Origin of the sequence: Peptoniphilus mikwangii (genome assembly GCF_000468535.1) — a bacterium.
In the GTDB taxonomy this organism is placed as follows: domain Bacteria; phylum Bacillota; class Clostridia; order Tissierellales; family Peptoniphilaceae; genus Anaerosphaera; species Anaerosphaera mikwangii.
The window spans coordinates 57,672-491,700 of record NZ_AUQY01000005.1 but is presented as its reverse complement, the minus strand read 5'-3'; the positions used below and the strand labels follow the sequence as shown (position 1 = coordinate 491,700).

The following is a 434,029-nucleotide window of genomic DNA, read 5'->3' as shown; positions in this document are numbered from 1 at the left end:
AAGGTTTCTTCATAGTTCGCAGGACCTGTCACCTTGAAGCTGAACTTAATTGGAGTTCCTCTTAAGCCTCTTACTCCGTTTCCTGTTTCTAACAGTTTCTTAGCTACTGTCAGTTTACCCAATTCATTTTCGCCACTCTTAACGGTGTTGGTAATACTGTTATTTTGAGTATTAAATTCACCCAATATCCAATTGTCGTTGTTGACATCTCCCGGATTCTTAAAGCTTTCTTTTACATAGAATATATACTCATCACCTGTTGCAGTTGTAGTTTCTAAGCCTGCCCAAGTTGCAGTTGTTGTGCTTCCGTTTATTTCTTTAACTTCTGCTCCCGGTACCTGTTCACCTGCTGCATTTCCAATTCTTCGCCACAACTCAAAATTCATAGTTGATCTTGTTACTTTTTCATCTCCTGACCATACTTTTGTGGCTGTAAATGTACCATTATTAGGTATTTCATAAGTGTTGGTAATTTCATTGCCATGCTGACTTACTGTATAGATATGATTATTTACTGTTATCTTGTTATCCGCACCTACGCCGGCTTCCTTTACTGTATATTCTATTGGCAAATGTGTAGTTGCGTTAATAGCCTGTACAGTCCAAGTATAGGTAAAGCTGGTTGCTGTACCGCTTGATGGTGCAATTGTCGGAGTTACACCTTCAACCTTATTTCCATCTGCATATAATTCAAATACCGGTGCGGTATGATCTGCTTCTGGTCCATTTTCCCAAGTTTTAGTAGCTGTTACATTTACTGTCGCACTCGAATTGTAGACATTAGTAAAGTCAATAACCTGTCCTAATGCTCCTCCTGCAGTTACTTTATATAGGGTTATTTCCACTTCTTTGCCTTGTTCCCCTAATTTCGGAGCATATGGTAATATACTTGCTAAATCTTTTTCTGTCACTATATAGGTTGTAAATCTCATCATGTGAGGAATTGTTACTGTTTGATTCATTCCTACCGTTTGATCCCAGTTATGTTCATTTTCCATTCCCGGAACTACTCCTGCTTTCCTCTTCAAATTAATTGTAAAGGTTGGAGGAGTTTGTCTGCTTATTCCCCTAGATTGCTCTACAATCTTATGGATACTGATCTTAGCTCTGGCCTCTTCTTCTTCCCAATTTTTAAAGGTAACGTTCAGTCTTTTCCCTGCTGTTCCACCGGGTATTGAACCCGTAATAGATTTACCTATACCGTCGCCTGCCGGTGCATCACCGGTTGTCGTTGGTAAATCACCATTTGCCGTTACCTCAAATTTATTATAATAGGTCGTAACATTAAAATTTAATGGATTTTCATTATTTTCATCATATACCTTTGCAGTACTAAGTTCATATACACGATAATCTGCATTTTTATCAGGATTGTGAATGATTTTTTGTTCGCCGGGTCTTAGACCGATAGTTTCGTGGTAAGTATATCCACTTCCAACGACTTTTTCCACCTTGAATTGGAATTCACGCTTATCTGAATCCACTGCCGCTCCGCCTGCATTGTTTGTAACAACCTTATTCAATACAAACAATTTAGGTGTTACTTGAGTTTCAGGAAAATCTGTTGTTTGTGGATTCCCATTCTGGTCTGTATAGGTCATAGAGATTTGACCTAACGGATTAATTCCATTTTCAGGACTGTTATTTTTCAAAATAGCATCATTTATTGTCACGGTATATGTTATATACTCATACTTTAATGACGGATCATTTTCATCAAATACTGTGGCTACTGTTGCCATTGTCCATTTCGGCTTTCCGTCAACTACTGTAATTTCTGAGCCGGGTGAATGCCCTGCTGTTGTGGGATCAAAATCATCCGGCAACTGGAATCCTGTATTAAAGTTAACATTTACTGTTGCTTGATTTACAGTTTTTAGTATTTGTGCTGCTATTTGTTCAAATACAGGAGTTAGTTGGCTTACATCTGTTACCTCTGTAAAATCTCCGGGAGCAGATGCAATATCACGAAGAACCCCGCTTCCCGTTGCATCTGTTTGTAATCCAACTGTAAATACACGCATATTGGCGGCTTTTGCAAAGCCAGACTCGGCAATGGCGCAGTTTCCGCTGTTGTAATAATGATATTCGTAGGTTGGGAATATTCCTCCACCAATCTTCACTCTTTCATATTGTTTCCACATGCTGTTGCCTGATCCGGTAGCTGACTCGTTGTATAAAAATTCATTTTCCGGCAACTGCTTACCTGTTTGTTTCTCATGGGTATGACTTCCCGGTCCTCCATCAATCAAATAATTATTTGGATGAGATATTTTGTAATTGAATGTCGGCACACCATCTGAAAGCACGACCATATATTTCTTATCTGCACCGGATCCGGCAAGCATTGTTCTGGCTTGCTTTACTCCAGCTTGAGTAAAGGTTCCACCTGTAGCTGATAAAGCATTAATCGCACTATGCAATTTGGCTTTATTGCTTGTAAAATCTGATACAATGCTAACATTTGAGGCAAAACGCACAATACCTATTTGTGTATTTGGTGATCCGTCCAGCACATTGTCAACAAAGGCATTAGCGGCGTTTTTTGCACCCTTCATACGCCCAAAGTCATTCATACTGCCTGATGTATCTATGACCAGTACAATCTTAGAGGTTTTAACAGAATCCCTTGCCGCTACAAGCATCTTTACTGTCCACTTGTTAGCTATATTTGGGTCTTCTTCCACAACCGGCTTATATGCCTTTACAGAACCCTCATTTACTAAATCAGGATCAAGTGTTCCGCCGGGATTAATTAAATTTTGAACCCATTGAGGCGCTGATGATTCTCTATTTCCGGCATTTCTAATCATATTACCTGAAACTTTAAATATTTTAGTTTCTTCAAATGGTCCATAGTTAATTGTTCCATCCGGAATTTCATTCCCAACTAAGTTGTCCGGATTTTTAGCCGCTTGATATGGGCTTTCCTTAGCTTTTTCGCCTTTAATTGAATCCACATCTAAATCAGTAGCTTCAATCTCTTCAAAATTTTCTTCTTTAGAGTTTTTTCCTATACCTACAGGATTTTTTACTTCTCCTGCATTTTCTTCGATGAAATTACTATTTGACTCATTTTCCATTTCAGCAAAAACATTTAACGGCAACGATGTCATAAGTAAAATAAATGCTAATGTAAAAGCTAAAAGCTTTTTTGTAATAGTTTTTTTATTATCTTTCATCTTTTTCCTCCTTAATAATTTTCCTGCCATTCAGCATACATACATAGTCAATATTATTATATAACAATTGTTGACTAAAATATATATTAAAATAAATATTCTTAACCTTAGTCGCAATAATTTTCTTTATAGCTATTCAGTTTGTAGTATGGCAATCGACAATTTTAAAAGAAAATTAAAAAGGTAGAAATAACTGCTAAGTTTATTTCTACCTTTTATTTATTTTTGTGATAACTCATTTGTAAGCTTTACAAAATTTTCTTTTACTTTATTAAAACTGTTTTCATATATCTTTATACTATCCAATTCAGAATTCTTGTCTGTACTTTCAATAGAAGTAACTAATAAATAGTAATCTCTATTTTGCAATTTAAAACTATCTAAAAATTCCTCATACATTCTTTTAATCTTCTCATTACCTTTTAAATAACTTGAATCTAATATACTGTTATAATAATTTTCAAATGAAAAGAGAGAGTTTTTTAAAGAAACTAATTTTGAATAATTAGTTCCGTTAAATTTCAAATCTTCCATCACACTTTTTTGAACTTCATATAAGTCAGCATAACTTTTTGAAATAGATGAGTAGAATTCTTTATCAGTTTTTAAATCAGTATACTGTGGTGCTTTTAAATAATCATTACCCAAAGATTTATATCCGGTCGCAGTATTTATAACTATCATTTTTTTTATATTATCATATTCAACATTAAAATCTAATACAGATGCCAAATCTCTAATTCTAAAATAATTATATCCATTAATATTTATTGAACTGAAAATTATCGGTCTTCCATCAATATAAAGCTTTGTTGTAATTAGATTCGTCTTTTCAACTTTAGAGTATATCAAAAGTAAATTTTCCTGATATTCCCTTCCACGAATTAAATCAATTTTATTTTTTTGAACATCATAGCTCACATCAAATCTCTTATTTGTTTTATTTAATGCTGATGCTATATCTCTAATCCTATAGTAGCTATATCCTTCTACTTTATATGCAGGTATATTTTTTACAGTATCATTTATTTTTACAAGCTGATACTCCAAATTCACATCTATTTCTTTTGCACTTACCTCAAACGAAATTAAAATCAAAATTAAAATTAATAAATATATTTTTTTCATATTAAACCTCTTCGTATAACATTATATCATACTTCATAACAAAATCTTGATTTCTTAATCTTTTTAAAAATTTCTTAATATTTGTAAACAAAAAGATGATTGTATAATTAATCAAACATTTGACGGTATCTATAATACTTATGATTATTACGAATTTTAATAATCTTTTCTTCTAATTCCCACCCGGATTTTTCTATTAAATTTCTTTTGCAATACACAAATGTTGCCTTCGGCATCCCTGTATATAAGAATATTTTGACATAAAAATACCGACCTCCAATCGTTAGATTTTTTTTGGTCTAACTTTTTGGGGTCGGTACAAAAAATTACCGCATCTTTTATTTGGTTTCTTCATCATCTTTCTTATGATGAATTATGCTTATGAACTTTTCTCCTTCTTTTATTTTCCTAATTCTCTTTTCAAAATCAATTCTACTTATCCAAATCTGTCTGTCACAGCCAAGACATTTAAGCTTAATGTCTACACCGGTTCTTAGTATCTCCCATTTATTTTCTCCGCAGGGATGCCCTTTTTTCAGTGTTACGACATCTCCAACTTCATATACTAACATTGATTTACCTCCGCTTTTACGATTGGAAGCTCAACTTTATTTTTAATAAATGCTTCCACCACTTTTTGTCTTATTTCATATTCCACTTTAAATTGTTCTCCGGGTTTTGCATAAACTGCAACTGTTATTTCATATCCTCTATCCGTATTATTTGTAACTCCCCAAACGTCAGGTCCTTTTAAAATTCTGTCATCATCTTTTAAATATCCTATATTTTCTCTTATAAGTTCTATTATATTTTTAGGTTCTTCTTTTATGGAAACAGGAAATACTATTTTTGCTCTCATATCTCCTCTTTGTTTATTAGTTACTATACCGATTTTTCCATTTGGAATTATATGAAGTTCACCGGCAAAATCACGAAGTTTTGTACATCTTATCCCAATATCTTCTATATATCCTTGATAATTTGAAATCTCAACTAAATCTCCTACACTATATTGATTTTCAGCTATGATAAATACTCCATTTATTACATCTTTAACGAGATTTTGTGCCCCAAATGAAATTGCAATTGAACCTACTCCCAAAGTTGCAAATAATGATGTCGAATTAAACCCCAAAACTTCAATCGTCAACATTACAGCTAAAAAATATATTATAATTTTTGTCATCTTTATAAAGAGATTAGTAATTGTTACAATTCTCATATATGAATTATGTTTCTTAATACTTTGTGAATGTAAATTTTTTTTAATTATAAAAGATATGAACAATGAAAATAAATATGCTACCAGAAAAATTATACATATTTCAAAAATCTTTCCAAAAAAATTTAAATTTCCATTTTCAGCTTTTAAATATTTCATCACATTCTCAAATTTTTCCATATCAAATTCCTGCCTCTGCATCATTTTTATTAAAATTTCTGCTGTTAATTACTTTATATAAACTTATCTTTCCATCTTTCATTGTTCCTATTTTTATCCCGGATATTTCAATTTTATCTACCGAAGTTCCAAGCCTTTTATAAAATTGTCCAGCTTTACCCAGGTCTCCACCTATATCACTATCTCCATATGCGTAAATTGAATTGGAAACTTTTTCTAATCTATCTACGTTCGCCGCTAAAATAGTTTTAGATTTTTCTTTAAGATTTAAATTGTACTTTGAAATTATATTTGAATGTAGCAAATATATGTTTCTATCTGCAATTAAAATATCACTTATATTCGGTATTTCAATAGATTGCTTATTATCTTTTAAAAATATATACATCTTTTTATCGGTTACCATAACAGTTCTATTTTTGCTTTGACTTAAGAAAAGAGTTATTTCAGAAGAGTAGCTGTTAACTTTTTTATTTCCGTTTTTTACAATAGTAACTATATTTTGATGCCCTGTTGCCTCTATTTTAAATTCTGCTATTGCATAATAAGCTCCGGAACCATAAACATCATATGCTAAAATATAATTGGATGTAGAATACAAGTCATATAATTTCCCATCACTTTTTAAAATTTTTAAGCTCTCTTGATTATCTCCTTTAAAATGTAAAATTATATTTTTATTTTTATAACTTATATTATATAAATACTCATCAAGCTTTAATGTATTTACAAGTTCACCTGTTTCATTGTATTCATAGAGTTTTTTGACATCTTCATCATATAAAAATCCATAATTATTAGCAAAAAAAACTTTTAATTCTCTATTCTTTGAGCTTACACTCTTTATTAAATTTGCATTTTTATCACAAATATACATTGTCTTTCCGTCAAATATCATAAGCCCGTTAGTGCTTATATGAAAATCAGATGCCGAATCTGTAACATTTACAGATCTGTCGAAAACAATATCTTTATTGCTGAACAAACTCGATTTTGTTAAGAATAAAAATACTAAAAGCACAAATACTATTATTAAAAGTATAATCTTTATATATTTCTTAAACATAATAAACCTCCACTGTTATTATATCACAGAAAAAATTCTACATTAAACATAAATTAAAAAAGAGCCTATCAATTACAGATAGCACTCCTTCTTAATTGTAGAGATTACGATCTCCGAACTTGATTTTACTGTCAACCACTACTCTCTTGTCAGGAAGTCCATATTCATCCATTAACATATCGAGTATTTTACAAATTTCTCCTCTTGAAATACCGGCGTTAGGTCTCAAAAGAAGATCCGGGCCTCCATCAACTACTCCTACACCAATAAGAACCCCTGCATATCCTCTATTCTCAGCAGAAAATGCCTGTGCATCTTTAAATTTAGTTGTAGCTGAAACATCAGGCTTAAGCTTGTACATATAGCCAAGTATTCCCATTACTTCTTGTCTTGTAATCGGTCTGTCAGGATTTAACTTTCCTGTTGTAGGAATTAAATATCCCGCCTTAATTGCCTTTGCAACTTCCTTATAATACCAATCGGAAGTTGTAACATCAGAAAAAGTAACAGCATAAGTTTTTTCCAAGTTTGCCATAGAATTTACAACTGCATAAAATTCAACTCTTGAAATATAATTATCCGGTTTAAACATATCAGATTCATATCCTACAATAAAACCTGCATCACTCATACTATCAATATACTTTTCTGCCCAATGTCCCCTTGTATCTTGATATTTTTTAGCATAAACATTTGAAGAACTTAAAACTAAGAGAAGAGTAAGTAATAACAGTATTTTCCTACCCCTTTTCATTTAGCCTTCACCTTTTTTATAGTTAATATACTTTGACTAATACCATTATACCAACAAATTTGTCTAATGATTTTTAAGATTGTGTTACAGAAAATCAAGTTTTTGTAACAATATTGAAATATATTCAATTTATGCCAATATAAAATTTTAATATTCTCCTAAATTAAACCTTAAGTTCAACTGTATACTCAGTATTGTACTCTTGTATTAAAGGCTTTACTTCTTCCCTTATAAATTCTTCTACCTGCTCTGCACTTCTACCTATAAAATTCTTAGAATTTAAAATCTCATTAATATCTTCTCTTGTCATTTTAAAATCTTCGTCATCCGATAAAAGTTCTAAAAGATTATTTTTCCTTCCATGCTCTTTTACTTCTCTTGCCGCTTGCATAGAATATTGTCTTATTTTTTCATGAAGCTTTTGTCTATCTCCACCAAGCTTTACCGCCTCCATCAAAATATTTTCTGTCGCCATAAATGGAAGTTCTTCTTCAACATGAGTCTTTATAACATTCTCATATACAACAAGTCCGTCTGTCACATTGATTGCAATTTCAAGTATAGCATCTATCGCAAGAAATCCTTCAGGAATACTCAATCTTTTATTTGCAGAATCATCAAGTGTTCTTTCAAGCCATTGTGTTGCCTCTACCATAGCCGGATTTTGTGCTATTGAAATTACATATTTTGACAATGATGATATTCTTTCACACCTCATAGGATTTCTTTTATATGCCATTGCAGATGAGCCCACTTGACTCTTTTCAAATGGTTCTTCAATTTCTTTTCTGTTTTGTAAGAGTCTTATATCATTTGTCATCTTATGTGCAGATTGTGCAATTGATGAAAGTACTTGAAGTACATGATAATCAATTTTTCTTGTATATGTCTGTCCTGTTACTGCAAGTGATGACTTAAAACCAAGTGCTGACACTATTTTTCTATCAAGCTCTTTGACTTTTTCATGATCACCGTCAAATAATTTTAAATATGATGCTTGAGTTCCTGTAGTCCCTTTTGCACCTCTGAGTTTTAAATTTTTACGTCTATATCTAATTTCTTCTAAATCCATCAAAAAATCCTGTATCCAAAGACTCGCTCTTTTGCCAACAGTAACAAGCTGTGCAGCTTGATAATGCGTATAGCCGAGTGTTGGTAAATTTTTGTATTTAAGTGCAAATTTACATAGATTTTCTATTAAAGCCGCAAGCTTTTTTTCTACAAGTTCCATTGCATTACTCATTAGTATTATATCTGTATTATCTGTCACATAACAACTTGTAGCTCCAAGGTGAATTATGGGAGCTGCACTCTTGGCAGCCTCCCCATATGTCTTTACATGCGCCATTACATCATGACGAAGTTCACGTTCATATTTTTCAGCAAGTTCAAAATCAATATTATCTATATTCTCTTCAAGCTCTCTTATTTGCTCTAATGTTATGTTTAATCCAAGTTCCGCTTCCGCTTTTGCAAGTTCAACCCAAAGCCTTCTGAATGTTTTAAATTTGTTTTCTTCAGAAAATATATGACTCATTTCATAACTTGAGTATCTTGTATTTAATGGGTTTTGATAGATATCTCTATTCATTTTTCCTCCTTGAAGTATTTTACTCCTGCTCTAAATATATTTTGTATTTCAAGATTATACATATTTTTATATAGACCATCTGCTATTCTTTCAGAGTGTCCCATCTTTCCAAGTATTTTTCCATCTTTTGATATTATAGCTTCAATATTATAGTCTGAACCATTTGGAGATACTTCATAAGCACCTACAATCTGTTCATTATTTAAAAGCTCTTTAAGTCTTATATCATTTATTACAAATCTACCCTCTCCATGAGAAACAGGCATTGTATATGTTTTATTAAGTTCAAGTTCTGTAAGCCATGGTGAATTTACGGTAAGAATTTTTGTATCTACAAATGATGCTATATGTCTTCTACATGTATTAAATGTCAAAGTAGGATCGTCTTCCTTCACTTCGCATATATTTCCATTTGGAAGCAGTCCCGTTTTTATAAGAGCTTGAAATCCATTACATATTCCTATTATTAAACCGTCATTTTTATCAAGCATATATTCTATTGCATCTTTAATCTTCGGTGCACGAAGTACATTTGCAATAAATTTACCTGATCCGTCAGGTTCATCTCCGAGAGAAAATCCGCCGGGTATTGCAAAAATTTGAGCTTTTCTAATTAATGAAGCTAATTCTTCTATTGAAGCTTTTATATCATTATTGCTTTGATTTTTAAATACTGATATTTTTACTTCCGCACCTTCATTTTCAAATGCCTTTGCCGTATCCCATTCACAATTTGTTCCCGGAAATGCCGGAATTACTACAAGAGGTTTTTCCACCGGTTTTAATGATTTTGTTCTTCTATTTTCAATTCTGCTATTTTCCAATCCTGCAAATTTTATTTGTTCTTTTGGTTTAAACACTGAATCTAATGTATGAAGATATGCTTTTTCAAGCTTATCACCTGACAATTTTATTCCGTTTACTATTACTTCGTCGCTAAATTTACCAATCGGTTCTATAAAATCTCTATCTTCTAAATATTCAACTATAAAACTTCCATATAGAGGACTGTATAAATCATCAAGTTTAACATCAAATCCTGTATTTAACACAGCAGATTCATATATCTGAGGAAGTGTTCCCTTGCCTGTAACTGCCACTGCTGAAATTATATTTTTATCTTTTATATCTGTATAGATTTTTTCAAACTTTAATTTTAAATCTTCAAGATCAACAAGTCCTACTGAATTGTATTTTGCCTTTATAAGACCTATTTTCCCCTTTGCCTTGAAATCCGGAGATATTATGTTTTCAATATTTTCAGTAGTTACTGCAAATGATATCAAAGTAGGAGGTACACTTATATTCTCAAAAGTACCGCTCATTGAATCTTTTCCTCCTATTGGAGGTGCCTTGAAAAATTTAGATGCTTCAAGTGCTCCAAGCAATGATTTAAGTGGCTTTGACCATGATTTTTCATCTTTTAATTTTTCATAATATTCTTGGAATGACAATCTGATATTTTTCGTTGATGCACCTGTTGCAACAAGCTTTGCTATTGATTCAATTACACTGTAATATCCTCCAATGTATTGTGAACTTTCAGATATATACGGGTTAAATCCATAACTCATCAATGAAACTGTTTTTACATCTCCATCAAATGAAGGAATTTTTGCCACCATGGACTGTATAGGAGTTACTTTACCCTTTCCTCCGAGAGGATATAAAACGGTGTTTCTTCCAATACTTCCATCAAAAATTTCAATCAAATTTCTCTTTGATGTTGTATTTAAATCTGCAAGATACTTCGAAAGATTTTCAGGGTCTTTATCTTCATTCACAAGAATACTCGGAACATCTTCACTTACCACTTCAACATTTTGAGTTCTGTCCGCTCCTGCAGTATTTATAAAATCATAACTCATATCACAAATTACTTCGTCTTCATAATACATTGTCATTCTATTTTTGTCTGTTACTTCCGCTACAACTGTAAGTTCAAGATTTTCTTCATCTGTATATTTTTTAAACTCATCTAAATCATTCTTATCTATGACAAGTGCCATTCTCTCCTGAGATTCTGATATAGCTATCTCCCTCGGACTAAGTCCCTCATATTTTAAAGGAACTCTGTCAAGATATATATCTACTCCATCAGACAGTTCCCCAACTGCGACACTAACTCCTCCTGCACCGAAATCATTACATTTCTTTATAAGTTTTGCTACTTCACTTCTTCTGAATAACCTTTGAATCTTTCTCTCTTCAGGGGCATTTCCTTTTTGAACTTGTGCAGATTCCGTAAGAATTGATGTAGTCTTATGAGTCTTTGATGAACCTGTTGCTCCGCCTATTCCGTCACGTCCTGTTCTTCCGCCTATTAATAATACTAAATCCCCTGCTTTCGGTTCCATACGAGTTACATTTTCGAGAGGTGCTGCCGCTATAACCGCTCCTGTTTCCATTCTCTTTGCTACATATCCTTCGTGGTAAACTTCATCTACAAATCCTGTTGCAAGTCCTATTTGATTTCCATAAGATGAATACCCAAGTGCCGCTTGTGTTGTGATTTTCTTTTGAGGTAATTTGCCTTCAAGAGTTTTTTCTATGCTTTGCATCGGATTTGCACTGCCTGTAATTCTCATAGCCTGATATACAAATGCCCTACCACTTAACGGGTCTCTTATTGCTCCGCCAAGACATGTACTTGCTCCGCCGAGAGGTTCAATTTCTGTAGGGTGATTATGTGTCTCATTTTTAAACATCAAAAGATAATCTCTAAGTTCTTCTTTGCCGTCAACGTCAATTCTAACCTTTATTTTTACAGAGCAAGCATTAATTTCAGAGCTTACTTCCAAATCTTCAAGTTCTCCGTTGGCTCTAAGATATTTTGCAAGAATTGTTCCAAAGCTCATAAGGCTTATCGGTTTTTTTATTTTAAGTTCTTCTCTAAGCTTTAAATATTCATCAAAACTTGATTTTATTGCCCTGTCAAGTTCCGTCTTTTCATCAAATTTTATTTTTAATTCCGTATTGAAAGTAGTGTGTCTGCAATGATCTGACCAATATGTGTCTATTATTGCTATTTCCGTTTCATTCGGATCTCTGTTTTCAGATTTAAAGTATTCTCTTACACATATTAAATCTTCAATACTCATAGCAAGTGATTTTTCTTTTAAAAATTTTAGCAATCCATCTTCGTCCAAGTTTATAAATCCATCATAAACTCTGTTTATTTTATTTTTTTGTGCATTATTTGAAAGTGTTGTAGGAATTCCAAGCAGTCCTACTCTATGTGAATCAACAGGATTTACAAGAAATTTTTCAATTCTTAAAAGTTCATCTTCATCAGCTCCGTCTATTGAATAAACTGTTGTTGAACTTGCAGATACCTTCTCATCGTTCACAAGTGCTATTGTATCCAAAAGTCCTTGTTCTCTTTGGTCAAATTGTCCCGGCAAATATGAAACTGCTATTGCACTTTTCATCGTGGATTGAAGTTTAAGAGCATCTTCTCCAAAATAAATTTCGTCAACCGGTCTTTCAGATAATATTGTATATAAGATTTTTTCAAGTTCTGCATCACTTATTTCAATATCATATCTTCTGTAAACTTTTAATCCGTTAAGTTCTATGCCCAAAGAGTTTTTAATTTCTTGTTTAAGCTCCTTTGATTCATAATCAAATTCTGATTTTTTAGTAACATAAACTCTCTTTACTCTCGGACCTATATCAGTTCTATAATACATATCTTTAAAATGAACCTTAGCTGCATCCTGATATACTTTTTTTATAACATCATCAAAGTTTTCTCCGCTGTATATTAAATTTAGAACTCTTCCTCCGTTTGTTTTTAATGAAGTATCAAATTTAGTCCCTGCATGATATACCTTACACTCTATTTCATCGTCAAATACTATTTCATTTCCCTTTTCATACTCTGTAGGATATCCGCCTGCAGAAATTACAAGGCATAATGCTTTTTTGTTATTTACCTTCAACTCTAATTCATTCAACTTTCTTTCTGATGTTTTTATTAAAAGCTCCAGCAAATCATTTTCAATAAGTTCCAATATAACTTGAGTTTCAGGATCTCCAAATCTGCAATTAAACTCCAATACATTTATATCAGAGTCGCTTATCATAAGTCCTATAAACAAAACACCTCTATAGTCAATCTTTTCTTTTTTCAATCCCTCTAAAACAGGTTTTAAAATTTCTTCGTCTATTCTTTCAAAAAAACTTTCCGCCTCAAGGTTAGGTGCATATGTCCCCATACCGCCCGTATTTAATCCTACTTCTCCGCTTCCGATTTTCTTGTGATCTCTTGATGTAGGTAATGGAATAATAGTTTCAGAATCACATAAGCAAATTAATGACATTTCAAATCCATCTAAAAATTCTTCTACTACTACTCTTTTTTCTCCAAAAATACCTTTTTGAAGTACGTTCTTTAAAAAATCTTCAGCTTTTTCCAAATCTTCCGCTATTAAAACGCCTTTTCCGGCTGCAAGTCCATCAGCTTTTAATACAGCCTTGCCATTTTTCTCAATAAGCTTAGTTGCAAATTCAAATGCCTCTTCAAAATTATCACTTTCTAAATACTTTGCACTCTTTATATTATGCTTATTTAAAAATTTTTTTGTATAAGCTTTACTCTTTTCGAATAACGCTCCTTCAAGACGCGGTCCAAAAATCTTAAGACCCTTTTCTTCAAATTTATCCGCTATACCTGCACAAAGTGCAGCCTCCGGTCCTACTACCGTATAGTCAATCTTTTCTTCCAACGCAAAATTTAAAAGAGAATCAACATCTTCAGCACCTATGTTGATATTTTTGCCAAGCTCATTTGTTCCCCCGTTCCCCGGGGCAAAATAAAGCTCTCTGTTTTTATCATTCTTTAATAAATTGTACCCAATGGCAAATTCTCGTCCGCCACTTCCAATAATTAATATCTTCATAGTCCCTCCTAATGTTTAAAATGTCTATTACCTGTGAATACCATAGAAATATTTAATTTATCACATCTATCTATGGACTCTTTATCTTTTAGAGAACCTCCGGGTTGAATTATTGAACAAACTCCGATCTCTCCTGCAATTCTAACACAATCATCAAACGGGAAAAAAGCATCTGATGCAAGTACACTACCCGAAAAATCCTTATCAGGATGATTATTTCTTATACTCTCAAGAGCCCATACCCTCGATGTTTGTCCTCCGCCAATTCCAAGAGTTGCTCCGTCTTTTACTACTACTATGGCATTTGACTTTGTATACTTTACAACTTTCATTGCAAAGATTAAATCTTCCTTTTCCATATCAGTCGGCTTAGACTTAGTTACAATTTCATAACCATCTTCAGCAGTATCTCTGTCTTGTATTAAAACTACTCCATCTAAATATTTCAGATCTATGTCCTGTTGCTTTAAATTATAATCAATTTTTACAAGTCTTACATTCTTTTTAGAAGTCAAGATTTCAAGAGCTTCTTTTGTAAAATCTGTAGCCGCAATTATTTCAAGGAAAGTTTTTGACATCTCAACAGCTGTTTCTCTATCAATTACTCCATTTACAGAAACTATTCCTCCAAATATTGAAACAGGATCTGCATTATACGCCTTACTGTACGCCTCTAAAATATTTTTACCCTTTGCAGCTGCGCAGGGTGTAGAATGTTTTAATGCCACAACTGTATTTATACCAAGTTCTGCAGATAATTCTACTGCCGCATTTAAGTCATTATAGTTATTAAAACTCATTTCCTTCCCATGAATAACTTCTGCATTTGACAGATAGCTGTTTACATAATTATCCCTATATATAGCCGCTTTTTGTGAAGGATTTTCCCCATATCTTAAACTGCTTATTTTTTCAAACCCAAACGAACGATATTTTAAATCTGCTCCTGTTTTTTCTAAAAAGTATCTTGAAATCATAGAGTCATAGTATGCAGTTAAAGAATACGCCTTTGCTGCAAGTCTCTCTCTAAATTCAATATCAACTTTATTATTTTTAAGCCTTTCAATCAGTTCTTCATAATCACTCGGATCTGTAACTATCAAAACATCTTTATAATTTTTAGCAGCCGCTCTTATTAGAGTCGGCCCTCCAATGTCAATATTTTCTACTATACTCTCGTGAATTCCCGTTTTTAAAGCTCCTTGAAAATCATATAAGTTTACTACAACTATATCTATTGGAGAAATTTTATACTCTTTTATTGTATCTTCATCTTCCTTTAAACCTCTTCTATATAAAATTCCGCCATGCACATAAGGAGATAGCGTTTTTACTCTACCGCCAAGCATCTCCGGAAAGTTTGTTATACTTTCAATGTCAATTGCATTCACTCCAAAATCTCTTATTACCTTTAAAGTTCCACCTGTTGATATTATTTTTATTCCAAGTTCACTTAGAGATTTTGATAAATATTCCACATTACTCTTATCTGTTAGAGAAATAAGTGCTTTCATTGTTCCTCCTCTATTTTTTTTATAGCTTTTTTTAATATACTATGTTCTATTTTTAGAACTCTTTCTGCAATTTCCTCAGGACTTCTGCAATCTGAAATATCAATTTGATTTTGTATGATTACTCCGCCTCCGTCAATTTCATCCGTAACAAAATGTACACTTGCTCCGCTTATTCGTTCTTTATTTTCAAATACTGCCTTATGCACATTTACGCCATGATATCCCTTTCCCCCATATTTAGGCAAAAGTGACGGATGTATATTTATTATCCTATTTTTATATTTTTCCAATATATTTTTACTTATTATAGGAAGAAAACCGGCAAGTACGATAAAATCTATTTTATATTCTTCAAGTTTATTTAAAATATTATCTTCATCAGATGTAACAACTGTTGGAATTTTTTCATTATATGCATGAAATAATCCTTTGGCATCTTTATTTGACAACACAAGTTCAATAGTACTGTCAAATTCATTGAGCTTCTTTGCATCAATAAGTGCCTTTAAGTTTGAGCCTGTACCCGATATAAAAACAGCTATTCTCATACCAATTCAACACCTTTTCCCTCTATAACTTCCCCGATTATATAGGCTTTGTCAGTTGTATTTTCATTTATATCTTTTAAAATTTTATCAGCATCTTCAGATTTTACTATTATTGTCATTCCGACACCCATGTTAAATGCCCTATATAATTCATCTTCCTCTACTAATTTAGAGTTTACTATTTCTTTAAAAACTATCGGAAGATCCCAAGAATTTTTGCCTATTCTAACACCTAATCCATCCGGGATAATTCTTGGAACATTTTCTACAAGCCCTCCACCTGTAATATTTGCAACTCCTAAAATATCATATCTTTCTATTAAGTATAAAATCGTCCTTACATATAGCTTTGTGGGTGTTAAAAGAACCTCTCCGACACTTTTATCACTATTTGGAAAAATATCATCACATGTCTTATTTAATTCTTCAAAAAATAATTTTCTTGCAAGTGAATATCCGTTTGAATGTAATCCGGAAGATGCAAGCCCTATTACAACATTTCCGCTTTTAATTTTTTTCCCGTCAATTATTTTGTTTTTATCTACTATCCCTACACTAAAACCTGCAAGGTCATATTCATCTTTAGAATACATTCCCGGAAGTTCGGCTGTTTCTCCTCCAATTAATGCAGCTCCGGTTTCTATACATCCTATTGAAATCCCCTCTACTATCTTCGAAATTTTTTCCGGAATAATTTTATCCGCTCCAATATAATCTAAAAAGAATAAAGGCTTTGCACCTTGACAAATTAAATCATTAACACACATTGCAACAAGATCTATCCCAACTGTATTGTGAATATCCATTTTTTGTGCTATAAGAAGCTTTGTACCTACGCCGTCAGTTGATGCAAGAAGTGTAGGATGCTCCATATCTTTAAACTCATCAAGAGAAAATCCTCCTGAGAAAAGTCCTATGTCTCCAAAAACTCCACTTGTATAAGTTTTTTTAACATGTTCTTTCATAAGTTCTACCGCTCTATTGCCGGAGTCAATATCTACTCCTGAATCTTTATAATCAATCATAAAAATCTCCTTATATAACTATTGGGTCAACGGGATAATTTCCGTTAAAACAAGCTTTACAAAATCTATCATCTCTTATAAGAGTTGCCCTTTGCAATCCATCCATAGATAAAAATGCAAGAGAGTCCGCTCCTATTTTTTCTCTTATCTCTTCAACACTGTTATTTGCAGCAATTAAATTTATTCTGCTAGGAGTATCTATCCCATAATAACATGGATATTCTACCGGAGGAGATGTAATTCTAAGATGTACTTCCTTTGCTCCGGATTCTCTCATCCTCTTTATCAGATTTGCAGATGTAGTTCCCCTTACAATTGAGTCATCCAAAAGAACTATCCTCTTACCTTCTATTACATGTCTAAGCGGATTTAATTTAAGTGCAACCGCCATTTCCCTTTCTTCTTGAGTCGGCTTTATAAAAGTCCTTCCCATATATCTATTTTTTACAAGTCCCTCTGCAAACGGAATTTTTGCCTCTTGTGAATATCCTATTGCAGAGGGAATACCGCTGTCAGGCACAGGTACTACTAAATCTACATCACAAGGTGCTTCTATTGACAGTAGCTCTCCACATCTTCTTCTAAAATTATATGAGTTAACCTTGTCTAAAGTTGCATCGTTTCTCGCAAAATATACATATTCAAATATGCAGTGCTTAGGCTTTTTTGCTCCTTCAATAAAATGTGATTTAATTCCATTTTCATCTACTACTACAATCTCACCCGGAAGTATGTCTCTTTTTACTTGCGCGCCTATTATTTCTATTGGTGCATTTTCAGATGAAAATATTACATCTCCACTTTCAGTTTGACCAAGCACAAGCGGCCTTATTCCCATCGGATCTCTAAACGCAATCAACTTATCTTTTAAAAGCAAAACAATACTGTACGCTCCCTTTATTATGCCCATGGTCTTTTTAACGGCATCTACTATATCTCCTTTATAGTATCTTGCTATTAAAAACAAAATTACCTCAGTATCTATTCCTGTTTGAAACATAATTCCATCTTCTTCGAGACGTGTCCTTAAAATTTGATGGTTAATTAAATTCCCGTTATGTGCTAAACTCATCTCTATTCCTCTGGCAAATGCCATAAGTGGCTGAGTATTATAATCATGTGAACCACCCGCAGTAGAATATCTAACATGTCCTATTCCAAGATTTCCCTCAAGCACATTAAGCCTGTTTTCATTAAACACATCTATTACAAGTCCCATTCCCTTTTCACGTTTTAGACTTTCGCCATTTGAAACAGTTATACCGCAAGACTCCTGTCCACGATGTTGAAGTGAATTTAATCCGTAAAATAATTTTTTATTTACATTCGAATTTGAATAAATGCCGATTATACCGCACATATTAGCCTCTCATTCTATTTAGGACTTCTTTATATCCTTCTATTAAATCTCCAAGATCTCTTCTGAAAATATCCTTGTCAAATTTCTTGTTTGTATCTTTATCCCACAATCTGCAAGTATCGGGACTAATTTCATCCGCAAGAATAATTTCTCCGTCATCAGTCTTTCCATATTCTATTTTAAAGTCTACAAGCTTTAAATTTATTTGTTCAAAGAACTTCTTTAAAAGCTCATTTATTTCAAGAGTAGTATCCTTTAGAAAATCATATTCAGCTTTAGTTACAAGTCCAAGTGCAATAGCATGATCTTCACACATCAAAGGATCTCCAAGTTCATCATTTTTATATGATAATTCAAAAGTAGGCTTAGAAAAAACTATTCCCTCTTCAACTCCAAATCTCTTTGCAAAGGAACCTGCAGATATATTTCTCACTATTACTTCAAGCGGAAGTATTGTAACTTTTTTAACTCTCATATCTCTATTATTTAATGTTTCAATATAGTGAGTTTTTATTCCCTTTTCTTCCAACATCTCAAAAATTGCAGTTGTAATAGCAAGATTTAACTCTCCCTTACCCGCTATTGTTGCTTTTTTCTCTCCATTACCTGCTGTCGCATCATCTTTATACCTGATGATATATTCATTGCTCTTCTCAGTAGAATAAACTTCTTTTGCTTTTCCTTCGTACAACTTTTTCATAGATATCCTCCCAATAAAAATAGAGAATCCTATACGGATTCTCTTTCACACAAATAGACTATTAAATTTGCTTACACTTATAGTAATATTATTAGGCGCAAAAACAGAGTTCAACTTCCCTCTAAGTTTATCTATCAATGCCAAGTCGTAAGAAATTTTTCTTACACTTAGATTAGGTTCTTTTAATATTGTAAATTTATTAATTTGGCCGCTTGAAAAACAGCAAGAACCTTTCATGGTAGCCTCCTAAAACTATTATCACAAGTTTATTATATCATAGTTTTTTTATTTTTAAAGATTTTTATTAAATTTTTTACAATAAAATAACTGTAATTCTTTTTTGTATATGATTTTTGTGTTAATATATCATACGTGAGGTGAATTATGGAATATTTAACATTTAAAGCTCTAATAATATTATTGCCCTTATTATTTTTAGCCGGAGTCGTAGACTCAATCGGAGGAGGCGGAGGATTGATTTCTCTTCCGGCATTTTTACTTGCAGGACTACCTATACATATGGCACTTGGAACAACTAAAATGCAATCTACTTGCGGAACTGCAATGGCAACACTTAGATTCATAAAAAATAGATTTGTAAGCTTTAAACTTGCATTTCCGGCTGTTATAGCAGCTTTTTTAGGAGCATCTATCGGTGCAAAACTTATGATGTTCTTAGGAGAAGACCAACTTCATAAAATTATGATTATAATTCTCCCTGTTGCCGCCTTTTTAGTATTGAACAAAAAATTCTTTGATTCCGCGACATCTGACGAACTTATTATAAATAAAAAAACATACATTACCGTAACTATAAGTGCATTTTTAGTTGGAATATATGATGGAATGTATGGTCCCGGAACAGGAACATTTTTAATTTTAGCATTCACTGTATTTGCAAAAATGAATGTACAATTTGCAAACGGACATGCAAAAATAATAAACCTCGCCTCGAATATAACAGCACTTATAATTTTCCTATTAAACGGAAAAATTATAATACCCCTCGGTCTTTTAGGAGCTCTTGCAAGTATGGCAGGTAATTATGTAGGTTCAGGATTGGCATTGAAAAATGCTCAAAAATTTACAAGGCCATGTATTTTATTTGTGCTGTGTATTTTAGCAGCTAAAATTCTATTTATTTAATTAGGAGGATATATGAAAGAGCTTTTACTTTCTCAAGGAGTTTCCGAAAGCTTATTAAACGAAGTAGATAAATTTTTAAAATTTTATTCAATTGATGAAAACATAAATTACAGAGTTCCTTCTCCAAAGTTCAAATACTATGGAAAGGATGTATGGGAAAAGGCAATTGCAGGAATACTATCCGGAAATCACATATTACTTTCAGGCCCAAAAGCTACAGGAAAAAATGTACTGTCAGAAAATTTAGCACTTTTGTTTAAAAGACCCCTTTGGACAATTTCACTAAATATCAATACAGATACATCTTCTCTTATCGGTTCTGATACCTTTAGAAATAATGAAGTAATTCTAAAAAAGGGTCCCGTATATGAAACTGCAGAATACGGCGGATTCGGTGTATTTGATGAAATAAATATGGCAAAAAACGAAGCACTGAGTGTAGTTCACTCCGCACTTGACTATCGAAGAATTATTGATGTGCCGGGATACGGAAGGCTAAAACTTCATGAGGCAACAAGATTTATTGCCACAATGAACTATGGATATATAGGCACAAGAGATCTCAATGAAGCTCTTGTTTCAAGATTTCTTGTAATTGATATGCCTACTATAACTAATACTGACTTAATCAAAATCTTAAAAGATAAAACTAATTTAAAAGATGAATATATAAATAGATTCGCAAAGTTCTTTATGGATTTACAAAAAAAATCATTAAATTCAGAAATTTCATCAAAATCAATTGACCTAAGAGGGCTAATCAGTGCAATATCACTTATGGAATATGGCCTTACAATTAACCATGCCATTCAAATGGGAATGAGTCATAAAAGTTTTGATATATATGAAGCTGAAGTAGTTGAAGACATTTTAAAAACCCTATTTGAAAAAAATCTTTCTTCATCGGAGCTTTTCAAATGAGCGGAAGACTTGAAAATTTAGTATGGACAGTTTCGGAAAACTATGAAACCAAAATAAATTTAACAATTTTCAAAAATGAAATATCAGAAAACTACAAAGCAGCCATTCTTGGAATATGCTATAAATACTATGATATGCCCTATGTCGAAAAATTTTTAAAAGCACACTATAAATTAAGTGCAAATTATAAAGATATGCTTACAATAGCAGAACTGTCTATGGAAAATTCGCTTATAGACCAATTAATTAAAAATAGACCCGGTGTATCTGATTTTAAATGTGAATTTGAAAATAAACTATTTTATAAATACTCAAACTCTGCGGCACATAATCTCGGCGAAGAACTTGAAATAGCATATTATCAAGTAAAAAACAAAATAATTCCAAAAATAAATAATACTGTAAAACTTCTATTAGATGATATTTTAAACTTCAAAAGTAAAGATACACTTGAACTTTTATTATTTTTACAATCAATATTCAGCAAATACTTTCACATATATAAAAATTTACCATCAACAGAAAAAGTAGAAAATATAATTAAAGAAGTTAAAAAGAAAAAAGAAATGCAGGAAAATGGATCTGCCCATTTAGTCGTAAACTACTTGGATATCGCAGAACTTGAAAAATATACAATTGAATCAGCTGAATTTACTTCTGCAAAATATGAAAATACGAAACTTACAATAGAAAAAAATCGTTCATTAAAAACAACAGACAAAAATCTAACTGCATCTGTTGAAAAACACTATGGAATATCGTATATGAAACAATCTGAAGTTGAAAAGCTTGAAGAAAAAATTTGTACAGGAGTTCACGAAAAAGTAAATTTACATTTTACTAAAGGTGAATTTAAAAATCCTTTATCCTACAATGAGCAAAAGGCAAAAGAAATATATAATGAAAATCTAAATTTATTTAAAGAAGATGAACTGAATTATAAAAGAGGAATCAAAAACCTCTCTGAAATAATTAAAAACTCATTATTAAAAAATACGGAAGAATATGAAATTCCGAGCATTAGCGGAAACTTAGTTGCCGGTTCCGTTTGGAAAAGCAAACACACAAACAATTCGAAAATATTTAAGAGAAATTTCACAGACTATCACGGAGATATAAGTGTCGATATACTACTCGATGCATCAGCATCTCAAGAAGAAAGACAGAGCGAAATTGCAATTGAAGCCTATATAATCACAGAAGCTCTTACAGAATTAAACATAAAGACAAGAGTTTTTTCATTCAATAATTATTTTAACTACCTCGTAATCAGAAAATTCAGAGACTACAATGATTCAAAACTGAAAAACAAAGAAATTTTTAAATACAGAGCATCAGGTAGTAATCGTGATGGACTTGCAATAAAACTCTTAACAGATTTGATAGAAAAAAATTCTCAAGATAGAAAAATTTTAATCATATTATCTGATGGAAAACCGAATGATGAAACTAATCTTGGTCTTGTCGGAATAAGAGATTTCGGAATAAAAGACTATGTAGATGAACTCGCATTAAGAGACACTTACAATAATGTATTAATTACAAAACTTAAAGGAATTGATGTACTCGGAGTATTTACAGGTCTTGAAGAAGATTTAGAAACGGAAAAAAAGATCTATGGAAATGATTTTGCATATATAACTGAATTAAAAAGATTTCATCAAATTGTCGGGATCTTTCTAAAATCAATAGCAGATAAACTATACTGAACTATAATTTATCTGCTATTTTACTTGAAAGGAGAACTAAAATGAAAAAAACATACTTATACTCATACTCACATTAATATGTTACCCATTTATCAAGATAATAAACTATTTATTTATTATAATTTTAAAATACATTTATTGCTTTTTATGATAAAATGTAATTTAATACAAGTTGCTTTAATTAAATCTTTCTTAAATCTTCGGAGGTATGTTATGAAAGAATATGAAAAAGTATTACAAAAACTCGAAGAACTGAATATAAACTATAAATTAGTTGACCATCCGCCGGCTTTAACTACAGAACAGGCAGATAAATATATCGAAGGTATTGAAGGCGTAAGGACTAAAACCTTATTCTTGGCTAACAAAAAAAATCGTGCATATTACTTAATAGTCATGGACGATATGAAAAGAGTTGATATGAAAATTCTTGAAGAACTTATTGAAACAAAAGGACTTCATTTTTGCTCAGAAGAAAAATTGATGGAAAAATTGATGCTTCCTCCGGGAGTCGTTTCAATTTTCGGATTGTTGAACAACTTCGAAAAAGATGTAAATATTATTCTTGATGAAGAAATAATGAACGAAAAATATATGAGCTTTCATGTTAACGACAATACAAAAACAGCCTTTATTACAACTGAAGATATGTGTCGTTTTATCAATGAATGTGGATTTGAATATAAAATCATAAAATTATAATTCAGCTGTAGAAGGTAGTATCAATTTAGATCCTACCTTTTATTTAACTCGCTTTCATGTAGTTTAAAGAAGTCATTATACTTCCTCACACTTTCGATTTTAATCCAATTTAATTTCATCTTCAAATATGTATTAAAAAATTTCAAACGGGGAGTATGAATTATAAAAAGTCATTTTAACTTTAATTGAATTATATAAAATATCCTGCTCCAACTTAGTGTACGGAATAGATGCACTCTTAATTCACATATTTATCAATAAATAATACTCCAATTTCAAGTACTCTATCTAATAATTTAAAATTTAAAAAAACAATTTTGACTAAATAAGAATATAGTGATATCCTTATATTGAGGAAGCTTATAGTTTTTGTGATTGAAGATATGGAGGTAACTTATGAAAAAGAGAATTTTGTTAGCAGTAACTTTCATTTTGGTAATATCGTTTTCCATGGCAGTATATGCAAACAACAAACCTAAAGTTCCCGAAGGATTTAAAGAAGTTATCTCTTACGAGGAACTTAAACCTAATTTATTATCAGAAAAGTCATCACAGCCAAGAGAATACAAGAATGAAGTAATTTCTGAATATGAGTATACTATTTATCAAAACAATGGTAATTTTTCAAGAATTATAGAAGATTGTCCTCATACACAAAATGAAAAACTCTATATAGGAAATTTAACTTTACAATATACTTATCAAATTGATTCAAATAATTTTGCAGGAGTTTATAAAGGCGATCTACACTATGTAGGACCTGCCGAATAAATTTGTCTACAATAACTAATTTTGCAGAAAACCCCGCGTTAAACGCGGGGTTTTTTACTTTAACTTTTTAATGATCGTAACCTCTTTTGTCAATTCATCCCAAACTACATCCTTGCCATCTTTCATTCCAAGTACCCTTGCTATATTTGCCACAGGAAGAAATGTTCTGTCATCTTTTATAACAGTTTTTACATCTGATGTGTATTCAACACTGTTTACTATTATTTTATTTGTTCCTATCGGCAACTCAACTGTATTATCTTTATTTTTCAGTATTACTGTTCTTGTATTGTTATTCCATTCTACTTCAAATCCAAGGGTTTCTGCTACAAATCTTATCGGAAGCATTGTTCTTCCGTTTTCTATATATGGAGCCACATCCATTTGAATAGAAACTGATTTTCCATTTATGGATTTTTCTAATGTCTTTGATCCTATTTTTATAGTTGTTTTTAGTTCTATCTGTTTAATTTCTGTTTTTTTCTCTTCTGTTTTCGTTATCTGTGTTGCATTAATGGTTTTCCAAGTATTAGACTTAGAGTAATAAGGATCCGGTGTTATGTTATAGTTCTTTTCCCATTTTGCAATTAAAATGGTATCTTCGTTAATTTTCTCATTAAAGTTAAATAATTCTTCTTGATTAAATTTTCTATACCAACCCATGAATGTGTATCCAAATCTTATTGGGTCTGTCGGTCTTATTGCTTTTGTATTTTTTTCAATGCTTTGTGTAGGCACAAAGCTTCCTCCGTTGGAGTCAAATATAATTTTTACCGTTTCAGAATTTGGTGAAATTTTTTCAAAGACAGCTTTAATTTCTACATCTTTATTTCCAATGTTAAATTTATTATTTGAAACAGTAACATCACCGTTTATTACTTGCCATTCTTTAAATTTGTATCCCGAATTTGCAGTGGCGGAAAGAGTAACTTCTGTTCCCGTTTTTCCTTTTTGAATATCGGCACTTGCATTTCCGTTACCGTCATTTATTATTGTAACTGTATATTCTTCTGCAGGTTTTTCCTTAAATTTTGCCGTTATTATTGTATTACCTTCAGGCATTATAAACTTGTTATCTGAAGTTAAAATTATTTCTTCGTCATCTTTTTTTACTTCTATTTTATCAAGTTCATAACCTTCTTTAGGTTCTATTGTTAAAGTTATTTCTTCACCTTTTTTCGCCTTATATTTATTTGCTTTTACAATTCCGCCTTCTGAACTGTTTATTGTAATTGTATATTCTTCTAATACTACTTTTGAATAAGCATTAAGAGACATACAACCTATAGCTTCATTAAATGACATACCGGTCCAGTAATATGACTTTTTATTCTTAGGCTTTTTGTCTTCCCCTGTATCTGTCGCTGCCAACCCTGCATATACGCCTTCCGTATCTGTTTCTAATTGCATAATAATTACAAATTTATTTTTTGTTATGTGCCTTGGATTTTCAAGAGGAACAGTATAATATCCTGAATGATTTATATTCCCCGTTGCTACTTTATTCTCCTCACTTAAATTTGAAAGTTTTTTTGATTTCCAATCATCGCGCTCAACAATATATACTGTAAACTCTGTATTTTTAGCATTACAATTATAAAAAGCAATATCTGTTATAATCTCATCTTTAGCAGATTGCTTGTCAAATTCATTTGCAAAAATAAAAGTTTTTAATGTTTTAAATCCGTCAAATCCTGCTACTCCATATTCATCATATTGATATACGTTATCCGCCACTTTATCTCTTACATCTGTTAGTACATAATAATTACTTTGTTTTCCACCAACATTTTCGGGAAATGTTTCATAAGAAACCCAAAAATATCCATTGTCGCCAAAATTTGTACCCCAACTGTTTTTTATTAAATAAGCGCCTACTACTTCATCAGTTATTTTTTTACTGTCATCCCAGCCTATAATTGTTACAGCATGATTTAACTCGCTTTTTTTCAAATGGTATCTTGTCTTATCAACAATTCCATTTAAATCTTTAATAAATCCGGATTCATCATGATGATAACTTCCAATTACAGCTCCATATTCCATAACAAACTTTTTTATTTCAGATTTATTTATTACTATCATATCTCCAACTTGCTTTTCAGCCGACTTCTTACTAAAATCTTCCATTATAGTATGCCCCGGTAATACTTTCACTTCATCATCGGAAACAGAATCTGTACTCGGAAAATCTTTTTCAAATTTAGGCCCGTTTAATCTGGAGAAATATGACATCGCAAACGGAATATTTCCTCCATCTTGTAAATTAGTTGACTTATTTGTATTATGTACTAAATGCAATTCTGAAAAATCACAAAAATCTACATCACCTGACTTTTTAAGTGCAGTTTCAACGGATGACATGGATGCATGAGCCCAACAAGTTCCGGTAGAATTTTGATTTTTAACAGGAGATATTAAACCGATCTCTCTTGCGTCATATTTTTCAGGAACCGGAATATCTCCCTTACTTCTTCTGCCGCTTATAGGTTCTGCAACCGGAAATAAAGTTTTTGGAGGAACATAACCGTACTTAAATTCATCTCTGTGATTTAAATAATAATCATAGTTAGGATTTTTTATTATCTCGACTTCCGATGTTTCCATTTTATAAGTCCACGCTTCTTCCAACGCAATAACTGGTGATACGTCCACTAAAATAATAATGCTCATTAATAAAATAGCAAGTATTTTATGTAGTTTACTGTTCACAAAAAATCATCTCCTTTATTAATATGATATATAGATAAAGTATCACAACTTACCTATTTAATCAATTTAAAAAATATCATCATGTAATTATAATTTAAAATCAAAACAACAATAATTTTAATCTGTATATAAAAAACACCTTAGCTAAAAGCTAAGGTGCATAATTTTATTTATCATAATCTACAAGTTCTCTAAGTTTTCCTGTTACTCTATAATTTACTCTGCTAAGCTCAGATATATTTTTTGCTCCTGTCAAAAGCATAGTTACTTTTGACTTATATATTATATTTGAAATATATTGCATTGTATATTCATATCCGCCATGAATTAAATAAGTTAATATTTCTCCACTTATCGCCGTCATCGATGCACCGAGTACAATACTCTTTACCAATTCAAGTGAATTTTTAATTCCTCCGGAACTTATCATATTAAGATCTTTATATCCAAGTGAATTTACTTCTATAAGACTCATTGCAGTTGGAATTCCCCAGCCATATAATTCAGATAAATCATTACTTGGCACTCTTAAATTTTCAACTTCAAAAAAATTCGTACCTCCAAATCCGGATACATCAATATATCTTACTCCTGCATCGTATAACTTTACAGCTACATCTTTTGAAATTCCAAATCCTACCTCTTTCACAATTACAGGAACATCAACACCTTCTACAATTTTAGATATATTTTTAATTATTCCTTTGAACCCTCTGTCTCCTTCTTCCATTGCAAGTTCCTGTGCAGGATTAAGATGAATTTGTATTCCATCTGCTTTTATCATATCAATAGCATATTTTGCCTCATCAACAGTAGCATGACCACTTAAATTAGAAAGTACAATTCCATCACCAAGTGTTTCTCTTACACATTCAAATGACTTTCTCGCATCTTTATCTTCAAATACTATTGTCTGTGAACCTACAGCCATTGGAATGTTAAATTCCTTTGCCACTCTTGCAAGAGATAAATTTATTCCCTCAGCAAATTCACTTCCACCTGTCATCGCATTTATTATAAGTGGAAAATCTACTTTCTTATTTAAAAATACAGTAGATGTATCTATTTCATTAAAATCACATTCCGGCAAAGAATTATGATATAAAAAAACATCTTCAAATAATGGATTTCCTACATAAGTTGAACGAAGATAATTTTCAACATGTTCTCTCTTTCTATACTTTCTCATCTAATTCACTCCAATCTCAATCTAAATAATATCATTTTTTGCCAATCATTACAAGATTGAGCTGTTTTTTAACGCTTCCGCTATTTTAATTCCGCTATGTCTAATATATTTAGAGTTTTCTTCTACAAAATCTCCAAGTATAATATCTATATTTTTAGAATTTAAAAACTTTTTATCTTCTTCAAGCATTTTTATTTCTTTTGCTCTATCTCTAATCAAATAGTATTTAAGCAATTTTTCACTTATCTGCATATTATTTACAACGCAGGCATCTAAAATATTTTCATAACTGTATTTTTCAAATGCTTTTATATGATCTGCAAGTGTATATCCTAAAGTTTCTCCCTTTTGTGTCATTATATTCGATACATATATTTTTTGAGCATCTGATTTTTTTATTGAATCAACTATATCTTCTACAAGCAGATTTGGGATTATAGATGTATATAAACTTCCCGGTCCGAATATTATAACATCAGCATCTAAAATTGCATCTGTTGCTTTCGGATTAGCCTGCGGTATTTTAGGAAACATACTCATGTTTTTTATTCCTGTATCGAGCTTATATGACATACTTGGAATCATTGACTCTCCAATGCATTTATCTCCGTTATAGAACTCCGCAACCAGATGAATGTTTTCAAGTGTAACAGGGATTACCTTTCCTGTAATACTAAGTACATTTTCTATTTGCATAAGTGCTGTATCAAAACTTCCATATATTTCACAAAGAGCTGCAATCAAAATATTTCCAAAATTTTGACCTTTTAATGTTCCACTGTCAAATCTAAATTGTAAAAGTTTTTCCATAACCGGCTCTGTATTTGCAAGAGCAGAAAGGCAATTTCTTACATCTCCCGGCGGTAAAATACCCAGTTCACTTCTAAGTCTTCCCGAACCTCCACCATCATCCGCCATAGTTACAATCGCAGTTAAATTTTCAGTATATTTTTTAATTCCTCTAAGCAGAGCGGAAATTCCCGTTCCTCCGCCTACTACAACTACATTTTTCATATTTTTCCCACATCTCTATGATTTATAGTTACATTATTTCCAAGAGATTTTAATCTTCTTCCAATCTCATTTGCAATTACAACCGACCTATGAAATCCTCCGGTACACCCAAATCCTATCGATAATACACTCTTACCTTCTTTTAAATAATTCGGAATTAGAAATCTAAGCATATCTACACATTTGTCTATAAATTCCCTTGTAACTTCATGACTCATAACATAATTCTTCGTACTTTCATTATTTCCGTTCAACTCTTTAAGCTCCGGTATATAATATGGATTAGGCAAAAATCTTACGTCAAATATCAAATCTCCATCAAGTAATATTCCATTTTTAAATCCGAATGAAGCTATGGAAATTTTAAGTTCCTCTTGAAAATCTATTTTTAAAATATCTCTTATATTCTTTTTTAAAGTGGCTGTACTTAAATTTGAAGTATCAATTATATAATCTGCATTTGACTTAATATCTTTTAGCAATTCTCTTTCAAGAGAATACCCTTTAACTATTGACTCATTTAAAGGATGGCGTCTTCTAAGTTCTTTATATCTATTTATAATTACCTCTTCACTTGAATCTAAAAACATGACTTTATAATCAATATTCAGACCTTTAAGCTGATTTAACGATGATGAAAAATCTTGAAAAAATTTTCCGCTTCTAACATCAACAACCACACATACCTTATTTACATAATTTGATACCGAGGCAATTTCAGCAAATTTAGGTATAAGTGCCGGCGGAAGATTATCCATTGCAAAATATCCTAAATCCTCTAAAATATTTAGTGCCTGTGATTTTCCGGCTCCGCTCATTCCTGTTATTACAAGTATTTCCATTATTTTCCTCCGATATATTTGACCTCTCTTTTAAGCTCAACGTTAAATTTATCATATACAGTCTTTTGAACAATTTCTATTAATTCTCTTACATCTTTTGCCGTTGCATTATCTGCATTTATTACAAAACCACAATGTTTTTGACTAACCTGTGCGCCTCCATGCTTAAGTCCTCTAAGTCCACTATCATCAATCAACTTCCCTGCAAAATATCCCGTAGGTCGTCTAAATGTGGAACCTGCACTCGGATATTCAAGAGGTTGTTTTTCTCTTCGCCTATTATAAAAGTCATTCATTTTTTCTTTTATTTCTTCAATATTTTTTTCAAACAGTTTAAATTTCACAGATAAAATTATATATCCTCTATCCTGTGCAATGCTATTTCTATATGAAAACTGCATTTCTTCATTTGAAAGCTCTATTATATTTAGCTCATCGTCTAAAAGTCTTACACTTTCAACTACATCTTTAAGTTCTCCATCATAAGCTCCGGCATTCATAATAGCGCCTCCGCCTACAGAACCCGGTATTCCATGAGCAAATTCAAGCCCTCCAAGAGAATTTTCCATCGCAATTGTTGCAACTTGTCTTAATGTTGCACCTGATTTTGCAGTTAATATATTTCTATCTACTCTTATATCATCAAGGACTCCTTTTAAAATTATTGCAAGTCCATCAAATCCTTCATCATCAACTAAAATATTAGTACAATTACCAAGTACTATATAATTCATATTTTTTTCTTTACATAATTTAATTGAATCTATTAGTGCATTCTCATCTACAGGTAATAATACAGCTTTTGCATTGCCTCCAATTCTAAAGCTTGTATATTTTTTTAGAGGTTCATTTAACAAAACCTTTCCATATTTTTCAAATTCTTTCATTTTACACCTCATTTATATTATACTATATCAAAAATTCTTGGCAAATAACAAAATTATATATGTCCAATAAAATAAGAACTAATTTTAAAATTAGTTCTTATTTTATCTTTTATCAAAAGACAATTCTTTCAAATAATTGAAAAAAACGCTTTAAACAATGTTAAAGCGTTTTTTAATTATTAATTTATTTCAGCTTTAATAGCTTTTTCTCTTTCAATAGCTTCAGTAAGTTTTGGAACTATTGCGTTTATATCTCCAACTACTCCAAGAGTTGCAACATCAAATATAGGTGCATCTTCTGTTTTGTTTACTGCTATAATTATGTCTGATTCTTCCATACCTGCTAAATGTTGAATAGCTCCTGATATACCTAATGCAAAATATAATTCAGGTCTTACAGTCTTACCTGTTTGTCCAACTTGACGATCTTTTGTTATCCAACCTGCATCAACTGCCGCTCTTGAAGATGAAACTTCAGCTTCAAGTGTATTTGCAAGACTTTCAAGCATCTTAAATCCTTCTGGTCCGCCAAGTCCACGTCCGCCTGATACAAGAATGTTTGCCTCTGTAATATCTTTTTTCTTAGATTTGCTCTTTATAATTTCCTTTACAGTAACGTTCATATCTTCAGGAACAAATTCTATTTTCTTTTCCACCACTTCACCGGTTCTTGAAGCATCACTGCTAAGTGACTGCATTACGCCGGGTCTTACTGTTGCCATTTGTGGACGATGATTTTCACATAAAATTGTAGCCATTAAATTTCCACCAAATGCAGGACGAGTCATCATAAGATTTTTTGACTCAGGATCTATTTCAAGCTTTGTACAGTCAGCTGTAAGTCCTGTATGGATTCTTGCTGCCAATCTTGGTGCTAAATCACGACCTATTGAAGTTGCTCCATAAATTACTATTTCAGGATCATTTTCTTTAATAATTTCAAATATTGCTTTCGCATAAGGCTCAGTTACATATTCCTTTAGCATAGGATCTTCAACATAAATTACCTTGTCTGCTCCATGCTTTATTAAAATATTAGCTTCATCTTTAATCTTTTCTCCAAGAAGCATTGCAACTACTTTTTGATCAAGAGCATCAGCAAGCTCTCTTGCCTTACCTAAAAGTTCTATACCTACTTTTTGTAGCGTATTATCTCTTTGTTCTATAAATACAAATACATCTTTGCTCATTTATCACACGCTCCTTACTTAGATAATATATTTTTCTTGAAGCTTAGCCACAATTGCTTGTGCCGCTTCATCAGCTGTAAGATTTGTTAAAAGAACTCCTTCTCCCTTTCCTTGTTTTGGGAAAGATTTTTTAACTTTTGTCGGAGAGCCTTTAAGTCCTATATTAGCTAAATCTAACTTATCTTTTATATCCTCTAAGCCCCAAACAGTTATTTCTTTTTTATAAGCATCAAAAATTCTGCCTATTGTCATATATCTTGGAGCACCAAGTTCTGCAATAGCTGTGATTACACATGGCATTTTTACTTCTATGATGTGATATCTGTCTTCATATTGTCTCTTAACTATTACCTTATCTCCATCAATTTTAATATCTTCCGCATAAGTTACTTGAGGAAGCCCTAAGTGTTCTGCAGTTTGTGGTCCTACTTGCGCTGTATCTCCATCTATTGCTTGACGTCCTGTTATTATTAAATCATATTCCAAATGTTCTAATGCTCCTGCGATTGTGCATGAAGTAGCCCAAGTATCAGCGCCTCCAAATGCTCTATCTGTTACAAGGATAGCTTCATCAGCACCCATTGCAAGTGCTTCTCTAAGAGCTGCTTCAGCTTGTGGAGGTCCCATTGATAATACTGTAACTGTAGTATTTTCAGGATCCATATCTTTAATTTGAAGAGCAGCCTCTAAGCCTGATTTATCGTCCGGATTTATTATACTTGGAACTCCGTCTCTTATAAGTGTATTAGTTACAGGATCAAGTCTAACTTCATTAGTATCCGGAACTTGCTTTATACAAACAACTATTTTCATTTCCTTACCTCCGATTATTTTACGCCCATCCAATTTGAAATTACCATTCTCATTACTTCAGAAGTTCCTTCGTAAATTTCGGTAATTTTAGCATCTCTCATCATTCTTTCAATAGGATAATCTCTTGTATATCCGTATCCACCAAATAATTGTAGACAACGTCTTGTTACATCGGAAGCTGTTTCAGCAGCAAATAGTTTTGCCATTGCAGCAGCATGAGAATATGCTTCACCATTATATTTCATATCAGCAGCTCTATATACTAGTAATTGAGCAGCATCTGTCTTTGCCTTCATATCAGCTAATTGGAATTGAGTGTTTTGGAATTGAGATAATCTCTTTCCAAATTGCTTTCTTTCCTTTACATATACAACAGTTTCATCAATAGCACCTTCTGCAATACCAAGTGCTTGAGAAGCTATTCCTATACGTCCTCCGTCAAGAGTCTTCATTGCTATACCAAAACCTTTACCTTCACGACCAAGTAAATTTTCCTTAGGGATTCTGCAATTTTCAAATATTAATTCACAAGTAGATGAACCTCTGATTCCCATTTTATCTTCAGGTTCTCCAACTCTAAATCCCGGAGTGCCTCTTTCAACAATAAAAGCCGAGATACCTCTAGTTCCCTTTGACTTATCAGTCATCGCTATTATTATAAATGTGTCTGCAAATCCTGCATTTGTTATAAAAATTTTAGTACCGTTAAGTATATATTCATCTCCGTCAAGAACAGCTGTTGTTTGTTGTCCTGCCGCATCTGTTCCTGCACCCGGTTCAGTTAATCCGAATGCTCCGATTTTTCTTCCGCTTAGTAAATCGGGTAAGTATTTTTTCTTTTGTTCCTCAGTACCATTTTCATAGATTGGAGCTGCACATAATGAAGTATGTGCTGAAACTATAACACCTGTTGTAGCACATTTCTTAGAAAGCTCTTCAACTGCCATTGCATATGCTAAATAATCTGCACCTTGTCCACCATATTCCTTTGGAAATGGAATACCAAAGAATCCATATCTTGCTAATTTCTTAACATTTTCCATTGGAACGTTTTCTGTTGCATCTGTCTCTTGAGCTACGGGCTTAACTTCATTTTCTGCGAATGCACGATACATTTGTTGTAATAGAAGGTGTTCCTTATCCATTCTAAAATCCATTCTAAAATCCCCCTTACATTTTATTACTCATAGTTATAATACTGTTAATTCTATAACATACCATACACAAATATTATATCATTTGTTAAAATTTAATCAAGTATTCTTTTAAATTTACACTTTAATTTAATTAAATTTTAAGAGTAGCTTTTATAATAAAAGCTACTCTTAAAACTTTTTCTTCAATCTGTTAATCATTATATAGAAATGGTAATTTTTCTTTCTTCTCCATTCCACATAATATTTTTATTTGTATCTATTGCTTCTATTCCCTCAGATAGTCCCAATGCTCTTGCTATTGATGCTATAGGTAGCATTATTCTTCCACTTACTATTTCAGGTTTATTATCAAGTATAAACTTTTCGCCATTTACTACCATTTCATTTCCATCTATTTGTATCAAGCATATATTTTTTCCGTCAGTAAAACTTGCTGTCCTTGTATCTTTATTCCACGTTACAGTATACCCTAATGCTTCTGCCACATATCTTAACGACAACATCGTCCTATCATTTTTTATATATGGCGCTACATCCATTGTTATTGTTTTTATTGTTCCGTTATTATTTATGGTCATTTCCTTACTGCCTATTTTTAGGATACTTGTTATATTTTTATTTTGGACATTATTTATAATAGTAGCATCATTCTTATAATTTGTCCTTTCTGTTTTATCCTTATATTCTTTCGTATCTCGTTCATTTAATATTGCATATATTGAAACATCATATTCAGGCATTATAAAAAATGTGCTTGAATTATATTTATTATCTAATTTTACATTTGAATCCCAACATGAAAATCTGTGATCTATAGCAGATATTTCAACTTTATCTCCTTTTTTATACTGACCGCTTCCTGTCCCTCCTATTACGTTTACCCTATATTCTTTCAACGGTTCCGGCATCGGATCATTAGATTTAACATATACCATATCCCCATTTTCTATTGATGTCATATTTGCAAGCTCAACCTTTATTATAGGTTTTAATATTACAGCATCACTTGGTATTTTATCAATTTTAATTGTATATGTGCCATTATTATTATTTTTAAGTGTATAATTTTCTAGAGGAACTTCCTGTTTTTCATACTTTGGAGTCGCTCCGGATACTGCATCAGACTTTCCTTTTGAATTATATTGAGTCTCAGTTATATAATTTAAATATAATTTTCTATTTCCCGATTGTTCTAAATCTCTAACAGCAGTTTTAATTATAATTTCTCCATTTTTTACTACAGTATAAAATTTTTCATTATCTTTATTTTGATATGATCTTTCTCCTAAAACTTCAAAATCCGCCTTTATCTCTTTAGCGAGCTTTGCAAAACTTCCCTTTTGTTTTTTTCCTTCAGAATTAATAAAAGTTGGCATTTTTTGCATTTTATCCAATTCTTCCGGAGTTATATCTTTATTTTCTTTCGCAAGTAAATTTCTTGCAAGTTCAATATGCTCGTTAAATGCTTCTATTGCTGCTTTATTATTATCTGTTCCAATTCCTTCTTCTTTAAGCACACTTTCTTTTATTGAATCGACATACCCTCTTAATATTTCCTTTGCCAATATAATTTCAGGATTAATTTCAACAATTTTCCCAACTGCATCTCTCATAGCTTCATGAATGCCTCTACTACTATATGTAGCACCCGAAACTACATCAATTCCCAATTCATTTTTAGGTTCAGACTTTTTTGTCAACTCAAAATTTAAAATCTGGTCTTTATTCTTATCTTTATACAATTTAAATAAAGACTTTGACCTATTATAACGTTTTAAATTTTGACCTTTTACATTAGTTCCATTGTCTTCTACTAAAGTTACTTTTCCATCTCTCACTCTGACTTTTAGCTTTATTAAATATTTAAATCTGGGACATTTAGCTTCTCCCTCATATAAATCATCATTTTCAAAATTTTGTTGAAGATTTGAAACTGCATTTTCTAAAGCATCTTTATTTTTTTCTATCTCACTTTTTAATGAAGAAATTTCACTTAAAATTTGTTTCTTTTTTTCGTTTATTAACTCAATTGTTTCCAATGCATCAATTTCATTTTTCACATCAGATTTAATTTTATCACAATCGCATAGATTTATATTATTTTCAGCTTTTTTAAGTTCTACTTTTAAATTATCTACAGAATCTTTTGTATATTCTATTTCATTTTGAATTTTGCTTTTTGAATCACCAACTAAGTTTCTCAACTCTTCAACAATAGATTTTAATTGTCCAACCGATTCATTAATCTCATTAATTGCAGTCTCTCTAACACTATTAATATCATCTTGAGGAACACTCGGTGCAGGAACTTTTCCTATAGCATTTCTGATTGCATTATGAATTGTTTTACTACTTACTGTCGAACCTGAAACAACATCTATACCCAATTCATTTTGAGCCTCTCCATATCTAGGATTAGTCAACTCAAAATTTAAAATTTGTTCTATAGACTTATCTCTATATCTATCAAATATCGGTAATGCTCCCTTATAGTATTTCTCATTTTTATAAGCTTTCCCGATAAATTCGGTTCCATCGTCTTCAACAATTGAAATTTTACCATCTTTTACCGATATTCTAACTTTTACTATATAAGAACGCTTAACTTTTCCTTCATCTGTTCTTACACATTCAGCACTTCCTCTGTACCACTCAGTATCATTCGGTATAGGTTCAGAACTATTGCCGGATTTTACTATATAATTTTCATTACTACTTACTAATACAGGTTTTGTAATATCCATAGGATATAGAATTACTTTTCCTCCTGAAGAACCCGGATTATCTTCAAACGCTTCTTCTCCTATTTCTTTTAAAGTATTTGGAATATTTATATCCGAAAGTCGATTATGTTTAAATGCTTTTTTCTCGATACTTTCTAATATACTATTTTCTTCAAATATAATTTTTGATAATTCACAATCATAAAAAGAATATTTTCCTATAATTCTAACACTCGCAGGAATTTTTATTTCTTTAATATCATTAAAACTAAAAGCATCTTCATCAATAATTTCAATTGTATTAGGAAATGTTACAGATTTAATTCCTTTTCCATATTTTGCTTTTTTTGCACCGAATGCCCTATATCCAATCTTAGTAATCGATTGTCCGTCAGGGTTTGCATTTGGCAGAATTAGATTTTTATTTTTTCTTATCTTTAATCTTCCACTATCTGATAAACCTGTTAAGGTTGTTCCCTCATACTCAAAATCATCAACTTTCCAAATAGAAAAGTCAACATTTTCATATGTTTCATAGCTTTCATCAATTTTTTTCTCATCTGCATAAGCGCTATTTAATTCTCTATTTTCAAAAAGCTTATCTTCAGCATTTTCTGTAAAATTGTCTGAATTATTTTCAATTTCCTCCGCAAAAACATTACTCACAGGTCCAAAATATGATATGAACATAAATAATGAAAGCCCCACACAAATTTTCTTACTAAAGTGTTTCATTTAAACCTCCCGTTAATTAATATCATTTATTAGTATATACCTTTTAAAAAATATCAGTTTTTTATTTTATATGTACTATCATACAATTTTGAAAATATATTCTTTATATAATAAAAAATAGTCGACAAATTAATTTGTCGACTATTTTTTTCATTCTATTCAGCTAAAAGATATAATTCGTCATTCTTTACATCTATGAATACTGTTTTATTTTCAGATATTTCTCCTTTAATAATCATCTTAGATATTTCAGTCTCAATATTCGATTGAATAAATCTCTTAACAGGTCTTGCACCATATACTACATTATATGCCTTATTTAAGATTAAATTTAAAGCTTGTTCTGTTATCTTTATCTTAATATTTCTTTCTTTAAGTCTATTTTCAATATCTAAAATATTTACTTTTATTATTTTATAAATTTGTTCTCTATCAAGAGGCTTAAACATTACTATCTCATCAATTCTGTTTAAAAACTCAGGTCTAAACTTAATTTTCATTTCATTTTCTACGAGTTGTCTTGCTTCTTCTCTTATTTGACCTTTATCATCTATTCCTTCAAGCAAATAAGACGAACCTATATTTGAAGTCATAATTATTACAGTATTCTTAAAATCAACTGTCCTACCTTGATTATCAGTAAGTCTACCATCATCGAGTACTTGAAGTAATATATTAAATACATCAGGATGAGCTTTTTCTATTTCATCAAACAGTATTACCGAATATGGTTTTCTTCTAACTGCCTCTGTTAACTGTCCTCCTTCATCATATCCGACATATCCCGGAGGAGAACCTACAAGTCTTGATACTGAATGCTTTTCCATATATTCACTCATATCAATTCTTATCATATTTCTTTCATCATCAAAAAGACTTTCTGTAAGTGCCTTTGCTGTTTCTGTTTTTCCAACTCCTGTAGGTCCTAAAAATATAAATGAACCTATAGGTCTATTTTCACTCTTCAGTCCGGCTCTTGCCCTTAAAACTGCATTTGATACTGCCTCCACCGCTTCATCTTGACCGATTACTCTTTCATGTAAAATATCCGATAAATTTAAAAGCTTATCTCTTTGTGATTGATTCAATTTTTCTACCGGAATTCCGGTCCAACGAGATACTACTTGTGCTATTTCATCTTCATTTACTTCTTCTTTAACCATTCTATCTTCATTTTTTGCCTTTTCTTCCTCTAATTTAAGCTCTTCTTCAAGTTTAGGAAGTTCTCCGTACTTCAAGACTGACAATTTTTCAAGATTATAGTTTCTTTCAGCCTCTTCTATTAAATGCTTTGTATCATCTATCTTTGTTTTTATTTCCTTGACTCTGTCAATTTCCTTCTTTTCACTTTCCCATTGAGCTTTTAATTTATCAAAACTTGCCTTTTCTTCTGATAATTCTGCTTCTAAATCCTTAAGTCTGCGCTTTGAAGCATCATCTGTTTCTTTTTTCAATGCTTCTCGCTCAATTTCGAGCTGTAATATATGTCTTCTTACATCATCAATTTCTGTTGGCATAGAATCAATTTCCGTCCTTAGCATTGCACATGATTCATCCATTAAATCTATCGCTTTGTCAGGCAAAAATCTATCTGAAATATATCTGTTCGAAAGAGTTGCTGCAGCTATTACAGCAGAATCTGAAATTCTTATTCCATGATATATTTCGTATTTTTCTTTAAGACCTCTTAAAATTGAAATTGTATCTTCAACTGTAGGTTCCGAAACCATTACCTTTTGAAATCTTCTTTCAAGTGCAGGATCCTTTTCTATATATTTTCTGTATTCGTCAAGTGTAGTTGCTCCTATTGCATGAAGTTCTCCTCTTGCAAGCATAGGTTTTAAAAGATTTGATGCATCCATAGCACCCTCTGTCTTTCCGGCTCCAACTATATTATGAATTTCATCTATAAACATCAATATTTCGCCACTGCTCTTTTCAACTTCTGAAAGAACAGCTTTAAGTCTTTCTTCAAATTCTCCACGATACTTGGCACCTGCAACTAAAGCTCCCATATCAAGAGAAAATATAATTTTATTTTTTAATCCTTCAGGTACATCTCCATTTACAATTCTCTGAGCAAGACCTTCAACTATTGCTGTCTTACCTACACCCGGTTCTCCTATAAGTACCGGATTATTTTTAGTTCTTCTCGAAAGTATTCTAATTACATTTCGTATTTCTTCGTCTCTTCCTATTACAGGATCCATTTTTCCCGTTTTAGCTTCCTTAGTCAAATCTCTTCCATATTTTTCAAGAGCATCATAAGTATCTTCCGGATTATCTGTTCTCACGTGTTGATTTCCTCTAATTTTCTTTAATGCCTCTAAAAAGCTTTCTCTGTTTAAATGATACTTTGAAAAAATCTCTGATGATTTATTATTTTTCATACTTAAAATTGCAAGATAAATATGCTCAACCGATACATAATCATCTCCAAATTGTGCTGCTATTTTTTCAGCATCTTCCAAAATTTTTCCAAATTCTCTTGATGGATAATTATTTCCGCCACTTTGTTTAGGAAGTCTTGATATGATATTTTGGATATCATTTAAAACTATATCAGATGATATTCCCATATACTTTAACACTCTTGGAATTAATCCATCTTTATCTTGAAGAAGAGCTGCGTTTAAATGTATATCTTCAATTTGTGGATTTCCATTTTGTATTGCTATACTTTGTGCAGCTTGTACTGCCTCAATTGATTTTTGCGTAAATTTTTCTAAATTCATAACTCATACCCCTCATTCTAAAGTTTTACTCAACTTTTCATATAATTTTATTTGTTCTTCAGTAAGTTCATTAGGATTTACAATGTTAAACTTAACATATAAATCTCCCGATGAACCTTTTAAATCTTTGAATCCCTTACCCGGTATTCTCATTTTTGTTCCGCCCTTAAAATTTTTAGGAACCCCTATTTTTATCTTTCCGCTTAAAGTTTCTACTACAACCTTATCTCCCAATGCAGCTTGCCATGGATATATATCTTGTTCCTTAGTTATATTAAGGCCATCTAATATTTCATTTGTCATAGTATATACCTCTATCTTAAATAAAATATCTCCCGGAACTCCATATTTCTCTCCCGCTACTTTTATCTTTTTTCCTGGTGTTATACCTGATGGAATTTTTACATCCATTTCTATATTTTTCCCGTTAAGTGAAAGTGCAACATGCTTTGTTACACCGGTATATGCTTCTTTTAATGATATATTTAATTCGGTATCAAATTTTTGTCTTACAGTAGATTTTTTTCTCTTTGACCTTCTTCCGCCCATATCAAATAAATCGGATATATTAAATCCTCCTTGACTTTTCCCTCCGTTTGATGAACCGAAAAACATTTCAAAAAAGTCAGAAAAATCTCCGCTTCCTCCACTTGTAGTATAAGTATATCCATACTGAGAAGGATCAAAATTTGCTCCATTTGTAAAATCATAACTTGAACCGAAAGTATCATACTTTTTCTTTTTTTCAGGATCTGATAAAACCTCATAGGCTTCATTTATTTCTTTAAATTTTTCTTGTGCTTTTTCATCTCCGTTATTCAAATCCGGATGATATTTTTTTGCAAGTTTTCTATATGATGATTTAATTTCTTTTGCACTGGCATTCTTATCAACGCCTAATATTTCATAGTAATCTCTATATTTCAATTTTAATCCCTTTCCTAAATTTTATTTTTTTGACCTTCTTTGACCTTATTTAATTATACAGCTTTTATTTATGTTTTGCAATAGTCTGTAAAAAATTTTTTTCTATTAAACTTTTATGTATTCTCTATTAATTTTTTAATAATATACAAAATAAAAGTCACACCAATTTCTCAGCGTGACTTTAATTTATAAGTTTTTCAAAATGAAACTCTTCTGTTATTTTTTCTTTGATTTAGCTGCAGCATGTTTTCTCTTTTCATCTTCCGCATCATATATTTTTATTTCAGGATTTAAAGACTTCGCCATTTGAATTATGGCATTTTTGTCTCTCTTATCAAAAAATAACCTTTTACTGCGATCACCTTTTGAAAAATAGATTGCAATAATTTCAGGATAATCTATGTTCTTTTCATGAGTTAGTGCAAAAATATCTTTCCACTCCCAAAGTTCATAGTGCTTCATTATTTTCATATCATAAAATATTTCAAGCCCTCTATTCGTAACTGCAACATATTTTATCATCAATAATGCTAAAGCATACAACACTCCAAATACTAAAGAAATTTTATATTTTGTTGTAAAACCGCTAATAATTAATATAGCAGTCATTATCCAGCCGCCTGCTATTACCCAATCTTTTCTGGGTTTAATCTCCCTGTTTGTATATATGGGAGAATCAATAGACGCCCAAGGAAGTTTGTCTAATTTCACTTTGATTTCCTCTTTCAATTATAATTAAGCAACTTTTGGAGCTTTTCCTGCTGCACGTAGTGCTTCAAGATTCTTAACTGCTTTTTCATGTGCTTCTGCAGGAGCAGCCGCAACTTTCTTCATAGTTGTCTTTCCAAATAGATTTGTATATGCTCCGTCAGCCCAGAATATGTTACGTCCAAGCATAGCTGTTATTGCAGCATAAATTGGGTTTAGTAAGTTTACAAATGCATATGGGAAGTAAACAAACGGACTCATTCCTAAAACTCCCATTTGGTAAGCACCACAAGCTGTCCATGGGAACATAGGGCTCCATAGAGTACCTGCATCCTCAAGTGTTCTTGAAAGCATATTTCTTGAAAGTCCTAATTCATCATATTTGTCAACATATAGAGGAGCCGGAACACCTATTCCTAAGAATTGGTCACACATTGCAGCGTCACAGAATACTGAAGTTGCTAAAGTAACTAGGATTAAAGAACCAACGCCATGAATTTTTTCTTTTACTCCGCCGAATAATCTTTCAACACTTCCGCAACGTTCAAGTGCTCCACCATAAGATACTGCAAGTAAAATAAGGTTTATAGTCCACATTTGATGGTCCATACCACCCTTTGCAAGAGCTTTATCTACAAATGCATTACCTGTTTCGATTCCAGGACCATAGTGAAGAACATCAAACATACTTCCGATAGTTCCGCCACCTTGGAATATATAAGCGAATAGTACACCTGTAGCAACTGAAATCATAACTCCCGGTAGTCCAGGAACTCTAAGAATACATACTACTATTACGACTAAAATTGGCAATAATAGTAATGGAGTAAGATTAAAGTTTTCAGCAAGTGCTTCTTGTATTCCTGATGCAATAGTCGGATCATAATTAGATGGGTCAATATTCATTCCTAATATACTGTATATAACTAAAGAAATTAAGAATACAGGACCTGTTGTTGAAACCATTGCTGTTACGTGGTCAAATAATCCGGTATTTGAAACTGCTGCTGCTAAGTTTGTAGTATCAGATAGTGGAGAAAATTTGTCTCCTACATAAGCTCCTGATATAACCATACCTGCAGTTAAAGCAGGATTAATTCCAAGACCTGCACCGATTGTTAAAAACGCAATCCCGATTGTAGCTGTTGCAGTCCAAGAAGAACCACAAGCAAGACCTACAACTGCACATAGTATACATCCTACAGGAAGAAATAGCTTTGGAGTTAGAAGGTCAAGTCCGTAATAAATAAGTGCAGGAATAGTACCTGAAATCATGAAAGATGATACTAAAAGACCAACTGTACAAAGTATTAATATAGCTTCCAAAGATGCACTTAGACGTTCAATCATACCTGAAACCATATCAGGGAAATCATGTCCGCAAAGAGCTCCGATAATACATGCAACTGATATAGCAACTATTAAAGGCATATGTGCTGCATCGTAGCCACTGTCTGTAGCAAAAACGTAAATCATTAGTCCTACCATTACTATAATAGGTATTATAGCTTCAAAAAAACTCGGTAGTCTAACACTTCTCTTCTTTCCATTTGTCATAGAAATCATTCATCCTTTCTTTGTTAATTAAATATTTAAACAAATCAACTAAGAATCTGCAAACAATTTCATAATTTTCATTCTTGTTTATAACATTTATATATGGGTATAATTCCTAAAGTAAAATTAATTAACATCTCAAAACAAATTAGTTATTTTACTTATGTAATATTATTAAGTTCAATGTTCATAAATCGGAAATCAGCTATGAATATGTTTTCAAAATCTATAATCTCATTGTTTAAGTCAATTATATTTTTTCTTAGTCTAATTAAAGTCAATACTGTTAAAAATTTTACATAATTGTATACCGACATCGCATTAAAAAAATCATATTTGTTACAAGATTTCACTCTATCATATAAGGTTAAGTGCAATTACAGTACAATTTACGTCAAATAAACGTCTGTATAAGCTTTGCAATCTAAAAAATAATTACTAATCAAAAAATATTTGTATTTTATTTATATAATAATTAATCTTAAATTATGTTATTAATACTTATATTTAGTGAAATATACAATCAAGCAATAATTATATACAATTTTTAAAAACCTTTAACCTATTAAATATTGTACTAATATTTCGACCTTGTTTTCATTAAAATAATATTTAATAAAAACAATTTATTTCAACTTATATTTTATTACTAAATGTAATTTTTTTCTATAAATATTTCAATATTATATAAAAAGAACACCTTTGCAGGTGTTCTCAATATTTTACATAAGTCCGGAATTTTTTGCATACAGCACGATAAACAACAATATCCAATCATAGACAACATGTACTATATAAGTTAGTGCTAAGTTTTTTCTCCAGACATATGCCGTAGTAAGTCCAAATCTAACAGAGCTAATAATAACTAAGCACTGAAGAAAATTATATGAATATGTCGAAAGATGTAATGCTCCAAAAATTTCAGAACTTATAATCCACGCTAATGCTATTGCAAAATACCTATTTATTTTCTTTATATTGTGATATATAAATAAAAACGGTAATACAAAAACAATCTCTTCAATCAAAAGCTGAACAAGCGAAACCGCAAATAATATTTTAATATTGTCATTACTTAAAAATTCACTTATCGGATTTTCAACAAGATTACTTTGTTTTAAAAAATTTGCAGAAAGTACTGCAAAAATAAATGTTAAAACCAAAGTAAAAAGCATTATAAGTAAATCTTTCGCCCTTATCCGTTTAAACAGTTTTCTGAAAAAATGTAAGTCAAGGACAATCAAAGAACCTATAGATGATAATATTAAAACAGTCACAAGAATAGGAACACTCTTAATAACTCTCCCAAGACTTAATATAAACCCTCCAAATAAGATTGCTAATGATATCAGCCACCTTAAATTTGATACATCTCCAAAAGGAAAATCCATCAAATCTTCCACTTTAATATTTTCTTCATGTACAGTATAATCATAATTTTCCATTCAATCACCAATTATAATATACCCTATCACATCAATTTTTAATAGTCTTTGTTATTTAATATTATCAAAGTAGTAAGATATGATATTATTCCAATAACGCACATAAATGCAATAACAATTAAAATCAATATACTCTCTTTAAAATTTGACAACAAAATTTTTATTTTATCAATTCCATTTATAGCATATAAAATCAAATACGATAAAATTAATATTCCTACTATAACCATTGGAGCTTTAACAATTCCATATTTAAATGTTGCCGGAATTATTAAAATATAAAATATAAATATACCCATTTGCGGTGCAATCACCATTTCAACAACTCCAATATTTTCAATAACCCCGAATATTTTAAATACATAAAATACCACAACATTTATAGCCATAATAATGCCTTCTAAAATAAAAAATAGTAAAAATTTATACTCTGCAATATGCTTTTTAGAAGTCGGTGTCGCAACTACATAACTTGTACAAACAGCTTGCTCATCCATACTAAAAGTTGAAGCAAAAATCGTAAATGCAAATATTCCACTGAAAATAGCAGCTATTGGTGCTTCGGCAAAATAAAAAATTAATATATCTATAACAAAAAATATCAAGAAATAATATTTTTTCTCCATCGAGTCTAAAATGTTTATAAAATCTTTATACAAAAGAGCTTTTATCATTTTTTCCTCTCCTTTAAATGTTTTATACCAAGTTTCTTAAATACAAAAAATAGAACTACATCTATTAACAAAACCACCCCGATCACTGAATAATAAGTGTTCTTTACATCTTTTTTCATGAATTCAAATATATTATCAAATCCAAAAAAATATGCGGTAAAAAATAAAATCATAAATACAACCATCATTAATGTAAAAATATTTTTACATCCAAATTTGAACATAAATGCAATGTTTACAAAGCAACATATCATATATATACTGATAATCAAAAAGTTAATTTTTATAAGTTCAATATCATTGGAAATAGCAAGCATAACTATAGAAGCAACTAAAAATATAATTAAATGAATTAAAACTGAAAATACAAACTTTGAAGTTATATATCTTTCTTCACTAATCGGAGTTGCATAAATTAAATCTAAAAATCCTGACTGTTCATCATAAAATACGGAACTTACTTCTATGCTACCAAAAATAAAACTTGCTATACCAATGGTCATAATTACATATCCAAAATTAAGTTGACCTCTTAATGCAGATATTATAGGAGATATCATACAACACACCAATGCAAAAATCGAAGTTTTTATAGATCTCCTCCAATTATAAAAATCATTTAATATTATCGCTTTCATATATCCTCACCTTTTGCATAAAAAACCATAATTTCATCAAGTTCAGCACTATCAACTATTTCATTGGAATATTCTTTCTTAAACATATCCTTATTTTTAATTAGAGCTTCCACAGAATACTTCCCAATTTTATATTTTTGAATATATGATTTGTCTATTTCTTTAAATCTTTCATTTGAACATTTTAAAATACCCATATCTTCAAATAAATCATACTTTTCTTTAGAAAATACTATTTCACCTTTATCAATATAAGTTATATAATCTGCTATCTTTTCAAGATCAGATGTTATATGTGACGAAATTAAAATACTGTTATTTTCATCTTCAATATATTCCAAAAATATATCCAAAATTTCATCTCTTATAACAGGATCAAGTCCACTTGTAGGTTCATCTAAAATTAATAATTTAGGATGACTGCTAAGTGCAACAGCTATTTTAAATTTCATCCTCATTCCTTTAGAAAACTTACTGTTTGACTTATTAAATGGTAACTCAAATTTATTTAAAAGATTATTGTAATAATCTGAATCCCAATTTTTATACATATTTTTAAAAACCTTATCCGCTTCTTTTGCAGATAAAAAATTACTTATAAAACAATCTTCAAGCACAAATCCTATATCTTGCCTGATATCATCATCAAGCTTTTTCCCAAAAATTTTAATATCTCCGCCATACTTAATCATAGATAAAATAGCTTTAATTATTGTAGTTTTACCGGCTCCATTAGCTCCAATAAGACCCATTATACTTCCTTTTTCAACATCAAAATTGACATCATTTAAAGAAAAATCTCCATAAGATTTTGACAAATTTTTAATTTCTACAGCTTTCATATTTCACCTCGTATTAAAAAAGACAACATCTCAATAAGTTCACTTGAATCTATTCCTGACGCATTTGCCACTTCAAGAGCCTTATTTAAATATCCCTCTATCCTCTTTAAATTTTCTTCTCTAATTAAATCACTGTTAAGACTCTTTACAAAACAACCTCTACCAGCGACCGTGCATATATATCCCTCTGTCTCAAGATCATTATATGCACGCTTGGTAGTTATTACAGAAATCTTCAACTCTTTTGCAAGACTCCTCATTCCCGGAAGTAAATCTCCCGCTTTCAATTCTCCTGTCATAATCATATTCTTAATCTGAATTTTTATTTGCTCATAAATTGGCTGTTCGCTTGAATTAGATATGATAATATTCATAAAACCACCTACCGTATATACTGTATATATACATTATATGACTGTATATATTATATGTCAACACCTTTCATAAAAACTGTCTCCATATTTCAAAATCAGTTTTTATATAATTTAATTTTTAAACCCTCCGAAAATTTATCTTGCTTTTTATACCGACTATTCTTTAAGTGAATTATACTTAAATTTCAAAAAGTATTACTTGAAACAAAAACATTTGGTTTAAATTACATTTCATAATTAAAATCTTCAATTTAAATAAAAAAGTCAGTGAATCTTTTAAAATTCGCCGACTCTATATTTAATCATTGTTAATTTTTTTATTTTTCTGTTTTGATTTTTTTATCATCATCTGTAAAATAATCTATTGCTCCAAAATGACAACAGCTTATCCCGTTATATTCATGATTTTTACTTTCATTGTCATACACATTTTTAACTTTATCCTTAAACCATTTAGTTAAATTTTTTTTACTTTTTTCTTCCATGATAAATAATCCTCCTTCTTTAATATATACCCTCAGTAATTCTAAAATTTCAAATAATTAAAAATATAAGGCATTTTATCTTTTGCTACTTGTCAAGGGCTTTTTAATCAAAATGATTTTTTTCATCCGATTTTTTCCGAAACGCCTTCAGCGTTATTCTTGTCAGCTTATCTTCCATTGTTTTCGGACATAATAAAAGAAGTATCAGCTTTTATGCTTTTACTTCTACATGGTCTTTTATTTATTGTTTTCAATTATTCCAATGGGCCTTTATCCTTTTTCATAGTCCAATCTTAATGTATTGTAGTTACACTTACAAAAGCAATACCAAGTGTACTATCCACATCAATTTAAAACCTTGTCGTTTGGCAAATTCTATTCTTTCTTACCATATACTCTGCTCTTAAAACTTTGCTGTGTCAGAAAATCAAAAATTTTTGTTCACACATAAACTTATCGCCATAACGGAATAATTACCGTTAAAATGAACGCCAAAAGAATACTTGCCCCACAAAATACAACAAGCTTATTTATCTGACTTTTCGCATTAAATCCAAAGTTATCATATCCTTTCGCTCCTGCAGTTTCAGGGTAAATCTTTGCAGGCAACTTTAACTTTGTAAGCATAAGGTAATCAAAACATACGATATCAAATAATTTATATCCTTCAGTGATAACGAAAAATCTGATGAACGCACCCGAAAAAGACATATCAGTTTTTACCGTATCAACCATTGCCCATATAAACACCGATGCTACTCCAACAAATCCGGCTATCATAATACATACACCAAGTATATTCACCCAAGAAGCTCTGTCCGGTATCTTCTCCATCATTTTCTTTATATCATCAGGTGCACCAAAATGTTTAGAGCCGAACTTCGGAATCACAATAATAAAGTCCATTATCATAAGTGTAGCTAATAGGCACACCAGTCCCAGCATAATAAGCGTATTAATCATCTAACTTATGTCTCCTATAAATTAAATCCATTTTATTCTTGCAAAAATATTTTCAGTTTCTCCGCATATTCTTTCGGATGCTCGTGCAAAAATTGTCCGTGTCCCATGCTTTCAAAAACTTCACTTGCCATTTGTGGCAGATATTCTTTCAATTTCTTTTCACCCTTAGCAGGAATAGATTCTTCACTTCCACGCCAAAATAAGACCGGATTAGAAAATTTTCTTACATTTTCAGAAATCTTGTAGTGATAAATATATTTACAAGCATTCTGAATTGTTTTTTTACTAATATGCGTATACATCATTTCAATTACGCTATGGTTATCTTTTCCCATCATCTTATTCAGCAAAAACTGAGGTATTGGTTTTCTATGCTTGATTCTACTTGTTCCGATAATAAAAGCCCATTGAAATGGTAAAGCCATAAGCCCCATTTCAATGATAATCGCCGCATCAAGCAGTACTCTTTCAACAGCTATATTTTCACGTGCAATCAGCTCAACTGCTATGGTAGCACCCATGGAAAAACCGCAAAGACCATATACATTCCCATTCATTTCCTCTTGAATGTAATTTTCTATATCATCGATACTATCTTTTAGCGATAACATATCATTCGGTTTAGAAGCGCAATGTCCATCCAACTCACAAAGAACTATATAATAATCCTGTAAGTAAGGTAGAAGCGGGTCAAAACACAACTGTGCCGTAGAAGCAAGTCCATGAATAAATAACAAAGACTTATTTTTCTTGTTTCCATATTTAATATAGTTCATATGTATTCAACTCTCCCCGGATGATGTTAAAAAGCAGGAAAACCATTTGTGATATTTAAGCATATTTTCCCATGAGTCATGATTTTATCAATAATCTCCATATAGTTTATATTTAATAAAATATCCTTTTTATCAAGTATACATCCTTTCCTGATCAACTCTTCATCTGTAGAGCACTGCCCGGGAGATGATGCATATATTTGTTTGGGGACTTCAATATCCTTAGGCATGGCATTGATATGCGATACAAGTCCTAATGCAAGCGTCACACCGGAAGAACTTCCCGTAACAAGAATTTCCGAAACCCGATAAGTATCAAGCATTGACTTATACAAAGCATAAATCCAACCAAAGACTTCATCAACTATAATTTGTCAATTTCTTATCCATTTAATTATCTCACTTTTCCGAAATTTTGTCATCTGATATTCTTCATCGCTTAGATTGACATTTTGAAATTCTTCATAGGTTTTTGAGTTTTGGAGGGACTTTCTTCTCTTATACCCTTATCTAGCCTATCCTATCCTATGTATCCAAATCGAACACATTTTAAATACATATACTTTCAAGATTACCTCCTTTCACTCAATTTATCCAATAAAAAAAGAATTAAGAAAAACATTTTTCACTAAAATAGTAATTATGTGTTCTTCTTAATTCCATTACCCTTGTTGCTACTTGTCAAGGACTTTTTAATCAAAATCATCTTTTTTTCGTCCGATTTTCTCCGAAATTCCCTCAACATTATCCTTTTTAGTTTATCTTGCATAGTTTCACTGCTTTTATCATTAAAATGGACAATCACCTCATAAGTGGTTTTTCCAATCTTCTTTATCGTCTTTGTTCCTGTAGTTTGTTCATTTCTTTTTTCTTGCATATTTTCTCCTTTCTTTGCAATAAAAAATGACGATTAGTGATTTTTTCCAATCGTCATTAGCCAATATTTATTCATTTCTTTGATGTTTTTAATTATCCGTATCTATTTCTTTGATCTTTTTCTCTATTTCTTCAATACTCGGCAAACTGCTCTTATATTCTGCTTCAAGTAATTTAGTAATCTCATATTTGCTTATACCTATAGGTTGCGATATTTGTTCTAATGAATATTCACAAACGACATCGTTTTTATCTTTGCAAATAAGAAGTCCAATCGTAGCATTATCTCTATCAGTTTTTAGCTCTCTATTCACTGCTGTTACATAGAAATTAAGCTGTCCTAAATGTTCCGGCTTAAACTTCTCCGCTTTCAGTTCTATAACAATGTAAGAATGGAGTTTCAAATTGTAAAACAGTAAATCAATATAAAAATCATCGCCATTTATATTTAAGTGGTATTCTTTGCCAATATAAGCAAATCCCTCGCCAAGTTCAAGCAAAAAATCAGAAATCTTGTCAACCAGTTCTTTTTGAAGTTCCCTTTCATCATATCCTTCACGAATTGTAAGAAAGTCAAAATGATATGGATCTTTTAATGTCTGTCTTGCAAGGTCTGATTGCAAAGCAGGTAACCTTTTTTCAAAGTTTGTTATAGATTTTCCTTCCCTGCCATATAATCCACTTTCAATTTGATGTACAAGTACATTCCTACTCCATCCGTTCTCAATAGTTTTATCAACATAATATATGGCTTCATCAATGGTCTTGCACTTATTTATTATCCTTTGATTATGTCCCCAAGGTATCTGTTTAATATGGTTGATAACTCTTTCATCAAATTGGGCTACAGGCTGTAGTCCTTTTGAATTGCTGTCGTTATTTTCTATTTCGGCTACACCTTGTAGCCCTTTTATATAAAATGAATACCATCTTCTGATATACTTAATATTTGTTTCAGAAAAACCTTTCATATCAGGAAATTCTTTTTGTAAATCTTTAGCTAACGATTTTATAAAGGCATCTCCCCATGAATGTTGTTCTTGATTTTTTACAATGTATTCTCCCAAAGTCCAATATAAATCTAACAACTCATAATTTACCTTTATTGCAGCTTTAAGTTGGCTACTTCTTACTTTCTCTTTTAACTCTGACAATAGCTTTTTATACTCACTATCACTTGTGATAGACGGCTCTTTATTATCCAAAGGTCATACCTCCTCACTCATAATAATATTTAATTATACCAAACCTATCAATATTTTTTCATCTGCTAATTTCCTTCAAGTTGAGTTTTAAAGCTTAATTTTTATCTTAGGTATACTTTGATACCTCTTTTAGTCTTAACGCTCTAAAAATGCCTTTACACTTACCTTTATGATAGCTATAAATGTTCTCCCTTATCATAATCTTCAAGAGTCGGAATCTTTCGGGTCTTTTTCTGTGATAGTTTATCCTTGTCCTGTTCATACCAGTTAAGGATTGTTACATAGTGGTCTTGATAGGTCTTTCCGGTACTCTTGATATATCTTGACAGCTTTTCAATCATCATATCGGTATGACCTTGCAGCTTATCTTTCAGCTTTCGGTATTCTTCATCGGTTAATCGAATATTTTTATATTCTCCGTAAAAAGAAAAGGGAGTATCCTGTTCTACTCTCCCCTTATCTATACTAACCTTATCTAATCTACCCTTATCTATACTGGGTTGACCACTTGTCAACCGCTCCGCAACCAAATGACAACCAACCTCTTTGATATACATTCCGTTTTTAGTTTGGGATAGGCTCTGCACCTCATTTTCATATAAGGTCGGTTTATATCTGTCTTTACGGATAAAGTTGTTGATTTTCCAATGCGTAATGACGATAATTCCTTGTTCAAAGACAATCACAAAGCCTTTGGCAATAAGTATTTTCAGGTCATCTTCATTCGTTCCGATAATCTTGATGATTTTCTTAGGATTATTTACAAAGCCGTCATCATCTGCTCTCATTGATAGATGAAAATATAGGCATTGACTACTTAGTGGCATATCTAAAAATAAATCGCTATCCACTATCTTGAGTGAAAACATTCTTTTATCTGCCATTTTTCTCTCCTCTCTTAGTTTTTTAAGGATGTCGTGATTTACGGCACCCTTCGTTTTTGATGTTATCCCATTTTAGGACTTCATCTTTCCTCATTCCTGTAATAGTTCTTTGTCTTTTCCTTTCGTTTTTCGTAGGCTTCTTGTTGCTCCTGATATTTCTTAATCTGTGCAATGACACTTGGTTTTTCTCCTCTCTTAATTGCCTTGTCAATCTCAATAGATAGGTCTATGCCATAATCCTCATTGACCGTTTTTACGGCATACTTGATATGATTGATACTTTCGTATTCTTCTTTGATTTTTTGAGATTGTCTGTTGAGTTTTGATATTTCACTTTCAAGACTTTGGATTTCTTTCTTCCAATCTTTAGACTTAATCGCCGATGAGCCTGTTATCTTTTCAAGGATTGCCCTTGCTCTTTTATATTTATCTATCTCATCTTTGTGTGAATTGTAAAAGCTATCTTTGAATAAGGATTTACTGTTCCATTCCTCAAAGATTTGTTTGTTATCTTTGATGATGTCCGCATAGGTGAAGCATTTATTTAAGCTTTCTATCCTTGCGGTTTTTGCCTTAATGTCTTGACTAATCTTCTTATTTTTTGCTTGTAATGTACTTATCTTTTCTTGTAGGTCTGCAATGGTCTGCAATTTGTTATCTGATAAATATATCCTTGCTTTTGAAAATCGTCTTAGGTCTGCACCTATCTTTTTGTTGCTTGCATAGGGGTTTAGTTTTCTTGCTTTTTCTCCCTGTATATCGTAATAGATGGAAATGTACTCATAGAGATTAAAGAGTTCCGCTTTGTTCTCATATTCTTCTTTCTTCTCCTGTTTGTATTCATCATATTTTACTTGCAGACTCCCAAGTAACGAACCTATCCAAGATGTAAGTTTTGATAGTTCTGCTTTTAACTTCTTAAATTCTAAGTTCAAGGCAATGATTTTTCTGTTTTGATTTCCTCTTTCTGTCTGTATGCCTTTTTTCTCCATTTGGTAACTGCTTGTTCCTAAATGGATTTGCGGAAGTTCTTCTCTACCTTGTTCTTCAAAGGTGCGTGGATCTATTCTCTTTTGGATATTGTTCCTTTCCAAATATCCATTTGCTTTCTTTGAAAAGTTTTCTCTCCACTCTTTTGCTTTGTCAGGTTCGTTCCAATCATTCAGATTTACTTTTCTTGATTTGTAGTTTCCACTTTTCAGCTTTATCTTTTCTCCGTTTTCATCAAGGATATATTCTTTTCTGCATTTCGGTTTCCATTTTCCCTCACTATCCATTTCTCTTAGGGTAAGTAAGATATGGGCGTGTGGTTGTTCTTCATGATCGCTTGCCATAGGATTATGAATATTACAGTCTGCTATCATACCTTTAGAAGTAAAGTTTTCTTCTATAAATTCACTGATTAACTTTATTCTCTCCTGTTCATTTAATTCTCTTGGCAGTTCAAAGAGTAGATTTCTTGCAAGTTGTGAATTTTTACTTTTTTCGATTTTCTCAACTTCATTCCATAGGTATTCTCTGTTTGAAAATTCTTTCAGGACATGTTCCGGCAGAAATATTTTTGAAAATACAAGGTCTGTTTTTTTAGAATAGTCATGTGTTTTTCCATAGTATTCATCTTGTAATTTATCTCTTGCATTGTATGCAGCTTTTGCAATTACGCTTGCTCCTTTTGCCCTTGTAACGATATCTACATGGGTGTGCAAACTTTTAATCTCCATTCTTTTCGCTCCTTTTGATTTATGATTTTTGTATTTTCGGTCATAAGAAAAGCAGATAGATTTTCTTTGACAATTTTCTATCTGCTAATCTTTGTCTGATATTTAGTTTTCATATTTTAGTATCCTTATTATGAGAGGTATCTTCGCTCCCTTTTTCAAAGGGCGCAAAGATACACCGACTACATTCGGTGCTTTGCGTTCCTGCGGAAAGCTATTAGCTCCGCTAAGGAAACAAAAACGCTAAAGCATTTTTATTTGTTCAAGGGGGCTACTCCCCCTTAGACCCCTGTGAACTTTGCTTTTTGTAGATTTTCAAATCCACAAAAAAAGCAAAGTGTTAAAATGTTTCTCACTTTGCTCCATCTCAATCCCTAATACATTTTTGTCTTTTCTTATTCTTCATCTTCCGGTTCTTCAAAATCATCATTTACGTTTTCTTCTTCAATATTTTGATTTTCTTCTAATGAGATTTCTTTTTCTCTTAAATGAATTTCTGTAAGCTCTTTTAGCTTTTCTCTATTTTGATTATCAGAAAGTACATAATCTAAAAAGGCATAGATTAAATCGTTATTTGTATCTTCTTGCCTACCTGTAATTTCTCTTTCAAAGGCTTCAAATACTCCACCTTTTTGTACCTTTCTTTTTGTTTCAGCATTCCTTTTAAGTTTGTTTATCTTTTGATTGAGTAACTTCGCTCTGTTCTGTGCCTTTTCTATTCTGTCGTTTTCTTTTTTTAATTGATCAATCGCTTTTTCTAACTCTTTCATTTTTCATTCCTCCGTTTCAATATTGTTGCATTCCAAATAAAGAAAGGCTAAGCACCTTTTTTAGATACTTAACCTTTCCCATCTCTTTAGAATTTATCTTCTAAAAGTTTTCTTAGTTTTTCTAAAATCTTATCCCTCCTTTTTCCGATTGCTTGATAGCTTACTTTTTCTTTTTTGCCAATCGACCTTAGACTTTCTTCTTTGTAGAAAATGGCTTTTATCAGCTCTCTTTCTTTTTTTGTGAGTGTAGCTCATGCCTTGTTTAATTCTTCAATCTGCATTTTGACCTCTACAATTTTTTCTAAGTCTACTCTTTCATCTATGATGTTATCTACAAAGTGTCCGTCATAATCCATTGCTGAAAATGGAATCACGTCATACTTCCAATCCTTTCTCTGAAGATATTTTTCATGCTCTGTTATCTTCCAGTAGGCTTTATATACTTCTTCACTGACAGGTACAGCTTTTCCTTTGACATAAATGAAATATTCTCTTTTATCTTTATCCACCCAGTATTCCTCCTTTTCTGTTCTCTGATTTTGCTTTTTGAGAACAAAAAAGGAGGACTTCTACACTTTGGCGTAAAATGTCCTCTTAGGTTAAAAACTAATACTTTATATGATTTTCTACTTTGTTGGTTTTGATAAAATGATATTGCTATGTGTAAGCAATTACAAACATAAAAAAGGATAAATATATCTTATGTGAATAACAGAATTTAGTGTTTCCATTATTTATCCCTCCACTACTTAGCTACATATTTTTTCCTCCTGAATAAATCTTTTATAAACTTTAAATGCCATCTTTTTTGCATTTATCATTAGCAAATTTTATTTTCCTAACTACGATAACAGCTAAACCAAATGACAAAACATCTGCCACTGGTTGAAACAAATATATTCCAAATTGCCCAAAGATATTTGATAAAATATATAATAACGGAATATAAAATATTCCTTGTCGTGAAATTGAAATTATTGATGCCCAAAAATATTGTCCAATATTTTGCATTAGCATACTACTAATCGCAAAGTATCCTAAAAGTGGCATTGTAATACATTGCATACGCAGTATCTCTGCACCGACTAAAATAACTTCATTATCATTTGACATTGTTTTAATAAGTGGTTCAGAAAAAACATATAACAAAATAGCCGCTATAATTAAAAATAAAGTACCTCCTATTACTGCAAATTTAAAAGCCTTTTTGACTCTATCATATTGCTTTGCCCCGTAATTCATCGCACAGATAGGTTGAAAACCCTGACCCCAGCCTATCATTATCATATATGCTAATGCTAATATCCTTGAGCTTATTGTTAATGCTGCTATAACACCATCACCGTATTTTGCGGCTACAACATTCAGTAAAATTAAAGCGATACTTGTAATAGATTGTCTTGAAAAATTAGGCATTCCTCCTGCCAAAATATGATATACTCTATCTTTATTTATCCTTGCTTTTTTTAAGTCAACAGCAATATTTCCATTTTTTTCTGATAAATTCGTTAATACGATGCAGCCTGTAATTTGTCCTATCAATGTTGCATATCCGGCTCCAATAAAGCCGAATTTAAACCCAAACATCAATACAGGATCCAGAACCATATTGACAACCATTCCTATCAATAATCCTATCATTCCATCTTTCACATTCCCACAAAGTCTTAATTGATTGTAAAGCGTAATAGAATAAAGACCAAACGGAATGCTGATAATAATTACCTTTAGATACTCTACTGTGAAATTCAACAAGTTTTCAGAAGCACTTCCACCTATAAATTTTGACAGCGGTAAAACAAAAAACCATGATAAAATAGCTATTAAAATACCAATGACAATAGCAAAGAGAATTCCAATAGACGATATAATTTCTGCTTCCTTTTCTTCATTTTCTCCAATCTTTTTTGACATTATGTTTCCACTTCCATACCCAAACCAAAATCCAATAGCTTGAATAAAACTCATAAAGCTAAACACAATACCGATAGCAGCTGTCATGGATTTATTATTTAAAATACCGACAAAAAATGTATCAGTCAGATTATAAATTACCATGACGAGCATACCTATAATGGTAGGAATAGAAGTTTTCACTAATAATGGTAGAAGAGCATCGTTTAAAATAGCTTTTCTTCTAAATTCTTTTTTATTATTACTTGAGTTCATGCTACAAACCTCTAACTACACCTTTATTACCGTCTACTTGAATCATATCCCCATCTTTATATTTTGTAGTTGCAAAGCCCACGCCAAGCACTGCCGGAATATTAAACTCCCTTGCAACAATTGCAGCATGGCTTAATGCCGCTCCCGTATCAGCCACAACTGCACTTGCCAGCTTAAATAACGGTGTCCACTCCGGATCAGTGAGATGGCAAACTAAAATATCGCCTTTTTGCATCTTATAAAATTCTTTCGGACTATTTATTATGCACACTTTTCCGGCTGTAATACCGGCACTTCCACTTACCCCCTTTAGGACATCACCATTTGTTTCAAAAATTAACAATTTTGATGCATCCCATACTTTTATTGCTAAAGGAAATTTTTCATTTCTCCTATTTATTTTTTCCTTATCCGATTCATTTAAGCTGCCCCTATTCATCACCTCCAAAAGTTCTTTATGAAACAGATTTGCAATCCCAACTTCATAATCTTCACTGCCAAGAAGAATGTAGTTTATTCTTTTGACACATTGTCTTACATAATAAAATAAGGTTTCCCAGATATATTGGCTTTCTTCACGAACCACATGAAAATATCTGAAATATTCTATTTGTTTTTCTATATCTTGATACTTGTTTCCATAAATTTCTTTTAGCCTTATCATTAACTTGGAAAAATCTTTCCCTTGCTTAATCTCATCACTATTTTCATCCGTATTTAATATAGGTCTTAATATATTTATTAGCCTATCAGGATCTTCAATAAATGTTTTTGCAGATAAACAATAGCAATTATAATCAGATTTAAATCCGTTATCTCGCATAAACTTATCTGTTATATCTCTAAAGTCATCATAATTTTCATATAATTCTTTATAACTTTCTCCGGATATAATAGCTCTTTTTAAAGATTCATTTTTTCTTATCTCACAAGCCATTTTATAAATATCATTTGTAACTGCTGATGTTTTGTTATCCAAATTCCAATAAAAATCAAATGATGAATAATTAGCATTTGCTTTTTTGATTATTTTAGTGAATTTTTTATCGTTTAAAACAGATGGGAATAAAGCGTATTTGAATCTGTCATAAGCCAATTTTTGTAAAAGAATGTAGCTATCTTCCATAAAATTTTTGTTTTCTTCTAATGTCATGTTTTCAAAATTTAAATGCTTAATTTTTTCTATTTTAGACTCATATATTTTCATAAAATCTTTGCACTTATGATAGCAACCATTAAAATCTTTCATATTTTTTAAAATCTTAAAAAACTTAAATATATTTTTATTGATTCGCTTACCTGCGTCAGAAAAAGTTTGTATTCCATCATCATCTATAATTGGATTTCTTGGTAAAACAATTCCGCCTTCTAATAAAATATTAACTTTCTGATCATTTATTGCTGCCAGATAGTCGAAGTCAAGCGCTCTATGTGCAAAAGGCATTTTTTCTAAAAAAAATGACATCACTTCTCGTGTACTTCTATTGATTTTTTTACCCTTTGTATATTTTTGTACTAAATTATCTTCAGATATGTGATTGATAGAACTTTTCAAAGTAGTAATAGCTCTTGCCTGTAAAATATATACTTCATCATCTTTAATTGCCCACTCAATATCCATTGGCATTTTATAATGCTTTTCAATTTTCAAACCAGACTTTATTAGCTCTGATATTTCCGTATCATTTAATGCTCGTTTTTTTCGATCATTGTCATCTACCTTCACCTCTACCGTGTTTTTCTCTCCATATATAATCTGTGTTTCCTTGCTTCCAATAGCTACTTCAATAATTTCTCCATTTTTGTCAACAATATAGCTGTCTGCTGTAACTCTTCCGCTTACAACACTCTCTCCTAAACCATAACTCGCATTGATTTGCATCTCATTTTCTTTTTTGCTTACCGGATTCACAGTAAACAAAACACCTGCTTTTTCGCTTTCTACCATTTCCTGAATAATAACAGCAATCGAAACGGAGCTTTGGCCATAACCTTGATGTAATCTATAGCTCACAGCTCTGTTACCCCATAAAGAAGCGTAACAACTACGCACCTGTTCTAATACATCATCTAAGCCTCGTACATTTAAATAAGTTTCCTGTTGCCCTGCAAAACTTGCATCCGGCAAATCTTCTGCTGTTGCAGATGAACGCACAGCAACTCTTACATTATCTCCAAGATTAAAATATTTTTCTCTTATTGCATTCTCAAGTAGTGTAGGAAATTTACCGGACTTTATCTTTGTTCTAAAATCATCAGCTACATTTAATAGAACTTTTTCATCATTCCCTGATTTTTTAATTTCATTTTCAATAAAAATATCAATGCTGTTTTCCTTTAAAAAATCTCTATAGTCATCTGCTGTAATTACAAATCCTCTTGGAACATTTATTTTTGCAGAGGTCATTTCCCCAAGATTGGCACCTTTCCCTCCTGCAATTAACACATCTTCCTTTTTTATCTCATCAAAATTCAGTATCATAATGTTCTCCCTTTTTAAACTATATTTCTACATACCTGCTAACAATACTCTCTATGTAGATATGTAGTACTTCCTCAAATGTATCTTCATTGAAATGAATATAATTTGAACATAGAACAAAACTACCAACAAAAGCATTGGATAATCCTTGCTTGTCCACAGTTTTTACTGCATTATTTTTGTACCAATAGTCTATTAACCTATCTACAAAATCTCCATAAAGATTTTCTACTCTGTTTACTTTCTTTGAATCTTGACTTGCAAATATTTTAAATGCCTCTTGATAAATAGGCTGCGTTTTAATCTTCAGGATAATATCTATGGCATACTTATAAATCACATCTGAAAGAAATTTTTTAGGATTTGTTAATGAATTTGAGAATTCTTTTTCTATGTCATTCAATTTCTGTATGGATCTATATGCCATTAAATCAATAATGAGAGATTCTTTGTCCTTCCAAAAATTATAGAAGCTTCCTTGAGCTATCCCTACTCTTTTTGTCAGTTCTGAAATACTAAGGGATTTTTTCCCTTTTTCATGAAACAAATCAAGAGCTGTTTCCATAATATCTTCTTTTATTTTAATCTTCTCTTCTTCTGTAAATGCTTTTGCCATTTTAAGCCTCCAAATATTATAAATGCATCTATGAATTTTCCGTTTTTTATTCATAAATATCATAGCACCAGCAAACATAAAAGTCAATGAATATTTTATTTTTTTATTCATTGACTCCTGAGATATATTATTCAATTAAAATGTTCTGCATTTCACATACCGGTATCCCCGCTCTTTTCAAAACCTTTAACTTATCCTGTTTTTTCTTTTCTCTCCTTGCCTTATATCTGTCCTCATATTCTTTTTGCTTGCCGTTTGCTTTACGTTTCAAGTAGTTTTGATGAAGCCTGTCTTTTCTTGCCCGTTCTTTTTCTTCCTCCTCCCTTAATTTCTGCATTTCTTCTTCGGATAATTCTTCTTTCGGCGGTTCATAGTTTCCGATAAAGTTGAAGTAGATTTCTACTTTCTGATTGGCGGTTTGACTGCCTTTTCGATCTCGTTCGTGTATTAAGATTTTTTCTACAAACTCGTTGATGATGGTCGGTGTCAGTTCATCAAAGTTATCATAGCGTTCAATCAACCGGATAAACTTTTTGGCTCTGTTGGTTTCTTTTTCGTATCGCTTGATGGATTTTTCCAACCCATCGATTTCTTTGCTTAGTTCTCTTTGCTCTGTTTCATACTGATTATTTAAGATTTCATATCGGGTATTCGGTATCTTCTCCAATATCATATCTTCGTATATCCGACACATTAAACGTTCCAGTTCCTGAAGCCTGTTTGTACTATCTGTGAGCCTTGTCCTTTTCTTTTCCATTTCTATTTTTTCGCTTTCTTCCATTTCATTTTGAATGGAATGGAGAAAGGCTTCGTTATCTTCATCAAGGCATTTCTTAATGTCTTGTAGGGTGCTTTGAATGAGATTTAATACCACTTCTGCTTTTATCCTGTGAGCGGAGGGACAAAGTGTCCCACAAGGTACTTTTGTGTAGGCACTACAAGTATAATAGGGGATATTCTTGTAGTTGCTCGTTCTGTGAACATACATTTTACTGCCACAATCGGCACAATACATCAGTCCTGTAAGGGGGTGGTATTCGCCCCAACCATCGGGATAGCGTTTGACATTTCCTCGTATTCTCTGCACATTATCAAAGGTTTCTTGGTCTATGATTGGCTCGTGGGTGTTTTCAAAAATGAGCCAGTTATCTTCAGATACATATTTACTTTTCTTATCTTTGAAATGCTTTCTGGTTTTGAAGTTGACTGTATGCCCTAAATACTCTTGCTTTTTTAAGATACTTGCAATCGTGGAACTGCACCAACGATACGGATATTCAAACACTTTGCTTTGATGTAGTCCATATCCCAATTTCTGCTGATGATAGGCGGGTATATCTATCTTGTCGGCTTCTAATATCCTTGCAATGGCATAGGTTCCTTTTCCATCCATTGTCAGATGGAATATTCTTCGGACAACTTCTGCCGCTTTTTCATCGATAATCCACTGATTTTTATCGTCCTTGTCTTTTATATAGCCATAGGGTGGACTGCTTCCTGTGTGTTTTCCGCTTTCTCCTTTCGCTTTGAATGTGGACTTGATTTTCCTTGAGGTATCTCTCGCATACCACTCGTTCATAATGTTTCGGAAAGGAGTGAAATCATCATCTTTGTAAAAGCTGTCTACATTGTCGTTTATGGCAATGAGTCTTACTCCCTTTTGTCTTAATATCTCCATACATTGACCGACTTTGAGGTAATCTCTGCCCAGTCTACTCATATCCTTTACGATGATACAACCGATATTTCCTTGATTGACTCCGTTCATCATTGCCATAAATCCCGAACGATCGAACTGCGTCCCGCTGATTCCGTCATCGGTAAAATGAACGATGTTCTCCAAATGATTTTTCTTTGCGTATTCTTCCAAGATTTTCTTCTGATTGACGATCGAATTGCTCTCGCCTTGTAGTTCATCATCTCGGCTTAGCCTTTCATACAAGGCGGTTATTTTCTCATAATTTCTCACGATTACCTCCTTTCGCTCAAATTCTTCAATAAAAAAAGAATTAAGCAAAACATTTTTCACTCAAATAGTGATGAAGTGTTCTTCTTAATTCTATTACTCCTAAAACAGACTTATATTTTTAATTTTCATTATTATCCTGTTCTCTTTTTAAAATTTTAAGTTCTATTTTTTCTATCCTATTATCTTTTGTGGAAATTTCCTTTAGTGATACTTCATCTTTATAATTGATACTAAGTCCGACTTCACTATCCTCCGGTATAAATCCTAAAAGCTCAACCATAAGTCCTGAGAGTGTTTCGTGATTCTCAGAATATAATTCGGTTCCAAGCACTTCATTAATTTCATCAATTTCAATGGCTCCGTCTATCAAGTATAAATTTTCTGATATTTTTTCTATTTTTAAATCTTCCTTATCATATTCATCAGCTATATCACCAACTATTTCTTCAACTATGTCTTCTACTGTAACCATTCCTGAAAATCCGCCATATTCATCAATCAAAATGGCAACATAATTTTTTGTAGCCTGAAGTTCCTTTAAAAGCTGATCCACTTTTTTAGTTTCAGGTACAAAATATGGCTCTTTTATACAATTATCTATATTTATTTTTTTATAATTATTTTTTGAATACTCAGCAAATAAGTCTTTTATATATACAATTCCAATTATATTGTCAGCATTTTCTTTATATACCGGAACTCTAGAAAATCCTTTTTCTAAAATTTCATCTATTTTACAAGTTCCAAATTCTTCATAGTCAATCATGTATATTGAAGTTCTTGGTGTCATGATTTCATACGCCATTTTATCATCAAAATCCATTATCTTTACTATCATTTCTTCTCCGGCATGATTAATTACTCCTTGCTCCTGAGAAACTCTGATATAAGATTTAAGCTCTTCTTCAGATATTTTTTCTTCAACATCTTCTGAATACTTGCCAATCATTTTTAATACAAGTGTTGTAAATAAAGATAATAGCTTTACAAAAGGATATGCTATTTTTGAAACTACTCCTATAACTCCTGCAGATCTTAATGCTACCACTTCAGCATTTTGAAGAGCTATTCGTTTTGGAACAAGTTCTCCAAACACAAGTGTTATAAATGACAAAATTGTAGTAACAATTACAATAGCTGCCGTTGATGAATACGGTATGCTGAATGTTGAAAGCAACTCTCCAAAATCTTTAGAGATTGTAGTTGCTGCTGATGCCGATGAAAAAAATCCGGCTAAAGTAATTCCAACTTGAATTGTAGATAAAAATCTCGTTTGATCTTTTGTTACTTTTAAAAGAGTTCTAGCTTTAGAATTACCCTCATCTGCTAAAGTTTGTATCTTGTTCTTATTACAAGATACCATCGCCATTTCTGCTGATGCAAAAAATGAATTTACAAATGTTAAAAATCCTATCAACAAAATTTGAGGCACTATCGTGGGCCCGGCACTATCCATTAAAAATTCCTCCATATATATAAATTAATAACAATTATAACCCTTTTCTGTAATTTTTTCCATAAATAGAGTAAAAAACTTTAAAATTTATTCAATTGATGTATAATTAGGTTATTAATATATTAGGAGGCATTATGTTTTTCATATTAGGAATAAATCAAAAAAGAAAAATTCTTGATTATAACTCAAAACTATGTATTCACAAATGCGGAAAATATGAAAGAATTGAAGTTTTTATGATCTATACGGTATTATCATTATTTTTCATACCCACTATTAAATGGAATAAAAAATATTATGTTAAATACTATTGCTGTAATGAAATTTATGAGCTTAATCCACAAATCGGAAAGCAATTGGAATATGGCAATAATGTCGAAATTAAAGAATGTTACTTAATCTATTATGGACATGAAAATGCTGTTAAAAAATGTTCAAACTGCGGTTATTCAACTGATGAGGATTTTCTATATTGTCCAAAATGCGGAAACAAAATATAATAAAAACACTTAAATGATTTTACATTTAAGTGTTTTTTGTTATTCTTTTATATTTTCATATATATCATTTCCATTAGGGCTAAGTGTCGGATAGCCTAAATATTTATTAAGTGCATCTCTAAGCTCATCACTTGTTATATGATCTAATATATCTGCTTGCTCATGAACTTTTTTAGGATCCATTTTTAAATTCACTGTCAAAAAATACTCCCAAATTCTATGCTTTGATAAGATTTTTTTTGCTTCCTCTATTCCTTTTTCTGATAGTGATATTTTATTTTTATCTAATCTTAACATGCCAAGTGTATTTAATTTTTTAATCATCTCACTTACCGATGGTCTTGATATGCTAAAATATTCAGAAATATCTTTATTAGTAGTATAGCCTTTCTCCTTAGAAAGCCTATATATTGCTTGCAAATAATCTTTTCTCGTTGAACTCAAATCATCACATCCCATAATCCGATTTTATTTTATCATATATTGTATAACCTTTTTCTGTCAATTTATACTCTGCATCTTTCTTGTCTATATATATAATTCCCTGCTCTATTAATTTTTTTGCATGTTTTTCTATTTCTTCCTGTTTCCACATCAAGTGATTCCTTATAGAATCAATTCCCAGTTCTTCATTCTCTCCTTCTTCCCCTATATGATTGCCTATATGCATAATCATAAGATCAAGTCTAAAATTCTGTTTGTTTTTCATTCTGAGAATTATAGAAGTTATAAGTCCATCTCTATTAAATAAAAATGTTAAAAAGAAAGTCAATCCTGCCATAGCAGCTGTCATACCGGACATAGATACATTAAAAATCATTGCAAATAAATACCCTAATATAGAATTTATCAAAGCATATATACATGATATAAGTATCATTTTTTTCAAATCTTTTGTTATTAAATAAGAAGATGCTCCCGGCGTTATCAAGAATGAAACTACAAGTATTGCACCTACTGCATCAAAGGCAACTACTGCCGTCATTGATGATAATGTCATTAGAACATAGAACAATATTGTTGAAGAAAAACCTGCTATTATTGCAAATTCACGATCAAATGTAGTAATCTTAAGTTCTTTAAAAAATATAATTATAAATGCCAAATTCACAATAAATAATATGGACATCTGAAAAAGTGCTTTAGGCATTGAATGCCCTAATACCACAACTCTATTTATGGGTGCCATTATTACCTCACCCATAAGTACTATATCAGTATCTAAGTGAACATTCCTTGCAAATTTAGTAATTAATATTACTGCAAGTGCAAAAAATAGCGGAAATACTATTCCGACCGCATCATCATTATCTACAAGGCCTGTTCCTGATAACATTTCGATTGCAAAAACAGTAAGTACTCCAAAAAGTGCCGCTCCTACAATTAAAAGTGGTGATGATACATCTTTTGTTATAAAAAATGCAATTACTATACCCAGAAGTACAGAGTGCGAAATAGCATCCGATACCATTGACAATTTTCTTAAAACCAAGAATGAGCCTATAAGTGCACATGTTACTGAAGTAATAGACAATACTAAAAGAGATTCATAGGAAATTAAAAAATAATGCCATAATCCACTTAACATATTCATTTATACTTCCTCCTCATTCTAAGATTTGCTATCATTCCATGCGGCCCTATAATCAGGGAAATAAAAGCAAATGTACTCATTATAAGTATGATAGTAGGTCCTGTACTCATTCCGTTATATGCCGTTGAAATATATGTCCCTATTAATGCAGAAACTCCACCTACAAATGATGCTATAACTAAAACTACATTAAACCTATTGCTCCATTGAAGTGCTGTTATTGCCGGAACTATTAACAAAGATGATATTAATATGGCTCCTACAAGCTTTAATCCTGTTGCTATCAAACTCATAGTCATAAAAAGTATAATTCCATATAAAAGTGTTGTGTTTAGCCCTATTGTCTTTGAATATATTTCATCAAACACAAAAATTTTTATTTCTTTATAAAATATAATTAAAAGTAATAATGCTGTTATAGCTACAAATAGAATTAATCTTATATCATCTTTCATTATATAAGCAGCCTGTCCGAAAATATAATTTTGAAGTCCTGATTGAGATGCACCTGCAAATTTAGGATTACCTTGTATATAACTTTTGAAAACCATGCCAAGTCCAAAAAAACTTGATAAAATAACCGCAAGTATTGCATCTAAATCAAGTTTTGAATTAGAATGTATAACCTGAATTAATACAAAGGCAACAGCTCCTGAAAATATCGCTCCAATCAAAAGTATTACAGGATCTCTTTGCATAAAAAGCATAAAGGCAAGTATAATCCCCGGAAAAGAAGAGTGTCCAATTGCATCTCCTATTAAAGATTGTCCCTTCAAAACTGTTATACAACCTATTGCTCCGGATGCCATAGCAAGTAAAAATGTGCCTATCGAAACTATTATAAAAGAATAGCTTGATAAAATTTCATGACTAAACATTTCTATCACCTATCATCATTGCTTTTTCTAAATTTTCTTTATTAAATACATCATTAACAAGACCTTGTGCTATAACTCTCTTATTTAGAATTACAACATGGTCAAAATACTCTTTTATAGTACTCAAATCATGATGCACAACTATTGAAGTCTTTCCCTTTTTTTGAGATTCTTTCAAAAATTCAATAATTACTTTTTCAGTTACTTTATCTACTCCCGCAAGAGGTTCATCCATAAAATATATTTGTGCATCCTGGGCAATTGCTCTTGCAACAAAAACCCTCTGTCTTTGTCCTCCGGAAAGTTGAGAAATTTGTCTATCTTTAAACTCTGACATACCTATAGTTTCAAGAGCTTTATATGCAATTTCATAATCTTTTTTTGACGGTCTTTTTATCCAACCGAGATGGACGTATCTTCCCATTAAGACAACATCCAATACCGTTGTGGGAAAATCCCAATTTACAGAACTTGCTTGAGGAATATATGCTATTTCTTTTTGAACATCTTTAAAAGGCTTTCCCATTATTAAAACTTCACCGGATAGTTTTTTTTGTAAACCTAAAATTCCTTTAAGTAATGTAGATTTTCCGGCTCCATTCGGTCCGATTATTGCCGTCCTTGAATTTTCCATTATATCTATATCATTATCCCAAAGTACAGGTTTATCATGGTATGCTATAGTTAAGTCCTCTACCTTTATAATTATTTTTTCCATATAATTCCTTTCTAAAATTGCAGAGTAGTTAACCTACTCTGCTATAATTATTACTTTAAATTGTCGACAATTAATTTTACATTATGCTTGTACATATCAATATAGGTGTCTCCATCTTGTCCTTCAGGAGCTAATGAATCTGAGAAAAGTTCATTTCCTTCTCCACTTACTACCTTTACTTCAAATCCCTTTGCCGCACAAGCTTCTTTTAATTTTTCCATTCTTGCAGGGTCTGTTGTTGATTCTGCAAAAATTGCCTTTACTTTATGATCTATTATAAAGTTTATTGTATCTTCAATATCTTTATTTGCAACCTCACTATCAGTACTTACTCCTTGTGGTGCTACTACTTCAATATTATATTTTCTTGAGAAATAATTGAAAGCATCATGAGGAGTTATCAAATATCTTCCATTCTCAGGAAGTTGTGCAAGCTCTTTAGTATTTTCTTCATCTAATTTTTCAAGTTCAGCTAAATACATTTCAGTATTTTTTTTAATCTTTTCTTGTTCTTCAGGAAGAAGTTCAATTAACTTTTCACTTGCATTTTTAGTTGCTTCTTTATATAAATCAATATCAAACCAGAAATGAGGATCTATAATTTGTTGTCCGTTTTCTTCCATAGTTCCTATTTTATCTTCAGAAAATGTTGATGCAACAGCATATCCTTTTTCTTCTAATACATCTTGCATTTTACCTTCAAAATGTAATCCATGATATAAAACTAAATCTGCATTAGTAATTTTTCCTAAATCTTGAGGTTTAGCAATATATAAATGCGGATCTTCTCCGGCAGGAATAATTAACTGTCTTTCTACACTATCCCCTGCAAGCTGTCCTACCATATCATATAAAAATGATGTTGTTACAGTTACCACTTTTTTATCTGACACTTGTTCTTGCTTTGTATCATTTTTTTCAGGCATATTTGTTGTCGCAGAATTATTCCCTTTTCCACATCCAACAAGTACCAATAATAAGCTCAAAATTAATAATGATTTCTTCAATTTTTTATGTCCTCCTTATATTTCCAAAATTAGGTATACCTTATTTGTTATTATAGTATAACTATCTGTATTAATTTTGTCAATGATAATATTTATCAATTATTGATTATTTTTATAGTATAATATGAACAAATTCCTTTTGAAAAAATACCTTGTGCAAAAATATTATAATCAATATAAGACTTTTCTCTCCTCCAACCATCATACAATTCTATAAATTTAATTTTCATATTCTTAAATTTAAATATTTTATATCCGGTTACTGTGACAGTATGATTATGATATTCCCCAAATGCAATATTCATAACAAGCGGTCTATTCTCATCTATTTCCTTTTTTACAGGCTTGTAAAAATTCCCAAAATAATGTCCTCTACTAATAGTATTAACTTTAAAAAAAGTAAAATAATCTCTCAAAATATCATCTACCTTAGTTGAAAATATCCCAATTTTTTCATTATAATTATATTTTTGGGCAAGAGTATATATCTGCTTAAAGATCTCACTTTCATCTTTAGGTAAAATGCTTATCCTATCAGCATAGTATTTTATAACTCGTGTAGATGCAACTAATGAACAGTTTTTTTCAGAACTCTCAAAATCATTTTGAATAAAGTTTTCAAGCTCTAAAGATTTTTCAGATATAAGCCTTGCTCCATTATAATTTTTTAATATATATCCATATAAATAGTCTATTACTTCATATTGTTTGACTTTATTTTTCATAATAACACCTCAGGTTTCTTATACCCAATTTTGCATAACCTTTGTTTTTTAAAAATTCAATTTGCTTTTTCACATAAATATTTCCAGTATTTCTTAGGCATATTGGACTGCATCAACTTTTTATTTTTTCTTTCTTCAATACATACACTTTTATAAAATAACTTCCAAGCTTCTCCAAAAAATTTTTCTCTTTCAGTATCTGAAATCTTTAAATCGGTAACATAAAATGTATTTACATTACCTTTATCTGAAATCACACATTTTTTTCTTAAAACATCATGTATCATAAATTTTTCGTTTGGCATTCTCTTTTTAAAATGTACACTTAAAATTTCAAGTATGTCATTTTTCGGTTCAAACTCCGCAAATAAAAACTCTTCCTGAACCTCTCTAAATCTAAGCAAGCCTTGATATCTATGTATTTCTCTATAAACCGATTTTATAATTTTGTTAAATTCAACTACATTTTCATTTGCACTATTTAAAAAATTAATTCCGTTTTTGTAAACACCTTTAACAGTCCTTGCTATAATATTTTCTTTGTTTACAGTATCAGATAAATAGCAAATATATATTTCTATAAAAAATCTGTATGAAAATTTTTGTATTATGGATTTTTTAACTCTATTTGAAACACAAGTATCACTTATTACTACTGCTTCATCTTCAAAAAAATTAACTTGATTCGATTTTTTCACTATATTTACCGTATCTATTATTTTGTAAGCGTCAAACAGAGTACATAGAAGACCTTCAAAGCTTCCGTCATAAATATAATTCATAGCTACACATCCCAAATACTGATTTGTTTAAAATTATCGCTATCGGAAAGGCTCATATAATCTTTCAAAGATTCTTTTGTGGAATAATTTATTCCTCTATAAACGCCTTTAACAGTGATAAAATTTTTAGCTCTCTTCGTAGAAATTTTAAGTGTTCTTAAATCATCATATCCAAGAGCGGAATAAGCTCTGGCTTTTATAATTCTCTTTGCATAACTTGGTCCGAATCCCGGAATTTTTAAAAGTTCTTCATAAGTGGCACTATTTATTTCAATCGGAAAAATTTCGATGTTATCAATAGCCCAATTCGCCTTCGGATCTATCCTTAAATCAAAAAACGGATTTGATTTTTTAAGTATATCATTGGATTTAAATCCATAAAATCGCATCAAAAAATCAGCTTGATAAATTCTATGTTCTCTAAGTAGCGAAGACTGTTCTATTCCTTCTGTATACTTCGACTTTATAACCGGTACATAGCTTGAATAATACACTCTTTTCAGTTCAAAACTATTATATAATTCCTCAGCTCTATTTATTATAGCTAAATCATCTTCTCTACTTGCTCCGACTATCATTTGAGTAGTTTGTCCGGCAGGTACAAATAACGGAGCATTTCTAAATTTTTTTCTGTCATATCTATTCTCAAAAATATTATTTTTTATACTATTCATTGGTAAAAATATCTTTTCATAAGACTTTTGAGGAGCAAGAAGTGCAAGAGATTTGCTTGTAGGAAGTTCAATATTAACACTAATTCTGTCAACTAAAAGTCCAAGCCTTTTTATCAAATCTTCATTTGCCCCGGGAATTGCCTTTATATGAATATAGCCGTTAAAATTTTGTTCTATCCTTAAAATTTCTGCAACTTCAATCAACTTTTCCATAGTATAATCTGGACTTTTAACTATCCCGCTTGATAGAAACAGACCTTCTATATAATTTCTCTTATAGAAATTGATTGTAATATCCGCAATTTCACGAGGTGTAAATTCCGCTCTTAAAGTATCATTTGATGCTCTGTTAACACAATATTCACAATTATAAATGCACTTATTAGTAAGTAAAATTTTAAGTAGCGAAATACATCTTCCATCTTCACTCCAGCTATGACAAATTCCACATGACTTTGCATCTCCAAGTCCTCCCTTATTTTTTCTGTCTGAATTACTTGACGAACAGCTGACATCATATTTTGCGGCATCACTTAATATTTTTAGTTTTTCTGTTAATTCCATAATATCACCAATAAAATTTTATCATAGGAACATATGTTTGTAAACTTATGTTCTGTTTTTATATTTATAACTACTTAAGTTCCAATATAAATATTTATCAGTGTAACTATGAAAGAAATTTCTTCACTTTCAAACCTTAAAATCTTATATTTTCTACCTCATTTCCCGAATCTTATACAAGTATTATGTTTACAGATATATACTGAAGTATTAAAATAAGCCATGCTCCATATGGGCATAGCTTTTATTTTGTCATATAAGATGTATAATCCAATTATTATAAATTTATGAATTTTTATAATTACTGATTTGATAATACAATATTAACAATACTTCAATCACCATTTTAATTTTCTACTAAATAAAAACTTTTACTAATTAATTCCTTAATTATATTCAAATCGGTATTTCTATTTAAAAGAATAGTTATCCAATGTTTTTTGTTCATATGATATGCCGGAAAATACTGCTTATTATCTATCAATTTTTTCACTTCATCAGGTTCTAATTTAATATTTAAAACATCTACATTTTCATTTTTCTTAATCCCCAAGTAGCTACCGGGAATAATCATAAATACTCCATACCATTTTTTGCTTAAATTTGTTTTCAATGTACAATAACTATCATAATTATCCCACGGTTTTTCAGGAATGGTTCCAAATTCATCCATAACATATCTAAGAAGTTCTTTACGCACACTAATACTGTTAAAACACAAATCAACAATTTCGTCTATTAACAGATCAACTTCAAATCTAATTTTAGATACAAATTCACCTGAAGTGTTGTATACTTCAAAAGGTAAATATTCCACCATATCAGGTTTTTCTAAAATTGTAACTTTAAATTGTTTGTCCCAAATTTCAAATTTTACTAAAAATCCACCAATGCCGATTTCTTTTTGCAATAGATAATGATTATTTTCTTTTTTAAATCCATATTTTAACGCCATACTTTGATTAAATATATTATCCTTAAAAATTGAATTATATAACATAAATTAATCCTCCACATGTAAGTATCCTGCTACAAACTTATTTTTCTAAATATTATATATTTTATGTTTACCCATTTTAATATAAGTAATATTGAAGGTTCTTTATATCAAGTTTTAATAGATAAATAAAAATAAACTCCTATCACATGGATAAGAGCTATCAAACACTTTGTAATAATTCTTCGTATATTGTAATAATTTCATCAGGAATTTTAAAACTGTACAGCTGACCTTCGTTCACTGTAAATAAAAATAAAATTCCAAGACCCGTAAAATTTTTAAGATTTACATATACATTTTCATCCGAATAATCGACCGCACCTTGATAAAATTCATTAAATGACTTATGCTCTGCAGCACTGAAATTTATTATCTTACTTCTGAATTGTGTAAGTATTGCAAATTTAAGTGAATCTATCAATTTATTTCTCTGAATTGTTCCATCTAAATTATAGTTTTTTGCGAGAAGATTTAAATAATCATCTTGTAATATTTCAAGTATTTCATTAAGAGTATTTAATTTCGGATGTTCTATTGTTTCTATATTAAAAAATTCCCTTACAAAATTTCCCATAAAATCCCCTACATTATTCCTGTAAAGTTTACACCATATTCATCTAATATATCTTCTAAACCTGATTTTATTTCTCTTCTTGTAAAATCAAATTTTTTCAATTCATCATTGTCATATTCATTAAGTCTTTTATAAAATAAAAGTCCTATCTTTAAAAATTTCATGTCAGATAAATTTATACTGTCAAATAAATAATCCTCCGCTTCATTTATTTTTCCATTATTTATAAGATTAATAAGCTTTTCATAAACTAAATCATTTTCATTGTTTTGCTTTTCATATTCTAAATTTTCACTTTCAAATACTATCTTATTAACCATTTTTATCATTTCATTTATTTGTTTTAAGAAAAGATCATTTGTTATCATTATTCCATAACTCCAATTTCTCTATAATACTTTGCCGCTCCATCCGCTATAGGTAAATTTGCAATGTCATTTACTGCTTCTTTCACTGTAACATCTTTTAATCCCTTATTTTTTTCCTTTAGCATATCTATATTTTCCCAAAACACCTTTGTCATATTGTATACTGTTTCTTCAGGTATGTCTGTTGTTGTATACAAAACCATTTTTATTGCAGATGTATTTATATCTTCCGTTTGATTTCTATATGTTCCCGCCGGAATTATATAACTTGCATACCATGGTTTATTTTTATTTAATACATCTATTATTTCTTGATCTACCGACAATAATTTAGCATCCATCGATGATGTCATCTCTGTAACGGATGCAGTAGGTGCTGCTGCCATTATCCAAACTCCGTCAAGTTTTTTATTTCTCATCATATCTGCACTTTCAGCAGGTGCAACTCTTTGAATATTTACATCTTCAATTGGAATTTTATAAGCCTCAAGATGAAGATTCGTTTCTCCCTCTGTTGTGCTTCCCGGAGCTCCGGCTGAAAAATTTTTCCCTTTTAAATCCGATATTGAATTTATTCCCGAATCGCTTCTTACTACTATTTGATTTGGATTTAAATATAAGCCTGCTATTATTCTGATCTTTTTATTTTCTCTGCCCTCAAAAACACCCTCTCCATGGTATGATTGATATACTATTGAACTTACACCAAGACTAACCTGTGCATCTCCATCATATATCAAATTAAGATTATCTACTCCTCCATTTGATGCTTGTGCTGTCGCTTTTACTCCGGCTTTTTCACTCCATAAATCTGCTATTGAAAACCCGAGAGGATATAATGCACCTGTTGTTGATGCTGTGGGTATATTAATTGCCATCTGTTCATTTTTTGAACAAGATGTAATTGTAAAAATACTAAGTGTCAATAATAATATAATTAATGATTTCTTCAATCTCTAAACCTTCTTTCCCAATAATAAATTACTAAAATACCTATAATTCCAATAATATCCGAATAAATTCCAACATCTATCAGCAATATTCCAAGTATAAACAATGTAATTCTCGTATAAATTTTCATTTTTCTATAAAAATATCCTTCTGCAGATGCAGCTATTGCACCTATTCCTATTATTGCTCCGATTACAACTCTTATTGTAAGCAATAAATCATTTGTCTGCAATAATAAAACATCATTATTTATAAAGAAAAATGGAATTATAAAACCACTTATCCCAAGTTTAACGGCAATAAGGGATGTCTTTACCATATCCGACTTTGCTATTGAACTTGCAACATAAGAACTTATTGCAACAGGCGGTGTTATATTTGAAAGACAGGCATATACAAGACAAAAAAGATGCGCTGATATCGGATTTGCTCCAAGGCTAATCATTATCGGTACTGCAACTGAAACTACTATTACATATGCTGCAACTCCGGGAACTCCCATACCAAGTATTACACTCATTACCATTACCATAAAAGAACCCATATATAAATTTGTATCTTTTACAATTTTTAAAATCAAATTGCCAAAATTTAATCCAAGTCCGCTAAGAGATACGGATCCTATTATAAGTCCTATAAGCACACATGCAATTCCAACATTTATTGCAGATAATGCTCCTTCTTTTGCAGCCTCTACTATCTTTTGAAAATCCATTCTGGTTGCTGATTTTATTGAGCTTACCACTATTGTTACAAAAATAGAAAATACCGCGCATTCTATTGGGCTATATCCTATTGCCATCATAATAAGCAAAACTATTATCGGCGCAAATAAATATACTCTTTCTCTTAAAACTTTTGATAATATTACTTCCTCATCCGCCGACTTAAGTCCAAGTTTTTTCGCCTCAAGGTGTACAGAAAATATAAGCATAAAATAATATAAAAATGCCGGTAAAATTGCACTTATCATTACCTTGCTGTATGGTATTTGTAAAAATTCCGCCATTACAAATGCAGCTGCACCCATAATGGGAGGACAAAACTGCCCTCCGGTTGATGAAGCTGCTTCAACCGCCGCGGCAAAATTTTTGTCATATCCGCACTGTTTCATCATCGGAATTGTAATCGTGCCTGTTGTTGCCACATTCGCTATTGCAGATCCATTTATCATTCCCATAAATGCAGATGCTATTACAGCAACTTTTGCAGGCCCTCCAGGACTTTTCCCGACAAGTGCAAGTGAAAAATCATTTATAAAATTTGAAAATCCACTGTGTTTTAAAAAACTCCCAAACAATACAAATAAAAATATATATGTCGCACTTACTCCGACTCCTATGCCAAAAATCCCCTGTGTTCCCCAGAACATAAAGTTTAAAACTCTCTTATATGAAAATCCGCTATGAGATAACGGCCCCGTAATAAATTTTCCCCAATATAAATAGCTTACAAAAAACAGTGCAAGTAGTGTCAAATTTTTATTTGTTTTTAATCCTGTAACAATTATGATTATAAACCCGAGAGTTGCTATAATTAAGTCAATTTTATTTGTATAGCCGCCTCTTTCTGAAATTAACGAATAATTACAAATTACATAACCAAACACAAAAATACTTATAGCTACAAACAACAGCTTTATATATTTTTTTTCATTTCCATACAGTAAATTTGCAAATAATACCAAAAAAATAATATGGATACATCTTAGTACCATATCGTCTACATAAATAAAGGTATTAATTAAAATTTGAATAATTACCCATAATACTAAAAGCGAAGATATAAATATTCCATCTCTATTAAATTTTCTATCAGTTAACATTTTATCTCCCCTTAAAACACTATATTTATCACATATATTATAACTCAAATTCTCATAATAACTATATTTTTTTCTTTGTAAAACAAAAAATCTCAGGAATTCCTGAGATTTTTTGTTTTATTTATTCTATATCAATATCTATGATTCCATAGTTATCATCATGTCTCTTATATACGACTTCAATTTTATCAGTTTCTGTATTTAAAAATATAAAGAAATTATGATTTAGAAGTTCCATTTGAAGTGTAGCTTCTTCTTCATGCATCGGGCGAAGTAAAAGCTGTTTTCTTTTTACAATTACGCTACTTTCTTCTTCAACTTCAGCTTCACGCACATTTTCAAATCTAATCGTTTTAGAATTTCCTTGATATCTTTTCTTTAATCTTGTCTTATATTTTCTAATTTGTCTTTCAAGTACATCAACTACTTTATCAATTGAAGCGTACATATCTTGAGTTGTTTCTTCAGCTCTTAAAATCGTTCCCGGAAGGAAAATTGTCACCTCTACAGTCTGACTGCCTTTTTGTGTTGAAAAAACTGCTCTGGCTTCTACCTCTTCATCAAAAAATTTATCTATCTTTGAAAATTTTTTTTCAGCCTGCTTTTTAAGACTTTCTGTCAATTCCATATTTTTTCCAACTAATTTTAGTAACATATTAACACTCCTCTCAAGTTTGTTATATATATGATACCCAAAAATATATATTTTATAGCTTAATTGATTAAAATAAAAAAGTATTTTCACCCTGTGGATAATGTTGATAAGTTTGTGGAAAACTGTTTTTCCCTATAAAGTTCTTGTTAATTTATTGTGGATGAATTTTTTTATTTCCTTTGTTATAATTATCTTGGTGATAAATATGAACATAAGTAATATAAATTTTAAGAAAAAAATCGGAATGAGAACAATAAAAACTGCTCTTGCCGTAGTAATAGGATTATATTTATCAATGCTTTTAAACCTTAATACTCCTATATTTACGTCGATAGCGACAATTTCAACAATGAAATCATCTTTCTCAGAAAGCTTTATAGATGTCAAAAAAAGATTATTCACGTCAATTTTCGGAGTTATTCTCGGATCTATTCTTGGGATGTTTAAAACACATCAGCTCTTAAATCCGATAATTGCAGGGCTTGGAATAATTATAATAATCTATATACTTCAAGCTACAAATGTAAAGGATATGACAGTCTTATCATGTGTGGTATTCATGGCAAGTTTTATATCGGATTCTAAACTGATTTACGGTTTTGATAGAGTACTTGGTACATTTTTAGGTGTCGTAATAAGTGTGAGCATAAATTATTTAATTGCAACTCCAAATGTATATGAGCATTTTATAAATAATTCAAGAGATACTTTAAAAAAATCTAAAAACTTTATGCTACAATTAATTATGAACGAAGAACATTCTATTTCGGAATTTGAAGAGTCTTTTGCAAATACAAAAAAATCTTATGAACTTTTAATATCCGAACTTGATACTCCTATTCATGCAAGATTTGATTTTTATAAGGCCGAAAGAATTATGGAATTGTTCACTGATTTTAACAACAGATACCAATTGTTGAATTCAATTGATAGTAGACCCGATATGACATCTGATAACTGCAACTTGATAGAAGATATTTTTTTTATTAAGCTTCTTGAAAACGGAAAATTAAAAGGTGATCTGAATACAATTTACAACTATCATTTACACAAAATTTTACTGAATTTGAGTATCGTTGAAAAACTGATAGGTGATAATAAATGAGTAAAATTGAAAGACTTATAGCTGAAACAAAATTTTTGTTTGCAAAAAATTTCTATTCACAAATTGACAATTTTGCAAAAATTAAAGCAGATAAAAATGATGAAATATATAAATTTTTGACTGTTACAAGAGGTACCAAAGAGCTAAAGGCCTTTATAATATTAGATGCTCATAGAAATGAGCAACGCATTTTAGAAATGCTTAAATTTTTTTGTAAAAGTAATAAAAAACTAAATGATACAATGCTAAGTTCAATAGCAAGTTCTCTTATAAACAGCTACTGCACTGTCATTGAAGTTTTAAGTGTAGATGAAGATTATTGTGTCATCTATGATAAATTGTTAAACAAGAGTTTTAAAGTAGAATCTGCTTCAAATTTGTCCGACAGAGAATTGTTGTTTGCAAGACTGATTGAAATTGATGGATATTACTATGTGATTAGTATTCTTGAAGTACTTGATGAAAGTTTTGAACTTCTGTTTACAAGTAAAATCTATAATATTTTTAAGGCTTATGCTGAAGAACGTAACCTAAAAAGTTTAAGTGATGAAAATAAAATAGAAATATTAAAGATTTATCTTGCAGATATCTTCTTAATTTTTGCAAGTTCCACCTCCGAATTTATGGAATTGCAAAATACAGAATTGTCCGAGAAGGATAGAACTCTTGCAATAAACACATTTTTTAACAATGAAGATAGTAAAATATTTGAAAGATTCTTGCTATATGCCAACTCAAAATTGGAATACGAAGAGGAAATGTGCATTTATTTCTTCAATATTGTATATATCGAGTGTCTTGCTCCTATCGGAAAAAATTTCTCTGATTTTGAAAACTATAACTTTATAGATATTTTTGAAAATGCAACAAAAAACGGATTTATATATACAAATAGTGAATTTAAAAACACAATAACACTACTTAAATATTATTATGAATTTGCTTTAAAAACTTCAAATAAATTTTTAAAACCATATGAAGAACTTAAATATATATTAAAATATATTTTTCTATATCAAAATAATCTAAGTAAATCATTTAACGGATTTTACTTTGATGAAAATTTATTTGAATTAATTCCAAATAATTTTGAATGTACACTTCTTAAAAACTATATAACATTTACAGACTTATTTAATGATTTGAAATTACAAATTTCAGAAAATAAAAATATGCTGACAAACGCCTCTGTAAATAAACTTGCAACAGCCTTAAATCTAAAAACTTCAAGAGAAATTAAAACACCAAACCAAACTCATTACCCGTTAATTAATTTCTTTTATAATTTTTCCGTAACCAAATCAATTCTTAAAAATGAAAACGGAGATTTTGATTTCAGCGAACGACTTATGCAATTTTTATCGTTAGATGGTGAAGAACAATATGCTATTTTTATAGAAACAATCTTTAATCGAGATTTCTTATTGACATATTTAAACGAGAAAAAAGTAAATATAATATTTGATAATTTAAAAATTATTTTTGAAACTCTATACCATAAAGATAATATAGAAACTTCAGACTTAAATATAGATAACGAATACTCTTATCTCCTGGATATACTTCAAAGGTTGGATATTATATCTATATCAAATACAAAAGTAACTATTACAAATAACGGCAAAGCTATTTTAAATTATTTTTCAAAAAATTTTGTAAATTCAAATGTAATCAGCATAAATAATTATAAAAAATCAATTAGCTGAATTTGTATTTCTAAATAAAAAGAGGCTTAGAATAATTTTCTAAACCTCTTTTTATTATTGCAAAACGCCTACAATTAAAAGCCTTGCATTTTTACTTTCATAAGTACATGTTGAAAGTGTAATGAGTTTTGAATCTTCATTTATATACACATTTTCACTCTGAACTGTCATGTTATTGAGATTATCAATATAATCTATTGAGTTCATAGCATCACTTTTATTTATATAAATATTAAAGTTGAAAAACTTATCTTCATTTGTAAGATCGATTATATAACTTCCTACCACTTTATATTCTCTTACATCATTTAATGTATATAAATAAATTGTACGATGAGAATCAAAAAATTCTTTTTCTTTATACTTAATTAAATCTGAAAACATATTGTCACTACTCATATTATGCCCATACAGTATAAGATTTGTAGATGTATCAACTTCACATTCATAATCCATAAAAATCGAACCGTTTAAGTCATAATTACAATATATATTTCTTCTCATATAATAACTGTTATCTTCCGACTTAAAAATCGGATAGTATACGTGAGTATCCGGAATATCAAGTATTGCAACTATATCTTTATTAATTTTTTTCAGCTCTTCAAGTTCCAGCTTTTTCTTTTCAAATATTTCATTTTCCTCTTTATTTTCGGTAATAACCTTATCATTTTTTTGTTGTATTCTCTCTATTGCCTTTTTTGATACGTCATCAGTCTTTGTAATATAAAATTTATATCCGACCCATACCGCCAAAGTTACCAATACTATAAAAATTAAAATCTTAATTATCTTTTTCAATCATATTCTCCTAAATCTCTATTTAAAATAAGTTCTACATTAAAGTCTTCATCTTCTATTATTATATTAAATTTTCCTCCTAAAAGCTCTACAAGATTTTTGGTTATATAAAGTCCCAATCCCGAACCCTCGGTATTCCTTTCTCTATCTGATTTTACAAATTCTCCTAAAAGTTCTTCCTGTGTAAGCTTAATTTTGCTTTTAGACGTATTTCTCATGGAAAATTTTATTATTTCATCACTTGAAAAAGTCTCCGCATAAATTTTTGTACCCGACTTTGAATATTTATAGGCATTTGAAATTAAATTTTGAACAATTCTCGACAAAATATTCCCATCGGTATATATTACTATATCCTCTTCTTCATATTCATATATAAATTCTACATTTTTGCGCTTTAGAATTTCATCAAAATCCCCATAAATTTGTAATAACAGCTCGTTAAAATCTATAAATTCCTTTTCAACTTTTATGTTTCCCGATCCTGTTTTTGAGGCATATATCAAATCTACTATAAGACTTTTTAATCTCTCAGAATTTCTTCCTAAAACTTGAATATAATCCTTAGCTTCATCATCCATAGCTTCTTTTTTAGAAAGTATATCTGTATAATTTATTATTGAAGTAAGTGGAGTTTTTAAATCATGAGAGATATTTGTTATAAGTTCAGTCTTCAAATGCTCAGCTTCAAGACTTTTTTTCATAGAACTTCTGATCTGCTCTCTTATTTCTTCTAAAAGTCTAAGACTTTCTTTAGTCTTATTATTGGCAAGAATCGAAATATATTCCGCCTCTCCAAAGCTATATAAGTCTTCAATCATTGAAGTTAGTAGAAAATTTTGAACATATACATTTTCTCCGACAAAAATTAATTTAAAAAAACACAATACTACAAAAGTTTCAAATTCTCCATATTCAAGAAACAACATTTCAAAAATTAGCATCAAATTTATTATGCCGAATATTAAAAACAAATAATTTTCACTGTAGCTTAAAAACAACTTTACGGTAAATAATGATTTAATAACCTGTCTTCTATATATTTTCCATATAAAAAAACATACGAATAGAAATGCTCCTATAAAATATCCATACTTGCCATAAATAAGTCCGCATATTAAAAGCATATCAAATAGAAGAGACTCCATAAAATCATTATCTCTAAGATACAAATATATCTTATATAAACTTTTCTTAACTCTTTCGGATAATCTCATTATTTATCCTCTATTTTATAACCCATGCCATATACACTCTTTATTAAATCCGGCTTTCTCGGATTTATTTCGAGCTTATCCCTGAGATGAGATATATGAACTGAAATTATCTTTTTAACATCATGTGCCTCATCTTCCCAAACCTGTCTATAAATTTCATCGGAATTAAATACACGAGATTTATTTTTCATAAGTAGAAGTAAAATTTTATATTCATATGGCGTTAAGTTAACCGCCTCATCATCTATAAAAACTTCTTTAGATGAATTTTTTATTACAACTCTACCCGCTTTATAAATATCTTTATCAATATCTGCACTTCCTAAACTTGTAAATCTTCTAAGTACCGAATTTACTCTTGCAACAAGCTCAATAGCATTAAACGGCTTTACAATATAATCATCTGCACCAACATTAAGCCCTATTATTTTGTCAGTTATTTCAGATTTTGCAGATAAGATAATAATTGGAATATTATATTTTTCTCTTATTTTTAAAATCGCAGAAATACCATCTACCTTTGGCATCATAAGATCAATAATACAAAGATGAATCTGTTCTCTGTTTATTATCTCAATGGCTTCAAGGCCGTCATACGCTTTAAAAACTTCATACCCTTCCGCTTTTAAATATATCTCTATCGCTTTTACTATATCTTTTTCATCATCACATACAAGAATATTATATGCCATATACTCCTCCTTATTTTCAATATATTTTATCACATTTTATACTGATTATGTTATAATTTCTCTTGAGGTGGATTATGCTTAACAAAATCAAGAAAAATTTTTATAATAACCTAAATAAAAATTATGTAATATTTTTTGACAAATTCCTATATAGATTTGCTGAGCATAGAATTGTTGAAATAAGTGCAAGTTTAGCATATTTTCTAATTTTGTCAATATTTCCGTTTTTAATTGCTCTGTTAAATATAATAAACTTTACAAATTTTTTATATTCTGACAATATAATAGAAGCTCTTAGTTATCTTCCTGAAGATATCACAAAAATAGCAATGAACTTTATAAAAGAAATTTACTCCGGAAGCTCCGGAAGCTTATTTTCAATATCTGTTTTACTGGGACTATGGTCAGCATCTAACGGATTTAAAAAAATTATAAAAAATATAAATTTAGCTTATGGATTTAGCGAAAAAAGAGGTATACTCAAAACTAAATTATTGTCATTACTGTTCACCATTGCTTTGATAATAATGATACTGCTCTTATTATTAACTCAAGTTTTCGGCGAAACTATAATAAATATGCTCATAAATTATGTGGGACTTGGAGAAGATATCACATATCTATGGCATATTCTCAGTTTTATAATCCCATTTATTTATATGTTTATAACTTTTCTATTGGTATATAAATACAGTCCGGGAACTGATACAAGAGATTTATTAAAGTTTAGTTTAATTCTTCCCGGTGCGATATTTTCCACTATCTCATCTGTATTTGCCACAAATTTATTCGGGTACTATGTTGGAAATTTTGCAAAGTACTCTGTAACCTACGGCTCACTTGGAGGAATTATAATACTGCTAATATGGCTATGGCTTATGAGTATGATAATTTTAATGGGTGGAGAAATAAATGCAACTCTATTCTCAATGAAGTATTTTAAATCTACAACGCTATGGCCAAGATATGAATCTGTACTTAAAAATTTTATTAAAGATTTTGAGAAGTAGCTGCTACTAATGCCGCTACTTTTTTTATTCCATTTTCCTTTAAAACTCTCGCCATTTCATTTACTGTAGCACCGGTAGTAATTACATCATCAACTATTATAATACTCTCTACCTTTTCCCCTGCAAATCTAAATACTCCCTTTATATTTTCAATTCTACCGAAAAATTCTTTAATACCTGCTTGCTCCGGAACATCCGCTATTTTTTCAACCGGTGCAACAAACTCCAACAAAGTATTTTTAGCCACTTGTTTTGCTATTAATTCACTTTGGTTATACCCTCTCTTTTTTAAAGCATTCTTATGCATAGGGACACAAGTTATATTTTTATATTTCATACTGAGTTTTTCCTTAAACAATTTTTCTGTCAAAACTTCAGAAAAAAATTTATATAGATATGTCTTATCTTTAAATTTATATGACAACATCTTATCTCTTAGAAAATTATTATATTCAAACGCTACTATAACATCATCCACATATTCAAGCTTTTTTGAAAATAAAATATCCCCTTTCAAATTATCATAACAATTTTTACATATTCCATATTCAAAAATCTCTTTTGAATCACAAAAATAGCACTCTTTCTTAAACAAATTAATCATCTTTCATCAGCTTCTTACATAAATTGGAATATCTTTTTGAAATTCTATTATTCTTAACCATAATATCTAAATACTTATATTCTCCCACAAGCACTACGAGTTTTTTTGCTCTTGTTATGGCAGTATAAATTAAATTTCTCGTCAATAATATATATGGTGCAAAATGTAGCGGAATTATAACTATATCAAATTCCGAACCTTGAGATTTATGAATTGTACAGGCATAAGAAAGTATAAGTTCATCTAAATCCGAATACTCATATTTAACTTTCTTTACATCGTCATAAAGCACAACAAGACTTTTATTCTCAATATCTATTTCTACAACATATCCTATATCTCCGTTAAATACTCCTTCTCCTTCTTCAAGATAAAATTCCGATTCTATCTTATATTCAAGGTTATAGTTATTTTTAGTTTGCATAACTTTATCGCCCACTCTAAATACATTATCCCCAAATATAATTTCATCCCCTTTGGGATTTAATACTTCCTGTAAAGTTTTATTCAAACTGTAAATCCCGACATTTCCTTTTTTCATAGGTGCCAATACTTGTATTTTGTTAGAATTCACCCCATAGTATTGCGGAAGCCTTCTACTTACCAATTCCTTTATAACTTCAAGAGATTTTTTTTCATTCTGTTCCGAAATCATATAAAAATCTCCGGAATTTGAAATTTCAGGTAATATTCCATTATTTATCAAATGTGCATTTTTAATTATTGATGATTGTTCTTTTTGCCTAAAAATTTCATTTAGATTTACAACCGATACTCTCTTACTTTCAATCAGATCTGATAGCACATTTCCTGCTCCAACTGACGGCAACTGATCTTTATCTCCAACAAGTATAAGTCTTGTTCCCTTTTTTATAGAATGAAGCAGAGTATTCATAAGTCCTAAATCTACCATGCTTACTTCATCTACTATTAGTACATCACAATCAAGCTCAACCTCTTCTTCATATCCATAGTTTATTCTATCATCATCGGGGACTCTTATTTCAAGTAATCTGTGAATCGTGCTTGCATCTCTATTTGTAGCTTCCTTCATTCGTTTTGCGGCACGACCTGTAGGTGCGGCAAGCTTTACACTTTTTCCCATGGACTCAAAAATTTCTATTATTGCTTTCAACGTTGTTGTCTTACCTGTTCCCGGTCCTCCGGTTATAATTAATACTCCCTTTTCAACAGCTTCTCTAACTGCAATAACTTGATTTGTTGCAAATTTAATTTCATTACGTTCTTCTATTTTTTTTAAAATCTCATCTATATTTGTATCATACTCAAATTTTCCGGATACAAGTTCTTTAATTTTTCCGGAAATATAATTTTCCGCTCTTAGATATGGTGCATAATAACAACATACTTCGCCATCGCTTTGCTCAATAAAAAATCTATCATCTAAGCTTAAATTTAAAAGTTCATTTTCAAGTTGTTCTATATTATCTCCAACCAACTTATGGGTTCTTTTAATTAAAATATCTTTAGGTAAAAAACTATGCCCTTCAAGAGTTGCAAGTGAAAGGATATACTTCAATGCAGCTCTGTTTCTAAATGATGAGCCTCTAAACTCTCCAATGCTCATTGCAATCTTATCCGCTTTTTTAAATCCTACTCCACTTATATCCTCCGCAAGTTTATATGGATTTTCTTTTATTATCTGTATTGCTCCCTCTCCATATTCTTTGTATATTTTAACTGCAAGCGTAGTTCCGAGCTCATGCTTATTCAAAAATAAAGTCAATCTTCTAAGTCCTCTATTCTCAAGAAGAGCACTTTTAATCTTATCTAATTTTCGCGGACCTATTCCATCAACTTCAAGTAATCTTTCCGTATCCTCTTCTAAAATTTTTAGTGTTTCCGTTTTAAATTTATCAACTATATTCTTGGCAGTTTTTTCTCCTATAAATGGAATAATTCCACTTGAAAGATAATTAATTATTCCATTTTCAGATTGAGGCAAAATTTCTTCTATGCTCTCAAATTTAAACTGTTCACCATATTTTTTGTGAAATATAAAATCTCCCTTAAGTTCATATTCCATTGAAGTCTTTATTTCTGCACAGCTTCCATTTATAGTTATAGATTCCTCTTCTGTTGAAAATCTTGCAACAGTATAACCGTTATCTTCATTCCTATATATAATTTTCTCTACTACGCCCTTAATTTCTATCATATTTATTCTCCTATTGTCTATTGTAGTATAAAGAGCGTAATAAAAAAAGGAGAATTTCGTTTTGAAATTCTCCCAATCAACTATTTTAAATAAGCTTTCAACTTTTCAACTTTATCAAGCTTTTCCCAAGGCAAATCTAAATCATTTCTGCCAAAGTGTCCATAACTTGCTACCTGTTTATAAATAGGTTTTAATAAATCAAGATCCCTTATAATTGCAGCAGGTCTTGCATCAAAATTATCCATAACTATCTTTTCTATTTCATTATCGGATAACTTGCCTGTTCCAAATGTCTGAACATAAACTGATGTAGGTCTTGCAATGCCAATCGCATAGGCAAGTCCTATTTCACACTTTTCCGCAAGCCCGGAAGCGACAATATTTTTTGCAATATATCTTGCAAAATAAGCTGCTGATCTATCAACTTTTGTAGGATCTTTTCCGGAAAATGCTCCTCCGCCATGTCTTGCAAATCCACCATAAGTATCTACAATTATCTTTCTTCCTGTTAATCCTGCATCTGCCATAGGACCGCCCATTACAAATCTTCCTGTCGGATTCACATATATCTTCGTATTTTCATCCATCATTGTTTCAGGTACTGTTTTTTTAATTACTTCTCTAATAATATCTTCTCTGATAGTTTCAAGACTCACATCAGGATTATGCTGTGTAGATACTACTACATTCTCTATTCTTTTTGGAACTAAGTTCTCATATTCAACAGTAACTTGAGTTTTCCCATCCGGTCTTAAATAATCAATAACATTTTCTTTTCTGACATCTGAAAGTCTTTTAGACATTTTATGCGCAAGAGATATCGGCAGAGGCATATACTCCTCTGTTTCATTGCAAGCATAACCAAACATCATACCTTGATCTCCTGCTCCAAATGAATCCAACTCATCAACTCCCGCTTCCTTAAATCTGTCAACTCCCATTGCAATATCAGGGCTTTGCTCTTTTATAGCACATAACACTGAACAAGTATCCGCATCAAAACCAATTTTTGCTCTATCATATCCTATTTCTCTTAATGTATCTCTAACTATTTTAGTGAAATCAGCATAAGTACTTGTGGTGATTTCACCGGTAATTAATACCATTCCTGTTGATGCAACTGTCTCACAAGCAACTCTTGCATTTTTATCCTCTTTAATAATTGCATCTAAAACTGCATCTGAAATTTGATCACAAACTTTGTCAGGATGACCCTCTGTTACAGATTCAGATGTAAATAACCATTTATCCATTTCTACCTCCTAAATAAAAAATCCTCCTCCAGAGGAAAAGGTATCAAAAAATAACCTCATCTTCCAGATCTCTCTGTGGGATTTGGCACCACAATAGGTTGCCGGGTTTCATCGTGCCCATTCACTCCGCCGCTCTTAATAAGGTTGTCTATTAAGTTGGTCATTAGTATATCACTTTTTCTTTTTACTGTAAAGCCTATATTATACTGTAATATTTTAAAAGGGCTATGCCCACTGCATAAGATACTATTGAAAAAACAAAAGATGCCGTTATTATCTGTGAGGTTAAATTTGCATCTGAACCCATTTGCTTACCCATAATAAAACAATTCAATGCGCAAGGAGTGCCAAAAAATATATATGCTACAACAAGTTGCGAATTTGTAAAACCTATTAAAAATCCAACAGGTACTAAAATAGCCGCTCCAATTACGTCTTTAATTAAAGTATCTACACAAATAATCATAACATCAGAAAAAGTTCCGTTAAAATTCAAAGAACCTCCTATTAAAATTAGAGATAATGGAGTACATAACTTTGCAATAATACTTGCTCCGGACTCAACTCCACTATAAATAGGAATGTTCAAAAACTTTACACATAATCCAAGTACTATTGCAATTATCATAGGATTTTTTATTACTTTAATAAAAAAATCTGTAATACTCAATTTCTTATCTCCGTAATAAGTTAAAAGTATAATTGCAAGCATATTATAGAGTGTAAGCCCAAAAATTATTACTATTAAAATTGAATCCATTGCAGGTTCCGAAAAAATTAAATCTAATATTGGTATTCCTATATACACAAAATTAGATCTATATGAACAATGTACAAATGCCGATAATTTTTTCTTATCTTTTATAAAAAAGTAACCCGAAATCCAAGAAAGTCCAAAAATTAAAAGAGTTCCCAAAAGTAAATATAAAACATATTTTATATCCAGCGAGTTGACCTTGGAATTTTTTATATCAAAAAATAGTTTCGCCGGAAGTGCAACATAAAAAACAAGAGTAGTGCTCTTGGAAATAAAATTTTCATCTAAAATTTTTTTAGTTTTTAAAAAATATCCTACAAAAATTACGAAGAATATAGGGAAAATTATATTTAATCCTATTTGTAAATTTTCCAAAAAACCACCTCTGTTGAAAATTATATATCAAATCAAATAATATGTAAACTTTTAAGGAGCATAAAAAAACCGTTACAAATGTAACGGTTTTTTATTATATAAGGATTAATACCATCCTCTTAACTTCATAGCTGTATCTATTGATTTAATAGCATACATATAAACAGCTTCTCTTAATGGTACTTTATATTCATCAGCAATTCCAAATACTCCGGAAATAGCTTTCATCATATCAGCTTCTTGTTTTTCTTCTACTTCTGCTTCTGTCCAATAATATCCATATTGATTTTGAACCCATTCATAATAAGAAACTAATACTCCACCTGAGTTAGTTAAAATATCCGGTGTAAGAGCTATTCCTCTTTCAGTAAGAACCTTATCTCCTTCTGGAGTAGTAGGTCCGTTAGCTGCTTCACAAACTAATTTAGCGTTTATAACCTTTGCTCTATCGCCAGTGATTACATTTTCAAGTGCAGCAGGTACTAAAATATCATATTCTTTTGCCCAGAATTCTTCATCAGAAATCTTAGTTGCTCCAGGGAATCCGATTAATGTCTTATGTTCGTTCTTATATGCAATTAATTCTTTGAAAGACATTCCGTTTTCATTGTATAGTGCATAGTTTCCTTCTTTTTTATCCCATTCAGCTATTGCACAAACTTTTCCGCCTTGTCTTTCAATATTCTTAACTGTGAAAGAACCTACGTTACCAAATCCTTGAACGGCAATCTTAGCATCAGCTATATCAATTCCAAATCTCTTAGCAGATTCTCTAACAACTACTGCAACACCGAATCCTGTTGCTTCATTTCTTCCTTCTGAACCGCCAAATGCAATTGGCTTTCCTGTGAATGTACCAAGGTCCATTCTTTCGCCATTTAATTTTACATATTCATCTACAAACCAGCTCATAATTTGTCCGTTTGTATTTACGTCCGGTGCAGGTATATCTATTCTATCTCCAAGATATTTATAAAGTCCTCTTACCCAACCTCTTGAAAGTTGTTCTAATTCTCTTTGTGATAATTCTGAAGGATCTACACAGATTCCTCCCTTTCCACCACCATATGGAAGTCCTAAAGCTCCACCTTTAAATGTCATCCAAAGTGAAAGTGCCTTTACTTCGTCCATGTTTACATTTGGATGGAAACGAACTCCTCCCTTAGCAGGACCTACTGCATCTGAGTGAGCACTTCTCCAACCCTTAAATACTTTTAGAGAACCGTCATCCATTTTTACAGGAATTGAGATTTCAATAACTCTCTTTGGCTCTTTTAAAAGTTCATATACTGCCGGATCACAGCCTAATTTTTCACACGCTACTCTTACTTTCTCTTGTGCAGCTACTAATGGATTTAAAGTATCTGTCATGTTAAACACTCCTTTAATTTTAATTAAGATAAAATCTTATCTTTAATCTACTATTGCCATTTCACATAATGGTAACAATTTCATACACACTAATTATAGCAAATACTATATATAATTTCAACTTTACTGAAATTATTGGCAAACATTAATAAAGCTCTATTATTAGCCTTTTAAATCAACTTTACGAATTTTGTCAAGTAAAATACGCTTAATTTTTTTGTTAATTTTTTTATATTTACAACTTTATTTTTATCAGTTATTCTCTTCCAAGAAAATAATAGCCTCCTGCAACTAACAACCCTCCAATAATATTACCTATCGTCGAGGGTACTAAATTATTCATAATCATTGCAATAGTAATCTCAGGTGACATAGCTTTTGCTATTATAAAGCAAGTCATATTTGCAATGCTGTGCTCAAATCCGAGTATTACAAAAGGCATTATGCACCAAAATACCATTATTAATTTTGCACTTTCACTTTTCATTTTTATACAACATAGAACAGCAAGACAAACTAATATATTACACATTATTCCTTTAAAAATCATCGGAACAAACGCAAAACTCGCCTTTACTTTTGCAAGTTCTATAATTGCATTACAAACTCCGGAGTCTTTTATTCCTGTTCCCATATATAAAAAACTAACTAATAAAGCTCCTAAAAAATTCCCTATGTATGATAAGGCGCATACCTTTATAGCATCTGATGTTCTTATTGTCTTAGTCATAGCACCTGTTGAAAGTACAAGTACATTTCCTGTAAATAAATCCCCTCCTGCCATAATTACAAGAGACAATGCAAGGGAAAAAATAAATCCATTTGTAAATTTTACAACCGGAAAATCAAGTCCTCCAAATACAGAAATAGATGCTCCCATACTAATCAATCCAAGCCCGACAAAAAATCCTGCCAGCATTGATGATATAATATACTTAATTTTGGAGCTGTCATATATCTTAAACTTATTTAAGGCACCTCCGGAAATATTTTTTATAATCTCTGCATACATAAAATCCCACCTCAATTAGTTTATGTTAAAACTATAACTTTATTGTGTCTAAAATATGTCGAATATTTAACAAATTTAAATTAAAGCAAAAAATCTTTCCCGGTTTCTCGAGAAAGATTTTTAAGTTTAAATTCAAACAAATTTATTTAACGGATTCTCTTGCATCAAGAATTTTTTGTTCAAATTTTTCATATTCTTTTTGTGCATCACTAAGTGATATTTCAGTAAAGCATAACTTATTCATAGCGCCCATTTGTGCAATTTTTGCGATATCTTCTTTTATTATAGTTCCAATTTTAGTATATCCGCCTGTTGTCTGCCTATCAGCCATTAAAATTATAGGGTGTCCATCAGAAGGAACTTGTACTGCACCCATTACTGTTCCATCAGATATAATATCTGCCGCTGTTTTATGTTCAAGTGCTGCACCGTCAAGCCTTACACCCATTCTATCTATATTTTTTGTAAGTGTATATCCTCCCGATCTAAACAATTTTTTAATTCCATCTTCAGTAAAGTAATCATCTTGCGGTCCAAGTACAACTCTTATAACATTAAATTTATTTATTTGAGCTTTGTATTTATCCGGTAAAATTTTTCCTTCTTTGGCAGCTTCATTTACCTTTACTTCAAATTCATCTCCTGCTTTTAACGGTCGTCCTTCATATCCTCCGATTTTACTCTTAACTAATGTTGACTTACTTCCATTCACTACAGGAACATCTATTTCTCCGCCAAATGCAAGATATGCTCTAACTCCATCTATAAGTTTTCCAAATGATAGTGTACTGCCCGCTCCTATTTTATAGCTTTCATACATATTTATAGGAACTCCATCTATCTTAGGACTTACATTTGCACCTGTGACTGCTATTACTACCTCGTCTTCAAATTTCAACATAGGTCCCAAATATGTTATCTCTAAAACCGCTTCTCCTCTTTTGTTTCCTGTCAAAGCATTTGCAAGTTCATAAGAGTATTCATCCATTACACCCGCAGGTGCTATACCAAATTTTTGATATCCTATTCTTCCATAGTCCTGAACTGTGGTGTAAATGCCTCCGTTTAAAACCTTAATCTTAGCCATTCAGCTCACCTCTATCCACAGTTTTTATACTAACTTCATATGTTCCGTTTTCAACTTCCGACTTTATCTTTTCATATTCAGCTTCATCTATTTTTACATATCTGATATAATCACCTGCATTTATAAACACAGGAGGATCATTAGCCTCATCATATAATTTCAGCGGAGTTCTTCCTATTAACTGCCAACCTCCCGGTGAATCGGAAGGATACATCCCTGTTTGAGCTCCTGCTATTCCGACAGAACCACCTGGAATTTTGAGCCTTGGGCTTTTTAATCTAGGTGTTGCTATTCTCTCGTCCATTCCACCAAGATAAGTGAATCCCGGTGCAAATCCCATCATATATACCAAATAGTCTGTTCCTGTATGAATTTCTACTACTTCTTCTTCATTTAATCCTGAATGTTCAGATACAAATTTCAAATCAGGGCCATATTCACCACCATAAACTGTAGGTATTTCTATAAGTCTTATTGTATCTCCGTCTGATTCTTCCTTATGCTTTTCAAATTCACGAAGTTTCTCTACAAGTTCATCATATTTTATAATCAATGGATTATATGAAACAGTTATAGATCTATATGTTGGAACAAGTTCAACTATTCCCTCAATATTACTTTTTTCAATTTTTTCAATAGTCATTCTAATGCGAGAGTTTATATCTTTTGAAATCTCATTACCAAATTCCATAATAAGAGCTCTATCTCCCGCAATAAGATATTTAACATTATTATACATTTAATCACTTCTCCTTAGAAGAATGTTGACATCTTACTAACAAATGTTGTAACTCCTATATATGCAGATACTACAGTAACTACCCAACCTAAATAGAATAATATATTTGAATGAACATATTCTCCAACTATTGATTTCTTTTTACTTGCTATAAGCATTACTGCAAGTGTTATAGGTAAAATCAATCCATTTAGCGCTCCTACTAATACAAGTAATTTTTGTGGTTGTCCGATAAATATAAATATAATTGTTGAAAAAACTATAAAAAGTATTGTTACAAGATTCGCTCTTTCTCCTATTGGCTTAAATAATGTTTTTAAGAAAGATACTGATGTAAATGCTGCTCCTACTACTGATGTAAGTGCTGCAGCTGTAAATACTATACCGAATATCTTGTATCCGATTTCACCACTCGCAATTCTAAACGCAGATGCTGCAACATTTTTCTCATCAAGTACTCCACCGCTATTTATTACTCCAAGAACTGCTAAGAATAAAAGAATTCTTACTACAAGTGCTACTACTATACCAAGTGTCGCCGATTTATTTACTTCACTTAAATTTTCTTCTCCTGTTACTCCGGCATCAATTAATCTGTGACCGCCTGAAAATACTATATATCCACCTACTGTTCCTCCAAGAAGTGTTAATATTGCAGGAACTGTTGCTCCCATATCTGATGGAGCTACCATTCTCTTTGCAGCTTCTGATACAGGAGGAGCTGTTGTAGCACAAACATAAGCTATAAGTATAATCATTGCCGCTCCTAAAATTTGTGTAAGTTTATCCATAGCCTTTCCTGCTGACTTAGATGTGAAAATTATTACTCCGAGTATTCCTCCGATTGCCGCTCCAACCTTAGGATCTAATCCGAAAATTACATTTATTCCAAGTCCTGCTCCACCGACATTACCGATGTTGAAAGCAAGTCCGCCAAGTGCTACAAGAAATGCAATAAAATATCCAAGTCCTGGTAATACCTTATTTGCAATGTCCTGTCCTCTAAGCTTTGATACTGCAATAACTCTCCATACGTTTAACTGAGTTATATAACTCATAACTATTGACACTAATATTACAAATGCAAAATCAGCCTTTAATCCATTTGTAAATGTAGCTGTTTGAGTCATAAATCCAGGCCCAATAGCTGATGTCGCCATCAAAAATGCCGCTCCTAGTAATACAGAAAGGTTTCCTTTTTTATTTTTTTCCATAAATATTTCCTCCTATTTTATAAAGTCTTGTATTGGAGCAATTGTTATACCCGCTTCTGCTAATCCCGCTCTTATTTGCTTTACAAATTCAATCGCATGAGGATTATCTCCGTGTACACATATAGAATCTGCCTTTATGTCTATCTCTTCCCCTGCTGCTGTTGTTACTTTTCCTTCTTTAATCATTCTTATAACTCTTGGAATTGCATCTTTAGGATCCTTTACAAATGCACCCGGTAAACTTCTGTTAACTAAAGAACCGTCTACATTATATCCTCTATCGGCAAATACCTCTTCTGAAACTCTGAAACCTCTTTCTTTTCCGGCTTTAGCTATGTAGCTTCCACTTAATACCATCAATATTATATCCTTATCCAAAGCTTCAATCCCATCAAGAATTGCATCTGCAAGTGCTTTATCTGCGCATGCCTTGTTATAAAATCCACCATGCAATTTCATATGTTGAAGTTTTATACCGTGAGCTTTTGTAAACGCTATCAATGCACCTGTCTGGTATAGCATATAACATCTTGCTTCTTCGGGAGTAATTGCCAAGTTTCTTCTACCAAATCCAAGTAGATCAGGATATCCGGGATGTGCCCCTACATTTACCCCGAATTCTTTTGCAAGTTTAACCGTCTTATCCATAATTAAAGGATCTCCTGCATGCCATCCACAAGCAAGATTAATGCTCGTAACATGCTTTATAATTTCTTCGTCCATTCCCATCTTATATGCGCCATATCCTTCTCCAATGTCGCTATTAAGATCTACATAATAAGTCATAAAATTACCTCCCGTCATATTTTGATACTTCGTACTGCTACTCTTATAATAAACTAAATTCTTTTTTTTGTAAATATACATTTTATCTATATTACACTTATTTAATATATAGAAATATAATTACCAAGTTATCATAAAATACCTATGAAATTTTTAATTCATTATTTCATTTTTTTGATTCAGATATATTTTTACAGGTATATTATATGCTTATCCGCTTTATATCCGATTTACAAAAATAAGATAGCTGTAAAGCTATCTTACTTCATTATAATCTTCAAATAATTTACTCAGGAAAAACACCCCGACAAAATCGGGTCCTGTATGTGCTCCAATAACTGTTCCGAGCTGGTTACAATAAATTTGTTGTTCAGATATATTATACTCGGATAATATATGATTTTTCAAACGCTCCGCAAACGAAACATCATCTCCATAAGCTATTATGATACTTTGATTTGTATTAAACTTTCCACCACTTTTCTTTGCAAGCTCTTCTGAAAGCTTTTTATATAAATTATTTTCTCCTCTCGCCTTATCAAGGGATGTTATTTTTCCATCTGTCTTTGTAAGTTCCATAATAGGTTTGATATTTAAGATCCCCCCTATTGCTGCACTTCCTTTTGAAACTCTACCGCCCCTTACTAAAAACTCTAAAGTTGTTACTGAAAATACATGTTCTTGATGAGCTTTTAAAAATTCAAGCGCATTTAAAATATATTTTGAATCTCTTCCGTCTGCCGCCATCATCGCCGCCCTGTGAACCATAAGTCCAAGACCGCAAGTTGCACAAAATGAATCAAATACATGAATCTTTGCACTTTTGTATTTTTTTAAAACTTCTTCTCTAATTCTGAGTGCAGCATCATATGTCCCTGTAATTCCAGACGATAGAGAAATATAAATTATTTCTCTATTTTCAGATGCATACTTTTCAAAACATTGAATATAATCCATGTTCCCAACTTGACTTGTTCCATAAACTTTTTTATTTCTCATGTTTTTAAATAATTCATTCGACGATAGTTCATCATCTCCAAAGTACTCTTCTATGCCATCATTTACTGCTATTGGTAAAATTTCTATATCATATTTTTTTATATATTCTTTTGAAATATCACAACCGCCATCTGTTATTATTTTTATATTCATAACAAATCTCCCTAAATTTTAACTTTTGGCAAATGAAGATTTTTCTTCACTGCAAATATTCTTATAATTATAACTATCATTGCACTTAATATCATAACTGTATCTGCATCAAGTTTATCTATGAACAGTACATAAAAACATGCTCCAAAAAATGAAGCCACCGCATAAATTTGTTCTTTAAAAATTGACGGAATACTATTTGAAAATACATCTCTTATTATTCCTCCTCCGACTCCTGTTAACATGCCTACAAATATTAATAAAAATTCCTTTTCAGCATATCCTGTGCCAATAGCTGTATTTATTCCTGTTACAGTAAATGCACCAAGCCCTATTGCATCCAAAATCATCAAAAAATCTTCATATTTTTTTAGTGCCTTAGAATTTAGATAATCGGTTTTCACATAAAATATCATAAACAGTATTAGCGATGATATTAAAGCCTGAATTGCATAAGATGAATTTACAAACATTCCCGGAGGTGTTATCCCAAGTATTATATCTCTAACACATCCTCCGCCGAGTGCTGTTACTATTCCAAGTACAAGAATTCCGAATAAATCCATGCCCTTTCTTATCCCAACCATCGCTCCCGAGGATGCAAATGCAATCGTGCCTATAATTTCTAATACGGCATCTATTTCACTATAATTCAACATACTTAACCCCTAATAAATTATTTTATTTTTTGTATCAACTCATTTAACTCTTTAGCATTGTCAACGATATAATCCGCCTTACAATCAAGAAGCTCTTCTCTTGAACCATATCCCCATGTTACGCCTATGGACTTAATATCAGATTGCTTAGCTCCATTTATATCAGAATATCTATCCCCTATCATATATACTTTCTCTCTTGAACTAATTTCTAATTTTTTTAACACATATTCTATAACATCATGTTTTTTACTTCTTTCCGCATCTTCTGTAGCTCCACCTATAAAGTTGAAATATCTATCCATTTTTCTATTTTTTAAAATTTCAATAGACTGTTTTTCAGGCTTTGATGTAGCTACTGCAGCTATATTATCTCTTCTAATATACTCAAGTGCATCACACACTCCATCATAAAATGTATTTTCATATTGCCCTTTTGCTTTATAATATTGTCTAAAATATTCTATAGTTTTATCCGACAAATTTTTTGAAAATCCCAATTTATTTATAAATGTATCTTCAAGCGGAGGTCCTATAAAATTTTTTATATTATCTATATTGTAGTCTTTATATCCTATTTTTTCAAATCCATATAAAAATCCATTTATAATTCCCTCTTTTGTATCTAATAATGTTCCATCTAAATCAAATAAATAAACCATATTCACCTCAATAAAAAAATCACTCTTTATATTATACTAAAAAAAGTGATTTCTTTTTATTATTATTTTATTGTTTTATAAAATATTTTGTTAAATATTTTTATCTTTGCTTATTTCTTGCACATATACCTTATCTTCTGCACTGTTTAATGAAACTTGATTACTTTTAAAGAAATCATACTTTCGTATTTCTTCTTTTTTATCAGGCGGATATAATTCTATTATAAGTTCCCCAAAATTATTATCCACTTCTCTTTTTTTCTTAGTAATTTTTGAAGATACATTGATTTTTGATTTTTTATAAGGCATAATATCATACTTTTTTCTAACTTCAAGCATATTGGAACTGTCTTTTACAAACTCGAGCTGTAAACTCTCCTCTGAATTTTCATCTCCGATACAAATTTCGCCTTCTTTAAAAGAATTAAATATTCTATCGCTCTCTAAAATAATTTTTCTATCTTTTATTTCCGACATTAAAAATTTGTCCAAGTTCATTACCACTTCAGACGGAATATCAAAAATTTCATATACAACAGCTTTAATTGCTATTTTTGCTCCAAAACTGTTAAACTGAGCAGACTGTTTTACCTTTGCTATTGCATAATAGCTTTCGCTCCTCACCCAAATCAAATCATCTTTTTCTACTCTTTGTAACAGCACAATTAAATTAAAAATATTTTTTATACTACTATAATGCTCATATGCAGCAACAGATTCATAACTCATATTAAAAAATGTTTCATCTGCTATCCAATCAACAGGTATGGCTTGCATGTTTAACATAGTCTCAAAATTATTTTTATCCATTAAATTAAGCGTATATAACATATTTTTTCCCTTCTATAGGCTTCTCATCATTCCGAGCCTGAAATTTTTCCTTCTCAGAGTATCATCTATTGTTTCAATAAGACCGCTTATATCTTTATTTAAAGTTCCTCCAAGTAGTACATAATTTGAAGCATGATTTGATCTGAAAATCGTACCCTCGGAATCTACATTTTCTAAAAACAGTCTAATTTCATAAAGTATTTCTTCAGCCGAAGGCATTTCAAATTTTCCCGATATATAATCCTCATATATCGGAGCATTTTTATAAATTCTCATAGTCAAGTAACTCACATAATCAGGTTTGGTTTTTGTTATTAATTTTGCAGTATTAATTGCATTTTGTTTCCATTTTTCTCTGCCGCCAAGACCTGCAATTATCGTTATTGATGTTTGCATTTTAACCTTTTTGCACTTTTCCATTGCAGATATATATTCTTCTGTAGTAAGACCTTTTTTTATATCTGCTAAAATTTCATCATCTCCACTTTCAAACCCTATATAGAGCATTTTAAGTCCATTGTCATAAAGCTGTTTTAATTCTTCTACTGATTTTCTGTTAATATCTCCCGCAGTTGCATAAGATGAAATTCTATTTACATTTGGGAAATTTTTATTTATATACTCAAGCAGCCTTAACAAATCCGTTGTTTTTAATACAAGCGCATCTCCATCTGCTATAAACACTCTTTCAAATTGCGGAAAATAATCTCTTATAGTTTCAAGTTCTGCTATTATATCATCTATTTTTCTAATTATGAAAGGCTCATCTTTATACATATAACAAAATGTACAGTCATTATGAGAACAGCCTATAGTAGCCTGAATAATAAGTGATCTTGCTTCACTCGGAGGCCTAAATACATTTCCGTAGTAATTCATATTCTCTATTTCCTTTTTATATTTTTACCATGTTCTCCCAAAAGTTCTTCTTTAATCTTCCATAAGTCATAAGATAAATCAACTATATATTCTTGAGGATTATCAAGTCTTTTAGTTTCTTCCCATAGAGTTTCAAGTTCAACTTGAACTTTAGTTTTTATATCTTCAATATTCGGAAGTTCATAAACAAGCTTACCTTTATCATATATTCTTTCAAGCAGAGGCTTAGCTATAAAATTATTTAAAACTCTTCTCTTCCATGTATAAACAGGATGAAAAATTTCATATTCCTTAGAATCATCTATAATTTCATCATGAAGTGTAATAACATCTGCTATCGCCTTGTTTGTATCCTTATCATATAATCTATATAGTTGCTTAAATCCGGGATTTGTAATCTTTGCTACATTTTCCGAAATTTTTATTTTTGGAATCAGCTTTCCATCTTCTTCAATTGTTGTAAGTTTATATACTCCTCCGAATACAGGAGAACTTTTTGAAGTTATAAGTCTTTCACCAACACCAAATGAATCTATCTTTGCTCCTTGATGTAAAATATTTTGAATTGTAAATTCATCCAATGAATTTGAAATCATTATTTTTGCATCTTCAAACCCTGCCTCATTAAGCATTACTCTTGCTTTTTTAGTAAGATATGCTATATCTCCGGAATCTATTCTTATTCCCTTAGGTCTATTTCCGCTAGGAACTACAACCTCATTAAACACCTTAATGGCATTTGGTATTCCCTCTTTTAAAGTGTCATAAGTATCAACTAAAAGTAAACAATTTTGCGGATATACTTCTGCATATTTTTTAAATGCCTCATATTCGCTATCAAAAAGTTGTACCCATGAATGTGCCATAGTTCCAAGAGCCGGAACTCCATAAATTTTTTCTGCAAGGGTATTTGCCGTTCCAAGACATCCACCGATGTAAGCTGCTCTTGCCCCTAAATTCGCTCCTGTATATCCTTGTGCTCTTCTTGAACCAAACTCAACAACAGGCCTTCCATCTGCTGCTGATACTATTCTGTTAGCCTTTGTAGCAATCATAGATTGATGATTTATAGTTAATAAAATCATAGTTTCTACCATTTGAGCTTGAATAATAGGTCCTCTAACTATAATAAGAGGCTCTTGCGGAAAAGCAACTGTCCCCTCCGGAATAGCCCACACATCACATTCAAATTTAAAATTTCTCAAATATTCCAAATATTCTTCATTAAAAATTTTTTTAGTTCTTAAAAATTCTATATCCTCATCTGAAAAATGTAAATTTTCAAAATATTCTATAATTTGTTCAAGTCCTGCAATTATTGCATAGCTTGCATTATCAGGAACAGAACGAAAGAACATATCAAAATAAACTATTTTTTCTTTATATCCTATCTCAAAAAATCCATTACTCATGGCAAACTCATAAAAATCACATAATAATGTATAATTATTTTCATCAAATGACTTAGGCATTCTCCTACCTCCTATATATATTGTATTAATTATATAATTAAATATATAATGTTGCAACCTGTCACAGCTTTGCATAAAAAAGCCCTCTTAAATTTAAGAGGGTTTCTATTATACTGCAAGCTTTCCTGAATTTGATAAATAAGAACTTATTCTTTCAAGTGCGATTAACACTTTTTCAAAGATAAGACCGCTTTCCGGATCACAATCTCCTGTTTTCATTCGTTCCATATGATAATTTCTATATGTCGTTGTATAATTTTCGACTTTTTGATTAAAGAAACGCAATCTGTTAATTCTTTCAGCTTTTTCCAAATCTTCATCTATTGTATTAAACATTGTCATAATAGTAGTTTCTATTGCGTCAATTTCCGAAATAGATTCCTCACTATACTTAAGTTCTCTTTCAACACTTAACTTAGCGTTATCCGCTATCGATTTAATATGGTCTCCGATTCTCTCTATATCTCTTACAATTCGCATATATCCGGTGAAATTTGAAGCAAGCGTATCTTCCATAGGATTTCCCATAATATCTATGATATACTTTGTAATTTGAGAATTCAAATAATTTAAAATTTCTTCATTTCTAAAAATTATGTCAAATTTATCCGAATCATATTTAGAAAATATTTCCATTGATAATTTAAAATTTTCTTTTGCAATTTCAAACATTCTTGTTGTTTCTGCCCTGACATTTGTAAATACAAGTATAGGATCAGTAAACTTTCTGTCATTTATATATTTAAGAGATAAATCTTCAACCTCTTGATCTTTTCCTCTTATAAGATTGATTGCAAGCTTTGCAAGCAACTTAGAAAACGGAAACAATAAAATTGTCGTCATCAAATTAAAAAATGTATGCATATTTGCAATTTGTGCGGCAGGCAAATTTCTTGAAATGCTTTCTATAAATCTATCTATTGGAATTACAAAAGATAAGGCAACAAATATAATTGTACCTATCATATTGAATAAAACATGAACCGCAGCAGTTCTCTGTGCATTTTTACTTGTTCCTATAGCGGATAATACAGATGTTATACAAGTTCCTATGTTAAATCCGCAAACTATATACATAGATGATGTAAGACTTATTAAACCTTGATTGGCTATTGCCTGCAAAATACCAAGTGATGCTGCTGAAGCTTGAATTGCAGCGGTAATTGTTGTACCTGCAAGTATTCCCAAAAACGGATTTTGAAACTTAGTCATCAATGCTATAAATTCAGGTTCTTCTCTAAGAGGTGCCATTGAAGATGACATAAACTCCATTCCCATAAATAAAAATCCAAGTCCAATCAAAACCTGACCAAAATATTTAGGTTTGTCTTTTTTAAAACCCTTTAGCATACAAAAACCTATAAACGCTATTATAGGTGCAGATTTTGTTATATTAAGTGCTACTAATTGACCTGTTATAGTAGTCCCTATATTAGCTCCCATTATAATTCCGGCAGCTTGATATATAGTCATAAGTCCTGCATTTACAAATCCCACTACCATTACTGTTGTAGCAGATGATGACTGAATAATTGCAGTTACAACCACTCCAACTAATACTCCTTTAATTGGGTTTGACGTTAATTTCTCAATTACCGTATTCATTTTATTTCCGGCAACTAATTCAAGAGCACTGCTCATCAAATCCATACCGAATAAAAATAGTGCAAGTCCTCCCAGCAATCCAAAAAGATAAGTTATCGACATTTTTTCCTCCAAAATATATATCTACTCAATATAATAACTTATAAATAAATTTTTTCAACAAAATTTTTGTTCATTCTAAAATTAATTTAATTGTCTTATAAATATTTTTGTGTTAAATTAATTTATAGGTGATTAATATGAAAAAAAATAATTACTTTGACCTTCTGATTGAGCTTGGTGATCAAGCATCAAAAGCTGCAAGTATGCTAAATAGAATTTATAGTGAGTTTAATTACAATGATATGAAATATTTAATGATGGAGATGCATTCGATAGAACACAGCGCAGATTCGACTGTTCATAATTTAAATAAAAATCTGATTAACCAATATATGCTCCCTTTTAAAAAAGAAGATATATTCGCAATCGGAGAAGCTGTCGACTCAATCATAGACTCTATCGAAACTCTAACTCAATGTTTCTACACTTTTGCTATTAAGGAAATGCGAACTGATGTAAAAAATTTTATAGAAATTATTTCTGAAAGTATTTCCGTTATAAATGAAATGCTTAAAAAACTTAAATCACATAAGAATTTTAAAAGCTTAAAAGAATACATTGAAAAGCTTGAATACCTTGAAGATAAAGCCGATAAAATATATATTGAAACCACAAAAAATTTATTTAAAGAAGAAAATGATCCGATAGCATTAATGCAATGGGAAGAAATTATTCACCAGATGGAAAAATGCACCGACAAGTGCAAACATACGGGTATAGTTGTAAGCAAAGCATTTTTTAAAAGTATATAAATAAAGCAAGGGCATAACCCTTGCTTTATTATTTTATATTTTCAATATAAGTTTCATCATTCAACATTTCATTTAATATAACTTCATCTGTTGTCTTCATTCCATATCTTGCTATATGTCCTACCGTTTTAATAGTACTGTCCAAATCAGCTTTTACAATTCCGTCTCCGGCTTCAAATGAATTTTCACTCTTTGCTTGATCATATGCCAAAAATGCATTTCTAAGACTTGATGCTATTTTCATAGCACATGACGGCTTTGCTCCGTCACAGATAAGTCCCGAATTTACAGCTAAGGCATTTGATAAAGTTTCTTTTAGAACTTCTCTTTTTTCACCTTTTAGTATTCCTACTCCACAAACAGAGGCAGCAGCTGCCGAAACAACTCCGCAATATGCAGACAATTTTCCGATTCCCTGCTTCATATATAATCCAATAAGATTTGCAAATATAAGCGCTCTGTACAAGCTATCGTCACTAACATTATTTTCCTTTGCATATACAATTATAGGAACAGCTACCGTTATCCCTTGATTTCCTGAACCGGAATTTATTACAACAGGTTTTTCGCATCCGCTCATTCTTGCATCAGAACCTGCACTTGCATAGGCAACAAGTCTTTCCGAATAGTTTTTTGAATAATTATCAAGTATAATGCTTCCAATATTTGAGCCCCACTGATTATCTAATCCCTCTTTAGCTATATCATAATTATAATCTATCTGCATATCCAATATATTTTTAATTTCAGAATAATCTACATTTTTTGAATAATCATAAATTTTATCAAAATCAAATTCTATTTCTTCTTCTATTGTCCTTTCTGAACTGCCTTTAAATAAAATTTCACTATTTTTTTCAATTAAAGTTATATTAGTGTGTCCGCCCTCTATTACAACTCTTGCATAGTCGTCATCTTTTTTTACTTTTATATCTATGTAGAGTCCTGCTATACCTTCTTCTAAATTAATTTTACAGATACCATCTTCAATTAACTTGTCACATTCTATTAACTTAGATTTATCTATTCCCGCCAATACTTCAAGTTCTTTATCAGCATCTCCAAGTAACGCTCCGGATACAATCGAAATTTCAAGTCCTTTTCTTCCATCAGTTCCGGGAACCTTTACTGAGTTCGCATTTTTTATAATATTTCCCGAAACATTAGCCTCAATTTTATCAGGCACATTATTTAAAACTCTTGCCGCCTTTGCAGAAGCATACGCCAAGGCTATCGGTTCTGTACATCCAAATGCAGGTATTAGTTCTCTCTTTAATAATTCTGTATAATTCATTAAATTCTCCTATCATTTTTGTTACTGTGTATATATTCTAATATATAATTTCAAAAAAATGAACCCTAATTTTAAAATAGACTCTTAATGGGATTCTGAATTAACAAAATATTGAAACAAGGTAAAAATATAAACAATAACATGAAAAATGACATAGACTTGCCGAAAATCTATGTCTCCTACAAATATGAAAAGGGATGCTCCTTATGGAATCATCCCTTTATAAATTTACTATTAAATTATTTATTTTATTCTGCTTCTCGGTTGCATAGAAAACTCTTAATTTTACTGCATCTTATGATATTTTTATGTCAGTTTGCCTAAAAACCTATTTTTTATTTTTCAGTTTCCACTGATGGTATATATTCCGGATTTCCGTTTCTACCGGGAACTTTATTAAATATTCCTGTTACCATTAAAGCTATTGCTCCATCACCTGTTACATTACATGCTGTTCCAAAACTATCTTGCAATGCAAAAATAGAAAGCATAAGTGCTGTTCCTGTATCGTCAAATAAAAGTACAGATGTTATTAATCCAAGCGATGCAACTACTGTTCCACCCGGTACTCCAGGTGCAGCTATCGCAAAAATACCAAGCAGTAAAATAAATACTATCATAGTCTGTACATCCGGTAATTTTCCATATAAAACTTGTGATACTGTCATTACAAAAAATACTTCTGTAAGAACAGAACCGCATAAATGTGTATTGGCACAAAGCGGAATTACAAAGTCACGAATTTTCGGATCTAATACTTTCGATTTCCTTGCACATTTTAATGCAACTGAAAGTGTTGCTGCTGATGACATTGTCCCAAGTGCTGTTATATATGCCGGTGAATAATGTTTAAAAACTTCTTTCGGATTTGTTTTAGATATAATTCCCGCCAAAGAATAAAGCAATGCCATCCAAATATAATGACCCACTATTACAATTAATATAACCTTTAAAAATACCGGTAATTCATGTATTATTGCTCCTTCATACGCAAGTTCCGCAAATGTTGTTGCGATATAAATAGGCAATATTGTTATTACAACTTTATCAACTATTGCAAGAACTATTTTATTAAACTCAAGCAATAAATTTTCCCAAGACTTTGAATTTGTCCATAGAACTGCAAGCCCAAGTATAACCGATGTAACAAGAGCTGTCATTACAGGCATAATCGGACTTATTGAAAGTTTAAATATAGATTCCGGAATTGAATTTACTCCCGAAGTATTACTTGCAATATTCAGGTTCGGGATTATTATTCTACCTGCTATTAAACTCATAATAGCCGCTCCTACCGAAGATGTATAACAAATTACCAAGGTAGTTGACAAAATTTTACCTGCACTATCTTTTAATGAAACTATAGCGGGTGTTATAAAACCAAGTATTATAAGAGGAACTATATATCCGATCAAATCTCCTAAAATTTGTTTTATAGAATGAATTATTGCTATTATAGATTCGCTTACTATAGAACCTATTCCCATACCTATTAAAATTCCCAACACCAACTTAAATACCAAGCTATTAAAAAAACTTTTTTTATTCATATTTACACCTCTTTCCTTATAACTACATTATAACTCTTTTTATTTAATATCGCACTAATTTAATATCCGTATAAATCAATTTTTATAAAAAACTCTGTGACTATACTTATAATCACAGAGTAAATATTATTTAGAATAGTTATAGAATCCTTTACCTGACTTTCTTCCTAAAAGTCCTGCACGAACCATCTTTCTAAGAAGAGTATGCGCTCTATACTTAGGGTCTTTAAATTCTTCATAAAGAACATCCATTATTGCAAGCACTACATCAAGCCCTACCAAATCTCCAAGTTCAAGAGGTCCCATAGGTTGATTTGCTCCAAGTTTCATTGCACTGTCAATATCTTCTACAGTTGCAATTCCCTCAGCATAAATACCGACAGCTTCATTTATCATAGGAATAAGAATTCTGTTTACTACAAATCCCGGTGCTTCTGCTACTTCAACAGGAGTTTTTCCTATTTCTTTTGAAAGTTCTATAATTGTATTTTTAACATTTTCATCTGTGATATGTCCTGAAATAACTTCCACAAGCTTCATTGCAGGAACCGGATTGAAAAAGTGCATTCCAATAACTTTTTCCGGTCTTTTTGTTGAAGCTCCTATATCGGTAATTGATAATGAAGATGTATTTGATGCAAGAATTGTAGATTCCTTACATACTTCATCAAGTTCTTTAAAAATAGCTTTTTTTATTGTAGGATTTTCTGTTGCAGCCTCTATTACAAGATCCGCATCTTTAATATCTGAAATATCATTTGACGTAGACAGATTTTTTAAGGCCTGAGTCATTTCTTCTTCAGTCATTCTGCCTTTTGCAACATTTTTTTCATATCCGCTTTTTATTCTTTCTTTAGCACGTTCTAAAGCTTCAGGCGCAATATCCCTTACAACAACTTCATGTTTAACTGCAAGTACCTGTGCTATACCTGAACCCATAATTCCTGAGCCTATTACAGCAATTTTCATCTTTTATTCCTCCAATATCTACTGACCACTAAACTTAGGTGCCTTCTTATTTAAGAAAGAAGTCATCCCTTCTTTTTGATCTTCAGTTGCAAAACATAATGCAAAATTTGCACTTTCAATATTCATTCCCGTAGCAATATCTGCTTGAAGTCCGGTATTTATAGCCTCTTTAGCATATCTAACTGCAAGTTTTGAATTTTTTATTATCTTGGCAGCTATTTCTAAAGCCTTATCCATTAACTCTTCCGGCTCTACAACTTGAGATATTAACCCTATCTTAAGTGCTTCTTCAGCTGAAATAAATTCTCCTGTATAAATTAATTCTTTTGCTTTTGAAATTCCAACTGTACGTGGAAGTCTTTGAGTTCCTCCAAATCCCGGAATAATTCCAAGACTAACCTCGGGAAGTCCAAGCTTTGCATTTAAAGATGCTATTCTAATATCACAGGAAAGAGCAAGTTCACAGCCTCCGCCAAGTGCGAATCCATTTATGGCAGCTATTACAGGTTTATTCAATCTCTCTATTTTTGCAAATGCGGTAGTGCCCGCTTTAGCAAAAGCAAATGCCTCTTTTGTATCTATATTTGCCATATGAGATATGTCCGCACCTGCAACAAACGCTTTTCCACTTCCGGTAATTATTACAACTTCAACATCATCCATTTCCAAAATCTCTGTAAAAATACTGTCAATTTCCGCCATCAATTCTGTATTAAGCGCATTTAAAGTTTTTTCCTTACAGATCTTAATAGTAAATATCCCATCATCTTTTTTACAATCTAAAAATTTATAGTCCATTCTTATACTGACCTTTAATCCCTTTCAACTACAAGAGCCGTACCTTGTCCTCCACCTATACATAAAGTTGCTAAGCCTTTCTTTGCATCTCTTCTGTTCATTTCAAATAATAATGTTGTAAGAATTCTTGCTCCACTTGCACCAATCGGGTGACCTATTGCAATAGCTCCTCCATTTACATTAACTTTATCCATATCAAGACCAAGCTCTTTTGCTACTGCACCTGCCTGTGCTGCAAATGCTTCATTAGCTTCAATTAAATCAAGATCCGAAACAGTAAGTCCCGCTTTTTCTAAAGCCTTTCTGGAAGAAGGTATAGGTCCTGTTCCCATAATTTTAGGATCTACCCCTGCAGATGCATATGAAAGAATTGTAGCAAGAGGCTTTACTCCCAACTCTTTAGCTTTTTTTTCTGTCATCACAACAAGCATAGCTGCACCATCATTAATTCCTGATGCATTACCTGCAGTTACAGTTCCGCCATCTCTTTTAAAAGCCGGCTTTAATTTTGCTAAAGTTTCTTCTGTTACTCCGTCTTTTATAAATTCATCAGTATCTATTACTTTTACATTACCTTTTCTGTCTTTAATTTCAACGGCAACTATTTCATCCTTAAATACTCCTTCAGCTCTTGCCTTAGAAGCTCTGTTTTGAGATACACAAGCAATCTTATCTTGCATATTTCTATCTATTCCAAATTCTTCACTTACATTTTCTGCAGTAATTCCCATGTGATAGTTATTAAATGCATCCCAAAGTCCATCTTTAATCATAGCGTCAACAAGAGTATCATCGCCCATTCTTGAACCCCATCTTGCTTTATTTAAAACATAAGGAGCTCTTGACATAGACTCACAACCACCCGCTAGAACAACTTCCGCATCTCCTGCTTTAATAATTTGAGCTGCAAGTGAAACTGCTCTTAATCCTGATCCGCAAACCTTATTTATTGTCATTGCAGGAACCTCAACAGGTATACCTGCTCCGATAGTAACTTGTCTTGCAACATTTTGTCCAAGTCCGGCTTGAAGAACATTTCCTATTATAACTTCATCAACTTCACTTGGATTTACATTAGCTCTTTTTAAAGCTTCTTTAGCAGCTATAACTCCAAGTTCAACGGCTGTTACATCTTTTAATGCTCCTCCGAATGAACCTACCGGTGTTCTTGCAGCACTAGCAATAACGATTTTTTCCATATTTCCTCCTTTTTATGGGTAACACCCTAAACAAATCTTAAACTTTAAATATTTTGTATTTATAAACAATATCTTACAATATAAAATTAAATTTATATAAATTAATGCAGTAATATAAGAGAGTATAATTTACAGTTATTCTTTTTATTACCCTCATAAGTTATATTTTTTGCATTAATATTTAAATTTTTAAAAATTTTATTATAGTTATAAACAAAATTCCATATTGTGAAACCTATCCCATATATTATTATACTTATATACATGATAATTTTCAAGAATAGACTTTTTTTTAACAAATATAATTAACTATACTGATATAGTATATAATATTTAATCTAAAATCAACTACTTTTTCTTTTAAATTATAATTTTTAAAAATTTTATTGCTAAAATCAAACTTATCAATCTACCTACTAATTTTCGGAAAACATTTCGATAAAAAATAAATACTGATTAAATACAGTTTGATTATTTTCTAATAAAATGACTTTTAATTTCAATATTATTTGACACTACACTTTTAAGTATTTATAATCAAATAATAGGAGGTATTATTATGAAAAAAAGTAAAAAAATGTTAGCCGTTGCTCTCGCTTGTTCTTTCGTTTTTAGTATGGCACAAAACGTTTTCGCTTGTACAGGTGTAATAGTTGGAAAAGATTTAACTACTGATGGCAGTTTTATCTACGGAAGAACTGAAGACTATGAAAGAAATAGAACTATGCGACTTGTTGTTCATCCAAGAGGAGAATTTAAAAAAGGCGATAAGCTTGTTGATGTAAATAATGGATTTGAATACATACACCCTGCCGATAGTGCAAAATTCTTTTCTACTCCGGACTCAACTAAAAAACCTGCTGATATGGAGCAAGGTGTATATGATGCTGCCGGATATAATGAATATGGATTAGGAGCATTCTGTACTGTATCTGCCAATTACTCAAAAGAAATTGAAGCTGTAGATCCTTATATTGAAAATGGTGTAAACGAAGCTTCTATGACAACATTTATATTAGCACATGCAAAATCTGCAAGAGGAGCTATTGAACTTCTTGCAAAAACTATAGATGAAAAAGGTGCATCTATGGGAGATATTGTTGTCTTCGGAGATAAAAACGAAGTATGGTATATGGAAATTTATTCAGGACACCAATATGTAGCAATAAAATATCCTTCTGATAAGTTCAGTGTATTCCCTAATGCTTATTGGCTTGGCGGAGTAAATTTAAATGATAAGGAAAATGTTATAGCATCTAAAGATATTGTTAAAATTGCCAAAGATGCAAAGACTTATATAGAAACTAAGGATGGTTTAATGGATATGGCTGCATCTTATGGTCCAAAAGAACTAAGAGATGTTAATCGTTCAAGAGTATGGTCAGGAATTCACGCACTTGACTCAAACTCAAAGGTTCCTTATGATGCTAAGAGATTTGAACTTTTGAATTCTTTATCTGAAAACAGCAAAAAAATTGATATTAAAGATGTTTTAAATTTAATGAGAAACAGATTTGAAGGAACTCAATACAAACCATGCGATAATAGAAAAATCAGAAATAACGACAAAACTAATACTTACAAACGTCCAATAGGAAGTATTAACACTATGCAAGCTCATATTTTCCAAATAAAAGACAATTATCCTGCAGAAGCTCCCGGACTAATGTGGATGACATTGGGAAGTCCGCTTAACATACCTTTTATTCCTGTTTTTGCAGATATAAATAGTTCTACAAAAGAATTTAATAATGATAGCGGTGTATATGATGAAGGTTCTTATTATTGGGTTGCAAGTGCAGTTAATGATTTAGTAACTTCAAACAGAGATGCTTTGGGAAAATCTACAAGAGATAAAATTCTGGCTTTTGAAGATAAAATTATGACAGAACTTCCTGAAATTGAAAAACAATGGATTGAAAAATATAACAGCAATAAAGAAGAAGCTGCAAAATTCTCAACAGAAAAAGTTACTGAACTTTCAAATAAAGCATTTGAACTTGAAATGGGATTAAAAAATGAATTATCTAAAGTTTCTAAAGTTGATATTGATGAGCACTGGGCAAATGAAGCCATCCTTAGCGGTTTATCTAAACAACTTATTACCGGTGTAGATCAATTACATTTTGCTCCTAATAACAAAATTACAAGAGCTGAATTTATAACTATTTTAGGTAGAATGGCAAAAGTTGAAAATGGTAAGTATATAGAGCCTAAAGCTTCTGACATTGAAAAAGGAAAATTCTACACAGAATATATGAACTGGGCAGTAGAAAAAGGATTAATCAAAGGATATAGTGATAATACTGTAAAACCTGACGAACAATTAACAAGAGAAGAAATGGCAGTAATTTTTGCTAATTATATAAATCTATCTACTGATACAGATTTATTAAAAGATGTTAAATCAGAAACTAAGTTTGCTGATGAAAATATGATTTCCGATTGGGCAAAAGACTCTGTTGCACTTCTTACTAATATGAAAATATTAAAAGGAAAAGATAACAATAATTTTGCACCTAAAGCTCCTCTTACAAGAGCTGAGGTTGCACAAATCATCTATAACTTATCAAATAATAAATAATGGATTATAAAGTAAAAAGGCAAGTGATTTAACACTTGCCTTTTTACTTTATAAAATAAATTGCATTAATTATATTTTTACAACAATCTTAAAATTTTATTTAAATTCATTCTCTATTATATCTATAATTTTCTTTGCAGCTGTTCCGTCACCATACGGATTTACAGAGTGTGCCATTTCATTATAAACATTATCATTATTTAACAGCTCTTTAAAACTATCGTAGATTTTATCATAATCAGTACCAACGAGCCTTGCCGTATTTGCAATAACACCCTCCATTCTTTCCGTTTCTTCTCTAACAACAAGAACAGGCTTTCCAAGAGCAGGTGCTTCTTCTTGAATTCCACCGGAGTCTGTAATTACAAGATGAACTCTCCCCATCAAATTCGAAAACGGAAGATAATCAAGCGGTTCAATCAAATGAATCTTATCTACGCCGTCAAAATATTTATGTGCTATTTCTCTAACCTTCGGATTCAGATGTACAGGGAATATTACTTCAACATCATCTTCGCTGAGAACAACATCTCTTACTGCACTAAATATATTTTCCATAGGTTTACCTATATTTTCTCTTCTATGTGAAGTTAAAAGTACTACTCTCTTATTTTTATAATCTATGTTATTAAGTAAATCCTCTTCAAACCTATAATCATCTTTTACAGCATATTTAAGCGCATCTATTACAGTATTTCCGGTAATATAAATATTTTTATCATCATACCCTTCTCTTAAAAGATTTTCTCTATTAGAATTTGTCGGAGCAAAATGATAATTTGTAACTACCCCTGTAAGTTTTCTATTTGCTTCTTCAGGATATGGCGAATATAAATTTCCTGATCTTAAACCTGCCTCAACATGTCCAATTTTTACTTTTTTATAAAATGCAGCCATCGCTCCTGCAAAAACTGTTGTTGTATCTCCCTGTATAAGTAATATGTCAGGTTTTTCTTTATCAAGTATTTTTTCAAGTCCAAGCATAGAATTAACAGTAATCTCTGTTAGGCTTTGGCCTGCTTTAAATATATTCATATCATAATCCGGTACAATATTAAATATCTTTAACACCTGATCCAACATTTCTCTATGTTGCCCTGTAACGGCAACTACAGAATCTATATTCTTTCTCTTTTCAAGTTCTTTGACTATCGGAGCCATTTTTATAGCTTCAGGTCTTGTCCCGAAAACCAAAAGTACCTTCACGATTACTCCTCCTTTGATTTAAACATACCCGTTAAAGTAGCAATTAATATTATTGCCAAAACGATTAAAATTGAAATCATAAGACCTATCTTTGAATTAAAATCTGCAACTATATTTGCAAGAATACCAAAAATTAATGATATTATATATAACACGATTACAGTTTGTCTTTGACTAAGTCCAAGAGCAAGTAATCTATGATGCAAATGTCCCTTATCTGCTTGAACTATACTCTTTCCGCTCAGTTTTCTTCTAATCATTGCAAATGTCGTATCAAAAACCGGTACTCCAAGGATTAAAACCGGCACAAAAATTGTAAGAGCCGCTGCTGATTTCATTATACCTTCAACAGAAATATAAGAGAGAACAAACCCTAAAAATAAAGCACCTGTATCTCCCATAAATATCTTTGCAGGATTAAAATTAAAGGGTAAAAAGCCCAAGCATGATCCTGCAATTATACTTGCTATAATAGACATTTCAATATATCCAAATTTATATGCTATTGCCATCAAAGAAATTGAACATATCATAGAAACACCTGCCGCAAGTCCGTCAAGTCCATCTATTAAATTTACTGTATTTGTTATGCCAACTATCCAAAATATTGTTATCGGAATAGATAACATCTCTAAAAATATAACTGTTTCTCCAAAAGAAAACGGATTTGTAAAAAATTCAATTTTAACATTTGCAGCCACAAGTGTAATTGCCGCAGCAAGCTGAAATACAATCTTCATTTTTGGACTAAGCCCTTTTTTATCATCTATAAGTCCTGAAATTACTATTATTGTAGCTCCGACTATAAGAGCAATTATTTCCTTAGTGCATTTTACAAACGTCAATATTGAAACAACAGTAGCTACATACATAGCTACTCCGCCGGCAAGAGGCATAGGTTTTTTATGCACTCTTCTACTATCTTTTGGAATATCAATAAAGCCAAATCTATTTGCTAATCTTATGACTAATGGCGTAAGCACAAATGATATAATCATTGCAAATAAAAATGACATAATTAATTTACCCATAGATTCTCCTATTTTGTACCAAATAACCTATCACCTGCATCTCCAAGTCCAGGAAGTATATAACCGTGATCATTTAAGCATCTATCTATCCCTGCTACATATATATCAACATCCGGATGTGCTTTTCTGACAGCTTCAATTCCCTCAGGAGCGGCAAGAATATTAAGAGTCTTTACTGTAGTTGCTCCTTGAGCCTTAACTTCATCTATTGCAGCTATAAGTGATCCGCCTGTTGCAAGCATTGGATCAAGTAAAATAATAGTCCTGTTAGGAACGTCTTTAGGTAGTTTACAATAATATGTCACAGGCTTTAATGTATCCGGATCTCTGTACATACCTATATGTCCGACTCTTGCTCCCGGAACAACGGACAAAACTCCATCTACCATGCCTATTCCCGCTCTCAAAATTGGAACTATACTTATTTTTTTCCCGCTTATTTCTTTCCCTATGCATTTTTCAAGAGGAGTTTCTATTTCAATATCTGAAAGCTCTAAATCTCTTGTAACTTCATATCCCATAAGAGTAGCTATCTCCCTTACAAGCTCTCTAAAATCTTTTGAACTTGTATCAACTCTTCTAAGAAGAGTAAGCTTGTGTTGAATTAACGGATGATCTGTAACTATTAAATTTCCCATATATTTCCTCCTATAAACCAAATATCACTCTACCGCCGCAAGCTTTTAAAAGTCTATTCATAATCCCGACTCCTATTCCTCTAAGCTCAAAACCTTCGGTATATATATAATCTACTTTCTCATCATCACACTCTCTAAGTGCTTCAAATAAGTTGCTTGCAATTTCAGACATATTTTCCCTTGAACCCAAGTTTATCAAAATATGAGCCCCAATATAATAATCCTTAGTTTCTTCAGTTGCAAGAACACCTATTTTTAAATTCTTATTTTCAGATATTCTCTTATTAATCTCTTTTACAACATTATCTAAATTACCGACAAAACAATATGCCTCTGCACGAGGTGCATAATGCTTATATTTTTGACCCGGCGATTTTGGAATTTTTCCATCACTCGAATCAATAGTCGCAGAATCAATTTTTATATCAGGAATTATAATCTTTAAATCTTCAGTTGTAACTTTTCCCGGTCTTAAAATCATAGGAGGATTTACTGTCATATCAACAACAGTAGACTCAATTCCAACATCCGCACGTCCACCATCAACAATTATATCAACCTTATTATCTAAATCTTCAAAAACTCTCTTAAAACTGGTTGGTGATGGTTTACCGGATAAGTTGGCAGAAGGTGCGGCAATTGGAATCATACAATCTTTTAAAATTTCTCTTGCAATTTTATGTGACGGCATCCTCACTGCAACAGTATCAAGCCCTGCACTTACAACATCGGGAATCTTAGATGATTTTTTAAAAATCATAGTAAGAGGTCCCGGCCAAAACATATCAATTAAATCTCTTGCACTTTCAGAAACATCCTCAACCAAATCATCAAGCTGAGAAATTTCTGCTATGTGAAGAATTAACGGATTGTCCCCCGGTCTTCCCTTCGCATTAAAAATATTCTTACAAGCTGTTTCATCAAGTCCATTGGCTCCAAGCCCGTAGACTGTCTCTGTAGGAAAAACTACAAGTTTTCCATTTTTTAAAGCATTTGTAATTTCCGTAATATTTTCTCTTTTTATATTATCTGCATCAATTTTGATTACTTTTGTCTTCATAAACATCAGACCTTTCATATCTATATTATTATATCAGTGTTTCAGTATCGGTACAACAAATAAGAGCCTTATAAAATAAAATTTAATTATTTTTTAGTATTTATGTTTATTTAAAATATAGACTACTTAAAATTAGTCTATTTAGACTTTTCTGTTATATTATATCCTTTATATTTTGTTAAAATTATGATATACTACTTAGTAAGTAAATATATTTCGGAAGTATATTAGGAGGATTATAATGACAAACGTATGGGAATATGATGATTTTATTTTTAAGGGCGATGAATTAAAGGGGATGACAAAAAAAGGTAAGGATAAGGTAAAAGTTGAAGGTTATACTGATATGATTATACCTACAACTACACCTGATGGACTTCCAGTTAAAAGAATTGGTGAAAATGCATTTTATAGAAGAAAATTAACTACAGTTGTAATTCCTGAAACAGTAGAATCAATCGGATATGATGCTTTTGGAGTATGTAGCTTAGTAGAAGTCGTAATTCCTGATTCAGTTAAAAAAATTGAAGGTTTTGCATTTTACAGAAACAAACTTGAAAAAGTTAAATTCAGCAATTCATTAATATCTATTGCTCCAAGTGCTTTTGCTTTAAATAACTTAGCAGAAATAAACTTACCTGAAACACTTGAACTAATTGATACTTCAGCTTTCTACAAAAATGACTTAGAGGAAGTTAAAATACCTAAATCAGTTAAAAAAATAAATATGTATGCTTTTAACAAAAATAATATTTTTGAGGTAGAAATTCCAAACTCAGTAGAATTTTTACATGAAAGAGCATTTGAACCTACAACAATCATAAAAAGAGACTAATTTAATAAATAGCCCTGCAATATGCAGGGCTATTTATTAAATTAATTATATTCTAAATTTAACAGACATTTCAAACAATATACAATTTATTTAAAACTTTAATATAATTTTTAACTAACTTTTCAAAAGTTCTTATATGCCGGTATAGTCTGTTGTTTCAGGAATTTCCGGCATTTTATGTATCGGAAGATACTCACATATTTCCTTAAATCTGCTTGTGTTTTCGCTTTGAAAAGTAGTAAAGAAGTAGTAAAACATCTCTTTCCCTTTAAGCCGCCAGCCTGAAAAATTCCGCCTGTGCACTGTCAAAAGTGGCGTGTGCGTAATAATTCAGGGTCATGGTGATGTTGGCGTATCCCATAAGATGTTGTTGCATCTGGCTCTTTGATGAGTGATACATTAAATTGTTTGACGTTGATTAAAGTTTCATGTTTGCATTTTGGGCATAACAACGAAAAGTTTTTTAACTCCGTATCTTCTCTAATTTGCAACCGTGTTTTATTTTTACAAACAGGGCATAATAACCATTGTCTTTCTCTCATATATTCATTTTTTCGATCTTCATTTTATAAAGTTACTTATTCTATGGCAGATTTTATTCATTAGGATTTATTTTTTCTTCTTTAGTCTGTCCCATACTTTTTAGTTCGTTTATCATCATTACAATACCAATAATTATCATAATCAAATCTACGAGCGGTTGTGTGAACCAAACCGCTTTTATTCCAAACGCCATTGGTAAAAGAATTATCGCAGGAATGAATAAGAAAAGTTGCCTAAATACAACAATGATTCCAGCTTTTTTCCCGTTTCCGATCGATTGAAAGAAAGTAATGCTCATAACCATTACTCCGTACAAAACAAATACGGAATAGAACAACCTGAAATTACCAACACCTTGTGCAATGATATCTGCATCTACACCGAACCAATAAAGTATCTGTTTTGAAAAAAGAAGTGCCGGAATCCAAAAAATTGCCGCAAGAATAATTCCTCCGATAGAAAATACTTTCACGGTTTTTCGGACTCTATCAAACAACTTTGCTCCGAAGTTTGTCCCAACAACAGGTTGTAATCCTTGACTCATTCCCCAAAGTGGGATAAATGAAAATCCGTAAATACGCATAGCTGCAGACATTAAAATACCATTTGGATTTCCGCCATACTGAAAAGCCATTTTATAAAGCATGGTCTGCTGAATCATGAATAGAAGGTTCATCATCATAGCTGATGAACCTATTTTAAACATTTCTTTTTTAATTACAGCATTTGACTTGATCCTGTGAATTTTAACAGTCTTACTCTTTTTTAAGAAATAGTGCAGCGTCACAACCGCTTGAACGAACTGTGCTGTGATAGTCGCAAGGGCAGCTCCTTCAATAGCGTAATCACCCATAATTATCATTAAAATTGGATCAAGAATAATATTTAATAAAGCTCCAAACCCCATAATCATCATGGCTTTTTTCATCAGACCCTCACCACGTATAATCATATTGGCAGATTGTGTAAAATTCACAAATAGAGAGCCAAGAAAAATTATTCTAAGATATCTTATACCATAGTATTTGATTTCACCTGTTGCACCCACCATAGATAAAAAATGCGGAGCAAGAAGTATTCCTCCAATCGTAATGATTGCTGAAAACCAAATCACCCAAAAGATCAGATTGCCCATGATTTTATCTACGGTTTTCTGATCTCCTTTTCCTAAAGCTCGAGAAAGAACAGAAGCTGAGCCTATTCCAACTAATGTAGCCACTCCATTATTAAATATGGTCAATGTAGTAGCAACACCGCAAGCCGTCATTGCTGTTTGTCCTATAATATTTCCTGCAAAAATTCCATCCATTAGTGGATAAAGGCCAATTACTGTCATACCTATAACTGCAGGAATAGATAGCTGAAAGAGTAACTCTATCGGTTTTTTTGTCAGTAATTGAGTTTTTATATTCTGTTCCATTAATTATCCTCCAAATTTTTGCAATATAAAAAGTTTTTCAACCCAAGAATGATATTGGATATATTTTTTAAAGTCGGATTAAAGCTGTCGAAGGATATACACCGCCCCTATGGCTTTGTTGAAATCACTACCACAGCCGCTGCAACCCTCACAAGACCTTTTGCCACATGATAGCTTCGTCATATCTATAATGTAACCCATTCTTTGAAGCTGTTCCAATGCCGCCATAACACTTTGCCTGTCTGTACCCAATTTGTTCGCCAAATCCATTACCGAGATAACAGCAGAACCTCTCAATTCTGCTAATATACTTTGTAGCAATAATCTCACCTCCGTTTAAAAGAACAGCAGTGCGATTCTGTATACAATCGCAGCAAGCAATAGAGCGCTTGCAATATAATAAGTGACAATGCGTATCGTCCATTTTATGCTGTGTGTTTCCGCGTAGGTGGCAGCAACCGTAATATAGCAAGGAACATTGAAGAAGAACGCAAACATGAAGGCCAAAGCCTGCGGGATAGAAACACTTGCCAGCATATTAGCGGTTACATCAGTAGTTGCAACGCCAATTCCCATAAATGCAGCATTGTAAATGTTTCCCATTGCAGCGTGTTGTTCAAATAGTGTCATTACAACGGCGAGAGCACTTTCTTTTCCGATTGCAGAAACAAGAAATGCGATAAACAGTTCCCAATTCAAACCAAAAAGCATCGTAAACGGTTCGATTGCACTTCCAAACTTGTAGATTAGACTGCCTGTGATATTCCCGTCAGGTGTGTAGGATAATAGCCAAAATATAATCGTAATACATACAATCAGTTTTATAACACGGCGAAGAAATCCAGCTACACGAAGCCAAACGTGCTTAAACAGAGTTTTAAAGTTCGGTCTGTGATACGGAGGAAGTTCCATAATCAGTCCAGCACGATCCTCCGGCTTTATGATAGCATGTCCGAACAACGTTGCAGTAAATTTCATGTGTAAAAGCGTGACTGCGAATAACAGCAATATTACCCATACCACATTGCTTCCGAAAAAGGCCGAGCCCATCAGTGTGATAACGCCCCATACAGCACTGCAAGGAACAACCCAACTGGTTATGATCGAAAGTAGCTTTTGCTTGCCGGAATCCAAAACGCGCGTGGCGTTTACTCCGGCAATCGTGCAACCAAAGCTCATAAGAATAGGCATGATTGCTTTTCCATGTAGACCAAGTTTCTGCATAGTATTGTCGAATACATAGGCTATTCTCGCCATATATCCGACTTCTTCTATAAATCCAAAAATCAATATCGCGCCAAAAACAAAAAATGTCATCATGATTGCATAGAAGAAACCTGTGAGTACAGCATCACAAAGAAAGCCTATCAGAAATGCCGGAGTATTGATTGCAGATAGCCCCGTATAGGTTACTGAATAGGCATATCCATAGATAATACCCGACAGTTCAGATAGTTTGTAGCCAAGCTTGTAGGAAGCATAAATGCTGAGAACCATCACACATGCCGCAATGATTTTACCCCAAACCGGACTTGTGGCTACTTTGTCAAAGCTATTTAGCAGTGTTTCTGCTTCCCGTTGCTTTACTATCACATCTTTTGCAATCTGATGCAGCCAATTAAACTTACAATCAGCAGACTTCAAAAGACCGCTCGTCATTTGTGCTAAAAGCTCCTGTATCTCGCTCCAATCCTCTCCCTCTACGGTGTTTTTGATGCTTTCAGTTATTTCTTTGTCACCCTCAAGCAATTTGGTTGCCAACCACATACTTGTATATGTGTCGGTCTGGAATGGCTGTAATTTCTGTTCCAGTGCTGTGAACGATTCACCAATTTGTGCTTTGTATTCCTTTTTGAGAGCATCTTCGTGCAAAATATACTGCTGATAATTGCCGTTTTCCAAAAGAGCATAAAGATCACCCATTCCCGTACCGCGTGAAGCTACAAAAGGCAATACAGGGACACCTAGCAATTCAGACAAACGTCGCTCATTGATTTCGCGCCCCTGTGATTTAGCCACATCTACCATGTTCAACAAAACGACAACGGGCTGTTTTATGCCGACGACTTCCGAAAGTAAAAACATACTCCGTTCAAGCTGCGATGCATCCACCAGTGCAAAAACAAGATCAATATCATTTCCAATGATATTCCGGCGTGTTATTAATTCTTCCTCCGAGTTTGCAGACAGACTGTATGTACCAGGTAAGTCTAACAGGGTATATGTTTTTCCTTTATATTTGAAGGATCCTTCCTTTTTTTCGACAGTTTTTCCTGGCCAGTTTCCTACGTGTTGTCGTGCACCTGTTAGGGCATTAAATAATGTGGACTTTCCTGTGTTCGGCTGTCCAAGCAAGCCAATAAGAGGAGCATTTTTAGCCAATATTGCTGTGCTTTGTTTCATCTGTCATTCACCTCCACATGAATGTTGTTAGCTTCCTGTTTATTGATTGCTAGCATCGTATCGCGAGAATAAATCAGCAAAGGCAAACGTTTTACATTGCGTACAACTTTCAGTATTGCGCCTGTAGTAAGACCAACAGAAGTAATGCGGCTGATAAATCTTGCGTCACCATTTATGTCTTTTACAGTATAGTCACGTCCCTCCTCGGCTTGAGCTAATGTCAACATTGTATATCCTCCTTAACACTAAAATTGTTTTACAAATTATTTGCCCAAAATCATTGATAATATGATATAATGAGCATATACTTAATCAAGTTAGATGTTACTAACTTAATTTTAGCGTATCATTGGATTATCATGTTGTCAATTTATAGGAAAAAGCTCAAAATTATTACCATTTTGTAAAAGTCGTATAGAACAAAGGATTTGCGGCATCTTGCTTTATAATGTCTTAATTTCGGGTTGAATAATTTGACAAAATGGAGTATCCAAGGCGGGTGGAGGTAGATCAAATTTGAGCACATCCAAAAAGTATGAATATATAAGTGACGCATCTTTTTTTGTATCAGACTATTGTTTTTGTCATGAAAAAAAGGCAGAGTTTCTTAAACTAAATCCAAAAGAAAATACAGGAACAGGTGGTGTAGTCGAAATCAGTCCGCGGAAAGGACTGTATCTTTCTTGCGCAAATTGGACACCTAAAATAAGTATGGAAAGAAAGTATTGCATTCCAAAAGAATTTGTAAAACTATATTTTTTAGAAAACGGAAATGTAACTTTAATCCAAAACGGAAAGAAAAAATCCATTATACAGCATGGTGTTAATTTATATCTCAATAGACCTGCCAGCGGACGGGTACTTTATGATGCTATGACGCCAATTTGCTATGTTTCAATTCTTATCTATGGAGAATATTTCGATAAGATTGCCACAGTTTTTCCTAAAAATGACCTTTCGCTGGAAGATGTTTTTTTGTGGATGTATAAGGATTATAATACTCCTGAAATAACCAGAGTTTTCATGCAGATACGCGAGAAAATGATAGATGGAATTACATCGGCGGTATACTATGAAAGTAAGACTCTTGAAATTTTGTCGTTAATATCTCAAAGGCACTGCTTAAAACAGCAACATAATTACGAAAATACCTATCTCACTATTTCTCAAGATGAATTATATATATTGAAAAATGTGGATAAGGTCATCCGGCAAACACCTCTGTGCCCTCCAAGTATTGAAGAATTGTGTAAAATTTCGGCTATGAGCCAAACAAAACTACGAGAATTATTCAAAAAAGTATATGGTGTCCCGCTTGGAAGATATATACAGCAATGCAAATTAGAACATTCACTTATCTTGCTGTCTGGCAATAGTTTATCCATTACCGAAATTGCAGAAAAACTTGGATATACCAATACAAGTAAGTTTTCTGCAGCCTTTAAGAAACAATATAAAAAGACACCAAGTGAATATAGGGCAAGCACATAGTTTATGGTCGTATCTCTAGACGATTCCCAGCCTGCAAGTTTCCTATAAACTTGCTACCGAGTCTACCGAATCGGATATGTTTGTTAACAATTCTTTTCTCACAAAGGTCTGTCGCCCCAAATACTCAACGACATCAATTCGATATCACTCACGACGGAATGAACGAAAAAGATTTGAAACGTTGCAGTTATAAAAACTGTAACGTTTTTTCTTTGTACTTTTTGACAAAAAGTGAATTTCTGTTGTTATAGAGATTAAGGAACAAGTGGAATAGCAAGCATAGGAAATGGGTACCCTTCCCGTAAAAATCTCCATTTTCCGCAGTTCCGACATTAGAGATTTTACTTGCTGAGAAGTGCCCCAAACCCTCTATAAAAACAGAAAGACATTTCTCCTATGGAAGACAGAAAAAAATATGCAGATTAAATTTCGTGTTACGGAAGAAAAACGCAACTTGATTGAAGAAAAGATGAAACAGATGCCTACAAGCAACATGGAAGTGTACCTTTGGAAAATGGTGATAGACGGATATATCATTCAGATCGATCATAGCGATATAAAGAAAATGACGACAGAACTTCAAAAAATCGGTAAACATCAGTCAGATTGCAAAAAGAGCTAATGCAACGGGAAATGTATATCAGGAAGACACTGAAGAAATCAAAGGAGCATTAAAAGAAATATGGCGCTTACAAAGATTAAGCCTATATATGCCTCTACTTCGTAACATGGCATGAAAAAGCGGTGTTCTTATACTTCCTTTACAGAAGCAAAAGACTACCACTTTTAAGATTTCCTATTTAATTTTGATTCCCACAACATACCTTTCGTATCTATGGTAAACCACTTCTATCTGCAAGAATTTTTACAGCACATCAAGGCTTTTTCCTCAAAAGTAGTAAATTCAATCTGCACTTTTACAAATATCCTTGTATTTTAAGGGACTTGAGGATTAATTATTAAAGTTTTAAAGAAACTTAAATAATCATTCTTATAAAAGTATAACTTTTTATTATTAAATCAAATTTTTCTAATTTCAAATATAAATAAAATAATCTAAACAAATATTTTTCGGTTTCTTGTAAAATAAAAAACAGGAGCAAAGCTCCCGTTTTTTAAAATCTATTTAGTTGTACCATTTCATTAAATGTTTCAAGTTGTGTCTTAACTTGTCCAAAGTCTGCCATTTGTTGATCATATCCCATCTTAATTAGCGGTATTGATTCTTTTTCAAAAGCTTGTTTTAATGACGGATATTCCATTTCCTCCGTATCATTAAAGTTCATCATAAATAATAAACAACCGTCAGCATCATTATCAATAGCAAGATCTACAACATACTTCGGTCTCTTCCAAATTTCAGGGTCATATAAAATCGGATCTTCATCCATTCTTGCAAATTGATCTGCAAGTGCCATCATAGGATCTTCTATAGACATATCTATATCAACTTTAAATCCTCTTGACTCATGTGCAACATCATCTGCTACTATACATATTTTATAGTCATCAAATACTTGTAATAATCCCGGGTTATCTGTTATAACTCCACTTGTTACTACTCTTGCTCCATCCCAATCTTCTTCAGGAAGTGCCTTTAACTTGTCATTTAACTCTTTTAATAATGCATTATACTCATCTTTTAGCATAAAGTACGAACTTTTTAATACATGACATCTGTTTGATGCTTTTACTGTTTGTGGATGAGTTGCTACAAGTTTTACAAATTCTCTTTTTAAAGTTCTATTTTCATTATAAACTTCGAATGCTTTCTTCAAATTTTCATCTGTTATTTCAACATCACAAATTTTTTCTAATTCTTCTTTTGCTTGCTTGAAGATTCTTGCATTATAAGTTTTACCAAAGTCTTCTTTTCTGTGTTGTGCATGGTTTAAGAATACCATAGGTATTTTTCTTCCTGCACTAACTTTATAGTTTTGTGAAAATGGTCTTAATGTATCATCAAGTGTTGTTACCATAGATGCTGATAATCCGTCTAATGTTCCGTCAAGTGCCATTTCTAAGCATCTTAGTGCCATTGAATAATAGAATGTAGGGAAATAATCCTTAGCTTTTACTATAGGTCCTTGTCCTCCCCATACTCCCATTGGTACAAGTCCACCCGCATACACTATTTCTTCCGGAGCATAGTATGGAAAAATTCCAACCGCTTTTTTACCTTGTGCAAGATAATTATCTAATTGTTCTCTCGGATTATTTGCAATATGCTCAAATTTTTCTAATAATTCTCTTATTTCACTCATAGTTAACCTCACTCTATAGTAGTTTTTGACCAATCTGTTTCCTTAGTGTTGTCAAAAGTAGTATAAATTTCTTCGCCTTTAGCTTCTCTCTCAGCTTTACGTTCATCCATAATTTCAACTAATCCTTGAACTCTTGTATTGTATTGTTCTGTTGAGAAATTTCTTTCATCAGCTTGGTCCCCGTCAAAGTGAACAACAGGAATGTCTAAATCTTCCTTCCATCTTCTTTCAATTTCAGGCATAGCACCACTCCATGGCTTACAGCTACGATTATAGTTTACAAGAGCACCGCTTATTCCATTTTCTTTAGCCATAGTTTCACGCCATTCAACACCGTCTTCTATACAAACAGAACATGGCGCTTTACAATAAGCTGCTGCCATTTCTCTAATACCTTCATATCTAAATCCGAATGCAGGAGCATATACTACTGCTGTAACATTTACTCCATTATTTTTTAGAGGCTCAAACAAATGCCTTAATCCCGGCCAGCAAGGTATTCCTTCAAATAATATTCTGTGCTCTTCAGGATATTCCCAAGTTGAAGTTCCTTCTTTTACCGATTGTTCAAATTCTTCTGCCAAAAGTTCAAATCCTTCTGCAGCTCTAACATCACATCTTGCAGCTACAATATCTGCCATATGATTGAATAAGTCAAATCCACTTAAAGGTGACGGCTTATACTTCATATAAGAACATGCCTTTAACCATGCTGATGCTGTTCTGTTGGCAAGCTTACAAGCTTCTTCAAATTTCTTTTCATCAAATTTTTTACCTGTTAATTCTTCTAATTGTTTAATAGCATATTCAAATTGACCTACTAAATAATCTACTTTTTCTTCAGGTACATTTACTGTATTTTGGAACGGTATATCAACCATTATCATTGGTATATTATGAATTCTCGCAATATTTTCATACCACTTTGTCATCATATTACAAATATTATTACAACAAAGAACAAAGTCAGGTTGAGGCATTTTTCTTGAATCTGTAGGTTCTCCTGCCGCATATGCAATTGATATTCTTGCATAACCGCAAATATCATTATCATATCCCATATCTTCAGCTGCTTGGCATAATCTTAGTCCATCTTTTTTTGCAGCAGTTGTAGCTGCATGATTTTCAGGATACACTACATTTAAGTCAAAAGCCTTTGCAAGTTCAATCGGGAACTTTGAAGAACTCCATCCTACTAATTCTCCTCTTTCTTTAGCTGCCCAAGCATCACCATATACGCTATCTACTACTCCCCTCAAAACTGCAGCAGCGCTCTTATGACCTTCTATAGGTCTTGGTGTTTTTCCTGGTATTTTTTCTAAAATTTTTCCAGACATACTTTCCTCCTAAAATATTTTAACAATTATATCTTACTTTTTCTTAAAACAGCTTTATACTTTTGATAACCGAATAAAGCCGCTCCTAATGCTCCATTAAGCTGACATAAAGGACTTGTTTTTATTTTATGACCTATGTTTTCTTCAAGTGCTCTTACCATTCCTTTATTAAGAGCTACTCCTCCCGTCATTATCACATCGTCAACAAGTCCGACTCTCTTTGCAAGACTTCCTACTCTACTTGCAATTGCAAAATGAATTCCTCTTACTATATCTTCAATAGAAGTTCCCTGTGCCAATTGAGATATTACCTCAGATTCTGCAAAAACTGTACAAGTTGAACTTATTGCAACTTCTTTAGTTGCCTTTGCATCTAAATCTTGTAAATCCGAAACATCTACTTCAAGAACTCTTGCTATTACATCTAAAAATCTCCCTGTTCCTGCAGCACATTTATCATTCATTACAAAATTTTCCAATACTCCTCCATCTCCAATTTTTAATGCCTTTGCATCTTGTCCTCCAATATCTATTATTGTATGAACCCTTGGAAATAAAAAGTATGCTCCCTTTGCGTGGCATGAAAGTTCAGACATTTGAAAATCCGCTTCTTCCAAAGCATTTCTACCATATCCTGTTGCCATTATAAATGCAATATCCTCTCTCTTTAGATTTGCTTCATCTAAAACAGATTTCATTGCCCTTGTAGGTCCTGATGTCCCTGCTCCTACATCAATTACAGCCTTTGCTATTAATTCTTTACCATCTTTAAGAATTACACATTTTGAGGCAGTTGAACCTATGTCAATCCCCATTGTGTAAATAGAATCTCCCATACAATCTCCTCTTCATATACGCAAATATTTTTATTAAATATTACTATAATTTAATTGTACTATCATTTCAATTAATTGTCAAAGCTATATAAAATTAATGTTCATTTTTAGACGTTTACGATTTATACTTATCCTATACATAGTAACAGGCAGGTTTTATCCTGCCTAATTTTGTATTACTTTTACTATATAGAAGTCTCCGGCATATAGCCGGAGAATATTTTATTTAGAATATAGATTGTTAAAATCACGAATTACTCTTGGAAGAAGCATTTGATGCATCGGACAAATTGATTCCGGATTTTGATATACGGATTGTGTAAATGCAACAATATAATTTCTCAACAAGTTCATGTTTACTACTTCATCTACAAGTCCGGCTTCAGCACAGAATTGTGGTCTTGACTTTTCAACATAAGCATTAATTAGAGCATTCATCTTATCTATTGTCGGTTGAAGATCTTTTCCTGATTTTTTATCTTTTGCAAGTCTTCTTGAGAACATCGCAACAGAAGCTGTTTCTCCATTCATTACATTTATTTCAGTAGTTGCAGTTCCTAAACTAAACGCATTTGTATCGTTCCCTTGAGGTCCTCCAAGTACATAGTGAGCGGCAGCTGTTCCCTTTCTAAGAGTAATTTCCAATTGAGGAATATTTGAATTTTGAATTGAATATATCAAAGATTGACCAAGTCCAAGTAATTCAGCTTTTTCAGCATCATCACCTACATCAATACCTGTTGTATCTTGAATCCAAACAATTGGAAGTCTATCTCTTGCACAAAGTGTTACAAATTCATTCATTTTTATAAGACCTTGTCTATATAACTTTCCGCCAATACCAATGCTCTTTTCCTTGTATTCAGGATAATTCATTAGGAATCCTTGAGTATTTGCAACAACACCTACTAAAAGTCCATCAACTTTTGCAATTCCTGTTACCATTTCAGGTCCATATCCCTTTTTATATTCCATAAATTCAGAACCATCAAATAATCTTGAAATTACATCATAGATATTGTAAGTTCTCTTCGGATTCATAGGAACTATTGAGTATAGATCATTTGCACTAAATGCAGGAGCCTTAGGATCATCTACTCTAAAGAAATCAAGATCATAGCTTGGAAGCATGTCCATATAGTTTCTTATAGCTTCGATAACTCCTTCTTCTTCCACATAAACTTCTCTGAAAAATCCTGTTTGAGCAAAGTGTACTCCAACTGATCCCGGAGGAGTTGTTTTCTTAACATTCATTGTAGCATCTGCAATTTGATTAGCACTTTCTTCATCTATATATCCCTTCGGATTCATTCCTCCAAGTATACCGGCTCCACCTACTGCCATATTGGCATCTTTATGAGCAAGAAGTATTGTTGGTGATATTGAATGGTATCCTCCACCTGCAGGATTTGTTCCATAAATACCTACAATTACAGGTACTCCAAGTTGATTTAATTCAGAGTTTCTATAGAAAGGTGTTCCGCCTCCACGTCTATTAGGATAAACTTTTTCTTGTTCATCAAGCTTAACTCCTGAACAATTTAATACATATACTAGTGGAATTCTAAGTCTTTTAGCTGTATCACTGGCACGTAGCAGATTTTCCGCTTGTCCCGGAACCCATGCTCCTGCAAGTTTCTTATTATCTGATGCAACTATTACTGCCCACTTATCGTTAATTTTTCCAAGTCCCTTTATAATACCTGTTGAACCGTTTGAATTGTTTTCAGGATTATATAATGAATTTAGCGGACACCATGTTCCCTCATCTATAAGTTCAGCTATACGTTGAAGTGCTGTCCATTCTCCACCTTCATTGATTTTTTCATCAGGTTTTCCTTCAGCTTGCACTTCTGCTATTCTTGCAGCAAGTTCTTCTTCAACTTTTCTAACCGCTTCTATATTTTCTTCATTAGTAGCTTTTAATGGGCTACCTATAACGCTCATATTCTTAAAATAAACGTTCATTGAATAATTACTCATCTATTATCTCCTTTAGTCTTCTTTAGGTACTTTGATAAATGCTTCGCCCGGATCGATTTCTTCACGAATTAATTTAATTACCGCTTCATCAGGAGCATCAAGTAAAACTGCTCTTGAAACATCAATATCAAATCCTGTATTTTCAATTACATCTTCAGGGCTTGATGTTGGATAATATCCTGCAAGATACATTTTCTTTGTATCTTCATCAAACTTTAAGATACCCCTATCTGTTACGACCATTTGTGGTCCAACATTTCCAGGAATTCCTGCTCTATCTCTTCCACCAGGGCCATCCATCCAACCAGGTGAAGTAACATAGTCGATTTTTTCTATAAATCTTCTCTTTTCATGTTGCATCATTATTACAGTATTTACATAAGATGCAATACCGTTTGCTCCACCGGAACCCGTAAATCTTGTCTTTGGACTGTTATAATCTCCTATAACTGTTGAGTTTACATTTCCATATGGGTCAATTTGTGCTCCACCTATAAAAGCTATTATTCTCTTTTTATCATGTAACCATTCACAAGCTTCAAATCCTATAAATCTTACATTTGGCCACTGTACTGCACAGTGCGCCATAAATCTGTTATCTCCAACTGATCTTGGAACTTCTATAGGAGAACAATCCATTAAACCGCTTTCTACAATAATATTACAATTTGGAGCAAATACTCTTTTAGCAACTGATGCCCCTATTAATGGTAATCCTGTTCCTACAATTACAATTTGATCATCTTTAATTTGTTTTGCAATTGTTACTGCCTGCATTTCTTTATTTGTATAATTATCATATCTTGCCATTGTTATTTAACCTCCTTTAGGACATTTGTAGCATATCCAAAGCCTTTTACAGGTTTTAAATTAAGAAGTCTTGTTGCTCCTAATTTATCAAGATATTGATTATGATCTTCTATATCATAAACCCATTCTTTCATATAATTGTTAAAGCTTTCTTCATCTTTACTTACTACATCATACATCTTGTAGAAGCTGGAATCATAGTCATAATAATCATAACATTGAGATGGATGTGCACCATATGGTAGATGAACTACAGCATCAACGCAGAATCCCGGAATTGAATTAAGAGTCGGATCAAGTCTGATTTCTTCATTACTTACCAATTCTTCACAAGTTACTATAGTTTTTCTTGCAGCTACTGCAATATCAACATCATGGAATTCATCTCCGATAATTCTACATGTTCCATCCGGAGAAGCAACTTGAACGTGGATTACTGCTGTATCAATTACAGGAACCGGTACTGCTACCACTTTTTTATCTCCGTTAAATGGATTTTCTACATATACATATTTGTCATTTGGAAGTTTATCTATTTTTTGTCTTTCTTCTTTTGAAATTCCCCATTTATCAACAAGGTCTGTACCCATCATCAATTTAACCGGTAAATAAGGAAGACCTAATGATGCTGCATGAAGTCTTAACATTTCTACGTCTTGTGAATAGTCTTCAAATAATAATGTTCCGGCTTCAATTGCTTTTCTAAATCTTCTTGAAACATTAGTATAACCTGAGTTTGCAGTATAACAGTTTATATATGCTTTAACTCTATTTTCTCCAATCATCATATCCCAGTCTCCGCCTGCAGGACCTGCTTCAGCGATAAAATCTTTCTTTCCTTGGCGAAGAATTTCATAAACAGCTGCATATGGCTTTCTGTTTGTGGTAAATCCACCGAAAGATATTACATCTCCATCTTCTACAAATTTACTTATAGCATCTTTTAAACTATAAATCTTACTCAATGTAATGCCTCCTTTTATTTTTCACTTATTATTACATAGAACAATTGAGAATCTCGAAAAGATCCCCAATTGAAATAAACATCTTAACATCAACTACCGAATATTATTAAAAATACTCCGGCTGCTACTGCAGATCCTATTACTCCGGCAACATTCGGTCCCATGGCATGCATTAATAAGAAGTTGGTAGGATTATATTTTCTACCTTCAACTTGAGCTACACGTGCAGCCATAGGTACTGCAGATACACCTGCTGATCCGATAAGCGGATTTATTTTTCCGCCGGTTACATAATATAGAACCTTTCCGAATAATATTCCTCCAACTGTTGCAAATGCAAATGCAACAAGTCCAAGGCATATAATTATTATAGTTTTAAGACTTAAAAATATCTCTCCGTTTGCAGTTGCTCCGACTGTTGTTCCAAGCATTATTGTAACAATGTTCATAAGAGCATTTTGTGCTGTATCTGAAAGTCTTTCAGTAACTCCGGATTCCTTAAATAAATTACCAAGCATAAGCATACCAAGAAGTGGTGCTACTGAAGGTAATAACAAAGCTGTAAATAATATTACAACTACCGGGAAAACTACTTTTTCTGTCTTAGAAACTTTTCTAAGAGCTACCATTTTTGTTTCACGTTCTTTTTGAGTGGTAAGAGCCTTCATAATTGGCGGTTGAATTAACGGTATAAGTGCCATATATGAATAAGCTGCTACTGCTATAGGAGCCAATAACTCCGGTGCCAAATTATTTGTAACATAAATTGCAGTAGGACCGTCCGCTCCTCCGATAATAGCTATTGATGCTGCCTCTTGAGGTGTAAACTTTCCTGAAGCTATAGCTATTATAAATGCAATATAAATTCCAAATTGTGCTGCTGAACCCAATAATAATGAAATAGGATTTGCAATAAGAGGACCGAAGTCTGTCATTGCACCTACACCCATAAATATTAGGCATGGGAATAAATTAGATTTAACTCCACCGTAAATAATTCTCAATACCCCTTGAGTATACCAAGGATCAGCCTCTCTCATAAGATTTGCCTCAGGTAAATTTGCAAGCATCATACCAAAAGCAATAGGCAATAATAGAAGAGGTTCAAAACCCTTTCTAATAGCAAGATATAATAATACGAAGGATATTAGAATCATTACCCCTTGTTGCCAAGTCATGTGAGCAAAGCCCGACTCAGCTAAAATACCTGATAATGCTTCGAAAAAAATCACTTTAACTCCTCCTAAATTACTTAACTTCTGCTATAAGTGCATCTGTATCAACTGTTTGTCCTGTTGTAACTTTTATAGAAACTGTACCGTCACATGGTGCTACTATTTCATTTTCCATCTTCATCGCTTCAAGAATTACTATAACTTCTCCGGCTTTAACTTGTGAGCCATCTGCTGCTACTATTTTCCAAATATTTCCAGGCATTGGTGCTAAAACTTGCTCTCCACCTGTTGATGCTGCTTTAGGTGCCGGTGCCGGTTCTGCCTTAGGTGCCGGTGCTGCAGGTGCAGGAGTAGGTGCTGCCTGTTGTACAGGTGCAGATACCGGTGCTGGCGCCGGTGCGCCAAAATCTGCCATAGTAAGTGATTTACTTGCGCCTGATACTTTTTCCACTTCTACTTCAAAAACTTTTCCGTCTACTTTTACTTGATACTTCATTTTAATTATTCTCCCCTTCATAATTATTTCTTTTCATTTATAGATACTATCTTAAATTTGTCTACTGACTGTCTCATTTCAGCACTCACTGCAGCAATTATTGCAGCAACTAATGCCTTATCAGTTTTATCTTCAGCAACCTTCACAGGTGCCGGACTCGGAGCACTCGCAGGCTTATTCTCTTCTTTCACTACAGAATTTACTACTGATGAAATTATTTTTACGAATAAAGCTATTGAAATTAGAGCCAAGAAAACTATCGAAAATCCTGTTAAAGCTACTTGAAAGGCTTCTCCGATAGTCATACTAGTTCCTTGCCACATTATTACACCTCCTCAAATTTCATAATGTAGAATGAATTCCAACTTATTTTCATTATATCAAAACAAAAATATAATATCAATCACTTTAAAGCTAATAAAAAATTTTTTTAAGCAGTTTTTTCCTGTTTATTTCGCTATAAAACTCAATTGCTAAAGCACTTCAATTACACAATATAATCCCTCTCTATTATAATTAAAAATTATAATTCCCCTTAGAACTCTTAAAAATTTATTTATCTTATTTTTCCGCTTACAAAAATCATATTCTTTATCCGCCATATGATTTCACATAAACTATATTTCAATAAATGGTTTCCTAAACTTAGCTCACTTAATAAAAAATTTATCGTCATAAATCTTCAAAACAATCTCTCCCTTATAATACCATCAACTTTCTATATTTAATCCCGAAAGTCCACTTAACTGCTTCAAAATATAATCTAAATATTCATCACCCGAACTCATATGGCATCTCTTTTCTTTTTTCATTATACTATACATATGGTAGACTTTAATGCTTAAAGCCTTTATAATTATTGAAGGAGGTAATAAAATGAAAAAAATATTAGTTTTATCACTATTTCTTTGCACTTTGATTGCAAAGAACGTATATGCACAAGTATTACCGACAGATCAAAAAGTTACTTTTGATAACAATGAGGTTAAACTTGAGGCCTATAATATTGATGGAAATAATTATTTCAAACTCAGAGATATTGCAGCAATACTCAATAACTCTAAAGTTCAATTTAATATTGAATATAATGAAGAAAAGAAAATAATTGAAATATCAAGAGATAAAAGCTATACTAAACTCAGTTCGGATTTAACCACAACTGAAAATAAAAATCTTGATGCAAAAAAATCCACACAAAATATTACAATTGATGGGAACGAAATTTATTATGACGGATACAATATAAACGGAAATAATTTTTTCAAACTGAGAGATCTTGGACAAACAATCGGATTTTATGTAGATTATGATGAAAAAGAAGACACCGTTATAATTAAATCTGAAAAAATTGAACCTACAGATTTAATACAGAGAGAAAAAATTGAAATAAAAGCAATAGCAACAGATATTATTTCCAATTCTAAATCAATAAAAATATCAGATATAAAATCCTTAAAAATTGAAGATTTTACATCTATTGCAAAATCAATTGTATTTCTTGTAAATGGAGAAAAACAAGTCTCTGCAAAAGCTATCTATGAAGCATCAAACAATTCTGTAGTATTAAAACCGGTTCACTTAAAATATGACGGAAAATTTGTTATTTCTCCAATTTTAAAAATTGAACAAGGTGAAAAATCAGAATTTATGACACTTAAATCAAATGAAATCAATTTAGATGAAATTTTAAAATCTGTTGATAAAAAGAAAAAATTCAAATTGATTTTAGGTTTTTATGAAGATGAAAATAAAAATTCAAATTTTAAAAGTCTATCTGCTATTGAATTTAAAAACTAATGGGTAAATATTATTAGGAGGTATATAGAATGAAAGTTACAAAAGATACAATAATAGGCGAACTTCTTGCAAATAAGCCTGAATCTATCGGAACTCTTATGAGTTTTGGAATGGGTTGTGTAATGTGCCCTGCAAGCCAAATGGAATCTCTTGAAGAGGCGGCTCTTGTCCATGGATTAAATGTCGACTTATTGGTAGAAGCGCTTAATACACAAGAACAACCTGAATAAAATACTCCCTTTCGGGAGTTTTTTTATTTTCAATTTTATATTTTTAAATTTTGGATATGTAATTTTAAATAATTCAAATTTTTTATTAAAATATTTTTATAATTTATTTTGCTCAAGATTTTAAAAATAATCAACTGAAATTTATCATCCTCGATAATTCAACTTAAATTTTAAACAATAAAAAAGATAGTGTACTTTATTTATCAGTTCACTATCTTTTTAGTTTGACAATTCCATCCAACGATATCTTTTTGGTTCTATCACTGTTCTATCTACTCCTGTTCATTTATTTTCTTATAGTTTTTTATTATCCATGCTATAAGATTATTTTAATATTTTTATAATTATGAGTCTTTATACAACTCATTTTATTTAACGTTCTTACATTAACTTAACGTTCAACTTTTCTTGATTTGTAAGTATATTTCTTTAACTTTTTTACCTAAAATCTGTTGCCCATTGAATTTTAGAAAGCTTACAGTCCTATACTATACAAGATGTTTTTTCACATCATATTATATTATATAACTTAACATCTATATTAACACCCTATTGGTGATTTCTTAAAAGTTGGATAGAATTGTCAAGTTTCATCCCAAGAATTTATATTGTTTTATCTTGGTATTGTTATTATACCCTAAAGTGATACTTTTGTAAACACCTTTTTTAAAAAATTTTTAATTTTTTTGAAAATTTTTTTATTTATGCTAAAATTTAAATGGTGATACTTTGAATAGAAATGATTTTTTTATGAATGAAGCTTTAAAACTCGCAAAAATTTCATATGACAACGGTGATATTCCAATCGGAGCAATTATAGTCTTTAACGACGAGATAATCGGCAGAGGATTTAATAAGAAAGAACTTTTAAAAGATGCCTCAGCTCATGCAGAACTTATCGCAATGAAAGAGGCCTCTAAATTTTTAAACTCCTATCATCTTGAAGATTGTACAATGTATGTAACATTAGAACCTTGTGCAATGTGTGCCGGTGCAATTCTGAATTTCAGGCTTAAAAAAATTTACATCGGAGCTAAAAATGAAAGATTCGGTTGTTGTGGAAGTAAAATAAATTTACTTAACTATAATTTTAACCATACTTGTGAATGTGAATTTGGAATTTTGGAAGACGATTGTAAAAATTTAATATCAAATTTTTTTATAGAGCTTAGAATAAATAAGAGAGGTTAATTAACCTCTCTTATTTATTCTAATTTATCCGACTTCATAACTTCTCTGCTAAGTAACGCGCAAAAAATTCCAAGAACTGCTCCTCCCAATATGTCAGTCGGATAATGTAAATATAAATACATTCTTGAAAATGCCATAAGCGTTGCAAAAACAAATAAAATTCTTCCGTATCTTCTATTGTAAAAGCTCACACTCATTGCACATGCCACAGCGGAAAATGTATGTCCCGATGGAAAAGATGCATCTTTTAAATGCTTCACTATTATTTTTACATTATTGGCATCATATGGTCTAACTCTTCCTATCAACGGCTTTAATATAATATTTCCGAATATTAAACAAAACAAAAGTGAAATTAAAACAGTAAGTCCAATCCGCCTTGTATCTTTTCTTATAAATAAAAACAATCCTATTATAATAAATATTGCTCCTACATTTCCAAGTGTTGATATAAAAATCATAATCTTATCCAAAATCGGATTTCTGATTGTAGAAATCATATCTAAAATTTTAAGCTCCAATAAATTTCACCGCCTTAAAAAATTTTACTTACATTTTATTTTTTTTAGGTATATAATCTTAATCTAAGTTTTCTTTATATTGTAAAATATTATTTAAAAGGAGGCAATATGATTAAAAAAATTATATCTTATTTAAACGAATATAAAATATATTCTTTCTTATCTCCATCTTGTGTAATCGTCGAAGTATTTATGGATATTGCCATTCCGTATCTAATGAGTTTAATAATTGACAGAGGAATCACATTAGGTTCCAAAGAAGATTTATTTAAGATGGGATTTTTATTGATACTATGCGTAATTATAGCTCTGTTTTCCGGAATACTCTCCGGTTACTTTGCAACCAAAGCATCATCAGGTCTTGCAAAAAATTTAAGATATGCAATGTTTAAAAAAATACAAAGCTATTCATTTGAAGATATAGACAGTTTCTCAAAAGGCTCTTTAGTAACAAGGATGACAACCGATGTTCAAAATGTTCAAATTGCATTTCAAATGAGCATAAGGCTTGCAATAAGAGCTCCATTAATGCTCATCTTTTCTTTTTTAATGAGTCTTAGAATAAATAGATCTCTATCTTTAAATTTTCTATTAATCTTCCCGATACTAATCATCGGCATCTACTTTATAATTTCAAAAGCATTTCCAATATTTGAAATTATATTTAAAACCTATGATAAACTAAATACTATTGTTTCCGAAAACTTACTCGGCATAAGAGTTGTAAAAAGCTTTGACAGAGAAAATCATGAAAGCGAAAAATTTAAAAGTACTTCAAAAAAATTATTTAATAATTATTCCAAGGTTTCTAAACTGATAGCCCTATCAGCTCCTCTTATGCAATTTTCGGTTTATTTTCTTACAATTTTTATTGCATGGATTGGAACAAAATTTATAGTTGCAGGTAATCTTACAACAGGACAACTGTTAAGCCTTATAACCTACTCTTTTCAGATTCAAATTTCTTTAATGCTGATGTCTATGGTACTTGTAAATTTAATTATTTCAAGAAACAGTACCGGGAGAATCGTAGAAGTTTTAAATAAAAATCCTTCTCTGACATCAGATAAAAATGGAATAACTGTGATTTCAGATGGAAGTATTAATTTTGAAAATGTAAATTTCTCTTACTTTAAAAACGAAAATAAACTAAGTCTTAAAAATATAAATTTATCTATAAAATCCGGAGATAACGTAGGTATTATCGGAGCAACAGGTTCTTCTAAAACAACTCTCGTATCCTTAATTCCAAGGTTGTATGACACATTATCGGGTAGTGTTAAAATCGGAGGAATTGATGTGAGAAAATACAATTTAAAGTCACTAAGAGACAGCATTTCAATTGTTTTGCAAAAAAATCAGTTGTTTACCGGAACTGTCCTTGAAAATTTAAAATGGGGAAATGAAAATGCAAGCATCGATGAGGTAATAAATGCTGCAAAAATTGCACAGGCTCATGACTTCATCATGGAAGATAAGGACGGATATGACAGAAAAGTCGAAAGAGGCGGAACAAACTTCTCCGGCGGTCAACGTCAAAGACTTTGCATTGCAAGGGCTCTATTAAAAAATCCAAAAGTTTTAATTTTAGATGACTCTACATCTGCACTTGATAACTCAACTGAAATTAAATTTGTAGAAGCACTTAAAGCTACAAACCCCGAACTTACAAAAATAACTATATCGCAAAGAATAAATTCTCTTGCAAATTGTAACTATATAATAGTAATGGATAACGGAGAAATAAATGCAGTAGGCACTCATGACGAGCTTATCAGAACAAATAAAATCTATCATGAAATTGCCCAAACCCAAAACAGAGGAGGCGAGCTTAATGAACAAAAATAAAAATTCAAAAATAACTTCCTCTGAAAACTTAAGTTCAATTAAAAGACTGCTTTCCTATGTTTTTAAAAAATATAAGCTTAAATTTTTTATAGTCATAACTTTAGTCTTGTTATCATCATCAGTCGGTGTAGTATCTTCTATATTTCTAAAAATACTAATTGATAACTATATAACACCCATGCTTTCTACTCCAAACCCGAGCTTTACGCCGCTTATTCTTATGATATCAAAGTTTGCGGCTATTTACTTGGCCGGAGTTATTTCGACAATTATATACTCGAGAATGATGGTTACAATTTCAGAAAATATATTAAAGACAATACGTGATGAATTATTCGAGCACATGGAAAAACTGCCCATCGCTTATTTTGACACGCACTCTCACGGTGATATAATGAGTCGCTATACAAATGATGCGCAAGCTATGCAACAAATGCTCACAAATACTCTACCTGAATTTTTCTCATCTGCTATTACAATAATTGCCGTTACAATTGCAATGCTAATATCTTCGCCTATGCTGAGCATAGTTGTAGCAATATGCATGGTATTACTTCTAAAAGTTATGAACTCTGTAGGAGGAAAATCTTCAACCTACTTTTTAAAACAGCAACAATCCCTCGGTCTTCAAAACGGATTTATCGAAGAAACAATTAACGGACAAAAGATAATAAAAGTATTTTCACACGAAAAAAATATTGTAGATGATTTTGAAAAAATAAACAACGAACTTGCAGAAAATACAATGCTTGCAAACAGATACTCTCTAATATTAATCCCCATAGTGTTTAATATAGGCAATCTTCAGTATGCTTTTATAGCAATTGTCGGCGGTCTTTTTGCACTAAATAATATGTTTGGAATAACAGTCGGAACTATTGCCGCATTTCTCGAACTGTCCAGAGCATTTTCGGGTCCGATGCGAAATATTTCTCAAGAGATGAACCAATTGATTATGTCACTTGCCGGAGCAAGAAGAATTTTCAGTTTACTTGATGAGAAAGAAGAAAATGATGCCGGTTATATTGAACTTGTAAGAGTTCGTAAAAACTCCGACGGCTCACTTATTCAATGTGAAGAACGAACCGGACATTGGGCATGGAAAGACAGTACAAACGAAAACTCACCTCTCATCGAATTAATGGGAGATATAAAATTTGAAAATGTAAGTTTTTCATACGACGGCAAAACCGATGTTCTTCACAATATTTCACTATATGCCCATCCCGGTCAAAAAATTGCCCTTGTAGGTGAAACCGGTGCAGGAAAAACCACAATTACAAATTTGATAAACAGATTCTATGAAATCCAATCAGGCTCTATAACCTATGACGGAATTGACATCAAAAAAATTAAAAAGAAAGACTTAAGACGCTCACTCGGTATGGTACTTCAAGATACACATCTATTTACAGGAAGTATTAACTACAATCTAAGCTATGGAAGAGAAAACGTAAGTGAAAATGAAATAGTAGAAGCTGCTAAAAAAGTTCAGGCACACAATTTTATATCACTCCTTGAAGACGGATATAACACCATAATTTCCGGTACAGACTCCGATCTCTCACAGGGTCAAATGCAGCTGCTTTCTATTGCAAGAGCGGAAATTTATAATCCTCCCGTACTGATTTTGGACGAGGCTACATCTTCAATTGACTCTCGTACGGAAATGTTGGTTCAACAGTCAATGGACGAAGTTATGAAGGGCAGAACTACATTTGTAATAGCACACAGACTTTCAACTGTTAAAAATTCAGATGTAATAATAGTATTGTCAAAGGGAAAAATTATAGAAAGAGGAAGTCATGATGAGTTGCTTGCACTTAAAGGAACCTATTACAAATTATATACGGAGGGATTTGAAGATAAAGAATGACATCGAAAGATGTCTTTTTTATTTGACTTATTTGAATATATTTTTTAAAATTAAACCTGAGGAGATACTATGAATAGAGAAATTTTGAACAATTTTAAAAAAGTTTTTATATATATCTTGATATATGTATGCTTTTCCGCAATAATAATATACTTTAACTTAAACAGAAGATATTTAATATTTAATGTAGGTCTTTCACTAATTCCATATATAATAAGTACCTTCTGTGTAAATCATAAAAATAAAGTTTTTTTATGCTTTATAGGATTAGTTATAACAACAATATTCTATCCAAACGCAATCTATATGTTCACAGACCTTATACACATAAAGACTCATGAATACTATGTATTTTCAGGCGGAAATGTAAATTATATCCAGGACTATACTCACTGGATAAAGCTGAGTTGTGATACAGTAATGGTGGTTTTATCACTTGTACTCAGCTTTGAAAGTTTTGTAAACATACTAAAAATTTTAAGATGCTACGGCTATAAAATTGCAAGTTTTATACTACTTATGCTATATTCCGGAATTTGCGGAATAGCCGTTTATATCGGAAGATTTTTAAGATTCAACTCTTGGGATATACTTCAAATCAGAGATATTACGACAAGTATACTAAGCAGTGCTACAGAAAACGACTATATGCTTATAGGTATTTTTGCAATAGTACATTTTGTAATAATACTGATGTTTTTTAATTTAAAAAACAACTAACTTGGAGATCATTATGGAAAAAATTTTTAAAAAATCTAAAATTATAACCGTATTATTAATTTTAATTTTTCTCACCGGCTGCAATGAAATGTCAAAACAAAATATGGCAATACAAACAGCGGATGAAAAATTTGAAAATGAGATGTTGCTAAAAATGTGTAAACAACTTTCGCATGAAATAAAATTTTTTAAAATTAAAGTACCGGAAAATGCCAAATCTTGGGAATTGTATTTTAATGTGTATAAAAATGGAGAATTGAGAAAAGAAATCGGTCTTTCCAATAATATCATAGAACATTCCAAATACTTTTCAGTGGGAACAGGATTTTATCATGATAAAATAATTTTTGTAGAAACAACAGATACAAATAATTCCGATACTTTCTCCGTAACAACCACAAATCTTGATGATATTCTTGTTTTTCCAGAAGAATATACTTCAAGTGCAAGCGCTTTTCAAAATGATATAAAAACCTTGGAACTAAATAGACCTATTATACTCGGAATGAGACAATATACTCAATCTTCCGACATGAGAGTTAATAATCTTACAACATACCTTGACGAATATAACTTCAAAAATGACGATACTTATATAATAGCTACACTTGAATTTAAAGATACAATTCTTAATTAGGAGGTCATATGAAAAAATATACAGGATACTTTGCATCTCACTTTTTCAACGCAGCAACTTTTGAATGGACTGAAAGAGTTGCATCAATAATTGAAAGAGAAACGGGAATAGACTTATATGTTCCCCAAAGAAATGCAGAAATTAATGATAAGAAAAATAATGACGATATTATAAATGACATTGCAATCTCAAAAGCTGATACAGCAGAACTTAAAAATGCAAATATCTTAATTGCTTGCCTTGACGGACTTACAATTGACGATGGTGTGGCAGCTGAAATCATGGCTCACGGTATTATAAATGAAATTGAAGAAGAATACGGAATAAACAAAAACTTTCCTCGAATAATTATAGGACTTATTACCGATATGAGATACATGGGCACCGGAGAAAATAAACTATACAGAAACTTAATGATTATAGGTAAAGTAAAAGAACACGGTCATTTAGTTATAGGATATCCCGGAGATGACAGTTACATAGATGAAATTGTAGACATAATAAAAAACTTTATAAACAAAGAGTAACACTTAGACGGAAAAAACCTTCCGTCTGTTTTTATGTCCTTTTTTTGTGCCATCTTTTGTGCTATTCTTATCTCAATAATACAATTAGGAGGATAGTATGTTCAGTATTACCCACGCCCAATCAAAAAAACTTTTAATTATTTATATCTTAAAAATTTTAAGAAAGTATTCTGATGAAGAACACAAATTGAGCCAAAAAGATATATTAGATTTATTAAAAAAAGAATATGGAATGAATGTTGAGCGAAAAGCGATAAAGAGAAATCTAATGGATCTGATAGAATGTGAATTTGATATAGAATATGAAGCGTTTCCAAGAAAAGTTAAAAATGACTTTGGAGAAGAATCTGAAAATTACATACTTACAAATTTTTATATAAACTCAGAATTTACAGACAGCGAAATAAGATTTTTAATCAACTCTACTTTATACTCCAAGGCTATACCTCAAAAACAAAAACAACAATTAATTTCTAAACTTGAAAATTTATCCAATAAATATTTTAAAAGTCATGTTAAATATTTAAACAATACCTCAAACACAATTCCTACAAATCAAAATGTATTTTTAAATATAGAAATTATAGATGAAGCAATTTCAAAAAATCTTAAAATATCTTTTAATTATAATGATTATGGTTTGGATAAAAAACTGCACCCTAAAAAAGATGACACAGGAAAAGATAAAGTATATATCATAAACCCTTATCAAACAGTATCAAACAACGGCAGACATTACCTTATAGGTAATTATGACAAATATGATAACATTTCACACTACCGCTTAGACAGAATAACAAACATCAAAATCTTAAAAGAAACTGCAAAATCAAAGACGACGATAAAAAATCACAATGATATTTATGATCTTTCAAAATATATTTCAAAAAGCATATACATGTTTTCAGGAAATATAATAAATGTTTCATTTACAACAAAACCTGACTTGATAAATGATATTTTAGATTGGTTCGGAGATGACGTAACTTTTAAAGAACTTCAACATGATGAAATTTCCGTAACCGTAAAAGCAAATGAAATTGCAATAAAAATGTGGATTATGCAATATATCAATCATATAAAAGTAACTCATCCGCAAGAATTAATAGAGTCTATAAAAGCCGATTTAAAATCAGCTTTAAATAAATATAAATAAGGAGGCATATATGTCAGAAAAAAATATTTTAAATGTACATACTTAGAAACTGTTTAATTTTATAAAATTATAGTTAATGATACAACAATTAAAGAGGTGATAATCTTGGATAAATATGAAATTTTTTATAACAACTTAAGAATTATTTATGAAAAATATAAAATATTACAGTCCTATAATTCTGATTTCAATATTTTTAAGACTATAGCAAAACCGGCAGATGAGGTAAATTTACACTCAGCTTTTATATACAGCTTACTAAATGACAAAAAATATAAGTTGGAATTTTTTAAAAGCTTTTTAAAAACAATAAATATGGATTATGACGAAATAAATACCTTATGTGTAGAAAAAGAAAAATCTACAGAATATGGAAGAATCGATATTTTTATTGACTATTCAGAAAAAAATATAATAGTTATTGAAAATAAAATTTATGCCGGTGATCAAGAAAAACAGTTGGATAGATATGAAAAATACTGTAAAAAATTTTCCGGAAAACCAAAATACAAAATAATATATCTAACTCTTGACGGACATGAGCCAAGCACAGACAGCTGCTCAAACAAAGACAATTTAATTTGTATATCTTATAAAAATGAAATTATTAACTGGATAGAAAATTGCATAAAAATAACAGCATTAGAACCTAAATTGAGAGAAGTGCTTTTACAATACAAAGAATTACTTATAGAACTATCAGAAGGGAGTAACGATTATACAATGGAAGTTAAAGATTATATTTTAGAATCTGCAGATAATTTTTTTATAGCAGAAGAAACCAAAAAAGCATTTGAAGAAATTAAATTTGATCTTCGATTACGCTATTGGAAAAAATTGGAAGAAAAATTGAAAGATATTTTAAAAGAATTTAATTTGAACGTTGAAGATATTAAACGTGATAAATTAGGTTCTCCTAACCAATGGTATTCCGTGAAAAATGCTTCCAACGATTATGGATTAATATATCTTATAAGAGAAATACCTAATATCGGAAAAATATATCTAAAAATTGCAAAAGATGGTGATGAGTTAATTTTCGGAATAAGAAAAGGAATTACGGAAGAAAATGAAGAAAATATCTATGATTCCAACGGTAAATCTTCTTTCAAATCAAAATTAAAAGAATTTTTCGGCAACAAACTAAAAGGTGGATCGTCGTGGTTATTTTATGAAAGATTACAATTAAAATCTAAACCAATTAATCCAAAAAATTGGAGCCGTGAATTAGTTGAAACTTTATATGATGAAAACAAATTAGAATCTCTAATATCTCAACATGTAGAAGAGATATCCAAACTTATAAAGTTAATAGTTGAATTCAAAGAATAATTTTAATACACTCTAAATATTACAAAAGTATTTTTCAATATTTATTTATGCAATTTCAGTGTGTATTGCTGTTGATACAACAATATCAAAACTCGGCTGTAAAGGATATGTCCATCTTTAAAGATGGACATATCCTTTTAATATCTATAAATTCTCACAATTAAATATATTTTTGTTGATAAGTTGCTCATTTCTATTGAATTTTTTAACAATTTCAGATATTATTAACAGGTAGTTGTAAATAATTTGGAGATGTATCGAAGAGGTCATAACGGGGCGCACTCGAAATGCGTTAGCCTTCACGGGCACGTGGGTTCGAATCCCACCATCTCCGCCAAGTTTTAGTATTTGACACAACCTTTTCATTATACTAAAATAAAAATATATGCACGCATAGCTCAGTAGGATAGAGCGAGGCTCTCCTAAAGCCTAGGCCGGGGGTTCGATTCCTCTTGCGTGCACCAAAGACTAACGGTCTTTTATTTTTTAAGGAGTCTGAAATCAGACTCCTTAATTTTTATATACTATTTTTCCATCTGCTATTGTATATTTTATTTTTCCGAATAATTTTTCTCCTATGAATGGAGAATTTTTTGCTTTTGAACGAAACTCTCCTACTACATATTCTTCATTTTCATCAAATATAACTATATCTGCCGCAGCGCCGACTTCAATTTTTCCGGCGGAGAGATTATATAGTCTTGCAGGATTTACAGTCATCTTTTCAAGCAGTTTAATAAGAGATAACTTACCTGTCTTTACAAGATTTGTTATTCCAAGAGACAATGCGGTCTCAAGTCCTATTATTCCACTTGGAGCTGCTAAAAAGTCTCTATTTTTTTCTTCTTCAGTATGCGGTGCATGATCTGTTGCAATGATTGTTATCGTATCATCAACTAATCCCTGAATTATTTTTTCTCTATCTTTACTTGTTCTTAGAGGCGGATTCATTTTTGCAAGTGTTCCCCTTTCAAGTATCAAATCTTCCGTACACGAAAAATGATGTGGTGTTACCTCTGCAAATAAATTAGCTCCTTGATTTCTATAAAATCTTACTATATCTACGGCTTCTCCCGAACTTATATGCTGAATGTCAATTTTTGCTCCCGTATAAAGACAAATTGCTCCATCTCTTGCAACAAGAACATCTTCAGAAACTGACGGAGCTCCATACAATCCCATAGAATCTGAAATTTTTCCATGATTCACACCATTTTCTCGGTTTAACATAGGATCTTCTTCATGAAATGATATTGGAACATCTAATTCTTTTGCAATCATCATTCCCTCTAAAATTAATTTTGTATCCGTATTTGGAATCCCGTCATCAGAAAAACCCACACATCCTCTTTTTACAAGTTCTCTCATATCACTAAGTTTTTCATTTTTAAATCCAAGAGTAAGAGCTGCTATTGTATATACATGTATCGGAGATTTTTTTGCCTTGTCTAAAAAATATTCCAATGTATTAATATTATCCATAACAGGTTTTGTATTTCCCATACATACTACTGATGTAAATCCTCCTGCTGCGGCTGCCTCTGATCCTGTAAATATATCTTCTTTTTCCGTAAATCCCGGATCTCTGAAATGAACATGTATATCTACAAGTCCGGGTGCTACAATCAAATTTTCCGCATTAATATATTCTGTTACTTCATCAAATTTTCCGATGCCTACAATTTTTCCGTCTTCAATTTTTATATCAGCTATTTTATCCATGCCGGAGGCAGGATCTATTATTCTTCCATTTTTAATTATCATCTTTAACCTCCTTATCAATAAAATTATATTGTAAAATAATTTATATTGTAACTGTTTTTTATCATTTTATTTATTTTTAATTTAAGGCTCAAAAAAACCTCCCTAAAGGGAGGTTTCTTTAAATTAAAGCATTCCAAGTAAAAGTGGTGCATCCGGTCCTGTAGGAATTCCTAAGAAGAACCAAACTGACATTAGTATTGTCCAGAATAATAAGAAACTCATTGAATATGGAAGCATCATTGAAATAAGAGTTCCAAGTCCTGATTCTTCGTCATATTTTTGCATAAATACAACTATCATAGCAAAATAACTCATAAGCGGAGTTATGATATTTGTTGAAGAGTCTCCTATACGATATGCAACTTGTGTAAGTGCAGGATTAAATCCAAGTCTATACATCATCGGCACAAAGATTGGAGCCATGATAGCCCATTTTGCTGATGCAGAACCCATAAATAGGTTTAGGAAAGCTGAGATTAGGATGAATAGTATTATTAGTGGTAATCCTGTTAATCCTATGCTCTCTAAGAAATTTGCTCCCTTGAATGAAAGCATAATTCCCAAGTTTGTCTTTCCGAAATATGCAACAAATTGTGCAGCGAAGAATGCAAGAACCATATATCCGCCCATTGACTTCATTGCTGCTGTCATAGCTGCAACTAAATCATAAGATGTCTTTATTTTTCCTATTGTTCTTCCGTAAACCAAGCCAGGAATTAAGAATAATAAAAGCATTGCAGGAATTAATCCGTCATGTAAGAATGCCTTTAATGTCATTTTTCCTATGTCTTCTTGTAATGTTCTGAATATTGCATTTTGAGGGAACATTAAGAATGCCATAACAGCCACATAAACAACCAATGCTATAAGTGCATTTCTAAGACCCTTGTTTTCAAGTTCAGAAATAGGTGCATTATCAGGTCTATAAGAGCCTTTATATTCGCCTAAGTTCTTTTCTACTATCTTATCAGTTACAAATGTTCCTACAATTGTTAAGAATATTGTAGATACTGCAAGGAAATACCAGTTACAAGTTGGTGCTAAACTCATGTCTATTCCTGCTGCTTTTAGAGCTTCATTTGTAATGTTTGTAAGTAGAGGGTCAGTTGTTCCAAGAATAAGGTTAGCTGAGAAACCTCCGGATACACCTGCAAATGCTGCCGCAAGTCCTGCAAGCGGATGACGTCCGGCCATTGCAAACAATATTGCTCCGATAGGAATTACTACTACATAACCTGCATCTGATGCTATATTTGACATAATACCGGCAAATACAACTATCGGTGTTAACATTTTTGGATTTGCATTGTACAACAGTTTTTTAAGTGTTGCATTAAAAAGTCCTGTCCATTCAGCAACCCCTACACCAAGCATAGCTACAAGAACTGTTCCCAATGGAGCAAATCCTGTAAAGTTTGTAGTTGCTGAATTGAAGATGTACCTTAATCCATCGGCATTAAAAAGTGAAACAACTTCTTTTGTTACTTCTTCTCCCGCCTTTGCATCAAAATAAGTTATAGGCTCGCCCTTTGCAGCAAAATGAGAAATTATAATTACTATTACTGATAAAATTACAAAGAGCATTGCAGGATGAGGAAGTCTATTTCCTATTCTCTCTACACCCTTTAAAAACCCACTTATTTCTTGTTGATTTTTCTTTTCTTTTGACATAATATCCTCCTTTTTTATTTGATACCTCAATTATAATATATAGCTCATTAGTAATGCAATCGTTTTGTACTGTGTTTTTTAATTCATACTCTTTTGTTGTAATTTACTTTGTTCCAAAAGTATTGATTTATCAATTTTAATTAATATGTATACTAAATGTGCTATGTATTATAGATTTTTCCTATTAATTTCATTCAATATTTAATTTAATTACTTTATCAATTAAAATTAATGTTATTTAAGTTTTAATTTTATGGTCAATATGTTAAAATGCTATTATATTAAGGAGGGGTTTTTATGGCAGAATATAGTGCCTTTGATGTACTTGGTCCTATAATGATAGGTCCGTCAAGCTCTCATACGGCAGGAGCGTGTAGAATCGCAAGGACTGCTCTTAAAATCTGCGGTTCAGATTTTACAAAAGTGGAATTTTTATTACACGGTTCTTTTGCGCTCACTTATAAGGGACATGGAACTGATAAGGCGTTGGTCGGTGGTATTATGGGATATGAGCCTGATGACGAAAGAATCAGAAGTTCTTTTGAAATAGCACACGATACAGGTGTAAATTATGAAATTAAAACTACAGACTTGGGTGAAATTTATCATCCCAATTCAGTTAAGGTAGTATTTCATTTCGACTATAAAGACGATGAATATGTAATAGGTTCTTCTATCGGCGGTGGTGCAATTATCATAGTAAATATAAACGGAATGCCTGTCGAGTTTAGAGGAATGTTTCCTACACTACTGTTAAAGTATCACGAACAACAGGGTGTTATTGCATATGTATCTTCTATTTTAACTTCCGAAAAGTATAATATAGAGTCCATTAATACAGACAAGAATCCATTAACGGAAATTGTAACTCTTACTCTTGAAATAGACAGAGCTCTTACTCAAGATTTACAAGATAAAATACTGACTTCGGATAAATTTATAACTGCAAAATACTTGGGGGTGTAATATGTTAAATACAGCTAATGAAATTATAAATGCATGTAAAGAAAATAATTGTCATATATACGATCTTGTTATTGCAGAGGAAATGAAAAACTCTAAAAAAACTGAAGAAGAAATAAGACAACATCTTAATATAGTAATTGATGTAATGAGAAAATCGGCTGCTGAAAATCTAAATAAATCAAATGTGACAAGATTTAAAATGACAGACGGATTTGCAAAAATTACAAATGATTATGCTGAAAATCAAGAACCTATAATTGGAAAATTCTTGATGCACACCATGGCAATGGCATTTTCAACAAGTGAAGTAAATGATGCCATGGGAAAAATTGTTGCTGCTCCTACTGCAGGTTCATCAGGTATAATGCCTGCAACAATTGTCTCTGCAATTGAAAAATATAATTTTGACAACGAAACTGTTCAAAACGGTCTTTTGACTTCAATAGCAATAGGTCAAATTATAGCAAAATATGCTACCTTTGCCGGAGCTGAAGGAGGATGTCAGGCAGAATGCGGTGCTGCATCCGCAATGGCTGCAAGTGCCCTTATTGAAATGATGGGGGGAACTCCGGAACAGGCACTTCATGCCGCAAGTATAACAATCATAAATGTCATAGGACTTGTATGCGATCCGATAGCAGGACTTGTTCAATACCCATGCACATTCAGAAATGCTTCAGGTGTTGTAAATGCATTTATATCAGCAGATCTCGCCTTAGCGGGCGTTACATCTTTTGTTCCTTTTGACGAAGTTGCACAAGCTATGGGAGAAGTCGGTAAACTTATGCATGAATCTCTAAGAGAAACCGGACTTGGCGGGCTTGCCGGAACTAAAACCGGAAAGAGAATAAGAGATGAATTTTTAGGAAAAACATGGGGAAATTAAAATGAGTGAACAAACTACAAAAAAGAAAATAGGTCTTATACCTAGACTATTAATTGCAATAGCTTTGGGTATTTTAGTTGGTAAGTATTGTCCTGAAATAGTAACAAAAATAGCAGTTACAATTTCAGCTAATTTCGGTAAATTTTTAGGTTTCATAATTCCGCTTATGATTATTGCTTTTGTAACAAAAGGTATTTCAGATTTATCTGAAGGTGCAGGAAAGCTGCTTCTCGTAACAGTTATTCTTTCTTATGCATCTACACTTATAGCAGGTTCTTTATCATATGCAATGGCAAGTAATATATTCCCAAGCTTTATTTCACCGGAAATGGTCGAACAAATTAAGGATGCTTCAGGAAATGATTTATCTCCTTTCTTTACTATTCCTCTAAATCCGATAATTGAAGTTACTGCCGCTCTTGTACTTGCATTTATGCTTGGTCTTTGTGTTTCAATTTTAAGACAAAAGGGTTCAGGAGAAACTTTTTATAAAATAATAGATGAATTTAATAAGATAATAAATCTTGTACTTGAAAAGGCAATTATTCCTTTACTTCCTATCTTTATTTTTGGAAACTTTGCAAATATGGCATATTCAGGTTCAGTATTTGCAATTCTTCAAGTATTCATTAAGATTTTCGGTTGCATAATAGTTCTTCATATAATTTATATATCACTTATGTTTGTTGTAGCCGGAGGATTTACAGGAAAAAATCCTATAGCTTCACTTAGAAGAGCTTTACCTGCATACTTTACTGCAATAGGTACTCAATCTTCAGCAGCTACTATTCCGGTTAATATAAACTGTAATAAAAATATAGGAGTAACAAAGCAAATTAGAGAATTTGTAATTCCTCTATGTGCTACTTGCCATATGCCGGGATCTATGATTACTCTTACAGCATGTGTATTTACATTACTTCATATGTACGATATGCCTCACAGCTACTTCTTAATTTTCAAATTTATCGCAATACTTGGAGTAGCTATGGTAGCAGCACCGGGCGCACCGGGCGGAGCGGTAATGAGTGCTCTTCCATTCTTACCGGCAGTTGCAATAGCATCTGACAGTCCTCTTGCGACAATTTTAATTTCATTATACTTGACACAGGACAGCTTCGGAACTGCTGCAAATGTAACAGGAGATAATGCAGTTTCAATGATAGTTGAAAAAATTTACTACAAAAATATTTTACGCAAACCAATTCCTACAAATGAAAACAAATAAGATTAAAACGCCTTGCTTACTTTAGCAAGGCGTTTTTGTATCTAAATTTATAATTATATATTTTATCTATTATGGTATAATATTAGAAAGGGGGAATTCAAATGTTTGGAAAAATTCTCGTTGTAGATGATGAAGCTGCAATAGCTGAAATTATAGAATACAATTTAAAACGTGACGGATTTGAAGTTGAGCTTGCTTTTGACGGAGAACAATGTCTTGAAAAAGTAAAGAACTCAAACTTTGATTTAATTATTTTAGATGTTATGATGCCGAAAATTGATGGCTTTACCGTTTTAAGAGAGCTTAGAAAAACTAGACATATACCAATTATAATGCTAACCGCCAAAGAAGATGAAGTAGATAAAATACTCGGTCTTGAACTCGGGGCGGACGACTATGTTGTAAAGCCGTTTTCAATGAGAGAACTTACTGCAAGAGTTAAAGCTATTTTGCGAAGATATGATTTTGAAACGGAGACTCCGAATTCAGAATCTAAAGTAATTGAAGCCGGCGATTTAATTATCGATTTGACTAAATATGAAATTAAAAAGAAAGGTAAGGTTATAGATTTAACCTTACGTGAATATGAACTTTTAAAATATCTTGCATCTTCTCCGGGACAGGTTTTTTCCCGTGAAGAACTTCTTGATCAAGTATGGGACTATGAATATTACGGAGATATAAGAACAGTTGATGTCACTGTAAGACGTCTTCGCGAAAAAATTGAAGACAAAGATAAGGATTTTAAATACATTATGACTAAACGTGGTGTGGGATATTATTTCGGAGGTTAAAATGTTTAACAGTATTAAGTACAGATTTATAACTATATATTTTTTACTTGTACTGATTTCAATGTCCATAGTAGGTGCATTTATTATTAATAGACTTGAGGTTCAGCAAACTCAGAATATAGAAGATAATATGACACAAACCTTAAATACTATTATAGGAGCTTCAAATTATATATCTGATGAAAATTGGAGTAATAAAAGTTCACAAATTAAAAACATCTTAAATGAGTGGAGACTGTCTGTCGGTGAGAGTATTTATGCCCTAAGTGCAGATGAGTCTCCAATAATTATTGCATCTACTACAAATAATAAGGATTTAATTGACGGCAAAGAAGCCTTTTCATATAAGGCATTGGAACCGAGCTTAATTTTAAGATCATTACAAGGTGAAACTGCGGATACAATAACCGCAAACGGAGATGTAAGTCTTAATGAAAAACACATTTCAAAGCCGATTTTCTCATCCGATGGAGATGTTAAGGGCATTTTATATATGACTGCAAATTTATCTTCTGTATATAGTCTGCTTAAAGATGCAAAAATAATACTTAGCTATGCAACTCTAATTGCACTTGCAATAACCACACTCCTTGGGTATATAATTGCAATCTCAATAACAGAGCCCATCAGAGATGTTACTACCAAAGCAAGTGAAATGGCGAAGGGCAACTTTGACCAACGTGTAGAAGTAAAAAGCAACGATGAAATCGGAAACTTAGGCTCTATGTTTAACTATCTTACAGAAGAGCTTAATACTACAATAAATCAAATGAATCTTGAAAAAAGTAAACTCAATACGATATTTAATTACATGGCTGAAGGTGTTATAGCTGTTAGCAGAAGCGGTTATTTAATCCACGCCAACCCCATTGCCAGAGAAATATTGGACTTAGATGAAAACTATCTAAAGACAAAACAAGATCTTACAAAACTAAACATATTCGGAATAAACTATTCAGATAACTCATCTCTTGAAGGTGAAAGTGAATTGGAAATAAAAGATAAATTCTTTAAAATAAAATATGCTCCCTATAAAAAAGGAAGACTTACAAACTTGGGACTTATTGTAGTACTTCAAGATATAACAAAAGAACATACTCTTGATGTAATGAGAAAGGAATTTGTTGCAAATGTATCTCACGAACTTAAAACTCCTATAACAACTATACGTTCATATAGTGAAACGCTTCTTGATTCAAAAATGGAGCCGGACGAAGTAAAACACTTTGTAAAAATTATAAATAGAGAAAATACGAGAATGGGCAGACTTGTTTCCGATTTACTCCAGCTTTCAAATATAGACTACAAAACTTCAAACTATGTCTATGAAGAAATTGATACCTATGATATTTTAAGTCAAACTCTTGAAGGTCTTTCTGTAATGATAAAAGAAAAAAATCATAACATCAGTTTGGAAGTGCCTATGGATATAAGAAATATATATGCAGACAGACATGCACTTGACCAAATCTTAATGAATATAATTTCAAATGCAATTAAATATACAGATGAAGGCGGGAAAATTAAAATCAGCGCGACCTCAAACTATTTTAATGTAAATATTATCGTAGAAGATAACGGTATAGGAATACCGGAAAGCGACCTTCCTCGAATATTCGAAAGATTTTATAGAGTTGAAAAGGGCAGAAGTCGTGCTATGGGAGGAACAGGTCTTGGACTTTCAATAGCAAGAGAACTCACTCTATCAATGGGTGGAGATATTAAGATAGATTCAAAATTTAAAGAAGGCACTAAAATTTCAATAAGCTTAAAAGCAGCTTAGGTGATAAAATGAAAAAGCGAGATTTATTATTAAATACATTATTAATAGCATTAATATGTCTTACAATATTTCAAATCAGATTTTTATGGTTTAACCTTCCGGACAGATCAAATGTAATAAAAATCAACAATGAATATAATCCAAAAGAACTTTTTACAGAGCTTTTAAAGCCCCAAAAAATGATTGCCAATTTTGGAGAAGAAAGACATAGCGTAATTTATGTATTTGATGATTTATATAGAGAATATCTAAATACAATTTTAAACATATTTACAGAATCAAAAAAAGAACTTCTAACCGAAATAAGCGCGGAAGAATATATGAAGCTCCAGGAAAACAGATCCATAGTTTTCAAATTCAACCACACTATAACAGAAAATATGTTTTTAAAGCTACTTGGATTTGTAGATAAAGAGCATGACAGCAACAATGTTCCAATACAAGAAATCTATATATCAAATAATGATATAGCAATAGTAAATCAAATAGGATTTTTTAAGGTACATCTTCCTATTGATAAGGATATAACTCAAACCTTAAGCACTATTGAAAATACGGGATATAAAAATTATAAAAATTTTTACGAACTATATTCAATTGAAAAAAATATTTATATACCGCAAAAAAATACAATTACAGCAAGAGATATATACTATTTTTCAAATCTTAAAAATATGGACAGCAGCTATAAAAACAAGCTTGCTGAAAGATTTTTAAATCAGAGTATAGACTATATACGAGAAATAACTCAGATAAACGGTTCAACCTTTGTATATGAAAATCAATACCTTAAATTTTCAAACACAGGTCTCATAGAATATGAAAACGCCGAAAAATTTGAATCTCAAAAAGAAAATTTATATATCTCACTTAGAACTGCACTTAGCTTTATTGCAACAAAAACAGGTATAGCAAAAGATTTATACCTATCTAAAATAGAACTTGTCGAAAACGGAAATAATAAAGGATATAAATTTTCCTTTAATTTAAAGGAAGATTCAATTCCGATAATATTAGATAAACAAGAAAATCACGACTATATAGAAATGGAAGTATTCTCTTCCTTTGTTAAAAGCTACAAACAGATATATCGAAAAGCGGTCAATATGCCTCAAACAGAATTTAAAGAAACGGAAATCTATTCAATTGAAGATATAATTCAAAAAAATTTAATTAAATTTATGCCGGTAGAAGAATATACAAACATTAAAGATATTTTAAAAAATATACAAGATATAAATTTAGCATATATTGATGATGTTTCAAATTTAGAAAAAAACAAACTTACAATGGCAATAAATATAAATTACAACAACAGACAACTTTATTTTTCACTTGATGCCGGAAAATTTTTAATGGAGAGATAATATGGATTGGTCTAAGGCAAAAAATATACTCATAGTAGCTCTTTTAATCGTAAACCTGGTACTATTCGGCTATATTTTTTCAAACTACTATAAAACTCAAGATAAAAGCACATCTAATTCATTCATAAATGAAACTCTTAGACTTCTTGAAAAAAAAGATATAACCGTTGACTGTTATATCCCTAAAAACAAAATTAAACTTCCTTCACTTAGAGTTGAATTTGAATCCTATTCAAATCCGGATTTAAATGAAAAATTTTTTAAGGGTAAGGGTATAATAGAAACTCCAAGCATAAACTTTTCAAGAATAAGTAATGATAGTGAGATGTTAAGTATCTTAAACTCAAGAAGACTAATATATGAAAACTCATATCCAATACAATCGACCGATGATGTGGATTTTAGAGAAGCTCAAGAAATCATCAAAAACTTTCTGATAGAGCATGGATTTGACATTTCAGATATGAAGTGTGTATACACAAAAAAAGAAAATGGAAAATATTATTTAAACTACGCTAAATTATATCACGGAGTAACAGTTGAACGTTCATACTTGAATTTTATATTAGATGGCGATGTTGTAACATATATGGACAGGCTTTGGCTTGATATTTTGGATAAATCTCAATCTGATATCCGTCTTATTTCCGCACCTAAGGCACTTCTAACACTGCTTGATGAAAGTGAGGCTTTCGGCAGAAAAATTACAGACATAGAAGAATGCTTTTACTTTGACCCTGAAGAACAAGGTTATGTAGAAGATATAACAAAGGCCGTCCAGGGAAGAGCAATTCCCGCTTGGAAAATACAATTTGATGACGGGGATGATATTGAAATCGGATCATATTGATTTTATCCAACATAAAATACAAATTAAACAAAAGAGGAATGATTAATCATTCCTCTTTTGTTTAAAACTGTAATATTTAGAAATATGACAATTATTAATTTATAAAACTATTAAAAGTCAACTGATTTTAACATTGCTATTTCAGCGCCACCTATTTTTATAAGTCACAGCTCATATAAATTTAACCATAAACGGTATTAAAAATACTGTAATTATACCTGCTATTGCAATTGAAAGTCCGCTCATAGCACCCTCAATTTCTCCAAGTTCCACCGCTTTTGACGTTCCTACCGCATGAGATGCCGTCCCGATTGAAATTCCGACTGCAACTTTATCTTTAATGCCGAATATTTTAAGTATAATCGGAGCTGAAACAGCTCCTATAATTCCTCTTATCACAATTGACATGGCTGTTACGGCAATACTTCCTCCATATTCCTCACAAAGCGGAATTCCTATTGCAGTGGTAATTGACTGAGGAAGCAGAGATATTGTTATAAACTCGCTTAACCCGAACAACTTGCACAATATAATTATACTTACAAGTGCCACAACAGAACCTGATAATATCCCCATGATTATAGGCACCAAATTGTTAAGAAGTTTATCCAAATTATGATACAGCGGCACAACAAGAGCAACAGTTGCAGGTGCAATCATAAATGATATATATCTTCCTCCAACTTCATAATCTTCATAACTTATATTAAATGTCTTTAAAAAAATTATACAAAGTGCTATTGAAATCAAAAGAGGATTTATCAGGGGACTTTTTATTTTTTTCTTTAAATACATTCCAAAACCGTAGGTTGATGCCGAAAGTATAAGACCGAAATACGGTGAACTAAACATTCTTTCTCCTCCTTTGCAAAGCTGAAACTACTATTCCGGTTACTATAGTTGTTATAATCGTAGAAATTACAATTACAAGTGCTATTGAAACAGTATGACCTTTTATATTGTCATATTCGCTGATTATTCTAACTCCTGAAGGTACAAAGAAAAATGCAAGATTTTTTAAAAGACCGTGTGATGTTTTTTCGACATCTTTTATCTTAATCATCTTAAACATAATGAATACAAATAAAAACACCATCCCGTACACCGACTCCGGTATCGGAAAATTGATAAAATGCTTTGTTACAGTTCCCAAAAACAGACAAAGCACCAAAATTGAAAATTCCTTTAAATAATTCATATTTCACCCCTATATATCATACGTGATTTCTATAATACTTTATTTTTATCCCAATTTCAAATAATAATAATTTTAGTATTTTAATATGATATCTTTATTTTTAGATATCATATTACTTTAAGTTTAATTGTATGTTATCCTATTTTTGTAAGTAATATTAATTTATTTTATTAGGAGGTTTATTATAAAAAGGTTATCTTATTTTTTAACAGTTTTTATGCTTATTTGTTTACTGATATATCCTGCATATGCCCAAAATTACAGTGTACGTGAACAATCAGAACCTTTAATTTTAGAAAATCTCCTTCCTAAAAGGTTGGACGTTATAAACAATCTTTTAAGAGGTTTTGATGATGATGTAATTTATAATTATACAATCAAAAAATATTTCGCTGATACATCTTACATTCCTCAATTTATATATCAAGATTTAAAACAGAATGGAGTTATATTTTCAGGCAGATTACACTTACAATTTGTACAAGATGGTTGGATCACATATAGCGGAAATTTATATGCGGTAGGAACTTATTAAAAATGATTTTCGGTACACTTCAGATTGTTTTCATTTTTGATTTAGATTTTCTTTATGTGTGTCTTTAATACTTAATAGAGATGAAAAAGCTGTTCAGCTTAAAGCATAGATTTATATCTATTTGTCTTTATCTATAACATTACTATCTTATATAAAAGTAAAATCTCTATAGAAAACTTTATCCTAATTTATAGTGAGCTTAGGCTCACTTTTTTTATTTATGTACCATCTATATCAATTTGTTACTATACACTTTTAAACATACTATGGTACAATGTAATATTGGAGGTATATATGATTTTTTGTTCTCTTTCAAGTGGTTCAAACGGGAACTGCGAATATATCGAATATAAGAATACCAAAATTTTAATAGATGCCGGACTCTCCGGCAAAAAGATTGAAGAGCTTTTAAGTTCAATAAATGTATCTGTTGATGAAATTGATGCAATTTTTGTAACTCATGAGCATCTCGACCATGTGAAGGGTGTCGGCGTACTTTCAAGGCGCCATAATTTAAAAGTATTTGCAAATAATAATACCTTAAATGCAATGCTCCCTATAACAAAAGAAATAAAAGCGGAAAATACCTATGTCTTTGAAAATGAAAGACCTTTTTACTTTAAGGATTTATATATAAACCCGATAGGAACATTCCATGATTGCTCATGTGGAAGTTGTTTTTCAATAATCGGAGACAAAAAAATATCTCTTGTTACAGATACAGGATATATAAACGAAGATATTCTTGAACAAATCAAAGATTCAGATTTATATTATCTTGAGGCTAATCACGATTTTGAAATGCTGATGAATGGAAGTTATTCATGGTCATTAAAGCAGAGAATAGCATCAAATAAAGGACATCTTTCAAATAAAAATGCAGCCGAAGCACTAGACAAACTTTTAAACAAGAAAAAGGAAATCGTAATGCTCTCACATCTTTCTAATGACAACAATCTCCCGATGCTCGCTGCAAGAACTGTAAGAGATGAACTTTCTCAAAAAAATATCTTGGAGGGTACCGACTATATTTTAGAGGTATCACCAAGAGAAAATATATCTACAATTCATAAATTATAGGAGGAAATATGAATATACTTCTTACAAATGATGACGGATTTTTTTCAGCAGGTATCAGAGAACTTGCAAAGCAACTCATTTTTGAAGGACACAACATAACTGTCGTTGCACCTGATGTTGAAAATTCCGGTAAAAGTCATTCTATTACATTGATGAAAGAATTAAAATTTAATAAAGTTGAAATAGACGGTCTAAACTGCAATTCTTATAGTGTTTCAGGGACGCCGGCAGATTGTGTACGTACTGCACTTGAGGTACTTGGAAATGATTTTGACTACTGTTTTTCAGGCTGTAACTTAGGTTATAATGCAGGCATGGATATAATGTATTCAGGTACTGTTTCAGCGGCTATCGAAGCAAATGTATTCGGTATAAATGCAATAGCAATCTCTGCTGAATATGATAAAATAAGTGCAGATTTTAAAAGTGCGGCAAAAGTTGCAGTAGAGGTATTTAATAAACTATCATTAGGTTTAAAAACATCTCATGTTTTGAATATAAATGTACCAAAACTTTCTTATGAAAACTTAAACGGAATTAAAATTTGTAAAGTTGGCTGCTCTGTTATGGACAAATACACAACAAGTAAAACCGACGACGGATATATTTTAAAACTTCACGGTAGAAACAAATGTATAAATGTAGAAGGAACAGACAGATATTACTTGGAACGTGGATTTGCAACTGTTACACCTCTAATACACAACCTTACAAATGAAAATCTTGTTAATCTGCTGGGAGAAAGATTATGAAAAATGAAATAAGATATACCTCATCAAATGGAATTGACGAAATTGATGCCATAATTTGGGACTGCGAAAATCCCAAATACATATTACAAATAGCTCACGGAATGTGTGAATACATTGACAGATATGAGCCTCTTGCAAAATTTTTAAATGAAAGAAATATAATAGTTGCAGGAAATAATCATTTAGGACATGGAAAAACAGCAAAAATTCTCGGATATTTCGGCAATGGAGATACTCTTTCAAATGTAATTTCAGATATAAATCTTCTTTCAAATATGCTGAAAGAAAAATATAATCTTCCGATTTATTACCTCGGCCATTCAATGGGGTCGTTTATTATGAGATATTATATTTCAAAATACAATGTTCAAAAATGTATCCTTATGGGAACAGGACATATCAGCAAATTTAATGCAAGACTCTTATACCTATTATCTTCCATAATTATAAAGATAAAAGGTGAAAAATATGTAAGCGGTTTATTATTAAATCTAACAACAGGCTCCTACTCAAATAAGGATGAAGGTATGTATGATTTGATAAGCTACAACAAAGAAAATATAAAAAATTATGTAGAAGATGAATTTTGTGGATATCCGTTTACAGCTAACGGATATAAGACCTTGGGACAATGCCTTGTCAAAATTAACGACAAATCCAACTTAGAAAATACTCCGAAAGATACAGCTTTATTATTTATATCCGGAAGTGATGATGCTGTAGGAGGATTTAAAAAAGGGGTTAGAAAAGTCTATAACAATTATAAAAATTTAGGCTTTAAAAACTTGGAACTCAAATTTTATAAAAATATGAAACACGAAATATTAAATGAAGAAAATAATAAAAATGTGTATGAAAAAATTTATGAATTTTTAGAAAAGTAAAAGGGAAACCTTTTACTTTTTTTACAATCTACTATAATTAAATAATTTTATTGAGGTAAATATATGAAATTTTTAACTCTTACACTATTTTGTAACATAGTAGTTTGTATTATTTTAAAAGTTCAAATAATATGACAGGACTTTTATATGTCCTGTCAATCTACATCATATTTAAAAGTTTTTTAATGCATTTGAAAAATCAATTGCCGATTAACTAAAGTATAAAAACATTTCATCATTTTACAAGCTGTCAATTTCATCTACCAACATAAGAAAATCTTCTGCCGCATCCGAAACTGTATCAAAGCTTCTAAGTTCTTTATTTTTATACTGAATTTCCAATATTGTCTCATCATCTCTTATTGCAGTATCAAAAATTTTTATACTTTTTTTCTCACTAAGTTCAAGTATTCTATTTGTAATATCAACACAAATATCCGAATCACTTACTTTATTTAATAAAATCCTCATTCGCTTTCCATGCTCCTGTATTTTATTCAGCGTATCTTCAAGGCTAAAATAACTGTATAAATCACAAGTAGTAGGTATAACTACATATCTTGATGCCTTAATTGCATATTCAGCGTTAGAAGCATCACTATCAATAAAAATATAATCATAAAGTCCTTCAATCTCTCCAAGATAAGATCTTAATGTATTTTCAGACGGCAAAAATTTTTTATCATAGCTTATCAAATCCACATATTTTGTATTTGTTATGCATTCCAATGCAGATGCACCTTCTACCAAATCTTTTACAGTTTTAACTGAATCTACACCCAAACTCTTTGTAATTGTCCCTTTATTATCCAAATCTATTATAAGAACTTTTCTGTTTATTCTTGTAAAATAAAGACTCAGTTCTCTAACTATTGTGGAGCATCCAACTCCGCCCTTATCATTAAAAAAAGTTATATACATTATTTAAGCTCCTTAATACATTTTATAAGACCGTTAATCTCATCTTCTGTTGTCCTGTAATTCGTTACAAATCTTATAATTTTTTCATTTTCCAAATACGGCATAACTTCAAAACGATTTTCTATCTCAAGTTGTTTGATTTTTTCAAGAGGATAAATTATAAATACCTGATTACTTTCAGGTGCCTTAAAAAATTTAACACCTATATTTTTTAATTCTCTTACAAGTTTAACACTCATATCATAAGCTTTATCTGCAAGTTTATAGTAAAGTCCATTCTCAAATAGCGCCTCAAATTGAGCTCCTATTGCAAAACTTTTTGCCATTACAGCGCCTCTTTGTTTCATAAAATTTCTAATGTTTTGTTTAAGCTCCGGTTCAACTATCACAAGAACTTCTCCATAAATCGCTCCATTTTTAGTTCCGCCAAGTGTAAAAATATCGCAGATATTACACAAATCTTCAATCTCAATATCTGATGCTGCAAGACCATGTGCCATCCTTGCCCCGTCAATATACAAATACAGTCCTCTTTCAAGACACACATTATAAATATCTTCAATTTCGGCATAACTATACACTGAGCCGAGTTCCGTAGTTTGTGATATATATACTATTTTAGGAACAGTATGATATTCCTCCGTAAGCTCATCAATTTTCTTTTCAAGGAGTATATCATTTAACTTTCCGTCTTCCGTATTAATTATTTCTATTTTATGTCCCGTAGCTTCAATTGAACCTGCCTCATGACCTGTAATATGTCCGCTTGCAGCTGCAATTACAGATTCATACGGAAGAAGATTTGCACTGATTGCAATAATATTTGCAACAGTTCCTCCGCTTACAAACTCTATGTGAACATTGTCATTTTTTAAATCTTTCTTTATAAGCTGCTTAGCTCTTTCACAATATTCGTCATTTCCATACCCTGCATTTCCCTTTTGATTTACCAAAGCTAACTTTTTATAAACCTCTTCATGGCATAAATCATTATAATCATTTAAAAATATATTCATAAATACTCCTCCAATGCTATAATAATTATAACACTACAATTATTTTTTGTAGAGTATTAAATAGATATAGGGGCGATAATATGAAAGACAATCACGGCGCAAATATATTTGAGCTTTCAAGAAAATATAATTTTAACCCAAAGGAAATATTGGACTTTTCTTCCAATATAAATCCTCTTGGAACTTCAAAAAGAGCAATACAATATTTAAAAGATAATTTGGAACTTGTAAGTGCATATCCTGATTCTAAATACTATGCACTTAAAGAAGAAATCTCAAAATTCACATCCGCAGACCAAAGCGACATCTTCTTGGGTAGCGGAACAACGCAGTTAATCAGAGAATACACAGCGCTTGTCAAACCTAAAAAAGCAATGTTGTTTTCTCCATGCTACAGTGAATATGAAAATGAACTGAAAAAACACAACTCAAAAATATATTTTTATAATTTGTCAGAAGAGAATAACTTTGAAGTTGATGTTGATAATCTAATTTCAACTGTCAATACCGAAAAAATAGAACTGCTTACATTTGCAAATCCCAACAATCCGACAGGAACAATCTTATCAAGAGAGCAAATTGAAAAAATACTTTCGTCTACAGATGTAAAACTGCTTCTTGACGAAACCTATGTTGAGTTTACAAATAAAAATAATTTTTCATCGATACCGCTTACTAAAAAATATAAAAATCTGTTTGTAATACGAGGAGTCAGCAAATTTTTTGCAGCTCCCGGAATCAGACTCGGATACGGAATTACTTCAGACGAAGACACAAGGATGAAACTAGATGAAAACTCAATGCTTTGGGGAATAAATATTTTTGCCGATCTCATGGGACGAGTTATGTTCTCCGACAGTAAATACCAAAGCAATGTGTTTGAATTTATCAAAAGAGAAAGAAACTATTTATTGAGAGAACTTTCTTCTATGCCTGAAATAAAAGTTTTTAAATCAGAAGGCAACTTTATCTTATGTAAAATTTTAACAGATGCTGCTGCTCACGATTTAAGAGAACACCTTTTGACAAAAGCTATGGTAATTAGAGACTGCTCAAGCTTCAAAAATTTAAACGAAAAATATTTCAGATTTTGTATTTTAAATGAAGAAGATAATAAAAAATTAATTGCTGAAATCAAAAAATTTTTTAATAAAGCAGATTAAGAAGAATACTTTTCAGTCGCATTTGGCAGGACTTGGAATTTTTCCCTTGTAATTTCGAATGAAGGCGGTTAGTTTTCCCTTCCTTGTAATTTCGACTAGAGGCAATTAGTTTCCCTTCCTTGTCATTTTGATTGAAAAACAGTCAGACTCACTCCCTTGTCATTTCGACTGGAGGCGCAGCCGAAATGGAGAAATCTCATACAATCTCAGAAAAAATAGATCTCTCCACTACAATTCACTCCACTTTGTTTCGTTCATTTCCGGTCGAGATGACAAAAGAGAAAAAATACCGAAATGGAAAAAATCACACAAACAAAGAATAATAAACGCGTTTTAAGGGTGTAATGGGGGAGTATGAGGGGGCATGAGGGAGAATCGCAACTCCCTTCGCCCCCTCATAAGCAATGAAAGAAATGTAATTATGATAAATGATATATGTAAGAGATCTCTCCATGCACGCCTTCAGCGTTTAGTCGAGATGACATTGTCTCCTTGTCATTTTGATTGAAAAACAGTCAGATTCCCTTCCTTGTCATTTCGACTGGAGGCGTAGCCGAAATGGAGAAATCTCATACATTGTCAGAAGAATAGAGATCTCTCCGCTTCGGTCGAGATGACAGAAGAAAAAAATAGTTCTCTCCACTTCGGTTGAGATGAAAAAATATACGAGTTGATAAAAAATAATTGAAATACATAAGATACAAAAATATATAATTTATCCACACTCTAAGGGCTACAATATAGCCCTTTTTAATCGCCTAAAATCTTTCTGTTATTTATCTTAGATAATATAATTTTTTCATATGATTGAAACTTCAAAAGAAATAATTTTTAAAATAAAATTTAATTTATTTGCATAACAAAATTTGAAAACCTAATTGTTATATTATATAATATTTGCAATGAATAAGGGTGATTATATGAATGAAAATTTTCAAACTCTGCCTACTATTGTGCGCTTAAATCTAAATCAAACATTGCAAATTATACGTGCAGAGCTTACAAGCGATTTAAACATTGCAGTTGATGTATTAAATTTATCTGATATCGAAGTTTTAAAAATTTCATTTACAGTAATATATAAAAATTTGGATGACAATTATCTGTTTAACTCAACGGAATTTTACTATCAAATAGATTCTGTCGATATTCAACCTCAAAAAATCTACTTTGTAAAACCGTTTAAAATTGACGACAGATTTAAAGATGCACGTGCAATCGAAATCAGAATTAAATCGTATACTACAGCAGACGGCAAGGAGATTGTCCTTGATGAAACAAAGGAACAGCCTTATACTCTTGCACTTATAACGGATGAAAAACAGAAAAAAATAAAAAAACTGCTCGGTCCTGAAATAATAAACTATGGAGAAAATTTAATAAATGGATGGAGATGTGTTTGCGGTGCATTTAATTCCAAAGAAACTCAAGAATGTAGACATTGTAATCGAAATAAAAACTTTATATTGAACAATTTAACAGAGCCTCTAATAAATATGAAAATTATGAGTTTGATTTCAAATTCATCTGAATCGGATGACTGTGAAGTAACTGAAATGACAACTAATTTAACACAAACTCATCTTTCAAAAATTGCTCCTACAACAGACATTCTTGAACAAATAAGAGTAAATGAAAATTCAAAGAAAAAACCGAGAAATAGTTTTATGATCTTCTTAAAAAGTATCTCTTACATACTCTTAATTGTTCTTGTATTAATGATGGGTATGTTTGCATTCTCATTCACACGAAAATTCAAAGCGGATCATGTACTTGATAATGCAAAAGCTCTTTTAGCATCCGGAAAATATCAACAAGCACTTGACGAACTAAATACTCTAAAAGAATCTGATAAAGTAGAAGTTGAGCTACTTATTGAAAAAGCAAAAAAACTAATTGAATCTCAGCTTGCATTTGATGCGGGTAATAATTTTATATTAGACGGCTCATACCTTGTTGCCGTTACAAAGTTTAAAGAAGTTATTCCCGAAGATACTCTAAATTTTTCAAAATCTCAAGATAAAATAAATGAGCTTGAAAACATAATTTTAGAAAAAGCGGTTAAGGCACTTGATAACGGAAATTTTGAACAAGCTATAGACATAGTAAATGAATATCTGAAAATAGTGCCGGAATCTGCAAATGCTCAAAAAATTAAAGACACCATTAAAAAATCTCAAACAAAAGATGAACCGACAGTTTCAGAAAGCCTTGAGGAAAGTCCCGAATTTGACAAAAACAGAGCGGAAATGGCAAAAAAAGCTGAAGGTCTTCTAAATACCTATCAAAAGGTAACAGAAGAAAATGCGAATCTTAGAAATAATCCTTCTCTTGATGCCGATGTAATTACAGTTCTTCCTCTTGATTCTGATCTTTACATTAAAGATACTAAAATAGAAGGTCTTGAAAGAATTTGGTGTAATGTAGAAGCAAAAAATGCTATAACAGGAGAAACATTTAACGGATGGATTTCAAATAAGTTAATGGAAATAAAAAAATAGCCTGCAACTGCAGGTTATTTTTTACAATATTTGCACTTTATAAACTTCACTATATTCAACCAAGATAATCAAATAAAAATATTAAAAATAGAACCTGATTTTTCAAGTTCTATTTTTGTACCTTTATTAAAATTTTCTTTATAAATCTATAAGTTCATATACGTTTACAACAGGTTCTTCATACGGATGATTCAATTCGATAATTCTCTTTACATCTGCCAAATCATTTTCTCTAATTCTAAATTCCATCTTTACTTCATCTAATTCACTTACAACTCCGATTTCCCCATTAAATGGATTTGCTCCCTCAATAGGTCTAAAATGTCCCCTAACTTCACTTAGCGCAAAGACATAATCATAGTGACCTTCTTTTAATATATCTCTCTCATTAAGGGCATTTGCAACTTTAACTACATATTCTTTTGGAATAAAAACTTCTACCTTTAAATGTTTTTGCAAAATCATCACCTCAAATAGATTATATCTTAGCTTTACCACTTTTTCAACGTAAAGATACTTGAATATTTTAAATGTAAAACTATAATTATATATGTACATAAAATTTTAACAGGAGGTATAAAATGAAGATACTATGTGCAGGACCTACATCAATAGATAAAAAAGTTCTTGAAAAAATGGGAGAATCAAAAACTAATCCGGATCTTGATCCAAATTACGAAAAATTTCACAGAGAATGTGAAAATAAAATCTCTAAACTTCTACATACAAAAGCAACTTCCTTCTTTATGCTCGGAGAAGCTATAATATGTCTTGAAGCTTCAATATGCTCTCTTATGGAAAAGGGAGAGAGAGTTCTTGTAATCTATAACGGTTTTTTTGGAGAAGGATTTGCCGACTACGTTGAAAATTTCGGAGGAGTAGCTTATAAATATAGAGCGGACTTTGAAAAGGGAATAAATGTAGATGAACTTGGAGAATTTTTAAAAAAGGACCATGACTTTAAAATTGCAACAATGGTTCACTGTGAAACTCCATCGGGAATAACAAATGACATTAAATCAATTTGCTCACTTCTAAAGGAATATGGAATTCTCACAATAGTAGATTCAGTTTCCGCAATCGCGGGAGAATATATCAATTTTGACGACTTTAATGTCGATGTACTTATCGGCGGAAGTCAAAAATGCCTTTCAGCACCTGTGGGCATAGGAATCATTACAATATCCGAAAAAGCAAAAGAAAAAATTAAAAACAGAACCGAAAAAGTGCCAAGTTACTATATGAATTTTAAAAACTACTACAACTTCAAAAGTGCGCCGTTTCCATATACAATGAATGAAAATTTAATATATGCAATGGATGAGGCGATAAATCAGGCACTAAACAGTGACTTTGTAACTATTCACAAAAAATATGCCGAAAATACAAGAGAAATATTTTTAAAGTGCGGTTTTGAATTATACCCTAAAGACAGCTTTTCAAATACGCTGACAGCAGTAAAAACTCCTGAAAATATAACAAGTGAAAATATACTTGAACAAATGAGAAAAAGAGATATCGTAATTTCAAAAGGTGTGGGAAATATGGCAGAGAAAATTTTCAGAATAGGACACATGGGACACAACATAGATAGAGAAAACTTTAAAGCAATGTATAAAGCACTTGACGAAAGCTTTAAAGAACTTGGTGTAAAAACAAAAAGCTCTCTATATGATGAATTTATAAAATCAGATATAGACATATAAATCTTAAGGCTATGAGTTTTTACCCATAGCCTTTTTAATTAAATCCCTACAAAAATTTCCACAATTTTTCTTATTTTCTCTAATACCGTTTCTTTTTTCTTTTCCTCCTTATTTTTAAAACATAAAAAAAGAAGTACCGGATATTTACTTTTACTTACTATTAGTAATTTATTTAATTGTGTTTTCTTTTGATATGCCTAAGGTCATGCTTTAGTATTATCTGTCATCAACTTAGCTATGTGATGTGGAATCATAGAAACCTGCATTGACATATCAACATGATAGTTTTTGTCAATACATTCGTCCCAGTATTCAAGATGTTTTTTATCTATCCACGAATTAGAATCTTCTACATTTATGCCATTTTCTCCCTGAATAGAATACCAATAGAGATACTCAGCGTTATCAGATTTCTCTCTGAAAATAGTTTCAACATACATTTTTTCTCTGTCTAAAGTAAGCAATACATCCTCCATATATTCATTTAAAAAATTCATCCACATATCTACCACTTCTGACTTACCATCCCGAACGCGAAATCTTGATAATTCTATTTTCATAATGCAGCCTCCAATAATTATAATTTCTTTAACTCATTTTCATTTTATTATATCACATAATAAAGCTTTTCTAAATTTTCATAAAATCTGTTGTCTTCAACTGATGTTCATAAATAAAAAACTTCTTTTGCAGTTTTTTCTGACAAAAGAAGTTTTACATTCTTACATAGGTCTTTTATCCGGTGGAATTACGGCATCTACTATTCCAAGTATAAAGGCTCCTATAAAGGCTCCGATTATACCTGTTGAAAATCCGTCTACTATTTTTCCGGTAATATAGAGTATCAATGCTGCTGTTATAAATCCGATAGCTCCTCTGCCTTTAGGGGAAGCATCTATTCCCGTAAACTTAGTAATCAACCAATCAAGTATTCCTATTATAATCGCTGCAACAACCGCGCTTGAATAGTTGGAAACAGTCATAGGACTTAAAAGAGCGGCAATACAAATTGCAACTGCACTGACTAAAATTTTTACTATGAGTTTTCCCATATTACTTCCTCCTACTTCTCAATTTTTTCTATGTTTTATATATACCCAAATAGCTGCTTGAAACATAAACTAAACTTTCTTAAACTTATTTTAATTATTCTTAACACAACATTACAAATCTTGAATTATTTGATATAATGTTTGTAATTAATAAAAGGAGAGATGATTATGAGTAAATTTATAGCTGATAAGAGTTTTTTTGAATTATTTCCCAATGCTAAACTCGGCGTGCTTTTAATAAAGAATATGCAAAATAACGAAAGCCCTGTTGAAGTTAGAAGAATGCTTGTAGATGCAAACTCCGAAGCTGAAAAGTATTTAGTTAAAAATACACTTAGTGAAAATCCGGTTATCGCAGTCTGGAGAGAAGCTTTTAAAAAATTTAAGACAAAAAAAGGTGCAAGATGTTCAATAGAAGCTCTTCTAAAGAGAGTTGATACCGGAAATATTGTAGGCTCAATAAATACTCTTGTTGATATATACAATACAGCTTCATTAAAATTTGGACTTCCTTGCGGAGCCGAAGATATGGACGCATTTGTAGGAGATTTAAGACTTACAATCACAGAAGGCGGAGATGAATTTTTTGCAATAGGTTCAGACAGAAATGAAGAAACTTATCTGGGAGAACTTTGCTACAAAGATGATGAAGGTGCAATTTGTCGTTGCTTTAATTGGAGAGATTGTCAAAGAACAATGATTAAAGATGACACTAAAAATGCCTTTCTAATTATGGAAATTGTAGATGACAGAATTGATGATCTTAAATCTGCACTTGAATTTATATCTGAAAATACCAAAAAATATTTAAATGCGGATGTTTATCTTCATATGTTAGACTGTGAAAATAACGAAGTAGAACTTTAATTTAAAATCCTCATTAGTTAATGGGGATTTTTTTATTTTTTAAGATCAATTCAATTGGAATTTTTTTAAAATTTTTATATAATATAGCTTGTATATTTTTAAATCTCAAATTTTAGGAGGAAGAGAATGGAATTTTTATATGAGGGACTTCTCAGCATTACATGGCAACAAATTGTAATGTACTTGGTTGGATTTCTCTTAATTTATCTTGCAATTGTAAAAGAATTTGAACCTGCTTTATTGCTTCCAATGGGTTTTGGTGCAATAGTTGTAAATTTACCGCTTAGTGGAGCGATAAATCAGGTGATGACAGGTATAGGTGAAGTAAACGGAATTATTGAATGGCTTTTTAATACGGGAATAGAAGCATCAGAAGCTCTTCCTCTACTTCTCTTTATAGGAATAGGTGCCATGATAGATTTCGGCCCGTTACTTTCAAATCCAAAGATGCTACTTTTCGGAGCAGCGGCACAATTCGGAATATTTTTTGCTCTATCTCTTGCAACACTTCTCGGATTCGACCTTAAAGATGCTGCTTCAATAGGAATAATAGGTGCAGCGGACGGACCTACATCAATTCTCGTATCACAAATATTAAAATCAAAATATATGGGTGCAATAGCAGTTGCGGCATATTCATATATGGCACTTGTTCCAATTGTTCAGCCGTTTGCAATAAAACTTGTGACAACAAAAAATGAACGTCTTATAAAAATGAAATACAATCCGAAAAATGTAACGAAAAAAGCAAGAATATTATTTCCGATAATAGTTACAATAATCGCAGGAATAGTCGCACCGATGAGTGTATCACTCGTGGGATTTTTAATGTTTGGAAATTTGATAAGAGAATCAGGTGTCTTATACAGCCTTACTGAAACTGCAAGTACCTCTCTTGCAAACCTGATAACACTGCTCCTTGGAATAACAATCGCTTTTTCAATGAGGGCTGAACACTTTGTAACAGTAGAAACACTTCTAATAATGCTTATAGGTCTAATTGCTTTTATATTTGATACAATTGGAGGAGTCTTATTTGCAAAAGTTATAAATATATTTGCAAAAGACAAAATCAATCCAATGATAGGAGCGGCAGGAATTTCGGCATTTCCTATGTCTGCAAGAGTAGTTCAAAAAATGGGACTTAAAGAAGATCCCACAAATCACCTTTTAATGCATGCAATAGGTGCAAATGTATCAGGTCAAATAGGTTCTGTCGTTGCAGGTGGAGTAATATTAAACATTATACAAAATTACTTATAGGAGGTAAAAATGAACACAAATTTTTTAATATCTCTTGAAATAATGGTAAAGGGAATGCTTGCAATATTCGTAGTTCTCGGAATACTTGCACTTATAGTGGCACTAATGTGCAGGATTTTTAATAACTGAAAAATGCCGGAGAAATCCGGCTTTTTATTATTCATTTAAAAACAGTTTTTTTAAGCTATTGTTTATTTAACAAATATTTTATGACATTTTTTTAATTTAGATGTAAAATAGAATAGAAAATATATTTAATAGGTGATAATATGTTAAAAAATTATATTGCAGGCAATAAAAGTTTTTGGAACGGACGAATAGATTCCAATGAGGACTATGACTGTTTCAGATGGCATCAATGGGTTGAGTTTTTAGACCTGAATGACGATAGATCAGAAGTATTTAAAGGAAAACTCGGATTCGCATTTTTAGGATTTGAGTGTGATTACGGTATAAATTTGAACAAGGGTAGAGTAGGAGCTGCAAACGGCCCCAGGAGTATCAGAAAAGAACTTTCAAATTTGCCGTGCCAATTCAACTCAGATATAAAACTCTTTGATGCGGGCAACATCTATGTAGATAATCTTTCTCTTATTGAAGCTCAGGAAAATTTGGCAAAAGCCGTAGATAAAATTTTAAGTTTAAATTTATTTCCGATACTTCTTGGCGGAGGACATGAAATTGCATTCGGACACTATATGGGATTGTTTAACCACTATAAAAATACCGGAACTAAGCAAAATATAGGTATCATAAATTTTGATGCCCATTTTGATTTAAGACCTTATGCTGAAACCGGAGGATCTTCAGGTACGATGTTCAGACAAATCTATGACATGAACAAAGAAGAGGGAATTAAATATTCCTATTTCTGTCTTGGAGTCCAAAGACATTCAAATACTGTAAATCTATTTAAATATGCAGATGAAATCGGCGCTAAATATGTACTTGCAAAGGATATTGTAAATGGGGATATGTATTCAATTTTTGAAAAGCTTGATGATTTTATTCGTGAGCAGGACAATATTTATGTAACTATCTGCTCCGATGTTTTCTCAACATCCTTTGCACCAGGGGTAAGTGCTCCTCAGCCATTGGGACTTGACCCGGAAAAAGTTATCTTATTCTTAAAGAGAATTTTCTCTTACAACAAGGTAATCAGCTTTGATATTGCCGAAGTTTCGCCACGATTTGACCAGGACAGCACAACCGCAAGTTTGGCAGCCGTTCTGATTTTCTCTGTCGTAACATCACTTGCAAAATTTAAACAATAATTATTTAAATAAGATAAGCATTCAGCTTTTATATATTATTTACATCGTGTAAATCGGCACAGAGTATATTTTTATATTATAAAATTTTTAAATCAAAAGTTAAAAAGAGTCTACTTTGAGAAATTTTCCTCAAAGTAGACTCTTTTTGCCGTTAAATTATTTTTAAACAACTTTTATTTAATTTTTATTTCAAATTTGAAATTAACAATTTTAGCCAATCTTCATGTACTCTATCAAATTCATCTTTTGTATTTCTTCTTGTAAATTCATGTGTGTTTGACGCTTCTATTATTTCATAATAGAACCAGTCTGTTTTGCTTAAGTCTTTGAATTGTACTAATTCTTGTTCATGACCTGCTATTGCTGTTTGATCAGCTACTCTGTTCAGTAGTCTGTTTAACATTGCCGCCGCTTCAGCTCTTGTCAAATTGTTGTCCGGTCTGAAAGTTCCGTCTTCATAGCCAACGATTCTCTTGTTTGCTGATATTTGATTTATTTCTTTTTCGTATTTATGACTCTTTACATCTGCAAAAGTTAATAAACCCTTGCTGCTTTTATCTATTGTTGCAATCATCTTTGCAAATTCCGCTCTTGTTATCTTGTCATTCGGTCTTATGTTATTTCCGTCCGGGTCAATCATATTTGCTTTTAGAGCAGCATTTATATATTTATTGTACCAAGCATTTTCTTTTAAGTCTTGGTAGTCAGCTTTTGTATTATCTGTCAAATCCATTTTTGCAAGTCTTGTTACCATTGCCGCCGCTTCAGCTCTTGTAAGATTTCCGTTTCCTCTAACAGTTTGGTCTTCGTATCCTTTTATATATGCTATGTGGATTTCTGTTGATATATTCTTTTCTTCCGACTTTGATAGTAATAGTGTTCCTACTTTTACTACCGGAGGTTTCACATAAGGACTTTCAATATCTTTTAAATATTTCAATGTGAATTGAATTACATCTGCTTGCGGTTTTGGAGCATCTTTTATTATAAAATCTCTACCTTCATCAGATTGTATAGCTTCATAGTCAAAATCAAGTTTTTGTATAACATAGCTTTCTATTGAATTATCAGTAGCTCTTATAGTAGCTACTCTTATTTCAGGTAGCTTAAATTCAGCAGCCGCTTTAAAATATCCTTTTAATGTACCTACTACTGTATAATTGGTATTAGCTTTAGCAGATGAGTTGAATTTCACCCCGCTTAAAGTTACTTTTAACTCCTCTTTTATTCCATTAACCAAATCCATTATATCTTTGTAAGTCTTTATTTTATCTTGTCCTACAAACTTCATTGTTATGGTTACTTTTCTGCCTTCTGTTTTTATATTTGTTATTTCAAATTTTCCATTTGCTCCCTCTAAAGTAGCTTGTACTGTAGCCGGGTCAAAGTCCATTTCATTCGGTAGCATAAAAGTACCTGTCATAACATGATCAAGTCCTGATATAGAAATCTCTTCAATATCAAAATTATTCTCTGTAAACAATTTTTCAAATTCTTTAAAATTATCAACTATAGGTAAAACATTTACTACACCTGTAAAATTAACTTTTTCTTCTTTTGTTGAAACTTCATAAACCTTATCGTGTTCTGTTTCTTTCCCAACTAAAATATCACCATATAAAGTAGTTTTTTCATCAAGTGGTGATTCTAAAACTTTTTTCTTAAATTTCAATGTGAATTGAATATCTTTATTATTAGGATCATTTGTGAGTATAAAGTCTTTACCTGTTTCTGATTGCTCTACCTTAAATTCGAAGTTAAACGGTACGTAAACATTGCCGTTTGTTGCTCTGGCCTTAGAGAAATCTTCTCTTTCCACGTTAGCTTTAAGTTTCCCACCTATTTTTCCCTTTACTGTATAGTTGGTATTAGGGCTAGCATCCGTGTTAAACTTAGCTCCCTTTAATTTTACTTTTATTATATCATCTAACTTATTTATTGCGGTAACTATTCCTTGATAGTCTTCTATTGCATCTTGCCCAACAAGTTTTATTGTTACAGTTACTTTTTTATCTTCTTTTTGTATATCTGTTATTGTAAGTGCACCATTTACGCCTTCTAAAACAGCTAATGTTGTTGTCGGGTCAAAGTCCATTTGATTAGGTAATTCAAGTGTTACTGTCGTAGTATAATCCAAGTTTGAAACGTATGTCTTTAGGCCCTGATTCATTTGATAATCGTTTTCTATTTTTTTTACTTTATCTTTTATAGGCTTTACATCTAAAGCTACTGTAAATTCAATATCATTTTCGCTTTTTTCAAGTAAAAACACTTTATCATGTTCCGTTTCATCACCTATTAAAATATCTCCTTCTAATTTTAGCGTCTCAAGATCCGTAATTCTTGCAAACACATTTGTTCCACCGACAAATATGCTAAGTGTCATTAGTAGAGCCATCATTAAATACATAGATTTTTTAATTGCTCTTTTCATTGTTTTGTTCCTCCCTTATTTGTTAAAATTTTATAAAAATTTGGCAAAAGATATATCTAATATGTAAGATATATTTCAGCCAATTATAAACATATGCCATAATGGTGCAAATTTGTGATTTTGTCTCATTATCATGCGAATATATTTAAATTTATCACAATTTGTCAATTTTTTTCACATACCTTACATATTATTGTACTATATTAATTTGATTTTTTAAAGGATTATTTATATTTTTAAGTTTAATTAAACAATTACTTGCCATATGAAGCTTTTATAAAGAATAAACAAGTATATTTATTATTACAAAAAATTAGACAAAAAAACGGATGACTCCTATAGTATAGGAAAGCATCCGTTTTCAGTATAATTCATATATGTGTCAGAAATTCCGAATACATATAATTTACTCTGACGGGTTTTTATTATATTTTTCAAATACTCTGTCAAATCTATCTACGCTTTTTTGATCAAGTTTATACCACTGTCCGTTTATTTTTATAAAGTATCCTGTTTTTGCAAGTTCTGTCTTCTTAAAATTCTTGTCATAAATATTTATAAAATTTGGGGGAGAAGCATATTCTGTAAATTCAGTTGTCTTTTCTCCGCTGAGTGAATCTATTTCAATTAATATATCTCTTAATTTAGATTTATCATTTATAGTCGTCATTGTACTGTCCGTAAAGCGTATCAGCTCAACATAAGAAGTATCTTTCAATTCAACATATATTACCTTGTTTCTTCTTGAAAGTACCTTGTAGGAAAGGATTAGTAAGAGCATAAAAAATATTGTTATAAAAATCTTATTTTTGTTTGTCTTTTTTCTTCTTCGTCTTCTGATAATATCACTCCTAAATAGTTAATACTCCATTCATAAATACAAATGCTCTGCCACCTACACGAACCGTATCTTCATCTTTCAATTTTGCCGTTAAAACTGATTTTCTATTTAATTCTATTCCTTGCATTGATGTTATTTGTGTTATTTCACTTGAATAATTTTTATTTATATAATATAGTGTAGCTCCTGTTGATGTACCTGAACCTGCTTCCTCATTTACATCAATTGAAGGAGAGAATGTTCTTTGTCTTACATTACTATTATCTTCAAGTGCAAATACCTGAAAACTTATCACCTTTTCCCTTTCTGAAAGTTCTTTTATCTTTTCAAAGTTGGGATTTAATTTTTCAATAGCATGTACTGATTTTAGTGGTACTACTATATCATAACTACCGGTAGTTATTTTTTTCGGCTCTAATTTTACTTCACCAATGCCTATTTCATCTATTGATATATTTAGAGCGTCTGCTATTTCTTCATTTGTAATAGTTTTTTCGATTTCTTTTGTTTTCAAAAGCATATATACATTTTTTATTTTTCCATCTTCATATTCAAGCTCGACCGGAATTTTTCCATACTTTGTATGTTGAATTATCTTATTAATTCCGTTTTCTATCGGTATTATATATTCATTCTCACAAATGGAATAAAATGTTGCTATTGTCGCATGACCGCACAAATCTATTTCTCTATTAGGTGTGAAAAATCTTGTATAATATTCTCCAACATCTATTCTGTTTATAAAAACCGTTTCTGATAAATTCAAATCTCTTGCAGTATTTTGCATTTCCTCATCAGTCATCTTTTCTCCGGATATTACAACTCCTGTAGCATTTCCATTAAATGCCTTGTTTGTAAATGCATTTGCCAAGTACATATTAAAATATCGCATCATTCATCACTTCCCAAAATAGCTTCACAAATTCTCAAAAGATCTTCGTCGCTATAATATTCTATTTCTATTTTTTTTACCTTACCTTTTCCTTTAAGGCTGACTTTTGTTCCGAGAAGACTGGATAAATCTCTAATTGCCTGCTCTTTATATATATCATTCGGAACAGTCGCCGGACTCTTAAATATCAATGTTGTTTCTTTTACCGTATTGCCAAGTCTAACTATTCTTTTTGCCTCTTTATACTGCTGGTTCTTGTCTTTAATTGCAAGCAAAAGTTTAGCGTGAGATGGTGTCAAAAGTCCCTTATATACAAAATCCATTACTCTCTCATCAAGTTTTAAAAGTCTTATTGTATTTCCTATATATTGTCTGCTCTTTCCAAGAGCCTGTGCAAGCTCCTCTTGTGTCAAATTATATTGCTCTATTACATTTTTATATCCTATTGCTTCTTCTATTGGATTTAAATCAATTCTCTGAACATTCTCAATCAGTGAAATTTTGTCAGCTTCCTGCTCCGATATTTCTTTTATTACTGCCGGAACTTCTTTTAATCCTGCAATTTTTGCAGCTCTATATCTTCTTTCTCCGGCTATTATCATATATTTATCCTGAGTCTTTCTAAGAACTATCGGCTGAATTATTCCAAACTCTTCAATAGATTTAGCAAGTTCATTTAGTGCCTCTTCACTAAACTTTTTTCGAGCCTGTTTTTCATTTGCAACTATATCATCAATTAAAATGCTCTTTAATTCTTTCTCATCATCTTGTCTAAGAAGTCTTTCAACAGCATTAGTATCTTTAATAAAGCTGTTAATTCCTCTTCCTAATCCGCCTTTTTTCACCATATATTCTCCTAACTGTTCGCCTTTAAAAATTCTTTAGCAAGCTTTGAATATGCTCTTGCTCCTTTTGAAAATCTGTCATATTCAAAAATACTTACTCCAAAACTCGGAGCTTCGGCAAGTCTTACGTTTCTTGGGATTGTAGTTTTATATACAATTTCTCCAAAAAATCCTCTTACCTCATCGCTCACTTGAACCGACAAATTTGTTCTGCTGTCATACATACAAAGTATAACACCCTCTATTTTTAAATTGCGATTGAAATTTTCTTTTACAAATGTGATAGTATTCATAAGCTGCCCAACACCTTCAAGTGCATAATATTCAGTTTGTACCGGAATAAGTATACTATCTGATGCAACAAGAGCCATCATGGAAAGTATTCCAAGTGATGGGGGAGAGTCTATTATTATAAAATCATAATCCTCTTTGATCTTATCTAAAATATTTTTTAAAGTGTATTGCCAATTTTCTCTATTTGAAAGCTCAATTTCAACTCCTGCAAGTTCAGAACTTGAAGCAATTAAACTTAAATTTTTAATTGATGTAGGCACTATTACATCCACACTTTCATTTATTAGCAAATCATACACATTTTTAGTGATTTCCTGATGTTCAATTCCACTTGTAGCATTAGCTTGAGGATCCATGTCAACCACTAAAATTTTCTTTTTTTGTTTTGCAAGTGCTGCAGAAAGATTTATAACAGTCGTTGTCTTTCCAACTCCACCTTTTTGATTAAAAATTGTTATAACTTTTGCCATGGTACCTCCTAATTTATTTTTATTAATATAATTATACTACATATTATAATTTTCTTCTTTATAAAAAATTATAATATTTGATTTTTTATAAAAATTATTTTAAATCTTTTAAATTTAAAATAATTTTTTAAATGCCTAAATTTAGCCCGTATAATATAAAATGCTCCACGTGGAGCATTTTATATTGGCTGTTTTCATTTTTGTGCTATTATTGAAATATTTTTTCCTTTCTCGTTAAACTCCAATATTTTAAAACCTGCAATCTCTAAAAAGTTTGTGATCTCTTTTGAACTGTATACTTTCATTTCAATAATTTTTTCCCAGAAACTATTTTCATCAGATTCATTCATTTCATTTACAATTAAGAATTTACCGTTAGGCTTTAAGATTCTTCTTACTTCTTTAAAATTTTCTATGGGATTTGGCCAGAAATATATTGTTTCAAATGCCGATGCTATTTCAAAACTTTCATCATCAAACGGGAGTTTCTCTACACTTGCATGAAATACTTTTGTTCTTCCGCTTTCAACCGCTTTTTTATTTAACTGAGATGATGCTTTAACGCTCGCTTCAGAATAATCAACTCCGTATACATTTGCATCTGTTCTTGCAAGAAAATTTTCTATATTTTTTCCGCCTCCACATCCTATATCCAATATATTATCCGTTTTTTCAATTTTTAAAAAAGATATTCCCCAAAGTGCTAACTTGTTATGTCCCTTATTCATTCCATTTAACATAAATCTTCCCCAAAAATTATCTTTCGGTTTTCTCGTATTGTCAAAAAATGACCTTAGCATCTAAATCACCTCTTAAAGATAGAATACATTAAAAAATAAACTTGTTTTTCTAAAATTTATCTGTAATATACTATCTTATTTTGTCAAAAATTATTTTCTTCACATAATCTTCAACAGTTAAAATATTTTTCTTAGCTTCTTCAGATAGTTTTTTATAGTCATTCTTCTCAAGCTTTACTGTAATTTCAATCTCTCCATATTCATTTTTTAATATGTCTATTATTTGTTCTCTATTATTTTCTATAAACTCTATATCATAAGTTGAAGGAACCGCTTCAATTTTTATGCCTTCTTCTTTTGTGTCCGGATTTACTCCAAGTTTTATACCAAGCCTTAACTTTAATTCTTCAACTATTTTTATAAGTCTTTCTCTTTCCATAGTTCCTCCAAATTTAAAATTATATGGCTTATTTCAGCCATTATATAAAAGAATGCTCCACGTGGAGCATTCAAATTTTATCTTATCGGGTTGTTTTTAGGTTTGCCTCCGGCTCTTGGATATTTTTTCGGAGTTTCTTTTATCTTCTCAATGACTATGAGGTAGTGCGTAATTTCTGACGGAAGTTTTATTTGAATTACTTCTTTTAATTTTCCTCCCAATATCTCAATAGCTGTTTTTGAATTTTTAAGCTCTTCTTCATATTCAGGCCCTTTCATTGCAATGAAATGTCCTCCAACTTTTACAAACGGAAGATCATATTCAAGCAATGTAGTTAAATTTGCAACTGCTCTTGATACTGCAATATCATAACACTCTCTATGAGTATCTTTTCTTCCGAATTCTTCAGCTCTGCCATGCAATGTATAAATATCTTTTAATTTTAATCTTTCAATCACATCATTTAAAAACAGAAGTCTTTTATTTAATGAATCAAATAATGTTATATTTAAATCTTCATTGTAAATTTTAAGAACAATTCCCGGAAATCCTGCTCCTGTTCCAATATCTATAACAGATTTACTTCCATCAAAGTAATTTGTTTTAAACAGAGAAAGGGAATCTAAAAAATGTTTTATATTTACTTCATCTTCTTCTGTTATTGCAGTAAGGTTCATTTTATCATTCCATGACAGCAAAAGTTCTCTATATTTTTCAAGCTTTTCTAAACAATCTGTTTTTAATCCAAATTCTTCAATTCGATTTTTTAAATTCATTTCATTCTCCTAAGCTGTTCTAAATAAATTAACAGAACATTTATATCAGCAGGGGAAACTCCTGTAATTCTTGAAGCTTGTCCTATTGACTCAGGCTTTATAAGTGAAAGTTTTTCTCTGGCTTCAAGTCTTAATCCGTCAATTTTTGAATAATCTAAATTAATGTCAAGCTTTCTGCTTTCAAGTTTTTTAAATTGATTAATTTGAATTTGTTGTTTCTTGATATAGCCTTCATATTTTATTTCAATTTCAACTTCTTCTATTATATCATCTCTAATTTGAACTCTTTCTTTATCAAATATATTTACAAGTTTATAATTAAGTTCCGGTCTTCTAATTAATTCTGCTAAACTGACTGTGTTTTTTAAAGGTACAGATCCAAGTTCTTCAAGTATTCTATTATTTTCCTCTGTAGGATTTACTTTAATTTCTCTAAGTCTCTCTAATTCTTTTTCGATATTTTCTTTTCGATATACATATCTGTCATATTTATCCTGTTTAACAAGTCCAATATCATATCCCTTTTGAGTAAGTCTTAAATCTGCATTATCCTGTCTTAAAGTAAGTCTATATTCAGCTCTTGCAGTCATCATTCTATATGGTTCTCTTGTTCCCTTTGTAACTAAATCATCAATAAGAACTCCGATATACGCTTCTGAACGATTTAATATTAAAGGTTCTTTTCCCTGAACCTTCAGCGCCGCATTTATACCTGCGATAAGTCCCTGACCTGCCGCCTCTTCATACCCGGACGAACCGTTAATTTGCCCTGCAAAAAACATTCCGTCAATTTCCATGTGTTCCAAAGAACGTTTTAAAATTGTCGCATCTATTGCATCATATTCTATCGCATAGGCCGATCTCATAATTCTACAATTTTCAAGTCCTTTTATTTTGTGATAAAGCTCAAGCTGAATCTCTTCAGGTAGGGAAGAGGAAACTCCCTGAACATACATCTCATCTGTTGTAAGTCCTTCAGGTTCAATAAACACTTGATGAGCATTCTTGTCGCTAAATCTCATTACTTTATCTTCTATTGACGGACAATATCTTGGTCCTACTCCCTCTATATCTCCAAGATATAAAGCAGATCTGTTTATATTTTTTTTAATCAATTCATGACATTCTTCTGTTGTATATGTTAAATAACAAACTTCCTGCTGAGTATTCATATCCTTATCTATGTTATCGAAGGAAAACGGAACAACCTTTTCATCTCCGTATTGTACTTCCATATTTGAAAAATCAATAGAAGATCTCAGCACTCTTGCAGGAGTTCCTGTCTTTAATCTCATTAAGTTAAGTCCTTCTTTTTCAAGAGAACTTGAAAGTTCATTTGCAGGTTGAAATCCTTGTGGACCTGAAGCATAATTTACTTCTCCCATATAAACTCTTCCCTTAAGATATGTTCCTGTTGCAATTACAACTGTCTTTGTATTATAAATTGCACCTGTTTTTGTAATTACAGCTTTGACACTTTTATTTTCAATTACTATTTCAGTAGCCTCAGCTTCTCTTAAATACAAATTTTCCTGATTTTCAATAACTCTTTTCATGCTGTCATGATATGCTCTCTTATCAGCCTGTGCTCTTAGGGAATGTACTGCCGGACCTTTAGATGTATTTAACATTCTCGATTGAATAAAAGTTCTGTCTATATTTCGTGCCATTTCTCCACCAAGTGCATCAATCTCACGAACTAAGTGTCCTTTTCCCGTTCCTCCAACATTTGGATTGCAACTCATTGCTGCAATAGAGTCCAAATTTATACAAAGAAGCGCTGTCTTTTGTCCAATTCTTGCAGCGGCAAGAGCAGCTTCACAACCGGCATGACCTGCACCAATTACTACAACATCAAATTCTCCGGCAATATATTGTCTTATTTCTGCCATAAATACCTACTTTCCTATACAAAATTCACTAAATACTTTGTCGAGAACATCTTCCGTAGAGGTTTCTCCTGTAATTTCTCCAAGACTTGAAAGAACATCCTCCAAATTAACTTCCAATAAATCAAGAAACATTTCATTTTCAATGTCATTTAGAACGTATTCCATAGACTCTTTTGCAGCCTTTAATGCTCTAATATGTCTTAAATTATTTACATACAGCGTAGAATTTTCTTTTATCTCCCCATCAAAGAACATTTCTTTGATTTTCTCTTCTATTCTAAGAATTTCTCCTTCACCAACAACAGATATATCAAGATAATCTCTATCTTTAACTAAATCTTCTATATCATCTTTACTTACTTTTTTATCTAAATCAGATTTATTTAATAAAATAATACTTTTCTTATTTTCTATCAGTCTTATTATTTCATAGTCGTCATTATCAAATGGTCTTGAAGTATCAAAAATTGCAATTATCAAATCACTTCCGTCTATTGACTTCTTTGCAAGGTCAACTCCTATTCTTTCAACCGTATCATCAGTATCTCTTATTCCGGCGGTATCTGTAATCTTTAAGAGTATTCCGTCTAAATTTACAAAATCCGTTATTACATCTCTTGTTGTTCCGGGAATATCTGTTACTATCGCACGTTCATCTCTCAGAAGTCCATTTAACAACGAACTTTTACCGACATTCGGTTTACCGAGTATTACAGTATTAATTCCATCTCTTAAAAGCTTACCTCTGTTTGAATTTTTAATTAACTCATCTAAGCTTTCAACTACATGTACCGCATCTTCTCTAAGTGAGCTGTATGTCGCCTCAACAATTTCATCTTCAGGAAAATCTATATTTGCGACAATTAATGCCGTCATTTTCATAACACGCTCTCTTATATCGGCAATTCTTCCTGATAAAGAACCCTCAAGTTGTCTTAAACTCATGTTATATGAAATATCCGACTTACTTTTTATTATATCTATTACCGCCTCAGCTTGTGCTAAATCAAGTCTGCCATTCAAAAACGCCCTCTTTGTAAACTCACCCGGCTCTGCAAGTCTTGCTCCTCTGTCCAAAGTCAAATCTAAAATTCTTCTAACTGAAATTATTCCTCCATGACAATAAATTTCAACAACATTTTCTCTGGTATAAGTATGCGGCATTAACATCTTCACAATTAAAACTTCATCTATTAACTTATCATTATCATATATATGTCCGTAGACCATAGTCCTGTTATCACTTTCTATAAGTGTTTTAGATCCCATGGGGACAAAAATAGAATTTGCAATTTCTATTGAATTCTCTCCGCTCATTCTTACTATGCCTATTCCCGCTTCGCCTGTAGCTGTAGAAATTGCAGATATTGTATCTGTTATCATAAAATCACCATCTTTCACTTCAAACTATTATAATATACTAAAATCAAGTAATTTTCCATAGTTGGATACGATTTTTAAAAAGTTTTTTCAAAAAAATAGTGGATAAACAACTTATATTAAAAAATAAGTAAATTTATCCGCTCATGCTTTAAATCTATTCACAAAAATTAATCCGATTTTTCAATATTTAGTTCTCTTTCGCAATATTCATAAGAGAATTTTTTAAATTTTCTTCTATCGCAGCAAGTTCAATTGAAGCTAAGTCTCTCTTTTTCCTTCCTTCAATTTGTATCCTTCTAACTTCAGTAAGAGCCTCTATAAGTTTTTCATTAGTATTTTTAATTGTATCTATATCTACAATTCCTCTTTCAGATGCACAAGCTGTTTCAATAGTACTCATCTTCAACTTTTCAGCATTCTTGCGAAGTAAATCATTTGTAAAATCGGTTACCTCTTTTTGAGTCTTTGCGGCTTGCATAGAATGAGCCGCTCCAAGTCCAAGAACCATTTGAGATTTCCAAAGAGGTATTGTATTTACTATCGTAGATTGAATTTTTTCAACCATAACAGTATTTGACGACTGAACCATTCTGATTTGAGGTGCCATTTGTAAACTAATCATCTTTGTAAGCTCAAGATCATGAATTTTCTTTTCAAATCTGCTAATCATATTTTCATAATCATTTACACGTTGTGCATCTACCGGAAGGTTTGAAACTTTTGCATTCTCTTCAAGTTTAGGAAGTTCAATATTTCTTGCCATAGAAAGTTTTTTCTTTCCGGCTTCAACATACATGGAAAGTTCTTTAAAATAGTCTCTGTTTAAATCATACATTTGATCTAAAGTTGCAATATCTTTTAAAAGTTGAAGCTGATGATCTTCAAGTGCCTTTTTAATTAACTCTACATTAGTTTCAACCTTTGAATATTTTGTTTTTAGAGCAGCCGTCTTGTTTACGGTCTTTTTAAAAAATGCAGTTAGCCCCTTTGATTCTTCATCTACATCAAAATTCTTAAGCTCTGTTACAACTCCTGTGAGTAAATCTCCAACCTCTTCCAAATCTTTTGTTTTTACCTTATCCAAAGTTTTTTCAGAAAAGCTTGCTATTTTACTTTGAGCACCCGCTCCGTATTGAAGAACTAAATTCGAATTTGTTATGTCAATCTTCTGTGCAAATTCGTCAATTTGTCTTTCCTCCTCCTCGGATAATATCAGCTCTTTTTTATCTTCAAGCTCACTTAACTTTTCAATTTCCTTAGAAGTTTCTTCCTCCACATTCTCATAATCTAAAACAAGTTCAATTTTATTTTCATTATTTTTCATAGCCTACTCCTCATTTAAAGTCGTCATTAAGCAGTCCTTCTTGCTTAAGCATAGTCTTTAAAACGGATATGTCCGTCTTTATGTCAATTACATTATCTTCATACATATTATTTAACAGCTTTTTAAAAGATTCTATTATAATATCAAGCGATTCCTCAATTTCATTCATTGCAATTCTCGTATTTTCAAGTTCTGAAACATTAGATTGAAGAGATTTATATTCTCCCAAAAGCTTTAAAGTAGTCGGCAAATAATAAACCATAAATTTATCAATAGAACTTTTATCCTCAGGATTATTTTTTACATCCTCAAATATTTTTTGAACAATGAGCAAAAGCTCTTTTACCTTAGTCTTTACAGGTTCTTTAAGAGAATTTTCATAACTTATAAGCTGAGCTATGCATTCATTTTCAACATTTGCACTCTCCATTTCAGGTTTTGATTCATAATTTAAAGAGTACTGTTTATATTCATCATAAGTTTTCTTATCAAGTATAAAAATCGATTCATTTTCCACAAGTCTGCCCTGTTTAAAATAATCTTTTTTAACAAATTCTTTCAAATCGCTTACTACAAGATCCTTACTTTCATTTACGGCAAATGTCAAGTCCGAAATAGTTACAACAGTTGACGAACCAAATTCTCTTAAATATTTTTTAAATCTCACCATCTTCTCATAAGTATTTTTTGACTTTTTAATACCGAAAAAACTTCCTATAAGTACCGGAACCATATAAAAAAATACAATTTTTGCATCTGCATCACTTAAAGCAATCGGAATAAAAATCAAACTTAAAACTATGTGAAGTCCGAATAAAAACTTCCAAAACCTCAAATTACCTAAAGCCTTTTTCTCCTCTTTAGGTTTTTGCTCAACAAGAGCGGCATTTTCAACAGGTTTTAACATAGCACCTGCAGCATTGTTTCTGTTTTTTCTATTTTTATTTATAGCCGATGAAATTTCATCAAGCGTAAAATTAAAAGTATCGGAAATCACATTTTTAATCTTTTCAAAATCTTTACTCTCTATAAAATTGTTAATAGCATTTAAAGAATCATCATATATATTTTTCTTATCCATAAATTTCTCCTCAATAATATAATATTATGATTCTGACTATTTTTAAAGCATTATTTTTATATAAGCACAAAATAAGTAAACTATTTTAATTTTTATATAAGTTAATATTAAAATCGTCATATTTTACTTTTATTCTTATTTGTAAAATAAAAGAAGTATATCCCATAAGATATACTTCTCTATTTTAATATTTTCTTTCTTTTTGAATTACTACTTTTCTAAACGGATCCTTACCTTCCGAATGGGTAATTACTCCTTCATAATCTTGCAATGCTTCGTGAATTATCTTACGTTCCGATGCATTCATAGGCTCAAGTCTTACCGAACGATTTGTCTTTAAAACTTTTGTCGCCATTTTAGCTGCAAGTTCTCTTAAAGTAGCTTCTCTCTTTTTTCTGTACCCGCTTGAATCAACAATAACTCTAATATATTCATCAGAATTTTTATTAATTATAAGACTGAGCAAATATTGAATTGAATCAAGAGTTACACCTCTTTTTCCAATCACAATTCCAAGTTTTTGCTCATCTCCAAGCACATCAACCCTTAAAATATTTTCTTCTCTTTCAACTGAAAGATCATAGTCAATTGAAAGTGAGTTCATTATTTTATTCATAAATTCTCTTGCAATTTCTTCAGCTGATTTGTTTGAAACATTAGTATTTTCTTTTTCAATTTCAGTTTCAATTTTTACTTCAACTACTGTTTCTTCAACTGTCTCTTCTACAATTAATTTATCTTCAATTTCATCCTTTACAGGCTTTTTTTGGCTCTTCTCTGTACTTTCACTGAATATTTCTCTTAGTATGTCTTTAGTATCTTCAATTTTTGATACCTTAACTGTGGCATCTTTTGAACCTATAAGACCTAAAAATCCCTTTGAAGGTTCTTCTATTATTTCTATTTTTGCATCTTCTCTCTTAATATTCAGTTCATTTAGAGCCTGACTTACGGCTTCTTCTACAGTCTTAGCTGTCTTAATTACATAATTCATTTAACTTCCTCCGCCACACTTCCGGCTATAATGCGGTTTGTAATAAGCTGTTGAACTATTGCAAAAACATTACTTACTGTCCAATATAGTACAAGTCCTGATTGAAATTTTCTTGCCATTGTAAAAATCATAATAGGCATTACAATCATCATACTTGTCATCATAGAATTGGACTGTTTATTTTGCATAGTTTTTTGTGCAGGATTCTGGTTTGACACAAAAGACGTTAAAAATGTTGTTATAGCAGCTATTATACCTAAAATCATTGTAGGGTCTTTTTCTTGTAAATTTGCAATGTAAAAGAAATTTTTACTCATTGCATCAAACATTGCTTTATCAGTAAAAGCATACTTTGCCGGTTCCCAAAAGACTCTATAAAATGCAATTAACACTACAAATTGAAGTATCATAGGTAAACAACCTGATAACATATTATAGTTTGCCTCCTTGTAAAGCTGTTGTTGCTTTACTGCAAGTGTCTTCGGATCATTTTGGTATTTCTTTTTCAGCTTTTCTATCTCAGGTTGAAGTTCCGCCATCTTTTTTTGATTTTTAATCATTGAAATATTGATGGGGACTACCAAAAGCTTAATTATAATAGTTGAAATTATAATTGAGAGAGCAAAAAAAGAAATATTCTTAGGTTCACTTGGAAAAATTGAAACTAATCCATCATAGATTAATTTTAAAAACATTCCCAAAACTCTACTTATAGCACTCATTATGCCTCCTATTTCTTAAGGAAGAGGATCGTATCCGCCTTTATGGAATGGATGGCATTTTAAAATTCTCCTAATACTCAAATAGGTTCCCTTAAAAAATCCATACTTCTCATAGGCCATATAGGAATATTGCGAACAAGTGGGATAAAATCTACAATGTGCTCCCACAAAAACATATTTGGAAATAACTTTTTGATAAAATTTTATAAAAAGCATCATAACATACTTCATAACATCACCTTAACTTCTTGGACAAATGTATAAAAGATTTTTCAAGCTCCTTATAACTCAAATCTACACAAGTTTTTTTAACTACAAATACATAGTCATAACCTTCAGGTAAAATATCAAAATTAAGTCTATATATTTCTCTGAGTCGTCTCTTTATTTTATTTCTAATCACTGCATTACCTATTTTTTTAGTAATTGTAAAACCGACTCTCTTATTATCCAAACCGTTTTTCTTAAAAAAAACAGTTAAATTCTTATTTCCATTAATATTTCGTTTCGCATAAACCCTTTGAAAATCAATATTCTTTTTTAAATAACAATCCTTTATTTTCCTCATAGTTATGCTGAAAGAATTTTTCTGCCCTTTCTTCTTCTGGCTTTGATTACATTTCTACCTGCTCTGGTTCTCATTCTTGCTCTGAAACCATGTTCTCTTTTTCTTTGCTTATTTTTTGGTTGAAAAGTTCTCTTCATCTACAACTCCTCCTTTCTTTGCAATATTTAATTATACAGTTACAATGGCTTTATTGTCAAGCAAACTTACAATTTTTAAATTTTCTGTTCTTAAAAAAAGATAATACAAACTTATTTTTCAAACAAAATATATTAACTTTAAAATTTTTATATTATAATAAATTTAGAATTTATTTTTAATAATATGAGGATTATAATACTATGTTTTTATGTTTAGTAAGCAGCTTTATTTTTATATTTATAATTTATATCTTCCTAAAATTAAAAAATACATCATTTAAAAATATCATTAAAAATAAAAAGATACTCTTTTTAATGAGTATATTACTTATTTTTATAATATTGAGTGAAATATATGTAGTTATTGGAAAAATTAAGGCAAAAAATCTCATGTGGGACTATTTATATGAAAATAATTATACTCAAGAACAAATTGAAACTATAAATGTAAAACATTCTTTTATTAACAGAATTTTATCTTATCCTGAATGGCGAATTAAAGTTATATATAAAAATAACTATTTTCATGTCTATAGGATGAAAAACGGAAAAATTTATGAATAAAAAGCCTACTGAAAAGTAGGTTTTAATTTTGTTGATAAGTATGTATTTTTTTGTTAAAATATATGTTGATAATATAATTTTGTTGTGAATAAAAATATGGACTGTTTATAAATTGAGTTGTTCACAATTTATTTTTAAATTGTTAATAAACTCTATTTTTTATCGTATTTTTCTTAAATTTATAGTTTTTATCATTTAACTTATTCACAATAAAGTATAAATTTTTTGTATTATTTTTAATTATCAACAGTTTATTAACAATTGTTGATAAACTTATACATAAAATATAATTAACATTAAAATTTGTTTATAGGAGGAAATTATGGATTCAAATCTTTCTAATATATGGAATGATGTAATGAATAAATTACGACAACAATCTATGTCTACTGTATCATTTGATACATGGTTTAAAGATATGAATTTAAAAAAAATTGATGAAGAAAAAAAGATTTTTTATGTAACTGTTCCTATAAGATTTATAAGGGAAAGGCTTGCAAATAATCAATCTCAACTTAAATTTATAAAAAAATGTATAAAGGAAGTTACAGGATGTGAGTATGATCCTGTAATACTTACTGAGGATGAAGATGAAATTATACCTCTTAGAAAAAAAGACACTTTGTTGCCTGAAACAAGATTAAATCCAAAATACATATTTGAAAATTTTGTTGTTGGAAAAAGTAATGAATTTGCTCATGCAGCTGCTCTTGCAGTTGCGGAAAACTATCTTGATCCTTCAGATGCTCATTCAAATCCTCTTTTTATATATGGAGGAGTAGGTCTTGGAAAAACACATCTCATGCAGGCAATAGGACACTTTGTACATCAACAGGATCCTAATAAAAAAATATTATATGTAACAAGCGAACAGTTTACAAATGAACTTATAAATTCAATTCAAACCAACAAGAATGAACATTTTAGAAATAAATACAGAAAAGTTGACTTGCTTTTAATAGATGATATTCAATTTATAGCTGATAAAGACAGAACTCAAGAAGAATTTTTTCATACATTTAATGAACTTCATGAATCAAATAAACAAATTGTACTGACATCGGATAAACCTCCAAAGGATATAAAATCTCTTGAGGAAAGGCTTATCTCAAGATTTGCATGGGGGCTTGTTGTTGACATAGGAACTCCCGATCTTGAAACACGTATTGCAATTCTTCGTTCCAAGGCTGATTCCGAAGGATTTAATGTACCTGACAACATAATAAATTTCATAGCTCAAAATGTAAAAAGCAATATTAGAGAGCTTGAAGGTGCTCTTTCAAGAATTATGGCTTATTCAAAACTTACAGTGGGTGAAATGACAGAACAAACTGCAGCCATAGTTTTAAGAGATATTTATAATACAAAGAAAAAGAAAGTAATTACTTCCAAACTTATAAAAGAAGTTGTTGCAAAAAACTTCAGAATAACAATTGAAGATATAGATTCTAAAAAAAGAACTCGAAACATTGCATATCCTCGACAGATAGCAATGTATATTACAAGAGATTTAACGGAATTATCGCTTCCTAAAATTGGAGAAGAATTTGGAGGAAGAGATCATTCTACTGTAATTCACGCTTATAATAAAATAGAAAGTGATATGGCATCAGATACTTCTCTAAGAATAAAAATAAGCAATTTAATAAAAGAAATTAAAAGTTAATTGTTGATTAATTTTAATTTAACTATAAGTTATTAACAATTTTATTAATAAATATAATCTCTTAATATACAGTTAAAATATATTTATCAACAAATTAACAGTCCCTACTACTATTATTATCTATATATACTATTATAGGAGGCAAGATATGAAAATTAGAATAGAGAGAAAAGAACTATCAAGACATATATCAATAGTTCAAAAAGCAATTTCATCAAGAACAACAATGCAAATTTTAGAAGGTATATTAATAATTGCAAAAGATAATTTATTGACACTGATTGCTTCTGATACTGAAATAAGTATAAAAACAACACTTCCCGCAATAATCTCGGATGAAGGGAAAATTGTAGTAAATTCAAGACTTTTTGGAGATATTATAAGAAAACTTCAAGGAGATATCATCGATTTTGAAATAAATCAAACAAATATGAATATAAAATGTCTAAAAAGTGAATTTAATATTCAATGTCAAGTTCCTGATGAATTTCCGGATCTTCCAAGAGTAGATGAAAATTTGACAATAAAATTAAAATCAAGTGATTTTAAAGAAGCTATCAGAAAAACTTCATTTGCAGTTTCTTTTGATGAAACAAGAGTTGCATTTACGGGAGTTTTAATGGATATAAAAAATAAAAAAATAAATTTTGTTGCACTTGACGGTTTTAGAATGGCACTTAAAAGCTTGGATACTGAATGTGAAGAAAATATAAGTGCAATAATTCCTGCAAGAAGTTTAAATGAACTTGTAAAAATAATCGAAAATGAAGAATATGTAAATTTAACTATCGGAAGAAATTCACTTAAATTTGATTTAGATAAAACTATTTTCTATACAACTTTATTAAGTGGAGAGTTTTTCAAATATGAAGGACTTATTAAAAATGACCAGTCAATAATCGTTGAAGTTTTAAAACATGATTTACAAAGTTCTCTTGAAAGGGCAAGTCTTCTTGCAAAAGAAGATAAAGCAAATCTTGTTAAATTAGATATGAAAGATTCTGAAATAGAAATAACTTCAAATTCTGAAATAGGAAATGTTGAAGAAAGTGTAGATGCGAAAATTTCGGGAGAAAATTTAAAAATAGCCTTTAATTCAAAATATTTATTAGAGGGAGTCAGAATAATAGAATCTGAAAAAGTTACACTTAATTTCACAGATTCTATTAATCCATGTATCATAAGAGAAGAAGATGACAAAGATTATATTTATCTTGTATTACCTGTGAGACTTGCTAATTAGGTGATAAAATGGAAAATAATTATATAAAATTAGACAGTTTTCTAAAACTTAAAAATTTAGTTCAAAGCGGAGGAGAAGCAAAGCTTTTTATACAACAGGGAGAAGTTTTTGTAAACGGAGAAATTGAATATAGACGAGGAAAAAAACTTGTAAATGGAGATAAAGTTGAATTTAACGGAGAGACATTTATTGTCGGCGAATAATGAAGATTTTAAATTTAGAGCTTTCAAATTTTAGAAATTATAAATATTTATATTATAATCCAAAAGGACAAATAAATGTTATAACCGGTGAAAATGCAATGGGAAAAACAAATTTACTTGAGGCAATTTATGTTTTAACTGTTGGAAAATCATTTAGAACCGTAAAAGACAGTGAGCTTATTCAAATTGGAGGAGAACAGACAAATTTAAAAGCTCTTTCAATCAATTTTGAATATGAGGATTATTTGGATGTAAATATCTATAAGGATAAGAAAAATAAATATTCTATAAATTCTGATGATATGAATTTAAGCAAATATAGAAGAGATTTTTCTTCTGTTATATTTTCTCCGTCAGATTTAAATATGGTAAAATTTTCTCCATCGGAAAGGAGAAAATATTTAGATAGTTTAATTTTAAAATTAAGTTCTGTATATGAGCATAATTTATATAGATATAGAAAAATAATTTTTGAGAGAAATAAATTATTAAAGAAAAATATAAATTATGATTTGCTTGAAGTATATGATTTTCAACTTGCAAAGTATGGAGTTAAAATTTTAAGGGAAAGACTTAAAATTTTAAAAGAATTTGAAAATTATGTAAAATATCATTTTTCAAATTTATCCGGAGGGGAAAATTTAAAAATAACATATTTAAGTACAATTCCTCTGATGTCTGATGAAGAGGAAATGGAAAAAATATTTTTAGACAGTTTGAAAAATTGTAGAAAAAGAGATTTAGAAATAAAGTTCACTACAATAGGTCCTCACAGAGATGATATAGATTTTAAAATAGAAAATTTAAGTGCTAAAACTTATGGTTCACAGGGAGAAATAAGAACTGTTGTTTTAAGTCTTAAGTTATCAGAAGTGGATATTATAAAAAATTATCAAAAAAACAGCCCTTTACTACTTCTTGACGATGTATTTTCAGAACTTGATAAAAATAGAGCATCTTATTTAATAAATAGTTTAAAAAATATGCAGACATTTATAACTTCTACAAATTTAAATGAAGAGAATTTCAGAAGTTTAAATGCTGATTTTTATGAAATAAAAAATGGACAGATTATCAATTATTAGATTAGGAGAAGGAAATGAAAGAAAATAAAAACAGACAGTATGGAGCAGAAGACATACAAGTCCTTACAGGTCTTGAACCTGTAAGAAAAAGACCGGGTATGTATATCGGTTCTACAGGTTCAAAGGGACTTCATCATTTAGTTTATGAAGTTGTGGATAACTCAATAGATGAAGCACTTGCCGGAATTTGTGATCATATTTTAGTTGAAATTTATGAGGATAATTCTGTCAGTGTATCAGATAACGGTTCGGGAATTCCGACTGAAATACACCCACAGACAGGAAAAAGTACAGTTGAAACAGTTCTTACAATTTTACATGCAGGTGGAAAGTTTAATAACGGAGCTTATAAAGTTTCAGGAGGACTTCATGGAGTTGGGGTTTCAGTTGTAAATGCACTTTCCACGGAGCTTATTGTAAATGTAAAGAGAAACGGAAATATATATGAACAAAAATTTTCGAGAGGAATTGCAAAAACTCAGTTAATTGAAGTAGAGAAACTGAAAAAAGAAGAAACCGGAACAAAAATATTTTTTAGACCTGATCCTGAAATTTTTGATACTGTTGAATTTGAATTTGAAATTTTATCTAAAAGATTTAGAGAAATGGCATTTCTAAATAAGGGGATAAAAATTCAATTTATAGATCATAGAATTGGAAAAGATGAAACATATCACTATGAAGGTGGAATTAAATCATTCGTAGAATATATAAATAGAAAAAAAACTGCAATACACAAGGAAATAATATATATTGATGAAATTAGAGAAAATACAGCTGTTGAAATAGCACTTCAGTATACGGATTCATACACAGAAAATATACTCACATTTGCAAATAATATAAATACAGAAGAAGGAGGGTCACATCTTTCGGGATTTAGATCTGCTCTTACAAGATGTATTAATGATTATGGCAGAAAATATAATATAATTAAGGATAAAGAAGAAAATCTTTCGGGAGAAGATGTTAGAGAAGGACTTACAGGAGTAATAAGTGTAAAACTTCCAAATCCTCAATTTGAAGGACAAACTAAAGCAAAACTTGGAAATTCAGAAACAAGAGGTATCGTAGATTCATCTGTATTTGAAAATTTGTCGAGCTTTCTTGAAGAAAATCCTAAAGTTGCAAAGACAATACTTGAAAAATCTCTATCAGCAAGAAGAGCGAGAGAAGCTGCAAGAAAAGCAAGAGATCTTACAAGAAAGAAAAATATACTTGAATCTATGACACTTCCCGGAAAACTTGCCGATTGTCAAAATTCAGATAACGAAATAACAGAAATATTTTTAGTCGAAGGAGATTCTGCCGGCGGTTCTGCAAAAGATGCAAGAGATTCAGTATTTCAAGCAATACTTCCTCTAAGAGGAAAAATAATGAATGTAGAAAAGGCAAGACTTGATAAAATATTAAATTCTGATGAAATAAAGGCCATGATAACAGCTTTCGGAACAGGAATAGGCTCTGAATTTTCAATAGATAATTTAAGATATAATAAGATAATAATTATGACAGATGCCGATGTTGACGGTGCACATATAATGACACTTCTTCTTACATTTTTCTTCAGATATATGCGTCCTCTTATTGAAGAAGGACATGTGTATGTTGCACAACCTCCGCTTTTTGGAATATTAAAAGGTACGAAGGCTCTTAGATATTGTTATGATGATAGAGAATTACAAAGAGCTTTAAATGAGCTTGGACGTGATAAAAAATTTGACATTAAAAGATATAAAGGTCTTGGTGAAATGAATCCTGAAGATCTTTGGGAAACAACGATGAATCCTGATCACAGAATACTTTTAAAAGTTGAAATAAAAGATGCAATAGAAGCTGATGAGACTTTTTCAATGTTAATGGGTTCTGAAGTAGAACCAAGACGTGATTTCATACAGGAAAATGCCTTATTTGTTGAAAATATAGATGCATAGGAGGAAATATGACTGAAATTTATGATAAAGGAGTAATTGATGTAGGATTAGAAGAAAAAATGAGAAAATCCTATCTTGATTATTCTATGAGTGTAATAGTATCTCGTGCCTTGCCGGATGTTAAAGATGGATTGAAACCTGTTCATAGAAGAATAATTTACGGAATGCAAGTTCTTGGACTTCAACCGAATGGACCATATAGAAAATCTGCAAGACTTGTCGGAGATGTAATGGGTAAATTTCACCCTCATGGTGATTCATCAATCTATGATGCTGCAGTAAGACTTGCACAAGAATTTAATACAAGATATCCTCTTGTTGACGGACAGGGAAACTTTGGTAATATAGACGGAGACAGTGCTGCCGCTATGCGTTATACTGAGCTTAGAATGACAAAGCTCACTCAGGAAATGCTAAGAGATATAAATAAAGATACTGTTGACTTTAAACCGAATTTTGATGAAGAAGAAATTGAACCTGTTGTTTTGCCGTCAAGATTTCCAAATCTTTTGGTAAACGGTTCAGCAGGTATTGCGGTAGGTATGGCTACAAATATGCCGCCTCATAATTTAACAGAGGTAATAAACGGAACAATAAGTTTTATAGATAATGAAGAAATTACTATTGATGAACTTATGAATACAATAAAAGGGCCGGATTTTCCAACAGGTGCATATATTATGGGCAGAGAGGGAATAAAAGAGGCTTATAAGACAGGAAGAGGAAAAATTCAAGTTCGAGCAGTTGCAGAAATTGAAGAAGAAAAAAATAAGAGAAGAATAGTAGTAAGAGAAATTCCTTATCAGGTTAATAAATCAAATCTTATAATGAAAATTGCAGAGCTTGTAAAAAATAAAGTAATAGATGGAATTTCTGCAATAAGAGATGAATCTACAAGAAAGGGAATAAGAATTGCAATTGATCTAAAGAGGGATGCAAACCCTAATGTAGTTTTAAATAAGTTATATAAGAATACTCAAATGCAAACAACTTTTGGAATAATAAATCTTGCACTTGTAAATGGAGTACCTAAGATATTAAATTTAAAGGAACTTATTTCATACTATGTAGATCATCAAATTAATGTAGTTACAAGAAGAACAAAATTTGATCTTGAAAAGGCTAAAGCAAGAGCACATATAGTCGAAGGATTGAAAATTGCACTTGATAATATTGACAGAATAATAGAAATAGTAAGATCATCAAGAAATGATGATGAGGCAAAAATTAAGTTTACTGAAGAATTCGGACTTACAGAAATTCAAGGTCAAGCAATTCTTGATATGAGAATTAGAAGACTTACAGGACTTGAAAGAGAAAAGCTTGATGAAGAATATAAAGAATTAATAAGATTAATTGCAGAGTTTACCGAAATATTAGAAAATCATGAAAAGCTTATGTCTATAATAAAAGATGAATTAATAGAAATAAGAGATAAATTCGGTGATTTAAGACGTACTGTAATAAAATCCGCGGCAGGAGAAATTGATCTTGAAGATATAATAAAAGAAGAAGATGTTGTAATAACACTTACTCAATTCGGATATATTAAGAGAATGCCGGAGGGAACATATAAACCTCAAAAGAGAGGTGGAAGAGGAATATCAGCTCTTACTACAAGAGAAGAAGATTTTGTAAATGATTTATTTATAACATCAACTCATGATTTGATATTGTTCTTTACAAATCTTGGACGAGCCTATGTTCTTAAAGCATATGAAATACCTGAAAGTTCAAGACAATCGAAAGGAACGGCAATAATAAATATATTAAATCTTTCTGCAAATGAAAAAGTTCAGTCAATAATTCCTGTTAGGGAATATGACCCTAATTTAAATATAGTTATGGCTACAAAAGATGGAATTATAAAGAGAATATCTTTTGAAGAAATAAAAAATATAAGAAAATCAGGAATTAATGCAATGACTTTAAGAGATGGAGATTCAATAATAGGTACAAGACTTACAACGGGAGAAGATGAACTTATATTAGTAACTAAAAAGGGAATGAGTATAAGATTTAAAGAAGATGAAGTAAGACTTACAGGAAGAACATCCATGGGAGTTAAAGCAATAGAACTTAATAAAGATGATGAAGTAGTAGGATTTGATGTAGTAAGTGCCGATAAGTATCTTCTTGTAATATCTCAAAACGGTTTTGGAAAACTTACACCGATTGATGAATATAGAATTCAATCAAGAGCAGGTAAGGGAATAATAACATATAAGGTAAAAGATAAAACCGGAGATCTTGTATCTGCTAAGATAATTGATAAAAATGATGAAATTATGATGATTACTTCAGAGGGAATAATAATAAGAATAGAAACTGAAGGTATTTCTGTAATGGGAAGATCTACATCAGGAGTAAAACTTATGAATATAAAAGATTCAGAAGTAGTTGCAGTTGCAAAATATATTGGTGATTGAGGAGAAAAGTATGTTCAATATAGAATTTGAAAATTCAGAAAAATTAATAGTGTATCCAAAAGGAGAGCTTGATGTATATACCTCACCTGAATTTAAAGAAAGTGTTATAAATAAATACAGAAAAGATAAAAAAAATATATTAATAGATGCTGAGGAACTTGAATATATTGATTCAACAGGACTTGGAGCGTTGATTTTTATATTAAATGAAATTTCGGAAGATGAGAATAAAATAACACTTATAAACGTAAAATCGAGTATAAAAAAATTATTTACAATAACAAAGCTTGACAGCGTATTCGAAATGAGGGATTAATATGGAAAATATATACCTTTCTATACCAAATAAGGCGGAATATTTTAGTTCAGTAAGACTTTTTGTATCAGGTATAATGTCAAATTTAAATCTTGATATAGAAACAGTTGAAGATATAAAAATGGCAATAAATGAAGGACTTACAATAGCGTATGAACTTCAATGTAACGAAATGATAAATATCGAAATTGAAGTAACAGATGAAAAATGTAAAGTTACAATATCTGAAATATGTAAAGAAAAAATAGAAAGACTTGAACAGCTTTCACTTTCAAACACAATAATAGAATGTCTTGTAGATGATAGTTATATTGAAGATGAATCAATAATATTTATAATTAATTTATAGGGAAGATGCTATGAAATTAGAAGAATATCATATTTTGGGAAGAAAACTTGATAAAAGTGAAAGAAAAGAGCTTTTTGAAGCATATAAACTGAATAAAGACCCTGAAATCAGAGATATTTTAATAGAAGAGCATCTGTATATAGCAGAAATATTATCTAAAAAATACTCAGGAAGAGGAATAGATTATGATGACATATTTCAAGTTGCATCTATCGGACTTATATATGCTATTGACAGATATGATTTTGAAAAAGGATATGAATTTTCATCATTTGCAACACCTACAATCATAGGAGAAATAAAAAAATATTTCAGAGATAAGGGTTGGACAATCAGAGTTCCACGAAGAATTCAAGAACTATCCAAAAAAATAAATAATGCTAAAACTCAACTAACTCAAGAACTTCAAAGAATTCCTACAGTAGAGGATATAGCAGATTATCTTGAAACAACACCTGAAGAAGTAATTGAAGCTATGGAAGCAAGCAAGGTATATACACCGCAATCATTAGATGTAACTTATGATACTAATGGAGATGATAAGGAATTGAACCTTGCAGATTTAGTTGGAGAAAATGAAAAATATTTTGAAAAGATAGAAATGAAAGATTTTTTAGAAAGAGCTATGTCTGAATTAAATGATATGGAAAGAACTATTCTGATAGAAAGATACTTTGAAAAGAAAACTCAAGTTGCCATAGCTGAAAAATTAGATATATCTCAGATGACAATATCTCGAATAGAAAAAAAAGTGCTGAAAAAAATGAGAGAAGAGATAAAAAAAATAATGTAGAGAGCGGATAACACCGCTCTTTTATTTATGCTAAGCTATATTATAAAAATTAATAATAAAAATTTAAAATAGAACAGAAAATAAAAAAACCGAAGATAATATTTTTAAATCTCCGGCATAATTTATATTATTAAAAATTTCTTCTTATTACAAAGTTTAAAATTTCATCTTCAAATGTGACACTTGCCTCATCAATAAGCGTTCCGAGTATATTATAGTCACTACCTGTGTGACCGAATCCTAAAATTCCGTCATAATAATCTTCAACTTCACTCATTCTCTTTGAATTCATTATAAACATTAAGTCATCTACACTTTTTGGGGGAGTTTTGGTTTTTCCTCTCGCACTTATAATGAAATGATCTTCATAAAATGTTACATATATTGAAAATGTATGAATGTTTTCCGAAAAAAAATAGTACATCAATTCATCTGATATTTCTCTTGCTTTTATTTCTTCTTTTTTTATTACGCTATTCATCTTTAAACCTCTCAATTATATTATTAATGGATTTTATTATAGGTACAATGGTTGCTGCAATAAAACCTCCTGAAAAACCGTTATTATAAAGATTTGTTCCCCCATGTAAATATCCTATATTCATTACCATTGAAACATGGAAAAAACCTGCAATGATTCCCCAAATTATTCCAAATTCTCCTGCAATCGGAGCTAAGGTTGTTCCGAAAAGTGCAGTTATCATTGATATTGTAGATTTAGGATTATATTTATTAAAAAACTGTGCGAGATACACTCCGATTAAAATAGGAATTGAATTTTTGGGGTGATTTCCAAATGCAGAAAATCCGATTATCGTAAATATGGCTCCAAGTATCGGACCGTTTAAATTTCCTCCAATCAGTAAGACATAGATAGTTGAGATAGTTCCCATAATCGCCATATTTATAAGAGTTATTCCGCTTCCATATATCAAATCAAAATCGGCAATCAGTCTTCCGGTATTATTCATAAGTTTTTTATATCCGGAAAATGATCTGTTATTTATGATAAATCCAAGTATAAATAAAAATAAGAAAAATGGAAATAGAAAAAATGAAATTTTTAAATTATTTCCAAGAGATATAATATTTCTGATTTCAACATTTTTATCGAACATTCTCAAAAATCCGGTTAAGAACATTCCAATCATTCCTGCGGTAAAACCTGTATTATATAAATTATAACCTTGATGAAAACTTAGAAATGAAGATGCAAGAGGTGAAATTACAAATCCGATTAAAATTCCCACACTGCATCCTGCAATTATTCCATATTTCAAACTAAGCCCGGCTGAAAATGTAAGAAAGCTTACCATTGGACATAATGCTGTTGCAAACATACTTATAATTAAAACTTTGTTAAATTTTACTTTTTCAACAAGGCAATACAAATATACACCAAACATAATTGGCAATGAATTATATATGTTTTTTCCGAAAAATGAAAATCCGCATACAGTAAATACTGCGGCAATAATAGGACCTGTTATGGTTGCTTTGTTTTTCTTTAATACGATTGCGGATATAAGTGTCATAATACCTCCGTTAAACAGAGTGGCACCTATATTTGAAATTGCTATGTAATCTGTAATCAAATGGCATGGAGAAAGTATAATTTTCTTCATGCCATTTAGTATTTCTGTAGGTGAATTAAAAGCAAGGCTGCTCAGCATTAATAAAAATGCAAAATAAAATATGAATTTTAATTTAAAATCATTTGATATTGATTTGTTGTTTTTAAGTCTTGAAAATACTTGAGTCTCGATAATAAACACCTCCAAAAGGGTAATATGGGATTAAATAATAGTTTCAAGTTTAATTTTTTTGTCAAATAAATATAGATTTGTATATGTTGCATATTCATATGGAGTTAAAAGTATGACACCAAGTCCAAACAGCAATGACGATAGAATTTCCCATCCTATAAAAGAAAGGTTTAAAACGAAAATATCATATTTTTCACCTTCGGTCATTTTTTTACTTATTGAAATTGCTTCTCCAAGAGATAAATCAGGGTTTTCCGCAAGAATATAATCTACGAAGTAATATTCATATGATTTATAAATCCCGGGAATTATTAAAAGTAAGGTCCACAGTGCAATAAATATGTCTTTTAATAATAATTTAACGGATAATTTAAACCAAGAGTTATCTCTATATGCACTTATAACATTAGAAATGTCGGCATTATCATTTTCATATCCGTCTATAAAAAATCTCAGCATTCCGATTTTAATCGGATTTAATATAAAAATTTTAACAACGGATAAAATAATTATAATCATAACTATAATAGAGTTTGCTATTGTAAAAGTTGCTGCACTTACAATTGATACTAAAGGTTTAAAAATATTTGATATTCTTAATAATTTTAAACCTTCTTTAGGTAAATTTGAGTTTTCGCTTTTTACATTTAAAAAGTGTTTGTGCGGCATCATATGCTTATTTAAATGAAACTGGTATTTGTACTTAGTTTCGGAAAAAGGAAAATGACTTTCTCTTTTTTCAAAATTAATATTGGTATTCAAAATTGAAAATATAATACATACTATAATTGCCTCTTTTAAATGTTTTCTCAAAAATATTTTTGCGTTGTCCTTAAGTTGTTTTCTTGTCCACATTTTAATACCTCCTATAAATTAATTATAGCATTAGTTAAATAAAAAATTCAATTAATAAAGTTGAGTAATCCACAAATGAACAAAAAACCTCTTAAATTGTTAATAACTTTAAGAGGTTTTTATGATTAATCAACAGTTTAAATAAATATAAAACCGGCTTCCAAAACTATTCCGAGAATTGCACCTATAGCAATTAATTTTAGCATATCGACCTTTCTGTAATAGAGTATAAATCCGATTATAAATGTTATTATTGCAGAAATTTTCACATTTGAAAATCCGTTTGGAAACATACTTGTGTGTATAAGCTTTAATGCAGACATAAAAATTAACGATGCAAGACCGGCTCTTATACCGTTTAGCATCCATTCAAGAACTTTAAATTTTTTATTCTTTTTAAATAAAAAATGTCCGAGAAACATCATTAAAAGAAATTGTGGAGTTACAATAGCTGCTGTTGCGACAATCGAACCTAAAACACCGCCGACTTTTTGTCCTACAAAAGTTGCGGAATTTATTGCGATAGGACCGGGAGTCATTTGTGAAATTGAGACTAAATCACGAAATTCCATTTTAGAAATCCAATTATTTTCATTTACTATGTATCTTTCGATAAGTGGTATTGAAGCATATCCTCCTCCAAAAGCAAGTGTTCCGATTTTTAAAAAAGTAAAATACAGTTGAACAATTAAATTATCCATGGTACCTCCTGTCTATTACAAAAAAGATACTTATTCCGAGAACTGCACAAAGAAGAATCAAATGAGAAGTTTTTACTTTTAGGAAAAAACCTAAAATAAAAATTAAAATCATGACTATACTCGAAAATCCGGGATATTTTTTATATGCAATACTTCCCATATTATAAACTGTAAGTAATAGTACGGCACATATTACTCCGCTTATTCCGTCAAGTATCGCATTTACAAAAAAATTTGTTCTGAACTTGGAATAAAATATGGAAACAGTTGAGAGAATTATAAGACATGGAAGAACTGATGCGCTCAGTGTAGTTAATGCACCTGCTACACCTCTTAACTTATAGCCTGTTAAAATTGATGTAGATATTGCCATTGCACCCGGTCCTCCCTGGGCAAGAGCCAAAATATCAAGCATTTCATCTTCAGAAAGCAGTTTATAATCATTTACAAAAACATCCTTTATGACGGGTACAATTGTATATCCGCCCCCGAATGTAACGGCATTTATTTTAAAAAATGTCAAAAAAAGCTTAATTAAAGATATTTTTTTCATAATAAAATCACCGTTTTTATTATAACACCATTGTCAAATAATGGAAAATTTCTAAAATTTATGTAATAATAATATAAGGAGGATATTATGAATAGAGTAGGAATAATAGGAATTGGAAATATGGGTAAGGCCATAGCCTATGGACTTATAAAAAATAATAGAGAAATTATAATTTCAAATAGAAGTAATGAGAAATTAAGAGAATTTGAAGAATATAAAAATGTAAAAATAGCATCTTCAAATTCAGAACTTGTAGAAAATTCGAAATATATAATATTAGCCGTAAAACCTAATATGTATGAAACAGTAATTGATGAAATAAGAGATACGGTTAATGATAAAATTATAATTTCGATAGCAGCGGGATTTACTATTGAAAAATTAAATAAATTACTTCCAAATAAAAAAATTGTAATGACTATGCCGAATACGCCTGCGATGGTTTTTGAGGCAATGTCTGCAATATGTCCTAATGAAATTTTAACGGAAGATGAAATTTTAGAAGTTATTGAAATTTTTAATTTATTTGGAAGGGCGGCAAGACTTGATGAGTCACAATTTTCTGCATTTTCAGCAGCTTGTGGTTGTCTGCCGGCTTATGTATATATGTTTATTGAAGCTGCAGCTGATAGTGCGGTTTTAAATGGAATGAAGAGGGAAGACGCCTATAATTTTATTTCTCAAACTGTTTTGGGATCTGCAAAAATGGTGCTTGAAACACAAGAACATCCTGCAAAGCTTAAAGATATGGTAACTTCACCGGGAGGTACAACTATAGAGGGAGTTAGAGTTTTAGAAAAAATGGGATTTAGAGCGGCAATTATAGATGCAATTTGTGCTGCGAATGAAAAATCTAAAAATATGTAAGGGGGAGAAACATATGAAAGATTTAATTATTTTTTTGGCTGAAGGATTTGAAGAAATAGAAGCTTTAACAGTTTGTGATTATTTGAGAAGGGCAAATCTTGAAGTGGAACTTGTCAGTATTTCTGAAGAGAAAGAAGTAAAATCTTCTCACGGAGTAAGAATTATTGCAGATAAGACAATAGATGAAATAAATTTTGAGGAATATAGAGGGGTATATATTCCGGGAGGGTTACCAGGTGCAGTAAATCTTGCAGCCGAAAAGAGAGTACTTGAACTTGTAGAAATGTACTATATGGAAGAAAAAATTGTGTCTGCAATTTGTGCAGGACCTGTTGTACTTGACAAAATAAATTTATTAAAAGATAAAAAGTTTACGTGCTATCCGGGATATGAAAACAATTTGAGTTCTAAAAATAGATTGGATAATGCAGTTGTATGTGATGAAAATATAATTACGGGAATGGGACCTGCATTTGCACAAAGTATAGCTTTTAAATTAATAGAAGCATTAAAAAACAAAGACAGTGCTGAAAAAATAAAAGAAGATACACTTTTTGTGAAATTAGTTGATTTTATAAAAAGAGATGAAGTAAAATAATTTGGATGTGATTTTTTGTATAGTGGATATTTAACTGATGTAGGAAATTTAAAAGTAGGTCATGCACAAAATTTTGACGGACTTACAGGAGTTACGGTAATAATACCTGAAAAAGGAGCTGTATGTGGAGTAGACGTAAGAGGAAGTGCTCCGGGAACAAGAGAAACGGATTTATTAAGACCTGAAAATCTTGTAGAGAAGGTAAATTGTGTTATGCTAAGCGGAGGATCTGCTTATGGACTTAATGCTGCAAGCGGAATTATGAAATACTTAGAGGAAAAAGAGCTTGGAATGGATGTTACCGTATGCAGAGTTCCTATAGTAGTAGGAGCAGTTATATTTGATTTAGCTGTAGGAGATCCACATTGTCGTCCCGACTTGGAGATGGGATATGAAGCTTGCAAAAATTCTAAAACCGAAGATACGTCTATGGGCTGTATAGGAGCGGGAACAGGAGCAACTGTTGGAAAAATCTTGGGAAATGATTTTTCAATGAAGTCGGGAATAGGACAAGCATCCATCCAAATCGGCAATTTAAAAATTACAGCACTTACAGTTCTAAATGCATTTGGAGATATATATGATGCTGAAAAAGGTATTCAAATCGCAGGCGTATATTCAAGAGAAGAAAAGAAATTTTTAGATACAATGAAAATTTATGAAGAAAAAACAGCAAACTATAATGCATTTAATAGGGCAACAAATACGACGATTTCAATAGTTGCAACAAATGCAAAATTAACTAAGGCAAATTGTAATAAAATTTCGCAAATGGCACACGACGGATATGCAAGAAGTATAGAACCTGTGCATACCATGTTTGACGGAGATACAATATTTACAATAGCAACAGGAGAAGTAGAGGCTGATATCAGCTTTGTAGGTATGACGGCAGCAAAGGTAATATCAAGAGCAATTTCAAATGCGGTATATTCGTCGAAAACAACAAAAGGGCTAATCTCCTATGAAGATATAAATTTGTAGGATTAGTAATATATTGAACGGTATCTTTAAGAACCGTATCAGGAGGTAAAAAATGAATAATGGAAGAAAGAGATCTGTTACAAACAGACAACTTGTAGTAGCAGCAATGCTTGGAGCAGTTACTGTAGTATTAGGACTTACTCCCCTTGGTTTTATTCCGCTTGGAATAATAAATGCAACTACTATGCACATTCCTGTAATAATTGCAGGAATATTGGAAGGTCCGATTGTAGGAGCGGCAGTCGGTTTAATATTTGGAGTATCAAGTTTATTTAATGCAATAACAAGGCCGGGACCTATATCATTTGTATTTTATAATCCGTTGATATCAATAGTTCCGAGAATTTTGATAGGGTTAGTTTCAGCTTATGTTTACAGGTTTTTAAAAGATAAAAACGAAAACAGCCTAAAAAAAGCGTCAACTGTTGCTTGGCTTGTAATAATAGCATTTTTAGCATATCTATTACAAAAAAATATTAAATCTAATGCAAACACAACTACGCTTGTACTGATGGGAATATTTTTAGTAATTTCAATATTTATGCTCTATTATACTTATAAGCATATGAATAATGATTTTTCAATAACTGCTGCAGCATTTTTAGGTTCTATGACAAATACGATTTTTGTACTTGGAGGCATATATATTATATATGCGGAAAGATATATGAATACTATCGGAAAACCTATCGAACAAGCAAGAACTGCAATTTTAGGAGTAACTGTTACATCAGGAATACCTGAAGCTATTCTGTCGGTAATAATTACAACAGCTGTAGTAAAAGCAATGCTTTTAGGAAGAGGTAAATAAATGCTTTTAGCAATTAATATAGAAAATAAGGATACAATTTTTGGAATTTATAATAAAGATGAGCTCTTATACAAATTTAGAATAAAAACTGATATTTCAAAATCAGCTGATGAAATAGGAATTCTATATAAGCTTCTCTTACAAGATGTAGATATAAGCTTTCACAATATAGATGGAGTTATAATATCATCAGTTGTTCCCGATATGACTTACAATGTTGAAAAGATGATTAAAAAATATTGTAAACTTGAACCTGTGATAGTCGGAGTTGGAATTAAAACAGGACTTAACATAAAATGTGAAAATCCGAAAGAAGTGGGCTCAGATAGAATTTCAAATGCAGTTGCCGTATTAAATAAATTTAGAGGAAGTGCTATTATAATAAACTCCGGTTCAGTATTGACGTTTGATGTCGTAAATGAAAAATCTGATTTTCTTGGAGGACTTATAGTTTCTGGAATAAAGATTGCACGAGACGTAGTTACAACTGAAAATGCAAAACTGCCTAAAATAGAGATAGTAGAACCTAAAAAAGTTATAGGAAATACGACGGTAAAAGCTATGCAGTCCGGACTATATTATCAATATGTAAGCACAATAGATGGAATAATAGGTTATATATTAACTGAATTGGAATTAAAACCTGAAGATGTCAATATAGTAATGACGGGAAGTTTTTCGTCATTACTCACAAAAGATTCAAAATATAATTTAATTGTAGATAATAATTTGACACTAAAAGGACTTAAAATAATATATGAAATAAATAAAAAGATGTCTTAATTTTTATTAAGACATCTTTTTATTTATTTCAATACGATAGATCTTTCTATTCATGTTTTTGCTTGAAGTCTTAATAGACTTCCTTCTTTGTCATTTCGACTGTAGTCCCGTTAGCATTTTTCCCTTGTCATTTCGACTGAAATGCCTTTAGGCATGGAATGGAGAAATCTCATATAACGGTAGAAAGAAAAGAGATCTCTCCACTGCAATTAACTGCACTTAGTTTCGTTCATTTTCGGTCGAGATGACAGAAGAGAATGCTTGAGATAACAAAAAAGTCTTAGAAAAAATTGAAATATTTGATATAAATTATGTCTATATTCAAAGTTTAAAGGTTAAAAGAGAAAGGATATACTAAAAGTAAAGAAATTATAAGTTAAAATTGCTAAATAATTGTTAAAAAAAGTAGACTTTTTGTACCGTAATTTAGTATAATATACGAAATGGGATTTATATAGTTTGATATAGAAAGGTTTTGTTGGCTGAGGTTATCATTAGTTTATAAAGGTATCCTTTGAAAATAAAACTTTAATTTTGTTTTCAAAATTAAAATTATAAATTTTGAAAAGGAATAAAGAGGGGGAAATAAAATCAATGAAAAAGAGGATAATATTACAAAAAGTAATATCTTTTTTATTAGCTTTTATAATACTTTTAGGAGTTATCGTTCCAAGCAGTAGTGTTTTTGCAGAAAGTGAATCGTTAGAAACTACGGTTACGAAAAAATTAAGCATAAAGTCGAAGAAAGAACCTGATGCCAAAGACAGAAATATCTTATCGGGGAATGAGATTAAAGAAACAGTTATGAAAGCTGTTAATAAATATAGATGGAACTGAGAAGTTTTTAGATAAAAATTTTCTAATTAAATCTCCGTCTGTTAAGGGTGCACCTATGACAAACGGTAAACTTGCGGTATATGATGACAGTCATAAGATTAATGATACATCAAACGGTGACGGAACGTCAATAAACGAATATAATTTGGCAACTATGACGGATACATTGTTTACTATAAATTACACGCCTTTTTTCCGTGTGAAGGATGATGGCAGCAATGAGTTCGGCGACCAAAGAATTGTAGTGGATATACCGTCTTACGGATTCAAACTTTCCAACCCCGGCATTGAAGGAGTGCAGTTTGAAAAAATTACCATGCTTGATGCAAATGGCAATGTAATCCCGTTGGATCCTGTATCGCAAAAGAATTATGATAAAGTTGTAAAAATTATTTATGATATAAATGATAATTTTCTTGGATCTTTGGGCGGTAGTGCAAGCTTGGTTTTTAATATCGCTTTTAACAGACGCAGTTTGACCGCTAAAGAATGTGAAAAGTGGCTGAACGAGGGAAAACTTGAAACAAAGCTTAATGTTGCTGCCTGTGAGGGAGAAAACAACGAGCCGATTAACAGTGCAGGAAATCCGTCAGAATATAAGTGGAGAATGTCACCGATTAATTATAATGATCCTAAAACGACAGTAACAGGAGATCGTCATCTAAATGCAAGTAGCATGGCAAAGATAGCAAATTCTGGTTTTATAAATTTTTATGATACAGATCCTGCAAGCGGTCCGTTTACAGGTAACAGGGACTACTATTATTATAAGCAGGGGACGATTCATGATGGAGATACTCCTCTAATGAGTTTGAAACATATTAAAGTTTATGTTCCAAAAACTGCAAGTGCTGAGGGAAATTTTATTTTAAAAAAATTACAAATCAGAAATGGATTATATGATTTAGATCTTGCTTATTATGTAAGCGTTAGTGAAATGAAAAATGATGGTGACGGCAAGGGAAATTATTATATTTTAACGCCAAGAAAATCTATGTATAATAATGGAAGCGATCATAAATGGAGTGAAGTTTTTTCAAATGGATTTTCACCTGTATGGCAAGTTCCGGATGGAATAGAAGATATCGGTTCTGACACTTTATATGAAGCTACAACACCTGAATTTGTTTTTGAGACTCCAAACGGAACGGACGGCAAAAAGAAAGTTATCGTCAGTGCTGATGATCAAGGTGTAAAGATTAAAACTATGAAAGCTCATACTGTAGATGGATATGAGATTCATAGCTTTGCAGGACCGGGATATCAGCTTTATAAAAACGCAGGAGGATATTATACTGCAAATGCAGTATCTCCTGATGCGAATTATACAGATGTAGGTTATACTCGTTTAAGTAATGAATATTATATATTGAAAGATGCAAACGGAGAATGGAATGAGTATTTTCCAAAGAATAAGACCGGAGCTACGGTTGAAACTTATGAGTTTCCTGAAGAAATTCAACCTACTGCATGGAAAGGAACTGCTCAAACATGGAATAATACTTCTTATAAAGTAGCAAAGGTTGTTTATACTACGGCAGATGGTAATGAACATACAGTAGATGTAAATTCACCTGTTCATTTAGCAAATAAAGTTCATAATTTTCCTAAAGTAAACTTTGATACTTCCGGTGGAAGAGTAACTAAAGTTGAGGTGTATTGGGAATATTTAAATAATGATATCTTTAATGCAACTACACATTTTGCAGGAAGATATAATGAAAATACCAGAAGGCAGTCATATGCTCAAAGTAAATTTGACTTTTATGTTACGCCTACAGCTACAGGACATTTACAGGTAAAATATTCTGCAAAATCAACTGATCCAACTGCTGATGTAAATGACAATTTTGATTATGAGGCTGACAAGGCTGTAAAAAATCCTGTGAATAATCTCAGTGGAAAAGCAAAGGACGATTTCTTTTGGACGACAGTAACTCAAAAGAAATGTACGCCTTTGAAAGCTGAGAGTACTGGTGCTAGATTAAAAGAAAATGTATTATTTCCTAATCAAGCAGAAAATGGAACTTTTTATGATACTTGGAAGTTGTTCTTTGATTATGGAACTAAAAAGGAATTTTCTCCAGTAACAAAAAATCCGAGAATTGATATGACAGTAGGAACTTTGAATCTTAAGGGATTGGATACGAAGGCTGATAAAACCGGACTTTTGACTGGTAAATTTACAGCGAATAAAGCTTTAAGCGGATGGAAAATCATCTATAAAACTGTCGACAATCAATCCGGATCGGAAAGTGCGGATAAAGTATATGATATTGGAGATATTGAAGACGGAACAAAAATAGATCTTGGTATTGACAGAAGTGTGGAACATTTGTCAAGTATTATCCTAAGCTATGACGGAATATATAATATTGAACCGTTTGTTGATAAAGAAACAGGGGAAGCTGTATTATTTTCAAATATTGAATATGAATTAAGAAATACGGATTTTAAAGGAAATCCACTTACGATAGAGAAGGAAAAAGGTGCTTGGTATGGACCTAATTACTTTATTCAGAATTTAGAAGGTAAATACTATAATGGCAATTGCAGCGACGGTAATCATATTCATGATGCGGGCAAAGGACAAGCTTTTGGTGGTAGGGCATGGAATGCTATAAAAACACCGCAACGTTACGGTCTTTTGACAAGAACTTATATTGTTACCAATAAGACTGCGGATAATGTCATTTCAAATACCGGTGATGATACGATTAATTCCATTTCACAGACTGGAACAAGTATGCAAAAAGTTAGATTTAATACAAAGGCTTATGCTTATGCCATGAATTCAGATATGCCTGAAGCGGGTAAGATGCCTTATGGAATCCCTGAATCTGCCTATGTGGAAATCACGGATAAACAATTTGCCGCAGATGTGGATAGTTGTAAATTTTTAGGTTATGATAATGCATCCGGCAATGTGAAAATCGAACAGATTAAGGATGCTGACGGCAGAGTATGGATTAAAATGTCTATTACAGAAGCGGGAATACAAGCTTTAAATAGACAAATTAGGGAAATTACTAAGAATAAGGCGTTTTCTTACTATTATTACTACAATGACAATGTACTTAAATTTATGGAAGACCCTGTTGTAATTGCGTTAAAGAGTTTCAGATATACTAGTGTTACCTCTCCGGGAGAAAATGAGCATCATCCATACGGAATGGTTTACTATGATATGAGTAAACTGGAGAGCAAGCTGGACGGCAGCAAGGAAGAATACTACAGTTATGCAAAACTCGAAGGCGATTTATTTCAGCTAACTGAAAATGCGGCAAATGCACTTGATGCTACGAAGGAAAAGAAATTATTTGGAATAGATTTGAGCAAGGTTGAAGTCATTGTATCCAAGAATACGGCTGTAGGATCAAATATTTTCCCGGGAAAATATGATAATATCGTATATGGAACAGCGGGAAGTAAATTTCCTACACAAAAATTCTACCCTGATGAAAGAGATAATTTACGAGGAGATTTCTCCGTTCAAGCTCCGGATTCAGATGGATTTAAGGAATTTAAGGCAATTATTGAAATTCCTAAAAAAGATAAATCAGTATCATATACTCAGCAAAATGAAACGGTTCAAACGCCGAAAACTGAGGTTAATATGTATTTGACAGGTGAAGCGGTTGTTACGGGAGACAGTCGTCCGGGCAAGCAGGAATTCACTTACAGCACGGACGGTGGAAACACTTTCGTTTCAGCGGAAAATATTACGGATTGGTCAAAGGTAACACATGTCAAACTTGATTTAGGAGAACTTCCTAAGGGTAGTCAGGTAAATATTAAATTGCCACTTAGAACTAATGCTAAAACTACAACTGATGAACTTGAAGCATATATTGGCGGAAGTTTTGAAACAACCGACTATACAGGATATAAGATGAGTGGCTATATCAATCCTGCAAAATATGTGTATGGAAATTTTTCTATTATTTCATCAGATGTATGGTGGGATAAGAATGAAAACGGAAAACTTGATGAGGGAGAAACAAAAGTAAAAGATCTTAAACTTGAACTATATTCTCCTAATCATGATGTAACTATCAATAATAAGCTAATCCCTGCCAATACTTTGATTCACAGTACAACTACAGATGAAAATGGAAGATATGAATTAAAGAGCTATATGCTTGATAAAGGTCAGTGGATAAAGGTTACAATGCCAAATGGTGACACTAAACTTACATTAAAAGCGGAAGATTCGGATATGTCGGAACACAAAAATTCCGATTTTGACAGAACAAGCTATAGAACGCCTGAATTACCTGAACTTGTAAGAGATAAATCACTTGATATCATCGGTTGTGGACTTATTCACCCTCCGAAGATAAAAACGGAGACCGTTAAGCTTCATGTTGGAGAAGAGTCAGGGGAAGGAGCAGCTAAAGCTGTGGCAACAAGTGACCATCCTACTGTATCTCCTGAATTAAAATATATTGAGTTACAAAATGATGTAGCGGATGTTGATAATCAAGGTAAAGTAAAGGGAAAGACGACAGGTAAAATTAAAGCCGAAGTTACAACAACCAACACATTGGCAAGTAGCAATCAGGCAATACCTGAAGATACAGTAAAAGCGGAATATGATATTATCGTTTATGGAAATATCATTTACAACAAGAATCATGCTGATGTAACGGGAGAAGCACCGAAGGATAATAATGAATACTATCCATCCGTTACAACAGACGGAAATGATGCTGACATAGATAAAGTAACTGTTTTAGGTGCGGGTACAATGAAAAGATCCGGATATGTATTCAAAGGATGGAATACACAAGCTGATGGCAAAGGTACTATGTATACCAAAGGCAATACTTTTAAAACAGGAACTTTGGATAAAGATGTAGAGCTATATGCAATTTGGTCTTTAATTTGGACACCGATGGAAATTCCCACAAGAGATGTCAAGGTAACAAAGACTTGGGAATTGCTTGAAGGGCATACAATACCTGTTAATGAAATACAAGTAGAATTATTTAAAGATGATGTTTCAACAGGAAAAAAACTTACTTTAAATGAAGCAAATAATTGGACTGCTACTTTTGAAAAATTGCCGGTATCAGCAACTTTAGGCGGAGCTAATCATAATTATACAGTTAAAGAAGTTGGAGAAAGTGGTTCTGCTATTAAATTTGATAATAAATGGTTTGGAGTTACTTATGCTGGAACTATGAAAGATGGTCTTACAGTAACTAATAAAGAAAAGTTACCATGGACACCGATGGAACCGCCAACCAGAGATATCAAAGTAACTAAAGCATGGCAAGACTATAAAGGCAATGATATAGAAGCACCTGTTGAAAGTGTTGAAGTGGAGTTATACAAAGACGGAGTGGCTATAGGAAAGAAGTTGGAACTTACAAAGGATAACAACTGGACTGTTACTTTTGAAAAACTTGAAGTGGCAAATGGACTTGGAAGTACTAACTACTATCAATATACAGTTAAAGAAACCGGCGAAAGTGGAAATGCTATTCAATTGAATAATAAGTGGTACGGAGTTATTTATGGCGGAACAATGAAAGACGGTTTGACTGTGACCAACAAAGAAAAGTTACCATGGACACCGATGGAACCGCCAACCAGAGATATCAAAGTAACTAAAGAGTGGAAAGACATTCAAGGCAATGTTAAGGAAGCTCCTGTAGATAAGATAGAAGTAGAATTATACAAAGATGGAGTAGCTACAGGTACTAAATTAGATCTTACAAAAGACAATAATTGGTCAGTTACTTTTGAAAAATTACCGGTATCAGCAACTTTAGGCGGAGAAAATCACAATTATACTGTAAAAGAAGTTGGCGAAAGCAGAAATGCTATTCAATTAGCCGGCAAGTGGTTTGGTGTTACTTATACTGGTACAATGAAAGACGGCTTTACAGTAACTAACAAAGAAAAAATGCCATGGACACCGATGGAACCGCCGATAAGAGATATTAAAGTAACAAAAGAGTGGAAAAACATTCAAGGAAATAATGTACAATCTCCTGTAGATAAGATAGAAGTAGAACTATATAAAGACGGAGTTGAAACAGGAAAAACACTTGAACTGAACTCAGGCAATAACTGGAGCGGAGAATTCAAGAATCTTGAAGTGGCAGATGGACTTGGAAGTATAAATTACTATCAATACACAGTCAAGGAAGTTGGCGAAAGCGGAAATGCTATTCAATTAGCCGGCAAGTGGTTTGGCGTTACTTACACTGGTACTATGAAAGACGGTCTTAAAGTAACAAATAAAGAAAAACTGCCATGGACACCGATGGAAATTCCTACAAGAGATTTAAAGGTAACAAAGACTTGGGATTTGCTTGAAGGACATACAATACCTGTTAATGAAATTCAAGTGGAATTGTTGAAAGATAATGTTTCAACGGGTAAAAAACTTACTTTGAATGAAGCAAATAACTGGACTGCTACTTTTGAAAAATTGCCGGTATCAGCAACTTTAGGCGGGGTAAATCACAATTATACGGTTAAGGAAGTTGGCGAAAGCGATTCAGCAATTAAATTAGTCGGTAAATGGTTTGGAGTTATTTATGGCGGAACAATGAAAGACGGTCTTACAGTAACCAACAAAGAAAAGTTACCATGGACACCGATGGAACCGCCAACCAGAGATATTAAAGTAACAAAAGAGTGGAAAGACATTCAAGGAAATGACGCAGAAGCTCCTATTGAAAGTGTTGAAGTGGAGTTATGCAAAGACGGAGTGGCTACAGGAAAGAAGTTGGAACTTACAAAGGACAATAACTGGACTGTAACTTTCGAAAAACTTGAAGTGGCGGACGGACTTGGAAGTACTAACTACTATCAATATACAGTTAAAGAAACCGGCGAAAGCGGAAATGCTATTCAATTGAATAACAAATGGTATGGAGTTACTTATGATGGTACAATGGTAGATGGTTTTACGGTTACCAACAGAGAAAAAATGCCATGGACGCCGATGGAACCGCCGACAAGAGATCTCAAAGTTACTAAAGAATGGAAAGACAACTCAGAAAACAGCATTGAAGCTCCTATAGATAGAATAGAAGTAGAACTATATAAAGACGGAGTAGCTACAGGCGAGAAACTTGAACTTACAGAGGCTAATAACTGGAGTGGAGAGTTCGAGAAACTTGAAGTGGCAAACGGACTTGGAAGTACAAACTACTATCAATATACAGTTAAGGAAGTTGGAGAAAGCGGTTCATCCATTCAATTAGCAGGTAAGTGGTATGAAGTAAGCTATAGCGGAACAATGAAAGACGGTCTGACAATAACCAATAAAGAGAAAAATTCATGGATACCGCCATATACACCTCCGGAGATACCATACACACCACCGTATACACCGCAGGAATTACCATTTACACCACCGACATCAACATATACACCGTTGGAAACACAACCGGTGATAGATGAAACAACCTATGTAAATGTTGAGAAAGAGTGGGAAGGAAAAGAACTTGACAGCATAAATATAACGCTATATGCAAATGGAATAGCAATAGAAAGCAAAACTCTGACAAAATCAGAAAATTGGAAATACACATTTAAAGACTTAAAAACATACGACGACGAAGGAAATAAAATAGAATACACAATAGGAGAAGAAGAACAACAAGGATATAAGACAGAAATAACAGGAGACATGGAAGAAGGATTTAGAATTAAAAATATAGAAATTCCAAAGGAAATTCCAAAGGAGCCTGAAGTTATTCAATACAAAAAAATTCCAAAAACCGGATTTGTCAATTCAGGTCTATATGCAGAAATGGCAACAATAATAGTGGTTGGAATATATGCTGTGAGTGTATTTAAAAAGAAGAAATATTAGTATTATAAAGTTGCTCAAATTGTCAAAGGAGCAATATAGAAAACAGTAAAGACTATAATAAAAGATATACTAATTTTTACAGAGTTGAAATATGTATAAAGTAAAAAGATGAGATTAAAATCAATCTCATCTTTTTATTTAAAAATTAAATATATTTTATGGTACTGAAAAGTTATAGAAAAAGTCAAATTGAAAACACCTAAAGATTATATTGTTATATTCCTCGGGTGTTTTATAATTATACTTTTTTCTTATTATGATGCACTTTCTTGAGTTTGAATAACAGGTTCTATCAAAACATTGTCAGTCGGATCAAGAACTTCTATAAATGTAAGTCCGGGAGCTAATATTATTTCTTCTCCGTTTGTTGTTTTAAATATTGTTTTTTCTTTTTTACTTGGTTTTTCCCAAGTTATATCTATTACTTTACCTTGGGTAAACAGTTTTCCGTTTCCACTTCCTATATGTTCTATTGTGAGAGTGTCTTTTGGTCCTGTAATACTTGATTTTGCAAATTCAAGTATTATATTTTTTGCAGATACATTTGATCCGTCTCTTTCATCAATTACATTTTTTCCATTTCTTATAGGTAGATATGTTTTAGTTTCTTCATTATACTCAAAAGTCATATTATAGTGCTTGAAGAAATCCAATGAAAGTTTTGTAGCAGGAGAATCACCCATTTGTAGATTAAGAGTATCTAAATTTTCTGATGTGTCGAACTTAAAGCCTTTTACTTCTTTAAGGTCTTCTAAGTAATTAAAATCTTTTGCTGCCGAATATAATAAATCATAGCTTGTATAACCGTCATGAGGACGTTTCTTTTTTACTTCTTTATTTCTGTAGTAGGTTGAGCCCTCCAAGTAAATTCCATCCAAGTCTTTTAAGCCGACAGTTTCAATTTCCATGTAGCCTGCATCTGAACCGCCCCAGTGAGCATAAATTGCATCATATTCTTTTGCGGTATCTACAAAGTATGGTCTTGCAGAGCGAACCGGACCAAGTACATCAACATGGTTTTTCATAAATAGTGCCATAAATCTTGTATATTCACCTTCAGCTTTAAATTCATAGATTATTTCAGCATCGTTAAGACCTGATTGAGGAGTTGCATCAGGATGGTTATCAATCATAACTGCAAATACCGGTTCTTTTGAAATGTTTTTTTCAGTTTCTATTCCGCTAAGAGGTGCATAGTAGTGAATTTCTTCTTTTACAGGTTCGTTTACTTTATTCGAACTTTCGCTTGCACCGTTTGAAGAGCAGGCACAAAGTGTAAAGGATAATAGTAGTGTTGTAATTAATTTAGTTTTATTCATAATCATTCTCCATATTAAAATTATTTTTAATTTCGGTAATTAATATTTTTAATTCCGGAAAAATTAATCTATCTTTATGATAAATTAATTTAAAACTTTTTTAAATATAATGTCATTGCTGTTGCAAATTCATTGAGTTATTTTACCTCCTTAATAATAGTTTAATGAGTACATAGATAAAAATCAATACTTGTAAAAAGATTAACTTTTTGTTGAGAATAAGCAAGAATTAACATTCAAATGTGATATAATTAAAAAAAGTGAGGTGTTGTTATGAGTATTTCAAGAAATGAAATGATTAAACTTGATAAGGAGGCTACTTCCAAGTATAAAATACCGTCGTTATTGTTGATGGAAAATGCGGCAGTTGCTATTTTTCATCAAATAAATATTTACGACTCATATACTATTGTATGCGGAGGCGGAAATAATGGCGGCGATGGAGTTGCTTTGGCAAGACATCTTCTAATTAATAAAAAAGATGTTGATGTATTTATAGTGAAAGATCCGAAAAGTGATGATTTAATTAAAAATTTGGAAATGCTTAAAAATCTTACTGAAAATATATTTTTTATAGAAAATGAAAATGATTTGGATTTGTTGGTTAATTCACTTGAAGTAAATGAAGTTTGCGTAGATGCTATTTTCGGAACGGGTCTTACAAGAAATGTAGACGGGATTTATGAGAAGGTTATAGATAATATCAACGCCCATTCCAATTACACTTGTTCAATAGATATACCGTCAGGACTTGATGCTGATACGGGGAATATTTTAGGCAGTGTGGTTATGGCAAATGAAACGATAACTATACATGATGTAAAAGATGGTATGGTCAATAATGAAATTTGCGGAAAAATTTCAACTGTATATATAGGAATACCTGCGATATGAAATTAAAAATAGATGGGAATGTGAATTTTACCGAAGGTTCAATAGCATCGGGGATAATTTATTTTGCGATACCGCTTTTACTTTCAAATTTTTTGCAACAACTTTACAATACAGCAGATCTCATGATAGTTGGAAATTTTGCAGGTAAAGGACCTATGGCATCTGTAGGTGCAACAGGTCCTGTTGCAAATTTATTAATAGGATTATTCTTAGGACTTACTACAGGGGCATCTGTTATAGTATCTCAATTTTATGGAATGGGAAATAGGAAGAAACTTCACAGCTGTATTCATACTTCTTATGCAGTAGCTATAGTGGGAGGAATAGTTTTATCTGTGTCGGGATATTTTTTATCTTCTATTATTCTTTCAAATTTGAATACGCCACGTGAAATTATGGATGACTCAATAAGATATATGAGAATTTTTTTCCTTGGAGTTACACCCCTGTTAATTTACAATATGGGAGCGGGAATTTTAAGATCTACCGGAGATTCAAGAAGACCTTTTAATTTTTTATGCATAAGTGCGATAGTAAATATAATTTTAGATGTAGTATTTGTAGTTTATTTTAAGTTATCAGTAGTCGGAGCGGGTTGGGCAACTTTTATTTCTCAAGTTGTATCTGCGATTTTGGTTACTTATAACCTTATGGTTTCTGATAGAATTTTTAAATTAAATCCTAAATATGTCAAATTTTATAGAGATACTATTGGAAAAATTTTAAAAATAGGAATTCCGATAGGTGTGCAATCAAGTGTAATTTCCCTTTCAAATGTTTTGATACAATCAAAGATTAATACATTTGGAGCAAATGCAATAGCCGGAATTTCTGCAGAAAGTAGAATAGACGGATTCATATTTATGGCACTTCAAGCTGTGTCTTTATCCGCAACAACATTTGCAGGACAAAATTTTGGAGCTGGCAGATTTGACAGAATAAAAAAAGGAATAAAAACTGCAATGTTGCTCATGGTCGGAACTGCATTATTTTTATCTGCAATAAGCATAATTTTTGCAAAAATTTTAATTTCTGTATTTAACAGTGATCCTGAAGTTATAAACTATGGTTCAGAATGTCTGTATTATATTGCAAGTACATGTTTTATATTTGGAATAAGTGAAGTATTCGGCGGTTTTGTAAGAGGAGCGGGGAAAGCAATAGTTCCGATGGCAATTTCAATAGTTTCAATGTGCGGGCTTAGAATGGTTTGGATATATGTTGCTCTTGGAACTTGGAATAATATAGAAATAATTTATCTATCTTATCCTATCTCGTGGATAGTTACATGTATTTTAAATGGATTATATTATTTTTTTGGAAAGTGGAATCCGCAGGAAAGGTTTAATAAATAAAGTATTAAAAAGCATTGCATTATAATAAAATAGAGTATAGTATTATAAAAAGGCGGATATATTATGATTTATAGCGATAAACTATATTTTGATAAAATGAAGCTTGAAGATGTATATAAATTTAAAAATTGGGGAAAGCATAGTATTTCTCTATATGATGATTATAATTTCTATGAGGACTCTAAAAAAGATATAGAAGATTGGTTTTCGTGGAAAACTCACGGACGAAGAGTTTTATATTTTACAATATTTGAAGAAGGAGAACCTATAGGATATTTGAGTTTTAAGAGAATAAATAAATTTTTTAAGACGGCAGTCCTTGGAATTGTATTAAATCCGGATAAGGTATCATGTGGATATGGAACGGAAATACTTTTGAGAATGTTAAGTTACTATTTTAATGAGATGAATTTTTCGAAGATATATTTATCTGTTGCGGGGTACAATGACAGAGCAAAGAGATTATATAAAAAAATGGGATTTAGAAAATATTCTTCAACAATTTATTTTTATCCAAATGGAGATATAGATTTTAGTGATGTGGAATATACAAAGTTTAAAAAATATTTTTTGAGTTTTTTCGGGAAATTATTTTTTTATGCAGATAAGATGATTTTAGATAGAAATACTTTCAATGAGGTGGTAAAATGTATTTCAAATTAAAAAAATTAAGTATGGATATGGGAGATACTCCTGTTGAAAATATTTTTATAAATGATTATATGCCTGCAGCGGACGGAAATTTTGTAAAGGTTTATCTGATAGGTTATAAACTTGCAAGAGAGTCCGGAGGACTTAAAAATTTTGACTTTCATACAGTTGCAGACATCCTAGGATTGATAGAATCTGATGTTTTAAGAGCATGGGATTACTGGGAGAAGGTTGGAATAATAAAGAAAGAACTGCAAGAAGATGGAAGTTTTGATATAGTTTTTTTGAGTTTAAAGGAATTGTATGTTGAAAATATATATACAGTTTCTAATGCTGAAGAAAAAGTAGATCAAAATTCAATATTAGATGATAAAAAAATAGCGGGTTTACTTTCAAGTGCGGACTATTTTATGAGAGGCAGACTTTCAATAGCACAAAAGCAAGATATTGCATCGTGGAGAGATGTATATAATATGCCTGTTGAAATTATTGAAGAAGCATTTTGGTATGCTACGGAAGTAAAAAAGAAAGATAGTATTCAATATGTTGAAGCAATTGTGAGAAATTGGTCTAAGAATAACATTAGAACAGTTGAAGATATAGAAAATAGCTATAGAGAACATGATGAGAGATATTATAGGCTTATAAAAATAAAAGATAAAATAGGGTTGTCAAATAAATCTTATAATGCTGTAGATTTTGAGACGGTAAACAGTTGGTTTGAGAAGTATAATATAAGTATGGAGCTTGTAATGGCTGCATGTGAAAAGTGCATAAATACAAATAATCCGAATTTAGGATATGTAAACAGAATTTTATTGAATTGGGTAGAAAAAGGAATAACAAGTCCGGATCAAATTAAGAGTTTGGATAAAAGAGAAACTAAAGTTAAAAAAACTAAGTTTCATAATTTCAAACAGCTTACCGATAAATTATCAGAAGATGATTTGGAAGAACTTGCAAGGAAAAAAAGACAGGCTTATTATAAAAGTCTAAGGTGATATTTATGAGGGAAATTTTTAGAAAAATTGAAAGAGAGTATGAAATTAAAAGGGATGAGAATCAAAAAGCTCTTAATCTTCGCAAAGAAGAAGTTTATTTAAAAATCCCCGAAATTAAAAAAATTGATGAGTGTATTGTAAATTTGAGCATTGAGGCGACTAAAAGGCAAATAAAAAATCCTTCGGTTGATGAACTTGAAAAAATTAATGAGGATATATATGCCCTTCGGGGCGAAAAGGAAAGATTTTTATTAAAAAATGGATACGAGGCAGATTATTTAGATTTACATTATAGCTGTGAGGAGTGTAAAGATACAGGATATCTTCAGGGCGGGATCAGATGTAACTGTCTAAAAGCAAGGCTAAGTAATGATTTATATAATATAAGCAATATTTCCTATATGCTCAGAAAAGAAAATTTTGATACATTTGACTTAAATATTTTTTCGGATGAGATATATGAGGAAGAGGGAATTTCTCCAAGAGAAAATATGAGGATGATTTATAAATGTTCAATGGAATTTTTAAAAACATTCAAAGAAAAAAATGATTACAATATGCTTTTTTACGGAGCAACAGGTCAGGGAAAGACCTTTATGTTAAATTGCATAGCTAAGTATCTTTTAGATAGAAATGTAAATGTAATTTATCAAACTGCTTTTAATATGTTAGATGTAATAGAAGATAGAAAGTTTAGAAGAAATGAATTAAATTCTATGAAATATGATATGTTGTTTGATAGTGAACTGTTAATAATTGATGATTTGGGAATTGAAATGGTAAACTCATTTTCGGCATCTGAAATTTTTAATATAGTCAATGCCAGAATGATAAGCGGGAAGAAAACATTAATTTCTACAAATTTGTCTTTGAAAGAACTTTCAAACACATATACAGATAGGGTTTTTTCAAGAGTATTTTATAAATTTAAGCCTTTAAAATTTTTTGGCGAAGATTTAAGATTAAAAATTAATTTATAAGGGATGAAGAATATGAATATTTCACAAAGAGTGCAGGAAATACCCTATTCTGCAATAAGAAAATTAACACCGTATGCTGATGAAGCTAAGGCTAAGGGTAAAAAAGTATATCATTTAAATATAGGAGCTCCGGATACGAAAACTCCGGAAGAATTTTTTTATGCAATTAAAAATTTAGATATGAAAACTTTGAGTTATGCACCTTCTATAGGTGTTAAAGAACTTAGGGAGCAAACTGCTAAATACTATAAAAATAAGGGAATAGATTTTGATTCTGACAAGGAGATAATTATAACAGCAGGTGCAAGTGAGGCATTATTATTTGCTATAATTGCAGTTTCAGAAATAGGAGAGAGAATTTTAACTTGTAATCCGTTCTATTCAAATTATTATACAATTTTCAGAGAGTGCGGGATAAAGCCACAAACATTTGATACAACAGTAGAAGACGGATATAGACTTCCGGACTACGAAACTATAAAGGCTTCTGTTACAGAACAAACGGCGGCAATATTAATTTCAAATCCGTCAAATCCTACAGGAGCGGTTTATACGGAAGATGAAATTAGAAGATTGGTTAGAGTTGCAGTTGAAGAAGATTTATATATAATTGCAGATGAAGTATATAGAGAATTTGTATTTGACGGAGCAAAATTTAAATCATTTGCAGAAATAGAAGGAATAGAAGACAGATTGATACTTTTAGATTCAATATCTAAAAGATTTGGAGCTTGTGGTGCAAGAATAGGTTCAATAGCTTGTAAAAATAAAGAACTTATGGCTTCTTTTGTAAAGCTTGCTACAGCAAGACTTGCAGTTGCAACAGTTGAACAAATAGGCGCAACTCAGCTCTATGATGTAAGTGAAGAATATTTTAAGGAAGTAAATGAAGAATATCAAAGAAGAAGAGATTGTATTTACAATGAGCTTAGCAAAATAGATGGTGTAAAAATTTATAAACCTGAAGGAGCATTTTACATTATGCCGCAACTTCCTATTGAGGATGCAGAGGATTTTGCAAAATGGATGTTGACAGATTTTGATGTAGACGGAGAAACAGTTATGATAGCACCGGGTTTTGGATTTTATCACAATTCAGAAGTTGGAAGAAATCAAGCAAGACTTGCATTTGTATTAAATGTAGAAGACCTTAAAAAAGCAATAAAAATTCTTGGATTAGGGCTTGAAAAATACAAAAAATTAAAAAATTTGTAACAGTTAGGAGAAGTCGATGAAAAAGGAACAATTACAAAAAATTTTTATAATGCTTGTAGTTTTAGTATCTCTGTTACAGCTGATATATAATGAATCAATAATTAAGCTTGGAGAATATAAAATGCTTGTTAGAAATATAGAATACTTTGTAATTGCTGTGGTAGCAGTAGTTAGTGTATTATATGCAAGATTGGATAATAAAAAAACTGCGGGAAATTTAATAAAGTTATATTTACTTTTAATTGTTCTTTTTATACTTTTTAAAATCAGAGGCATTATATAATAACCGGTCATATTGACCGGTTATTTTTTATGAAAATAAAATATAGAAGAAAATTATCGATAAAAATCAAATAAAAATCAAAGATTTAAAAAAGTAAGTTATAATTTTAAAAAATTTGGTATATAAAAATAAATGGAGATGATAATATGAAAAAAAATCTAATTTTGGCAGGAATCATGCTGTTATCAGTAGTAATAATAACTACATTGGAAAAAAATAAAATTAATGATAACGACTTTGAGAGAGAATTAGGAGGGGACGTAAAAATGGTAAACAAGGAAAATGAAAAGACAATATATCTCGCCGGAGGATGTTTTTGGGGAGTGGAAGGATATTTTCAAAAAATAAATGGAATTAATTCTACCGATACAGGATATGCAAATGGAAACAGTAATTCCACAACATATAACAATCTAAAAAATTCAGATCATGCAGAAACAGTAAAAATTGATTATGATATATCCAAAATCTCTTTAGAAGAAATTTTATTACACTATTTTAGAATAATTGATCCTAAATCTATAAACAAACAGGGAAATGATATTGGAAGACAATACAGAACAGGAATATATTATACAGATGAAAATGATAAAAAGATAATTGATAAAATAATGAAGTATGAAGAAGAAAAACAAGGTGAGCTTGCAGTAGAAGTGCAAGAGCTTAAAAATTTTGTACTAGCCGAAGATTATCATCAAGATTATTTGAAGAATAACCCTTCAGGATATTGTCACATAAATCTAAAAATGGCATCGGAGCCGTTAATGGATGAAGACTATCCAATACCGTCAAAGGAAGAATTAAAGACTAAATTAAGCGAAGAAGATTATGATGTAATAGTAAATGCGGGAACAGAAAGACCACATACAAGTAAGCTTAACGATGAATACAGAAAAGGAATATATGTGGATAAAGTATCAAAAGAACCACTATTTGCATCTAAGGACAAATTTGATGCAGGGTGCGGATGGCCAAGCTTTTCAAAGCCGATTGTTACAGATAAATTAAAAGAAAACAAAGATACAAGTCATGGAATGATAAGGACAGAGGTTAGAAGTAAAAACTCAAATTCACATTTAGGGCATGTATTTGATGACGGTCCTAAAGAAAGTGGCGGATTGAGATATTGCATAAATGGAGCTTCACTTGAATTTGTTCCATATGAAGAAATGGACGAAAAAGGATATGGAGAATACAAAGTATTTTGTGAATAAATTGAAATAATTAAAAAATATTAGAAAAGATATAAAAAAACTATTGACAAAAAAGAATAAAACTAATAGAATAAAAAAGCTATCGCTTGAACAGAAAATTTCATAAAAGAAATAAAGAAAAATAAAAAAAACATCTTGACATCTTTAAAATGAAATTATATAATGAATAAGCTGTTCAAATGAATAGCAAACCTTGATAATTAAATAGTGTAAGAGAAAGAAACACAAGCAAAGCAAAAAAGCTTAGCGGAAAAAGTCAGTGAAAGAAACTGAAAGCTAAGGATACAAATTTCAATTGAGAGTTTGATCCTGGCTCAGGACGAACGCTGGCGGCGCGCCTAACACATGCAAGTCGAGCGATGAAAAGGATTTGGAGTTCTTCGGGACAAAGAAACCTTGGATTAGCGGCGGACGGGTGAGTAACACGTGAGTAACCTGCCTTTGACATGGGGATAGCCTCGGGAAACCGTGATTAATACCCAATAACATTTCCAAGTCGCATGACATGGAAATCAAAGCGTTTAGCGGTCAAAGATGGACTCGCGTCTGATTAATTAGTTGGTGAGGTAACGGCTCACCAAGATAGCGATCAGTAGCCGGCCTGAGAGGGTGAACGGCCACATTGGAACTGAGAGACGGTCCAAACTCCTACGGGAGGCAGCAGTGGGGAATATTGCACAATGGGGGGAACCCTGATGCAGCGACGCCGCGTGAGCGAAGAAGGTTTTCGAATCGTAAAGCTCTGTCCTATGGGAAGATAATGACGGTACCATAGGAGGAAGCCCCGGCTAACTACGTGCCAGCAGCCGCGGTAATACGTAGGGGGCTAGCGTTGTCCGGAATCACTGGGCGTAAAGGGTTCGCAGGCGGAAAAGCAAGTCAGGTGTGAAAGGCGAGGGCTTAACCCTCGTAAGCATTTGAAACTGTTTTTCTTGAGATGTGGAGAGGTAAGTGGAATTCCTAGTGTAGCGGTGAAATGCGTAGATATTAGGAGGAATACCGGTGGCGAAGGCGACTTACTGGACACAAACTGACGCTGAGGAACGAAAGCGTGGGGAGCAAACAGGATTAGATACCCTGGTAGTCCACGCTGTAAACGATGAGTGCTAGGTGTCGGGAGTAATCTCGGTGCCGCAGTAAACACAATAAGCACTCCGCCTGGGGAGTACGTACGCAAGTATGAAACTCAAAGGAATTGACGGGGACCCGCACAAGCAGCGGAGCATGTGGTTTAATTCGAAGCAACGCGAAGAACCTTACCAGGGCTTGACATATAGTGGACATATTTAGAGATAAATACTTTTCTTCGGAAACCGCTATACAGGTGGTGCATGGTTGTCGTCAGCTCGTGTCGTGAGATGTTGGGTTAAGTCCCGCAACGAGCGCAACCCTTACCTTTAGTTRCCAGCATGTAAAGATGGGAACTCTAAAGGGACTGCCGATGATAAATCGGAGGAAGGTGGGGATGACGTCAAATCATCATGCCCTATATGCCCTGGGCTACACACGTGCTACAATGGTCGGAACAAAGGGTAGCAAACTTGTGAAAGTAAGCAAATCTCAAAAAGCCGATCTCAGTTCGGATTGTTCTCTGCAACTCGAGAACATGAAGTCGGAGTTGCTAGTAATCGCAGATCAGAATGCTGCGGTGAATGCGTTCCCGGGTCTTGTACACACCGCCCGTCACACCATGGGAGTTGGCAATACCCGAAGCCTGTGAGCTAACCTTAGGGGAGCAGCAGTCGAAGGTAGGGTTAATGACTGGGGTGAAGTCGTAACAAGGTAGCCGTATCGGAAGGTGCGGCTGGATCACCTCCTTTCTAAGGAGATTAACTGTTGGACTGTAAAAGGAAAGGCAGTAATCAAAAGTGAAGGACACACAACAAACCAAAGAGAGCTTGGTTCTAAGCTCTTACACTATTAATTATATATAAAAAAATCCAATTCAAAACTATATAGTTTTGAATTAATTTATGGACTTGTAGCTCAGGTGGTTAGAGCGCACGCCTGATAAGCGTGAGGTCGGAGGTTCGAGTCCTCCCAGGTCCACCAGTAATGATGAAAATCATTAAAAGAACCATGAAAACTACAAATCTAGAAGAAAGTCAAAACTTAAATTTCAGAAGAAATAAAGAAAAGACAAGAACACTGGAAAAGAAGTTAAATTTAGAAATAAATATAACAAAGGTCAAGTAAAAAAGAGCATTAGGTGAATGCCTAGGCACCAAGAGGCGAAGAAGGACGTGACAAGCTGCGAAAAGCTGTGGTAAGGAGCAAATATCCATCGACCCACAGATATCCGAATGGGGAAACCCACCTTAAAAAGGTATCTTTAAGCGAATAAATAACTTAAAGAAGCGAACCGGGTGAACTGAAACATCTAAGTAACCCGAGGAAAAGAAAGAAAACTCGATATCCCAAGTAGCGGCGAGCGAACAGGATAGAGCCCAACCGTGCATAAAGTATAAATAGCCAGTAGAATCATTTGGGAAGATGAACCAAAGAAGGTAACAGTCCTGTAAACGAAGGCGAAGAAATACCGGCACAAAAGAGTACCACGAGACACGAGAAACCTTGTGGGAAAATGGGGGGACCACCCCCCAAGGCTAAATACTACTTGGTGACCGATAGCGAACAAGTACCGTGAGGGAAAGGTGAAAAGAACCCCGGGAGGGGAGTGAAATAGAAACTGAAACCTAATGTTTACAAGCAGCGAAACTGGCAAAAGCCAGGATCGTGTACTTTTTGTAGAACGGGCCAGCGAGTTATGATATCTAGCAAGGTTAAAGTATAAAGTACCGGAGCCGTAGAGAAATCGAGTCTTAATAGGGCGAAAGTTAGATGTCATAGACCCGAAACCGTGTGATCTATCCATGGGCAGAGTGAAGTTGAAGTAAAATTCAATGGAGGCTCGAACCGGGTAGCGTTTAAAAGCTATCGGATGACCTGTGGATAGGGGTGAAAAGCCAAACGAACACGGAGATAGCTGGTTCTCCTCGAAATAGCTTTAGGGCTAGCCTTTAGTGATCAATGATGAGGGGGTAGAGCACTGAATCGTAGAGGGGTCTGTAAGATTACTAATACGTATCAAACTCCGAATACCAAATCAAGCACTAAGGAGTCAGACAATGTGGGATGAGCTTCATTGTCGAAAGGGAAACAGCCCAGACCACCAGCTAAGGTCCCAAAATAATAGTTAAGTGGGAAAGGATGTGGAGTTACTCAGACAACCAGGATGTTGGCTTAGAAGCAGCCATACATTCAAAGAGTGCGTAATAGCTCACTGGTCAAGTGACTCTGCGCCGAAGATAACCGGGGCTAAACTATATACCGAAGCTGTGGACTACGAAAGTAGTGGTAGAGGAGCAATGTGTAAGAGACGAAGCATAAGGCGTAAGCCGATGTGGATTTTACAGAAGAGAGAATGCTGGCATGAGTAGCGAAAGGTGAGTGAGAATCTCACCCGTCGAAAACCTAAGGATTCCTGAGGAAGGCTCGTCCACTCAGGGTAAGTCGGGACCTAAGGCGAGGCTGAAAAGCGTAGTCGATGGACAACAGGTGGAAATTCCTGTACCGATATGAAGCGTAAGAAAGTAAGTGGGGACGCAGGAGGATAGTAGCAGCGCCCAGTTGGTGAGGCGTGCAAGCACAAAGGTGGGAATAGAGGCAAATCCCTATTCTAAGAACACTAAAGTGTGATGCGGATCGAAAAACAAGTAGAGAAGGATATGACTCCACACTGCCAAGAAAAGCCACTATCAAGTAACATATCGCCCGTACCGCAAACCGACACAGGTAGGAGAGGAGAGAATCCTAAGACGAGCGGAAGAACCTTTGTTAAGGAACTCGGCAAAATGACCCCGTAAGTTAGCGAGAAGGGGAGCCCCTGTAAAAGGGGGCCGCAGTAAAAAGGCCCAAGCGACTGTTTACCAAAAACATAAGTTTCTGCAAAGTCGAAAGACGAAGTATAGGAGCTGACACCTGCCCGGTGCTGGAAGGTTAAGGGAAAATGTTAGGAGCAATTCGAAGCATAGAACTGAAGCCCCAGTAAACGGCGGCCGTAACTATAACGGTCCTAAGGTAGCGAAATTCCTTGTCGGGTAAGTTCCGACCCGCACGAAAGGTGTAACGATTTGGGCACTGTCTCAACAAAGGATCCGGTGAAATTGTAGTAGCGGTAAAGATGCCGCTTACCCACGACAGGACGGAAAGACCCCGTGGAGCTTTACTGTAGGCTGACATTGGATTTTGAGTTTAAATGTACAGGATAGGTGGGAGACAAAGAAGCTAGTACGCCAGTATTAGTGGAGTCAACCTTGGGATACCACTCTTTTAAGCTTAGAATTCTAACCTAACCCCTTGAATCAGGGGAAGGGACACTGTCAGTCGGGCAGTTTGACTGGGGCGGTCGCCTCCCAAAAAGTAACGGAGGCGTTCAAAGGTTCCCTCAGCACGGACGGAAATCGTGCGAAGAGTGCAAAGGCAGAAGGGAGCTTAACTGCGAGACCAACAAGTCGAGCAGATAGGAAACTAGGACTTAGTGATCCGGTGGTACCGAGTGGAAGGGCCATCGCTCAACGGATAAAAGCTACCCCGGGGATAACAGGCTTATCTCCCCCAAGAGTCCACATCGACGGGGAGGTTTGGCACCTCGATGTCGGCTCGTCTCATCCTGGGGCTGAAGTAGGTCCCAAGGGTTGGGCTGTTCGCCCATTAAAGAGGCACGCGAGCTGGGTTCAGAACGTCGTGAGACAGTTCGGTCCCTATCCGTCGTGGGCGTAGGAAATTTGAGAGGAGCTGTCCTTAGTACGAGAGGACCGGGATGGACTAACCTCTGGTGAATCAGTTGCACTGCCAAGTGCACGGCTGAGTAGCTAAGTTAGGAAGGGATAAGAGCTGAAGGCATCTAAGCACGAAGCCCCCCTCGAGATGAGATTTCCCCTGAAAAGATAAGACCCCTTGAAGAAAACGAGGTAGATAGGCTCAAGGTGTAAGAGCAGCAATGTTTTAAGCTAAAGAGTACTAATAGGTCGAAGACTTGACCAAGAAAGAAGAAAGATTTGTAGTTAAATGGTATCCGGTAACGAAAGTAAGAGGGAAACACCTGTAACCATACCGAACACAGAAGTTAAGGCTCAATACGCCGATGGTACTTGGCTGGCGACGGCCCGGGAGAGTAGGTATTGCCGGTTTGAATAAAGGTCTATGAATGAATATGTAAATATCGTTTATAGGCTTTTTTATTTTGTTTAAAATTAATTTAGATAAATTATTCAATAATATATAATAATGTTTTAATTGCTTTTATAAATTTGATATAATATATGTTAGAAAGTTATTTTCGAAGAAAAAGGGATGAAGTTATGAGGGATTCAGATAGACCTATAGGAGTTTTTGATAGCGGTATAGGTGGACTTTCTGTTCTAAAGGAAGCTATAAATATATTAACTGATGAAAAATTTATATATTTTGGAGATACTGCAAGAATACCTTATGGAATTAGAACTCCTGAAGAAATTGAAAAGTTTACTGAAGAAAGTTTTGATTTTCTAAAGAAACAAGGAGTAAAAGCCGGTATTATAGCTTGTAATACTGCTACTTGTTATGGTCTTGAAACAGTATCTAAAAGATTTGATTTTCCGATAATAGGTGTTGTTACGCCATCTTGTGAAGCGGTTCATAAAATTACCGAAAATAAAAATGTGGCACTTCTTGCAACGCAGGGAACTGTTAATAGTAAAGTTTATGACGAACATTTTTCTGATATAGATCCATTTGTTGATCTTAAATCTGTTGGTTGTCCTGATCTTGTTGTTGCCATTGAAAACGGACATATAGATGATGAATATGTTGAAAAGATTATAGAAAAATATTTGAATGAAATTAATGAATTCGATTATGATACCTTAATTTTAGGTTGTACTCATTTTCCTCATGCAAGAAAAGCTATAGAAAGAGTTCTTAATAAAAGTAATAAGAAAGTGAATTTAGTAGATCCAGCAAGAACTACAGCATTAGATTTAAAAGCAATTTTAGAGAAAGAAGGATTATTAAAGGGAAATTGCTTGGAGAGTGAAAATGATTCTAAAATTGTATTTTATACAACAGCTAATATAGAAAAATTTAAGAAAACAGCTATAGAAATTGTTGGGCAAATGATTGAAGAATCTAATTTTGAAGAAATTTCTTTAGAAAAATAAAAATGTTATATGTTAATAAGCTAAGATTAATGGAAAATTATCTGTTAATCTTTTTTATTTGGAATATCTATTATTCCAGAAAATGTTTTTTTTAAAAAGGATTATAGATAAAAATATTATTTGTAAAATGAAGGGATATAAAATAAAAAATATTTTTATGATTTAGTTAACTGGTACTTAATAATTTATTAATAGGTTCATTAAATGGCTTTTTAAGCGGATTTTGACTATTTTTACATAGATTTTATAGAATTATTTAAGTTGACAAGAGCAGTAATAAATTATATGATAATATTAACAAATTAAGGTGAAATAATTCATGGATTTGTTTTTATTCTATATGAAAACGAAATCATAAATTATAATTCATTCTTAAGCTTGTAAGTTATATTCTAAAGGAGGCAATATTAATGAAGAAGAGAAGAGTTTTAGCATTAATTTTTAGTTTAATTATGCTAATGGGTGTTTTAACAGCATGTGGTAACAAAGGTGGAAATAATAAGGCTGGAGAAAATACAGCAAAAGAAGATTCAGGAGATAACACATTTTTATCTATAGCAACAGGCGGAACTGGTGGTACATATTATCCACTTGGCGGAGCTTTAGCTACAATCATCAACAATGCAAATATTGGATTACAAGCTAATGCTCAAGCTACAGGAGCATCTGTAGAAAACATTAAGCTTATCCATAACGGAGATGCTGAAATAGCTTTCATTCAAAATGATACTTCTTACTATGCAGTAAATGGTATTGAATTATTTGCAGAAGATACTGAAAAATATGATGATTTGAGAGCACTTGCTTGTTTATATCCTGAAGTTGTTCAAATCGTAGCATCAGATAGTTCAGGAATCCAAACAATTGATGATTTAAAGGGAAAGAAAGTTGCTGTAGGAGCTCCGGGATCAGGAGTTGAAGTTAATGCAAGACAAGTTCTTGAAGCACACGGAATTTCTTATGATGATTTAGCTAAAGTTGATTATTTATCATTTGCTGAAGCTACAGATCAAATTAAAAACGGACAAATAGATGCTACATTTATAGTTGCAGCTATTCCATCTTCATCAGTAACTGAACTTGCTACTACTCATGATGTACACTTAGTACCAATTGCAGAAGAAGTTGCAAATAAACTTATTGAAAAATATCCTTACTACACTTACAAAGAAGTTGACGCTACTGAATACAGAAACCAAGGAGATAAAGTTCCTTCTGTAGTAGTTCAAGCTATGTTAGTTGTAAATCAATCAATGTCAGAAGAAAATGCTTATAATATTACAAAAGCAATGTTTGAAAATCTTGATGTACTTGGCGAATCTCATGCAAGAGGAAAAGACGTATCTTTAGAAACTGCTCTTGACGGTATGTCAATAGAAGTTCACCCAGGTGCTCAAAAGTACTATGATGAACAAAAATAATTTTTGAGGATCAAGATTATGAAATTTAAGAATATGGCGGGTAGGAAATCTACCCCCATATTATACTTTTTAGCAATAATTTTATTTATTTCGTTTTTTATAATAAAAGTAGATATTTTATTAATTAGTTCAAAACTCACCGGAGATATTCGTGCTGTTAGAAAGATTGACAAGGATTCTTACATTGGAATATTATATACTCATTCAGTTCAAAAGTCTGAAACATCTGAATGGTATCGAGTAGGTGACGATGAACTTATTTTAATGGAAGAAAGATATAAAGATCAAGGCGCAGGATTACCTGTAGATTATTTATATAAGTTTGAATATTATAATGGCGGTTTTAGATTATATGATATAAATAAGCCTTTTAAGGAGTTTGTTTATAGAACAGGAGCTGCTATTGCAAATCATAGACTTAATATAGATGGCAAAGAAGAAGAATTTATAAAATTTTCAAGTCCTGGAGAAGCTCTTAAGTTTGAAGTTACTAAAGTTTCTCTTGGCAAATATTTAATATGGAGGTTAACTCATGGTTGATAAAAAAATAGATGAAAATCTAAACGATGATGAAGTTGTTAAAGAAGCTTTAAATGTAGAAACAGCCGATGAACAATTAGATGTAGATGATCTTCTTGCAACTTATGATAAAGAAACTTCTGCTATGAGAGTCTTAAGTGGAAATGTTGCTACATTAATTGCAATTATAGCAATTTTGATGAGTGCATTCCATTTATTCACAGCTGCACATGGTACTTTACTTGCAATGAAGCAAAGATCTTTACATATGATTTTTGCATTTACATTAGGTTTTGCACTTTATCCGGGTTCAAGTAAATCTGATAAAAAGAAGATAGGAATATTAGACTGGGCATTAATTATACTTTCTATAGTTGTTTGGAGTTATGTATTTTTTAATGTAGAAAACATAGCACTAAAGGGCGGTAAGATGACTCAAATAGATATGATATTTGGAGTATTAGCAGTTTTAATTACTCTTGAAGTAACAAGAAGAGTTGTTGGGCCGGAACTTCCGATTGTAACGATAATATTTTTATTATATGCTTATTTTGGAAGAAGTATGCCGGGCATGCTTGCGCATAGAGGATTTAGTATACAAAGAATAGTAGGTCATATGTATCTTACAACTGAAGGTATAATGGGGACTCCTCTTGGTGTTTCATCTACATTTGTATTTATGTTTATATTATTCGGTTCATTCCTTGATAAAACCGGTGTTGGTAAGTTCTTCATAGATTTTGCCTATTCTTTAACCGGTTCTACAAGATCAGGTCCTGCTATGACATCTGTACTTTCTTCAGGACTTATGGGATCAATATCAGGTTCATCTGTTGCAAATACAGTTACAACAGGTGCATTTACAATTCCTTTAATGAAAAAAGTAGGATATAAGCCATATTATGCAGGAGCTGTAGAAGCGACATCTTCAACCGGAGGACAAATAATGCCTCCTGTAATGGGTGCGGCTGCATTTATCATGGCAGATTTTACAGGATTTAAATATATTGAAATAGTTAAAGCTGCAATAATACCTGCGATATTATATTATATTGCAGTAGGAACAATGGTTCACCTTGAAGCTTGTAAACTTGGATTAAAGGGACTTCCAAAAGATCAACTTCCAAAACTTTCAAAAATATTTAAAGAGCAAGGATATCTTGTAGTTCCGTTAATTGTAATAATTACTATGTTAATTAAACAATTCACTCCTATGTATTCAGCACTTGGCGGTATAATCACAGCTACAGTTGTTGCGGGTGGAGTATCTCTTCTTAAGAAAGACGGTTCTTTCACTTACAAATCAGTACTTGGAGCAATGGAATCAGGTGCAAAAGCAGCACTTGGAGTTGCATGTGCGTGTGCATGTGCAGGTATGATTGTAGGGGTTGTAACTCTTACAGGATTTGGCTTAAGAATTGCAGAATTAATAGTTAAAATAGCAAACGGAAATCTTATAGCTACATTGGTTTTAACAATGGTTTCTTCTATAATTTTAGGAATGGGACTTCCTACAACAGCAAAGTATATAGTACTTGCAACAATGGCAGTTCCGGCTATAACAAAGCTTGGAGTAAATCTGATGTCAGCTCATTTATTTATATTGTATTTTGGAGTAGTTGCAGACGTAACTCCTCCGGTAGCACTTGCAGCATATGCAGGAGCAGGTATTGCGGGAGCTAACTCAATGAAGACCGGTGTTCAGGCGTTTAAACTTGCTATAGGAGCATTTATAATACCATATATATTTGCAATGAATTCACACTTAATAATGATAGATACAGTAGTTGATAAGACTATAAATTGGCTGCCTGTTACAAGTGCATTGCCTACAATTGTTTCATCGTTGATAGGTACAGTTTGTCTTGCGGGATCAATAGAAGGATATTTATTCGGTAAAGCTCAGGCATGGCAAAGAATTCTGTTATTAGTGGCGGCATTAGCACTTCTTGCTCCGGGAACTTTAACTGACTTAGCCGGACTTGGTGTGTTGGCATTTATATTTATAACTCAAAAACTTAGATTTAAAAATAATAAAGCAAATGCATAATTTTAAATGACAAAAAAGTGTGTAATGAATTTATATTCTTACACACTTTTTTTAATGCTTAAATTAATTAAAAATAACCAAGTTTTTTTGATAATTTATCAGCAGATTTTTTTATTTCTTTAACGAGTTTTTCTTGGTGCTGACCTGCTCGATATAGCGGAGCGGCGATTCCTATAGATGCTACAAAATCCCCTTTGTAATTAAATATCGGAGCACCAATCCCCATAGTATTATTTATATATTCTGATATTGAAATAGAAACGCCATTTTCTTTAATATCTTCAAGATCTTTAAGAAGTTTTTCGGAATTTAATTTATCTTCTCCTAAATATGGTTCAAGCTCTCTGGAAATATATTCTCTTATAAATTCCTCTGATTGATATGCGAGAATTACTTTTCTGACAGCACCCTTATGTAAAGCTATTTCCCTTCCAAAATTTTCTACAACTTTAAGAGAATGTAATCCTTCAGCTTTTCCGATTATTACTCCACTATTTCCCGATTTTATTACTAGAAAAGAATCTTCCTCTGTTTGAGCGGATAATTCTTTTAAAATAGGCATGGCCTCATTCTGTAAACTTATATTATTTGTTGCTGCCATTCCAAGAGATATTAGCCCCGGGCCTAATTTATATAAATGAGTTCTATCGTCTTTAGATACAAATTCACATTTTATTAAAGTATTTAAAATTCTGTGAGTTGTACTTGGGGGCATATTTATAGCTTCTGAAATTTCAGCTATTGTATAATCTTTATTTTGAATTTTCATAAATTCTAAAATATTAGCTGCTTTCATTAAACTCTGAATCATAAAATACATCTCCTTTTCATAATATAATATTATACCACAAAGCGGAAATGAATTCATATATCGATATAAAAATATAGTTTGTATAGAACTATAAAAAAATGGGTAATTATGATAAAATAAATATATTGGGAGTTGGTTAAAATTAACAAATCAAAAAATAATATATATATTTTAATAATTAAATCAATTTTAATAACACTTGGAGGACTGGCATTTCCGTTATTATATATTTTTTTACCTGCAATTTTTTTGACAGAAGCAATTACAGAGGGAATTATAAAAATAATGGGAATATTTATTGGGCTTTGTATATTAGTGAGCATATTAATATCTCCTATTGCCGGGATATTAGTATTAAATTTGTTTGGTCCTATAGTTTTAGTTTATCATTATATGATTTCAAATAAGTATGAGGTAAATACAACGATTATAGTAGCGGCAGGTACATTCTTTTTATCTATGATTATGAGTTTTTACTTTTTAGGAATAACACCGGAACTTTTAAAATCACAAGATGTAATTTCTAAAGTAATTGAATTACAAAGAGAAATTTTCAATTCAGAACAACTTTCTGAATTTTCAAAAGCATTTAATGAGTCGGAAATATTAAGTTACTATAATAGATCTCTTCAAATAATGCCGGCTATGATGGTTTGTGTATCTCTAATTATTTCATATTTAACTTATGTTATTTCCGGACGAACTTTATTAAAAAGAGGAGGTTATATATCTCAACCTTCATCGTTTATATTTTTTAAGGTTCCGAAAGAATTTGTGATAGTTGGAGTTTTTTCGCTGATATTGATTTATTTTATGCAAGATGTTTTTGGTGTAGGATATTTGATATTAATGGAGAATATACTCATAGTTTTTTCTTTAGTGTTATTTTTTGCGGGTCTTAGTTTGCTTCAATTTTTCATGGTAAAAATAAAAGCAAATAAATTTTCAAAAATAATTGTAACAGTTGTTACATTTATGTTTCCGACAGTTCAGATAATACTTGTTGTAATTGGGTTTGTAGATTCGATATTAAATTTTAGAAAATTGCCATAGTGAGGTGAGTATTTTGGAAGATAAATATACTTTAAATAGTTTTAAACCATATTTAATTTTTTCAACTATTGTAGTTTTGATTTTACTATATTTATGGCCGATAGTCGGTGCTGTTGCCATGGTAATTTATGTTTATATTGTGTATTTGAGTGCTAAGATGATTGAGTCAAAAAATCAGACACTAAAAAAATATGTGGAAGACATTAATGTTGATTTTGATACTGTCACTAAACATACTATATTCAGTATGCCGTTTCCTCTCGTAGTAATAGACGATAAGGGAAAAATTAATTGGTATAATTCTCAATTCCTAAATATTTTTTCTCATCAGGATATAATGAATACTGAAATTAGCAGTTTAATTTCTGAAATTAACGTTGAAAGTATTATAGATAAAAATGTAGAAGAAAGTTTTTATGTAACGTTAAATGAAAATAAATATAAGGTATATGAGAAGATAGTTGATGTAAATAAATCTGCATCTGACAGAAAAAAAATGCTTATATTCTACTTTATAGACTCTACGGAATATGCTAAATTAGAGCAAAAGTACATTGATGAAAATGCAATAGTAGCAAAAATAGAAGTTGATAATTTTGATGATGCAATGGATTCTACACCATCAAATAACAGACCTCAATTAATCGCAGAAATAGATTCAACTGTAAGAGATTATTTTAATGATTTTAATGCTCTTGTTAGAAAATTTGATAGTGATATGTATCTTGTTATAATGAGCAATAAGTCGTTAAATCAAATTAAAGAGAAAAGATTTGATTTATTGGATGATTTAAGAGAGCTTGATAAAGGAAATACAATACCGATTACACTTTCTATAGGAGTTTCATCTTTTGGACTTTCATTCAGAGATGCATATGAAGAATCTGATACTTGTTTAGATCTTGCTTTGGGACGTGGAGGAGATCAGGCGGTTGTAAAAGTTGCAGATAATTATGAATTCTTTGGAGGCAAGTCTAAAGCGGTAGAAAAGAGAAACAAAGTTAAGGCAAGAGTTCTCGGTATAGCGTTAAGGCAGCTTATAGATGGAGCTAAAGATGTATTTATAATGGGTCATAAAAATGCTGATATGGATGCAATAGGTTCTGCAATTGGAATTTTAAGAGCAGCGTTAAATCGTGAAAAAGAAGGATATATAGTTCTTAATTCTTCAAATCCGTCAATAGATAATTTGATTTTAAGGATGAAAGAAGAAGAGCCTGATTTATATAATAGAATTGTAAAAGAAGACTTTGCGGCAAATACAATAAATGCAAAATCACTATTGATTTTAGTGGATAATCACAAACCGTCATTTACGGAAGCGCCGGATTTGCTAAAGCTTACACCGCAAGTTGTAATAATAGATCATCATAGAAGGGGAAAAGAGTTCGTAGATAATCCGGTACTGACATATATTGAGCCTTATGCCTCATCTGCATCTGAACTTGTAACAGAAATGCTTACTTATATGAATGATGATTTGAATATTACTCATTTTGAAGCAGATGCACTTATGAGCGGTATAGTTGTCGATACTAAGAACTTCAGTTTTCAAACAGGAGTTAGAACTTTTGAGGCTGCATCTACATTAAAAAGAGCCGGAGCAGATATGTTAAAAGTTAAACAGCTTTTCCAAGATGATTTAGACACAATGCTGAATAGAGCGGAAGTAGTTCATAATACTAAAATAGTATTTGATGAAATTGCAATATCACGACTTGAACGTGAAGCAGAAAATTCAATTTTAATTTCAGCTCAAGCCGCAGATGAATTATTAGAAATAACAGGAATAAGAGCAAGTTTTGTAATGACTATGACAGATACCGGAGTGCATATTTCCGGTAGAAGCAAGGGAAATATTTCAGTTCAATTGATACTTGAAAGAATTGGCGGAGGAGGCCATTTAAACATGGCAGGAGCTCAGCTTGCAGTTAATAGCTTGGATGAAGCGGAGGATATATTATTAAGAGCAATAGAGGAATATATTAATGATAATAGAGGAGATAAGAAATGAAAGTTATATTATTAAAAGATGATAAAAATCTTGGTAAAAAAGGAGATTTAGTAGAAGCTAAAGACGGATACGCAAGAAATTTTTTAATGCCTAAAAAAATTGCAATTGAGGCAACAGAAGCCAACTTAATAAAATGGAAAGAACAAAAAAAACTTGAAGAAGAACAGGAAAAAGAAAATAGAAAAAATTTTAATGAACTTAAGAAAAAAATAGAAAACGGTAAGGTTGTAATATCAGCAAAAGCAGGAGAAGGAGGAAGGCTTTTCGGAGCAATAACATCTAAGGATATAGCGGAAGCTCTAAGTTTACAAATGAAAATTGAAGTAGATAAAAAGAAAGTAGACTTATCTGAAAATATAAAGACTGAAGGTACAAGAAAAGTTTCAATTAAATTATATCAAGATATAATAGCTGATTTAAAAGTAGTAGTGGAAGCAAAATAATGGAAAATGTAAATTTAAAAATACCTCCAAACAATACAGAAGCAGAACAATCTGTACTTGGAGCAATGATGTTATCAAAAGATGCAATTACATCTGCAATAGAAATTTTAAGAAGTGATGATTTTTATTTAGATATTCATGGAGAAATTTACTCTGCAATTCTTTCCATATACAACAGAAATGAGCCTTCAGATTTGATAACAGTAACTGAAGAACTTAAAAAAAGAGCATCTTTAGAGGATATTGGAGGATTGTCATATCTTGCAAATTTGACAAGTTCTGTTACGGCAATTTCAAATGTAGAACAGTACTGCAAAATAATAAAGGAAAAGTCTACATTAAGACGACTTATAACAACATCTGACAAAATAATAGCAAATGCTTATTCGCAAGATGCAGAAGTAGAATCTATAATAGAAAGCGCAGAAAAGGATATATTTAATATAACCCAAGATTCTCACAGAGATGGACTTATTCCCGTTAAAGAAGTTTTACTTGAATCATTTGCCGAACTTGAAAGCAAAGCTCAAAATCCTAATGCTCTAACAGGACTTACAACAGGATTTATAGATCTTGATTATAAAATATCGGGGCTTCAAAAGTCTGATTTAATATTATTGGCAGCAAGACCGTCCATGGGAAAGACTGCATTAATGGTAAATATTGCGACAAATTCAGCAATAAAAGCAAAAGCATCTGTTGCAATGTTTTCACTTGAAATGAGTAAAAATCAGTTAGTACAAAGAATAATTTCTTCGACTTCACATGTTGATTTGCAAAAAGTAATAAGTGGAAATTTAAATGAAGATGAATGGTTAAAAATTATAAATACTATGCCTTTAATTTCTGAAATGAAAATAGAAATAGATGATACCGCGGGAATTTCTCCAATAGAACTTAAAGCAAAGTGCAGAAGGCTTAAAATGGAAAAAGGTCTTGATTTAATAGTGGTTGATTATTTACAGCTAATGCAAATGAATGGACGAGTTGAGTCAAGACAACAAGAAATTTCAGCAATTTCAAGAGCATTAAAAGCTACCGCTAAAGAATTGGAAGTCCCCGTAATAGCGTTATCTCAATTGTCACGTGCACCTGAAACAAGAACTGATCATAGGCCTATACTTTCAGACCTTCGTGAATCAGGAGCGATAGAACAAGATGCGGATATAGTTATGTTTTTATATAGAGATGAGTATTATACGAAGGAAGAATGTGAGAATCCCGATACCGGAGAAGTTATAATCGCAAAGCACAGAAATGGTCCGACCGGGACAGTGGAACTTCTATTTAAAAAGGAATTTACTAAATTCTTAAATAAGGAAAGAGAGAATTAAATATTGGAGGTAAGATGGATTTTTTAAAAGTAATAATTCTTGGAATAATTGAAGGGATAACAGAATTTCTGCCGATATCTTCAACAGGACATCTAATATTGGCAAGTGATTTTATATCTTTAACTCCAAAGGAATTTGAAAATGCATTTGAAGTAATTATTCAACTTGGAGCGATACTTTCAGTTCTTGTAATATATTTTGATACTCTAAATCCATTTTCAAAAAACAAAATGAGTAAACAGTTAGTTGAAAATCAAAGTAGACTTACAATATCTCAAAAATGGTTTTTACGGGATAAGAAGACCATGAGATTAATTGCGAAAATTATAGTCGGATTTTTACCTGCTGCAGTTCTTGGATTTTTATTTGATGATTTAATTGATAAATACTTATTTAATAAGGTTACAGTTTCTTTGGCGCTTGTCTTTTATGGAGCTGTAATTATACTTATGGAGAATAGGGGCAAGAAAATTAAATTTAAATATGAAAAGCTTGATAGTATAACAATTAAAACAGCATTTTTTATAGGAGTATTTCAATGTCTTGCAATGGTACCCGGAACATCCAGGTCGGCAGCTACAATTATTGGCGCTATGATACTTGGATGTTCAAGAACAGCCGCAGCTGAATTTTCATTTTTTTTGGCAATTCCGACAATGCTTGGAGCAACAAGTTTGAAGATATTAAAGATGGGAATAGGATTTAGTTTACATCAATGGATACTGATTTTAGTCGGTGGATTAGTTTCGTTTTTAGTTGCATATGCCGTTATAATAAAATTTATGGGATATATTAAAAAACACGACTTTAAGATATTTGGAATATACAGAATAATACTTGGAGCTGTTGTTTTGATTTCAATGTTAATATTTAAATAAAACTGCCAAATAGTTAGAAAACTGTTTGACAGTTTTTATTTTAGATATTAAAATGTTTGTTACACTTGCTATACATATATTTAATTATTTTTTTTGAATTTATTAAAAATTTATAAATAATTTGTTTGTAAATGGCAAAATTAATTGATTTTGCGTATTTGCTGTGATAGAATTTATATGTTATAGATATAGGAAATTTTATTTTAGGAGGTAGTTTTATGGAAACTTTATTATCTATTATAATAGCACTGTCTGCATTAGTTATGATAGTTATTGTTTCGATAACAGAAAGCGATCAAGCCGGTCTTGGAACATTGAGCGGTGAAGAAACTTCTGCTTGGGGAGAGCATAGAGGATCGAGCAAAAAAGATTTAGAAAACCGCATTATGAAGATTGCTTCAGTTATTTTTGTTGTAGCTTTAATAGCACTTGCGGCAATTTAGGGGAGGAAAAATGGACAATATTTTATTAATAGCTCCTGTTGTAGGAGTATTAGCACTTATTTTTGCTTTATATAAGGCAAACTTTGTAGCAAAACAAGATGTTGGAAACGATAGAATGAAAGAAATTTCTTCATACATTCAAGATGGCGCTATGGCATTTTTGACAAGAGAGTACAAAGCTCTTGTAATTTTTGTTTTAGCTCTTGGAATTATTCTTGCAGTTGGTTTAAAAAGTCCGGCAACAGCAATTTGCTTTGTTGTAGGAGCAGTTTTTTCTGTACTTGCAGGATATGTGGGTATGAAAGTTGCTACAAAGGCAAATGTTAGAACTGCAAATGCAGCTTGGAATGGCGGACTTGGAAAAGCACTTGATGTTGCATTTTCAGGTGGAGCAGTAATGGGAATGTGTGTAGTAGGTCTTGGAATTATTGGTATTTCATTGGCATATTATTTTACAAAAAATACTACAATAGTAACAGGATTTTCTCTTGGAGCTTCATCAATAGCTCTTTTTGCCAGAGTTGGTGGCGGTATTTATACTAAAGCTGCCGATGTTGGAGCTGACCTTGTAGGTAAAGTTGAAGCGGGAATTCCTGAAGATGACCCTAGAAACCCTGCTGTTATTGCAGATAACGTAGGAGATAACGTTGGGGACGTTGCCGGAATGGGAGCAGATTTATTTGAATCTTATGTTGGAGCGTTACTTTCAGTTATAACTCTTGGGGTTGTAGCTTATGAAGAAAGAGGTGTTACTTACGGACTTGCAATTGCAGCAGTTGGTATAGTTGCATCAATTATTGCAGCTTTCTTTGTAAAGGGAGATAAAAACCCTCAAAAAGCTCTTAACAATGGAGAATATGTGTCTGCAGCGGTAACTATTGTTATTGCGGCAGTTTTATCTAGCAGAATTTTTGGAAGCTTTAGACCGTTTATTCCTGTAATAGCAGGTATTGTTGTAGGTCTAATCATTTCTAAATTTACAGAATATTATACAGCGGCTGAATATAAACCGGTACAAAGAATTGCAGCTGAATCAGAAACAGGTGCTTCAACGAATATTATTTCAGGTCTTTCAGTTGGTATGATGTCAACAGTTTGGCCTATAGTAGTAATAGCTATTGGTATTATCGTTGCTTATGTTGGAGCAGGCGGAAATGAAAATGCTATTCACGGATTATTCGGGATATCTCTTGCAGCAGTTGGTATGCTTTCAACAACAGCTATGACTATTGCAGTTGATGCTTATGGTCCAATTGCAGATAACGCAGGGGGAATTGCAGAAATGTGTGAACTTCCTGAAGATGTAAGAGAAATTACAGACTCTCTTGATGCAGTAGGTAATACAACAGCAGCTATTGGTAAGGGATTTGCAATAGGTTCTGCAGCACTTACAGCATTAGCATTGTTTGTATCATATATAAATGCAACAGGACTTGAAGGAATAGACGTATCAAAGCCTGAAGTAATAGCAGGAACATTTATCGGAGGTATGCTTCCATTTGCATTCTCTGCTCTTACAATGAGTGCAGTAGGTAAAGCTGCATCTGCTATGATAGATGAAGTTCGTCGTCAATTCAGAGAAATTCCTGGTATTATGGAAGGAAAAGCAACTCCTGAATATGCTAAATGTGTAGATATTTCTACAGGTGCAGCTCTTAAGGAAATGATTATTCCTGGAATGATAGCAGTAGTAGTTCCTGTATTGATAGGACTTATATTTGGAGCTGAAGCTCTTGGTGGACTTCAAGCAGGTGCTCTTGTAACAGGTGTATTAATGGCTATATTCATGTCAAATGCCGGCGGAGCATGGGATAATGCTAAAAAGTATATTGAAGGTGGAAATCATGGCGGCAAGGGTTCAGAGGCTCATAAGGCAGCTGTTACAGGTGATACTGTAGGAGATCCATTCAAGGATACTTCAGGACCGTCTCTTAACATCTTAGTTAAGCTTATAACAGTAGTATCTCTTGTATTTGCACCAGTATTCTTAGAATTTGGCGGAAAGTTATTCTAAAATAAAATTTTTATCGGGCCTCTTTTCAAGGAGGCCTTTTTTATTTACATATTAATTTAACTAAGGGGGTGTGTTATGAAAAGTAAATTTGTATCAAGTATACTGCTTATATTTTCGGCGGCTATATGGGGATTTGCATTTGTTGCACAATCAACCGGAATGGAACATATAGGCCCATTCACTTTCTCTGCTTTGAGAAGCATCATTGGAAGTATTGCAATGATTTTGACAATTAACATAATTCCAAAAATAGGAATGCTCCAAAAAAAGGAGACTTCTGTTGTTGTAGATAAAGCATTGACAAGAAGGGCAGGAATAATAAACGGAATTATTTTATTTTTTGCGATGAACTCACAGCAGTATGGTTTATTATATACTACTCCGGGAAAAGCGGGTTTCATAACAGCACTTTACATAGTTATAATTCCCATAATGAGAAGTTTTATGGGAGAAAAAGTATCGCTAAAAGTGATTATTTGTGTAATTTTTGCTACACTTGGGATGTATTTACTTTCAGTTAAAGAAAATTTCACTGTAAATTTTGGAGATATTGTAGTGTTTTGTTCTGCAATATTTTATTCCATACATACACTTACACTTGCACATTATTCTCCAAAAGTTGACAGTATAAAATTAAATGCTTTTCAGTTTTTATTAAGTGGAATTCTGAGCCTTATTTGTGCGCTTATTTTTGAAACATTCAGTTTACAAGATATAGTTAATTCTATGGGGTCTATTCTATATGTTGCAATAATGTCAACAGCAATAGCATATAGCTTGCAAATAGTTGCGCTTAAAGTTCTGGAGCCCACAATAGCATCGTTACTTAATAGTTCAGAATCGATATTTGCCGTATTAGGGGGATTTTTGATACTGAATCAACATTTGACTCATAGAGAATTAATGGGATGTCTGATAATGTTTATATCAACTTTGATAGCACAAATACCGATAATGTCATTTAGGAGAAAATATGAGTAAGAAATTTATATCCGGAATAATGCTTTTAACAGCCGCAATTATTTGGGGATTATCTTTTATGGTTATATCAATTGGAATGGATAATCTCGGTACATTTGCATTTGCATCTATTAAATCATTATTAGCGGCGATTTTTTTGTTTGTAATAATAGTGGCAGCACCTAAAATATCTATCATAGAAAAAGATTTTAAAACAGATTTTATGGACAGATCTCTTGCGATTAAAGGTGGAATTTTATGCGGAATAGCCATGTTTTTAGTTACTAATGTTCAACAAATTGGAATAATGGGAACAACTTCAGGTAAAGCGGGATTCATAACAACTCTTTATATAGTGATAATTCCGACAATAAGTTTATTTTTTGGAGAAAAAATAAGTAAAAAAGTTATATTGTGTATAATTTTTGCCATTATAGGTTTTTATTTTATGTCTGTAGATGAGAGTTTTAGTTTTTCTAAAGGAGATATACTTGTCTTTATATCTTCTGTTTTGATGAGTATACACACTATTATGCTTGCAAAATATTCTCCTAAGACGAATATTTTTGAATTGAATTTTTATCAGTTTTTAGTTTGTGGATTGATTTCACTTGCATTTGCACTGATATATGAAACATTTACATTTGAGCAAGTTATTTCAGCTATGCCGGCTTTATTATATATGTCAGCCATTTCAGGTGTGATAGCATTTAGTTTGCAGATATATGCATTTAGGAATCTAAATACAACAATTGCTATGATGATTTGTTCTTTGGAGTCTGTAATAGCTCTTATAGGAGGATATGTATTTTTAAATGAAAGTCTTACAAACAGAGAACTCGCAGGCTGCACAATTGTCTTTATATCAATAGTTATTGCACAAATGCCCGAGAGTACAAAAAATATACAAAAAAGTAATTAAAAATTATATATTTCTTAAAATTTTTCATAATAAGTTTACAATATTGAGGTCTTTTTATGTCATAATATAATTAAGGAAGTGAGAAAATGAGTGAGACTAATTTTTTAAGAAAAATTTTTTCGGCGAGCTTTGCCTCAAAAAAGAATTTAATAATAACTATAGATAGAGAACATGGAAGCGGAGGATTTGAAATTTCAAAAATAATCGGTAAACTGCTTAATATAGAAGTCTATGATGAAGATATAATTGAACTTAAAACGCTTGAGGGGAAAGTAGATCCTGATAATATAAAAAAAGACGACTCATTTTTGCAGGGAACTATTTATGATTTATATAGAGAAAATTATTCATATTCACAAGAAGATATCACTAATATAGATGCGTCATTTCTCGCAAATTCAAAAACTATAAGAGATTTTGCAAAAAAGGGAAGCTGTATAATACTTGGAAAATGTGCCAATTATGTATTAAAAGATAATTATGATATTTTTAGTGTATTTATAACTGCAGATAAGGAATATAGAATAGAAAGAATTATGCAAAAATATAACATAGATAGAGAAAAGGCTATCTATACTATGAATAAAAAAGATACTCGAAGAAAAAATCATTATAATAAGTTTACAAACGGAAGCTGGGGAAATGCTTTTGAATATGATTTGACTATAAACTCTTCAAAATTCAGTAATGAGGATGTAGCAAAGATAATAATTAAGAGTTCGGAATTAAAAAAATAATGCTCATCAGGGCATTATTTTAATTTGTTTAAATTTAAGGTTTCATCAAATTCGATGAATTTTTCTCCGTCACCTATCATAATTGTAGGTATTCCAACTTTTCCTGATGCTTTGATTGCATCAAAGTATGGGTGAAAATCTCTATATTTTAAAAATTTTTTTAGATTTGACATATTTTCAGTAATATCGATTATATCATAATCTAAATCAGAATTTTCAAAAGCTTGTATTGCAGGGGGACAATCCGGGCACTTTCCGGATATGAAAACTGTAATCATAATTACCTCCAAAAATTAATTTTATAATAATATAACACATAAAAAATATATAAGCTATACTTCAAATAGGATAAACAAAGTTTTAAATTATAGCGATTAATGATATAATTTAACATTAGGAGTGAATATGATGAATATGTTTATAATTGGAGCAATACTGGTATGTCTTGTAGCAATGCTTGTATTCAAATCCATATCTATTTTGTTTAAAGTCGTTATTAATATAGTGATAGGAGCTGTAATACTTAATATATTTAATTTAATAGGAGTAAAGTTTGGAATTGATATAGCTGTAAATCCGTTTACTTCATTTTTAACAGGATTTTTCGGAACTCCTGCAGTAGTTATTTTAATTTTAATAAAGATTTTTTTATGAGGTGTTAAATTGAAATATGTTTATAGAACCTTTATAGTAATTTCGATTTTATCCTTGTCAATTCTTGTTGCACTTGTATATAGGATAAAGCCGACACATGAGAATAAAGGTATAAATAAATTAAAAAATGAAACAGTAGAATCTGCATTTGAAGAAGATAAAAAGAAAGATATAAATGTATTTGAAACGGACAAGCCTCTTAGGATATTAGTTCTTGGCGTAGATAAGACGGCAACTGTGAATATGAGTGAAGAGCAAAATGGAATGAGATCGGATACTATAATGCTTTTTACAATAGACCATAAAAATAATAAAGTTCAAATGTTTTCAATTCCGAGAGATTCATATATAAAAATTCATGGATATGCAAAAAATAAGATTAATGCGAGCTTTAATGAATTTGTATATCCGAATGGAGGGCTTGGTCTTACTGTAAGTACAATAGAAGATTTTTTAGATGTCAAGATAGATCATTATGCCATAGTTGATTACAAAGTCGTTTCAGGGATTGTAGATGCGGTCGGAGGAATAGATATAAATTGGGAGCATAAAGATTACTTTTATAGAGATGATTGGGTAGTTCCGCCTCTTGAAATAAATTTAAAACATGGAATTAATCATCTTGACGGAATGGGAGCTGTGTCATATCTTAGAGCAAGAAAAGTGTATAAAGATCAGGATATTGGAAGAATATCTGCACAACAGGGATTTTTAATGTTACTTTTTGATAAGTTGAAATCTCCTGCAACATTTTTTAAACTACCTCAGCTTTTAGATATAGTTGATGAATTTCTTGAAACAGATTTAAACTACGGAGAAATTTCTTTTCTTGCAAAGTATGGGCTGTCTCTTAATAGAGAGGATATTATAGGTGAAAAATTAATAGGGCATGGAGAAAATGTTGAAATAGGAAATGAAATACAAAATGTATATGTTGTAAGCATTGATGAAGCCAGAAAAATAATTAATGAATTTCCTCAAAAATTGATAGAAAAACAAGCTGAAGAACAATTACAAGAAGATGAAATAAATACAGAAAAAGCTGACGGATAGGTCAGCTTTTTTAAATACAGGAGATAAAGAACGGAAAAAGATGTTATAATATTTAAAGCGAAGTAATTAATGAAAATCTATTAGGAGGAAAATATGGACATTAATAAAATTATTGAAAGAGAAGCCGAAAAATATGACAGTTTTTATTTATATGATGAAAATATAATTGATGAGTATACCGGAAGACTAAAAAGAAATTTTCCAAAAGTGAAATTCTTGTATTCTGTAAAGTGCAACTCTAATCCATTAGTTGTAAAGAGTGTATTTTCAAGAGGATTTGGCGCTGATGCTGCAAGTTTAAATGAAGTCTTAATAGCGGAAGAAAATGGACTTTCAAAAGATGAAATTTATTATTCTGCTCCGGGGAAAAGTGAATATGATATAAGAGAAGCTGTTAAAAAGTCCACGATTATTGCGGATAGTATAGGTGAAATTAAAAAGCTTCAAAATATTGCTGAGAAAATGAATATAGTACTTGATATTGGTGTTAGGATTAATCCTGAATTTTCATTTGACAGTTTTGATGGTAAACCATCAAAATTCGGAATAGATGAAGAACAACTATTTGAATACATAAAAAACAATGAACTTAAAAATATAAATATTGTTGGAATTCATGTCCATATTAAGAGTCAAGAACTTAAAATTGAAAATTTGATTAGCTATTACGAAAAGATGTTTAATCTTGCAGAAAGATTTAGAAAAATATTAAATACGGATTTAAAATTTGTAAATATGGGTTCAGGAATAGGAATTCAATTTTCTCCAAAAGATAAACCGCTTGATATAGAGAGACTTGGAGAAGAATTTAATAGAAATTTGGAGATATTTTTAGAAGAATATCCGAATACAAAAGTATTTATAGAAGTTGGACGATATGCTACAGGAAAGAGCGGAAGATATATAACAAAAGTAATGGATAAAAAAACATCTTATGGGAAAACCTATGTTATTTTAAAAAATACTTTAAATGGATTTTTAAGACCGGCTGTGATAAAAATGGTAGAAAAATTTACAACGGAACCGGATTTAATTTGTTGGGAGCCGTTATTTACATGTAGTGATGCTTTTGAGATAAGACCGCTTAAAGATAGTTCACAGTTAGAAAAAGTAACACTTGTTGGAAATTTGTGTACGGCAACGGATGTGATATTGGAAGATGTAATTATGCCTAAGCTTGAATGTGAAGACTTGGTTGAAATTACAAATGCGGGAGCATATGCAGCGGTATTGTCTCCTATGCAATTTTCATCTCAGGAAAAACCGGCCGAATTGTTTTTGACAGTAGATGGAAGAATTTTAAAATAGTAAAATAAAGAGATAAAGAGAAATATAAAAAAACCACTTTTTAAATTTAAAAAGTGGTTTTTTAAATAAATTACTATACGCTAAGGGCAAAAGATACTCCCATATATGTAGCACACATCCAAAGTCCAAAAAAGAATGAAAATAAAAATCCATAACCAACACTTGATAGAATAGAAAATCTATGGTGTTTTTGATTTGAAATAAACATACGAACATCTCCTTATATATTTTATTATGTACTATAGTTTTAAATCACAACGGAAGTTATTATAATACAATTTTACAAATAAATAAAGGGCTTAAATCAAAAAATTTAAAGTTTTTAAAAAGGACAAAAGGCTAAAATTTCGTGTAATTTAAAGATAATAAAGTGCCTTGATAAAGTATAGATAGAATGAAAAGGTTTTTATTTGATATAATCTATTTAAAATTTCATTTAATGCAATATTGATATTGTTTAATATATAACTATTGTAAAAAACATTTAATATTTGCAAAATAATGGTATAATTAATTATATAATTGTTTTTTTATAAAAATTTATAATTGGGAGGTAATAATATGACAACTGATGCAATTTCAAAAATTAAAAATGTCGAGGACAGCTCTAAAGAAAGAATTATAAAAGCAGAAGCTGAAGCAAAAAAGATTTTGGAAGATGCTGTTAATAAATCTAAAATCAGATATGATGAAATTTTTGAAAAAGCCTGTAATGATAGAGATAAAATATTAGAAGAAGCTAAGCAAAAAGGACAAATTAATTCAAAGCCAATTATAAATGAAGCTGAAGAAAAATCTAATGAAATTTTAAATATATCCGAAAAAAAATTGTTGGATATAGCGGATTCTATAGTTGAGAGGATTGTGATGAATAATGGCAATAGTTAGAATGAGTAAATTCAGCCTATTTTCTTTTGATTCTGACAGGCAAAACCTTTTAAATGTATTGCAAAAATTTAAATATATTCATTTTAATACTCTTGCAAGTGATGATGAGGGCTTTTTAACAAAAATAGAAGCTAAGGAAGAATTACTAAGCCTTGATGAATCTATGAGCGCATGTAAGTGGAGCATAGATTTATTAAGCGGATTTTTAGAAAGAAGCGGAACTTTTGAAGAATTAAAGGCCGGAGTAAAAACATTTAATTTAAAGGAAATAGAAAATAGGGCAACAGCTTATAATTTTAAAGATAATTATAAATACATTTATGAATTGGTTGAAAAGAGGAATAGTTTAGAACAAGAAAATACAAATCTAAAGACAACAATAAACGATTTGAAACCATGGGAAAGTTTAAAGCTCAACATTAGAGAGATATTGGAATTTGAAAATACTGATGTAAGTATCGGAACTGTACCCAAAAAATATATAAATGAGTTTATAGAAGAAGCAGAATTGTCAGAGTTTGTGCATATTGAGCAAGTAAGTAAAAACAGCAGTTTTTCCTATATTATTTGCTTTTATGATAAATCAAGTAAGGATGAACTTTCTAAAATTATGCACAAGTACGGATTTTCAAGAGTTGAAATAAAAACTGACGGAAATGTATCTGATGCCATATCTAAATTGGAAAATACAATTTCTGAGAATAACAATAAAATTTTAGAAATTGAAAAAAAAGTTTTATTAAAAGTCGACTTACTTGAAGATTTTAAAATTTACTATGAGTATTTGAAGAATAAAAGACTGAAATTTGCTTCAAGCGAAAAATTTTTAAAAACTGAAAATGTGGACATAATTGAAGGATATCTTCCTACCAATAGAGAAAAAGAACTCATATCATTATTAGACGATACTCTTGGTAAAAATTATTACATTGAGATAGAAAAGGCGAGTGAAGATGATCCGAAGGTTCCGGTACAATTAGAAAATAATAATTTTGTAGAGCCGTTTGAATCTTTGACGACAATGTATTCAATCCCAAGATATAATGAAATAGATCCTACCCCGTTATTTGCTCCATTTTATTTTATATTTGCAGGGATAATGGTTGGAGATTTAGGATATGGGTTATTGCTATTTTTAGCAACATTTTTTGCACTTAAATTTTTCAATTTGGATAAAGTTAAGAGAAATTCTATTAAATTTTTTATGTATATTTCAATTTCAACAATGTTGTGGGGAATTGTATTCGGTTCATTTTTTGGAGATGCTATACCTATGAAATCACTCCTTAATCCGTCTGAAGACTATGTAGCTATGATACTTATGTCTTTAATATTTGGAGGAATTCACATATTTTTTGCACTGGGAATAAAGGCTTATATGAATATAAGAGATAAAAAACCGTTAGATGCACTATATGATGTCGGATTTTGGTATATGGCGGTAATGGGAGCTATAGTATGCATTGTGGCAAACGTACTAAAGTTAAAATCAGGAATATTTAATGCGGCAATGATCATAATGGTCCTTGGAATGATAGGAATAGTTTTAACCGGAGGAAGAACTGAAAAGACCATAGGAGCAAAACTTGGATGGGGAATTTATGCGTTGTATGGAATAACATCTTATTTTGGAGATTTTGTATCATATCTGAGACTTATGGCATTGTCATTAGCAGGTAGCTTTATAGCTATTGCAGTAAATATAATTGTTAGAATGTTGTTCCAAAATGGAATTTTAGGAATAATATTTGGAGCTCTGATATTTTTGATGTTTCAGTTATTCAATATGTTTTTGGCGTTTTTATCAGCTTATGTACATTCTGCAAGATTAACTTATGTAGAAATGTTTAATAAATTTTATGAGGGTGGAGGAGTACCATTTAAAAATATGGTAGCAGAATCTAACTACTTTAATATTGAGGAGGAATAATATGTATCAAGGATTTTTTGTAAACAATGGTGGAATTATGCTTGGAGCATTTGGAGTTGCAATAGCAGCACTTATGGCAGGTGCAGGTTCTGCAAAGGGAGTAGGAATTGCAGGGGAGGCTGCAGCGGGAGTTGTAATTGAAGAGCCTGAGAAGTTCGGTAAGTCATTAATTCTTCAGCTTCTTCCTGGAACTCAAGGATTATATGGTTTCGTAATAGGAATGCTTATACTTTTTAAATTAACTCCGCAATTAGATTTATATGAGGGATTTGTTTTACTTTGTGCTTCTCTTCCCGTAGGCCTTGTAGGATATTTTTCAGCAATAGCTCAAGGGAAAGTATCTGTTGCAGGTATTAATATTCTTGCGAAGAATGAAGAACAACAAGGAAAGGGAATTATTTTTGCAGTAATGGTTGAAATGTATGCAATTTTGGCATTTGCAATTTCATTTTTAATTATGATAAAGGTTCAATAAGGAGGCTTACAGTGTCAAACTTAGACAATTTGATTAATAAAATTGAAACCGACTCTGTAAAAAAATCTGAAGAAATCTTAAGTCAATCAAATCAAAAGGCATCTGAAATTATAAGTGAAAATGAAGAAAGAGCAAAGGCGGAAGCAAAAAAAATTATAGACAGAGCAAATAAAGACTCTGAAAAGATTTTAGACAAAGCCATTTCGGGAGCGGAATTAAAGGCAAGAGATATGGTTTTAGAAGCTAAACAAAAAATTGTAGATAGAGTTTTTGAAACGGTAATTGATAAATTGGAAAACTTATCAGATGAAGAATATATAACGTATGTAAAAAATTCTATTGCAAATGTCAAGCTGACTTCAAATTCAGTTCTAATTGTTCCGGAAAGATATAAGCAGGCAGTAAAAAATGCAGACTTTGGAATTGAGATTTCAGATGAGTCGGTAAAAAGTGGATTTGCACTTTTAATGGGGAATATTTTATACAATAATAAATTTGAAGATATAGTCGAAGTTAAAAGAAGCGATTTTGAAATGGAAGTTTTTGAAAAGCTATTTATCAGTTAGGAGGTAGAAATGGATAGAAATTTATTCATTCAACAATCTGCGATAGTTAGAGTTTTAGAAAAAAAACTTCTTAATAAAAGTGTTTTTGACAGAATGTCAGAATCAAGAAATCTTGAAGAAGCTCTTAGAATTTTGGGAGATTCAGTCTATCAAAGTTATATTTTAAAATTAAATAGAAATGAGGATTTTGAGGAGGCTCTAAAGAGCGAGCAGGAGGATGTCTATAAAAAAGCTTATAATTTAAGTCCTGATGACAGAATAGTAGATATTTTAGTTTTAAAATATCATTATCATAATATTAAAGTTTTTATAAAAGAAAATATTTTAGGCGAAGATTTTAGGCAATTATACATTGAATATGGAAATTTTGATGTTGAAAAAATTAAAAAGCAATTTTTAAATGAAAAAAATTCGTCCGGAGAATTTTATGAGGTTATAAAACTGTCAAAGGAAGAATATGAAAAGACTAAAGATCCTCAATGTATTGATATTATAGTAGATGAATTTTATTTTTCAAGACTTAAAGAATTGGTAAAAGACATTGATTCTGATTTGTTTTACAAATATATAGAAGATCTTATAGATTTTACAAATATAAACACATTGTTAAGATGCCAAAAACAGGAAAGAACTTTAGGATTTTTAAATAGAGTTCTGATTGATGGAGGTAGCATTAAAAAGAATGAGTTTTTTAGATATTTGAATAATAAAATTGACGAAGACAGTATGCTGTTTAAACCTACAAGGATATACAGGTATGTAAAACATGGTATTGAGGAGTATAATCAGACAAATTCACTACTAACTTTTGAAAAAGAGAAAGATAACTATTTTATAAATCTGATAAAAGATGTCAAAAGAATTACTTATGGACCTGAAGTTTTATTTGCATACTTGCTTGCAAAGGAAATGGAAATTAAGAACTTGAGAATTATAATGATATCAAAGATGAATGGACTGGATGCTTCTTTCATTAAGGAAAGGCTACGTGATAGTTATGTATAAAATTGCAGTTGTTGGAGATAAAGATTCTATTTTGGCATTTAAAGCTCTGGGAATAGATGTAGTGGTGGCATATGAAGAAGATGAAGCCAGACAAAAGGTTGATTTTCTTGCACAAAATGGCTATGGGATAATATTTATAACAGAGCAATTGGCTGAAAAGATAGAAGAAACAATAAAGAGATATAATAACAAAGTTACACCGGCTGTTATATTAATTCCGTCAAATAGGGGAACCTTAAATATAGGAATGAATAACATAAATAAATATGTTGAAAAAGCAGTCGGATCAAATATTTTATAAAGGAGGGGCTTTTTTGAAATCAGGAAGAGTAATTAAAGTTTCCGGACCATTAGTAGTAGCAAGCGGCATGGAAAATGCCAATGTGTATGACGTGGTAGAAGTATCTGAAAAAAAATTAATAGGCGAAATTATAGAAATGAGAGGCGATAAAGCTTCTATTCAAGTATATGAAGAAACAACCGGAATAGGACCGGGAGATGAAGTTGTATCTACCGGATATCCGCTGTCGGTTGAGCTTGGACCCGGACTTATAGAGCAGATGTTTGACGGAATACAAAGACCTCTTGAAGCTCTTAAAGATACTACGGGGGATTTCCTTGTAAAGGGAGCAGAAGTCCAAAAGCTAAATCGTGAAAAGAAGTGGGAATTTAAACCTACAGTTAATGTGGGAGATGAGGTATCAGAAGGAGATGTAATAGGCACAGTTGAAGAAACTCCTGTTGTACTTCATAAAATAATGGTTCCAATTGGAGTTAGCGGAAAGGTTTTAAAGATAAGTGAAGGAAAGCATACAGTAGATGAGATTATATGTGTGCTTGAGACTGAGAATGGTCAAAAAGAACTGAATATGATACAAAAATGGCCGGTAAGACGTGGACGTAAGGTTACAAAAAAAATAGACCCTACAACTCCGCTTGTTACAGGACAGAGAGTTATAGATACATTCTTTCCTATAACAAAAGGAGGAACGGCAGCGATTCCGGGACCATTTGGAAGTGGAAAGACAGTTGTTCAGCATCAGCTTGCAAAATGGGCGGATGCTCAAATAATTGTATATGTAGGCTGTGGAGAACGTGGAAATGAAATGACGGATGTACTTATGGAGTTTCCGGAACTGATAGATGCCGGTACAGGACAATCTCTTATGAAAAGAACAGTTCTTATAGCAAATACCTCTAATATGCCGGTAGCAGCACGTGAGGCATCTATATATACAGGAATTACAATTTCTGAATACTACAGAGATATGGGATATTCTGTTGCAATGATGGCGGATTCAACATCACGCTGGGCTGAAGCGCTTCGTGAAATGAGCGGACGTCTTGAAGAAATGCCGGGAGATGAAGGATATCCTGCATACCTTGCATCAAGAGTTGCGGAATTTTATGAAAGAGCAGGGCGTGTCATTTGTCTAGGTTCAGATAAAAGAGAAGGAGCACTTTCTGTAATAGGAGCTGTTTCTCCTCCGGGAGGAGATATTTCAGAGCCGGTAAGTCAATCTACTCTCAGAATAGTAAAAATATTTTGGAAACTTGATTATGACCTGTCATACAGAAGACATTTTCCTGCAATAAACTGGATAGATTCTTATTCACTGTATCAAGCAAAAATGGATAAATATTTCAATGAAAATGTAGATAGAGATTTTTCTAAGAATAGGATAAGAGCTATGACACTTTTACAAGAAGAAACAGGGCTTCAAGAAATAGTTAGACTTGTCGGCAGAGATTCACTTTCCGAATCAGATCAACTAAAACTTGAAATTACAAAATCAATTCGTGAAGATTTCTTGCAGCAAAATGCTTTTCATGACATCGACACATATTGTTCATTGGATAAGCAAAATAAAATGATGAAAGCAATATTAAAATTTTATGATTGTGCAATAGATGCACTTCAAAACGGAGTATATTTATCTGAAATATCACGTATGCCTATAAGAGAGAGGATAGCAAGAGCTAAAAACGTATCTGAATCGGAACTTGTTAAATTAGATGAATTAATTTTAGATATAGAAAGAGAAATGAAAGAACTGAGAATAGGAGGAACTATAAATGCTTAAAGAATATAAGTCGGTAACAGAAGTAGTAGGGCCTCTTATGGTAGTGGAAGGTGTAGAAGGAGTAAGCTATGAAGAGCTTGTAGATATAGAACTTCAAACAGGTGAGAAAAGACGTGGACGTGTAATCGAAATTGATGGGGACAAAGCCATGGTTCAAATTTTTGAAGGCTCAAGCGGAATCAATCTTCAAGAAACAAGTGTTAGATTTTTGGGAAGACCGCTTGAACTTGGGGTAAGTCCTGATATGATAGGAAGAGTATTTGACGGACTTGGACAGCCTATAGACGATGGTCCTCGAATCATTCCTAATGCAAAAATAGATATTAACGGCTCGCCGATAAATCCTGTAAGTAGAGACTATCCGTCAGAGTTTATTCAAACCGGAATTTCTACAATAGACGGTTTAAATACATTAGTAAGAGGACAAAAACTTCCGATATTTTCAGGTTCAGGCCTTCCACATAATAATGTAGCAGCTCAAATTGCAAGACAGGCTCAAGTAAGAGGCTCAAATGAAAAATTTGCGGTAGTATTTACAGCTATGGGAATTACATTTGAAGAAGCTCAGTTTTTTATTGATGACTTTAAAGAAACAGGTGCAATAGACAGAGCGGTATTGTTTATGAATTTGGCGGATGACCCTGCTATAGAAAGACTTGCTACTCCTAAAATGGCACTTACATGTGCAGAGTACTTGGCATTTGAACTTGGAATGCACGTGCTTGTAATAATGACAGATATGACAAATTATGCAGAGGCACTTCGTGAAATATCTGCAGCTCGTAAGGAAGTTCCGGGTCGTCGTGGATATCCGGGATATTTATACACGGATCTTGCAGGTATTTATGAAAGAGCCGGAAGAATTAAAGGAAGAAACGGTTCAATAACACAAATTCCTATATTGACAATGCCGGAAGATGATATAACACATCCGATACCGGACCTTACAGGATATATAACAGAAGGACAGATTATTTTATCAAGACAATTATATAAGCAGGGATTAGAACCACCTATAAATGCAATACCGTCATTGTCGCGTCTTAAAGATAAGGGTATCGGAAAAGGAAAGACAAGAGAAGATCATGCCGGTACGATGAACCAAATATACGCTGCATACACATCCGGAAAAGAAGCTAAAGAACTTTCAGTAATACTTGGAGATTCGGCGTTATCTGATGCAGATAAAGCATTTGCAAAATTTTCAGATGAATTTGAAAAGAGATATGTAAATCAGGGATATTATACAAACAGAGCAATAGAAGAAACTCTTGAATTAGGTTGGGAATTGCTTAGACTAATTCCAAGAGCGGAATTAAAGAGAATAAAGGACGAACTTCTTGATATATATCTTCAGAAAGATTGAGGTATATTATGACAAAATTAAACATCAATCCAACGAGAATGAATTTGTCTATGCTAAAGAAAAGACTTATAACTTCATCAAGAGGACATAAGCTTTTAAAAGATAAGCAAGACGAACTTATGAGGAGATTTATAGAAATAGTAAAAGAAAATAAAAGATTGAGAGAGGAAGTTGAAGCGGAACTTTCAAAATCATTTAAAGACTTTTTATTAGCATCTGCATTTATGAGCCCTGAGATGTTGGAAGCAGCAGTAACATTTCCTACACAAAAGACAAATCTTGAAATAACCACTAAAAATGTAATGAGTGTTGAAATCCCTCAGATGGAATTTAAGACAGAAAAATTGACAGAAGACGGTTCATTATATCCATATGGTTATGCACAGACAACAGCAGATCTTGATGAAGCAATAGACAAGCTGAGCTATGTAATGGATAAACTGCTTAGACTTGCACAACTTGAAAAATCAACTCAGCTCATGGCAGATGAAATAGAAAAGACAAGAAGAAGAGTAAATGCTCTTGAATACAAGACAATACCGGATTTAAAAGATACTATAAAATATATACTAGGTAAACTTGATGAAAATGAAAGAGCAAATATAACCAGATTGATGAAAGTTAAGGACATCATATCAAAAGAAGAAAGTAAGGAAACGAAAAGAGAAGTTGATGTAGAAACACTAACTGTATAAAAATTAAAATGCTACCCTGAAAGGGTAGCATTTTGTATGTATTCGGTCGGATTGAACTTGTGAGAGAAATTGTCAAATACATTGTTTACAATGTCTTAATACTAAAAGTAAGCGAATAACATTCTGAATTTCAATAAAAAATATGCTACTTTTTAAAGTAGCATATTTTTTATGTTATTAAATTATTTAAGTGCAGCTTTTAATTTTTTAGTAGAGTTAAGAAAAGCTGCAAGACAACATACTGCGAATAATATTCCTGCCGGATAAGCTATGCTTATTGGAAGTTTAAATCCTTCAGGTGCTATTAATATATAAGTTGATGTCACAGCAGACATAAATGTTGCCGGAATCATTGTAATGTAGTAGTTTTTCTTATTCTTTAGAAGATATGCACTTGCTGCCCATAAAGCTATCATAGCAAGAGTTTGGTTTGACCAAGAGAAATATCTCCAAATGATATTAAAGTCGATTTGAGATAATAAAGCTCCGACAATTAGAAGAGGAGCAGTAAGTAATAATCTTTTCTTGCCATCTTTTTGTCCGATATTAAACCAATCTGCAATTGTAAGTCTGGCACTTCTAAATGCAGTATCACCTGATGTTATAGGACAAGCTATTACACCGATCATTGCAAGAACTGAGCCTACAGGTCCAAGCAGCGTTTTACAAATTTCATATACAACACCATTTTGTGTAGATTCAGCCAATGCATTTGAAAGACCGCCTGTAGAACCATAGAATGCAACTCCGGCTGCCGCCCATATAAGCGCTATAATACCTTCTGCAACCATTGCACCGTAGAATACTTTTCTTCCATCTTTTTCAGTTTTAATACATCTTGCCATCATAGGAGATTGAGTTGCGTGGAAACCTGAGATTGCACCACAGGCAACTGTAATAAACATAAATGGCCAGATAGGAGTATTTTTAGGGTGAAGATTTGCAAGAGTCATTTCAGGAATATGATATCCCTTAATTAAAATTCCTCCACCTACGCCAATACACATTATAATTAGGCACAACCCGAAAATAGGATATAACTTTCCGATAACTTTATCAATCGGAAGAAGTGTTGCCAAGAAATAATATACAAGAATTATAATAAGCCAAACTTTAGCGTTTAATCCTGTATTAAGCATTGAAAGAAGCTTAGCAGGTCCTGTTGCAAATACGGTACCTACTAAAACCAATAATACGACAGAGAAAACTCTCATTACATTTTTCATTGTATCGCCAAGATAAATACCGGTAATTTCAGATATACTTGCTCCCTTGTGTCTGATAGAAATCATACCACACATAAAATCGTGAACAGCTCCTGCAAGTATTGTTCCAAATACTATCCATAAAAATACGGTGGGTCCCCATTGTGCTCCGGCTAATGCACCGAAAATAGGTCCAAGTCCTGCGATGTTAAGTAATTGAATTAAAAATACCTTTGGAGTACTCATCGGAACATAATCTATTCCATCTCCATGAGATAATGCAGGAGTAGGCTCATCGGTCGGTCCAAATATACCTTCTACAAATTTTCCGTAGATAAAATAACCTGCAATTAAAATAAATAGTGCGATAAAAAAAGTAATCATAATATACCCCCTCTTTATAAATACTTAGAAAACACTTTCTATAATAAATTATAGTACATTTATTATCTGCCGACAATAATAAAGTGATAAAATATTAAATTATAGTAAATTTGATTATAAACCTTTAAAGTTATAAACATTTAATAATATAAAAAGTATTTAATTAAACAAGTTTTAAAGTATGCGAAATATACTTATGATAAGTTATTTGAATTCTAAAACAATAAAATTAACTGTCGTATGTAAACATTTGTTATTGTTAAAGTTATATAAAAAGATTGCTCTGAAAATCAGAGCAATTAAGAATTTTTTATAATATCTTTCAGTTTAGTCTTATCTATGATATAAACACCAAGCTGTGTAATAATAATCATAGTGAAAAAAATAGTTGCTATATTTGTAATTATAAATCCAAAAGCATCAGATTTTGCAATTTCTCCAATACTTAAATAATAAATTTCGGAGGAAACAACAACTGCCGATACGATGGAGTAAACAAGTCCGTTTACATATGGATTTTTTATAAATTTACTTATAGTATAAGTAATAACAGCACATACTCCGCCGACAACCATGTCAATAGCTCCAAATGGCGATGCGAAATTTGCAAGTATTCCGCCAAGCACAAGTGCCGGTACATACTTTCTATTAAAAAATGGAATTAATGCAAAAACTTCTCCTATTCTAAATTGAAGTGCGCCAAAGCCAATCGGATTAATACTTATAAATATGATGTATATTGCCATCACAATAGCATTCTTAGTAAGATCCTTTAAGTTCATAATATTCTCCTTTAAATAAAATAACTCTATTGAGTTTTCTTATTTAAGCTTTGCCACCACTTAGACCAAAGTGCCACTTAAATAACAGGTCTATAATTTTTTCATATCATCTCCTAAATAAAAGTGGAGCTAACGGCGGGGATCGAACCCGCGACCTCTACATTACCAATGTAGTGCTCTACCTACTGAGCTACGATAGCAATTAAAATTTATGCACATATATAATAACATATCAATCTGTTTTTTGTAACTATTTTTATAAATTATATTTTACGGTGCATAAAAAATTAAGACTTAAAGATAGCGATATTATAAATTCTAAGTTTATGTTTTTTTAATAAATAAGCATGAGTTTAGAATTTATAATATTGCATCTAAAAGTCTTAATTCTATATATTAAATTTTCATATAATCGCATTAAATAGGTCCATAGTGGATAACTGTTGCAACCATTAATATTAGTGAACAAGCTACATACCACATTAATAAAAGTTTCCAAATCCACTTCATCCATTTTCCATATACTATACCACCGATAGCAAGGGCAGCCATTAAATCACCTGAAGTAGGTGTTATAAGATTTGTAATACCATCTCCAAATTGGAATGCCATTACTGCAGTTTGTCTTGTAAGGCCAATAACATCAGCAAGCGGAGTCATTATAGGCATACTTACAACGGCTTGTCCTGTACCTGAAGGAATAAATACATTTATAAATGATTGGAATAGGAACATTCCTACAGCACTTATTTGTAAAGGAAGATCGAAAACTAATTTTGAGAATGAATGAACTATTACATCAAGAATATTTCCGTCTTGCATTATTACGGTTATTGCACGAGCAAAACCTACACAAAGTCCTGCATATAGTAAGTTTCCGGCGCCTTTTACAAAATTATCTACAGTTTCGTTTAAAGATAATCCGCCGACCAAACCGCAGATTATTGCAACAGCCATGAATATAGCGGCAATTTCACCTAAATAGAATTCATATACTAAAACACCGTAAACTAGAGCAATAAGACCTAATAAGAATACAAGTAGTGATAATTTTTGTTTTGATGTGAAATTAAATTCGCCTTCCAATAATTCGTTTTCTCTAAAAGGACTCTTTAAATCGCTTTCATAAACTAAGCTTGATTGAGGATTTTTGTGAATTTTGCCTGCGTATATGTATACGTAAGATACAGTTATGATAAGTAAAATTGCAAAAGATACTATTCTTAGTCCCATACCGCTAAATAGAGGAACTTCAGCTATATTTTGAGCAGTTGCAACAGTAAAAGGATTTAAAATTGCACCCATATATCCTATTCCTACACCGCACATTCCAAGAGCAACTCCTGTAATGGAGTCAAATCCCAAGGCAAGACACAGCGTTATTTGCAGTGGAAGAAAAGCTAAACATTCTTCAAAATTTCCTACTATAGCTCCGCCAAGTCCCCAGAAAGTAAGTACGATAGGAATTACAAGCCTTTCACGACCTTTTAATCTCATAAGAGCTACTTGTAGTAGAGAGTCAAGAGCACCTGTTCCCTTTAATACTCCAAAAGTTCCACCTATTATGAATAAAAAGTTTATAATTTCAGCAGATTCATTAAGACCTCTTGGGATTGATTGCAGAACTCCCCAAAGAGATACAGGATTTTTATCTATAGCATGATAGCTTGTAGGATCTACTATTTCTATTTCGGTGATAGGATTTAAGACTCTTGTATATTCACCTGTTGGAAGTACATAAGTTGCAAAGGATACAACTATTAGTAAAATTACAATTAATACTAAGGCGTCAGGAAATTTGAACTTTTTTTGTTTTTTTGTTTTTTCCATTAATATTTCTCCTTTCGATATTAAATTGGGTTGATATATAATCGCGATTATATTATAATCATAGTTGGATAATTTGATATTGTCAAGTGTTTTATGGGGGTGAGATATGAAAAATTTAAAAGAAAAGCGAATGATGACATACTATATAAATGCGACCAGAGAAATAATTGATGAATTTGGTTTTGAAGAGGTAAGTATTAGAAAAATAGCTGATAAATCGGGTTATAACAGTGCAACTTTGTATAATTATTTTAAGAATTTAGAAGTACTTTTAATATATGCTTCAATAGGATATTTGGAAGATTATATAATAGAATTAAGATCTAGACTTAAAGAAGTTAAAACACCAAAAGAGAAATATATAATGGTGTATAAAGTTTTTAATGAGTTTTCATTTAAAAATCCTGACATATATTTTAATATGTTTTATGGTAATCAATCAAAATATCTTCCGGAAATAATAAAGGATTATTATGAAATATTCCCTGAGGAACTTGGAAGTAATGCAGATGAAGATATAAATGATATGTTAAGAGAAGGAAATATATTTCAGCGTGATTTCAAGGTTACAAAATCATTTTTAAAAGAAAATCTTTTAAAAGAAGATGATATTGCTTTTTTGGTTAGTGTTGTTGTAAGAGTTCATGCAACTTATTTGTATGAAGTAATTTATGATAAGGAGATAGAAGTGGAAAAACATTCCGAGAAGTTTTTGGTGTTTATGGAAAAGATGATAGATAGCTTGATGAAAGGACGTGTAAAATGAACGAGATATTAAACAATTTTGACAAGATAAGTAAAATTCCGAGAAAAAGTCATAGTGAAGAAAAGATAAGAGATTACATGTATGATTGGGCAAAGGAAAGAGGAATATACGTAGAAAAAGACGATTATAGAAATATATTCATGAGAAAGAGTGCGTCTAAAGGTTATGAAAATTATCCTGCAATTGCACTTCAAGCTCATATGGATATGGTATGTGAAAAAGCTGAAGGGGTAGTACATAATTTTGCTGAAGATGCAATAAAATATTATATAGACGGAGACATAGTATCTACAAGAGGAACAACTACTCTCGGTGGAGATAACGGACTTGGAGTCAGTGCAATAATGGCTATTTTTGAAGATAATACTTTAGAACATCCTGAAATAGAAGCAATACTTACAAGTTCGGAAGAAGAAGATTTTTATGGTGCGGAGAATTTTGATGCAAGTAAACTTAACTGCAAATATCTTATAAATTTAGATCATTGCAATGAAAATGAAATACTTTGCGCTTCTGCCGGCGGAGTTGTTTTTACTGCTTATAAAAACATAGATTTTGTAGACGTGGGAGAAATGTATGTGCCTTATGAAATTAAAATTTCAGGTCTTAAAGGCGGACATTCGGGAGAAGATATTCATAGAGGAAGAGGAAACAGTAGTATATTGTTATTCAGATTTTTGAATTATATATCGGATTTAGATTTTTATTTAAACTCCGTAAAAGGTGGAAGTTACAGATTAGCTATTCCAAGGGACAGTAAAGTTGTTGTAATGCTGAATAAAGATCAATATAGTACTCTCCTTGAAAAATTGAATGAGTTTAATATTCTAATATCTGAAGAATTTCAAAAATATAAAGGAAAAATAAAGATTGAAGTTGATCCTATAGAAATCGAAGATAAAAAATGTATGTCAAAAGAGATGTTTTCAAATATTTTAGATTATATTTTAGTAAGTCCTGTAGATGTACAAATTATGAGTAATGTCTTTGAAAATATGGTAGATTGTTCTTGTAATTTAGGAGAAATTTATATTGAAGATTCAAAGATTATTTTGATTTCAGATATAAGAGCAAGCTTTAATTCTCAAAAAGAGTTTATTTTAGAAAAACTTAAGAAACTTACAAAAGCCTTCGGTTTAGAATATGAAATTTGGGGAGATTATTTTAATTGGAAATTCAAATCTGATTCTAAGTTAAGAGAACTTGTAAAGAAGGTATATGCAGAAAAAGGAATTGAAAATATAAAAGAATTATCAGTTCATGCAGGTCTTGAATGCGGATTTTTCATTAATAAAAAACCGGAGCTTGATGTAGTTTCAATAGGACCAAATTCTTGGAATTTTCACTCGCCGAAAGAAGCGTTCAGTATAAAATCGACAAATACATTTTATAATTGTTTAGTTGAGATATTAAAACAGGCAAAATTTTAAAAATTTATAAAATAAAAAGAGTTGATTAAAATATAAGAGCTTGGTGAACGGTATTTATACTGTTCTCCAAGCTTTTTTATTTGAAAAATTTAAAATAATTTATTTCGTATAAACTATATTTATCAATATTATGTTATATCAGCACAAATATAGGATAAGAATTATTTATGAAAGTTCATATATATTAGAAATTATAGTATAATTAAATAGAAAGGAGTGCTTATTTTTGAATAGGGAAAATAAAATGGGATATAAACCTATGGGAAAGCTTTTAATAGAGATGTCGTTGCCGATAATGCTTTCTATGTTTATACAAGCGCTATATAATATAGTAGATTCACGATTTGTGTCACAAATCAATGAAAATGCCTTTACTGCAGTATCTATCGCATTGCCGATACAAAATTTAATGATAGGTGTCGGTGTTGGAGCGGGGGTTGGAGTTAATGCTCTATTATCACGTTCACTTGGAGAAAAGAATAACAGACAGGCTAATCTTGCAGCAGAAAACGGATTTTTTCTCTGCATAATTCACTCTATTGTATTTGTTTTATTTGGACTTTTTTTATCAAGAATTTATTATTCTATGCAGACGACTAATATTGAAGTAATTAATTATGGCTCAGAGTATATTTCTATTTGTACTATTTTTTCGATAGGTATATTTACTCAAATTATGACAGAAAGAATTTTGCAATCAACAGGAAGAACTATAATTGCAATGATAAGTCAAACTATCGGAGCGGTTATAAATATAATTTTGGATCCCATATTTATTTTCGGACTTTTTAATGTTCCTGCATTAGGAGTAAAAGGAGCGGCAATTGCAACTGTATTAGGACAAGTTTTAGGAGCGATAATTGCATTTACGTTAAATTATAAATATAATGCGGATGTAGAAATAAAAAGAATATTTCCCGATATTAATACTATAAGAAAAATATATATTATCGGAGTTCCGAGTATGATATTAATAGCAATAGGAAGTGTAGCTATTTATCTTTTAAATGGAATACTTGATAGATTTTCTACAACGGCAGTTGCAGCACTTGGTGCATATTTTAAGGTTCAAAGTTTTATATTTATGCCTATTTTTGGGCTTACTAACGGGATGGTACCTGTTCTTGCATATAACTACGGAGCGGGAAATTCTGAAAGAGCAAAAAAAGTTGTGGATTTAAGTTTAAAATCGGGAATACTATTTATGACATTCGGATTTTTAATATTCCAAATATTTCCAAAGCAACTTCTTGGAATATTTAATGCTTCAGATAAGCTTATTGAAATAGGAATTCCAATGCTTAGAATTATTTCAACCGCATTTATGATGGCGGGATATAATATTGTAAGTGGCTCTACTTTTCAGGCACTTGGAAATGGGATGTTATCACTTATGTCATCAGTGGTAAGGCAACTTTTGGTTCTTTTACCCGTTGCATATATTTTTGCTGCAATGGGAAACTTGACATTAGTATGGTGTAGCTATCCAATAGCTGAAATTGCAGATTTTCTATTTTGTAAATACTATTTGAAGAATTTTGCAATAAATAAAATAGAATCTTTGAATTATTAAAAATTCAAGTACAATGCTAAAAAATTCTTTAATATTGATTTTAGGCGTTCTTTATTGTATCATTAAGGTAACTATAAAAATTTAGGGAGGATATTCATGGCAAAAGCAAAATTTGAAAGAACAAAACCGCACGTAAACATTGGAACAATAGGACACGTAGACCACGGTAAAACAACATTAACAGCAGCAATAACATTAGTATTAAGCAAAAAATTCGGTGGCGGAGAATTCGTAGACTACGCACACATAGACAAAGCACCGGAAGAAAGAGAAAGAGGAATCACAATCTCAACATCACACGTAGAATACGAAACAGCAAACAGACACTACGCACACGTAGACTGTCCGGGACACGCCGACTACGTAAAGAACATGATAACAGGAGCAGCTCAAATGGACGGAGCAATCCTAGTATGTTCAGCAGCAGACGGTCCAATGCCACAAACAAGAGAACACATACTACTAGCAAGACAAGTAGGCGTACCACAAATCGTAGTATTCCTAAACAAAGAAGACCAAGTAGACGATCCGGAACTAATAGAATTAGTAGAAATGGAAGTAAGAGACCTATTAAACGAATACGACTTTGACGGAGACAACACACCAATCGTAGTAGGATCAGCATTAAAAGCATTAGAAGATCCGGACGGAGAATGGGGAGAAAAAGTACTAAAACTAATGGAAGAAGTAGACAGATACATTCCGGAACCGGCAAGAGACGTAGACCATCCATTCCTAATGCCGGTAGAAGACGTATTCTCAATCACAGGAAGAGGAACAGTAGCAACAGGAAGAGTAGAAAGAGGAACAGTAAAAGTAGGAGACAACGTAGAACTAGTAGGCCTAACAGAAGAAAAGAGAACAGTAGTAGTAACCGGAGTAGAAATGTTCAAAAAACAACTAGACCAAGCACAAGCAGGAGATAACATCGGAGCACTACTAAGAGGAGTACAAAGAACAGAAATCGAAAGAGGACAAGTATTAGCAGCACCAAACTCAATACATCCACACACAAAATTCGAAGCCGAAGTATACGTACTATCAAAAGAAGAAGGTGGAAGACACACACCATTCTTTAACGGATACAGACCACAATTCTACTTCAGAACAACAGACGTAACAGGAGATATCCAATTGGCAGAAGGAGTAGAAATGGTAATGCCAGGAGATAACTCAACATTTACAGTAACTCTAATCACACCAATCGCAATGGACGAAGGATTAAGATTTGCGATAAGAGAAGGTGGAAGAACAGTAGCATCAGGAGTAGTATCAAAAATAATTGAATAATATAAAATAAAAATACCTCGAGAAATCGAGGTATTTTTTATGTTATGGATATTAATTCATTTTATATTTAAGTAAGATAATAACTTTTACATCATTCTTATTTATAAATTACTATTTCTTATATTTTCTGTCTCTTTCTATTTCAAAAAGCATATCTCTGCCTGATAACAGTTTTTTTATATTTTTAACATCAAGGATAATTATAGAGCGTTTTAAAAGCTCTTGTTTTGCTTTTTCTGTAAGGAGAGATGTATTTATTACAAGTACGGGTTGAACATTTTTATATACATCTTTAAATAATTCTAATATATACCTGACATCACGTTCATTTATATATTTTTTCTTTTTATATTTTTTTATTTCAACGGCATATTTTCTGTCGGCTCTTCTTGCAAACAAATCAAATTTATCATACAGTTCATTATTGTCTTCATAGTATTTTACTTCATATCCACAAGTTTCAAGAGCTGTTTTTACAAGTCTTTCTTCAGTTAGTTCGGTGTCTAAATTTTTTAGTGCATACAGTAAATTTGACGGTTTTATCTTAAAAATAGCCTTACATTCTTCGCGTTTTCCTGTTACAAATTTATAGTCAAATCCGATGAGCAAATTTTCTACAATTGTAAAGTAACCATGAGCTATTGAGTTTCTGATATGTCGAAGTAGTGAACCCGTTTTAGTTTCATCAGAGCTTTTAGTTAAAATCAATTTTTGATAATTTGGGCATATTTCATACTTATAAAAGTTTTCTGTATAAAAATCAATTTGCTCGGTAAACAGTACATCTTCATCTCTAAGGTGCATGTATTTCATAATTTCTTCAAATGTAAAATCATCATATAAAAAATTTGATACAAGCTCATTTTCTCTTGATTGTATTGAAGCTATATCGGGGACATACCAAAGGAGGTATTCTATTGCTTCGATAAGTTCCTTACTCATTTTAATGGGAATATTTTTATGTAGTATATCATAAGGTATTTTATTTTTTGATTTTTCAAATTCAAACATCTGAGTTAGCATATTAAAAATTCCTCCTATGATATTATTGTAGCTTTATAGATTGGTTTTGTAAAGTAAAGTATGATAAGACTATATTACAATGAATAAATAATTACATATTGCAAAGTATGATATAATAATCTTGGTGATATTCATGTTAAAACTTGATTTAAGTCTAATACAAAAATTAAATTTGACAACTGAATTAATACAGTCAATTGAGCTTATGGAATTAAATTCGATTGAACTTGAATCTTTTTTAGAGCGTGAAAGCGAAGAAAATGTTTTGATAGATTATGAATCTAAAATTGAAGATGAAAGTTTTAGAAACTATTTGAAAAAACTCAGGGAAAATAAGTCTGTAAAATTTTACAGAGATGATGAAGATGTAAAGCCTGAAGATTATACAAAAGCTCCTGTTATTTTAAGTGATGTTTTAATAGAGCAGCTTGGAATGATAAATTTAAGTAAGTCGGAGTATCAAATAGGTAAGTTTTTAATAGAAAATATTGGTGATGACGGATATCTTGATGTTGATATTCAAGAGGCGGCAAAAATATTAAAAACTGAGGTGCATGATGTATTTTACGTTTTAAGAAAAATTTGGGAGTTTGAACCTAAGGGAGTAGGTGCAAGAAATTTAAAGGAATGTCTTTTGATGCAGATAGATGCACATGATACCATTTTGAAAAATATCATAGAATATCATTTGGAGGATATTTATAAAAACAGATTACCAAGCATTGCCAAAAGTCAAGGCATAAGTTTAGCTGAATTAAATGAATATATAGAAAAAATAAAAAAATTGAATCCGAAACCGGGAAGAGGATATGCTGCAAATAAATTGCCGACAGTATATTTGAAACCCGAAATTTTTGTAAATACTGATACAGAAAATATTGAAATTGAAATTGATGAGCAAGTTTCAAACATACAAGTCAATAAATTTTATCTTGATATGCTTGAGTCCGATATTGATGAAGAAACTAAAAAATATTTAAAGCAAAAACTTACAAGGACTCTATTTTTAATAGATGCTCTTGAAAAGAGAAGAAATACAATTAAAAGAGTTGTAACTGAAATTGTAAAGTATCAAAGAAATTTTTTCATACATGGATTTTCCCTCGAACCGATGACCTTAAGTGATATTGCAAACGCACTTAATATATCAGAGTCAACAGTTTCAAGAGCGACTAAAAATAAATATTTAGAATGTAGTTTTGGCGTTTTCCCGTTGAAGTATTTTTTTACAAAACCATTGAAGTTTTCGACAGGAAAAGTTTCAAGAGATTATATAATGAAAAAAATAGAAGATATCATTTTAAATGAAGATTCTAAAAATCCGCTATCAGATAAAGCGATAACTGATATGTTAAATAAAACGGGAATAGAGATTAAGAGAAGAACAGTTGCAAAGTACAGAGATGAGCTTAAAATAGCACCTGCATCAAACAGAAGGAGATATGATGAGTAAGAAAAGAAAGCGAAGGAAGGGAAACACGGGGTTTTTCTTCTTTAGCGGTTTTATATTTATAGTACTTGTATTTTTAGTTATATCTAAGCGGGAAAATAAAATTGATGAAAAGCTTGTATATATTGAAGAGACAAAGTATCCTGCAATTCAAACCGCAAAAAAATACAATCTGTTTGCAAGTGTAATACTTGCCCAGTCTGCTCTTGAAAGCAATTTTGGGAATTCGGAACTGAGTAAAAAATATAATAATTACTTTGGAATTAAAGCAACATCTAAATCCGATTATGTGGAAATGAATACATCAGAATTTTATGACGATGAAGAAAAAATATTGAAACAGTCTTTTAGAGTGTACAAATCAAAATCGGAAAGTTTTAAAGATTATGGAACTTTGATTTCAAAGGCCGGCAGATATGAAAAGGTCAGAGATGCACAAAATCCTTATGATGCGGCAAAAGCATTACAAAAATCGGGATATGCAACAGATCCTTCATATGCTGAAAAAATAATTTCAATAATTGAGAAATACAATCTGGAAGAGTTGGATGGAGAAATCATAGATTAAAATGTGAAAAACAGATGAAATTTTCAGAAAAACATTTGCATTAGTATAAAGGTACTTTAAATTCTCTAAGATAGTGCTATTATATGTACATGTTGAAAGAAGGGATGAGATGAAAGAAACTATTGAGAGCATAATTGATATAGATAACAGAACTGAAGAATTGGTTAAACAAACTGATCTTGAGGAAGAAAGATTAAGAGAAGAACTCAGAAAAAAACTTACTGATATGGAAAGTAAAGCTAATAATGAAGCAAAGATAAAAGCACAGGAAATATTTGACAAGATTATTAGCGAAGCCGGATTGGAAGTTGAAAGGCGAAAGCTTGAAAATAGTAAAAGACTGAAAAAAATAGATGAAAATTATGAAAATAATAAAGACTATTTGATAGAAAAAGCATTTGATAAAATTATTTTAAGTAAGGATGATTGATTATGAGGATTAATTCAAAATTTGCAGTTATAAATGCAAAAATTGACAGTTTGTATTCAAAACTCCTCATGAACACAGATTATATAAAACTTGCTCATTGCAATGATGTGCATGAAATTATAGCTTATCTTAAGGAAAATACTGATATAGGCAGTATTTTTGACAGTTATGATACTGTATATGATATAGAACTTAAAATGCAAAGATACAAGATTGAACAGATTAGAAAGTTCGGTTATTATTTTTCAGGGAATTATAAAAGGTTTTTAAATTCATTATTATCTGAATTTGAAATTTCCGATATAAAGAAAATTTTGCGTGTTTTGCAGAGAAATAACGGATTAAATAATTTAAGAAGCTCACTCATAGTATTGGGTGATGATTCAAGATTTAAGATTGACACTGACAGTACAATCCCCACATTTGTAGAAAAGCTTAAAAATACCAAGTATTACAAAGTTTTACAAGCTTATGAGGATGAAGTAAGCGATGTAATACTTTTTTATATGGAAATGAATTTGGATAAGTTCTTTTATACGGAGCTTATAAACAGTACAAAGGATTTTGATAAAACTGATTTAGAATGTAGTAGAAAGCTCTATGGTAGAAAAGTCGATTTATTAAATATAACATGGATTTACAGAGGTCTTAAATACTATAAAATACTTCCCGAGGAGTTGATTAATTTTTGTATTTTAGGCGGTTGTGATTTTTCTTATGAAAATTTAAGGGATCTTTGTTATTGTGAAAATGAAGAGGAATTTGTAAATAGAATATTAAAAACGGAATACAAATTTCTATTTGAAGGTGAAAATACAGAGTTGTATATGGATAGAAGAATAAACAGATATTTATATTACAACGCAAAAAAAGAATTTAGACGAAGTAATTTTGACATTGGAAAATTTTTGGCGTTTATGTTTTTACTTGAGTATGAAATAAAAGATATAGGAGCTGTAATAGAAGCTACAAGATTTGATATTTCATTTGAAGAAACTCTTAAATATTTAGTAAGAAGTTATAAAGGAAGTGAATTGTAATTGGCAGTAGAGAAAATGAAGATGATGGATGTTGTAGGACAACTTTCTGATATGGATAGCATTATTGTCGATGTGCTTAAAACCAAGGCTGTTAATATTGTAAATACTCGACTTGAAATTGACAATAATTTCTTTACTTTCAGCTTGGAAGATGAAAACAATCTTGAAAGAAATATGGAACTTAATTATATTCAGCCTTTTGAAAAAGATTCTTTAAGGGAACTTAATGTAAAAAGAGCGAAAGAGCTTATGAATTTTTTCGGGATTGATTCTATTGATGAAAAGTATGTAAAAGATGTAGATATGAACGCAGATTTTGATTCTTTTTATGATAAACTGAAAACCAAAATTGACAGACTTGAAAAAATAAATGAAGATTTAAAAATTATAAGCGGAATTAAAAATAATTATGAATTGTTTAAAAATGTAAATGTAAATTTGTCCGATCTTGCCAATCTTAAATATTTTAAAGCTCGTTTTGGAATTTTGGATAAGGACGGAAGATTTAGATTAAAGAAAAATTATGGGAACATACTTGCCATGATATTTCATACGGGAACAATAAATGAAAATGAAGTATATCTTGCATTATATCCTCAAGAAGTTTCAAATGAAATTGATAGAATTTTAAAGAGTCTTAATTGGCAAGATGTAAATATACTTGGAAAATATTGCGGAACTGCTCAGGAAATCTTTGAAAAATTAATGAGTGAACATGAAATTCTTGTTGGTGAAAAGAAAGAAATTGAGAACTTCAGAAATAGCTTAATACAAAATGAAGAAGACAGAGTAAAGAGATATATAGCCGGAATGCTTTTAGCTGAAAAAATAGAAGATGTAAAAAAATATATGGCTAAATCAAAGAAATATTTTTATATGTCCGGCTGGATAGGGGTTTCTGATGTTGAAAATATCAAATCGGTTTTTTCTAAATATGACAATATTGATGTTAATTTCAGAGATCCTGAAAAGGGAGAGAGTATACCGACAAAACTGGTAAATGCCAATTTTTTTAAGCCTTTTGAACTGTTACTAAAAATGTATGGAACTCCCGGCTATAATGAGTCGGATCCGACAGTATTTTTTGGAATTACGTATATGATACTTTTTGGAGCAATGTTTGGAGATTTAGGGCAAGGAGCTATATTTTTCCTACTTGGACTTTACATTGGCAAGAGAGGAAATAAGGGATATGGTGCAATTTTAAGCAGACTTGGAGCATCATCTATGATTTTCGGAGTTTTATACGGTTCGGTATTCGGAAATGAGGAATTAATTCCCGCTATGTGGATGAAACCTTTTGAAAGTATAAATGACGTACTTGCAGGAGCCATAGTATTCGGTATCGGATTACTATTTGTATCTTATGTAATAGGTTTTATAAACAGAATTAAAGTTAAAGACTATGAAGATGCTTTTTTCGGCAAAGACGGACTTTGCGGTTTTGCCATATTTTTATTGGCAATTAATTTGGGACTTTCAGCTATTAAAAATATAAGTATAGTTCCTAAAAAGCTTACGCTTATATTAATTGTAGTTGCATTAGTTCTGATGATATTTAAAAGACCGATTACACAACTTCTTAAGGGAGAAAAAATATCTTATGAAGATGGAAATATGAGCGGATATTACATTGAAGGAGTATTTTTATTACTTGAAGCTTTGATGTCGATATTAAGTAATATAATTTCATTTATAAGAGTAGGAGCATTTGCTATAAACCATGTAGGATTGTTTATGGCATTTCAAACTGTCGGTAAAATGATAAATAATTCGGCAGGGAATTTTGTGATTCTTGTAATAGGAAATTTAGTAATAATTGGACTTGAAGGATTGTTGGTGTTTATTCAAAGTTTAAGACTTGAATATTATGAAATGTTTAGCAAGTATTATTTAGGGGATGGCTATGAATTTATAGCCGATAAAATTGAATTAAAGGAGTTTTAAAATGGAAAAGATAATAATTTTAGCAGTACTTTCAGTTGTATCAGTTATGGCATATGGAGCGTATTTGATCTATAAGGGAACACCTGCAAGTGAAAAAGCGGTTAGAAGGCTTATAAAAATCAATTTGTCAATAGTTGTGCCTGTTCTAATATTTTCTATAATAACTTTGGTACCGCAAATGGTAAGTGCAAGAGAAACAGCAACTTCAGGAAATGGATTAGGCTTTTTAGCAGCAGGACTTTCAACAGGACTTGCAGCATTAGGTGCAGGCGTTGCAGTTGCAAATGTAGGTTCATCAGCTATTGGAGCGGTTTCAGAAGATCCTAAGATTTTGGGAAAATCAATGATATTTTTAGGACTTGCAGACGGTATTGCAATCTATGGACTTATTATTTCAATAATGATTTTAGGAAGATTATAATGAAATCTCTTATTATATCAAGAAGCATGGATATTTTGACCTGGCTTAGACTTGCCGGAGTTGAAGGTTTTTTTTGCAGAAATTCAGATGAATTAAAAAGAAATTTTAAAAACTGTAAAGATGATGAAACTTTGGGAATAATAATTTTAACAGAAAGTGATTTTAAAGAAATAGAAGAAGATGTCATAAAGGTAAAATTATCCAAAAAGCTTCCGTTAGTAGTTACAATTCCTGACAAATGCGGTTTAAAAGATAAAGATTTCATTCTTAAATATGTCAAGGAATCGGTTGGTGTAAAAATTAGTTAGAGGTATAATTATGATTTTACTTGAAAATAAAATTGCTATTTTTAATAAAATAGTTTATTTGGAAACACAAAAGAAATGTAACGAAAAACTTTTACGTGTCAGAGAAAAATGCAATCAACTTATTTTGGATAAAGAAAAAGAACTCAGTAAGATGAAGAGTGACCTTATAAAGAAAAAAGAGGATCTTGCAAAACAAAAGAGCTATGAAATGATAGCAAAGGTAAATGAAGACAGGCGGGTTCTTGAACTTCAAAAAGATGAGGAACTTTTAAATAAGCTGATAGATGAACTTGCAATGAAAATGGAAAAATTCACTGAAACAAATGAGTATGTAATATTTGAGGAAAGCAGATTTGAAACTGTAACAGATGATTTCGGTTCAGGAGAATATATTGTTTCAATTTTAGATGAAGACAGAGAAAAACTAATACCTATATTTGAAAAAATAGCAGGCAGAAAGGCTATGAAACTGTCGTTTGAAACACTTCCTAAAAAGTTGATTGGCGGGTTTACTATTTCAGATGAAGGCAGAACATATAATGTAGACTGTTCTTTGAGAGAAAAGGTAGAAGATTCAAAATATGAAATAGGAAAATTGTTACACTTTACACTAAAAAAAGCTGGTGAAAAAAATTGAAAAACGGATTAATAAAGGTAATCAACGGACCGGTTGTAATCGGAAGTAATATGGCGGATTTTAAGATGAGAGAAATGGTTGTCATAGGAGATAAAAAGTTAATCGGCGAAGTTGTAAAGATAGATGGAGATTTAGGTACTATTCAAGTATATGAAGAAACATCAGGACTTAAGAGAGATGAACAGATAATATCAACCGGTTCACCGCTTTCGGTAAAGCTTGGACCCGGAATGATAAAAAATATGTTTGACGGGATTCAAAGACCTCTTACAAAAATAAGAAGTGAATATGGAAATTTTATGCCGGAGGGAATTGGTCTTATATCAATTGATGAAGAGACCCTTTGGGATGTAAAATTGAGTATTAAAGTTGGAGATAGAGTAGAAGAAGGACAAATTTTTGCAACAGTACCTGAAACTGCAATTATTACCCATAGATTGTTAGTTCCGATGGGAGTAAACGGAACGGTAATAGATGTAGTTCCAAACGGAAAATATAATATAGAAAAAGTTGTTGCCAAGATTGAAGATGACAACGGAAAAATTTATGAATTAAAAATGTATCAGGAATGGCCGGTAAGAATTCCGCGTCCCATAAAGGAAAGACTTCCTATAGATAGGCTTTTGGTTTCCGGACAGAGGGTTTTTGATGTGTTTTTTCCGATAGCAAAGGGAGGAACAGCTGCAATCCCCGGCGGTTTTGGTACAGGAAAGACAATGACACAGCATCAAATAGCAAAATATTGTGATGCCGACATAATTGTATATATAGGATGTGGAGAGCGTGGGAATGAGATGACTGAGGTTCTTGAGGATTTTCCGAAGCTTATAGATCCTAATACGGGAAATCCTTTGATGGATAGAACAATACTGATTGCAAATACATCAAATATGCCGGTAGCAGCACGTGAGGCATCTATATATACAGGAGTAACAATAGCTGAATATTTTAGAGATCAGGGATATCACGTTGCTCTTATGGCGGATTCAACATCACGTTGGGCAGAGGCTCTTCGTGAGATTTCGGGACGTCTTGAGGAAATGCCTGCAGAAGAAGGGTATCCTGCATATCTTCCGTCAAGAATAGCTCAGTTTTATGAGAGGGCAGGATATGTTGACACGCTTTCCGGAGATGAGGGTTCAGTAACGCTTATCGGGGCAGTTTCTCCTGTAGGTGGAGATTTCTCCGAGCCGGTAACTGAGAACACAAAGAGGTTTGTAAATGTATTTTTAGCACTTGATAAAGAACTTGCCTATGCAAGGCACTATCCTGCAATAAATTGGATGAATTCATATTCGCAATATGTATCTTTATTAAAAAATTATTATGATATGCATTTAGACGGCGATTTGGATATACTTCGCTCAAAATTTTTAGACTTGCTTCATCAGGAAGCAAAGCTAAATGAAATTGTTATGCTTGTAGGCGAAGATGTGCTTCCTGATAATCAAAGACTTATACTTGAAATATGCCGCGTAGTCAAGGTGGGATTTTTACAACAAAATGCATTTAATAAAATAGATACCTTTGTCCCGCTTACAAAACAATTTGAAATGCTAAAGACAATAGATTTATTGTATGAGTGCGGTAAGGCTGCGGCGGACAATCATCTTCCGATATCCAAAATCAAAGATGATACTCTATATTCAAGAGTTATAAATATGAAATATGATATAGAAAATGATCATCTTGAAAAGTTTGTAGAATTGAATAACAGTATAAGAGACTATTATGCAAATCTTGAAGCGGTATATGAATAGTAGGTGATAGAATGAAAAAGGAATATTTATTATTAGACAAAGTTGACGGATCTTTAATTGAACTTTCAAACCTACACAGAGTATCTTATGATGAAGTAGTTAAGATAAAATCTACAGACGGAAAAGAAGATTTGGTAGGACAGGTTGTAAAAATAGATGGAGATTCTGCAATAATTCAAGTATTTGGAGAAAATTTAGGAGTTTCGACAAAGAATTCAAAGGTCATATTCGAGGCACATCCATTTGAAATACCGCTTTCAAATGAAATTTTAGGACGTGTTTTTGATGGAATCGGTCGTCCTATAGATAAGGGTGGAGATATATATTCAGACGAGTTTTATAATGTGAACGGAAGGCCGATTAATCCTGTTGCAAGACAATATCCAAGAAACTTTATTCAAACGGGAATTTCATCAATAGATGGACTCATGACACTTATAAGAGGACAAAAACTTCCGATATTTTCAGGGTCGGGGCTTCCTCATAATGAGCTTGCAGCTCAAATAGTAAGACAAGCAAAATTATCTTCAAACAGCTCGGATGAAAACTTTGCAATAGTATTTGCGGCGATAGGTGTAAAACACGACGAAGCCGATTATTTTAGAGAAGCTTTTAAAAATGCTGGAGTGTCGGAAAAAGTAGTTATGTATATAAATTATGCGGATGATCCGATTATGGAACGTTTAATTGTTCCTAAATGCGCTCTTACGGCAGCTGAATATCTTGCGTACAAAGAGCATAATCATGTTCTTGTAATAATGACGGATGTAACATCTTATGGTGAGGCTTTAAGAGAAGTATCATCTTCAAGAGAAGAAGTTCCGTCAAGAAAGGGATATCCGGGACACCTTTATTCAGATCTTGCAATGTTATATGAGAGAGCGGGAATGATAAAGGATATTGACGGTTCAGTTACATTGATACCAATATTGACAATGCCTAATGATGATATAACTCATCCCATTCCGGATCTTAGCGGATTTATAACAGAAGGACAAATTGTACTTTCAAGAGATTTGAATCAATCGGGAGTATATCCTCCTGTAAATGTATTACCTTCACTTTCAAGACTTATGAAAGACGGTATAGGAGAAGGATATACAAGAGAAGACCATGCGGATCTGTCATCACAGTTGTTTGCTTCTTACTCTAAAGTTCAAGAAGTAAGAGCTCTTGCACAAATAATAGGAGAAGAAGATTTATCTGAGTTGGATAAATTGTATATAAAATTCGGAAATGAGTTTGAAAACAGATTTTTAACTCAAAAATTCGATGAAAACAGAAATATTGAAGATACATTAAATTTGGGATGGGAACTTTTAAAGATACTTCCTGTAGAAAGTTTAGACAGAATAGACCCTAAACTTAAAGAGAAATATTTGCAAGGTGAGTTAAATGGCAACTAAAACAGTACCTACAAAAGCAAATTTAATGGCAACAAAGTCAGCTCTTGAATTTGCAAGAAAAGGATATGATTTGTTAGATAAAAAGAGAACCGTCCTGATAAAAGAAATGATGGATTTAAATAAGCGTGCCGAAAGTCTTCAAGATAGAATAGAAAAAATTTTTAAACAATCATATAGTGCGCTTGAAGAGGCGACAGTAACAATGGGAACAGAAGCTATATATGAAATTTCAAAATCAATGGCACTTGAAAAACCTTATGAGGTAATTTCAAAATCGGTAATGGGAGTTGAAATTCCAGAAATCAAATATAGACAAGATGGGCTTAGAACGGAGTATTCTTTCCATAAAACTACTACAGCTTTTGATAAGGCATCTCTCGATATGCATAACATAAGATATTTGATATATGAGCTTGCTCAGGTTGAAACAGGAGTTTTCAGGCTTGCACAGGAAATTAAAAAGACACAAAAAAGAGCAAACGCCCTCAATAAAATTCAAATACCAAAATATGAAAGTATAGTAAAGGAAATAGAAAATATATTGTCTGAGAAGGAAAGAGAAGATTTTTTCAGACTTAAAAAAGTTAAAGATAAAAAGAGATAAGATGATCGCTATGAGCATCTTATCTCTTTTTATTAATCTACTTTCCACAACATCATTCTCTCTAAATAATCATCACCTAAAAATTTTTTAAGTTCTTCGTCTGAACTGTCTTCATATTCCGGAGGGACATTTTCTGAAAAATCATCACTATATTCTTCAGATTCATTTTCAATTGGAATTTTAACTTTAGAAATTGTTTTTAAAGGTTGGGAATCTTCAGCTGTGTTTTTATAAACATCTTTTTTTAAATAACATTTGCAATCTTTTGACAACCTTTTCATAAATATATACAATAATTCTAAATCATCTTCAGAAATTTTATAAACTAAATCAATAATATCTTCTCTTTTCAAATTATCACCCATCAATATAATACCATTATATAGCCATTTTTTAAATATATTTATAGAAATTTAAGAAAATTATATTAGGTTTTTAAAATTGAAAAATTAAATTTAAATAACTATGATTTTTAAAAATTTATTTATAATAAAAAATTTTTTATAAAATATGTTGATGAATATTACAAAAAATTAGACAATATGGTATAATAGTATTCCGATAGGAATAAAAATACACCACTATATATGTAAAGATTACCACAAAATATTTAATGGTGTAAAAACATTCCAAAAATCAGGCAAACATTTTTTTAAGTGTCTAAATATCTGATGTAAAGCTGGCACAAATATTGCTAATAAACTATTTGAAGGTGGATGATTTCTTTGGATATTAAGAGAATAAAAATAATGTTTCACATTAATAGACCTCATTTGACATATGATATACTTACAATTTTGAGAAATTATGACATTTCAGTCATATCCATGGAGGTTTATAGTAATGTGATCTACCTGAAAGTACCCTATATTTCCGAAGACATGATAGAGAGCATTCGGAGAGAATGTGAAAAAGTCTATGGCTACGATTATATGGAAGAAATAGATGTAATGTCTTTTGAAGAAAAGGATATTGAACTTAAAGGGGTACTTAACTTAATAGGAGAAGGAGTGATAATGCTAAGTAGTAAGGGTGTAGTTGAATATGGAAATAAAATTGTGTTTAAGCATATTGAAAATCTTGAAGTAGGAAAATATATTTTTGAATTTATTGATGATGTGGATTTAAAAAATTACATAGAAAGAAAAGAAAACAACTTTATGGATAAGAGCATAAGGAATAAGAATATAAATATTTCCAATTACAGGTTCTTGTTAAATGTTGACAGACTTTATTCTGAAGATGGAATTTTTTGTGGATATCTTCTCACTTTAAAGGAAATAAACGGAGATTTTTCATATGACAGTTTATTAACTTTTGAAGATATTATAGGAGAAGATGAAAATTTCAAGAGGATAGTAGATATTGCTAAATTATATGCATATTCAGATGCATCTATTCTTTTAACAGGGGAAAGCGGTACAGGTAAAGAAATGTTTGCTCGTGCAATTCATTCTGAAAGTAACAGAGCCTCTAAGCCTTTTGTAGGCATCAACTGTGCGGCAATTCCGGAAGAACTTTTAGAGTCTGAGTTATTTGGATATGAACCCGGAAGCTTTACGGGAGCAAATAAAACTGGCAAGAGAGGGATTTTTGAAACCGCAAATGGAGGAACGGTTTTCTTAGATGAAATAGGAGAGATGAATTATCATCTCCAAGCAAAATTGTTAAGAGTGCTACAAGAAAAAAAGATACGACCTATAGGTTCTGATAGAGAGATATCTCTTGATGTAAGGATTATTTCTGCAACAAATAGAAATTTGGAAAAGTTAATAGAGGACGGAAATTTTAGAATGGACTTATTTTATCGTTTAAACATATTCAGAATAGAAATACCGCCTCTTAGAAACAGAGTAGAAGATATACCTCTTCTCACACAATATTTTCTAAATGTTTTATCTCATAGATATAGTAAGGGAAATATTCAAATTGATGAATCGGCAAGGCAAAGGCTCAATTCATATAATTGGCCCGGAAATATCAGAGAGATGCAGAATGTGCTTGAAAGAGCAGTTGTGCTATCAAGAGAAGGACCTATCACGGAAGAACACATAACCTTTGACAAAACAGACAGCTTTGATAATTTAATTTTAAATTATGAAGATTTAAATTCAGCCGTAGGAACTTTTGAAAGAGAGTTTATATTAAAAGCGCTTAGGGAAAACAAAACTATAAGAGCTACGGCAAAGGTGTTAAACGTAACTCACACACTTCTCTTAAACAGAATAAAAAAGTATAAAATTCAAGATGATGAATGGAGAGTGTAATATTTAAAATATTTTAGGAGGGAAATGTATGAACGAAAAGAAAAATAAGGCGAATTTTGTGGCACTGATTCCATTTTTAGTTTTTATAATATCTTATTTGGGAATAGGATTAAAGCTTATAGCTGATGGAGATCCAATGGGATTCTACGGATTTAAATCACCGATAGCAGTAATTTTAGGTATAATCTGTGCATTTATACTTATTAAAGGAAATATTAATGAAAAATTTGACATCTTTGTAAGAGGATGTGGAGACGAAAATATCATTATAATGTGTATAATTTATATACTTGCAGGCGCATTCTCTACTGTTTCTAAAGCAATGGGCGGAGTAGATGCAACTGTAAATTTAGGACTTTCAATCATACCACCACAATTTATAACAGTTGGTATCTTTATAATAGCTTGTTTTATATCAATTTCAACAGGAACAAGTGTTGGAACAATAGTAGCACTTGGACCTATTGCAGTAGGATTTGGAGAAAATACATCAATACCTATGGCGCTTATAGTTGCTACACTTGTAAGTGGAGCTATGTTTGGAGATAACCTATCAGTTATTTCTGATACAACAATAGCTGCAACAAGAACACAAGGTGTTGAAATGAAAGATAAGTTCAGAACAAATATTTCTATGGCAGTTCCTGCTATGATAATAACAGTAATTCTTTTAGTTGTATTCGGACAACCTGAAACAGCACCTGTAGCACAAACTTATGAATATGACTTAATAAAGGTACTTCCATATGTATTTGTTTTAGTTACAGCTATAGCAGGTATGAACGTATTTGTTGTACTAACTCTTGGAACAATCCTTTCAGGAGTAATAGGACTTTCATACGGAGCATTCGGATTACTTGAATTTACAAACAATATATATGACGGATTTGTAGGCATGTTCGAAATATTCTTATTATCAATGCTTACAGGAGGTCTTGCAGGACTTGTAACTTATGGTGGAGGACTTGATTGGTTACTTAATAAAATTAAGAGCTTCATTAAGGGAGAAAAGTCAGCAGAAGTTGGTATCGCAGCAATTACTGCATTAACAGATGCGGCAACAGCAAATAATACAGTTGCAATCATCATTGACGGACCTATTGCAAGAAGTATAGCGGAAGAATATAAGGTAGACCCGAGAAGATCAGCATCATTACTTGACTGTTTCGGAGCTATAATGCAAGGATTCATTCCTTACGGAGCTCAACTTTTAATCGCAGCGCAATTTACAGAAGGAAAGCTTAGTCCATTTGACTTAATGCCATTATTATGGTATCAATTTGCACTTGCTTTCTTCGTAATATTATCAATATTTGTTCCATTTGCTAACGGTTATTTAAAGAAAAACCCATGGAACTTTGAAGAATGGAAACCATTATAATATAAAAGTAATATAAGGAGGAAAAATAATGGAAAATATGGAAAACAAAGGATTCTCAACAAGACAAATTCACTCAGGATACGAAAGTAATAAATATGGCGCATTAGCAACTCCTATTTATCAAACTTCAACATTTATCTTTGATTCTGCTGAGCAAGGCGGAAGAAGATTTGCACTTGAAGAAGACGGATACATCTATTCAAGACTTGGAAATCCTACAAATGCAGTAATAGAAAAGAAGTTGGCAGACCTTGAAGGCGCAGAAGCTTGTGTATCAACTTCATCAGGTATGGGAGCAATTTCATCAGTTATGTGGTCAATGTTAAAAGCCGGAGATCACGTTGTTGCAGCTAAAACAATGTATGGATGTACATTTGCCCTATTAAATCATGGATTATCAAAATTTGGAGTAGAAGTAACATTTGTTGACACAAGAGATTTAAACAATATTAAAAATGCAATGAAAGAAAACACAAGACTTGTTTATATCGAAACTCCTGCTAACCCTAATATGTATATTACTGACATTGAAGGTGCAGCAAAAATAGCTCATGAAAAAGAAAATTGTCTATTGGTAGTAGATAATACTTATTGTACACCATATATTCAAAGACCTTTATCACTTGGAGCAGATATAGTAGTTCACTCTGCAACTAAGTACCTAAACGGACATGGAGATGTTATCGCAGGATTTGCAGTTGGAAGAAAAGAATTAATCGATCAAGTTAGATTAGTAGGCGTTAAAGACTGTACTGGAGCAGTTTTAGGACCTTTTGAAGCATTCTTGATAAACAGAGGAATGAAGACTCTATCTGTTAGAATGGAAAGACATTGTTCAAATGCAATGAAAGTTGCAGAATTTTTGGAAGGACATCCTGCAGTAGCAGAAGTTGCATATCCTGGCTTAAAATCATTCCCACAACATGATTTAGCTATGAAACAAATGAGACTTCCTGGAGCTATGATTTCATTTGAAGTTAAGGGCGGAAAAGAAGTAGGAACAAAACTTATGAATGCAGTAAAACTTTGCACATTGGCAGTAAGTCTTGGCGATGCGGAAACACTTATTCAACATCCTGCAAGTATGACTCACTCACCATACACACCTGAAGAAAGAAAAGCTTCCGATATAACTGAAGGTCTTGTAAGAATTTCTGTTGGTCTTGAAGATCCTGAAGATATTATTGCAGACTTAAAACAAGCATTAGACAGCTTATTATAATTAGTAAAATAATATGTGATATAGGTAAGATTTCTTACCTATATCACAAATAACGGAGTTGATGAAAATGAAGGTAGCAGTATTTGCGGGAACAAAAGTAGACACACAAATGGGAGTGGAGCTTTTGGCGGAAAAGAAAATTGAAGCAATGGCATTTCCTATGTCTGAAAGCTGTGAAGAGCAATCCAAGCTACAATATTTTTCTAAGGAAGAGCTTGAAAACCTGTTTATAGAAAAAGCTAAATCGGCAATAGATAAAGGCGCTGATAAACTTTTGATAAATTGCAATTCTCTAAGCTGTGCAATAGACTATAAAAAAATAGAAGAACTGATAAAGCTTGAAATAATAACTCCTCTTGAAACATATAAGAGCCTACCGAAAGGCTGTAATAACATAGCAATCATAGGAGCAAACGGTCTATCAGCTTATACAATAGATAAAATTATAAAAGAATCGGATGAGACTAAGAATACAATATCTGTAGGAAATATGAGTATAGTTCAGATGATAGAAGCAGATTTTACTCCAAAGGAGATAGTTGAAGGATTAAATTTAGACGGTTTTTTAAACTATCTTGAAAATATAAAAATAGGAAAATATAAAGTGGATAGTATAATACTTGGATGCACGCATTTTCCGTACATAAGAGATGAGCTTAAAAAGCGTACTTCACTTATAATTATAGATCCGGCAGAAAAAATGCTGGAAAGGATATGAAATATCTTAAGGGGGAAAAGAATATGAAAAAAATGATGACAATGAATGGTAATACAGCTGCCGCAACAGTAGCTTATGCATTCACTGAAGTAGCACCGATATATCCTATAACACCATCATCGGATATGTCAGAATTAATTGATTCATGGTCAGCTAATGGAAAACAAAATATATTTGGCGAACAAGTACAAGTAACAGAACTTCAATCAGAGGCAGGAGCATCAGGAGCAATGCACGGTGTATTATCAGCCGGAGCACTTGCAACAAGTTTTACATCGTCACAAGGATTGTTACTTATGATACCTAATATGTACAAGATGAGCGGAGAACTTCTTCCGGGCGTAATTCATGTTGCGGCAAGAGCATTATCTACTCATGCGTTGTCAATATTTGGGGATCATCAAGACGTAATGGCTTGTAGACAAACAGGATTTGCTATGATGTCTTCAAGCTCAGTACAAGAAATTCTTGACTTAGGAGCAATAGCTCACTTATCTGCTATAAAGGCAAGAATACCGTTTTTACACTTCTTTGACGGATTTAGAACATCTCATGAATTTCAAAAGGTTGAAGTCGTAGATTATGAAGATTATAAAAAATTGTTAGATACAGAAGCACTTCAAAGTTTCAGAATGAAGAGTATGAATCCTGAAAGACCATATACAAAGGGAACAGCACAAAACCCTGATATATATTTCCAAGCAACAGAATCATCAAACTTAAAATACGAAGGTGTACTACCTATTGTAGAAGACTATATGAAACAACTTGGAGAGCTTACAGGTAGAAAATATAAACCATTTGATTACTATGGAGCGGAAGATGCAGAAAGAATAATAATTGCAATGGGCTCTGTAAATGAGACAATAGAAGAAACTGTTGATTATTTACAAGGCTTAGGCGAAAAAGTCGGTATGATTAAAGTAAGACTTTATAGACCGTTTGCAAAAGAAGCACTTTTAAGAGAAATTCCAAGTACTGTAAAAGCAATAGCAGTTCTTGACAGAACAAAAGAAAAGGGAAGTCCTTTTGAACCGTTACATCTTGATATACTTGGAGCTTATAGCGACAATGAAAATAAACCTGTAATCGTTGGCGGAAGATACGGATTAGGTTCTAAAAATACAACTCCAAGTCAAATTAAGGCAGTGTTTGATAATCTTAAAAAAGAAACACCAAAGGACAGATTTACAATTGGTATCATAGATGATGTAACAAATACAAACCTTGTTATTGAAGAAGAAATAATGACAGAACCGAAAGATACAATTAAATGTAAATTCTGGGGATTCGGTTCAGACGGTACAGTAGGTGCAAATAAGAGTGCGATAAAAATTATAGGTGACGGAACAGATATGTATGCTCAAGCATATTTTGCATACGACTCTAAAAAATCAGGTGGGGTTACAATTTCTCACTTGAGATTTGGAAAAGATCCTATAAAATCAACATATTTAATAACAAAACCTGACTTTATAAGTTGCTCAAAGCAATCTTATGTATATAATTATCATCTTTTAGAAGGACTAAAAGAAGGAGGAACTTTCCTATTAAATACAATTTGGAATAAAGAAGAACTTTCAGAAAAACTTCCTGCAGCAATGAAGAGAGAGCTTTATGATAAGAAAGTAAACTTCTATACAATAAATGCAACTGATATAGCACAAGAAATAGGACTTGGCAGTCGTACAAATATGATAATGCAATCGGCATTTTTCAAATTATCAGAAGTTCTTCCGATAGATGATGCAGTAACAAGACTAAAAGATTCAATTAAAAAGACTTATGGTAAAAAAGGCGATAAGATAGTAAATATGAACTATCAAGCAGTTGAAATGGGATTGGAAGGACTTGTTAAAGTAGAAATTCCTGAAGAGTGGAAAGATGCAACAGAAGAAGAAGTTAAGAGAGATGTTCCAAGATATGTTGCAGAAATTCTTGAACCATTAAATGCACAAAAGGGAGACGAAACACCTGTATCGGCATTTATAGGAGTAGAAGAAGGAATAATGCCGAACGGTACAACAAAGTATGAAAAGAGAGGCGTTGCAGTAAATGTACCACATTGGAATAAAGACAACTGTATCCAATGTAACCAATGTTCATTTGTATGTCCTCATGCTGCAATAAGACCATTCTTGTTAAATACAGAAGAAGTTGCAAATAAACCTGCAGAATTTGAAACATTAGCTGCAAAAGGTAAGGAACTTGCAGGATTAGAATATAGAATTCAAGTATCAGTACTTGACTGTACAGGCTGTGGAAACTGTGCTGATGTATGTCCGGCAAAAGAAAAAGCACTTGTAATGACTCCGCTTGGAGAAGAATTGGAAGAAGCTAAAAATTGGGAATATGCAATGAAAGTAGAACCTAAAGAGGACTTAATGCCTGATAATACAGTAAAAGGTTCACAATTCAAACAACCGCTTCTTGAATTCCACGGAGCATGTGCGGGATGTGGAGAAACACCATATGCAACACTTGTAACACAATTATTCGGAGATAGAATGCTTATAGCCAATGCATCAGGTTGTTCATCAATTTGGGGAGGTTCATTCCCGTCTACAGGATATTGTACAAATAAATTAGGTAGAGGACCTGCATGGGCAAGTTCATTATTTGAAGATAATGCAGAATATGGATATGGTATGGCTCTTGCAGTTAAGAAACTAAGAGGAACAATTAAGCTTCATATGGAAGAATATATGAAGAAAAATCCGAACAGTGAATGTGAAGAAACATTCAAGGATTGGATTGCCAACATGAAAAATCCTGAAAAGACAAAGGCGTTAAAAGATGCAATAGTTAAGTTTACAGAAAATTCTGACGATGAAGATTTAAAAGAAATCTATAAACTTAGAGATTATATAATGAAACAAAGTATCTGGAGCTTTGGAGGAGACGGTTGGGCATACGATATAGGATATGGCGGACTTGATCATGTAATGGCATCAGGTGAAGACTTTAATATACTTGTATTTGATACAGAAGTTTATTCAAATACCGGAGGACAATCATCAAAAGCAACACCAAGAGCAGCAGTTGCAAAATTTGCGGCAGGTGGAAAGAGAGTAAGAAAGAAAGACTTAGGAGCAATGCTTATGACTTATGGCTATGTATATGTAGCACAAGTGGCAATAGGCTCAAATATGAACCAAGTAATAAAAGCATTAAAAGAAGCTGAAAGTTATGACGGACCTGCAATAGTAATTTGCTATGCACCATGTATAAACCACGGATTATTAAGTGGAATGGGCAAGAGTATAGCTCAAGAAAAGAAAGCTGTTGATTGTGGATATTGGCACCTATACAGATACAATCCTGAATTAATAGCAGAAGGTAAGAATCCGTTTATACTTGATTCAAAAGAACCGAAAGAATCATTCCAAGCATTTTTGGAAACAGAAGTTAGATATACTTCATTAAAGAAGACATTCCCACAAATAGCACAAGAGTTATTTGATATGGCGGAAGAAGATTCTAAGTTCAGATATGAAAGATATAAAAAACTTGCAGAAAATTAATCAGCTCCCTAAGATATTGTTAATATAAAAAATGCAAAAAGATACCACAGGTTAATTTTGTGGTATCTTTTTGTATTTAATAATTAAAAAAACATTTAAGAAAAGTAAACGAATAATTTATTTCTCAAATATAAAAAAGGAGCGTTCGCTCCTTTTTATATTACTTGCTTTCGACTACATATTTTTCTATATATTCTTCATATCCCATAGGAACATCTCTATATGTTCCGTCATCAAAAAATTCTATTATTCTGTTTGCGACAGATGATACAAATTGATGGTCAAGAGATGTAAATAGTACATTACCTTTAAAATTAATTAAACCGTTATTTACAGCTTCTATGCTTTCAAGATCAAGATGATTTGTAGGCTGGTCAAATACAAGTACATTTGCAGGTGCGATCATCATCTTTGAAAACATCATTCTGACTCTTTCTCCTCCGGAAAGTACATTTGCTTTTTTTAATGCTTCATCTCCGGAAAATAGCATCTTTCCTAAAAATCCTCTTAAGAATATTTCTGATTGTTCTTCAGAGTATTGTCTCATCCAGTCAATCAAATTCAAATCTATATTTTCAAAATATTCATTGTTGTCTTTTGGAAAATAAGTGTGTGTTATTGTCTGTCCCCACTTATATTCTCCGGTGTAATCATCTGTCTTGGAATTTACTATTTCAAAAAATTTTGTAATTGCAATTTCGTTTCCGATAAATCCAATCTTATCGTCCTTATTAACTCTGAGATTAAAATTATCTATAAGTTTCTTTCCATTATCTTCTACTGTAAGTCCGTTGACATTTAAAATTTCATTTCCAACCTCACGCGACAGATTAAATCCTACAAAAGGATATCTTCTTGATGACGGTTTTATATCATCAAGAGTAATTTTATCAAGAAGTTTCTTTCTACTTGTAGCTTGTTTTGATTTTGATTTGTTTGCAGAAAATCTTTGAATAAATTCTTGTAGTTCTTTAATTTTATCTTCTTTCTTTTTATTTTGGTCTTTTTGCATTTTTAGCGCAAGTTGAGATGATTCATACCAAAAGTCGTAGTTTCCTACAAACATTGTAATTTTTCCAAAATCTATATCGACCATGTGAGTACATACTTCATTTAAAAAATATCTATCGTGGGATACAATTATAACTATTCCCTCAAATGTGGATAGGAATTCTTCAAGCCACAATACGGCTCTAAGGTCAATACCGTTTGTAGGCTCGTCAAGTAAAAGTATGTCAGGATTTCCAAAAAGTGCTTGTGCAAGAAGAACTTTTACCTTATCGGATTCTATTATTTCACTCATGAGTTTTGAGTGCATATCAGTAGAAATTCCAAGACCTTGTAAAATTGTAGATGCTTCAGATTCAGCTTCATATCCGCCAAGTTCGGCAAATTCAGCTTCAAGTTCCGCCGCTCTCATTCCATCTTCATCAGAAAAGTCGGGCTTCATATAGATTGCATCTTTTTCCTTTCCGATATCATATAATTTTTTATTTCCCATAATTACGGTATCAAGTACCACCTCATTTTCAAAGGCATAGTGGTCTTGGTTGAGCTTACTCATTCTTGAGTTTTTATCTATTGCAACATTACCGCTTGTCGGATCTTTTTCGCCTGAAAGTATTTTTAAAAATGTACTTTTTCCTGCTCCATTAGCTCCGATTATTCCATAACAATTTCCCGGATTAAAAATTAAATTTACATCATCAAAAAGTTTTTTATCGGGAAATAATACACTTAAATTATTTACACTTATCATTATTTCACACTCCAATTGCACTCAATTATAGCATAGATTAATAGATTTTTGTAGATTAACCGTATTTAAATAGAAAAATCACTAATAAATACCATAATTCACTTTTTTATTATTTTCGTCATTGTTTTTTCAACTTTTTGTTACAAATCACACACTTTAATATGATATAATAATATAAAATTTAAAGGGAGTGATGTTATGAAAAAATTTATTGCAATATTACTTGCAGCTGTTTTACTTATTCCTGGTATAAATAGTTTTGCAAATGTGGCTTCTGTTCAAAAACCTAATGAAAAAGAAGTTATAAGATTAAAAAAGATGTTTGGAATAACAAATGATTATAAAAATTTTTCGTTTTCAACTTCCGAATCTGAAGAAGATATAGAACCTTATAAATCCAAGGCGTTTAAAACATTGAGTTATTTTTGGTATAGTGATGACAAAAGTGTAAATATTAGGACAGACAAGGATGGAAATATAATAGATTATTATAAATATGATGACACAAAAAAAGGTGATTCAAAATTTATAGAGAAAAAAGAAGTTGAGTTACTTGCAGAAACTTTTTTGAAAAATTTAGGAAATGATATTTCAAAATCTTATAAATTAAAAAATTCTAAAATATATTTAAAATCCGGACATGCTGAATTAGACTACACAAGATTTGTAAACAAAACCGAAGTTTTGAATGATACTATTAATATACAAATAGACTTGAAAACAAGAGAGGTCAACTCATATTCAAGAACATATTCAAGTGAAACATTTAAAGATAATTCTTTTCCTAAAAAAGAAAAGATAATTTCAAAAGAAGATTCTATAAAGTTGCAAGAAGATAATAATCCTGTAAAACTATTTTATATAGTATATAAAGATGAAAATGTTGAGAAATCCGAGATGGTATATGGTCAGCTCAAGCCTTTTAAACCTGTTGACGCTATAAAAGCTTCTTTTGTTACGGATAATATTTATCATTTAGGAAATAATGTATTTGATTCCGTTGCAGCTGCAGAAGAAAAAACTAAAGGAGAAGCTCAGGGGCTTTCTGATGTGGAAATTTCCGAATTTGAAAAAATTAAAGGGATAAAGGATTTTTCTGAAGTAGAAAAAATTATAAAGGCGAATTTCAACATAAAAGGATATAAACAATCTCTAAAACGTCTCAGCAAAAGCGATGAACGATATATATATTCAGTTGAATATTCAAAGGATGGGAAAAAGTATATTCAATTTGCATTTGATGCAAAGGAATTAGTACTTATGAATTATTATTATAGCGATAGTTCGTGGAAAGGAAATAAGAAATTAGATGAAACTGTTGCTATAAAACTTGCAACGGATTTTGCAAATAAATTTAATACAAAGAAAAATATAGATTTTAAAAATCCGATAATAAGTGATAGTGACGGAGAAACTAAAGTCAATTTCTTAAGAATTGAAAATTCTATTCCTGTTTATAGAAATGGGATTCAAATTGTAATAAATAATTCTTCAAGAGAAATAAGTTCGTATAATTTTAAATTTGACGATTGTAAGTTTGAAAAATCTACTCCTAAAATAAATTTAGAAGAAGCAAAAAAAATCTTCTTTGACAGTTTTGAGTATAATTTATATTATGTTTATGTAGGAGCGGTTCCAAAACTTATGTATATGTTTGACAATTATAATACACCTATTGTAAGAGCATCTGACGGCAAAATTGTAAATACTGACGGAACAGTAATTGAATCTGAAAAATTTGAGTATGAAAATATCAATTCGTCCAAATACGCTGAAGAGATAAACTATTTAACATCAATGGACATAGGAATACCCGGTATAAAAGATTTAAAATCGCAGATAACTGTTGAAGATTTTATGCTTCTGCTCAATTTAATATCAGGGCGTGGAGACTATTTTGATGAAATAAGCAAATCAAGTTTGAGCTTCTTTGAAGGTGCTGACCAGGATATGCTTGATAAAAAAATACAGACCAAGTATGCGGTAAGATGGATTTTAAATAACGAGGGATATAGAGATTTGACAAAATTAAAAGATGTATTTGATAAAAAAATATTTAAGGATTCCGCTTCAATACCGAGTGAATTTAAAGCCTATTACTATTTAGGATATGCTCTATCAATATATGATTTTGACGAAGCGATGCCAAATTCATATATTACGGCTGAAGAGGCGCTTCACTTAGCTTATAATATTGTGAAATAAAAAGATGTGCATCATGATGCACATCTTTTTATTTTTTATTGTATTTTTTTAGATTCATTATCTTGAAAAAAATATGATTTTAGTATATCCTTTAATTAACTATGGAGGTTTTAAATGCAAAATAAAAACATTGATAATAAAGATTTTATTGATATAAAAAATTTTAAAAATACACGTTCCACTCTTACTCGTGATGAAATGAGGAAAAAAAGAAAAATTCAAGCGCGAAGAAGACAAATGAAGCGAAGAAGAATACTTTTTTTTGTATTGATCGGACTTTTTGTACTTATAATAATAAAAATTGTCAGCTCTATTTTCACATCTAAGCCTGAAAAGGAAATTAACACTTCAAATTTAGGTTCATGGTATATAGCTGAAATTATGAGAGAAAAATCAGGTAAATTCGATAATTCAAAAGCTATTCCGAAGAATGAGCAAGAAATGTTTTTAGAGGCATACAATAAGGCGACAGGGGTAGAAAAAAGACTTATGCCGGGAACAAATCATTTAATATCTGCAGATGAATATGCTTATGATACAAAAGAAATTCGTTCATACATCAGAGGAGAAAAGGAATATGGAGGAAATGACAAATTAGTATTTTTGACATTTGATGACGGACCTAATAATACAATTACTCCTCAGGTTTTAGACATACTTGAAAAAAATAATGTTCATGGGACGTTTTTTGTCGTGGGAAAAGCTATTTACGAAGATCATTATGATACTTTAAAGAGAATTGTAATGGATGGAAATTCAATAGGACTTCACTCTTTTTCACATGACTATGATATTTTGTACCCTGAAAAAAATGCAGATACAAATAAAATTCTCGAAGAAGCAAGACTTACACTTGGAAGAGTTCAAAAAGTATTTGGAGAAAACTTTAAGGTAACTCCTTGGAGATATCCGGGCGGACATATGTCGTGGCAGGGAATAACTCCGGCGGATCAGGCTCTTGAAAAAATGGGTATGGAATGGATTGACTGGAATTCACTATCCGGAGATGCGGAACAAAAGAAAGTTCGTCCTACAACCGTTGAAGGAGAAGTAAACTATATAGCAAAATCTCTACATCAAAATATTCATTCCAATGTAGCGGTAGTTTTAATGCATGATGCGACAAATAAACAGCTTACTGTAGACAGTTTGCAGAGTATAATAAATTATTTTAAGGAAAACAATTATAAATTCTGTATATTAAAATAAAAGATGCTTTAAAGCATCTTTTTTATTTTTAAAAATCAAAATACTTTGTTTAAAATAAAAATTTAGTGGTATAAGTATACAGAATGAGTAAATTTTAATTTGCAAGATTGACATGTGAATAATCACAGTCTTATCATAAAATCTAATATTAAGGAGGAAATTATGAGTTATTGCGATAGACCGGTAGCTAAAGTTCAAAACACTGAAGCTAAAGAAGAAATTTTAATTAATCAAGAAAATATTAAGGAGGAAAAAAATATGATTTTAGTAGGAAAACAAGCACCGTCATTTACAGCTCCTGCATATCACAAGGGAGAATTTAAGGAAATAAATTTAGAAGATTACAGAGGACAATGGGTAATGTTATGCTTTTACCCGGGAGACTTTACATTTGTATGTGGAACAGAAGTTTCTACAGTGGCTGCTAAAAATAAGGAATTTGAAGATTTAGGAGTACAAGTTATTTCCGTATCTGTAGACAGTCAATTTGTTCACAAAATTTGGAACGACAATGAACTTTCAAAAATTGCCGGAATGGATATTCCATTTCCAATGATTGCAGATTCATCAGGAGCAATAGGGGAACTATACGGAGTATATGATAGTGAAGCAGGTGTTGATGTTCGTGGAAGATTTATAATCGACCCTGAAGGAATAATTCAAGGAATGGAAATTCTTACTCCTCCTGTGGGAAGAAATGTTGAAGAAGCTATAAGACAAATTAAAGCTTACCAATATGTAAGAGAAGCTAAAGGAACAGAAGTTACTCCAGCAGGATGGCAACCGGGCGCAAAGACTCTTAAGCCGGGTCCTGAATTAGTTGGAAATGTTTGGAAAACTTGGACAGTTGATGAATTAGGTAAATAAAAATAAAATAAAACACATTTATATGTCAATTTGTATTTTGGCATATAAATGTGTTTTTTATATTAAAGTTCAATTTTATGATAAAGTTGTCCTTATAATTATAAGGACAACTGTTTAGAAGCGTATAAACTGAGTTATAAATATTACCACTATAGCTATTGGACTTATATATTTTAAACTTAAGATCATCCATGTTTTTATAAAAGGTGACTTTATATTTGCCGCATTTATCGTATTGTCAATTCCCCAAACATATCCGCAAAATATCGCTATTATAAAACATCCTATTACTAATATAAAATTACTTTCTATCTTATCGAAGAAGTTGAATATTGAATTGTAATTTATTGATAAATAAGATATAACAAGAATTATTACAACCGCTATTAGAATAGCTTTTATTCTTGAAATATCAAATTTTTCTATAAATAATCCGACAACCGCTTCTAAAACCCCTACACTTGATGTAAATGCAGCTATATAAAATCCAAAGTAGAATAATATGCTGAGAAATCTTCCGCCGGGAATTAAATTAAACGCATTAGGAAGAGTTAAAAATGTAAGAGCAACACCTTGCTCAGGTTTTAATCCCGTTGCAAAAACTATTGGAAGTATCATAAGTCCTGCTGCAAGTCCCGCAAAAATAAGTGATATACATACAACAGAAGCACTTTTAAAAATATTTTCATTTTTATCTTTGATATAGCTTCCAAATACCATAGAACCGAGCATTGCAAGACCAAGTGCAAAAAATGCCTGTCCTAAACAGGATATTACGGAATTTAAAGTGAACTTTGAAGGATCGGGTTTAAATAAAAATAAAAGTCCTTCTCTGGCACCTTCAAGATTTAATGCACGTACGATAATTATTGTCATAATTCCAAATAACAACGGTAGGAGTATTTTTGAAATCCTCTCTATTCCATTCTGAACTCCAAACGTTATAACTAAGATATTCAAAAATAGATTTACGACGAAAAATAAGAAAACCATATTCTTATTATCACTGAATCCCTCAAAAAACTTTACAACTTGTTCAGGACTTAGCCCTGTAAAAGAACCTTGAATGCTTGCAAATACATATTTTACTATCCATGCATATATTGGAGAGGTATATCCCAAAATTAACAGAGCTGCTGTCAAGTGAAGATAACCTGCCAAATACCATTTTCTTTTTGGTGCAAGCTCCTGATATGCGGCTATTGCTGTTTTTTGCGTTGCATATCCTATTGTAATCTCGGCAGTCATAAGAGGAATTCCGATAATTAGTATGATTGCAATATACATAAAAATAAAAATGGCCCCTCCATTTTCACCGACTATATACGGAAATCTCCATAGACTTCCAATACCGAGAGCAAGACCGATAGCAACTAATATAAAACCTATAATCGAACTGAAACCTTCATTTTTCTTTGCCATATTTTCCTCCTTTTGTATTATTATATAAAAAATATGGTATTTTACAAGAGTTTATATGTATGTAGTACTAAGAATTTTATAGCAATTTTGAGAAAAAATTTATACAATTACATTGATTTTATATTGCTTTAATCATATAAAATCGGGTATCATATAAATATAATAAAGGGGGTTATATTATGAAAATTTTAGTTCCAATAGACGGTTCAAAAATATCGCGTAAATCAGTTGTTGCAGCTAGAGATATAGGCAAGAAGTTTGGGGCGAAATTAATTATACTTACAGTTATTCCTGAGACAAGTATATTTGAACAATATCCTACAAATTTTCCATATACTTTGGAAATTGATAAGGCTAATACAGAAAGAGCTGAGTTTGTATTATCAGATGTTGAAAAAGAGCTTTCTGACTACCCCTATGAGGTTGAAACTTTTTATACAAGCGGTAATCCATCGGGACAAATTTGTAAATTTGCAGAGGAACGTGATATAGATTTAATTGTAATGGGGAATAGAGGACTTGGAGCTTTTTCAAGAACACTGCTCGGTTCCGTTTCAAATAAGGTAATCAATCAGTCTAAGGTTTCAGTCTTAGTTGTTAAAAATGAACTTGAGTTAGATAAATAAGTTTGTAGAGGAGTTTTATTACTCCTCTTTAAAAATTTGTTAAGGTGTGTAGTACTTGAAAAATATCACATTTTAGCATATAATTTAAAGCAATTAAGGCGATTAATAAACTTGTAATAAGTGAACATAAATCATGGTTACAATGTTGCCATCTCCTTCGTCATTTGGCGAGGGTTTATTTTATATGGAGGTAATTATGGAAAAGAAATATTATTTAACTACGCCGATTTATTATCCGAGTGGTAATTTACACATAGGACATACTTATTGTACTGTTGCCGCAGATTGTATTAAGAAGTATAAAAAATTGCAAGGCTATGATGTATTTTTTACAACAGGTACTGATGAGCATGGTCAAAAAATTCAACAAAAAGCTTTGGAAGAAGGATTGGAACCAAAAGAATATGTAGATAATATTGTTGTGTCCATTAAGGAATTGTGGTCTAAAATGGATATAGATTATGATGCATTTATAAGATCAACTGATCCTGAACATGAAAAGAATGTTCAAGAAATTTTTAAAAAACTTTATGAAAAAGGTGAAATATATAAATCTCAATATGAAGGTCATTATTGTACGCAATGTGAGGCTTTTTGGACAGAATCTCAATTAAAAGATGGCGATAAATGTCCTGATTGCGGTAGAGAAACTCACATTGAAAAAGAAGAGTCTTACTTTTTTAAACTTTCTAAATATAGAGACAGGCTTTTAAAATACTATGAGGATCATCCTAATTTTATTGAACCTGTATCTCGTAAAAATGAAATGATAAATAACTTTTTAAAGGACGGGCTTGATGATTTATCCGTAACACGTTCTTCATTTGATTGGGGTGTAAAAGTTCCGTTTGATGATAAGCATATTGTATATGTTTGGATAGACGCACTTAGCTGCTATTTATCTGCAATAGGTTATGGAACAGATAATGAAAAATTTGAAAAATTTTGGCCTGCAGATGTCCATCTTGTAGGAAAGGAAATTATAAGATTTCACACTATAATTTGGCCGGCATTATTAATGGCACTTGATTTACCTCTTCCTGAAAAAATATTTGGACATGGATGGATTTTATTTGACAATGATAAGATGAGTAAATCCAAGGGAAATGTTATATATCCGGAACCGATAATAAAACTATATGGTGTAGATGCTTTAAAATATTTCTTGCTTAGAGAATTTTCATTCGGTTCAGACGGCTCATTTAACAGGGAAAAATTTATGCAAAGACTTAATTCGGACCTTGCAAATGACCTTGGAAACTTAGTTTCAAGAACCGTATCAATGATAGAAAAATATAACGACGGATATATTCCATCTGCAACAGTAAGCGAAGAAGTTGATGAAGATTTAATTAATATCGCTACAACTACAATGACAAAGGTAGACAGTGCTATGGAGCATTTTGAGTTTTCGGTTGCACTTGAAGAAATTTGGAATTTAATTAGAAGATGTAATAAATATGTAGATGAAACAACACCTTGGATACTTGCCAAAGATGAAAGTAATAAACCGAGACTTGACAGTGTGCTTTACAATTTAGCAGAAGCTCTTAGAATAGTTTCTGTTTTGATAAATCCATTTATTTCAGAGACATCAAGACAAATAAGAAAATCTCTTAGAGTAAAAGGTGAAGTTAAATGGGAAGATTCAGCAACATGGGGATTAACTGAAGCCGGAGAACATGTTAAGAATGTAGGAGTGTTGTTCCCAAGACTTGATGTAGAAAAAGAGTTTGTAAAACTCAATGAAGAAAATCAAAAGCTTGCAGAAGAAAGAGAAAGAGAAAAACAACTTTGGACAAAAAAGTCCGAACCCGTAGAAGAAGTTTTAGAAGATAAAACAGAAGAATGTACAATAGATGACTTCAAAAAAATAAAAATTAAAGTTGCATTGGTAGAGTCTGTAGAAGACCATCCGAAAGCGGATAGGTTGTATCTTTTAAATTTAAAACTTGGAGATGAGAGAAGAACTATCGTTTCAAGCATTAAAAACGACTTTACAAAGGAATATTTGACAGGTAAAAAACTTCTTGTAATCACAAACTTGAAACCTGCAAAATTTAGAGGTATAGAATCTAAGGGAATGCTTCTTGCGGCAGAAAGTGAAGACGGAAAGATTTCACTTGCTACAATTTATGAAGATCTTCCTGATGGAACGGAAATTTGTTAGGAGTGATAATGTGATAGATTCACATGCACATTTAGATGATGAGAGATTTGATTATGATAGAGATATTGTAATAAATTCTCTACCTGAAAGAGGAATAGATTTAGTTTATAATATAGGTGCAGATTTAAATTCTTCCATAGCCTCGGTAGAGCTTGCAAATATGTATGAAAATATTCGTGCGGTAATAGGAGTTCATCCTCATGATGCCAAGAGTTATAGCGATGAAGTTGAAGAAAAACTGATTGAACTGGCAAAAAATGAAAAGGTAAGAGCTATTGGAGAAATAGGGCTCGATTATTACTACGACAACTCTCCTCGAGACATTCAAGTGGAAGTATTTAAAAGACAAATAGAGCTTGCTCACAAATTAAACTTGCCCATAGTAATTCACTCAAGAGAAGCTGTGCAGGAAACATTCGACATAATAAAAGAGTCAAAAGAAAAATATCCTGAACTTGTATTTTTAATTCATTGTTTTTCGCAGAGTGTTGAAATGATGAGAGAATATATTAAGCTGGGATGTTATATAGCACTTGGAGGAGCAGTGACATTTAAGAATGCAAGGCATCCTAAAGAAGTTGCATTGGAAATTCCGATTGATAGACTTCTTCTTGAAACGGATAGTCCGTATATGGCTCCCGTTCCCATGAGAGGCAAGAGAAATGAGCCTATGTATATTAAATATGTTGCAAAGGAAATAGCAAATATTCGCGGTATTAAGGTGTCTGAACTCGTAGAGATTACAGATGCAAATACAAAGAGGTTCTATAATGATTAAAGAAGTGATAGTTGTAGAGGGAAAAGATGATATTACTGCGGTTAAGTCTGCGGTAGATGCTGAAATTATTTCAACTCACGGATTCGGATATGGAATGAAACTTATAAAAACTCTTCAGGAGATAAATAAAAGAAGAGGAATAATAATTTTTACAGATCCCGATTATATGGGTAAAAAGATAAGAGCGGATTTATCTAAACACTTAAAAGGTGCAAAGCATGCTTTCTTACCACAGGGCAAGGCAAAGAAAAAGGATAATATAGGCGTTGAAAATGCCAGCGCTTATGATATAAAGATTGCAATTGAAAATGCAAAACCTGAATATGAAGATTCAATCATTATGTTTAATGAAAGAGATTTGATTATGCACGGTCTTTCGGGCAGTATCGGAGCAAGTGAAAAAAGAGAAAAAGTTAGTGAAATTTTAAAAATAGGACACGGAAATTCAAAACAATTTTTAAGTCGTTTAAACAGATTTAAAATTACGAGAGAAGAATTTGAAAATGCAGTGAAAGTGGTGGAAAATGGAAAGACTATATAAACCTGCAAGACTTATAGAACTTTTAAATAAATATGGATTTAGATTTTCTAAGTCTTTAGGTCAAAATTTTTTAATAGATGGAAATATAGTTAGAAAAATTATAGATAGTGCTGAAATCTCAAGTAATGATAATGTGCTTGAAATTGGTCCGGGAGTTGGGACTCTTACAGAAGAGTTGTGTCTTAGGGCAAAAAAAGTAGTATCAATAGAAATAGATAACCATTTAAAAGAACTTTTAAAGGAATCATTGCCTTATGAAAATGTAAAAATTATATTTAATGACGTTTTAAAGACAGATCTTAAAAAACTTACAGAACAAGAATTTGGCGGTGAAACTTTTAAGGTAGTTGCAAATCTTCCATATTATGTCACAACACCGATTATTTCAAAACTGATAGAAGAAGATTTGAATATAGAATCAATAACTGTAATGATTCAAAAAGAAGTTGCAAATAGATTTTCGGCAAGTCCTTCTACAAAAGACTACGGTTCACTTTCGGTATTTATACAGTTTTATTCTGATGTTAAATATGAATTTACAGTTCCCAAAAATGTATTTATGCCAAAACCTAATGTAGATTCTGCAGTAGTCAATTTAAAAATAAAAAAAGATTTACCCGATATAGATAGAGATAAGCTTTTTAAAGTTGTCAGGGCAGCTTTTTCAAAGCGAAGAAAAACTCTTATAAATGCACTTTCAAGCTATGGGTTTAATATAGATAAAAATGAAATATTAAAAGCTCTTTCAATTTCAAACATAGATGAAAAAAGAAGAGCGGAAACTCTCAGCTCGGAAGAATTTATTGTATTGTCGATAAATCTTCCTAGTATAAATATAGGAGGAGAATAATGGAATATGAATTAAAAAGTGATGAGAGAAAAAAACTGTTAGAAGATATAACGAAATTTAAAAATGATGAAAGACTTTTAGATTCGTTATCTTCAATTTTTAAAGCGCTTGGAGATCCGACAAGACTTAAAATAATATATGCACTTTCAAAAAGACCGCTGTGTGTAACAGATATATCTGAACTTTTAGAAATGAGTCAATCATCAATTTCTCATCAACTTGCAATTTTAAGAAGCCAAGAACTCATAAGAGTAAAGAGAATTGCAAGAAAAGCTATATATTCATTAGATGATGAGCATGTACTGAGCCTTTTTAATGACGGATATGAACATGCGGAACATAAAACAAGAAGATAATGATTAAATAAAATATAAGAGGGTATAATAAGATTTAAGGAGGAATGGAAAATGGAAAAAGTAGTAGTTTATACATCAAATACATGTCCATATTGTACAATGGCTAAGGACTATTTGAGAGAAAAAGAAATTCCGTTCGAGGAAAAAAATGTTCAAACTGACAAGGAAGCAAGAACTGAACTTATGGCTAAAGGATACACAGGAGTTCCTGTAATTTGTATCGGAGCTGAAGAAATTGTCGGTTTTGATAAAGCAAAATTAGAATCATTATTGAGTAAATAATAAAAAGGTACTTGCTTTAAAAGTAAGTACCTTTTTTAATGGTCATATTCATCTGAATTTATAAAATAAACAAAAACGACCCGATACGGGCAGAAACTAAAAATGTCATATAAAAAGTAGTTTATTACATCATTTTTAATTATTGCTTTTTAAAAATCGTATCATATTTTGAATGTCAGTAGATTTTTTTATGTGAAATCTATGAATTTTATACGGATCTAAATTTTTAAGCTTTGATGCCGTTTTATTTCCGCCGATAAATCCTATTGTAATACCTGCATCTTTTGTAGCATTTAATATGGCGTCATTTACCATTGCACCGGGATATGCTATTGCTGTAGGGAAAACCGAAGAGCGCTGATAAATTAGAGCATTATTCCAAATCAAATCATTTTTAATTTTTTCATAATACTCTTCATCGGTTTCATTCTCAAGCTTTGCACTCATCCAAGTTTTACCTTTATTTGGACCGTCAAGGAACTGATCATGTAAATTATAGGAGTGATTTCCAAAACTTATATATCCCGACTCTGCCATTTCTTGAATTTGATCCCATGTTAAAAAACCGTCTTTTTCTACATAAGACCCTATTATAAAAATTGCAGCCTTTGCATTATATTTTTTAAGTATCGGAAAAGCTGTTGTATAATTATCTTCATATCCATCATCAAAGGCTACGAGAATAGGGTTTTTCGGAAGAGCTTCATTTCCGTTTATTATATTCTCCAAATCAACCAATGATAAAAATGTAAATCCGTTTTTTGAAAGCCCTTCTATCATTTCTTCAAATTTTTTTGTTTCCAATATATATTCGTTGTTTTGAGGATTGACATCACTTATACTGTGGTATGTTATTACAGGAATACTACCTTTTCCGACAGTTATAATATCTTTAAAAAACACCTTTAATCCAACTATTAATACTAATAAAATAAATCCTAAAATTTTAATCTTGTTTTTCATAAGCACCTCTATGTAAATTTTAGCACATAATTTCCAAAGTTAAAACATATCTTTTATGATATAATATTACCTGATTTATAATAGTAGGAGAGAATATGGCAAAGAGTAAAATTATAAGTGGGAAAGTAATTAATGTTGACTTTCCAAATAGGTGTGAAATTTTAAACGGAGAAAATAGAGTTTCATTTAAAGGGGCGATATTGGGGCAGGAAGTTGAAGTAAAGCTTACAAGAAGGACTAAAGGTAAGCTGTTAAATATACTTAATATCTCCGAACTTGAAAATGAAAACAACTGTCCTCACAGCGAAGTTTGCGGAGGATGCACATATCAAACAATGAGTTATGAATGTGAACTTGAATACAAAAAAAATTTAATAACAAAGCTTTTTAAAGAAAATGACATTGAATTTGAAAAACTGGAATTTATAAGTTCACCTGTACATAAGGCATACAGAAATAAAATGGAATATACATTTTCAGATGAATATAAAGACGGACCTTTGAGCCTTGGACTTCATAAGAAAAATAGATTTTATGAAGTTGTGAATACGGATGAGTGCAACATTGTAAATGAAGACTTTAATATTATAAGAAAATTTACATTAGAATATTTTATGGATAAATTAAAGCCTTATAATCGAATGAGACACACAGGAACACTGAGACATCTTCTTATAAGGCGCTCATCAATCGGGGAAGTATTGGTAAACCTCGTAACCGCAAGTAGTGATTTTAACTTTGATGAATATTTTGAAGAACTTTTAAAATTAGAATTATCGGGTAAAGTAGTTGGCATTATGCATACGATAAATGACTCGTTTTCAGATGCAATAGTGCCTGAAAAAATAATTCAACACTATGGAGTAGATTATATTAATGAAGAATTGTTAGGGCTTAAATTTAAAGTGAGCTGCTTTTCGTTTTTTCAAACTAATACTGAATCTGCAAAAGTTCTTTATACATTGGCAAGTAATATGCTTGGAGATTTAGACAATAAAATTTTGCTTGATTTGTATTCGGGAACAGGAACAATAACTCAAATCTTGGGAAGAAAGGCAAAATCGGCACTTGGAATAGAAATAGTCAAAGATGCGGTTGAATCGGCAAGAAAGAATGCAGAAATAAATAACTTGAATAACGTCAAATTTATATGTGATGATGTGTTTAAGGCGGTAAAAGAACTTGAATACAAAGCGGATGTAATAGTACTTGACCCACCGAGAGAGGGAATAAATCCGAAAGCGATAGATAAGATAATATCATTTAGACCTGAAAAATTTTTATATATATCGTGCAATCCGATAACATTTGTAAGAGATTTAAAAATATTTTTAGAATTGGGATATGAAATAATCAAGTTAAAAGCACTTGATCAATTTCCACGAACAAATCATGTGGAAACAGTTGCATTGTTGGAGAGGAGATAATTTATGAAAGAAGTAATGACGACTAATATATATGATATAGATGAAACTATTATCATAGTTGGTACTTGTCTTAAATATATGCAACCTAAGGGGTACAAAAAATTAGAGAAAATTTCTGAAAATATATATAATTTATGTCTTGAAAATACTCATGTGAATATGGCTATAACAAAAATAGGTGGTATGATTAGAGTAGGGAAAGTACATAATATTATCTTTGCCACAGTTGATGAATCCCCTCATTGTATTCAGATGCATTATATTCAAGATGAATTAAGAGAAATGATGAATTTAGAAAATATTAATATAAAGAATTATGTGGTTGTAAATGATGAATTAATTGAAGTCAGCCCTGAACTTATTTTGTTATCAAAGAAATTATCAGAATTAAAGGAAAAAGTTAAGATTTGATGAATTTTTTATTAAGATTGGGAGGACTATAGATGTATATATAGGAATTATATCAAAGTAATTATTCAAAAGATTTAGTAGCATTTGATTATTTGGAAGAAGGAAAAGAATTTGTATCTAAAATACTCGGATATACTATAGAAAAAGAAGATAATTTTAGAATATGAATAATTTAATCCTAAAAACATACTTGATTATATGGAAATTATCTATAATGAAAATATTGTACCTTTATCTAGATTTATCTTTGAATCTGAAGATAATGTTGAAATTGTTTGGAAAGAAATTTCTAATCTATCAGTCACAAAAGATAAAATTATAGTAGGATTTTTATAAATAGATGCTTATATAATTGATAACGAAGAAGTTAAAGCTTATATTGAAGAAAGAGAAACTAAATATAATATGATAAAGGATTTTTTAGAAAGTAATGGATATGAAGTAGATAGAAGCTATTTCGGAAGTGAAGATGGCGAAACAATTATATACAGAAAAGAAGAAACCAAAGATTGGCACTTTCTACAGCACTTAGATCAATCATTTTTATATATAAAAGATTTAAAAAAATATGTTAAAGAAATAATAGAATATTTCTAGAGGAGTACATATGAAAAAGATAGAAGGTTCACCTAAGAACTTAAAACAGCTATTACAGAATACAAAGTATTCTATTCATTACTATCAGCGTGAATATATGTGGCAACGCAGACACATAGAAGAACTGATAGATGACTTAACACAGGAGTTTATGGATTCGTATAAGCTTGGTGACACAAGACAAGATGTAGCTGACTATGGGGCTTATTTTATGGGTTCTATCGTATTAGCTGGTAGAGAAAATGCAATTATTGATGGACAGCAGAGATTATCGTCCCTAACATTACTTCTGATGTATTTAAACAATCGTCTGAAGTCAATCGGTCAGAGTTATAACATGATTGAAACAATGATTTTTTCAGAGTCATTTGGGACCAAGTCTTTCAATATCAATGTTGAGGACCGTCAAGATTGTATGGATGCAATTTTTAATGATATGGATTTTGACACGTTTGGAGCTGGAGAGTCTATACGCAATTTGTATGGTAGGTATCAAGATATTCAAGATATCTTTCCTGATGCAATTAAAGATGATATGCTATTGCATTTCTGTGATTGGATAGCAGAAAAAGTTTTTTTTATTGAGATTGTTGCCACCACAGAGCAGGATGCCCATAAAGTTTTTGTAACAATGAATGACCGTGGATTAAGCCTTACTTCAACAGAAATGCTTAAGGGATACATCCTTTCTGAGATTAAATCTGATACAGAGCGAGAGAAGATGAATTTCCTTTGGAAGGAAAAAGTGCTTTCATTAAAGAAGTATGATGATAAAGGTGATGAAGCATTTATTAAGGCTTGGCTTAGAGCTCATTTTGCAGATACAATTCGTGAAACTAAGGCAGGTGCTGTCAATAAGGACTTCGACCTTATAGGTGGTTCCTTTCATAAATGGGTGCGTGATGAAAAAGAAAAGCTTGGATTAATAGCTCCGACGGATTTTGAATTGTTTATTAAAAAGTTTGCAAAATTTGCAGAAGTGTATGAGTTCATCCGTAAAGCAGAAATGGTGTTTGATGAAGAAACGAAGTACATTTACTATAATGCACAGATAAACTTTACGCTTCAGTCTCAGTTATTATTAGCTCCAGTAAGCTATGAAGATGATTGGTCAACTATTATTAAAAAGATGAATCTGGTAGCAAGATTCATAGATATACTGATTGTATCCAGAGTAACTAATTATCGTTCTGTAGATTACAATACGATTAAGAACTTTGTATTCAACGTTACTAAAGATATTCGTAGAACAGATATTCCTACACTCAAGCAAAAGTTTGAACAGCAATATATAAATCTTGAATTTGATCCTAGTGCTACTTTTACAGATTTAAGACTTAATAGTTTCACAAAGAAGTACATTAAAAATATACTTGCTCGTGTAACTAGCTATATTGAGGAACAGACTGGTGTTGCATCAAACTATTGTAATTACATGAACACACAAACAAAGAATCCTTTTGAGATTGAACATATAATTGCAGATCATTATGATTGGTTCGCTAGTGAGTATACTGACAATGAAGATTTCAAACGTTGGAGAAATAATATCGGTGCTTTATTGCTTTTACACAAGAGTATTAATGCTAGCTTAAATGATGTAAAGTATGAATACAAGCTGAAAAAATATTGTTCAAACGAAGGTAATATTTATACAGAATCTCTTGGAGATTTGGCATACCATAATAATCCTAGATTCACAAAGTTTATTGCAGACAATAAACTGGGATTCAAACCATATCCTAAATTTGGAAAAGCAGAAATTTCCGAGCGTATTTCTGTACTTATCGATTTGGTAAAACTAGTATGGAATGACAAAATGTTTATTTAATTTGGTGAAGGTATATAAACAATATGGTTTTTAGTATTTTTATGAAATATCAAGTTTACGGAAGCTGAAATAATTATATATTATCAAGTATTTTGCTGATCAAATAAATAAATTATTGAAAATAAAGGCTTATTGCGGTTGTCATTAAAATATATGGATAGCCGGGAGTAAGCCTTATTTTTGTGCTTAAAATTGCTTTGCGAAAACACATTGATAATGTGGGAACGGTTATTTGAAAAATGCCCAATTTGAATTTGTTCGCTAAAATTTACAATTGTACAATAGTTTAATAGACATTATAATGAAAACAAATATTTATCAGTTTGATTTTAATGAAATTATACCTGTATAGAAATATTTGAGGATATAATAAAACCTTAGAAAGTTATAAACTTTTGATAGAAATTCGGGTATTATATCAACTGAACTTGCAAATCAGGTAGGTGTAACAAAAAGAACGGTACATCTATTTATAGGAAGAAAGAATGGAAATAAGTAAACGATTTGAGCGAGAAAAATTAAAAAAGTTTCAAGTCTTTAACGGAGCACAACTAAAATATTTAGCGTTTGTATCAATGCTGATTGATCATGTAAACAATGCATTAATAACACCTATGCTTGACGGTGAAGGATTTTTATTATATTTATCTAACGTATTTTCAGTTTTAGGGAGAATTGCCTTTCCTATTTTTATCTTTTTTATAGTGGAAGGATTTTTTAAGACGAGTAATAGAAAAAAATATTTGATTACTCTTCTTATGTTCGGAGTCATATCAGAAGTTCCGTTTGATATGTTCACATCAAGAACTTATTTTGACCCATATTGGAACAATATGATGTTTACATTAGCTCTATGTCTTATTACAATTTGGATAATTGACAGTCTCAAAGAAAATATTCATAATAAAGTTTTTTGGTATGTAGGCTCAATTATTATTGTAGTAATTTTTGGTTTTTTTGGCAATGAACCTGAGTCTTGATTATGACTATCATGCTATAATTGTCGCTTATCTTTTTTATATCTTCTATGACAAACCGTTACTTGTAGCAGGTTTGGGTTATCTGTCAATTATAAAAGAGCTTTACTCTTTTTTGGGATTTGCCATGACCATAACATACAATGGGGAAAGAGGCAGACAATACAAGTGGCTAAACTACTTTTTCTATCCAGCACACATCCTAATACTTGGAATTTTGCGTCTTTATTTAAATATTTAAAGTCGGTTGTCAATACCATATTGTATTTGACATCATTAATAGTAATGTATTTTAGTGTAAGAAAAAATTTATAAAGCAGTATTGTTGAAAATTAAAATAAAAAAATAGGCGGAAGAATTTTCCGCCTATTTTTGATTTATTATACTCTTTGTCTGTTTTTAACCACAAGCTGTCCTTTTTTATAAACTTCAGTACATAGATTTGTTGCAAAGAAGTATAGAGTGTAATCAAGATTAGGTGCTTCAAATATTGCAATGTCTGCATATTTTCCGGCATCTAAGCTACCGATTTTATCTGCTCTTGCAACAGAATATGCTGCATTTATTGTAACCGCATTATATACTTCGATAGGTGTAAGTTTCATTGCAAGACAACCTAATTGCATTATGAATTGTAGATTTGCCATTGGACATGAACCCGGATTTGAGTCTGTAGTTAAAGTGATTGCCATTCCGTTTTCAATCATTTTTCTTGCCGGTGCGAATCTGTCTGCCATTAATGAGAAAGTTGTTCCCGGTAGAAGATTTCCGATTACATTTGCGTCTGCAAGTTTTTTTATATCTTCATCGGATATTACCATTAAGTGTTCTGCACTTGTTGTTTTTAAATCTGCCGCAACGTCACATCCGCCTATTGATTCAATTTCATCTGAATGGATTCTTGTTTTCAGTCCGTGTTCTGCTGCTGCTTTTAAAAGTTTATAAGATTGTTTTGCCGTAAATACTCCTTTTTCGCAGAAGACATCACAGAATTCTGCAAGATCTTCTTCTACAACTTTTGGGAGCATGTCGATTACTTCGTCAACAAATACATCTGAATTGTCTTTTAGTTCTTGAGGAATTGCATGTGCCGCCATAAATGTTGAAACTAAATCTATAGGAAGATCTTTGTCGAGTTTTTTAACTACTTCCATTTGTTTTTTTTCAGTTTCCCAATTTAATCCGTATCCTGATTTTGCCTCTACTGTTGTAACTCCATGATACATCATGTGATTTAAAAGAGTTTCTGTTTTTTTATATAATTCTTCAAATGAAGAGTTTCTTGTTGCTTTTTGTGTAGATAGTATTCCACCGCCTGCAGCAAGAATTTCAAGGTAAGTTACACCGTTTAATTTTTTTGAGAATTCATTTTCACGACTTCCTCCATAAACAAGGTGTGTATGACAATCTATCAGTCCCGGTGCTGCGATATGACCGCTTAGATCCACCATTTCTGTATTCTCACCTTTTAAGTTTTCCGGTACGTCTCCTTCTCCAACTTCTAAAATTTTTTCGCCTGAAATTGCAATATAACCATTTTTAAGAATTTTGGCTTCATTCATTTCCGCTCCTCTTAGAGGATGACCTAAATCGTTGGGACAGAAGATTTCATTTAAGTTATAAAGTATTTTATCTGCTATCATAGTAAAACCTCCTAATTAATTAAATTAATTTTACGATATTTTAATCTAATTTGTGTCAAATTATCATCAAACTATTTTATATTATATCAATTAATAAATTTTTTAATAAATTTTTTAATAATTTATATATTGACACTTTAAAGACGATAAGCCTGTATAGTTTATTTATAACATAAGGTAAATACGGCATAAAGTAAGTGTTTTTATTTACATAGAATAAAGGAGGAAAAAAACAAATGATAAACAATAATGATATTGCAAATGCAATGAAAATTAAATTGGAATTTGACGAACTGCCTGAAATGCCAAAATTCCAAGAGGGAATTCGTAGAGCACCTGACAGAGGATTCAGATTATCTCAAGAACAAACTGAAATTGCTCTTAAAAATGCTTTAAGATATATTCCGGAAAAATTTCATGAAGAATTAATTCCTGAATTTTTAGAAGAGCTTACTACAACAGGAAGAATCTACGGTTACAGATTTAGACCTGAAGGAAGAATTTACGGTAAGCCAATTGATGAATATAAGGGAAATTGCCTTGAAGGTAAAGCAATGCAAGTTATGATTGATAACAACCTTGATTTTGAAGTAGCTTTATATCCTTATGAATTAGTTACTTACGGTGAAACAGGTTCTGTATGCCATGACTGGATGCAATACAGATTAATTATGAAATATTTAGAAGAAATGACTGATGAACAAACTCTTGTTATGGAATCAGGACATCCTCTTGGACTTTTCAAATCAAGAAAGAATTCTCCGAGAGTAATAATTTCAAACGGTATAATGGTTGGTCTTTATGACAATCTTGAAGACTGGGAAATTGCTGAAGAAATGGGAGTTGCAAACTATGGTCAAATGACTGCCGGCGGTTGGATGTACATTGGACCTCAAGGTATTGTTCACGGAACATTTAATACAATTCTTAATGCAGGAAGATTAAAACTTGGTATTCCTGCTGAGGGAGATCTTTCAGGAAAATTATTCGTAACATCAGGTCTTGGCGGAATGAGTGGAGCTCAAGGTAAGGCCGGAGAAATTGCAAATGCAGTAGCTATTGTAGCTGAAGTTGATATTTCAAGAATTGAAACAAGACTTGAACAAGGTTGGATTTCTAAATTAGCTAAAACTCCTGAAGAAGCAGTTAAAATTGCTAAAGAATACTTAGAAAAGAAAGAAGCTATGAGTATTGCATATCATGGAAATATCGTAGATCTTCTTCACTATATGAATGAAAACAATATTCATATCGATTTACTTTCTGACCAAACTTCTTGCCATAATGTATATGACGGAGGATATTGCCCTGTAGGAATCAGTTTTGAAGAAAGAACAAGACTTCTTGCAGAAGATCAAGATAAATTTAGAAAACTTGTTGATATAACATTAAAACAACACTTTGAAGTTATAAAGGCTCTTACAGCTAAGGGAACTTATTTCTTTGACTACGGTAACTCATTTATGAAGGCTATCTATGATGCAGGCGTTAAAGAAATTTCTAAGAACGGAAAAGATGATAAAGACGGATTTATTTGGCCGAGCTATGTAGAAGATATCATGGGACCACTTCTATTTGACTATGGATATGGACCATTCAGATGGGTTTGCTTAAGCGGAAAGCATGAAGACTTAGTTGCTACTGACCGTGCAGCTATGGAAGCAATTGATCCTACAAGAAGATATCAAGATAGAGATAATTATAACTGGATAAGAGATGCTGAAAAGAATCAATTAGTAGTTGGTACTGAAGCAAGAATTCTTTATCAAGATGAAGAAGGAAGAGTAAACATTGCTCTTGCATTCAACAAACTTGTAAGAGAAGGAAAAGTAGGTCCTATAATGATGGGACGTGACCACCATGACGTAAGTGGTACTGACTCACCATTTAGAGAAACTTCAAATATAAAAGACGGTTCAAATGTAATGGCGGATATGGCTGTTCAATGTTATGCAGGTAATGCAGCAAGAGGAATGAGCTTAATAGCACTTCACAATGGTGGTGGAGTTGGTATCGGTAAGTCAATCAACGGAGGTTTCGGTTTAGTTCTTGACGGTTCAGAAAGAGTAGATGAAATAATTAAATTATCATTAAGCTGGGACGTTATGGGCGGAGTTGCAAGACGTAACTGGGCTAGAAATGAACATGCTATGGAAACATCTATTGAATTTAACGGAAAGCACGAAGACGGACACATCACAATTCCTTATTTAACAGATGAAAAACTTGTAAAATCAGCAGTAGCTAAAATTTTTAACAAGTAATATATAAATAAAAAGCTATCTTAGAGGATAATTCCTTTAAGATAGCTTTTTTGATGTTATAAATCAAAAAATTTAAAATAAATATTTTGAAAGGTGGAAAAAATTTTTTTATTAATGTAAAATGGAAGGGGTGAGGTAGAAAAATGACAAAAATAATAACAGACAGTGGTTGCGATTTAAGCAGTGATATAATAGAAGAACTTGGAATAGATATTTTAAGTATAATAGTTACAAATAATGGAACTGAATACAGAGATATTGTAGATATAAGTTCCGATAAGATGTTTGAAATGCAAAGAGCAGGAGAAAGTTTCAGTACATCCCAAATTCCATTATATGATTATTTAGTAAAATTTGAAGAATTGGCAAAGAATAATCAGGATTTTATTTACATTTCACTATCTTCCGGAGTTACAGGTTGCTACAATAATTCACTTCTTGCAATAGAAGAACTTGGAAAAAAATATCCAGGTGTAAAAATGAAGTCGGTAGATTCCCGGTGTGCTTCAGTTGGAAGTGGACTTATGAATTACTATGCCGCATTAGCAGCAAAAAATGGAGCAAGTTTCAATCAGATTTTAGAAATCATAGAATATTTAAAAGCTCATATAAAACATATTTTTACAGTTTTTGATATGGAACATCTCTATAGAGGAGGAAGAATTTCAAGAGCAAGTAATTGTGTAGGTAAGATTTTAAATATAAGGCCGTTAATTGAAGTTAGAGATGGGAGACTTGAAGTAAAAGAGCTTGTTAAAGGTAATAAAAAAACTTATAAGAGAATTACTGAAATAATAGAAAAATCTACAAATCGAAATAGTAAAAATGAGACAATATTTATAATTTGCGGAGAAAAATTAGAACCTGCTGAAGAACTTGAAGAAAATCTTGCAGGAAAGATAGATTCAAATATTAAGATGCAAAAGGTCGGTTGCACAATAGGAGCGCACACAGGACCGGATATAATAGGAGCTGCATATCTTGATGCAGATTTGCCGGATGAACTTTTAAAGTATTTGGAGGATTAAATGGATAGGAAAAAAATAATTTTTGCCGTAGTTGCAATAGCCTGTTTAGGTTTTTACTTTATGACAAGGCCGAAAGATAACAGTGTTGAGTTGCCAAACAGTTATGATGCTCAAAAAATAACTCAATTAAGTGATGAAATTGTTACAAGTTTACTTGTAAAAGACTATGAGAAAATTTCGGAATATGCGGAATCATCATTTAAAGATAAATTAAACAGCGATGAAACCGAAAGTGTAAGCAAGATAATTGACAAGGCGGAAAAATTTGAGAGTAAATCACAAGTAGGTATAAAAGGATATAAGAATGACAAAGGTAAAATACTTGCCATGTCGATAACAGAAGCAAAGTTCGAAAAAAAATCTATTGAATTCAGATTGTTTTTTAATGAAAAATATGAACTTGTTGCAATATATGTAAAATAAAGGTGGAAAATCCACCTTTTTTGTTTACAAATATTTATAAAATTTTGAACTGAATTTTTAGTTTATATTCAGATTTATATGGAAATTCGAAATGCCATTGGAGTGAACAGAAGAATTTTTTATTTTTCAAATAATCAACGATATTTTTTCTAATGTTGTGTATCGTGTTGTATTATGCTGTGTCATACTGAAAAAGTTATTGATGTACAGGCGTTTTCTATTATTTTGCTCGATTCCATAGTGAGATTTGATTAGGTAAGGTTTATCATGATGTGGTGTTGATAGATTTAATACTGTGTTGATTTTCTGTTGATTTATTGGGCGGTATTCTTCTTTTTGGTTTGGCTGATTATGCACGCCCCCGGAGGGGGATATGCACCGCCACTATAAAGGCGAGGGAGTGCTTCGAGTAGCCAAAAATCATAAAAGGCTTTTTTTACCTCTTGCGAAACAGAATTTCTAACCATATTTTTTGTCTTTTTAGGCTGATAGAAAATCCGATAGACAATAAGACGATAAAGACAATCCTATCGTAAAAAGACAAGGCAGACGAAAAAGACGATATAGACAATAATAAGGTAAACACATTAACTCGTATGTCACACCACAACAAATACTATATATTGTGTATAATAAGAATAATAACAATATTTAATCACAACATCTTGTGTTATTTTTAGATAAACCTCTTGACTTAGATGTTTCTCTATGTTATACTAATAATGCAAACAAAGATTTGCGTTAATTGAATATTATTCGTGCTGTTGTGCTTTGTTATGAATGAGCCGAAAAGGCGTACATATAACACACGCAAACAGTAAAAACACCTTGAGTGTTCTTTGTGGAAACGGATTGATAGCTCCCCACGCCGCATATTCTCAACGAGCTTGTGGGTTCTGTAAAACCGGGCTACCGTTAAAACAAAGTTTAGTATGGGCAAATTGCATTATCGGAGAAAGCAAGGCGTACCAACTGATTTGAAGCTAAAGAGCTTTAGTCAGTTGGTACGCTTTTTCTTTTTCCCGAATTTCGAGGAAAGGAGCAAAAGTCATGTGTATGACAGAACAGGAAAAAATTGAACATGAAAAGGAAATTCGACACAAAATTTTGATGGAACAGCGTGAAAGAAAAGCTGAATGGAGACGCAATAACAAGGAAAGTGTAAGGCGTTCTAATCAGAAATATTACGCAAAGAAGAAAGCCGAAAGAGAGGTACGAAAACATGAGCAACATGATTGATGTGAACCGCCCTGTCTTGGGAACGGTGGATAAAGCCGCAGAAGTATCGGGGTTGTCAAAATGGTATATAAGACAGGGTTTGAAAGCCGGGACAATTCCGCACATCCGCTGTGGTAGAAAAATTCTTGTCAATATCCCACAATTACTGGCTGAATTGGACGAACAGACGAAACGCAGTCCGGTCAATCTGTAAAGGAGGTTGACATACTTGGAAAACGAAAAGGGTTTGAAAATATCATGTTTTTCGGACGTTTCATACGAGCCGCCAAAATGGTTATGCAAGCCATATTTCCCGATTGGCAAATTGACATTGGTACAGGGAGACCCCGGCTGTGGAAAGACCGCTTTTCTGTGTAAGATGGCGGCACTTACCTCTATCGGTGGAAAATTCCTAAACAATTATGTTGCACAGGGAAATGTACTCATATTGTCCGTTGAAGATGATGAAAGTACACTCCGAGGACGAATTGAAGCGTCCGGGGGAGATTTAAGAAAATGCTTTTTTGTTGAAGAAGCATACGATGTGGATTTTTGCCATGAGGGGTTGCAAGAAGCAATCCACAACACACAGGCGAAATTGGTTGTTTTTGACCCGATACAATCTTTTTTCGGAGCTGATATAAACACCAATTTGAGCAATCAGACACGCCCGATATTAGCATATCTTGCTCAAGTCGCAAAGGAAGAAGAATGTGCAATAGTTCTATTAGCACACATGGCAAAGGCTAAAGAGGGAAAAAGTAATGTGCTTCGAGCATTGGGGAGCGTAGATATTCCCGGTGCGGCTCGTAGTGTATTACAGATAGGCAGAAATCCATCGGACAACAAACAATGTGTTGTAGCCCATGTGAAAAGCTCAAATGCCGCTATCGGCGATTCCTTCACTTATACAATCGGTGAGCGTGGCGGCGTTACAATAGGCGAATACACGCAATTAACAGCGTATGACCTTGATACCGCAAGTGCAAGAGCCAATAACGGTGTTCGATATGAGGACGAGCCTGTTGTAAGGGTTGTAAGAAAGCTCATGGAGGAAAATACCGCCATTGAATGTATTGGATATTCTGCATTAACTGAAATTTCCGAGCGTTTGTATGGTAAAGCTCCATACAGCAACGGTAAAGGGTGGAAAGCTGCTATTAAGCGTGTTCAGCGAGAATTAGTAGCAAGAGATAAAATCATCGTTAAGGACGCAAAAACAGTCGAAAGCGAGTATGTAATTTTCGGAGAACATAAGGAAAAAGGAAATACACAGATTCGAGGTATATCTTTGAGTAAAACACTCCCGATAGACCTTGACGCACTTTTAGGAAAGGACGATGAAGAAAATGAGTAATACACTTACAGTTAAGTCGATGGCAGAAGCCTTGACAGAAGATAAGGTAAAAAATGGCTCTAAATCAAAGGTTTATAAAGAGCTGTCGGACGAACACAAAGGGGAACAAATTGCTCAATCTGTTTCGAGTAAAGCATTGTCTTTGAAACAGGCGATTAACGCCCCAAAGGTGGACTTATCGAACACAGAGGAGGTACAGGAAAGATGTTTTATGTATCTTGAAGCCTGTTCCCTCTCCTCCTGCTTTCCGTCTGTTATGGGGTTGTCCGGGGCTTTAGGTTGCTCCCGACAAAATCTTAATCGTTGGTTGCTATCGCACCCCGGACACTCTACAACGGATTTTGTAAACATGGCGAAAGATGTTATGGCGGACATTCTAACAAATGCGAGCTTGTATAACAATGCGAACGCCGTTGCCGTTATTTTTCAGCTCAAAAACCATTTTGAACACGCTGACAGGGTAGAAATTGCCCCGGTGGTTCAAAATCAGCTTGATACTGATGATTATAACGCAGAGGATATTCGCCGCCGCTATTTGATTGATACAGACGATACACAGGAGGAGTAATGATATGGGACGAATTAAATTGCGTTGGTTTTACACCGATTTAGTAGAACACTATTTAAGAATGGTGGTTCGCTATAAGACGGTATCGAAAGCAAGCTCCCAACATTGGTTTGATTTAACCACAGATTGGATTAACAGATTATCCGAAGAAGATAAACATTTTATCCGATTTGTGTTTGATAAGCAATTTTACAGCACCTCCGAGGGGTTATATTGCTATCAGAGCAAAGACGATATATATGTTAAGCGTATTCGTTTGGCAGAGCTTGAAAAGGATTTTGCCCTCAAATGTGGACTGATTGACGAGTACAATACAGACGAAAACGCCTTGAAAGATTAAGGAGGAAATGAAAATGACAATGAACACAAACGAGATTAAGGATTTTGAAAGAATCCACACCACTACTCAAAACGCTCTCAATGAATGGGAAAAAGGAACAATCAAGCCCGGTAAAGTAGATACTTACGCCGGGATTTGGCGAGAAATGAACCGTTACCGTTATTTCATGCAGAATGAGCGTAACGACCAATATGCAGAATTTGACAGACTGGGTAATCTCTATAACCCCTCTGTTGTTGCTCGTGAGAAAAGCCGCTTTGACGGAGAGTTTGAAAAGTTGAGTGCTGTTGTCCGTTCTGCTTTTCAGAAAATGATTAACGATTTTACAGCAGAGCGACATAAAAAGGTTGCTGCAATGCTTCGTACTGCTCCAACGGAAAGTATGCGTAATCTGCTTGAAACGCTGAAAATGCGTGATGATTTGGACGAGGTTGAGCTGTACGACATTATGCCGCTGTTCTATGAAAATTACCACGCTATGAGGGCTTTACAGGCAATCAGCAGACAGAATGGTATTACACTCAATGCCCCTGTTCAGATGGACGCTACCTCAATGCACCAAGCCATTGATAAAGCCGCCGAATATCTGTTAGGAGCTTGTGATGAAATGCTCAAGAGTAAGAGTAAAACCACGCATTACAACGATTTCTTTACCGTCAATGAAACGGAAAAGGATAAAATCTATTCGCCTGTATATGAAGAAATGGTTTCTATTCTTGATACCGTACCGCAGTTACAGGATTTTACAGCGACAAAAACGGCTCTCTCTCCTCTCGAGAAAGCAAAAATTGATTGGTATTTCCGTGGTGTACCCGAAAATGCTAATGAAACACGGCTTGTACAGCGCACAAAAGAGGTCATGGAGAAGCACCCGGATGATGTGTCGATTTTGAAGCTATCAAAGTACGTAGAATATGTTGACATCGTGGAAACCGCTGAAAAGAGCGAATAACGAGACTAAAGAGAAATGCCCTATCCTATTAAGGGCGGGGCATTTTGCTCTTAAATTGCCTATTTTAAGTCATAATAGACACCATTTATCTTTACTCCGACTACGGTAAATTCGCCATTGTCTTGTTGGTCATACCATACATAGCAATACAACCAATTTGATGTTAGAAGACTGCCGTCTGACGCTTGACATTGTACTCCATAACGATTGTCTTCTCGACCATACCCCCATGCGTCATAGTATCGTGAGCTTGCAAAATAGCGGTCTAAAACTGATTCCGTTTTGTTTCTAAGTGTATCAGCCACTTCGACAGATATACTTGATTCTGGAATATGGACTTCATCAAAGTTTTTTAGATAACCGCCCTTGTCTTCATCGTACAAGTCTTCTCCGTTTAGTGATACATAAAAGATTTTACGGTTTTCAACTGTAAACCAAATGGTTCTATCATCGTCCATCACTCCACGGAAAACAACCAAATTGTCGATGGATTCATTAGAAGTTGGTTCGCAAATATCTATTGTAGGTATTCCGCACTGCTCAAGGATTTTGGCGTTATCCATTGCTTCGGATTCTGTGAATCCAAACGACATGAGTTTTTCCACGAATGGGTCGGTTTTTGAATCTATTTCGGGAATAGATTCGTCAACTGGTTCGCCGACTACTTCTTCCGATATTGTTTCACTCACAGATGACGTTTCGATGTTTTTAGAATCTTCGGTACTGGTCTGTGTTTCATTGGAACAGCCGACAGCACAAACCAACAATAGAGATACGATTACAGCGACTTTCAACTTTGCGACTATATGTTTTTTCATAGGTCACTCCTCCGACTATGCCTGTTTTTCCCAAACGACTTTGAAACCGATAATTTCAGCGATTTCTTTCACTTCGCTATATTTTATCGTTCCCCGGGTCAATTTGTTGGAAATGTTCTGTGGTGTGGTCTGTTCGGATTCCGAGCGACTTTCGTTCATCTTTGCGACTATATCGACCAAAGACCAGCCGGAAGCCGCAATATAAGATTTGATTTCATTTCGGATATTTTCCATGAAAGCTACCTCCAATTCGTGTTTTCAGAATTACTGATTCTATTATACCGAATCGAGAAACAGAAAGCAAGAGTTTTCTACATTATAATGCAACGAAAGAAACCAAAGCGAATAAAAATATTTGAAATGGTGTTGACATTCGTTGCATTATAGTGTAGAATGAAACCATAGCAAAACGAAAACAAAATTCAAGGAGGTTTCATTATGAAAATGACAATAGCACAGTTGAGAGAAAAAGCCGTTTATCAGCTTGCCGAACGCAAGAGCCCAACACCAACAGAACAGGACATACAAGACGCAAGGCGAACAATGAACAGTTTTTACAGGTTGTGCGGATTAGATGAACAGCTCTTATATTTAGAGAATGACGAAAGAACGCACAATAAGCCGTACACATTGGAAAAAGCCGCAAAGCGTGACAGATGGTTTGACAGATTAAACAACATCTTCAAAACAGAGTATAACGCCCGATTGGTGTATTTTGGTCACTGCCCCACCATTTGCGAGAATGGCACGACACAAGATTTATATTTGAGACATTTCTATAATTAAGGAGGTAGCATGATGAACATTAACGAAATCATGGCAGAATTAGCCCAATACAAGAGATTACAGGAAGAAGCCGCCGCAATGGTTGAGAGCTTATCCGACACACTTAAACAGTACATGACAGAAAATCAGCTTGACACGCTGACAGGAGCGGAACACAAAGCCACATACAAGACCGTTACAAGCTCCCGAATTGATACAACAGCATTAAAAAAGGCGTTGCCGGAAGTAGCAACAGCATACACCAAAACAACAGAAACACGCCGCTTCACATTCGCATAATACAGGAGGATTGAGAAATGTTTACTGTTATTTGTATTTTGGTTTTCCCTTTCGTAGTTTTGGCAGAATTATTGAAAAACATAAAATAAAAAATAGCCCTTTATCTAATCGCCGCCACAGCAAGACAGATAAAAGAGCTATATACCCGGAGCGGGTACGGTATTATTTTACTTTGTCCGCTCCACAAAATCAAGTAGAGAGGAGCTTTTATAATGGCAAGTGTTACACCACGAAAGAACAAAGCCGGAAAAATAATCAGCTATCAAATAAAAGTCACTCGTGGACGTGATAAGCTGACAGGCAAGCAATTAACCCCATTTACAACAACATACACGCCGCCCGATGGGTGGAGCAAAAAAGCCGTTGAGCGTGATTTAATCCGCTTCATGGGAGAATTTGAAGCCGCTTGTAAGCGTGGCGAAGTTCTCACAAAAGAGGAACAAAAAGAACAGGCACAGAAGCAAGCGGAACAGACCCGAAAAGAACAGGCAGAGGAACAGAAAAAGCCGACATTTAACCAATATCTAAAAGTATTCATACAGGAAAAAGCCGTTAGTTTATCCGCTACCACGATACAGAGTTATAAACAATCGCTTAAACGCCCGGCGGCAGTTTTCGGAGAAATGAAAATGAAAGATATTGATTATCTGACAGTAAAGAAGTTTATAACCGATTTACAAGCCGCACAGAGAAGCAAAAAGAACAAAAAGCCGCTTGCACATGGTACAATCGTTACTTATTACACTACACTACACACGATTTTTGAAAGTGCTGTTGAAAATGGCGTAATAGAACAAAATCCAATGCAACGCATGAAAAAGCCAAAGGCACGAAAAGACGAGATACAGAAAGAAGCTGTTGTTTATTCAGAAAGTGAAATAGCTTATATCATGGATTGTCTGAACAAAGAGCCGCTAAAGTGGAAAGCATTGGTTTTGTTTATGATTGACAGCGGTTGCAGACGTGGCGAGGTTGCCGGGTTGAAATGGGAAGAAATTGATTTCAAAACAGGCAAAGTAAATATTTGCCGTAATGCTCAATACACCAAAGAAAAAGGCGTATATATTAGCACACCGAAAAGCCACAAGAGCCGAGAAATCATTATAAACAAGCCTGTTTTGTTGGTTCTCAAGGAATGGAAAAGACAGCAGACGCTTTTATATTTCGGTCAAGGCAAGTCAACAGATGGCTACTGCTTTACACAGAATGAGGGAGAATTACTTAACCCGAACACAATAACCGGGTATATAAGGGATTTCGGAAAGCGTTATAATTTGCCCGGTATGCACCCCCACGCATTACGCCACACGATGGCAACATTGAGTATTGCAAACGGTGCTGACGTTGTAAGCGTTTCTAAAAAGCTGGGGCATTGTAACCCCTCTGTTACGCTCAACATTTACAGTCACGCCAATGAAGAAGCACAACGCAGAGCTACCGAGGTATTAGCGGACGCATTGTATAACAACAGAAAAGCCAATTAAGGAGGATAACACACATGAACGAAAAGAAAACAGATTACGAAATCGAAGCATTGAAATTAAAAAGCCTTGTTACACTTATCGCCGGATTTAATCCCGACAATAAAGATAATATGTATGAGCTCGTAGAAGTTGCAAAGATGGCGGCAGACATTGCCGAGACGCTTTATTGTGCCTTTGCTGATAAGGAGGTAGCATAAATGTTAGTCGTGATTTGTATTTTATTATTTCCCTTTGTAGTATTTGCTGAATTGCTTAAAAATTTATGATACAGCTTAGAGCCGCCCGGATTCGTTCGGGCGGTTTTTTGTTGCGTTTGTATGGTGGTGTTGACACGAAAAAGAATTTTAGACGGAAATATCATAAAAAATCGTTGTCTTATTTGTCTTTATTGTCTTTTGTGTCCTAAATGTCTTTTTACGATAGGGTTGTCTTTATCGTCTTATTGTCTTTTTGTCTAAGCTGAAACAGATAATACAGAAAAGACAAAAAATATGGATAGAATTTTACTTACTCACCCCATACAGGAACATAAATTGAGCTGTTAAAGAGCTTCACAAGCTCCCACACGTCACAATCGGCATTTTCTAATGTTGTTATAGCACATGATATATTAAGCGTGTAAAAGGCTCTTGTATCGCTTGTAAGGCGTACATATATTTCTATGATTTCTTTCTATCTCACCGCTTTTTTATATCCTCTGTTGATTTTCTGTTGATTTTTCGGGGATTCTGAACCAATCAAAACAGCCTAAAACACCGAAAAAGCCCATAAAATCAAGGCTTTTCAAAAATTACAGTTTATTTTTTCAAATATATTTTTTTCAAATTTCAGCTCTTTTTTAGTTTATGACCTATTGCCCATTTGAAAAATTGAATACCCGGTTTCGGGTCATCCCATGCCCAAGTGGAACTTACTTTAGAGAATCTGTAGTCTCTTATAATTTGACCTATTGTCATCTGATTTGTTTTTAAATATGCTCTTATAGCCGGGATATCTTCATATTTATATTTCCAATATATTTCCATATCTTTTTCTACTTTAACACCGCTATATTCTTCTCCTATTGAGTCTAAAAAGTACATCATAGGAGTGTTCATACCCATGTGGCATTGCAGCTCTGTAAAGTTTACAAATCGCACATTTACTTCTACAAGATAGATTGTGTTTGTCCTTTCATCACGTTTAAGTTCAACTTCTGCAAATCCTCTGTATTTTACAGATTTAAAAAGCGGGACACATATGTCATATAGTTCCGGAATATAATGTTGTTTTGCGTAGGTGCTTGCTCCAAAATTTATAGGCCATTGTCTTATTTTGTTCGTTGTCATATAGCTTACCGGATTTTGGTTTTTATCCATATAAACATCAAATGAATAGCAATTTGTTTCAGGACCTTTTACAATTCTCTGAACGAAAACTTCCTGACCGTCTTTTTTACAAAGTTCAATTTTTTCAATCAGCTCTTCTCTTGAATTTATAAAGAATACCTTGGATCTATATTGATTTACAAAAGGCATTGAATCCTTAGGCTTTACTATACAAGGATATCCAAGTTCTTCGGTAACTCTATCATATAAATTTTCGGCATTCATCGGGATAATCTCAGGTGTCTTAATTCCAAGCGGTTCGGTATATTGAAGCAGAGATTGTTTGTCCATAAGGCTTCGATAAAGACCTTTTTGTTCATTTGGCCACAAATAATATTCCTTTAACTTATCAAAGTTATCTTCCATAAATTCTACATATAAATCGGCTGTGGGGAATAACACAGGTTTGTGTGCCTGCTTTTTGGCATATTCAATTAAAAATTCAACACACTTTTCTTCTTCGTTTTTGTAATGCGGAGCAATGAGTCTTTCTTTTACATATTTTGAAACACCATAGTGAGAATTTTCATCATAGTCAACAGTTACAACTTTAACTCCGCTCCTGCCGAGGTTTCTGACAACGGATAATCCTATGTAGTAATTCGTTCCCAGAACAACAGCTTTATTTTTATATTTCATATTTTTACTCCTAATCAATAATTTAGAATATTATATCATTTTTATTAAAAAAAGTTAATTATTTTGAGCTTTTACATATAGCTGTCTTGATAAAATAATAAAATTAGTGTATGTTGAATATAATAGATTATATGGAGATTTGAAAGGAGAATTATTTTGAAAACATTAATTGTGGTTGATTGTCAGAATGATTTTATTACAGGTACTCTTTCTTGCATAGGTGCAAAAGATGCAATTAAAAATATTGTAAATTTTATAAATTCAAATGAAGCGGATGAGGTTTGTTATTCCACAGATTATCATAATAAGACTAATAAATCTTTTGAGATAAATGGAGGTATTTGGCCTGTACATTGTATTGCAGGAGAATTTGGAAGTGAAATTTCAAATGATTTTGATGAAGTTCAGAGTAAATCGTTTAAACCTCTATCCGAAAATTTATATAGGAAGGGAATAGATGATGAAGTTGAAGAATATTCTGCATACTATGCAAAAAATGAAAATGGAAAAACAATAGCGGATATTGTTTCAGATGAATTTATAGTTTGCGGTCTTGCAAGTGAGTATTGTGTCAGAGAAACTGTTCTTGAATTTTTGAATAACGGTAAAAATGTAAAACTCTTTTTAAATGGTGTCGGATATGTAAATGAAGATGACCATATAAAAAATATAGCAGAACTTAGAAAACTGGGTGTTGAAATTGTATGAACATAAACATTATTGCAGTTGGTCGTGTTAGGGAAAAATATATAAGAGATGGTATAGATGAATTTAAAAAAAGGCTTTCTGCTCATGCGGTTGTAAAAATAGTGGAGGTTTCAGATGAATCTGCTCCGGAAAAACTTTCAGATAATGAGATTAAGCAGATAAAGGAAAAAGAAGCGGAACGAATTTTAAAAAACATAAGAGAAACAGATTACGTAATAACACTTGAAATTAAGGGAGAAAAGGTAAGCTCCGAAAAGTTTGCAGACAAACTTCAAAAAATTCAGCTCTCAGGGAATTCAACTATTGATTTTATAATAGGAGGTTCGCTTGGACTTGCAGAAAATATATCGAAGAGAGCAAATTATAAGCTTTCTTTTTCAGATATGACATTTCCTCACCAACTTATGAGATTAATATTGCTTGAACAGATATATCGTGCATTTAGAATAGCAAATGGATTTCCGTATCATAAATAGTTAAGGAGATATGTTATGTATATTAATATGAAAAATGTAAACAAAGCTAGACGTACATCAAAAATAGAAATTACAATTGGTGTAATTATTCTATTATTTTGGTCTGCCGGATGTATAACTACAAGTGATTTAAAAGTAGTTTTGACTATAATACTTATGATGTTGCCGGGAGTTTGGCTGATATATAGCGGAAATAAAAAAAGAGTATTGTGCAATTATGCAAATGAATATTCAAAATATATCAGAGGTGATTCCGATGGGGAAGTTTTAATCTCCACTATGGCAAAAAGCTTTAAAATTGATGATGAAAAACTTATAAAGATAATAAAAAAACTTATACAAAAAGATTATGTAATGAATTTTCATCTTGATCTTAACGAAAAACCGAAACTTATTCTTTATACCGATAATGAAAAAGTTGAGTTTGTAGAAGTGTATTGTACGCATTGCGGCGCGACTAACAAAGTCAAAAAAGGTTTTGTGGGAAATTGCAGTTATTGTAATTCGGTAATAGGTAAAAAATAATATTGTAAAGACATTTGGCACTTTATAAAAAATTGTATGAGAGGAATTTTTGATGAAGAATTTAAAAGAAATATGCAAAATTGCAGTTGTGCAAGCTGAACCTGCTTTATTTGACAAGAATGCTTGTCTTGATAAAGCTGTAAAATTAATTGAAGAGGCTGCAAAAAAAGAAGCCGAGTTTGTGGTTTTTCCGGAGCTTTTTATTCCGGGTTATCCGTATGGAATGACATTCGGTTTTACAGTTGGGAGTAGAAATGCAGACGGCAGATGTGATTGGAAATTATATTATGACAATTCGATATTGGTTCTGGGCGAGGAAACTGAAATTTTGTCAAAGGCCGCAAAGAGTGCCGGAGTATATTTAAGTATTGGAGTTTCTGAAAGAGATTCCATATCCGATACACTTTATAATTCAAATTTAATTTTTTCTCCTGAGGGAAAGCTCTTATCAGTACATAGAAAGTTAAAGCCTACGGGTTCTGAAAGAGTTGTTTGGGGAGATGCGAACAAGGGATATTTTCCTGTTGCGGATACTCCTTGGGGACCTGTCGGAAGTATGACATGCTGGGAAAGTTATATGCCGCTTGCAAGAGTTGCACTTTATGAGAAGGGAATAACCATCTATATTTCTCCAAATACAAATGACAACGCGGAATGGCAATCTACAATTCAGCACATTGCAATTGAAGGACATTGCTATTTTATAAATTGCGATATGATAATTAAAAAGTCATCTTATCCGAAAAGTTTAAAATCTCAAGATGAAATTTTAAAGCTTTCAGAAATTGTATGCAGAGGCGGAAGCAGTATAATAGATCCATATGGACATTATGTAGTGGAACCGGCTTGGGACAGAGAAGAAATTTTATATGCCGATTTGGATATGTCCAAGGTTTCTATGAGCAGAATGGAATTTGATGTATGCGGACATTATTCGAGACCTGATGTTTTAAAATTGAGCGTTGATGACAAGTAGAATATTATTAAAAAAAATTATTTACTATAAATAATAAAAAATTAAAGCTGTTTTTACTTCTGCGCAGTATTGATTATAGCATAGCTTTTTGATATAATCATGTTGTGAGAAGTCAGAACGTATAGTTTGAGATTGCCACTTGTATAGTCAAGTGGTTTATTTTTTTAAGGAGTTTATATGTGGACTATGCTATGGCCACTTTTAGTGGTAATTTTATCAAATACGTTTTATAACATAAGTCAGAAATCAATACCGCAAAATGCAAATACATTTGGGACATTGATGATTACTTATATTGTTGCGGCAGTGTGTACGGGCATTGCGTTTATTACAACAACAAAACCGCAAAATGCCATTCCTGAACTCTCCAAAATAAATTGGACGGCATTTGCACTTGGACTTGCGATAGTCGGACTTGAAATAGGATACTTGTTTATATATCGTGCAGGATGGAAGATAAGTACGGCAACTGCAGTGGCAAATATTTTGGTTTCGTGTCTTTTAATTGTTGTAGGTGCAATGATATATAAAGAAGTAATAACACCGAGACAACTTGCCGGAATGGTAGTATGCGTTATAGGAATTGCACTTATAACAAAATAAAAGTAAGCGGATTTATAAAAAAATCTGATTCTAATAAATTGAAAATAAAAAATAAAATTTTAGAGCATCTTATATATTTATTATTTGATATTTAACTCTTAATATATGAGATTTAAAAAGATAATTTATTTTACTTATGATATGAGAATTGATAAGTATAGCATTTGTAGTAAAAAATTGAAATATTGTTGATATTAAAGAAAAAATGGCAGGACTAATCCTGCCATTTTTATCTATATAAAATTTGGTCGGAGTGAAAGGATTTGAACCTTCGGCCCCGTGGTCCCGAACCACGTGCGCTACCAAACTGCGCTACACCCCGAAACTAAGTTATAAAAAAAGACTAAGCCGATAAAGCTCAGTCTGTGGTCGGGGTGAGAGGATTTGAACCCCCGGCCCCATGGTCCCAAACCACGTGCGCTACCAAACTGCGCTACACCCCGAAATGATTACCAATTAATTATATTGTATAGTATTATAACTTTCAAGATATTTTTATAAGCAAATATATATTAAAAAAACATTTTATACACTAAAATTCTTTAAATACTTATTTTTTTATAGTTTATCTCAAATTTACTCTTATTTTCTATTCAATATACTTTAATTGACATAAATTTTCTTAAAATATATAATAGTAAAACGGAATGAGGGAAGAAAAATGAAAGCAGTAATTTTTGATTTAGATGGAACATTAATAGATTCAATGCCTATGTGGAGAGATCTCGGAAGAGATTATTTAGAGAGTCTAAATATAGAATTAGAAGATAAAGTTGCACAAAAGATAGCGACATTAAGCCTTAAAATGAATTCAGTATTTTTGAAGGAATACTATAATTTAAAAGATAGTGCCGAAAAAATTTATGATGACTTTAAAGATTTAGTTATGCATTTTTATCTCAATGAAGTAAAACCAAAGGACGATGCATTTAGAGTTCTTGAGGATTTTAAAAAAAGCGGATATGATATCGTACTGGGTACTGCAACAAGTACTGAATTTATAGAGCCGTTATTTAACAGATTTAATATAAGAGAATATTTTAATTTCGTTCAAACTTGTGACATGGTTGGAATTGCTAAAAATGACAGTGAGTATTTTAAACTTATTTCAAAAAGATTGAATCATTCTCCTGATGAAATATTTCTATTTGATGATGCTCCTTTTGCACTAAAAGCTGCAAAAAAGGCAGGTCTTGTGACAGTTGGAGTATATGAGCAGACTTGCAGCGAGCATTGGGATGAAATAAAAGCAAAAAATGATTATCATATAAATAGCTTTAGAGAGTGGGAAGTAAGATGAAACTCTTGTTATTTTTTTCTATGATAGGAATTTTGGTATTTGTATTTACATTTATATTATTTTCTTTAATACGAACAAACTTTTTCAAGAGTTTAAAGAGAAAATCAAATCCTAAAAGAGAGCTTATACTGAGTATTTTTGTTGCATATATTGCCGTAATGTGCTTACTTTTGTTTTTACCTAATGTATTTATGTCAAATCATGGAATAGATTTGACATCACAAAATTTTGATTTTGTAGGCGATTTTAAAGATAGAATAAGTGCAGGTTCATGGGGAGTTAATATAATACCGTTTAGAACTATGAAAAGTTATATAAAATACTCCGGAGTTTTTCATGTGTTTTTAAATATAGCAGGAAACATTTTAATATTTATTCCGTTCGGAACTATGTTGCCCATGCTATATGATGATATGAGAAAATTTTATAGAGTTGCAGTTTTGTCTGCAACATTTAGCTTTTTAGTTGAAATAGTTCAATTTTTTGTAGGAAGATCTGTTGATATTGACGATTTTATATTAAATACTATAGGTGGAATGATAGGATATTTCGTATTTAAGATGATTCAAAATAAATATAATTAATAAAATGAGGAAAATGCAATATATTACCCTCATTTTTATTAATTAAGGCTTAAGTTTAAAAGAATTGACTGATAAATAAAATTACCATATAATATGTCATATGGGGGCGAAATTGGCTTCGACGGGGGTTTGGAGCTTTTAGTAGCGAGCTGTTGTGAGGAACAACATAAAAAGTCTCAAACAAAATAAACGAAAACAATAATTTAGCTTACGCAGCATAAATAGCGTCATCTGTTTAGAGAACCCCACGGCTTTAAATCAGGTGTCAAATCAGTGGGAAACAAAGCTCTGTAATTTATCATAGCAGAGGGGGTATTTATGATAATATAGTTTAAAAATCCTGTTTGTCGGAGTTTTAGATCGAATAAAAAAAGATAAACTGCGCTCGGAGAATCTAACTGTAAAGAGCTTTCGGACGCGGGTTCAACTCCCGCCGCCTCCACCATAAAAGTGTAGGTACAGTTTTAATCTTACTTAAAAATGATTAATTTTTTTAAAACAGAAAATTTGATTTAATAAATTAAGTTTTGAGAAAAGTTAATATTAATTATGACTATAAAATATAAATTGGAACTTTTAATTGTAAAAGTTCTTTTTTGTTTCAATGAATAAATTATTTATATGCTATACACATATATTATTAGATGGTATAATCTAAAAAATTAAATTATTTATTAGGATATTGATTGGGAGATTTTATGATAGCTTTTTATTTTATAATAGGATATCTTTTCGGTAATTTTCAAACGGCATATTTAATGTCAAGGTATTTAAAGCATGAAGATATTAGAGAAAAAGGCCACGGTAACAGCGGAGCATCAAATGCTGTTGTAAATTATGGATGGAAATTCGGATTTGTGGTTGCTCTTGTTGATATTTTAAAGGTATATGTTGCGGTTAAATTGTCGAAATATTTAATGGGTGTCTATCTTCCGAGTAGTGAATATATGCTTCATTTATGCGGACTTGGTGTTTTTTTAGGACATAGTCATCCATTTTATATGGGATTTAGAGGAGGAAAAGGAACAGCCTGCATAGTCGGAATACTTTTTTCTATGGGAACAGTTCCTTTAATAGCAGGAGTTTTCGGGATCTCAATAGTAACATTTTTAACTGATTATATTGTAATAGGAACATTTTTTTTAAATATAATATTCATATTTTTTACAGCTAATTTGGGGTATGGAAATGTTTCTGTGGCAATTTCAGTTTTAATTTTCTCGATAAGTTTGATTTATCATTTAAAAAATTATAGAAGAATTTTAAATGGAACAGAGAAGAGATTAAGCGGCAGTTTAAAGAAAAAATAAGCTGTTACATGCTGAATTGATTTATAAATATAAAAAATAGAAGGTATATTTATCTTCTATTTTTTATTTTAGTAGAGTAGTATTTTTAAGTTTTCTGTATTTTTATCATTATTAGATAAGTTTTAAAGCAAAAAACATATAAATAAGGTAGAATACTTGAAAAATAGAGATTTAAAGATTATAATATTATGGCGAATTGTAATATAAAATTGGAGGAATTTATGAAATTATCTAAATTATATATGCCAACACTTAGAGAAGTGCCGGCAGATGCTGAAATTGCATCTCATCAACTTCTTCTTAGAGGAGCCTTCATCAGAAAATCTGCTAGTGGAATTTATACTTATTTACCTCTTGGATATAAGGTTATAAAAAAGGTGGAAAAAATTGTTCGTGAAGAGATGGATAGAGCAGGCTCTCAAGAAATTTTAATGAGTGCTATTCAGCCAAAAGAAATTTGGGAAGCAAGTGACCGTTGGGATAGATTTGGTCCGGAAATGTTTAAGCTTAGAGATAGAAATGACAGGGAGTTTTGTCTCGGACCTACTGCTGAGGAATATTTTACAACACTTATCAAAGATGAAGTTAAATCTTATAAACAGCTTCCTCTAAATTTATATCAAATCCAAACAAAGTACAGAGATGAAAAAAGACCGCGTTTTGGAATTAACAGAGCAAGAGAATTTTCAATGAAGGATGCTTATTCTTTTGATACAACTCCTGAGACTATGCAAGTTTCTTATATGGAAATGTATAGAGCTTATGAAAAGATTTTTGACAGATTGGGTTTGGATTATAAAATTGTAGAGGGAGATAATGGAGCCATGGGAGGAAAAAAATCTCATGAATTTATAGCTCTTTCTGAAACAGGGGAAGGCGTAATAGCATATTCTCCAACCGGAAAATATGCCGCAACTCAAGAAAAGGCGAAAGTTGTATATGAGCTTCCTGAAAGATGTGAAAGACTTGAGCTTGAAGAGGTATATACTCCTGATTCTACAACAATTGAAGCTGTAGCTTCATTTTTAGGACTTAAATCTCAAAATTGCATCAAAGCTATTGATTTAATGGTTAGCGGAAATCCTGTTATAGTATTCATTCCGGGAGACAGAGAACTTAATATGGCAAAACTTGAAGGATATTTGATGACACCCGAACATGAAATTGAAATGATGAATGATGAACAGATACTATCTATTAATTCGGCACCCAGATATACAGGACCGATAGGGCTTTCGGAAGATGTAAGATTGATTTTTGACAAGTCTATAACTCAAATGGATAATTTAGTTGTAGGAGCTAATAAAGTTGGCTATCATATAAAAAATGCAAATTATGACAGAGATTTTAAAGGTGAAATTTGTGAAGACCTTCTTGAGGTGAGAGAAGGAGATATCATTGAAGGAACTAATGAAAAATTTAAGTTTGCAAGAGGGATTGAAGTAGGAAATATATTCCAGCTCGGAACAAAATATTCAGAGGCTTTAAATGCAACATATCTTGATGAGAACGGAAAAGAACAGCTTATTTGGATGGGTTCCTATGGGGTAGGTGTTACAAGAACCGTAACGGCTATCGTAGAACAAAATTACGATGAGAATGGGATTATTTGGCCTATGTCGGTTGCACCTTATCATGTAATTGTAACTGTGGTAAATCCTAAAGATGAAATTCAGCTTGAGCTTGGCGAAAAGATTTATAATTCTTTGGTTGAGTTAGGTCATGAAGTTTTACTTGATGATAGAAATGAAAGAGCAGGAGTAAAATTTAAGGATAGAGATTTAATCGGAATACCTATCAGAATAACAGTTGGAAAGCGTGCAGCAGAAGAAATAGTTGAATATTCACTCAGAAGAGAAACAGAAAAGACAGAGATTTTTGCTAAGGAAGCTATTGAAAAAGTATCCGGCGAGATTTTTAATTCATCAGTTAAAGATAATCTTAGCAAAGCCCTTTTAGATCTTTTTGAAAACTAATTGGGTATAATTAATATAGCTTGAAACGGAGATAAAAATGGCTGAATTTAAATTTGAAATAACAAAGCATATTGCTACCATGTCTACAAATGTAAAGGGATGGAGCAAGGAACTAAATATGGTGTCTTGGAATGGAAGAACGCCTAAGTATGATATAAGAGAATGGAGCGAAGATCATCAGATGATGTCAAAGGGAATTACTCTTTCTGAAGAAGAAATTGAAATTTTAAAAAATGCTCTTGAAGAATTATAAAAATTTGTACTCTAAATTGTCTATATGGTATAATTAGATAATTGTAAAAATATTTATTTAAGTAAATGGAGGATAATATGACTGAAATAAAAAGTAGAGAAAAAAACACTGTAAAATTTGACATGATATTAAAAGCGGAAGATGTAAAAAAGGCAGAAACAGAAGTATATAACAAGAATAAAAAATATTTTCAAATCCCCGGATTTAGAAAGGGACATGCACCAAGAAAAATAATTGAAAATGTATATGGCAAGGGAGTCTTTTTAGAAGATGCTGTTAATGAGTTATTGCCAAAATATTATGAAGAAACTGTTAAGGAACTCGGCATTGAAGTTGTTGACCAACCTGAAATAAACATTGAAGAGGCAAATTCAGGAGAAGATATTAAAGTTGAGGTTTCAGTAACAGTTAAGCCTGAAGTTGTACTTGGTGAATATAAAAATATTGAAGTGGAAGATGTTAAATATGAAGTAACTGAAGAACTTATAAACTCAGAACTTGATAATCAAAGACATATGAATGCAAGGCTTGTAAATATTGATGATAGAGCTGCAAAAATTGGGGATAAAGTAAACATTGATTTCAAAGGTTTTGTAGGAGATGAAACTTTTGAAGGAGGAGCAGCGGAAGGACATGAATTGGAGCTTGGTTCAAATACATTCATTCCGGGATTTGAAGATCAAATAGTAGGCAAAAATATCGGAGATGAATTTGATGTAAATGTAACTTTCCCTGAAGAATATTTTTCTGAAGAACTTAAGGGAAAAGAAGCGAGATTTGAAGTTAAGCTTAATTCAATAAGTTTTGAAGAACTTCCTGAACTTGATGATGAATTTATAAAAGATATTTCAGATTTTGATACAGTTGATGAATATAAAGCGGATATAAAAGAAAAGAAAGAAAAAGAATTTGAAGAAAGAGAAAAGAGAGAAAAAGAAGAAAAAGTTCTTGAAAAAGTCGTTGAAACAATGGAAGTTGAAGTTCCTGATGCAATGGTAAATTCTCAAATAGATTCTCAAGTTCAAAATTTTGACAGAAATTTAAAAGCTCAAGGAATGAGTCTTGAAGATTATATAAAAATGCTTGGAACAACAATGGAAGCATTTAGAGAAAATTTAAGAGCGGATGCGTTAAAGCAAGTAAAAACTTCTCTTGCTATTGAAGCTGTTGCAAAGGCAGAAAACTTTGAAGTAAGCGAAGAAGAAGTTGAATCAGAAATTGATAAAATGGTTAAAGATTATTTTAAAGATGACGAAGAACAACAAAAGAAAATGAAAGAATATATGCTTGAAAACAATAAAGAAGGCTTTAAAGAAAATTTAATCAGCAAAAAAACTGTAGATTTCTTATTTGAAAATGCAAAGTTTGTAGAAAAAAACTAATAAAATAATAAACATAGTTTAGAAGGAAACGGTGATTGTATGGCTCTTGTACCTATGGTAGTTGAACAAACAAATCATGGCGAAAGAAGCTATGATATCTATTCAAGATTACTAAAAGAGAGAATTATATTTTTAAGTGGAGAAATAAATGATGTAACAGCAGATTTAGTGGTTGCACAACTTTTATTTTTAGAGGCTGAAGATCAAAATAAGGATATTCAAATTTATATAAACAGTCCCGGAGGTTCGGTGAGTGCAGGTTTTGCAATATATGATACTATTAAATATATTAAATGCGATGTATCAACTATGGTAATAGGCCTTGCAGCATCAATGGGTGCATTTTTACTTGCAGCGGGAACCAAGGGAAAGAGATTTGCACTTCCAAATGCAGATATAATGATTCATCAACCGCTTGGAGGAGCTCAGGGACAAGCATCAGATATAAAAATTCATGCAGAAAAAATTCTTGAAATAAGAGAGAGAATTAATAAAATATTATCTGAAGAAACAGGTCAACCGTTAGAAAAGGTTGAAAGAGATACAGATAGGGATTATTATCTTTCAGCTAAGGAAGCTGTTGAATATGGTTTAATTGACAAAGTAATTGAAAAGAGAGATTGAGGTGTTAAATGTCAAAATCTGATGAAATACTGAGATGTTCTTTTTGCGGGAAGACTCAAAATCAGGTAAAGAAACTTATTGCAGGACCTGATGTTTATATTTGTGATGAGTGTATAGGGCTTTGTTCAGATATTTTAAATGAAGAGAAAGTTAATACTAAAGATGAAAAATTAGATTTAAAAATACCTGAAGAAATAAAAAGTGTTTTAGATTCTTATGTTATAAAGCAGGATAAAGCAAAGAAAGCTCTTGCAGTTGCGGTCTATAATCATTATAAGAGAATAAATTCTTCTATAAGAAATCCTGAGATTGAACTTCAAAAGTCAAATATATTAATGATTGGACCGACAGGAAGCGGAAAAACTCTTCTTGCACAAACTCTTGCGAGAATATTGAATGTTCCATTTGCAATAGCAGATGCGACTACTTTAACAGAAGCGGGATATGTCGGTGAAGATGTTGAAAATATTATATTAAAACTTATTCAAGCTGCAGATTATGATATAGAAAAGGCTGAAAAGGGTATTATCTATATAGATGAAATAGATAAAATTGCAAGAAAATCAGAAAATGTATCTATCACAAGAGATGTAAGCGGTGAAGGTGTTCAACAGGCACTTCTAAAAATAATTGAAGGTACTGTTGCAAACGTACCTCCTCAAGGAGGCAGGAAGCATCCTAACCAAGAGTTTATACAGATAGATACTACCAATATATTGTTTATAGTTGGCGGAGCATTTGACGGACTTGATAAGATAATTGAATCAAGGATAGGAAAAACGTCAATGGGTTTCGGTTCTGAACTTGTTGATAAGAAGAAACAGAGAGAAAACATATTGGAAAAAATTGAAACGGGAGATTTGTTGAAGTTTGGATTGATACCTGAATTGATAGGCAGACTTCCGCTTACAGTAACATTGGAATCTCTTGATGAGGCTGCGTTAGTTGAAATTTTAACTAAACCTAAGAATGCTCTTGTCAAACAGTATAAAGAGCTTTTAAAGCTTGATAATGTTGAGCTTGAATTTGAAACCAATGCTCTAAAGCAAATAGCAAAAATAGCAATTGATAAAAAAGCCGGAGCAAGAGGACTTAGGGGAGTTATTGAGCATATAATTATGGATATAATGTATGAAATTCCGTCGAGAAAAGATGTTGAAAAAGTAATTGTTACAAAAGATTCTGTTATAGGTAAGAAAAGACCTAAATTAATTTTAAAGAAATAAAAAATTAAGACTCACATAGTGAGTCTAATTTTTGATAGGTGGGTGAGAAAATGGATAAAAAAACCAAATTATCAACAATAGCTCTTAGAGATTTGATAGTGTTTCCAAGAATGGTAACTCATTTTGATTGTGGAAGACCTAAGAGTATTGCTGCAATTGAGGCTGCAGAAATGACAGGTTCTCATGTTTTTTTAATAACACAGAAAAATCCTAATGTCATGGATCCTAAGAGAGAAGATTTATATGATTATGGAACAGTTGCGATAATAAAACAAATACTAAAATTGCCTGGCGGTGTTGTAAGAGTACTTGTTGAAGGATTAAATCGTGCAAAAATTTTAGAATTTTCCTTGGGAGATGAATATTTAGAAGCTGTTGTAGAAAATTTTGAGGAAGAAGTAAAAGAAGATAAGGAAGAAAGTGCGGAAATCACTGCTGCTATGAGATTAGTAGAGGCGGATCTTGAAAAGTACAGCGATTTAGATTCACGATTAATTCCGGGCTTACTTCAGTCTGTGGTTGATAATTCAACTGCATCGGCTCTTGTAGATACATCGGCGGCATATATAAATTTAAAAATTGAAGAGAGCCAAAAAATTTTGGAAACATTAAATTCATATGATAGACTTTTATTATTTCATGGAATATTACAAAGAGAAATTGAAGTATTATCAATAGAGAAGAATATTGATAAAAAAGTCAAATCAAATATGAATAAAGTTCAGAGGGAATATTATTTAAAAGAACAGCTCAAGGTAATTCGTGAAGAGCTTGGAGACGAAAGTGAAGAAGATACATCTCTGAGCTATGAAGATAAAATAGAAAAGAAAAAATTACCTAAAATAGTCAAAGAAAAGGCGTTAAAAGAAGTATCGAAGCTGTCAAAGGTAAATTCCGCTTCGCCGGAATATACAGTAATATTAAATTATTTAGACTGGATATTAGATTTACCTTGGCTTGAGAGTTCGTCAGATGATGCAAATCTGAATGAAGCAAGAAAAATTTTAAATGATGAGCATTATGGACTTAAAAAAGTAAAAGAGAGAATTTTGGAGTTTATTGCGGTAAGAAAACTTTCAGATTCTACAAAGGGACCTATATTATGTCTTGTAGGACCTCCGGGAGTAGGAAAAACTTCTATTGCTACATCAATTGCACATGCTCTTAATAAGGAATTTGTAAGGATGAGTCTTGGAGGAGTAACTGATGAAGCGGAGATAAGAGGACATAGAAGAACCTATATAGGAGCTTTACCGGGAAGTATAATTTCTCTTATAAAAAAGGCAAAAGAAAATAATCCGGTGTTTTTATTTGATGAAATTGATAAAGTTGGGAATAACTATAGAGGAGATCCTGCAAGCGGACTTTTAGAAGTGCTTGATCCTGAGCAAAATAAGACATTTACCGATCATTATTTAGAACTTCCGTTTGATTTGTCAAATGTATTTTTTATAGCAACGGCAAATACAACTCAGACAATTCCAAGACCGTTACTTGACAGAATGGAAGTCATAAGACTTGAAGGGTATACACCTGAAGAAAAATTTAACATCGCTAAGAGTCATTTACTTCCAAAGCAAATAAAAGAAAATGGACTTACAAAATCACAGTTTAAAATTTCTGATACTGCATTAAAAGATATAATAGATTATTATACAAGAGAAGCCGGAGTGAGAGGACTTGAAAAAGAAATTTCAAGGTGTGCAAGAAAAGCCGCTCTTCAAATTATTGAAGAAGATAAAAAGATTGTTTCTGTAACTTCAAGAAATTTAAGTAAATATATCGGTGAAAGGAAATTTTTATTTGATACTGTCGAAAAATCCGATCAAGTTGGAATTGTAAACGGGCTTGCATGGACAGAAGTAGGAGGGGAAACTCTTCAAATAGAAACTACAATAATGCCGGGAAGTGGTAAGCTGACTCTCACAGGACAACTCGGTGATGTTATGAAAGAATCTGCAATGGCTGCAATTTCTTATATAGCAAGTAACAGTGAATATTATGAAGTGGATGCAGATTTCAGAACTAAAAAGGATATCCATATTCATGTTCCGGAGGGAGCAGTGCCAAAGGACGGACCTTCAGCAGGAGTTACAATGGTGACAAGTGTGTTGTCCGCTCTTACTGAAAGACCTGTTGCAAAAGATGTCGCAATGACAGGAGAAATAACTTTAAGAGGAAGAGTTCTCGCCATAGGAGGACTTAAAGAAAAACTTCTTGCAGCTCAGAGAATGGGCATAAAGAAAGTTATTATACCTTTTGAAAACAAGAGAGACCTTGTAGAAATAGAGTCAAATGTTCTTAATTCTCTTAAGATAATTCCGGTTAAGGAAATAAAAGAAGTTGAAAAATTTGCTTTGAAGGAGAAAAAATGAAAGTATTAAAATCTGACCTTGAAAAGGTTGCAGTTCATAAAAATCAATATCCTGAAATGGATTTATTTGAATTTGCCTTTGCCGGAAGATCGAATGTAGGTAAATCATCTTTTATAAATTCCATGCTCGGAAGAAAAAATCTTGCAAGGACTTCATCAACTCCCGGAAAGACAAGAACTATAAACTTTTATAGAGTTAATGACGATTTAAGGCTTGTAGATCTTCCCGGATATGGATATGCCCGTGTATCTAAAACTGAAAAAAGCTCATGGTCTAAAATTATAAATGAATATTTAGACGATAGAGAAAATTTGCTTGAAGTAGTTCTTCTTGTTGATATAAGACATGAGCCTACAGAGCAAGATCTTCAAATGTATGAATATATTTTGAGCAAGGGTTATAGTGGTATAGTAATTGCAACTAAGGCGGATAAAATTTCAAGAGGACAGTATGCAGGTCATATCTCGAAAATAGCAAAAAAGTTAAGTATCAAAAATAGAGATATGATAATTCCATTTTCGTCTGTTGATAAAAATATGGTAGATGAAATGTGGTTTATATTTGAGGATATAGTTAAACATTTTAGTGAAGAAGAGGAGTAATATTATTACTCCTTTTTTTTGATGGAAATTTTGCTCAGTAAGACATAATGAATAATACTGTACTGGTTGTTATAAATATAAAAAAAGAAGACCTGAGTCTTCTTTAATAAATTGGTTTGAAAGTAACTTCAATGTGTGTATTTGTAGTTATTAAAAATCTAAACTCATTATCTAAAACTTTTTTTGGACTTCCGTTTACGGTGAATGTATCTATTTGCATTCCTGCCGGAATTAAGATTTTTATTAGGACTCTCTCATTTTTATAGAAACTATATCCCATTGGAGATTCAAGCCCTTCCGAAAGTGTAAGATTAAATTTTTGAGTAGCTGAATTAGTTAGATATACTGTAATATTTTTATCTTCATTGTCTATTGTTACATAGGTATTTGTACTGTTCATATTTGGAGAACTGATTTTAACAAGATACTTTCCTGGTTTTAGGTGTCCTCCGTTTTCAAATGGCATATCATTTATAAGTAATGATACGGGAAGAATGTTATTTGAGTTATCCAATGCTGTTATTGTAAGAGTAGGTTCCTTTATTATCAGTACTAATGATTTTATTGCATCATTTACATATTTTATCGCAATGTTTAATTGTTCCTCTGTAGCTTCGCCGTCTCTCAGTATTCTATTTGCAGACAAAGTTATAGATTTTAGATTCTCTACTGATTCTTTCGTATAGTTTGATGAATTAATAGACTCCGCTTGCGATATAGAATCCATGAGCTTTGCTCTTAATACGTTTTTATTATCTTGTTGAATTGCTATATTTTTAGAGATATTTCGTCCGTAAACTTTAATACACATTGATATTATCTTAGAAAATTCTGCTCTTGAAATTTTTTCATTAGGTTTAAATTCGTAGTTTTCATATCCTTTTACAATTCCGCTTTTGACTAAAGCGCCTATTGAATTCTTTTCTTCATCCGATAAATTTGAAATGTCTTTAAAAAAATTATAATTTTTTTCGTTGTCTTTCAAATTGTATAAGTATCCTAAAATTTTTGTTACCTCACTTCTTTTTATAGGTTCATTGTAAAAAAAGTTTCCATCTTTTAAATATCCTGCGCTGACAGCTTTTTGAATATCAAAATAGTACCAATCTTTAGATGATACATTTTTAAAACTTAGATTTTTTGTTTCCTTTAAGTCAAAAATTCTGTTTATTATCGCATAGGCTTCAGATTTTAAAATTTCTCTATCGGGTTTGAAAGTTCCATCATTATATCCGAGTATTATGTTTTGTTGCGATATATCTTCAATATATTCCCTTGCCCAATGGTTATTTATATCTTTAAAGCTCTTTTGAGCATATACATTTTTTGAAATTAAAAGCAGTATCAATGTAAAAATAAAAATTTTTTTCATAAATAAATCACTTCCTAATATATATTATACAATATGTAACTTAAAAATAAATCAAATTTTGTTTTAATAAGTTTGAATATGGTATTATATTATTATAAAAAATAGAGAAAGTTTTATTAAATATTTGAATACAATATAGTATTTGTTATATAATAAATTAAGAGATAAAAATGGAGGTAATATAATGGCTTTAATAGAAAATTTAAAAATTCGTGTTAGTGAAAAAATGCCGGTAATAGTATTCCCTGAAGGAGAAGATGAAAGAATATTAAAAGCGGCAAAAAAATTAAATGAAGATAAAGTTTTAAAACCTATTTTGCTTGGAAATAGATCTGAAGTTGAAGAATCTGCTGATAAGAACGGAATAGATCTTTCAAAATTGGAATTTATTGATCCGAGTGAATATAAGGAAATTGACATGCTTGTTGAAAAACTTGTTGAAAGACGCAAAGGAAAGCTTGATGAAGATGGAGCAAGAAAATTATTAATGGATCCTAATTATTTTGGAACTATGCTTGTATATACAGGATATGCACATGGTATGGTATCGGGAGCCGTTCATACGACAGGTGAAACTGTAAGACCTGCACTTCAAATTATTAAAACAAGACCGGGATTTAGTAGGACAAGCGGTTCATTTATAATGCTTAGAGATGAAGAAATGTATTTGATGGCAGATTGTGCTATAAATATTGAACTTGATGAAGACGGTCTTGCCGAAGTTGCAGTTCTTTCCGAAGAAACTGCAAAAAAATTCGGAATGGATCCTAAGGTTGCAATGTTATCTTTTTCAACTAAAGGGTCAGCATCTCATGATCTTGTAACAAAAGTTGCAAATGCAACAGAAAAAGCTAAGAAATTAAATCCGGATATGGCAATAGACGGAGAACTTCAATTTGATGCGGCATTTGTTCCGGAAGTGGGCACTAAAAAAGCTCCAAATTCAAATGTTGCAGGATATGCTAATGTATTTATATTCCCAAGCCTTGAAGCGGGCAATATAGGATATAAAATAGCACAAAGATTTGGCGGTTTTGAGGCAATAGGACCTATTCTTCAAGGGCTTAATGCTCCTGTGAACGACCTTTCAAGAGGATGTAATGCGGATGAAGTTTATTCTCTTGCAATAATTACAGCAGCTCAGGCAGTTTTATAAAAATTAGGGTATTTCAATTTTGAAATACCCTAATTTTTATTTTGAATTTTCAAGTTCAATATTAAAATTTATTATGTTGTTTTTAGAGCTGTTTGCCTCCAGTTTAAAATGTGAATTTTCATCAGGAATTATATTTCTTTCTTTGTCATTATAGATGAAATATAATTCACTGATATTTTTTTTGCCTTGAAGAGCACCTATAATATCCTTTTCTGAATTCAGTTCATATGTTGAAATTTTTTCGTTGTTACAAGAGAGGGTAACACTTAACATTTCTTCATCTTGTATATTTTCAATGCCTTCTCCTGTATAAAGTACATAGGTTTTTGCAATATATTCAGGTCTATCATCAGATAAACTTAAATATGTGTCGGAATTTTCTCCGTAAGTTTCTTTAATTTCTTGAATATCTTCATCAGTGAATTTTGAAATTGTAATTTTTGCGGAATAATCTCCGTCAGTTCCTTCATAAGTATAAGTTGTACTTTCATTTTCATTTATTGTTGAATTGGATTCAGTTGTATTTGTATTATCATTTTTATTTATAGAGTTATTTTGATTTGTTTCCTTTTTACAACCTACAAGCAGTAAAAGCAGACAAAGCATAATTGAAATTTTTTTCATAATCTACCTCCTTAGTTACTTATATTTTACCCGAAAAACATAAAATTTAATAGAATATTTTTATTTTTGATAAAAAGATGATATAATTTACTATTATAAGGAGTGAATTATGATACTGAAAAAATTATTTACACACGAAGAACAATTGAATAATTTTATAAAGTATGGAAAATTTCATATTTTTGTTATAATTTTTATGTTTGCATTTATGTACTATTGCCATAAGAGGAAAAAAGACGATAAGTTTGAAAAGGCAATGATATATATAATTTTTGCCACTCAAATTTTATTATATGGTTGGTATGCGACAGGTGAATTGTTTTTAATTGATGGTTTGCCGTTATATACTTGTAGAATTGCAGGTGTTGCACTTGTAATAGCATACTTTTTTAAAAATAGTTTACTTAAATCTCTTGGTGTATATTTGGGAATTGTAGGAGGAATAGTTGCATTATTTACACCGGCACTATATCCATATAGAATGTATCATTTTACAAATATTAATTTTTTTGTATTTCATTTGCTTTTGCTCGGACTTAGTACTTATCACTTATCTAATGATGAGGGAGAGGTTATTTATAAAAACAGAAGAAGAGTTCAAGCTTTGACCGGAGTTATTTTGATTGGAGTTGCACTTGTTAACCATTTTGTGGGTTCTAATTATTCATATACTGCAAGTCCTCCGATTTTTACAACGGTTGCTCAAAATATAAAATGGATAATTTATTTTATAGTGTTGTTATTTTTATATGAACTTTCAATTTATTTGGAGAGTGTTGTAATAAGAATAATTGCAAAGAGAAAAAAAGTGGAAGAGGAAGAGGAAATACACGAATACTTTTATAAAGATAATTTTTAATATTATATAAAAAGGTTACTTTAATTTTATAAAGAGCTTGGCAAAAATTTATATGTTTCTAATTAGCTCTATTGTATTTGAAAATCTTAATTTAATAACGCTGATTTCTGCAGTTATAATATTATACTAAATATAAAAAATTTGAGAATTTAGAAACTCGAAAAATTAAATAGCAAAAAAAATAAGTAGGAGATTTCCTACTTATTTTAATTTATTTATTAACGGTTTATAAATTATTGTTATAACCACTACGCTTATAACAAGTTCAACTAACATATAGGAATTGTAGCTCAAAGAATATATCCAAGGAGCTACTCCTTCAGGAGCGTACATATAAAATACAAGCCATCCGCTTAAAAAGTGGAAGAAGTATCTAAGAAGTACGGCAACGGAAGTTCCTGTGATTGCTCCGGTTATGTTTTTCGGGAAGAAACCCGCTACACCAAGCACACCGAATGCAAGCAAATAATCAAGTAAAATTGAAAGAGGATTTAGAATGCCTTCTCCTCCAAGTGCAAATTGAAGTATTCCATAGGTTACTGATGCCAAAATTCCCTTTTTGCCACCCCAAATCAGTGAAAAGAATATAATCGGTACCATACTTGCTATGGTTATTGAACCGCCTTGGGGCATTTGAAATACCTTTACATAACTTAGGATTTGTGATAATGCAATCATAACTCCTGCTTCTGCCAACATTTTTGATTTTTCATTTCTCATAATATCACCTCATAGTAACAGGTGCTGAATGAGTGGATAGAATTCACTACGCCGGTATTATCCGGATCAGCTAAAGGGTCGAATATTAATTCCTCTCAGCAAAACGCTCCCCTATTCCTGTAATAATTTAATTACGATATATTATATCATTTATTTTGTTAGTTGTTAATGGTCAACTGTTAATTATTTTGTTATTATTCTGTTTATTTCATATGCATCTCTGTAAGCGTCCAAATAGTTTAGAGATTTATCCTTGTATGAGTCCGCAGTTTCTTTTAAAATATCTTTGTATATTTCGAAAAGTACAGTATCTTTTTGTGCCATTTTTGAAATCATATAATGTGCAAAATATACAGTGCCGAGATCTCTCGGATCTTTTAATTTTTCTGCAAATTCTAAGGCGCTCTTTATATGAAGTACGGAATCTGAATATTTCTTTAGTCTGATTTCAGTAAGAGCCATGTAAGAATCAAGTACAGGACGTTTCCAGAATGAGTCAAACTGACCATATAGGTTGTATGCAAAATTAAAATATTCTTCCGCTTTTTTCACATTATCAAGTGCAAAATATGCTTTACCCATATTTATATAGAAAATTGAAAGGCTTGATAGTGCATTTTTATTTTTTGAAAGGTCTATTGCCGCCTTAAATTGTTCGGTTGCATCCTCATAGTCTCCGGTTGCAAATCTTAATTCTCCTATATAGTTGTAGGCTGCCGCAATATTAATTGCATATCTGTTTGCAACTTCATCTGTAACCTTAAAAGTGTTTATAGATTCTGTTAAAAGTTTTTCGGCGATAAAATAATTTCCTATCATTATGTTATATAGACCTTTAAGTCTTAATAGAATACCAATCTCTTTATGATAATTACATTTAACGGCAAGGTCCAGAGCAAGTTCGATATATTCTATCATATCGTGTGAGTTGTTAGTTTGAATGTTATAGAATATCATTTGTTTATATCCGTCAAGGACATAGTCTCTATTTCCGATTTCACCGGCTTTTTGAATTACATAGCGAATGTCGTCAAGTCCTTCGCCGTAATTTCCATCTCTTATCATATAGCGACCTTTCATATAGAAAAATTCAACTTCAAGAGTTTTAAGTTCTTCAGATCTTTCCTTATTCATAAGTTCTGCAAAATTTTCAGACAGTTTTTCGAACATATCTTGTATTTTATCTCTTGAAATGTAAATTTTTTCATCCTGTTCTAACTCGGAGAAGTTTAAAATAGGGAATAGCTCGTGAGAAAAATTCAAATAATAATTGAGAGTTTCTATCTTATATTTAAGTGCCTTTAAATCTTCGCCTGCAGAGCTGTAATGATATACAAGTTTTGAATATATATACGGATCTTTTTTCTTTTGTTCAAGTTTGGCTTCAAGTATTTCTCCGATTCTTTTGTGAACTATTTTTTTCTTGGAGTTTGGTTGAATCATGTATACATATTCTCTTAATTTAGTATGAGTAAAAATTAATCCTATATGATTTTTATGGACAACTTCTGTTAAAATATTTCTTTTTTCAAGTTCTTCGAGCAGTCCTATTATATCAAATTCTCCTTGACCTGTTATTTCACAAATTGTTTCAATAGGAGCTTCATCATAGAAGAAACTTACTATATCCAAAAGATCTTTTTCTGATTTTGACAAGTATAAAAATCTTGATTTTATTGCATCTACCATTTTGGAAGTCATAAGATCTGTCTTGTCGTCAGACTTGATTAAATTTACATATTCACTTAGGAAAAAAGAATTGCCTTCAGTTTCAAGGTATATTTTTTCTAAAGTTTCTGTTTGGATTTCTCTATCCGGTAATGATTTTAATATGAATTCTAAAGATTCTTCGTGATTAAATCTTTCAAGCTCTATTGTTTCTATTTTATCGTATCTTTCAAGAGAGGTAAGCAGATCATCGACATCTAAATTAAATTGCTTTCTTGCAGTTAGTATAAAAATTGCCTCATCTTTAAGATGCAGTATTACAGATGTTAAAAGTTTTAACGAAGTTTGGTCCATCCACTGTATATCCTCAAAAACAATTAAGAGTTTTTTCTTTTCGTTTATTTTTTTTGCCGCCTCCACTATTACTTGAGTTAGCAAATCGAATTTCAGCGGTTCTTTTGACTCTAAAAGTTTAATATCATGTGAAGATTCATCAAAACTTGGGAATAATTTTGACATTGTAGTACCCCAAAACGTAGGAAGAGGTATTTTGAATTCTTTTAAAACCTTGCTCATTTTGTCAATAATTATTCCAAACGGTCTGAGAGCATAGTTTTCCTCTGCTTGATAGCAAAAAGATTCAAGTATTATAAAATTTTCTTCCTTATTTTCCAAGATCTTTCTCTTCAAGGAACTTTTTCCGATACCTGCTTCGCCTCTTATGAAGATGGACTTTGCAGGTTTATTATCCGAAAATGATTTTAATGTATCCTCTATTTTTGCTATCTCATTATAACGACCATAGAAAAAATAATCTACAATCTTTGGCCTTGAATTATTAATATTTATTTGCTTGATTGATTCCTCGTAGATTTTTTTTGTCTCTCTGTCAGGTTCAACTCCGAGTTCGTTTTGTAACAGTTTTGATAAGTCATAATAAGTTTCAACTACTTTTCCGTTTCTTCCTGTCTTTTGATAAAATTTCATCAAAAGCCTAAAATTTCTCTCATCAAATTCATCTATTTGTGTAAGAGCATTTATATCCTTTTCTACATTTTCATATATGCCGTTTTCTATGTTTGATTCTATTTTTTTGTAGGATATATTTGTAAATTTGTCTTGATAGAGATTTCTCATTTTTGTAATCCAATATTCATATGATTCAGCTTCTTTTAAGAAAAATCCCTGAAGGAAATCTCCGTCATATAAATTTGAATTTTTTATCGGATCTTCAATGAATAAATTTACATCACATTCAATATTAAGATCATCATTTAAAACGAGAATTGATTTTTTGGGAGATATTATAAAGTCCATATCAAGACTTTTTTTAGATTGATATAATGCATTTCTCAAATTTTTCTTTGCGATTTTTTCATTTTCATCCGGCCAAAGCAGACCTGCGATTTCGTCTCTTGATACAACTTTATTAATAAGTATGTAATAAATCAGAGCATTGATTTTTGCATAAGGGAAGAACACTTTTTCGCCATCTTTGAGTATTTGAGGAACTCCGAATAATTTAGCATATATTTTGCTCATATTATACCTCTCTTTAAAAATTTTCTATCTGTAACTTACGTTTATTTTACTATATATAAGTATAATTCAACAAACATAAGGTGTCAATAAATCATAAAAAAATTAGACGTATGATAGATGTAGTATTTGTTTAACAAGATAAAGAGATATCTCAAAACTATGATAAATACTAAGATTTTACAGGTGTAAAAAATAAGAATCAAAAAAAATTAAAAATATTTTATTTGAAAAATTTGACTGTCGAAAAATGAAAATCAAAAATTATAGACGTAAATTTGACGTTAATACACATGAAAACTTAATAATTTGATAATAAAGTTTAGAAAGGCTTATAAATTTTACTCTGATAAAATTCAACTCATATTATAAAAATTAAAAATTTTTTAAATTTTTGACCTATATTTGATGATGGTTATATAAAATAAACTTAGTAAGAAAATATTATTATGTTTCTTTTTTCATTAAAGAAAGTTTTTAAAGACGTTTTTATTTTTAATAATATAGTGGAAAGGTGTTATTGAATTATAACAACAAATTACATAACATTATATTGTAAAAATAAAATGATTTTAAATTATGTACCATACTTTCTTAAATGTTGAAGGTGTTTCAAAGAGAACGGAGGAAAAAAATGAATAAAGTTGTATTGACAGGAAATAGTTTAAAACTTGAAGATGTAGTAGCAGTAGCAAGAGATCATGTTGAAGTTGCAATTTCTGATGAAAAAATTGAAGCTGTTAAAGCATCAAGAAAAATAGTTGATGACATAATTGAAGAAGAAAGAGTAGTATATGGTGTAACAACAGGATTCGGTTCACTATGTAAAGTAAGTATATCCAGAGAAGATTGTTCTCAACTTCAAGAAAACTTAATTCGTACACACTCAAGCGGATTCGGTAATCCATTAAGAGAAGATGAAGTAAGAGCTATTATGCTTATCAGAATTAATTCTCTTGTAAAGGGATATTCAGGAATTAGAATGGAAACTGTTAAAGTAATTCTTGATATGCTTAATAAAAATGTAATTCCATTTATTCCGGAAAAAGGTTCACTTGGAGCATCAGGAGACCTTGCTCCACTTGCTCATATGGTTCTTCCTATGCTTGGTCTTGGACGTGCATATTACAACGGAGAACTTTTATCAGGAAAAGAAGCTATGGATAGAGCAGGTATAGACATCATTACATTACAAGCTAAAGAAGGTCTTGCTTTAATTAACGGTACAACAGTTTTAACTGCAATAGGTGCTCTTGCAACATATGATGCAATTGAATTATTAAAACTTTCTGACATCGCAGGCGCTCTTTCACTTGAAGCACATAGAGGAATTGTTGATGCTTTCTATGAAAAACTTCATACAATTCGTCCACATAAAGGATGTCTTGCAACAGCAAAGAATATGTTAGATTTAGTTGAAGGTTCAACATATACAACTCATACAGCACAAATTAGAGTACAAGATCCATATACACTTCGTTGTATTCCACAAATTCATGGAGCAAGTAAGGATTCAATAGCTTATGTAAAAGAAAAAGTTGAAATTGAAATTAATTCAGGAACTGATAATCCAATTATAACTCCGGATGGAGATGTAATTTCAGGAGGTAACTTCCACGGAGAACCAATGGCTCAACCATTTGACTTTTTGGGAATAGCTGCATCTGAAATAGGAAATGTATCTGAAAGACGTATTGAAAGATTAGTAAATCATCAATTATCAGAATTCCCATCATTCCTTGTAAAATATCCGGGACTTAACTCAGGATTCATGATTACACAATACGCTGCTGCAGCTCTTGCATCAGAAAATAAAGTTCTTGCTCATCCAGCAAGTGTAGATTCAATTCCTTCATGTGAAAACCAAGAAGACTTTGTATCTATGGGAACAATAGCTGCAAGAAAAGCAAGAGATATAATTGACAATTCAAGAAGAATTGTTGCAACAGAAATCATGGCTGCTTGTCAAGCTATTGACTTCAGAGCTGAAGAAAACTTTAAGCTTGGAGTAGGAACTGAAGCTGCTTACAAGGCTGTAAGATCAGAACTTAAATTCATTGAAAATGATAAGGATATTGAAATCTATGATGAGCTTGAAAAAGCAACTGAACTTTTAAAGAACGGCAAGATTGTAAAAGCTGTTGAAAAAAAAGTTAAACTTAACATTCAATAATTTTAAATATGAAGCTGCTCGGGAAACTGAGCAGTTTTTTTATTTTTAATAATATACTTTGACTTTACTGTTTTTTTTATAATATAATATTTATAGATTACATGATGAGTATTTGGAGATACAGATATGAAATTTAATTTAAGCTTAAATATAAGTAAAGAAATATTTATTAAAAAATTATTTAGCGTAATTTTTGGGACTTTTGCATCTTCGATAGCATTAGTTTATATATTGAAACCGAACGGTATGATTTCGGGAGGAATAAGCGGACTTAGCGTACTTATTGAAAATGTAACGGGGATTCCTTTAGGACTTCTTGTATTTTTATTAAACCTTCCGATTATGATCCTCGGATTGTTTTTGCTCAGCAGAGAATTTATGTTTTTTTCGGTTGTGTCGATATTTTTGTTGTCGATTTATATATCATTGCTTGAAAAGATAAATCCGAATTATATTTTAACTGAAAATATTATACTTGCTTGTGTATATGGGGGAGTTATAAATGGAATCGGAGGAGGCATTACCTTTAGGAACGGAACATCAACGGGAGGTTTTGATATAATTGCAGCCATATTAAAAAAATACTTTAATATTTCAATAGGCAGCGTACTCATGATGTTAAATATTGTCATTATAGGAATAAGTTCATTTGTATATTCAACAGATAAAGCACTGTTTACATTAATATCACTTTTTATATGTTATCAAGTTATAGATAAAATTCAGCTTGGCGTAGGAAAACAAAAGCAAGTTTTTATAATAAGTAATAATCATGAGCAGATAACAAGAACAATTCAAAGTCAATTGGACAGAGGGGTAACTTATATAAATGGGAAAGGTGCATATAGCAGTAATGAAATAACAATAATTTATTTGATATGCTCTTCAAGACAGATAGTTAAAGTTAAAAATATTGTAAAAGAGTTAGATCCGAAAGCATTTATGGCAGTAAGTGATACTGCTGAAATTCAGGGAAGCGGATTTAAAACAATAGAAATATAATTCAAATCACCTGTAAAGGTGATTTTTTGTTGTTATAAAAGCTTAATATTGTATAATGAAAATAGTATTAACTTAAAAGAGGGATATCATGGAAAATTTACTTATAAGCGCATGTCTTTGCGGAGAAAATTGTCGTTATGACGGTAAAAATAATTTGATAGTTCAAATAGATGAACTTAGAAAAAAATATAATTTAATAATAGTCTGCCCGGAAGTTCTTGGGGGACTTAGCACTCCAAGAGTACCTGCAGAAATAATAGACGGAAAGGTTATAAACAAAATTGGAAAAGATGTTACATATGAATTTGAATTAGGGGCAAAAAAATCGCTGGAACTTGCAAAAAAGTATAACTGTAAAATTGCACTTCTGAAAGATAAAAGTCCAAGCTGCGGAAGCAAAAAAATATATGACGGTACTCATAGAGGAAAACTTATAAATGGTAGAGGATTTACTGCAAAAATATTACTTGAAAATAATATAAAGATATACGGAGAAGAAAATGTGAATGAACTTCTTAAAAATTGAAAAAATTATAAAATTGATATACATAATTTAAAATAGGTAAAAAGACTAATTAATTAGTCTTTTTTTTATTTATTGTTGTATAATTATATTAATTAAAATTGAGGAGATAACATGAGTATATTAACTGTAAAAAATTTGAGCCACAGCTATGGCGGAAGAGAAATTTTAAAAGATGTAAATTTTAGATTGCTTGCAGGGGAGCATGTAGGTCTTGTTGGTCCGAATGGAGAGGGAAAATCTTCATTTATGGATATAATCACAGGCAAGTTGATTCCGGAAGAGGGAGAAATTTCGTGGGCAAAGTATGTAAGAGCAGGCTACCTTGATCAACATGCAACATATAATGGAGATTATACGGTAAGAGATGTATTAAAAGATGCTTTTTCACATCTTTTTGAAATTGAAAACGAAATTTCAAATTTGTATATGAAAATGGGAGAAGTAGATGAAAAAGAGCTTGATGCTTTGATGGATGAAGTTGGAATTTTGCAGAGTCTTCTTGAAAATCATGACTTTTATATGATTGATTCCAAGATAGATGAAGTATCAAGAGCTATGGGAGTATCACAGATTGGACTTGAAAAGAAGTTTAAAGAACTTTCGGGAGGTCAGAGATCTAAGGTATTACTCTGCAAGTTGCTTCTTGAAAAACCGGATATACTTTTACTTGACGAGCCTACGAATTACTTAGATGAAGAACATATACAGTGGCTTAAAAGATATTTACAGGAATATGAAAATGCATTTATATTAATTTCTCATGACATACCGTTTCTAAATTCGGTTATAAATTTAATTTATCATGTAGAAAATATGGAGTTAAATAGATATGTGGGAGATTATTCTGAATTTGAAAGACTAAGAGAAGCTAAACTAAAACAAATAGAGGCGGCATATAAAAAACAGCAACAGGAAATTGCAGATCTTGAAGATTTTGTGGCAAGAAATAAGGCGAGAGTCGCAACAAGAAATATGGCAATGTCAAGGCAGAAAAAGCTTGATAAGATGGAGAGAATAGAGCTTGTAAAGGAAAAACCGCAACCTGAATTTCAGTTTAAGGAGACAGGTGCGCCAAGCAGACTTATTTTTGAGACTAAGGATCTTGTTATAGGATATGATAAGCCGATTTCAAAACCTTTAAATCTTAGGATGGAAAGGGGTTCAAGAATTGCAATTGTCGGAGCTAACGGACTTGGAAAAACAACTCTTGTAAAAACATTGCTTGGAGAAATAAATGCCATCAGCGGAAAAATAGAAAACGGACAAAATTTAAAAGTCGGTTATTTTTGTCAGGAAGAATTTTATGATGACAAGAGAACTCCGATAGATGAAATTTGGGATGCATTTCCAAGCTGGGAGCAGTTTCATATAAGGGCTGCGCTTGCAAAATGTGGACTTATGACCGAACAGATAGAGTCACTTATAAAAGTTTTAAGTGGAGGAGAACAGGCAAAAGTTAGACTTTGTAAAATTTTAAATACTCCGACTAATGTACTTATGCTCGATGAACCGACAAATCACTTAGACCCTATGGCAAAAGATGAACTTAAACGAGCATTAAAGGAGTACAAAGGCGGGATATTTTTAATAAGCCATGAAAAAGATTTTTACGAGGAAATTGCAACTGAAATTTGGAGAATGGAAGATTATTCTCTGCTTGGATAATTTTTTTTGTAGATAGAGCATAATAGTGTTATAATATTCACTGTGAATTTATTTTGAAATTAGATTTCAGTTGGGGGAAGGCATAATGGAAAAGAAAAAGATGAATATATTCTTATGTTCATTTTTATTGGCAATTTTAATTACGGCAACATCAATATTCATAAGCAGTTATGGATACTGTGATGGCATAATAAATAATTTTTTTGTTGAGTATAAAATTTTATTATTTAACTTTATACCTGCATTTTTAATAGTTTTAGCTTTAGCATATCTTCTAAAATCACTCAGCTTTTCATTTTTGATAAGTTCTTTGGTTATAAATTTAGGAGCGTTTGCAAATTATATAAAGATAGTTTACAGAGAAGAACCTCTTTTTGCAAGAGATATAACTCTTATTAGAGAAGCATTTACAATGTCTCAAAAATATGATTTGAATTTTAGATCACCCAATGCAATTGTGCTGTTTAGTTCTATGTTACTCAGCATAGTAATATTTTTTGTATTAAGAAGGTTTGAATATGGATATAAATTTAGGGCAATAGGTTTTATAGCATCGGCAATAATACTTGCATTTTTTTCTAAGCAGTATCTATTCGATTATAGTGCATATCATTTACTTGGAGCAAAGACAAATTTGAATATGTGGATAGAAATTGACAGTTATAAGACTAAGGGTTTTTTATATCCGTTCATATATTCTATAAAATCGTCAAGACCTTATAAATACAGTAAGTATAATAAAATTAAGGCAGTTGAGGATTATAACAAGTATGTTGAAGAAGATATTCCTGAAGATCAAAAAGTAAATATAGTTTGTATAATGCTTGAATCATTTAAAGATTTTTATAAATATCAAAATCCAAAAATGGAGTTTGAAAGAAACCCGTATGAATATTTTCACAAGCTGCAAAATGAATCAATTCACGGTCAAATATTAGTTAATTCTTTTGGTGGAGGAACATTCTTAACAGAGTCGAATTTTATGACAGGATATAAAGATAACCCGCCATTTAACAGGACAACTCAATCTTATGTAAGGTATTTTAAAGAACAGGGATATAGCTGTTTTGGATTTCATCCGTTTGTAGGTAGCTTTTATAATAGAAACAATGCATATAGAAACTTGGGATTTGATAAATTTTTTGAGTATAATAATACATTTAAAGCTATTGATGAGAATATTTTAATGGATGTTGATTTTTATCCGTTTATACTTAAAAAGTATGATGAACAAACAGAAAAAGGACCATATTTTTCATTTGCGGTAACATATCAAAATCATGGACCATATTCCAAAGATGTATTAATAAATAAAGAACCCGCTATAAAATGGCAAGAACAGTATGATAGAGAATGGTACAATTATTTTAATAATTATCTTGAGGGAATTGAGTGGGCATCAGATACAATGAAAATGCTGACAGAGCATTTCAGAAAGAACGATAAGCCGACAATACTTATAATGTTTGGCGATCATTGCCCATCAATGGGAGATAATAAAATAGTATTTGATATGTTTGGAATAAATGATTCAGCGGATAACAGCGAAGGATTGCGAAATTTATATGAAACACCATATATAATTTGGGCAAATGATGCTGCAAAAAAAGTGTTTGATAAAGATTTTACAGGAGAAGGCAGAGATGTAGAACCTGCTTTCTTAATGAACGAGCTGTTTAGTTATGTCGGCTGGAAGGGAAGTCCTTATAATCAATGTATTGACGAACTTACCAAACATGTTACGGTGCTTAAACAAAATTGGTATTGTATAGACGGAGAATTTTCAAATAAAACAAGTGAATATGAAGATACTTTAATAGATAAATATAGAAATGTAGAATATTATGTATCACATATGTTAGATAAACAAAAATAAAAAGCTACTATTAAGTAGCTTTTTTTGCTAAGATAAATGATTTAAATTTTTTCATACTTTCTCTAAAACTATAATACTTAAATTATAATTTCTTTCCACAGTCAGGGCAAAAATTATAACTTTCATTAAGTTTTTCTCCACAATAGGGACAGTAGTTAAACGGTTTTGATTTTATCTTAATAATCCTATCGGTGTCATATTTTGAATTTTCAGAGTTTTTAAATTGGAAGTTACCGAGTGAGTCTTTTTCATCATCTGTTATATCATATTCTGAAAATTTTTCTTTTGACGAAAAGTTTTTAAAAATATATATTGCATGAAAAATACCCATTAGGATACCGATTATTCCGAGTAGGGGAAATGCAAGACTCGTTGGAAATTCTAAGTATTTATATGTGTTTAGAGCTATTATTGTCCACAAAGAGCAAAATAAAATTATACATATTGAACCGATAAAGTTCATAAATGACGGACCGCGTCCGCGTTTGATTTGCTTCATAATAAGCCTCCTAAATGTTGTTTTACATTAAGTATAATAAAAAAACTTTTGTTTTTCAATGTATTCATATTTTGTAAAATATAATGCAGGCAAACATTAAGCTATAAATATAACAGTCAGTGATATATATAGATTGTTGTGTGATTATCAGTTTTTATCTTAACTTAAATATAATTAATAATTTTTATTTTTAATCATATATTGATTTAAAAATAAATTTTTTGATTTTGGTAAAGAAGTTATTAAGTATGAATAGACATATTGCATTTTGAAAAAGATTATATTGTAATTTGATTTTTACTTTTAAGAATAAGAAGAGTTAGTTATGACAATAATTATCGAGTTATGATATAATTAAGCAGTAAACGAATATAGATTGGAGAATAATAGTTGGACGGTAATATACAAATAAAAACTGTTAGAGAAATAGAAAGGTCCTTAATTAAAAGTTATAGAAAAGACATCTGGGTTAAGTTTGTAAGGGCAATAAATGAATTTGAAATGATTTCTGAAGGGGACAGGATTGCAGTTGCAATTTCAGGCGGGAAAGATTCACTTACGCTTGCAAAATTATTTCAGGAGTTAAAAAGACATGGTAAGATGAATTTTGAACTTGAATTTATTGCGATGGATCCCGGATATAGAAAAGAAAACAGACAAGTTCTTGAGTATAATTGTGAAAAAATGGGTATTCCGGTTAAAATTCACAACTCGGATGTATTTGAAGTTGCAAATAGAGTTGCACAAGATAATCCATGCTATATGTGTGCGAGAATGAGAAGGGGAAATTTATATTCAAAAGCACAGGAACTTGGTTGTAATAAGCTTGCATTGGGACATCACTTTAATGATGTTATTGAAACGGTAATGTTAAATGTAATATTTGCAGGAAATTTTAAAACGATGATGCCGAAACTTCACTCTGATAATTTTGAAGGACTTGAATTAATTAGACCTATGTATTATGTTGAAGAAGAGGCAATAAAAAGATTTATGAGATCGACCGGGCTTCATGCACTTGATTGTGCCTGTGCCATTGCAGAGAAAAAAGAAGGAAACATGAGGTTTTATATTAAAGATTTAATAGCAGACATAAAAAAAGTTCACAAAAATGCCGATATAAATATTTTAAGATCTGCTGAAAATGTAAATATGGGTGCAATAGTAGGTTGGAAGAACAGAACTGAAAAGCATTTGTTTTTAGAAAAGTATAATGATAGAGAGGGGATGGATGTTTGAAACTTGTTTCGTGGAATGTAAACGGACTGAGAGCCGTAATAAAAAAAGGCTTTGTGGATAGCTTTAATGAAATTGATGCGGATGTGTTTGCTCTTCAAGAGATAAAACTTTCTGAAGGACAACTTGATTTTGAGCTTGAAGGATATAAAATGTATTATAATTACGCGCAACGTAAGGGATATTCGGGGACTGCAATTTTCACAAGGATAGAGCCTATAAGCGTAAGCTATGGAATCGGGATGGAAGAGCATGATACTGAAGGAAGAGTAATAACTGCGGAATTTGAAAAGTTTTATTTTGTAACATGTTATACTCCGAATTCAAAAAGAGGGCTTGAAAGATTAGAGTATAGAATGGTTTGGGAAGATGTATTCAGAAACTATCTAAATAAACTTAGAGAAACTAAGCCGGTAGTTCTTTGTGGCGATTTAAATGTTGCACATGAAGAAATTGACCTTGCAAATCCTGCCACAAATCATAAAAATGCCGGGTTTACAAATGAAGAGCGTTCAAAATTTACAGAACTTTTAAAGAGTGGATATATTGATACTTTCAGATATTTTTATCCTGACAGAAAGGATGAATATTCATGGTGGAGCAATTTCGCAAAATCGAGAGAGAGAAATATAGGTTGGAGAATTGATTATTTTGTAGTTTCTGAGGAATTAAAGGGAAATTTATCAGATGCGAAAATTCATCAATCGGTTATGGGTTCAGATCATTGTCCGGTTGAGTTAGTTTTAGAATAAAGGAGAAACTATGGAAAATTTATTGACTGAAAAAATAAATGATCATTTATACTACATGGGTGTAAATGATCGTCAAACACAATTATTTGAAAATATGTGGCCACTTCCGGACGGAGTAGCATATAATTCGTACTTAATGACAGGGGAAAAAAATATAGCTCTTGATCTTGTAAAGGTTAATACATTCGGGATATTTATTGAGAAACTTCAAGAAATATTAAATGGAGGAAAATTGGATTATATTGTAATTCATCATGCAGAGCCAGATCACTCCTCAAGTTTAAAGAATTTACTTGAAATATATCCGGATGTGAAAATAATCTGTAATAAAAAGACACTTCCATTCTTAAAAAATTTTTATAATATAGAAGAAAACATAATTTTAGTTTCAGATGGAGAAACTCTTGAACTTGGAAACAGAAAACTTACGTTTTATATGACACCTATGGTTCACTGGCCTGAATCTATGGTTTCCTATGAAGAAGAAACAAAAATATTATTTTCTCAAGATATATTTGGAGGGTTTGGAACATTAAATGGCGCAATATTTGATGACCAGGTTAGATTTAATGACTATTACTACTCTGAGGTGACAAGATATTTTATAAATATAGTTGGTAAATATGCGACTCAAGCATTAAAGGCATTGAATAAATTGGAATCGCTTGAGATAAAGGGAATATGTCCTGTTCATGGTTGTGTGTGGCGTTCAAATCCGCAAAAAATTTTAGAAATATATACAAATCTTGCTAAACAAAAAGTTGAAGATGGAGTAGTAATAATTTACGGCTCTATGTATGGAAACACAGAAAGAATGGCGGAAGCTGTTGCAAGAGGAGTTGCAAGAGGCGGAATAACAAATATAAGGATAAGAGATATAGCTACAACATCATTGTCATACTTGCTTGCAGATACGTGGAGATACAGAGGAATAATTTTAGGATCTTGCACATACAATAACAACATCTTTCCTCCAATGCAATTTTTAATGGATGAATTAAAACATCAAAAGATGAAAAATAATATATGGGGAATTTTCGGTTCATATTCCTGGAATGGCGGAGCACTTAAAAAGCTGAAAGAATTTACCGAAGAATCTAAACTTGAAGTTATAGAAAGGCAAATTGAAATTCAGGGAGCTGCAACAGAAGAAGAACTTGAAGAATTAATTAAGCTTGGTGAAGATATGGCAAGAGCCATAATAAATAAGAGCTGTGAAATTAAATAATAGTCAAAAGAACTCATCACATAGATGAGGTCTTTTTATTTCTTTATAAATTCAAATAAATTTGGTAGAATATAGTTTGAGGTGGACTAATGAAAAAGTTTTTAAGTTTGGTTGTAGTAGCATTTTTGTTATTAACACCTATTACTTCATTTGCAAATGAAATAACTGAAAATACAGAGCAGCAAATAGAAACTGAAATAAGAGATCAGAATATTTTTGTTCCGACTAAAAACGGAGTTCAAAGAGCAACTTATGAAGAGGCCTTAAAAATTGCAGAATTAAATAAGCATCCTCTAACTGATTTGTGTGATGCATATATACTTGGAGATTATAGAAGCGGGAAGGTTTTAGAATCATATAATATTGATGAAGTAAAAGCCATGGCTTCCACTTCTAAACTTGTAAGTATTTTTGTAGTCATGGACAAAATAAAAGACGGAACTATAAAGAAAAATGATATGGTAATCATAGATCATGAATCGTCACTTTTAACAGGCTCAAGTTATAAGCTTAAGGAAAATGATCAAAAAACTGTGTGGCAGCTTATAAAAGCAGCTTTGGTAGTTTCGGGCAATGATGCTATAACGGCGCTTGCTAAGCATATATCAGGTTCAAAAGAGGCGTTTGTATCTTTGATGAATAAGAAATGTCAAGAGCTTGGACTTAAGAATGCACATATGGTTAATCCCACAGGTCTTACGGATTACATGGTAGAGGATTATAATAAGATGACTACCAGAGAAATGTTTATTCTTGCAAGGGAACTTATAAAAGCGTATCCGGAATTACTTGAAATAACATCTCTTACAGAAATTGCCGAACCTGATAGAAATTATTTAGAGTATAATACGAACCCTGCCCTTGGAATAATAAAGGGAGTAGATGGGCTGAAAACAGGATATACAAATGCAGCCGGAAGATGTTTAATTGTGACGGGATTTAGAAAAGGCGATAATACACATACCAAAGATACAAGACTTATAGGAGTAATTATAGGTTCAAGAACCGATTGGCAAAGATATGTTTCAGCTACAAAGCTGATAGGGGAAGGGCTTGACAAATATAAATATACAGTGATTGGGAATCCTGATGAGCCTGTAACACAGATTGAAGTTGAGAATGCAGCCAAGAAAAGTATAGATGTGTATGAAAAATCAAAAGGCACTGTTTTATGGGACGGGAAAAGTGAAATCAGCAGAAGCTTTGAAATCAAACCTAATTTAAAGGCACCTTTATCGGAGGGTGAGTTTGTAGGTGTAGTTAAATATACCATGAATGGAGAAGAAATATTGAAGCAGGATTTGATTTTAAATGAAAGAGTAAGCCAAAAAGGGTTAATAAATATAATAATGAACATGTATAGAGAAATTTTTATCAATATAAAAAAGGAAATGGCATAAAATAACCACCGGCTTCGGTGGTTATTTTAATTTTCATATAGGTATTCTGTTTTGAGTTTATTTATAAATTCTTTGCTTAAATTTTTAAATCCTAAATTTTCGAGAATTTCATCATTTATTTTAAAAGGTTCACCGTTTTTTGCGTTATTTGTTGCAAGTTCGGACAGTTTTTCAATAATAGACTCGAATTCTTCCCTACTCATATCCTTAAGTATACTTTTTTCGCTCAGTTGAGAATATACTTTTGCTTTAATTAACTTACCGAACGGCAACAGAGTTTTAGAACTTATATTAATTTTAAGTTTGTCAAGATTGTCAAAATTTATTTTCTCTATACCGATGCTTTTTAAATTTTTTTCATTTAATGAAAAGCTTTGTGAACTTAAAAATTCTTTTTTAACGAGTGATGCCATTTTTTCGAGAATTACTTCAATTTCCACATCAGTTAAATCATCAAAAATGTCTTTTTTATAGATTGAGGCATAGTCTATACTTACAGATATATCTTCGTTTGGAATATTGGCTTCTTTAATTGCCATATCATCTCTATAACAGCTGCAAGTTATAAGCATAACTAAGATTAAGACTGAATAAATTAATATTTTTGATATTTTCACAGTATACCTCCGTATTCATTGCAGAAGTTAAATATTTTTTCAGCACACTCTTTGGAGTTTGAATTATCTATTCTAAGTGCAAAATCAGCCTTCTTTATTGAGTAGTTTTGATCATAATATTTTTCTATCAGTTCTCTGATAATTGTATCATAGTCCTCATCTTTAATACATTGTTTATATTTTATAAGTCTTTTTTCACTTATATATCTGCTTAGATTATCAAGAGCATCATTGATTTCAGTTTTGAAATTTTTATTTTCAGATGAGATATATTCGTCTTTTATATTTTTAATTCTAAAGTCAATAGATGATGTTATTAAAATTTGGCTGCCTGATTTTGAATAAGCATCGTATAAATATTTTGGGACTGTAATACTTCCGATTTTTGTGCTTTCACTTTCAATAAAAATATTTGTGCCATTCATGTTTCTGAGTTCATCAAATAAAAAGCTTTCAAACATCTTTTGAGACGGTTGTCTGTTAAGCCCTATATGTCCAAGAAGTGAACCTCTGTGGTTTGCAAGTTTTTCAAGATCCAATACATCAGCACCGAGTTTTTTGAGTTCATAGAGTATTTGTGTCTTACCGCAACCTGTATAGCCATTTAGATTTATAAAATTAAATTTTGAAACTAATTTGGGAAGTTCATTCATAACGTATTTTCGATATCCCTTATATCCGAAATTTAATTTATATACCGGTTCATCAAGAGTCTTTAACAGATTAAATAAAACTGTACTTCTATAACCTCCCCTTGAACAGTATAAGACTGTTTCTCTGTTTCTGCAGTTATTTGCAATATAATTGTAGTAATCTGTGAGTTTATGAGATGCAAATTTAACAGCCTTACTTTTTGCTTCTTCAACATTTCCGTTTACATAGAGTATTCCTACAATTTTTCTTTCTTCATTATTTAAAATCGGTAGATTAATACTACCGGGGATTGTTTCATTTGAAAATTCTTCTTCACTTCTAAGATCTATGTAGAGTGGATTTTTAAACTCAAGCGTTTCAAAAAATTCTGTTGATTTAAACATAATTACCTCCAATAAAATAATTATACTACATTGATTTTAATTTTAGGTATGTAAAATAAAAAGCCGACATTAAAAATTCATCCTTAATATAAATGATTATCTCAAGTTGCAAATAAGATAAAATTAAATTTATGATTAATGGTAGTTAATGGAAACTTATAGTGCTAAAATAGAAGAAGGTGATAATATGAAACTTGAAGTTTGCGGAGGCTGCAATGCGAAAATAGGGGCAGGCTCTTTGGATAAGATTTTAAAAAATATAAAAATTTTAAAAAGACCGGAAATTTTGGTGGGATTTGACGGCAATGAAGATGCTTCCGTAATATCTCTCGGTAATGATTTAGGAATTGTTTTTACTGTAGATTTTTTTCCACCAATGGTGGAAGATCCGTACAGTTTCGGAAAAATTGCAGCCGCAAATGCACTGAGCGATTGTTATGCAATGGGAGCGGAGCCTGTTAGCTGTCTAAATATAGTTTGTTTTCCTGAAGAGGAAGATGTAAAAATACTTGAGGAAATTTTAAGAGGCGGAGCTGATAAAGTAAAAGAGGCAGGAGCAACATTGTGCGGAGGTCATTCAATTCATGATCCGAAAATAAAATATGGTCTTTGTGTAATAGGCAAGTTATCTTTAAACAAAATGTATAGAAACAATACTCCAAAACTTGGAGATAAATTAATTTTGACAAAACCTCTCGGTGTTTCTCTGATTTCAAGCGGATATTCTGTAGGTGAAGTTAAAGAAGAACATTTTAAAGAGGGAGTTAAGAGTATGGAACTGTTAAACAAGTACAGTTTTGAAATTTTAAAAGATTATGAAGTAAATGCACTTACAGATGTAACGGGATTTGGACTTTTAGGGCACCTTTGTGAAATGGTTTCGGGAAATTATTCTGCAATTATAAATTCAAAGGATATAAAGATATTGCCGGGTGCAAAAAAAGCTGCCGAAGATTTTTTGTTTACTGCAGGAGGACAGAGAAATAGAAATGCCTATGGTAAAAAGATTGAATTTGAAATAGATGATTTTGCGATGGAGGAAGTTTTATTTGATCCTCAAACATCAGGAGGGCTTTTAATAAGCGTATCTCAAAAGGATTATAAAAAGCTTTTAAATGAACTTTTAGAAAATAATATAGATGCAAGTATTGTGGGTGAGATAATGATGCCCAAAGAAAAAAAGATATATGTGAGGTAGAAAAATGAAAGTTTTAGATGCTAGGGGGATTGCCTGCCCAAGACCTGTTATAATGGCAAAAAAGGCTATTAATGATGAAAAGTTGCTTGAAATTATGGTGTATGTTGACAATGAAATAGCAACTCAAAACTTAAGTAAAATGGGTCAACAACTTGGATTTATCTCTGAGGTAAAAATGATTTCGGACGGAAATTATGAGGTTGTATTAAAAAAGTCCGATAATCTTGAATGTGAGCTTATGGATTTGGAGGATGATTCAGAATATATAGTTGTCATATCTTCAGATTATATGGGAAGAGGAGATGAAGATTTTTCTAAAAAACTTCTTGAGGGCTTTATATATGCACTCAGAGAGCAGGATCTTCTTCCGAAGTTTGTTGTATTTTATAATACGGGTATTCGACTTACTACAATTAATACAAAGACAATTGAAGATTTAAAATTTATGGAATTAAAAGGAACAACTATATTATCTTGCGGATTATGTCTTGATAATTATAATTTGAAGGAGAAACTTGCAGTTGGTGAAGCTACAAATATGTATAGAATTTGTGAATTGCAAAGAATGTATAAGACTGTAACGCCATGTTGAGATATTATTTATTTACATTTGAATCATCAAATCGTGCAATGAAAGCGGAACTTGCAGTTAATGATATGGATGGAGTAAGATTAATTCCGTTATTACCGGAAATATCTGCAGGATGTGGACTTATGATGAAATGTGAAGTAGAAAAGTTTGATGAAGTAAAAAATATTTTTATAAAAAATAATATAGAAATAGCAGGTATATATTCTGTAGGAGAAGATAGCGAGGTATTAAGGATAATATGATTTATTTTGACAATAGTGCGACTACGCTTCAAAAGCCGATTGAAGTTGCAAATGCAGTATATAACAGTATATCATCACAAAAATACGGGAATCCTTCAAGAGGATCACATGATTTTTCGATAAATGCACTTCGCGGATTATATAAAACGAGATTTGAGATAGCCAAATTGTTTTCAATTGATGAACCGTTAAATATTGCTCTTACTTCAAATGTTACGACAGGACTTAATCTTGTTATAAGAAGTCTTTTAAATAATACTGATCACGTGATTTCTACTGATTCGGAACATAATTCTGTACTTAGACCGCTATATCAATTTCAAAGTCGCGGAGGACAAGTTTCATTTTTAAAAATTGATTTTAAAGGGAATATAATTTTAGATGAATTAAAGAAAAGTTTGAAAAAAAATACAAAGGCACTTATAATTACACAAGCGTCTAATGTTTCGGGTATAGCTACAGATATAGAAAGAGTTTTTGATTTTTGCTTAGAAAATAATTTGATTTTAATAATTGACGGCGCTCAAGGTGCAGGAAATTTAAGTTTAAAATTTAAAGGAAGAGAATTTCCAAGAACAGTTTATGCATTTACAGGGCATAAATCTCTCTATGGACCTCAAGGGACAGGAGGACTTATTTTTGTTGGAGATATTGTATTAAAATCGGTATTTTCAGGTGGGAGCGGAATAAATTCATTTAGCAGGACTCAGCCGGATATATTACCTGATATTTTTGAATATGGAACACAAAATGTACATTCTAATGCAGGTCTTTTTGAGGGAGTTAAATATATAAATGAAACAGGAATAGAAAACATCGAGAGAAATTTATATAAACTTACAAAATATTTTTACGACAGTGTTAAAAATATTGACGGGGTTATTTTGTATAATGATTTTTCAAGTAGAATGGCACCGATAGTTTCTTTAAATTTTAAACATTATTCATCATCCGAACTAAGTGATATACTTTGGAATAAATATGAAATCGCAACAAGACCCGGGTCACATTGTGCTCCTAAATATCATGAGAGTATGGGTACAAGAGAAAGGGGTATGGTCAGATTTTCATTTTCCACATTTAATACATTTGAGGAAGTTGATGAGGCTGTAAATATTTTAAGAAGACTGTAGGAAAAAAGTTTTATATATTTTGAAAATAGGTTTGATATATACTTAAATTACATTTTTTTAAAACATAAAAAATTTTAAAAAAATGTAATTTTTTTTGACGTTTTATAGATTAAGCTCTGATATGATTTGTCCGAAAGTTATTACATAGTTGATATATTAGGAGGTAAAGATGAAGAGAGTAATGTGTATTCCTAACTATTCTGAAGGAAGAGATTTAGGGAAAATAGACAAGATTGTAGAATGTTTTAGAGCGAAGGAAAATGTTAAATTAGTCGACTACCAACCGGATAAAGACCACAATAGATTAGTAGTAGAAGTTATCGGAGAACCTGAAGCAGTTATAAAGGCTGTTGTAGAATCAGTTAAAGTTGCATCAGAAGTTATTGATATGACTAAGCATGAAGGTGCTCATCCAAGAATGGGAGCAGTTGATGTTGTTCCTTTTGTACCTGTAACTGAATGTACTACTGAAGATTGCGTTGGATATGCAAAAGAAGTAGGTAAGGCAATCGGAGAAATGGGAATTCCTGTATATCTATATGAAGATGCTGCAACAACTCCTGAAAGACAAAATCTTGCAAAAATTCGTAAAGGACAATATGAAGGATTCTTTGAAAAAATTGAACAACCTGAATGGAAACCTGATTTCGGTCCACAAAAGATGAATGCAAAGAGTGGAGCAACTGCAGTAGGAGCAAGATTCCATTTAATAGCATTTAATGTAAACTTAAATACAGATAAAGTTGAAATTGCAGATGCAATAGCTAAGAAAATTCGTCATATAGGCGGAGGACTTAGATTTGTTAAAGCTATCGGACTTCCACTTGAAGAGAGAGGACAAGTTCAAGTTTCAATGAACCTTGTAAATTTTGAAAAAACAAGAATTTATCAAGCAATTGAAATGGTTAAATCAGAAGCAAAAAGATACGGTGTTACAGTTTACGGAACAGAACTTATTGGTATGATTCCGCTACAAGCACTTATTGATTCCGCTCAATACTATATGCAAATTGAAGAATTTAAGTATGATCAAGTACTTGAAACACTTTTAATTGCTGAATAATTAATTATATAAAATAGGAGAAAAATAAAATGGCAGAATTTAAAACTGATATAGAAATTGCAGAAGAATGTGTAATGGAACCTATAGTTGAGGTTGCTAAAAGACTTGGTCTTAAAGAAGATGAATTAGAAAATTACGGAAAATACAAAGCAAAAATATCTTTTGATGCTATTGAAAGATTTAGCAAAAATGAAGATGGAAAATTAATTCTTGTAACAGCTATAACTCCAACACCGGCAGGAGAAGGAAAGTCAACAGTTTCAATCGGACTTACTCAAGGATTAAATAAAATAGGAAAAAACTCTGTAGTAGCACTTAGAGAACCATCTCTTGGACCTGTATTCGGTGTAAAGGGCGGAGCTGCAGGTGGAGGATATTCTCAAGTAGTACCTATGGAAGATATTAACCTTCACTTCACAGGAGATCTTCATGCTATGACAGCTGCTAATAATTTACTTGCAGCTTTAATAGACAATCATATTCACCAAGGAAATGCTTTAAGAATTGATTCAAGAAACATTGTTTGGAAGAGAGTTCTTGACATGAATGACAGATCACTTAGAAATATAGTAATCGGTCTTGGTGGAAAAGCTTGTGGATTTACAAGAGAAGATCATTTCATGATTACAGTAGCTTCTGAAATCATGGCAGCACTTTGCTTAGCAAGTGATCTTGAAGACTTAAAAGTAAGACTATCAAAGATGATAGTTGCATATAATTTAGAAGGAGCTCCTGTAACAGCAGGGGATTTAGAAGCACAAGGTGCTATGGCTATGCTTTTAAAAGATGCTATCAAACCAAACCTTGTTCAAACATTAGAACATACTCCTGCTCTAATTCATGGTGGACCATTTGCAAATATTGCTCACGGATGTAACTCATTAATCGCAACAAGACTTGGTCTTAAAATGAGCGACTATCTTGTAACTGAAGCAGGATTCGGTGCTGACCTTGGAGCAGAAAAATTCCTTGATATTAAGTGTAGACTTGGCGGCTTAAAACCGGACGCAGTTGTAATTGTAGCAACAATAAAAGCTCTTAAGATGCACGGCGGAGTAGCTAAGACAGAACTTAAGGAAGAAAATGTAGAAGCATTAGAAAACGGATTTGCAAATCTTGGACGTCACATTGAAAATGTAAAAAAATTCGGACTTCCTGTTGTAGTTGCAGTAAATAGATTTGCTCAAGATACAGAAGCTGAAGTTGAAATGCTAATCAAAAAATGTGAAGAATATGGTGTTGAAGTATCACTTTGCGAATGTTGGGCAAAGGGTGGAGAAGGTACATTAGACCTTGCAGAAAAGGTAGTAAACTTAATTGAAAAACAACCTTCAAACTACAAACCGCTATATGATGTAGAACTATCAATTGAAGAAAAATTAAACGTAATTGTAAAAGAAATTTACAGAGGAGCAAAAGTAACTCTTACTTCTTCTGCTAAGTCTCAAGTTAAGAAATTAAAAGAACTTGGGTTGGATAAGATGCCTATTTGTATGGCAAAGACTCAATTCTCATTCTCTGATGATGCTAAAGCTGTAGGAGCACCTACTGATTTTGAAATTACAGTTCAAAACGTAAGAGTATCTGCAGGAGCAGGATTCATAGTTTGTGAAACATCAAATATTATGGTAATGCCGGGTCTTCCAAAAATACCTGCAGCAAATAATATGGATGTAACAGCTGATGGTCATATGAAGGGATTATTCTAAGAAAAATTAAGTTTTAAAACTTAACTTAAGAAGTTTTTAGAAAATACGTCAGAAAATATAGATTATAATTTTATTTGTTATATTTCTAAGGAGGAAATATTTTGTTAAGAGATTTAACTGTAAAGGGATTTGTTGAAGAAACTTATTCAGATTCACCGGCTCCGGGTGGCGGATCTGTAGCAGCTCTTGCAGCGGCACAAGCTGCAGCATTACTTGGAATGGTTGCAAATTTGACTATAAAGAGCAAAAAGTATGAAGCAGTTCATGAAGAAATGAAAAGTATTGCGGAAGAATGTAAAAAATATCAAGATGACTTCGTAGAAGATATAGATAGAGATTCAAATTCATTTAACGGAGTAATGGCTGCGTTTAAAATGCCTAAAGACACAGATGAAGAAAAAGCGGCAAGAAGTGCAAAAATTCAAGAAGAATATAAAAATGCAGCAAATGTTCCGCTAAGTGTTGGACTAAAGACTTTGAATTTACTTTCAATAGCTGAAGTTTTAGTTGAAAAGGGAAACAGCAATGCAATAACAGATGTAGGAGTTGGACTTCTTAACCTAAAGCTTGCAGCAACAGGAGCTTTCTACAATGTTAAGATAAACCTTGGTTCAATTAAGGATGAAGCTTATGTTGAAGAACTAAAGAAAAAAATGAGGGATGCTCTTAAAGAAATTGATGAAAAGACAGCTCCATTATTAGAAAAAGTTGAATCAATGATTGAATAAATTTTTAAAACTAATAGGGACTTATGTCCCTATTTTTTACATATATTTCATCAGAGTTATTTGATATTTTCATATAGATTTGAAAACTTAGTTTCAAGTTTAAAATAGGTAGCACAGATAAAATAAAGAAAGTTGCAGAGAATTCATTTGTTATTTGTGATTAAAAAGGATTTTATTTTAAATTATAAATTATTATGTCGACGGGAAGTATAATATATGGTAAATAAAGAGTGCCGGTGGATTCATCAGCACTTTTTATTGCGATAAGGAGATTAAAGATGAATTATTATTTATTATTGGACTTTGGTTCAACATACACTAAGTTAACGGCAGTAGATATAGAAAAAGAAGAAATTATTGCTACTGCAAAAGATATTACGACAGTAACAAGTGGAGTTATGAACGGTTTTAGGAATGCGCTTAAAAAGCTTAGAGAAAAGCTTCCAAGCGATGTAGTATTTGAAAAAACTCTTGCATGTTCTTCAGCGGCGGGTGGGCTTAAGATGATTGCAATAGGACTTAGCAGAAATTTGACGGCGGAAGCTGCTAAAAGATCTGCTCTTGGGGCAGGAGCGAGAATTTTAGAGACATATAGCTACGAACTTTCAGATGATGATATAAACGAAATAGTAAATTCTGATTGCGACATAATTCTTTTGTCCGGAGGAACTGATTTTGGAAATAAAAGAACTATAATTTATAACGCAAAAAAGCTTGCTGATGCAAAATTGAATATTCCGATAGTAGTTGCAGGAAATATTGGAGCAATAGATGAAATAAAATGTATTTTTGATGCTTCAGCTATTGATTATGTATGTACTGAAAATGTGATGCCGAAGGTAAATACATTAAATGCAGAGCCTGCAAGAGAAGTAATAAGAAAAATTTTTATGGATAGAATTGTAACGGCAAAGGGTATGAATGATGTAGAAGGTGAAATTGACGGAGTTTTAATGCCTACACCGGCAGCTGTTATTAAAGGAGCGGAACTTTTATCTACCGGCACTGAAAATGAAGAAGGTATGGGTGACTTGATAGTTGTGGACGTCGGAGGAGCAACTACTGATGTTCATTCTATAGGGGTAGGATTTCCAAGTGACAGTGATATAAGATTTGAAGGATTGAGAGAACCATTTGCTAAAAGAACGGTTGAGGGAGATTTAGGTATGCGATATTCAGCTCTAAGTCTTTATGAAGCAGTTGGAGAAGAAAGGCTCAGGTCATATTTTTCAGAAGAAATAGATATTTTAGAAAATTGTAAATATAGAGCTGAAAATATTATGATGGTTCCAAACTCACAGTTGGATTATAAATTTGATGAGGCTATGGCGGGATGTGCGGTAGAGGCTGCAGTAATAAGACATGCAGGAAGCATAAGAAAAGAGTATTCTTATAGCAGGTACATTTATTATCAAAGAGGAAAAGATTTGACGAATGTAAAAGTTGTTATAGGAACAGGAGGAGTAATAGTACATTCTAAAAATCCGGTAAAAATATTAGACAATGTAAAATCTTATGACAGTAACATATTGACACCGGCAGATGCAAATTTTTATGTAGACAGTGAGTATATTCTTTCGGCAATTGGACTTTTGGGAATGATTTTACCTGACAAGGCAGTAAAGATAATGAAGAAATATTTAAAAAAAGTAAGCTGAGAAGAGAGGGAATTAAAATGGAAAAGACATTTGATTATTTTAAAGCTAATCCTGCCGGAAATATAACGGGATTTGTAGTATGGCCTGTATATCCGGGATATAGAGTTGCATATGCAAAGGCAATCATGGAGCAAATAGACAGTGATGTTGAACAAGTTGCGTTTATAAGCCCGAGTTATGACGGACCGCCACTCAGAATGGATATGATGGGCGGAGAATTTTGCGGGAATGCAACGAGAACTTATGGACTTTATGCAGCTACATTTTTAGAAGAAAAAGGAGATGTAGAAGTTGAAGTATATGTAAGCGGAGTTAATAAACCTTTGAATGTTTTAGCTAATGTTGAAAAATCTTATGCATCAGTAGAAGTACCTCCGGCTAAAAAAATATCTCAAATTGAAATAGACGGAAGAAACTATATGGTTGTAGAATTTGACGGAATAACTCATACAATTATAGATGACAAATCTGAGGATAAAGAATTTGTAGAGAGAGCAATAGATATTGTCAGAAAAGAATTTGATTCAAGTGCTTATGGAATTTTGTTTTTAAATGAAAAAAATTTTGAATTGATTCCATATGTCTATGTTGTAGGTTCTGATACTATATTTAGAGAAGGATCTTGCGGCTCAGGTTCTATAGCGGCGGGATATTACCTGAATAAAAATAGTCAAGATGAAAATTTTAAAGTAGATATAAAACAACCTAAGGGTTCTATTGAAGTTAAAGCAAGAAAATCAGAAGATGGGCAACTTTTATATTCAATAGGCGGAAAGATTGAGCTGGGAGAAAAGAAAAAAGTTACAATAACAATTTCTCCGGAGCAAGTAAAGAAAATTACTCAGGCACATAAAGAAGCTGTAAAAGAAGGAAGAGAATAAAAAGACTTAAGCAAAATGTACCGACCTCCAATTGTTAGATTTTTCGGTCTAACTTTTTGGGGTCGGTAATTTTTACTGTATCTTTTATTTATAAAACTTTATGTTCTTATAAAATTAATTTAAGTTTTTTTCATTAAGTTTTTTATTTAAAAGTTCAACATCTTTTTTTATTTCTCTATATATTGAAATCCAAATTATAATATATATTGCAAAGAATAAAAAACTTGAAGCTATAACTGTTGCCATATTTATAAACCAGTGTAATGTATATCCGGTAAATATGAAATAACAAAATATTACACTGAGATTTAAAATTGTTCTTAGAAGAAGAGAAAATTTTTCATTTCTGTAAATATAACCTGCAATAACAGACACTACTCCAAATAGTGCATATAATATTGTTTCTTTAGTTACTGCACTTAAAACTGAGTTTTGTGTTGCTATATAACTTGGAACTCCGGGCGAATATGTGCCGGCTAATATGCAAAATAATAAATTTATTGAATTTCCGATTCCAATTCCGATTAGACAACTGTTGATAAAATTTTTAAATGTTTTCATAATTACCTCCTATAATCCTAAAGCTTTTTTAAAAGAACTTAAATTTCTTCTGGAAATATAACTTACATCTCCGTTTTTAAATTGAATTGCAATTGTTCCTTTAAAGCTTAGATCTAATTTTTTAATATAGTCCAAATTAACTATTTCTCCACGGGAAACTTTGATAAAATTTGAGTTTTTAAATTTCTCTTCAATTTCATAAATTCTGAGTCGACAGAGGAATTTATCTTTTTCGGTTTGAATAAAAGTATTTTTATCTTCGGTAAAAAATCTTACTATATCATCTGCATCTATAATAAAAGCCTCATCGTCTTTAAAACCTATAATTTTTGGAGTATTTGTCTCGTAAAAAAAATTCTCAATCATTCTTACATCTTCATTTATTGAAGAAGAAAAAACTTTAAGCAACGTTTCTTTATAAATTTCATCGATTATTATTTCTAATTTCATTTTTTCCCTCCTTATAGTTTTAGTATAAATTATAAGAATATTTTTTCAACAAATATCAGATATTCGGTATTTAATTTAGGATAAACGGAAAACCATATATGATAAATTATTTATATTCTTGAAAACTGCTTGAAAAATTCTCATATTGAAAACCGTACAATATATTAAAAAATAGTTTTATAATAAGCAGATAATTATGGTAAAATATGCTATTAAATCAGCATATATTTTTTGTACGGAAAATATAGAGAAAGATTTTTTTATAGTGGTATATTAATAATGTAAGGAGGGATACAATGAATATTATTGAATCATTTAACAGGACTATAAATTATATAGAATCTGTACTTGATGATGAACTTAATGAAAAAGAGATTGTACATTTATCCGGATATTCTTTTTCTATGTTCAGTCGAATTTTTTCAATTTTAACCGGAACTACATTGACAGAATATATCAGGAGCAGAAAACTTACACAGGCAGCTATTGAACTTCGTGAAACAAAGTGTAAGGTGATAGATATTGCTGTTAAATACGGATATGAATCAACTGATTCATTTGGAAATGCATTTAAAAAATTTCATGGGTATACTCCTACCGAAGTTAGAAGAGGAAAACCGTTTAGAATTGTTTCTCGTGTACAACTTGCACTTAGTATAAGGGGAGGAAAAGCAATGAATATTAGAATTCAAAAAAAACCTGCGTTTAAAGTTGCGGGTAAGAGTATAAGAAATATAGAATCTGCACTATGTCCTAAAGCCTGGGAAGAATTATATTCTAAGTACAGTCATGAAGTATTGTCCGAATTTGGTAGCGGTCAAAGCTTTGGGATGTGCTTTGATGTAGATAATATAAATAATATAAATTATATGGCTTGTTATGATGTTGTAGATGTAAATAAGGCAAAAGAAATGGGACTTGAAGTTTTTGAAATTGAGGAAGGAGATTATGCGGTTGTAAATCTTAAGGGGAAAGTTCCTGATTGTATACACGAAGGCTGGAAATATTTAATGGAAGTATTTTTCCCTGAACATGGATATATGCATTCCGGAAAACCTGATTTCGAAGTTTACAGTGAAGGTGATATGGATAGTGAAAATTATGAAATGGAGCTTTGGGTTCCTGTAGTAAAGGATAATAAATAATTTAGTGCTTATAATATTGTTTAAATTTTCAGATTAATTAAAAATTAGAAAATATTATAAAAAGGCGGATTCGCTTTAATATATTGACTAATAATTACAAAGTTATTACTTGGGTTGCATAATATTAACTGTAAGGAAATGTATATAGACACAAAAAAGGAGAATAACGCACCGGGAAATATCGAACCGAAACGCTATGAACAGTTATCGGGGAAATGTTAGGTAGATTTGAAAATGAACTGACAAGACTGATAGAGCCGGCAGAACAGAAAATTATACAGATGAGAGAAGAAATCGAAGAAGCCAAGAAAGAAAAATCAAGAGCTTACCATAGGGCATATTCCAAAGAATACAGAGCTAAAAATCTTGAAAAATTCAGAGAGTATGAACGAATAAAAGCAAGGAAATACAGAGCAAGAAAGAAGCTACAAGCTATAACCTAAAATCAATATCTAAAACGAAATACCAACCAATATGAAAAGAGGTTTCCTAAGTACAGGAAATCTTTTTTTGTGCAAGTCGAAGGGAGGACTAAATGGCAGAAAATGAAAAAGCAGATATTAAAGAAATACAGACAGAAGAACAACCACAACATCAAAAGCCTGATGGTATTCTAACAAAAAAGATAAACGGAAAGACCTTTGTAACACAGATATATTTTGACCCAAACAGTAAGGATACATTTAAAGAGAAGTTATTAAAAGTAGTACAGTCGGAACATAAAGAATGAAAGAACAGAACGCAGTGGGCGGCAAATATAGTAATGGTAAAATTAACCTAAATTCGTTATAATACTATATATTGAAAGATTTAGAAAGGTAGAGGAATCATGAAAAATTCGTTATGCGAAAAGATAATATGGTATGCCTTATCGCCTACCATATTTCAATTTATAAAACAATATTGGAAAGATATTGATATAAAGAATGTAAAAAGGATTTCTAAAAACAATTATAAGGATATAATCAAACGGACACCGGATATAGGCAGCCTTAGAAAAAATCCTCTGAGAGTGTGTCTTACAAGCGGGATCCTGTGGTTGTCCATATATGAAGCGATGGAAGGAAAAATGAATCAAGAACAGTTTGAAGAAATGGTCAGCGCTACAATAGAAGCTCCTATGTTAAAGAAAAACTTCCAAAAACAAAAGGCTTTTGATATAAAAACGCAGAAAAAGAAAACAGAAAAAAACAAGATTGCAAATGCAGCTTCTGACAGTGAGTTTAATTGGAATACAGAACTCATTTTAGGTAGAGATGAAAACGAATATACAGTGATATATCATAGATGCGGGCTTTGCGCCTTAGGCAAACAGGAACATCATGAGGAATTGATACCATATATGTGTAAGATGGATTATGAGACTATAACTATGATGGGCGGTGTACTAAAAAGAAAAGGAACAATAGCTACAGGTGCAGATTGTTGTGATTTTTATATATGTAAAAAAGGTTCAAAGTGGGATAAGTAAAAGATCTTATGATTGGAAGTTTTTAGAGCGTAGTTAACAAATAACACGATATACCATAGTAATTCACAAAGCAGTAAATCAAAAATGGTTTGTTGTTTTTTCTTGCTCAAATTTAGAAAGAGAGAAAAACAGAAAATGAAAAAACAGATAATAAAGAAATACAGACAGAAGAACAACTACAACATCAAAAGCCTGATGGTATTCTAACAAAAAAGATAAACGTAAAAACCTTTGTAATATAGATATATTTTGATAAAAATAGTAAGGAAACATTTCAAGATAAATTGTTTAGCGTAATTCATTCTAAGAGGAAATAGTAGCGAGTGAGTAGGAAATTTGGCAATAGAAAAAATACTTAAAAAATTCTATTATACTAAATAATATGGAAGTGGGAGGAGAACCAAAATTGAAAAAATATATTAGAATAGTTCTAGTTTTGAGTTGTATATCAGCTTTAACTGCTTGTGGAAATAAAAAAGAAATAGTGTTACCAGAAACTAAAAATATAACAGAAATTGAAATCATGGATAATGTTTCTGAGACTGCTAACAAAATTATTGATGAAAAAGAAATATCAAAGCTGATTAGTGATATAAAAGATAATCAAAAGGTACTAATGCTAAGAGTGTAAATGACCAACCTACGAACATTGAAAACTATATCATAGTAAAATTTTATCATAAAGGTGCAGAAAAAAGTCCAAGTGTAGCATATCTATATCAGAAAAATGGGAATAGTTATGTTGAACAGCCATATCAGAGGATTTGGGATTTAAAAGAAGAAATCTTTAATAATATTATAGGGTTGATTAGTGAAAGCGATAATATAAAAGCTGGAACAGAAGCATCTTATAAACCTATGGTTAAAATAAACGATGAAATTTATGGTTGGGTTAGAGATTTGGGAGCAGTTAAATTAGGTGATATGAAATTTTTAGGAGAAATTAAAGGTTCGAAAGGCTCTTTATCAAAAACTTTAAATGATGAAGATGAAAATTTCACGAGTAACATTTATCCAATAGGAGCAAAAATATACAAATGGGATGAAAAAAGTATATTGATTGAATCTAATGATGTTTTTAGCGTTTGTGAAATTATTGAATAAAAATATTAAAGTAGACAAATCCTAACTTGCTGAATTAACAATTTAATAAAAACTAACACAGGAACAGTAAATCAAAAAAGGTTTACTGTTTTTTCTTTGCTCAAAACATAAAGAGAGGAAAACAGAAAATGAAAAATATAGACGAAAAAATTTTAATGGAAGAAGAAATCAAGCAATTACAAAATAAAAGAAAAAAGCTCATCAGTCAACAGAAACAGGAAGAACGAAAAAAGAGAGATAGACGGATATATGAAAAAGGAGCAGTCTTTGAAAGTATATTTACCTAAAGTAAAAACTTCACCAAAGATGAATTTTATCAGCTAATCACATCTCTAATTCGTAAAGAAGAAGCCAATCTTAAAATACTAAAAATCATTGAAAGCAGAGAAGAAACAGAAAGTAAAAATATAGAAAACCAAGAGACTGTAACGGACATCGAGGAATAGTCCCTTGTTTACAAGGGCGCACATATACACCCTAACAGGTGTGTGCGTTCTCCGAAGGCTCTTAGCAGAGGGCATATCGGCTAACGCTGATACAGGGGAGCTACACTCCCCTACGGAAATAAATTTCCTACCCCTTGTGTACTTCCCAAAAGAAATCGGATAAAAAGCTATCCGATTTTTTTAGGAAGTTCTATCTATCGCCACCATAACCATATCGGAAAATGGAAAGGAGGTTTTTTACTATGGCGATATATCATCTTTGCATAAAGATTATTTCAAGAGGCAAAGGCAAAAGTGCAGTAGCAGCTTCCGCCTATCGTAGTGGCGAAAAGATAAAAAATGAGTATGATGGCGAGGTTCACGACTTTACAAGAAAAGGCGGAATAGCCCATACTGAAATTCTTTTACCACAAAATGCACCACAGGAATTTTCAGATAGAGGGACATTGTGGAACAGTGTTGAGAAAATAGAAAAAAGTAAAAACTCACAGCTTGCAAGAGAAATTGAAGTTGCCCTACCTAAAGAATTAGACCGAGAAAAACAAATAAATCTTGTAAGAGAATATGTAAAAGAAAATTTTGTAAAAGTAGGTATGTGTGCCGATATTGCCTTACATGATAAAAATGATGGAAACCCACATTGTCATATCCTACTAACCATGCGACCACTAAATGAAGATACAACATGGGGAGCAAAATCAAAAAAGGAATATATCCTTGATGAAAACGGAGAAAAGGTAAAACTTAAAAATGGCAATTACAAAACAAGAAAGATAAATACAACAGATTGGAACGAGCAAGAGAAAGCGGAACACTGGAGAAAAGCATGGGCAGATATTACAAACAAATATCTTGAAGAAAACAGCATACAAGACAAAGTGGATCACCGCTCTTATCAAAGACAAGGCATAGAGCAAATACCAACAATCCACATGGGCGTATCAGCAACCCAAATGGAGAAGAAAGGCATAGCCACAGACAGAGGAAATATCAACCGAGAAATCAAACATCAAAATATGATTTTAAGAGAAATCTCAAGAAGAATAAAGGCATTACTAAATTGGATAAGAGGAATTGGAAAAGAAGAAAACGCAGAAATAGAAAATACAAAATCCACCCTTCCACCAAAAGAAAATCTAATATCCATTTTTGAAAGTCTTATCCATAAAAACGCAGATAACCATAATGCAGACTTAGAGAAATACACTGAAAGTTACCAAATTCTTAAAGAAAAAAATATCACTTCCTTATCTGAACTTAAAGAAAATATAGTTGCTTTAAGAGATAAGAACTACAAAACTACAAGAGCCATCAAAGACAGCAAAAAGAGAATTGATGATAAAACAAAACTTATTGACCAAGCCGAGAAATATTTGAAGCATAAAAATACCTATAAAGCCTATACCAAAACCAAGAAAAGCAAACAGGAAGATTTTTATAACGAGCATACGGCAGAGATTCTTTTATTTGAAAGTGCCAAGAAATATCTGAAAAAGCATTTAGGTGAAAGTAAGACCTTGAATATATCAAAATGGAAATCAGAAGTTGCCAATTTGAAAAAAGAGAAAATGAGCCTTTACAATCAGATATTAGATATACGAGAAGAAGTAGGACAGGCAGAAAAAGTTAAGACCTGTATAGAGCAGTTACAGGAACGAGAAAAGCGACCATCACAGGTAAAGCAAAACGAGTTAGACCTATAAAACTAAGTGAAAAAATGCTATAATGATTTAATATAAACAAAATTTGAATTTGGCGGAGAATAGAAAATGAAAGTATTTCTTGAGAAAATAAGAATACCTCAAAAAGGTGTTACTTCAAAATATATATTGGCAACGGTAGGGTTCATGTTATTTGGGTTTGCACTTGGAGTATTTCAGAAATGGATTGATGGTACAGCAAGCAATTATTTCCCAATGATTTTTCAACAACTTGATGTTGTAAATTATTTTGGCAGATTATCTATATGGATTTTGCTTGGAACAATAATATCAGTTTATTCTAAATCTCCTTTGAGAGCATCAATTAACACATTTTCGTTCTTGATTAGTATGCTGATGGGGTATTATTTATATTGCAATTATGTTTTAGGTTTTCTGCCGAAAACTTATATGATGATATGGGTAGTGATTGCTTGTGTATCCTTTTTTATGGCATACATGTGCTGGTATGCAAAAGGAAAAGGGGTTTTTGCAACTGTTCTTTCTGGAACAATTATTGGAGTGTTATTTGCGCAGGCTTTCAATCTTAATCCCCTACAAGGCTTTTATATGTATGACCTTATGGAGGTTATAACATGGATAATAGGTGTTCTAATCTTGTATAGAAAGCCAAAAGAATTTGTTTTAGAATTAGGAGTATCCGTTATAGTTGCATTTATATTTCAATTGATTATTCCACATTGAGGATAACTAAAAATCCTAGCTTTTGTAAAAAACAATTTTTTAATAAAAACTAACACAGAAACAGTAAATCAAAAAGGTTTACTGTTTTTTCTTGTCCAAAAGTGAAAAATATCCTACAGAAAAAGCATCCATAAATATAAAAAGGTACTTGACAAAACGCTTCCTGCGGAACATGTTTAAATTAAAAAATGAAGTATCTATTTAATAATAGATACTTCATTTTTTATTAAAATATTTTTCGATTATTTATTATTTTTTTAAATTTATTATTTCATTAAATAAATTTGAATGTTCTTTAATTTTTTCTTCTCCTCCGATTACACACAGATAGTTTTTATCCATTGCTTTTTTAATTAAAGGTGCGAATTTTTTTAGATCTTCAAGTGTTGCGGATAGAGCTTCTTTTTTATGTTTAGAGAGTTTTTCTTCTGTGATATTTGACAAGTAACGCACAAGATTTATATCACCTTTTGCTGATGGACTTAAAAGTGGGTCAAAACTATTTACAGAGCCTATTATGAAATTTTTAAGTTCTGAAGCGCTAAGTGTCAGCTCTTCCAAGAATTTATACATATTGTCATATACATCAATAGTATTTTTTAAATGTGGATCTCTGTAAGAATAGCTCATCATGTCAGAAGACATTGTAAATTTAACTCCTGCACCATAAGCGCCACCTTTTGCACGAATATTGTAGTGCAAATAATTTGTTGAAAGTATGCTTCCGAGAACTGTAAGAATACCTGAATATTCTTCTCCAAGAGCTTCTATGTCGTATCCCTTAGATACATACTGAACACCTGCTGATGTTGTAAATGCTTGGTTTTTAGGTGTAGGCTCCATTTCAAATTCACTTATTTCATATTTTGAGTCATCTAATTTTTCTGTAAGTTCTAAGATATATTTCTTATTTATTTCAAGTGATTTTCTTGAACCTGTGTAGTTTATTACTAAGTTATTCTTGTTAAATACAAGTTTTTTAAGTTCTATGAGCGAAACTTTAAATTTTTCAAATTCTTCTTCAAAATTGTTTATCAAGTCGGAAAGGTAGAAATAATTTTCAAGTCCGTTAAGCTGTGCGTTGTATGCAGCTTGTCTTGAAAAATAGCTTTTTACTGTTTCCATTACTATATTATGACCATTTTGTAAAATTGTAGCTTCATCAGATGACTTTTCCATCAACAATAATTCTCTTATTCTGTTTTTATCATCAAATGTCGTAGAATTTATTATTTCTTCAACAAGTTGAACTGATTTTTCAAAGTTTACGTCGAGAGTTTTAAAACTCAAATTCAATCTTGGGGAGAAATTGTTTTTTGTTGAGTAGTCTTTGTAAGTCGTAGGGTTTATTACAAAACCGCCCATTGTTTTATAGATTTCGGAATCTAAGCAATGATAGTTGTATTTTTCGGTTGATAATTTTCCGATGAGATCTGTCATAATTGACATATCTTTTAATTTATCTTGTGATATATGTGCTATGTCAAAACTTAAAGTTATATATGAAATTTCATTTGTAAATTGTTCATTAAATAACAGTTTTGCATGTTTTTCATCATAGATTTCATGAGGTATGTGTGTTATACCGTCTTTTATATCGGATAATTCAAGAGAAGGAATTGTATTTTTATCTTCTTCGGAGTCTTCGGTCATTTGAAATTCAATAAGTTCTTGATGTTGTTTGATTATGTTTTCAAGTTCTTCATCCGATAGAGTCTTTTTATATGCTTCAAGTTTTTTAGCGCATTCATTTTCTTCAATAACACTCTTATTAACTTCAGGAACAACTGAAATTAAGATTGAATAGTTGTTGTTTAAAAGTTTTTTTTCAATGTAATCTTCAATGAAGTTTGAGTTTATTTTTTCCCTTATTTCATTGATTAAATCATTTGCCTTTAATCCGTCTATTGGACTTAAATCATACAGCCATAAATTTAGAGCACGTATATAATATATAATTGAGCGTTGCGTACCGCCGCCTTCCCTAAAAGCAAATTCAAATTTGTTTAGTGTAGCTTCAAGTAAATTTTTATCTATTCCATTTTCAACTACTTTTCTTAGACAGTTTTCTATGATGCTTTTAAACTCATTAATTTTTGAACTGTCGGTATTTTTGGCAACAATTGATAAATCAAGAGCTTTTGAAGTTGATGTTTCCGCATATACATCTTCTGCAAATCCATTTTGAAGCAGTGCAGTTTTTATAGGAGATGAGTTTGAGTCGATTAAAAGCTCTGCTAAAAAATTTCTCATAAATAAATCAAGTTGATTATCTGCATTTCCAAGGCACCAACTATATCCGAGAAAATCTTTATTTTCTCCGAGTTCATTTTCAGATACGCTATATGTTTCTGTAACTCTTTCTTGTTTTTGAATAGGGTCATTTAAAATTATTTCAGAGTTAATTTTTTTATATTCAAAATTACTTAGATACTCTCTGTCGATATAATCAAGAGCTTCTTCCATATCAAGATCACCGTATAAATATATATATGAATTTGAAGGATGATAGAATTTTTTATGGAATGCTAAGAAGTTTTCATAGGTCAAATTAGGAATATCTTTAGGGTCCCCGCCGGAGTCAATTCCGTAAGAGGAGTTTTTGTGTAAATTAAATGTAATTGCATCAGATACTATATTTTGAGGATCTGAATAGACACCCTTCATCTCATTATACACAACACCGTTATATTTAAGAGGGGCTTCCTTATTTTCAAGTTCATAATGCCAGCCTTCTTGTAAAAATATTTCTTTTTTTTCATACATTCTCGGATAGAAAACGGAATCTAAATATACATCCATTAAGTTATAAAAGTCTTTTTTGTTTCTTGAACTCACAGGATATATTGTCTTATCGGGAAAAGTCATAGCATTTAAAAAAGTTTGCATACTTGACTTGATAAGATCCATAAAAGGTTCTCTTGTCTTATATTTTCTTGAACCGGAAAGAACACAATGTTCTACTATATGTGCAACACCGGTTGCATCTGTCGGAATAGTTCTAAATCCTATACCGAATGCTTTATTTTCATCATTATTTGATAGAGTGAGGATTTTAGCTTTTGTAGATTTATGTTCATACACTCTTGCAGTTGATGCAACCTCACTTATATATTCTTCATTTAAAAGTTTATAATTGTTCATACTTGCCTCCTTAAAATTATATTATACTCGAAAAAAATTATTTTAGTATAAAAATACAACATTTTTAAAAGATATTTTTCTATAAATTTGTTGAAAAATAAATATTCCAAGAGTCATAAAAATCTTTTTTTTGTAATGCCTATGTGATATTATTAAGAAGTAATATTTTTGTTTGTAAGTGATTTCCGAAGTACCGAAATTTATTTAAATAAGAATATTATAGTATGTTTATAGGGACTTATTAGCATGAGGAGGGAAATTTTTTATGGAGAGTAGCTTTTTTGAGAAGAGATTTAAGCTCAGTGAAAGAAAGACTGATGTAAGAACTGAAATTGCTGCGGGACTTACTACATTTATGACAATGTCATATATTTTGATTGTGAATCCTAGTTTGCTTTCACAAACAGGAATGGATAGAGGAGCTGTATTTACTGCAACTATAATTTCTTCGGTAATTGCAATTTTGATTATGGGATTTTACGCAAATCTTCCGTTTGCATTAGGACCAGGTATGGGACTAAATGCGTTTTTTACATTTACAGTTTGCATGCAAATGGGGAAACCTTGGGAATTTGCATTAACAGCAGTATTTTTAGAAGGTATCTTATTTATATTATTATCAATGTTTAAAGTTAGAGAAGCAATTTTTGAATCAATTCCATTAACTTTAAAAAAAGCTGTATCGGTAGGTATAGGACTTTTTATCGCACTTATAGGATTTACAAATGCTAATATAATAGTACCGGGAGAAGGCGTAATTTTATCTCTTGGAGATCTACTTACACCGAACTCGCTCGTATTATTTTTTGCATTATTTTTGATGGGATTTTTAACAGCTAAAAAAGTTAAAGGAGCTTTACTTCTTGGAATAATAGGATCGACAATTTTAGCTCTTATTTTAGGTGTATCTCAATTACCTCAAACTGCAATATTTTCATTACCACCGTCAATTGAGCCGATAGCATTTAAGCTACAATTAAACAGTATCTTTACATTTGAAATGTTTTCGGTAATGTTTACATTTTTATTTGTAGATTTATTTGACACAATAGGAACTCTTACAGGAGTAGCTACTAAGGCGGGATTATTGGATGAAGATGGAAAGTTACCGGATGTAGGAAAGGCACTTCTTGCAGATGCAATAGGTACAGCGGCAGGAGCAGCTCTTGGAACAAGTACAGTAACAACATTTGTAGAAAGTGCAAGCGGGGTTGCAGATGGAGGAAGAACGGGACTTACTTCACTATCGACAGGATTTTTCTTTTTGATTTCACTGTTTTTCTTTCCGCTATTTTCAATAGTGCCAACAGAAGCTACATCAGCAGCTCTTATCGTAGTTGGATTATTTATGATGAGCCCTATAAAGGAAATAGACTTTGATGATTTTACAGAATCACTTCCTGCGTTTTTAACAATTTCAATGATGCCCTTTGCATACTCAATTGCAGAAGGTATTGCATTTGGAATGATGAGCTATGCATTGTTAAAAGTAACAACAGGAAGACGCAAAGAAGTATCTCCGATAATGATACTCCTTGCAGTAATATTTTTGCTTAGAATATTAAAACCGTTATTTCCATTTTAACGGAAAAAAAGAGTATATCACAGTAAATGATATACTCTTTTTTGTATAACCTATTTTGTAACAGTAATTTAATATACTAAATTTATAATACATAATATAATATAAATAGAGGGGTGATTATGTGATAAAAATTAGGAATATGATTGTATTTGTTTTTTCCATATTATTAATTACAATACAAGTATATGCAAAGGAAGATATTCAAGTTGTGCTCGAGCATCCTGCTATATATTCTGCGCAGGAGGGGGACAAGTTAAATTACCAATTGAAGATAAGTCTTCCGGAGAGCTATGAAAAGTATTATAAATCATTTGCAGTAACTGTACTTATGGATTCAAACCTTTCTGTAGTTGAAAATAAACTGGACGGAATAGAACTTGTCGACAGTAAAATTGAAGTTAAAGTTACAAGTGTAAAGAAAAATACTCAAAATTTAGTTACACTATCTATAAATGATGTAAATGTGTTAAATGGACTTAGAAACTTTACTTTAAATATATCTACAGTAGTTAAAAAGGACACGGTATCCGGAAGTAACTTTAATAATTCATTTGTTTTATCCTATGTTGATAAGACCGGTTCAGAAAGTTCACAACAAAAAGATATTACATCAAATACGAAGGTACAAGACGGCAAAATAGTAGTTAGTGATGTCTTTTCAAAATCAACTGAGGTAACAGGAGTAACTGAAAAAAATTCAAAGATAAAGATTTTGATTGAGGGTAAAAAAATTGCAGAAGGAATAAGTGATAAAAATGGCAATTTTAAGATTGGAATAGAACCTCAAGAAGTGGGAACTAAATTAAATATTGTAAGTTATTTTACAAAAGATGCAGAAGATAAGACGGCAAGTATTATAGTTGTTGTAAAAAATAAAGAGGATTCTTATGTGGCGGGAAGCATGGTAGATGAAAGCATTAAAAGTTATGATGAAAATAAAATGAAACTTTTACATGACTATGTTGCTATGGCAAGAGATCTTAATGTATCGTCAGTAGAGAAAGAACATGCTGCAAGACTTATGGCTGCTGTTGCCAACGGACAATATATTGAAGTTAAGTCGAAAGTTTCAGGAGCTGAAATTGAAGATGCCATAACAAAATTGAAGGAAGCTGTTGCCATTATAAGAAAACCGTTCATGAACGGATATTCAAAAACGACCTTCGGACCAAAAAATAATATGAAAAGGGCGGAAGTTGCAAGTGTACTTACAAAAATATACCTTGGAAAAGATGCACAGGGAGTTTTCAGTTCATTTAGTGATGTAAGTCAAGAAGCATGGTATGCAGATGCAGTTGGATTTATGGAGAAAAAGGGTATAATTACCGGATACAACAATGGTAAATTTATGCCTGAAAAGTCTATAACAAGAGCAGAATTTGCAAGTATAATTTCAAAATTTGCAAATATAAATATTGATAATACGCCTTTATCATTTAATGATGTAAATGAAGAACATTGGGCAAAAAATGCTATAGATGCGGTAACATCAAAGGGGCTCATGAATGGAAGAGGAAAGAATTTATTTGCTCCGAATGAGCCTATAACAAGAGCGGAAGTTGCAACTGTATTAAATAAACTCCAAAATAGGACTCCGAATAAGGCATTTATGGATTCATATAGTAAAAATCCATTTAAAGATGTCAACAGCAAGTTTTGGGCATATTATGAAATATTGGAAGCGACAGGGAATTAAATTTATATTAAAAAGTAATTAAATTTAAAAAAATATATAAAAATAGTGTAAATTTTAATAAAAGGGGTATTATTTAATTAAGTTATAATATGGGGGTAATAAAAGTATGAAAAAATTAACAGAAACAGTACAATCAGGAGATTGGAAAAATGAAAAACACGTGCCTGTAATACACGTTGAAAATAATGGTGAAGAGCTTGTAGTAAAAGCATTTGTAGGAGAAGAAATAGCACATCCAAATACTTTGGAACATCATATTTCTTGGATTAAGTTATTTTTCCAACCTGAAGGAGCAAAATTTCCTATTGAAATAGGAAGTTATGAATTTAAGGTTCATGGAGAAGAAGAACTATTTACTAAACCTGAAGTTGTTTCTACATTGAAAACTACTAAAAAAGGAACATTATATGCAATGAGTTATTGCAATATTCATGGACTTTGGGAAAATTCACAAGAAGTTTAATGCTTTATAGAGGATCCTCTTTTGAGGATTCTTTTTTATAGGGGGTATGTCATAAGTGAACGAAACAATAAATATGCAGCTTAATCATAGAACTATCAGAGAGTTCGATAACAGAGCGGTTGAAGATGAAGTATTGGAAGAGTTGTTTGAGGTTTTTAATAGAGCGCCAAGTTCAACGGGACTTCAACAATGTTCAATAATAAGAGTCACTGATCAGAAAATAAAAGATGAAATAATGAAAGTATCCACTCAAAAATATCTTGCAAAATGTCCCGAATTGTTAATATTTATAGTAGATATTTATAGAAATTCGAGAATAGCAATAGAAAACGGATTTAAAGATAATTCATATAGAGATATGGATAGATTTTTTCAAGGATTTACAGATGCGCTTGTAGGAGCTCAAAATATGGTGAATGCCATTGAAAGTTTAGGACTTGGAGCAGTCTATTTCGGATCTATTTTAAATGATTATGACAGGATTTGTGAAATCTTGAAATTGCCTGAATTAACATTTCCAGTTGTTGGACTTGGATTCGGATATCCTATGCAAAATCCTCAAATTAAACCTAAAATGCCTGTAAATTTAAAAATATTTGAAAATAAATATAAAGTATTTGATAACTATATGGATTCCATTAAAGAGTATGATGATGAAACGACGAACTACTATGACACAAGAGATGAGGGAAGAAGATCAGATTGTTTTTCAAAGCAAGTTGTTAAGAGATTTGAAGATATAGTTATAAAGAGAAAAGATGTTTTAAAATCTATTGCCAAGCAAGGGTTTAATGTTGAATAGAAAAAAGCTATTGTCAAAACAAAAGTTTCGACAATAGCTTTATATATTTATGATATTTTTATCAATTTTTTCAGCTAAAACAGCTTCATCAATTAAGCTTATTGTATTGTACATACTTTTTACAGCACTAATTGAAATTCTGAAATTTCCGTTTTCATTTTTCCCCTTTAATACTAAAGCATTCGGTTTTTTATCATAATAAATTGATTTGAAATCAGAGTATTTTATAGGTAGATTTCCAAATATAATTCCATCTTCAAAACTGCCTATCACAGTTCCGAACATTTCTCTGCCGTATTTAAAAGAATTTGTATTGCTGATAGAATACACATTTATATTTTCAGAACCTTCTTTTTTAGGGAATATACCACATAAAAGATTAATTATAAATGTCATTAGTATAATTATAACTACAATAGGTCTTGCAACTGTATTTAAAGCTGAATTATCTCGGATATATAATTGCTGTATAAAGTAACAGTTAATATAAATTAAAAATGCTATGTAGACAAATAAATTCATTATGAAAGTAGTTTTTGATATTACAAGTTTTTTTAATTTAAACATTTTGCTATAATTTGAAAATAATTCAATCACAGTTGATAAAAATAGATAATTCATTATAACCCAGAATCCTACAAACATTCCGGAGCCTTTTATAAAAGCACTATCTCCCATAGTAAATTGGCAATACATAGGTAAAATAGCTGATATTAAAATAGTTGCACCCATTTTTACGTTTTCGTTCTTCATTTTGCACCTCCATTATGAAATTATAACATATATTTAAAAAAATAATGAGAAAAAATGATAATTTAGTTTAAAATTGATTTAATGGGGTATTATGATAATAACACTTGTGAATGAAAATTGTGTAGACAAAAGAAAGCGTGATACCAATGAAGATTTTAAGTAAGACATTGCTTTAGAATTTAAGGTATGGTGATTCCATTGAAAATACAGAATAAAAGCCTTTTTGAAAGAGAAAAGGCGAGCAGACAATCACAATAAAATAAGATTGAAGTAGTTAAATACTAAAAGCTGAAACACTTATGTTTATATAAAAATATTGTGATCTAAAAAAACTTAATATTAAATTTAGTCCGACATATTTTGTCGGATTTTTTATACTTAAATTTATGAATATAAAAAGTTAAAATATATCTAAATATTACAAAATTAACTTTTCAAATATGGTTTATAGGTATATAATTTAGTGTAATAAAATTTTGAGGAGGGAATTATTGATTATGAAGAAGAAAATTTTATCATTAATTATGATTTTAGCTATGATGTTTTCTTTAGTAGCATGTACTCCAAATATGAAGGCATATGTTGCTGAAGCAAATAAAGTAGCTGAGTGGAAGGGTTATGACGTAGATGCAAAAGCTGAGATGAAAGTATCTATGCAAGATGAAAAAAATGGTACTATGACATTTTCAGTTCCTATGACTATCAAAGGAAAAAGCTCAAAAGATATGGCTGAATTAGTAATGAATTTAAACGTTAAGTCAATTAAGGAATTGGCAGCTAAAGAGGGAGAAGATGTTAAATCTGTTCCTGACAGCATAGAATTTAAAGTTGTAACAGACGGTAAGAAAGTTTATATTGCAAAAGAGGTTTTTATCAAACTTCTTGGAGATGATGTTCCGAAGGCAATAAAAGAAGCTAAAGAAGAATATATTGCTCTTGATACTCAATTTGCAACTGCACCAATTCCGGTTGCCGCATCAGAAAAAGCTAATACAGGAAATATGGATATGAAATATCTACAAAGTGCTGAATTTAAATCTGATGTTATGAAAATTTTTGATGCAGCATTCGCAGATTATAAACCTGTTGTTGATTTTAAGGTTGAAGGAAACAAATTCAGCTATGAGGCAACTATCGACGAACTTACAAAAGAGGCGGTTAATGTTGCAAGTACAATAGCCAAAAATTGGGAAAAAACTGAACCTACTTTAACTCCTGTATTAAATAAGATGGGAATTAAAGTAGCTAAGGAAGACCTTAACAAGGGAATGTCTGAATTTAAAAAAGATGAATTTGAAAAATCCGCAGAACAAGTTAAGGAAACATTAAAAGGTTCAAAAGTTAAATATAATGTAGAATTTAAGGAAAATTCATTTGTTCAAAATTATGACATTACATTTAACATTGATAAAGTAATGAAGATGGAAATGAAAATACAGGAGACAGACACAAAACTTGAAAGTGTAAATATAGCTATTCCTACATCAGTTAAAAATATGACTATGGAAGAATATGTAAACTTATTTATGCCTGAAAGCAAAGAAACTGCTATATTAGTTGCTTATAATGGAGAAATGATTGAATTTGAGGATCAAGAGCCTGTTATAAAAAATGACAGAACATTAGTGCCATTTAGAGCATTACTTGAAAAAATGGGTGCTGAAGTTAAATGGGACACAGCAACTAAAAAAGTTACAGCTGTAAAAGACGGTAAAGAAATCATTCTTGAAATCGGAAACAAAACAGCGGTAGTGGACGGAAAGAAAGTTGAAATGGATGTTCCGGCACAAATTCTTAATGACAGAACTATGATTCCTTTAAGATTTGTATCTGAAAATTTAGGTTACAAGGTTAAGTTTGATAATTCTACAAAAGGATTATACTTAATTGATATTTACAATATTAGCGATGAAGAGTTAGCAAATAAAATTAAAGGTGACTCTAAAAATTAAAAAGTTTATTTTAAAAGCTCTCGGTTTAGAACTGAGAGCTTTTAAAATATAAATAAAAAGTATATGTATAAAGACATTTTTGTAAATCGATTAAAAAATTTCCACAAAAAATTTGTTCTTAATTTTGTGGATAATGTGTATAACTTTGGGGATAAAGTAAATAAGTGCATTAAGAGGAAATAAGAACTGGGGATATATAAAAAACGAGTAAAATGGCTTTAATTACAGAAAAACTTATATTATGAATGATATTGTAGATGATAATGAGATGTTTAGCTATGTTAAACCTGTGGATAAATTGCCGGGTTAATAAATTTATTAACATAAAAATTAAATCTAAATATATAGCTGTAGATATTTATTAGATACAATATTAAACCAAAATTGGATTACATAACTTAGGGGCAGTTTGAAATGAAGAATCAGTTCTCCATTTCAAACCAGGCTTCATATAAATTTTCAAGTTCTTCATTTTTGACATTTCTTGTTTGAGATAATTTTTGAACTTTTTCTATGTTATTATATATTTCGGGGACAGATAGTTCGATATCAATTTCATTTATTTCAGATTCAATTTTATGGATTGCTTCTTCAAGATTTTTACGTTTGGCTTTTTCTTTTTTCAGCTGTTCATTTTTTTGTTTTTCAAGTTTTTTAATATTATTAAGTTCAGTTTTTGAAATATATTTTTCTTCATCGTCTGTTATGGGAGAGGTTTTTTCTAAGTAGTAATTATAATTTCCCAGATATTCATCTATTCCGTTTTCAGACATTGCAAATATTTTATTGCAAACTGAGTTTAAAAAATATCTATCATGTGATATTGCTAAAATTGTTCCGTCATATAAACTTAAAGCTTCTTCTAATGCTTCTTTTGAATCAATATCAAGATGATTTGTAGGTTCATCAAGGAACAGCAGATTTGCCCCTTTAAGCATTATTTTAAGCAGAGATATGCGTCCCTTTTCTCCACCGGACAAATCATCAATGAGCTTAAAAACATCATCACCTATAAACAAAAATTTTGCAAGATATGAGCGAATTTCATAGTGATTTAGATGTGGATATTCATCCCATATTTCATCAATAACTGTATTTTGAGAATTTAGATTTTCCATTTCTTGGTCAAAGTATGCAGTGCTGACTTTTGCACCAAAATTAAATTTTCCGTTATAAGAATCTATTTTCCCTGTCAGTATTTTGAAAAGAGTTGATTTACCGACACCATTTGGACCGATAAGACCGATTTTATCTTGCTTGTATACATTAAAATTTATATTTTCAAAAATTTTTGTTGAGTTATAAGATTTAGAAAGTTCTTCGACTTTTAAAACCTCTCGTCCGGATTCATATTTTGGTGAAAATCTAAAAGATGTTTTTTTAATATCTTGCGGGGGAGGAAGTTTTTTCATTTTATCAAGCAGTTTTTGTCTTGATTTTCCCTGCCTTATAAATCTGTCTCTTCCAAGAGAAAGGTATCTTTCTATTATTTCTTCCTGACGTTTAATTTCTTTTTGTTGATCTTCAAATTGTTTTTTTAGAAGTTCGAGTTGGATTTTACGCTGTTTTACATATACGGAATAATTGCCTTTAAATGTTGTTACAGTATTATGTTCAAGAAGTGCTATTTTATTTACGACATTATCTAAGAAATATCTATCATGAGATATTATAATCATAGCACCTTTAAAGTCTTTGAGATATTTTTCGAGCCATGATATTGCATTGATATCTAAGTGGTTTGTAGGCTCGTCAAGTAACAATAAGTCAGGTTCACTTAAAAGTAGCTTTGCAAGAGATAACCTTGATTTTTGCCCTCCTGAAAGTTCATCTACATTTTTGTCAAAATCTTCTGTTGTAAATCCCAATCCTATCAATGTGCCACGTATTTTAGACGGATATGAATAGCCGTCAAGCTCTGAAAATTTTTCTTGTAGTATACCATACCTGTTTACATCTTCATCAAAATTTAGGCTGTCAGGATTTGAAATTTTGATTTCCAAATCTCTGAGTTCTTTCTCTATTTTTATTAAATATTCAAATTCTTTTTCACATTCAGCATATATGGAGTTTTGACCGGTGCTTTGTAGGTGTTGTTTTAAATAGCCTATCTTTAAATTTTTAGGTATAAAAATATTTCCGCTATCCTTAGAAATTTCATCTGTAATTATATTAAACAAAGTTGTTTTACCGCTTCCGTTATTTCCGATAAGACCTATTTTATCTCTGTCTTCCACTATTAAATTTACATTTTCCAAAATTAAGTCGGTTATGTATGACTTATTTAAATTAGATATACTTAATAACATAATTCACCTCGGAATTTTATTGTATCAAAATTTACAAATTAATAAAAGATTGATATAATACTATGTGAAAAATATAGGAGGTGTGCAGGTGGCAAATAGGGTTAACAGAGTTTCGGAAACTGTAATTAGAAGATTACCTATATATCATAGATATTTAACGGAAATTTTAGATAAAAAAATAGAGAGAATATCATCATCTGAACTTAGTAATTTAACAGGCTTTACAGCATCTCAGATAAGACAGGACTTAAATAATTTCGGCGGTTTCGGTCAGCAAGGATATGGATATAATGTTTCTGATTTAAGAGATGAGATTGGAAATATTCTTGGAATGGATCATATCTATAAAACTATAGTCATAGGAGCAGGTAGATTAGGTTCTGCAATTGCAAGATATAGCGGTTTCAGAAAAAGCGGTTTCAAAATTCAGGCGCTTTTTGATTCCGATAAAGACATTGTCGGAAATGATATAGATTCAATACCGATATTGGATGCTGATGATTTAGAGGAATATGTAAGAACGAATAAGATAGATGTTGCTATAATAACAGTACCTAAAGATCATGCAGTTGAAGTAATAAATGATCTTATAAGCTATAAAATAAAAGGTATATGGAATTTTGCACCTATAGATATAAGTGTTCCCGATGATGTGGTAATTGAAAATGTAAGACTTAATGATTCTCTTTTAAAATTATCATATTATTTAAAAGAAAATAGTTTAAAATAGAGGTGCTAAATGTACCTCTAATTTAATTAAAAGGTAATGAAATGAATATAGAGATTAAAAAAAATGAATTGATAATAAAAGATTTATCTTTCTTTGAGCCCGCTCATATATTTAAATGCGGTCAAGCATTCAGATGGAAAGAAGAACAAGATTTATCTTTTACAAATATTGCATTTGGTAAAATATTAAATATTTCTAAAATCGGTGAAAATGTAATTTTAAAAAATACTTCTATTGAAGAATTTAATGAGCTTTGGGTGGATTATTTTGATTTGAATAGAGATTATTTTTCACTTAGGGAAGAGTTGTCATTTGATGAAATATTAAGAGCTGCACTTGAGTATGGGAATGGAATTAGGATTTTAAATCAGGATCCGTTTGAAACAATAATAACATTTATAATTTCTGCAAATAATCAAATTCCAAGAATAAAAAAGTCGATAGAAAAGATTTCTCAAATGTATGGGGAAAAAATCGGAGAGTATCTCGGAGAAGAGTATTATAATTTTCCGAGTGCAGATAAATTAGCTTTGGCAGATCCGAAAGATTTAAGAGAATTTGCTAAGGTCGGTTTCAGGGATGAGAGAATAGTAAAAGCATCGAAGATGATTAGAGATAGAGAGATAGATATTGGACTCTTATATGATTGTCCGATTGAGATGGCTAGAGAAGAACTTATGAAACTTCCGGGTGTAGGTCCGAAAGTTGCGGATTGTGTGCTTTTGTTTGCATTTAAAAGACAAGAGTCATTTCCTGTTGACGTTTGGATAAAGAGGGTAATGGAAGAACTATACTTAAAGAAGAGTACAAACAAAAATAAAATCGCTGATGAAGGTAGGAGAATTTTTGGGAAGAATGCCGGATTTGCTCAGCAATATTTATTTTTCTATGGCAGAGAGAATCAACTTGGAAGGTGAGTAAATGATAGCAGCACTTGTAAACGGAATAGCAATAATTATATGCTCAATATTCGGGAAGTTTGTCGGAGGAAAATTTAGAACTGAACTTCAGGACCAGTTAATGGATATATTAGCTATATGTATTTTTTTCATAGGAGTTTCAACTTCGCTATCGGGAGAAAATGTAACTCTTGTTGTACTTTCATGTATAATTGGAGTTATAATAGGAGATGCGATAGGAATAGAAGATAAGCTTTATTTATTTGGTGATAGAGTTAGAAATTTAGTTATGAAAAATAGAAATGATACTTCATCTAAATTTGTTGAAGGATTTATAACAGGGTCCATATTATTTGCAATGGGAAGTATGGCAATACTGGGTTCAATAGCGGCAGGAGTTTCTAAAAATTATTCCGTATTGTTTGCAAAATCAATAATAGATGGAGTTACGGCAGTGGTTTTATCATCTATGTACGGAATAGGCGTATTGTTTTCCGGTATAGTAGTATTTTTATATGAAGGAGCAATAGCATTATTTGCAGGTTCACTTCAGTCGTTTTTCACACCTACAATAGTTGCAAATATATCAGGAGTTGGGGGTATATTGATTATGGCAATAGGAATAGATATGTTAAAAATAAAGGAAATAAAAACATCGAATATGATGCCGGCAATATTAATTCCCATCGTTTACGAGATACTTTTAAATTTAATTAAATAATAGAAGAGAGTACATTCAGTACTCTCTTTTTATAAGTTCAGATAAAATATAATTATATTGTTTGACAATTTTATACTTGTTAGCATGACGATTATTATTCGGATTTTATTTTATAATTCATATATGATAATCTGAAGATGTATAATTACTTTTCATATCTATCCTTTAAATAATTTATAATATCACGTGATTCATACATGGGTTTTTCTCCGATAAAAAGACATGGCACTTGTCTCATTCCACCTTTTTCTATAAGATAATCTCTTGCATCTTTATCTTTATCAATGTTTATAATTTCGATATCTGAAATATTATTTTTACTTATAAAAAATTCTACTCTCTTACAAAATGGACACCATGTTCCTGTAAATAATCTTAAATTTTCCATAAATCCTCCTAAATTTTAATTCTTATGAATTATTTACCCCATAACAATACGTTCAATCATTTAAAAACTATGTATTTTTTGATATAATAACATAGATTAGAGGTGAATTATATGAATTTATTTGATGACTTTGCAAATAATTTTAGTGATGTTACTAAAAAGATTAGAGAAAATTCTAAGGAAATAAAAAGACAAACTCTTATTAAGATTGAAATAGCAAAAGAAGAAAGACGCTTAAACAAGTCTTATGAAGAGTTAGGAAGAGAATTTTATAAAATTAACAAAAGACTTTCAGATGGAAATTCAAATTATATAGATAATATAATGGATAAAATAGATATTTCTATATCCAAAATAGAGGCGTTAAAGACAAAGCTTTCTACAGTTTTTAACAATGTTAAAAGTGAAAAATTTGATAAATATAAACCTGATGAGTCTGTGATATATATTGATGAAAGAGATTTAAAATAATTTCTTGGAGGATAAATGGAAAAAGAAAAGATTAAAGTATTTGATACTCTTCTTAGCTATATTGAGATTGGAGAAGGAGAACCTCTTGTAATACTTCACGGATGGGGGGCAAATATTGAGTCAATTATGCCGATAGTAAATTGTGCTCCAAAAAAATTCAAAGTATATGCTTATGACGCAGCCGGATTTGGAGACAGTGAAGAGCCTAAAGATGCTCTTTCTACCGAAGATTATGAAAGGTATCTAGTTGAATTTTTAAGGCTTAAAAATATAAATAGGGCTACTTTTATAGGACATTCATTTGGAGGTAAGACACTTAGTATCTTTGCAGCTAAACATCCTGAAAGAGTAAATAAACTTGTTTTAGTTGATGCATCCGGTGTAATCCCGAAGAGAACTTTAAAATATTATTTAAAAGTATACAGCTTTAAATTTTTAAGGGGAATTTATACAAAATTAAATTTTTTCAAGGATAGGGAAGAGGTATTAAAAAAATTTTATGAAAAATTTGGTTCTGATGACTATCAAAATTCTAAGGGAATTATGAGAAAAACTTTTGTCAAGGTTGTGAATGAAGCTACAACACAGTATTTTGATAAAATTATTGCGCCGACTTTATTAGTTTGGGGAGAGAACGACGATGCTACTCCGCTATATATGGCAAAGGTTTTTGAAAGTAAAATAAAAGATAGCGGACTTGTAGTTTTAAAAGGGGCAGGACATTTTAGTTATATAGATGATTACTCTACGTTTAGTGCAATTATAAATTCATTTTTAGGATAGGAGAATTTATGTTATATATTTTTTTGATTGAATTTTTAGTTATTTTTGTTACACTTTATTTTTCAATAATAAGAAGTAATTATCCGATTCATATGCTACAGCTTGAAGGATATGAAAATGATGAATATTTAAAGTGGATTTCAGAGAATAAAGATAAAGTGACAAAACTCTGGTATAAAAAGCAAGATGAAGAAAAAAGTCCTCTTGTTTGGACTGATAGGGCGAAAAGGCTTATGAAAAAGCATGAGCTGGTAAATATTATTATAGTTTTTATTATTTGTATAGTAGCAGATATAATCTATTTATTTTTTGATAATATTGCATTTTTAGTTATATTTCTTTTGATAACAGGATTTCTGCTGTATTTTTATCAATATAAGTTGATTGTAGTTTCGAACAAGTTTGCAATACCGAAAGAGTTGGAAATAAATATGGGATTTTATAAACAGGCCCAGGAAAAGATTAGAAATTATAAAGAAAATTATGACCTTAAAGTACTTGGAATAACAGGTTCATTTGGTAAAACATCAGTTAAATTTATTTCAAACACAATATTATCTGAAGGGCTTAGAGTTAAAAATACTCCTTCATCATTTAATACCCCAATGGGACTTTCAAAAATAATAAATAATGAGCTTGAAAATACTACGGAGGTATTTATAGCAGAACTTGGTGCGAAGAAAAGAGGAGAAATTGAAGAAGTAGCAGCATTGGTTCAACCTAATATAGGAATAATTACAGCAATAGGACCTACACATATGCATCTTTTCAAGACGATAGATAATATTCAAAATACCAAGTATGAATTAATAGAGATGTTACCTGAAAATGGAGTTGCAATTTTTAATTATGATAATGACTATGTAAAGCCTCTTGCAGATAAGACTGAAATAAAGACAATAAGGTATGGAATTAAAGATGTAGAGAAACTTGATGTATATGCAACCGATATTAGTGTAGATGAAATGGGATCTAAATTTATTTTACACATAAGAGAACTTGGAGAGATTGAGTGTGAGAGTAAACTTTTAGGAGTGCATAATATTTCAAACTTACTTGCAGCTGCATCGAGTGCATATATTCTTGGACTATCATTGGAACAAATAGCAAACGGAATGAAAAAAGTTGAACCGGTTGAACATAGGCTCAATATTGTAAATTCAAATTCAGGAGTAATAGTAATTGATGATGCTTTCAATTCAAATCCGGTTGGATTTAGAGCGGCACTTGATGTAATTTCCGAGTTTAAAGATGGCAGAAAAATTATAATAACTCCGGGAATGGTAGAACTTGGAGATATGGAAGAAGAAGAAAATTATAAGATAGGTTTTGAAATCGCAAAAACATGTGATTTTGTAATACTTGTTGGGAAAAAGAGGACTGCTCCGATTTATAGGGGACTTGAAGATGCGAAATATAATTTGGAAAATGTATTTAGAGTTAACAGTCTGAATGAAGCTACACAGGTGTTAGGACATTTAAGTGCACCTAAGGATGTGGTTTTGTTTGAAAATGATTTGCCTGATAATTATAGTGAGCAATAGGAGGAAAAGATGGAAAATATAGCAGTAGTATTCGGGGGACGAAGTGTTGAACATGAGGTATCCATAATTACGGGGATGCAAATAATGGAAAATATGGATAAGAGTAAATATAATCCAATTCCATTATATATAACTAAGGAAGGTAAATTTTTAACAGGAGATTGTTTAAAGAATTTTTCAACATTTAAGAAAAATGATTTTTCTGAGGCGATAGAAGTATTTTTTAAAGGATATACAGGGGATTCAAATATGTATACTATAAAAATGCAAAAATCGGGTCTTTTTTCCAAAGAAAATTTCGGGATAGAAGTATATGCTAAAATTGATGCGATATTCCCCGCACTACATGGGACATATGGTGAAGATGGATGTTTTCAAGGTTTGCTTGAGCTAATTCAAGTTCCGTATGTCGGATGTGGTGTAATGAGTGCAGCAGTCGGTATGGACAAGGTAATAATGAAAAAAGTGTTTCAATCAGAAGACATACCGATGACAGAGTATTTTTATTTTTATCGAGACGAGTGGAAAAACAGAGATGAAATAATAGAAAAAGCTGAAAAATTGGGATACAGTTTATTTGTAAAACCTGCCAATTTAGGTTCTTCTGTAGGAATATCAAAAGCAACAAATAGAGAAGAATTTGTTGAGGCGGTTGAAATTGCAGTTCATTATGATAGAAAGATTATAGTTGAACGTGCTGTTGAAAATCCGAGAGAAATAAATGCTGCAGTTATGGGCTATGAGGGAGATATAATTGTTTCTGCGTGTGAAGAGCCTATCGGTTGGAAAGATTTGTTGAAATATGAAGATAAATATATTGCAGGCTCCAAAGGTTCTAAAGGGATGAAAAATAAAAAGAAGAATTTACCTGCAGATATACCTGAAGATGTAAGAGCTGAAATTGAAAAATATGCACATCTTGCATTTAGAGCAATAGATGGTATGGGAGATGCAAGAATAGATTTTTTACTTGATGGAGATAAAGTTTATGTAAATGAAATAAACACTCTTCCGGGTTCAATAGCATTTTATCTTTGGGAAGAAAGCGGAATTTCGTTTAAGGAATTAATTACAAGACTTATTGAGCTTTCAAAAATAAGATACAAACAAAAATCTGAAAATATAACATCGTATAATTCTGATTTATTGACAAAAACTTCTTATGGAGCAAAATTGTAATGATAAAAGAAAAAATCTTTGAGAGTATAAAAGATCGTGCGCCAATGACAAAAGAGCAAATTGCTAAACTCTTTGAAATAAAAAATAAAGAAAAATCTGAATTTTACAAATTACTTCAAAAACTTGAAAATGACGGTCTATTGTTTTTGCTCGATCATAAATATATTGCTATTGACAATAAAAGATATAGATATGGAAAAGTTCAGGGAAATGAAAAGGGATTCGGATTTTTATTACAAGACGATGAAGATGTTTTTATTTCTGAAAATAATATGAATTCAGCATTAAATGGTGATGAAGTAGTTGTTAAAGTTCTTGATAGAAAAGCCGGAGACAGCATTGAAGGAAAGATAATCCTCATAGTAAAAAGATCCAATGAAAAGGTAGTCGGTACATTTCAAAATTGTCAAAAATTTGGTTTTGTAGTTCCTGATGATAATAAAATTTCCTTTGATATATTTGTTTCAAAAAAAGATTTTTTAGGAGCCAAGGATGGACAAAAAGTTCTTGTAAAAATTGAAAAATGGCCTGAAAAAAATAAGAAGCCCGAAGGGAAAATAATTAAAATTTTTGGTTATGAGGGAGAAAAAGAAGTTGATATTTTAAGTATTGCAGCAAGTTTAAATCTGCCTATGGAGTTTAGTAATTCTGCATTATCTCTTGCAAAGTCAATACCTACATTTGTAGCTGAAAAAGATTTAAAGGATAGACTTGATTTAAGAGATATAACTACGTTTACAATTGATGGAGCGGATTCAAAAGATTTTGACGATGCTGTTTCAATAGAAAAACTTGAAAATGGGGGCTATAGACTCGGTGTGCATATTGCGGATGTATCGCATTATGTAAAAGAATCTGATGAAATTGATAAAAATGCTTACGAAAGAGGAAATTCGGTTTATCTTATAGATAAAGTAATACCTATGTTGCCGGAAGAACTTTCAAATGGCATATGTTCGTTAAATGAGGGGGTAGATAGACTTACTCTTTCAGTTATTATTGATTTGGATAATAATGCTAAAGTAATTGAACATCAGATTGTGCCTGCAGTTATCAGATCCTCTAAACGATTAATTTATGACAATGTTTCTGATTTAATAGAAAAAAATATTGTAGATGAAAGTGTTTTAAATATTAAAGATGATTTACTTTTAATGAATGAGCTTGCTCTTAAACTTAGAAAGAGAAGAATGGACAGGGGATCTATTGATTTTGATTTTCCGGAGGCGAAAATAACAGTTGACAATAATGGACGACCTACAGATATAAGACGTGAAGAGAGAAGAAGTGCAAATAAATTAATAGAAGAATTTATGCTGTTATGTAACGAAACAGTTGCGGAACAATATTTTTGGATGGAACTTCCATTTATATATAGAATACATGAAGAGCCTGATGAGGAGAAAATTGAAAATTTAAATAAAATATTAAGACATTTAGGCTTGAAATTAAATACTCAAAATTTGGATTCTAAAGAAGTTCAAAGCCTTATAGAAAAAGTAAAGGGAAAAGAGTTTGAGTTATTTGTGAGTACTCTAATTTTAAGAAGTATGAAAAAGGCGAGATATTCAGAACAAAATGATATACATTTCGGACTTGCGGCAAAATATTATTCACATTTCACATCGCCGATAAGAAGATATGCCGATCTTACAATACACAGAATAATAAAAGACTCTATAAAAAATAAATTGACAACAGGAAGAATAAACTATTTTGAAAATGTACTTTCGGATTTTGCAAAACATATATCTGCAACAGAGAGGCTTGCACAAGATGCGGAGAGAATGGTTGAATCAGTTAAGATGGCTGAGTACATGTCTGATAGAATAGGAGAAGAATATCCTGCAATCCTTTCTTCTATTACAAGTTTTGGAATGTTTGCTCAACTTGAAAATACAATTGAAGGGCTGATAAGCTATCAAAGCCTTTCGGATTATTTTGAATATAATGAAGAAGAATATTCTGCAGTTGGTAGAGATACAGGAAAAGTTTATAACATAGGAGATAAAATTACCGTAAAAGTTGTAAATACAAATATTACAAGAGGAACTATCGACTTTGAGATAGTAGGTGATGAAAATGGCAAAGAGTGTTGATAATGCCTTAGCTACGAATAGAAAAGCAAGACATGATTATTTTATTGAAGATACAATTGAAACAGGAATAGAACTTAGAGGAACAGAGGTAAAATCTCTTAGAAAGGGAAAGGCAAATATTTCAGATGCATATGCGGAAATTAAAAATGGAGAAGTTTTTGTGGAAAATATGCATATCAGTCCTTATGAACAGGGAAATATTTTTAATGTAGATCCGCTTAGAGTTAGAAAATTATTACTTCACAAGAGTGAAATAAGACGTCTTGAAAGAGATACTACTTTGAAGGGATACACTCTTATTCCGCTTAAGTTATATTTGAATAGAGGTAGAGTTAAACTTGAACTTGCCGTTGCAAAAGGTAAAAAATTATATGATAAAAGAGAAACCTTGGCAAAGAAAGATGCTCAGCGGAAAATAGAGCAGGCGATGAAGGAAAGATATTAAAAATATTGTGTCTAATATGAGTAGAGCCTAAACGGCTCTATTTTTTATAATTAACAGTATAATTGATTTAAATTTAAAAGATTAATATAATTAAAAACAGGAGATGATTTTATGAAAAAAATAAAAACTGTGATGACATTAACTTTACTTTTATCGTTAATTTCGACAAGCGTATATGGAAAAGAAAAAGTAACGCTCCCGACATTTAAAGTTAAATTAAACGGAATTGAAATGAAAAATGACTACTCAAAATATCCGTTAATTGTCTATAAGGACGTAACATACTTTCCGATGACATATCACACAACAAGATTTTTAGGACTTGAAACAAAATATACAAACAGTGAAGGGCTTAGAATAGAAAAGATAAATTCAAACAGTAAGGCTGAATTTTATGAAGGCACAATAAAAAACGATAAAAATCAATTGGCAGATAAACCTATATTTAAAGTAAGACTGAACGGAAAAGAAATAAAAAATAATGAAGAAAAATATCCATTATTAGTTTTTAGAGATGTAACATATTTTCCTATGACGTGGAGATTTTGTGTAAATGAGTTTGGCTGGGAATATAGCTTTGATAAAAATAACGGGCTTGTTATTAATTCAAAGAATATTTCTGAAAAAGATGTCTCTAAAGATTTAATAGGTAATATTTCCGGAGACCTTACAATAAATGAATCAAAGGATAAGGCAAAAATCAAACTTGGGAAAAGTGATGTAATAGCAGTTAAAAATAATGTAGTTTATTATACTTTAAACGAAGTATTATATTCGGCTCCGGTTGATAAACTTGATGAGAAAAAAGAAATTTTAAAATTAGATACCAATTCTATTAATATTACAATTAGAGATGTAAACGGGAGATTAATTTTATATTATCAAAGTGGATACAGTCCGATTATGTCGAGTTCAAAACAATTTGAATTAAAAGAGTCAAAGGCGGAAGAACTAAAATACAATCCGAGTTTTTCGGCATCTGTATATGGAAGAGATTATTGTGTTGACATTGACAGATTTATGGGAAGTAATATTGAGAATTTATATGAAATTGGAACTTATTCAAATAAGTTGGTTGGAGAAAAGGGATATAGCTATGGATATATTACAGTAAATAATTTACAATCTTCGGCAATCAACTATAGTTCTGAAAATTTAATAGGGTATAATGGAAATTTATATGCAATTTCAAATCATCTAAATAAGACAAGATTGTCTAAGATAGATGTTGTGAAAAATACAACTAAAGTATTAAATACCACAGATACATTTGGGATATTCAGAGATAAAAATTTAATTTACTACACAGATTTGAAAAATGTTTATACTTATAATATGGATAACGGAGACAATGTAACTATATTACAAGATATAAATGCAAATAAATCATCAAATATGATTGAAAATAAAATGGCAGTTTTAAACTCAAATATATATTATAGAGGATACGACTCATATTTATATTTAAATAAAAATAAGATTGCAGATACTAATAATTTATCCGATTTAAGAATAATGGGAAACAATAACAAATATATTGTTGCGACATTTTCAGATACAGGCAGTTCTTCAAACAAGATAATGGTATTTGATGAGCTTGGAAGGATTGTCTTTAAAGCTGCAGATGCAAGTCAGAATATTTCGATAGATGGAAATAAACTGTATTACCATACAATTGACAATAATAAATTAAATAGTGTAGAACTTAATAAATAATAGAAAAAAGTAATTGACAATTATTTAATGATATAGTAAAATATAAAATTTGACTTTTTTGCTTGACTATATTATAATGGTGTAAGTCATTGGATTATAGTATAGAGGTGATATCTGTGAATCAAATGATGCTGATAAAAAACAAGCTGGAAGAGAATTTAGGTAAAAAAGTCATAATTAAGGCTGAAGTCGGAAGAAAAAAATATACAACCAAAGAAGGTATTTTAAAATCAGTGTATTCGAGTATATTTTTAGTTGATATTCAAAACGGTGATGATTTTTCCGCATCTACATTCACTTACTCAGACGTTTTAACACAGACAGTCAAGATTATTATTTTGGATGATGTAAAAAATAATGACATAAAGAAAATTTCTTAAAAGAGAGCAAAGGCTCTCTTTTTTCCTATGTAAAGAATAGGGGTTGTGCTATAATTAAAATAATGAGGTGCAATATGAAAGCTAAATCATACGCAAAAATAAATCTTTCTTTAGATGTTGTAGGAAAAAGAGAAGACGGATATCATAATATAAAAACTATAATGCAGAAAATTTCTCTATATGATGAAATTGAATTTAGAAAAATAGATAGAGGGTTTAATTTAAAATCAAATGTAAGCAGTATTAATAATGATGACAACTTGATATACAAAGCATGGAAGTGTATGTGTGAATATAAAAATCGGGAACTGCCGATAGAAGTTAGTTTGAAAAAAAACATACCGATAGCAGCAGGGCTTGCGGGGGGAAGCGGAAATGGAGCGGAAACTTTAAAGGCAATTAATAAGTTGTATAATATTGGACTCAGCATAGAAGAACTTAGAGAAATGTCTTTAAAAATCGGAGCGGATTTTCCGTATATGTTAACCGGAGGTACAGTGCTTGCAAGCGGAATAGGAGAAAAACTTGAAAGGCTTACAGATTTTAACGGAGTAAGTGTTTTAATTGTAAATCCTAATTATGGAATTTCCACAAAAAGTGTATATCAAAATATTTCAATTGAAGATAATAGGATAGATTTTGATAAAATAGTGGAAAGTATGAAATATAAAAGTGCAAAAAAGCTTAAGGGATTACTTGAAAATAAGATGGAAAAAGTTGTATTTAAAAATCATCCCGACATAGCTTTAATAAAATGTGAGCTTGAAAATTTTGGAGCGACTTCTTTGATGAGCGGATCAGGCTCAACTGTATTTGGATTATTTGATGATGATATTGCTTTAAATAAAGCCTACTTATATTTTTTTGAGAAATATAAAAATTGTTACAAGGCAGTTACTGTTGGAGGAGAAGATGAGATTTAATGTTGCTATAATTGGCGATGGAATAGGGACAATAGAGTTATACAGAAGTCTTAGAGAAAAAGTATCTGAAAAATTCGTAATCACAATTGATAACATAAATTATCCATATGCTCTCAGAAAAAATGCAATAGCTGAAAATTCGCATAAGCTTCAAAATTTTGCACAGAAGATAATTAAACTTATGATTATTTCAAGCCCTTCAATAGCTCTTAACATAAATAGAGATGTAAGATATAAGGTAGCAGATGGATTGGCGGAATTTTATGATAAATTTGAAACTGCAGGGGATAGACTTGTTTTAAGTGATGCTTATTTTAAAAGCTATCTTGAAGAAAAGTATTTTGCAATCAATGTAAAAGATGTACAAATACTTTTAAACAGTATAAATGATTTTGACTTTAATAGATATATAATTTCAGAATTACTTAAGTGCTACATTGGAAATGAAAAAAATATCTTTGTGATGGATATATCACTTTGCCTCATAAAAGAATATTTTTATGAATTATTTCCGGACAAGAACTTTTATTTTTTAGATGAATTTATTTTGGAAGAGATAAATAAATTAGATGTACTTAAAAATAATGAAGAAAAGTCTACTGTAAAATACAGAGTCAGTGCATATAGGCGAGGATTTTATTTAAGTTGTGAAGAAATTTTTAAAGAAGATTTCAGCTCTGTAAAAGAAGTATTAATAGATGAGAATTAAACAGAGGTAAAGATGGAAGATAGATTAGATGAAGTTGAAAATATTTTAAATGAAATATATGATGAAATTCCGCAGAGAATGTTTAAGTATTTAAACGGCGGTATAATAATAGAAGAGAATATTTGCTATCATCCGGAGTCAAAAAATGATGATTTAATATGTCTCGGAGCATATAAACGCAGCATGCTCGGTAACAGCATTATAATATATTATGGTTCATTTATGAATATGTATGGGTATTTATCACATGAAGAACTTAAAGAAAAGCTCAGAGAAACTTTACATCATGAATTGACACACCATCTTGAATGGCTTGCAAAAGAAAATGATCTTGAAATTGAAGATAGAGAATTTATAAATAGATATAAGGAGAGAGAATGAATAAAATTTTAGGATATTTTAATAAGGCTATAGGTACATTAATAGATTATATACTTCAAGGATTTATATACATTGTAAATTTTTTAGTCAGCATCTTTTCATCATTCAGGCAGATTATCGGATTGATGCTTTCTATGAGCGGTTGTCTGGTATTACTTTTTATTTTTAACCCTATATTTTTTGGTTTTTTACTTTCAAATCCGTTTATACTTACAATAATAATACTTTCTGTTGTAGTCCCGTTTATAGGGAAAATTGCAGTTAGCTATTTAAAATATATTAAATATATGGCGACAGAATATTTTTATGATAAGGCGGACTTTTATTTGCTTGGCAGAAGAGCTTCATTTGAAAAAATGGAAGATTATGGCAAAAAATATAGAGATGATATGGAAAGAGAAAGAATAAAAAGAGAAGAGGCAAGACGCAAGAGAGAGGAAGAAGAATTTAAAAAAAGATTTGAGAATATGGGTGGAGGTACTTATTGGACATTCGGAAATTATGGCGATTTTAAAGAATTTTTCAGACAAGCCCAGCAAGGCGGAGGATATTATCAAGGTAGCTATAACGGACAATATCAAAATCAAGGAAATTATCAGGGATATACATCTTCATCTTTTAAGTCTCAATATGAGCAAGCTTGTAATACATTAGGAGTAGGTTATAATGCCGATAAATATGAAATAAAGCTCGCATACAAAAAAATGGCAAAAATGTATCACCCCGATATCAATAAAGAGCCGGGGGCAACGGAAATGTTTCAAAAAATTAATAGTGCCTACGAGTTTTTAAATGATACCAATATACAAAAATATAAAACTATGAATTAAAAAGTTCCGACATTGTCGGAACTTTTTGATATCTGAATTCAAATTTTATTTAGAAGTATGTGTATCATCTTAATATAAAGATTAAGACCTATTGTTAAAACTTCTTCATTATAGTCAAATGCTTCATTATGGTGAGGAGCTTTAAGTGTTGTACCGAGTAAAAAGTGAATTGATTTTCCGCCTTTGTCTTCAGTACTTTTTAATAAATAACTCACATCTTCGGAAGCATTTAATCTTGGATTGAGCGTAGTCTTAAAACCTATTTCATTTAGCTTTGAATTTATATATTTTGTAAATTCAGGGTATTTAGTTTCAAAACATATGGCTTCTCCGACGATTTCTATTTTATATTCAAGACCATAGCTAATAGCAGTACCCCTGACTGCATTATTTAGCTTGTCATATAGGTCATTTAAGATGATTTCGTTTTCGCCTCTTATTTCAACTTGCATGTAACTGTTTTGTGCGATTATATTTCTGGCATTTCCGGAGTGGAGTGTGCCGACATTTATTCGAGCCATTCCATTTGAATATTGAGCGAAGCTGTGAAGTGTAAGTGCAAGAGATGCAGCGCCGAGTAATGCATTTCGACCGAGTTGAGGATTTGCTGCAGCATGAGACGATATTCCGTAAAAGGTTATATCTATTTTTTTTGTAGCAAGAAAACCTATACTTCCTACTCCTATAGTAGAATCCGGCTGATTTAATCCTATATGTGAAGAAATCATATAGTCTAAATTATCAGTGGCACCTGCGCCATCAATTGATTTTCCGCCACGAACTTCTTCTTCTGCAGGTTGAAATATAATTCTAAATGTTCCGGATAGGTTGTCTATATTATCTGCAATATATTTGCAAAGCGAAAGTCCGATTGCAATATGACCATCGTGGCCGCATGCATGACATGTGTTTTCATTTTTTGAACGAAATGACAGCTTATTTGGAGTATGATCAATATTTTCTGTTTCGTGAATTGGAAGGGCGTCTATGTCAAATCTAAATCCGAAACTTGGACCTTTTTCAGGCGATACCATTTCAGCAATACATCCCGTATATCCTTCAAAGATTTCGGATGTATCAAAGTCTACATCATCAAGCAAGATATGCTTGGAATGATTTTTAAGTTCTTCATTTGAAGGAACACCCATGCGTTTTGAGTGAATGGACTTTCCGTATTTTACATTAAAGCCCATATTTTTTAATTGTTTTATTATTTCTATTGTGGTTTGCATTTCAAGAAATCCGATTTCGGCAATTTGTCTAAAAAACCTTCTATTTGCAATTGCATTTTCAATATATTTTTCCATTTTATTACCTAATCAAATAAAAAGAGGAGCTAAGTCCTCTTTTATATTATTTTTCTATTGATGCTTTGTAGATAGATTCTATTGAGCTGTCAAGAAGCTCATCAAATTCTTTTTCAGTTTGATTTACATTAAGTCCTTCTGAAAGAGCTCTTGAGAAACTTGCTATCATATTTTGATTTTTAGAAAGCAATTCATTTGAAAGTTCTCTTGAATATCCGCCTGAAAGAGCTACTATTCTAACAACTTGTTCAAAATTCACCAAATCGGAATATAAATTTTCAACTGTTGGGATTGTGAATTTGAACATTACATATACATCTTTTTCAAGAGCTTCAAGTTGTTTAACAACTTCCTTTTTTAATATTTCTTCAATTTCAGATTTTTTTTCTGCATTAATATCAACTTCAGGTTCAATAATAGGAACGAAGCCTGCTTTTGATATTTTCTTTGCATATTCAAATTGTTGTTCAACAATTTCTTTTATTCCGTTTTCATTGAATTCTTTAATTACAGATCTCATTTTAGTTCCGAATATGTTTCTTTCTTTTGCATTTTCAAGAAGTTCATCTAAATTTTTCATAGGTTTCATAAGTTGAACTCCGTTATTTAAGTCTGCTAAGCCTTCATCTACTTTTAGGATAGGAACTATGCCTTTTTGTTCCCAAAGGAAATCTGCTGTGTAAAGGTCATCTATTTTTGAATTCATAGTAACTTTAAATAATATAGCTGCAAGAATTCTTTCACTTGAGAATGATGGACTTTTTATAATTCTTGTTCTCATATCGTGAACTAATTTAAACATTTCTTCATCATTATTGTAAGAATCTTCCATTACACCGTAAAGCTTTAAAGCTTTTGGAGTGGAACCGCCACTTTGGTCAAGTGCAGCTACAAAACCTTTGCCTGTTCTCATTCTTTCAAGTTGTTTAGTATTCATTTAGTACCTCCATATTTAATATTTATTTGTAATATTAATCATATTAAGTATATCACAAAAACACTCAATGTTATAGTTATTATTAAACTTGTATAATCGGTTCTTTTAATATAAAATTAATTTAGTATAAGGAGAATATAATGTATTACGCAGTAAAAAAAGGAAGAGAAGTAGGAATATATACTACATGGGATGAATGTAAAGCGCAGGTTATAGGATATAGCGGTGCGGTTTATAAAAAATTCAATACAAAAGATGATGCCGTTTTATTTATTAAGGGCATACCGGAAGAGCAGACAGAAATACAGTTTGAGGAAGATATCAAGGATGGCGAGATAATTTCCTATGTGGACGGTTCTTATTCGGTTATTGACGGAAGTTTTTCCTATGGAGCTGTTCTATTTGACAATAATATATATGAAACTTCATCCAAGAGATATTATGATGAAGATTCTACTATGAGAAATGTTGCAGGGGAACTTAAAGGTGCAATGTATGCCATGCAAAGAGCGGTAGAACTTGGGAAAAAAAGGATATATTTACATTATGATTATGCAGGTATAGAAAATTGGGCGACTGAAACTTGGAAGGCAAATAAAAAAGGTACTATTGAGTATAGAAATTATTATAAATCCATTAAGGATAAAATTGATGTTGTCTTTATAAAAGTAGCTGCACATAGTGGAGTCAAATATAATGAAATTGTAGACAAGCTTGCCAAAGAAGCAAAGTGAGGTATGTATGAGAAAGTCTTGGAACGAATATTTTATGGAAATAACAGAGATGGTTGCTATAAGATCTACTTGTGACAGAGCTTTTGTAGGGTGTGTCATAGTAAATAAAGATCATCGAATAGTATCAACCGGATATAACGGTTCGCTTGCCGGCAATCCTCAGTGTGATGAAATAGGACATACAATGCGAGACGGTCATTGTATAGCTACGATTCATGCTGAAATGAATGCCTTATTATATTGTGCAAAAGAGGGAATACCGGTAAAAGATTGTGTTGCCTATGTTACTCATTTTCCATGTTTAAATTGCACAAAATCACTAATTCAGGCAGGAATTAAAGCGATTTATTATAAAGAGGCATACAGAGTAGATGAATATGCCTTGGAACTTATAAAAAAGAATAACATAGAGCTTAAACAAATTAAAGGATGTAAATAGTGCAGGGATTTGTGATGTACAATTTAAAAAATAGCAGTTTCGACATGGCTGTGAATTGTACTGGTGAATAAAACAAGACATTATAGAATTAGAATAAGGTGATTATAATATGTACGGATTAGTTTTAGAAGGAGGAGGAGCAAAGGGAGCCTATCATATAGGTTCCTATTTTGCTCTAAAGGAGTTAGGATTTGAATTTGAAGCGGTAGTAGGGACTTCAATAGGGGCAATTAACGGAGCTATGATAGTGATGAATGAGCCGGATAAGTGCGCAAATTTATGGAAGAGTATGTCATTTCAAGATTTTAGCACGGATGATTCAGACACAACGAATGCTATAGTTGCATTGATGTCAGAAAATACACAGGATGGAAAATTTTCATTTGAAAAGTTTAAAGGTATAAAAGAAACATTAAGCAGCAGGGGAATACCGGTTGATCCGTTAAGACAATTAGTTACAACTTATATTGATGAAGAAAAGGTTAGAAATTCAAAAATAAAATTTGGGCTGACAACTTTAAATCTTACAGATAAAAAAGGAGAAGAGTTGTTTATAGATGAAATTGAAGAGGGAAAACTTCATAACTATATAATAGGGAGTTGTTATCTTCCGATATTTAAACTTGAACCGCTTGACGGTAAATACTATTTAGACGGAGGATTTTTTAATAAAATTCCATATAATATGGTGCAAAGATTAGGGCTTACTCCTGTGATAGTCAGAGTCAATCCGTCAAATTTAAGAGATATCGCATTTCCGGATGATGCAATAGTAATATCACCAAGTAAAAAATACACGACATCTATGGATTTTGATCCAAAAAAAGCTGATGAGATAATGAGAATAGGATATTTTGATACTTATAAAAAATTAAATGGATTATTTGGAGATAAGTATTATATAAATCCATTTGATGAAGAAATGGCGTTTGAAATTTTACAGAATATGTACTTTGACAGATTAGATGAAATTTTAATTAGCGGTAAGTATAAAAACACTTCAAAGTATAGAGTTTTTTTTGAAGAAATAATCCCGGGCCTTGCGAAAGAGTTGGGACTTAAGAGCGGTTATAACTATGTAGATTTGGTAGTAGCTATGATTGAAAGAGATGCACAAAAGTATAATATAGACTTCTTGAGAATTTATAATGTAGATGAGTTACTTAATGAAATTATGTCAAAAGAACCTATAATTAATCGAGAGATAGAGGTAGGAACTATAAATAAATTAGTTAAAAAGATGATTAAACAATGAGATTAAATAAGATAGAAGAAATAGTAAAAAAATTAAAATCAGAACCAATGGAAATAAAAAATAAATATTCAATTTTTGTACCATTCATAGAAGTAGAAAAACAGACACATTTGTTATTTGAAGTACGCTCTAAAAATCTCAACAATCAGCCGGGCGAAATTTGTTTTCCCGGAGGAAAAATTGAAAAACATGAAGATTATATACAGGCGGCGATAAGAGAAACCTGTGAAGAATTACTAATATCAAAAGTAGATTTAGATGTGTTTAATGAGGGAGATTTTTTAGTAAACTCCTATGGTTCTGTGATATATACTACCGTGGGAGAGATAACTAAAAGCATTGAAAATATATTTCCGAATAAAGAAGAGGTTGAAGATATATTTACTGTTCCCTTAAATTTCTTTTTTGAAAATGAACCTGATATATATGAAGTAGAGTTAATTGCAAAGAGAAATGATAAATTTCCATATAGTTTAATACCAAATGGAGAAAAGTATGATTTTAAAAGATCAAAAGATAGAGTTATATTTTATCAATATGAAGATAAAATAATTTGGGGATTCACAGCAAAAGTCATATATAATTTAATAAATAAATTAAAAAGTAACAAAATTTAACAATTATTATAGTGATATATTGAGTTTATATTCTTGATTTATTACAAAAATCAATTTAAATTTTAGAAATAAAATGTTGGAAAATAGCCGTTTTCATCTAAAGGTAACAAAAAAGTTACAAAAAACTTGACAAAATTATCAAAACCTTATATACTTAACAAGTGAGCAAAAGTTACAAAAAAGTTACAGAGTTTACAACGATGTAATTTTTATGGGAGGTTATTGGTAATGAATTTAACACAAAATAGTCTTAGAAAAAAAGCTGCTACTTTGTTAATAGGAGCTGTACTTTTATCTTCGACTATAACAATGGGTTTTTCAACTGTGTTAGGTAAGAGTGTAAATGTTATAATAAAGGGAGAAGAAAAGAAATTTATAACATATTCTGCAACAGTTGAAGATTTTTTGAAATCAGAAAAAATAATACTTAAGGATAAAGAAGTTATAACACCGAGCTTGAATACAGAAATAAAAGATGACATGGATATAATAATACAAGCTCCTAAGAGTTATCAAATTAATAACGGTAACGAGATTTATATTGCAAAAGCAGTAGGAGAAACAGTTTCTGAAGTTTTAGAAAATTTAAATATTAAGGTTGACTCTGACGATGTAGTAACACCTAAGCTAAATGCTAAGGCAAGTACAGAAAAGCCGATAGTAATAGAGAGAGTTTTTAAGGAGAGTTCAGAAGTTAAAACTGAAATTCCGTTTGAAACAATAAAAAATGAAAATGCTTCTTTAGTAGTCGGAGAAACAAAGATAATAAAAAAAGGTAAAGTTGGAGTAAAATCTGAAGTAATACAAAATACATTTGTAAATGATAAGCTTGTATCGATAGATGTATTGAAATCGGAAATTCTTGAAAAACCTGAAACTGAAATTGTTGAAATCGGTACTAAGAAAACAGCCGCATCAGCAACTCTTGAGGGTAAAAAAATTAAAAAAGTAATAACAATGCAAGCTACAGCTTATGATCCTACTGCAGGTTCATTAACTGCACTTGGAACAAAAGCAAGAGTAGGAGCAGTTGCAGTTGACCCTAAAGTAATTCCGCTTGGTTCAAAATTGTATATTGAGACAATGGACGGATGGCCATCATATGGATATGCAGTTGCAGAAGATACGGGTGGAGCAATTAAGGGAAACAGAATAGATTTATTTTTCAACTCAAATGCTACTGCAAATGATTTTGGAAGAAGAAATGTAAAAGTATATGTAATAGAATAGTAAAAAGGCTTAGGATTTAATCCTAAGCCTTTTTAAAGTTAAATCACCATTGAGATTTTAGTTTAAGGATATGAGAAAATATACTTGAAACTTCCATTATGTAAAGTGTTTTGCAGTGATATAATTTAAAGAGTTAAATTTTAAGTTAGTGGTATAAAAATAGGCAGAAGATTTTTTCTGCCTATTTTTATTTCATAAATATCTGAAGGATTGATATTTTTAAATTTTTCAAAAATATTTTATATGTTGAGCTCTGTATGATTATTTTAGGATGCCTTTTTTAATCTTCGATTTATTATTTTAACTACATCTCTGATTTCCCTAACACCTAAATGATATAGACATAATCCATAAATTATAGCTGCAATTCCGACAACAATCATAAGTAAGAGTAATTTTATAATTATTGATGAACCATGAGAATGCATTAATGGTGTAAGGACTTTTTCTATAGGGAAATATATCAGACAGAAAATTCCCATTGCTGTTGATGACATTAGAGTTTTAACTAATGCTTTTACGTAGGATTTTATTCCGAGATTTCCAATTTTTTCTCTAAGTAAAATAAATGATATTAACACTGCTATTGTTGTTGCGATACTAACAGATGCTGCAAGTCCCCTTGTACCGAATTTATGTGCCACAAGTAAATTAAGTCCGACATTTATTGAAACATTTATAAGCCCTATTATGAAGGGAGTTTTTGTATCGGCTATTGAATAATATACTCTGTTTAAAACATTGCTAAGTGATATTGAAATTAGCGCAAGAGTATAAAATCTAAGTGTTGCAGTAGTATCTATTGCATTTTGTAATGTAAATTTTCCGTGGAAGAAAGCAACATCTACAATAGGTCTTGCTAAAATAAGCATTCCTATTGTTGCAGGTACTGTTAAAAATAATACAGTTTTAACTGAGGCATTCATTACACGTTTACCGTGAATCATATCTTTATTTCCGAATGCTCTTGACATTGTCGGAAATATTATAGCTGTAATTGCAGTTATGAAAATTCCGAGAATCATCATATTCATTTTATTTGCATAATTTAAAACTGATGCAGAGCCTTCTGCCATACCCATTGCAAGTCTTCTGTTTACGATTACATTTACATCATTTACTGCTGTACTTATAAGTATAGGGACTGCAAGAAGAAGTGCTTCATTTACATATTTATCTTTTAGATTAAAGACAAATTTCGGTCTATATCCCGCTTTAAATGAATCCGGCAATAGAAATATTACCTGTGCCAATATACCTACAACAGATGCGATTGTAAGTCCGACTATACCGGCGTGCGGGGAAATAAAACCAAGATATATAATGTAAACTAAGTTTAGCGGAATTGCAACAGCACCTGCTGCAGCAAACTTTCCTTCATATTGCAAAAAACCTGTAAAAACTCCGACTACTGCAGAGAATATAACTACCGGCATCCCTATTTTTATTAGTTTCACTACAAGTTCATAAGCTTCAAGTTTTGATTTAGGAGTAAATAAGATTGAAAGTGCCGGAGCAAAAACAATACCTAAAGCTATAACTATCAATGAAATTAATGAAATAATCATTAGCATATTGTTTGTAAATTTAAGCTTTTCTTCTTCACCAAGTTCTCTTTCGGCTTTTTGCAGACTTGGAATAAAAATAGTAGCAATGGCTGCTGTTATTAGCATAGAAATAGTAGCTGTTGCAGACTGACTTGCGGTAAAAGCATCCATTTCAAGAGTTGCACCGAATCTTGCAGCTGTTAAACTTTCTCTAACGAATCCTAAAATTTTTCCTAAAAGAGAAAATACAATTATCGCAAGAGTAGATCGGGCTAATTTTTTAGTAGTTTCCATTTTTACCTCCTAAGTTTCTTATGTGAGTATATTATTGATTTTATTTAAAGTCAACAACAAAAGAGTTACATTTGATAAATGTATCTATATAATGTAGAATAAAAGAGGTGATTTTATGAAGAATATACAATTAATTAAAAGAATTTCTCCTTATTTTAAAAAATATAAGTCAATTTTATTTATAGATTTATTATGTGCAGCTTTTACAACTGCATCTGAAATGATACTTCCATTAATTTTGAGGTATATATCAAGTGTTGGAATGAAAGATATCAAATTGCTCAATGTAGAGCTGATAATAAGACTTGCTTTGTTATTTTTAATTTTGAAGTCTGTAGATTTGGTTGCAGCATATTATATGGCAAGTATAGGTCATATAATGGGAGCTAAAATTGAAACTGATATGAGAGCTGATGTATATGCCCATCTTCAAACTATGAGTGATTCATACTACAATGAAACTAAAATAGGTGTATTGATGAGCAGGATAACAAATGATTTATTTGATATAACGGAATTTGCACATCATTGCCCGGAAGAATATTTTATAGGCGGTATAAAAATTTTAGTATCATTTATAATTTTATCATCTGTTAACTTGAAAATGACAATTTTTATTTACCTTATGATACCTATTATGGTGGTATTTGCATCTAAGTACAATCATAAGATGAGAAAAGCACAAAAGATGCAAAGAGTTCATATTGGAGATTTAAATTCATCGATAGAAGATTCGCTTCTTGGAATAAAAGTTGTTAAGAGTTTTGCAAATGAAGAAATAGAGGCAAAAAAATTCAATATTCAAAATGCAAAATTTTTAGGAATTAAAAAGAAATTTTATAAAGCTATGGCAGGATTTACAGTAATTACAAAGCTTTTTGACGGATTGATGTATTTGATTCTGATAGTATCTGGCGGTTATTTTATGATGAAAGGAGAAATCAAGCCGTCTGATCTGATAGCCTATGTAATGTATGTAACATCACTTCTTGCAACGGTTAGAAGAATTGTAGAATTTACAGAACAATTCCAGAAAGGTATGACGGGAATTGAAAGATTTTATGAGATAATGGATACCAAGTCGGAGATAGAAGATTCTGAAAATGCAATCGAACTGAAAGATGTTAAGGGTAAAATTGAATTTAGAGATGTTACATTTAAATATGAGAAAGATACTGAAAATGTACTTGAAAACTTTAATTTAAATATTAACCCGGGAGATAATATTGCAATAGTAGGACCGAGCGGTGCTGGAAAGACTACAATATGTAATCTGATTCCAAGATTTTATGATGTAAGTTATGGTGAAATTTTAGTAGACGGTGCAAATATAAAGAATGTAACATTGAAATCGCTTAGAAATAATATAGGTATAGTGCAACAGGATGTATATTTGTTTTCCGGAACGGTTATGGATAATATAAGATATGGGAATCCGTCGGCAACGGATGATGAAGTTTTAAGAGCAAGTGAACTTGCGGGTGCAAGAGAATTTATAGAGCAGCTTCCTGAAAAATTTGACAGTTATGTCGGAGAACGAGGAGTAAAACTATCAGGAGGACAAAAACAGAGAATATCCATAGCAAGAGTGTTTTTAAAAAATCCCCCGATTTTGATTTTAGATGAGGCTACATCTGCACTGGATAATAAGTCTGAGCAAATAGTTCAGGAGTCACTTGAAAAGCTTACAAAGGGAAGAACAACACTAACAATAGCACATAGACTTACAACTGTTCAAAATGCCGATGAAATTTTAGTCATGAGAGATAGAAAAATTATAGAAAGAGGAACTCATGATGAACTTATGAAGAATCAAGGATATTATTTTGACTTATACACTAAGGGCGGACTTCTGGAACAATGAGTGTTTACAATAAAAAAAGGAGATGATTATCTCCTTTTTTTGTTAGAAATTTTCTCCTGTAAGCATTTCGATTATTTTAATTACTTTTGAAGGAGTTTCAATTGAGTATGTTCCCGGCTTGAATTTGTAGAAACAATTTAAGTCTTTACATTGCTTTTCAAAAGCTTTTGCTGATTGGATTGCTCCTATTTTTTCGAGTTTAGCTCCAACTGCATCTGCCGCTGCGCCTTCACTTATTGTAATTTCGTAGTTTTTAATGGTTGAATTTGTAATTGTTAATATAGTATTTTTTATTTTATTGTCTTTAGGTATCTGATAGGTGCCACATACAAATTTATCGGTAAGTCCCATACTATCCACAAGTGCTTTAAAATCAGGTATGCTTGTCATTAGTTTTTTATTTAGAAGTTCATTTGCAATATCATCTATACTTGCACCTTCAGGTATCGTAATTGAAACCAAATCTTCCTCTTTATCTTTGATTATTTCAATCTGTGGAGTAGATTTTGGTTCATCTCCGTTTAGATATAGTTCAATATCGAGTTTTGTCTTTTCAATTTCATCAAGTAGAGTAAATTCAATTTCATCTCCTGCAATATTCTCCATATAAAGTGTATCAATTTTCCACCTTATAACTAATGCAAGTCCTATTATTATTGACAGTAATACTACTACTGAAATTATTTTAAGTAAAAAATCAGTTAAATTTGTAAAAAATTTCAAAATGACCCTCTTTTCTAAAATTAATTGCTATAATATATTATAGCAGATAATTTAGGTAAGGTGAAATAATATTGATAGAAATTTTTGTGAATGAAAATGATGAAGGTCAAAGAATAGACAGATTTTTAAAAAAGTATTTTGAAAAAGCGACTTTGTCCTTCATATATAAGAATTTAAGAAAGAAAAATATAAAACTAAATGACAAAAAAGCAGAGCCTGAAGATTTATTATCAAAAGGAGATTGTATTAAGTTATATCTTAGCGATGAAACTATTGAAAAATTTAAAAGAGAGCCTATTAATTTCAAAAATAACAAATTTCCAAAAATTATATTTGAAGATGAAAATATGATTTTAATGAATAAGCCTGCAGGAATTTTATCACATAATGATTCTAAAGATTTTAAAAAGAATATGGTTGATATGATGATAGATTATTTAATTGCAAGGCAGGAATATAATCCGAGAAATGAAAATTCTTTTAGACCGGCAATTTGTAATAGACTTGACAGAAATACCTCCGGAATTTTAATCGGAGCAAAAAAAGCCGGAGTACTTAGAAGCTTAAATTATGAAATTAAAAAAAATAATATAGATAAATTTTATCTTGCACTTGTAAGTGGAGAAGCAAAAGAGCAATTTAGTGATAGGTCATATCTTTCAAAGGATGAGGATAGAAATAAAGTAACAGTACTTAAGAAAGATAGTATCGGAGCAAAAGAATCTATTACAGAATTCAAGAGAATTGCTATGCGAAATGATTACAGCTTATTAAAAGTCAATTTGATTACAGGGCGAACTCATCAAATCAGAACAGTACTCAGCAGTAAAAAGCTTCCGATTGTAGGAGATATAAAATATGGAGATAGCAGTGTAAATAGATTATTTAAGAATAAGTATAAGTATGAGAGTCAGTTTTTGCACAATTATTCTATTCATTTTAATAAAATTGAGGGAGAGCTTTCTTATTTAAGCGGGAAAACTTTTTATTTAGTACTTCCGAAGCTTGAATCAGATATATTGGAGGATATTTTTGGAGATAGAAATATATGGAAAAGCTGAAGGTAATTTATAAGGCGAATTTATATGCTGAAAATGTAGAAATAAAAGAAAAAATTTTGGAATATATTAGAAATGGTAAACAAGTATTTTATATATTGCCTACAAAGGCATCAATACATCAATATAAAAAAATGTATATAGAAGAACTTGGAGGAATTTCAAATTTAAAATTTCATACATTTGATTCACTCCGAAGAGAAAATAATAATAAGAAAATAATTGATGATCCATTTAGAAGTTATATACTTAAAGACATTATTCAAAAAGGAAATTATAAATTATTTAAAAATTATAGGGGGATAATAAATTCCGTTTCAAAATTCATATTAAGAGCAAGAGAAAATCTTGTAAGTAGTGATATGATAACTGCAAATAATTCTCTATTTTCTGAACTTAAAGATATTTATGTAAAATACGAGCAGTTTTTAAATGAAAAAAATCTTACGGATTTAATAGAACATGTAGATCTAAATGATAAGAATATTGATTTAATAGTCATAGATGGATTTTACTCTTTTAAGGAAATAGAGTTAGGGCTTATAAAAGATTTTTCAGATAAAATAAATGTAATAGTGAACGTGCCGTTTTTTTTAAGTGATTTAAATTTTGCAGAAAAGATGGTAAATTCACTTGAGCGGATTGGCTTTGAGACTAAATCATTTCTTGAGGATAAAAGTATTCAAGATTATATAAATGATTTAGTTCGAAATAACAGAGTTTTTTTAATTGAAGAAGAAAATAGATTAAGTGAATTTAAAACTGTATTTAAATTTTTAAAGAGTTGTTTAATTGAAAATGAGAAGTGTGATTTAGTTTCTCTAAGTAAAGACATGAAAAATTTAAAACAGGTAGAGATGTTTGAAAATTTAACTTTGAATGAAGAAACGATTTATTCAAAATATCCAATAATTGAAGAGTTTTTGTCTCTGATAGAATATTTAAGAGTTCAAAGCAGAAAAAATATATTAAGTAGGATAAAACTTAAATATTTTGAAATAACAGATTCGGATGAAATGGAATATGAGATTTCGAAGATGAGTTTTAGAAATTTAGATGAGCTTGTAGGAAATACAAGGACAAGTGTTGAACTTGATGAAAAAAATTTAATTGAGTTTTATGAACTTTTAAAAAAGTTAAAAGTTAATTTTGAAGGTAGAGAAAGTTTTAAGTACTATAGTGAAAAATTGGAAGAGTATCTTGAAACTGCAGAATTAGTTTCCGAAAGAGTATACGCATCTACAAGAGATGAGATTATTCTGAAAAGAGATAGACAAAATATAAGGTCTATAAAACTGCTACTTGATAAGTTGAAAAATTACGATGTATATTTTAAAAAAGTTAGTTTTGGATTATATATAGACTTTTTAAACAGCTATTTAGATATGATTGCATTTGACAATACAAATGAATATGCACCATCGGTTATGAGTATGGATAAAAGTCTATACTTAAGATTTAACAATGTTTTTATAACTGATTTCAATCTTGAGTTTCCATCGTATCCAAGTAGAGATTTTATCTTCAATAAGACAAATAATAATGAACTTATAAATATGGGATTTGTAATTGAATCGGATAGACAGATATATGATAGAGAACTTCTGAAGTTGTTAAAGCTTATTTCTCTTTCAAAAACGGCTTATTTATGTTATGCGAGGGAAGATGACAGTTCTGTTTATAAAGATTTGTTTAAGAAAATAAAAATTGCTTCAAGTGTAGAGATATCTACCGTTGAGCAACTTTCACTTGAAATTATAGATGAGATTGAAGAGAATAAGGTTGATGAGAATAAGATAAAATTATTTAATTCATTTTCAAATTATAATCTGTTGAATGAAAAAATCGAGCTTGAAAACAAGAGGCTTCTTGGGAATAAGGAGATAATTTTAAGCGGAGATGCATTAGTAAGTCTTAGAAATTTAATAGATAGGCGAGGTTTTAAAGTTACAGATTTTGATTTGTATGTAAAATCTCCATATACATTTTTATTTGAGAGAATATTAAAAATTGAAGAAATGTTGAGAAGACAAAAAGATACTTATCACATTGATATTGGAAATATATACCATCATATATTGGAGAGATATTTTAAAAAATATCCTAATGAATTAAACGAAACAATGCTAAAAGCGATTATCAAAAGCGAACTTATAGATGAGTTGCCGGTATCCGGAAAATATACGGCTCTTAATAGTGCAAAGGTAGACGGGATATTTTCCATACTAAAAAATTTTATAGAATTGGATTTATCTCTAAGAGATGATTTTATACCGGTAGGATTTGAAGTTCCAATAAATATTAAGCTTGATAAATACCAAATCAATGGCAGAATAGACAGAGTAGATAGAAAAGGAGACTATAAAACATTAATAGACTATAAAAAAAGTGATTACGGTGTTCCCACTCAAAAAGATATGGCTAATAAAGAGGCTTTTCAATTTCCTATTTACATTATGGCGGAAGATAAGTGTTCTATTGTAGAAGCTAAGTATGGAGTTATAAAATCGGCAGAATATAAGAGTGCATTAAGGGATGAGAAGTATTTTGGACGTAAGATGATGAAAATAGAAAACTTTGAATTTTTTATTGATGAACTTAAACAGGAAGTAATAAGACTTTGCAACGAAATATATAATGGTAATTTTACGACAGAATCTGTTGATAATGAAATGTATATAGATATTTTCAGGCAGGTGAAATAGTGGATAGATTAAATAGAATACAAAATATAGCTGTAAATACAATTGATAAAAACATATGTCTCAGTGCCGGAGCGGGAACGGGTAAGACTAAAGTTTTGACTGAAAGATTTTTAAATATACTAAAAAATGGAAATCTTACAAAAGGATACGAACTTGAAGAAATATTAGCTATAACTTATACAAATAAGGCTGCTTTTGAAATGAAGAGTAAAATAAAGGATGCTCTTTCTAAGTCGAAAGATGATAAGTTAAAAGATATTTATAAATTTTTTTCAAATGCACAAATTTTTACAATACATGCATTTTGTGGCGAATTAATCAGAAAATATCCATTAGCTGTTGAGGTTGACCCGGAATTTGAAATTTGCGAACCGCTTGAGGCGGAAGATATTTTACGAGATGCAACAAATACGGTATTTAAAAAATATGAAAATGATATGAGATTGTATGAACTTTTGATGGAGATTTCAGAAATTGATATAAGGAAATTTAGCGATGCAATAATTTCACTGTATGATGATTTAAAAAACAAGTCTTACAGCATAGATGAAATTGAAATTAAAAATTCTGAATTTTTAAATGAAATTTCAAAGATAAAAACAGATTTTTCCACATTGATTTATTGGATTCATGAGCTTGGAAATCATAAAAAACTCGCTTCAAATTCAAAATTCAGAAAATTATATGCGGGAGATGACATCAAAAAATTTTTTGGAAGTCCAAATTTTGATTTTTTTGAGAAAATAAGAAGTTGTGTAAAAGACTCTAAAAATAAAGAGATCTATGAAATTATGGGAAAAATACGCTTGGAAATGTTAAGATTGGAATTAGTTAATGAACCTAAAAATCAGAAGTACTATGAGCTCATCACGGATATTTTAAAAGATATTGAAATTGAATATACTTTCAAAAAAAGAGAAAAAAATTATTTAGATTATGAAGATTTACAAAAATATGCTCTGAAAATTTTAAATTCTGAAATAGATATTGAGTATAAGTACATTATGGTTGATGAGTTTCAGGATACGAATAAAATTCAAACAGAAATTCTTAAAAAACTTACAAACAATTTATCTGATAATGTAAATTTATTTGTAGTAGGAGATGCAAAGCAGAGTATTTATGGGTTTAGAGGCGGAGATTTAGCACAGTATAAAAAATTTGTAAAAGAAATGGAAAGTAAAGACTGCATTTCACTTGATATGAATGAAAACTACAGAAGCAGCAGTAGCCTTATAGAGAGTTTTAATGAGTTATTCCCAAAAATTTTAGGTAAAGAATACACAAACCTTAATGCAAATTTAAAAGGAGACGAAAAAATAAAAATTTTGGAATTTTGTGATGATTCAAAGGAATCCGTAGTTGCTGCAAATTATATTGACAGCTTGATAAAAGCGGGAATAGATAAAAAAGACATAGCAATTTTATTTAGAACTGCAAAAAATATGGAATCTTTTGAAAGTGAACTTATAAGCAGAAATATAAGCGTAAATAATACTGCAAAGAAATTTTCGGAATTTAGAGAAATTAGAGATATTATTGTTTTACTTAAGGCATTATCAAATAATAGAGATATTTTAAATATACTTGCGTATTTTAAAAGTCCGCTTGTTGGACTTAGTGAAAACTCAATTTTTAAACTTGCACTTAGAAGCAAAGATACTGATATTTTAAATTTTGAACTTGAAAAAGAGCTTGACGATAGAGATAAAGAATTATTTAAGAACGGGCTTTCAAAATATTTTACTCTTAGAGAATATAAAAATGTTTTAACTCTTAGTGAATTTATAGCAATGGTGGTAAAAGAACTTAGATGCTATGAAATTTTTAGAATGTGTTTTGGAAAAAATTCGATTCTAAACATTGATAAGTTGATTTTATTATCAAATGAATTTGAAAAGAAGTCATTAAACCTTGAGGAGTTTATAAATTATGTGCAGAATGTTGTGCTTGATGGAGAAAAAACAGAAGATGCTGTTACTCTGATGACAATTCACAAATCAAAGGGTCTTGAATTTGACCATATAATATTATCTGATTTTAAAAAAAATCTATTAAAGAAACCGACTGAAAATATAATTAAAATTGGGGAAAATGGACTTGGAATAAAAATTAAAAACAGAGAATCGAAGTACTATTTTATAATAGAAGCAGAAAAACTGAATGAACTTGAAGAAGAAAGAAGAATTTTTTATGTTGCTGCAACAAGGGCAAAAAAAACTCTGACTTTTTTAAATTGTAAGTATAAGGAAAAAGAAGATATAGAAAAAGGAAATGAAAACAATGTAAAAAACAGCTATCATGAATTATTAAAAAATACACAGTTTAATAATTTAAAAATTATTTCTCCATCATATGAAGAAGTTTTGAGAAATAGTAAGCCCAATATCTTTGAAAAGCTGAATATGACAGGTGATTGTGAAAATAATACGTTAATAAGAAATGAATATTTTGACAGGAATAAACAGTTCAGATATTATTCAGCTTCAGGGTATATGGCATTTAAAAAAGATCCTGTTAGTTTTTATCGGACATATATTCTTGGAGATGAGATTGAATATAAATCTGATGGAAGTGAATATGAAGGAATAGACCCGATAAAAAGAGGGATTATAGTTCATAAATATGCACAATTTTGTCCGAGTGACATAGATGAATTTTTAAAGAGAGAGCTTGAGCAAAATGATATAGCTGTGACAAATGATGTATTGGATTTATTAAAAGATAGGATTAAAAATGTAGATAAATCTCAAAGAGGAACTATTTTGCACAGAGAGTATGAATTTTACTATCCTGTAAAAAATGGGATAATAAACGGATTTATAGATCAGATTCGTGAAGTTAATGGAGACATTGAAATAATTGATTTTAAAACAGGACACCTTACAAAAGAATCAATAGAATATTATAAGTTGCAGCTTCAAATTTATACAAGGGCATATGAAAGCATAAGCGGTAAACATGTTAAGTCTGCAATTTTAATATCACTTGCCGATAATACCGAGCATGAAATTGATATAAGTAAAACATCGGTAGATAATACAATTGCGGATTTTGAAAAGTTTATAGACTTTGTAGAAACTCACGATAAAATCGAAAATTATTATTAAAATTGGGTAATAAATATTTGAGGTGATTGTGTGAAAGAAAAATATACTGTTACAGGAATGACTTGCTCAGCTTGTCAAAATGCAGTTGAAAGAAGTGTTAAATCACTTGATGTTGAAAGTGTGAGTGTAAATTTACTTTCAAACACTATGAATGTAGAATACGATGAGTCGAAAGTTTCATCTGATGATATTTTAAAGGCGGTTAAGGATGCAGGGTATGGAGTTATTGTAAAGGGAGAAAAAAGTAATAAATATAAAAACTCTAAAGCATCTGATCCGTATGCAGATGAGATGAAAACAATGAAAGGTCGTCTGTATACATCTCTTATATTTATGATTCCGCTATTTTATATTGCAATGGGTGCCATGATTGGATTACCGCAACCTGATATTTTAAAGGGTTATGAAAATCTATTGATACTCGCAATTTCTCAAATGTTGTTATCCATACCTGTTATAGCTATAAATTTTCATTTTTTTAAGAATGGGTATAAGGCATTATTCAGAAGAGCACCTAATATGGATTCACTAATAGCAATAGGTTCTTCGGCATCATTTGTTTACGGAGTGTATGCTATATTTAAAATATCATATGGAATGGGACATGAAGATATTCAGCTTGTTCATAAATTTGCCCATGATTTGTATTTTGAATCGGCAGCTATGATACTTGTGTTGATTACACTTGGTAAATATTTTGAGGCGAAGGCAAAGAAGAAAACTTCATCTGCAATAAACGGACTTATGAATTTAACTCCGAAGGTTGCGACAATTGAGAAAAATAATGTTCAAGTTGAAATTCCGGTCGATGAAATAGAGATAGGGGATATTGTAATTATAAAAGCGGGAAGTAATATACCGGTGGACGGCATAATTATAAGTGGAAGTTCCACTGTAGATGAATCTGCGCTTACGGGGGAAAGTATACCGGTTGAAAAAACTGTTGGAGACAAGATAATGGCGGCTACTACAAATAAAACCGGATTTATAAAATTTAGAGCAACAGTAAATTCCGAGAATACGACAATAGCAAAGATAATAGAGCTTGTAGAAGATGCAAATACAACTAAAGCTCCTATAGCAAAGCTTGCAGATAAAATTTCCGGTAAATTTGTTCCGATTGTAATAGCAATTTCGATTATTACTTTTATAACTTGGTTTTTTGTGAAAGGAGATTTTGAATTTGCACTTTCAATGGGAATATCTGTTCTTGTAATAAGTTGCCCGTGTGCACTGGGACTTGCTACACCTGTTGCTATAATGGTTGGAACAGGCATAGGAGCAAAGCTTGGGATTTTGTTTAAATCAGCAGAAAGTCTTGAAAATTTACACAATATGAACGTTGCATTATTAGATAAAACAGGAACTATAACTACCGGAGAATTTGAAATTAAGGAAATAGTTTCAAATAGATTTTCCGAGGAGGAGTTTTTAAGACTTGCCGCATCCATTGAAAAAAATTCAGAACATCCTTTGGCAAAGTCGATAGTTAAATACGCATTAAGTAGAGATCTTGAGCTTACAGAACCGAGTAATATTACAACTCTTGCCGGTATGGGAATAGTTGCGGAGATTGATGGAAAAAATTATTTGACGGGAAATGAGAAGCTTATGGAGGAGGAAGATATTGAGCTTGATGAATATAAGACTTACACGTCAAAGTTTACGGAAGAAGCTCAAACTTCGATTTATTTTGCGGATGAAGATGGAATTATAGGGGTGATATCTCTTTCCGATACTATAAAGTCAAGTTCAAGTGAAGCTATTGAAAAATTAAAGAAACTTGGATTTGAGGTTTGTATTGTGAGCGGAGATAATAAAAAAGCAGCTAATGTGATAGGAAACAGGCTAAGAGTTGACAGAGTTTACTCTGAAGTATTGCCACATGATAAAGAACAAATAGTTAGAGAATATATAGAGAATGGAAAAAAAGTATTATTTGTTGGAGACGGAATTAATGATGCACCGTCTTTAGCAAGAGCGGATATCGGAGTTGCGATAGGAGCAGGAACAGATATTGCAATAGAATCTGCCGATGTAGTGCTAATTAAAAATGAGCTTTTAGATTTAGTAGGTGCAATAGAATTGTCAAAAGCCACTATAAAAAATATAAAACAAAATTTATTTTGGGCATTTTTTTATAATACTATAGGTATTCCGATAGCGGCAGGATTGTTATTTAACAGCTTTGGATTAAAGCTAAATCCTATGATAGGAGCTTTTGCAATGGGTTGTTCATCGCTGTTTGTTGTTACAAATGCACTTAGATTAAATAAATTTAGGGTTGATTAAATATCACTTCTACGTGGTATAATATTATATAAATAATTTATGTCAGGAGGCAAAAATGGATTGTAAAAATATTTATAAAGATAAACTTATAAGTGCAGCTAAAGCAGCTTCATTTGTGAAAAGTGGAGATTACGTTGATTATGCTTGGGGAGCTCAAACTCCTGTGGCTATTGATAGAGAACTTGCAAAAAGAGCAGGAGAACTTAAAGATGTTGTAGTTAGAGGAGGAGTTTTACTTTGGACTCCGGAAATTTTCAAAGCAGATCCCAATGGAGATTCTTTTATATGGTATTCATGGCATTCAGGAGGAGCGGACAGAGTTAGAATAAATACAACAGATGCCGGATTTTATGCACCTATAAGATATTCTGAAGTTCCAAGATACTATAGAGAAAATTGTAAAGTAGACGTTGCGTATATTACAGTTACTCCAATGGATGAGCATGGATATTTTAACATGGGACTTAATGCATCGCATATGATGGCTATATGTGAAACTGCTAAGATTGTAATTGTAGAAGTAAATGAAAAGCTTCCGGTTGCACTTGGAGGCTTTGAAAATACAATTCACGTTTCTGAGGTTGATTATATTGTTGAGGGAGATAATCCTGAAATGGCAGAGCTTCCTGCAGGAGCATTCGGTGATGTTGATAGAAAGGTTGCGGAAATAATAGTAAATGAAATTCCAAATGGCGCTTGTATCCAACTTGGAATTGGCGGAATGCCGAATGCTGTAGGTTCACTCATAGCAGAATCTGATTTAAAAGATTTAGGTGTTCATACAGAAATGTTTGTAGATGCATTTGTAGATTTATATAACAAGGGAAAAATTACAGGTGCAAAGAAAAATATAGATAGATTTAGACAGACATATGCTTTTGCGGCAGGAACTAAAAAGCTTTATGATTTTATAGATAACAATCCTCAATGTATGGCAGCTCCGGTTGACTATACAAATGATGCAAGAGTTATTTCAAAAATAGATAACTTTGTATCTATAAATAATGCGGTAAATGTAGATTTAGTTGGACAGGTATCATCAGAAAGTTCGGGAAAGAAGCATATTTCAGGAGCGGGCGGACAACTTGACTTTGTTCTTGGAGCATATTTATCAAATGGAGGAAAGAGTTTTATTTGCCTTTCATCTAAATTCTATAATAAGAAAACAGGTAAGGAAGAATCCAGAATAGTTCCGAATTTTGAAACTGGAAGTGCAATAACAGTTGCAAGACCTAATACACATTATATTGTAACAGAATACGGGTTATTTAATTGCAAAGGTAAATCAAATTGGGAAAGAGCGGAGGGAATAATTAATTTAGCAGCTCCGGAATTCAGAGATGATTTAATTAAAGAAGCAGAGAAGTTTGGTATTTGGAGAAATTCAAACAGAAGATAAAAAATACGTCCTTGGTTTAAAAACTAAGGACGTTTTTATTATTTCTTTTTTTGTTCGTAAGTAAATCCTCTGCCTTCTACTTCCGTTATGTGTGAAATATACATAAACGCATTAGAGTCTGCTCTTTTAACGAATTCTCTTAACAAAATATAATCTTTTCTATCTACTATTGTGGTTAAGATTTTCTTGCTCTTGTGAGAATAACCGCCTTCTGCAACATAAATTGTACTGCCTCTAAACAGATCGACTAAGATAAACTGATTTATATCTTCTAATTTTTCAGATATTATTGTTATGTTGTATTTTGAATCAAATCCTGCGAGCATTTTATCAATTATAAGTGAATTCATAATTACACCCATAAGAGCATACATACCAAGCTTTGGACCATAAATTAAACAGGCTCCCAAGGTTATAATACCGTCGCTCATTACAAGACCGTTTCCGAATGAAAAATGTGTATATTTTTCTACAATTTTTGCGACTATATCAGTTCCGCCGGTAGATGCGCCTTTATTTAATACAAGACCTACACCGATACCCTGAATGAAAATACCGAATACTAAATTTAAAAATACATCATCTGTAAATGGAACTTTCATTGGAGTAAATACTTCAAAAATTCTTAAGAATGCAGAAAGTGCAACTGAGGCATAGATAGTATATGCACCGAATTCCTTGCCTATTGTAAAAAAACCGAGAACAATTAAAAAGATATTTATGAATAATAACGTTCCGCTGACGGATAAAAATTTAAAGACCGATGCAAGGAGAATTGCAAGCCCTGCAGCTCCTCCAACGGCTAAATTTGAAGGAACCAAGAAAAAGTGAAGTGCAATTGACAAAATTAGAACTCCAATATTAACGATTATGAATTTTTTTATATTATATAAGCTGAACATATTTTTAAAATTAACAGACTCCATATTATCACCCTATTATATTATATTTGCTTAATGCAAATTGAACAAGAAAAAATATTAATAAAAAACAAAAAAATACTTGCATTTTTTGACAGGTGTGACTATAATAGACAAAAGCGTTGAAGAGAAGAGTAGAATTCAAAACGATTTTTTAGAGAGCATTAGGTTGGTGTAATTAATGTAAATTGTTGGATTTGAAAGAAAGGCTCTGAGTTTTTTGAAGGATAGTTTGATTTCAAAACGTGAGTGACCTACGTTACAGGGCAGAGGTATGATAGTACCTTGTGAGGCATATATTGTGAAGTATATGTGAATATGGGTGGTAACACGGATTTTACTTTCGTCCCAAGGATGGTTCCTTTGGTGCGAAAGTTTTTTTATTTTGTAAATTAATTAGGGAGGAAAGAAAATGAAAAATTTAAAGGGAATGACGGTATTATTAATTGTTATGGTATTTTTAACTGCATGTGGAGGAAATGCAACAAGTAAGATAGATGTGCAAGAAAAAGAAAATATCTTAAGAGTTGGTATGGAATGTGGATATCCGCCATATAATTGGACTCAACAAGATGATTCAAACGGTGCAGTTGAAATTGAAGGTTCATCTGAATTTGCAGGAGGATATGATGTTGAACTTGCAAAAAAAGTTGCAGATGCCCTTGGTAAAAAACTTGTTGTAGTAAAAACTGAATGGGATGGACTTCCGCCGGCAGTCCAATCGGACAAAATAGATATGATTATGGCAGGTATGAGTCCTACAGCACAAAGAGCGGAAGTAATAGATTTTACAGAACCTTACTGGGTAAGCGACTATGTAATGATTGTCAGAAATGATTCTAAATATGTAAATGCAACTTCAATTTCAGACTTTAAAGATGCGAAGGTAACAGCACAGCTTAATACCGTTCACTATGAAATAATTGATCAAATAGATGGTGTCTTAAAACAGGAACCTATGGAAAATTTCACACAGCTTAGGGTTGCACTTCAAAGTGGAGTGATTGACGCTTATATCGGAGAAGTACCTGAAGGTAAATCTGTTGAAGCAGTTATGCCGGATTTTAAAATGGTAAAGTTTGAAGATGGAAATGGCTTTGTAGTTAAGGATAATGAAAATAGAATAGCTGCAGGGTTAAAAAAAGGTAATGACGAATTAAAGACAAAGGCAAATGAAGTTTTTAGTGCAATAACAGAAGAAGAAAGACAACAAATAATGGATATGGCTATTAAAAATCAACCTGCAATGAATTGAGGGATATTATGGAAAAATCTATATTGATATTTAACAAGTATAAAATGATGTTTTTAATTGGAACGGTAAATACATTAAAAATTTCAATTTTATCTACAATAATTGGATTATTAATAGGACTTATAGTTGGAGGAATAAGGACAATTCCAAAGCAAAAGGGACTAAAGGGAGTAATACAAAAATTTGTAAATTTAATATTATCTATATATATTCAAATTTTTAGAGGAACACCGATGATAGTACAAGCTATGCTTTTATATTATGGATTGGCACAATTTTATTCGATTCAAATAGATAAGATGCTTGCAGCATACATTGTAGTTTCTGTAAATACCGGAGCATATATGTCTGAAGTGGTAAGAGGAGGAATAATTTCAATTGACAAGGGACAATTTGAAGCTGCACAGGCAGGTGGAATGAGTCATCTGCAGCTCATGTTATATGTAATAGCGCCACAGACTATGAGAAATATACTTCCTGCAACAGGAAACGAATTTGTAATTAATATAAAAGATACTTCGGTATTAAATGTAATATCTGTAGGAGAATTGTTTTTTGCGGCAAAGACTGTTGCAGGACTTTCATTCGATACTTTTAGCACTTATTTTATAATTTTAGTAATATATTTAGTGCTTACAAGCGTTATAACTCAAATTTTAAAATTTATAGAGATGAGATTGGAAGGACCAAAATCTTACGAACTTAAAATGGGAAATCAAATACAGGTGTGAGGTATGATATGGCAGCAATACTTAAAATAGAAAATTTAGAGAAGAATTTCGGAAATAACAAAATTTTAAAAAATATAAGTTTTACAGTTGATAAAGGAGATGTAATTTCAATAATAGGTTCTTCGGGTAGCGGTAAATCTACATTGTTAAGATGTATAAATCAGCTTGAAGAAGTAAACGGAGGTACAATTTTATTTAAAGATAAAAATATTTTAAATGGAGAAATTTCACTTCGTGATTTGAGAACTAAAATCGGGATGGTATTTCAGTCATTTAACTTATATAACAATTTAAATGTATTGGATAATTGTACTATAGGACCGAGAAAAGTTTTAAAAATTTCAAAAAGTGATGCTGAAAAGACAGCTATTTTAAATTTGACTAAGGTAGGTATGCAACAATATGTAAATGCAAAACCGTCTCAGCTTTCAGGAGGACAGAAACAAAGAGTTGCAATAGCGAGAGCACTTTGTATGAATCCTGATATACTTCTCTTTGATGAGCCTACTTCGGCGCTTGATCCGGAAATGGTAGATGAAGTTTTAAATATTATGAAAGACCTCGCAAAAAGCGGTCTTACTATGATAATAGTAACTCATGAAATGAAATTTGCCCGTGAGGTTTCATCTAAAGTAATATTTGTAGATAAAGGTATAATTTTAGAAAGTGGAAGTGCCGAAGAAATATTTGAAAACCCGAAAGAAGCGCGGACAAGAGAATTTTTGAAAAAATAACGTAAAAAATCCCTTACATTAATGTAAGGGATTTTTTACAATTGTCATTCTATTGAAGTAACAGTATATCCTGCAGTTTCAACCGCATTTTTTAAAATATCGTCACTTAGATTTTCGCCTTCAACAACAGCTCTTTTTCTGAATAGGGATACTTTAACATCGCAAACTTCATTTAAATTTTCAAGAGCTTCCTTAACATGAGCAGAGCAGTGCTCACATGTCATATTACTTATATTAATTATTTTTTTCATCGCTATACCTCCTTTTATTAAACCATACTACATAAATATTATATCATACTGTTTAATTATATTTTTTACAAATTTCCATCATTTCTATAATGGCATAAATTTATAGTTAAATTTAAGACAGATAAAATTATTAATGGAATTATTAAATAAATTATTGAGCTTTGACTTTTTGTATAGCAGTTGTTTAAAAATAACAGTGCAAGATAGGAATAGCTTGTTTTTATATTTACAGCAGTTATGGAAATCATTGAAAGTAAAATTGTAAGCGGCATATAAATTAAGAAGTATTTTCTGCTCAATAATTTTATTAACAGTAATTCATATAGGTATATACAAATTATATATAGTAAATATTTTTTTATATCTATATCTATAAAGTGTTTCAACAAAATTAAAAATAATCCTGAGTTTATCAATATAGCTGCCAATATAAAAATCGATTTATTTTTTCTTCCATTTACGGTTTGAAAGTATTTAGAATTACTTTCTAATATAAAGTAATCATAAATAGTAAGTGTATTTAAAGCAAGTATGAGCAGGCTTGAAGTTTCAAATAATGGAAATACTTTTCCGGAGAATTTATCTTCATAATTAAATGAAAAAGTTTGTTTAATATATTTATCGTATAGAGTTTTATATTTTTGTTCATCTAATTTTAATAGGTTTTTTGTATATTCCGATGTAGTTATTTCAAAATAATTTGAATAAATATCTTCTCTTGCAATTCCCGAAAAATTATCATCAAATGAATACTGTATAAATTTTTCATCAGAATTTAAGTCAATTTCAAATCCATAATTTATGTTTTCGGATTTTAAATCCTGAAGCAAATTTTCTTCATTTGAATATTTTATATATTTAAAGTATCCGCTTGAAGTTAATAACTTGTCAATTAAATTTTGAGAAAGACAGTTATCTGTTTTATCAATAATTCCGATTTTTAAATTATCACTTGAATTTAAGTCAACTGTAGTATATAGAAATGCTAAAACAAAAACACATAGTAAGGAGAGATAAAATAATTTGCTTTTTAAATATCTCTTCATAAAAATTAAAAGCTTCATTCAAAATTCCTCCTTATTAAGTAATTTGTGAAAAGCATAAAACAGATAGTATATGCCGATATTAGAATATAGCTTTTTGGAGCGTCTTTTAGTATCAAGCTTATAGGCATAATGGAGAAAGCTTTTATAATATAAGTAGGAATAATAGAACGTGAGATTATAATTCCCGAATTTAAGATTGATAGTATTGAGATAATTAATATAGCAAAAATACAGGATTCTTTAAATAAAATCAATAACAGTTCAAGTAAGGCACCGATGAATGCAGAGATAATTAAAATTTTTATACTGTCTGTAAGCATGTTCAAGGGTTTGTTAGCTATATTATAAGAAACAATAAATATCAAAAATAAAATTATCGTGTTGGATACAACTTCATACAAGTTTAATTTGAAAATAGAATTTCCTCTAACTTTCAAATAGGCGTATGTATTTATATAGTTTGTATTTCTAAGTGCAATGATAATAATTGATGATATTAAAATTGAAATATAAATTTCAACCATACTTACATTGCTTTTAATATAAACTTTTTTAAAAAGTTTTTCTCTATTTAGAGATTCACTTAAAAGTTTTTTATTTAATTCTTCATTTCTATAGCCCTGTTTACCGTCTTTTATGTTATCTGAAATATAGATATTTGCTTGTGCGGAAGAAAGCATTTTTACGGAACTTTCACTTAGAGATTTAAAAACTCCTTTTACAATTTCTGCAGAGTCTGAAAAATATATGGTTGCACTTTTATTTGTACCGTCAATTATGCTTTCATAAAAGTTTTCGGGTACATTTATAAGTATATCTGTTTTTCCGTTTTTCAAATCACTAAAAGCATTTTCAAGATTAGTTTCAAGTTTTACATTTATTGCATTTTTTACGCTGGCAGTTCCCTTTACAAGAAATAGAATTAAATTATTTTTATTCGATTGTTCTTCAAAATGAAGTGAAAGATTTATTTTTTTTGCCTTAAAATTGTTTTTTAATATGTAAAAACTGCCCATAAAAATGAGCATAACAGCACATAATATGGGCAAAATTTTAAATTTACTTTTTAATCTTAATAAAAAGTATTTCATTATAATCACCTTTTAATACAGGTACTACATTCCAAGTTGTTGTACTGCAATCATAAATGATTGAACATTTCCTTCAATTTTTGTCATGAGTGATTGGATTTCGCTTTCGTCAAGTTTTAAAATTTCTATTGCATTTTCAGGAGCGTTTATTTCAGGAGTTTCAGTTGAGAAATTTAAATTTCCGCTCAAATTAAACTCAATACCCGGAATAGAAATATTATCAAATATAAAATTATATCCCTTTCCCTTTTCAATATTTTCAAATTTTCCTGATAGAGAAATAACTTCTTCGTTAAAATTACCCTCAACCTTTAGAGTTTTATCTGTAGGGTTATAAGTTTCGGTATAATTTATTTCGTCATACTCTGATTTAACATTTACATTAATGATGTTTGCACTGTCTGATAATGACATGTTAGAAGAGATTGTAGTTTTTTCCTTGTCATCTTCAAGTATATTAAGGATCATATTGTCTGTTGTATTTTTAGAACCTAAGAAGTATATTTCTGCTGAAATTTTTTCTTCTTCGGAAATATTTGTATTGATTGCAACTACCTTTCCGTTTTCGATAAATACATTTATTATATATGGATCCGCAATTTTCATTTCATCAATTTTTTCTTGAGCTTCTTTGATTGAAGAACTGATATCTTCAAGTGCACTTTCATCATTAAATCCTATTGCGGCAAGTTCTCTTTTTTGTAAATCCACGATATATTCTGATGACTTTTTCATTACTGCTTTAATATCATCTGCCTTAAATTTCAGTTCGAATTTTTCAGGAGTTATTTTTCTTGATGAATCAGTTAATAAATTATTAATTTTTGCAGTTTCATCATCAGATGCAGAAGATTTTGTAACTTCAAGATTTTTTATTAATGAATTGGATTCTGTTTTTATATAGTTTGAAAAATCTTTTTTAAGTTCATCTGTTGTGCGTGGTAAGGAAGTAAAATCAAATTTTAAATCTTTATACTCAGATAAGTCAGCTCCCAAGAACTTTACAAGTGCAGAATCTTGAATATCGGCTCCGACTGTGTCTCCGACAATTTTAAATGCATTGTCATATAGCATAGGAATATTTAGATATACGTCATTTTTAATAAGTGTAAGATCTGCTGAAGCTGATAGACTTCCACCGTTTGCATCTAAGGTAAGACTGTATAAATTTTCTTTCGGATTGTTTTTTATAGAGTAAGTTAATCCTGCACTATCTATACCTTGGGATTTAAAATAATCCGTATTTAGATTTATATCTGCAGAAAAAATTCCGTCTTTAGAATATTTTTGCATCATTTCTTTTGTTCCGAAGTCGGGAGCAAAATCATTTATAGTATTAGAATATTCATCTTTTAATCCCATAAGAGCTTTTGCAACTTCCGCTTTTGATCCGGAAGCTCCTTTTGTAAACGCAAATATTCCGCCTCCGACTACAAGTACTGCCAATACCGCAATAATCAATTTAGAATTTATTGCACCTTTTAATTTTTTCATACCATGACCTCCAATTTTCCGTCTTTTAAATAAAGTTTAATGTCTGATGCGGCAGACATGTCATTTAGGTGAGAAGTGTATAAAATAGAAAGTCCATTTAGTTTTTTTGTTTTGAATATATCCAAAAACAGTGATTTATTTTTTGAATCTAAGTTTGCAAAAGGTTCATCTAAAATTAATAAATCATTATCTTCCATTAAACTCAAGCATAGAGAAACTTTTTTCTTTGTCCCTCCTGAAAGTGAAGACACCTTATTTTTGAATATCTTGTCTATCTCAAATAATTTTATGTATTTGTTGTTTTTAATATCAGATGTATTATTTAAAAACAGTTTGATATTATCATATACATTTATGTCTTCTATCAATACATTATCTTGAGGCAAGTAATAGATTTTTAGAGAGTCGGAATATTTTATTTCTCCCGAATATTTTTTGAGACCGCAGATTGATTTCAACAAAGTTGATTTTCCACAGCCGTTTTCTCCTAAAATACAAATACTTTGCCCTTTTTCTATAGTAAAATATATTGAATTCAGAATTAAATTTTTCCCATAGGATGCGCTTAAATTTGAAATTTCCATCAACATATAATCACCTATTCTAATTATATCATAATGTCTTAAAAGATAATACAGTAAAAGAACTCTGTTAATGGGATTAAAAATATAGTATAATATATAGTATCCCATTTAATAAGTTATAATATGACTATGCTGAACTGCAAATCGTATTGTTTTCCTAATATTTAAAATTTAAAGGTTGGCACGAAAATTGCGTTATAAAGTTAATGATCTCATAAAAAAGGAGGGAGCATGAAAAGGATTACAATTCTTTCTATTGACGAGGAAGCATCAATTTTTTATAAAGAACAAGTAAATTCAATATTTAAAGATGTCTTGGTAGATTATAGAAATTTGGAAATGGAACCGGTACCGCCGGTTAAAGATACAGATTTAATATTATATACGGATCCCGAAATTATAAATTTGCTTATTAAAAAAATCAACTGTGATGCACCGCATCTTATGATGAAGCGTACAATTACAAAAGCAGCGCTTAAAGAATTGAATAAGATAGAAGCGGACAGTAAAGTTTTAGTTGTAAATATAAATGAATTTATGGCGAATGAAACTATGGCGCTTATATATCAGCTTGGAAGAACAGATATATTTATGGAACCGTATTTTCCGGGTAAGATACTTACTTCAAAAGAATATGATTACATAATTCACGTTGCACCGGAAAAAATGGATTTGGAAGATGGAATTACAGGTAAGGATATTATAATAGGTCATAGGATTTTAGACGTATCTAATGTTCTTGATATAATTTATATTTTAAATATTGAAGAAAAAGTTGCAAGGGATATAGTGCTTAAGATGGTAAATTTAGTACCTACTTTTTGGTACGGAATTAATTATTCGCTGGAACAAAAGTATGTTTCAGAAGCGAAACTTGAATTTGCCATAGATTATCTTGATGGAGGAGTTTTGATTGTAGACTCCGATTTTGACATAAATACTATAAATGGTGTTATGTGTAAAATTTTAGGCATTAGCAAAAAAGATGTTCTTTATAAAAATTTATATGAGGTTTTCGAAAGAGAAGAAGAATTTTTAAAAATAATACGAGATCAGGATGTTAAAGAAGAACTGATAAAGGTAAGAAATGTTGAATGTTTTATAACTGTGAGAAATATAGAATACAAATCTGAAATCTTCGGCAAAATGATAATTCTAAGAGAATATTTTAATGTTGTTGAACTTTATAATAAGACGAATAAGATTTTTAAAAGCGGATATTTTTCAAAGTATACATTTGACAATATAATCGGAAATTCATTTAACATAAAAGAAAGTATAAAAATAGCAAAGGTGTATTCTAAAACGGAAAATCCGGTATTGATATTAGGGGATACCGGAACGGGAAAAGAACTTTTTGCAGGTTCAATTCATAACTACTCGAATAGAGCAAAGGAACCGTTTGTTGCTATAAACTGTTCTACTCTATCAGCAACACTTCTCGAGTCTGAATTATTCGGATATGAAGAAGGTGCATTTACAGGGGCTAAGAAGGGCGGAAAGATAGGACTATTTGAAAGAGCAAATGGCGGGACTTTGTTTTTAGATGAAATAGGGGATCTTCCTATGGAACTTCAACCGAGACTTTTAAGAGCTTTAGCTGAAAAGAAAATTATGAGAGTAGGTGGAGACAAACTTATAGATGTGGATGTTAGAATAATAGCGGCAACAAATAAAGATATAAATAAAATGGTCGTAGACGGAAATTTTAGAATGGATTTATTATATAGGTTAAATGCTTTTGAAATTAATATTTCTCCGCTGCATGAAAGAGGTAAAGACACTTATTTAATAATTAACAGCTATATGAAAAAGAAAGGCATAACAAGAAACTTTACCAGAGATTTTGAGGAATTTTGCATAAATTATAATTGGCCGGGAAATGTAAGAGAATTGAAAAACATACTAAACTATATAGAGGTTATGACTAAAAAAGAAGTCGGATTTGATTCTATACCTAAAAATTTACATCTTGACAGATATCTTTCCAAAGAATGTGAATTTGCTTTAGTTTTAAAATTGATATATGCTTTGCAAATATTAAACAGAGGTCCCGGAAGAAGGACGATTGAAAAGCTGTTTACAACAATCTATTATAAAATATCTGAAAATGAAATAAGAAATATTCTCAAATATTTAGAAGAGAAAAAATTTATAACTACGAATGTTGGAAGACGTGGTAATGAGATAACATGTATCGGAAGGGAATATTTGCTTAAAGAAAGATATATTTTAGATTATGAAACAGAATTTATTGACAAGATAGAAGAAACTATAAGGAGTATAGACTAATGGATATCAAAAATTTGGAAGCAAGGGTAGATGAGGTCATAAAAAGTACTCAAAATCTTATAGGAGTTGGAAATGTTGCCACATATATTCCTGAACTTGCAAATGTAGATGCAGATAACTTTGGACTTGCCGTAGTAACGGTTGATAGAGAAAGAGTTTTGAGAGGAGATACAGAACTGATTTTTTCTATGCAATCAATATCAAAAATAATATCTTTAATAATGGCACTTGAAGATGCCGGTGAGGAAGAAGTTTTTTCGAGAGTTGGAACAGAAGCGACAGAATATAAATTTAACTCCATAAGACCTATTGAAGACAGAGCTGCAAATCCTTTGATAAATGCAGGTGCTATAACCACAGCATCATTAATCAGAGGGAAAGA

The 434,029-nt window shown here is 31.5% G+C and carries 394 protein-coding genes, 6 tRNA genes, 3 rRNA genes, 1 other RNA gene, 4 pseudogenes, 2 riboswitches and 1 other annotated feature (1 of these 411 running past the window's edge); of the genes and pseudogenes, 230 read left to right on the top strand and 178 right to left on the bottom strand.

Translation table 11 applies throughout. The features are described 5' to 3' along the window. From M915_RS07255 to M915_RS07190, 14 genes are all read right to left on the bottom strand, one after another. A partial coding sequence (locus M915_RS07255; RefSeq protein WP_036730662.1) for a VWA domain-containing protein occupies positions 1-3,182 on the bottom strand: 3,182 nt, incomplete at its 3' end. A 219-nt stretch (positions 3,183-3,401) separates the two neighbouring features. Beyond that, positions 3,402-4,310, bottom strand: coding sequence for a hypothetical protein (locus tag M915_RS07250; protein ID WP_009221795.1), 909 nt, complete (start codon positions 4,308-4,310; stop codon positions 3,402-3,404). A gap of 338 nt (positions 4,311-4,648) precedes the next feature. Further along, the gene (locus M915_RS07245; protein WP_036730660.1) at positions 4,649-4,882 is read right to left on the bottom strand and encodes a DUF951 domain-containing protein; all 234 of its coding nucleotides are present in this window, start codon (positions 4,880-4,882) and stop codon (positions 4,649-4,651) included. Next, a complete protein-coding gene (locus tag M915_RS07240; protein WP_036730655.1) occupies positions 4,876-5,712 on the bottom strand; it encodes a mechanosensitive ion channel family protein in 837 nt (278 codons plus the stop codon). The genes M915_RS07245 and M915_RS07240 overlap by 7 nt, the downstream gene beginning before the upstream one ends. Position 5,713: 1 nt before the next feature. Further along, positions 5,714-6,778 (bottom strand): hypothetical protein, encoded by a 1,065-nt coding sequence (locus M915_RS07235; RefSeq protein ID WP_051259817.1) that lies wholly within the window; start codon positions 6,776-6,778, stop codon positions 5,714-5,716. Positions 6,779-6,869: 91 nt separating this feature from the next. Further along, a complete protein-coding gene (locus M915_RS07230) occupies positions 6,870-7,532 on the bottom strand; it encodes an S-layer homology domain-containing protein (RefSeq protein ID WP_036730653.1) in 663 nt (220 codons plus the stop codon). Between the two features lie 163 nt (positions 7,533-7,695). Beyond that, positions 7,696-9,123: an adenylosuccinate lyase gene (gene purB, locus M915_RS07225; protein ID WP_036730650.1), complete on the bottom strand. Its 1,428-nt coding sequence runs from the start codon at positions 9,121-9,123 to the stop codon at positions 7,696-7,698. Further along, positions 9,120-14,027, bottom strand: a complete 4,908-nt coding sequence (locus tag M915_RS07220) for a phosphoribosylformylglycinamidine synthase (protein ID WP_036730647.1) — start codon at positions 14,025-14,027, stop codon at positions 9,120-9,122. Before M915_RS07220 ends, purB begins: the two co-directional genes overlap by 4 nt. An 8-nt stretch (positions 14,028-14,035) precedes the next feature. Then, entirely contained in the window at positions 14,036-15,541 is a 1,506-nt protein-coding gene (gene purH, locus M915_RS07215; RefSeq protein WP_036730640.1) for a bifunctional phosphoribosylaminoimidazolecarboxamide formyltransferase/IMP cyclohydrolase, read from the bottom strand. Further along, positions 15,538-16,089 (bottom strand): phosphoribosylglycinamide formyltransferase, encoded by a 552-nt coding sequence (gene purN, locus M915_RS07210; RefSeq protein ID WP_036730638.1) that lies wholly within the window; start codon positions 16,087-16,089, stop codon positions 15,538-15,540. The genes purH and purN overlap by 4 nt, the downstream gene beginning before the upstream one ends. Further along, complete coding sequence (gene purM, locus M915_RS07205) at positions 16,086-17,114, bottom strand: phosphoribosylformylglycinamidine cyclo-ligase (protein ID WP_036730636.1); 1,029 nt, start codon at positions 17,112-17,114, stop codon at positions 16,086-16,088. Before purM ends, purN begins: the two co-directional genes overlap by 4 nt. Before the next feature lie 10 nt (positions 17,115-17,124). Further along, positions 17,125-18,474 carry an amidophosphoribosyltransferase gene (purF, locus tag M915_RS07200; protein ID WP_009221785.1) on the bottom strand — a complete coding sequence of 450 codons (1,350 nt, stop codon included), beginning with the start codon at positions 18,472-18,474 and terminating at the stop codon, positions 17,125-17,127. Between the two features lies 1 nt (position 18,475). Continuing rightward, the gene (gene purC / locus M915_RS07195; protein ID WP_036730634.1) at positions 18,476-19,174 is read right to left on the bottom strand and encodes a phosphoribosylaminoimidazolesuccinocarboxamide synthase; all 699 of its coding nucleotides are present in this window, start codon (positions 19,172-19,174) and stop codon (positions 18,476-18,478) included. Between the two features lie 45 nt (positions 19,175-19,219). After that, positions 19,220-19,411, bottom strand: a complete 192-nt coding sequence (locus tag M915_RS07190; protein ID WP_009221783.1) for a hypothetical protein — start codon at positions 19,409-19,411, stop codon at positions 19,220-19,222. 147 nt (positions 19,412-19,558) lie between these two features. Here M915_RS07190 and M915_RS07185 point away from each other — a divergent pair, with 147 nt between their 5' ends. The 5 genes from M915_RS07185 (at position 19,559) to M915_RS07165 (ending at position 24,423) form a co-directional block, all read left to right on the top strand. Continuing rightward, positions 19,559-20,320, top strand: coding sequence for a sulfite exporter TauE/SafE family protein (locus M915_RS07185; protein WP_009221782.1), 762 nt, complete (start codon positions 19,559-19,561; stop codon positions 20,318-20,320). A 12-nt stretch (positions 20,321-20,332) separates the two neighbouring features. Then, positions 20,333-21,241: an AAA family ATPase gene (locus tag M915_RS07180; protein ID WP_009221781.1), complete on the top strand. Its 909-nt coding sequence runs from the start codon at positions 20,333-20,335 to the stop codon at positions 21,239-21,241. Continuing rightward, positions 21,238-22,950 (top strand): vWA domain-containing protein, encoded by a 1,713-nt coding sequence (locus M915_RS07175; protein ID WP_036730632.1) that lies wholly within the window; start codon positions 21,238-21,240, stop codon positions 22,948-22,950. Before M915_RS07180 ends, M915_RS07175 begins: the two co-directional genes overlap by 4 nt. A gap of 213 nt (positions 22,951-23,163) precedes the next feature. Further along, positions 23,164-23,652: a prolyl-tRNA synthetase associated domain-containing protein gene (locus tag M915_RS07170; RefSeq protein ID WP_036730630.1), complete on the top strand. Its 489-nt coding sequence runs from the start codon at positions 23,164-23,166 to the stop codon at positions 23,650-23,652. Between the two features lie 396 nt (positions 23,653-24,048). After that, on the top strand, positions 24,049-24,423 hold the full coding sequence (locus M915_RS07165; RefSeq protein ID WP_036730628.1) for a hypothetical protein: 375 nt from the start codon (positions 24,049-24,051) through the stop codon (positions 24,421-24,423). A 54-nt stretch (positions 24,424-24,477) separates the two neighbouring features. Here the strand turns inward: M915_RS07165 and M915_RS07160 are convergent, their stop codons facing one another. From M915_RS07160 to M915_RS07005, 33 genes and pseudogenes are all read right to left on the bottom strand, one after another. Beyond that, on the bottom strand, positions 24,478-27,135 hold the full coding sequence (locus M915_RS07160) for a stalk domain-containing protein (protein WP_036730625.1): 2,658 nt from the start codon (positions 27,133-27,135) through the stop codon (positions 24,478-24,480). 166 nt (positions 27,136-27,301) lie between these two features. Continuing rightward, positions 27,302-28,324: a type 2 isopentenyl-diphosphate Delta-isomerase gene (fni, locus tag M915_RS07155; protein ID WP_009221777.1), complete on the bottom strand. Its 1,023-nt coding sequence runs from the start codon at positions 28,322-28,324 to the stop codon at positions 27,302-27,304. A gap of 48 nt (positions 28,325-28,372) precedes the next feature. After that, positions 28,373-29,338 (bottom strand): gluconeogenesis factor YvcK family protein, encoded by a 966-nt coding sequence (locus M915_RS07150; RefSeq protein WP_009221776.1) that lies wholly within the window; start codon positions 29,336-29,338, stop codon positions 28,373-28,375. Continuing rightward, positions 29,335-30,180 (bottom strand): RNase adapter RapZ, encoded by an 846-nt coding sequence (gene rapZ, locus M915_RS07145; protein ID WP_009221775.1) that lies wholly within the window; start codon positions 30,178-30,180, stop codon positions 29,335-29,337. Before rapZ ends, M915_RS07150 begins: the two co-directional genes overlap by 4 nt. Beyond that, positions 30,180-31,067 carry a UDP-N-acetylmuramate dehydrogenase gene (gene murB, locus M915_RS07140; RefSeq protein ID WP_036730622.1) on the bottom strand — a complete coding sequence of 296 codons (888 nt, stop codon included), beginning with the start codon at positions 31,065-31,067 and terminating at the stop codon, positions 30,180-30,182. The genes rapZ and murB overlap by 1 nt, the downstream gene beginning before the upstream one ends. 179 nt (positions 31,068-31,246) lie before the next feature. Then, the gene (locus M915_RS07135) at positions 31,247-32,257 is read right to left on the bottom strand and encodes an electron transfer flavoprotein subunit alpha/FixB family protein (protein WP_009221773.1); all 1,011 of its coding nucleotides are present in this window, start codon (positions 32,255-32,257) and stop codon (positions 31,247-31,249) included. An 18-nt stretch (positions 32,258-32,275) separates the two neighbouring features. Next, positions 32,276-33,070, bottom strand: coding sequence for an electron transfer flavoprotein subunit beta/FixA family protein (locus M915_RS07130; RefSeq protein ID WP_009221772.1), 795 nt, complete (start codon positions 33,068-33,070; stop codon positions 32,276-32,278). Between the two features lie 14 nt (positions 33,071-33,084). Next, a complete protein-coding gene (locus M915_RS07125) occupies positions 33,085-34,227 on the bottom strand; it encodes an acyl-CoA dehydrogenase (protein ID WP_009221771.1) in 1,143 nt (380 codons plus the stop codon). A gap of 197 nt (positions 34,228-34,424) precedes the next feature. Further along, positions 34,425-37,685, bottom strand: coding sequence for a stalk domain-containing protein (locus M915_RS07335; RefSeq protein ID WP_051259816.1), 3,261 nt, complete (start codon positions 37,683-37,685; stop codon positions 34,425-34,427). A 155-nt stretch (positions 37,686-37,840) separates the two neighbouring features. Continuing rightward, positions 37,841-40,420: an ATP-dependent chaperone ClpB gene (gene clpB, locus M915_RS07115; protein WP_036730619.1), complete on the bottom strand. Its 2,580-nt coding sequence runs from the start codon at positions 40,418-40,420 to the stop codon at positions 37,841-37,843. A gap of 12 nt (positions 40,421-40,432) precedes the next feature. Then, positions 40,433-41,347: a DnaJ C-terminal domain-containing protein gene (locus M915_RS07110; RefSeq protein WP_009221767.1), complete on the bottom strand. Its 915-nt coding sequence runs from the start codon at positions 41,345-41,347 to the stop codon at positions 40,433-40,435. Between the two features lie 216 nt (positions 41,348-41,563). Then, positions 41,564-42,058 carry a hypothetical protein gene (locus M915_RS07105; RefSeq protein WP_050747982.1) on the bottom strand — a complete coding sequence of 165 codons (495 nt, stop codon included), beginning with the start codon at positions 42,056-42,058 and terminating at the stop codon, positions 41,564-41,566. Between the two features lie 24 nt (positions 42,059-42,082). Then, positions 42,083-43,612, bottom strand: coding sequence for a Na+/H+ antiporter NhaC (nhaC, locus tag M915_RS07100; RefSeq protein WP_009221765.1), 1,530 nt, complete (start codon positions 43,610-43,612; stop codon positions 42,083-42,085). Positions 43,613-44,334: 722 nt separating this feature from the next. Continuing rightward, the gene (locus tag M915_RS07095) at positions 44,335-45,057 is read right to left on the bottom strand and encodes a CPBP family intramembrane glutamic endopeptidase (protein WP_036730616.1); all 723 of its coding nucleotides are present in this window, start codon (positions 45,055-45,057) and stop codon (positions 44,335-44,337) included. A 38-nt stretch (positions 45,058-45,095) separates the two neighbouring features. Further along, entirely contained in the window at positions 45,096-45,731 is a 636-nt protein-coding gene (locus tag M915_RS07090) for an ABC-2 transporter permease (RefSeq protein ID WP_036730613.1), read from the bottom strand. Further along, positions 45,728-46,369, bottom strand: coding sequence for an ABC-2 transporter permease (locus M915_RS07085; RefSeq protein WP_036730611.1), 642 nt, complete (start codon positions 46,367-46,369; stop codon positions 45,728-45,730). The genes M915_RS07090 and M915_RS07085 overlap by 4 nt, the downstream gene beginning before the upstream one ends. Next, positions 46,366-47,211, bottom strand: coding sequence for an ABC transporter ATP-binding protein (locus tag M915_RS07080; protein ID WP_036730609.1), 846 nt, complete (start codon positions 47,209-47,211; stop codon positions 46,366-46,368). The genes M915_RS07085 and M915_RS07080 overlap by 4 nt, the downstream gene beginning before the upstream one ends. Continuing rightward, positions 47,208-47,585 carry a GntR family transcriptional regulator gene (locus M915_RS07075; protein WP_036730606.1) on the bottom strand — a complete coding sequence of 126 codons (378 nt, stop codon included), beginning with the start codon at positions 47,583-47,585 and terminating at the stop codon, positions 47,208-47,210. Before M915_RS07075 ends, M915_RS07080 begins: the two co-directional genes overlap by 4 nt. 317 nt (positions 47,586-47,902) lie before the next feature. Then, positions 47,903-48,070: a hypothetical protein gene (locus M915_RS07515; RefSeq protein WP_009221758.1), complete on the bottom strand. Its 168-nt coding sequence runs from the start codon at positions 48,068-48,070 to the stop codon at positions 47,903-47,905. 453 nt (positions 48,071-48,523) lie between these two features. Continuing rightward, positions 48,524-49,033, bottom strand: a complete 510-nt coding sequence (locus M915_RS07070) for a hypothetical protein (RefSeq protein WP_081689763.1) — start codon at positions 49,031-49,033, stop codon at positions 48,524-48,526. A 32-nt stretch (positions 49,034-49,065) separates the two neighbouring features. Next, complete coding sequence (locus M915_RS07065) at positions 49,066-49,809, bottom strand: alpha/beta fold hydrolase (RefSeq protein WP_036730604.1); 744 nt, start codon at positions 49,807-49,809, stop codon at positions 49,066-49,068. Between the two features lie 26 nt (positions 49,810-49,835). Then, complete coding sequence (locus tag M915_RS07060) at positions 49,836-50,144, bottom strand: hypothetical protein (protein WP_235043776.1); 309 nt, start codon at positions 50,142-50,144, stop codon at positions 49,836-49,838. A gap of 305 nt (positions 50,145-50,449) precedes the next feature. Next, the gene (locus M915_RS07055) at positions 50,450-50,686 is read right to left on the bottom strand and encodes a transposon-encoded TnpW family protein (RefSeq protein WP_081689762.1); all 237 of its coding nucleotides are present in this window, start codon (positions 50,684-50,686) and stop codon (positions 50,450-50,452) included. A gap of 88 nt (positions 50,687-50,774) precedes the next feature. Beyond that, entirely contained in the window at positions 50,775-51,890 is a 1,116-nt protein-coding gene (locus M915_RS07050; RefSeq protein WP_036730600.1) for a PDDEXK nuclease domain-containing protein, read from the bottom strand. Between the two features lie 176 nt (positions 51,891-52,066). Then, complete coding sequence (locus M915_RS07045) at positions 52,067-52,774, bottom strand: hypothetical protein (RefSeq protein ID WP_036730597.1); 708 nt, start codon at positions 52,772-52,774, stop codon at positions 52,067-52,069. 80 nt (positions 52,775-52,854) lie between these two features. Continuing rightward, entirely contained in the window at positions 52,855-54,495 is a 1,641-nt protein-coding gene (gene mobQ / locus M915_RS07040) for a MobQ family relaxase (protein ID WP_036730595.1), read from the bottom strand. Between the two features lie 392 nt (positions 54,496-54,887). Next, complete coding sequence (locus M915_RS07035) at positions 54,888-55,262, bottom strand: hypothetical protein (protein WP_036730593.1); 375 nt, start codon at positions 55,260-55,262, stop codon at positions 54,888-54,890. 86 nt (positions 55,263-55,348) lie between these two features. Continuing rightward, positions 55,349-55,771, bottom strand: a pseudogene (locus tag M915_RS07030) (sigma-70 family RNA polymerase sigma factor). Between the two features lie 283 nt (positions 55,772-56,054). Then, complete coding sequence (locus tag M915_RS07025) at positions 56,055-57,431, bottom strand: MATE family efflux transporter (RefSeq protein WP_036730589.1); 1,377 nt, start codon at positions 57,429-57,431, stop codon at positions 56,055-56,057. 1 nt (position 57,432) lies between these two features. Continuing rightward, positions 57,433-59,913, bottom strand: a complete 2,481-nt coding sequence (locus M915_RS07020) for a PEP/pyruvate-binding domain-containing protein (protein ID WP_036730586.1) — start codon at positions 59,911-59,913, stop codon at positions 57,433-57,435. A 19-nt stretch (positions 59,914-59,932) separates the two neighbouring features. Then, positions 59,933-60,529 (bottom strand): TetR/AcrR family transcriptional regulator, encoded by a 597-nt coding sequence (locus M915_RS07015; protein ID WP_034819198.1) that lies wholly within the window; start codon positions 60,527-60,529, stop codon positions 59,933-59,935. A 127-nt stretch (positions 60,530-60,656) separates the two neighbouring features. Further along, complete coding sequence (locus tag M915_RS07010; RefSeq protein ID WP_036730579.1) at positions 60,657-62,498, bottom strand: DUF4368 domain-containing protein; 1,842 nt, start codon at positions 62,496-62,498, stop codon at positions 60,657-60,659. 118 nt (positions 62,499-62,616) lie between these two features. After that, positions 62,617-63,954, bottom strand: a complete 1,338-nt coding sequence (locus M915_RS07005; protein WP_009221745.1) for a hemolysin family protein — start codon at positions 63,952-63,954, stop codon at positions 62,617-62,619. A gap of 134 nt (positions 63,955-64,088) precedes the next feature. On the opposite strand from M915_RS07005, the gene M915_RS07000 reads away from it, so the two are divergent. Then, positions 64,089-64,454: a zinc ribbon domain-containing protein gene (locus M915_RS07000; RefSeq protein ID WP_036730576.1), complete on the top strand. Its 366-nt coding sequence runs from the start codon at positions 64,089-64,091 to the stop codon at positions 64,452-64,454. 39 nt (positions 64,455-64,493) lie between these two features. On the opposite strand, the gene M915_RS06995 is transcribed toward M915_RS07000, so the two are convergent. The 14 genes from M915_RS06995 to hpf form a co-directional block, all read right to left on the bottom strand. After that, entirely contained in the window at positions 64,494-64,898 is a 405-nt protein-coding gene (locus tag M915_RS06995; protein ID WP_036730573.1) for a metal-dependent transcriptional regulator, read from the bottom strand. A 4-nt stretch (positions 64,899-64,902) separates the two neighbouring features. Then, a complete protein-coding gene (locus M915_RS06990; protein WP_321163014.1) occupies positions 64,903-66,048 on the bottom strand; it encodes a metal ABC transporter permease in 1,146 nt (381 codons plus the stop codon). Beyond that, entirely contained in the window at positions 66,045-66,926 is an 882-nt protein-coding gene (locus M915_RS06985) for a metal ABC transporter permease (protein ID WP_036730571.1), read from the bottom strand. Before M915_RS06985 ends, M915_RS06990 begins: the two co-directional genes overlap by 4 nt. Beyond that, positions 66,919-67,644: a metal ABC transporter ATP-binding protein gene (locus tag M915_RS06980; protein WP_036730569.1), complete on the bottom strand. Its 726-nt coding sequence runs from the start codon at positions 67,642-67,644 to the stop codon at positions 66,919-66,921. The genes M915_RS06985 and M915_RS06980 overlap by 8 nt, the downstream gene beginning before the upstream one ends. 50 nt (positions 67,645-67,694) lie before the next feature. Beyond that, positions 67,695-68,651, bottom strand: a complete 957-nt coding sequence (locus M915_RS06975) for a metal ABC transporter solute-binding protein, Zn/Mn family (protein WP_036730567.1) — start codon at positions 68,649-68,651, stop codon at positions 67,695-67,697. A gap of 95 nt (positions 68,652-68,746) precedes the next feature. After that, entirely contained in the window at positions 68,747-69,376 is a 630-nt protein-coding gene (locus M915_RS06970) for a hypothetical protein (protein WP_009221738.1), read from the bottom strand. A 56-nt stretch (positions 69,377-69,432) separates the two neighbouring features. Then, positions 69,433-70,158 carry a TIGR03915 family putative DNA repair protein gene (locus M915_RS06965; RefSeq protein WP_036730563.1) on the bottom strand — a complete coding sequence of 242 codons (726 nt, stop codon included), beginning with the start codon at positions 70,156-70,158 and terminating at the stop codon, positions 69,433-69,435. 2 nt (positions 70,159-70,160) lie between these two features. Next, the gene (locus tag M915_RS06960; RefSeq protein ID WP_036730560.1) at positions 70,161-71,396 is read right to left on the bottom strand and encodes a putative DNA modification/repair radical SAM protein; all 1,236 of its coding nucleotides are present in this window, start codon (positions 71,394-71,396) and stop codon (positions 70,161-70,163) included. Positions 71,397-71,742: 346 nt separating this feature from the next. After that, positions 71,743-72,396 carry an MmcQ/YjbR family DNA-binding protein gene (locus M915_RS06955; RefSeq protein WP_036730557.1) on the bottom strand — a complete coding sequence of 218 codons (654 nt, stop codon included), beginning with the start codon at positions 72,394-72,396 and terminating at the stop codon, positions 71,743-71,745. A gap of 160 nt (positions 72,397-72,556) precedes the next feature. After that, on the bottom strand, positions 72,557-72,970 hold the full coding sequence (locus M915_RS06950; RefSeq protein WP_036730554.1) for a hypothetical protein: 414 nt from the start codon (positions 72,968-72,970) through the stop codon (positions 72,557-72,559). Between the two features lie 8 nt (positions 72,971-72,978). Continuing rightward, positions 72,979-73,338, bottom strand: coding sequence for a DUF6483 family protein (locus M915_RS06945; RefSeq protein WP_009221733.1), 360 nt, complete (start codon positions 73,336-73,338; stop codon positions 72,979-72,981). Further along, complete coding sequence (locus M915_RS06940) at positions 73,338-74,291, bottom strand: TAXI family TRAP transporter solute-binding subunit (RefSeq protein ID WP_036730551.1); 954 nt, start codon at positions 74,289-74,291, stop codon at positions 73,338-73,340. Before M915_RS06940 ends, M915_RS06945 begins: the two co-directional genes overlap by 1 nt. After that, complete coding sequence (locus M915_RS06935) at positions 74,288-76,114, bottom strand: TRAP transporter permease (protein ID WP_036730548.1); 1,827 nt, start codon at positions 76,112-76,114, stop codon at positions 74,288-74,290. Before M915_RS06935 ends, M915_RS06940 begins: the two co-directional genes overlap by 4 nt. 121 nt (positions 76,115-76,235) lie before the next feature. Further along, complete coding sequence (gene hpf, locus M915_RS06930) at positions 76,236-76,769, bottom strand: ribosome hibernation-promoting factor, HPF/YfiA family (protein WP_009221730.1); 534 nt, start codon at positions 76,767-76,769, stop codon at positions 76,236-76,238. 205 nt (positions 76,770-76,974) lie between these two features. Between hpf and M915_RS06925 the strand changes: the two genes are divergently transcribed. Further along, positions 76,975-77,874 carry an FUSC family protein gene (locus M915_RS06925; protein WP_036730544.1) on the top strand — a complete coding sequence of 300 codons (900 nt, stop codon included), beginning with the start codon at positions 76,975-76,977 and terminating at the stop codon, positions 77,872-77,874. Further along, on the top strand, positions 77,871-79,580 hold the full coding sequence (locus M915_RS06920; protein WP_009221728.1) for a hypothetical protein: 1,710 nt from the start codon (positions 77,871-77,873) through the stop codon (positions 79,578-79,580). Before M915_RS06925 ends, M915_RS06920 begins: the two co-directional genes overlap by 4 nt. Before the next feature lie 54 nt (positions 79,581-79,634). Here M915_RS06920 and srtB read toward each other — a convergent pair whose 3' ends face one another. Genes srtB through M915_RS06905 form a run of 3 tightly spaced genes read right to left on the bottom strand, consistent with a single transcriptional unit; the run spans position 79,635 to position 82,290 of the window. Further along, positions 79,635-80,381, bottom strand: coding sequence for a class B sortase (srtB, locus tag M915_RS06915; protein ID WP_009221727.1), 747 nt, complete (start codon positions 80,379-80,381; stop codon positions 79,635-79,637). Further along, positions 80,378-81,598 carry a sensor histidine kinase gene (locus M915_RS06910; RefSeq protein WP_009221726.1) on the bottom strand — a complete coding sequence of 407 codons (1,221 nt, stop codon included), beginning with the start codon at positions 81,596-81,598 and terminating at the stop codon, positions 80,378-80,380. Before M915_RS06910 ends, srtB begins: the two co-directional genes overlap by 4 nt. Next, positions 81,598-82,290: a response regulator transcription factor gene (locus M915_RS06905; protein ID WP_036730542.1), complete on the bottom strand. Its 693-nt coding sequence runs from the start codon at positions 82,288-82,290 to the stop codon at positions 81,598-81,600. Before M915_RS06905 ends, M915_RS06910 begins: the two co-directional genes overlap by 1 nt. A 74-nt stretch (positions 82,291-82,364) precedes the next feature. On the opposite strand from M915_RS06905, the gene M915_RS06900 reads away from it, so the two are divergent. Continuing rightward, positions 82,365-83,300, top strand: a complete 936-nt coding sequence (locus M915_RS06900) for a YihY/virulence factor BrkB family protein (RefSeq protein ID WP_009221724.1) — start codon at positions 82,365-82,367, stop codon at positions 83,298-83,300. On the opposite strand, the gene M915_RS06895 is transcribed toward M915_RS06900, so the two are convergent. The 17 genes from M915_RS06895 to M915_RS06815 all read right to left on the bottom strand — a co-directional run bounded on the left by M915_RS06895 (position 83,281) and on the right by M915_RS06815 (position 102,039). After that, positions 83,281-83,904 (bottom strand): ComF family protein, encoded by a 624-nt coding sequence (locus M915_RS06895; protein WP_009221723.1) that lies wholly within the window; start codon positions 83,902-83,904, stop codon positions 83,281-83,283. The genes M915_RS06900 and M915_RS06895 overlap by 20 nt on opposite strands. Beyond that, positions 83,897-86,083: an SF1B family DNA helicase RecD2 gene (gene recD2 / locus M915_RS06890; RefSeq protein WP_036730539.1), complete on the bottom strand. Its 2,187-nt coding sequence runs from the start codon at positions 86,081-86,083 to the stop codon at positions 83,897-83,899. Before recD2 ends, M915_RS06895 begins: the two co-directional genes overlap by 8 nt. 80 nt (positions 86,084-86,163) lie before the next feature. Beyond that, positions 86,164-87,336: a methionine adenosyltransferase gene (gene metK, locus M915_RS06885; protein WP_036730537.1), complete on the bottom strand. Its 1,173-nt coding sequence runs from the start codon at positions 87,334-87,336 to the stop codon at positions 86,164-86,166. Between the two features lie 53 nt (positions 87,337-87,389). Beyond that, positions 87,390-87,481: riboswitch (SAM riboswitch) on the bottom strand. Positions 87,482-87,532: 51 nt separating this feature from the next. Then, on the bottom strand, positions 87,533-88,468 hold the full coding sequence (locus M915_RS06880) for an AEC family transporter (RefSeq protein ID WP_036730535.1): 936 nt from the start codon (positions 88,466-88,468) through the stop codon (positions 87,533-87,535). Positions 88,469-88,573: 105 nt separating this feature from the next. Then, positions 88,574-89,839: a Glu/Leu/Phe/Val family dehydrogenase gene (locus M915_RS06875; RefSeq protein WP_009221719.1), complete on the bottom strand. Its 1,266-nt coding sequence runs from the start codon at positions 89,837-89,839 to the stop codon at positions 88,574-88,576. Positions 89,840-90,095: 256 nt separating this feature from the next. Continuing rightward, the gene (locus tag M915_RS06870) at positions 90,096-90,851 is read right to left on the bottom strand and encodes a formate/nitrite transporter family protein (protein ID WP_009221718.1); all 756 of its coding nucleotides are present in this window, start codon (positions 90,849-90,851) and stop codon (positions 90,096-90,098) included. A 142-nt stretch (positions 90,852-90,993) separates the two neighbouring features. Next, entirely contained in the window at positions 90,994-91,938 is a 945-nt protein-coding gene (locus tag M915_RS06865) for a 5-oxoprolinase subunit C family protein (protein ID WP_036730533.1), read from the bottom strand. Beyond that, positions 91,931-92,677 carry a 5-oxoprolinase subunit PxpB gene (gene pxpB, locus M915_RS06860; protein WP_009221716.1) on the bottom strand — a complete coding sequence of 249 codons (747 nt, stop codon included), beginning with the start codon at positions 92,675-92,677 and terminating at the stop codon, positions 91,931-91,933. The genes M915_RS06865 and pxpB overlap by 8 nt, the downstream gene beginning before the upstream one ends. Before the next feature lie 14 nt (positions 92,678-92,691). Further along, a complete protein-coding gene (locus M915_RS06855; protein WP_036730532.1) occupies positions 92,692-93,891 on the bottom strand; it encodes an NRAMP family divalent metal transporter in 1,200 nt (399 codons plus the stop codon). A gap of 12 nt (positions 93,892-93,903) precedes the next feature. After that, complete coding sequence (locus M915_RS06850) at positions 93,904-94,677, bottom strand: LamB/YcsF family protein (protein WP_036730531.1); 774 nt, start codon at positions 94,675-94,677, stop codon at positions 93,904-93,906. Positions 94,678-94,932: 255 nt separating this feature from the next. Continuing rightward, on the bottom strand, positions 94,933-95,829 hold the full coding sequence (locus M915_RS06845; protein ID WP_036730530.1) for a DegV family protein: 897 nt from the start codon (positions 95,827-95,829) through the stop codon (positions 94,933-94,935). Between the two features lie 11 nt (positions 95,830-95,840). Next, positions 95,841-96,488, bottom strand: a complete 648-nt coding sequence (locus M915_RS06840; protein ID WP_036730529.1) for a trimeric intracellular cation channel family protein — start codon at positions 96,486-96,488, stop codon at positions 95,841-95,843. 17 nt (positions 96,489-96,505) lie between these two features. Beyond that, complete coding sequence (locus M915_RS06835; RefSeq protein ID WP_036730528.1) at positions 96,506-97,150, bottom strand: HAD hydrolase-like protein; 645 nt, start codon at positions 97,148-97,150, stop codon at positions 96,506-96,508. Between the two features lie 90 nt (positions 97,151-97,240). Continuing rightward, complete coding sequence (locus M915_RS06830) at positions 97,241-97,981, bottom strand: hypothetical protein (protein WP_036730526.1); 741 nt, start codon at positions 97,979-97,981, stop codon at positions 97,241-97,243. Positions 97,982-97,993: 12 nt separating this feature from the next. Then, positions 97,994-98,860 (bottom strand): radical SAM protein, encoded by an 867-nt coding sequence (locus tag M915_RS06825; protein WP_036730524.1) that lies wholly within the window; start codon positions 98,858-98,860, stop codon positions 97,994-97,996. 5 nt (positions 98,861-98,865) lie between these two features. Next, complete coding sequence (locus M915_RS06820; RefSeq protein ID WP_036730522.1) at positions 98,866-100,332, bottom strand: nicotinate phosphoribosyltransferase; 1,467 nt, start codon at positions 100,330-100,332, stop codon at positions 98,866-98,868. 108 nt (positions 100,333-100,440) lie between these two features. Beyond that, the gene (locus M915_RS06815) at positions 100,441-102,039 is read right to left on the bottom strand and encodes a Na/Pi cotransporter family protein (protein WP_009221707.1); all 1,599 of its coding nucleotides are present in this window, start codon (positions 102,037-102,039) and stop codon (positions 100,441-100,443) included. A 137-nt stretch (positions 102,040-102,176) separates the two neighbouring features. On the opposite strand from M915_RS06815, the gene M915_RS06810 reads away from it, so the two are divergent. After that, the gene (locus tag M915_RS06810) at positions 102,177-102,791 is read left to right on the top strand and encodes a DUF47 domain-containing protein (RefSeq protein WP_036730520.1); all 615 of its coding nucleotides are present in this window, start codon (positions 102,177-102,179) and stop codon (positions 102,789-102,791) included. Positions 102,792-102,819: 28 nt separating this feature from the next. On the opposite strand, the gene M915_RS06805 is transcribed toward M915_RS06810, so the two are convergent. From M915_RS06805 to M915_RS06785, 5 genes are all read right to left on the bottom strand, one after another. Beyond that, a complete protein-coding gene (locus tag M915_RS06805) occupies positions 102,820-104,085 on the bottom strand; it encodes an L-cysteine desulfidase family protein (RefSeq protein WP_009221705.1) in 1,266 nt (421 codons plus the stop codon). Positions 104,086-104,420: 335 nt separating this feature from the next. Next, positions 104,421-105,635 carry a dicarboxylate/amino acid:cation symporter gene (locus M915_RS06800; protein WP_009221704.1) on the bottom strand — a complete coding sequence of 405 codons (1,215 nt, stop codon included), beginning with the start codon at positions 105,633-105,635 and terminating at the stop codon, positions 104,421-104,423. A gap of 126 nt (positions 105,636-105,761) precedes the next feature. Continuing rightward, positions 105,762-106,604, bottom strand: a complete 843-nt coding sequence (locus M915_RS06795) for a 3-hydroxybutyryl-CoA dehydrogenase (protein WP_009221703.1) — start codon at positions 106,602-106,604, stop codon at positions 105,762-105,764. A gap of 18 nt (positions 106,605-106,622) precedes the next feature. Then, positions 106,623-107,402 carry an enoyl-CoA hydratase-related protein gene (locus M915_RS06790; RefSeq protein WP_009221702.1) on the bottom strand — a complete coding sequence of 260 codons (780 nt, stop codon included), beginning with the start codon at positions 107,400-107,402 and terminating at the stop codon, positions 106,623-106,625. 14 nt (positions 107,403-107,416) lie between these two features. Further along, on the bottom strand, positions 107,417-108,601 hold the full coding sequence (locus M915_RS06785) for an acetyl-CoA C-acetyltransferase (RefSeq protein ID WP_009221701.1): 1,185 nt from the start codon (positions 108,599-108,601) through the stop codon (positions 107,417-107,419). Between the two features lie 559 nt (positions 108,602-109,160). Here M915_RS06785 and M915_RS06780 point away from each other — a divergent pair. Beyond that, positions 109,161-111,185: a C69 family dipeptidase gene (locus M915_RS06780; RefSeq protein ID WP_036730518.1), complete on the top strand. Its 2,025-nt coding sequence runs from the start codon at positions 109,161-109,163 to the stop codon at positions 111,183-111,185. A 96-nt stretch (positions 111,186-111,281) separates the two neighbouring features. Here the strand turns inward: M915_RS06780 and wecB are convergent, their stop codons facing one another. From wecB to M915_RS06760, 4 genes are read right to left on the bottom strand one after another with little or no spacing between them, the layout of a single operon-like run. Further along, positions 111,282-112,391 (bottom strand): non-hydrolyzing UDP-N-acetylglucosamine 2-epimerase, encoded by a 1,110-nt coding sequence (gene wecB, locus M915_RS06775; protein ID WP_009221699.1) that lies wholly within the window; start codon positions 112,389-112,391, stop codon positions 111,282-111,284. A 2-nt stretch (positions 112,392-112,393) separates the two neighbouring features. After that, positions 112,394-113,422: a glycosyltransferase family 4 protein gene (locus M915_RS06770; RefSeq protein WP_009221698.1), complete on the bottom strand. Its 1,029-nt coding sequence runs from the start codon at positions 113,420-113,422 to the stop codon at positions 112,394-112,396. 8 nt (positions 113,423-113,430) lie between these two features. After that, positions 113,431-114,060: a uracil phosphoribosyltransferase gene (gene upp, locus M915_RS06765; RefSeq protein WP_009221697.1), complete on the bottom strand. Its 630-nt coding sequence runs from the start codon at positions 114,058-114,060 to the stop codon at positions 113,431-113,433. A 10-nt stretch (positions 114,061-114,070) separates the two neighbouring features. Then, positions 114,071-115,120: an L-threonylcarbamoyladenylate synthase gene (locus M915_RS06760; RefSeq protein WP_009221696.1), complete on the bottom strand. Its 1,050-nt coding sequence runs from the start codon at positions 115,118-115,120 to the stop codon at positions 114,071-114,073. A 241-nt stretch (positions 115,121-115,361) separates the two neighbouring features. Here M915_RS06760 and M915_RS06755 point away from each other — a divergent pair, with 241 nt between their 5' ends. Further along, positions 115,362-115,955, top strand: a complete 594-nt coding sequence (locus tag M915_RS06755) for a leucine-rich repeat domain-containing protein (RefSeq protein ID WP_036730517.1) — start codon at positions 115,362-115,364, stop codon at positions 115,953-115,955. A gap of 305 nt (positions 115,956-116,260) precedes the next feature. Here the strand turns inward: M915_RS06755 and M915_RS07450 are convergent, their stop codons facing one another. From M915_RS07450 to M915_RS06735, 5 genes are all read right to left on the bottom strand, one after another. Continuing rightward, positions 116,261-116,497 (bottom strand): cysteine-rich KTR domain-containing protein, encoded by a 237-nt coding sequence (locus M915_RS07450; protein WP_081689761.1) that lies wholly within the window; start codon positions 116,495-116,497, stop codon positions 116,261-116,263. Between the two features lie 53 nt (positions 116,498-116,550). Next, entirely contained in the window at positions 116,551-117,918 is a 1,368-nt protein-coding gene (locus M915_RS06750) for an MATE family efflux transporter (RefSeq protein WP_036730515.1), read from the bottom strand. Between the two features lie 78 nt (positions 117,919-117,996). Continuing rightward, positions 117,997-118,248: a MarR family transcriptional regulator gene (locus M915_RS07640; protein WP_407636003.1), complete on the bottom strand. Its 252-nt coding sequence runs from the start codon at positions 118,246-118,248 to the stop codon at positions 117,997-117,999. 6 nt (positions 118,249-118,254) lie between these two features. Beyond that, positions 118,255-120,321: a ferrous iron transport protein B gene (feoB, locus tag M915_RS06740; RefSeq protein WP_036730512.1), complete on the bottom strand. Its 2,067-nt coding sequence runs from the start codon at positions 120,319-120,321 to the stop codon at positions 118,255-118,257. Next, positions 120,318-120,548 (bottom strand): FeoA family protein, encoded by a 231-nt coding sequence (locus tag M915_RS06735; RefSeq protein ID WP_009221690.1) that lies wholly within the window; start codon positions 120,546-120,548, stop codon positions 120,318-120,320. The genes feoB and M915_RS06735 overlap by 4 nt, the downstream gene beginning before the upstream one ends. Before the next feature lie 289 nt (positions 120,549-120,837). Here M915_RS06735 and M915_RS06730 point away from each other — a divergent pair, with 289 nt between their 5' ends. The 3 genes from M915_RS06730 to M915_RS07645 all read left to right on the top strand — a co-directional run bounded on the left by M915_RS06730 (position 120,838) and on the right by M915_RS07645 (position 122,549). Next, positions 120,838-121,812, top strand: a complete 975-nt coding sequence (locus M915_RS06730; protein WP_009221689.1) for a helix-turn-helix domain-containing protein — start codon at positions 120,838-120,840, stop codon at positions 121,810-121,812. Positions 121,813-122,227: 415 nt separating this feature from the next. Continuing rightward, positions 122,228-122,434 (top strand): plasmid mobilization protein, encoded by a 207-nt coding sequence (locus M915_RS07650; RefSeq protein ID WP_456107032.1) that lies wholly within the window; start codon positions 122,228-122,230, stop codon positions 122,432-122,434. Then, positions 122,409-122,549, top strand: coding sequence for a hypothetical protein (locus M915_RS07645; RefSeq protein WP_456107033.1), 141 nt, complete (start codon positions 122,409-122,411; stop codon positions 122,547-122,549). Before M915_RS07650 ends, M915_RS07645 begins: the two co-directional genes overlap by 26 nt. 378 nt (positions 122,550-122,927) lie before the next feature. Here M915_RS07645 and M915_RS06720 read toward each other — a convergent pair whose 3' ends face one another. The 9 genes from M915_RS06720 to M915_RS06680 all read right to left on the bottom strand — a co-directional run bounded on the left by M915_RS06720 (position 122,928) and on the right by M915_RS06680 (position 132,001). Then, positions 122,928-124,076, bottom strand: coding sequence for a 2-hydroxyacyl-CoA dehydratase subunit D (locus M915_RS06720; protein WP_036730511.1), 1,149 nt, complete (start codon positions 124,074-124,076; stop codon positions 122,928-122,930). Between the two features lie 8 nt (positions 124,077-124,084). Further along, complete coding sequence (locus M915_RS06715) at positions 124,085-125,413, bottom strand: 2-hydroxyacyl-CoA dehydratase subunit D (protein ID WP_036730510.1); 1,329 nt, start codon at positions 125,411-125,413, stop codon at positions 124,085-124,087. A 26-nt stretch (positions 125,414-125,439) separates the two neighbouring features. Then, on the bottom strand, positions 125,440-126,249 hold the full coding sequence (locus tag M915_RS06710) for an acyl-CoA dehydratase activase (RefSeq protein WP_009221686.1): 810 nt from the start codon (positions 126,247-126,249) through the stop codon (positions 125,440-125,442). A gap of 222 nt (positions 126,250-126,471) precedes the next feature. After that, positions 126,472-128,232, bottom strand: a complete 1,761-nt coding sequence (locus tag M915_RS06705; RefSeq protein WP_009221685.1) for an acyl-CoA carboxylase subunit beta — start codon at positions 128,230-128,232, stop codon at positions 126,472-126,474. A gap of 12 nt (positions 128,233-128,244) precedes the next feature. Beyond that, a complete protein-coding gene (gene gctB, locus M915_RS06700) occupies positions 128,245-129,042 on the bottom strand; it encodes a glutaconate CoA-transferase subunit B (RefSeq protein ID WP_009221684.1) in 798 nt (265 codons plus the stop codon). A gap of 2 nt (positions 129,043-129,044) precedes the next feature. Then, entirely contained in the window at positions 129,045-130,007 is a 963-nt protein-coding gene (gene gctA, locus M915_RS06695; RefSeq protein WP_009221683.1) for a glutaconate CoA-transferase subunit A, read from the bottom strand. Between the two features lie 89 nt (positions 130,008-130,096). Beyond that, the gene (locus M915_RS06690; protein WP_115737035.1) at positions 130,097-131,185 is read right to left on the bottom strand and encodes a sodium ion-translocating decarboxylase subunit beta; all 1,089 of its coding nucleotides are present in this window, start codon (positions 131,183-131,185) and stop codon (positions 130,097-130,099) included. 70 nt (positions 131,186-131,255) lie between these two features. Next, positions 131,256-131,678, bottom strand: coding sequence for a biotin/lipoyl-containing protein (locus M915_RS06685; RefSeq protein ID WP_036730509.1), 423 nt, complete (start codon positions 131,676-131,678; stop codon positions 131,256-131,258). A 23-nt stretch (positions 131,679-131,701) separates the two neighbouring features. Beyond that, positions 131,702-132,001, bottom strand: a complete 300-nt coding sequence (locus tag M915_RS06680; protein WP_009221680.1) for an OadG family protein — start codon at positions 131,999-132,001, stop codon at positions 131,702-131,704. A 553-nt stretch (positions 132,002-132,554) separates the two neighbouring features. Between M915_RS06680 and M915_RS06675 the strand changes: the two genes are divergently transcribed. The 3 genes from M915_RS06675 to M915_RS06665 all read left to right on the top strand — a co-directional run bounded on the left by M915_RS06675 (position 132,555) and on the right by M915_RS06665 (position 134,896). Beyond that, positions 132,555-133,475, top strand: a complete 921-nt coding sequence (locus M915_RS06675; RefSeq protein ID WP_036730508.1) for a stalk domain-containing protein — start codon at positions 132,555-132,557, stop codon at positions 133,473-133,475. A 29-nt stretch (positions 133,476-133,504) separates the two neighbouring features. Continuing rightward, positions 133,505-133,705 carry a DUF1858 domain-containing protein gene (locus M915_RS06670; protein ID WP_009221677.1) on the top strand — a complete coding sequence of 67 codons (201 nt, stop codon included), beginning with the start codon at positions 133,505-133,507 and terminating at the stop codon, positions 133,703-133,705. Positions 133,706-134,434: 729 nt separating this feature from the next. Continuing rightward, positions 134,435-134,896: a nucleoside deaminase gene (locus M915_RS06665; protein WP_009221676.1), complete on the top strand. Its 462-nt coding sequence runs from the start codon at positions 134,435-134,437 to the stop codon at positions 134,894-134,896. 14 nt (positions 134,897-134,910) lie between these two features. Here M915_RS06665 and M915_RS06660 read toward each other — a convergent pair whose 3' ends face one another. Continuing rightward, positions 134,911-135,417, bottom strand: coding sequence for a phosphatase PAP2 family protein (locus M915_RS06660; RefSeq protein ID WP_051259814.1), 507 nt, complete (start codon positions 135,415-135,417; stop codon positions 134,911-134,913). Between the two features lie 108 nt (positions 135,418-135,525). Here M915_RS06660 and M915_RS06655 point away from each other — a divergent pair, with 108 nt between their 5' ends. The 9 genes from M915_RS06655 (at position 135,526) to M915_RS06615 (ending at position 143,977) form a co-directional block, all read left to right on the top strand. Then, positions 135,526-137,265, top strand: coding sequence for an ABC transporter ATP-binding protein (locus M915_RS06655; RefSeq protein WP_036730506.1), 1,740 nt, complete (start codon positions 135,526-135,528; stop codon positions 137,263-137,265). Further along, positions 137,252-139,141 (top strand): ABC transporter ATP-binding protein, encoded by a 1,890-nt coding sequence (locus M915_RS06650; RefSeq protein ID WP_036730504.1) that lies wholly within the window; start codon positions 137,252-137,254, stop codon positions 139,139-139,141. The genes M915_RS06655 and M915_RS06650 overlap by 14 nt, the downstream gene beginning before the upstream one ends. Positions 139,142-139,210: 69 nt before the next feature. Then, positions 139,211-139,861: a DUF1361 domain-containing protein gene (locus M915_RS06645; protein ID WP_036730502.1), complete on the top strand. Its 651-nt coding sequence runs from the start codon at positions 139,211-139,213 to the stop codon at positions 139,859-139,861. A 13-nt stretch (positions 139,862-139,874) separates the two neighbouring features. Beyond that, entirely contained in the window at positions 139,875-140,498 is a 624-nt protein-coding gene (locus M915_RS06640) for a hypothetical protein (RefSeq protein ID WP_036730500.1), read from the top strand. An 8-nt stretch (positions 140,499-140,506) separates the two neighbouring features. Next, a complete protein-coding gene (locus M915_RS06635) occupies positions 140,507-141,025 on the top strand; it encodes a nucleoside 2-deoxyribosyltransferase (RefSeq protein WP_036730495.1) in 519 nt (172 codons plus the stop codon). A gap of 97 nt (positions 141,026-141,122) precedes the next feature. Next, a complete protein-coding gene (locus tag M915_RS06630; RefSeq protein ID WP_036730494.1) occupies positions 141,123-142,181 on the top strand; it encodes a helix-turn-helix transcriptional regulator in 1,059 nt (352 codons plus the stop codon). Positions 142,182-142,286: 105 nt separating this feature from the next. After that, positions 142,287-143,513 (top strand): PDDEXK-like family protein, encoded by a 1,227-nt coding sequence (locus M915_RS06625; protein ID WP_036730493.1) that lies wholly within the window; start codon positions 142,287-142,289, stop codon positions 143,511-143,513. A gap of 248 nt (positions 143,514-143,761) precedes the next feature. Next, positions 143,762-143,850, top strand: a tRNA-Ser gene (locus tag M915_RS06620). A 50-nt stretch (positions 143,851-143,900) separates the two neighbouring features. Continuing rightward, positions 143,901-143,977 (top strand) — tRNA-Arg (locus tag M915_RS06615). Between the two features lie 46 nt (positions 143,978-144,023). Here M915_RS06615 and M915_RS06610 read toward each other — a convergent pair. Next, complete coding sequence (locus M915_RS06610) at positions 144,024-145,277, bottom strand: dihydroorotase (RefSeq protein WP_036730492.1); 1,254 nt, start codon at positions 145,275-145,277, stop codon at positions 144,024-144,026. 123 nt (positions 145,278-145,400) lie between these two features. After that, positions 145,401-146,948, bottom strand: a complete 1,548-nt coding sequence (locus tag M915_RS06605; protein ID WP_009221666.1) for an AbgT family transporter — start codon at positions 146,946-146,948, stop codon at positions 145,401-145,403. 297 nt (positions 146,949-147,245) lie between these two features. Here M915_RS06605 and sdaAB point away from each other — a divergent pair, with 297 nt between their 5' ends. The 7 genes from sdaAB to yycI all read left to right on the top strand — a co-directional run bounded on the left by sdaAB (position 147,246) and on the right by yycI (position 154,822). Continuing rightward, positions 147,246-147,914, top strand: coding sequence for an L-serine ammonia-lyase, iron-sulfur-dependent subunit beta (sdaAB, locus tag M915_RS06600; protein ID WP_036730491.1), 669 nt, complete (start codon positions 147,246-147,248; stop codon positions 147,912-147,914). 1 nt (position 147,915) lies between these two features. Further along, complete coding sequence (gene sdaAA, locus M915_RS06595) at positions 147,916-148,800, top strand: L-serine ammonia-lyase, iron-sulfur-dependent, subunit alpha (protein ID WP_036730490.1); 885 nt, start codon at positions 147,916-147,918, stop codon at positions 148,798-148,800. A 1-nt stretch (position 148,801) separates the two neighbouring features. After that, the gene (locus M915_RS06590; protein WP_009221665.1) at positions 148,802-150,028 is read left to right on the top strand and encodes a dicarboxylate/amino acid:cation symporter; all 1,227 of its coding nucleotides are present in this window, start codon (positions 148,802-148,804) and stop codon (positions 150,026-150,028) included. A gap of 101 nt (positions 150,029-150,129) precedes the next feature. Next, on the top strand, positions 150,130-150,822 hold the full coding sequence (locus M915_RS06585; RefSeq protein ID WP_036730488.1) for a response regulator: 693 nt from the start codon (positions 150,130-150,132) through the stop codon (positions 150,820-150,822). A gap of 1 nt (position 150,823) precedes the next feature. Continuing rightward, on the top strand, positions 150,824-152,605 hold the full coding sequence (locus M915_RS06580; protein WP_036730486.1) for a HAMP domain-containing sensor histidine kinase: 1,782 nt from the start codon (positions 150,824-150,826) through the stop codon (positions 152,603-152,605). A gap of 8 nt (positions 152,606-152,613) precedes the next feature. Next, positions 152,614-153,972 carry a hypothetical protein gene (locus M915_RS06575; protein WP_036730484.1) on the top strand — a complete coding sequence of 453 codons (1,359 nt, stop codon included), beginning with the start codon at positions 152,614-152,616 and terminating at the stop codon, positions 153,970-153,972. Between the two features lies 1 nt (position 153,973). Beyond that, a complete protein-coding gene (yycI, locus tag M915_RS06570) occupies positions 153,974-154,822 on the top strand; it encodes a two-component system regulatory protein YycI (RefSeq protein WP_009221661.1) in 849 nt (282 codons plus the stop codon). A gap of 171 nt (positions 154,823-154,993) precedes the next feature. On the opposite strand, the gene M915_RS06565 is transcribed toward yycI, so the two are convergent. Beyond that, positions 154,994-155,674 carry an LrgB family protein gene (locus M915_RS06565; RefSeq protein ID WP_036730482.1) on the bottom strand — a complete coding sequence of 227 codons (681 nt, stop codon included), beginning with the start codon at positions 155,672-155,674 and terminating at the stop codon, positions 154,994-154,996. Further along, on the bottom strand, positions 155,667-156,020 hold the full coding sequence (locus M915_RS06560; protein WP_009221659.1) for a CidA/LrgA family protein: 354 nt from the start codon (positions 156,018-156,020) through the stop codon (positions 155,667-155,669). The genes M915_RS06565 and M915_RS06560 overlap by 8 nt, the downstream gene beginning before the upstream one ends. 217 nt (positions 156,021-156,237) lie before the next feature. Here M915_RS06560 and M915_RS06555 point away from each other — a divergent pair, with 217 nt between their 5' ends. The 4 genes from M915_RS06555 to M915_RS06540 all read left to right on the top strand — a co-directional run bounded on the left by M915_RS06555 (position 156,238) and on the right by M915_RS06540 (position 159,271). Next, positions 156,238-156,555, top strand: coding sequence for a hypothetical protein (locus M915_RS06555; RefSeq protein ID WP_036730480.1), 318 nt, complete (start codon positions 156,238-156,240; stop codon positions 156,553-156,555). 294 nt (positions 156,556-156,849) lie between these two features. After that, positions 156,850-157,635, top strand: coding sequence for an MBL fold metallo-hydrolase (locus tag M915_RS06550; RefSeq protein WP_036730478.1), 786 nt, complete (start codon positions 156,850-156,852; stop codon positions 157,633-157,635). Positions 157,636-157,643: 8 nt separating this feature from the next. Next, the gene (gene surE, locus M915_RS06545) at positions 157,644-158,387 is read left to right on the top strand and encodes a 5'/3'-nucleotidase SurE (RefSeq protein WP_009221656.1); all 744 of its coding nucleotides are present in this window, start codon (positions 157,644-157,646) and stop codon (positions 158,385-158,387) included. After that, complete coding sequence (locus M915_RS06540; protein WP_036730476.1) at positions 158,384-159,271, top strand: alpha/beta fold hydrolase; 888 nt, start codon at positions 158,384-158,386, stop codon at positions 159,269-159,271. The genes surE and M915_RS06540 overlap by 4 nt, the downstream gene beginning before the upstream one ends. 240 nt (positions 159,272-159,511) lie before the next feature. Here M915_RS06540 and M915_RS06535 read toward each other — a convergent pair whose 3' ends face one another. Both M915_RS06535 and M915_RS06530 read right to left on the bottom strand, forming a co-directional pair. After that, a complete protein-coding gene (locus M915_RS06535; RefSeq protein ID WP_036730474.1) occupies positions 159,512-160,192 on the bottom strand; it encodes a ParA family protein in 681 nt (226 codons plus the stop codon). Next, positions 160,192-161,208 carry a threonine aldolase family protein gene (locus M915_RS06530; RefSeq protein WP_036730472.1) on the bottom strand — a complete coding sequence of 339 codons (1,017 nt, stop codon included), beginning with the start codon at positions 161,206-161,208 and terminating at the stop codon, positions 160,192-160,194. Before M915_RS06530 ends, M915_RS06535 begins: the two co-directional genes overlap by 1 nt. Before the next feature lie 80 nt (positions 161,209-161,288). Here M915_RS06530 and M915_RS06525 point away from each other — a divergent pair, with 80 nt between their 5' ends. Both M915_RS06525 and M915_RS06520 read left to right on the top strand, forming a co-directional pair. Next, positions 161,289-162,371 (top strand): pyridoxal phosphate-dependent aminotransferase, encoded by a 1,083-nt coding sequence (locus M915_RS06525; RefSeq protein ID WP_036730470.1) that lies wholly within the window; start codon positions 161,289-161,291, stop codon positions 162,369-162,371. Positions 162,372-163,291: 920 nt separating this feature from the next. Beyond that, positions 163,292-164,872 carry an SH3 domain-containing protein gene (locus M915_RS06520; RefSeq protein ID WP_036730468.1) on the top strand — a complete coding sequence of 527 codons (1,581 nt, stop codon included), beginning with the start codon at positions 163,292-163,294 and terminating at the stop codon, positions 164,870-164,872. A 138-nt stretch (positions 164,873-165,010) separates the two neighbouring features. Here the strand turns inward: M915_RS06520 and M915_RS06515 are convergent, their stop codons facing one another. Beyond that, positions 165,011-165,337 (bottom strand): hypothetical protein, encoded by a 327-nt coding sequence (locus M915_RS06515; RefSeq protein ID WP_036730466.1) that lies wholly within the window; start codon positions 165,335-165,337, stop codon positions 165,011-165,013. A gap of 116 nt (positions 165,338-165,453) precedes the next feature. Here M915_RS06515 and M915_RS06510 point away from each other — a divergent pair, with 116 nt between their 5' ends. Beyond that, the gene (locus M915_RS06510; protein WP_036730464.1) at positions 165,454-166,578 is read left to right on the top strand and encodes a pyridoxal-phosphate-dependent aminotransferase family protein; all 1,125 of its coding nucleotides are present in this window, start codon (positions 165,454-165,456) and stop codon (positions 166,576-166,578) included. Between the two features lie 203 nt (positions 166,579-166,781). Here the strand turns inward: M915_RS06510 and M915_RS06505 are convergent, their stop codons facing one another. Both M915_RS06505 and M915_RS06500 read right to left on the bottom strand, forming a co-directional pair. Further along, on the bottom strand, positions 166,782-167,138 hold the full coding sequence (locus M915_RS06505) for a DUF6176 family protein (RefSeq protein WP_036730462.1): 357 nt from the start codon (positions 167,136-167,138) through the stop codon (positions 166,782-166,784). Positions 167,139-167,300: 162 nt separating this feature from the next. After that, positions 167,301-167,630 carry a phage holin family protein gene (locus M915_RS06500; protein ID WP_036730460.1) on the bottom strand — a complete coding sequence of 110 codons (330 nt, stop codon included), beginning with the start codon at positions 167,628-167,630 and terminating at the stop codon, positions 167,301-167,303. 168 nt (positions 167,631-167,798) lie between these two features. Between M915_RS06500 and M915_RS06495 the strand changes: the two genes are divergently transcribed. The 4 genes from M915_RS06495 to hutG all read left to right on the top strand — a co-directional run bounded on the left by M915_RS06495 (position 167,799) and on the right by hutG (position 171,034). Then, positions 167,799-168,497: a B3/B4 domain-containing protein gene (locus M915_RS06495; protein WP_036730458.1), complete on the top strand. Its 699-nt coding sequence runs from the start codon at positions 167,799-167,801 to the stop codon at positions 168,495-168,497. A gap of 126 nt (positions 168,498-168,623) precedes the next feature. Then, positions 168,624-169,760 (top strand): sodium ion-translocating decarboxylase subunit beta, encoded by a 1,137-nt coding sequence (locus tag M915_RS06490; protein ID WP_009221645.1) that lies wholly within the window; start codon positions 168,624-168,626, stop codon positions 169,758-169,760. Between the two features lie 9 nt (positions 169,761-169,769). Further along, positions 169,770-169,889, top strand: a complete 120-nt coding sequence (locus tag M915_RS07610; protein WP_036730457.1) for an OadG-related small transporter subunit — start codon at positions 169,770-169,772, stop codon at positions 169,887-169,889. A gap of 140 nt (positions 169,890-170,029) precedes the next feature. Next, on the top strand, positions 170,030-171,034 hold the full coding sequence (gene hutG, locus M915_RS06480; RefSeq protein ID WP_036730456.1) for a formimidoylglutamase: 1,005 nt from the start codon (positions 170,030-170,032) through the stop codon (positions 171,032-171,034). A 184-nt stretch (positions 171,035-171,218) separates the two neighbouring features. On the opposite strand, the gene M915_RS07330 is transcribed toward hutG, so the two are convergent. The 17 genes from M915_RS07330 to rpmH form a co-directional block, all read right to left on the bottom strand. Then, positions 171,219-173,468 carry an S-layer homology domain-containing protein gene (locus M915_RS07330; RefSeq protein ID WP_051259813.1) on the bottom strand — a complete coding sequence of 750 codons (2,250 nt, stop codon included), beginning with the start codon at positions 173,466-173,468 and terminating at the stop codon, positions 171,219-171,221. 406 nt (positions 173,469-173,874) lie between these two features. After that, positions 173,875-174,186, bottom strand: a complete 312-nt coding sequence (locus tag M915_RS06470; protein ID WP_235043774.1) for a hypothetical protein — start codon at positions 174,184-174,186, stop codon at positions 173,875-173,877. A gap of 133 nt (positions 174,187-174,319) precedes the next feature. Further along, the gene (locus tag M915_RS06465; RefSeq protein WP_036730454.1) at positions 174,320-175,204 is read right to left on the bottom strand and encodes a PhzF family phenazine biosynthesis protein; all 885 of its coding nucleotides are present in this window, start codon (positions 175,202-175,204) and stop codon (positions 174,320-174,322) included. Then, positions 175,201-176,049: a ParB/RepB/Spo0J family partition protein gene (locus tag M915_RS06460; RefSeq protein WP_036730452.1), complete on the bottom strand. Its 849-nt coding sequence runs from the start codon at positions 176,047-176,049 to the stop codon at positions 175,201-175,203. Before M915_RS06460 ends, M915_RS06465 begins: the two co-directional genes overlap by 4 nt. 8 nt (positions 176,050-176,057) lie before the next feature. Continuing rightward, entirely contained in the window at positions 176,058-176,810 is a 753-nt protein-coding gene (locus M915_RS06455) for a ParA family protein (RefSeq protein ID WP_009221639.1), read from the bottom strand. A gap of 194 nt (positions 176,811-177,004) precedes the next feature. After that, the gene (locus M915_RS06450) at positions 177,005-177,610 is read right to left on the bottom strand and encodes a class I SAM-dependent methyltransferase (protein ID WP_009221638.1); all 606 of its coding nucleotides are present in this window, start codon (positions 177,608-177,610) and stop codon (positions 177,005-177,007) included. A 70-nt stretch (positions 177,611-177,680) separates the two neighbouring features. Next, complete coding sequence (locus M915_RS06445; RefSeq protein ID WP_009221637.1) at positions 177,681-177,989, bottom strand: hypothetical protein; 309 nt, start codon at positions 177,987-177,989, stop codon at positions 177,681-177,683. Positions 177,990-178,066: 77 nt separating this feature from the next. Further along, the gene (rsmG, locus tag M915_RS06440; RefSeq protein WP_036730451.1) at positions 178,067-178,765 is read right to left on the bottom strand and encodes a 16S rRNA (guanine(527)-N(7))-methyltransferase RsmG; all 699 of its coding nucleotides are present in this window, start codon (positions 178,763-178,765) and stop codon (positions 178,067-178,069) included. Next, complete coding sequence (gene mnmG / locus M915_RS06435) at positions 178,762-180,657, bottom strand: tRNA uridine-5-carboxymethylaminomethyl(34) synthesis enzyme MnmG (protein WP_036730450.1); 1,896 nt, start codon at positions 180,655-180,657, stop codon at positions 178,762-178,764. Before mnmG ends, rsmG begins: the two co-directional genes overlap by 4 nt. A 6-nt stretch (positions 180,658-180,663) precedes the next feature. Further along, positions 180,664-182,037, bottom strand: coding sequence for a tRNA uridine-5-carboxymethylaminomethyl(34) synthesis GTPase MnmE (mnmE, locus tag M915_RS06430; RefSeq protein WP_200860598.1), 1,374 nt, complete (start codon positions 182,035-182,037; stop codon positions 180,664-180,666). Positions 182,038-182,227: 190 nt separating this feature from the next. Continuing rightward, positions 182,228-183,364 carry a toxic anion resistance protein gene (locus M915_RS06425; protein ID WP_036730448.1) on the bottom strand — a complete coding sequence of 379 codons (1,137 nt, stop codon included), beginning with the start codon at positions 183,362-183,364 and terminating at the stop codon, positions 182,228-182,230. A gap of 10 nt (positions 183,365-183,374) precedes the next feature. Further along, the gene (locus M915_RS06420; RefSeq protein WP_036730446.1) at positions 183,375-184,445 is read right to left on the bottom strand and encodes a 5-bromo-4-chloroindolyl phosphate hydrolysis family protein; all 1,071 of its coding nucleotides are present in this window, start codon (positions 184,443-184,445) and stop codon (positions 183,375-183,377) included. Between the two features lie 184 nt (positions 184,446-184,629). Beyond that, a complete protein-coding gene (jag, locus tag M915_RS06415) occupies positions 184,630-185,439 on the bottom strand; it encodes an RNA-binding cell elongation regulator Jag/EloR (RefSeq protein ID WP_009221631.1) in 810 nt (269 codons plus the stop codon). Continuing rightward, on the bottom strand, positions 185,436-186,161 hold the full coding sequence (locus tag M915_RS06410) for a YidC/Oxa1 family membrane protein insertase (RefSeq protein WP_036730444.1): 726 nt from the start codon (positions 186,159-186,161) through the stop codon (positions 185,436-185,438). Before M915_RS06410 ends, jag begins: the two co-directional genes overlap by 4 nt. A gap of 15 nt (positions 186,162-186,176) precedes the next feature. Next, the gene (yidD, locus tag M915_RS06405; RefSeq protein WP_009221629.1) at positions 186,177-186,392 is read right to left on the bottom strand and encodes a membrane protein insertion efficiency factor YidD; all 216 of its coding nucleotides are present in this window, start codon (positions 186,390-186,392) and stop codon (positions 186,177-186,179) included. A gap of 4 nt (positions 186,393-186,396) precedes the next feature. Next, positions 186,397-186,729 (bottom strand): ribonuclease P protein component, encoded by a 333-nt coding sequence (gene rnpA / locus M915_RS06400; protein ID WP_009221628.1) that lies wholly within the window; start codon positions 186,727-186,729, stop codon positions 186,397-186,399. A gap of 2 nt (positions 186,730-186,731) precedes the next feature. Beyond that, positions 186,732-186,866, bottom strand: a complete 135-nt coding sequence (gene rpmH / locus M915_RS06395) for a 50S ribosomal protein L34 (protein ID WP_009221627.1) — start codon at positions 186,864-186,866, stop codon at positions 186,732-186,734. Positions 186,867-187,067: 201 nt separating this feature from the next. On the opposite strand from rpmH, the gene M915_RS06390 reads away from it, so the two are divergent. The 10 genes from M915_RS06390 (at position 187,068) to M915_RS06345 (ending at position 197,448) form a co-directional block, all read left to right on the top strand. Next, positions 187,068-187,430 carry a hypothetical protein gene (locus M915_RS06390; RefSeq protein ID WP_009221626.1) on the top strand — a complete coding sequence of 121 codons (363 nt, stop codon included), beginning with the start codon at positions 187,068-187,070 and terminating at the stop codon, positions 187,428-187,430. A gap of 322 nt (positions 187,431-187,752) precedes the next feature. Further along, positions 187,753-189,096, top strand: a complete 1,344-nt coding sequence (gene dnaA / locus M915_RS06385) for a chromosomal replication initiator protein DnaA (protein ID WP_009221625.1) — start codon at positions 187,753-187,755, stop codon at positions 189,094-189,096. A gap of 148 nt (positions 189,097-189,244) precedes the next feature. Further along, entirely contained in the window at positions 189,245-190,339 is a 1,095-nt protein-coding gene (dnaN, locus tag M915_RS06380; RefSeq protein ID WP_036730442.1) for a DNA polymerase III subunit beta, read from the top strand. Between the two features lie 8 nt (positions 190,340-190,347). Beyond that, positions 190,348-190,542: an RNA-binding S4 domain-containing protein gene (locus M915_RS06375; protein ID WP_009221623.1), complete on the top strand. Its 195-nt coding sequence runs from the start codon at positions 190,348-190,350 to the stop codon at positions 190,540-190,542. Continuing rightward, positions 190,542-191,627 carry a DNA replication/repair protein RecF gene (gene recF / locus M915_RS06370; RefSeq protein ID WP_036730440.1) on the top strand — a complete coding sequence of 362 codons (1,086 nt, stop codon included), beginning with the start codon at positions 190,542-190,544 and terminating at the stop codon, positions 191,625-191,627. Before M915_RS06375 ends, recF begins: the two co-directional genes overlap by 1 nt. A 14-nt stretch (positions 191,628-191,641) precedes the next feature. Continuing rightward, positions 191,642-193,561 (top strand): DNA topoisomerase (ATP-hydrolyzing) subunit B, encoded by a 1,920-nt coding sequence (gyrB, locus tag M915_RS06365; protein WP_036730438.1) that lies wholly within the window; start codon positions 191,642-191,644, stop codon positions 193,559-193,561. A gap of 8 nt (positions 193,562-193,569) precedes the next feature. Next, the gene (gyrA, locus tag M915_RS06360) at positions 193,570-195,990 is read left to right on the top strand and encodes a DNA gyrase subunit A (protein WP_009221620.1); all 2,421 of its coding nucleotides are present in this window, start codon (positions 193,570-193,572) and stop codon (positions 195,988-195,990) included. A gap of 10 nt (positions 195,991-196,000) precedes the next feature. After that, the gene (locus tag M915_RS06355; RefSeq protein ID WP_036730436.1) at positions 196,001-196,306 is read left to right on the top strand and encodes an STAS domain-containing protein; all 306 of its coding nucleotides are present in this window, start codon (positions 196,001-196,003) and stop codon (positions 196,304-196,306) included. Position 196,307: 1 nt separating this feature from the next. Next, entirely contained in the window at positions 196,308-196,655 is a 348-nt protein-coding gene (locus M915_RS06350; RefSeq protein ID WP_009221618.1) for an ATP-binding protein, read from the top strand. A gap of 10 nt (positions 196,656-196,665) precedes the next feature. After that, positions 196,666-197,448: a SigB/SigF/SigG family RNA polymerase sigma factor gene (locus M915_RS06345; RefSeq protein WP_009221617.1), complete on the top strand. Its 783-nt coding sequence runs from the start codon at positions 196,666-196,668 to the stop codon at positions 197,446-197,448. Positions 197,449-197,578: 130 nt separating this feature from the next. On the opposite strand, the gene M915_RS06340 is transcribed toward M915_RS06345, so the two are convergent. The 5 genes from M915_RS06340 to M915_RS06320 form a co-directional block, all read right to left on the bottom strand. Further along, positions 197,579-197,929 (bottom strand): hypothetical protein, encoded by a 351-nt coding sequence (locus M915_RS06340; protein WP_051259812.1) that lies wholly within the window; start codon positions 197,927-197,929, stop codon positions 197,579-197,581. Beyond that, the gene (locus M915_RS06335; RefSeq protein ID WP_081689758.1) at positions 197,922-199,223 is read right to left on the bottom strand and encodes a DUF1576 domain-containing protein; all 1,302 of its coding nucleotides are present in this window, start codon (positions 199,221-199,223) and stop codon (positions 197,922-197,924) included. The genes M915_RS06340 and M915_RS06335 overlap by 8 nt, the downstream gene beginning before the upstream one ends. A 21-nt stretch (positions 199,224-199,244) precedes the next feature. Next, positions 199,245-200,069, bottom strand: a complete 825-nt coding sequence (locus M915_RS06330; RefSeq protein ID WP_036730434.1) for a DUF975 family protein — start codon at positions 200,067-200,069, stop codon at positions 199,245-199,247. 137 nt (positions 200,070-200,206) lie between these two features. Next, the gene (locus tag M915_RS06325) at positions 200,207-200,770 is read right to left on the bottom strand and encodes a chromate transporter (protein ID WP_235043773.1); all 564 of its coding nucleotides are present in this window, start codon (positions 200,768-200,770) and stop codon (positions 200,207-200,209) included. Then, complete coding sequence (locus tag M915_RS06320) at positions 200,763-201,323, bottom strand: chromate transporter (protein ID WP_036730432.1); 561 nt, start codon at positions 201,321-201,323, stop codon at positions 200,763-200,765. The genes M915_RS06325 and M915_RS06320 overlap by 8 nt, the downstream gene beginning before the upstream one ends. A gap of 87 nt (positions 201,324-201,410) precedes the next feature. On the opposite strand from M915_RS06320, the gene proC reads away from it, so the two are divergent. The 7 genes from proC to M915_RS07485 all read left to right on the top strand — a co-directional run bounded on the left by proC (position 201,411) and on the right by M915_RS07485 (position 214,043). Continuing rightward, entirely contained in the window at positions 201,411-202,190 is a 780-nt protein-coding gene (gene proC / locus M915_RS06315; RefSeq protein ID WP_009221613.1) for a pyrroline-5-carboxylate reductase, read from the top strand. A 13-nt stretch (positions 202,191-202,203) separates the two neighbouring features. Continuing rightward, a complete protein-coding gene (locus M915_RS06310) occupies positions 202,204-202,788 on the top strand; it encodes a DJ-1 family glyoxalase III (protein ID WP_036730431.1) in 585 nt (194 codons plus the stop codon). Positions 202,789-202,803: 15 nt separating this feature from the next. Further along, positions 202,804-203,772, top strand: coding sequence for a P1 family peptidase (locus M915_RS06305; RefSeq protein WP_036730430.1), 969 nt, complete (start codon positions 202,804-202,806; stop codon positions 203,770-203,772). 52 nt (positions 203,773-203,824) lie between these two features. Further along, positions 203,825-204,583 (top strand): ECF transporter S component, encoded by a 759-nt coding sequence (locus M915_RS06300; protein ID WP_036730429.1) that lies wholly within the window; start codon positions 203,825-203,827, stop codon positions 204,581-204,583. Continuing rightward, positions 204,584-205,366, top strand: coding sequence for a type III pantothenate kinase (locus tag M915_RS06295; protein ID WP_036730428.1), 783 nt, complete (start codon positions 204,584-204,586; stop codon positions 205,364-205,366). 594 nt (positions 205,367-205,960) lie between these two features. Then, positions 205,961-206,203 (top strand): hypothetical protein, encoded by a 243-nt coding sequence (locus tag M915_RS06290; protein ID WP_036730426.1) that lies wholly within the window; start codon positions 205,961-205,963, stop codon positions 206,201-206,203. A 55-nt stretch (positions 206,204-206,258) separates the two neighbouring features. Beyond that, positions 206,259-214,043, top strand: coding sequence for a Cna B-type domain-containing protein (locus M915_RS07485; RefSeq protein ID WP_115737027.1), 7,785 nt, complete (start codon positions 206,259-206,261; stop codon positions 214,041-214,043). Positions 214,044-214,297: 254 nt separating this feature from the next. On the opposite strand, the gene M915_RS06275 is transcribed toward M915_RS07485, so the two are convergent. Next, positions 214,298-215,362 (bottom strand): DUF3048 domain-containing protein, encoded by a 1,065-nt coding sequence (locus M915_RS06275; protein ID WP_081689757.1) that lies wholly within the window; start codon positions 215,360-215,362, stop codon positions 214,298-214,300. Between the two features lie 273 nt (positions 215,363-215,635). Between M915_RS06275 and M915_RS06270 the strand changes: the two genes are divergently transcribed. The 16 genes from M915_RS06270 to M915_RS06195 all read left to right on the top strand — a co-directional run bounded on the left by M915_RS06270 (position 215,636) and on the right by M915_RS06195 (position 233,145). Further along, positions 215,636-216,256 (top strand): NAD(P)H-hydrate epimerase, encoded by a 621-nt coding sequence (locus M915_RS06270; RefSeq protein WP_036730422.1) that lies wholly within the window; start codon positions 215,636-215,638, stop codon positions 216,254-216,256. Then, positions 216,253-217,611 carry an MATE family efflux transporter gene (locus tag M915_RS06265; protein ID WP_036730420.1) on the top strand — a complete coding sequence of 453 codons (1,359 nt, stop codon included), beginning with the start codon at positions 216,253-216,255 and terminating at the stop codon, positions 217,609-217,611. Before M915_RS06270 ends, M915_RS06265 begins: the two co-directional genes overlap by 4 nt. Positions 217,612-217,674: 63 nt before the next feature. Beyond that, complete coding sequence (locus tag M915_RS06260; RefSeq protein ID WP_009221602.1) at positions 217,675-218,274, top strand: GNAT family N-acetyltransferase; 600 nt, start codon at positions 217,675-217,677, stop codon at positions 218,272-218,274. Beyond that, the gene (locus M915_RS06255) at positions 218,259-219,263 is read left to right on the top strand and encodes a DnaD domain-containing protein (protein WP_009221601.1); all 1,005 of its coding nucleotides are present in this window, start codon (positions 218,259-218,261) and stop codon (positions 219,261-219,263) included. Before M915_RS06260 ends, M915_RS06255 begins: the two co-directional genes overlap by 16 nt. A gap of 5 nt (positions 219,264-219,268) precedes the next feature. Then, complete coding sequence (locus M915_RS06250) at positions 219,269-220,243, top strand: ATP-binding protein (RefSeq protein ID WP_009221600.1); 975 nt, start codon at positions 219,269-219,271, stop codon at positions 220,241-220,243. 12 nt (positions 220,244-220,255) lie between these two features. Beyond that, positions 220,256-221,458 carry a pyridoxal phosphate-dependent aminotransferase gene (locus tag M915_RS06245; protein ID WP_009221599.1) on the top strand — a complete coding sequence of 401 codons (1,203 nt, stop codon included), beginning with the start codon at positions 220,256-220,258 and terminating at the stop codon, positions 221,456-221,458. A gap of 16 nt (positions 221,459-221,474) precedes the next feature. Beyond that, positions 221,475-221,741 (top strand): hypothetical protein, encoded by a 267-nt coding sequence (locus M915_RS06240; RefSeq protein ID WP_009221598.1) that lies wholly within the window; start codon positions 221,475-221,477, stop codon positions 221,739-221,741. A 146-nt stretch (positions 221,742-221,887) separates the two neighbouring features. Continuing rightward, positions 221,888-222,955: a peptide-methionine (R)-S-oxide reductase MsrB gene (gene msrB, locus M915_RS06235; protein WP_036730418.1), complete on the top strand. Its 1,068-nt coding sequence runs from the start codon at positions 221,888-221,890 to the stop codon at positions 222,953-222,955. Between the two features lie 291 nt (positions 222,956-223,246). After that, positions 223,247-224,775 (top strand): 16S ribosomal RNA (locus tag M915_RS06230). Between the two features lie 155 nt (positions 224,776-224,930). Further along, positions 224,931-225,007, top strand: a tRNA-Ile gene (locus M915_RS06225). 134 nt (positions 225,008-225,141) lie between these two features. Beyond that, positions 225,142-228,001 (top strand): 23S ribosomal RNA (locus M915_RS06220). Positions 228,002-228,031: 30 nt separating this feature from the next. Further along, positions 228,032-228,147, top strand: a 5S ribosomal RNA gene (rrf, locus tag M915_RS06215). Together the 16S, 23S and 5S rRNA genes with 1 tRNA gene alongside form the textbook arrangement of a ribosomal RNA operon. A gap of 171 nt (positions 228,148-228,318) precedes the next feature. After that, a complete protein-coding gene (gene murI, locus M915_RS06210) occupies positions 228,319-229,155 on the top strand; it encodes a glutamate racemase (RefSeq protein ID WP_036730416.1) in 837 nt (278 codons plus the stop codon). Positions 229,156-229,565: 410 nt separating this feature from the next. Continuing rightward, positions 229,566-230,576, top strand: a complete 1,011-nt coding sequence (locus tag M915_RS06205; RefSeq protein ID WP_036730414.1) for a TAXI family TRAP transporter solute-binding subunit — start codon at positions 229,566-229,568, stop codon at positions 230,574-230,576. 18 nt (positions 230,577-230,594) lie between these two features. Beyond that, on the top strand, positions 230,595-231,116 hold the full coding sequence (locus M915_RS06200) for a DUF1850 domain-containing protein (protein ID WP_009221594.1): 522 nt from the start codon (positions 230,595-230,597) through the stop codon (positions 231,114-231,116). After that, entirely contained in the window at positions 231,109-233,145 is a 2,037-nt protein-coding gene (locus tag M915_RS06195) for a TRAP transporter permease (RefSeq protein WP_009221593.1), read from the top strand. The genes M915_RS06200 and M915_RS06195 overlap by 8 nt, the downstream gene beginning before the upstream one ends. Positions 233,146-233,212: 67 nt before the next feature. On the opposite strand, the gene M915_RS06190 is transcribed toward M915_RS06195, so the two are convergent. Next, entirely contained in the window at positions 233,213-233,956 is a 744-nt protein-coding gene (locus tag M915_RS06190) for an IclR family transcriptional regulator (protein WP_036730412.1), read from the bottom strand. 132 nt (positions 233,957-234,088) lie between these two features. Here M915_RS06190 and M915_RS06185 point away from each other — a divergent pair, with 132 nt between their 5' ends. From M915_RS06185 to M915_RS06140, 10 genes are all read left to right on the top strand, one after another. Continuing rightward, positions 234,089-235,009, top strand: coding sequence for a DUF2232 domain-containing protein (locus M915_RS06185; RefSeq protein ID WP_036730410.1), 921 nt, complete (start codon positions 234,089-234,091; stop codon positions 235,007-235,009). A gap of 13 nt (positions 235,010-235,022) precedes the next feature. Beyond that, positions 235,023-237,023, top strand: coding sequence for a DHH family phosphoesterase (locus M915_RS06180; protein ID WP_036730408.1), 2,001 nt, complete (start codon positions 235,023-235,025; stop codon positions 237,021-237,023). Continuing rightward, positions 237,020-237,466 (top strand): 50S ribosomal protein L9, encoded by a 447-nt coding sequence (gene rplI, locus M915_RS06175; RefSeq protein ID WP_009221589.1) that lies wholly within the window; start codon positions 237,020-237,022, stop codon positions 237,464-237,466. The genes M915_RS06180 and rplI overlap by 4 nt, the downstream gene beginning before the upstream one ends. Next, positions 237,466-238,800 carry a replicative DNA helicase gene (dnaB, locus tag M915_RS06170; protein WP_009221588.1) on the top strand — a complete coding sequence of 445 codons (1,335 nt, stop codon included), beginning with the start codon at positions 237,466-237,468 and terminating at the stop codon, positions 238,798-238,800. The genes rplI and dnaB overlap by 1 nt, the downstream gene beginning before the upstream one ends. A gap of 14 nt (positions 238,801-238,814) precedes the next feature. After that, entirely contained in the window at positions 238,815-239,678 is an 864-nt protein-coding gene (locus M915_RS06165; protein WP_009221587.1) for an undecaprenyl-diphosphate phosphatase, read from the top strand. Positions 239,679-239,896: 218 nt separating this feature from the next. After that, positions 239,897-240,121 (top strand): preprotein translocase subunit SecG, encoded by a 225-nt coding sequence (secG, locus tag M915_RS06160; RefSeq protein WP_009221586.1) that lies wholly within the window; start codon positions 239,897-239,899, stop codon positions 240,119-240,121. A 10-nt stretch (positions 240,122-240,131) separates the two neighbouring features. After that, positions 240,132-242,135, top strand: coding sequence for a sodium-translocating pyrophosphatase (locus M915_RS06155; protein WP_036730405.1), 2,004 nt, complete (start codon positions 240,132-240,134; stop codon positions 242,133-242,135). A 75-nt stretch (positions 242,136-242,210) separates the two neighbouring features. Further along, the gene (locus tag M915_RS06150; RefSeq protein WP_036730403.1) at positions 242,211-243,116 is read left to right on the top strand and encodes a DMT family transporter; all 906 of its coding nucleotides are present in this window, start codon (positions 242,211-242,213) and stop codon (positions 243,114-243,116) included. Next, positions 243,109-244,017 (top strand): DMT family transporter, encoded by a 909-nt coding sequence (locus tag M915_RS06145; protein ID WP_036730401.1) that lies wholly within the window; start codon positions 243,109-243,111, stop codon positions 244,015-244,017. Before M915_RS06150 ends, M915_RS06145 begins: the two co-directional genes overlap by 8 nt. 86 nt (positions 244,018-244,103) lie before the next feature. After that, a complete protein-coding gene (locus tag M915_RS06140) occupies positions 244,104-244,754 on the top strand; it encodes a cytidylate kinase-like family protein (RefSeq protein ID WP_051259811.1) in 651 nt (216 codons plus the stop codon). A 14-nt stretch (positions 244,755-244,768) separates the two neighbouring features. Here M915_RS06140 and M915_RS06135 read toward each other — a convergent pair whose 3' ends face one another. Then, positions 244,769-245,032: a glutaredoxin domain-containing protein gene (locus M915_RS06135; RefSeq protein ID WP_036730399.1), complete on the bottom strand. Its 264-nt coding sequence runs from the start codon at positions 245,030-245,032 to the stop codon at positions 244,769-244,771. A gap of 127 nt (positions 245,033-245,159) precedes the next feature. On the opposite strand from M915_RS06135, the gene M915_RS06130 reads away from it, so the two are divergent. The 3 genes from M915_RS06130 (at position 245,160) to M915_RS06120 (ending at position 247,769) form a co-directional block, all read left to right on the top strand. After that, positions 245,160-245,408 carry a pro-sigmaK processing inhibitor BofA family protein gene (locus tag M915_RS06130; protein WP_235043772.1) on the top strand — a complete coding sequence of 83 codons (249 nt, stop codon included), beginning with the start codon at positions 245,160-245,162 and terminating at the stop codon, positions 245,406-245,408. A gap of 9 nt (positions 245,409-245,417) precedes the next feature. Next, complete coding sequence (locus M915_RS06125) at positions 245,418-246,461, top strand: LCP family protein (protein WP_036730395.1); 1,044 nt, start codon at positions 245,418-245,420, stop codon at positions 246,459-246,461. A gap of 93 nt (positions 246,462-246,554) precedes the next feature. Then, positions 246,555-247,769: a diaminopimelate decarboxylase family protein gene (locus M915_RS06120; RefSeq protein ID WP_036730393.1), complete on the top strand. Its 1,215-nt coding sequence runs from the start codon at positions 246,555-246,557 to the stop codon at positions 247,767-247,769. Between the two features lie 73 nt (positions 247,770-247,842). On the opposite strand, the gene M915_RS07605 is transcribed toward M915_RS06120, so the two are convergent. Further along, entirely contained in the window at positions 247,843-247,977 is a 135-nt protein-coding gene (locus tag M915_RS07605) for a hypothetical protein (protein WP_255263792.1), read from the bottom strand. 353 nt (positions 247,978-248,330) lie between these two features. Here M915_RS07605 and M915_RS06115 point away from each other — a divergent pair, with 353 nt between their 5' ends. Genes M915_RS06115 through M915_RS06075 form a run of 9 tightly spaced genes read left to right on the top strand, consistent with a single transcriptional unit; the run spans position 248,331 to position 256,778 of the window. Continuing rightward, positions 248,331-248,657 carry a V-type sodium ATP synthase subunit G gene (locus tag M915_RS06115; RefSeq protein WP_009221577.1) on the top strand — a complete coding sequence of 109 codons (327 nt, stop codon included), beginning with the start codon at positions 248,331-248,333 and terminating at the stop codon, positions 248,655-248,657. Continuing rightward, complete coding sequence (locus M915_RS06110; protein ID WP_036730391.1) at positions 248,644-250,587, top strand: V-type ATP synthase subunit I; 1,944 nt, start codon at positions 248,644-248,646, stop codon at positions 250,585-250,587. Before M915_RS06115 ends, M915_RS06110 begins: the two co-directional genes overlap by 14 nt. 1 nt (position 250,588) lies before the next feature. After that, positions 250,589-251,062 (top strand): V-type ATP synthase subunit K, encoded by a 474-nt coding sequence (locus M915_RS06105; protein WP_009221575.1) that lies wholly within the window; start codon positions 250,589-250,591, stop codon positions 251,060-251,062. Positions 251,063-251,073: 11 nt separating this feature from the next. Then, the gene (locus M915_RS06100; protein ID WP_036730389.1) at positions 251,074-251,628 is read left to right on the top strand and encodes a V-type ATP synthase subunit E; all 555 of its coding nucleotides are present in this window, start codon (positions 251,074-251,076) and stop codon (positions 251,626-251,628) included. A gap of 9 nt (positions 251,629-251,637) precedes the next feature. Beyond that, positions 251,638-252,633: a V-type ATP synthase subunit C gene (locus M915_RS06095; protein ID WP_036730386.1), complete on the top strand. Its 996-nt coding sequence runs from the start codon at positions 251,638-251,640 to the stop codon at positions 252,631-252,633. Continuing rightward, a complete protein-coding gene (locus M915_RS06090) occupies positions 252,626-252,934 on the top strand; it encodes a V-type ATP synthase subunit F (protein WP_009221572.1) in 309 nt (102 codons plus the stop codon). The genes M915_RS06095 and M915_RS06090 overlap by 8 nt, the downstream gene beginning before the upstream one ends. 13 nt (positions 252,935-252,947) lie before the next feature. After that, positions 252,948-254,717 (top strand): V-type ATP synthase subunit A, encoded by a 1,770-nt coding sequence (locus tag M915_RS06085; protein ID WP_036730718.1) that lies wholly within the window; start codon positions 252,948-252,950, stop codon positions 254,715-254,717. Further along, on the top strand, positions 254,710-256,083 hold the full coding sequence (locus M915_RS06080; protein ID WP_036730384.1) for a V-type ATP synthase subunit B: 1,374 nt from the start codon (positions 254,710-254,712) through the stop codon (positions 256,081-256,083). Before M915_RS06085 ends, M915_RS06080 begins: the two co-directional genes overlap by 8 nt. Before the next feature lie 8 nt (positions 256,084-256,091). After that, the gene (locus M915_RS06075) at positions 256,092-256,778 is read left to right on the top strand and encodes a V-type ATP synthase subunit D (protein ID WP_036730381.1); all 687 of its coding nucleotides are present in this window, start codon (positions 256,092-256,094) and stop codon (positions 256,776-256,778) included. A gap of 182 nt (positions 256,779-256,960) precedes the next feature. On the opposite strand, the gene M915_RS06070 is transcribed toward M915_RS06075, so the two are convergent. The 4 genes from M915_RS06070 to M915_RS06055 form a co-directional block, all read right to left on the bottom strand. Next, positions 256,961-258,367, bottom strand: a complete 1,407-nt coding sequence (locus M915_RS06070) for a carbon starvation CstA family protein (protein WP_036730380.1) — start codon at positions 258,365-258,367, stop codon at positions 256,961-256,963. Positions 258,368-258,666: 299 nt separating this feature from the next. Further along, complete coding sequence (locus tag M915_RS06065) at positions 258,667-259,149, bottom strand: QueT transporter family protein (RefSeq protein WP_009221566.1); 483 nt, start codon at positions 259,147-259,149, stop codon at positions 258,667-258,669. Between the two features lie 124 nt (positions 259,150-259,273). Further along, positions 259,274-259,349: transfer RNA gene (locus tag M915_RS06060), tRNA-Thr, on the bottom strand. Positions 259,350-259,566: 217 nt separating this feature from the next. Continuing rightward, complete coding sequence (locus tag M915_RS06055) at positions 259,567-260,979, bottom strand: YfcC family protein (RefSeq protein ID WP_036730377.1); 1,413 nt, start codon at positions 260,977-260,979, stop codon at positions 259,567-259,569. A gap of 106 nt (positions 260,980-261,085) precedes the next feature. Between M915_RS06055 and M915_RS06050 the strand changes: the two genes are divergently transcribed. The 4 genes from M915_RS06050 to tuf all read left to right on the top strand — a co-directional run bounded on the left by M915_RS06050 (position 261,086) and on the right by tuf (position 266,038). After that, on the top strand, positions 261,086-261,745 hold the full coding sequence (locus tag M915_RS06050; protein ID WP_036730376.1) for a TetR/AcrR family transcriptional regulator: 660 nt from the start codon (positions 261,086-261,088) through the stop codon (positions 261,743-261,745). Further along, positions 261,742-263,175, top strand: a complete 1,434-nt coding sequence (gene pepD / locus M915_RS06045; RefSeq protein ID WP_036730374.1) for a beta-Ala-His dipeptidase — start codon at positions 261,742-261,744, stop codon at positions 263,173-263,175. Before M915_RS06050 ends, pepD begins: the two co-directional genes overlap by 4 nt. A 226-nt stretch (positions 263,176-263,401) precedes the next feature. Next, entirely contained in the window at positions 263,402-264,748 is a 1,347-nt protein-coding gene (locus M915_RS06040; RefSeq protein WP_200860593.1) for an MATE family efflux transporter, read from the top strand. A 96-nt stretch (positions 264,749-264,844) separates the two neighbouring features. Continuing rightward, the gene (gene tuf, locus M915_RS06035) at positions 264,845-266,038 is read left to right on the top strand and encodes an elongation factor Tu (protein ID WP_036729400.1); all 1,194 of its coding nucleotides are present in this window, start codon (positions 264,845-264,847) and stop codon (positions 266,036-266,038) included. A gap of 111 nt (positions 266,039-266,149) precedes the next feature. On the opposite strand, the gene M915_RS06030 is transcribed toward tuf, so the two are convergent. Then, the gene (locus M915_RS06030; protein ID WP_036730372.1) at positions 266,150-267,061 is read right to left on the bottom strand and encodes a restriction endonuclease; all 912 of its coding nucleotides are present in this window, start codon (positions 267,059-267,061) and stop codon (positions 266,150-266,152) included. Between the two features lie 133 nt (positions 267,062-267,194). Here M915_RS06030 and rpoN point away from each other — a divergent pair, with 133 nt between their 5' ends. The 11 genes from rpoN to M915_RS05975 all read left to right on the top strand — a co-directional run bounded on the left by rpoN (position 267,195) and on the right by M915_RS05975 (position 277,632). Further along, complete coding sequence (rpoN, locus tag M915_RS06025; protein WP_036730370.1) at positions 267,195-268,514, top strand: RNA polymerase factor sigma-54; 1,320 nt, start codon at positions 267,195-267,197, stop codon at positions 268,512-268,514. Further along, the gene (locus M915_RS06020; RefSeq protein WP_235043771.1) at positions 268,507-269,079 is read left to right on the top strand and encodes a glycoside hydrolase family 73 protein; all 573 of its coding nucleotides are present in this window, start codon (positions 268,507-268,509) and stop codon (positions 269,077-269,079) included. Before rpoN ends, M915_RS06020 begins: the two co-directional genes overlap by 8 nt. A 109-nt stretch (positions 269,080-269,188) precedes the next feature. Beyond that, positions 269,189-269,509, top strand: coding sequence for a hypothetical protein (locus M915_RS06015; protein ID WP_036730366.1), 321 nt, complete (start codon positions 269,189-269,191; stop codon positions 269,507-269,509). Between the two features lie 2 nt (positions 269,510-269,511). Beyond that, a complete protein-coding gene (locus M915_RS06010; RefSeq protein ID WP_036730364.1) occupies positions 269,512-270,549 on the top strand; it encodes a V-type ATPase subunit in 1,038 nt (345 codons plus the stop codon). Then, entirely contained in the window at positions 270,550-272,496 is a 1,947-nt protein-coding gene (locus tag M915_RS06005) for a V-type ATP synthase subunit I (protein WP_036730362.1), read from the top strand. A 1-nt stretch (position 272,497) separates the two neighbouring features. After that, positions 272,498-272,917, top strand: coding sequence for an ATP synthase subunit C (locus M915_RS06000; protein ID WP_009221553.1), 420 nt, complete (start codon positions 272,498-272,500; stop codon positions 272,915-272,917). Then, positions 272,917-273,225 (top strand): V-type ATP synthase subunit F, encoded by a 309-nt coding sequence (locus tag M915_RS05995; RefSeq protein WP_036730360.1) that lies wholly within the window; start codon positions 272,917-272,919, stop codon positions 273,223-273,225. The genes M915_RS06000 and M915_RS05995 overlap by 1 nt, the downstream gene beginning before the upstream one ends. Before the next feature lie 10 nt (positions 273,226-273,235). Further along, complete coding sequence (locus M915_RS05990; RefSeq protein ID WP_036730358.1) at positions 273,236-273,862, top strand: hypothetical protein; 627 nt, start codon at positions 273,236-273,238, stop codon at positions 273,860-273,862. Continuing rightward, positions 273,859-275,622 (top strand): V-type ATP synthase subunit A, encoded by a 1,764-nt coding sequence (locus M915_RS05985; protein WP_009221550.1) that lies wholly within the window; start codon positions 273,859-273,861, stop codon positions 275,620-275,622. Before M915_RS05990 ends, M915_RS05985 begins: the two co-directional genes overlap by 4 nt. 11 nt (positions 275,623-275,633) lie before the next feature. Then, a complete protein-coding gene (locus tag M915_RS05980; protein WP_036730356.1) occupies positions 275,634-277,028 on the top strand; it encodes a V-type ATP synthase subunit B in 1,395 nt (464 codons plus the stop codon). Further along, positions 277,018-277,632: a V-type ATP synthase subunit D gene (locus M915_RS05975; protein WP_036730354.1), complete on the top strand. Its 615-nt coding sequence runs from the start codon at positions 277,018-277,020 to the stop codon at positions 277,630-277,632. Before M915_RS05980 ends, M915_RS05975 begins: the two co-directional genes overlap by 11 nt. Before the next feature lie 32 nt (positions 277,633-277,664). On the opposite strand, the gene M915_RS05970 is transcribed toward M915_RS05975, so the two are convergent. Continuing rightward, positions 277,665-277,985, bottom strand: a complete 321-nt coding sequence (locus M915_RS05970; RefSeq protein WP_036730352.1) for a hypothetical protein — start codon at positions 277,983-277,985, stop codon at positions 277,665-277,667. Between the two features lie 363 nt (positions 277,986-278,348). Between M915_RS05970 and M915_RS05965 the strand changes: the two genes are divergently transcribed. From M915_RS05965 to nifJ, 5 genes are all read left to right on the top strand, one after another. Beyond that, positions 278,349-279,899 carry a sigma-54 interaction domain-containing protein gene (locus M915_RS05965; RefSeq protein ID WP_200860591.1) on the top strand — a complete coding sequence of 517 codons (1,551 nt, stop codon included), beginning with the start codon at positions 278,349-278,351 and terminating at the stop codon, positions 279,897-279,899. 28 nt (positions 279,900-279,927) lie between these two features. Next, complete coding sequence (locus tag M915_RS05960) at positions 279,928-281,280, top strand: Na+/H+ antiporter NhaC family protein (RefSeq protein ID WP_009221545.1); 1,353 nt, start codon at positions 279,928-279,930, stop codon at positions 281,278-281,280. Between the two features lie 28 nt (positions 281,281-281,308). Further along, on the top strand, positions 281,309-282,502 hold the full coding sequence (gene megL / locus M915_RS05955) for a methionine gamma-lyase (RefSeq protein WP_009221544.1): 1,194 nt from the start codon (positions 281,309-281,311) through the stop codon (positions 282,500-282,502). A gap of 67 nt (positions 282,503-282,569) precedes the next feature. Continuing rightward, the gene (locus M915_RS05950; protein WP_036730348.1) at positions 282,570-283,220 is read left to right on the top strand and encodes an aspartate/glutamate racemase family protein; all 651 of its coding nucleotides are present in this window, start codon (positions 282,570-282,572) and stop codon (positions 283,218-283,220) included. A 23-nt stretch (positions 283,221-283,243) separates the two neighbouring features. Further along, positions 283,244-286,744: a pyruvate:ferredoxin (flavodoxin) oxidoreductase gene (gene nifJ, locus M915_RS05945; protein ID WP_036730347.1), complete on the top strand. Its 3,501-nt coding sequence runs from the start codon at positions 283,244-283,246 to the stop codon at positions 286,742-286,744. A gap of 160 nt (positions 286,745-286,904) precedes the next feature. On the opposite strand, the gene M915_RS05940 is transcribed toward nifJ, so the two are convergent. Next, positions 286,905-288,503, bottom strand: coding sequence for an ABC-F family ATP-binding cassette domain-containing protein (locus M915_RS05940; protein WP_036730346.1), 1,599 nt, complete (start codon positions 288,501-288,503; stop codon positions 286,905-286,907). Between the two features lie 198 nt (positions 288,504-288,701). On the opposite strand from M915_RS05940, the gene M915_RS05935 reads away from it, so the two are divergent. The 3 genes from M915_RS05935 (at position 288,702) to prxU (ending at position 292,784) form a co-directional block, all read left to right on the top strand. After that, on the top strand, positions 288,702-290,708 hold the full coding sequence (locus M915_RS05935; RefSeq protein WP_036730345.1) for a YcdB/YcdC domain-containing protein: 2,007 nt from the start codon (positions 288,702-288,704) through the stop codon (positions 290,706-290,708). Between the two features lie 114 nt (positions 290,709-290,822). Then, on the top strand, positions 290,823-291,917 hold the full coding sequence (locus M915_RS05930) for a polysaccharide deacetylase family protein (RefSeq protein WP_051259809.1): 1,095 nt from the start codon (positions 290,823-290,825) through the stop codon (positions 291,915-291,917). A 147-nt stretch (positions 291,918-292,064) separates the two neighbouring features. Continuing rightward, positions 292,065-292,784 (top strand): thioredoxin-dependent peroxiredoxin, encoded by a 720-nt coding sequence (prxU, locus tag M915_RS05925; RefSeq protein WP_407636004.1) that lies wholly within the window; start codon positions 292,065-292,067, stop codon positions 292,782-292,784. 114 nt (positions 292,785-292,898) lie between these two features. On the opposite strand, the gene M915_RS05920 is transcribed toward prxU, so the two are convergent. Next, positions 292,899-294,206 carry a sodium-dependent transporter gene (locus tag M915_RS05920; RefSeq protein WP_036730344.1) on the bottom strand — a complete coding sequence of 436 codons (1,308 nt, stop codon included), beginning with the start codon at positions 294,204-294,206 and terminating at the stop codon, positions 292,899-292,901. A gap of 179 nt (positions 294,207-294,385) precedes the next feature. Between M915_RS05920 and M915_RS05915 the strand changes: the two genes are divergently transcribed. The 7 genes from M915_RS05915 to M915_RS05885 all read left to right on the top strand — a co-directional run bounded on the left by M915_RS05915 (position 294,386) and on the right by M915_RS05885 (position 299,809). Next, positions 294,386-294,832, top strand: a complete 447-nt coding sequence (locus tag M915_RS05915; RefSeq protein ID WP_009221536.1) for a universal stress protein — start codon at positions 294,386-294,388, stop codon at positions 294,830-294,832. Between the two features lie 196 nt (positions 294,833-295,028). Next, positions 295,029-297,002 carry a methionine--tRNA ligase gene (gene metG / locus M915_RS05910; RefSeq protein ID WP_036730342.1) on the top strand — a complete coding sequence of 658 codons (1,974 nt, stop codon included), beginning with the start codon at positions 295,029-295,031 and terminating at the stop codon, positions 297,000-297,002. 10 nt (positions 297,003-297,012) lie between these two features. After that, positions 297,013-297,780, top strand: a complete 768-nt coding sequence (locus M915_RS05905) for a TatD family hydrolase (RefSeq protein ID WP_036730340.1) — start codon at positions 297,013-297,015, stop codon at positions 297,778-297,780. Further along, positions 297,773-298,321 carry a ribonuclease M5 gene (gene rnmV, locus M915_RS05900; protein ID WP_036730338.1) on the top strand — a complete coding sequence of 183 codons (549 nt, stop codon included), beginning with the start codon at positions 297,773-297,775 and terminating at the stop codon, positions 298,319-298,321. The genes M915_RS05905 and rnmV overlap by 8 nt, the downstream gene beginning before the upstream one ends. Then, positions 298,305-299,171, top strand: a complete 867-nt coding sequence (gene rsmA, locus M915_RS05895; RefSeq protein ID WP_036730336.1) for a 16S rRNA (adenine(1518)-N(6)/adenine(1519)-N(6))-dimethyltransferase RsmA — start codon at positions 298,305-298,307, stop codon at positions 299,169-299,171. Before rnmV ends, rsmA begins: the two co-directional genes overlap by 17 nt. After that, entirely contained in the window at positions 299,171-299,527 is a 357-nt protein-coding gene (locus M915_RS05890) for an ArsR/SmtB family transcription factor (RefSeq protein WP_009221531.1), read from the top strand. Before rsmA ends, M915_RS05890 begins: the two co-directional genes overlap by 1 nt. A 51-nt stretch (positions 299,528-299,578) precedes the next feature. Next, a complete protein-coding gene (locus M915_RS05885) occupies positions 299,579-299,809 on the top strand; it encodes a glutaredoxin family protein (protein ID WP_009221530.1) in 231 nt (76 codons plus the stop codon). 135 nt (positions 299,810-299,944) lie between these two features. On the opposite strand, the gene M915_RS05880 is transcribed toward M915_RS05885, so the two are convergent. Continuing rightward, positions 299,945-300,772, bottom strand: a complete 828-nt coding sequence (locus M915_RS05880) for a polysaccharide deacetylase family protein (protein WP_036730334.1) — start codon at positions 300,770-300,772, stop codon at positions 299,945-299,947. A gap of 95 nt (positions 300,773-300,867) precedes the next feature. Between M915_RS05880 and rlmD the strand changes: the two genes are divergently transcribed. The 5 genes and pseudogenes from rlmD (at position 300,868) to M915_RS05855 (ending at position 306,256) form a co-directional block, all read left to right on the top strand. Continuing rightward, entirely contained in the window at positions 300,868-302,199 is a 1,332-nt protein-coding gene (gene rlmD / locus M915_RS05875) for a 23S rRNA (uracil(1939)-C(5))-methyltransferase RlmD (RefSeq protein ID WP_036730332.1), read from the top strand. 3 nt (positions 302,200-302,202) lie between these two features. After that, positions 302,203-302,610, top strand: a complete 408-nt coding sequence (locus tag M915_RS05870; protein ID WP_036730330.1) for a hypothetical protein — start codon at positions 302,203-302,205, stop codon at positions 302,608-302,610. A gap of 405 nt (positions 302,611-303,015) precedes the next feature. After that, positions 303,016-303,207, top strand: a complete 192-nt coding sequence (locus M915_RS07595) for a hypothetical protein (RefSeq protein WP_235043770.1) — start codon at positions 303,016-303,018, stop codon at positions 303,205-303,207. Between the two features lie 10 nt (positions 303,208-303,217). Beyond that, positions 303,218-305,038: a DUF262 domain-containing protein gene (locus tag M915_RS05860; RefSeq protein ID WP_036730328.1), complete on the top strand. Its 1,821-nt coding sequence runs from the start codon at positions 303,218-303,220 to the stop codon at positions 305,036-305,038. 485 nt (positions 305,039-305,523) lie between these two features. Further along, positions 305,524-306,256 (top strand): annotated as a pseudogene (locus M915_RS05855) (TraX family protein). Between the two features lie 139 nt (positions 306,257-306,395). Here the strand turns inward: M915_RS05855 and hutI are convergent. Beyond that, a complete protein-coding gene (hutI, locus tag M915_RS05850; RefSeq protein ID WP_009221527.1) occupies positions 306,396-307,658 on the bottom strand; it encodes an imidazolonepropionase in 1,263 nt (420 codons plus the stop codon). 236 nt (positions 307,659-307,894) lie between these two features. Between hutI and M915_RS05845 the strand changes: the two genes are divergently transcribed. The 9 genes from M915_RS05845 (at position 307,895) to M915_RS05805 (ending at position 315,808) form a co-directional block, all read left to right on the top strand. Next, entirely contained in the window at positions 307,895-309,922 is a 2,028-nt protein-coding gene (locus M915_RS05845) for a urocanate hydratase (RefSeq protein WP_009221526.1), read from the top strand. 143 nt (positions 309,923-310,065) lie between these two features. After that, on the top strand, positions 310,066-310,950 hold the full coding sequence (locus M915_RS05840; protein WP_036730326.1) for a DegV family protein: 885 nt from the start codon (positions 310,066-310,068) through the stop codon (positions 310,948-310,950). After that, complete coding sequence (locus tag M915_RS05835; RefSeq protein ID WP_009221524.1) at positions 310,951-311,373, top strand: DUF3887 domain-containing protein; 423 nt, start codon at positions 310,951-310,953, stop codon at positions 311,371-311,373. Positions 311,374-312,423: 1,050 nt separating this feature from the next. After that, positions 312,424-312,612, top strand: a complete 189-nt coding sequence (locus M915_RS05830) for a hypothetical protein (RefSeq protein WP_036730324.1) — start codon at positions 312,424-312,426, stop codon at positions 312,610-312,612. Next, positions 312,596-312,805 (top strand): MerR family transcriptional regulator, encoded by a 210-nt coding sequence (locus M915_RS05825; RefSeq protein ID WP_036730322.1) that lies wholly within the window; start codon positions 312,596-312,598, stop codon positions 312,803-312,805. Before M915_RS05830 ends, M915_RS05825 begins: the two co-directional genes overlap by 17 nt. 15 nt (positions 312,806-312,820) lie before the next feature. Continuing rightward, complete coding sequence (locus M915_RS05820) at positions 312,821-313,948, top strand: AAA family ATPase (RefSeq protein WP_036730320.1); 1,128 nt, start codon at positions 312,821-312,823, stop codon at positions 313,946-313,948. Beyond that, positions 313,932-314,516: a terminase small subunit gene (locus M915_RS05815; RefSeq protein WP_036730318.1), complete on the top strand. Its 585-nt coding sequence runs from the start codon at positions 313,932-313,934 to the stop codon at positions 314,514-314,516. Before M915_RS05820 ends, M915_RS05815 begins: the two co-directional genes overlap by 17 nt. Before the next feature lie 4 nt (positions 314,517-314,520). Then, on the top strand, positions 314,521-314,856 hold the full coding sequence (locus M915_RS05810) for a hypothetical protein (protein ID WP_036730316.1): 336 nt from the start codon (positions 314,521-314,523) through the stop codon (positions 314,854-314,856). A 13-nt stretch (positions 314,857-314,869) separates the two neighbouring features. Next, complete coding sequence (locus tag M915_RS05805; RefSeq protein ID WP_036730314.1) at positions 314,870-315,808, top strand: hypothetical protein; 939 nt, start codon at positions 314,870-314,872, stop codon at positions 315,806-315,808. A 59-nt stretch (positions 315,809-315,867) separates the two neighbouring features. On the opposite strand, the gene M915_RS05800 is transcribed toward M915_RS05805, so the two are convergent. Together M915_RS05800 and M915_RS05795 are read right to left on the bottom strand one after the other, a co-directional pair. Then, positions 315,868-316,626 (bottom strand): hypothetical protein, encoded by a 759-nt coding sequence (locus M915_RS05800; RefSeq protein ID WP_036730312.1) that lies wholly within the window; start codon positions 316,624-316,626, stop codon positions 315,868-315,870. A gap of 15 nt (positions 316,627-316,641) precedes the next feature. Beyond that, the gene (locus M915_RS05795) at positions 316,642-316,860 is read right to left on the bottom strand and encodes a hypothetical protein (protein ID WP_036730310.1); all 219 of its coding nucleotides are present in this window, start codon (positions 316,858-316,860) and stop codon (positions 316,642-316,644) included. A gap of 204 nt (positions 316,861-317,064) precedes the next feature. Here M915_RS05795 and M915_RS05790 point away from each other — a divergent pair, with 204 nt between their 5' ends. The 4 genes from M915_RS05790 to M915_RS05775 all read left to right on the top strand — a co-directional run bounded on the left by M915_RS05790 (position 317,065) and on the right by M915_RS05775 (position 319,372). Beyond that, positions 317,065-317,412: a hypothetical protein gene (locus M915_RS05790; protein WP_036730308.1), complete on the top strand. Its 348-nt coding sequence runs from the start codon at positions 317,065-317,067 to the stop codon at positions 317,410-317,412. 30 nt (positions 317,413-317,442) lie between these two features. Further along, on the top strand, positions 317,443-317,691 hold the full coding sequence (locus M915_RS05785) for a hypothetical protein (RefSeq protein WP_162799492.1): 249 nt from the start codon (positions 317,443-317,445) through the stop codon (positions 317,689-317,691). Positions 317,692-317,903: 212 nt separating this feature from the next. Next, positions 317,904-319,175 carry a tyrosine-type recombinase/integrase gene (locus tag M915_RS05780; protein ID WP_036730304.1) on the top strand — a complete coding sequence of 424 codons (1,272 nt, stop codon included), beginning with the start codon at positions 317,904-317,906 and terminating at the stop codon, positions 319,173-319,175. Positions 319,176-319,189: 14 nt separating this feature from the next. After that, positions 319,190-319,372: a hypothetical protein gene (locus tag M915_RS05775; protein WP_036730302.1), complete on the top strand. Its 183-nt coding sequence runs from the start codon at positions 319,190-319,192 to the stop codon at positions 319,370-319,372. Positions 319,373-320,002: 630 nt separating this feature from the next. Here the strand turns inward: M915_RS05775 and M915_RS05770 are convergent. After that, positions 320,003-321,181 (bottom strand): carboxylate--amine ligase, encoded by a 1,179-nt coding sequence (locus M915_RS05770; RefSeq protein ID WP_036730300.1) that lies wholly within the window; start codon positions 321,179-321,181, stop codon positions 320,003-320,005. A gap of 156 nt (positions 321,182-321,337) precedes the next feature. Here M915_RS05770 and M915_RS05765 point away from each other — a divergent pair, with 156 nt between their 5' ends. The 5 genes from M915_RS05765 (at position 321,338) to M915_RS05745 (ending at position 324,469) form a co-directional block, all read left to right on the top strand. Beyond that, positions 321,338-321,889: an isochorismatase family protein gene (locus tag M915_RS05765; RefSeq protein WP_051259808.1), complete on the top strand. Its 552-nt coding sequence runs from the start codon at positions 321,338-321,340 to the stop codon at positions 321,887-321,889. Beyond that, the gene (gene rlmH, locus M915_RS05760) at positions 321,886-322,365 is read left to right on the top strand and encodes a 23S rRNA (pseudouridine(1915)-N(3))-methyltransferase RlmH (RefSeq protein WP_009221521.1); all 480 of its coding nucleotides are present in this window, start codon (positions 321,886-321,888) and stop codon (positions 322,363-322,365) included. Before M915_RS05765 ends, rlmH begins: the two co-directional genes overlap by 4 nt. A gap of 15 nt (positions 322,366-322,380) precedes the next feature. Continuing rightward, positions 322,381-322,890, top strand: a complete 510-nt coding sequence (locus tag M915_RS05755) for a hypothetical protein (protein ID WP_009221520.1) — start codon at positions 322,381-322,383, stop codon at positions 322,888-322,890. Positions 322,891-322,942: 52 nt separating this feature from the next. Continuing rightward, positions 322,943-323,866 carry a carbon-nitrogen hydrolase family protein gene (locus tag M915_RS05750; protein ID WP_036730296.1) on the top strand — a complete coding sequence of 308 codons (924 nt, stop codon included), beginning with the start codon at positions 322,943-322,945 and terminating at the stop codon, positions 323,864-323,866. A gap of 177 nt (positions 323,867-324,043) precedes the next feature. Next, complete coding sequence (locus tag M915_RS05745; protein WP_009221518.1) at positions 324,044-324,469, top strand: EamA family transporter; 426 nt, start codon at positions 324,044-324,046, stop codon at positions 324,467-324,469. Positions 324,470-324,714: 245 nt separating this feature from the next. Here M915_RS05745 and M915_RS05740 read toward each other — a convergent pair. Next, positions 324,715-324,791: transfer RNA gene (locus tag M915_RS05740), tRNA-Pro, on the bottom strand. Positions 324,792-324,835: 44 nt separating this feature from the next. Further along, positions 324,836-324,912, bottom strand: a tRNA-Pro gene (locus M915_RS05735). Positions 324,913-325,130: 218 nt separating this feature from the next. On the opposite strand from M915_RS05735, the gene M915_RS05730 reads away from it, so the two are divergent. The 11 genes from M915_RS05730 (at position 325,131) to yihA (ending at position 336,101) form a co-directional block, all read left to right on the top strand. After that, positions 325,131-325,769 (top strand): HAD family hydrolase, encoded by a 639-nt coding sequence (locus tag M915_RS05730; protein ID WP_009221517.1) that lies wholly within the window; start codon positions 325,131-325,133, stop codon positions 325,767-325,769. Further along, entirely contained in the window at positions 325,766-326,353 is a 588-nt protein-coding gene (locus M915_RS05725; RefSeq protein WP_036730294.1) for a VanZ family protein, read from the top strand. Before M915_RS05730 ends, M915_RS05725 begins: the two co-directional genes overlap by 4 nt. A 102-nt stretch (positions 326,354-326,455) precedes the next feature. Further along, positions 326,456-326,798, top strand: a transfer-messenger RNA (tmRNA) gene (ssrA, locus tag M915_RS07430). A 253-nt stretch (positions 326,799-327,051) separates the two neighbouring features. Next, positions 327,052-327,663, top strand: a complete 612-nt coding sequence (locus M915_RS05720; protein WP_036730292.1) for a glycerol-3-phosphate acyltransferase — start codon at positions 327,052-327,054, stop codon at positions 327,661-327,663. A 221-nt stretch (positions 327,664-327,884) separates the two neighbouring features. Next, positions 327,885-329,639 carry a proline--tRNA ligase gene (locus tag M915_RS05715; protein ID WP_036730290.1) on the top strand — a complete coding sequence of 585 codons (1,755 nt, stop codon included), beginning with the start codon at positions 327,885-327,887 and terminating at the stop codon, positions 329,637-329,639. 37 nt (positions 329,640-329,676) lie between these two features. Continuing rightward, positions 329,677-329,892: a YdbC family protein gene (locus M915_RS05710; RefSeq protein ID WP_009221513.1), complete on the top strand. Its 216-nt coding sequence runs from the start codon at positions 329,677-329,679 to the stop codon at positions 329,890-329,892. Between the two features lie 77 nt (positions 329,893-329,969). After that, entirely contained in the window at positions 329,970-331,274 is a 1,305-nt protein-coding gene (gene tig / locus M915_RS05705) for a trigger factor (protein ID WP_009221512.1), read from the top strand. A gap of 39 nt (positions 331,275-331,313) precedes the next feature. Next, complete coding sequence (gene clpP, locus M915_RS05700) at positions 331,314-331,898, top strand: ATP-dependent Clp endopeptidase proteolytic subunit ClpP (protein ID WP_009221511.1); 585 nt, start codon at positions 331,314-331,316, stop codon at positions 331,896-331,898. A gap of 8 nt (positions 331,899-331,906) precedes the next feature. Further along, positions 331,907-333,124, top strand: a complete 1,218-nt coding sequence (gene clpX, locus M915_RS05695; protein ID WP_036730288.1) for an ATP-dependent Clp protease ATP-binding subunit ClpX — start codon at positions 331,907-331,909, stop codon at positions 333,122-333,124. Between the two features lie 50 nt (positions 333,125-333,174). Next, the gene (gene lon / locus M915_RS05690; RefSeq protein ID WP_036730286.1) at positions 333,175-335,499 is read left to right on the top strand and encodes an endopeptidase La; all 2,325 of its coding nucleotides are present in this window, start codon (positions 333,175-333,177) and stop codon (positions 335,497-335,499) included. Then, complete coding sequence (yihA, locus tag M915_RS05685; RefSeq protein WP_009221508.1) at positions 335,496-336,101, top strand: ribosome biogenesis GTP-binding protein YihA/YsxC; 606 nt, start codon at positions 335,496-335,498, stop codon at positions 336,099-336,101. Before lon ends, yihA begins: the two co-directional genes overlap by 4 nt. Positions 336,102-336,204: 103 nt before the next feature. Here the strand turns inward: yihA and M915_RS07325 are convergent, their stop codons facing one another. Beyond that, positions 336,205-337,473: an S-layer homology domain-containing protein gene (locus M915_RS07325; protein ID WP_051259807.1), complete on the bottom strand. Its 1,269-nt coding sequence runs from the start codon at positions 337,471-337,473 to the stop codon at positions 336,205-336,207. A 184-nt stretch (positions 337,474-337,657) separates the two neighbouring features. Between M915_RS07325 and pta the strand changes: the two genes are divergently transcribed. Then, on the top strand, positions 337,658-338,629 hold the full coding sequence (pta, locus tag M915_RS05675; RefSeq protein WP_036730284.1) for a phosphate acetyltransferase: 972 nt from the start codon (positions 337,658-337,660) through the stop codon (positions 338,627-338,629). A 36-nt stretch (positions 338,630-338,665) separates the two neighbouring features. On the opposite strand, the gene M915_RS05670 is transcribed toward pta, so the two are convergent. Then, positions 338,666-339,253, bottom strand: a complete 588-nt coding sequence (locus M915_RS05670) for a hypothetical protein (protein ID WP_009221505.1) — start codon at positions 339,251-339,253, stop codon at positions 338,666-338,668. 109 nt (positions 339,254-339,362) lie between these two features. On the opposite strand from M915_RS05670, the gene M915_RS05665 reads away from it, so the two are divergent. Further along, positions 339,363-340,112 (top strand): YwaF family protein, encoded by a 750-nt coding sequence (locus M915_RS05665; protein WP_036730282.1) that lies wholly within the window; start codon positions 339,363-339,365, stop codon positions 340,110-340,112. Positions 340,113-340,313: 201 nt separating this feature from the next. Here M915_RS05665 and thiT read toward each other — a convergent pair whose 3' ends face one another. Both thiT and M915_RS05655 read right to left on the bottom strand, forming a co-directional pair. After that, complete coding sequence (gene thiT, locus M915_RS05660) at positions 340,314-340,832, bottom strand: energy-coupled thiamine transporter ThiT (protein WP_009221503.1); 519 nt, start codon at positions 340,830-340,832, stop codon at positions 340,314-340,316. 26 nt (positions 340,833-340,858) lie between these two features. Next, positions 340,859-340,955: riboswitch (TPP riboswitch) on the bottom strand. 60 nt (positions 340,956-341,015) lie between these two features. Further along, positions 341,016-344,042 carry an AAA family ATPase gene (locus M915_RS05655; protein ID WP_036730280.1) on the bottom strand — a complete coding sequence of 1,009 codons (3,027 nt, stop codon included), beginning with the start codon at positions 344,040-344,042 and terminating at the stop codon, positions 341,016-341,018. Between the two features lie 631 nt (positions 344,043-344,673). Between M915_RS05655 and hutH the strand changes: the two genes are divergently transcribed. The 5 genes from hutH (at position 344,674) to M915_RS05630 (ending at position 351,281) form a co-directional block, all read left to right on the top strand. After that, the gene (hutH, locus tag M915_RS05650; RefSeq protein WP_036730278.1) at positions 344,674-346,212 is read left to right on the top strand and encodes a histidine ammonia-lyase; all 1,539 of its coding nucleotides are present in this window, start codon (positions 344,674-344,676) and stop codon (positions 346,210-346,212) included. 126 nt (positions 346,213-346,338) lie between these two features. Continuing rightward, positions 346,339-347,214, top strand: coding sequence for a YitT family protein (locus M915_RS05645; RefSeq protein ID WP_009221500.1), 876 nt, complete (start codon positions 346,339-346,341; stop codon positions 347,212-347,214). Between the two features lie 88 nt (positions 347,215-347,302). Then, complete coding sequence (locus M915_RS05640; protein WP_036730276.1) at positions 347,303-347,740, top strand: DUF523 domain-containing protein; 438 nt, start codon at positions 347,303-347,305, stop codon at positions 347,738-347,740. 111 nt (positions 347,741-347,851) lie between these two features. Further along, entirely contained in the window at positions 347,852-349,405 is a 1,554-nt protein-coding gene (locus M915_RS05635) for an ABC-F family ATP-binding cassette domain-containing protein (protein ID WP_036730275.1), read from the top strand. Between the two features lie 85 nt (positions 349,406-349,490). Then, the gene (locus M915_RS05630) at positions 349,491-351,281 is read left to right on the top strand and encodes an LTA synthase family protein (protein ID WP_036730274.1); all 1,791 of its coding nucleotides are present in this window, start codon (positions 349,491-349,493) and stop codon (positions 351,279-351,281) included. 82 nt (positions 351,282-351,363) lie between these two features. On the opposite strand, the gene M915_RS05625 is transcribed toward M915_RS05630, so the two are convergent. Next, positions 351,364-351,780 carry a zinc ribbon domain-containing protein gene (locus tag M915_RS05625; protein ID WP_036730273.1) on the bottom strand — a complete coding sequence of 139 codons (417 nt, stop codon included), beginning with the start codon at positions 351,778-351,780 and terminating at the stop codon, positions 351,364-351,366. A 390-nt stretch (positions 351,781-352,170) separates the two neighbouring features. Here M915_RS05625 and M915_RS05620 point away from each other — a divergent pair, with 390 nt between their 5' ends. From M915_RS05620 to M915_RS05605, 4 genes are all read left to right on the top strand, one after another. Then, complete coding sequence (locus tag M915_RS05620) at positions 352,171-353,019, top strand: tRNA 2-thiocytidine biosynthesis TtcA family protein (RefSeq protein ID WP_036730271.1); 849 nt, start codon at positions 352,171-352,173, stop codon at positions 353,017-353,019. Further along, positions 353,016-353,768 (top strand): exodeoxyribonuclease III, encoded by a 753-nt coding sequence (locus tag M915_RS05615; protein ID WP_036730270.1) that lies wholly within the window; start codon positions 353,016-353,018, stop codon positions 353,766-353,768. Before M915_RS05620 ends, M915_RS05615 begins: the two co-directional genes overlap by 4 nt. Positions 353,769-353,778: 10 nt before the next feature. Next, the gene (locus M915_RS05610; RefSeq protein ID WP_036730269.1) at positions 353,779-354,996 is read left to right on the top strand and encodes an FprA family A-type flavoprotein; all 1,218 of its coding nucleotides are present in this window, start codon (positions 353,779-353,781) and stop codon (positions 354,994-354,996) included. Positions 354,997-355,085: 89 nt separating this feature from the next. After that, a complete protein-coding gene (locus M915_RS05605; protein WP_036730268.1) occupies positions 355,086-356,396 on the top strand; it encodes a D-alanyl-D-alanine carboxypeptidase family protein in 1,311 nt (436 codons plus the stop codon). Positions 356,397-356,422: 26 nt separating this feature from the next. Here the strand turns inward: M915_RS05605 and M915_RS05600 are convergent, their stop codons facing one another. Next, positions 356,423-357,013, bottom strand: coding sequence for a hypothetical protein (locus tag M915_RS05600; RefSeq protein WP_036730267.1), 591 nt, complete (start codon positions 357,011-357,013; stop codon positions 356,423-356,425). After that, positions 357,010-358,050 carry a tRNA 2-selenouridine(34) synthase MnmH gene (gene mnmH / locus M915_RS05595; protein WP_036730266.1) on the bottom strand — a complete coding sequence of 347 codons (1,041 nt, stop codon included), beginning with the start codon at positions 358,048-358,050 and terminating at the stop codon, positions 357,010-357,012. The genes M915_RS05600 and mnmH overlap by 4 nt, the downstream gene beginning before the upstream one ends. A gap of 187 nt (positions 358,051-358,237) precedes the next feature. On the opposite strand from mnmH, the gene selD reads away from it, so the two are divergent. The 9 genes from selD (at position 358,238) to M915_RS05550 (ending at position 367,254) form a co-directional block, all read left to right on the top strand. Continuing rightward, positions 358,238-359,248, top strand: coding sequence for a selenide, water dikinase SelD (gene selD / locus M915_RS05590; RefSeq protein ID WP_036730710.1), 1,011 nt, complete (start codon positions 358,238-358,240; stop codon positions 359,246-359,248). Positions 359,249-359,252: 4 nt separating this feature from the next. After that, on the top strand, positions 359,253-359,840 hold the full coding sequence (yedF, locus tag M915_RS05585) for a sulfurtransferase-like selenium metabolism protein YedF (RefSeq protein WP_036730265.1): 588 nt from the start codon (positions 359,253-359,255) through the stop codon (positions 359,838-359,840). Then, positions 359,834-360,082, top strand: a complete 249-nt coding sequence (locus tag M915_RS05580) for a DUF3343 domain-containing protein (RefSeq protein ID WP_051259806.1) — start codon at positions 359,834-359,836, stop codon at positions 360,080-360,082. The genes yedF and M915_RS05580 overlap by 7 nt, the downstream gene beginning before the upstream one ends. Continuing rightward, the gene (locus M915_RS05575; RefSeq protein ID WP_036730264.1) at positions 360,079-361,215 is read left to right on the top strand and encodes an aminotransferase class V-fold PLP-dependent enzyme; all 1,137 of its coding nucleotides are present in this window, start codon (positions 360,079-360,081) and stop codon (positions 361,213-361,215) included. The genes M915_RS05580 and M915_RS05575 overlap by 4 nt, the downstream gene beginning before the upstream one ends. A gap of 169 nt (positions 361,216-361,384) precedes the next feature. Continuing rightward, positions 361,385-362,278, top strand: coding sequence for a glutamate formimidoyltransferase (gene ftcD, locus M915_RS05570; RefSeq protein ID WP_036730263.1), 894 nt, complete (start codon positions 361,385-361,387; stop codon positions 362,276-362,278). A 29-nt stretch (positions 362,279-362,307) separates the two neighbouring features. Then, complete coding sequence (locus M915_RS05565; RefSeq protein WP_009221484.1) at positions 362,308-363,987, top strand: formate--tetrahydrofolate ligase; 1,680 nt, start codon at positions 362,308-362,310, stop codon at positions 363,985-363,987. 101 nt (positions 363,988-364,088) lie between these two features. Then, positions 364,089-364,715 (top strand): cyclodeaminase/cyclohydrolase family protein, encoded by a 627-nt coding sequence (locus M915_RS05560; protein WP_009221483.1) that lies wholly within the window; start codon positions 364,089-364,091, stop codon positions 364,713-364,715. A gap of 278 nt (positions 364,716-364,993) precedes the next feature. Beyond that, entirely contained in the window at positions 364,994-366,373 is a 1,380-nt protein-coding gene (gene glmL / locus M915_RS05555; RefSeq protein WP_036730262.1) for a methylaspartate mutase accessory protein GlmL, read from the top strand. 17 nt (positions 366,374-366,390) lie between these two features. After that, positions 366,391-367,254 (top strand): hypothetical protein, encoded by an 864-nt coding sequence (locus tag M915_RS05550; RefSeq protein WP_009221481.1) that lies wholly within the window; start codon positions 366,391-366,393, stop codon positions 367,252-367,254. Positions 367,255-367,368: 114 nt separating this feature from the next. On the opposite strand, the gene M915_RS05545 is transcribed toward M915_RS05550, so the two are convergent. Together M915_RS05545 and M915_RS05540 are read right to left on the bottom strand one after the other, a co-directional pair. Beyond that, on the bottom strand, positions 367,369-367,815 hold the full coding sequence (locus M915_RS05545; protein WP_009221480.1) for a DUF3021 domain-containing protein: 447 nt from the start codon (positions 367,813-367,815) through the stop codon (positions 367,369-367,371). 9 nt (positions 367,816-367,824) lie between these two features. Next, positions 367,825-368,265, bottom strand: a complete 441-nt coding sequence (locus M915_RS05540) for a LytTR family DNA-binding domain-containing protein (RefSeq protein WP_009221479.1) — start codon at positions 368,263-368,265, stop codon at positions 367,825-367,827. Between the two features lie 296 nt (positions 368,266-368,561). On the opposite strand from M915_RS05540, the gene M915_RS05535 reads away from it, so the two are divergent. The 10 genes and pseudogenes from M915_RS05535 (at position 368,562) to M915_RS05500 (ending at position 374,836) form a co-directional block, all read left to right on the top strand. Then, positions 368,562-369,410: an AraC family transcriptional regulator gene (locus M915_RS05535; RefSeq protein ID WP_036730261.1), complete on the top strand. Its 849-nt coding sequence runs from the start codon at positions 368,562-368,564 to the stop codon at positions 369,408-369,410. A gap of 215 nt (positions 369,411-369,625) precedes the next feature. Beyond that, on the top strand, positions 369,626-369,853 hold the full coding sequence (locus M915_RS05530; protein WP_036730260.1) for a hypothetical protein: 228 nt from the start codon (positions 369,626-369,628) through the stop codon (positions 369,851-369,853). A 92-nt stretch (positions 369,854-369,945) separates the two neighbouring features. Continuing rightward, entirely contained in the window at positions 369,946-370,140 is a 195-nt protein-coding gene (locus M915_RS05525; RefSeq protein WP_036730259.1) for a transposon-encoded TnpW family protein, read from the top strand. 99 nt (positions 370,141-370,239) lie between these two features. Continuing rightward, entirely contained in the window at positions 370,240-370,881 is a 642-nt protein-coding gene (locus M915_RS05520) for an L-2-amino-thiazoline-4-carboxylic acid hydrolase (protein ID WP_036730258.1), read from the top strand. 406 nt (positions 370,882-371,287) lie between these two features. After that, complete coding sequence (locus M915_RS07590; protein WP_235043769.1) at positions 371,288-371,512, top strand: DUF5301 domain-containing protein; 225 nt, start codon at positions 371,288-371,290, stop codon at positions 371,510-371,512. Positions 371,513-371,529: 17 nt separating this feature from the next. Continuing rightward, a pseudogene (locus tag M915_RS07585) lies at positions 371,530-371,592 on the top strand (hypothetical protein); the annotation flags it as partial. Positions 371,593-371,685: 93 nt separating this feature from the next. Next, entirely contained in the window at positions 371,686-371,985 is a 300-nt protein-coding gene (locus M915_RS07580; RefSeq protein WP_235043768.1) for a hypothetical protein, read from the top strand. A 128-nt stretch (positions 371,986-372,113) separates the two neighbouring features. Next, a pseudogene (locus M915_RS05510) lies at positions 372,114-372,431 on the top strand (DUF3847 domain-containing protein). A 242-nt stretch (positions 372,432-372,673) separates the two neighbouring features. Further along, positions 372,674-374,134, top strand: coding sequence for a MobQ family relaxase (gene mobQ, locus M915_RS05505; RefSeq protein ID WP_036730257.1), 1,461 nt, complete (start codon positions 372,674-372,676; stop codon positions 374,132-374,134). A 66-nt stretch (positions 374,135-374,200) separates the two neighbouring features. Beyond that, complete coding sequence (locus tag M915_RS05500; RefSeq protein ID WP_036730256.1) at positions 374,201-374,836, top strand: hypothetical protein; 636 nt, start codon at positions 374,201-374,203, stop codon at positions 374,834-374,836. A gap of 249 nt (positions 374,837-375,085) precedes the next feature. On the opposite strand, the gene M915_RS05495 is transcribed toward M915_RS05500, so the two are convergent. Continuing rightward, positions 375,086-377,980 (bottom strand): insulinase family protein, encoded by a 2,895-nt coding sequence (locus M915_RS05495; protein ID WP_036730255.1) that lies wholly within the window; start codon positions 377,978-377,980, stop codon positions 375,086-375,088. Between the two features lie 265 nt (positions 377,981-378,245). Here M915_RS05495 and M915_RS05490 point away from each other — a divergent pair, with 265 nt between their 5' ends. The 4 genes from M915_RS05490 (at position 378,246) to M915_RS05475 (ending at position 382,526) form a co-directional block, all read left to right on the top strand. Continuing rightward, complete coding sequence (locus M915_RS05490; protein WP_009221468.1) at positions 378,246-379,565, top strand: NCS2 family permease; 1,320 nt, start codon at positions 378,246-378,248, stop codon at positions 379,563-379,565. A gap of 121 nt (positions 379,566-379,686) precedes the next feature. Continuing rightward, entirely contained in the window at positions 379,687-381,261 is a 1,575-nt protein-coding gene (locus M915_RS05485) for an S-layer homology domain-containing protein (RefSeq protein ID WP_051259805.1), read from the top strand. Between the two features lie 106 nt (positions 381,262-381,367). Continuing rightward, positions 381,368-381,724: a class II SORL domain-containing protein gene (locus tag M915_RS05480; RefSeq protein ID WP_036730254.1), complete on the top strand. Its 357-nt coding sequence runs from the start codon at positions 381,368-381,370 to the stop codon at positions 381,722-381,724. 55 nt (positions 381,725-381,779) lie between these two features. Next, positions 381,780-382,526 (top strand): nitroreductase family protein, encoded by a 747-nt coding sequence (locus M915_RS05475; RefSeq protein ID WP_036730253.1) that lies wholly within the window; start codon positions 381,780-381,782, stop codon positions 382,524-382,526. Between the two features lie 39 nt (positions 382,527-382,565). On the opposite strand, the gene M915_RS05470 is transcribed toward M915_RS05475, so the two are convergent. Then, on the bottom strand, positions 382,566-383,279 hold the full coding sequence (locus M915_RS05470) for a hypothetical protein (protein WP_036730252.1): 714 nt from the start codon (positions 383,277-383,279) through the stop codon (positions 382,566-382,568). Positions 383,280-383,776: 497 nt separating this feature from the next. Here M915_RS05470 and M915_RS07320 point away from each other — a divergent pair, with 497 nt between their 5' ends. Continuing rightward, entirely contained in the window at positions 383,777-385,231 is a 1,455-nt protein-coding gene (locus M915_RS07320) for a copper amine oxidase N-terminal domain-containing protein (protein WP_162799491.1), read from the top strand. Between the two features lie 422 nt (positions 385,232-385,653). Here M915_RS07320 and M915_RS05460 read toward each other — a convergent pair whose 3' ends face one another. After that, positions 385,654-387,540, bottom strand: coding sequence for an ABC-F family ATP-binding cassette domain-containing protein (locus tag M915_RS05460; protein ID WP_036730251.1), 1,887 nt, complete (start codon positions 387,538-387,540; stop codon positions 385,654-385,656). An 88-nt stretch (positions 387,541-387,628) separates the two neighbouring features. Between M915_RS05460 and M915_RS05455 the strand changes: the two genes are divergently transcribed. From M915_RS05455 to M915_RS05445, 3 genes are read left to right on the top strand one after another with little or no spacing between them, the layout of a single operon-like run. Further along, positions 387,629-388,270 (top strand): redox-sensing transcriptional repressor Rex, encoded by a 642-nt coding sequence (locus M915_RS05455; protein ID WP_009221461.1) that lies wholly within the window; start codon positions 387,629-387,631, stop codon positions 388,268-388,270. Between the two features lie 41 nt (positions 388,271-388,311). Further along, on the top strand, positions 388,312-389,187 hold the full coding sequence (locus M915_RS05450; RefSeq protein WP_036730250.1) for a DNA-3-methyladenine glycosylase family protein: 876 nt from the start codon (positions 388,312-388,314) through the stop codon (positions 389,185-389,187). A gap of 4 nt (positions 389,188-389,191) precedes the next feature. Then, a complete protein-coding gene (locus M915_RS05445) occupies positions 389,192-389,890 on the top strand; it encodes a DUF554 domain-containing protein (RefSeq protein ID WP_036730249.1) in 699 nt (232 codons plus the stop codon). A gap of 145 nt (positions 389,891-390,035) precedes the next feature. On the opposite strand, the gene M915_RS05440 is transcribed toward M915_RS05445, so the two are convergent. Next, positions 390,036-390,278: a glutaredoxin family protein gene (locus M915_RS05440; RefSeq protein WP_009221458.1), complete on the bottom strand. Its 243-nt coding sequence runs from the start codon at positions 390,276-390,278 to the stop codon at positions 390,036-390,038. Positions 390,279-390,389: 111 nt separating this feature from the next. Between M915_RS05440 and M915_RS05435 the strand changes: the two genes are divergently transcribed. From M915_RS05435 to M915_RS05380, 12 genes are all read left to right on the top strand, one after another. After that, the gene (locus M915_RS05435) at positions 390,390-390,749 is read left to right on the top strand and encodes a hypothetical protein (RefSeq protein WP_036730248.1); all 360 of its coding nucleotides are present in this window, start codon (positions 390,390-390,392) and stop codon (positions 390,747-390,749) included. Between the two features lie 15 nt (positions 390,750-390,764). After that, entirely contained in the window at positions 390,765-391,532 is a 768-nt protein-coding gene (locus M915_RS05430) for an alpha/beta fold hydrolase (RefSeq protein ID WP_036730246.1), read from the top strand. An 8-nt stretch (positions 391,533-391,540) separates the two neighbouring features. Next, positions 391,541-393,076, top strand: coding sequence for a UDP-N-acetylmuramoyl-tripeptide--D-alanyl-D-alanine ligase (locus tag M915_RS05425; RefSeq protein WP_036730244.1), 1,536 nt, complete (start codon positions 391,541-391,543; stop codon positions 393,074-393,076). A gap of 9 nt (positions 393,077-393,085) precedes the next feature. After that, positions 393,086-394,255, top strand: a complete 1,170-nt coding sequence (locus M915_RS05420) for a D-alanine--D-alanine ligase family protein (protein WP_036730242.1) — start codon at positions 393,086-393,088, stop codon at positions 394,253-394,255. Then, entirely contained in the window at positions 394,255-396,354 is a 2,100-nt protein-coding gene (gene rnr / locus M915_RS05415; RefSeq protein WP_036730240.1) for a ribonuclease R, read from the top strand. Before M915_RS05420 ends, rnr begins: the two co-directional genes overlap by 1 nt. Continuing rightward, on the top strand, positions 396,338-396,799 hold the full coding sequence (gene smpB / locus M915_RS05410) for an SsrA-binding protein SmpB (protein WP_036730238.1): 462 nt from the start codon (positions 396,338-396,340) through the stop codon (positions 396,797-396,799). Before rnr ends, smpB begins: the two co-directional genes overlap by 17 nt. Positions 396,800-396,910: 111 nt before the next feature. Further along, on the top strand, positions 396,911-398,515 hold the full coding sequence (locus M915_RS07315) for a hypothetical protein (protein ID WP_051259803.1): 1,605 nt from the start codon (positions 396,911-396,913) through the stop codon (positions 398,513-398,515). A gap of 89 nt (positions 398,516-398,604) precedes the next feature. Beyond that, positions 398,605-398,895, top strand: coding sequence for a Veg family protein (locus M915_RS05400; protein ID WP_321163012.1), 291 nt, complete (start codon positions 398,605-398,607; stop codon positions 398,893-398,895). A 74-nt stretch (positions 398,896-398,969) separates the two neighbouring features. After that, positions 398,970-399,818, top strand: coding sequence for a 4-(cytidine 5'-diphospho)-2-C-methyl-D-erythritol kinase (gene ispE, locus M915_RS05395; protein WP_036730234.1), 849 nt, complete (start codon positions 398,970-398,972; stop codon positions 399,816-399,818). After that, positions 399,808-400,527 (top strand): hypothetical protein, encoded by a 720-nt coding sequence (locus M915_RS05390; RefSeq protein ID WP_036730232.1) that lies wholly within the window; start codon positions 399,808-399,810, stop codon positions 400,525-400,527. Before ispE ends, M915_RS05390 begins: the two co-directional genes overlap by 11 nt. A 12-nt stretch (positions 400,528-400,539) precedes the next feature. After that, positions 400,540-400,908: a metallopeptidase family protein gene (locus M915_RS05385; protein ID WP_009221447.1), complete on the top strand. Its 369-nt coding sequence runs from the start codon at positions 400,540-400,542 to the stop codon at positions 400,906-400,908. Beyond that, positions 400,905-401,738: a DnaJ domain-containing protein gene (locus M915_RS05380; protein ID WP_036730230.1), complete on the top strand. Its 834-nt coding sequence runs from the start codon at positions 400,905-400,907 to the stop codon at positions 401,736-401,738. The genes M915_RS05385 and M915_RS05380 overlap by 4 nt, the downstream gene beginning before the upstream one ends. Positions 401,739-401,776: 38 nt before the next feature. On the opposite strand, the gene M915_RS05375 is transcribed toward M915_RS05380, so the two are convergent. Together M915_RS05375 and M915_RS05370 are read right to left on the bottom strand one after the other, a co-directional pair. Next, positions 401,777-403,045, bottom strand: coding sequence for an amidohydrolase (locus M915_RS05375; RefSeq protein WP_036730228.1), 1,269 nt, complete (start codon positions 403,043-403,045; stop codon positions 401,777-401,779). A gap of 46 nt (positions 403,046-403,091) precedes the next feature. Further along, positions 403,092-403,982, bottom strand: coding sequence for a fructose bisphosphate aldolase (locus M915_RS05370; protein WP_036730226.1), 891 nt, complete (start codon positions 403,980-403,982; stop codon positions 403,092-403,094). A 140-nt stretch (positions 403,983-404,122) separates the two neighbouring features. Between M915_RS05370 and M915_RS05365 the strand changes: the two genes are divergently transcribed. The 5 genes from M915_RS05365 (at position 404,123) to M915_RS05345 (ending at position 408,257) form a co-directional block, all read left to right on the top strand. Beyond that, positions 404,123-404,716 carry a ribonuclease H1 domain-containing protein gene (locus M915_RS05365; protein WP_200860589.1) on the top strand — a complete coding sequence of 198 codons (594 nt, stop codon included), beginning with the start codon at positions 404,123-404,125 and terminating at the stop codon, positions 404,714-404,716. Positions 404,717-404,723: 7 nt separating this feature from the next. Beyond that, on the top strand, positions 404,724-405,155 hold the full coding sequence (locus M915_RS05360; protein WP_009221442.1) for a deoxycytidylate deaminase: 432 nt from the start codon (positions 404,724-404,726) through the stop codon (positions 405,153-405,155). A gap of 109 nt (positions 405,156-405,264) precedes the next feature. Continuing rightward, positions 405,265-406,410: a patatin-like phospholipase family protein gene (locus M915_RS05355; RefSeq protein WP_036730222.1), complete on the top strand. Its 1,146-nt coding sequence runs from the start codon at positions 405,265-405,267 to the stop codon at positions 406,408-406,410. Further along, positions 406,407-407,027: an NUDIX hydrolase gene (locus tag M915_RS05350; protein ID WP_036730220.1), complete on the top strand. Its 621-nt coding sequence runs from the start codon at positions 406,407-406,409 to the stop codon at positions 407,025-407,027. Before M915_RS05355 ends, M915_RS05350 begins: the two co-directional genes overlap by 4 nt. Before the next feature lie 228 nt (positions 407,028-407,255). After that, positions 407,256-408,257: a 3D domain-containing protein gene (locus tag M915_RS05345; protein ID WP_036730217.1), complete on the top strand. Its 1,002-nt coding sequence runs from the start codon at positions 407,256-407,258 to the stop codon at positions 408,255-408,257. A 266-nt stretch (positions 408,258-408,523) separates the two neighbouring features. Here M915_RS05345 and murJ read toward each other — a convergent pair whose 3' ends face one another. Further along, positions 408,524-410,098, bottom strand: a complete 1,575-nt coding sequence (gene murJ, locus M915_RS05340) for a murein biosynthesis integral membrane protein MurJ (RefSeq protein WP_036730215.1) — start codon at positions 410,096-410,098, stop codon at positions 408,524-408,526. A gap of 115 nt (positions 410,099-410,213) precedes the next feature. Here murJ and M915_RS05335 point away from each other — a divergent pair, with 115 nt between their 5' ends. Further along, positions 410,214-411,962, top strand: coding sequence for an ABC transporter ATP-binding protein (locus M915_RS05335; protein WP_036730213.1), 1,749 nt, complete (start codon positions 410,214-410,216; stop codon positions 411,960-411,962). Between the two features lie 42 nt (positions 411,963-412,004). Here M915_RS05335 and M915_RS05330 read toward each other — a convergent pair whose 3' ends face one another. Next, positions 412,005-412,685, bottom strand: a complete 681-nt coding sequence (locus M915_RS05330; protein WP_036730211.1) for an endolytic transglycosylase MltG — start codon at positions 412,683-412,685, stop codon at positions 412,005-412,007. A 71-nt stretch (positions 412,686-412,756) separates the two neighbouring features. Between M915_RS05330 and M915_RS05325 the strand changes: the two genes are divergently transcribed. From M915_RS05325 to M915_RS05305, 5 genes are read left to right on the top strand one after another with little or no spacing between them, the layout of a single operon-like run. Further along, positions 412,757-413,746 carry an RluA family pseudouridine synthase gene (locus tag M915_RS05325; RefSeq protein ID WP_036730209.1) on the top strand — a complete coding sequence of 330 codons (990 nt, stop codon included), beginning with the start codon at positions 412,757-412,759 and terminating at the stop codon, positions 413,744-413,746. Then, the gene (locus M915_RS05320) at positions 413,734-416,448 is read left to right on the top strand and encodes a PD-(D/E)XK nuclease family protein (RefSeq protein ID WP_036730207.1); all 2,715 of its coding nucleotides are present in this window, start codon (positions 413,734-413,736) and stop codon (positions 416,446-416,448) included. Before M915_RS05325 ends, M915_RS05320 begins: the two co-directional genes overlap by 13 nt. Beyond that, positions 416,448-419,558, top strand: coding sequence for a UvrD-helicase domain-containing protein (locus tag M915_RS05315; RefSeq protein ID WP_036730206.1), 3,111 nt, complete (start codon positions 416,448-416,450; stop codon positions 419,556-419,558). Before M915_RS05320 ends, M915_RS05315 begins: the two co-directional genes overlap by 1 nt. A 30-nt stretch (positions 419,559-419,588) precedes the next feature. Continuing rightward, a complete protein-coding gene (locus tag M915_RS05310) occupies positions 419,589-421,850 on the top strand; it encodes a heavy metal translocating P-type ATPase (RefSeq protein WP_036730204.1) in 2,262 nt (753 codons plus the stop codon). Between the two features lie 55 nt (positions 421,851-421,905). Then, the gene (locus M915_RS05305; RefSeq protein ID WP_009221431.1) at positions 421,906-423,249 is read left to right on the top strand and encodes a butyryl-CoA:acetate CoA-transferase; all 1,344 of its coding nucleotides are present in this window, start codon (positions 421,906-421,908) and stop codon (positions 423,247-423,249) included. A gap of 38 nt (positions 423,250-423,287) precedes the next feature. Here the strand turns inward: M915_RS05305 and M915_RS05300 are convergent, their stop codons facing one another. Then, complete coding sequence (locus tag M915_RS05300) at positions 423,288-424,175, bottom strand: YitT family protein (RefSeq protein WP_036730201.1); 888 nt, start codon at positions 424,173-424,175, stop codon at positions 423,288-423,290. A 107-nt stretch (positions 424,176-424,282) separates the two neighbouring features. Beyond that, positions 424,283-424,523 (top strand) — a binding site (T-box leader). Between the two features lie 58 nt (positions 424,524-424,581). On the opposite strand from M915_RS05300, the gene M915_RS05295 reads away from it, so the two are divergent. The 3 genes from M915_RS05295 to M915_RS05285 are packed head-to-tail and all read left to right on the top strand — an operon-like array spanning position 424,582 to position 426,889. Beyond that, on the top strand, positions 424,582-425,424 hold the full coding sequence (locus tag M915_RS05295; protein ID WP_036730199.1) for a transporter substrate-binding domain-containing protein: 843 nt from the start codon (positions 424,582-424,584) through the stop codon (positions 425,422-425,424). A gap of 8 nt (positions 425,425-425,432) precedes the next feature. Further along, positions 425,433-426,155 carry an amino acid ABC transporter permease gene (locus tag M915_RS05290; protein WP_036730197.1) on the top strand — a complete coding sequence of 241 codons (723 nt, stop codon included), beginning with the start codon at positions 425,433-425,435 and terminating at the stop codon, positions 426,153-426,155. A gap of 8 nt (positions 426,156-426,163) precedes the next feature. Then, the gene (locus M915_RS05285) at positions 426,164-426,889 is read left to right on the top strand and encodes an amino acid ABC transporter ATP-binding protein (RefSeq protein WP_036730195.1); all 726 of its coding nucleotides are present in this window, start codon (positions 426,164-426,166) and stop codon (positions 426,887-426,889) included. Between the two features lie 44 nt (positions 426,890-426,933). Here M915_RS05285 and M915_RS05280 read toward each other — a convergent pair whose 3' ends face one another. The 5 genes from M915_RS05280 to M915_RS05260 all read right to left on the bottom strand — a co-directional run bounded on the left by M915_RS05280 (position 426,934) and on the right by M915_RS05260 (position 431,361). Then, positions 426,934-427,140 carry a heavy-metal-associated domain-containing protein gene (locus M915_RS05280; RefSeq protein ID WP_009221428.1) on the bottom strand — a complete coding sequence of 69 codons (207 nt, stop codon included), beginning with the start codon at positions 427,138-427,140 and terminating at the stop codon, positions 426,934-426,936. Between the two features lie 65 nt (positions 427,141-427,205). Then, positions 427,206-428,204, bottom strand: coding sequence for a hypothetical protein (locus tag M915_RS05275; RefSeq protein WP_036730193.1), 999 nt, complete (start codon positions 428,202-428,204; stop codon positions 427,206-427,208). Further along, on the bottom strand, positions 428,201-429,277 hold the full coding sequence (locus tag M915_RS05270) for a hypothetical protein (protein WP_036730191.1): 1,077 nt from the start codon (positions 429,275-429,277) through the stop codon (positions 428,201-428,203). The genes M915_RS05275 and M915_RS05270 overlap by 4 nt, the downstream gene beginning before the upstream one ends. A 24-nt stretch (positions 429,278-429,301) precedes the next feature. Further along, the gene (locus M915_RS05265; RefSeq protein ID WP_036730189.1) at positions 429,302-430,771 is read right to left on the bottom strand and encodes a hypothetical protein; all 1,470 of its coding nucleotides are present in this window, start codon (positions 430,769-430,771) and stop codon (positions 429,302-429,304) included. Further along, on the bottom strand, positions 430,768-431,361 hold the full coding sequence (locus M915_RS05260; protein ID WP_036730187.1) for an ATP-binding cassette domain-containing protein: 594 nt from the start codon (positions 431,359-431,361) through the stop codon (positions 430,768-430,770). The genes M915_RS05265 and M915_RS05260 overlap by 4 nt, the downstream gene beginning before the upstream one ends. Positions 431,362-431,586: 225 nt before the next feature. On the opposite strand from M915_RS05260, the gene M915_RS05255 reads away from it, so the two are divergent. Both M915_RS05255 and glsA read left to right on the top strand, forming a co-directional pair. Beyond that, the gene (locus M915_RS05255) at positions 431,587-433,647 is read left to right on the top strand and encodes a sigma-54 interaction domain-containing protein (RefSeq protein WP_036730185.1); all 2,061 of its coding nucleotides are present in this window, start codon (positions 431,587-431,589) and stop codon (positions 433,645-433,647) included. Further along, positions 433,647-434,029 carry the 5' portion of a glutaminase A gene (gene glsA / locus M915_RS05250; protein ID WP_036730183.1) on the top strand. The gene runs 541 nt beyond the window's last position, so 383 of the gene's 924 nt are visible here — the first part of the coding sequence; its start codon is at positions 433,647-433,649; its stop codon lies beyond the right edge, outside the window. The genes M915_RS05255 and glsA overlap by 1 nt, the downstream gene beginning before the upstream one ends.

What these genes read in the sequence shown, in the direction of transcription:
- M915_RS05480 (WP_036730254.1), top strand. Translation starts at nt 381,368, where the DNA reads ATGAAAAAATTAACAGAAACAGTACAATCAGGAGATTGGAAAAATGAA.
- M915_RS06145 (WP_036730401.1), top strand. Translation starts at nt 243,109, where the DNA reads ATGAGTAAGAAATTTATATCCGGAATAATGCTTTTAACAGCCGCAATT.
- M915_RS07065 (WP_036730604.1), bottom strand. Translation starts at nt 49,809, where the DNA reads ATGAACTATATTAAATATGGAAACAAGAAAAATAAGTCTTTGTTATTT.
- recF (WP_036730440.1), top strand. Translation starts at nt 190,542, where the DNA reads ATGAAGATTTTAAATTTAGAGCTTTCAAATTTTAGAAATTATAAATAT.
- M915_RS06555 (WP_036730480.1), top strand. Translation starts at nt 156,238, where the DNA reads ATGCTTATTTGTTTACTGATATATCCTGCATATGCCCAAAATTACAGT.
- M915_RS05770 (WP_036730300.1), bottom strand. Translation starts at nt 321,181, where the DNA reads ATGAAATATAAAAATAAAGCTGTTGTTCTGGGAACGAATTACTACATA.
- M915_RS06795 (WP_009221703.1), bottom strand. Translation starts at nt 106,604, where the DNA reads ATGAAAATTGCTGTAATAGGCTCAGGAATTATGGGTTCAGGTATAGCA.
- M915_RS06465 (WP_036730454.1), bottom strand. Translation starts at nt 175,204, where the DNA reads ATGATGCGATATTTTAATATGTACTTGGCAAATGCATTTACAAACAAG.
- M915_RS05640 (WP_036730276.1), top strand. Translation starts at nt 347,303, where the DNA reads ATGGAAAATTTACTTATAAGCGCATGTCTTTGCGGAGAAAATTGTCGT.
- M915_RS06985 (WP_036730571.1), bottom strand. Translation starts at nt 66,926, where the DNA reads ATGTTTAGTCATGAAATTTTATCAAGCTATTCTTTTATAATAGTTTCG.
- M915_RS06750 (WP_036730515.1), bottom strand. Translation starts at nt 117,918, where the DNA reads ATGGAACAGAATATAAAAACTCAATTACTGACAAAAAAACCGATAGAG.
- M915_RS07610 (WP_036730457.1), top strand. Translation starts at nt 169,770, where the DNA reads ATGAACACAAATTTTTTAATATCTCTTGAAATAATGGTAAAGGGAATG.
- sdaAA (WP_036730490.1), top strand. Translation starts at nt 147,916, where the DNA reads ATGTTAAATACAGCTAATGAAATTATAAATGCATGTAAAGAAAATAAT.
- M915_RS06090 (WP_009221572.1), top strand. Translation starts at nt 252,626, where the DNA reads ATGTATAAAATTGCAGTTGTTGGAGATAAAGATTCTATTTTGGCATTT.
- M915_RS07605 (WP_255263792.1), bottom strand. Translation starts at nt 247,977, where the DNA reads ATGTTTATTTCAAATCAAAAACACCATAGATTTTCTATTCTATCAAGT.
- M915_RS05370 (WP_036730226.1), bottom strand. Translation starts at nt 403,982, where the DNA reads ATGAATACTAAACAACTTGAAAGAATGAGAACAGGCAAAGGTTTTGTA.
- purH (WP_036730640.1), bottom strand. Translation starts at nt 15,541, where the DNA reads ATGAAAGCACTTATTTCTCTAACAGATAAGAGTAATGTGGAATATTTA.
- M915_RS06030 (WP_036730372.1), bottom strand. Translation starts at nt 267,061, where the DNA reads ATGCTAACTCAGATGTTTGAATTTGAAAAATCAAAAAATAAAATACCT.
- M915_RS06050 (WP_036730376.1), top strand. Translation starts at nt 261,086, where the DNA reads ATGAAAAATTTAAAAGAAAAGCGAATGATGACATACTATATAAATGCG.
- M915_RS06965 (WP_036730563.1), bottom strand. Translation starts at nt 70,158, where the DNA reads ATGAATTATATTTATGACGGAAGCTTTGAAGGTCTTCTATGTACTCTG.
- M915_RS06425 (WP_036730448.1), bottom strand. Translation starts at nt 183,364, where the DNA reads ATGAAAAATAATGAAAATAAAATTGAACTTGTTTTAGATTATGAGAAT.
- M915_RS06450 (WP_009221638.1), bottom strand. Translation starts at nt 177,610, where the DNA reads ATGCTAAGGTCATTTTTTGACAATACGAGAAAACCGAAAGATAATTTT.
- M915_RS06790 (WP_009221702.1), bottom strand. Translation starts at nt 107,402, where the DNA reads ATGGACTATAAATTTTTAGATTGTAAAAAAGATGATGGGATATTTACT.
- M915_RS06075 (WP_036730381.1), top strand. Translation starts at nt 256,092, where the DNA reads ATGACAAAATTAAACATCAATCCAACGAGAATGAATTTGTCTATGCTA.
- M915_RS06250 (WP_009221600.1), top strand. Translation starts at nt 219,269, where the DNA reads ATGAGGGAAATTTTTAGAAAAATTGAAAGAGAGTATGAAATTAAAAGG.
- M915_RS05975 (WP_036730354.1), top strand. Translation starts at nt 277,018, where the DNA reads ATGGCAACTAAAACAGTACCTACAAAAGCAAATTTAATGGCAACAAAG.
- M915_RS06870 (WP_009221718.1), bottom strand. Translation starts at nt 90,851, where the DNA reads ATGTATGCAGAGATTATAAAAAATATTTCCGGAGGTGCCTTAAATAAG.
- M915_RS06195 (WP_009221593.1), top strand. Translation starts at nt 231,109, where the DNA reads ATGGTTGATAAAAAAATAGATGAAAATCTAAACGATGATGAAGTTGTT.
- M915_RS05780 (WP_036730304.1), top strand. Translation starts at nt 317,904, where the DNA reads ATGGCAAGTGTTACACCACGAAAGAACAAAGCCGGAAAAATAATCAGC.
- M915_RS05825 (WP_036730322.1), top strand. Translation starts at nt 312,596, where the DNA reads ATGAGCAACATGATTGATGTGAACCGCCCTGTCTTGGGAACGGTGGAT.
- M915_RS06265 (WP_036730420.1), top strand. Translation starts at nt 216,253, where the DNA reads ATGAAATTAAAAATAGATGGGAATGTGAATTTTACCGAAGGTTCAATA.
- M915_RS07080 (WP_036730609.1), bottom strand. Translation starts at nt 47,211, where the DNA reads ATGAAAGCTGTAGAAATTAAAAATTTGTCAAAATCTTATGGAGATTTT.
- M915_RS05790 (WP_036730308.1), top strand. Translation starts at nt 317,065, where the DNA reads ATGAAAATGACAATAGCACAGTTGAGAGAAAAAGCCGTTTATCAGCTT.
- M915_RS06635 (WP_036730495.1), top strand. Translation starts at nt 140,507, where the DNA reads ATGAAAAAATATACAGGATACTTTGCATCTCACTTTTTCAACGCAGCA.
- tuf (WP_036729400.1), top strand. Translation starts at nt 264,845, where the DNA reads ATGGCAAAAGCAAAATTTGAAAGAACAAAACCGCACGTAAACATTGGA.
- M915_RS06800 (WP_009221704.1), bottom strand. Translation starts at nt 105,635, where the DNA reads ATGAATAAAAAAAGTTTTTTTAATAGCTTGGTATTTAAGTTGGTGTTG.
- M915_RS06755 (WP_036730517.1), top strand. Translation starts at nt 115,362, where the DNA reads ATGACAAACGTATGGGAATATGATGATTTTATTTTTAAGGGCGATGAA.
- M915_RS06525 (WP_036730470.1), top strand. Translation starts at nt 161,289, where the DNA reads ATGAAAGACAATCACGGCGCAAATATATTTGAGCTTTCAAGAAAATAT.
- tig (WP_009221512.1), top strand. Translation starts at nt 329,970, where the DNA reads ATGACTGAAATAAAAAGTAGAGAAAAAAACACTGTAAAATTTGACATG.
- mobQ (WP_036730595.1), bottom strand. Translation starts at nt 54,495, where the DNA reads ATGGAGATTAAAAGTTTGCACACCCATGTAGATATCGTTACAAGGGCA.
- purB (WP_036730650.1), bottom strand. Translation starts at nt 9,123, where the DNA reads ATGAATAGAGATATCTATCAAAACCCATTAAATACAAGATACTCAAGT.
- M915_RS06130 (WP_235043772.1), top strand. Translation starts at nt 245,160, where the DNA reads ATGATGAATATGTTTATAATTGGAGCAATACTGGTATGTCTTGTAGCA.
- metK (WP_036730537.1), bottom strand. Translation starts at nt 87,336, where the DNA reads ATGGATAAATGGTTATTTACATCTGAATCTGTAACAGAGGGTCATCCT.
- M915_RS07025 (WP_036730589.1), bottom strand. Translation starts at nt 57,431, where the DNA reads ATGAACTCAAGTAATAATAAAAAAGAATTTAGAAGAAAAGCTATTTTA.
- M915_RS06850 (WP_036730531.1), bottom strand. Translation starts at nt 94,677, where the DNA reads ATGACTTATTATGTAGATCTTAATAGCGACATTGGAGAAGGATATGGC.
- mnmH (WP_036730266.1), bottom strand. Translation starts at nt 358,050, where the DNA reads ATGTTTAAATCAACAGAATTTTTTGAAACGCTTGAGTTTAAAAATCCA.
- rnr (WP_036730240.1), top strand. Translation starts at nt 394,255, where the DNA reads ATGATAAAAGAAAAAATCTTTGAGAGTATAAAAGATCGTGCGCCAATG.
- M915_RS05815 (WP_036730318.1), top strand. Translation starts at nt 313,932, where the DNA reads ATGAAGAAAATGAGTAATACACTTACAGTTAAGTCGATGGCAGAAGCC.
- M915_RS07335 (WP_051259816.1), bottom strand. Translation starts at nt 37,685, where the DNA reads ATGAAACACTTTAGTAAGAAAATTTGTGTGGGGCTTTCATTATTTATG.
- M915_RS05885 (WP_009221530.1), top strand. Translation starts at nt 299,579, where the DNA reads ATGGAAAAAGTAGTAGTTTATACATCAAATACATGTCCATATTGTACA.
- M915_RS06835 (WP_036730528.1), bottom strand. Translation starts at nt 97,150, where the DNA reads ATGGTTTATTTATTTGATTTAGATGGAACATTATTAGATACAAAAGAG.
- M915_RS05930 (WP_051259809.1), top strand. Translation starts at nt 290,823, where the DNA reads ATGCAAAATAAAAACATTGATAATAAAGATTTTATTGATATAAAAAAT.
- M915_RS05755 (WP_009221520.1), top strand. Translation starts at nt 322,381, where the DNA reads ATGTATATTAATATGAAAAATGTAAACAAAGCTAGACGTACATCAAAA.
- M915_RS05520 (WP_036730258.1), top strand. Translation starts at nt 370,240, where the DNA reads ATGAAAAATTCGTTATGCGAAAAGATAATATGGTATGCCTTATCGCCT.
- M915_RS06825 (WP_036730524.1), bottom strand. Translation starts at nt 98,860, where the DNA reads ATGAATTACTACGGAAATGTATTTAGGCCTCCGAGTGAAGCAAGATCA.
- surE (WP_009221656.1), top strand. Translation starts at nt 157,644, where the DNA reads ATGAATATACTTCTTACAAATGATGACGGATTTTTTTCAGCAGGTATC.
- M915_RS05385 (WP_009221447.1), top strand. Translation starts at nt 400,540, where the DNA reads ATGGAAGATAGATTAGATGAAGTTGAAAATATTTTAAATGAAATATAT.
- M915_RS06200 (WP_009221594.1), top strand. Translation starts at nt 230,595, where the DNA reads ATGAAATTTAAGAATATGGCGGGTAGGAAATCTACCCCCATATTATAC.
- dnaN (WP_036730442.1), top strand. Translation starts at nt 189,245, where the DNA reads ATGAAAATTAGAATAGAGAGAAAAGAACTATCAAGACATATATCAATA.
- M915_RS06325 (WP_235043773.1), bottom strand. Translation starts at nt 200,770, where the DNA reads ATGGATAATTTAATTGTTCAACTGTATTTTACTTTTTTAAAAATCGGA.
- yedF (WP_036730265.1), top strand. Translation starts at nt 359,253, where the DNA reads ATGAAAGTTTTAGATGCTAGGGGGATTGCCTGCCCAAGACCTGTTATA.
- M915_RS07180 (WP_009221781.1), top strand. Translation starts at nt 20,333, where the DNA reads ATGAAAGAGCTTTTACTTTCTCAAGGAGTTTCCGAAAGCTTATTAAAC.
- M915_RS07515 (WP_009221758.1), bottom strand. Translation starts at nt 48,070, where the DNA reads ATGGAAGAAAAAAGTAAAAAAAATTTAACTAAATGGTTTAAGGATAAA.
- M915_RS05860 (WP_036730328.1), top strand. Translation starts at nt 303,218, where the DNA reads ATGAAAAAGATAGAAGGTTCACCTAAGAACTTAAAACAGCTATTACAG.
- M915_RS06580 (WP_036730486.1), top strand. Translation starts at nt 150,824, where the DNA reads ATGTTTAACAGTATTAAGTACAGATTTATAACTATATATTTTTTACTT.
- M915_RS06705 (WP_009221685.1), bottom strand. Translation starts at nt 128,232, where the DNA reads ATGAGTAATTATTCAATGAACGTTTATTTTAAGAATATGAGCGTTATA.
- M915_RS06310 (WP_036730431.1), top strand. Translation starts at nt 202,204, where the DNA reads ATGAAAGATTTAATTATTTTTTTGGCTGAAGGATTTGAAGAAATAGAA.
- M915_RS05605 (WP_036730268.1), top strand. Translation starts at nt 355,086, where the DNA reads ATGAAAAAGTTTTTAAGTTTGGTTGTAGTAGCATTTTTGTTATTAACA.
- M915_RS06020 (WP_235043771.1), top strand. Translation starts at nt 268,507, where the DNA reads ATGAGTAAGAAAAGAAAGCGAAGGAAGGGAAACACGGGGTTTTTCTTC.
- M915_RS06605 (WP_009221666.1), bottom strand. Translation starts at nt 146,948, where the DNA reads ATGTCAAAAGAAAAGAAAAATCAACAAGAAATAAGTGGGTTTTTAAAG.
- M915_RS05835 (WP_009221524.1), top strand. Translation starts at nt 310,951, where the DNA reads ATGGATAGGAAAAAAATAATTTTTGCCGTAGTTGCAATAGCCTGTTTA.
- rnpA (WP_009221628.1), bottom strand. Translation starts at nt 186,729, where the DNA reads ATGAGGAAAATAAAGGATTGTTATTTAAAAAAGAATATTGATTTTCAA.
- M915_RS05750 (WP_036730296.1), top strand. Translation starts at nt 322,943, where the DNA reads ATGAAGAATTTAAAAGAAATATGCAAAATTGCAGTTGTGCAAGCTGAA.
- rlmD (WP_036730332.1), top strand. Translation starts at nt 300,868, where the DNA reads ATGGCAAAGAGTAAAATTATAAGTGGGAAAGTAATTAATGTTGACTTT.
- M915_RS05425 (WP_036730244.1), top strand. Translation starts at nt 391,541, where the DNA reads ATGTTATATATTTTTTTGATTGAATTTTTAGTTATTTTTGTTACACTT.
- M915_RS05550 (WP_009221481.1), top strand. Translation starts at nt 366,391, where the DNA reads ATGGAAAAGACATTTGATTATTTTAAAGCTAATCCTGCCGGAAATATA.
- M915_RS06345 (WP_009221617.1), top strand. Translation starts at nt 196,666, where the DNA reads ATGAAATTAGAAGAATATCATATTTTGGGAAGAAAACTTGATAAAAGT.
- M915_RS06520 (WP_036730468.1), top strand. Translation starts at nt 163,292, where the DNA reads ATGAATGAAAATTTTCAAACTCTGCCTACTATTGTGCGCTTAAATCTA.
- M915_RS05630 (WP_036730274.1), top strand. Translation starts at nt 349,491, where the DNA reads ATGGAAAAGAAAAAGATGAATATATTCTTATGTTCATTTTTATTGGCA.
- M915_RS07320 (WP_162799491.1), top strand. Translation starts at nt 383,777, where the DNA reads ATGAAGAAGAAAATTTTATCATTAATTATGATTTTAGCTATGATGTTT.
- M915_RS05965 (WP_200860591.1), top strand. Translation starts at nt 278,349, where the DNA reads ATGATTTCTTTGGATATTAAGAGAATAAAAATAATGTTTCACATTAAT.
- M915_RS05430 (WP_036730246.1), top strand. Translation starts at nt 390,765, where the DNA reads ATGGAAAAAGAAAAGATTAAAGTATTTGATACTCTTCTTAGCTATATT.
- M915_RS07070 (WP_081689763.1), bottom strand. Translation starts at nt 49,033, where the DNA reads ATGATTAATACGCTTATTATGCTGGGACTGGTGTGCCTATTAGCTACA.
- M915_RS05470 (WP_036730252.1), bottom strand. Translation starts at nt 383,279, where the DNA reads ATGAAGAACGAAAACGTAAAAATGGGTGCAACTATTTTAATATCAGCT.
- M915_RS06980 (WP_036730569.1), bottom strand. Translation starts at nt 67,644, where the DNA reads ATGGAAAAAATAATTATAAAGGTAGAGGACTTAACTATAGCATACCAT.
- murJ (WP_036730215.1), bottom strand. Translation starts at nt 410,098, where the DNA reads ATGGAAACTACTAAAAAATTAGCCCGATCTACTCTTGCGATAATTGTA.
- M915_RS06505 (WP_036730462.1), bottom strand. Translation starts at nt 167,138, where the DNA reads ATGAAAATAGAATTATCAAGATTTCGCGTTCGGGATGGTAAGTCAGAA.
- M915_RS05745 (WP_009221518.1), top strand. Translation starts at nt 324,044, where the DNA reads ATGTGGACTATGCTATGGCCACTTTTAGTGGTAATTTTATCAAATACG.
- M915_RS05920 (WP_036730344.1), bottom strand. Translation starts at nt 294,206, where the DNA reads ATGGCAAAGAAAAATGAAGGTTTCAGTTCGATTATAGGTTTTATATTA.
- M915_RS06990 (WP_321163014.1), bottom strand. Translation starts at nt 66,048, where the DNA reads ATGAATATGTTAAGTGGATTATGGCATTATTTTTTAATTTCCTATGAA.
- M915_RS06655 (WP_036730506.1), top strand. Translation starts at nt 135,526, where the DNA reads ATGATTAAAAAAATTATATCTTATTTAAACGAATATAAAATATATTCT.
- M915_RS05880 (WP_036730334.1), bottom strand. Translation starts at nt 300,772, where the DNA reads ATGAAAAACAAGATTAAAATTTTAGGATTTATTTTATTAGTATTAATA.
- M915_RS05610 (WP_036730269.1), top strand. Translation starts at nt 353,779, where the DNA reads ATGGAAAATTTATTGACTGAAAAAATAAATGATCATTTATACTACATG.
- M915_RS06950 (WP_036730554.1), bottom strand. Translation starts at nt 72,970, where the DNA reads ATGGGAAATTTTGTAAGGGAATTTTTTAATATAGAAACAATAGAACAT.
- M915_RS06760 (WP_009221696.1), bottom strand. Translation starts at nt 115,120, where the DNA reads ATGAAGACAAAAGTAATCAAAATTGATGCAGATAATATAAAAAGAGAA.
- M915_RS06630 (WP_036730494.1), top strand. Translation starts at nt 141,123, where the DNA reads ATGTTCAGTATTACCCACGCCCAATCAAAAAAACTTTTAATTATTTAT.
- M915_RS06015 (WP_036730366.1), top strand. Translation starts at nt 269,189, where the DNA reads ATGAAAGAAACTATTGAGAGCATAATTGATATAGATAACAGAACTGAA.
- M915_RS06355 (WP_036730436.1), top strand. Translation starts at nt 196,001, where the DNA reads ATGTTCAATATAGAATTTGAAAATTCAGAAAAATTAATAGTGTATCCA.
- M915_RS05335 (WP_036730213.1), top strand. Translation starts at nt 410,214, where the DNA reads ATGAAGAATATACAATTAATTAAAAGAATTTCTCCTTATTTTAAAAAA.
- feoB (WP_036730512.1), bottom strand. Translation starts at nt 120,321, where the DNA reads ATGAAACAAAGCACAGCAATATTGGCTAAAAATGCTCCTCTTATTGGC.
- M915_RS06865 (WP_036730533.1), bottom strand. Translation starts at nt 91,938, where the DNA reads ATGGCTAAGATTAAGGTTTTAAACGGAGGCATTTACACCACAGTTCAG.
- M915_RS06455 (WP_009221639.1), bottom strand. Translation starts at nt 176,810, where the DNA reads ATGGCAAAAGTTATAACAATTTTTAATCAAAAAGGTGGAGTTGGAAAG.
- hutI (WP_009221527.1), bottom strand. Translation starts at nt 307,658, where the DNA reads ATGATAGCAGATAAAATACTTTATAACTTAAATGAAATCTTCTGTCCC.
- M915_RS07045 (WP_036730597.1), bottom strand. Translation starts at nt 52,774, where the DNA reads ATGGCAGATAAAAGAATGTTTTCACTCAAGATAGTGGATAGCGATTTA.
- M915_RS06190 (WP_036730412.1), bottom strand. Translation starts at nt 233,956, where the DNA reads ATGATTCAGAGTTTAATGAAAGCAGCTAATATTTTAGAATTTATGAAA.
- clpB (WP_036730619.1), bottom strand. Translation starts at nt 40,420, where the DNA reads ATGAATTTAGAAAAATTTACGCAAAAATCAATTGAGGCAGTACAAGCT.
- proC (WP_009221613.1), top strand. Translation starts at nt 201,411, where the DNA reads ATGAATAGAGTAGGAATAATAGGAATTGGAAATATGGGTAAGGCCATA.
- M915_RS07190 (WP_009221783.1), bottom strand. Translation starts at nt 19,411, where the DNA reads ATGAAAGGTTCTTGCTGTTTTTCAAGCGGCCAAATTAATAAATTTACA.
- ispE (WP_036730234.1), top strand. Translation starts at nt 398,970, where the DNA reads ATGAAAGCTAAATCATACGCAAAAATAAATCTTTCTTTAGATGTTGTA.
- M915_RS06535 (WP_036730474.1), bottom strand. Translation starts at nt 160,192, where the DNA reads ATGTATATAACTTTTTTTAATGATAAGGGCGGAGTTGGATGCTCCACA.
- M915_RS05845 (WP_009221526.1), top strand. Translation starts at nt 307,895, where the DNA reads ATGATAAACAATAATGATATTGCAAATGCAATGAAAATTAAATTGGAA.
- M915_RS05890 (WP_009221531.1), top strand. Translation starts at nt 299,171, where the DNA reads ATGGAATATGAATTAAAAAGTGATGAGAGAAAAAAACTGTTAGAAGAT.
- M915_RS05625 (WP_036730273.1), bottom strand. Translation starts at nt 351,780, where the DNA reads ATGAAGCAAATCAAACGCGGACGCGGTCCGTCATTTATGAACTTTATC.
- M915_RS06715 (WP_036730510.1), bottom strand. Translation starts at nt 125,413, where the DNA reads ATGTCTGGAAAAATTTTAGAAAAAATACCAGGAAAAACACCAAGACCT.
- M915_RS05290 (WP_036730197.1), top strand. Translation starts at nt 425,433, where the DNA reads ATGGAAAAATCTATATTGATATTTAACAAGTATAAAATGATGTTTTTA.
- M915_RS05255 (WP_036730185.1), top strand. Translation starts at nt 431,587, where the DNA reads ATGAAAAGGATTACAATTCTTTCTATTGACGAGGAAGCATCAATTTTT.
- M915_RS05390 (WP_036730232.1), top strand. Translation starts at nt 399,808, where the DNA reads ATGAGATTTAATGTTGCTATAATTGGCGATGGAATAGGGACAATAGAG.
- M915_RS05580 (WP_051259806.1), top strand. Translation starts at nt 359,834, where the DNA reads ATGTTGAGATATTATTTATTTACATTTGAATCATCAAATCGTGCAATG.
- M915_RS06675 (WP_036730508.1), top strand. Translation starts at nt 132,555, where the DNA reads ATGAAAAAAATATTAGTTTTATCACTATTTCTTTGCACTTTGATTGCA.
- purM (WP_036730636.1), bottom strand. Translation starts at nt 17,114, where the DNA reads ATGATTGATTATAAAGATTCAGGAGTAGATATTGACTCCGGCAATAGA.
- M915_RS05265 (WP_036730189.1), bottom strand. Translation starts at nt 430,771, where the DNA reads ATGAAAAAATTAAAAGGTGCAATAAATTCTAAATTGATTATTGCGGTA.
- dnaA (WP_009221625.1), top strand. Translation starts at nt 187,753, where the DNA reads ATGGATTCAAATCTTTCTAATATATGGAATGATGTAATGAATAAATTA.
- M915_RS06120 (WP_036730393.1), top strand. Translation starts at nt 246,555, where the DNA reads ATGGACATTAATAAAATTATTGAAAGAGAAGCCGAAAAATATGACAGT.
- M915_RS05665 (WP_036730282.1), top strand. Translation starts at nt 339,363, where the DNA reads ATGATACTGAAAAAATTATTTACACACGAAGAACAATTGAATAATTTT.
- M915_RS06095 (WP_036730386.1), top strand. Translation starts at nt 251,638, where the DNA reads ATGGATAGAAATTTATTCATTCAACAATCTGCGATAGTTAGAGTTTTA.
- M915_RS07175 (WP_036730632.1), top strand. Translation starts at nt 21,238, where the DNA reads ATGAGCGGAAGACTTGAAAATTTAGTATGGACAGTTTCGGAAAACTAT.
- M915_RS07005 (WP_009221745.1), bottom strand. Translation starts at nt 63,954, where the DNA reads ATGGATAGTGCCGGGCCCACGATAGTGCCTCAAATTTTGTTGATAGGA.
- M915_RS06135 (WP_036730399.1), bottom strand. Translation starts at nt 245,032, where the DNA reads ATGATTACAGTTTTCATATCCGGAAAGTGCCCGGATTGTCCCCCTGCA.
- M915_RS07125 (WP_009221771.1), bottom strand. Translation starts at nt 34,227, where the DNA reads ATGGATTTTAGAATGGATAAGGAACACCTTCTATTACAACAAATGTAT.
- M915_RS06140 (WP_051259811.1), top strand. Translation starts at nt 244,104, where the DNA reads ATGAGTGAGACTAATTTTTTAAGAAAAATTTTTTCGGCGAGCTTTGCC.
- M915_RS06910 (WP_009221726.1), bottom strand. Translation starts at nt 81,598, where the DNA reads ATGAGATTATCCGAAAGAGTTAAGAAAAGTTTATATAAGATATATTTG.
- M915_RS05380 (WP_036730230.1), top strand. Translation starts at nt 400,905, where the DNA reads ATGAATAAAATTTTAGGATATTTTAATAAGGCTATAGGTACATTAATA.
- M915_RS05270 (WP_036730191.1), bottom strand. Translation starts at nt 429,277, where the DNA reads ATGAAATACTTTTTATTAAGATTAAAAAGTAAATTTAAAATTTTGCCC.
- M915_RS06820 (WP_036730522.1), bottom strand. Translation starts at nt 100,332, where the DNA reads ATGCCTAAGTCATTTGATGAAAATAATTATACATTATTATGTGATTTT.
- M915_RS05365 (WP_200860589.1), top strand. Translation starts at nt 404,123, where the DNA reads ATGTATTACGCAGTAAAAAAAGGAAGAGAAGTAGGAATATATACTACA.
- rsmG (WP_036730451.1), bottom strand. Translation starts at nt 178,765, where the DNA reads ATGAATTTAAAAAATCGAATTGAAGAATTTGGATTAAAAACAGATTGT.
- M915_RS06670 (WP_009221677.1), top strand. Translation starts at nt 133,505, where the DNA reads ATGAAAGTTACAAAAGATACAATAATAGGCGAACTTCTTGCAAATAAG.
- M915_RS06080 (WP_036730384.1), top strand. Translation starts at nt 254,710, where the DNA reads ATGCTTAAAGAATATAAGTCGGTAACAGAAGTAGTAGGGCCTCTTATG.
- M915_RS06165 (WP_009221587.1), top strand. Translation starts at nt 238,815, where the DNA reads ATGGATTTTTTAAAAGTAATAATTCTTGGAATAATTGAAGGGATAACA.
- M915_RS06780 (WP_036730518.1), top strand. Translation starts at nt 109,161, where the DNA reads ATGAAAAAAAGTAAAAAAATGTTAGCCGTTGCTCTCGCTTGTTCTTTC.
- M915_RS07450 (WP_081689761.1), bottom strand. Translation starts at nt 116,497, where the DNA reads ATGAGAGAAAGACAATGGTTATTATGCCCTGTTTGTAAAAATAAAACA.
- M915_RS05525 (WP_036730259.1), top strand. Translation starts at nt 369,946, where the DNA reads ATGGCAGAAAATGAAAAAGCAGATATTAAAGAAATACAGACAGAAGAA.
- M915_RS07130 (WP_009221772.1), bottom strand. Translation starts at nt 33,070, where the DNA reads ATGAAAATAGTTGTTTGTATAAAGCAAGTTCCGGATACTAATGAAGTT.
- M915_RS06720 (WP_036730511.1), bottom strand. Translation starts at nt 124,076, where the DNA reads ATGAGTGAAATAAGAGAATTATTAGAAAAATTTGAGCATATTGCAAAT.
- M915_RS06640 (WP_036730500.1), top strand. Translation starts at nt 139,875, where the DNA reads ATGGAAAAAATTTTTAAAAAATCTAAAATTATAACCGTATTATTAATT.
- M915_RS06295 (WP_036730428.1), top strand. Translation starts at nt 204,584, where the DNA reads ATGCTTTTAGCAATTAATATAGAAAATAAGGATACAATTTTTGGAATT.
- M915_RS07035 (WP_036730593.1), bottom strand. Translation starts at nt 55,262, where the DNA reads ATGAAAGAGTTAGAAAAAGCGATTGATCAATTAAAAAAAGAAAACGAC.
- M915_RS06110 (WP_036730391.1), top strand. Translation starts at nt 248,644, where the DNA reads ATGGCAATAGTTAGAATGAGTAAATTCAGCCTATTTTCTTTTGATTCT.
- M915_RS06320 (WP_036730432.1), bottom strand. Translation starts at nt 201,323, where the DNA reads ATGAAAAAAATATCTTTAATTAAGCTTTTTTTGACATTTTTTAAAATA.
- M915_RS06510 (WP_036730464.1), top strand. Translation starts at nt 165,454, where the DNA reads ATGAAGATACTATGTGCAGGACCTACATCAATAGATAAAAAAGTTCTT.
- M915_RS06690 (WP_115737035.1), bottom strand. Translation starts at nt 131,185, where the DNA reads ATGACTTGGCAACAAGGGGTAATGATTCTAATATCCTTCGTATTATTA.
- M915_RS05990 (WP_036730358.1), top strand. Translation starts at nt 273,236, where the DNA reads ATGATTTTACTTGAAAATAAAATTGCTATTTTTAATAAAATAGTTTAT.
- hpf (WP_009221730.1), bottom strand. Translation starts at nt 76,769, where the DNA reads ATGTTACTAAAATTAGTTGGAAAAAATATGGAATTGACAGAAAGTCTT.
- M915_RS06290 (WP_036730426.1), top strand. Translation starts at nt 205,961, where the DNA reads ATGAAAAAGAGGATAATATTACAAAAAGTAATATCTTTTTTATTAGCT.
- M915_RS06560 (WP_009221659.1), bottom strand. Translation starts at nt 156,020, where the DNA reads ATGAATTATTTAAAGGAATTTTCAATTTTGGTGCTTTGTCTGTTTTTG.
- M915_RS06300 (WP_036730429.1), top strand. Translation starts at nt 203,825, where the DNA reads ATGAATAATGGAAGAAAGAGATCTGTTACAAACAGACAACTTGTAGTA.
- M915_RS07315 (WP_051259803.1), top strand. Translation starts at nt 396,911, where the DNA reads ATGAAAAAAATAAAAACTGTGATGACATTAACTTTACTTTTATCGTTA.
- M915_RS07015 (WP_034819198.1), bottom strand. Translation starts at nt 60,529, where the DNA reads ATGGCAAAAGCATTTACAGAAGAAGAGAAGATTAAAATAAAAGAAGAT.
- M915_RS05375 (WP_036730228.1), bottom strand. Translation starts at nt 403,045, where the DNA reads ATGGAAAAATATATTGAAAATGCAATTGCAAATAGAAGGTTTTTTAGA.
- M915_RS05275 (WP_036730193.1), bottom strand. Translation starts at nt 428,204, where the DNA reads ATGAAGCTTTTAATTTTTATGAAGAGATATTTAAAAAGCAAATTATTT.
- M915_RS05775 (WP_036730302.1), top strand. Translation starts at nt 319,190, where the DNA reads ATGAACGAAAAGAAAACAGATTACGAAATCGAAGCATTGAAATTAAAA.
- pta (WP_036730284.1), top strand. Translation starts at nt 337,658, where the DNA reads ATGGCTTTAATAGAAAATTTAAAAATTCGTGTTAGTGAAAAAATGCCG.
- thiT (WP_009221503.1), bottom strand. Translation starts at nt 340,832, where the DNA reads ATGAGAAATGAAAAATCAAAAATGTTGGCAGAAGCAGGAGTTATGATT.
- M915_RS05670 (WP_009221505.1), bottom strand. Translation starts at nt 339,253, where the DNA reads ATGAAAAAAATTTCAATTATGCTTTGTCTGCTTTTACTGCTTGTAGGT.
- M915_RS06330 (WP_036730434.1), bottom strand. Translation starts at nt 200,069, where the DNA reads ATGTGGACAAGAAAACAACTTAAGGACAACGCAAAAATATTTTTGAGA.
- M915_RS06645 (WP_036730502.1), top strand. Translation starts at nt 139,211, where the DNA reads ATGAATAGAGAAATTTTGAACAATTTTAAAAAAGTTTTTATATATATC.
- M915_RS05350 (WP_036730220.1), top strand. Translation starts at nt 406,407, where the DNA reads ATGAGATTAAATAAGATAGAAGAAATAGTAAAAAAATTAAAATCAGAA.
- M915_RS07245 (WP_036730660.1), bottom strand. Translation starts at nt 4,882, where the DNA reads ATGTTAGTATATGAAGTTGGAGATGTCGTAACACTGAAAAAAGGGCAT.
- M915_RS06490 (WP_009221645.1), top strand. Translation starts at nt 168,624, where the DNA reads ATGGAATTTTTATATGAGGGACTTCTCAGCATTACATGGCAACAAATT.
- M915_RS05715 (WP_036730290.1), top strand. Translation starts at nt 327,885, where the DNA reads ATGAAATTATCTAAATTATATATGCCAACACTTAGAGAAGTGCCGGCA.
- smpB (WP_036730238.1), top strand. Translation starts at nt 396,338, where the DNA reads ATGGCAAAGAGTGTTGATAATGCCTTAGCTACGAATAGAAAAGCAAGA.
- metG (WP_036730342.1), top strand. Translation starts at nt 295,029, where the DNA reads ATGGAAAAGAAATATTATTTAACTACGCCGATTTATTATCCGAGTGGT.
- M915_RS07230 (WP_036730653.1), bottom strand. Translation starts at nt 7,532, where the DNA reads ATGAAAAGGGGTAGGAAAATACTGTTATTACTTACTCTTCTCTTAGTT.
- M915_RS05420 (WP_036730242.1), top strand. Translation starts at nt 393,086, where the DNA reads ATGGAAAATATAGCAGTAGTATTCGGGGGACGAAGTGTTGAACATGAG.
- nifJ (WP_036730347.1), top strand. Translation starts at nt 283,244, where the DNA reads ATGAAAAAAATGATGACAATGAATGGTAATACAGCTGCCGCAACAGTA.
- nhaC (WP_009221765.1), bottom strand. Translation starts at nt 43,612, where the DNA reads ATGACAAATGGAAAGAAGAGAAGTGTTAGACTACCGAGTTTTTTTGAA.
- M915_RS06585 (WP_036730488.1), top strand. Translation starts at nt 150,130, where the DNA reads ATGTTTGGAAAAATTCTCGTTGTAGATGATGAAGCTGCAATAGCTGAA.
- M915_RS06150 (WP_036730403.1), top strand. Translation starts at nt 242,211, where the DNA reads ATGAAAAGTAAATTTGTATCAAGTATACTGCTTATATTTTCGGCGGCT.
- M915_RS05490 (WP_009221468.1), top strand. Translation starts at nt 378,246, where the DNA reads ATGGAGAGTAGCTTTTTTGAGAAGAGATTTAAGCTCAGTGAAAGAAAG.
- M915_RS06710 (WP_009221686.1), bottom strand. Translation starts at nt 126,249, where the DNA reads ATGGGAGATTCTATTTACACAATGGGGATTGACATAGGTTCAACTGCC.
- M915_RS07055 (WP_081689762.1), bottom strand. Translation starts at nt 50,686, where the DNA reads ATGCAAGAAAAAAGAAATGAACAAACTACAGGAACAAAGACGATAAAG.
- M915_RS05785 (WP_162799492.1), top strand. Translation starts at nt 317,443, where the DNA reads ATGGCAGAATTAGCCCAATACAAGAGATTACAGGAAGAAGCCGCCGCA.
- M915_RS06350 (WP_009221618.1), top strand. Translation starts at nt 196,308, where the DNA reads ATGGAAAATATATACCTTTCTATACCAAATAAGGCGGAATATTTTAGT.
- M915_RS05995 (WP_036730360.1), top strand. Translation starts at nt 272,917, where the DNA reads ATGAAATCTCTTATTATATCAAGAAGCATGGATATTTTGACCTGGCTT.
- M915_RS05730 (WP_009221517.1), top strand. Translation starts at nt 325,131, where the DNA reads ATGAAAGCAGTAATTTTTGATTTAGATGGAACATTAATAGATTCAATG.
- upp (WP_009221697.1), bottom strand. Translation starts at nt 114,060, where the DNA reads ATGGGAAATTTAATAGTTACAGATCATCCGTTAATTCAACACAAGCTT.
- gyrA (WP_009221620.1), top strand. Translation starts at nt 193,570, where the DNA reads ATGACTGAAATTTATGATAAAGGAGTAATTGATGTAGGATTAGAAGAA.
- M915_RS05535 (WP_036730261.1), top strand. Translation starts at nt 368,562, where the DNA reads ATGAATATTATTGAATCATTTAACAGGACTATAAATTATATAGAATCT.
- purN (WP_036730638.1), bottom strand. Translation starts at nt 16,089, where the DNA reads ATGAGAATAGCTGTTTTTATATCGGGTACAGGCTCAAACTTAAAGGCA.
- rplI (WP_009221589.1), top strand. Translation starts at nt 237,020, where the DNA reads ATGAAAGTTATATTATTAAAAGATGATAAAAATCTTGGTAAAAAAGGA.
- msrB (WP_036730418.1), top strand. Translation starts at nt 221,888, where the DNA reads ATGAAAAAAAATCTAATTTTGGCAGGAATCATGCTGTTATCAGTAGTA.
- M915_RS06245 (WP_009221599.1), top strand. Translation starts at nt 220,256, where the DNA reads ATGAATATTTCACAAAGAGTGCAGGAAATACCCTATTCTGCAATAAGA.
- M915_RS06685 (WP_036730509.1), bottom strand. Translation starts at nt 131,678, where the DNA reads ATGAAGTATCAAGTAAAAGTAGACGGAAAAGTTTTTGAAGTAGAAGTG.
- M915_RS06410 (WP_036730444.1), bottom strand. Translation starts at nt 186,161, where the DNA reads ATGAGTGCTATAAGTAGAGTTTTGGGAATGTTTTTAAAATTAATCTAT.
- glmL (WP_036730262.1), top strand. Translation starts at nt 364,994, where the DNA reads ATGAATTATTATTTATTATTGGACTTTGGTTCAACATACACTAAGTTA.
- M915_RS06460 (WP_036730452.1), bottom strand. Translation starts at nt 176,049, where the DNA reads ATGGTGAAAAAAGGCGGATTAGGAAGAGGAATTAACAGCTTTATTAAA.
- yidD (WP_009221629.1), bottom strand. Translation starts at nt 186,392, where the DNA reads ATGAAGTATGTTATGATGCTTTTTATAAAATTTTATCAAAAAGTTATT.
- rsmA (WP_036730336.1), top strand. Translation starts at nt 298,305, where the DNA reads ATGGAAAGACTATATAAACCTGCAAGACTTATAGAACTTTTAAATAAA.
- recD2 (WP_036730539.1), bottom strand. Translation starts at nt 86,083, where the DNA reads ATGATAGAAATTAAGGGCGTAGTAGAGAAAATTATATATAGGAATGAA.
- purF (WP_009221785.1), bottom strand. Translation starts at nt 18,474, where the DNA reads ATGTGCGGTATAATCGGCATTTATTCAAATTCGAATGTAAATAAAAAA.
- M915_RS07325 (WP_051259807.1), bottom strand. Translation starts at nt 337,473, where the DNA reads ATGAAAAAAATTTTTATTTTTACATTGATACTGCTTTTAATTTCAAAA.
- M915_RS05870 (WP_036730330.1), top strand. Translation starts at nt 302,203, where the DNA reads ATGAAAGAAGTAATGACGACTAATATATATGATATAGATGAAACTATT.
- M915_RS05950 (WP_036730348.1), top strand. Translation starts at nt 282,570, where the DNA reads ATGAAGGTAGCAGTATTTGCGGGAACAAAAGTAGACACACAAATGGGA.
- M915_RS06255 (WP_009221601.1), top strand. Translation starts at nt 218,259, where the DNA reads ATGTATTTCAAATTAAAAAAATTAAGTATGGATATGGGAGATACTCCT.
- M915_RS06540 (WP_036730476.1), top strand. Translation starts at nt 158,384, where the DNA reads ATGAAAAATGAAATAAGATATACCTCATCAAATGGAATTGACGAAATT.
- M915_RS06810 (WP_036730520.1), top strand. Translation starts at nt 102,177, where the DNA reads ATGAAAAAAAATAATTACTTTGACCTTCTGATTGAGCTTGGTGATCAA.
- M915_RS05935 (WP_036730345.1), top strand. Translation starts at nt 288,702, where the DNA reads ATGAAAAAATTTATTGCAATATTACTTGCAGCTGTTTTACTTATTCCT.
- M915_RS05500 (WP_036730256.1), top strand. Translation starts at nt 374,201, where the DNA reads ATGAAAGTATTTCTTGAGAAAATAAGAATACCTCAAAAAGGTGTTACT.
- M915_RS07075 (WP_036730606.1), bottom strand. Translation starts at nt 47,585, where the DNA reads ATGAATATTATCATATCTAATTCAAGCGAACAGCCAATTTATGAGCAA.
- dnaB (WP_009221588.1), top strand. Translation starts at nt 237,466, where the DNA reads ATGGAAAATGTAAATTTAAAAATACCTCCAAACAATACAGAAGCAGAA.
- M915_RS07020 (WP_036730586.1), bottom strand. Translation starts at nt 59,913, where the DNA reads ATGATACTGAATTTTGATGAGATAAAAAAGGAAGATGTGTTAATTGCA.
- M915_RS05280 (WP_009221428.1), bottom strand. Translation starts at nt 427,140, where the DNA reads ATGAAAAAAATAATTAATATAAGTAATATGACATGTGAGCACTGCTCT.
- gyrB (WP_036730438.1), top strand. Translation starts at nt 191,642, where the DNA reads ATGAAAGAAAATAAAAACAGACAGTATGGAGCAGAAGACATACAAGTC.
- M915_RS06205 (WP_036730414.1), top strand. Translation starts at nt 229,566, where the DNA reads ATGAAGAAGAGAAGAGTTTTAGCATTAATTTTTAGTTTAATTATGCTA.
- M915_RS05635 (WP_036730275.1), top strand. Translation starts at nt 347,852, where the DNA reads ATGAGTATATTAACTGTAAAAAATTTGAGCCACAGCTATGGCGGAAGA.
- M915_RS06830 (WP_036730526.1), bottom strand. Translation starts at nt 97,981, where the DNA reads ATGTTATATACGCTTAATTTAATGGATAAAAATAATTTTGAGACTATG.
- ftcD (WP_036730263.1), top strand. Translation starts at nt 361,385, where the DNA reads ATGAAGAGAGTAATGTGTATTCCTAACTATTCTGAAGGAAGAGATTTA.
- M915_RS06855 (WP_036730532.1), bottom strand. Translation starts at nt 93,891, where the DNA reads ATGGAAAAAAATAAAAAAGGAAACCTTTCTGTATTACTAGGAGCGGCA.
- M915_RS05980 (WP_036730356.1), top strand. Translation starts at nt 275,634, where the DNA reads ATGAAAAAGGAATATTTATTATTAGACAAAGTTGACGGATCTTTAATT.
- M915_RS05725 (WP_036730294.1), top strand. Translation starts at nt 325,766, where the DNA reads ATGAAACTCTTGTTATTTTTTTCTATGATAGGAATTTTGGTATTTGTA.
- M915_RS06970 (WP_009221738.1), bottom strand. Translation starts at nt 69,376, where the DNA reads ATGAAAAATAAAGTCAAACAATATGAAGTAATAGACTATTTATATGGA.
- pepD (WP_036730374.1), top strand. Translation starts at nt 261,742, where the DNA reads ATGAACGAGATATTAAACAATTTTGACAAGATAAGTAAAATTCCGAGA.
- M915_RS06390 (WP_009221626.1), top strand. Translation starts at nt 187,068, where the DNA reads ATGTTTTTATGTTTAGTAAGCAGCTTTATTTTTATATTTATAATTTAT.
- selD (WP_036730710.1), top strand. Translation starts at nt 358,238, where the DNA reads ATGAAACTTGAAGTTTGCGGAGGCTGCAATGCGAAAATAGGGGCAGGC.
- M915_RS05440 (WP_009221458.1), bottom strand. Translation starts at nt 390,278, where the DNA reads ATGGAAAATTTAAGATTATTTACAGGAACATGGTGTCCATTTTGTAAG.
- secG (WP_009221586.1), top strand. Translation starts at nt 239,897, where the DNA reads ATGGAAACTTTATTATCTATTATAATAGCACTGTCTGCATTAGTTATG.
- M915_RS06500 (WP_036730460.1), bottom strand. Translation starts at nt 167,630, where the DNA reads ATGGGAAAACTCATAGTAAAAATTTTAGTCAGTGCAGTTGCAATTTGT.
- M915_RS05565 (WP_009221484.1), top strand. Translation starts at nt 362,308, where the DNA reads ATGGCAGAATTTAAAACTGATATAGAAATTGCAGAAGAATGTGTAATG.
- M915_RS05830 (WP_036730324.1), top strand. Translation starts at nt 312,424, where the DNA reads ATGTGTATGACAGAACAGGAAAAAATTGAACATGAAAAGGAAATTCGA.
- M915_RS06105 (WP_009221575.1), top strand. Translation starts at nt 250,589, where the DNA reads ATGTATCAAGGATTTTTTGTAAACAATGGTGGAATTATGCTTGGAGCA.
- M915_RS05450 (WP_036730250.1), top strand. Translation starts at nt 388,312, where the DNA reads ATGAATATAGAGATTAAAAAAAATGAATTGATAATAAAAGATTTATCT.
- M915_RS06960 (WP_036730560.1), bottom strand. Translation starts at nt 71,396, where the DNA reads ATGGAATTAACAGAAAAACTAAAAATATTAAGTGATGCCGCAAAATAT.
- M915_RS07240 (WP_036730655.1), bottom strand. Translation starts at nt 5,712, where the DNA reads ATGGAAAAATTTGAGAATGTGATGAAATATTTAAAAGCTGAAAATGGA.
- pxpB (WP_009221716.1), bottom strand. Translation starts at nt 92,677, where the DNA reads ATGTATAATAATGTTAAATATCTTATTGCGGGAGATAGAGCTCTTATT.
- M915_RS05810 (WP_036730316.1), top strand. Translation starts at nt 314,521, where the DNA reads ATGGGACGAATTAAATTGCGTTGGTTTTACACCGATTTAGTAGAACAC.
- rnmV (WP_036730338.1), top strand. Translation starts at nt 297,773, where the DNA reads ATGATTAAAGAAGTGATAGTTGTAGAGGGAAAAGATGATATTACTGCG.
- M915_RS06070 (WP_036730380.1), bottom strand. Translation starts at nt 258,367, where the DNA reads ATGATTACTTTTTTTATCGCACTATTTATTTTAATTGCAGGTTATTTT.
- M915_RS05260 (WP_036730187.1), bottom strand. Translation starts at nt 431,361, where the DNA reads ATGTTGATGGAAATTTCAAATTTAAGCGCATCCTATGGGAAAAATTTA.
- M915_RS06735 (WP_009221690.1), bottom strand. Translation starts at nt 120,548, where the DNA reads ATGTTGACATTAGCTCAAGCCGAGGAGGGACGTGACTATACTGTAAAA.
- M915_RS07650 (WP_456107032.1), top strand. Translation starts at nt 122,228, where the DNA reads ATGCAGATTAAATTTCGTGTTACGGAAGAAAAACGCAACTTGATTGAA.
- M915_RS06445 (WP_009221637.1), bottom strand. Translation starts at nt 177,989, where the DNA reads ATGGAAAGAGAAAGACTTATAAAAATAGTTGAAGAATTAAAGTTAAGG.
- clpP (WP_009221511.1), top strand. Translation starts at nt 331,314, where the DNA reads ATGGCTCTTGTACCTATGGTAGTTGAACAAACAAATCATGGCGAAAGA.
- M915_RS05305 (WP_009221431.1), top strand. Translation starts at nt 421,906, where the DNA reads ATGGATTGTAAAAATATTTATAAAGATAAACTTATAAGTGCAGCTAAA.
- M915_RS06000 (WP_009221553.1), top strand. Translation starts at nt 272,498, where the DNA reads ATGGAAAAGATAATAATTTTAGCAGTACTTTCAGTTGTATCAGTTATG.
- M915_RS05320 (WP_036730207.1), top strand. Translation starts at nt 413,734, where the DNA reads ATGGAAAAGCTGAAGGTAATTTATAAGGCGAATTTATATGCTGAAAAT.
- M915_RS07220 (WP_036730647.1), bottom strand. Translation starts at nt 14,027, where the DNA reads ATGAAGATATTAATTATTGGAAGTGGCGGACGAGAATTTGCCATTGGG.
- M915_RS07085 (WP_036730611.1), bottom strand. Translation starts at nt 46,369, where the DNA reads ATGAAAGCGATAATATTAAATGATTTTTATAATTGGAGGAGATCTATA.
- M915_RS05795 (WP_036730310.1), bottom strand. Translation starts at nt 316,860, where the DNA reads ATGGAAAATATCCGAAATGAAATCAAATCTTATATTGCGGCTTCCGGC.
- fni (WP_009221777.1), bottom strand. Translation starts at nt 28,324, where the DNA reads ATGAGAAAGTATAGAAAGAGAGAACATGTTGAAAATTATCTTCGTTCA.
- M915_RS05915 (WP_009221536.1), top strand. Translation starts at nt 294,386, where the DNA reads ATGAAAATTTTAGTTCCAATAGACGGTTCAAAAATATCGCGTAAATCA.
- M915_RS07185 (WP_009221782.1), top strand. Translation starts at nt 19,559, where the DNA reads ATGGAATATTTAACATTTAAAGCTCTAATAATATTATTGCCCTTATTA.
- rpoN (WP_036730370.1), top strand. Translation starts at nt 267,195, where the DNA reads ATGTTAAAACTTGATTTAAGTCTAATACAAAAATTAAATTTGACAACT.
- M915_RS05655 (WP_036730280.1), bottom strand. Translation starts at nt 344,042, where the DNA reads ATGAGCAAAATATATGCTAAATTATTCGGAGTTCCTCAAATACTCAAA.
- M915_RS06065 (WP_009221566.1), bottom strand. Translation starts at nt 259,149, where the DNA reads ATGAACTTAAAGGATCTTACTAAGAATGCTATTGTGATGGCAATATAC.
- yycI (WP_009221661.1), top strand. Translation starts at nt 153,974, where the DNA reads ATGGATTGGTCTAAGGCAAAAAATATACTCATAGTAGCTCTTTTAATC.
- mnmG (WP_036730450.1), bottom strand. Translation starts at nt 180,657, where the DNA reads ATGGCAGAAATAAGACAATATATTGCCGGAGAATTTGATGTTGTAGTA.
- M915_RS06680 (WP_009221680.1), bottom strand. Translation starts at nt 132,001, where the DNA reads ATGTGGCAAGGAACTAGTATGACTATCGGAGAAGCCTTTCAAGTAGCT.
- M915_RS07165 (WP_036730628.1), top strand. Translation starts at nt 24,049, where the DNA reads ATGAAAAAGAGAATTTTGTTAGCAGTAACTTTCATTTTGGTAATATCG.
- M915_RS06815 (WP_009221707.1), bottom strand. Translation starts at nt 102,039, where the DNA reads ATGTCGATAACTTATCTTTTTGGATTGCTGGGAGGACTTGCACTATTT.
- M915_RS05300 (WP_036730201.1), bottom strand. Translation starts at nt 424,175, where the DNA reads ATGGAGTCTGTTAATTTTAAAAATATGTTCAGCTTATATAATATAAAA.
- M915_RS05495 (WP_036730255.1), bottom strand. Translation starts at nt 377,980, where the DNA reads ATGAACAATTATAAACTTTTAAATGAAGAATATATAAGTGAGGTTGCA.
- sdaAB (WP_036730491.1), top strand. Translation starts at nt 147,246, where the DNA reads ATGGCAGAATATAGTGCCTTTGATGTACTTGGTCCTATAATGATAGGT.
- rpmH (WP_009221627.1), bottom strand. Translation starts at nt 186,866, where the DNA reads ATGAAGAGAACTTTTCAACCAAAAAATAAGCAAAGAAAAAGAGAACAT.
- M915_RS05805 (WP_036730314.1), top strand. Translation starts at nt 314,870, where the DNA reads ATGACAATGAACACAAACGAGATTAAGGATTTTGAAAGAATCCACACC.
- M915_RS05960 (WP_009221545.1), top strand. Translation starts at nt 279,928, where the DNA reads ATGAACGAAAAGAAAAATAAGGCGAATTTTGTGGCACTGATTCCATTT.
- M915_RS05540 (WP_009221479.1), bottom strand. Translation starts at nt 368,265, where the DNA reads ATGAAATTAGAAATAATAATCGATGAAATTTATAAAGAAACGTTGCTT.
- M915_RS06515 (WP_036730466.1), bottom strand. Translation starts at nt 165,337, where the DNA reads ATGATTTTGCAAAAACATTTAAAGGTAGAAGTTTTTATTCCAAAAGAA.
- M915_RS06155 (WP_036730405.1), top strand. Translation starts at nt 240,132, where the DNA reads ATGGACAATATTTTATTAATAGCTCCTGTTGTAGGAGTATTAGCACTT.
- M915_RS06495 (WP_036730458.1), top strand. Translation starts at nt 167,799, where the DNA reads ATGAGTAAATTTATAGCTGATAAGAGTTTTTTTGAATTATTTCCCAAT.
- M915_RS06275 (WP_081689757.1), bottom strand. Translation starts at nt 215,362, where the DNA reads ATGAATAAAACTAAATTAATTACAACACTACTATTATCCTTTACACTT.
- mobQ (WP_036730257.1), top strand. Translation starts at nt 372,674, where the DNA reads ATGGCGATATATCATCTTTGCATAAAGATTATTTCAAGAGGCAAAGGC.
- M915_RS06575 (WP_036730484.1), top strand. Translation starts at nt 152,614, where the DNA reads ATGAAAAAGCGAGATTTATTATTAAATACATTATTAATAGCATTAATA.
- M915_RS05840 (WP_036730326.1), top strand. Translation starts at nt 310,066, where the DNA reads ATGACAAAAATAATAACAGACAGTGGTTGCGATTTAAGCAGTGATATA.
- M915_RS05575 (WP_036730264.1), top strand. Translation starts at nt 360,079, where the DNA reads ATGATTTATTTTGACAATAGTGCGACTACGCTTCAAAAGCCGATTGAA.
- M915_RS06610 (WP_036730492.1), bottom strand. Translation starts at nt 145,277, where the DNA reads ATGATAATTAAAAATGGAAGAATAATAGATCCTGCCTCCGGCATGGAT.
- M915_RS06530 (WP_036730472.1), bottom strand. Translation starts at nt 161,208, where the DNA reads ATGAATATATTTTTAAATGATTATAATGATTTATGCCATGAAGAGGTT.
- murI (WP_036730416.1), top strand. Translation starts at nt 228,319, where the DNA reads ATGAGGGATTCAGATAGACCTATAGGAGTTTTTGATAGCGGTATAGGT.
- M915_RS05285 (WP_036730195.1), top strand. Translation starts at nt 426,164, where the DNA reads ATGGCAGCAATACTTAAAATAGAAAATTTAGAGAAGAATTTCGGAAAT.
- M915_RS06115 (WP_009221577.1), top strand. Translation starts at nt 248,331, where the DNA reads ATGACAACTGATGCAATTTCAAAAATTAAAAATGTCGAGGACAGCTCT.
- M915_RS07330 (WP_051259813.1), bottom strand. Translation starts at nt 173,468, where the DNA reads ATGAAAAGAGCAATTAAAAAATCTATGTATTTAATGATGGCTCTACTA.
- M915_RS05360 (WP_009221442.1), top strand. Translation starts at nt 404,724, where the DNA reads ATGAGAAAGTCTTGGAACGAATATTTTATGGAAATAACAGAGATGGTT.
- M915_RS05435 (WP_036730248.1), top strand. Translation starts at nt 390,390, where the DNA reads ATGAATTTATTTGATGACTTTGCAAATAATTTTAGTGATGTTACTAAA.
- M915_RS05355 (WP_036730222.1), top strand. Translation starts at nt 405,265, where the DNA reads ATGTACGGATTAGTTTTAGAAGGAGGAGGAGCAAAGGGAGCCTATCAT.
- M915_RS06590 (WP_009221665.1), top strand. Translation starts at nt 148,802, where the DNA reads ATGAGTGAACAAACTACAAAAAAGAAAATAGGTCTTATACCTAGACTA.
- M915_RS06945 (WP_009221733.1), bottom strand. Translation starts at nt 73,338, where the DNA reads ATGATAACAAATGATCTTTTCTTAAAACAAATAAATGAAATGATAAAA.
- M915_RS05530 (WP_036730260.1), top strand. Translation starts at nt 369,626, where the DNA reads ATGTTAGGTAGATTTGAAAATGAACTGACAAGACTGATAGAGCCGGCA.
- purC (WP_036730634.1), bottom strand. Translation starts at nt 19,174, where the DNA reads ATGAAAAAGTTGTACGAAGGAAAAGCAAAAGAAGTTTATTCTACTGAG.
- jag (WP_009221631.1), bottom strand. Translation starts at nt 185,439, where the DNA reads ATGAATTATGTAATTAAGACAGCTAAGACTGTAGAAGAAGCCGTAAGT.
- M915_RS05940 (WP_036730346.1), bottom strand. Translation starts at nt 288,503, where the DNA reads ATGATAAGTGTAAATAATTTAAGTGTATTATTTCCCGATAAAAAACTT.
- M915_RS05295 (WP_036730199.1), top strand. Translation starts at nt 424,582, where the DNA reads ATGAAAAATTTAAAGGGAATGACGGTATTATTAATTGTTATGGTATTT.
- hutG (WP_036730456.1), top strand. Translation starts at nt 170,030, where the DNA reads ATGTTAAAAAATTATATTGCAGGCAATAAAAGTTTTTGGAACGGACGA.
- M915_RS06550 (WP_036730478.1), top strand. Translation starts at nt 156,850, where the DNA reads ATGATTTTTTGTTCTCTTTCAAGTGGTTCAAACGGGAACTGCGAATAT.
- M915_RS05710 (WP_009221513.1), top strand. Translation starts at nt 329,677, where the DNA reads ATGGCTGAATTTAAATTTGAAATAACAAAGCATATTGCTACCATGTCT.
- M915_RS06905 (WP_036730542.1), bottom strand. Translation starts at nt 82,290, where the DNA reads ATGGCATATAATATTCTTGTATGTGATGATGAAAAAGATATAGTAAAA.
- M915_RS06650 (WP_036730504.1), top strand. Translation starts at nt 137,252, where the DNA reads ATGAACAAAAATAAAAATTCAAAAATAACTTCCTCTGAAAACTTAAGT.
- M915_RS06055 (WP_036730377.1), bottom strand. Translation starts at nt 260,979, where the DNA reads ATGGAAAAAACAAAAAAACAAAAAAAGTTCAAATTTCCTGACGCCTTA.
- megL (WP_009221544.1), top strand. Translation starts at nt 281,309, where the DNA reads ATGGAAAATATGGAAAACAAAGGATTCTCAACAAGACAAATTCACTCA.
- yihA (WP_009221508.1), top strand. Translation starts at nt 335,496, where the DNA reads ATGAAAGTATTAAAATCTGACCTTGAAAAGGTTGCAGTTCATAAAAAT.
- M915_RS05800 (WP_036730312.1), bottom strand. Translation starts at nt 316,626, where the DNA reads ATGAAAAAACATATAGTCGCAAAGTTGAAAGTCGCTGTAATCGTATCT.
- M915_RS07135 (WP_009221773.1), bottom strand. Translation starts at nt 32,257, where the DNA reads ATGAGCAAAGATGTATTTGTATTTATAGAACAAAGAGATAATACGCTA.
- M915_RS06420 (WP_036730446.1), bottom strand. Translation starts at nt 184,445, where the DNA reads ATGGATAAGAAAAATATATATGATGATTCTTTAAATGCTATTAACAAT.
- M915_RS05445 (WP_036730249.1), top strand. Translation starts at nt 389,192, where the DNA reads ATGATAGCAGCACTTGTAAACGGAATAGCAATAATTATATGCTCAATA.
- M915_RS05545 (WP_009221480.1), bottom strand. Translation starts at nt 367,815, where the DNA reads ATGAAAACATTTAAAAATTTTATCAACAGTTGTCTAATCGGAATTGGA.
- M915_RS07150 (WP_009221776.1), bottom strand. Translation starts at nt 29,338, where the DNA reads ATGAAAAATGTAGTTGTAGTAGGCGGAGGAACGGGAATTTCCGCTCTG.
- M915_RS06270 (WP_036730422.1), top strand. Translation starts at nt 215,636, where the DNA reads ATGAGTATTTCAAGAAATGAAATGATTAAACTTGATAAGGAGGCTACT.
- M915_RS06845 (WP_036730530.1), bottom strand. Translation starts at nt 95,829, where the DNA reads ATGAATATAAAAATAATAACAGATGGCGGTTGTGATATTTCAAAAGAA.
- M915_RS06260 (WP_009221602.1), top strand. Translation starts at nt 217,675, where the DNA reads ATGATTTATAGCGATAAACTATATTTTGATAAAATGAAGCTTGAAGAT.
- M915_RS07095 (WP_036730616.1), bottom strand. Translation starts at nt 45,057, where the DNA reads ATGGAAAATTATGATTATACTGTACATGAAGAAAATATTAAAGTGGAA.
- M915_RS06955 (WP_036730557.1), bottom strand. Translation starts at nt 72,396, where the DNA reads ATGTTATATAATTCAATTTTTAAGGATAATATATTTAATCAAAGTATG.
- M915_RS06840 (WP_036730529.1), bottom strand. Translation starts at nt 96,488, where the DNA reads ATGTTGAATTATAGTGAAATAGATGCCGTATTAGAAATTATAGGCACG.
- hutH (WP_036730278.1), top strand. Translation starts at nt 344,674, where the DNA reads ATGAATAAAGTTGTATTGACAGGAAATAGTTTAAAACTTGAAGATGTA.
- M915_RS06805 (WP_009221705.1), bottom strand. Translation starts at nt 104,085, where the DNA reads ATGAATTATACAGAATTATTAAAGAGAGAACTAATACCTGCATTTGGA.
- rapZ (WP_009221775.1), bottom strand. Translation starts at nt 30,180, where the DNA reads ATGGAAATACTTGTAATAACAGGAATGAGCGGAGCCGGAAAATCACAG.
- M915_RS06895 (WP_009221723.1), bottom strand. Translation starts at nt 83,904, where the DNA reads ATGATTAATTTGTTTAAGAAAGAGTGCTATTTTTGTGATTCAAAAGAG.
- M915_RS06770 (WP_009221698.1), bottom strand. Translation starts at nt 113,422, where the DNA reads ATGGGTAAATTAATTATGTCATTTTTATTTGCAATGATTATATCATTT.
- M915_RS06935 (WP_036730548.1), bottom strand. Translation starts at nt 76,114, where the DNA reads ATGTTAACTGATAGAAAATTTAATAGAGATGGAATATTTATATCTTCG.
- M915_RS06920 (WP_009221728.1), top strand. Translation starts at nt 77,871, where the DNA reads ATGAGTAAAATTGAAAGACTTATAGCTGAAACAAAATTTTTGTTTGCA.
- M915_RS06900 (WP_009221724.1), top strand. Translation starts at nt 82,365, where the DNA reads ATGCTTAACAAAATCAAGAAAAATTTTTATAATAACCTAAATAAAAAT.
- M915_RS06340 (WP_051259812.1), bottom strand. Translation starts at nt 197,929, where the DNA reads ATGAATAGCGTAATAAAAAAAGAAGAAATAAAAGCAAGAGAAATATCA.
- M915_RS06925 (WP_036730544.1), top strand. Translation starts at nt 76,975, where the DNA reads ATGAACATAAGTAATATAAATTTTAAGAAAAAAATCGGAATGAGAACA.
- M915_RS07170 (WP_036730630.1), top strand. Translation starts at nt 23,164, where the DNA reads ATGAAAGAATATGAAAAAGTATTACAAAAACTCGAAGAACTGAATATA.
- lon (WP_036730286.1), top strand. Translation starts at nt 333,175, where the DNA reads ATGGATAAAAAAACCAAATTATCAACAATAGCTCTTAGAGATTTGATA.
- M915_RS06240 (WP_009221598.1), top strand. Translation starts at nt 221,475, where the DNA reads ATGAAAAAGGAACAATTACAAAAAATTTTTATAATGCTTGTAGTTTTA.
- M915_RS06565 (WP_036730482.1), bottom strand. Translation starts at nt 155,674, where the DNA reads ATGTTTAGTTCACCGTATTTCGGTCTTATACTTTCGGCATCAACCTAC.
- M915_RS07235 (WP_051259817.1), bottom strand. Translation starts at nt 6,778, where the DNA reads ATGTTTAAGAAATATATAAAGATTATACTTTTAATAATAGTATTTGTG.
- M915_RS07090 (WP_036730613.1), bottom strand. Translation starts at nt 45,731, where the DNA reads ATGATAAAAGCTCTTTTGTATAAAGATTTTATAAACATTTTAGACTCG.
- clpX (WP_036730288.1), top strand. Translation starts at nt 331,907, where the DNA reads ATGTCAAAATCTGATGAAATACTGAGATGTTCTTTTTGCGGGAAGACT.
- M915_RS06875 (WP_009221719.1), bottom strand. Translation starts at nt 89,839, where the DNA reads ATGACAGATACTTTAAATCCATTAGTAGCTGCACAAGAGAAAGTAAGA.
- M915_RS07250 (WP_009221795.1), bottom strand. Translation starts at nt 4,310, where the DNA reads ATGAAAAAAATATATTTATTAATTTTAATTTTGATTTTAATTTCGTTT.
- rlmH (WP_009221521.1), top strand. Translation starts at nt 321,886, where the DNA reads ATGAACATAAACATTATTGCAGTTGGTCGTGTTAGGGAAAAATATATA.
- M915_RS07485 (WP_115737027.1), top strand. Translation starts at nt 206,259, where the DNA reads ATGACAAACGGTAAACTTGCGGTATATGATGACAGTCATAAGATTAAT.
- murB (WP_036730622.1), bottom strand. Translation starts at nt 31,067, where the DNA reads ATGAAAGAATTTGAAAAATATGGAAAGGTTTTGTTAAATGAACCTCTA.
- M915_RS05460 (WP_036730251.1), bottom strand. Translation starts at nt 387,540, where the DNA reads ATGTTATTAAGTATATCTAATTTAAATAAGTCATACATAACCGACTTA.
- M915_RS05345 (WP_036730217.1), top strand. Translation starts at nt 407,256, where the DNA reads ATGAATTTAACACAAAATAGTCTTAGAAAAAAAGCTGCTACTTTGTTA.
- M915_RS06785 (WP_009221701.1), bottom strand. Translation starts at nt 108,601, where the DNA reads ATGGAAAAAATCGTTATTGCTAGTGCTGCAAGAACACCGGTAGGTTCA.
- M915_RS06375 (WP_009221623.1), top strand. Translation starts at nt 190,348, where the DNA reads ATGGAAAATAATTATATAAAATTAGACAGTTTTCTAAAACTTAAAAAT.
- M915_RS05645 (WP_009221500.1), top strand. Translation starts at nt 346,339, where the DNA reads ATGAAATTTAATTTAAGCTTAAATATAAGTAAAGAAATATTTATTAAA.
- M915_RS06010 (WP_036730364.1), top strand. Translation starts at nt 269,512, where the DNA reads ATGAGGATTAATTCAAAATTTGCAGTTATAAATGCAAAAATTGACAGT.
- M915_RS07595 (WP_235043770.1), top strand. Translation starts at nt 303,016, where the DNA reads ATGATAAAGGATTTTTTAGAAAGTAATGGATATGAAGTAGATAGAAGC.
- gctB (WP_009221684.1), bottom strand. Translation starts at nt 129,042, where the DNA reads ATGGCAAGATATGATAATTATACAAATAAAGAAATGCAGGCAGTAACA.
- M915_RS07000 (WP_036730576.1), top strand. Translation starts at nt 64,089, where the DNA reads ATGTTTTTCATATTAGGAATAAATCAAAAAAGAAAAATTCTTGATTAT.
- M915_RS05720 (WP_036730292.1), top strand. Translation starts at nt 327,052, where the DNA reads ATGATAGCTTTTTATTTTATAATAGGATATCTTTTCGGTAATTTTCAA.